443 protein-coding genes, 8 tRNA genes, 1 other RNA gene, 1 pseudogene and 1 riboswitch (2 of these 454 cut by a window edge) are annotated in these 450,159 nt (G+C 70.6%); of the genes and pseudogenes, 282 read left to right on the top strand and 171 right to left on the bottom strand.

The window, feature by feature from the left end:
- A protein-coding gene (gene cysS, locus BGO45_RS04730; RefSeq protein ID WP_292691347.1) for a cysteine--tRNA ligase crosses the window boundary here: on the top strand, positions 1-738 show its 3' portion. Its footprint begins 654 nt before the window's first position; 738 of the gene's 1,392 nt are visible here — the last part of the coding sequence; the start codon falls outside the window, past its left edge; its stop codon occupies positions 736-738.
- A complete protein-coding gene (rlmB, locus tag BGO45_RS04725) occupies positions 731-1,729 on the top strand; it encodes a 23S rRNA (guanosine(2251)-2'-O)-methyltransferase RlmB (protein WP_292691345.1) in 999 nt (332 codons plus the stop codon). The genes cysS and rlmB overlap by 8 nt, the downstream gene beginning before the upstream one ends.
- 5 nt (positions 1,730-1,734) lie before the next feature.
- Here the strand turns inward: rlmB and BGO45_RS04720 are convergent, their stop codons facing one another.
- Positions 1,735-2,739, bottom strand: coding sequence for a ketopantoate reductase family protein (locus BGO45_RS04720; protein WP_292691343.1), 1,005 nt, complete (start codon positions 2,737-2,739; stop codon positions 1,735-1,737).
- 143 nt (positions 2,740-2,882) lie between these two features.
- On the opposite strand from BGO45_RS04720, the gene BGO45_RS04715 reads away from it, so the two are divergent.
- From BGO45_RS04715 to BGO45_RS04705, 3 genes are read left to right on the top strand one after another with little or no spacing between them, the layout of a single operon-like run.
- Complete coding sequence (locus tag BGO45_RS04715) at positions 2,883-4,349, top strand: amidohydrolase family protein (RefSeq protein WP_292691342.1); 1,467 nt, start codon at positions 2,883-2,885, stop codon at positions 4,347-4,349.
- Between the two features lie 9 nt (positions 4,350-4,358).
- Entirely contained in the window at positions 4,359-4,670 is a 312-nt protein-coding gene (locus BGO45_RS04710; protein ID WP_076494148.1) for a Dabb family protein, read from the top strand.
- Between the two features lie 5 nt (positions 4,671-4,675).
- Positions 4,676-5,740, top strand: a complete 1,065-nt coding sequence (locus tag BGO45_RS04705) for an alcohol dehydrogenase catalytic domain-containing protein (protein WP_292692870.1) — start codon at positions 4,676-4,678, stop codon at positions 5,738-5,740.
- A gap of 6 nt (positions 5,741-5,746) precedes the next feature.
- On the opposite strand, the gene BGO45_RS04700 is transcribed toward BGO45_RS04705, so the two are convergent.
- Both BGO45_RS04700 and BGO45_RS04695 read right to left on the bottom strand, forming a co-directional pair.
- Positions 5,747-6,439: a helix-turn-helix domain-containing protein gene (locus BGO45_RS04700; RefSeq protein WP_292691340.1), complete on the bottom strand. Its 693-nt coding sequence runs from the start codon at positions 6,437-6,439 to the stop codon at positions 5,747-5,749.
- A gap of 119 nt (positions 6,440-6,558) precedes the next feature.
- On the bottom strand, positions 6,559-7,599 hold the full coding sequence (locus BGO45_RS04695; RefSeq protein WP_292691338.1) for a ketopantoate reductase family protein: 1,041 nt from the start codon (positions 7,597-7,599) through the stop codon (positions 6,559-6,561).
- 127 nt (positions 7,600-7,726) lie between these two features.
- On the opposite strand from BGO45_RS04695, the gene BGO45_RS04690 reads away from it, so the two are divergent.
- The 8 genes from BGO45_RS04690 to BGO45_RS04655 all read left to right on the top strand — a co-directional run bounded on the left by BGO45_RS04690 (position 7,727) and on the right by BGO45_RS04655 (position 18,535).
- Entirely contained in the window at positions 7,727-9,160 is a 1,434-nt protein-coding gene (locus tag BGO45_RS04690) for an amidohydrolase family protein (protein ID WP_292691336.1), read from the top strand.
- 134 nt (positions 9,161-9,294) lie between these two features.
- A complete protein-coding gene (locus BGO45_RS04685) occupies positions 9,295-10,674 on the top strand; it encodes an amidohydrolase family protein (RefSeq protein WP_292691334.1) in 1,380 nt (459 codons plus the stop codon).
- Positions 10,671-11,696, top strand: coding sequence for an ABC transporter permease (locus BGO45_RS04680; RefSeq protein ID WP_292691333.1), 1,026 nt, complete (start codon positions 10,671-10,673; stop codon positions 11,694-11,696). Before BGO45_RS04685 ends, BGO45_RS04680 begins: the two co-directional genes overlap by 4 nt.
- A gap of 104 nt (positions 11,697-11,800) precedes the next feature.
- Positions 11,801-12,982 carry a substrate-binding domain-containing protein gene (locus tag BGO45_RS04675; protein WP_292691331.1) on the top strand — a complete coding sequence of 394 codons (1,182 nt, stop codon included), beginning with the start codon at positions 11,801-11,803 and terminating at the stop codon, positions 12,980-12,982.
- Positions 12,982-15,492: an ATP-binding cassette domain-containing protein gene (locus BGO45_RS04670; RefSeq protein WP_292691330.1), complete on the top strand. Its 2,511-nt coding sequence runs from the start codon at positions 12,982-12,984 to the stop codon at positions 15,490-15,492. The genes BGO45_RS04675 and BGO45_RS04670 overlap by 1 nt, the downstream gene beginning before the upstream one ends.
- Positions 15,493-15,546: 54 nt before the next feature.
- Positions 15,547-16,929, top strand: coding sequence for a Xaa-Pro peptidase family protein (locus BGO45_RS04665; RefSeq protein ID WP_076494132.1), 1,383 nt, complete (start codon positions 15,547-15,549; stop codon positions 16,927-16,929).
- Positions 16,929-17,834 carry an NAD(P)-dependent oxidoreductase gene (locus tag BGO45_RS04660; protein WP_292691327.1) on the top strand — a complete coding sequence of 302 codons (906 nt, stop codon included), beginning with the start codon at positions 16,929-16,931 and terminating at the stop codon, positions 17,832-17,834. Before BGO45_RS04665 ends, BGO45_RS04660 begins: the two co-directional genes overlap by 1 nt.
- Positions 17,831-18,535, top strand: coding sequence for an SDR family oxidoreductase (locus tag BGO45_RS04655; protein WP_292691325.1), 705 nt, complete (start codon positions 17,831-17,833; stop codon positions 18,533-18,535). Before BGO45_RS04660 ends, BGO45_RS04655 begins: the two co-directional genes overlap by 4 nt.
- A gap of 8 nt (positions 18,536-18,543) precedes the next feature.
- On the opposite strand, the gene BGO45_RS04650 is transcribed toward BGO45_RS04655, so the two are convergent.
- Positions 18,544-19,227 carry a GntR family transcriptional regulator gene (locus tag BGO45_RS04650; protein ID WP_292691323.1) on the bottom strand — a complete coding sequence of 228 codons (684 nt, stop codon included), beginning with the start codon at positions 19,225-19,227 and terminating at the stop codon, positions 18,544-18,546.
- The gene (locus BGO45_RS04645) at positions 19,224-19,748 is read right to left on the bottom strand and encodes a VOC family protein (RefSeq protein WP_292691321.1); all 525 of its coding nucleotides are present in this window, start codon (positions 19,746-19,748) and stop codon (positions 19,224-19,226) included. Before BGO45_RS04645 ends, BGO45_RS04650 begins: the two co-directional genes overlap by 4 nt.
- A 149-nt stretch (positions 19,749-19,897) precedes the next feature.
- Here BGO45_RS04645 and BGO45_RS04640 point away from each other — a divergent pair, with 149 nt between their 5' ends.
- The 3 genes from BGO45_RS04640 (at position 19,898) to BGO45_RS04630 (ending at position 24,130) form a co-directional block, all read left to right on the top strand.
- On the top strand, positions 19,898-22,087 hold the full coding sequence (locus BGO45_RS04640; RefSeq protein WP_292691320.1) for a thiamine pyrophosphate-dependent enzyme: 2,190 nt from the start codon (positions 19,898-19,900) through the stop codon (positions 22,085-22,087).
- Positions 22,087-23,385, top strand: a complete 1,299-nt coding sequence (locus BGO45_RS04635; RefSeq protein WP_292691318.1) for a dihydrolipoamide acetyltransferase family protein — start codon at positions 22,087-22,089, stop codon at positions 23,383-23,385. The genes BGO45_RS04640 and BGO45_RS04635 overlap by 1 nt, the downstream gene beginning before the upstream one ends.
- A 103-nt stretch (positions 23,386-23,488) precedes the next feature.
- Entirely contained in the window at positions 23,489-24,130 is a 642-nt protein-coding gene (locus BGO45_RS04630) for an NAD(P)-dependent oxidoreductase (RefSeq protein ID WP_292691316.1), read from the top strand.
- Between the two features lie 53 nt (positions 24,131-24,183).
- On the opposite strand, the gene BGO45_RS04625 is transcribed toward BGO45_RS04630, so the two are convergent.
- Complete coding sequence (locus BGO45_RS04625; RefSeq protein WP_076494119.1) at positions 24,184-25,506, bottom strand: DUF4032 domain-containing protein; 1,323 nt, start codon at positions 25,504-25,506, stop codon at positions 24,184-24,186.
- A gap of 71 nt (positions 25,507-25,577) precedes the next feature.
- The gene (locus tag BGO45_RS04620) at positions 25,578-26,681 is read right to left on the bottom strand and encodes an ABC transporter ATP-binding protein (RefSeq protein ID WP_292691315.1); all 1,104 of its coding nucleotides are present in this window, start codon (positions 26,679-26,681) and stop codon (positions 25,578-25,580) included.
- A 211-nt stretch (positions 26,682-26,892) separates the two neighbouring features.
- Here BGO45_RS04620 and BGO45_RS04615 point away from each other — a divergent pair, with 211 nt between their 5' ends.
- From BGO45_RS04615 to BGO45_RS04605, 3 genes are all read left to right on the top strand, one after another.
- Complete coding sequence (locus BGO45_RS04615; RefSeq protein ID WP_292691313.1) at positions 26,893-27,858, top strand: thioredoxin domain-containing protein; 966 nt, start codon at positions 26,893-26,895, stop codon at positions 27,856-27,858.
- 496 nt (positions 27,859-28,354) lie between these two features.
- Positions 28,355-28,427 (top strand) — tRNA-Thr (locus tag BGO45_RS04610).
- Positions 28,428-28,542: 115 nt separating this feature from the next.
- On the top strand, positions 28,543-30,696 hold the full coding sequence (locus BGO45_RS04605) for an acyltransferase family protein (RefSeq protein WP_292691312.1): 2,154 nt from the start codon (positions 28,543-28,545) through the stop codon (positions 30,694-30,696).
- A 377-nt stretch (positions 30,697-31,073) separates the two neighbouring features.
- On the opposite strand, the gene BGO45_RS04600 is transcribed toward BGO45_RS04605, so the two are convergent.
- On the bottom strand, positions 31,074-32,981 hold the full coding sequence (locus tag BGO45_RS04600; RefSeq protein ID WP_292691311.1) for an amylosucrase: 1,908 nt from the start codon (positions 32,979-32,981) through the stop codon (positions 31,074-31,076).
- Positions 32,982-33,063: 82 nt separating this feature from the next.
- Between BGO45_RS04600 and BGO45_RS04595 the strand changes: the two genes are divergently transcribed.
- Positions 33,064-34,011 (top strand): DMT family transporter, encoded by a 948-nt coding sequence (locus BGO45_RS04595; RefSeq protein WP_292691310.1) that lies wholly within the window; start codon positions 33,064-33,066, stop codon positions 34,009-34,011.
- Positions 34,012-34,024: 13 nt separating this feature from the next.
- Here BGO45_RS04595 and BGO45_RS04590 read toward each other — a convergent pair whose 3' ends face one another.
- A complete protein-coding gene (locus tag BGO45_RS04590; protein WP_076494106.1) occupies positions 34,025-34,594 on the bottom strand; it encodes a nitroreductase family protein in 570 nt (189 codons plus the stop codon).
- Positions 34,591-34,998 carry a peptide-methionine (R)-S-oxide reductase MsrB gene (msrB, locus tag BGO45_RS04585; protein ID WP_076494104.1) on the bottom strand — a complete coding sequence of 136 codons (408 nt, stop codon included), beginning with the start codon at positions 34,996-34,998 and terminating at the stop codon, positions 34,591-34,593. Before msrB ends, BGO45_RS04590 begins: the two co-directional genes overlap by 4 nt.
- Positions 34,999-35,071: 73 nt before the next feature.
- On the opposite strand from msrB, the gene BGO45_RS04580 reads away from it, so the two are divergent.
- From BGO45_RS04580 to groL, 5 genes are all read left to right on the top strand, one after another.
- Positions 35,072-36,064, top strand: coding sequence for a DUF2332 domain-containing protein (locus tag BGO45_RS04580; protein ID WP_292691309.1), 993 nt, complete (start codon positions 35,072-35,074; stop codon positions 36,062-36,064).
- Between the two features lie 9 nt (positions 36,065-36,073).
- Entirely contained in the window at positions 36,074-36,328 is a 255-nt protein-coding gene (locus tag BGO45_RS04575) for a DUF3263 domain-containing protein (protein WP_292691308.1), read from the top strand.
- 35 nt (positions 36,329-36,363) lie between these two features.
- Positions 36,364-36,945 carry a LytR C-terminal domain-containing protein gene (locus tag BGO45_RS04570; RefSeq protein WP_292691307.1) on the top strand — a complete coding sequence of 194 codons (582 nt, stop codon included), beginning with the start codon at positions 36,364-36,366 and terminating at the stop codon, positions 36,943-36,945.
- A 133-nt stretch (positions 36,946-37,078) separates the two neighbouring features.
- Positions 37,079-37,282: a cold-shock protein gene (locus tag BGO45_RS04565; protein ID WP_076494097.1), complete on the top strand. Its 204-nt coding sequence runs from the start codon at positions 37,079-37,081 to the stop codon at positions 37,280-37,282.
- Positions 37,283-37,456: 174 nt separating this feature from the next.
- Positions 37,457-39,076, top strand: a complete 1,620-nt coding sequence (gene groL / locus BGO45_RS04560) for a chaperonin GroEL (RefSeq protein WP_292691306.1) — start codon at positions 37,457-37,459, stop codon at positions 39,074-39,076.
- A gap of 286 nt (positions 39,077-39,362) precedes the next feature.
- Here the strand turns inward: groL and BGO45_RS04555 are convergent, their stop codons facing one another.
- From BGO45_RS04555 to BGO45_RS04535, 5 genes are all read right to left on the bottom strand, one after another.
- Positions 39,363-41,114, bottom strand: coding sequence for a cell wall metabolism sensor histidine kinase WalK (locus tag BGO45_RS04555; protein ID WP_292691305.1), 1,752 nt, complete (start codon positions 41,112-41,114; stop codon positions 39,363-39,365).
- 55 nt (positions 41,115-41,169) lie between these two features.
- Positions 41,170-41,862 (bottom strand): response regulator transcription factor, encoded by a 693-nt coding sequence (locus BGO45_RS04550; protein ID WP_076494091.1) that lies wholly within the window; start codon positions 41,860-41,862, stop codon positions 41,170-41,172.
- A gap of 69 nt (positions 41,863-41,931) precedes the next feature.
- Positions 41,932-43,581, bottom strand: coding sequence for a DNA repair helicase XPB (locus tag BGO45_RS04545; protein WP_292691304.1), 1,650 nt, complete (start codon positions 43,579-43,581; stop codon positions 41,932-41,934).
- Positions 43,582-43,628: 47 nt separating this feature from the next.
- Positions 43,629-45,350, bottom strand: a complete 1,722-nt coding sequence (locus tag BGO45_RS04540) for a helicase-associated domain-containing protein (RefSeq protein WP_292691303.1) — start codon at positions 45,348-45,350, stop codon at positions 43,629-43,631.
- Position 45,351: 1 nt separating this feature from the next.
- The gene (locus BGO45_RS04535; RefSeq protein ID WP_076494086.1) at positions 45,352-45,621 is read right to left on the bottom strand and encodes a multidrug ABC transporter ATPase; all 270 of its coding nucleotides are present in this window, start codon (positions 45,619-45,621) and stop codon (positions 45,352-45,354) included.
- A 106-nt stretch (positions 45,622-45,727) separates the two neighbouring features.
- Here BGO45_RS04535 and BGO45_RS04530 point away from each other — a divergent pair, with 106 nt between their 5' ends.
- Complete coding sequence (locus tag BGO45_RS04530) at positions 45,728-46,111, top strand: cold-shock protein (RefSeq protein WP_076494085.1); 384 nt, start codon at positions 45,728-45,730, stop codon at positions 46,109-46,111.
- Positions 46,095-46,748, top strand: a complete 654-nt coding sequence (locus BGO45_RS04525) for a DUF3027 domain-containing protein (protein ID WP_292691302.1) — start codon at positions 46,095-46,097, stop codon at positions 46,746-46,748. Before BGO45_RS04530 ends, BGO45_RS04525 begins: the two co-directional genes overlap by 17 nt.
- A 144-nt stretch (positions 46,749-46,892) precedes the next feature.
- Here BGO45_RS04525 and serC read toward each other — a convergent pair whose 3' ends face one another.
- Positions 46,893-48,014 carry a phosphoserine transaminase gene (gene serC / locus BGO45_RS04520; protein WP_292691301.1) on the bottom strand — a complete coding sequence of 374 codons (1,122 nt, stop codon included), beginning with the start codon at positions 48,012-48,014 and terminating at the stop codon, positions 46,893-46,895.
- Between the two features lie 96 nt (positions 48,015-48,110).
- Between serC and BGO45_RS04515 the strand changes: the two genes are divergently transcribed.
- The 9 genes from BGO45_RS04515 (at position 48,111) to BGO45_RS04475 (ending at position 61,272) form a co-directional block, all read left to right on the top strand.
- Positions 48,111-48,809 (top strand): metal-dependent transcriptional regulator, encoded by a 699-nt coding sequence (locus BGO45_RS04515; protein ID WP_292691300.1) that lies wholly within the window; start codon positions 48,111-48,113, stop codon positions 48,807-48,809.
- Between the two features lie 121 nt (positions 48,810-48,930).
- Positions 48,931-51,921, top strand: coding sequence for an S-layer homology domain-containing protein (locus BGO45_RS04510; protein WP_292691299.1), 2,991 nt, complete (start codon positions 48,931-48,933; stop codon positions 51,919-51,921).
- Between the two features lie 353 nt (positions 51,922-52,274).
- Positions 52,275-53,066, top strand: a complete 792-nt coding sequence (locus tag BGO45_RS04505) for a M23 family metallopeptidase (protein WP_292691298.1) — start codon at positions 52,275-52,277, stop codon at positions 53,064-53,066.
- Between the two features lie 341 nt (positions 53,067-53,407).
- The gene (locus tag BGO45_RS04500) at positions 53,408-53,905 is read left to right on the top strand and encodes an HNH endonuclease (protein ID WP_076494077.1); all 498 of its coding nucleotides are present in this window, start codon (positions 53,408-53,410) and stop codon (positions 53,903-53,905) included.
- Between the two features lie 69 nt (positions 53,906-53,974).
- Complete coding sequence (locus tag BGO45_RS04495) at positions 53,975-54,532, top strand: cysteine hydrolase family protein (RefSeq protein ID WP_292691297.1); 558 nt, start codon at positions 53,975-53,977, stop codon at positions 54,530-54,532.
- Between the two features lie 84 nt (positions 54,533-54,616).
- Positions 54,617-55,348 carry a hypothetical protein gene (locus BGO45_RS04490; protein WP_292691296.1) on the top strand — a complete coding sequence of 244 codons (732 nt, stop codon included), beginning with the start codon at positions 54,617-54,619 and terminating at the stop codon, positions 55,346-55,348.
- Positions 55,348-56,892, top strand: a complete 1,545-nt coding sequence (locus BGO45_RS04485) for a DNA polymerase Y family protein (protein ID WP_292692866.1) — start codon at positions 55,348-55,350, stop codon at positions 56,890-56,892. Before BGO45_RS04490 ends, BGO45_RS04485 begins: the two co-directional genes overlap by 1 nt.
- Positions 56,893-56,931: 39 nt before the next feature.
- On the top strand, positions 56,932-60,366 hold the full coding sequence (locus BGO45_RS04480) for an error-prone DNA polymerase (protein ID WP_292691295.1): 3,435 nt from the start codon (positions 56,932-56,934) through the stop codon (positions 60,364-60,366).
- Positions 60,367-60,432: 66 nt separating this feature from the next.
- The gene (locus BGO45_RS04475) at positions 60,433-61,272 is read left to right on the top strand and encodes a DUF2510 domain-containing protein (RefSeq protein WP_292691293.1); all 840 of its coding nucleotides are present in this window, start codon (positions 60,433-60,435) and stop codon (positions 61,270-61,272) included.
- 12 nt (positions 61,273-61,284) lie between these two features.
- Here BGO45_RS04475 and coaBC read toward each other — a convergent pair whose 3' ends face one another.
- Entirely contained in the window at positions 61,285-62,487 is a 1,203-nt protein-coding gene (coaBC, locus tag BGO45_RS04470; protein ID WP_292691291.1) for a bifunctional phosphopantothenoylcysteine decarboxylase/phosphopantothenate--cysteine ligase CoaBC, read from the bottom strand.
- 67 nt (positions 62,488-62,554) lie between these two features.
- Between coaBC and BGO45_RS04465 the strand changes: the two genes are divergently transcribed.
- From BGO45_RS04465 to BGO45_RS04410, 12 genes are all read left to right on the top strand, one after another.
- Positions 62,555-63,289 (top strand): NRDE family protein, encoded by a 735-nt coding sequence (locus tag BGO45_RS04465; RefSeq protein WP_292691289.1) that lies wholly within the window; start codon positions 62,555-62,557, stop codon positions 63,287-63,289.
- A gap of 16 nt (positions 63,290-63,305) precedes the next feature.
- A tRNA-Arg gene (locus tag BGO45_RS04460) sits at positions 63,306-63,381 on the top strand.
- Between the two features lie 34 nt (positions 63,382-63,415).
- Positions 63,416-64,279 (top strand): DUF4436 family protein, encoded by an 864-nt coding sequence (locus BGO45_RS04455; RefSeq protein ID WP_292691287.1) that lies wholly within the window; start codon positions 63,416-63,418, stop codon positions 64,277-64,279.
- Between the two features lie 120 nt (positions 64,280-64,399).
- The gene (locus tag BGO45_RS04450) at positions 64,400-65,137 is read left to right on the top strand and encodes an enoyl-CoA hydratase/isomerase family protein (RefSeq protein ID WP_292691286.1); all 738 of its coding nucleotides are present in this window, start codon (positions 64,400-64,402) and stop codon (positions 65,135-65,137) included.
- Positions 65,134-65,976 carry a 3-hydroxyacyl-CoA dehydrogenase family protein gene (locus tag BGO45_RS04445; protein ID WP_292691285.1) on the top strand — a complete coding sequence of 281 codons (843 nt, stop codon included), beginning with the start codon at positions 65,134-65,136 and terminating at the stop codon, positions 65,974-65,976. The genes BGO45_RS04450 and BGO45_RS04445 overlap by 4 nt, the downstream gene beginning before the upstream one ends.
- Positions 65,976-68,045, top strand: coding sequence for a phenylacetic acid degradation bifunctional protein PaaZ (gene paaZ, locus BGO45_RS04440; RefSeq protein ID WP_292691283.1), 2,070 nt, complete (start codon positions 65,976-65,978; stop codon positions 68,043-68,045). The genes BGO45_RS04445 and paaZ overlap by 1 nt, the downstream gene beginning before the upstream one ends.
- On the top strand, positions 68,042-68,998 hold the full coding sequence (gene paaA / locus BGO45_RS04435; protein ID WP_292691281.1) for a 1,2-phenylacetyl-CoA epoxidase subunit PaaA: 957 nt from the start codon (positions 68,042-68,044) through the stop codon (positions 68,996-68,998). Before paaZ ends, paaA begins: the two co-directional genes overlap by 4 nt.
- Entirely contained in the window at positions 68,998-69,303 is a 306-nt protein-coding gene (paaB, locus tag BGO45_RS04430) for a 1,2-phenylacetyl-CoA epoxidase subunit PaaB (RefSeq protein WP_292691280.1), read from the top strand. The genes paaA and paaB overlap by 1 nt, the downstream gene beginning before the upstream one ends.
- Entirely contained in the window at positions 69,300-70,127 is an 828-nt protein-coding gene (gene paaC / locus BGO45_RS04425) for a 1,2-phenylacetyl-CoA epoxidase subunit PaaC (protein ID WP_292691279.1), read from the top strand. Before paaB ends, paaC begins: the two co-directional genes overlap by 4 nt.
- The gene (paaD, locus tag BGO45_RS04420) at positions 70,121-70,600 is read left to right on the top strand and encodes a 1,2-phenylacetyl-CoA epoxidase subunit PaaD (protein WP_292691277.1); all 480 of its coding nucleotides are present in this window, start codon (positions 70,121-70,123) and stop codon (positions 70,598-70,600) included. Before paaC ends, paaD begins: the two co-directional genes overlap by 7 nt.
- Positions 70,600-71,721, top strand: coding sequence for a 1,2-phenylacetyl-CoA epoxidase subunit PaaE (paaE, locus tag BGO45_RS04415; RefSeq protein ID WP_292691276.1), 1,122 nt, complete (start codon positions 70,600-70,602; stop codon positions 71,719-71,721). The genes paaD and paaE overlap by 1 nt, the downstream gene beginning before the upstream one ends.
- Positions 71,718-72,488 (top strand): enoyl-CoA hydratase-related protein, encoded by a 771-nt coding sequence (locus BGO45_RS04410; RefSeq protein WP_292691274.1) that lies wholly within the window; start codon positions 71,718-71,720, stop codon positions 72,486-72,488. Before paaE ends, BGO45_RS04410 begins: the two co-directional genes overlap by 4 nt.
- A 61-nt stretch (positions 72,489-72,549) precedes the next feature.
- Here the strand turns inward: BGO45_RS04410 and BGO45_RS04405 are convergent, their stop codons facing one another.
- Both BGO45_RS04405 and BGO45_RS04400 read right to left on the bottom strand, forming a co-directional pair.
- Complete coding sequence (locus BGO45_RS04405; protein ID WP_022879049.1) at positions 72,550-72,834, bottom strand: (Fe-S)-cluster assembly protein; 285 nt, start codon at positions 72,832-72,834, stop codon at positions 72,550-72,552.
- A gap of 117 nt (positions 72,835-72,951) precedes the next feature.
- Positions 72,952-73,803 carry a LuxR C-terminal-related transcriptional regulator gene (locus BGO45_RS04400; protein WP_292691271.1) on the bottom strand — a complete coding sequence of 284 codons (852 nt, stop codon included), beginning with the start codon at positions 73,801-73,803 and terminating at the stop codon, positions 72,952-72,954.
- Positions 73,804-73,942: 139 nt separating this feature from the next.
- Here BGO45_RS04400 and BGO45_RS04395 point away from each other — a divergent pair, with 139 nt between their 5' ends.
- Positions 73,943-74,293 (top strand): DUF485 domain-containing protein, encoded by a 351-nt coding sequence (locus BGO45_RS04395; protein ID WP_292691269.1) that lies wholly within the window; start codon positions 73,943-73,945, stop codon positions 74,291-74,293.
- Entirely contained in the window at positions 74,290-75,906 is a 1,617-nt protein-coding gene (locus BGO45_RS04390; protein ID WP_292691267.1) for a cation acetate symporter, read from the top strand. The genes BGO45_RS04395 and BGO45_RS04390 overlap by 4 nt, the downstream gene beginning before the upstream one ends.
- Before the next feature lie 88 nt (positions 75,907-75,994).
- Here BGO45_RS04390 and BGO45_RS04385 read toward each other — a convergent pair whose 3' ends face one another.
- Positions 75,995-76,522, bottom strand: coding sequence for a methylated-DNA--[protein]-cysteine S-methyltransferase (locus BGO45_RS04385; protein ID WP_292691265.1), 528 nt, complete (start codon positions 76,520-76,522; stop codon positions 75,995-75,997).
- A gap of 200 nt (positions 76,523-76,722) precedes the next feature.
- Between BGO45_RS04385 and BGO45_RS04380 the strand changes: the two genes are divergently transcribed.
- Positions 76,723-80,430, top strand: coding sequence for an AAA family ATPase (locus BGO45_RS04380; protein ID WP_292691263.1), 3,708 nt, complete (start codon positions 76,723-76,725; stop codon positions 80,428-80,430).
- A gap of 5 nt (positions 80,431-80,435) precedes the next feature.
- Entirely contained in the window at positions 80,436-80,654 is a 219-nt protein-coding gene (locus BGO45_RS04375; protein WP_292691261.1) for a hypothetical protein, read from the top strand.
- A gap of 165 nt (positions 80,655-80,819) precedes the next feature.
- Here the strand turns inward: BGO45_RS04375 and mscL are convergent, their stop codons facing one another.
- The 3 genes from mscL to BGO45_RS04360 are packed head-to-tail and all read right to left on the bottom strand — an operon-like array spanning position 80,820 to position 82,172.
- A complete protein-coding gene (gene mscL / locus BGO45_RS04370; protein WP_076494041.1) occupies positions 80,820-81,236 on the bottom strand; it encodes a large conductance mechanosensitive channel protein MscL in 417 nt (138 codons plus the stop codon).
- A 42-nt stretch (positions 81,237-81,278) separates the two neighbouring features.
- On the bottom strand, positions 81,279-81,557 hold the full coding sequence (locus BGO45_RS04365; protein ID WP_076494040.1) for an FmdB family zinc ribbon protein: 279 nt from the start codon (positions 81,555-81,557) through the stop codon (positions 81,279-81,281).
- 18 nt (positions 81,558-81,575) lie between these two features.
- Positions 81,576-82,172, bottom strand: a complete 597-nt coding sequence (locus BGO45_RS04360; RefSeq protein WP_292691258.1) for a 5-formyltetrahydrofolate cyclo-ligase — start codon at positions 82,170-82,172, stop codon at positions 81,576-81,578.
- Positions 82,173-82,238: 66 nt separating this feature from the next.
- On the opposite strand from BGO45_RS04360, the gene galU reads away from it, so the two are divergent.
- The 5 genes from galU to BGO45_RS04335 all read left to right on the top strand — a co-directional run bounded on the left by galU (position 82,239) and on the right by BGO45_RS04335 (position 86,262).
- Positions 82,239-83,129: a UTP--glucose-1-phosphate uridylyltransferase GalU gene (gene galU, locus BGO45_RS04355; protein ID WP_292691256.1), complete on the top strand. Its 891-nt coding sequence runs from the start codon at positions 82,239-82,241 to the stop codon at positions 83,127-83,129.
- A gap of 14 nt (positions 83,130-83,143) precedes the next feature.
- Positions 83,144-83,767: a GNAT family protein gene (locus tag BGO45_RS04350; protein ID WP_292691254.1), complete on the top strand. Its 624-nt coding sequence runs from the start codon at positions 83,144-83,146 to the stop codon at positions 83,765-83,767.
- A 179-nt stretch (positions 83,768-83,946) separates the two neighbouring features.
- A complete protein-coding gene (locus tag BGO45_RS04345; RefSeq protein ID WP_292691252.1) occupies positions 83,947-84,993 on the top strand; it encodes a large exoprotein in 1,047 nt (348 codons plus the stop codon).
- A gap of 78 nt (positions 84,994-85,071) precedes the next feature.
- Positions 85,072-85,144, top strand: a tRNA-Ala gene (locus BGO45_RS04340).
- 95 nt (positions 85,145-85,239) lie between these two features.
- Complete coding sequence (locus tag BGO45_RS04335) at positions 85,240-86,262, top strand: hypothetical protein (protein WP_292691250.1); 1,023 nt, start codon at positions 85,240-85,242, stop codon at positions 86,260-86,262.
- 31 nt (positions 86,263-86,293) lie between these two features.
- Here BGO45_RS04335 and BGO45_RS04330 read toward each other — a convergent pair whose 3' ends face one another.
- The 5 genes from BGO45_RS04330 to BGO45_RS04310 all read right to left on the bottom strand — a co-directional run bounded on the left by BGO45_RS04330 (position 86,294) and on the right by BGO45_RS04310 (position 91,997).
- Entirely contained in the window at positions 86,294-87,094 is an 801-nt protein-coding gene (locus tag BGO45_RS04330) for a TetR/AcrR family transcriptional regulator (protein WP_292691248.1), read from the bottom strand.
- 183 nt (positions 87,095-87,277) lie between these two features.
- Entirely contained in the window at positions 87,278-88,564 is a 1,287-nt protein-coding gene (locus BGO45_RS04325; protein ID WP_292691246.1) for an ABC transporter permease, read from the bottom strand.
- Positions 88,564-89,334: an ABC transporter ATP-binding protein gene (locus BGO45_RS04320; protein ID WP_076494020.1), complete on the bottom strand. Its 771-nt coding sequence runs from the start codon at positions 89,332-89,334 to the stop codon at positions 88,564-88,566. Before BGO45_RS04320 ends, BGO45_RS04325 begins: the two co-directional genes overlap by 1 nt.
- On the bottom strand, positions 89,331-90,377 hold the full coding sequence (locus BGO45_RS04315; RefSeq protein ID WP_292691241.1) for a hypothetical protein: 1,047 nt from the start codon (positions 90,375-90,377) through the stop codon (positions 89,331-89,333). The genes BGO45_RS04320 and BGO45_RS04315 overlap by 4 nt, the downstream gene beginning before the upstream one ends.
- Positions 90,378-90,497: 120 nt before the next feature.
- Positions 90,498-91,997 carry an amino acid permease gene (locus BGO45_RS04310; protein ID WP_292691239.1) on the bottom strand — a complete coding sequence of 500 codons (1,500 nt, stop codon included), beginning with the start codon at positions 91,995-91,997 and terminating at the stop codon, positions 90,498-90,500.
- 161 nt (positions 91,998-92,158) lie between these two features.
- On the opposite strand from BGO45_RS04310, the gene BGO45_RS04305 reads away from it, so the two are divergent.
- Genes BGO45_RS04305 through BGO45_RS04295 form a run of 3 tightly spaced genes read left to right on the top strand, consistent with a single transcriptional unit; the run spans position 92,159 to position 93,696 of the window.
- Positions 92,159-92,506 (top strand): Lsr2 family protein, encoded by a 348-nt coding sequence (locus BGO45_RS04305; protein ID WP_076494015.1) that lies wholly within the window; start codon positions 92,159-92,161, stop codon positions 92,504-92,506.
- A 52-nt stretch (positions 92,507-92,558) separates the two neighbouring features.
- Positions 92,559-93,275 carry an acetolactate decarboxylase gene (budA, locus tag BGO45_RS04300; protein ID WP_292691235.1) on the top strand — a complete coding sequence of 239 codons (717 nt, stop codon included), beginning with the start codon at positions 92,559-92,561 and terminating at the stop codon, positions 93,273-93,275.
- Positions 93,268-93,696, top strand: a complete 429-nt coding sequence (locus BGO45_RS04295; RefSeq protein ID WP_292691234.1) for an Lsr2 family protein — start codon at positions 93,268-93,270, stop codon at positions 93,694-93,696. The genes budA and BGO45_RS04295 overlap by 8 nt, the downstream gene beginning before the upstream one ends.
- A 57-nt stretch (positions 93,697-93,753) precedes the next feature.
- Here BGO45_RS04295 and BGO45_RS04290 read toward each other — a convergent pair whose 3' ends face one another.
- Positions 93,754-94,827: a Glu/Leu/Phe/Val dehydrogenase family protein gene (locus BGO45_RS04290; RefSeq protein WP_292691233.1), complete on the bottom strand. Its 1,074-nt coding sequence runs from the start codon at positions 94,825-94,827 to the stop codon at positions 93,754-93,756.
- Between the two features lie 118 nt (positions 94,828-94,945).
- On the opposite strand from BGO45_RS04290, the gene BGO45_RS04285 reads away from it, so the two are divergent.
- The gene (locus tag BGO45_RS04285; protein ID WP_076494010.1) at positions 94,946-95,422 is read left to right on the top strand and encodes a YbaK/EbsC family protein; all 477 of its coding nucleotides are present in this window, start codon (positions 94,946-94,948) and stop codon (positions 95,420-95,422) included.
- 99 nt (positions 95,423-95,521) lie between these two features.
- Here BGO45_RS04285 and BGO45_RS04280 read toward each other — a convergent pair whose 3' ends face one another.
- From BGO45_RS04280 to BGO45_RS04265, 4 genes are all read right to left on the bottom strand, one after another.
- Complete coding sequence (locus BGO45_RS04280) at positions 95,522-97,480, bottom strand: glycogen debranching N-terminal domain-containing protein (protein ID WP_292691230.1); 1,959 nt, start codon at positions 97,478-97,480, stop codon at positions 95,522-95,524.
- Positions 97,477-98,310 carry a carbohydrate ABC transporter permease gene (locus tag BGO45_RS04275; protein WP_292692864.1) on the bottom strand — a complete coding sequence of 278 codons (834 nt, stop codon included), beginning with the start codon at positions 98,308-98,310 and terminating at the stop codon, positions 97,477-97,479. Before BGO45_RS04275 ends, BGO45_RS04280 begins: the two co-directional genes overlap by 4 nt.
- Positions 98,311-98,390: 80 nt before the next feature.
- Positions 98,391-99,500 (bottom strand): carbohydrate ABC transporter permease, encoded by a 1,110-nt coding sequence (locus tag BGO45_RS04270; protein WP_292691228.1) that lies wholly within the window; start codon positions 99,498-99,500, stop codon positions 98,391-98,393.
- A 12-nt stretch (positions 99,501-99,512) separates the two neighbouring features.
- Entirely contained in the window at positions 99,513-100,748 is a 1,236-nt protein-coding gene (locus tag BGO45_RS04265) for an extracellular solute-binding protein (RefSeq protein WP_292691227.1), read from the bottom strand.
- Between the two features lie 165 nt (positions 100,749-100,913).
- On the opposite strand from BGO45_RS04265, the gene BGO45_RS04260 reads away from it, so the two are divergent.
- Positions 100,914-101,918 carry a LacI family DNA-binding transcriptional regulator gene (locus BGO45_RS04260; RefSeq protein WP_076494001.1) on the top strand — a complete coding sequence of 335 codons (1,005 nt, stop codon included), beginning with the start codon at positions 100,914-100,916 and terminating at the stop codon, positions 101,916-101,918.
- A gap of 122 nt (positions 101,919-102,040) precedes the next feature.
- On the opposite strand, the gene BGO45_RS04255 is transcribed toward BGO45_RS04260, so the two are convergent.
- The gene (locus BGO45_RS04255; RefSeq protein ID WP_292691224.1) at positions 102,041-102,799 is read right to left on the bottom strand and encodes an SDR family NAD(P)-dependent oxidoreductase; all 759 of its coding nucleotides are present in this window, start codon (positions 102,797-102,799) and stop codon (positions 102,041-102,043) included.
- Between the two features lie 74 nt (positions 102,800-102,873).
- Between BGO45_RS04255 and BGO45_RS04250 the strand changes: the two genes are divergently transcribed.
- Positions 102,874-103,437 carry a TetR family transcriptional regulator gene (locus tag BGO45_RS04250; protein WP_292691222.1) on the top strand — a complete coding sequence of 188 codons (564 nt, stop codon included), beginning with the start codon at positions 102,874-102,876 and terminating at the stop codon, positions 103,435-103,437.
- Positions 103,438-103,452: 15 nt separating this feature from the next.
- Here BGO45_RS04250 and BGO45_RS04245 read toward each other — a convergent pair whose 3' ends face one another.
- From BGO45_RS04245 to BGO45_RS04225, 5 genes are all read right to left on the bottom strand, one after another.
- Positions 103,453-103,917, bottom strand: coding sequence for a histidine phosphatase family protein (locus tag BGO45_RS04245; RefSeq protein ID WP_292691221.1), 465 nt, complete (start codon positions 103,915-103,917; stop codon positions 103,453-103,455).
- Between the two features lie 147 nt (positions 103,918-104,064).
- Entirely contained in the window at positions 104,065-104,415 is a 351-nt protein-coding gene (locus BGO45_RS04240; protein ID WP_076493995.1) for a gamma-glutamylcyclotransferase family protein, read from the bottom strand.
- A gap of 60 nt (positions 104,416-104,475) precedes the next feature.
- Positions 104,476-105,750, bottom strand: a complete 1,275-nt coding sequence (locus BGO45_RS04235; RefSeq protein ID WP_292691218.1) for a DUF445 domain-containing protein — start codon at positions 105,748-105,750, stop codon at positions 104,476-104,478.
- Entirely contained in the window at positions 105,750-106,913 is a 1,164-nt protein-coding gene (locus BGO45_RS04230) for an acyl-CoA dehydrogenase family protein (RefSeq protein ID WP_292691216.1), read from the bottom strand. The genes BGO45_RS04235 and BGO45_RS04230 overlap by 1 nt, the downstream gene beginning before the upstream one ends.
- Before the next feature lie 44 nt (positions 106,914-106,957).
- A complete protein-coding gene (locus tag BGO45_RS04225) occupies positions 106,958-107,710 on the bottom strand; it encodes an alpha/beta hydrolase (protein WP_292691214.1) in 753 nt (250 codons plus the stop codon).
- A 66-nt stretch (positions 107,711-107,776) separates the two neighbouring features.
- On the opposite strand from BGO45_RS04225, the gene BGO45_RS04220 reads away from it, so the two are divergent.
- On the top strand, positions 107,777-108,181 hold the full coding sequence (locus BGO45_RS04220; protein ID WP_292691212.1) for a pilus assembly protein CpaE: 405 nt from the start codon (positions 107,777-107,779) through the stop codon (positions 108,179-108,181).
- A 75-nt stretch (positions 108,182-108,256) separates the two neighbouring features.
- On the opposite strand, the gene BGO45_RS04215 is transcribed toward BGO45_RS04220, so the two are convergent.
- Entirely contained in the window at positions 108,257-109,462 is a 1,206-nt protein-coding gene (locus BGO45_RS04215; RefSeq protein WP_292691210.1) for an MFS transporter, read from the bottom strand.
- Between the two features lie 385 nt (positions 109,463-109,847).
- On the opposite strand from BGO45_RS04215, the gene nrdH reads away from it, so the two are divergent.
- From nrdH to nrdF, 4 genes are read left to right on the top strand one after another with little or no spacing between them, the layout of a single operon-like run.
- A complete protein-coding gene (nrdH, locus tag BGO45_RS04210; RefSeq protein WP_022878810.1) occupies positions 109,848-110,081 on the top strand; it encodes a glutaredoxin-like protein NrdH in 234 nt (77 codons plus the stop codon).
- 24 nt (positions 110,082-110,105) lie between these two features.
- The gene (gene nrdI / locus BGO45_RS04205) at positions 110,106-110,540 is read left to right on the top strand and encodes a class Ib ribonucleoside-diphosphate reductase assembly flavoprotein NrdI (RefSeq protein WP_076493987.1); all 435 of its coding nucleotides are present in this window, start codon (positions 110,106-110,108) and stop codon (positions 110,538-110,540) included.
- Complete coding sequence (gene nrdE, locus BGO45_RS04200) at positions 110,528-112,684, top strand: class 1b ribonucleoside-diphosphate reductase subunit alpha (protein ID WP_292691203.1); 2,157 nt, start codon at positions 110,528-110,530, stop codon at positions 112,682-112,684. The genes nrdI and nrdE overlap by 13 nt, the downstream gene beginning before the upstream one ends.
- Positions 112,685-112,716: 32 nt before the next feature.
- Positions 112,717-113,691: a class 1b ribonucleoside-diphosphate reductase subunit beta gene (gene nrdF, locus BGO45_RS04195; protein WP_076493984.1), complete on the top strand. Its 975-nt coding sequence runs from the start codon at positions 112,717-112,719 to the stop codon at positions 113,689-113,691.
- Between the two features lie 62 nt (positions 113,692-113,753).
- On the opposite strand, the gene BGO45_RS04190 is transcribed toward nrdF, so the two are convergent.
- The 4 genes from BGO45_RS04190 to BGO45_RS04175 all read right to left on the bottom strand — a co-directional run bounded on the left by BGO45_RS04190 (position 113,754) and on the right by BGO45_RS04175 (position 116,813).
- Positions 113,754-113,930: a DUF1508 domain-containing protein gene (locus tag BGO45_RS04190; RefSeq protein WP_076493979.1), complete on the bottom strand. Its 177-nt coding sequence runs from the start codon at positions 113,928-113,930 to the stop codon at positions 113,754-113,756.
- Positions 113,931-114,003: 73 nt separating this feature from the next.
- On the bottom strand, positions 114,004-114,930 hold the full coding sequence (locus tag BGO45_RS04185) for a nucleoside hydrolase (protein ID WP_292691184.1): 927 nt from the start codon (positions 114,928-114,930) through the stop codon (positions 114,004-114,006).
- Positions 114,927-115,772 carry a ribokinase gene (locus BGO45_RS04180; protein ID WP_292691183.1) on the bottom strand — a complete coding sequence of 282 codons (846 nt, stop codon included), beginning with the start codon at positions 115,770-115,772 and terminating at the stop codon, positions 114,927-114,929. The genes BGO45_RS04185 and BGO45_RS04180 overlap by 4 nt, the downstream gene beginning before the upstream one ends.
- 18 nt (positions 115,773-115,790) lie before the next feature.
- Entirely contained in the window at positions 115,791-116,813 is a 1,023-nt protein-coding gene (locus BGO45_RS04175) for an FUSC family protein (protein ID WP_292691181.1), read from the bottom strand.
- A gap of 340 nt (positions 116,814-117,153) precedes the next feature.
- On the opposite strand from BGO45_RS04175, the gene BGO45_RS04170 reads away from it, so the two are divergent.
- Positions 117,154-117,618, top strand: coding sequence for a DUF3817 domain-containing protein (locus BGO45_RS04170; protein ID WP_076493973.1), 465 nt, complete (start codon positions 117,154-117,156; stop codon positions 117,616-117,618).
- 3 nt (positions 117,619-117,621) lie between these two features.
- Here the strand turns inward: BGO45_RS04170 and BGO45_RS04165 are convergent, their stop codons facing one another.
- Genes BGO45_RS04165 through BGO45_RS04155 form a run of 3 tightly spaced genes read right to left on the bottom strand, consistent with a single transcriptional unit; the run spans position 117,622 to position 119,682 of the window.
- Positions 117,622-118,722: a methyltransferase gene (locus BGO45_RS04165; RefSeq protein ID WP_292691179.1), complete on the bottom strand. Its 1,101-nt coding sequence runs from the start codon at positions 118,720-118,722 to the stop codon at positions 117,622-117,624.
- A gap of 20 nt (positions 118,723-118,742) precedes the next feature.
- Positions 118,743-118,892: a hypothetical protein gene (locus tag BGO45_RS04160; protein WP_175611103.1), complete on the bottom strand. Its 150-nt coding sequence runs from the start codon at positions 118,890-118,892 to the stop codon at positions 118,743-118,745.
- A 25-nt stretch (positions 118,893-118,917) separates the two neighbouring features.
- Positions 118,918-119,682 carry an EI24 domain-containing protein gene (locus tag BGO45_RS04155; protein ID WP_292691175.1) on the bottom strand — a complete coding sequence of 255 codons (765 nt, stop codon included), beginning with the start codon at positions 119,680-119,682 and terminating at the stop codon, positions 118,918-118,920.
- A gap of 60 nt (positions 119,683-119,742) precedes the next feature.
- Between BGO45_RS04155 and BGO45_RS04150 the strand changes: the two genes are divergently transcribed.
- From BGO45_RS04150 to BGO45_RS04130, 5 genes are all read left to right on the top strand, one after another.
- On the top strand, positions 119,743-120,585 hold the full coding sequence (locus BGO45_RS04150) for a hypothetical protein (RefSeq protein WP_292691173.1): 843 nt from the start codon (positions 119,743-119,745) through the stop codon (positions 120,583-120,585).
- A 98-nt stretch (positions 120,586-120,683) separates the two neighbouring features.
- Positions 120,684-123,212: an ATP-dependent Clp protease ATP-binding subunit gene (locus BGO45_RS04145; protein ID WP_292691171.1), complete on the top strand. Its 2,529-nt coding sequence runs from the start codon at positions 120,684-120,686 to the stop codon at positions 123,210-123,212.
- Between the two features lie 211 nt (positions 123,213-123,423).
- The gene (locus BGO45_RS04140) at positions 123,424-124,305 is read left to right on the top strand and encodes an LLM class flavin-dependent oxidoreductase (protein ID WP_292691169.1); all 882 of its coding nucleotides are present in this window, start codon (positions 123,424-123,426) and stop codon (positions 124,303-124,305) included.
- A complete protein-coding gene (locus tag BGO45_RS04135; RefSeq protein WP_292691167.1) occupies positions 124,302-125,078 on the top strand; it encodes an LLM class flavin-dependent oxidoreductase in 777 nt (258 codons plus the stop codon). Before BGO45_RS04140 ends, BGO45_RS04135 begins: the two co-directional genes overlap by 4 nt.
- 39 nt (positions 125,079-125,117) lie before the next feature.
- Positions 125,118-125,522, top strand: a complete 405-nt coding sequence (locus BGO45_RS04130) for a hypothetical protein (RefSeq protein ID WP_292691165.1) — start codon at positions 125,118-125,120, stop codon at positions 125,520-125,522.
- A gap of 115 nt (positions 125,523-125,637) precedes the next feature.
- On the opposite strand, the gene BGO45_RS04125 is transcribed toward BGO45_RS04130, so the two are convergent.
- A complete protein-coding gene (locus tag BGO45_RS04125; protein ID WP_292691163.1) occupies positions 125,638-127,281 on the bottom strand; it encodes an ATP-dependent DNA helicase RecQ in 1,644 nt (547 codons plus the stop codon).
- A gap of 276 nt (positions 127,282-127,557) precedes the next feature.
- Between BGO45_RS04125 and BGO45_RS04120 the strand changes: the two genes are divergently transcribed.
- A complete protein-coding gene (locus BGO45_RS04120) occupies positions 127,558-129,138 on the top strand; it encodes an ATP-dependent DNA ligase (protein ID WP_292692861.1) in 1,581 nt (526 codons plus the stop codon).
- Positions 129,139-129,142: 4 nt separating this feature from the next.
- The gene (locus BGO45_RS04115) at positions 129,143-129,769 is read left to right on the top strand and encodes a hypothetical protein (protein ID WP_292691161.1); all 627 of its coding nucleotides are present in this window, start codon (positions 129,143-129,145) and stop codon (positions 129,767-129,769) included.
- Between the two features lie 29 nt (positions 129,770-129,798).
- On the opposite strand, the gene BGO45_RS04110 is transcribed toward BGO45_RS04115, so the two are convergent.
- Positions 129,799-130,662, bottom strand: coding sequence for an NYN domain-containing protein (locus BGO45_RS04110; protein WP_076493950.1), 864 nt, complete (start codon positions 130,660-130,662; stop codon positions 129,799-129,801).
- A 234-nt stretch (positions 130,663-130,896) separates the two neighbouring features.
- Positions 130,897-131,880 (bottom strand): Gfo/Idh/MocA family oxidoreductase, encoded by a 984-nt coding sequence (locus tag BGO45_RS04105; RefSeq protein WP_292691159.1) that lies wholly within the window; start codon positions 131,878-131,880, stop codon positions 130,897-130,899.
- Positions 131,881-131,963: 83 nt separating this feature from the next.
- Between BGO45_RS04105 and BGO45_RS04100 the strand changes: the two genes are divergently transcribed.
- From BGO45_RS04100 to BGO45_RS04060, 9 genes are all read left to right on the top strand, one after another.
- Positions 131,964-133,286 carry a M20/M25/M40 family metallo-hydrolase gene (locus BGO45_RS04100; protein WP_292691157.1) on the top strand — a complete coding sequence of 441 codons (1,323 nt, stop codon included), beginning with the start codon at positions 131,964-131,966 and terminating at the stop codon, positions 133,284-133,286.
- 234 nt (positions 133,287-133,520) lie between these two features.
- The gene (locus BGO45_RS04095; protein ID WP_292691154.1) at positions 133,521-134,555 is read left to right on the top strand and encodes a LacI family DNA-binding transcriptional regulator; all 1,035 of its coding nucleotides are present in this window, start codon (positions 133,521-133,523) and stop codon (positions 134,553-134,555) included.
- 311 nt (positions 134,556-134,866) lie between these two features.
- Entirely contained in the window at positions 134,867-135,970 is a 1,104-nt protein-coding gene (gene chvE, locus BGO45_RS04090) for a multiple monosaccharide ABC transporter substrate-binding protein (protein ID WP_292692858.1), read from the top strand.
- A 140-nt stretch (positions 135,971-136,110) separates the two neighbouring features.
- Positions 136,111-137,637 carry a multiple monosaccharide ABC transporter ATP-binding protein gene (gene mmsA / locus BGO45_RS04085; protein ID WP_292692855.1) on the top strand — a complete coding sequence of 509 codons (1,527 nt, stop codon included), beginning with the start codon at positions 136,111-136,113 and terminating at the stop codon, positions 137,635-137,637.
- Positions 137,624-138,886 carry a multiple monosaccharide ABC transporter permease gene (gene mmsB / locus BGO45_RS04080; RefSeq protein ID WP_254845595.1) on the top strand — a complete coding sequence of 421 codons (1,263 nt, stop codon included), beginning with the start codon at positions 137,624-137,626 and terminating at the stop codon, positions 138,884-138,886. Before mmsA ends, mmsB begins: the two co-directional genes overlap by 14 nt.
- Before the next feature lie 73 nt (positions 138,887-138,959).
- Entirely contained in the window at positions 138,960-140,066 is a 1,107-nt protein-coding gene (locus BGO45_RS04075; RefSeq protein WP_292691151.1) for a substrate-binding domain-containing protein, read from the top strand.
- Positions 140,067-140,145: 79 nt separating this feature from the next.
- Positions 140,146-141,453: a histidine kinase gene (locus BGO45_RS04070; RefSeq protein WP_292691149.1), complete on the top strand. Its 1,308-nt coding sequence runs from the start codon at positions 140,146-140,148 to the stop codon at positions 141,451-141,453.
- The gene (locus BGO45_RS04065) at positions 141,441-142,106 is read left to right on the top strand and encodes a response regulator transcription factor (protein ID WP_076493936.1); all 666 of its coding nucleotides are present in this window, start codon (positions 141,441-141,443) and stop codon (positions 142,104-142,106) included. The genes BGO45_RS04070 and BGO45_RS04065 overlap by 13 nt, the downstream gene beginning before the upstream one ends.
- Positions 142,103-142,924, top strand: coding sequence for a hypothetical protein (locus BGO45_RS04060; RefSeq protein ID WP_292691146.1), 822 nt, complete (start codon positions 142,103-142,105; stop codon positions 142,922-142,924). The genes BGO45_RS04065 and BGO45_RS04060 overlap by 4 nt, the downstream gene beginning before the upstream one ends.
- A 16-nt stretch (positions 142,925-142,940) precedes the next feature.
- On the opposite strand, the gene BGO45_RS04055 is transcribed toward BGO45_RS04060, so the two are convergent.
- Entirely contained in the window at positions 142,941-143,849 is a 909-nt protein-coding gene (locus BGO45_RS04055) for an EamA family transporter (protein ID WP_292691144.1), read from the bottom strand.
- A gap of 30 nt (positions 143,850-143,879) precedes the next feature.
- On the opposite strand from BGO45_RS04055, the gene BGO45_RS04050 reads away from it, so the two are divergent.
- Complete coding sequence (locus BGO45_RS04050) at positions 143,880-144,371, top strand: MarR family transcriptional regulator (RefSeq protein ID WP_292691142.1); 492 nt, start codon at positions 143,880-143,882, stop codon at positions 144,369-144,371.
- Positions 144,372-144,381: 10 nt separating this feature from the next.
- On the opposite strand, the gene BGO45_RS04045 is transcribed toward BGO45_RS04050, so the two are convergent.
- The 5 genes from BGO45_RS04045 to BGO45_RS04025 all read right to left on the bottom strand — a co-directional run bounded on the left by BGO45_RS04045 (position 144,382) and on the right by BGO45_RS04025 (position 154,086).
- Positions 144,382-145,929 (bottom strand): MFS transporter, encoded by a 1,548-nt coding sequence (locus BGO45_RS04045; RefSeq protein ID WP_292691140.1) that lies wholly within the window; start codon positions 145,927-145,929, stop codon positions 144,382-144,384.
- A gap of 23 nt (positions 145,930-145,952) precedes the next feature.
- Positions 145,953-147,704 carry an amidohydrolase gene (locus tag BGO45_RS04040; RefSeq protein ID WP_292691138.1) on the bottom strand — a complete coding sequence of 584 codons (1,752 nt, stop codon included), beginning with the start codon at positions 147,702-147,704 and terminating at the stop codon, positions 145,953-145,955.
- A 62-nt stretch (positions 147,705-147,766) separates the two neighbouring features.
- Positions 147,767-148,435 carry a GAP family protein gene (locus tag BGO45_RS04035; RefSeq protein ID WP_292691136.1) on the bottom strand — a complete coding sequence of 223 codons (669 nt, stop codon included), beginning with the start codon at positions 148,433-148,435 and terminating at the stop codon, positions 147,767-147,769.
- Between the two features lie 146 nt (positions 148,436-148,581).
- Positions 148,582-152,739: an ATP-dependent RNA helicase HrpA gene (gene hrpA / locus BGO45_RS04030; protein ID WP_292691135.1), complete on the bottom strand. Its 4,158-nt coding sequence runs from the start codon at positions 152,737-152,739 to the stop codon at positions 148,582-148,584.
- Between the two features lie 189 nt (positions 152,740-152,928).
- On the bottom strand, positions 152,929-154,086 hold the full coding sequence (locus BGO45_RS04025; protein ID WP_292691133.1) for a glycoside hydrolase family 3 N-terminal domain-containing protein: 1,158 nt from the start codon (positions 154,084-154,086) through the stop codon (positions 152,929-152,931).
- 88 nt (positions 154,087-154,174) lie between these two features.
- Here BGO45_RS04025 and BGO45_RS04020 point away from each other — a divergent pair, with 88 nt between their 5' ends.
- On the top strand, positions 154,175-154,921 hold the full coding sequence (locus tag BGO45_RS04020) for a MerR family transcriptional regulator (protein WP_292691131.1): 747 nt from the start codon (positions 154,175-154,177) through the stop codon (positions 154,919-154,921).
- Here the strand turns inward: BGO45_RS04020 and BGO45_RS04015 are convergent.
- The 9 genes from BGO45_RS04015 to BGO45_RS03975 all read right to left on the bottom strand — a co-directional run bounded on the left by BGO45_RS04015 (position 154,918) and on the right by BGO45_RS03975 (position 164,336).
- Positions 154,918-155,859, bottom strand: coding sequence for a hypothetical protein (locus BGO45_RS04015; protein WP_292691129.1), 942 nt, complete (start codon positions 155,857-155,859; stop codon positions 154,918-154,920). The two genes, BGO45_RS04020 and BGO45_RS04015, sit on opposite strands and share 4 nt — an antisense overlap.
- A gap of 32 nt (positions 155,860-155,891) precedes the next feature.
- Positions 155,892-157,142 (bottom strand): LCP family protein, encoded by a 1,251-nt coding sequence (locus BGO45_RS04010; protein WP_076493919.1) that lies wholly within the window; start codon positions 157,140-157,142, stop codon positions 155,892-155,894.
- 76 nt (positions 157,143-157,218) lie between these two features.
- Positions 157,219-158,391: an ABC transporter substrate-binding protein gene (locus BGO45_RS04005; protein ID WP_292691127.1), complete on the bottom strand. Its 1,173-nt coding sequence runs from the start codon at positions 158,389-158,391 to the stop codon at positions 157,219-157,221.
- An 80-nt stretch (positions 158,392-158,471) separates the two neighbouring features.
- Entirely contained in the window at positions 158,472-159,254 is a 783-nt protein-coding gene (locus BGO45_RS04000) for an ABC transporter permease (RefSeq protein WP_292691125.1), read from the bottom strand.
- Positions 159,251-160,042 (bottom strand): ABC transporter ATP-binding protein, encoded by a 792-nt coding sequence (locus BGO45_RS03995; protein WP_292691123.1) that lies wholly within the window; start codon positions 160,040-160,042, stop codon positions 159,251-159,253. The genes BGO45_RS04000 and BGO45_RS03995 overlap by 4 nt, the downstream gene beginning before the upstream one ends.
- Positions 160,039-161,013 (bottom strand): ABC transporter permease subunit, encoded by a 975-nt coding sequence (locus BGO45_RS03990; RefSeq protein WP_292691121.1) that lies wholly within the window; start codon positions 161,011-161,013, stop codon positions 160,039-160,041. Before BGO45_RS03990 ends, BGO45_RS03995 begins: the two co-directional genes overlap by 4 nt.
- The gene (locus tag BGO45_RS03985; protein WP_292691120.1) at positions 161,010-162,038 is read right to left on the bottom strand and encodes a TIGR03842 family LLM class F420-dependent oxidoreductase; all 1,029 of its coding nucleotides are present in this window, start codon (positions 162,036-162,038) and stop codon (positions 161,010-161,012) included. Before BGO45_RS03985 ends, BGO45_RS03990 begins: the two co-directional genes overlap by 4 nt.
- Before the next feature lie 11 nt (positions 162,039-162,049).
- Positions 162,050-163,486, bottom strand: coding sequence for a dihydropyrimidinase (gene hydA / locus BGO45_RS03980; RefSeq protein ID WP_292691119.1), 1,437 nt, complete (start codon positions 163,484-163,486; stop codon positions 162,050-162,052).
- Between the two features lies 1 nt (position 163,487).
- Entirely contained in the window at positions 163,488-164,336 is an 849-nt protein-coding gene (locus BGO45_RS03975) for a nitrilase-related carbon-nitrogen hydrolase (protein WP_292691117.1), read from the bottom strand.
- Between the two features lie 104 nt (positions 164,337-164,440).
- Here BGO45_RS03975 and BGO45_RS03970 point away from each other — a divergent pair, with 104 nt between their 5' ends.
- The 4 genes from BGO45_RS03970 (at position 164,441) to BGO45_RS03955 (ending at position 169,711) form a co-directional block, all read left to right on the top strand.
- A complete protein-coding gene (locus BGO45_RS03970) occupies positions 164,441-165,826 on the top strand; it encodes an aminotransferase class I/II-fold pyridoxal phosphate-dependent enzyme (protein ID WP_292691115.1) in 1,386 nt (461 codons plus the stop codon).
- 50 nt (positions 165,827-165,876) lie between these two features.
- Positions 165,877-166,713 (top strand): aldo/keto reductase, encoded by an 837-nt coding sequence (locus BGO45_RS03965; protein WP_292691113.1) that lies wholly within the window; start codon positions 165,877-165,879, stop codon positions 166,711-166,713.
- A gap of 12 nt (positions 166,714-166,725) precedes the next feature.
- Positions 166,726-168,543, top strand: coding sequence for a thioredoxin domain-containing protein (locus BGO45_RS03960; RefSeq protein ID WP_292692854.1), 1,818 nt, complete (start codon positions 166,726-166,728; stop codon positions 168,541-168,543).
- Positions 168,544-168,619: 76 nt separating this feature from the next.
- A complete protein-coding gene (locus BGO45_RS03955) occupies positions 168,620-169,711 on the top strand; it encodes a hypothetical protein (protein ID WP_292691111.1) in 1,092 nt (363 codons plus the stop codon).
- Between the two features lie 22 nt (positions 169,712-169,733).
- On the opposite strand, the gene BGO45_RS03950 is transcribed toward BGO45_RS03955, so the two are convergent.
- On the bottom strand, positions 169,734-171,296 hold the full coding sequence (locus BGO45_RS03950; RefSeq protein ID WP_292691110.1) for a phospholipid carrier-dependent glycosyltransferase: 1,563 nt from the start codon (positions 171,294-171,296) through the stop codon (positions 169,734-169,736).
- Positions 171,297-171,319: 23 nt separating this feature from the next.
- On the opposite strand from BGO45_RS03950, the gene rsmI reads away from it, so the two are divergent.
- The 3 genes from rsmI to BGO45_RS03935 are packed head-to-tail and all read left to right on the top strand — an operon-like array spanning position 171,320 to position 174,675.
- A complete protein-coding gene (rsmI, locus tag BGO45_RS03945; RefSeq protein ID WP_292691108.1) occupies positions 171,320-172,138 on the top strand; it encodes a 16S rRNA (cytidine(1402)-2'-O)-methyltransferase in 819 nt (272 codons plus the stop codon).
- 48 nt (positions 172,139-172,186) lie between these two features.
- Entirely contained in the window at positions 172,187-173,761 is a 1,575-nt protein-coding gene (metG, locus tag BGO45_RS03940; protein ID WP_292691107.1) for a methionine--tRNA ligase, read from the top strand.
- Positions 173,758-174,675, top strand: coding sequence for a TatD family hydrolase (locus BGO45_RS03935; protein ID WP_292691105.1), 918 nt, complete (start codon positions 173,758-173,760; stop codon positions 174,673-174,675). Before metG ends, BGO45_RS03935 begins: the two co-directional genes overlap by 4 nt.
- 14 nt (positions 174,676-174,689) lie before the next feature.
- Here BGO45_RS03935 and BGO45_RS03930 read toward each other — a convergent pair whose 3' ends face one another.
- Positions 174,690-176,321: a sugar porter family MFS transporter gene (locus tag BGO45_RS03930; protein ID WP_292691103.1), complete on the bottom strand. Its 1,632-nt coding sequence runs from the start codon at positions 176,319-176,321 to the stop codon at positions 174,690-174,692.
- Between the two features lie 67 nt (positions 176,322-176,388).
- Here BGO45_RS03930 and rsmA point away from each other — a divergent pair, with 67 nt between their 5' ends.
- Together rsmA and BGO45_RS03920 are read left to right on the top strand one after the other, a co-directional pair.
- The gene (rsmA, locus tag BGO45_RS03925; protein ID WP_292691101.1) at positions 176,389-177,228 is read left to right on the top strand and encodes a 16S rRNA (adenine(1518)-N(6)/adenine(1519)-N(6))-dimethyltransferase RsmA; all 840 of its coding nucleotides are present in this window, start codon (positions 176,389-176,391) and stop codon (positions 177,226-177,228) included.
- A 200-nt stretch (positions 177,229-177,428) separates the two neighbouring features.
- Positions 177,429-178,364, top strand: a complete 936-nt coding sequence (locus BGO45_RS03920; RefSeq protein WP_292691100.1) for a phosphodiesterase — start codon at positions 177,429-177,431, stop codon at positions 178,362-178,364.
- Here BGO45_RS03920 and BGO45_RS03915 read toward each other — a convergent pair.
- Positions 178,315-179,895: a stealth family protein gene (locus tag BGO45_RS03915; protein ID WP_292691098.1), complete on the bottom strand. Its 1,581-nt coding sequence runs from the start codon at positions 179,893-179,895 to the stop codon at positions 178,315-178,317. The genes BGO45_RS03920 and BGO45_RS03915 overlap by 50 nt on opposite strands.
- Before the next feature lie 243 nt (positions 179,896-180,138).
- Between BGO45_RS03915 and BGO45_RS03910 the strand changes: the two genes are divergently transcribed.
- The 7 genes from BGO45_RS03910 (at position 180,139) to BGO45_RS03880 (ending at position 186,721) form a co-directional block, all read left to right on the top strand.
- Positions 180,139-181,071: a 4-(cytidine 5'-diphospho)-2-C-methyl-D-erythritol kinase gene (locus BGO45_RS03910; RefSeq protein WP_076493881.1), complete on the top strand. Its 933-nt coding sequence runs from the start codon at positions 180,139-180,141 to the stop codon at positions 181,069-181,071.
- Between the two features lie 135 nt (positions 181,072-181,206).
- Positions 181,207-181,509: a DUF427 domain-containing protein gene (locus tag BGO45_RS03905; protein ID WP_292691095.1), complete on the top strand. Its 303-nt coding sequence runs from the start codon at positions 181,207-181,209 to the stop codon at positions 181,507-181,509.
- Positions 181,510-181,522: 13 nt separating this feature from the next.
- The gene (locus BGO45_RS03900; protein WP_292691092.1) at positions 181,523-182,347 is read left to right on the top strand and encodes an ABC transporter ATP-binding protein; all 825 of its coding nucleotides are present in this window, start codon (positions 181,523-181,525) and stop codon (positions 182,345-182,347) included.
- Entirely contained in the window at positions 182,344-183,024 is a 681-nt protein-coding gene (locus BGO45_RS03895) for an ABC transporter permease (protein ID WP_292691090.1), read from the top strand. Before BGO45_RS03900 ends, BGO45_RS03895 begins: the two co-directional genes overlap by 4 nt.
- Positions 183,021-183,782, top strand: a complete 762-nt coding sequence (locus BGO45_RS03890) for an ABC transporter permease (protein ID WP_292691088.1) — start codon at positions 183,021-183,023, stop codon at positions 183,780-183,782. The genes BGO45_RS03895 and BGO45_RS03890 overlap by 4 nt, the downstream gene beginning before the upstream one ends.
- A 35-nt stretch (positions 183,783-183,817) precedes the next feature.
- A complete protein-coding gene (locus tag BGO45_RS03885; protein WP_292691086.1) occupies positions 183,818-184,732 on the top strand; it encodes an ABC transporter substrate-binding protein in 915 nt (304 codons plus the stop codon).
- Between the two features lie 195 nt (positions 184,733-184,927).
- The gene (locus BGO45_RS03880; RefSeq protein ID WP_292691084.1) at positions 184,928-186,721 is read left to right on the top strand and encodes an ABC-F family ATP-binding cassette domain-containing protein; all 1,794 of its coding nucleotides are present in this window, start codon (positions 184,928-184,930) and stop codon (positions 186,719-186,721) included.
- Between the two features lie 27 nt (positions 186,722-186,748).
- On the opposite strand, the gene BGO45_RS03875 is transcribed toward BGO45_RS03880, so the two are convergent.
- Together BGO45_RS03875 and BGO45_RS03870 are read right to left on the bottom strand one after the other, a co-directional pair.
- The gene (locus BGO45_RS03875; protein ID WP_292691082.1) at positions 186,749-187,261 is read right to left on the bottom strand and encodes a hypothetical protein; all 513 of its coding nucleotides are present in this window, start codon (positions 187,259-187,261) and stop codon (positions 186,749-186,751) included.
- Positions 187,258-187,755 carry a MarR family transcriptional regulator gene (locus BGO45_RS03870; protein WP_292691081.1) on the bottom strand — a complete coding sequence of 166 codons (498 nt, stop codon included), beginning with the start codon at positions 187,753-187,755 and terminating at the stop codon, positions 187,258-187,260. The genes BGO45_RS03875 and BGO45_RS03870 overlap by 4 nt, the downstream gene beginning before the upstream one ends.
- A 68-nt stretch (positions 187,756-187,823) precedes the next feature.
- On the opposite strand from BGO45_RS03870, the gene BGO45_RS03865 reads away from it, so the two are divergent.
- From BGO45_RS03865 to BGO45_RS03840, 6 genes are all read left to right on the top strand, one after another.
- Positions 187,824-187,895, top strand: a tRNA-Gln gene (locus BGO45_RS03865).
- Between the two features lies 1 nt (position 187,896).
- On the top strand, positions 187,897-189,345 hold the full coding sequence (gene glmU / locus BGO45_RS03860) for a bifunctional UDP-N-acetylglucosamine diphosphorylase/glucosamine-1-phosphate N-acetyltransferase GlmU (protein ID WP_292691079.1): 1,449 nt from the start codon (positions 187,897-187,899) through the stop codon (positions 189,343-189,345).
- Positions 189,335-190,369: a ribose-phosphate diphosphokinase gene (locus BGO45_RS03855; protein WP_292691078.1), complete on the top strand. Its 1,035-nt coding sequence runs from the start codon at positions 189,335-189,337 to the stop codon at positions 190,367-190,369. Before glmU ends, BGO45_RS03855 begins: the two co-directional genes overlap by 11 nt.
- Positions 190,370-190,480: 111 nt before the next feature.
- Entirely contained in the window at positions 190,481-190,984 is a 504-nt protein-coding gene (locus BGO45_RS03850; RefSeq protein WP_292691076.1) for a hypothetical protein, read from the top strand.
- 4 nt (positions 190,985-190,988) lie between these two features.
- On the top strand, positions 190,989-191,864 hold the full coding sequence (locus tag BGO45_RS03845) for an FAD:protein FMN transferase (RefSeq protein WP_292691074.1): 876 nt from the start codon (positions 190,989-190,991) through the stop codon (positions 191,862-191,864).
- Entirely contained in the window at positions 191,864-193,417 is a 1,554-nt protein-coding gene (locus BGO45_RS03840; RefSeq protein WP_292691072.1) for an FAD-dependent oxidoreductase, read from the top strand. Before BGO45_RS03845 ends, BGO45_RS03840 begins: the two co-directional genes overlap by 1 nt.
- A 61-nt stretch (positions 193,418-193,478) precedes the next feature.
- Here the strand turns inward: BGO45_RS03840 and BGO45_RS03835 are convergent, their stop codons facing one another.
- The 7 genes from BGO45_RS03835 to BGO45_RS03805 form a co-directional block, all read right to left on the bottom strand.
- On the bottom strand, positions 193,479-194,213 hold the full coding sequence (locus BGO45_RS03835) for a hypothetical protein (protein ID WP_292691070.1): 735 nt from the start codon (positions 194,211-194,213) through the stop codon (positions 193,479-193,481).
- 183 nt (positions 194,214-194,396) lie between these two features.
- Positions 194,397-195,890 carry an ATP-binding protein gene (locus tag BGO45_RS03830; RefSeq protein WP_366515014.1) on the bottom strand — a complete coding sequence of 498 codons (1,494 nt, stop codon included), beginning with the start codon at positions 195,888-195,890 and terminating at the stop codon, positions 194,397-194,399.
- Positions 195,887-196,621: a response regulator transcription factor gene (locus BGO45_RS03825; protein WP_076493857.1), complete on the bottom strand. Its 735-nt coding sequence runs from the start codon at positions 196,619-196,621 to the stop codon at positions 195,887-195,889. Before BGO45_RS03825 ends, BGO45_RS03830 begins: the two co-directional genes overlap by 4 nt.
- 22 nt (positions 196,622-196,643) lie before the next feature.
- On the bottom strand, positions 196,644-197,072 hold the full coding sequence (locus tag BGO45_RS03820) for a VanZ family protein (RefSeq protein WP_292691065.1): 429 nt from the start codon (positions 197,070-197,072) through the stop codon (positions 196,644-196,646).
- 29 nt (positions 197,073-197,101) lie between these two features.
- The gene (gndA, locus tag BGO45_RS03815) at positions 197,102-198,679 is read right to left on the bottom strand and encodes an NADP-dependent phosphogluconate dehydrogenase (protein WP_292691063.1); all 1,578 of its coding nucleotides are present in this window, start codon (positions 198,677-198,679) and stop codon (positions 197,102-197,104) included.
- 87 nt (positions 198,680-198,766) lie between these two features.
- Entirely contained in the window at positions 198,767-199,282 is a 516-nt protein-coding gene (locus BGO45_RS03810; protein ID WP_292691061.1) for a gluconokinase, read from the bottom strand.
- Between the two features lie 27 nt (positions 199,283-199,309).
- A complete protein-coding gene (locus tag BGO45_RS03805) occupies positions 199,310-200,005 on the bottom strand; it encodes a FadR/GntR family transcriptional regulator (protein WP_292691059.1) in 696 nt (231 codons plus the stop codon).
- Positions 200,006-200,144: 139 nt separating this feature from the next.
- Between BGO45_RS03805 and BGO45_RS03800 the strand changes: the two genes are divergently transcribed.
- From BGO45_RS03800 to BGO45_RS03790, 3 genes are read left to right on the top strand one after another with little or no spacing between them, the layout of a single operon-like run.
- Positions 200,145-201,533: a GntP family permease gene (locus tag BGO45_RS03800; RefSeq protein WP_292691057.1), complete on the top strand. Its 1,389-nt coding sequence runs from the start codon at positions 200,145-200,147 to the stop codon at positions 201,531-201,533.
- A complete protein-coding gene (locus BGO45_RS03795) occupies positions 201,530-202,309 on the top strand; it encodes an SDR family oxidoreductase (RefSeq protein WP_292691055.1) in 780 nt (259 codons plus the stop codon). The genes BGO45_RS03800 and BGO45_RS03795 overlap by 4 nt, the downstream gene beginning before the upstream one ends.
- 17 nt (positions 202,310-202,326) lie before the next feature.
- Positions 202,327-203,328 carry a zinc-binding dehydrogenase gene (locus tag BGO45_RS03790; RefSeq protein WP_292691053.1) on the top strand — a complete coding sequence of 334 codons (1,002 nt, stop codon included), beginning with the start codon at positions 202,327-202,329 and terminating at the stop codon, positions 203,326-203,328.
- A gap of 63 nt (positions 203,329-203,391) precedes the next feature.
- Here BGO45_RS03790 and BGO45_RS03785 read toward each other — a convergent pair whose 3' ends face one another.
- Positions 203,392-203,517 (bottom strand): hypothetical protein, encoded by a 126-nt coding sequence (locus BGO45_RS03785; RefSeq protein WP_292691051.1) that lies wholly within the window; start codon positions 203,515-203,517, stop codon positions 203,392-203,394.
- A gap of 289 nt (positions 203,518-203,806) precedes the next feature.
- Here BGO45_RS03785 and BGO45_RS03780 point away from each other — a divergent pair, with 289 nt between their 5' ends.
- Both BGO45_RS03780 and pth read left to right on the top strand, forming a co-directional pair.
- Positions 203,807-204,445, top strand: a complete 639-nt coding sequence (locus BGO45_RS03780; protein WP_292691049.1) for a 50S ribosomal protein L25/general stress protein Ctc — start codon at positions 203,807-203,809, stop codon at positions 204,443-204,445.
- A gap of 105 nt (positions 204,446-204,550) precedes the next feature.
- Positions 204,551-205,132, top strand: coding sequence for an aminoacyl-tRNA hydrolase (pth, locus tag BGO45_RS03775; protein WP_292691047.1), 582 nt, complete (start codon positions 204,551-204,553; stop codon positions 205,130-205,132).
- A gap of 12 nt (positions 205,133-205,144) precedes the next feature.
- Here the strand turns inward: pth and BGO45_RS03770 are convergent, their stop codons facing one another.
- The 3 genes from BGO45_RS03770 to BGO45_RS03760 all read right to left on the bottom strand — a co-directional run bounded on the left by BGO45_RS03770 (position 205,145) and on the right by BGO45_RS03760 (position 206,815).
- The gene (locus BGO45_RS03770; RefSeq protein WP_292691045.1) at positions 205,145-205,483 is read right to left on the bottom strand and encodes a hypothetical protein; all 339 of its coding nucleotides are present in this window, start codon (positions 205,481-205,483) and stop codon (positions 205,145-205,147) included.
- A gap of 225 nt (positions 205,484-205,708) precedes the next feature.
- A complete protein-coding gene (locus tag BGO45_RS03765; RefSeq protein WP_292691043.1) occupies positions 205,709-206,227 on the bottom strand; it encodes a hypothetical protein in 519 nt (172 codons plus the stop codon).
- Between the two features lie 117 nt (positions 206,228-206,344).
- A complete protein-coding gene (locus tag BGO45_RS03760; RefSeq protein WP_292691041.1) occupies positions 206,345-206,815 on the bottom strand; it encodes a hypothetical protein in 471 nt (156 codons plus the stop codon).
- A 100-nt stretch (positions 206,816-206,915) separates the two neighbouring features.
- On the opposite strand from BGO45_RS03760, the gene mfd reads away from it, so the two are divergent.
- Positions 206,916-210,503, top strand: a complete 3,588-nt coding sequence (gene mfd, locus BGO45_RS03755) for a transcription-repair coupling factor (protein ID WP_292691039.1) — start codon at positions 206,916-206,918, stop codon at positions 210,501-210,503.
- A gap of 57 nt (positions 210,504-210,560) precedes the next feature.
- Here the strand turns inward: mfd and BGO45_RS03750 are convergent, their stop codons facing one another.
- Positions 210,561-211,514 carry an NAD(P)-dependent alcohol dehydrogenase gene (locus BGO45_RS03750; protein ID WP_292691037.1) on the bottom strand — a complete coding sequence of 318 codons (954 nt, stop codon included), beginning with the start codon at positions 211,512-211,514 and terminating at the stop codon, positions 210,561-210,563.
- A gap of 58 nt (positions 211,515-211,572) precedes the next feature.
- On the opposite strand from BGO45_RS03750, the gene BGO45_RS03745 reads away from it, so the two are divergent.
- The 3 genes from BGO45_RS03745 to BGO45_RS03735 all read left to right on the top strand — a co-directional run bounded on the left by BGO45_RS03745 (position 211,573) and on the right by BGO45_RS03735 (position 212,913).
- Positions 211,573-212,037, top strand: coding sequence for a hypothetical protein (locus BGO45_RS03745; RefSeq protein ID WP_292691035.1), 465 nt, complete (start codon positions 211,573-211,575; stop codon positions 212,035-212,037).
- A complete protein-coding gene (locus BGO45_RS03740) occupies positions 212,037-212,252 on the top strand; it encodes a helix-turn-helix transcriptional regulator (protein ID WP_292691033.1) in 216 nt (71 codons plus the stop codon). Before BGO45_RS03745 ends, BGO45_RS03740 begins: the two co-directional genes overlap by 1 nt.
- Positions 212,253-212,313: 61 nt before the next feature.
- Positions 212,314-212,913, top strand: coding sequence for a gamma carbonic anhydrase family protein (locus tag BGO45_RS03735; RefSeq protein WP_292691031.1), 600 nt, complete (start codon positions 212,314-212,316; stop codon positions 212,911-212,913).
- 204 nt (positions 212,914-213,117) lie between these two features.
- On the opposite strand, the gene BGO45_RS03730 is transcribed toward BGO45_RS03735, so the two are convergent.
- On the bottom strand, positions 213,118-215,790 hold the full coding sequence (locus BGO45_RS03730) for a phosphoenolpyruvate carboxylase (protein WP_292691029.1): 2,673 nt from the start codon (positions 215,788-215,790) through the stop codon (positions 213,118-213,120).
- 190 nt (positions 215,791-215,980) lie between these two features.
- Here BGO45_RS03730 and BGO45_RS03725 point away from each other — a divergent pair, with 190 nt between their 5' ends.
- A complete protein-coding gene (locus BGO45_RS03725) occupies positions 215,981-216,583 on the top strand; it encodes a MazG family protein (protein WP_292692850.1) in 603 nt (200 codons plus the stop codon).
- A gap of 165 nt (positions 216,584-216,748) precedes the next feature.
- Positions 216,749-217,999, top strand: a complete 1,251-nt coding sequence (hisS, locus tag BGO45_RS03720) for a histidine--tRNA ligase (RefSeq protein ID WP_292692848.1) — start codon at positions 216,749-216,751, stop codon at positions 217,997-217,999.
- A 15-nt stretch (positions 218,000-218,014) separates the two neighbouring features.
- Here hisS and BGO45_RS03715 read toward each other — a convergent pair whose 3' ends face one another.
- A complete protein-coding gene (locus BGO45_RS03715; RefSeq protein WP_292691027.1) occupies positions 218,015-218,872 on the bottom strand; it encodes a helix-turn-helix transcriptional regulator in 858 nt (285 codons plus the stop codon).
- A gap of 124 nt (positions 218,873-218,996) precedes the next feature.
- Between BGO45_RS03715 and BGO45_RS03710 the strand changes: the two genes are divergently transcribed.
- From BGO45_RS03710 to BGO45_RS03660, 11 genes are all read left to right on the top strand, one after another.
- Positions 218,997-220,445: an MFS transporter gene (locus tag BGO45_RS03710; RefSeq protein ID WP_292691025.1), complete on the top strand. Its 1,449-nt coding sequence runs from the start codon at positions 218,997-218,999 to the stop codon at positions 220,443-220,445.
- 73 nt (positions 220,446-220,518) lie between these two features.
- On the top strand, positions 220,519-221,328 hold the full coding sequence (locus tag BGO45_RS03705; protein WP_292691023.1) for an SGNH/GDSL hydrolase family protein: 810 nt from the start codon (positions 220,519-220,521) through the stop codon (positions 221,326-221,328).
- 88 nt (positions 221,329-221,416) lie between these two features.
- The gene (locus BGO45_RS03700) at positions 221,417-222,229 is read left to right on the top strand and encodes a cytochrome c oxidase assembly protein (RefSeq protein WP_292691021.1); all 813 of its coding nucleotides are present in this window, start codon (positions 221,417-221,419) and stop codon (positions 222,227-222,229) included.
- A gap of 31 nt (positions 222,230-222,260) precedes the next feature.
- Positions 222,261-222,935 (top strand): O-methyltransferase, encoded by a 675-nt coding sequence (locus tag BGO45_RS03695; RefSeq protein ID WP_292691019.1) that lies wholly within the window; start codon positions 222,261-222,263, stop codon positions 222,933-222,935.
- A 96-nt stretch (positions 222,936-223,031) separates the two neighbouring features.
- On the top strand, positions 223,032-224,312 hold the full coding sequence (eno, locus tag BGO45_RS03690; protein WP_292691017.1) for a phosphopyruvate hydratase: 1,281 nt from the start codon (positions 223,032-223,034) through the stop codon (positions 224,310-224,312).
- Positions 224,313-224,483: 171 nt separating this feature from the next.
- Positions 224,484-225,089 (top strand): septum formation initiator family protein, encoded by a 606-nt coding sequence (locus BGO45_RS03685; protein ID WP_292691015.1) that lies wholly within the window; start codon positions 224,484-224,486, stop codon positions 225,087-225,089.
- 48 nt (positions 225,090-225,137) lie between these two features.
- The gene (locus BGO45_RS03680) at positions 225,138-225,656 is read left to right on the top strand and encodes a DUF501 domain-containing protein (protein WP_076493824.1); all 519 of its coding nucleotides are present in this window, start codon (positions 225,138-225,140) and stop codon (positions 225,654-225,656) included.
- On the top strand, positions 225,653-226,963 hold the full coding sequence (locus tag BGO45_RS03675; RefSeq protein ID WP_292691014.1) for a S8 family serine peptidase: 1,311 nt from the start codon (positions 225,653-225,655) through the stop codon (positions 226,961-226,963). The genes BGO45_RS03680 and BGO45_RS03675 overlap by 4 nt, the downstream gene beginning before the upstream one ends.
- Entirely contained in the window at positions 226,960-228,357 is a 1,398-nt protein-coding gene (locus tag BGO45_RS03670; protein WP_254845589.1) for an FAD-dependent oxidoreductase, read from the top strand. Before BGO45_RS03675 ends, BGO45_RS03670 begins: the two co-directional genes overlap by 4 nt.
- Positions 228,358-228,446: 89 nt before the next feature.
- A tRNA-Leu gene (locus BGO45_RS03665) sits at positions 228,447-228,520 on the top strand.
- A 133-nt stretch (positions 228,521-228,653) separates the two neighbouring features.
- Positions 228,654-229,223 carry a LemA family protein gene (locus tag BGO45_RS03660; protein WP_076493821.1) on the top strand — a complete coding sequence of 190 codons (570 nt, stop codon included), beginning with the start codon at positions 228,654-228,656 and terminating at the stop codon, positions 229,221-229,223.
- A 20-nt stretch (positions 229,224-229,243) separates the two neighbouring features.
- Here the strand turns inward: BGO45_RS03660 and BGO45_RS03655 are convergent, their stop codons facing one another.
- Positions 229,244-230,512, bottom strand: a complete 1,269-nt coding sequence (locus tag BGO45_RS03655) for a crosslink repair DNA glycosylase YcaQ family protein (RefSeq protein WP_292691010.1) — start codon at positions 230,510-230,512, stop codon at positions 229,244-229,246.
- Positions 230,513-230,583: 71 nt separating this feature from the next.
- Here BGO45_RS03655 and BGO45_RS03650 point away from each other — a divergent pair, with 71 nt between their 5' ends.
- Positions 230,584-231,774, top strand: coding sequence for an AI-2E family transporter (locus BGO45_RS03650; RefSeq protein ID WP_292691008.1), 1,191 nt, complete (start codon positions 230,584-230,586; stop codon positions 231,772-231,774).
- Positions 231,771-233,000 (top strand): threonine ammonia-lyase, encoded by a 1,230-nt coding sequence (ilvA, locus tag BGO45_RS03645; protein WP_292691006.1) that lies wholly within the window; start codon positions 231,771-231,773, stop codon positions 232,998-233,000. Before BGO45_RS03650 ends, ilvA begins: the two co-directional genes overlap by 4 nt.
- 67 nt (positions 233,001-233,067) lie before the next feature.
- On the opposite strand, the gene greA is transcribed toward ilvA, so the two are convergent.
- Both greA and BGO45_RS03635 read right to left on the bottom strand, forming a co-directional pair.
- Positions 233,068-233,559: a transcription elongation factor GreA gene (gene greA / locus BGO45_RS03640; RefSeq protein WP_076493815.1), complete on the bottom strand. Its 492-nt coding sequence runs from the start codon at positions 233,557-233,559 to the stop codon at positions 233,068-233,070.
- A 106-nt stretch (positions 233,560-233,665) separates the two neighbouring features.
- On the bottom strand, positions 233,666-234,061 hold the full coding sequence (locus BGO45_RS03635; RefSeq protein WP_292691003.1) for a DUF4307 domain-containing protein: 396 nt from the start codon (positions 234,059-234,061) through the stop codon (positions 233,666-233,668).
- Between the two features lie 63 nt (positions 234,062-234,124).
- Between BGO45_RS03635 and BGO45_RS03630 the strand changes: the two genes are divergently transcribed.
- Complete coding sequence (locus BGO45_RS03630; protein WP_076493812.1) at positions 234,125-234,397, top strand: hypothetical protein; 273 nt, start codon at positions 234,125-234,127, stop codon at positions 234,395-234,397.
- A 30-nt stretch (positions 234,398-234,427) separates the two neighbouring features.
- Here the strand turns inward: BGO45_RS03630 and BGO45_RS03625 are convergent, their stop codons facing one another.
- Positions 234,428-235,120, bottom strand: coding sequence for a hemolysin III family protein (locus tag BGO45_RS03625; protein WP_292691000.1), 693 nt, complete (start codon positions 235,118-235,120; stop codon positions 234,428-234,430).
- A gap of 151 nt (positions 235,121-235,271) precedes the next feature.
- On the opposite strand from BGO45_RS03625, the gene BGO45_RS03620 reads away from it, so the two are divergent.
- Positions 235,272-236,054 (top strand): isoprenyl transferase, encoded by a 783-nt coding sequence (locus BGO45_RS03620; RefSeq protein WP_292690998.1) that lies wholly within the window; start codon positions 235,272-235,274, stop codon positions 236,052-236,054.
- Positions 236,055-236,320: 266 nt separating this feature from the next.
- Positions 236,321-237,607, top strand: a complete 1,287-nt coding sequence (locus BGO45_RS03615; RefSeq protein ID WP_292692845.1) for a PhoH family protein — start codon at positions 236,321-236,323, stop codon at positions 237,605-237,607.
- 295 nt (positions 237,608-237,902) lie between these two features.
- Here BGO45_RS03615 and BGO45_RS03610 read toward each other — a convergent pair whose 3' ends face one another.
- From BGO45_RS03610 to xseA, 7 genes are read right to left on the bottom strand one after another with little or no spacing between them, the layout of a single operon-like run.
- Positions 237,903-238,559, bottom strand: a complete 657-nt coding sequence (locus BGO45_RS03610) for a response regulator transcription factor (RefSeq protein ID WP_292690996.1) — start codon at positions 238,557-238,559, stop codon at positions 237,903-237,905.
- The gene (locus BGO45_RS03605) at positions 238,556-239,971 is read right to left on the bottom strand and encodes a cell wall metabolism sensor histidine kinase WalK (protein WP_292690994.1); all 1,416 of its coding nucleotides are present in this window, start codon (positions 239,969-239,971) and stop codon (positions 238,556-238,558) included. Before BGO45_RS03605 ends, BGO45_RS03610 begins: the two co-directional genes overlap by 4 nt.
- 40 nt (positions 239,972-240,011) lie before the next feature.
- Positions 240,012-241,406 (bottom strand): aspartate ammonia-lyase, encoded by a 1,395-nt coding sequence (locus BGO45_RS03600; protein WP_292690993.1) that lies wholly within the window; start codon positions 241,404-241,406, stop codon positions 240,012-240,014.
- A 32-nt stretch (positions 241,407-241,438) separates the two neighbouring features.
- Positions 241,439-242,086: a carbonic anhydrase gene (locus tag BGO45_RS03595; RefSeq protein WP_292692842.1), complete on the bottom strand. Its 648-nt coding sequence runs from the start codon at positions 242,084-242,086 to the stop codon at positions 241,439-241,441.
- Between the two features lie 8 nt (positions 242,087-242,094).
- Positions 242,095-242,727, bottom strand: coding sequence for a DUF4245 family protein (locus BGO45_RS03590; RefSeq protein ID WP_292690992.1), 633 nt, complete (start codon positions 242,725-242,727; stop codon positions 242,095-242,097).
- Entirely contained in the window at positions 242,727-242,966 is a 240-nt protein-coding gene (locus tag BGO45_RS03585; protein WP_036328293.1) for an exodeoxyribonuclease VII small subunit, read from the bottom strand. Before BGO45_RS03585 ends, BGO45_RS03590 begins: the two co-directional genes overlap by 1 nt.
- Before the next feature lies 1 nt (position 242,967).
- Positions 242,968-244,281 (bottom strand): exodeoxyribonuclease VII large subunit, encoded by a 1,314-nt coding sequence (gene xseA / locus BGO45_RS03580; RefSeq protein WP_292690989.1) that lies wholly within the window; start codon positions 244,279-244,281, stop codon positions 242,968-242,970.
- Positions 244,282-244,348: 67 nt separating this feature from the next.
- On the opposite strand from xseA, the gene BGO45_RS03575 reads away from it, so the two are divergent.
- From BGO45_RS03575 to BGO45_RS03555, 5 genes are read left to right on the top strand one after another with little or no spacing between them, the layout of a single operon-like run.
- Positions 244,349-245,410 carry a 4-hydroxy-3-methylbut-2-enyl diphosphate reductase gene (locus BGO45_RS03575; RefSeq protein WP_292690987.1) on the top strand — a complete coding sequence of 354 codons (1,062 nt, stop codon included), beginning with the start codon at positions 244,349-244,351 and terminating at the stop codon, positions 245,408-245,410.
- Positions 245,407-245,949, top strand: a complete 543-nt coding sequence (locus BGO45_RS03570) for a DUF6264 family protein (RefSeq protein ID WP_292690985.1) — start codon at positions 245,407-245,409, stop codon at positions 245,947-245,949. Before BGO45_RS03575 ends, BGO45_RS03570 begins: the two co-directional genes overlap by 4 nt.
- Before the next feature lie 55 nt (positions 245,950-246,004).
- Positions 246,005-246,508, top strand: coding sequence for a sigma-70 family RNA polymerase sigma factor (locus tag BGO45_RS03565; protein WP_076493796.1), 504 nt, complete (start codon positions 246,005-246,007; stop codon positions 246,506-246,508).
- The gene (locus BGO45_RS03560; protein WP_292690983.1) at positions 246,505-247,215 is read left to right on the top strand and encodes an anti-sigma factor; all 711 of its coding nucleotides are present in this window, start codon (positions 246,505-246,507) and stop codon (positions 247,213-247,215) included. The genes BGO45_RS03565 and BGO45_RS03560 overlap by 4 nt, the downstream gene beginning before the upstream one ends.
- A 9-nt stretch (positions 247,216-247,224) precedes the next feature.
- The gene (locus tag BGO45_RS03555; protein WP_292690981.1) at positions 247,225-247,770 is read left to right on the top strand and encodes an MOSC domain-containing protein; all 546 of its coding nucleotides are present in this window, start codon (positions 247,225-247,227) and stop codon (positions 247,768-247,770) included.
- A gap of 152 nt (positions 247,771-247,922) precedes the next feature.
- Here BGO45_RS03555 and fbaA read toward each other — a convergent pair whose 3' ends face one another.
- Positions 247,923-248,951, bottom strand: a complete 1,029-nt coding sequence (fbaA, locus tag BGO45_RS03550; protein ID WP_076493792.1) for a class II fructose-bisphosphate aldolase — start codon at positions 248,949-248,951, stop codon at positions 247,923-247,925.
- Positions 248,952-249,131: 180 nt separating this feature from the next.
- Here fbaA and glpX point away from each other — a divergent pair, with 180 nt between their 5' ends.
- Positions 249,132-250,121 (top strand): class II fructose-bisphosphatase, encoded by a 990-nt coding sequence (gene glpX / locus BGO45_RS03545; protein WP_292690978.1) that lies wholly within the window; start codon positions 249,132-249,134, stop codon positions 250,119-250,121.
- A 302-nt stretch (positions 250,122-250,423) separates the two neighbouring features.
- On the top strand, positions 250,424-250,633 hold the full coding sequence (locus BGO45_RS03540; protein ID WP_292690976.1) for a UDP-N-acetylmuramyl pentapeptide phosphotransferase: 210 nt from the start codon (positions 250,424-250,426) through the stop codon (positions 250,631-250,633).
- Here BGO45_RS03540 and BGO45_RS03535 read toward each other — a convergent pair.
- Together BGO45_RS03535 and BGO45_RS03530 are read right to left on the bottom strand one after the other, a co-directional pair.
- Positions 250,608-251,969, bottom strand: coding sequence for a DNA recombination protein RmuC (locus tag BGO45_RS03535; protein WP_292690974.1), 1,362 nt, complete (start codon positions 251,967-251,969; stop codon positions 250,608-250,610). The two genes, BGO45_RS03540 and BGO45_RS03535, sit on opposite strands and share 26 nt — an antisense overlap.
- Before the next feature lie 50 nt (positions 251,970-252,019).
- A complete protein-coding gene (locus BGO45_RS03530; RefSeq protein ID WP_292690971.1) occupies positions 252,020-252,616 on the bottom strand; it encodes a 3'-5' exonuclease in 597 nt (198 codons plus the stop codon).
- A gap of 173 nt (positions 252,617-252,789) precedes the next feature.
- On the opposite strand from BGO45_RS03530, the gene BGO45_RS03525 reads away from it, so the two are divergent.
- The 4 genes and pseudogenes from BGO45_RS03525 to BGO45_RS03510 form a co-directional block, all read left to right on the top strand.
- On the top strand, positions 252,790-253,539 hold the full coding sequence (locus tag BGO45_RS03525; RefSeq protein ID WP_292690969.1) for a class I SAM-dependent methyltransferase: 750 nt from the start codon (positions 252,790-252,792) through the stop codon (positions 253,537-253,539).
- Between the two features lie 39 nt (positions 253,540-253,578).
- Positions 253,579-254,652, top strand: a complete 1,074-nt coding sequence (ychF, locus tag BGO45_RS03520) for a redox-regulated ATPase YchF (RefSeq protein WP_292690968.1) — start codon at positions 253,579-253,581, stop codon at positions 254,650-254,652.
- A gap of 42 nt (positions 254,653-254,694) precedes the next feature.
- The gene (locus tag BGO45_RS03515; RefSeq protein ID WP_292690967.1) at positions 254,695-255,264 is read left to right on the top strand and encodes a hypothetical protein; all 570 of its coding nucleotides are present in this window, start codon (positions 254,695-254,697) and stop codon (positions 255,262-255,264) included.
- Positions 255,265-255,444: 180 nt separating this feature from the next.
- A pseudogene (locus BGO45_RS03510) lies at positions 255,445-255,603 on the top strand (DUF933 domain-containing protein); the annotation flags it as partial.
- Between the two features lie 29 nt (positions 255,604-255,632).
- Here BGO45_RS03510 and BGO45_RS03505 read toward each other — a convergent pair.
- Together BGO45_RS03505 and BGO45_RS03500 are read right to left on the bottom strand one after the other, a co-directional pair.
- Positions 255,633-255,899, bottom strand: a complete 267-nt coding sequence (locus BGO45_RS03505; protein WP_292690966.1) for a Txe/YoeB family addiction module toxin — start codon at positions 255,897-255,899, stop codon at positions 255,633-255,635.
- Positions 255,896-256,144, bottom strand: coding sequence for a type II toxin-antitoxin system Phd/YefM family antitoxin (locus BGO45_RS03500; RefSeq protein WP_292690964.1), 249 nt, complete (start codon positions 256,142-256,144; stop codon positions 255,896-255,898). The genes BGO45_RS03505 and BGO45_RS03500 overlap by 4 nt, the downstream gene beginning before the upstream one ends.
- Positions 256,145-256,534: 390 nt before the next feature.
- Here BGO45_RS03500 and BGO45_RS03495 point away from each other — a divergent pair, with 390 nt between their 5' ends.
- Positions 256,535-256,885 (top strand): hypothetical protein, encoded by a 351-nt coding sequence (locus tag BGO45_RS03495; protein ID WP_292690962.1) that lies wholly within the window; start codon positions 256,535-256,537, stop codon positions 256,883-256,885.
- A gap of 341 nt (positions 256,886-257,226) precedes the next feature.
- Positions 257,227-258,801 (top strand): DUF262 domain-containing protein, encoded by a 1,575-nt coding sequence (locus BGO45_RS03490; RefSeq protein ID WP_292690961.1) that lies wholly within the window; start codon positions 257,227-257,229, stop codon positions 258,799-258,801.
- A 454-nt stretch (positions 258,802-259,255) separates the two neighbouring features.
- On the opposite strand, the gene BGO45_RS03485 is transcribed toward BGO45_RS03490, so the two are convergent.
- Positions 259,256-259,540 carry a hypothetical protein gene (locus BGO45_RS03485; protein WP_292690960.1) on the bottom strand — a complete coding sequence of 95 codons (285 nt, stop codon included), beginning with the start codon at positions 259,538-259,540 and terminating at the stop codon, positions 259,256-259,258.
- A gap of 322 nt (positions 259,541-259,862) precedes the next feature.
- On the opposite strand from BGO45_RS03485, the gene BGO45_RS03480 reads away from it, so the two are divergent.
- The 3 genes from BGO45_RS03480 (at position 259,863) to BGO45_RS03470 (ending at position 261,994) form a co-directional block, all read left to right on the top strand.
- Positions 259,863-260,144, top strand: a complete 282-nt coding sequence (locus BGO45_RS03480) for an antibiotic biosynthesis monooxygenase (RefSeq protein WP_292690959.1) — start codon at positions 259,863-259,865, stop codon at positions 260,142-260,144.
- 75 nt (positions 260,145-260,219) lie between these two features.
- Complete coding sequence (locus BGO45_RS03475) at positions 260,220-261,539, top strand: MFS transporter (protein WP_292690958.1); 1,320 nt, start codon at positions 260,220-260,222, stop codon at positions 261,537-261,539.
- Positions 261,536-261,994 carry a hypothetical protein gene (locus tag BGO45_RS03470; protein WP_292690957.1) on the top strand — a complete coding sequence of 153 codons (459 nt, stop codon included), beginning with the start codon at positions 261,536-261,538 and terminating at the stop codon, positions 261,992-261,994. Before BGO45_RS03475 ends, BGO45_RS03470 begins: the two co-directional genes overlap by 4 nt.
- A gap of 44 nt (positions 261,995-262,038) precedes the next feature.
- Here BGO45_RS03470 and BGO45_RS03465 read toward each other — a convergent pair whose 3' ends face one another.
- Positions 262,039-263,370, bottom strand: coding sequence for a serine hydrolase (locus BGO45_RS03465; RefSeq protein ID WP_292690956.1), 1,332 nt, complete (start codon positions 263,368-263,370; stop codon positions 262,039-262,041).
- 144 nt (positions 263,371-263,514) lie between these two features.
- On the opposite strand from BGO45_RS03465, the gene BGO45_RS03460 reads away from it, so the two are divergent.
- Complete coding sequence (locus BGO45_RS03460; RefSeq protein WP_076490091.1) at positions 263,515-263,685, top strand: CsbD family protein; 171 nt, start codon at positions 263,515-263,517, stop codon at positions 263,683-263,685.
- Between the two features lie 77 nt (positions 263,686-263,762).
- Positions 263,763-264,728 (top strand): aldose 1-epimerase family protein, encoded by a 966-nt coding sequence (locus BGO45_RS03455; protein WP_292690955.1) that lies wholly within the window; start codon positions 263,763-263,765, stop codon positions 264,726-264,728.
- A 54-nt stretch (positions 264,729-264,782) separates the two neighbouring features.
- Here the strand turns inward: BGO45_RS03455 and BGO45_RS03450 are convergent, their stop codons facing one another.
- Positions 264,783-265,190 carry a glucose-6-phosphate dehydrogenase gene (locus BGO45_RS03450; protein WP_292690954.1) on the bottom strand — a complete coding sequence of 136 codons (408 nt, stop codon included), beginning with the start codon at positions 265,188-265,190 and terminating at the stop codon, positions 264,783-264,785.
- 174 nt (positions 265,191-265,364) lie between these two features.
- Here BGO45_RS03450 and BGO45_RS03445 point away from each other — a divergent pair, with 174 nt between their 5' ends.
- A complete protein-coding gene (locus tag BGO45_RS03445) occupies positions 265,365-266,774 on the top strand; it encodes a flotillin family protein (protein ID WP_292690953.1) in 1,410 nt (469 codons plus the stop codon).
- Positions 266,775-266,787: 13 nt separating this feature from the next.
- A complete protein-coding gene (locus BGO45_RS03440; protein ID WP_292690952.1) occupies positions 266,788-267,606 on the top strand; it encodes a DNA-formamidopyrimidine glycosylase family protein in 819 nt (272 codons plus the stop codon).
- Between the two features lie 60 nt (positions 267,607-267,666).
- On the opposite strand, the gene BGO45_RS03435 is transcribed toward BGO45_RS03440, so the two are convergent.
- Entirely contained in the window at positions 267,667-268,206 is a 540-nt protein-coding gene (locus tag BGO45_RS03435) for a type 1 glutamine amidotransferase domain-containing protein (RefSeq protein WP_292690951.1), read from the bottom strand.
- Positions 268,207-268,356: 150 nt separating this feature from the next.
- Here BGO45_RS03435 and BGO45_RS03430 point away from each other — a divergent pair, with 150 nt between their 5' ends.
- Positions 268,357-268,488, top strand: a complete 132-nt coding sequence (locus BGO45_RS03430) for a hypothetical protein (protein WP_272918309.1) — start codon at positions 268,357-268,359, stop codon at positions 268,486-268,488.
- 37 nt (positions 268,489-268,525) lie between these two features.
- On the opposite strand, the gene BGO45_RS03425 is transcribed toward BGO45_RS03430, so the two are convergent.
- A complete protein-coding gene (locus BGO45_RS03425) occupies positions 268,526-270,016 on the bottom strand; it encodes an MDR family MFS transporter (RefSeq protein WP_292690950.1) in 1,491 nt (496 codons plus the stop codon).
- A gap of 200 nt (positions 270,017-270,216) precedes the next feature.
- On the opposite strand from BGO45_RS03425, the gene BGO45_RS03420 reads away from it, so the two are divergent.
- Complete coding sequence (locus BGO45_RS03420) at positions 270,217-272,154, top strand: ABC transporter ATP-binding protein (RefSeq protein WP_292692839.1); 1,938 nt, start codon at positions 270,217-270,219, stop codon at positions 272,152-272,154.
- 96 nt (positions 272,155-272,250) lie between these two features.
- Here BGO45_RS03420 and BGO45_RS03415 read toward each other — a convergent pair whose 3' ends face one another.
- From BGO45_RS03415 to BGO45_RS03390, 6 genes are read right to left on the bottom strand one after another with little or no spacing between them, the layout of a single operon-like run.
- Positions 272,251-273,147 carry a glycosyltransferase family A protein gene (locus BGO45_RS03415; RefSeq protein ID WP_292690949.1) on the bottom strand — a complete coding sequence of 299 codons (897 nt, stop codon included), beginning with the start codon at positions 273,145-273,147 and terminating at the stop codon, positions 272,251-272,253.
- Positions 273,144-274,274: a cysteine desulfurase family protein gene (locus BGO45_RS03410; protein ID WP_292690948.1), complete on the bottom strand. Its 1,131-nt coding sequence runs from the start codon at positions 274,272-274,274 to the stop codon at positions 273,144-273,146. The genes BGO45_RS03415 and BGO45_RS03410 overlap by 4 nt, the downstream gene beginning before the upstream one ends.
- The gene (nadC, locus tag BGO45_RS03405; RefSeq protein WP_076490099.1) at positions 274,271-275,128 is read right to left on the bottom strand and encodes a carboxylating nicotinate-nucleotide diphosphorylase; all 858 of its coding nucleotides are present in this window, start codon (positions 275,126-275,128) and stop codon (positions 274,271-274,273) included. The genes BGO45_RS03410 and nadC overlap by 4 nt, the downstream gene beginning before the upstream one ends.
- Complete coding sequence (gene nadB / locus BGO45_RS03400) at positions 275,122-276,627, bottom strand: L-aspartate oxidase (protein ID WP_292690947.1); 1,506 nt, start codon at positions 276,625-276,627, stop codon at positions 275,122-275,124. Before nadB ends, nadC begins: the two co-directional genes overlap by 7 nt.
- Positions 276,624-277,955 carry a quinolinate synthase NadA gene (nadA, locus tag BGO45_RS03395; RefSeq protein WP_292690946.1) on the bottom strand — a complete coding sequence of 444 codons (1,332 nt, stop codon included), beginning with the start codon at positions 277,953-277,955 and terminating at the stop codon, positions 276,624-276,626. The genes nadB and nadA overlap by 4 nt, the downstream gene beginning before the upstream one ends.
- An 11-nt stretch (positions 277,956-277,966) precedes the next feature.
- Entirely contained in the window at positions 277,967-278,701 is a 735-nt protein-coding gene (locus BGO45_RS03390) for an NUDIX domain-containing protein (RefSeq protein WP_292690945.1), read from the bottom strand.
- Positions 278,702-278,799: 98 nt separating this feature from the next.
- On the opposite strand from BGO45_RS03390, the gene BGO45_RS03385 reads away from it, so the two are divergent.
- The 4 genes from BGO45_RS03385 (at position 278,800) to gcvP (ending at position 284,687) form a co-directional block, all read left to right on the top strand.
- Positions 278,800-279,975, top strand: a complete 1,176-nt coding sequence (locus BGO45_RS03385) for a MarP family serine protease (RefSeq protein ID WP_292690943.1) — start codon at positions 278,800-278,802, stop codon at positions 279,973-279,975.
- Positions 279,976-280,042: 67 nt separating this feature from the next.
- A riboswitch (glycine riboswitch) is annotated at positions 280,043-280,137 on the top strand.
- A 157-nt stretch (positions 280,138-280,294) separates the two neighbouring features.
- Positions 280,295-281,440 carry a glycine cleavage system aminomethyltransferase GcvT gene (gcvT, locus tag BGO45_RS03380; protein ID WP_292690941.1) on the top strand — a complete coding sequence of 382 codons (1,146 nt, stop codon included), beginning with the start codon at positions 280,295-280,297 and terminating at the stop codon, positions 281,438-281,440.
- Positions 281,437-281,811, top strand: a complete 375-nt coding sequence (gcvH, locus tag BGO45_RS03375; RefSeq protein WP_292690939.1) for a glycine cleavage system protein GcvH — start codon at positions 281,437-281,439, stop codon at positions 281,809-281,811. The genes gcvT and gcvH overlap by 4 nt, the downstream gene beginning before the upstream one ends.
- Entirely contained in the window at positions 281,808-284,687 is a 2,880-nt protein-coding gene (gene gcvP / locus BGO45_RS03370; RefSeq protein ID WP_292690937.1) for an aminomethyl-transferring glycine dehydrogenase, read from the top strand. Before gcvH ends, gcvP begins: the two co-directional genes overlap by 4 nt.
- A 174-nt stretch (positions 284,688-284,861) precedes the next feature.
- Here the strand turns inward: gcvP and BGO45_RS03365 are convergent, their stop codons facing one another.
- A complete protein-coding gene (locus tag BGO45_RS03365) occupies positions 284,862-285,818 on the bottom strand; it encodes a hypothetical protein (protein WP_292690936.1) in 957 nt (318 codons plus the stop codon).
- A 291-nt stretch (positions 285,819-286,109) separates the two neighbouring features.
- Between BGO45_RS03365 and BGO45_RS03360 the strand changes: the two genes are divergently transcribed.
- Positions 286,110-287,846 (top strand): ABC transporter substrate-binding protein, encoded by a 1,737-nt coding sequence (locus BGO45_RS03360; protein ID WP_292690934.1) that lies wholly within the window; start codon positions 286,110-286,112, stop codon positions 287,844-287,846.
- A 15-nt stretch (positions 287,847-287,861) separates the two neighbouring features.
- Here the strand turns inward: BGO45_RS03360 and BGO45_RS03355 are convergent, their stop codons facing one another.
- Positions 287,862-288,686, bottom strand: coding sequence for a CPBP family intramembrane glutamic endopeptidase (locus tag BGO45_RS03355; protein WP_292690932.1), 825 nt, complete (start codon positions 288,684-288,686; stop codon positions 287,862-287,864).
- Positions 288,687-288,847: 161 nt separating this feature from the next.
- Between BGO45_RS03355 and BGO45_RS03350 the strand changes: the two genes are divergently transcribed.
- From BGO45_RS03350 to BGO45_RS03340, 3 genes are all read left to right on the top strand, one after another.
- Positions 288,848-290,641 carry an ABC transporter family substrate-binding protein gene (locus tag BGO45_RS03350; protein WP_292690930.1) on the top strand — a complete coding sequence of 598 codons (1,794 nt, stop codon included), beginning with the start codon at positions 288,848-288,850 and terminating at the stop codon, positions 290,639-290,641.
- A gap of 153 nt (positions 290,642-290,794) precedes the next feature.
- A complete protein-coding gene (locus BGO45_RS03345; RefSeq protein WP_292690928.1) occupies positions 290,795-292,339 on the top strand; it encodes an ABC transporter permease in 1,545 nt (514 codons plus the stop codon).
- A 31-nt stretch (positions 292,340-292,370) separates the two neighbouring features.
- On the top strand, positions 292,371-293,420 hold the full coding sequence (locus BGO45_RS03340) for an ABC transporter permease (RefSeq protein ID WP_292690926.1): 1,050 nt from the start codon (positions 292,371-292,373) through the stop codon (positions 293,418-293,420).
- Positions 293,421-293,440: 20 nt separating this feature from the next.
- On the opposite strand, the gene BGO45_RS03335 is transcribed toward BGO45_RS03340, so the two are convergent.
- Positions 293,441-294,043 carry a PH domain-containing protein gene (locus BGO45_RS03335; protein WP_292690925.1) on the bottom strand — a complete coding sequence of 201 codons (603 nt, stop codon included), beginning with the start codon at positions 294,041-294,043 and terminating at the stop codon, positions 293,441-293,443.
- 62 nt (positions 294,044-294,105) lie between these two features.
- Between BGO45_RS03335 and BGO45_RS03330 the strand changes: the two genes are divergently transcribed.
- From BGO45_RS03330 to BGO45_RS03320, 3 genes are all read left to right on the top strand, one after another.
- Entirely contained in the window at positions 294,106-295,860 is a 1,755-nt protein-coding gene (locus BGO45_RS03330) for an ABC transporter ATP-binding protein (RefSeq protein ID WP_076490113.1), read from the top strand.
- A 135-nt stretch (positions 295,861-295,995) separates the two neighbouring features.
- The gene (typA, locus tag BGO45_RS03325) at positions 295,996-297,909 is read left to right on the top strand and encodes a translational GTPase TypA (RefSeq protein ID WP_292690922.1); all 1,914 of its coding nucleotides are present in this window, start codon (positions 295,996-295,998) and stop codon (positions 297,907-297,909) included.
- Positions 297,909-298,634 carry a creatininase family protein gene (locus BGO45_RS03320; protein WP_292690921.1) on the top strand — a complete coding sequence of 242 codons (726 nt, stop codon included), beginning with the start codon at positions 297,909-297,911 and terminating at the stop codon, positions 298,632-298,634. Before typA ends, BGO45_RS03320 begins: the two co-directional genes overlap by 1 nt.
- 3 nt (positions 298,635-298,637) lie before the next feature.
- Here the strand turns inward: BGO45_RS03320 and BGO45_RS03315 are convergent, their stop codons facing one another.
- Both BGO45_RS03315 and BGO45_RS03310 read right to left on the bottom strand, forming a co-directional pair.
- Entirely contained in the window at positions 298,638-300,041 is a 1,404-nt protein-coding gene (locus BGO45_RS03315) for an amidohydrolase (RefSeq protein ID WP_292690920.1), read from the bottom strand.
- Between the two features lie 2 nt (positions 300,042-300,043).
- Positions 300,044-301,066: a LacI family DNA-binding transcriptional regulator gene (locus tag BGO45_RS03310; RefSeq protein ID WP_292690919.1), complete on the bottom strand. Its 1,023-nt coding sequence runs from the start codon at positions 301,064-301,066 to the stop codon at positions 300,044-300,046.
- Between the two features lie 180 nt (positions 301,067-301,246).
- Here BGO45_RS03310 and BGO45_RS03305 point away from each other — a divergent pair, with 180 nt between their 5' ends.
- The 5 genes from BGO45_RS03305 to BGO45_RS03285 are packed head-to-tail and all read left to right on the top strand — an operon-like array spanning position 301,247 to position 307,410.
- Positions 301,247-302,293, top strand: coding sequence for a BMP family ABC transporter substrate-binding protein (locus BGO45_RS03305; protein ID WP_292690917.1), 1,047 nt, complete (start codon positions 301,247-301,249; stop codon positions 302,291-302,293).
- The gene (locus BGO45_RS03300; RefSeq protein WP_292690915.1) at positions 302,293-303,825 is read left to right on the top strand and encodes an ABC transporter ATP-binding protein; all 1,533 of its coding nucleotides are present in this window, start codon (positions 302,293-302,295) and stop codon (positions 303,823-303,825) included. Before BGO45_RS03305 ends, BGO45_RS03300 begins: the two co-directional genes overlap by 1 nt.
- Positions 303,822-304,910: an ABC transporter permease gene (locus tag BGO45_RS03295; protein ID WP_292690913.1), complete on the top strand. Its 1,089-nt coding sequence runs from the start codon at positions 303,822-303,824 to the stop codon at positions 304,908-304,910. The genes BGO45_RS03300 and BGO45_RS03295 overlap by 4 nt, the downstream gene beginning before the upstream one ends.
- Positions 304,907-306,181 carry an ABC transporter permease gene (locus BGO45_RS03290; protein WP_292690910.1) on the top strand — a complete coding sequence of 425 codons (1,275 nt, stop codon included), beginning with the start codon at positions 304,907-304,909 and terminating at the stop codon, positions 306,179-306,181. The genes BGO45_RS03295 and BGO45_RS03290 overlap by 4 nt, the downstream gene beginning before the upstream one ends.
- A gap of 5 nt (positions 306,182-306,186) precedes the next feature.
- Positions 306,187-307,410 (top strand): amidohydrolase family protein, encoded by a 1,224-nt coding sequence (locus BGO45_RS03285; protein ID WP_292690908.1) that lies wholly within the window; start codon positions 306,187-306,189, stop codon positions 307,408-307,410.
- Between the two features lie 102 nt (positions 307,411-307,512).
- Here BGO45_RS03285 and BGO45_RS03280 read toward each other — a convergent pair whose 3' ends face one another.
- On the bottom strand, positions 307,513-308,064 hold the full coding sequence (locus tag BGO45_RS03280; protein WP_292690906.1) for a helix-turn-helix domain-containing protein: 552 nt from the start codon (positions 308,062-308,064) through the stop codon (positions 307,513-307,515).
- 65 nt (positions 308,065-308,129) lie between these two features.
- Here BGO45_RS03280 and BGO45_RS03275 point away from each other — a divergent pair, with 65 nt between their 5' ends.
- The 6 genes from BGO45_RS03275 to BGO45_RS03250 all read left to right on the top strand — a co-directional run bounded on the left by BGO45_RS03275 (position 308,130) and on the right by BGO45_RS03250 (position 312,558).
- Positions 308,130-308,849 (top strand): AzlC family ABC transporter permease, encoded by a 720-nt coding sequence (locus BGO45_RS03275; RefSeq protein WP_292690904.1) that lies wholly within the window; start codon positions 308,130-308,132, stop codon positions 308,847-308,849.
- Positions 308,846-309,160, top strand: coding sequence for an AzlD domain-containing protein (locus tag BGO45_RS03270; protein WP_076490122.1), 315 nt, complete (start codon positions 308,846-308,848; stop codon positions 309,158-309,160). Before BGO45_RS03275 ends, BGO45_RS03270 begins: the two co-directional genes overlap by 4 nt.
- Positions 309,161-309,181: 21 nt before the next feature.
- Positions 309,182-309,577, top strand: a complete 396-nt coding sequence (locus BGO45_RS03265; protein WP_292690901.1) for a histidinol dehydrogenase — start codon at positions 309,182-309,184, stop codon at positions 309,575-309,577.
- 51 nt (positions 309,578-309,628) lie between these two features.
- Complete coding sequence (gene fdxA / locus BGO45_RS03260; protein ID WP_022878250.1) at positions 309,629-309,949, top strand: ferredoxin; 321 nt, start codon at positions 309,629-309,631, stop codon at positions 309,947-309,949.
- A gap of 3 nt (positions 309,950-309,952) precedes the next feature.
- Positions 309,953-311,056 (top strand): succinyldiaminopimelate transaminase, encoded by a 1,104-nt coding sequence (dapC, locus tag BGO45_RS03255; RefSeq protein ID WP_292690897.1) that lies wholly within the window; start codon positions 309,953-309,955, stop codon positions 311,054-311,056.
- Between the two features lie 203 nt (positions 311,057-311,259).
- Positions 311,260-312,558, top strand: coding sequence for a citrate synthase (locus BGO45_RS03250; RefSeq protein ID WP_292690896.1), 1,299 nt, complete (start codon positions 311,260-311,262; stop codon positions 312,556-312,558).
- 164 nt (positions 312,559-312,722) lie between these two features.
- Here the strand turns inward: BGO45_RS03250 and dapD are convergent, their stop codons facing one another.
- A complete protein-coding gene (gene dapD, locus BGO45_RS03245; protein WP_292690894.1) occupies positions 312,723-313,637 on the bottom strand; it encodes a 2,3,4,5-tetrahydropyridine-2,6-dicarboxylate N-succinyltransferase in 915 nt (304 codons plus the stop codon).
- Positions 313,638-313,677: 40 nt separating this feature from the next.
- Between dapD and dapE the strand changes: the two genes are divergently transcribed.
- The 3 genes from dapE to BGO45_RS03230 all read left to right on the top strand — a co-directional run bounded on the left by dapE (position 313,678) and on the right by BGO45_RS03230 (position 316,243).
- Positions 313,678-314,754 (top strand): succinyl-diaminopimelate desuccinylase, encoded by a 1,077-nt coding sequence (gene dapE, locus BGO45_RS03240; protein ID WP_292690892.1) that lies wholly within the window; start codon positions 313,678-313,680, stop codon positions 314,752-314,754.
- Positions 314,751-315,974, top strand: coding sequence for a hypothetical protein (locus BGO45_RS03235; protein ID WP_292690890.1), 1,224 nt, complete (start codon positions 314,751-314,753; stop codon positions 315,972-315,974). Before dapE ends, BGO45_RS03235 begins: the two co-directional genes overlap by 4 nt.
- A 95-nt stretch (positions 315,975-316,069) precedes the next feature.
- Positions 316,070-316,243, top strand: coding sequence for a DUF3117 domain-containing protein (locus BGO45_RS03230; protein WP_076490128.1), 174 nt, complete (start codon positions 316,070-316,072; stop codon positions 316,241-316,243).
- Positions 316,244-316,318: 75 nt separating this feature from the next.
- Here the strand turns inward: BGO45_RS03230 and BGO45_RS03225 are convergent, their stop codons facing one another.
- Entirely contained in the window at positions 316,319-316,957 is a 639-nt protein-coding gene (locus BGO45_RS03225) for an O-methyltransferase (RefSeq protein ID WP_076490129.1), read from the bottom strand.
- Between the two features lie 71 nt (positions 316,958-317,028).
- Here BGO45_RS03225 and BGO45_RS03220 point away from each other — a divergent pair, with 71 nt between their 5' ends.
- Positions 317,029-317,412, top strand: coding sequence for a hypothetical protein (locus BGO45_RS03220; RefSeq protein WP_076490130.1), 384 nt, complete (start codon positions 317,029-317,031; stop codon positions 317,410-317,412).
- A gap of 3 nt (positions 317,413-317,415) precedes the next feature.
- On the opposite strand, the gene BGO45_RS03215 is transcribed toward BGO45_RS03220, so the two are convergent.
- The 3 genes from BGO45_RS03215 to BGO45_RS03205 are packed head-to-tail and all read right to left on the bottom strand — an operon-like array spanning position 317,416 to position 320,416.
- Entirely contained in the window at positions 317,416-318,567 is a 1,152-nt protein-coding gene (locus BGO45_RS03215; RefSeq protein ID WP_292690881.1) for an Mrp/NBP35 family ATP-binding protein, read from the bottom strand.
- Positions 318,564-319,097, bottom strand: a complete 534-nt coding sequence (locus BGO45_RS03210) for a DUF1003 domain-containing protein (RefSeq protein WP_076490132.1) — start codon at positions 319,095-319,097, stop codon at positions 318,564-318,566. Before BGO45_RS03210 ends, BGO45_RS03215 begins: the two co-directional genes overlap by 4 nt.
- Complete coding sequence (locus BGO45_RS03205; RefSeq protein ID WP_076490133.1) at positions 319,097-320,416, bottom strand: magnesium transporter; 1,320 nt, start codon at positions 320,414-320,416, stop codon at positions 319,097-319,099. Before BGO45_RS03205 ends, BGO45_RS03210 begins: the two co-directional genes overlap by 1 nt.
- Positions 320,417-320,487: 71 nt before the next feature.
- Between BGO45_RS03205 and BGO45_RS03200 the strand changes: the two genes are divergently transcribed.
- Both BGO45_RS03200 and BGO45_RS03195 read left to right on the top strand, forming a co-directional pair.
- Complete coding sequence (locus BGO45_RS03200; protein ID WP_292690877.1) at positions 320,488-321,219, top strand: general stress protein; 732 nt, start codon at positions 320,488-320,490, stop codon at positions 321,217-321,219.
- Complete coding sequence (locus BGO45_RS03195) at positions 321,216-321,893, top strand: alpha/beta family hydrolase (protein ID WP_292690875.1); 678 nt, start codon at positions 321,216-321,218, stop codon at positions 321,891-321,893. Before BGO45_RS03200 ends, BGO45_RS03195 begins: the two co-directional genes overlap by 4 nt.
- A 487-nt stretch (positions 321,894-322,380) precedes the next feature.
- Here BGO45_RS03195 and BGO45_RS03190 read toward each other — a convergent pair whose 3' ends face one another.
- Genes BGO45_RS03190 through BGO45_RS03170 form a run of 5 tightly spaced genes read right to left on the bottom strand, consistent with a single transcriptional unit; the run spans position 322,381 to position 328,786 of the window.
- Positions 322,381-324,108, bottom strand: coding sequence for a hypothetical protein (locus BGO45_RS03190; protein WP_292690873.1), 1,728 nt, complete (start codon positions 324,106-324,108; stop codon positions 322,381-322,383).
- On the bottom strand, positions 324,105-324,464 hold the full coding sequence (locus BGO45_RS03185) for a hypothetical protein (RefSeq protein ID WP_292690871.1): 360 nt from the start codon (positions 324,462-324,464) through the stop codon (positions 324,105-324,107). Before BGO45_RS03185 ends, BGO45_RS03190 begins: the two co-directional genes overlap by 4 nt.
- Before the next feature lie 56 nt (positions 324,465-324,520).
- Positions 324,521-326,302, bottom strand: coding sequence for a gamma-glutamyltransferase family protein (locus BGO45_RS03180; RefSeq protein ID WP_292690869.1), 1,782 nt, complete (start codon positions 326,300-326,302; stop codon positions 324,521-324,523).
- Positions 326,299-327,717, bottom strand: coding sequence for an aminopeptidase P family protein (locus BGO45_RS03175; RefSeq protein WP_292690867.1), 1,419 nt, complete (start codon positions 327,715-327,717; stop codon positions 326,299-326,301). Before BGO45_RS03175 ends, BGO45_RS03180 begins: the two co-directional genes overlap by 4 nt.
- A 37-nt stretch (positions 327,718-327,754) precedes the next feature.
- A complete protein-coding gene (locus BGO45_RS03170) occupies positions 327,755-328,786 on the bottom strand; it encodes an endonuclease/exonuclease/phosphatase family protein (RefSeq protein WP_292690865.1) in 1,032 nt (343 codons plus the stop codon).
- Between the two features lie 103 nt (positions 328,787-328,889).
- Between BGO45_RS03170 and BGO45_RS03165 the strand changes: the two genes are divergently transcribed.
- Entirely contained in the window at positions 328,890-329,750 is an 861-nt protein-coding gene (locus BGO45_RS03165; protein WP_292690863.1) for a PHP domain-containing protein, read from the top strand.
- A 52-nt stretch (positions 329,751-329,802) separates the two neighbouring features.
- Here BGO45_RS03165 and BGO45_RS03160 read toward each other — a convergent pair whose 3' ends face one another.
- Complete coding sequence (locus BGO45_RS03160) at positions 329,803-331,260, bottom strand: DEAD/DEAH box helicase (protein ID WP_292690861.1); 1,458 nt, start codon at positions 331,258-331,260, stop codon at positions 329,803-329,805.
- A gap of 150 nt (positions 331,261-331,410) precedes the next feature.
- Between BGO45_RS03160 and BGO45_RS03155 the strand changes: the two genes are divergently transcribed.
- Positions 331,411-332,124 carry a ferritin-like fold-containing protein gene (locus BGO45_RS03155; RefSeq protein WP_076490142.1) on the top strand — a complete coding sequence of 238 codons (714 nt, stop codon included), beginning with the start codon at positions 331,411-331,413 and terminating at the stop codon, positions 332,122-332,124.
- A 97-nt stretch (positions 332,125-332,221) separates the two neighbouring features.
- On the opposite strand, the gene BGO45_RS03150 is transcribed toward BGO45_RS03155, so the two are convergent.
- Both BGO45_RS03150 and BGO45_RS03145 read right to left on the bottom strand, forming a co-directional pair.
- A complete protein-coding gene (locus BGO45_RS03150) occupies positions 332,222-332,509 on the bottom strand; it encodes a hypothetical protein (RefSeq protein WP_292690859.1) in 288 nt (95 codons plus the stop codon).
- A 10-nt stretch (positions 332,510-332,519) separates the two neighbouring features.
- Positions 332,520-332,744: a DUF3107 domain-containing protein gene (locus BGO45_RS03145; protein ID WP_292690857.1), complete on the bottom strand. Its 225-nt coding sequence runs from the start codon at positions 332,742-332,744 to the stop codon at positions 332,520-332,522.
- A gap of 160 nt (positions 332,745-332,904) precedes the next feature.
- On the opposite strand from BGO45_RS03145, the gene BGO45_RS03140 reads away from it, so the two are divergent.
- Positions 332,905-336,120 (top strand): ATP-dependent DNA helicase, encoded by a 3,216-nt coding sequence (locus BGO45_RS03140; RefSeq protein ID WP_292692837.1) that lies wholly within the window; start codon positions 332,905-332,907, stop codon positions 336,118-336,120.
- The gene (locus tag BGO45_RS03135) at positions 336,117-339,404 is read left to right on the top strand and encodes an ATP-dependent DNA helicase (protein ID WP_292690855.1); all 3,288 of its coding nucleotides are present in this window, start codon (positions 336,117-336,119) and stop codon (positions 339,402-339,404) included. Before BGO45_RS03140 ends, BGO45_RS03135 begins: the two co-directional genes overlap by 4 nt.
- A 56-nt stretch (positions 339,405-339,460) precedes the next feature.
- On the opposite strand, the gene BGO45_RS03130 is transcribed toward BGO45_RS03135, so the two are convergent.
- Entirely contained in the window at positions 339,461-340,855 is a 1,395-nt protein-coding gene (locus BGO45_RS03130) for a phosphotransferase (RefSeq protein ID WP_292690852.1), read from the bottom strand.
- Between the two features lie 64 nt (positions 340,856-340,919).
- On the opposite strand from BGO45_RS03130, the gene nudC reads away from it, so the two are divergent.
- Together nudC and BGO45_RS03120 are read left to right on the top strand one after the other, a co-directional pair.
- The gene (gene nudC / locus BGO45_RS03125) at positions 340,920-341,831 is read left to right on the top strand and encodes an NAD(+) diphosphatase (RefSeq protein ID WP_292690850.1); all 912 of its coding nucleotides are present in this window, start codon (positions 340,920-340,922) and stop codon (positions 341,829-341,831) included.
- On the top strand, positions 341,828-343,600 hold the full coding sequence (locus BGO45_RS03120) for an ATP-dependent helicase (protein ID WP_292690848.1): 1,773 nt from the start codon (positions 341,828-341,830) through the stop codon (positions 343,598-343,600). Before nudC ends, BGO45_RS03120 begins: the two co-directional genes overlap by 4 nt.
- 740 nt (positions 343,601-344,340) lie before the next feature.
- Here BGO45_RS03120 and BGO45_RS03115 read toward each other — a convergent pair.
- Positions 344,341-345,753: a zinc-dependent metalloprotease gene (locus BGO45_RS03115; RefSeq protein ID WP_292690846.1), complete on the bottom strand. Its 1,413-nt coding sequence runs from the start codon at positions 345,751-345,753 to the stop codon at positions 344,341-344,343.
- Between the two features lie 125 nt (positions 345,754-345,878).
- On the opposite strand from BGO45_RS03115, the gene BGO45_RS03110 reads away from it, so the two are divergent.
- Together BGO45_RS03110 and BGO45_RS03105 are read left to right on the top strand one after the other, a co-directional pair.
- Positions 345,879-347,018 (top strand): S16 family serine protease, encoded by a 1,140-nt coding sequence (locus BGO45_RS03110; RefSeq protein WP_292690844.1) that lies wholly within the window; start codon positions 345,879-345,881, stop codon positions 347,016-347,018.
- Positions 347,019-347,061: 43 nt separating this feature from the next.
- Positions 347,062-349,998 (top strand): UPF0182 family protein, encoded by a 2,937-nt coding sequence (locus BGO45_RS03105; protein WP_292690842.1) that lies wholly within the window; start codon positions 347,062-347,064, stop codon positions 349,996-349,998.
- A gap of 219 nt (positions 349,999-350,217) precedes the next feature.
- On the opposite strand, the gene BGO45_RS03100 is transcribed toward BGO45_RS03105, so the two are convergent.
- From BGO45_RS03100 to idi, 7 genes are read right to left on the bottom strand one after another with little or no spacing between them, the layout of a single operon-like run.
- Positions 350,218-351,108, bottom strand: a complete 891-nt coding sequence (locus tag BGO45_RS03100; RefSeq protein WP_292690840.1) for a prenyltransferase — start codon at positions 351,106-351,108, stop codon at positions 350,218-350,220.
- Entirely contained in the window at positions 351,105-351,413 is a 309-nt protein-coding gene (locus BGO45_RS03095) for a lycopene cyclase domain-containing protein (protein WP_292690839.1), read from the bottom strand. Before BGO45_RS03095 ends, BGO45_RS03100 begins: the two co-directional genes overlap by 4 nt.
- A complete protein-coding gene (locus tag BGO45_RS03090) occupies positions 351,410-351,769 on the bottom strand; it encodes a lycopene cyclase domain-containing protein (RefSeq protein WP_292690838.1) in 360 nt (119 codons plus the stop codon). The genes BGO45_RS03095 and BGO45_RS03090 overlap by 4 nt, the downstream gene beginning before the upstream one ends.
- Position 351,770: 1 nt before the next feature.
- Positions 351,771-353,327 carry a phytoene desaturase family protein gene (gene crtI, locus BGO45_RS03085; RefSeq protein WP_292690837.1) on the bottom strand — a complete coding sequence of 519 codons (1,557 nt, stop codon included), beginning with the start codon at positions 353,325-353,327 and terminating at the stop codon, positions 351,771-351,773.
- A complete protein-coding gene (locus BGO45_RS03080; RefSeq protein WP_292690835.1) occupies positions 353,324-354,193 on the bottom strand; it encodes a squalene/phytoene synthase family protein in 870 nt (289 codons plus the stop codon). The genes crtI and BGO45_RS03080 overlap by 4 nt, the downstream gene beginning before the upstream one ends.
- Positions 354,190-355,257: a polyprenyl synthetase family protein gene (locus tag BGO45_RS03075; RefSeq protein WP_292690833.1), complete on the bottom strand. Its 1,068-nt coding sequence runs from the start codon at positions 355,255-355,257 to the stop codon at positions 354,190-354,192. Before BGO45_RS03075 ends, BGO45_RS03080 begins: the two co-directional genes overlap by 4 nt.
- Positions 355,254-355,805, bottom strand: a complete 552-nt coding sequence (idi, locus tag BGO45_RS03070; protein WP_292690832.1) for an isopentenyl-diphosphate Delta-isomerase — start codon at positions 355,803-355,805, stop codon at positions 355,254-355,256. The genes BGO45_RS03075 and idi overlap by 4 nt, the downstream gene beginning before the upstream one ends.
- A gap of 72 nt (positions 355,806-355,877) precedes the next feature.
- Here idi and BGO45_RS03065 point away from each other — a divergent pair, with 72 nt between their 5' ends.
- The gene (locus tag BGO45_RS03065; RefSeq protein WP_366515028.1) at positions 355,878-356,348 is read left to right on the top strand and encodes a MarR family transcriptional regulator; all 471 of its coding nucleotides are present in this window, start codon (positions 355,878-355,880) and stop codon (positions 356,346-356,348) included.
- Here BGO45_RS03065 and BGO45_RS03060 read toward each other — a convergent pair.
- The 5 genes from BGO45_RS03060 to BGO45_RS03040 form a co-directional block, all read right to left on the bottom strand.
- Complete coding sequence (locus BGO45_RS03060) at positions 356,332-356,988, bottom strand: SUMF1/EgtB/PvdO family nonheme iron enzyme (protein ID WP_292690830.1); 657 nt, start codon at positions 356,986-356,988, stop codon at positions 356,332-356,334. The genes BGO45_RS03065 and BGO45_RS03060 overlap by 17 nt on opposite strands.
- A gap of 536 nt (positions 356,989-357,524) precedes the next feature.
- Positions 357,525-358,040 carry a hypothetical protein gene (locus tag BGO45_RS03055; protein ID WP_292690827.1) on the bottom strand — a complete coding sequence of 172 codons (516 nt, stop codon included), beginning with the start codon at positions 358,038-358,040 and terminating at the stop codon, positions 357,525-357,527.
- A complete protein-coding gene (locus BGO45_RS03050; RefSeq protein ID WP_292690825.1) occupies positions 358,037-359,584 on the bottom strand; it encodes a hypothetical protein in 1,548 nt (515 codons plus the stop codon). Before BGO45_RS03050 ends, BGO45_RS03055 begins: the two co-directional genes overlap by 4 nt.
- A gap of 245 nt (positions 359,585-359,829) precedes the next feature.
- Positions 359,830-360,192: a hypothetical protein gene (locus tag BGO45_RS03045; protein ID WP_292690824.1), complete on the bottom strand. Its 363-nt coding sequence runs from the start codon at positions 360,190-360,192 to the stop codon at positions 359,830-359,832.
- Between the two features lie 168 nt (positions 360,193-360,360).
- A tRNA-Met gene (locus BGO45_RS03040) sits at positions 360,361-360,434 on the bottom strand.
- An 84-nt stretch (positions 360,435-360,518) separates the two neighbouring features.
- Between BGO45_RS03040 and BGO45_RS03035 the strand changes: the two genes are divergently transcribed.
- Together BGO45_RS03035 and BGO45_RS03030 are read left to right on the top strand one after the other, a co-directional pair.
- Positions 360,519-361,067, top strand: coding sequence for a DUF6328 family protein (locus BGO45_RS03035; RefSeq protein ID WP_292690823.1), 549 nt, complete (start codon positions 360,519-360,521; stop codon positions 361,065-361,067).
- Positions 361,064-361,870, top strand: coding sequence for a carbon-nitrogen hydrolase family protein (locus BGO45_RS03030; RefSeq protein WP_292690822.1), 807 nt, complete (start codon positions 361,064-361,066; stop codon positions 361,868-361,870). Before BGO45_RS03035 ends, BGO45_RS03030 begins: the two co-directional genes overlap by 4 nt.
- A 111-nt stretch (positions 361,871-361,981) precedes the next feature.
- Here the strand turns inward: BGO45_RS03030 and BGO45_RS03025 are convergent, their stop codons facing one another.
- Positions 361,982-363,187, bottom strand: a complete 1,206-nt coding sequence (locus tag BGO45_RS03025; protein ID WP_292690821.1) for an aminotransferase class I/II-fold pyridoxal phosphate-dependent enzyme — start codon at positions 363,185-363,187, stop codon at positions 361,982-361,984.
- A gap of 199 nt (positions 363,188-363,386) precedes the next feature.
- On the opposite strand from BGO45_RS03025, the gene BGO45_RS03020 reads away from it, so the two are divergent.
- From BGO45_RS03020 to BGO45_RS03010, 3 genes are read left to right on the top strand one after another with little or no spacing between them, the layout of a single operon-like run.
- Positions 363,387-365,030, top strand: coding sequence for a trypsin-like peptidase domain-containing protein (locus BGO45_RS03020; RefSeq protein ID WP_292690820.1), 1,644 nt, complete (start codon positions 363,387-363,389; stop codon positions 365,028-365,030).
- Positions 365,031-365,070: 40 nt separating this feature from the next.
- Positions 365,071-366,330 carry a CDP-glycerol glycerophosphotransferase family protein gene (locus BGO45_RS03015; RefSeq protein ID WP_292690819.1) on the top strand — a complete coding sequence of 420 codons (1,260 nt, stop codon included), beginning with the start codon at positions 365,071-365,073 and terminating at the stop codon, positions 366,328-366,330.
- Complete coding sequence (locus BGO45_RS03010; protein ID WP_292690818.1) at positions 366,327-367,784, top strand: CDP-glycerol glycerophosphotransferase family protein; 1,458 nt, start codon at positions 366,327-366,329, stop codon at positions 367,782-367,784. The genes BGO45_RS03015 and BGO45_RS03010 overlap by 4 nt, the downstream gene beginning before the upstream one ends.
- A gap of 16 nt (positions 367,785-367,800) precedes the next feature.
- Here the strand turns inward: BGO45_RS03010 and BGO45_RS03005 are convergent, their stop codons facing one another.
- Positions 367,801-368,886 carry a glycosyltransferase family 2 protein gene (locus BGO45_RS03005; protein ID WP_292690816.1) on the bottom strand — a complete coding sequence of 362 codons (1,086 nt, stop codon included), beginning with the start codon at positions 368,884-368,886 and terminating at the stop codon, positions 367,801-367,803.
- A gap of 42 nt (positions 368,887-368,928) precedes the next feature.
- On the opposite strand from BGO45_RS03005, the gene BGO45_RS03000 reads away from it, so the two are divergent.
- Positions 368,929-370,158 (top strand): CDP-glycerol glycerophosphotransferase family protein, encoded by a 1,230-nt coding sequence (locus tag BGO45_RS03000; RefSeq protein WP_292690814.1) that lies wholly within the window; start codon positions 368,929-368,931, stop codon positions 370,156-370,158.
- Positions 370,159-370,197: 39 nt separating this feature from the next.
- Here BGO45_RS03000 and BGO45_RS02995 read toward each other — a convergent pair whose 3' ends face one another.
- The 3 genes from BGO45_RS02995 to BGO45_RS02985 form a co-directional block, all read right to left on the bottom strand.
- Positions 370,198-371,529, bottom strand: a complete 1,332-nt coding sequence (locus BGO45_RS02995) for a phosphotransferase (protein WP_292690812.1) — start codon at positions 371,527-371,529, stop codon at positions 370,198-370,200.
- Between the two features lie 70 nt (positions 371,530-371,599).
- Positions 371,600-372,529: a hypothetical protein gene (locus tag BGO45_RS02990; protein WP_292690810.1), complete on the bottom strand. Its 930-nt coding sequence runs from the start codon at positions 372,527-372,529 to the stop codon at positions 371,600-371,602.
- Between the two features lie 56 nt (positions 372,530-372,585).
- Complete coding sequence (locus BGO45_RS02985) at positions 372,586-373,278, bottom strand: phosphocholine cytidylyltransferase family protein (RefSeq protein ID WP_292690808.1); 693 nt, start codon at positions 373,276-373,278, stop codon at positions 372,586-372,588.
- Between the two features lie 625 nt (positions 373,279-373,903).
- Here BGO45_RS02985 and BGO45_RS16855 point away from each other — a divergent pair.
- From BGO45_RS16855 to BGO45_RS02970, 3 genes are all read left to right on the top strand, one after another.
- The gene (locus BGO45_RS16855) at positions 373,904-375,436 is read left to right on the top strand and encodes an ATP-binding cassette domain-containing protein (RefSeq protein WP_366515027.1); all 1,533 of its coding nucleotides are present in this window, start codon (positions 373,904-373,906) and stop codon (positions 375,434-375,436) included.
- A gap of 8 nt (positions 375,437-375,444) precedes the next feature.
- A complete protein-coding gene (locus tag BGO45_RS02975) occupies positions 375,445-376,974 on the top strand; it encodes a hypothetical protein (RefSeq protein WP_292690806.1) in 1,530 nt (509 codons plus the stop codon).
- Between the two features lie 83 nt (positions 376,975-377,057).
- Entirely contained in the window at positions 377,058-377,324 is a 267-nt protein-coding gene (locus BGO45_RS02970; protein WP_076490174.1) for a DUF3039 domain-containing protein, read from the top strand.
- 12 nt (positions 377,325-377,336) lie between these two features.
- On the opposite strand, the gene BGO45_RS02965 is transcribed toward BGO45_RS02970, so the two are convergent.
- Both BGO45_RS02965 and BGO45_RS02960 read right to left on the bottom strand, forming a co-directional pair.
- Positions 377,337-377,846 (bottom strand): hypothetical protein, encoded by a 510-nt coding sequence (locus BGO45_RS02965; RefSeq protein ID WP_292690803.1) that lies wholly within the window; start codon positions 377,844-377,846, stop codon positions 377,337-377,339.
- A gap of 168 nt (positions 377,847-378,014) precedes the next feature.
- Entirely contained in the window at positions 378,015-379,337 is a 1,323-nt protein-coding gene (locus tag BGO45_RS02960) for a nicotinate phosphoribosyltransferase (RefSeq protein ID WP_292690801.1), read from the bottom strand.
- Positions 379,338-379,543: 206 nt separating this feature from the next.
- Here BGO45_RS02960 and murI point away from each other — a divergent pair, with 206 nt between their 5' ends.
- The 4 genes from murI to BGO45_RS02940 all read left to right on the top strand — a co-directional run bounded on the left by murI (position 379,544) and on the right by BGO45_RS02940 (position 382,723).
- On the top strand, positions 379,544-380,362 hold the full coding sequence (gene murI / locus BGO45_RS02955; RefSeq protein WP_292690799.1) for a glutamate racemase: 819 nt from the start codon (positions 379,544-379,546) through the stop codon (positions 380,360-380,362).
- A gap of 33 nt (positions 380,363-380,395) precedes the next feature.
- Positions 380,396-381,121: a ribonuclease PH gene (rph, locus tag BGO45_RS02950; RefSeq protein ID WP_292690797.1), complete on the top strand. Its 726-nt coding sequence runs from the start codon at positions 380,396-380,398 to the stop codon at positions 381,119-381,121.
- 1 nt (position 381,122) lies between these two features.
- Positions 381,123-381,719, top strand: a complete 597-nt coding sequence (rdgB, locus tag BGO45_RS02945) for an RdgB/HAM1 family non-canonical purine NTP pyrophosphatase (RefSeq protein ID WP_292690796.1) — start codon at positions 381,123-381,125, stop codon at positions 381,717-381,719.
- A gap of 86 nt (positions 381,720-381,805) precedes the next feature.
- Positions 381,806-382,723: a cation diffusion facilitator family transporter gene (locus BGO45_RS02940; RefSeq protein WP_292690794.1), complete on the top strand. Its 918-nt coding sequence runs from the start codon at positions 381,806-381,808 to the stop codon at positions 382,721-382,723.
- Between the two features lie 3 nt (positions 382,724-382,726).
- Here the strand turns inward: BGO45_RS02940 and BGO45_RS02935 are convergent, their stop codons facing one another.
- Positions 382,727-385,108: an ATP-dependent DNA ligase gene (locus BGO45_RS02935; RefSeq protein ID WP_292690792.1), complete on the bottom strand. Its 2,382-nt coding sequence runs from the start codon at positions 385,106-385,108 to the stop codon at positions 382,727-382,729.
- Between the two features lie 214 nt (positions 385,109-385,322).
- Here BGO45_RS02935 and BGO45_RS02930 point away from each other — a divergent pair, with 214 nt between their 5' ends.
- Positions 385,323-386,186: a Ku protein gene (locus BGO45_RS02930; protein ID WP_292690790.1), complete on the top strand. Its 864-nt coding sequence runs from the start codon at positions 385,323-385,325 to the stop codon at positions 386,184-386,186.
- Between the two features lie 9 nt (positions 386,187-386,195).
- Here BGO45_RS02930 and BGO45_RS02925 read toward each other — a convergent pair whose 3' ends face one another.
- Positions 386,196-386,942 carry a VTT domain-containing protein gene (locus BGO45_RS02925; RefSeq protein WP_292692830.1) on the bottom strand — a complete coding sequence of 249 codons (747 nt, stop codon included), beginning with the start codon at positions 386,940-386,942 and terminating at the stop codon, positions 386,196-386,198.
- A 51-nt stretch (positions 386,943-386,993) separates the two neighbouring features.
- A tRNA-Leu gene (locus BGO45_RS02920) sits at positions 386,994-387,075 on the bottom strand.
- Between the two features lie 129 nt (positions 387,076-387,204).
- Here BGO45_RS02920 and BGO45_RS02915 point away from each other — a divergent pair.
- Positions 387,205-388,233, top strand: coding sequence for an NADPH:quinone reductase (locus BGO45_RS02915; protein WP_292690788.1), 1,029 nt, complete (start codon positions 387,205-387,207; stop codon positions 388,231-388,233).
- Positions 388,234-388,279: 46 nt separating this feature from the next.
- On the opposite strand, the gene BGO45_RS02910 is transcribed toward BGO45_RS02915, so the two are convergent.
- From BGO45_RS02910 to BGO45_RS02900, 3 genes are all read right to left on the bottom strand, one after another.
- A complete protein-coding gene (locus tag BGO45_RS02910; RefSeq protein WP_292690785.1) occupies positions 388,280-388,945 on the bottom strand; it encodes a DUF1275 family protein in 666 nt (221 codons plus the stop codon).
- A gap of 118 nt (positions 388,946-389,063) precedes the next feature.
- Positions 389,064-390,821, bottom strand: coding sequence for a M20/M25/M40 family metallo-hydrolase (locus tag BGO45_RS02905; RefSeq protein ID WP_292690783.1), 1,758 nt, complete (start codon positions 390,819-390,821; stop codon positions 389,064-389,066).
- Positions 390,822-390,983: 162 nt separating this feature from the next.
- Positions 390,984-392,279, bottom strand: a complete 1,296-nt coding sequence (locus BGO45_RS02900) for an MFS transporter (protein ID WP_292690781.1) — start codon at positions 392,277-392,279, stop codon at positions 390,984-390,986.
- Here BGO45_RS02900 and prfB point away from each other — a divergent pair.
- The 4 genes from prfB to smpB all read left to right on the top strand — a co-directional run bounded on the left by prfB (position 392,278) and on the right by smpB (position 395,927).
- Positions 392,278-393,390: a peptide chain release factor 2 gene (gene prfB / locus BGO45_RS02895; protein WP_076490187.1), complete on the top strand. Its 1,113-nt coding sequence runs from the start codon at positions 392,278-392,280 to the stop codon at positions 393,388-393,390. The two genes, BGO45_RS02900 and prfB, sit on opposite strands and share 2 nt — an antisense overlap.
- 102 nt (positions 393,391-393,492) lie before the next feature.
- Positions 393,493-394,485 carry a cell division ATP-binding protein FtsE gene (ftsE, locus tag BGO45_RS02890; protein WP_292690779.1) on the top strand — a complete coding sequence of 331 codons (993 nt, stop codon included), beginning with the start codon at positions 393,493-393,495 and terminating at the stop codon, positions 394,483-394,485.
- Positions 394,482-395,399, top strand: a complete 918-nt coding sequence (gene ftsX / locus BGO45_RS02885; protein WP_292690777.1) for a permease-like cell division protein FtsX — start codon at positions 394,482-394,484, stop codon at positions 395,397-395,399. Before ftsE ends, ftsX begins: the two co-directional genes overlap by 4 nt.
- Positions 395,400-395,450: 51 nt before the next feature.
- On the top strand, positions 395,451-395,927 hold the full coding sequence (gene smpB, locus BGO45_RS02880; protein WP_292690774.1) for an SsrA-binding protein SmpB: 477 nt from the start codon (positions 395,451-395,453) through the stop codon (positions 395,925-395,927).
- A gap of 3 nt (positions 395,928-395,930) precedes the next feature.
- Here the strand turns inward: smpB and BGO45_RS02875 are convergent, their stop codons facing one another.
- A complete protein-coding gene (locus BGO45_RS02875; protein WP_292690772.1) occupies positions 395,931-396,578 on the bottom strand; it encodes an SIMPL domain-containing protein in 648 nt (215 codons plus the stop codon).
- 131 nt (positions 396,579-396,709) lie between these two features.
- On the opposite strand from BGO45_RS02875, the gene ssrA reads away from it, so the two are divergent.
- Positions 396,710-397,079: a transfer-messenger RNA gene (gene ssrA / locus BGO45_RS02870) on the top strand.
- A 51-nt stretch (positions 397,080-397,130) separates the two neighbouring features.
- Here the strand turns inward: ssrA and BGO45_RS02865 are convergent.
- On the bottom strand, positions 397,131-397,670 hold the full coding sequence (locus BGO45_RS02865; RefSeq protein WP_292690770.1) for a YaeQ family protein: 540 nt from the start codon (positions 397,668-397,670) through the stop codon (positions 397,131-397,133).
- 60 nt (positions 397,671-397,730) lie between these two features.
- On the opposite strand from BGO45_RS02865, the gene BGO45_RS02860 reads away from it, so the two are divergent.
- Positions 397,731-397,985: a hypothetical protein gene (locus BGO45_RS02860; RefSeq protein ID WP_292690768.1), complete on the top strand. Its 255-nt coding sequence runs from the start codon at positions 397,731-397,733 to the stop codon at positions 397,983-397,985.
- Here BGO45_RS02860 and BGO45_RS02855 read toward each other — a convergent pair.
- Entirely contained in the window at positions 397,976-398,551 is a 576-nt protein-coding gene (locus BGO45_RS02855) for a hypothetical protein (protein WP_292692828.1), read from the bottom strand. The two genes, BGO45_RS02860 and BGO45_RS02855, sit on opposite strands and share 10 nt — an antisense overlap.
- The gene (locus BGO45_RS02850) at positions 398,551-399,387 is read right to left on the bottom strand and encodes an inositol monophosphatase family protein (RefSeq protein WP_292690766.1); all 837 of its coding nucleotides are present in this window, start codon (positions 399,385-399,387) and stop codon (positions 398,551-398,553) included. The genes BGO45_RS02855 and BGO45_RS02850 overlap by 1 nt, the downstream gene beginning before the upstream one ends.
- 103 nt (positions 399,388-399,490) lie before the next feature.
- On the opposite strand from BGO45_RS02850, the gene BGO45_RS02845 reads away from it, so the two are divergent.
- Positions 399,491-399,566 (top strand) — tRNA-Lys (locus BGO45_RS02845).
- A gap of 104 nt (positions 399,567-399,670) precedes the next feature.
- Here the strand turns inward: BGO45_RS02845 and BGO45_RS02840 are convergent.
- From BGO45_RS02840 to BGO45_RS02830, 3 genes are read right to left on the bottom strand one after another with little or no spacing between them, the layout of a single operon-like run.
- The gene (locus tag BGO45_RS02840) at positions 399,671-400,819 is read right to left on the bottom strand and encodes a tyrosine-type recombinase/integrase (RefSeq protein ID WP_292690763.1); all 1,149 of its coding nucleotides are present in this window, start codon (positions 400,817-400,819) and stop codon (positions 399,671-399,673) included.
- Between the two features lie 54 nt (positions 400,820-400,873).
- Positions 400,874-401,278 (bottom strand): ImmA/IrrE family metallo-endopeptidase, encoded by a 405-nt coding sequence (locus tag BGO45_RS02835; RefSeq protein ID WP_292690761.1) that lies wholly within the window; start codon positions 401,276-401,278, stop codon positions 400,874-400,876.
- Between the two features lie 49 nt (positions 401,279-401,327).
- A complete protein-coding gene (locus BGO45_RS02830) occupies positions 401,328-401,831 on the bottom strand; it encodes a hypothetical protein (protein ID WP_292690759.1) in 504 nt (167 codons plus the stop codon).
- A gap of 89 nt (positions 401,832-401,920) precedes the next feature.
- On the opposite strand from BGO45_RS02830, the gene BGO45_RS02825 reads away from it, so the two are divergent.
- The 52 genes from BGO45_RS02825 (at position 401,921) to BGO45_RS02570 (ending at position 437,064) form a co-directional block, all read left to right on the top strand.
- Positions 401,921-402,196 carry a helix-turn-helix transcriptional regulator gene (locus BGO45_RS02825; RefSeq protein WP_292690757.1) on the top strand — a complete coding sequence of 92 codons (276 nt, stop codon included), beginning with the start codon at positions 401,921-401,923 and terminating at the stop codon, positions 402,194-402,196.
- Positions 402,193-402,447: a hypothetical protein gene (locus BGO45_RS02820; protein ID WP_292690755.1), complete on the top strand. Its 255-nt coding sequence runs from the start codon at positions 402,193-402,195 to the stop codon at positions 402,445-402,447. Before BGO45_RS02825 ends, BGO45_RS02820 begins: the two co-directional genes overlap by 4 nt.
- Before the next feature lie 172 nt (positions 402,448-402,619).
- Positions 402,620-402,850, top strand: coding sequence for a hypothetical protein (locus BGO45_RS02815; RefSeq protein WP_292690753.1), 231 nt, complete (start codon positions 402,620-402,622; stop codon positions 402,848-402,850).
- Positions 402,851-402,959: 109 nt separating this feature from the next.
- Positions 402,960-403,154: a hypothetical protein gene (locus BGO45_RS02810; protein ID WP_292690750.1), complete on the top strand. Its 195-nt coding sequence runs from the start codon at positions 402,960-402,962 to the stop codon at positions 403,152-403,154.
- A complete protein-coding gene (locus BGO45_RS02805; RefSeq protein WP_292690749.1) occupies positions 403,151-403,714 on the top strand; it encodes a hypothetical protein in 564 nt (187 codons plus the stop codon). The genes BGO45_RS02810 and BGO45_RS02805 overlap by 4 nt, the downstream gene beginning before the upstream one ends.
- A complete protein-coding gene (locus BGO45_RS02800) occupies positions 403,711-404,187 on the top strand; it encodes a RusA family crossover junction endodeoxyribonuclease (protein ID WP_292690747.1) in 477 nt (158 codons plus the stop codon). Before BGO45_RS02805 ends, BGO45_RS02800 begins: the two co-directional genes overlap by 4 nt.
- Positions 404,184-404,588, top strand: a complete 405-nt coding sequence (locus BGO45_RS02795) for an HNH endonuclease signature motif containing protein (protein ID WP_292690746.1) — start codon at positions 404,184-404,186, stop codon at positions 404,586-404,588. The genes BGO45_RS02800 and BGO45_RS02795 overlap by 4 nt, the downstream gene beginning before the upstream one ends.
- 25 nt (positions 404,589-404,613) lie before the next feature.
- The gene (locus BGO45_RS02790; protein WP_292690743.1) at positions 404,614-404,919 is read left to right on the top strand and encodes a hypothetical protein; all 306 of its coding nucleotides are present in this window, start codon (positions 404,614-404,616) and stop codon (positions 404,917-404,919) included.
- A gap of 473 nt (positions 404,920-405,392) precedes the next feature.
- Positions 405,393-405,896 (top strand): hypothetical protein, encoded by a 504-nt coding sequence (locus tag BGO45_RS02785; protein ID WP_292690741.1) that lies wholly within the window; start codon positions 405,393-405,395, stop codon positions 405,894-405,896.
- 1 nt (position 405,897) lies between these two features.
- A complete protein-coding gene (locus BGO45_RS02780) occupies positions 405,898-406,959 on the top strand; it encodes a YqaJ viral recombinase family protein (RefSeq protein WP_292690739.1) in 1,062 nt (353 codons plus the stop codon).
- On the top strand, positions 406,956-407,894 hold the full coding sequence (bet, locus tag BGO45_RS02775; RefSeq protein ID WP_292690737.1) for a phage recombination protein Bet: 939 nt from the start codon (positions 406,956-406,958) through the stop codon (positions 407,892-407,894). Before BGO45_RS02780 ends, bet begins: the two co-directional genes overlap by 4 nt.
- Positions 407,891-408,199 carry a hypothetical protein gene (locus BGO45_RS02770; protein WP_292690735.1) on the top strand — a complete coding sequence of 103 codons (309 nt, stop codon included), beginning with the start codon at positions 407,891-407,893 and terminating at the stop codon, positions 408,197-408,199. The genes bet and BGO45_RS02770 overlap by 4 nt, the downstream gene beginning before the upstream one ends.
- Positions 408,196-408,666, top strand: coding sequence for a hypothetical protein (locus BGO45_RS02765; RefSeq protein ID WP_292690733.1), 471 nt, complete (start codon positions 408,196-408,198; stop codon positions 408,664-408,666). Before BGO45_RS02770 ends, BGO45_RS02765 begins: the two co-directional genes overlap by 4 nt.
- Positions 408,666-409,076 (top strand): hypothetical protein, encoded by a 411-nt coding sequence (locus tag BGO45_RS02760; RefSeq protein ID WP_292690731.1) that lies wholly within the window; start codon positions 408,666-408,668, stop codon positions 409,074-409,076. The genes BGO45_RS02765 and BGO45_RS02760 overlap by 1 nt, the downstream gene beginning before the upstream one ends.
- Positions 409,073-409,846, top strand: coding sequence for a hypothetical protein (locus BGO45_RS02755; protein WP_292690729.1), 774 nt, complete (start codon positions 409,073-409,075; stop codon positions 409,844-409,846). The genes BGO45_RS02760 and BGO45_RS02755 overlap by 4 nt, the downstream gene beginning before the upstream one ends.
- On the top strand, positions 409,843-410,040 hold the full coding sequence (locus BGO45_RS02750) for a hypothetical protein (protein WP_292690727.1): 198 nt from the start codon (positions 409,843-409,845) through the stop codon (positions 410,038-410,040). The genes BGO45_RS02755 and BGO45_RS02750 overlap by 4 nt, the downstream gene beginning before the upstream one ends.
- A gap of 17 nt (positions 410,041-410,057) precedes the next feature.
- Positions 410,058-410,405, top strand: coding sequence for a hypothetical protein (locus tag BGO45_RS02745; protein ID WP_292690725.1), 348 nt, complete (start codon positions 410,058-410,060; stop codon positions 410,403-410,405).
- Complete coding sequence (locus BGO45_RS02740; protein WP_292690723.1) at positions 410,398-411,735, top strand: replicative DNA helicase; 1,338 nt, start codon at positions 410,398-410,400, stop codon at positions 411,733-411,735. Before BGO45_RS02745 ends, BGO45_RS02740 begins: the two co-directional genes overlap by 8 nt.
- The gene (locus BGO45_RS02735; RefSeq protein ID WP_292690721.1) at positions 411,726-412,109 is read left to right on the top strand and encodes a single-stranded DNA-binding protein; all 384 of its coding nucleotides are present in this window, start codon (positions 411,726-411,728) and stop codon (positions 412,107-412,109) included. The genes BGO45_RS02740 and BGO45_RS02735 overlap by 10 nt, the downstream gene beginning before the upstream one ends.
- Positions 412,109-412,351 carry a hypothetical protein gene (locus tag BGO45_RS02730; protein ID WP_292690719.1) on the top strand — a complete coding sequence of 81 codons (243 nt, stop codon included), beginning with the start codon at positions 412,109-412,111 and terminating at the stop codon, positions 412,349-412,351. The genes BGO45_RS02735 and BGO45_RS02730 overlap by 1 nt, the downstream gene beginning before the upstream one ends.
- Complete coding sequence (locus BGO45_RS02725; protein ID WP_292690717.1) at positions 412,351-412,743, top strand: hypothetical protein; 393 nt, start codon at positions 412,351-412,353, stop codon at positions 412,741-412,743. Before BGO45_RS02730 ends, BGO45_RS02725 begins: the two co-directional genes overlap by 1 nt.
- Entirely contained in the window at positions 412,740-413,006 is a 267-nt protein-coding gene (locus tag BGO45_RS02720; RefSeq protein WP_292690716.1) for a glutaredoxin family protein, read from the top strand. The genes BGO45_RS02725 and BGO45_RS02720 overlap by 4 nt, the downstream gene beginning before the upstream one ends.
- Positions 413,003-415,630, top strand: a complete 2,628-nt coding sequence (locus tag BGO45_RS02715) for a DNA methyltransferase (RefSeq protein ID WP_292690715.1) — start codon at positions 413,003-413,005, stop codon at positions 415,628-415,630. Before BGO45_RS02720 ends, BGO45_RS02715 begins: the two co-directional genes overlap by 4 nt.
- Before the next feature lie 5 nt (positions 415,631-415,635).
- The gene (locus BGO45_RS02710) at positions 415,636-416,829 is read left to right on the top strand and encodes a DNA cytosine methyltransferase (RefSeq protein ID WP_292690714.1); all 1,194 of its coding nucleotides are present in this window, start codon (positions 415,636-415,638) and stop codon (positions 416,827-416,829) included.
- Positions 416,826-417,074 (top strand): hypothetical protein, encoded by a 249-nt coding sequence (locus BGO45_RS02705; RefSeq protein WP_292690713.1) that lies wholly within the window; start codon positions 416,826-416,828, stop codon positions 417,072-417,074. The genes BGO45_RS02710 and BGO45_RS02705 overlap by 4 nt, the downstream gene beginning before the upstream one ends.
- A complete protein-coding gene (locus BGO45_RS02700; RefSeq protein WP_292690712.1) occupies positions 417,071-417,685 on the top strand; it encodes a hypothetical protein in 615 nt (204 codons plus the stop codon). The genes BGO45_RS02705 and BGO45_RS02700 overlap by 4 nt, the downstream gene beginning before the upstream one ends.
- A 493-nt stretch (positions 417,686-418,178) precedes the next feature.
- The gene (locus BGO45_RS02695; RefSeq protein WP_292690711.1) at positions 418,179-418,367 is read left to right on the top strand and encodes a hypothetical protein; all 189 of its coding nucleotides are present in this window, start codon (positions 418,179-418,181) and stop codon (positions 418,365-418,367) included.
- A gap of 3 nt (positions 418,368-418,370) precedes the next feature.
- Positions 418,371-418,628, top strand: a complete 258-nt coding sequence (locus BGO45_RS02690) for a hypothetical protein (protein ID WP_292690710.1) — start codon at positions 418,371-418,373, stop codon at positions 418,626-418,628.
- Positions 418,629-418,826: 198 nt separating this feature from the next.
- The gene (locus BGO45_RS02685; RefSeq protein WP_292690709.1) at positions 418,827-419,171 is read left to right on the top strand and encodes a hypothetical protein; all 345 of its coding nucleotides are present in this window, start codon (positions 418,827-418,829) and stop codon (positions 419,169-419,171) included.
- A 221-nt stretch (positions 419,172-419,392) separates the two neighbouring features.
- A complete protein-coding gene (locus tag BGO45_RS02680; RefSeq protein ID WP_292690708.1) occupies positions 419,393-419,749 on the top strand; it encodes an HNH endonuclease in 357 nt (118 codons plus the stop codon).
- 5 nt (positions 419,750-419,754) lie between these two features.
- Positions 419,755-419,913 (top strand): hypothetical protein, encoded by a 159-nt coding sequence (locus tag BGO45_RS02675; protein WP_292690707.1) that lies wholly within the window; start codon positions 419,755-419,757, stop codon positions 419,911-419,913.
- A 10-nt stretch (positions 419,914-419,923) separates the two neighbouring features.
- Positions 419,924-420,268 carry a hypothetical protein gene (locus tag BGO45_RS02670; RefSeq protein WP_292690706.1) on the top strand — a complete coding sequence of 115 codons (345 nt, stop codon included), beginning with the start codon at positions 419,924-419,926 and terminating at the stop codon, positions 420,266-420,268.
- A 163-nt stretch (positions 420,269-420,431) separates the two neighbouring features.
- A complete protein-coding gene (locus BGO45_RS02665) occupies positions 420,432-420,785 on the top strand; it encodes a hypothetical protein (RefSeq protein WP_292690704.1) in 354 nt (117 codons plus the stop codon).
- A gap of 138 nt (positions 420,786-420,923) precedes the next feature.
- Positions 420,924-421,616, top strand: coding sequence for a DNA methyltransferase (locus BGO45_RS02660; RefSeq protein WP_292690702.1), 693 nt, complete (start codon positions 420,924-420,926; stop codon positions 421,614-421,616).
- Entirely contained in the window at positions 421,603-422,232 is a 630-nt protein-coding gene (locus tag BGO45_RS02655; RefSeq protein WP_292690700.1) for a hypothetical protein, read from the top strand. The genes BGO45_RS02660 and BGO45_RS02655 overlap by 14 nt, the downstream gene beginning before the upstream one ends.
- Complete coding sequence (locus BGO45_RS02650) at positions 422,186-423,844, top strand: hypothetical protein (protein ID WP_292690698.1); 1,659 nt, start codon at positions 422,186-422,188, stop codon at positions 423,842-423,844. The genes BGO45_RS02655 and BGO45_RS02650 overlap by 47 nt, the downstream gene beginning before the upstream one ends.
- Before the next feature lie 9 nt (positions 423,845-423,853).
- A complete protein-coding gene (locus BGO45_RS02645) occupies positions 423,854-425,122 on the top strand; it encodes a hypothetical protein (RefSeq protein WP_292690696.1) in 1,269 nt (422 codons plus the stop codon).
- Positions 425,119-426,300, top strand: a complete 1,182-nt coding sequence (locus BGO45_RS02640; protein WP_292690694.1) for a head maturation protease, ClpP-related — start codon at positions 425,119-425,121, stop codon at positions 426,298-426,300. Before BGO45_RS02645 ends, BGO45_RS02640 begins: the two co-directional genes overlap by 4 nt.
- Positions 426,301-426,303: 3 nt before the next feature.
- Positions 426,304-426,663 (top strand): capsid cement protein, encoded by a 360-nt coding sequence (locus BGO45_RS02635; RefSeq protein ID WP_292690692.1) that lies wholly within the window; start codon positions 426,304-426,306, stop codon positions 426,661-426,663.
- 19 nt (positions 426,664-426,682) lie between these two features.
- Positions 426,683-427,600 carry a hypothetical protein gene (locus tag BGO45_RS02630; protein WP_292690689.1) on the top strand — a complete coding sequence of 306 codons (918 nt, stop codon included), beginning with the start codon at positions 426,683-426,685 and terminating at the stop codon, positions 427,598-427,600.
- The gene (locus BGO45_RS02625) at positions 427,600-427,803 is read left to right on the top strand and encodes a hypothetical protein (protein WP_292690688.1); all 204 of its coding nucleotides are present in this window, start codon (positions 427,600-427,602) and stop codon (positions 427,801-427,803) included. The genes BGO45_RS02630 and BGO45_RS02625 overlap by 1 nt, the downstream gene beginning before the upstream one ends.
- Positions 427,804-427,824: 21 nt before the next feature.
- On the top strand, positions 427,825-428,184 hold the full coding sequence (locus tag BGO45_RS02620; RefSeq protein ID WP_292690686.1) for a hypothetical protein: 360 nt from the start codon (positions 427,825-427,827) through the stop codon (positions 428,182-428,184).
- Positions 428,181-428,534, top strand: a complete 354-nt coding sequence (locus tag BGO45_RS02615) for a hypothetical protein (protein ID WP_292690684.1) — start codon at positions 428,181-428,183, stop codon at positions 428,532-428,534. Before BGO45_RS02620 ends, BGO45_RS02615 begins: the two co-directional genes overlap by 4 nt.
- Before the next feature lie 15 nt (positions 428,535-428,549).
- On the top strand, positions 428,550-428,843 hold the full coding sequence (locus tag BGO45_RS02610; RefSeq protein ID WP_292690682.1) for a hypothetical protein: 294 nt from the start codon (positions 428,550-428,552) through the stop codon (positions 428,841-428,843).
- Entirely contained in the window at positions 428,836-429,255 is a 420-nt protein-coding gene (locus tag BGO45_RS02605) for a hypothetical protein (protein WP_292690680.1), read from the top strand. Before BGO45_RS02610 ends, BGO45_RS02605 begins: the two co-directional genes overlap by 8 nt.
- Before the next feature lie 64 nt (positions 429,256-429,319).
- On the top strand, positions 429,320-430,162 hold the full coding sequence (locus BGO45_RS02600) for a hypothetical protein (protein ID WP_292690678.1): 843 nt from the start codon (positions 429,320-429,322) through the stop codon (positions 430,160-430,162).
- Between the two features lie 79 nt (positions 430,163-430,241).
- Complete coding sequence (locus BGO45_RS02595; protein WP_292690676.1) at positions 430,242-430,655, top strand: hypothetical protein; 414 nt, start codon at positions 430,242-430,244, stop codon at positions 430,653-430,655.
- 92 nt (positions 430,656-430,747) lie between these two features.
- Positions 430,748-431,008, top strand: a complete 261-nt coding sequence (locus BGO45_RS02590) for a hypothetical protein (RefSeq protein ID WP_292690674.1) — start codon at positions 430,748-430,750, stop codon at positions 431,006-431,008.
- 15 nt (positions 431,009-431,023) lie between these two features.
- Complete coding sequence (locus tag BGO45_RS02585) at positions 431,024-434,491, top strand: tape measure protein (RefSeq protein ID WP_292690672.1); 3,468 nt, start codon at positions 431,024-431,026, stop codon at positions 434,489-434,491.
- Positions 434,488-435,258 carry a hypothetical protein gene (locus tag BGO45_RS02580; RefSeq protein ID WP_292690670.1) on the top strand — a complete coding sequence of 257 codons (771 nt, stop codon included), beginning with the start codon at positions 434,488-434,490 and terminating at the stop codon, positions 435,256-435,258. The genes BGO45_RS02585 and BGO45_RS02580 overlap by 4 nt, the downstream gene beginning before the upstream one ends.
- Positions 435,259-435,274: 16 nt before the next feature.
- Complete coding sequence (locus tag BGO45_RS02575) at positions 435,275-436,360, top strand: hypothetical protein (protein ID WP_292690669.1); 1,086 nt, start codon at positions 435,275-435,277, stop codon at positions 436,358-436,360.
- Positions 436,360-437,064: a hypothetical protein gene (locus tag BGO45_RS02570; protein WP_292690667.1), complete on the top strand. Its 705-nt coding sequence runs from the start codon at positions 436,360-436,362 to the stop codon at positions 437,062-437,064. Before BGO45_RS02575 ends, BGO45_RS02570 begins: the two co-directional genes overlap by 1 nt.
- On the opposite strand, the gene BGO45_RS02565 is transcribed toward BGO45_RS02570, so the two are convergent.
- From BGO45_RS02565 to BGO45_RS02555, 3 genes are read right to left on the bottom strand one after another with little or no spacing between them, the layout of a single operon-like run.
- Positions 437,061-437,453 (bottom strand): DUF732 domain-containing protein, encoded by a 393-nt coding sequence (locus BGO45_RS02565; protein ID WP_292692825.1) that lies wholly within the window; start codon positions 437,451-437,453, stop codon positions 437,061-437,063. The genes BGO45_RS02570 and BGO45_RS02565 overlap by 4 nt on opposite strands.
- 14 nt (positions 437,454-437,467) lie before the next feature.
- Positions 437,468-437,848 carry a hypothetical protein gene (locus BGO45_RS02560; RefSeq protein WP_292690665.1) on the bottom strand — a complete coding sequence of 127 codons (381 nt, stop codon included), beginning with the start codon at positions 437,846-437,848 and terminating at the stop codon, positions 437,468-437,470.
- A gap of 11 nt (positions 437,849-437,859) precedes the next feature.
- On the bottom strand, positions 437,860-438,051 hold the full coding sequence (locus BGO45_RS02555) for a type II toxin-antitoxin system HicA family toxin (protein WP_292690663.1): 192 nt from the start codon (positions 438,049-438,051) through the stop codon (positions 437,860-437,862).
- A 68-nt stretch (positions 438,052-438,119) separates the two neighbouring features.
- Between BGO45_RS02555 and BGO45_RS02550 the strand changes: the two genes are divergently transcribed.
- The 9 genes from BGO45_RS02550 (at position 438,120) to BGO45_RS02510 (ending at position 444,441) form a co-directional block, all read left to right on the top strand.
- Positions 438,120-438,947: a hypothetical protein gene (locus BGO45_RS02550; RefSeq protein WP_292690661.1), complete on the top strand. Its 828-nt coding sequence runs from the start codon at positions 438,120-438,122 to the stop codon at positions 438,945-438,947.
- Positions 438,948-438,950: 3 nt separating this feature from the next.
- On the top strand, positions 438,951-439,361 hold the full coding sequence (locus BGO45_RS02545) for a hypothetical protein (protein ID WP_292690659.1): 411 nt from the start codon (positions 438,951-438,953) through the stop codon (positions 439,359-439,361).
- Positions 439,351-439,659 carry a hypothetical protein gene (locus BGO45_RS02540; protein WP_292690657.1) on the top strand — a complete coding sequence of 103 codons (309 nt, stop codon included), beginning with the start codon at positions 439,351-439,353 and terminating at the stop codon, positions 439,657-439,659. The genes BGO45_RS02545 and BGO45_RS02540 overlap by 11 nt, the downstream gene beginning before the upstream one ends.
- A gap of 44 nt (positions 439,660-439,703) precedes the next feature.
- Entirely contained in the window at positions 439,704-440,213 is a 510-nt protein-coding gene (locus BGO45_RS02535) for a holin (RefSeq protein WP_292690655.1), read from the top strand.
- A gap of 140 nt (positions 440,214-440,353) precedes the next feature.
- Positions 440,354-440,812 carry a hypothetical protein gene (locus BGO45_RS02530; RefSeq protein WP_292690653.1) on the top strand — a complete coding sequence of 153 codons (459 nt, stop codon included), beginning with the start codon at positions 440,354-440,356 and terminating at the stop codon, positions 440,810-440,812.
- Positions 440,812-442,236 (top strand): hypothetical protein, encoded by a 1,425-nt coding sequence (locus BGO45_RS02525; RefSeq protein ID WP_292690651.1) that lies wholly within the window; start codon positions 440,812-440,814, stop codon positions 442,234-442,236. Before BGO45_RS02530 ends, BGO45_RS02525 begins: the two co-directional genes overlap by 1 nt.
- A complete protein-coding gene (locus BGO45_RS02520; RefSeq protein ID WP_292690649.1) occupies positions 442,233-443,150 on the top strand; it encodes a hypothetical protein in 918 nt (305 codons plus the stop codon). The genes BGO45_RS02525 and BGO45_RS02520 overlap by 4 nt, the downstream gene beginning before the upstream one ends.
- A gap of 104 nt (positions 443,151-443,254) precedes the next feature.
- Entirely contained in the window at positions 443,255-443,941 is a 687-nt protein-coding gene (locus BGO45_RS02515; RefSeq protein WP_292690647.1) for a hypothetical protein, read from the top strand.
- 17 nt (positions 443,942-443,958) lie between these two features.
- Positions 443,959-444,441 (top strand): hypothetical protein, encoded by a 483-nt coding sequence (locus tag BGO45_RS02510; RefSeq protein WP_292690645.1) that lies wholly within the window; start codon positions 443,959-443,961, stop codon positions 444,439-444,441.
- On the opposite strand, the gene BGO45_RS02505 is transcribed toward BGO45_RS02510, so the two are convergent.
- Entirely contained in the window at positions 444,436-444,750 is a 315-nt protein-coding gene (locus BGO45_RS02505) for a hypothetical protein (protein ID WP_292690643.1), read from the bottom strand. The genes BGO45_RS02510 and BGO45_RS02505 overlap by 6 nt on opposite strands.
- A 197-nt stretch (positions 444,751-444,947) precedes the next feature.
- On the opposite strand from BGO45_RS02505, the gene BGO45_RS02500 reads away from it, so the two are divergent.
- From BGO45_RS02500 to BGO45_RS02485, 4 genes are all read left to right on the top strand, one after another.
- A complete protein-coding gene (locus tag BGO45_RS02500) occupies positions 444,948-445,187 on the top strand; it encodes a DUF3263 domain-containing protein (RefSeq protein WP_292690641.1) in 240 nt (79 codons plus the stop codon).
- Positions 445,188-445,416: 229 nt separating this feature from the next.
- The gene (locus BGO45_RS02495) at positions 445,417-445,938 is read left to right on the top strand and encodes an NUDIX domain-containing protein (protein WP_292690639.1); all 522 of its coding nucleotides are present in this window, start codon (positions 445,417-445,419) and stop codon (positions 445,936-445,938) included.
- Positions 445,935-446,813 (top strand): alpha/beta fold hydrolase, encoded by an 879-nt coding sequence (locus tag BGO45_RS02490; protein WP_292690637.1) that lies wholly within the window; start codon positions 445,935-445,937, stop codon positions 446,811-446,813. The genes BGO45_RS02495 and BGO45_RS02490 overlap by 4 nt, the downstream gene beginning before the upstream one ends.
- 107 nt (positions 446,814-446,920) lie before the next feature.
- On the top strand, positions 446,921-448,237 hold the full coding sequence (locus BGO45_RS02485) for an SGNH/GDSL hydrolase family protein (RefSeq protein WP_292690635.1): 1,317 nt from the start codon (positions 446,921-446,923) through the stop codon (positions 448,235-448,237).
- Between the two features lie 78 nt (positions 448,238-448,315).
- Here the strand turns inward: BGO45_RS02485 and BGO45_RS02480 are convergent, their stop codons facing one another.
- The 3 genes in view from BGO45_RS02480 to BGO45_RS02470 are tightly spaced (at most 40 nt apart) and all read right to left on the bottom strand, a layout consistent with a single transcriptional unit that may run on beyond the window.
- Entirely contained in the window at positions 448,316-449,542 is a 1,227-nt protein-coding gene (locus BGO45_RS02480; protein WP_292690633.1) for an MFS transporter, read from the bottom strand.
- Positions 449,539-449,973 carry a MarR family transcriptional regulator gene (locus BGO45_RS02475; protein ID WP_292690631.1) on the bottom strand — a complete coding sequence of 145 codons (435 nt, stop codon included), beginning with the start codon at positions 449,971-449,973 and terminating at the stop codon, positions 449,539-449,541. Before BGO45_RS02475 ends, BGO45_RS02480 begins: the two co-directional genes overlap by 4 nt.
- Before the next feature lie 40 nt (positions 449,974-450,013).
- Positions 450,014-450,159, bottom strand: the 3' portion of a protein-coding gene (locus BGO45_RS02470; protein ID WP_292690629.1) for an IclR family transcriptional regulator. It continues 652 nt past the right edge of the window; the window shows 146 of its 798 coding nt (coding positions 653-798); the start codon falls outside the window, past its right edge; its stop codon occupies positions 450,014-450,016.

The raw sequence follows: 450,159 nt of genomic DNA, 5'->3' as shown, positions 1-450,159 counted from the left end.
GGCCCCGAGTTCGACATCCACGGGGGCGGCCTCGACCTCCGGTTCCCGCACCACGAGAACGAGATCGCGCAGTCCACCGCCGCGGGCGACCCCTTCGCGCGGTACTGGGTGCACAACGGTCTCGTCACCGTCGACGGGCAGAAGATGTCGAAATCGCTCGGCAACTTCACGCTCGCCGCCGACGTCCTGGCCGAGCGCGACCCCCTCGTCGTGCGCTACGCGCTCGCCGGGGCGCACTACCGGTCGAGCCTGGATGTCTCGGATCGCGGATTCGACGAGGCGCGTGCCGCTCTCGACCGCATCGCGACGTTCCTCCAGCGGGTTCATCGGACGGCCGGGGCGCCAGCTGCCTCGTCGGGCTCCGCCGATCTGCCGGACGCCTTCGCCGCAGCCATGGACGACGACCTCGGTGTCCCGCAGGCGCTCGCCGTCCTCCACGAGACGGTGCGCGCCGGAAACGTCGCCGTCGACGCGGGAGATCTCGACGCGGCGGCCCGCGCGGGCCGCGCGGTGTCCGCGATGCTGGCGGTGCTGGGGCTGGATGCCCCAGAGCCGGCCAATTCGGACGGAACCGACGCCGCACTCGACGCGCTCGTGCGCGAGATGATCGCGCAGCGCGCCCGCGCTCGCGCCGACAAGGACTGGGCCGCAGCCGATCGCATCCGTGATGCCATCGCCGCCGCCGGAATCACGCTGGAGGACACTCCGGCCGGAACCAATTGGAGTATCGATGCCTAAGCCTGGACGTCCGGGAGCCCGCAACCCCGGCAAGAAGAAGGGCCCGCTCAAGGGCACCGGCGGACACTCGCGCAAGGCGCTCGAGGGCAAGGGACCCACGCCGAAGGCCGAGGACCGCGCCTGGCACGTCGCCGGAAAACGCAAGGCCGCCCAGGAGCGCTACGCCGCCGCCGGGGGCAAGGGCAAGCCGGGCGTGCGCCCGGTGGGCTCGTCGCAGGGCCGTCCACGTGCCAAGCAGAGCGACGACACCGAGACGGTAACCGGCCGCAACTCGGTGCTCGAAGCGCTGCGCGCGAAGATCCCCGCCACGGCGTTCTACATCGCTCAGCGCGTCGAGATGGACGACCGTGTGAAGGAGATGCTGTCGATCGCCACGAACCGCGGCATCCCCGTTCTCGAGGTGACCCGGCCCGAGCTCGACCGCATGGCCGGCTTCGACGGCGTCCACCAGGGCGTCGCCCTGAAGGTGCCGCCGTACGAGTACGCGCACCCGCAGGACATGCTGGAAGAGATCATCGACCGCGGTGAGCTTCCGCTCCTCGTGGCCCTCGACGGTGTGACCGATCCGCGCAACCTCGGCGCCATCATCCGCTCGACCGCCGCGTTCGGCGGTCAGGGCCTGGTCCTCCCGCAGCGCCGCTCGGCGAGCGTGAACTCCGCGGCCTGGAAGACGAGCGCCGGCGCGGCCGCCCGCGTCCCGGTCGCGCTCGCGGCGAACCTCACCGCCACGCTCAAGGAGTTCAAGAAGCAGGGCGTGTTCATCCTCGGCCTCGCCGGCGACGGCGACGTCGCGCTGCCCGAACTCCAGCTCGCCGATCGCCCGGTGGTGATCGTCGTCGGTTCCGAGGGCAAGGGCCTGTCGCGCCTGGTGACCGAGACGTGCGACCAGGTGGTGTCGATCCCGATCTCGACGGCCGCCGAGTCGCTGAACGCCGGCATCGCGGCATCCGTCGCCCTGTACCAGGTGTCGACGCTGCGCAACGCGGACTGAGTCCCTCAGCCGCGCTGCAGAAGGCGCAGCGCGGCGGGGGAGGGCTCGACCTCGCCGCGCTCGATGGCGTGGCCGACCTCGACGATCGCGTCGTTGACGGGAGTCGGGATGCCGAGCCGGCGACCGGCTGCGACGACCGTGCCGTTGATGTCGTCGACCTCGCTGTGGCGGCCCTTGCGCCAGTCCTGCAGCACCGTGGTCGTCGCTCCGGGCACGGTGAACCGGGCGTAGAGCGCGTCGAGCATGGTCTCGACGACATCGGGTGAGCTCTCGATCGAGGCGGGCGTGAGTCCGAAGATCGGCAGCACGCGATGCTCGCCCGCGACCCGCAACGCCTCACGGCCCGCCTCGAGCATGATCTCGCGCATGCCCGGGACCTCGATCGCATCGACCATCGGCAGCCCGAGCGCCGCGGTCGGGACGAGGACCGAGGCGTTGCTGACGAGCTTCATCCACTTCGCCGACGCGATGTCGTCCACGCGGGCGACCTCGCCCGAGTGCGACAGGACGTCGGCGACGTCGCGCCCGCGGGGCGCCGTGGCATCCACCGCGAACCACGATCGTTCGGGGTCAACGTGGCGATGGACGACCCCGGGCTCCGTCATGGTCGACGAGATCTCGATCACCGTGCCGACCGTTCGATGCGCGCCCACCACGTCGGCCACGACGTCGGTCGTCATCCCGTTCTGGACGGCCGCGATCGCGCCGTCGACGGCGAGGTACGGCTCGATGAGCGCAGCGGCCCAGCGGGCGTCGTACGCCTTCGTCACCAGCAGGACGAGGTCGAACGGCTCGCGCAGCGTCGCGACCTCGCACAGGTGCAGCGTGCGCGGGCGTACGCGGCGGGTTCCTGACGGCATCTCGACGCGCAGGCCGTCGCGTCGCATGGCCTCCACGTGGGCGGGCCACTGCTCGATCAGCACGGGATCCAGACCCGCGTCGATGAGGTCGGCGCCGATGGACGCGCCGTTGGCACCGGCACCCAGCACGGCGATGGACGGAGTGGACATGTCGCTCCTTCGTTGGAGTGTCAGCGAACGCACGGGCTTCGGTGTCACGGTTCTTGCAACTGGGCTGAACGAAAACCGGACTCTTGCCACGCACTCACGGAGAGTGTAAACCAGGAACGAACATTCTCGATGGGGAGAAGGCCATGACCGAAACCACACCCGCCGCCGAGCAGTTCTCGGCGGACCGCCCGTTCGTCTTCCGCAACGCCACCGTCATCACCATGGACGAGCAGGGCGTTCTGGACGACGCCGACGTCCTCGTGATCGGCCGCGACATCGCCGCGGTCGGACACCGTCTCGAGGTGCCGGAGGGCACGCTCGAGATCGACGCATCCGGGGGCATCGTCACCCCCGGCTTCATCGACACCCACCGCCACATGTGGCAGTCGGCTCTGCGAGGCTACGGCGGCGACTGGGCGCTCAGCCAGTACTTCGTCTTCTACTACCTCAACTGGGGCGAGGTCTTCCGGCCCGAGGACGTGTACGCAGGCAACCTCCTCAGCGCGCTGGAGTCCGTCGACACCGGTGTGACGACGACGCTGGACTGGTCGCACGGCCTGCGCACGCCCGAGTACGGCGAGGCCGCGCTCCAGGCGCTCCGCGAGATCCCGGGACGCTTCGTGCTCGGCTACGGCAACTACCTCGGCGCGCCCTGGGAATGGGCCAACGCGCCGGAGTTCCGCGACTTCGTCTCGAAGAACTTCTCCTCGCACGACGACATGCTGACGCTGCAGCTCGCGTTCGACGTCCCCGGGGCGTCCGACTTCCCGGAGCGCGGTGCGTTCGAGGCGGCCCGCGAGCTGGGACTGCGCGTCACCACGCACGCCGGGGTCTGGGGGGCCACCACCGACACCGCCATCACGCAGATGTACGAGGCCGGATTCATGACGCCGGAGATCTGCTACGTGCACTCCGCATCGCTCAACGAGCAGAGCTATCAGAAGATCGCGGCGACCGGCGGCACCGTCTCGGTCGCGACGGAGTCGGAGCAGAGCGCCGGCCAGGGATATCCCTCGACGTGGGCGATCCGCAAGCACGGCATCCCGGCCTCCCTCTCCATGGACACCAGCGTCTGGTGGAGCGCCGACTTCTTCTCCGCCATGCGCGCGACCCTCAGCGCCGACCGCTCCCGCGACCACCTCGAGGCGCACGCACGGGGCGAGACGATCGTCGCGAACCGTCTGCGAGCCGAGGACGTCCTGCACATGGCGACGATGGGCGGCGCCCGCTCGATCGGCCTCGAGGACCGCATCGGCTCGCTGACCCCGGGCAAGCGCGCCGACATCGTGCTCATCAAGAACGACGAGTCTCCGGCGATGACGCCGATCCTGCACCCCTACGCGCACGTCGTGTACCAGGCCGGAACCGCCGACGTGCACACCGTGGTCGTCGACGGCAAGGTCGTGAAGTACGAGGGGAAGCGCATCGGTCTGCCGCTCGCGCCCGTCCGCGACAAGGTCGCGGCATCGGTCGAGTACGTGCGGTCGAAGCTCGGTGAGCAGGCGTGGACCGAGGGGATGCACCCCGAGATCCCCATCGACGAGGAGATCGAGAACCCCTACCGCTACACCGAGGGCGACGCGCACGTGGTCGCCCGCGCCGACGACTGAGAGGACCGCATGATCCTGCACGCCGCACTGTTCACCTGGAGACCCGAGGTCGGCCCCGAGGAGGTGGAGGCGCTGACGGGGGCGCTCGAGGAGATGGCGACGGCGTTGCCGATGCTCCGCGGATACCGTTGCGGTGCGAACCTGCGGCTGCGTCCGAGCCCGGCCGACTACGCCGTGGTGGCGCTCGTGGCGGACGAGGACGCCCTCGCGGCGTACCTCGACTCGCCCGCGCACGCCGCGGTGTACGAGGCGCACCTCGCACGGATGATCGACTCCCGCCAGGCCGTGCAGATCCCGGTGCCCGACGGGACCGCCCTGTGACGCGCATGCGCGCCGCCGTCCTGCACAGCGCAGGGGATCTGCGGATCGAGGAACGCCCCGTCCCCGTCCCCGGTCCGGGCGAGGCCCTCGTGCGGGTGACCGGGTGCGGCGTGTGCGGATCGGATGCCACGGAGTACTCCCGCGGCCCGGTCCTCACCCACCTGCCGGTCGTGCTCGGCCACGAGTTCACCGGCACGGTCGAGGCGGTGGGCGACGGCGTGGATCTGCCCCTCGGCGCCCAGGTCGTCTGCGGCGCGGGGATCTCCTGCGGCGAGTGCAAGCCGTGCCGGGCCGGACGCACCAACCTGTGCCGGCGCTACCGGACGGCGGGACTGCAGATCGACGGCGGGCTCGCGGAGTTCGTCCGCGTGCCCGCCGCGACCCTGCTCGACGTCACCTCGTGGGGGCTGGCCTCCGACACCCTCGCCCTCGCGCAGCCGATGGCCATCGCCGTGCACGCGGTGTCGCGGAGCGGTCTCGCTGCGGGGCAGGACGCCGTCGTCCTCGGGATCGGTGGGATCGGCGCCTTCCTCACGTACGCGGCGGCGGCGGTCGGGGCGCGCGTGCTCGCGGTCGACCGGTCGGAGGCGCGTCTGGCGCTCGCCCGGGATCTCGGGGCCGAACGGACCCTGGTCGCGGGCGAGGGCTCCGTCGCCGCCGAGCTCGCCGCGTCCGGGCGCGAGGCCGACGTGCTGTTCGAAGTGAGCGGCTCGCGCGCCGGATGGGACGAGGTCGTCGCGGCCGCCCTGCCCGGGGCGGTGCTGGTGCCCGTCGGCATCCAGCGGGAGGACGTCCCCGTCCCCCTGGGGTCGTGGACCCTGCGCGAGTACACGATCGTGGGGACGGTCGCGCACGCGATCGCCGCGGATCTGCCGCGCGCGGTGGAACTGCTGGCGGGTCGCGCCGACTGGTCAGACGTCGCCGACGAAGTGCTGCCCCTCGACGAGGTGGCAGGCGGCGCGCTCGAGCCGCTCACGCGCGGCGGTTCCCGTCAGATCAAGACCGTGATCGACCCGACGGCGACGCGCCGGCGGGTGGCACGGCACGGCGTCGGGTCGACTCCGGCGTAGCGCGGGTCAGTGGTCGAGGTCGTCCATCGCCCGGAGGACGTCGACCGCTGACCCGATCGTCTCGCGCGGGGCGCCGAGCTGCTGTCCCGCCGAGGGCATGGTCTGGTTCTGCTCGCGGCGCCCCACCACGAACCAGATGCCGCGGGCGATCGCGTTGCTCTGGTTGACGTAGAGGTGCGGGCGCACCGAGTCGAAGTGAAGGCTGTCGCCCGCGCGGAGCGTGAAGGTGTCGAACTCGAGGCGCAGCGTCAGTTCGCCCTCGAGCAGGTAGGCGTACTCGACGCCGGCGTGGCGCATCATCTTGCCTTCGACCGAGCTCGAGGCTCCCGGCTGGTAGGTGACCAGGAGCGAGTCCGCGGGACCGACGCCCGCGGCCAACCGTTCCCACCGGACGCCGTTCTCCATGTCGAGGACGGCGTTGTCGGCGGCGCGTTGCACCGTGAGGTCCGTCGACACCGGTTCGGGCGCGGGAATCGCGGCGCCGGCCGGCGGCGTGGGGGAGACGCCCAGCAACTCGTCGATCGAGATGCCGAGGTGCGTCACCATCGCGTACAGCGTCGAGACCGAGGGCTGCGTCTTGCCGGTCTCGACCTGCGAGATGAGGCTGGCCGACACGCCCAGTGAACTGGCGACGCTGCGCAGGCTCAGGCCGCGCTGCAGTCGCGCGTCGCGCAGCCTGCTGCCGATGTCGTCGGTCATGTCCGCGCCTCCTCGTCCGACGGCGGTGAACCCGGTCACCGGGACCCCGCTCTTCGCGAGAACACGCTACCGGCCGATTCGCGCACATCGTGTGCGCCGCGCCTGAACACGGCCGAGCCTCACCCGCGCCCGGGGACGTCCAGGAGGGCGTCGATGTTGGCGGCCGACCGCGGCATCCGTCCGGCCTCGATCTCCTTCGCGAGACGGACGGTGTGCGCGTTGAACGGCGCCTCCTGTCCCGCGGCGGCGAGCACCGAGACCACGAGACCGTTCACCTCTTCGTACTCGCCGTGGCGGCCCTTCATCCAGTCCTGCAGAACGGTGGTGTTGGTGTCGGGCAGGGAGAAGCTGTCGAGCACCTCGCCCAGGAGGTCGGCGGCGTAGCGATCCGGATCGGTCACCGCGTCGTCGGAGAGGCCGAAGATGGGGACGAGGCGGCTGCCGTCGGCGAGCGCGGCCCGTGCGGCCTCCTTCCCGCACTCGATCATGAAGTCGTGGACGCCCGGGAGGGCGACGGCGGAGGCCAGGGGCAGGTCGAGGATCGCGGACGGGACGAGTTCGCCGGCGTTGGCCACGAGCTTCATCCACTTGGACGAGCGGATGTCGGGGGAGACGTCGACGCGGCCGGTGTGCGAGAGGACGGCCTGCACCTCGTGTTCGCGACCGCGGGCCGCGTCGTCGTACGCACCGACCGCGAACCAGGAGCCGGCGACCGGCGTCTGCCGGTTGACGATGCCCGGCTCGAACATGTTGGATGCCACCTCGATCACCGCCCCCATCGTGCGGTGCGCGCCCACGGCGGCGGCGATGGCATCCTGGGTCATCCCGTTCTGCAGACCCACGACGAGCCCGTCTTCGGCGACGTAGGGGGCGATGAGCTCCGCGACCCACCGGGTGTCGTACGCCTTCACGACGATGAATACGATGTCGAAGGGCTCGCGCAGGGTCGCCACCTCGCAGAGGTGCAGGGGATGCACGGGCGTGACGTGGGTCTCGTCCGGCAGCCGCACCTCGATGCCGCGGGCGCGCATGGCCTCGACGTGGGCGGGCCACTGTTCGATGTAGGTGACGTCGAGACCTGCGCGCAGCAGGTCCGCGCCGATGCTCGCACCTTGCGCGCCGGTGCCGAGCACGGCGATCCGGGGGCTCGTTCGTGACATGGGTCCTCCTCGACACCGATGGAACGTTCGCTCAGACTTTACAAATCTGGGAGCGACTGTACATTCGTGTGTAGTTCAGCACAACGTCGGGTCGATGCGGACCCGAACGGATCGCGAGGGAGCGACCATGCGCACACTCATCCGCAACGTGGCGGCGGCCACCGTCGACCCGGAGCTGGGCGACCTCGCCCGCACCGACATCCTCATCGAGGACTCCGTCATCCGGGAGATCCGCCCCGACATCGCGGTGGACGACGCCGAGATCATCGACGGTCGCGACAAGATCGCCATACCGGGCATGGTCGACACGCACCGGCACACCTGGCAGACCGCCTTGCGCGGCATCCTCGCCGACGGGAACATCCCCGACTACCTCCGTGGCATCCGACTGCACATGGCGCCCCTGTACCGGGCGGAGGACATGTACGCCGGCAACTACGTCGGGGCCCTCGACGCGGTGAACTCCGGAATCACCACGATCGTCGACTACTGCCACAACATCCTCGATCCCGACGGGGCCCATGCCGCCGTCACCGGGCTGCGGGATGCCGGTATCCGTGCGCTCTACGCCCACGGGCTGACCCCGATCACCACCAACACCTGGAGCCAGTCGCGCGGCGGGTCCGTCCGGGGAGCGGACCCCGCGGCCCTGGCCACGCGGGCCGTGCTCGCCCGCCGCATCCGGGAGGAGTACTTCTCCAGCGACGACCAGCTGCTGCGCTTCGGCATCGCTCCGCAGGAGCTGGCGATCGCGCCCGTCGCCGACGTGGCGGCCGAGTTCCGCCTCGCCCGCGATCTCGGGGCGCGCATCACCTTCCACGCCAATCAGGTCATGGTGCGGCAGCTCTTCCAGGACGTCGAGGTGCTGCACGCGCACGGGCTGCTCGCGGACGACCTCCTGCTGGTGCACTGCACCTTCAACACCCCGCACGAGTGGGACCTGCTGGACGACAGCGGGGTCACCGTCTCGGTGTGCGCCGAGACGGAGATGCAGATGGGCATGGGGTATCCCGCCATCGCCGAGGCCACGGCCCACACGCCCGGACCGAGCCTCGGGATCGACTGCGTCTCGGGCAACGGCGGCGACATGGTGTCGCACAGCCGGCTCGTGCTGCAGGCTTCTCGATATCGCGCCGACGAACCGGAGTACGCCGTCATGCGGGCGCCGCAGGCGATGTCGTGGACGACGAAGGACGCGCTGAGGTGGGCCACGCTGAACGGTGCGCGGGCAGCCGGCGTCGACCATCTCGTCGGTTCGCTCACGGTGGGCAAGCGCGCCGACATCGTGCTCGTGGACATGTCGGGGATCAGCCAGGTCGGCTGGAATCGTGCGGATCCCAGCGGTGCGGTGGTGTCTCAGGCGCACGCCGGCTGCATCGACACCGTGCTCATCGACGGGCGCGTGGTCAAGCGCGGCGGTGTGCTCATGCACGTCGACGTCGCCGCGGCCAGGGCGACGCTCGAGCGCTCCCACGACCACCTGTACGACCGGATGGGCGGAGCGGGATCGTTCATCCCGCAGCCCCCGATCGACATCCCGCTGTACCGCGAACGCGCCTGAGCTTTCAGTCGAGCTGCACGGACTGCACAGAGTGATAACAAATACTTGACACGTTCAGTCCTGCTTTCTAGCATCCAATCAACGAACACCACCGGCGCGATGACGCTCCGGTTCGACGAGGGAGTCACCACCACATGAGCACGCGTACGCTGCTGCGGGGAGGGACCGTCATCACGGCCGTCCGCCCCGGCGAGGTCCTCACCGACACCGACATCCTGATCGGCGCCGACGGAACGATCGAGGCCATCGGACCGGGCCTGGATGCCGGAGACGCCGAGGTCATCGACGTCCACGGCCGCATCGTGCACCCCGGTTTCGTCGACACCCACCGCCACACGTGGCAGTCCGTGGTCCGCAACCTCGCGTCGGACTGGTCCCTCACCGAGTACCTCGCGGGACTGCACACCGGCCTCAGCAAGCACTTCCGTCCCGAGGACACCTACACCGGCAACTACCTCGGCGCACTCGAGGCGCTCGACTCCGGCATCACCACGCTGGTCGACTGGTCCCACAACCTCGGCACCCCGGCACACGCGGACGCCGCGGTCGCCGCCCTCAAGGACACCGGTATGCGGGCCGTGTTCGCGCACGGCGGCGGCGCCGAGCAGTGGGGGAGCCTGCCCTCGGCCAACGTCCACCCCGCCGACGCGCGGCGCGTCCGCGACGAGCACTTCTCCTCCGACGACGGCCTCGTGACGATGGCGCTCGCCCTGCGTGGCCCGCAGTTCGTCACCCCCGAGGTCAACATCGCCGACTTCCGGCTCGCCGCCGACCTCGACCTGCGCGTGACGATGCACGCCGGCGACGGATACTGGGGGAAGTCGGGCCCGATCCGCAAGATGCACGCCGATGGACTCCTGTCCGACCGCATCACCTACGTGCACTGCTGCACGCTGGGCGACGACGAGTTGAAGCTCATCGCCGACAGCGGCGGCACCGCCTCGGTCGCCCCCGACGTCGAGATGCAGATGGGCCACGGCTTCCCCGCCACCGGCCGACTGCTGCGCGCCGGCATCCGTCCCACGTTCTCGATCGACGTGTGCAGCTCGAACGGCGGCGACATGTTCGCCACCATGCGCACCGCCATCGGCATGCAGCGCGCGCTCGACAACGCCCCGTCCGTCGACACCGGCGAGGTGCTCGAGCGCATCAGTCTCACCTGCGCCGACGTGGTGCAGTTCGCCACGATCGACGGCGCGCACGCCGCGGGCCTCGCGGACACGACCGGCTCGATCGCGGTGGGCAAGGCGGCCGACATCGTCGTCCTCGACGATCGCTCGCTGGCACTGACCCCGCTCAACAACCCGATCGGCAGCCTCGTCTACTCGGCCCACCCCGGACTCGTCCGCGACGTGTTCGTCCAGGGCCGCCGCGTGAAGAAGGACGGCGAGCTCGTCGGCGTCGACATCGCGCGACTGAAGGCGGATGCCGAGGCATCCCGCAGCTACCTGCTCGGTGAGATGCCCGAGGCGCGCCTCGACGGCACCTGGCACCCGACGCTGGTGACGGCATGACCGACCTCGCCGCCCCGGTCCGTCTCGCGCCGAAGGACCACGGTCCCACGGCGCGGATGGTGCTGGCGTGGCCGGGCACCCGGGCCCTCATCGCCGTCGCCGCGCTGTTCCTGATCAGCCCCCTCATCGCGCCCGGCAGCGTCGGCCCCACGGCCATCGTGTCGATGCTGCCGTTCGCGGCGCTCATCGCGATCGTCGCGATCGGACAGACCCTCGTCATCCAGCAGGGCGGTCTCGACCTGTCCATCCCCGGCGCGGTCACGCTCGGTGCGCTGATCGTCGCGCGCTTCGGCGGCGACGACGCGCTGGGGCTGCCCGCGGCCATCACCGCCGCGATCGTGGCCACCGCGGCGTTCGGGCTGGCCAGCGGCCTGGTCATCACGCTCTTCGGACTCCCGCCGCTCGTCGTCACCATCGCGGTGAACGCGCTGATGATCGGCACCGTCCAGGCCCTGTCCGGCGGGTTCGCCACCCAGAGCCCGGACGCGCTCAACCAGTTCGCACTCAGCCGGTGGGGTGGCATCCCGGTCCTGGTGTTCTTCGCCCTCGCCCTCACGCTCGCGGTGCACGTCGTACTGAAGCTCACGCGCCTCGGCCGTCGCTTCGAACTCGTCGGCGAGAATCCCCGCAGCGCCGCGAACCTCGGGATCGGCACGCGCGGCTACACGATCGTCGCCTACGTGCTCTCGGCCGCACTCGCCGCCGTCGGCGGCGTCCTGCTCGCGGGGCTCCTCCGCACCCCCACGCTCACCGCGGGCGAGGACTACCTGCTGCCCTCGATCGCGGCGGTCGTGCTCGGCGGCACCGCACTCACCGGCGGACGCGGAAGCGTCGTCGGCCCGGCGCTCGGCGCACTCTTCCTGGCGCAGCTGACCCAGCTGGTCCAGACGTTCACGCAGGCCACCGCCGTGCAGAACATCGTGCAGGCGCTGATCATCGGCGTCGGCATCGTCGCCCAGCTCCAGCTGGGCGGCACCACCTCCCGAATCCGGAACCTCATGCGACGGCGTCCGGGAGCCTGACCCGGCTCATCCGCCCACCGCGACCCGCCCGGGTCGACGGGCGGTCCGTCGCGCCCTCATCCGTCCCTGCATACCCGATCACCCACTCGAAGAGGAGTACCCCCATGATCACCACAGCACCCGCACGGCGAGCCGGTCTCGTCGTCATCGCCCTCGGCGCGCTCGTGCTCGCCGGCTGTTCGTCGACCAACAGCGCCGGCGGCGGCGGAAGCGAGGGAGCGAACAACCTCACCGCCGACATCGCCGCCGGCAGCACCGGCACCATGGACCAGTTCGCGAGCATCTCCGACATCTGCCCCGCGGACGGCAAGAAGGTCTCGGTCGGCGTGGTCGACGGTTACGGCACCAACACGTGGTCCAAGACCGTCCTCGCCGAGATCGAGAGCGAAGCGGCCAAGTGCGCCGCGATCTCCGGTGTCGAGTTCATCGCCGGTCGCGGCGACCTGGAGGCCACCACCTCGGGCATCACGAGCCTGGCCGCCAAGGGCACGAACATCATCCTGGTCATCCCCGACGCCGGCCCCGGCGAGGCGCACCTGCCCGCCATCCGCCAGGCGACCCAGGCCGGCTCCATCGTGGTCAACTTCGCCTCCGACCCGCAGGGGACCGCCGGCACCGACTACCTGGACTACACCGACCAGATCCCCGCGTTCGTCGGGAAGTCCAAGGCGCAGTGGATCGTCGACCAGCTGGGCAGCGCGGGCGGCAACGTCGTGTTCTTCGGCGGACCCTCCGGTGCGCTGGTCTCGACGCAGGAGTTCGCCGGGGCCAAGGAGGTCTTCGACGCCAACCCCCAGATCACGCTCGTGAACAGTGAGCCGATCTGGACCAACTGGGACCCGGCGCAGGCGCAGCAGGCGATGGCCGGCGTCCTCTCGCAGGGCACGCCGATCAACGCCATCATCGCCGACTACGGTGCGTCCGCCTCGGGTGTCATCCGCGCGTACGAGGCCGCGGGCCAGCAGCTGCCCATCCTCACCTCCACCGACGACAACTCCCTCAGCTGCGGCTTCGCCGACCTCAAGGCGAAGAACCCCGGCTACGAGCTGGCGACGGTCTCGTCGCGCACCTGGATCGGACGCGTCGCGCTGCGCAAGGCCCTCGCCGCGGAGTTCGGGACGAAGGACACCGAGCCCTCGCTGTACGAACTGTCGCTCTTCGAGGACTCCACCGGCAAGACGGCCGGCTCGGTGACCCCGGACAAGGCCTGCCTGTCGTCGGCGCCGTCCGACGCCACGCCGTCGACGCTGCTGACCTCCGCCGAGATCACGAAGCTCTTCGGCTGATGAACGAGACCCCCACGACCGTGGCATCCGCGCTCACCCTCTCGGGCATCACCAAGACCTACCCCGGTGTCACCGCGCTCGACGCGGTCTCGGTCGACATCGCCGCCGGTCGCGTGCACGCCGTGCTGGGCGAGAACGGCGCCGGGAAGTCCACCCTCGTGGGGATCGCGGCGGGGTCGGTGGTGCCGGATTCCGGCACCATCGGCCTCGCCGGGCGCGAGTTCGACCGCATCCGCCCCGCCGAGGCGCGGGAGGCGGGCCTCGCCATCGTGTACCAGATCCCCGCGCTGGCCCCGTCGCTGAGTGTGGTGGATGCCGTCCTGCTGCTGCTCCCCGCGAGCAAGCGTCCCTCGCGTCGGACCGCCGCCGCCTGGGTCGCCGCGCACTTCGGGCGCCTGTCGTTGAACATCGACCCGCACGCCCTGGTGTCGTCGCTGTCGCTGCGCGAGGCGCACCTCGTCGAGATCGCCGCCGCCCTGGCATCCGACCCCCGTGTGCTGGTGCTGGACGAGCCGACCGAGGCCCTCGGGCCGGAGGAGACGGCCTGGTTGTTCGGCCAGGTCCGGGGGCTCCTCGAGAAGGGCGTCGCGATCGTCTACATCACGCACCGGATCCCGGAGGTGATGGAGATCGGCGACGACCTCACGGTGCTGCGCGACGGACGCGTGGTCGGTCGGGGCCTGGTCGCGGACTTCACCGCCGATCAGGTCGTCGAGCTCATCGTCGGCCGGTCGCTGGAGACGACGTTCCCCGACAAGCCCGCCGCGCCGGCGGCATCCGCGACGCCCGCGCTCGAGGTCCTGGAACTCAGCGGCCCCGGATACGACAACGTCTCGTTCTCGGTGTACCCGGGCCAGATCATCGGTCTCGCCGGCGTCGAGGGCAACGGCCAGCGTCAGGTGCTGCGCGGCATCGCCGGCGGCGGCGCCTCGGGGGGCCGCATCCTCGTGAACGGCCAGGAGGTGTCGACACGGTCCCGCCGGTCGGCGTCGGCCGCGGGTGTCGTGTTCCTCCCCGGCGATCGCATCGGCGAGGCGATGTTCGGCAAGATGTCGATCCGCGAGAACGCCGTGGCGGGTGCTCTGCGCGCCGCGATGCCGGGCGGCTTCGTCCGTCGCAGCCGCGAGTACGCGCTCACGCGCGAGGGCGTCGCGGGTCTCGCGGTCAAGACGCCGCACCTCGAGGTGCCGGTCTCGGCCCTCTCCGGCGGCAACCAGCAGAAGGTGCTGCTCGCCCGCGGGCGTCTCGGCGACCCGAAGGTGCTGCTGGTCGAGGACCCGACGCAGGGCGTCGACGCCGGCGCGCGCGTGGACATCTACGCGTTCCTGCGCGAGCTCGCCGCCTCGGGGGTCGCCGTCGTCGTCCTCTCCACGGATGCCGTCGAACTCGAGGGGCTGTGCGACCGGGTCGTGGTGTTCTCCCGCGGCCGCGTGCAGACGACCCTCATCGGCGACGACGTCGACGAACGGGCCATCACGGGAGCCGCGGTGCTGTCGCACGAGACGGCATCCGTCGAGGTCGCCGTCGCGGCGCGCCGCCGGTCCCGGGGGATCCTGGCGGGGGAGACGCAGGCCGTCGTCCTCCTCGGGTTGGCGGTCGCTCTCTCGGTGGTGACCTCGTTCGTGTCGTCGGCCTTCCTGAGCCCGCTGAGCATCAGTCAGCTGCTGGCGGCGACGAGCGTCCTCATCTTCGTGGGGCTCGCGCAGCTGGTCGTCGTGATGACCGGGGGCATCGACCTCAGCATCGGCTCGGTGACGGCGCTGTCGGCGGTCATCCTGTCGTTCTTCGCGCAGCAGGGGATCGGCTACTTCCTCATCGGGGTGCTGCTGGCGCTCGCCGCGGGGGCAGCGGTCGGGTGGGTGAACGGCCTCCTCGTCACGCGCCTCTCGCTGCCGCCCGTGATCGCGACGCTCGTGAGCTCGATCGCGGTGCTCGGCCTCGCGCAGGTGCTGCGGCCCAGTCCCGGCGGTTCGGCCCGCGCCGACGTCCTGACGACCCTCGGCCTCGCCGTCGCCGGCGTGCCCCTGATCCTGGCGTTGGCCGTCGCTGTGGCGGTGGTCATGTGGTTCGTCATCCAGCGCACGCGCGGCGGTCGCGCGCTGCGTGCGGCGGGCTCCGACCCCGTGAAAGCCAACCGCATGGGCGTACGGGTGCCGCGGACGCGGCTGCTCGCGTCGGTCGCGGCGGGTCTGCTCGCGGCTCTGGCCGGACTCGCGGTGTACTCGCGATCGGGGATCGGCGACGCCAACGCGGCCCAGGCGCTGACCCTCACCTCCGTCACGGCGGTCGTGATCGCCGGCGCCAGCATCTTCGGCGGCTCGGGCTCGGCTCTCGCCGTCGCGGCGGCGGGACTGCTCCTGCAGACGGTGACGAGTTCTCTGGCGTTCCTGTCGCTCGGCCTGTCGTGGCAGTACTGGATCCAGGGTGCCTTCGTGCTGTTCGCCGCCGTCGTCCCGCTCGTCATGGTGCTCGTGCGCCGCGGTCGCTCACCGGGGGTGCGGGGCGGCTGATCCGCCGCGCGCCCGCATCCCCATCGGAACCCCTCTGACCTCAGGAAGGCCGTCATGAAGAACACCGGAACCACGGGCACCAACGGCGTCGACTGGGAGGCCCGCGTCGACTTCGACCGCCTCCGCGACGACCGACTCGCACGCGTGAAGGCGGAGCTCGAACGCTCGGATCTCGGAGCCGTGCTCGCGTTCGACTTCTCCAACATCCGCTACATGACCGCCACCCACATCGGCACGTGGGCGATGGACAAGCTGATCCGCTTCAGCCTCCTCACCCGCAACACCGATCCGATCTCGTGGGACTTCGGCTCCGCGGCGAAGCACCACGCGCTCTACAACCCGTGGCTCGATGTGACGTCGTCCGAGATGGATGCCGATCCCCACGCGCCGCACGAGGGCACCAAGCGTCCGCGGCTGGAGTCGGGGGCGCGGGCGGGCATCTCGACGCTCCGCGGCGCCTTCCCGCCGGATGCCGGGATCGCCGAGGAGGTCGCGCGCAAGATCAAGCGCGAGCTGGAGAAGTTCGGGGTCGCCGACCAGCCGCTCGGCGTCGACGTGATCGAGCTCCCGATCCTCTTCGCGCTGCAGAAGGTCGGCATCCAGGTCGTCGACGGGCAGCAGGTGTTCATGGAGGCCCGGCGCATCAAGACCGGGGACGAGATCCGCCTGCTCACGCAGGCGGCCTCGATGGTCGACGCGGCGTACGAGGAGCTGTACCGGTTCCTGCGTCCCGGTGTCCGCGAGAACGAGGCCGTGGGCCTGGTCGCCAAGACGCTGTACGACCTCGGGTCGGAGTACGTCGAGGGCGTCAACGCGATCTCGGGCGAGCGCTGCTCTCCGCACCCGCACGTGTTCTCGGACCGTCTGATCCGCCCGGGCGACCCGGCGTTCTTCGACATCCTGCACAGCTGGAACGGCTACCGCACCTGCTACTACCGTACGTTCGCGGTGGGTTCGGCGAGCACGAAGCAGAAGGATGCCTATACCCGGGCGCGCGAGTACATGGACCGGGCGATCGCCCTCGTCCGCCCCGGCGCGACGACCGCCGACATCGTGTCGGTGTGGCCGACGGCGCAGGAGTTCGGCTTCGCGGACGAGGAGGCGGCGTTCGCCCTGCAGTACGGCCACGGGGTCGGCCTGTCGATCTGGGAGAAGCCGATCTTCTCGCGGCTGGTCTCGTTCGACCACCCGGAGGAGCTCAAGGAGGGCATGGTGTTCGCCCTCGAGACGTACTGGCCCTCCGCGGACGGCTGGGGCGCGGCGCGCATCGAGGAGGAGGTCGTCGTCACCGCGACCGGGTGCGAGGTCATCACGAAGTTCCCCGCCGAGGAGCTGCTCATCGCGGGGCCCCGCTACATCGCGGTCGGCGGCCCGCTGAACAACCAGCGCGACTCGCAGTCGCACCTGAACACGACGTGGGGCCGCGGGGAGGCGTGATGGCGTCGGTCGGTTTCCTCGGCCTCGGCTCGATGGGGGCGGCGCTGGCTCGCCGCCTCGTCGACGCCGGGCACCGTGTCCATGTCTGGAACCGTTCGCCCGGCGCGGCGGACGAGCTCGTCGCCGCCGGGGCCGTGGCGTGTGCGACGCCCGCGGAGGCGCTCGCGCACCCGGTGTCGTTCTCGATGCTCGCCGACGACACCGCGGCGCTCTCGGTCCTGGATGCCGCGTCCGTGGCATCCGCGTCGGGCGGGGTGCACGTGAACATGGCGTCGATCAGCCCCGCGGGGGCGGGGGAGCTGCAGCGCCGGTTCGCGGCGGCGGGGGCGCGCTACGTCGCCGCTCCCGTGCTCGGGCGGCCCACGGTTGCGGCGGAGGGCAAGCTCAACGTCCTCGTCGCGGGCGCGCCCGACGACGTCACCGAGGTCGAGCCGTTCCTGCAGCTGTTCGCCGCGCGCCTGTGGCCGCTCGGTGAGGAGCCGTCGACCGCGAACGCCGTGAAGATCGCGGTGAACTACGACATCATCCACGCGATCCAGGCGATCGGCGAGTCCGTCGCCCTCGTCGAAGCGCGCGGCGTCGATCCCGGCCTGTTCGTCGAGATCCTCACGTCGACGCTGTTCGCCGGGGTCGTGTACAGCGGCTACGGCGGGATGATCGCGCGGCAGGCGTACGACCCGCCCGGGTTCGACGTGGCCCTCGGCTACAAGGATCTGCGGCTGAGCGCCGAGATCGCGGGCGAGACGGGCACGCATCTGCCGACGCTCGCGGCTCTCACCGCCGTGTTCGAGCGGGCGCTGGCCGAGCCGGCTCTCGCCCGCCTCGACTGGGGTGCGGCGGCCGAAGTCACCCGGCGGGGACTCCTCCCGGGCTCCGAGAACGAACGAGAGGGAGGTGCGGCATGAGCCGCAGGTATCTGGTGGTCGGGGGCACGTCCGGTATCGGGCGGGAGATCGTCGCGTCGCTCGCCGCCGACGGTCACGAGGTCACGCTCACGGGTCGTGATGCTGTCGCCGCGGAGGCGATCGCCCGGGAGATCGGGCCGAACGTGCGGGGCATCGCGGTCGACATCTCCGAGCCGGACGACATCGCGCCCGCGCTCGCCGACGTGGGCGAACTCGACGGCCTCGTCCTCGCCGCGATCGAACGCGACGCCAACACGGTGCGCGACTACGACATCGCCCGCGCCCGGCGCCTCGTGACCCTCAAACTCGTGGGGTACACCGAGACCGTGCACACGCTGCTCGATCGGCTCGTGCCCCAGCGCTCGACCGGCATCGTGCTGTTCGGCGGCCGCGCGAAGGACGCGCCGTACCCCGGATCGGTCACGGTCTCGACGATCAACGGCGGAGTCGAGGGGCTGACCACCGCGCTCGCCCTCGAACTCGCGCCGCTGCGCGTGAACGCGCTGCATCCGGGCATCATCGGCGACAGCCCGTTCTGGGCCGGGAAGCCCGCGGGCGTCCTCGAGGGCTACTCGTCGCGCACCCCCGGCGGCGAGCTGGCGACGATGAACGACGTGGTGGATGCCACGCGGTTCCTGCTCCACAACGAGGGCGTCTCGGCGACCAACCTCTACGTCGACCGGGGCTGGCGCATCACCTGACCGGGCGCTCACCCCACGGCGGCGCCATCCCCGAAGATCTCGGGATGCCGCTCCAGCTCGATGCGCGTGCGCCGGATGTGCCGCTCGAGCACGTGGGCGGCCTCCTCGGCGTCGCCGCGGCGGAGCGCCGCGACGAGGAGCCGGTGATCGAGGTGCGCGGTGCCGTCGTGGCGGGCGTGGGCCGCGGCGACGAAGGCCCGGCGGTAGTGATGCGTTCGGTTCCACAAACCCACGACCGTGTCGCCGAGCATCACGGTGCGCGCGGGCGCATAGGTGGCGAAGTGGAACTCCCGGTCGTGGCGCAGGAAGTCCTCGGCATCCGCGTTCTCCATGCGTGCGGCGAGGTCGTCGAGGGCGTCCAGGTCGTCGGGGGAGAGCAGCGGCGCGCTCATCCCGAGGAGCACCGGCTCGATGCGCTCGCGCACGAGGTACAGCTCCTCGCACTCGGCGAGGGTCAGGCGCGACACCCACGCGCCCGAGTTGGCGACGAGCGTCACGAGTCCCTCGGCTTCGAGGATGCGGAGCGCCTCGCGCACGGGGATACGGCTCGTGGTGTGCCGCGCCGCGAGATCCTCCTGCCGGATGCGTGTCCCGGGCGGATGGATGCCGCGGAGGATCTCGTCGCGCAGTGTGTCGGCGATCCCGGTGCCGGCGCGGCCGTGGTCGCGGGTCGCGGGCAGCAGGTCGGTCATTCGGCGGGCCTCGCGGGGTGCCACAGCACCGTCTCGGCGTCGCGTTCGTAGGCCTTGCCGTCGGGGAAGCTGACCAGCTCGAACTGCATGCCCCACGGGGCGCGGAAGTAGATCCAGCGTTGACCGGTGGAAGCCGCGCCGCTCACCACCGGTTCGCCCATGACGTCGACGCCGTGCGCGCGGAGGTGGGCGACCGCGGCATCCAGGTCGTCGACATAGAGCGCGAGGTGGTGTCCGCCGATATCGCTGTTGCGCGGGGGAGGAGCCTGCCCGTCGGCGGCGTCGTACGCGAAGACCTCGAGGTTCGTGCCGTTGCCGAGGCGGTAGAAGCGGATCTCGCGGATCGCGGTCCGCGGGTGCACACCGAGCTGCCGTGTCATCCAGTCGCCCTCGCCACTGCGACCGGGGAGCGTGTACACCGGCACGGCGCCGAGGACATCGACGAGGAACGTCTCGGCCTCGTCGAGATCAGGAACGGTGAAGCCGATGTGGTCGCTGCCGCGCAGTCCCGGAAGTCCCATGTCGCATCCTCCATTGGATCCATTGACGCCGCAGAAGGCGCCTCTCGACAGTATCTCGCGGCATGAACGCCTTGTATTGGAGACAATCCAATCGTACAGTGTGAGCGAACGACCTGTATAGGTGGACGCAACGACGCGTGAGGAGCGACATGGCCAAGCGGAAACGGCTGAACACCGGAGTCGAGTGGGTGCAGTTGGAGACGACAGCCGCCGACTGGAAGGCGGCCGACCCCGAACTGCTCGGGACGATGCTCGGTCAGCTGCATCTCATCCGGGCCTTCGAGGAGGCGGTGCTCGACCTCGCCGGTGCCGGCTTGGTGCACGGTCCCGCGCACTCCAGCATCGGCCAGGAGGGCGGCGCGGTCGGCTCGATCGTGTCCCTTCGACCCGCGGATGCCGTGAACGGATCGCACCGCGGACACCACCAGTTCCTCGCCAAGACGCTCGCCTTCGTCTCCGGCGGTGCTCTCGATCCCACGGCCCTCGTGACGCCCGACGTCCAGACGCTGCTCGATCGCACGCTCGCCGAGATCCTCGGCCTCGCGTCCGGTTTCTCGGGCGGCCGCGGCGGCTCGATGCACCTGCAGTGGCTGGAGGCCGGCGCGCTGGGGACGAACGCGATCGTCGGCGGCGGTGCGCCGCTCGCGACCGGCCACGCCTGGGCGCAGAAGCACGCCGGCACGACCGACGTGTCGATCAACTACTTCGGCGACGGATCGAGCCAGATCGGCTCGGTCCTGGAGTCCATGAACCTCGCGTCCACGTGGAAGCTGCCCGTGGCGTTCTTCATCGAGAACAACCTCTACGCCGTCTCGACCCGCGCCGACGAGGCCAGCGCCGACACTCGCTTCTCGGTCCGCGGCCAGGGCTTCTCGATCCCCGCGTGGCGCGTCGACGGCATGGACCCGCTCGCCGTGCACCTCGCGATGGGCGAAGCGCTCGATCGCATGCGCGCGGGGGAGGGTCCCGCGATCGTCGAGGCCGAGGTCTACCGGTTCTTCCACCAGAACGGTCCCTACCCCGGAAGCGCGTTCGGCTACCGGACCAAGGACGAAGAAGGGCAGTGGCGCGCCCGCGATCCACTGGAGCGCATGGCGACCGAGATGCGCCGCCTCGGCCTCCTCGACGATTCCGAGGCCGAGGCCGTCCGCGAGCAGGCGGTCACTGCGGTCGCGCAGTCGGTCGCGGCGGTGGTCGAGGCCGATCCCGAGCGTCCCGGCCGACGCCGCATCCGTCCGGAGCTCTGGCCCGACCCCGCGGTCGTGGACACCGGCATCCGGGGGGATGCCTCCGAGCTCGCCGCCCTCGCGTCGGCCGAGCCCGCGGAGTGGACCGGCCCCTGGCGCGATGTGAAGTTCGTCGACGCCGTCGCCCAGACCATGGACCGCCGGATGGAGACCGACCCGCGCATCATCGTGCTGGGCGAGGACGTGCACCGTCTCGGCGGCGGCACGAACGGCGCGACGAAGGGGCTCGCCGAGAAGTACGGCCCCGACCGGGTCATCGGCACCCCGATCAGCGAGAACGGCTTCTTCGGCGCCGCGGGCGGCATCGCGATGGACGGGCGCTTCCGTCCGGTCGTGGAGTTCATGTATCCCGATTTCATGTGGGTCGCCGCGGACCAGGTGTTCAACCAGGTCGGCAAGGCCCGCCACATGTTCGGCGACAACAACACGGTGCCGCTCGTGCTCCGCACGAAGATCGCGATGGGCTCGGGCTACGGCTCGCAGCACCTCATGGACCCCGCCGGGATCTTCGCGACCCAGGCCGGGTGGCGGATCGTGGCCGCCTCCACCGCCGCGGACTACGTGGGACTCATGAACGCGGCACTGGCGCTCGAGGACCCGGTGCTCGTCATCGAGCACGTCGACCTCTACGGCACGTCCGACCGCGTGCCCGACACCGACCTCGACTACGTCATCCCGCCCGGGTCCGCCGCGGTGCGCCGCGCGGGGAACGACGTGACGGTGCTCACGTACCTCTCCATGGTCGGCCACACCCTCGAAGCGGTCGAGCAGACCGGGACGGATGCCGAGGTCATCGACCTCCGGTGGCTCGACCGCGCCTCGCTCGACTGGGACACCGTCGGCGAGAGCATCCGGAAGACCAACGCGGTCCTCATCGTGGAGCAGGGCGCCCGCGGACCGTCCTACGGGGCCTGGCTCGCCGATGAGATCCAGCGGCGCTTCTTCGACTGGCTCGACCAGCCGGTCGAACGCGTCACCGGTGGGGAGGCGAGCCCGAGCATCTCCAAGGTGCTGGAGCGCGCCGCGATCGCCCGCACGGAAGAGGTCGTCGCCGGCCTCGAGCGCGTCCGCGCGGCAGGAGGGATCCGCTGATGGCCGTCGTCGTCCGCATGCCCGAGATCGCCACGGGCGCCGCCGAAGCGGCCATCCAGAGCTGGCTCGTCGAGGTCGGCAGCCCCGTGCGCGCCGGCCAGGCGATCGTCGAGATCGAGACCGAGAAGGCGGTGGTCGAGTACGAGGCCGAACGCGCCGGCATCCTCGCGGGGATCCTCTTGCCCGCCGGTGACGCCGCGGCCGTGGGCGTCCCGATCGCCGTTCTGGCCGAGGACGGAGAGAGCGTGGATGCCGCGCTCGCCGCCGCCGGGGGAGCGCCCGCTCCCGCGACCACGACGCCGTCCGACACCGAGGTCGCCGCCGCACCCGAGGAGGCGGCGGAGGCCCCGGCGGCCCCCGCGTCCGCGCCCGTGGAGCCGCCCGCTCCCGCTCCCGCGGACCCGCCCGGCGAGGAGCGTCGCCTCTTCGCGTCCCCGCTCGTGCGCCGCCTGGCCGCGGAGCGCGGCATCGACCTCGCCGAGGTCCCCGGGTCGGGCCCGCGCGGACGCATCGTCCGCCGAGACCTGGATGCCTGGACCCCGGCGCCGGTCGAGCGGCAGCCGGAGCCCGCCCCTGAAGCCGTCGAACCGCCCGTCGTTCCGGCATCCGTCGATGCCGGGTACGAGGACGTGCCGCACACCGGCATGCGGCGAGCGATCGCGCGGCGTCTCACCGAGTCGAAGGCGACCGTTCCGCATTTCTACCTGCAGGCCGACTGCCGCGTCGATGCGCTGCTCGCCCTCCGGGCGCAGATCAACGAGGGACGAGAGCAGCGCATCTCGGTGAACGACCTCGTCGTCAAGGCGGTCGCGGGCGCGCTGCGCGACGTTCCCGATGCGAACGCGATCTGGACCCCGGATGCCACGCGCCGGTTCTCCGCCGCCGACATCGCCGTGGCGGTCTCGGTGCCCGGCGGGCTGTTGACGCCGGTGGTGCGGGGGGCCGACCGCCTCTCGATCGGCGAGCTCGCCGCCACGGTCCGCGACCTTGCGGCACGGGCGCGCGAGGGGCGGCTGAAGCAGAACGAGCTCGAGCGCGGCTCTTTCTCGGTGTCGAACCTCGGCATGTACGGGACGACGTCGTTCTCGGCCATCATCAACCCGCCGCACGCCGGCATCCTCGCAGTCGGAGCCGCGACGCGGCGGCCCGTGGTCGAGGACGACGGATCACTGGCGGCCGCGACGGTCATGTCGGTGACACTGTCCGCCGATCACCGCGTGCTCGACGGCGCGCTGGCGGCCCAGTGGCTGGCAGCCTTCGTCGCCCGGATCGAGAATCCTCTGCAGATCCTGCTGTGAATCGTGTCGGTTCGGGGCGTCGGCGTTTCGCGTCGGCGCCCCGAGGCGGCACGCTGGGAGAAGACGTCCGCGGCAGTCCGCGGACCGGAGGAGAGGAAGATCCGTGTCCCGTATCGCAGTCATCGGAGGAACCGGCTACGCCGGGAGCCACATCGTCGCCGAAGCCGTGCGGCGCGGCCACACCGTCGTCTCGGTCGCCCGGTCGGTACCCGCCGAGCGCCTCGAGGGTGCCACGTACATCGAAGGCACCGTTCTCGACGTGCCCGGCCTGACCGCCGAGCTCGAGGGTGTCGACGTCGTCGTCTCGGCCGTGGCGCCGCGCGGCGACATGCTCGGCAAGCTCCGCCCCGCGATCGCGCAGCTCGCCTCGGTCCTTCCCGAGTCCGTCCGTCTGGGCGTCGTCGGGGGAGCGGGCGGCTCGCTCGTCGCCGAGGGCGGCCCCCGCCTCATCGACACCGAGGGCTTCACCGACGAGTACAAGCCCGAGGCGTCCGAGGCCATCGGCATCCTGGAAGACCTTCGAGCGGGCGCGTCCGATCGGGACTGGTTCTACATCCACCCGGCCGGCGGATTCGGCGTATGGGCACCGGGCGAGCGCACCGGAACCTACCGCGACGGCGGACACGTCCTCGTCGTCGACGAGAAGGGCGACTCCTTCATCTCCGGCGCCGACTTCGCCGTCGCCGTGCTCGACGAGATCGAGAACCCGAAGCACTCGCGCGACAACTTCGCCGTCGGGTACTGACGCGGCGAACGACGACGGCGCCGTCCCCTCGGGGCGGCGCCGTCGTCCTGTCGTCAGACCAGGTCGCGCCAATCGATGACGTCGGTGTCGGTCGTCGGCACCTCGCCCGTGGCGGGAGCGGTGGCATCCGCGATCGTCGCGAGCGACATCGTGTCGGTGGGCGGACCCATCACGGTCGCCTCGTCGCGGCGGTGGCGCAGGACGTCGTCGATGTAGGAGGTCACGACCTCGGCCAGCGGAACGGACCGGCCCCGCGCCTGCGACATGTACCAGCGGTGCTCGAGCACCTGGTGGAAGACCTCGGCGGGTTCGAGCTTGGCGCGCAGGTCGAAGGGGATCGCCATGACGATCGGCTCGAAGACCCGGGTCAGCCACTCGTGCGCGACCATCTCCTCGTCGGCGCCGAGGCGCGACACGCGCGCGCGGAACTCGTCCAGGTCGTTGAGCAGGCGCCGAGCCTGGTTCTCTTCGACGTCGAGTCCGGTCAGCCGCAGCAGACGCCGTTGGTGGTGCCCGGCATCCACGACCTTCGGCTGGATCGAGACCTGCGTGCCGTCGCTGGCGGTCTTGATGGACATCTCGCCGATGTCGAAACCGAGGGCGTTCAGCCGGTGCACGCGTTCGGTGATGCGCCAGGACTCGTCGACGGCGAACGTCTCCTTGTCGGTGAGGGCGCCCCACAGCGAGTGGTACGACGACACCAGGCCGTCGGCGACGGCGATGGCATCCACACCGCCTTCGAGCCGACCACCGGCCTCGAGGTCCATGATCTCGCCGGCGATGTTGGTGCGGGCGATGTCGAGGTCGTGTGCGCGCTGGCCCGGAGTGAGACGGTTGCCGTGCAGTTCGCCCGTCTCGGCGTCGACGAGGTACGCGGCGAACTCGCCCGCGTCGCGGCGGAACAGCGTGTTCGACAGCGACACGTCGCCCCAGTAGAACCCCACGTTGTGCAGGCGCACGAGCAGGACGGCCAGGGCGTCGACCAGGCGCGTGGCCGTGTGCGGACGCAGGACCTGGGTGAACAGCGCGCGGTACGGGAGCGAGAACTTCAGGTGCGCGGTGACCAGCGCCGCCGGGAGCGGGCGGCCCGAGGCGTCGGTGCGCCCCGCGATCACGGCGACCCGGTCGACGCACGGCGCCGCGAGACGGTCGAGGTTGCCGAGCATGTCGTACTCGCGCCGAGCCATCTCCTCGGTCGTCTCCTTGATCGCGACGACGCGACCGGAGAGGTTCGCGAACCGGACGAGGTGCCGCGAGATGCCCTTGGGGAGGGCCACGATGTGCGAGCTCGGCCAGTCGGCGAGGCCGGTCGACCAGGGCAGCTGCAACAGTCCGGGGTCGACCGCGCTGGCGGTGATGCTGAGGGATTCGGCCACGGTTCCTCCGGGGAAAAGGGTGCGGCGCGGGGAGTCGTGGAAGACTCCCCGCGCCGCGACGGTGCGTGAGATCAGGCGGAGGCGATGGCCTTGTCGGTCAGACGCTCGCCCGACTCGAGGTCGAAGACGTGCACGTGACCGGGGACCGGCGCCAGCACGACCGTCTCGCCCGCGTTGGGGTGACGGCGGCCGTCGACGCGCGCGACGATGTCGGTGCGCTTGCCGTTGATGTCGGTGTGGCCGTAGAGGTAGCCGTCGGCGCCGAGCTCCTCGACGAGGTCGACGACGACCGACAGGCCGCGACCGTCGGCCGGGGCGACCTGGATGTCCTCGGGGCGGACACCGATGGTGACCTCGCTGCCGTGCGCCTTGCCGATGACGTCGGCCTCGACGGGGACGACGAGGTCGCCGAAGCGGACGCCGCCCTCGGCCAGGTCGACCGTGAAGAGGTTCATCGCGGGCGAGCCGATGAAGCCGGCGACGAAGACGTTCTTCGGCTTCTCGTACAGGTCGCGCGGGGTGCCGACCTGCTGGAGCAGACCGTCCTTGAGCACCGCGATGCGGTCGCCCATGGTGAGGGCCTCGGTCTGGTCGTGGGTGACGTAGACCGTGGTGACACCGAGGCGCCGCTGCAGCGACGCGATCTGGGTGCGGGTCTGGACGCGGAGCTTGGCGTCGAGGTTCGACAGCGGCTCGTCCATGAGGAACACCTGGGGCTGACGCACGATCGCGCGGCCCATGGCGACGCGCTGACGCTGACCACCGGAGAGGGCCTTGGGCTTACGGGTCAGGTACTCCTCGAGGTCGAGGAGCTTGGCCGCCTCGAGCACGCGAGCCGCGCGCTCCTCCTTGCCGACACCGGCGATCTTCAGGGCGAAGCCCATGTTCTCGGCGACGGTCATGTGGGGGTACAGCGCGTAGTTCTGGAACACCATCGCGATGTCGCGGTCCTTGGGCGGCACGTCGGTGACATCGCGGTCACCGATCAGGATGCGGCCGGAGTTGACCTCTTCGAGGCCCGCGAGCATGCGGAGCGACGTGGACTTACCGCAGCCGGAGGGGCCGACCAGAACCAGGAACTCGCCGTCGGCGACTTCGAGGTTGAGCTTGTCGACCGCGGGGCGGGTACCGCCGGGGTACAGGCGGGTTGCGTTGTCAAAGGTGACGGACGCCATTTCTTCTTCTCCTTCACCGGCAGGTACGTGCCGGACGATCCGTAGTGAATGGAATGAACGGGGGCGACCCCGTGCGCGCGACAGTGGGCGCACGGTCAGTATCGCACGTGTCTGGTCATTTCTCAGCCAGGCTTACTACCATCGATGCTCGTTCGCCTACCCGTGCGTTCCCATCATCGTCAGCGGTCTCCGACCGCGCCCGAGAGGTCCCATGTCCAACGACCAGACGCCGAATCTGCCCGCCGAGAACGCCCGCCGGGAGGCGGTGCGTGAGAAGGCGCAGCAGGTCAAGGCGCGGCAGACGCGGGCGCGGATCGTCCGTCGTTCGCTCGTGACGATCGGTGCCGTCGCCGTCGTCGCCATCGGTGCCGCCGGCGTCACGTATGCGCTGTCGTCGCGCGACGGTCGTTCCCAGGCGCTTCCGGATGCGGCGTCCGACGACGGCTTCGTCGTCACGGCGGCCACCGGCATCGCCGACCCGCGTGCCGACCAGACCGTCGACGGCAACGCCTCCGCACTGGCCGCCGAGGCGACGCCCACCGAGACCCCCACGCCCACCCCGGCGCCGACCACGACCGCGGCCCCGGTCGACATCCGCGTCTACGTCGACTATCTCTCCGCCGAGGCGCGGGAGTTCCAGCTCGCCAACGCCGAGCAGCTCTCGAAATGGGTGTCCCAGGATGCCGCGTCCCTGACGTACTACCCGGTCGCGATGCTCACCTCGAAGTCGAACGGCACCAAGTACAGCCTCCGGGCCGCCGGCGCCGCCGCGTGCGTCGCGACGCACGCGTCCGACAAGTTCTTCGCCTTCAACCACGAACTCCTCGTGAACCAGCCCGCCGTGGACTCCGACGGCTACAGCGACGAGAAGCTCGCCGACATGGCCCAGGGCGCCGGGGTGAGCGACCCCGACACCGTGCGCGCGTGCATCGAGGACGAGACCTTCACCGCGTGGGCGAAGGCTGCCACCGACCGCGCCATCAAGGGCCTGCCCGACACCAAGGGGCAGGCGTTGACGGCGACCCCCACGGTGCTCGTGAACGGCACGCCCTACGTCGGCCGCATGGACGACCCGAAGGAGTTCGCCCAGTTCGTGCTCACGGTCGACAGCAACGCCTACTACTCCACCGCGACGCCGACGCCCACGGCCACCCCGAGCACGACGCCCGCGGGCTGAGCGCCGTTGGGAGGTTGCGGCCGACGTCCTGGCCCGCCGTCGAGTCCGTGGCCCCGGTCGCATCGACTGCTCATCTCGGGGAGGCCACGCCGATCGCTATCGGATCCGTCACGGCCCATATGGACTCGGATGTCGTGTCTTCGGCTGCCTTCGCCTTCAGCGGATTTCCCGCGGTGAGGGCGATCGACGGAGCGCCCAGGCCGCTCCGGTCAACATGGCGCGGCGCGACAAAATCCCCATGATCCCCCCGGGGGGATTCGTGACTCGGTGCACACACGAGGGGTGACGCCTGGCGCGGGGCCACACCAGAGCCTTCATCCGTGCGCGGTCGCAGGGTGCGTGTGGCATGACGTCGTGCGCGCCTCATCGACGGTATCCCGCACCGTGCGGGCGGTGACGCGGTCGTAGCTCGATAGACTCTTGTTCTCCGACCGCCGTGTCGGGTTGCGGGAGACGGACCTCCCCCGCAGATCAGGTCCGCGGAATTCCGCGGCTCGCCGGCTTGGCGCAATTGGTAGCGCACCGTACTTGTAATACGGGGGTTGCAGGTTCAAGTCCTGTAGCCGGCACTTCACGGATTGTTCGCGTGCGGCTCCGCCCGCGCGCCACAGAGGATGACGCGGGCCACGGAATCTGCGTAGTCTGGTGCCATTCGCCGGTCCTTGGGGGAGTCGCCGCTGAAGTGTGCGCGACGAGGACCGGCCTGGGGGGTCCTATGCGTTACTTGTCGTCCATTCGAGCGGCGCTGTGATGGTCGAGTCGATCCGCATCGCAACACCTGCGCAGGACAAGCGCGCGTCGGCCAACTATCGTCCGGAGATCGAGGGCGTCCGCGCCGTCGCAGCGATCCTGGTGGCGGTGTTCCACATCTGGCTCGGTCGTGTCTCCGGCGGTGTCGATGTGTTCTTCGTGATCGCGGGGTTCCTGACGACGATCACTCTTCTGGGGCACATCACCCGAACGGGTCGGGTGAGCGCCTCCGGCTATCTTCTCCGCCTCGCCGCGCGCCTGTTTCCCGCCGCGGCGGTGGTTCTGGTCACTGTGGGACTGCTGACACCGGTCTTTCTGGTGAGTTCGCAGTGGCAGCAGACGTTCACGGAGATCCTCGCTTCCGCGCTCTACGTGGAGAACTGGTGGCTGTTCAAGTCGGGGAACGACTACCTCGCGCGTGACAACTTTCAGTCACCCGTGCAGAACTTCTGGGCGATGTCGGTTCAGGGGCAGTTCTACGTCATCTGGTTGGTGTTCTTCCTGGTGGCCATGCTGATCGTTCGGGCTCGTCTGGCGAAGGATTCTCGTCGCGCATTGACCCTCCTCGTCGCGGTCGGGTCCGTGGCTTCTCTCGCATACGCGGTGTACGCAGTCGGCGTGAACCAGTCGGAGGCCTACTACAACACCTTCGCCCGGGTGTGGGAGTTCGGGCTCGGGAGCCTCAGCGCCCTTCTTCTGTCGGGTGTGGTCCTGCCCGGCATCCTGAGGGCGATCGCGGGATGGGTCGGCCTTGCGGGGATCGTTCTCTGTGGGTTCGTCTTGAACGCCGGAGCGACCTTCCCGGGTCCGGCGGCTCTCTGGCCGACGATGGCGGCGGTTCTGGTGATCGTGTCGGGCACCGGCGGTCCCGCCCGAGGTGGTGTGCAGAATCTTCTCGCTCGACGCCCTCTCGTGTGGTTCGGCGGGATCAGCTACGGCTTCTACCTGTGGCACTGGCCGATCCTCATCCTCGTCATCGAGGTGACCGGAGACCGTCCCGATCTCGCGACCGGGGCGGGCATCATCGTCTTGGCCGCCGCCCTGGCTTGGCTCACCCATGTGTGGGTCGAGAAGCCGGTCACGCGTTGGATCCACGTGCCATCTTCGCGAGTACGTCCCTGGGCTCCGGTCTTCGCGCTCGCGCTGGTCGCGGCCCTCGCCGGCGGCGGCCTGGTGGCGACCGACCGCGCCACGGACAGCGACCTGCGCGCGACGGCCGAGCTGGCGTCCGTCGGTGACGACTGCTTCGGCGCCGGGGCGGCGGATGCGGCGTGCGGGCCGGAGGAATGGACCGAGAGTCTTCCGCGGCTGAACGCCAATCTCGATAGGTCTCCTCTGGAGTCGACGAAGTGCCGCACGTCGACGACCGGCGTCGAGGTGAAGCGATGCACCTTCGGGGCCCAGGGCTCGGACCGACGGGTACTGCTGATCGGGAACTCCCATGCGGCCGCGCTCCTGCCCGCGCTCGTGACACTCGCCGAACGGAACGGCTGGGAGGTCACGACGTATTACAAAGCCAACTGCGTGTTCAATACCGCACCTCGTCGGGATGATCCTCCGCGTGAGGTGCGCTCCTGCCTGGCGTGGGGCGAGTCTGTGAGGGCGGAGCTCGCTCAGATGCCGCCCTTCCTCTTCGCGTTGAACAGCTATTCCGCCCGCAAGTCCGTCTTCCTCGATGCCGCCGGGAAGCCGAGTGAGGAGGCCGGGATCGCGGGGTTTCGCGAGGCATGGGCCCCGCTCATCGCTTCGGGCACACCGATCCTCGCGATCGCGGACAACCCGGTCGTGGATGCCGTGCGCGATCTGAACTGCACGTATCGTCCGGGGTCCGCCGAGAACTGTTCCGTGGACCGTGACGTTGCCTTCGCGGAGTCAGACCTCATCATCGCGGCCGCGCAGGGAACCGCTGGTGCCTACGCCTTGGACCTCACTGACGTGTATTGCGACGAAAGCCGCTGTCCGCTCGTCATCGGAGGAGTGAAGGTTCTCCGCGACAAGGGCCATTTGACCAAGACGTTCGCGGCGACGCTGGCCCCGCTGATCGGCGACGCCGTGTCGGTCATCCCCGGGGTGGGTGCGGCGGAATGACCGTCGGGTCGTGGTGGTCCGCGGTGGTTGAGGTGGGCGACGGAACACTGCGCTCCTCGAACCGTCGTTTCATCCACTCCCGCGCGGCCGCGTGCGCGCGTGCCTCCGTTCGACTGAACCCGTGAGCGACGGCGGGCCGGCCAGCATCCCAGCCAGACCACTTCCATCGCGTCCGCGACACCTGTTCCACCTCGACGTAGAACGGTTCCATGTTCATGAGCGCCCCCCTGGCCAGCGGCACCGGTCGAGGATGCTCCCCCCATGGGCGCACAACCGGGGCACGTCTACCCGTGACGTCTACTATGCCAAATCGGATGGACGGATGTCGGCCTTTCGGGGGACACCGGTCGGCTCGGACGGCGAGACACCGGCCGCCGTCAGCGCATCCCCACCCGTAGCCACAGCACGCCGTGTGCCGGCACGGTCAGGCCGCCGGCGAGCCCGGCGGGGCGGTCGGCGATGAGGTCGACGGCATCCGGGTCGAGACCCGACAGGGTCAGCGCGTCGATCTCGATCGCGTGATCGGCGACGTTGGCGACGACGAGCACCGCGTCGCCGGCGTCTCCGGGGCGGAGGAACGCGACGACCGAGTCCACGTGCGCGTCGAAGGCGATGAGCTCGTTGCCCGCGAGTTCCGGCGTCGACCGGCGGACCGCGATGAGACGCGTGAGTCGCGAGAACACGCGACCGGCGGGGGTCGTGGCATCCGTCCGATCGGCGTAGTTCTGCTCGGGACGGTGCGGGCGGTGCACCCACCGGCTGTCGCCGGCCTCGGCGCGGTTGCGACGGAAGGAGTAGTCGTTGAGCTGCGCCACCTCGTCGCCGAGGTACAGCAGCGGGATGCCGCCGGTGGACAGCGCGAGCGCGTGCGCGAGGATCACGCGGTCCTCACCGCCCGCGTCGCCGGCCTCGATCCCGGCGAGCGAAGCGGTGGTGCCGGTGATGCGGGCGTCGCCGGTGCGCGGGTTCTCCTGGAACGGCACGCCCCGCGAGAACGACCCCTCGACCCGGCCGACGTAGAAGTCGTTGAGGAAGCGGCGGTGCGGATACCCCTGGATGCCGAGCTCTTCGGCATCCTCGTCGGCGAACGTCCAGCCGATGTCGTCGTGGCTGCGCACGTAGTTGACCCAGGCGGTCCCCGCGGGCAGGGCATGACGACGCTCGAGGGCCTGCTGCAGCAGTCGGCCGTCGCGGGTGGCGAGCGCCTCCCACGTCAGCGCCATCTGCAGAGGATTGTAGGAGAGCTGGCACTCCTCGGGGGAGATGTACGACACGACCTCGTCGGGGTGCACGATCGCCTCCGACTTGAACAGCAGGCTCGGGGCGGCCATCCGCAGGACGGCGTTGAACGCCTGGAGGAGCAGGTGCGCCTCGGGCAGCGACTCGCACGTCGTCCCCAGTCGCTTCCAGATGAAGGCCACGGCATCCATCCGCAGGATCTCCACGCCCTGGTTCGCGAGGAACAGCATCTCCCCGGCCATCGCCTCGAAGACCGCGGGGTTGGCGTAGTTGAGGTCCCACTGGAAGTGGCAGAACGTCGCCCAGATCCACCGGCCGTCGGGCAACTGCACGAACGAGCCGGGGTGGTCGTCGGGGAAGATCTCGCGCGTGGTCCGCTCGTAGGCGTCGGGCATCTCGCGGTCGGGGTAGATGAGGTAGAAGTCCTCGTAGCCGGGCTCGCCCGCGACGGCCTTCTGCGCCCACTCGTGCTCGTTGCTGGTGTGGTTGAAGATGAAGTCCACCACCAGCGAGATCCCCGCGTGCCGCAACTCGGCGGCGAGGGCGGCGAGTTCGTCCATCGTGCCGAGCGCGGGATTCACGCGCCGGTAGCTCGACACCGCGTAGCCCCCGTCGCTGTTGCCCTCGGGGCTCTCGAACAGCGGCATGAGGTGCAGGTAGGTGAGACCCAGTTCGCGGAAGTACGGGATGGATTCGCGGATGCCGCGGAGCCCACCGGCGTAGCGGTCGACGTAGCAGACGCCCCCGAGCATGCGTTCGCCCTCGAACCAGTCCGGTGTGCTCGCCCGCTCGCGATCCACGTCCCGGAGTCCCGCCGGTCGCTCGGCCCACGACCGTCGGGCGAGGTCCACCACGGAGGCCAGACGTTCGACGCCGTCGGGGCGGTCGCCGTACAGCCGGCGGAACAGGTCGTGCAGCCGCGGGAGATGCAGCTCGACGTTCGCGAGGAACTCGCGGTCCACTCGCGCGGCGGTCAGAGCGGACAGGATCTCGGCGACGTCATCGGGGCCGGCGGTGAGGTGAGGCACGCGAAAAGCCTCGCGCATCCGGGCCGTCCGGTCCACACCGGCGCGCGGGCACGTACGATCGACGACGGCCCTCGACGCGAGCGGCCGGGGGAGAGGATCCATGTCTCACCGACGATCGCCGGGGATCGCGGTCCTCGGCGCCGTGCTCATCGGGGCGCTGACGGCTCTGCAGGCGCGCGTCAACGGATCGCTCGGCGGCGAGCTCGGCGACGGCGTGCTCGCGGGCGGGATCTCGTTCGGGTCGGGGCTGGTCGTGGTGCTCGCGATCGCCGCGGTGCTGCCCGCGGGGCGCGCCGGGCTGTCGCGTCTGATCGCGGGGGTCCGCGAACGCTCGATCCCGGCATGGATGCTTTTCGGCGGTGCCGCGGGAGCGTTCACCGTCGCCTGTCAGGGCCTCGCCGTGGCCACGATCGGCGTCGCGCTGTTCACGGTCGGCTTCGTCGCGGGCCAGACGACCGGTGGACTGCTGCTGGATCGCTTCGGCCACGGTCCCGCCGGCGTCGTGCCGGTGACCGTTCGCCGGGTCGTCGGCGCGCTGCTCGCGCTCGCCGGTGTGGCCGTGTCGCTCGCGGGCGACCGGGTGGGCGGCATCCCGGTCTGGATGCTCGTCGTGCCCGTGATCGCCGGGGCCGGTGTCGCGTGGCAGCAGGGGACGAACGGGCGCTTGCGCCTGCAGGTGCAGAGCCCCCTCGCGGCGACGGTCGTGAACTTCGCGGGCGGGACGGCGGTGCTCATCGTCGCGGGGCTCGTGCACGTCGCCCTCGTCGGTGCTCCGCGTGCCCTGCCGGCCGACCCCTGGCTGTACCTCGGCGGCGCCATCGGCGTCGTCTACATCTTCTTGTCGTCGGTGATCGTCCAGCGCACCGGCGTTCTCGTGCTGGGCCTCGGATCGGTCGTGGGCCTGCTCACGACCTCGGTGATCCTGGATGCCGTCTGGCCCGCGCCCGCGGCACCGCCGGTGCTCGTGGCCGTGGTGGCGGCGGCGGTGGCGATCAGCGGAGTCGTCGTCGCGGCGGTGCCGTGGGGGAGCCGACGACCCGCGCGCTGATCGCCGCCGCGGGTCAGAGGCGCGCCTCGTCGACCTTCCGACGCTTCTTGCCGCCCGGCATCCGGGACAGGTGCTTCGCGGCATCCACGGTCTTGCGCCGGGTCGGGCGGGAACGCACCGGCTTGCCCCCGACGTACAGCCACCCCAGCAGGACCTCGCCCTTGGCCAGCCCGTGGGCCTTGGCGAGAACCTTGCCGCGGGTGTTGTCGTCGGTGCGCCAGAAGACGCCGAAGCCGGCCTCGTCGAGAGCGAGACTGAGCATGTGGGCGACCCCGGATGCCACGGCCTCCTGCTCCCACGCGGGGATCTTCTTCGAGCTGAGATCGGCCACCACCGCGATGATCAGCGGCGCGCGACGCGGCTTGGAGGAGTACCCCTTCTTGCCGTCGGCCTTGTTCAGAGCGCGCGCGAGGACGTCGCGGTCGGCGCCGCGGATCTCGATGAGCCGCCACGGCCGCAGCGACTTGTGGTCGGCCACGCGTCCGGCCGCGGCGACGAACGCCTCGAGCTCGGGTCCGGTGGGGGCGAGGTCGGTGACCTTCGACCACGACCGGCGGTCGCGCATCGCCTCCAGCGCGCTCATGCCTCGTCGGCGGGGGTGAAGCTGAGCGACAGGGAGTTCATGCAGTAGCGGTCGCCGGTGGGCGTGCCGAAGCCGTCGGGGAAGACGTGACCGAGGTGAGAGCCGCAGTTCGCGCAGCGCACCTCGGTGCGCTGCATGCCGTGACTGTTGTCTTCGATCAGCTCGACCGCTTCGGGGCGCACCGACTCGTAGAAGCTCGGCCACCCGCAGTGCGAGTCGAACTTCGTGCCGCTCTGGAACAGCTCGGCACCGCACGCGGCGCACGTGTAGAGGCCGGCGCGGCTCTCATCGAGCAGCTCGCCGGTCCAGGCGCGCTCGGTGCCGGCCTGGCGCAGCACCGCGTACTGGTCGGGCGTGAGTTCTGCCCGCCACTGGTCGTCGGACTTTTCGACGGCGTAGGTCATGGATGGTCTCCTTCGTCCCCTCCATTGTCGCGTGTCCAGGACCCGCGATGCCCGTCACGGCATAATCGCCGGGATGGACCAGGATGCCGTGACCGCCGTCGTCGCCCGCTACGGACGCTTCGCTCGCGAGGAGGCCCCCGGCCGCTCCCGGGTGTACGAGGAGTGGGCGCGACGGGTCGAGACCGACCCGGACGTGGCCGAGGTCCTGGCGCGGATCCCGGACACGCATCGCCAGCCGCCGCTCGTCTTCGCCGTTCTGCGTCTCCTCGGAGCGCCCATGGACGCGGACGACGCGTGGGCCGCCTGGATCGTCGCGCACGCCGACGTCATCGTCGCGGAGTGCGGGCGGCGCGCCCTGCAGACCAACGAGCCGCTGCGGTGCGCCGCACTGCTCCCCGCGCTGTCGCTCATCGAGGGGCCGATCGCGCTGATCGAGATCGGCGCGAGTGCCGGACTCTGCCTGTACCCGGACCGCTACTCGTATCGTTTCCGGACCCCCGGCGGCGTCGTGAGGAGCCTCGACCCGTCGGACGGGCCGAGCCCGGTGATCCTCGAGTCCGACCTCGAGGGCGATCCGTCCCTGCGCCTCCCCGACGTCGTCTGGCGGGCGGGCATCGACCTGCAGCCGCTCGATGCGCGCGACGAGGGCGACCGTGCCTGGCTCACCGGGCTGGTGTGGCCGGGGGAGGAGGGGCGACGCGAGCGCATCACGGCGGCCCTCGACATCGCTGCCGCCGACCCGCCGCTGCTCCTGGCCGGCGACGGGGCGGCCGCCCTGCCGGACCTCGTCGCCCGCGCCCCGCGCGACGCCACGATCGTGGTGACGACGCCCGGCGTCCTCGTCCATGTCCCGCGCCGTCACCGCGGCGACATCATCGCGGCGGCCCGAACCGCGGGGCGGTGGGTGACCCTGGATGCCGCGGGCCTCCACGAGGCGTGGGCCACGGCTCCTGAGCTGCGTCCCGGGGGCTTCGCCCTCGCGCTCGACGGCGCGGTGCTCGCCAGCGTCGATCCGCTCGGTGCCTGGGTGGCGTGGCATCCGGGATCCGCGTATCGCGCGCAGTAGCGTGGCGTCGTGCCTCTCTCCGACCGCGACCGCGCCTTCCTCGTCTTCGAGGGGGAGTGGCGTCGCCACGGCGGTGCGAAGGAGGAGGCGATCCGCGCGGAGTTCGACCTCTCGCCGGCCCGTTACTACCAGTTGCTGGGGCGTCTGCTCGACGATCCGGCGGCCCTGGCGTCCGACCCCATGCTCGTGCGGCGCCTCCGTCGTCGCCGCGAGGAGGCCGCTGAGCACCACCGCGCGCGCCTCGGGCGCACGGCGTCACGCTGATCGGACGCTCGGGCACCGACCGGTAGCATCGTCCAATGCCCAGATCGACCTTCCCTCGGGATCGCTTCGACGACCTTGCGGACGGTGACGGCCGCGTTGGTGCCCACCGCGCCGAGCGCCCCCGCTCCCGCGGATGGCTCATCTTCCTCTGGGCCACACTGGCCACGATCGTGCTGGTCATCGTGGGGATCTTCGGGGTGCTGGTGGCCTCCGGGCGCATCTCGACGGCTTCCGACCCGGAGCCGACGCCGACCGTTTCCGAGACCACTCCACCGGCCATCGACACCTCTTACTCCGTCGTCGTGCTCAACGGCACCGCCGACGAGGGGCTCGCGGGCAACCTGCGCGATCAGATCGTGGCGCTCGGGTGGTCGGGCGACATCGTCCAGACCGGCGACTCCGACACGACCGACTTCGCGACGACGACCGTGTACTACCGGACACCCGCTGACGAACAGGCCGCGCGCGGCCTCGCTGCCGCGATCGGCGGCGCGGAGGTCGCGCAGAGCGATTTCCTCCAGCCGACGGATGATCCGAACACCTCGGACGACGAGAGCGCCGAGAAGCGCCTGGTCGTGGTGATCGGTCTCGACAGGGCCTCCGAGCCCACCCCCTGAGCCCCCGCGGCGGCGCGTGTTTCCGCGGCGTAAAAAGTTGGATGCCGCCGTGTCAACAATGGCTCCCCGGGCCGGAATCACGCGGTTCCTCGTGCTTACGATGACCTCGTCGTTCAGCAACAGGAGAGTTCGCATGGCCCAGGGCACCGTCAAATGGTTCAACGCCGAGAAGGGTTACGGTTTCATCACCGTGACGGACGGCCAGGACGTCTTCGTCCACTACTCGAACATCGAGATGTCCGGCTTCCGGGTCCTCGAGGAAGGACAGTCCGTGGAGTTCACGGTCGGGTCCGGCCAGAAAGGCCCGCAGGCCGAGTCGGTGCGCCTCATCGCCTGACCTCCCTCCCTTTCCCGCACGCCGCGGTCCCCGCTCTCGGGGGCCGCGGCGTCGTCGTCTCCCGGCGTCTCGCGTGGCTTGCACTCCCCAGGGGCGAGTGCCAGAATGAGTTAGCACTCGCTTTCGTCGAGTGCCAAATCTGGAAGTCACCCGTCCGGGAGGGACGACACACTTATGGCAAAGATCATCGCTTTCGACGAAGAGGCCCGTCGCGGTCTCGAGCGCGGCCTCAACACCCTGGCCGACGCCGTCAAGGTGACCCTGGGCCCCCGCGGTCGCAACGTCGTGCTCGAGAAGAAGTGGGGCGCCCCCACGATCACGAACGACGGTGTCTCGATCGCCAAGGAGATCGAGCTCGACGACCCGTACGAGAAGATCGGCGCCGAGCTGGTCAAGGAGGTCGCCAAGAAGACCGATGACGTCGCCGGTGACGGAACCACCACCGCGACCGTCCTCGCTCAGGCGCTCGTGCGCGAGGGCCTGCGCAACGTCGCGGCCGGCGCCGACCCCATCTCGCTCAAGAAGGGCATCGAGAAGGCCGTCAAGGCCGTCACCGACGAGCTGCTCTCCTCCGCCAAGGAGGTCGAGTCCAAGGAGCAGATCGCCGCGACCGCGTCGATCTCCGCCGCCGACCCCGCGATCGGCGAGCTCATCGCCGAGGCCATCGACAAGGTGGGCAAGGAAGGCGTCGTCACCGTCGAGGAGAGCAACACCTTCGGCACCGAGCTCGAGCTCACCGAGGGCATGCGCTTCGACAAGGGTTACATCAACCCCTACTTCGTCACCGACCCCGAGCGTCAGGAAGCGGTCTTCGAAGACCCGTACATCCTGATCGCGAACCAGAAGATCTCGAACATCAAGGACCTTCTGCCCATCGTCGACAAGGTGATCCAGGAGGGCAAGGAGCTCCTCATCATCGCCGAGGACGTCGAGGGCGAGGCTCTCGCGACGCTCGTGCTCAACAAGATCCGCGGCATCTTCAAGTCGGTCGCCGTCAAGGCTCCCGGCTTCGGCGACCGTCGCAAGGCGCAGCTGCAGGACATCGCGATCCTCACCGGCGGCCAGGTCATCACCGAAGAGGTGGGCCTCAAGCTCGAGAACGCCACCGTCGACCTGCTCGGCCGTGCGCGCAAGGTCATCATCACCAAGGACGAGACGACCATCGTCGAGGGTGCCGGTGACTCCGCGCTGATCGAGGGTCGCGTGACCCAGATCCGCCGCGAGATCGAGAACACCGACAGCGACTACGACCGCGAGAAGCTCCAGGAGCGCCTCGCCAAGCTCGCCGGTGGCGTCGCCGTCATCAAGGCCGGTGCCGCGACCGAGGTGGAGCTCAAGGAGCGCAAGCACCGCATCGAGGACGCCGTGCGCAACGCCAAGGCCGCCGTGGAAGAGGGTGTCGTCGCCGGTGGTGGCGTCGCGCTCATCCAGGCCGGCAAGACGGCGCTGGCGAACCTCGAGCTCGTCGGTGACGAGGCCACGGGTGCGAACATCGTGCGTGTCGCCATCGAGGCTCCGCTGAAGCAGATCGCGCTGAACGCCGGTCTCGAGCCCGGTGTCGTCGCCAACAAGGTCTCCGAGCTGCCCGTCGGCCACGGCCTCAACGCCGCGACCGGTGAGTACGGTGACCTGTTCGCGCAGGGCATCATCGACCCCGCCAAGGTGACCCGCTCCGCGCTGCAGAACGCCGCGTCGATCGCCGGCCTCTTCCTCACCACCGAGGCCGTCGTCGCCGACAAGCCCGAGAAGGCCGCCGCTCCCGCGGGCGACCCGACCGGTGGCATGGACTTCTGATCCACGCCTGAGCGACCAGAGAACGCCCCCTCCTTCGGGAGGGGGCGTTCTCGCGTCCGGGCGCGAGGCCACGAGGCTTCGCCTCCGTGGCCCTGCCGCGGGCTGTTTCGGTCAGTGTTGACTTGGCACGAATGCACGCGTGTGCAGGGTTGGCGCGGGCATTCGCCCGAAGTCAGCGCGGCGCGGCGCGGGCCAGCGTTGCGCGGCGCGGGCCAGGGCAGCACCGCGCGGCCCGTCACCTCCCGGCGGGGCGCGTCACCGCCCGGCGCGGCGGCGCGCGGCGGGTCTACTCGTCGGCGACGTCGGGACGCAGCGCCTCGGGGAGGCGCTCCAACGGCTGGGTCGTGATGAGCGCGTGCTCACTGGCATCCCGGCGCTCCGCGAGCGGCAGCGAGACGCGGAACGTCGCGCCGCCGCCGGGGGTGTCGAGAACTTCGACCTTCCCGTGCAGCAGATCGACGATGGATGCCACGATCGACAGTCCCAGGCCGGAGCCGCCCGTCTCACGGGTGCGCGAGGTGTCGGCCCGCCAGAACCGCTGGAAGATCTGCTCGCGGATCTGTTCCGGCACGCCCTCGCCGTGGTCGATGATCTCGATCCATCCCATGTCGGTCTCGGCATCCACCCCCACCCGCAAGCCGATCGGGGAGTCGTCCGCGGTGAACCGTCGCGCGTTGCCGAGCAGATTCGCGACGACCTGGCGGACCCGGTTCTCGTCGCCCAGGACGATCGGCGCGAGGCTCGTCACGCGTCGGGGCGGCGGGCCCGCATCGGCCGTGCCCCGCGACACGTTCTCGGTCTCCGGCGCGGGAGGCTCGGCGGCATCCCGTCGGCGCCGGAGCCGTGACAGCGTCGCACCGGCGATGGCCATCGCCGAGGTGGTCGGCGCCGTCCGGCGGCGCCCCGATGTCGACGAGCCGTCCTCCGCCGGAAGCTCGGGATCGAGCCTCATGACCGGCAGCACGATGGCGGCGCGACTGGTCGTGTCGTCGACGGTGACCTCGCGTTGCGGGGAGGTCACGCGCAGGTCTAGCGCGGCATCCCGCGCGATGGGACGCAGATCGAGGGTCGTGATGGCCACGTCGCGCCGCTCGTCCAGGCGGGCGAGCGCGAGGAGGTCCTCGACGAGCGCCCCCATGCGGATGGCTTCCTTCTCGATGCGCTCCATCGCCTGGGCGACGTCCTCGTCCGAGCGGATCGCCCCCATGCGGTAGAGCTCGGCGTACCCGCGCATCGTCACGAGGGGGGTGCGCAGTTCGTGGCTCGCGTCGCCGATGAACCGGCGCATCTGCCGGACCGTGGCATCCCGCTGGGTGAGGGCGCCGTCGATGCGCGCGAGCATCGCGTTGATCGCCGCTTTGAGGCGACCGACCTCGGTGTCGGGGACGATGTCGGTCAGACGCTGACTGAAGTCGCCCGCCGCGATGTCCATGGCGGTCGTCTCGACCTGACCGAGACTGCGGAAGGTCAGCGTCACGAGGGCGCGGGTCAGCAGAGCACTGGCGATGAGGATCAGCAACGCCACGAAGCCGTAGATGCCCACGTACGCCGCGACGATACGGTCGGTCGGCGCCAACGGCTGGACGACCATCTGCGTGTAGAAGCTGTTGTTGCCCGGGACCTGCAACAGCCCCACGCGCGCCAGGAAGTGCTGCCCGGACACCGGATCTTCGAGCTCGATCCGCCGGTCGACCTGGCTGTAGGTCTGCTCCACCGAGAAGGTGTCCGGCAGCTGGGGCACGGTCTTCGCGCCCGTGCCGTTGTAGAACGCCACGCGCTGCGCGTCGGGGCCGTAGACGACCACCATCGAGCCGATCGGCGGGGCGTTGTCGACCTGCGTGAAAGCCAGTCCGCCGTCGACCTCGTTCGTGACGAACACGCTGTTGGCGATGTTGCTGGCCGCCTGCTGCTTGAGCTGCTCGTCCAGGTTGTCGATCAGCGTCGTGCGCAGGAACACCAGCGTGCCGATGCCGGCGGCCACGAGCCCGACGGCGAGCAGCGTCACCGTGACGCCGGTGACCTTCGTGCGAAGGCTCAACCGGCGCCACCAGTGCGTCAGGGCATCGTCGGAATTCTCCAGGATCGCGCTCCGCTCAGGCGGTCTTGCCCGACTTCAGCATGTAGCCGAAGCCGCGCTTGGTCTGGATCAGAGGCTCGGTGGAGTGCGGGTCGATCTTGCGTCGCAGGTACGAGATGTAGCTCTCGACGATGCCGGCGTCGCCGTTGAAGTCGTACTCCCAGACGTGGTCCAGGATCTGTGCCTTCGAGAGCACGCGGTTCGGATTCAGCATCAGGTAGCGAAGCAGCTTGAACTCGGTCGGGCTGAGGTCGATCGACACGTCGCCGACGCTGACGTCGTGCGTGTCCTGGTCCATGGTCAGTTCGCCGGTCCGGATCACCGACTCCTCGTCCGCCTGCATCGTCCGGCGGAGGATCGCCTGGATGCGGGCGACGATCTCGTCGAGGCTGAACGGCTTCGTGACGTAGTCGTCGCCGCCGGCGTTCAGTCCGGTGATCTTGTCCTCCGTCTCGTCCTTGGCGGTGAGGAAGAGGATGGGGGCCGTGTAGCCCGCCCCCCGGAGGCGCTTGGTGACGCTGAACCCGTTCATGTCGGGCAGCATCACGTCGAGCACGATGAGGTCGGGTTCCTCCTCGAGGACCGCGGAGATGGTCTGTGCGCCGTTGGCGACGGCTCGGACCTGGAATCCGGCGAAACGCAGGCTCGTGATGAGCAGGTCGCGGATGTTGGGTTCGTCGTCCACGACGAGGATGCGCGGTGCTGTCATGCGCCCATTATCGTGACTTCACTCAAGGAACCGCTGGATATCGCGAGAAACGCCGAGTGCTGGTAGAGCTCAGGCGGCCTCGGCGGTGATCCCCTCGGCATCCAGGATCGTGTAGGCGTAGCCCTGTTCGGCAAGGAAACGCTGGCGGTTCTGGGCGAAGTCCTGATCCACCGTGTCGCGCGCGATGAGCGTGTAGAAGCTCGCCGTGTGACCCGACTGCTTCGGACGCAGCAGGCGTCCGAGGCGTTGCGCCTCCTCTTGTCGCGACCCGAACGAGCCCGACACCTGCACGGCGACGGATGCCTCGGGAAGGTCGACCGAGAAGTTCGCGACCTTGGAGACGACGAGCAGCGAGATCGCCCCCTCGCGGAAGGCCTGGAACAGCTCTTCGCGCTCGGCGACCGGCGTGGCGCCCGTGATCTTCGGGGCGTCGAGGGCGTCGGAGAGCTCGTCGATCTGGTCCAGATACTGTCCGATCACGAGGACGCGCTCGCCCGGATGCCGATCGACCAGGCGCCGGACGACGTCGATCTTCGCCGGCGCGGTGGCGGCGAGGCGGTACCGATCCTCGTCGGCCGCCGCGGCGTACTCGAGCCGCTCATCGGCGGGCAGGTCGATGCGCACCTCGTAGCAGGCGGCGGGGGAGATGAAGCCCTGGGCCTCGATCTCCTTCCACGGCGCGTCGAAACGCTTGGGCCCGATGAGACTGAAGACGTCGCCCTCGCGTCCGTCCTCGCGCACGAGGGTCGCGGTGAGTCCCAGGCGGCGGCGGGCCTGCAGATCGGCGGTGAGCTTGAACACCGGCGCGGGCAGCAGGTGCACCTCGTCGTAGAGGACGAGTCCCCAGTCGAGCGCGTCGAGAAGGGCCAGGTGAGCGTACTTCCCGCCGCGCTTGGCCGTGAGGATCTGGTAGGTCGCGATCGTGACCGGCTTGATCTCCTTCGACTGGCCGGAGTACTCGCCGATCTCCTCGGGGGTCAGGCTCGTGCGCCGGAGCAGTTCGTCGCGCCACTGGCGCGCGCTGACGGTGTTGGTCACGAGGATCAGCGTCGTCGTCCGGGTCTCGGCCATCGCGCCCGCGCCGACGAGGGTCTTGCCCGCGCCGCAGGGGAGCACCACGACGCCGGAGCCTCCCTCGGAGAACGACTCGACCGCCTGCCGCTGGTAGGGGCGCAGCTTCCACCCGTCCTCGGCGAGGTCGATCGGGTGCGGCGTCCCGGGCGTGTAGCCCGCGAGATCTTCCGCCGGCCAGCCGATCTTCAACAGCTCCTGCTTGATGTGCCCGCGGGCCCACGCGTCGACGGTGTAGCTGTCGGGAGTGGGGTGGCCGATGAGCAGCGGAGAGATCCTCTTGTTGCGCGACACTTCACCGAGCACGGCGGGATCCGTCGAGCGCAGCACCAGCGCCCCCTCTTCGTCGCGCTCGATCACCAGGCGGCCGTAGCGCCCCACGGTCTCGCGGATGTCGGTGCTCACCGACGCGGGGACCGGGAAGCGCGACCACCGGTCCAGCGTCTGCAGCATCGCGTCGGCGTCGTGCCCGGCCGCGCGGGCGTTCCACAGCCCGAGCCGCGTGATGCGGTAGGTGTGGATGTGCTCCGGTGCGCGCTCGAGCTCGGCGAAGACCGCGAGCTCGTGTCGCGCGGTCTCCGCATCGGAGTGCGCGACCTCGAGGAGCACCGTGCGGTCGCTCTGGACGATGAGGGGACCGTCAGCCATAGCGTTCGATTCTACCGGTGCGTCGGACCGGGCGTCGCCGTCGGCGCTCAGGGGACGGGGCTGACCGCGTCGATGTGCGACAGCGGCAACGTGCGTTCGACGTCCGCGGCGCGATCGCGCCCGCGCAGGCGTCCGCCACCCAGCCCGGTCGCTTCGAGCCGGAACACACGGGCTGACCCGTCCGGCAGCCGCACCGTGACGTCGACGACGGCGCGGGCGCGCACGGCCTGGTCGAGCTCGCGCTCGAGCCAGGCGGCATCCGAGTCCTCGCCCCCGGCGCGCAGGCGTGCGATCAGCGGGGCGTAGAGGTCGGACGGGTCGTCGGGCGTCTCGGTCGCCGCGAGCTTCGCCCTGTCGACCGCGCGCGGGCGCCCGTCCTCGTCGACCGCGACCGTCGGGTACCGGGCGTCGCTCAGGGCCCAGAAGACGACGTCGGCCGCCACGTGCGTGATGAGCTCGTCGCCCGAGCGGCTGAGCGCCACCGAGCGCAGTGAGGTGTCGACCTCCATCGCGCGCAGCAATGTCTCGTCGTCGGTGCGGACGGTGGTGAGACCGGATGCCATGTCGGCGGTGACGCGGACGCGCCCGTGCTCCGCCGAGGTGCGCTCGATGACGTAGGCCAGCGGTTGGGGGAGACCGGTGAGCGAGATTCCGGTCAGGAAGTCGCGCAGGCTGTCGGCCGTCTCTCCGGCGGTGATGGCCGCGCCGATCGTCGCCGCGCTGAACCGGTAGCTCGACGCCTGCGCGCGCGATTCTCGTGCCGCCATCCCGCGCAGCCGCACGTCGAGGTGCGGGGCGAGAGGACCGGGCGCGATCGCGGTGAGGTCGTTCTGCAGGTACACCTTGTCGACCTCGGGCGGCAGCAGATCGCGCAGCGCGGAGGTGTCCACGTCGGTGCCCTCGGCCAGACCCCGGCCCCACGGGGGCACCGCGCCGCGAGCGTCGAGCAGCCCCCAGGCCCGCAGGCGGAGCGTCCATCGCGCGGCACGCTCGGGGCCGGCCGGGTCGAACGGAGTGGCTCCGGCCCAGGTGGGCTGCGGCATCCATCCGCCCGAGGGTGTGCGGTAGGCGCGGGGGAGTGCGTCGCGGAGCGCCCGCGCGGTCGACGCCCACCGCTCGAGCGTGGGCAGGCGCAGCCAGGCGCGTCCGGCCGTGGTCACGAGCCAGGCGCGGCCGTTCGTCCCCAGCAGCCCGGTTCGGGCCGCGAGCCCTACCAGCAGATCGGCCTCTTCCAGGGAGGGGGCCGCGCCCGCGTCGACGAGGCGCCGGCGTTCGCTCGCTCCCAGTGATCCGGACCCGATCCGACCGAGGGGGGATTCGAGGGTGAGCAGAAGGACGTCGGCCAGCGCCGCGGCGTTGGTGAACGCCGCCTCCGCGGCTGCCGCGTCGTCCGACACCTCCGCCACGGCGTCCGCCGTCGGCTGGGGCAGGCCCTCGGGCGCCGCATCGAGAACCGCGGCGGCGACCGCGGCGTACGCGCGGCCGTCGTCATCGACCAGGGCGCGATCGTGCAGCGCGCGCGCGATCTCGCCGGTCGCCGGGATGCCGTCCGCCGCCGCCGCGACGAGCGCCTCGGCTTCGGCGCGATCGAGCGCGGGCAGCGCGCGCGCGACGGAGGCGGGGTCGAGCAGCGCGTCGGCGGCATCGAACATGTCTCGCCAGGTGGCGGACGCCGACACGTGGCGTTCGGCGAGGAGGTGGGCGAGGGCCTCGTCGCCGATCGCGCTCAGCGAGACCGCCAGTGCGCGTTGGTCGGAGGTCTCGGGCACGTCAGCGTCCTCTGTTGGCGCGTGCCCTTCGCACGAAGCTCATGATGAGCACGGCCATCATCATGAGAAAGGCGATCGGAAGGGCGATCAGGGGCAGCACCACGACCGTGGGCCAGATGCCCTCGCCGAAGTTCGTCACGCCCGCGGGTCGCGCGAGGATGACCGTGAAGAAGCACACGATCGACAGGATCCCCAGACCCAGGGACATGAAGGCCAGGATCCGGTCGATACGACGGATCGGGACGTCGCCGTCGGGGGTGCGCGTGCTCATCGTCGTCAGCCTACTGCCTGGCGGGCGTGCCGTAGGCTGGGGGGCCGGGATCCGATCGGGTCCCGCGTTCCGCCGCGCGATCGCGCACATATTCAGCGAGGTGTCCATGCCCACCGGCAAGGTCAGGTTCTACGACGACGAGAAGGGCTTCGGCTTCATCACCACCGATGACGGCCAGGACGTGTTCCTGCACGCCACCGCCCTGCCCGCCGGGACCCCCGGGCCCAAGGCCGGCACGCGTCTGGAGTTCGGTGTCGCCGATGGCAAGCGCGGCCTGCAGGCCCTCTCCGTGCGGGTGCTCGAAGCGCCCGTCAGCATGGCCAAGCGGTCGCGCAAGCCCGCCGACGACATGGCGATCATCGTCGAAGACCTCGTGAAGCTCCTCGACGGCATCGGCGGCGACCTGCGCCGCGGACGCTACCCCAGCGGTGCGCACGCGAAGAAGATCGCCGCGGTCCTGCGCAAGGTCGCCGATGACTTCGAAGCCTGAGCCCGTCGCCGACGAACGGCTCCTCCACGCGCACGACCTCGCGCTCGCGGCGCTCCACGAGATCACCCCGGCGGAGACCGTCGGACCGGCTGCGGGTCATGTCGTCGAAGCCGACGACGTCGTCTCGCTCCGGTTCCACACGCGTCTCGCCGGCTACCCCGGGTGGTACTGGACGGTGACGGTCGCCCTCGTCGAGGACTCCGAGCCGACCGTGCTCGAGGCCGAGCTCCTGCCCGGCGACGGCGCGCTGCTGGCGCCCGACTGGGTGCCGTGGGCCCAGCGTCTGGCCGAGTACCAGGCCGCCCAGGCCGCGGCGGCGGCGGCGGGCGACGAGTCCGACGACGACCTCGACGACGACGCGGACCTCGACGACGACACCGACCTCGACGACGACGCTGATACCGACGACGACGAGGACGACGCCGACGACGACGACGACCAGCCGAAGGCGCGGCTGCACGCGGGCGACCTCGACGGCGTCGACATCGATGAACTGGACGACTCGGCCGACGCCACGGACGACGCAGCCGAGTACGACGACTCTGAGGACGACGATCTCGACGAGGCCGACGACTCCGAGGACGACGACCCCGACGCGGACGACGACTTCGACGACGAGCGCGAACGCAGCTACTGACGCGACGTCCGCCCGGACATTCCCTGGTCGAGGCGGCCGCGGGGGACCGCGCCGTGCTTCGCGCGGCTCGGGTCGCTCCGGAGGTGGCCCTCGAACGACGGAAGCCGCCCCGCGCGAGTCGGGACGGCTTCGGTCGAGAAGGGCTCAGGCCCCGGGAAGGTGTTCGATCGTGTAGTCGATCGCGCCGATGAGACGCCGCACGTCCTCGGGCTCGATCGAGACGAACGTCGCGATGCGGAGCTGGTTGCGACCGAGCTTGCGGTAGGGCTCGGTGTCGACGATCCCGTTCGCGCGCAGGCTCTTCGCGATCGCGGCGGCGTCGATCGACTCGTCGAAGTCGATCGTCACGACGACGGGCGAGCGATCGGCGGGATCCGCGACGAACGGCGTCGCGACGTCGCTCGCCTCGGCCCACGTGTACAGGGCGGACGACGACTCCGCCGTGCGTGCGGCGGCCCACGACAGGCCGCCGTTCTCGAGGATCCAGCCGAGCTGCTCGTCCAGGAGCAGGAGCGTGGCCAGCGCCGGGGTGTTGAGGGTCTGCTGCAACCGGGAGTTGTCGACCGCGTTCTTGAGGCTCAGGAACTCGGGGATGTACCGATCCGACGCCGCGATCCGCTCGATCCGCTCGATCGCCGCCGGTGAGACGGCGGCGTACCAGAGGCCGCCGTCCGAGCCGAGGTTCTTCTGCGGGGCGAAGTAATAGACGTCGGCCTCGGTGACGTCGAAGTCGATCCCGCCGGCCGCGCTGGTGGCGTCGATGACGGTGAGGGCCCCGGCATCCCCGTGCACACGGGTGATGGGGGCGGCCACGCCCGTGGAGGTCTCGTTGTGCGGCCACGCGTAGACGTCGACGCCCTCGACGGCTTCGAAGGCGGCGCGGGTGCCGGGTTCGGCGCGTCGCACGTCGGGGGCCTGCAACCAGGGAGCCGCGGCCGCGGCGGCGAACTTGCCGCCGAATTCGCCCGACACGAGGTTCTGGCTGCGGTTCTCGATGAGACCGAAGGCGGCGGCATCCCAGAACGCGGTCGATCCGCCGTTGCCGAGGATGATCTCGTATCCCTCCGGCACGCGGAACAGCTCGGCGAGTCGCTCGCGCGTGCTGGCCACGAGGTTCTTCACGGGAGCCTGGCGGTGCGAGGTTCCGAGGATGGTGGCCCCGCGGGTGACGAGCGCTTCGAGCTGCGCACCGCGCACCTTCGAGGGGCCGCACCCGAAGCGGCCGTCGGCGGGCAGGAGGTCGGTGGGAAGGTCCACGTGCGGCATGGGTCGATTCTAGGGCGGGGCTCAGTCGCTCCCGGCGCGTGTGTCGGAGGGGGTCGATAGGCTGGGAACACCGCTACGACGCACGAGGACTGCTGAATGACCGATCTCATCGACACCACCGAGATGTACCTGCGCACGATCCTCGAGCTCGAGGAAGAGAACATCGTCCCGCTGCGCGCGCGCATCTCCGAACGGCTCGGACACTCCGGACCCACCGTCTCGCAGACCGTGGGGCGCATGGAGCGCGACGGCCTCGTCGTGGTGTCCGAAGACCGCCGGCTCGAGCTGACGGGCGACGGTCGTCAGAAGGCCGTCGACGTCATGCGCAAGCACCGTCTCGCCGAGCGCCTGTTGAGCGATGTCATCGGCCTCGACTGGGCCTACGTGCACGACGAGGCCTGCCGCTGGGAGCACGTCATGAGCGAGCAGGTCGAGCGCCGACTCGTCGAGCTGCTCGGCCACCCCACCGAGTCCCCCTACGGCAACCCCATCCCCGGCCTCGACCAACTGGGAGACGTGGCGGGTGCGACTTTCGAAGAGGGCGTCGTGGGCCTCGTGCGCAAGCTGACGGATGCCGGTGAGCCGATCACCGGTACCGTCCGACGTCTCGCAGAGCCGGCGCAGGTCGACCCGGAACTCCTCCAGCAGCTCAAGGCCGCGGGAGTGCTGCCCGGCGCGCGGGGAAGCTACCGCTTCAACGAGGGGTACGTGCTCGTCGAGATGGACGGCGTCGAGGAAGGGCTCGAGCTTCCCGTCGAGGTCGCCTCGCACATCTTCCTCGTCGACGAGGTCTGATCGCCCACGTCGCGCCGCCGGCGGGTGGAATCCCGGCGTCGACCCACCGCCGTCGAGCCGGATAGGCTGAGCGCCGCAGGGACCGGCCGCGGGGGCATCAGGTGCTGCCTGGGGGAGCGCCATGCGTCGTGCACTGAAGTCCTTGGTCGTTGCGCTCACGGTCGCGGCGACAGGCGTCGCCGGGTGGCTCGCGCCCGCTCCTGCCGTGGCCGCGCAGACCGACGTCGAGACCCGGATCGTCTTCCAGGACGTCCCGGAGTCGGCATCCTTCTCCCGCGAAATCTCCTGGCTCGCCTCGACGGGCGTGACGACAGGATGGCCGATCCCGGCCGGCCGTGAGTATCGGCCGTTCGCCTCCATCACCCGTGACGCGATGGCCGCGTTCCTCTATCGGAGTGCCGGATCGCCGGACTACACGCCGGAGGCGCCGAAGTTCAGCGACGTCCCCGCGTCGAGCGCCTTCTCCAAGGAGATCTCCTGGCTGGCGGACCAGGGCATCTCGACCGGGTGGGATGCCGGTGGCGGGAGGAAGGTGTTCCGTCCCTACGAGCCGATCACCCGCGATGCGATGGCGGCGTTCCTCTATCGCTTCGACCACTCGCCGGACTTCGCCCCGCCGGGGGATTCGCCGTTCGTCGACGTGCAGAAGACGGACGCCTTCTTCCGCGAGATCACCTGGCTCGCCTCGACCGGTGTGAGCAGCGGGTGGACGACGACCTCCGGTCAGGAGTTCCGTCCGTTCCTCCCGATCTCGCGCGACGCCATGGCGGCGTTCCTCTACCGCTTCGCCGCTCCGGTCGCACCAGTGGACGAGACGGATCCGGGAGCCGGGACAGTCACGGTGTCGCCCGCGGTGGAGGTGCTCGACGAATCGGCGCTCGCCGGCGTCGAAGTCCGTGGATCGACGGTGTCGATTCCGGCGGACGAATCCACGGGGATCCATCCGGGGGACGTTCTGGCGGCGGGCATCACGCCGTCCACTCCCGAAGGTCTGCTGGTCCGCGTGGACCGGGTGGCTCGCTCCGACGGCGCCGCGACCGTGGTGTCCACGTCGCCCGCAACCCTCGCGGACGCGGTGGTCACCACCGACGGGGCGGTGGAGATCCCCGCGGTGCCCGTATCGTCGAGCTTCGTTCCCGCCGCGGACGTGACCGATGCCACGACGTCGGGGGCTGCGCGATCGGCCGCCCGCGCGAGTGCGGATGCCTCCCTGTTCTCGAAGTCGTTCGTCTGGAAGAAGACCGTGAAGGGCACGGCGTCCACGACGACCGGCGCGCTCAAGGGCAGCGGGTCGCTCACGGTCGAGTCGAAGATCACGGCAGCGGCGAAGGCGAAGCTCGGGCTCGACATCGGGCTGACGGGAGTGAAGCAGGTGTCGGTCGTCGTGACCCCGTCGGTGACGGCCCGGCATTCGCTCGACGTCCACGGCGCGTTGGACGGGAAGCTGTCGGCGACCCTGGGGCAGTTGGATTCGGTCTTCACGTTCGCCGTCGGTCCGGTTCCGGTCGTCGTGACCACCGGGATCACCGTGTCGGGAGGGGTGACGGTGGGCGGTGAAGCCGAGATCTCCTACGTCACGACCAGCACGGTCTCCTCCGACCACGGGTTCTCCTATGACGATGGCCGGTTCTCGCTCATCGACACCAAGCCGAAGATCAGCGACCCGAAGGCGACCGTGAAAGCGAGCGCGTCGCTCACGGCGAAGGCCTCGCTCGACCTGGATGCCACGGTGAAGCTCTACGGCATCGCCGGCGTCACCTTCGGTGCGGGTCCCTACGCCACGGCATCCATCAACGTCACCGCCTCGGGCGGGACGGCGACCTGGACGTGTCCGGGCGAGCTGGGGATCGACACCCGGGTCGGCGTGACCGCGGGCATCAAGGTCTTCGGGTTCTCGCTTGCGGAGTGGAACAAGTCGGCATCCAAAGCGTGGCCGCTCTATGCGACCGATCCGTGCAAGGGCACCGCCGTGACGACGCCCGGCGGACCGACGCCGACACCGACGCCGACACCGACTCCCACGGGGACTCCATCGTCCAGCGCTTCTCCGAGCCCGTCGGTCTCGCCGCCGACCAACGCCGCCATCGCAGCGGGAGGAAGCAGCGCCTTCCTCGTCCGCAGCGATGGATCTGCGTGGAGCTGGGGGTGGAACGTCGACGGGCGGTTGGGTAACGGCACCACCACGGACTCTTCATACCCAGCGCGGATCACAGGGTTGCCTCGAGTGGTGGCTCTCTCTGCGAGTGCGAGTGCGTACGCGCTCGATGAGAGCGGTTCAGTCTGGAGCTGGGGGAGCAATCGTTTCGGAGAGCTGGGCAACGGTACGACGACGAACTCGCTGACCCCGGCGCGCCTGCCCGGACTGTCCGACGTCACCGCAATCTCGGCCGGGTACCTCCGCGGATACGCGATCAAGCGCGACGGAACGGTCGTGGCGTGGGGATACAACGAGAACGGCGAGCTCGGCACAGGCACCACCGCGAGTTCGTCCACGCCCGTCCCTGTCGTCGGGCTCACGCGAGTACGTCGCGTCATCGAGAACAACAATGCTGCGCTCGCGCTGAGGGACGACGGCACGGTCTGGGCGTGGGGCTCCAACGCGGGATACGAACTGGGCGACGGGACAGGCGAGGACTCGCTCGTCCCCAGACAGATTCCGGGCCTCGAGAACATCCGGGACATCGCTGCAGGCGGCGGTACCGCTTTCGCTCTCACCAACGGTGGAGACGTGTGGGCGTGGGGAACGAACTATTACGGACGATTCGGGAACGACACCTCCACTCCTTCGGCGGTCCCGGTCAAGGTGAGCTATCTGACCGACATTCGAGCCATCGCCGCCGGATACGCTGTGAAGAATGACGGCACCCTGTGGTCCTGGGGGTACAACGGAGACGGTCAGCTCGGAAATGGCTCGTACATCACCTCGTACACCCCCGTCCAGGTTCGATGGCTGGAGCGCATCCAGTCGGTGGCGACCAACGGCAGCAGTGCCTATGCATTGGCGTCGGACGGAAGGCTGTGGGCATGGGGGTCGAACTCCGTCGGCGAACTGGGAATAGGTGCCGGCCTCATCGCGCCATGGGCCAGGGAGGTGATCTTCGATCTCGGATGATGCGGTCGGCACGGATGCGCCGCGAGGCTGAAGGGATCTCGGTTGGGCGCTAGGCGTGACAGTTTCGTTATCTTCGGGTAGCCTCTGAGGGTCCACAGGCGAGAAGCCCGCCGTCGGACCCCTCGCGGTTTGCCTCACCGGCTCGTCGTCCGCAGAGGGTGAAGCCCGCACATCGTGCCCCCAGATCGAGTGCTGACGAGCCAGCGTGACAACGCAGAGGCGCCGGAGGAAATTTGGCTGAACACACCGATCCCGTTGCGGACCTGCCCGAGGTCCCTGCGACGGGTCAGACTCGAAAGAGCGCGCGTGCCGCGGTCGCCCGACCCGCTCGCCGCACCCCGCAGACGCCCGCCGTGGTCTCCTCGGCCGTGGCCCGTCCCGCGCCCACTCCTCGCTCCTCGTCGTTCCGGCGAGGGAAGAAGCCGCTGCGCAGTGCCGTGATCCTGTCGATGGTCGCCGGCCTCGTCGCGACCGTCGCGATCCCCGCGTACGCGGCGTCGATCCCGGCCGCCGAGACGATGACGCTGCAGGAGATGTCGGCTGCCGACAACCAGTCCCTCGTCGTCGCATCGAACGCGAACGCCGAGACCCTGGACCGCAGCAGCTACTCGGCCACCACGGCCGAAGAGATCCAGAAGAAGAAGGATCAGGAGGCCGCCGCCGCGGCCGCCGCCGAACGTGCTCGACAGCTCGCCGCCAGCGCGAACGTCGCCGTCTCCTCGATCAACCTCAACATGACGGCGCCCGGTTCGGGTGAGGTGCGCTGGCCGATCACGAACTACGTCCTGGGCCGCGGCCTGTGGGACTCCGGCTACCACCAGGGCGTCGACCTCCTCGCCCCCCAGGGGCAGCCGATCTTCGCCGCCGCTGCGGGCGTCGTGAGCGTGTCGTCCGAGAGCTACGGCGGTTACGGCGTCGGCATCGTGATCGAGCACGTCATCAACGGCCAGAAGGTGTCCACGACCTACGGTCACATGACCTACGGCAGCCGGCAGGTCCAGGCGGGTCAGACCGTCGCCGCGGGCCAGCTCATCGGCCTCGTCGGTTCGACCGGCAGCTCGACCGCCAACCACCTGCACTTCGAGGTGCACATCAACGGTTCCGTGGTCGACCCGTACGCCTGGCTCCAGCAGAACGCGAGCTGATCGCCGATCTCCTCAGACGGCGTGCCGGAGACGATCGTTCTCCGACACGCCGTCTGTCGTTTCCCTGTGGAGCGGACCCCGGGCGTGTCGCGGTGGGTTAGCCTGTTCGCGACGTCGGGAGAACCGAAGGGAACGCTGATGGACACCATGCCTCGCATCCGCACCATGGATGCGCTCGGGCTGCTCGTCCTTCGGCATCGTGTGAGCGGATGCCGCGGGCTCACCGCGACTTCCAGGGCGCTGTCTGCTTAGACAGCGCCTTTTTTCATGCCCCTGCGCCTCTTCCCCTGTCGCGAGTCGAACATCCGAGAAGCCGTCTCGGCCATTCGAGAGGAAACGGAATGCGCACACTGGTGCTGAACGCGGGCTATGAGCCGCTCGCCGTCGTGTCGTTCAAGCGGGCCCTGGTGCTCGTGATGAACGAGAAGGCCACCGTCGTCGAACGCGTGGACGGTGATCCCGTCTGGGCGGCGGCCGGCACGTACGATCGCCCCGCGGTGATCATCCTCACGCGCTATGTGCGCGTCCCGGGCGCCCGCCGCGTTCCGGTGACCCGGCGGGGGGTGCTGCGTCGTGACGGGCACCGTTGCGGTTACTGCGGGAAGGCCGCGTCGACCATCGACCACGTGCTTCCCCGCTCGCGCGGTGGAAAGGACACCTGGGAGAACCTCGTGGCCTGCTGCCTGCGGTGCAACAACGTGAAGGGCGATCGCACGCCCCAGGAGATGATGTGGGAACTGCGTCTGATCCCCGGGCCTCCGCACGGGTCGTCGTGGACGGTGCGCGGTGTCGACAAGTCGGATCCCCGGTGGGAGCCCTATCTCGCGCTCGCCGCGTGACGGCGGTCCTGACGCAGGTCGTCCGCACCGTTCCGCCCGCGGCATCCCGGTCGGTGGTGTGATGGAGCCATGACTCGTGCTCTCCTCGTGATCGACATGCAGCGTGGTTTCGACGACCTCGGATTCTGGGGTCCGACGGCCAATCCGGACTGCGAGGCCCACGTCGGTGCGCTCGTGGATCGGTGGGCGGCCGACGGGGAGCCCGTCGTCGTCGTGCGCCACGACTCGCGTTCGGAGGGGTCGCCGCTGCACCCCGCGTCGCCGGGGAACGCCCTCGTCGATGTGGTCGCCGCGGTCGAGCCGGCACTCCTCATCACCAAGGACGTCAATTCGGCGTTCTACGGCGACCCCGACCTGCACGCGTGGCTGGGGGAGCGTGGCATCCGGGAGCTCGTGATCTGCGGCATCCAGACGAACATGTGCGTGGAGACGACCGCACGGATGGGCGGGAACCTCGGCTACGACGTGACGGTCGTGCTGGATGCCACGCGCACCTTCGATCTGTCCGCCGAGGTGCCGGGGTTGGGGACGGTGACACGCACGGCGGGGGAGCTGATGGCGGACACCGCGCTGGTGCTGCAGCAGGGCGGATTCGCCCGGATCGCGCGGACCGCCGACCTGGTCTGAGCCTCCGGGGACGATGTCGGAGGGTGATCGTATCTTCGAATCACAGGGATTGAGAGTGTAGAACGCATGTTCTAACCTGTGGGAGTGAGGGCGATCGTGCGAGACCAGGCGGAGGCCGTTCCCGACATCCACGCGCTCCGAGATCGCCTCGAGCGGATGCAGGGGCGTCGCATGGACGCACCGGTGCTGCCGACGCATCCCGCCTTCACGTCGCTCCTTCCCGGTGGGGGGTTGCGGTCGGGGTCGGCGTACGCGATCGCGCGATCGATGTCGTTGCTGTTGGCGCTCATGGCCCGTCCGTCGCAAGACGGCGCGTGGTGCGGTGTCGTCGGCATGCCCGAACTGGGGGCGGAGGCGGCCGAGAAGTACGGCCTCGATCTCGACCGGCTGGTGTTCATCCCCGACCCGGGGCCGCGCTGGTTGGCGGTGACGGCCACGATCGCCGAGGTGCTGCCCGTCGTGGCGGTGCGGCCTCCGGTCGGAGCGAACACCGCCCGTGCCGGAGCCGAAGCCACCCGTCTCGCGGCGCGGCTCCGCGATCGGGGCACCGTCCTGCTGGTGCAAGGCCCCTGGCCGCAGGCGGAGGCGGTGATCGATGTCGCCGATCCGCGGTGGGCGGGGCTCGGGCAGGGGCACGGCTACCTCGCGGGACGCGAGCTGACCGTGTCGGTCAGCAGCAAGCGCACCCCCACGGCACGTCGGGCCCGCATGCTGCTCCCCGCCGCCGATGGATCGATCGAACTGCTCGGTGCCCCGGCCGAGAGGCTCGTCCCACGCGAGCGCACCGAATACCGGCCGCAGAGGGTCGCGGGATGATGCGCGAGCCCACCCGCAGCCTGGTGCTGTGGCTCCCCGACTGGCCGGTCGTGGCGTATCGCCGCGAGGCCGTCCGACCGCCGCGGGCCGACGCCCCTCTCGCGGTGTTCGAGAACAACACCGTCGTGGCCTGCTCCGCCGCGGCCCGTGCCCAGGGCGTGCGCAGAGGTCAGCGGCGCCGTGACGCTCAAGCCTTGTGCCCGTCCGTCCTCGTCGTCGCGGCCGACCCCGTACGTGACGCACGAGTGTTCGCTCCCGTGGTGGCCCTCGTGGAGGAGCACGCCCCGGGGGTGCAGATCGTGCGCCCCGGACTCTGCGCCCTCCGCGCGCGCGGGCCGGCACGCTACTACGGAGGCGAAGAAGAGGCGGCGCGCATGCTCGTGCGACTCCTGGCATCCGAAGGGTTCGCCGACGCGCGGGCGAGCGTGGCCGACGGGGTCTTCACCGCCGAACATGCCGCGCGCATCACCCGAGCCGACGAGCCCGTCCGGGTGGTGCCCGGCGGGCAGGCCGCGGGGTTCCTCGCCCCGCTCCCGGTGACCGCGCTCGACGACGTCGACCTCGCGAGTCTGCTGGCGCGCCTCGGAGTGCACACCCTGGGCGAGTTCGCCGCGATGCCGGTCGAACGCGTCCGCGAACGTTTCGCCGAGCGGGGTGCGCGGCTGCACGCCCTCGCCTCCGGGCGCGACTCGCAGCCGGTGCAGCCCCGCACGCCTCCGCCCGAACTGCACCGCGAGGTCGCCTTCGAGCCGCCGCTCGAACTCGCCGACCAGATCGCCTTCGGCATGCGCGTCGCCGCCGAGGAGTTCATCGCGCGCCTCGGGGAGCAGAACCTCGTGTGCACCGAGCTCCGCGTGGTGCTCTCGGGTGAACGCGGGGAGCGCAGCGAGCGCGTCTGGCTGCACCCCGGATCGTTCGACGCCGCCGGCGTGGTCGATCGCGTGCGCTGGCAGCTCGCGGAAGACGGCCGGGGCATCTTCGGCAGCGGTGTGGCCGGGGTGTCCATCGAGCCCGAGGCCGTCGACGACGCGGTGCACCACGCCAAGGGCCTCTTCGGCGCCGGTCCCGACGAGCGGGTGCACCACGCCCTCTCGCGGGTGCAGGCCATGCTCGGTCACCGCGCCGTCGTCACCCCCGTCATCGGCGGGGGACGCTGGCTGGCCGAGCGGCAGGTGCTGGTGCCCTGGGGGGATCGTGCGATCACGGCGAAAGACCGTGCTCGGCCGTGGCCGGGGAGTCTTCCCGACCCGCTGCCGGCGACCGTGTACCCCGAACCGCGCCTCGTCGAGGTCACCGACATCGCGGGAGCGTCGGTCACGGTGGGGGAGCGCGATGCGCTGAGTGCCCCGCCGGCGATCCTCGAGGCCGGCGGGCGCCGGGTGCGGATCCGCGAGTGGGCGGGGCCGTGGCCGATCAGTGAACGCGGATGGGATCCGCTGCGGCGACGGCACGCCCACCGGTTCCAAGTCGTCGACGCCGACGGCGGTGCATGGCTGCTCGTCGTCGAAGACGGCGAATGGCGGGCGGAGGGGCGTTATGACTGAACGCCGACGGGCCCGCCCGCGGCGGACGGGAGAGCGCTGATGGGCTTCCACAATCCGCCGGTGAAATGGTCCGAGCTCGAGCGGGCGCTCAGCGGCGAGCGACGGCCGGCCTCTGCGCCGCCGAACGCGGACGGCGGCGACAGCCCCGCCTGGTCGCACAAGCGCGGCCCCTACGTTCCCCCGACGATCGAGCGCCCCGCCGATGCCGTCCCGTACGCCGAACTGCACGCGCACTCGTCGTACTCCTTCCTCGACGGGGCGTCGTCACCCGAAGAGCTCGTCGAAGAGGCCGAGAAGCTGGGTCTCCACGCGCTCGCTCTCACCGACCACGACGGTTTCTACGGCATCGTCCGATTCGCCGAAGCGGCGGAGGCCCGTGCCGTGCGCACCGTCTTCGGTGCCGAGCTCTCGCTCGGGCTCCCGGGGCCCCAGAACGGCCGGCCCGACCCCGCCGGTTCCCACCTGCTCGTCCTCGCCCGCGGCGAAGAGGGATACCACCGGCTCGCCGCGGCCATCACTCACGCGCAGCTCACCGGCGGCGAGAAGGGCCGACCGGTATACGACCTCACCGATCTGGCCGAACGTGCCGGCGGCCCCGCGGATCCGCAGTGGGCGATCCTCACCGGATGCCGGAAGGGGATGGTGCGGCAGGGCTTGGCATCCGAGGGCCCGGCGGGAGCCGCCCGCGCACTCGGTCGTCTGGTCGACCTGTTCGGCCCCGCCGCCGTGCACGTCGAACTCATGGACCACGGCGGTCCGCTCGACTCGGCCCACAACGACCTGCTCGCCGCGCTCGCGGCCGAGCGGGGGCTCGCCGTTCTCGCCACGAACAACGTCCATTACGCCGCCCCGAAGAAGGAGCTGCTGGCCGCGGCCGTCGCCGCCGTGCGCGCGAACCGCAGTCTCGACGAACTCGACGGGTGGCTGCCCGCGCACGCCGGTGCGCACCTGCGCTCGGGAGCCGAGATGGCCGCGCGGTTCGCCCGCTACCCGGGAGCGGTGGCGCGCACCGTCTCGCTCGCCGACGAGCTCGCGTTCCCCCTGCGTCGGGCGAAGCCGGCTCTTCCGAAGCAGGCCGTCCCCGAGGGGCACACGCCGATGTCGTGGCTGCGGCACCTGGTGTGGGAGGCGGTGCCCCGCAAGTACCCGCGCCTCTCGGCCGACGACCGGCGGCGCATCGAGCGCGAGCTCGAAGTGATCGAGATGAAGGACTTCCCGGGGTACTTCCTGATCGTGCACGGGATCGTGGCCGAGGCGCGGCGGCGCGGCATCCTGTGCCAGGGGCGGGGTTCTGCGGCCAACAGCGCCGTCTGCTACCTGCTCGACATCACCGCGGTCGACTCGATCTTCTACCGGCTGCCGTTCGAACGCTTCCTGTCGAGCCTGCGCGACGAAGAACCCGACATCGACGTCGACTTCGACTCCGACCGGCGCGAAGAGATCATCCAGTGGGTGTACGAGACCTACGGCCGCGACCGGGCGGCGCAGGTGGCGAACGTCATCCAGTACCGTCCGAAGAACGCCGTCCGCGACATGGCCCGCGCCCTGGGGCATTCGCCCGGCCAACAGGACGCCTGGTCGAAGCAGGTCGAGCGGTGGGGAGCGACGCTCGAGAGCGGCGCCGATCACGACATCCCCGACGAGGTCATCGAGTTCGCGGCCGAGCTGCTCAAGGCGCCGCGGCACCTCGGCATCCATTCCGGCGGCATGGTGCTCACCGACCGGCCGGTGGGGGAAGTCGTGCCGATCGAGCACGCCCGCATGGAGAACCGCACGGTGATCCAATGGGACAAGGACGATGCCGCCTGGATGGGGTTGGTGAAGTTCGACCTGCTGGGACTCGGCATGCTCGCGGCGCTGCAGTACTGCTTCGACCTGATCCGGGATGCCACGGGCGAGAGCTGGGAGCTGTCGACGCTGCCGAAGGAAGAGAAGGCCGTGTACGACATGCTGTGCCGCGCCGACTCGATCGGGGTGTTCCAGGTCGAGTCCCGCGCACAGATGGGATTGCTGCCGCGCCTGCAGCCCCGGCGTTTCTACGACCTCGTGGTGCAGATCGCGCTGATCCGACCGGGGCCCATCCAGGGGGGTGCCGTGCATCCGTTCGTGCGGCGGAAGCTCGGGCAGGAGCCGATCACCTACGTGCACGAGAACCTGCGGCCGGTCCTCGAACGCACCATGGGCGTGCCGGTGTTCCAGGAGCAGCTCATGCAGATGGCCGTCGCCGTCGGCAACTGCTCCGCCGAGGACGCCGACCTGCTCCGGCGCGCGATGGGGTCGAAGCGCGGGCTCGAGCGCATCGATTCGCTGCGCGAGAAGCTCTACGCCGGTATGGCCGAGAACGGTCTCGTAGGGTCGGTCGCCGACGAGCTGTACGCGAAGATCCAGGCGTTCGCGAACTTCGGGTTCGCCGAGTCGCATTCGCTCTCGTTCGCCCTGCTGGTCTACGCCAGCTCGTGGATCAAGCTGCACTATCCGGCGGCGTTCCTCGCGGGGCTGCTGCGCGCGCAACCGATGGGGTTCTATTCGCCCGCGACACTGACCGCCGACGCCCGCCGCCACGGGGTGCGGGTGCGCCGCCCCGACCTGCTGAGATCGGGCGTCGAGGCCGGGCTCGAGCCGCTCGACGACGAGACCGGGATGCCGGATGCCGACCGCCGCCGCCCCGCGACCGGACTCGACGCATGTGCGCGCGCCGACCAGCCCCCGACGGGGGACTTCGACCGCTCGGCTCCCGACGAGACCGAGGCGCACCGGCGGGACGGGGCGTTCGCGGTGCGGATGGGCCTCGCCGGGGTCACCGGGATCGGGGCGAAGGTCGCCGAGCGCATCGTCGCAGAACGCGAGAGCGGCGGTGCGTACCGCGACCTGCGCGATCTGGTGCGCCGCACGGGGCTCGTGACCGCCCAGCTCGAGGCGCTCGCGACGGCCGGGGCGTTCGAGTGCCTCGGGCACTCGCGACGCGAGGCGATCTGGTTGTCGGGGTCGGCGGCGCAGGACCGGCCCGAGTTCCTGCCGGATTCGGTGGCCTTCGTGCAGCCTCCGCTGTTCACCGATCCGTCGAGCTACGAGGTGCTCGCCGCCGACCTGTGGGCGACCGGGCTCTCCACCGACGACCATCCGCTCACGCACTTCCGTTCCGCCCTCGATGCGCGCGGCGTCCTCACCTCGCGCGAGCTCCGCACGGCCGAGACCGATCGTCGCGTCGAGGTGGCGGGCCTGGTCACGCATCGGCAACGGCCGGCGACGGCATCCGGGATCACGTTCCTCAACCTCGAAGACGAACACGGACTCATGAACATCGTGTGCTCGGTGGGGGTGTGGAACCGGTATCGACGGATCGTGCGGGAATCGCCCGCGCTCATCGTGCGGGGCATGCTCGAGAGGTCGGTCGAGGGGGTCACGAACGTGGTCGCCGATGGCTTCACCGACCTCCGCGTGGGGGTGGCCCACGCGTCGCGGGACTTCCGATGACGGCGGGGGCCCTCACTAGACTCGGGGGACACGCACGCCATGCCGATGCATCACAGGGGGAACGACATGACCGATACGCCCACTCCGGCCGACGGCTGGTACCCCGACCCGGCCGGCAGCGGCGGGCTCCGACGGTGGAACGGCACGGCGTGGACCGACGAGGTGCGACCCGCCACCGCCGCTCCCGAGGCCCCCGCGGCGCCGTCGGCGTCGGAAACGATTCCGGCCGCGTCGAGCGCAGCCCCCGAGGCGCCGGTCACGCCGAGCGCCCCCGCGTATCCGGCTGCCCCCGCCTACCCCGGCGCGGCGACACCGCCCGCGCCCGGCGCCCCCGCCTACCCCGGCGCCCCCGCCTATCCGGCTGCCCCTGCCTACGCGGCGGCTCCAGCGGCTCCCGCCCCTTCCCGCGCCGACATCCCCACGAACACGGTCTGGATCTGGCTCGCCGTCGCGCTTCCGCTGCTGTCCGTCGTGGCGCTGTTCCTCTTCGACTGGACGACCTACGTCCAGGAATCGATCTACGCCTCGGCCTTCCCCGAACAGGCGCCCTATCTGGCGTCGTCGTCGCTGGTGGTGACGGCCGGGACGTCCGCGTTCAGCTTCGTCGTCATCGCCCTGACGGTGCTGTTCTCGTTCCTCGACTGGCGTCAGCTGCGGGCCCGTGGCATCCAGAAGCCCTTCCACTGGGCGTGGAGCTTCACCGTGCTCGCCATCTCGAGCGTCGGTGTCTACGTCATCGGACGCGCGGTGGTCCTGCGGCGCCAGACCGGCAAGGGATTGGGTCCGGTGTGGGGATGGATCGCGGTGACCCTCGTGACGATCATCGCCGCGTCGATCTGGGTCGTGATGCTGTTCAACGCGATCATCCCGATCATCGAGCAGTTGCAGTACACCAGCGGGTACTGACCCGGCGCGAGGTCAGCGCACTCGCTCCATCAGGACCGCGTCGAGGAGGGCGTGGGCGGTGTCGTCCTTCGACCCGGAGGCCGTCGCCACGACCTCGCCGTGGTGCCCCACGATCGTGAGGGCGTTGTCGGCGGACTCGAAGCCGCGCGTCCACCCCACGGCGTTCGCGGCGAGCAGGTCGACGCCCTTGCGCGCGGCTTTCGCCCGTGCGCGCTCGACGAGCTCCTCCTCGCTGTCGACGGTCTCGGCGGCGAACGCCACGATCGTCTGGCCGGGGCGGCGGGCGGCCACCAGGCCCGCGACCACGTCACGGTTCTCGACCAGCTCGAGCGTGAGCGCACCGGGGGACTCCTGCTTGCGGAGCTTGTGCTCCGACACCGCGGCGACGGAGTAGTCGGCGACCGCCGCGGCCATGACGATGACGTCGGCGTCGGGGGCGGTGGCATCCATCGCCCGTCCGAGCTCGTCGGCGGTGCCCACCGCGATCACGTCGACGCGCGGGTCGGGGCGGACGTCGGCGTCGAGGTGTGCGGCGACGAGCGTCACGGTCGCGCCGCGGTCGGCGGCGGCGCGGGCGATCGCGACGCCCTGTCGTCCGCTGGAGCGGTTGCCGAGGAACCGGACCGGGTCGATCGGCTCGCGGGTTCCGCCGGCGCTGACCAGCACCGCGAGACCGGTCAGATCCCGTGGGCGCTCCACGAGCGCGAGCGCGGCGGTGACGATCTCCTCCGGTTCCGACATGCGCCCCGGGCCGCTGTCGCCTCCGGTGAGCGCCCCGTCCGCCGGTCCGACGACATGAACGCCGCGCGCGCGGAGCACGTCCATGTTGTGCACCGTGGCGGGATGCCGCCACATCTCGGTGTGCATCGCGGGCGCGACCACGACCGGGGCCGTCGTCGCGAGCAGCGTCGTGCCGAGGAGGTCGGACGCGAGCCCCGCCGTCATCGACGCGAGCGTGTTCGCGGTGGCCGGGGCGACGATCACCAGGTCGGCGGACTGTCCGAGCGCCACGTGCCGCACCCGCGCGACGTCGTCGTGCACCGACGTCGTCACCGGGTTGCGGCTGATCGCCTCCCACGTCGGCAGCCCGACGAAGCGCAGGGCGTCGTCGGTGGGCACGACGTGGACGTCGTGTCCCGCCTTCACCAGCAGTCGGACGACCCCGACGGTCTTGTAGGCGGCGATGCCCCCGGTGACTCCCACGACGACGAACATGGGGCCAGTCTTCCAGGTCGTTGCTGCACCCGCCGGCCGCGGCATCCGCGCGGGTAGCGTGGACGGAATGTGCACCGTGGTCGTCGATGTCCCGCGTGGGAGAGGTCAGCCCGTCCGCGTGCTGGCCGTCCGTGACGAGGAGCGGCAGCGTCCGTGGCGGGGTCTCGGACCGTGGTGGCCCCAGCAACCGGGCGTGCACGGTGTCCGCGACGACCGTGCGGGCGGTGCGTGGCTCGCCGTCGATCCCGAGGCCCGGCGGCTGGCGGTGCTGCTGAATCGCGAGGACCTGTCGCAGCGCTCCGACGCCGAGGTCGTCAGTCGCGGCGGCATCCCGCTGCAGTCCGTCGCCGGGACGCTCCCGCCCGCTCCGCCGACCCGCGGATTCAATCTCGTGGAGGTGTATGCCGACGGCGCCACGGTCGTGGAATGGGACGGACTCGCCGTCCGGCGCACCCGGCTCGCCCCCGGCACGCACATGATCGCCCACCACGCGCCCGACGATCGGGCGACGCCGCGCATCGGCCGCTGGCTCGACGACTTCCGCCGGGCGGGGATCGCCGCCGGCGACGAGTGGTGGGGGCCGTGGCTCGAGGTGGTCGCGGCATCCACGGTCGATCCGGCCTCCTCGGTGCTGCGGCGCGATGCGCACGACGGGCTCGTGCTCGAATCCCTCCTCGTGTGCGCCGTCGCGGTGGGCCCCGACGGCGTCGACCTGCGCGAAGCCGTGCTGTCGGAACCGGGGGAGTGGGACGACGCCCTCGCCCAGCGTCTACGCGCCGGCACGCCGGTCGGCCCGCAGTAGGCTGGAGGGCAGTCCCGCCTCCGTAGCTCAGGGGATAGAGCGCCGCACTCCTAACGCGGGCGTCGCAGGTTCGAATCCTGTCGGGGGCACCAGATCGTTCCCTCTCCCTCTGCCACACTGACTTGCGTGAGCACGCCCGTACGGTCCCGTCGTCGTTCCGTCCTCTGGATCGTCGGGAGCGTCCTGGCGTTCGTCGCGCTGTACGTCACGGTCGTCGCCCTCTACGCCGGGAGCGGCGACGTCGTCGGCAGCGGCGCGGAGGAGCCGTCGGGCGACACCGTCGTGCTGTCGCTCACGCCGGAGAAGATGGATGCCACGACCAACCGGCTCGCCGTGTCGGTGGTGCCCACTCAGGGCGAGGGGGGAACCTTCACCGAGGGGCTGCAGGCGCTGCGGCCGTTCGGCGTGCTGGTCTCCGCCGTGGCGGGGTCGAAGGCGACGAAGTACGACGTCGGCGACCTGATCTCGCCGATCGACGTCTCGCTGGTCATGGACGGTCAGATCGAGACGTGGCCGTTCGATCGGTACACCGTGCGGTCGATCATGACGGCCATCGAGGACGACGCCGACGGTGACTCCACGTCCCTGCCGACCGTCGTGCAGCCGTCGAAGCGCGGCATCCCGGGGTGGGACATCGCGGTCGTCGAGACGCCGCTGGGGCCGGGGATCAACGCAGTCGACGTCACGGTCAGCCGTTCGGGCTCGACGATCGCCTTCGGTATCGTGCTGCTCTCGCTGATGGTGGTCATCCCGGCGCTCGTGCTCGTGGTCGCGATCATCGTCCTGCGGGGACGGCGCAAGGTCGAGGTGACCGTCATGGGGTGGATGGGCGCGATGCTGTTCGCGACGATCCCGCTGCGCAACTTCCTCCCGGGTTCCCCGCCGATCGGTTCGTGGATCGATTACCTGATCGTGTTGTGGGTGCTCGCCGCCCTGGTCGCCGGGCTCGTGATCTTCGTCGTCGCGTGGGTGCGGCGCGGTCCCGCCTGAGCGGTCCGGTTCCGGTCGCCGTTGCCCGGGCGGCATCCCCGTGGCATGATTACTGAACGATCGGTCTGCAAATCACGCGGGCGAGGGACACGACCGCGACGGCGCGGTGAGGAGGCGGCGATGACGGCTGCGATCGGTGTCGACCACGCTGACGACCGCGTCGTCGTCACCCTCGACCGGCCCGACGTCCGCAACGCGATCGATCAGGACATGATCGATGCGCTGCACGCGGTGTGCGCCGACCTCGAACGCCGTCCGCGCGTCCTCATCCTCACGGGAGCGGGCGGAGTGTTCGCCGCGGGGGCGGACATCCGGCAGCTGCGCGAGCGCTCCGGCGACGACGCCCGTCGCGGGATCAATGCGACGGCGTTCGATCGCATCCGTCATCTCCCGATGCCCGTGATCGCCGTGGTCGACGGGTGGGCGCTCGGCGGCGGGGCCGAGCTCGCCTACGCCGCGGACATCCGTATCGCCACGCCGCGCGCGCGGTTCGGCAACCCCGAGCCCGGGCTCGGGATCATCGCCGCCGCCGGTGCCGCCTGGCGCCTGCCCGAGATCGTCGGCCACGCGCGGGCCAGCGAGCTGCTGCTGACCGGACGCCTGATCGACGCCGCCGAGGCGCAGGCGTGGGGCCTGGTGTCGAGTGTCCACGAGCCCGACGAGGTGATGACCGCCGCCCACGCGCTCGTCGACCGGATCGTCCGGAGTTCTGCGCGCGCCGTGCAGCTGACCAAGCGCGCCCTGCTGGCCGAACGCGCCGCCCACCCGGCGCTCGACGGCGAACTGCAGGCGGAGCTGTTCGACAGCCGCGACAAGCGCGAACGCATGACGGCGTTCCTCGACGGGCGACGGGCATGAGCGCCGCCCCCTCGGTCGTCGGCGTCCTCGGCGGGGGACGCATGGGCGCGGGGATCGCGCACGCGTTCCTCCTCGCCGGCTCCCGCGTGCACGTGGTCGAACGCGACGTCGCGACCGCGGACGCCGCGGCGGCCCGGGTGCGTGCCGATCTCGACCGGTCCGCCGCTCGCGGAAGACGGGTTCCGGATGCCGACGCGCTCACGGTCGGCGTGGATCCGGCCGCGTTCGCCGACGCCGCCCTCGTCGTCGAGGCCGTACCCGAGGACCGCGCGCTGAAGGGCGAGGCCCTGACACGCATCGAGGCCGTCCTGGCGGACGAGGCGGTCGTGGCATCCAATACCTCGTCCATCTCCATCGATGCCCTGGCTGCCGGGCTGCGGTCGCCGGAGCGCTTCCTCGGTCTGCATTTCTTCAACCCCGTGCCGGCCTCGGCGCTCGTGGAGATCGTGCGCGGCACGCGGACGGCGGAGGCGATCGTGGCGAGGGCGACGCGCTGGGTCGAGGCCATCGGGAAGACCGCGGTGGTCGTCCGGGACGCCCCCGGTTTCGCCTCGAGCCGCCTGGGGGTGGCGCTCGGCCTGGAGGCGATCCGCATGCTCGAGGAGGGGGTCGCCTCCGCGGAGGACATCGATCGCGCGGTGGAGCTCGGGTACCGGCATCCGGTCGGTCCCCTCCGGACGACCGACCTCGTGGGTCTCGATGTGCGGCTCGGCATCGCGGAGGAACTGGAGCGCTCTCTCGGGCCGCGCTTCGCTCCGCCCGCGCTGCTGCGACGGCTGGTGGACGAGGGGCGGCTGGGCCGGAAGACGGGTCGCGGATTCTACGAATGGAGCGAATGATGTCGTTTCTCCCGAGCTACGTGCGTGATGCCTGGTGGCTGCCGGAACCCGATCCCGACGCGGCCGTGGTGTGCGACGCCTCGACGGGGGAGGAGATCGTGCGTGTCACGACGCGCGGCCTCGACCTCGCCGGCGTCGTCGACCACGCCCGGCGCGTCGGGCGGCCACGACTGGGCGCGCTGACCTTCCCGCAGCGGGCGATGGTGCTGAAGAACCTCGCGATCGCGCTGAACGATCGGCGAGAGGAGCTGTACGCGCTGTCGATGCGGGCAGGTTCCACGCGACGCGACTCGCTCAGCGACATCGTCGGCGGGATCGGCGTCCTCTTCACGTACTCCTCGAAGGCGCGGCGTGAGCTTCCCGCCGGCACGGTCGTCCTCGACGGTCCCGTCGAGCCGCTGTCGAAGGACGGCTCCTTCCTCGGACGTCACGTGTACACGCGTCTCGCGGGTGTCGCCCTACAGATCAACGCGTTCAACTTCCCCGTGTGGGGCGCCCTCGAGAAGTTCGCCCCGGCCTTCCTCGCGGGTCTCCCCACGATCGTCAAGCCCGCCACCCCGACCGCGTACATCGCCGAGGCGTGGGTACGGATCGCCGCGGACACCGGGCTGTTGCCGCCCGGGGCGCTGCAACTGGTCAGCGGCGGCATCCCGGGCCTGCTCGACCTGCTCGACCTGGGTGACACCGTCGGGTTCACCGGCAGCGCCTCGACCGCCGAGCGCCTGAGGGTCGGCGTCCGCCCGAGCGTGCGGTTCACCGCCGAGACGGACTCGATCAACGCCTCGGTCCTCGGTCCCGACGCGCTCCCGGGCACCCCCGAGTTCGACGCGTACATCCGACAACTGCTGACGGAGCTCACGACCAAGGCGGGACAGAAGTGCACCGCCATCCGCCGGGCGATCGTGCCGGCGGGGCTCACGGACGCCGTCGCCCAGGCGCTCCGAGAGAAGATCGAGGCGCGCGTCGTCGTGGGCGATCCGCGCGCGGACGGGGTCACGATGGGGCCCGTCGTCTCGCTCGCCCAGCGCGAGGAGGTCCGGCGCCAGGTCGATCTGCTGCGCGCGGCGGGCGGACGGATCGTCGTGGGCGACACGGCCGTGCCCGAGGTGCGCCGCGCGGACGGCACGACCGGGCCGGCGGAGGACGGCGCCTTCCTCTCTCCCGTGGTCCTGGCGTTCGCGGATGCCACGATCCCGGCGGTCCACGAGCTCGAGGCGTTCGGGCCGGTCGCCAGCATCGTCGAGTACGGCGACGTCGCCGAGGCCGCCGACATCGTGGCGCGCGGCGGCGGGTCGCTCGTGACCAGCGTCGCGACGCACGACCCCGGTGTCGCGACCGAGCTGCTCACCCGCATGGGCGCGATGAACGGGCGCGTGCTGTTCCTCGATCGCGACGACGCGCGCACCTCGACGGGGCACGGCGCCCCCGTCCCGCACCTCGTGCACGGCGGTCCCGGTCGCGCGGGAGGCGGGGAGGAACTCGGCGGCATCCGGTCCGTGCTCCACTACATGCAGCGCACCGCGGTGCAGGGGTCGCCGCGCATGCTGACCGCGCTCACCGGGGTGTGGCATCCCGGTGCCGATGTCGACGCCTCGGGCACCCACCCGTTCCGCAAACCGCTGTCCGATCTCCGGATCGGCGATGCCGTGATGTCGGAGGAGCGGGCCGTCACCCTCGCGGACATCGAGATGTTCGCCCGCTTCACGGGCGACACGTTCTACGCGCACATGGACGAGACGGCCGCCGCCGCCAACCCGTTCTTCCCGGGACGCGTGGCCCACGGCTACCTCCTCGTGTCGTGGGCGGCGGGACTCTTCGTCGATCCGGCACCGGGTCCGGTGCTCGCCAACTCGGGACTCGAGAATCTGCGCTTCGTCACCCCGGTCTCGCCGGGAGATCGGATCCGCGTCGCCCTGACCGCGAAGCAGATCACCCCGCGCGAGACCGACGACTACGGCGAGGTGCGCTGGGACGCGGTCATCCGCAACCAGGACGACGCCGTCGTGGCGCAGTACGACGTGCTCACCCTCGTCGCGAAGACATGGCAGCCCCAGGAGGTGCTCGTATGACCACGGTCACGGACGTTCCCGTCTCCGACATCGACGGCGAGGAGCTCTTCGACGCCGTCATCGCGGCCGATGGTCGCATCGAACCGCGCGACTGGATGCCGGAGGCGTACCGCCGCACGTTGATCCGTCAGATCTCGCAGCACGCGCACTCCGAGATCATCGGCATGCAGCCGGAGGGGGCATGGATCACCCGGGCGCCGAGCCTGAAGCGCAAGGCGATCCTGCTGGCCAAAGTGCAGGACGAAGCCGGTCACGGGCTGTACCTCTACTCGGCGGCCCAGACCCTCGGGATCACGCGGGAGGAGATGACCCGGCAGCTCATCGACGGCGCAGCGCGTTACTCGTCGATCTTCACCTACCCCACACCCATCTGGGCCGACGTCGGGGCGATCGGCTGGCTCGTGGACGGCGCGGCGATCTGCAACCAGGTGCCGTTGTGCCGGGCGTCGTACGGTCCCTACGCCCGCGCGATGGTGCGCATCTGCAAAGAGGAGTCGTTCCACCAGCGCCAAGGGTTCGAGATCCTCCTCACGCTCATGCAGGGAACCGACGAGCAGCGGAGGATGGCGCAGGACGCCGTGGACCGCTGGTACTGGCCGAGCCTGATGATGTTCGGTCCCCCCGACGACGATTCCCCCAACTCGGCCCGGTCGATGGCGTGGAACATCAAGCGCTTCAGCAATGACGAGCTCCGCCGGCGGTTCGTCTCGATGCTCGTTCCGCAGGCGGAGGTGCTCGGTGTCACCCTGCCCGATCCCGAGCTGCGCTGGAACCGCGAGACGGGTTCCTACGACATGGGCGAGATCGACTGGACGGAGTTCCAGGAGGTGCTCGCCGGTCGCGGTGCCCTGCACACGACGCGTGTGCAGCACCGGCGCACCGCCCATGAGGACGGCGCCTGGGTCCGCGAGGCCGCCGCCGCCTACGCCGCGAAGAAGCGGGAGGCCGCGTGATGGCCGCGCCGGGAAGCTCGTCCGACGAGACCTGGCCGCTGTGGGAGGTGTTCGTCCGGGCCGCGCGCGGACTCAGCCACGTGCACGTCGGCTCGCTGCACGCCCCCGACGCCGAACTGGCGGTCCGCAACGCGCGTGACCTCTATACGCGCCGCGGCGAGGGCGTGTCCGTCTGGGTCGTGCCCTCGGAGGCCGTGACCACGAGCGACCCGGGGGCCAAGGGCGCGTTCTTCGAGTCGCCGGCGGGCAAGAACTTCCGACACGCGGTCTACTACACGGCCGCCGAGGGGGTGCCGCACCTGTGAGCGCCGCCTCCGAATCGCACGGGACCGTCTCCGTCGACGGCCTCGACCTCGCCGCCGAACTCGCCGGGGGAGAGGCCCGCGCCGTCGCGCCCGACGTCGCCGCGTACGCCCTCCGCCTCGGGGACGACGCGCTGATCCTCGCGCAGAACCTCTGCGGCTGGATCGCGCGGGCTCCCGAACTCGAGGAGGACGTGGCCCTCGGGAACATCGCGCTCGACCTGCTCGGTCACGCCCGCTCCCTGCTGCGCTACGCCGGCAGCCACGACGGCCGTAACGAGGACGACCTGGCCTACTTCCGCGACGAGGGCGAGTTCCGCAGCGCATGGCTGTTCGAACTCCCACCCGGCGACTTCGCCCACACCATCGCGCGGCAGCTGCTCGCCTCGACCTATCTCCTGGAGCTGTACAGGGAGCTCGTGGCATCCGCCGACCCGGTCCTCTTCGCCGTGGCGGGCAAAGCCGTCAAGGAGGTCGACTACCACCGCGATCACGCCGTGCAGTGGACGCTGCGGTTGGCCGGCGGGACCATCGAGTCGCGCCGACGGCTGGAGACCGCGCTCGCCGCGACGTGGCCGTTCCTCGACGAGCTGTTCCGCGACGAGCCGCTGCACCGGCACCTCGCCGGTGTCGCCGTGCGGCCCTCGACGCTGCGAACCCCCGTCGAAGCCGCCCTGCGCGCGGTGCTCGCGGAGGAGGAGGTCTCCGTTCCCGACGTCGTACCGTCCTCCGCGGGCGGGCGGGCGGGCCTCCACCATCCGGCGCTGGGTCCGCTCCTCGCCGAGATGCAGGTGCTCGCGCGACGGCACCCGGGGGCGACATGGTGACCGCGGCCGCCGCGCGCGAGATCGTCGCCGCCGTCCGCGACCCCGAGGTGCCCGTGCTCACGATCGAGGATCTGGGCGTGCTGCGCGACGTGCGGGTCGACGGCGAACGGGTCGTCGTCACCATCACCCCCACGTACTCGGGCTGCCCCGCCGTCGACGCGATCCGCGACGACATCCTGCTCGCGCTCACCTCCGCGGGGGTCGAGCGCGCCGTCGTCCGCACCACGCTCACGCCCGCGTGGACCACGGACTGGCTCAGCGACGACGGTCGCCGCAAGCTCACCGCGTACGGCATCGCCCCGCCGACCGGCCGATCGGTCGCCGGCCCCGTCCGCGTGCGGCTCAGCGTGCCCTGCCCGCGATGCGGGTCGCTCGACACCCGCGAGATCTCGCGGTTCGGTTCGACCGCGTGCAAGGCGCTCTGGGAGTGCCGGGCCTGCCTCGAACCCTTCGACCACTTCAAGGCCCTCTGATGGCGACGACGGATGCCACCCCCACCCGGGCGCGGTTCCACCGGCTGCGCGTGGTCGAGGTGCGTCCGCTGACCGCGACGGCGATCGAGGTCGCCTTCGCGGTCCCGGAGGAGCTGGCCGACGTCTTCGCCGCGGCGCCGGGACAGTACGTGGCCCTGCGCGCCGTCGTCGCGGGCGAGGAGCTCCGGCGTTCGTACTCGCTGTGCCGGCCCCCGTCACCCGGACGTCTCTCGGTGGGGATCAAGCGCGACCCCGCCGGCCGCTTCTCGACTTGGGCGCACGAGAACCTCCGCGTCGGTGACGAGATCGAGGTCATGAGCCCCGGAGGGGCGTTCGTGTCGCGGGCCGCCCGCCCCGGGGGACACGTCGTCGCCGTCGCCGCGGGATCCGGGATCACGCCCATCCTCGCGGTCGCCACCGCCCTGTTGGATGCCGACGCGGAGTCCCGCGTCACGATCGTCTACGCCAACCGTTCGTCCACCGACGTGATGTTCGTCGACGACCTCGCCGACCTCAAGGACCGCCACCCCGCGAGACTCACGCTGCATCACGTCCTGACCCGGGAGGAGCGCGCGGCGCCCGTCTTCTCGGGACGCCTCGACGAAGAACGGATCCGCCTGATCCTGTCCCGCCTGATCGACCCGGCATCCGTCGACGAGTGGTTCCTGTGCGGACCGTTCGCGCTCGTCGAGACGTGCCGCACCGTGCTGGCCGAGGTCGGGGTCCCGCGCGACCGCATCCGATTCGAACTGTTCACCGCGGGTGACGGCGACGCGCCCGCGCGGACGGGGGGAGGGCGAGCGATCCGTGTGCGCGCCGACGAGCCCGTCCGACGCATCTCGTTCACCCTCGACGGGCAGTCGACCCGGGTCGACAGCCCCGTCGCTGCTCACGAGACGATCCTGGCCGCGGCACTCCGGGCGCGCCCCGACGTGCCGTTCGCCTGCGCGGGAGGCGTGTGCGGCACCTGCCGGGCCCGGCTCGTCGAGGGATCGGTGACCATGACGGAGAACTACGCACTCGAGCCGGACGAGATCGATCGCGGATACGTGCTGACGTGTCAGTCGCATCCCACCTCGGACGAGGTCCGGGTGGACTACGACGGGGGAGGGGCCCGATGATCGCGTACGGCTTCGCCGACGACGTGGCCGAGATCGTGCTCGACGCGCCGCAGCGCCGCAACGCCCTCGGCCTCGCCGACCTGCACGATCTCGCCGCGGCCTTCGCGCGCGCGGAAGAGGACGGTGCGCGAGCCGTGCTGCTGCGCGGGGAGGGGAAGGCGTTCTGCGCCGGCCGCGACATCGCGGGGGTCGATCCGGCCACCGACGACGTGTCCGGATACCTCGACGGGGCGCTCGAGCCGCTCCTGCACCGGATCGCCGCGTTCCCCGCGCCGACCTTCGCCGTCGCGCACGGGGCGTGCCTCGGCGTCGGGCTGGGGCTCCTCGTCGCCACGGACGTCGTGTACGTCGCCGAGGACGCCCGCATCGGCTCGCCGTTCGCCGCGCTCGGCGCGACCCTCGACTCGGGCGGCCACGCGCTGTTCGCCGAGCGGCTCGGCATCCACGCCACCCTCGACCTCGTCTACACCGGGCGGATGCTCACGGGCGCCGAGGCGGTGCGCGCCGGGCTCTTCTCCCGCGTCGTCCCCGCCGACGAGGTGCGGGATGCCACGATGTCGGCCGCGCAGCGGGCTGCGGCGGGTCCCACGGCGGCGTTCGTGGCGAGCAAGCGCCTCCTCGCCCGGTGGCGCGACGAACGGCTCGGACTGTGGGACGTGGTGGCGGCCGAGACCCGGGCACAGACCGCGCTCGCGGCGACGGACGACTACCGCGAGGGCTTCGCGGCGTTCCAGGCGAAACGCCCGCCGGAGTTCCTGGGGCGGTGACGCGTCCGCGGCCGGACACGACGATGCCCCGGCGCGCGGCCGGGGCATCGTCGAACAGGACTCAGGCCTGCGTGGTCACCGCGAATTGGACGGAGCCCTGCCCGTCCAGCTGCGCGTCGAGCACGCGATCGTCGAGCACCTGAGCGGCGTCGGCGTCGAGGAAGACCCGGGCGCCGGAGTTCTCCACGACGGCGTCCTCGGGCTCGGGTCCGTCGACGACGGACAGCCGGAACTGCGACTCCGGCGAGCCGGCGCCCTCGATGCGCACACCGCCCTGGGCGGCGTCGGGCAGCTGGGCGGCGATGGTCTTGACGGCGGTGGTGGCCTCTTCGGTGAGCGTCAGCATGGGTGACTCTCCTTCTGTGTCGACGTCAGGGGCCAGCCACGATGCCGAGAATCGGGCGCGTTCTCAAGCTCTCGGCGCCGTTGCCAGGGGATTCCCACGGGGCGCTCAGGGGGCGGCTCAGGGCAGCAGGCCCACCCGACGGGCGCGGGCCACCGCGGCGTGCCGCGTCGACGCGTCCAGTTTCGACATCGCCGAGGCGAGGTACGACTTCACGGTGGTCTCGCGGAGAGCCAGGGATGCCGCGATCTCGCCGTTGGTCGCACCGACGGCGGCGCACGAGAGCACGTCGAGCTCTCGTCGTGACAGGTGGATGCCGGCTTCCTCCGGGTCGACCGCGGCATCGCCGGAGAGGGCGGCGAGCCGGGACTCGAGCTCCTCCAGCCGCCGACGCACGTGGTCGTCGTCGACGATCGCGGCGATGCTGCGCAGCTGCGCGTAGCTCTGCCGGATCTCTTCCCGCGCCCCCGCGCTCAGCCCGTCGTCGCCGGGGGTCGCGGCGGCGAGGCGACGGTCGACCTCGTCGCGGACGCGCAGCTCCGTGCCGAGTTCGCCGGCGATGTCGAACGCCGGGCGTGCCTCGCGGTCGCCGAGCGGGGCCTGCGCCCACGATCCGCAGTACAGGACGCCGCGGGCGCTGCCGCGCACCAGGACGGGCACGGCGAACAGGGTCGCGATGCCCTCGCCGAGGATCGCGCGATCGTAGTCGTGCGTGATGGTGCGGGCCGTGCGGTAGTCCAGGGCGAGCCGCGGGCGCCGTTCGACGAGCGCCCGACCGCCGAGCCCTCGCTCGGCGTGGACGACGAGTCCTTCGATGCTGCGGGTGCGGGCACCGACGACCGTCGAGACGTGAACGGCTCCGTCGTGCTCGAGGCCGCCGAAGGCGACGGGGAAGTGGGTACGACGGGCGAGCTCGGTCACGGCGTGCGACACGAGGGTCGCGTCGTCGCGGAGTGCGGCCGGTGCTCCCACGAACTACCTACTTCCGGGGGTGACGGCTTCGTCGCCGCCTTTCGTAGCGTCGACCCTACCATCGGGAAGGTTCTCCGACCCGGTGTTTTCCCCCCGTCCGGTGCTGCGTGGCACCGGTCTCATGAGGCAAGGAGGCCACATGACGGATAGAAGGATCGACGGCGCCCCCGGCGGCGTCGACTACATCGCGGTCGAGGAGTCCGCCCCGTTCCGGGAGCTGAAGCGGCGTCAGCGCAGCTTCGTGTTCCCCATGGCCGTGGCGTTCCTCGTCTGGTACTTCGTGTACGTGCTGCTGTCGTCGTTCGCGCCCGACTTCATGGCGCAGCCGGTGTTCGGCGCCATCACGGTGGGTCTGGTGTTCGGACTCGGCCAGTTCGTCACGACGTTCGCCATCACGATGGGCTACGTGGCCTACGCCAACCGTCGCCTGGACCCGGGCGCCGAGCACCTCCGTGTGGAGCTCGAGCGGGCCGAGCGGGGTGAGTCGTGAACGAGATCTTCGGTACGGTCCACGCCGCCGTGCAGACGGTGGAGAACAATCCCATCCTCAACATCTCGATCTTCGGGGCCTTCGTGGCGGTGACGCTGTTCATCGTCATCCGCGCCAGCCGCAACAGCAAGACCGCGGCGGACTACTACGCCGCGGGTCGCTCGTTCACGGGACCGCAGAACGGGTTCGCCATCGCCGGCGACTACCTCTCGGCGGCGTCGTTCCTCGGGATCTGCGGTGCCATCGCGATCAACGGATACGACGGGTTCCTGTACTCGGTGGGGTTCCTGGTGGCGTGGCTCGTGGCCCTGCTGCTCGTCGCGGAGCTCATGCGCAACACGGGTAAATTCACGATGGCGGACGTCCTTTCGTTCCGCTTGAAGGAACGCCCCGTGCGGATGGCGGCGGCGATCACGACGTTGGCGGTGTGCTTCTTCTACCTGCTCGCACAGATGGCGGGGGCCGGCGGCCTCGTCTCGCTGCTGCTCGGAATCACCGAGCGCGTGGGCCAGTCCATCGTCGTGGCGGTCGTCGGCATCCTGATGATCGTCTACGTGCTGATCGGCGGGATGAAGGGCACCACCTGGGTGCAGATCGTGAAGGCGTTCCTCCTGATCGGAGGCGCCGTGGTGATGACCATCTGGGTTCTCGCGATCAACGGGTTCAACCTCAACACGCTGCTCGAGAGCGCGGTCGCGGCGTCGCCGAAGGGTGAGGCGATCCTCGGACCGGGCCTGCAGTACGGCGCGAACCCGTGGGACTTCATCTCGCTCGCGCTCGCGCTGGTGCTCGGAACGGCGGGTCTCCCGCACGTGCTCATGCGCTTCTACACCGTGCCCACCGCCAAGGAGGCACGTCGATCGGTGGTCTGGGCGATCTGGCTGATCGGCCTGTTCTACCTGTTGACGCTGGTGCTCGGCTACGGCGCCGGTGCCCTGGTCGGTCCCGAGGCGATCCTGGCCGCGCCCGGCGGGGTGAACGCGGCGGCGCCGCTGCTGGCCCTCGCGCTCGGCGGCCCGATCCTGCTGGGGTTCATCTCGGCGGTGGCGTTCGCGACGATCCTCGCGGTCGTGGCCGGGCTCACGATCACGGCGGCGGCGTCCTTCGCGCACGACATCTACGCGAACGTCGTCAAGAAGGGCGACGTTCCGCCGGACGGCGAAGTCAAGGTCGCGCGTCGGACGGTCGTCGTCATCGGTGTCCTCGCGATCGTCGGCGGCATCGGCGTGCAGGGTCAGAACGTCGCGTTCCTCGTGGCGCTGGCTTTCGCCGTCGCCGCGTCGGCGAACCTGCCCACGATTCTGTACTCGCTCTTCTGGCGCCGGTTCACCACGCGCGGTGCCGTGTGGAGCATGTACGGAGGCCTGGGATCGGCGCTGGTGCTGATCTTCCTGTCGCCGGTGTTCTGGGGCACGCCGACGAGCGTGTTCGCGAACGCGGGGGTGGCGATCTGGCCGCTGAACAACCCGGGGATCGTGTCGATCCCGCTCGGGTTCCTCCTCGGCTGGCTCGGCTCGATCACCTCGACGCGCGCGGAGGATCCGCGCAAGGCCGCCGAGATGGACGTGCGCTCGCTCACCGGCTTCGGCGCCGAGAAGGCATCGAGCCACTGACGGTGGTCCTCGTCGCCCGGTCCGCACTCGTGCCGGGCCGGGCGACGAGGCGTGGGTACCGACGACGCGCCTCGTCGGGCCGCGCGCGCTACGCCGGGGAGCGCAATCGGTCGGCGACACCGTTCTCGAGGTCGAGCAGGAAGTGCTTCACCTCGGGGTGACCGCCGTACTCGCCGATGGACCCGTCGGCGCGCACCACGCGATGGACGGGGACGACGATCGAGAACGGCGTGTTCGCGCAGGCCGTACCCACCGCGCGCGCGGCCCCGGGCGAGCCCGCCATGATCGCGACCTCGCCGTACGAGGCGACCTCGCCGTACGGGATGCGTCGTGTCGCCTCCAGGGCTGCTCGCGTGAAGCCGCCCACCAGGCGCCAGTCGAGCGGGATCTCGAAGCTTCGGCGCCGGCCGTCGAAGTACTCGTCCAACTGGTCCAGCGCGTCCCGCGCCGCAGCGGGATCGGGGTCCGGCACGACGCCGAGGCGGTGCGCGATCTCGGCGCGCGCGATGTCGAGCCCGTCGTGCGCGACATCGAGATGGACGAGAGCGTGGTCGACGAAGGTCAAGAGGATCGGGGCGAACGGGCCGTCGTAGACGGCGCTGGTGGCTGTGCTCATTTCCTCATCCTCATCACGTGCCCTCGTCCTCGCCGCGTCGCGGGCCTGATCCGTGGATGGTCCATCGGTTTCTCCGGCGGGGGAGGAAGGGCCGATCCGCCCGGCGTGTCGCGCAATCCCGCGAAACTCGGGCCCGCTGCGCGCCTTCTGCGGATGCCCGGCTTAGTCTGGCAGGTGTGTGGCGAGCTGAGGACGGCGTCGTGACGGGCGCCGAAGGCGACGTTCCGACGTCGATCGATCCGGGCGAGCTGCGACTGTCGGAGCCCGGCATCGTGGTTCGTCACGTCGCCGACCCCGAGCGCGACCGCATCCGCGCGGAGGCCGCCGCCCTCGGCGGTCGTTCCACGCTCCTGCGGTTCGACGACGCGGTCGACGCGGGCATCGACATCACCAAGGCCCATCCGGGCTCCCTGCCGCAGTTCATCACCGGCCGCGCCACCCTGCTGTCCAACCTGTTCCGCGACGAGGTGGCCCTGCGCACCGCGCGGATCGCCGCCGAGCGCATCACGGCGAAGAACGTCGAACTGCGCACCGCGCGCGGTCTCGAGCCGGTGCACCTGGCCGTGGGCCTCGCCGCGTGGAAGATCGGGGGAGTGGAGTGGTCCGCCCCCGTGCTGCTGCGGCCGCTCGCCATCCGCCGCCACAACGGCGATTTCGAGCTCAAGCTCCACGGGGCCTTCGTGATGAATCCCGAGTTGGCCCGGGCGTTCCGCACGCACCTCGGCATCTCGGTCGACAGCACGGCCCTCGCGAGCCTGGCGTACGACCAGGGAGTGTTCAAGCCGCAACCGGTCATCGACCACCTCCGTCGACTGACGACGCACGTCCCGACCTTCGTCGTCCACCCGCGCCTGGTCATCTCGTCGTTCGCCGACGTCGGGTCGGGCATGGCGCGCGCCGCGGAGCACCTCGACGATCCGCTGCTCAACGCCCTGGCCGGGCACCCCGACGACCGCGCCCGCATCACGGTGCGCCGTGCCGATCCGGTCGTCACGAGCCCCGACGAACGCACCCCCGCGGCCGACACCCTCCTCCTCGACGCGGACGCCGAGCAGGAGCGGGTCCTCGCCCGGATCGCGGCGGGTCATTCGCTCGCGGTGCACACGCTCCCCGGGACGGGCGGCACGCAGACCGTCATCAACGCGATCGGCCAGTGCGTGCACGCAGGGAGGCGCGTCCTGGTCGTCAGCGCCCGCCGCTCGACGCTCGACGGCATCCGTCACCGTCTGGCCGGTGTCGGTCTGACCGGCCTCGCCGTGTCGCCGACCCATGTGCGCCGCGACCTCATCCGTGCGATCGGCCGCAACGAGAAGGCCGCACAGCCCAAGGTCTCCGAGATCGACGACGCGCTGGTGCGCCTGCGCACCGTGCTGCGGGACTACCGGTCCGCCGTCACCGAGCCGCACCTGGCTCTGGGCGTGTCGACCCTGGACGTGCTGCGCGCCTTGACCGCCCTAACATCCGTCTCGCCGCCGCCGTCGACGACGGCCCGGTTCGACCTCGCGACGCTCGAGCGTCTCGCGGGGCGCCGCGACGCCGCGGCGAAAGCCCTGGCCACCGCCGCGCGCCTGGGAGAGTTCCGTTTCGGCCCCGACGATTCGCCCTGGTACGGCGTGAGCTTCACGCGGACCGAGGACGCCCGTGCCGCGCACGACCTGGCCGGGAAGCTGCACGCGCAGGACGTCCCGCGCCTGCTGGAACGCGGGTACGAACTCATCGCGCAGACGCGCATGCGGCCGTTCCAGACGGTCTCCGAGCTCGGTGCGTACCTGAAGCTGCTGCAGGGCATTCGCGAGTCCCTGGATCGCTTCAGCCCGACCGTGTTCGAACGTCCGCTGGGTGAACTCATCGACGCGCACTCGCCCCGCCGCGATTCGTCCGCGATGAGCGGCCCGAACCGTCGACGCCTGCGGCGCCTGTCGAAGGAGTACGTGCGCCCCGGCGTCCACGTGCCCGACATGTACGAGGCGCTCGTGCGCATCCAGCAGCAGCGCACCGAGTGGCAGCGCGTCGTCGATGCGGGCGTCACGCCCGAGGTGCCGCTCGGGCTCGCGGACGTGCACGTCGGCTGGCAGCGGGTCGACGCGATGCTCGGCGAACTCGACCAGATCCTGGGGCGCCAGGGTTCCGACCGGCTCGCGACGCTCCCGGTGCAGATCCTGGTGCGCACGCTCGCCGGCCTCGCGGCCGAGTCGACGTTCTTCGACAACCTCGTCGAGCGCGCGCAGCTGCGCGGTGAACTCGCCCGGCTCGGGCTCGAGCAGCTCCTGGTCGAGCTGTCGGTGCGCCACGTTCCGGAAGACCGGGTGGGGAACGAGCTCGAGTTCGCGTGGTGGCAGTCGGCGCTCGAACACCTGCTGCGCACGGACCGCGCGCTGCTCGGCGCCAACACCGCCGTCGTCGACCGACTCGAGCGCGATTTCCGTCTCGTCGACGAGGCGCACGCCGCGGCTGCGGGTCCGGTGCTCGCGGCCGAGCTCGCGAAGCAGTGGCGCATCGGGATCGTCGATCACCCCGACGAAGCGGCCGCGCTGAAGACCTCCCTGAAGGACGGCCTGCACACCGCGCAGGAGATCTCGGAGTCCGCTCCCACGCTCCTGCGCACGCTGGCGCCGGTGTGGCTGGCATCCCCGTACGAGGTTCCCGACGTCCCCACCGATCTCGCCTTCGACACGGTGATCATCGCGGATGCCGCGGCCCTGTGCCTCGCGGAGGCGGCGCCGGCGCTGCTCCGCGCCCGCCAGATCGTGCTGTTCGGCGATCCCGTCGTGCAGAAGCCGACGCCGTTCCGGGTCAGTGCGTCGCTCGCGCCCGCGGTGGACGACGAGGCCGACGACGTCCCGTTCGACGGTGTGTCGGTGTTCGAGCGCATCGCGGAACTCCTGCCCGTCGAAACGCTCACGCGCAGCTACCGCGCGGGCGGCGAAGATCTCGCGCAGCTCGTCAACGATGCGTTCTACGGCGGCGAGATCGTGTCGCTGCCCTGGGCCGGCTCGTTCCTCGGTCGCGGAAGCCTGAGCGTCGACTACGTCGAGAACGGCGTCGGCGCGCCCGACCCGGTCAGCGGTGCCGTCGAGAGCCCGGATGCCGAGGTCGCCCGCGTCGTGACCCTGGTGGTCGAGCACGCGGTGAACCGCGCCTCGGAATCGCTCATGGTCGTCACGGCCAGTCGGCGGCACGCCGAGCGTGTGCGCGCGGCCGTCGAGGCGGCGCTCGCCGGACGTTCCGACGTCGCCGCGTTCATCTCGCGGGATGCCGCCGAACCCTTCGCCGTGCTGACGCTCGAGGAGTCCGTGGCCGAGAGTCGCGACCGCGTGGTGTTCTCGCTCGGATTCGGGCTCACCCGGCACGGCCGCGTGCTGAGCGATTTCGGCGATCTCTCGACGCCGGACGGTGAACGACTGCTCACCGTCGGCATGACGCGCGCGCGGCGGTCGATGGTGATCGTGTCGTCGATCCGCCCGTCGGCGTTCGATGACGGGCGCCTCGAGCACGGCGCCGCGACCCTCATGGGGATCCTCGGCAACCTGGCCGGCCGCGGTCGTGACGCGCGCCTGGAAGACCTGGCGGACCCGCTCACCCGCGCGCTCGCGCGCGAGCTGCGCCGTCTCGGCATCGAGGTGGATCTCGACTACCGCGGGCTTCTGCCGCTCGTCGCGCGTCATCGCGGCAAGGCAGTCGTCGCCGAGAGCGATCCCGAGACGATCGGGGAGTCGCTGCGCGAGACGCTGCGCCTGCGCCCGCAGATTCTGCGTCGCCTGGGCTGGCACTACGTGCGGGTGCACGCGTTCGATCTGTACAGCGACCCCGCGGGAGTGGCATCCCGGATCGCGGAACTCCTCGGCGCCGCACCGGACGATTCCGGCGAGCCCGGCACCTCCACCGAGCCCCTCGACCTGAACGGGTGAGCGCGGTGGCCCCGACCCCGGATGCCACCGAACCCGATGCCGCGGGCGAGCGTCAGCCGATCGTCCGGGTCCGCGGCGCGCGGCGTGCGCGCCTGCTTCCGGCGCCGGGGACGAGCGCGGAACCGGCTCCCGCGGACGACCGCACCCGGGAGCGTCCCTCGGCTCCCGCGGCGTCCGGTCCCAATGACGCGCAGCTCCTGCGCGACATCCCGCCGCACTACTGACGCTCGCGCGGGCGGATCCGACGCGCTCCCGGCGCCGCCGCACTACTGACGCCCGCGCGGGGGGATGCCGCTGCGGCACACGCGAGAAACGCGTCCCGCGGTGAGAAACGGCGTGTCGTGCCGTTTCCCGTCGCGAGAAGCGTTTCTCGGTGGGGGTGTGCCGGCTCAGCCGCGCGGCTGGCGCTCCAGCAGGTCGCGGATCTGCACGAGCAGTTCCTGCTCGGTGGGGAGCTTGGGCTCGTCGGCCTTCTCGACCACGCCCGCGCGAGCGGCGGCGCGCGCCTTCCAACGGTTCATCGGGAACACGAAGACGAAGTACACGACCAGCGCGACGGCGAAGAAGCTGATCACGGCGGTGATGAGGGTGCCGAGGGGGAAGGTGACCGTCTGACCGTAGAGTCCGGTGATGCTCGGTCCGAGCTGGCCGTTCTCATCCGGCACGTAGAAGATCTCGACGAGCGGGTTGATGATCGCACTGACGATGGCGTTGACGACCGCGGTGAAGGCCGCGCCGATGACGACCGCGACCGCGAGGTCGATCACATTCCCGCGGAGGATGAACTCCTTGAATCCCTGGATCATGACGTGGCTCCCTTTCCGCCGCGTCGCAGGATCCGGCGAAGGTCAGGATGCCGGGGTGGACGCGGTCTTCGTCGACTCAGACGACGATGATGTCGAAGATCCGCTCGACGAACCGGATGCCGCGCCGGAGGACGCCCCATTCGACCCGCGCGAGTCCGTGCGGTAGAAGCCCGAGCCGTTGAACGTCACGCCGATCGAGCCGTACTGCTTACGCAGCTCCCCGCCGCATTCGGGGCATTCGGTCAGCGCGGCGTCCGAGAAGGACTGGACCGCGTCGAAGCGGTGACCGCACTGCTTGCAGGCATAGGCGTAGGTGGGCATTGGCGTTCCTTCGGGTGTTCAGGCTGCGGAGCGGTCGATCGCGACCGTGCGCGTGGGAGTCACGATGCCGGAGACGGGCTGGTCGTGCACGTCGCGCGGCACGTCGTCGACGAACTCGGAATCGAAGATGACGGCGTACACCGGCGGGCACTTCTCCATCGATCCGATGGTCTTGTCGAAGTAGCCGCGGCCCCAGCCGAGACGCATCCCGTGTCGGTCGACGGCTGCCGCGGGGATGACCAGCAGGTCGACGTCGTTCACGGCGATCGGGCCGAGTACGTCGCCGACCGGCTCGGGGAGGCCGAAGAGTCCCTCCGCGATCTCGGCATCCGGAGTGGCCACCGCCCAGTCGAGCAACCCGTCGTCGCGCGTGATGGGGAGAAGGACCCGGATGCCACGCGCCACCGCGTCGGCGACGAAGGCGTGCGTGCCGGGTTCGGTCGTCGTGGACAGGAAGCACGAGATGCTGCGCGCGCCCAGCCGCTCGACGAGGGCGTCGAGCTGCTCCTTGACGCCGGCTTCGGCGATCTCTCGCCCGTGGGCGGAGACGGTCTGGCGTCGTTCGCGCAGATCCGCGCGCAGCGCGCGCTTGGCCTGCTCGATGCTGTCGGGCATGCAGTAAGTGTACGTGCGTGCGCAAACGGTAACAGCGCCGTCGCATGGCACCAGTAGGGTATGCCCATGCCTAACAAGCCCTTCAAGGCCGTGATCCCGGCCGCTGGACTCGGTACTCGCTTCCTTCCCGCCACCAAGGCGATGCCGAAGGAGATGCTTCCGGTCGTCGATAAGCCCGCCATCCAGTACGTCGTCGAAGAGGCCACCGCGGCCGGTATCGAGGATGTCCTGATCATCATCGGCCGCAACAAGAACAACATCGCCAACCATTTCGACTCGATGCCCGAGCTCGAGACGAAGCTGCGCGAGAAGGGCGACCACGACAAGCTCGCCAAGGTCGAGCACTCGTCCGACCTCGCCGACGTCCACATGGTCCGTCAGGGCGAGCCGAAGGGCCTCGGTCACGCGGTGCTCCGTGCCCGCAGCCACGTCGGCGACCACCCGTTCGCCGTTCTCCTCGGCGATGACCTCATCGACGAGCGCGACCCGCTGCTCGAGCAGATGCTCGCCGAGTACACCAAGCGCAACGCGACGATCATCGCCCTCATGGAGGTCGACCCCGCGCACATCCACCTGTACGGCGTCGCCGCGGTCGAGCCCACCGAAGACGACGGCGTCGTCAAGGTCACCCAGCTGGTCGAGAAGCCCAAGGCGGAGGACGCCCCCTCCAACCTCGCCATCATCGGCCGCTACGTCCTCGGGCCCGACGTGTTCGAGATCCTCGAGCACACCGAGCCCGGCAAGGGCGGCGAGATCCAGCTGACCGACGCACTCGAAGAGCTCGCGAACGGCGGCGGCGACGGTGGCGGCGTGTACGGCGTCGTCTTCCGCGGACGTCGTTACGACACCGGTGACCGCGTCGACTACATCAAGGCGATCGTCCAGCTCGCCTCCGACCGCGAAGACCTGGGCCCGGCCCTGCGTCCGTGGTTCAAGGAGTTCGCGGCGGGTCTCTGACCCGACGGGATGCCATGGATCTCTCCGTCCCACGACGGCACGGCGAGGTGTCGATTCGTCTCATTCGCAACCGTGATGCGCGCGTCCTCCAGCAGCAGCTGATCGACAACCGCTCGTGGCTGCGGCCGTGGGAGGCGACGAGCCCCGACGGGCCCGTCTCGTTCGACATGCGGCTGGGCATTCGGCGTCTTCTGCAGCAGTATCGCGACGGCCTCGGCGTCCCCTTCGTCATGGAGTGGGACGACGAGGTCGCCGGACAGCTGAACGTGTGGGGGGTCTCGCGCGGGTCGCTGGCGTCGGCGACGATCGGCTACTGGGTCGCCGAGGAGTTCGCCGGTCGCAACATCACGACGATCAGCGTCGCTCTGGCGACCGACGTGTGCTTCACCGAGCTGAATCTGCACCGTGTCGAGATCTGCATCCGGCCGGAGAACCACGCGAGCCTGCGCGTGGTCGAGAAGCTCGGATTCCGCTACGAGGGACTGCGGCGCCGGTACATCCACATCGACGGCGATTGGCGCGACCACTACGCCTTCGCGCTCGTGCGCGAGGAGGTTCCCCACGGTGTCCTGGACCGCTGGGAGCGTGGTCAGGTGCCGCCCGACGCGGCCGTTATCCCTCCGGCCGACCGGCTGTAGCGATCCGCGGGATCCGGGCGGCGCGGTCCCGGGCGGTGCCTGACGCCGGGACTGCACCCGCCTGACGAAACGGCGTCGCGCTGCCGTGGGCTCGTCGGGCGGATGAAGTCTCGTTATCACACGGTGCGACACGCGGAGGGATGCCGAGGTGTGACCTCGTCGTGACCTACCGTTATGCCATGGGTGGTCAGGTTCTCGGCGGCGGGGTGATCGTCTTCGTCGCGGTCGCGCTGTGGTTGGTGTACCTGCTGCCGTCGTGGCAGAGTCGGCACCGTTTCACGTCGGCGGAGCGCAACGCGGTTCGGCTGAATCAGGCGCTCCGTGTTCTCGCGGAGACGGCGGAGACTCCGCGCGAGGTCCACCTCGAGCTCACTGCCCGCACCGCCCACCAGCAGCAGAAGATCGCGCGTCAAGTGCAGGCGCAGAAGGCCCAGACCGATCTCGCCGAGGCGAAGGCCCGGCTCGAGGTCGCGCGCCTGGAGGCCGCTCGCGACCGCGATCTCGTGAAGGAGCAGCGCGCTGCCGCCGTCGAACTGGCCCGGGCCGAGCGCGCGGCTGCGGTCGAGGTCGCCAAGGCCGAGCGGGCCGCAGCGCTCGAGAAGACCCGCGCCGAACAGGCCGCAGCGGTCGAACGTGCCCGCGCGGAACGTGCCGCCGCCGTGGCCCGCCCCGAGCTTCGACGCGCTCGTGCGCGTCGTCGTTTCCGCTTGGCGACCACGGTGTTCGCGGCCGTGGGTTTCACGGTCGCCGTGGTCGGCGGCATCCAGGCGTTCTTCGGGGCGGCCCCGGCGCTCTTGGCCGTCGGGGGAGCGGCCGTGGTGCTCGCCGTCGTCGTGTTGCAGCGCTTGTCCCGCGTCGCGGCACGGGCGACGGCTCGACCGGTCGCCGTTGCCGTCGAGCGCCCGGCGGTCGCGGTGCAGGACTTCGGCGTCGCCGCCCCCGCGGCGCGCCCAACGTGGACGCCGCGTGAGCTGCCCCGTCCGCTGGTCGCCTCGGCCGGCTCGCGCGCAGCGGCGGTGGTCGACGAGCAGCTCGCCCGTGAGGCGCTGCGCACAGCAGCCCGCGAGCAGGTCGCGCGTGAGATCGCCGAGGCGCAGGCACCGACACCGATCGAGGTCGCCCGTCCCGCTGCCGCGTCGCCGTACGCGTCGATGGGCTACGTCGACGACGCCGAGATCGAGGGCCACGTGCGCCGTCTCCTCGAGCGTCGCGCGTCGGGTCAGTAGGCGCTCGGCGCGGCACGCCCGGGAGGTCGCCCGGGTCGGTCGGAGCCAGGGGTGCGTGATAGTGTTGTCGAGTTGTCCGGGCCTGTGGCGCAGTTGGTAGCGCGCCTCGTTCGCATCGAGGAGGTCAGGGGTTCGAATCCCCTCAGGTCCACCCTCAACGGCGCTTCTCCTTCGGGAGGGGCGCCGTTGCTCGTTGGCCTGATTCCGCGACCGGAGGCCACTGCCGGAACCGGTTAGATTCGGTCGGTGACGGATTCCGGTTCCTTCCTCGACCTCTCGGGACTGAGCGCGCCGGTGACGCTGCGCGAGGTCCGGAGGAGCGACCGGCGGCGGCGCACACCGTACAGTCGCCGCTGGTGGGTCGTCGCTGCGGGACTTGCCGTCTATCTCGCGGCGCAGGCCGCCTTCGTGGCGGCGATCGTGCCCATCGGAGTGACGGATCCAGAGCTCCGCGGCACCGTGACCGGTGCCGTTCTCATGGTGTCGGGCGTCCTCGCTGCGGCATGGGCGCTGCAGGCCTGGAGGAACGCCAGCCGGGTGGTGCGCATCGAGCGCGCGGCGCGGGCCAATGGTCTGGAATTCGATCCGATGCCCACCGCCGTCCCCCTCGTCGGCATGGTCGCCGAGCAGGCGGCGAACACCCTCGCCACCGACGTTCTGCGTTCCACCGACCCCCGTCGGCCTGCGTTCACCGCGGCCACGATCGGGCCCGGGATCGCTCGTGCAGCACGGCAGGGCGGCATCCTCGTGCTCGAACTCGACCGGCGCACGCCGCACATCGTCGTGGTGAACCGACGGGCGCGCGGGCGCCACGACCTGCGTGCTCGATTCCGCGGCGACCAGCGACTTCGCCTCGAGGGGAATTTCGACCGGACCTTCTCGCTGTACTGCCCGGCGGGATACGAGACCGACGCCCTCTACTTCTTCACCCCCGACGTCATGGCGCGCATGCTCGACCTCGCCTCCGATTGCCATGCCGAGCTCGTCGACGGTTTCCTCGTGCTGACGTCGGGGAGACCGTGGTCATTGGGCACTCCCCGCGGGTTCGCGGCGCTCGTGACCCTCGCCGTCGACCTGGGTGGCAGAGTCCGTTCGCAGACGAGCCGATACGTCGATGACCGCGCAGACGCGCCGGGCGAGGTCGCCGCTCCCGGTCGCCGTCTGCGCAGGCGCGTGTCCCTGGGGGCGGTCCTTGCGGCTGCCGTGCCCGCGGCCTGCGTCGTCGCGGGCGGCCTGCAGATCGCCGCCGGCCTCGGCCTGGTCCCGTAGCGGCGGGGAGCGCATCTACGCGACTCCGAGGTCACCCTCCGTCGTGGTCTCCACCCTCGTGCTCCTCGAGATCCACCAGCGTTTCGAGGACCCCCCAGAAGCCGAGGGCGGCGGGATGCCAGGGGACGGGCCGGCCGTCGAGTCCGGGCAGCAGCATCGTCGTGTCGGTCAGGTCGGGATTGACCAGGCGTCGCTGCGCGAGTCCTTCGACCACGGACGCGCCGAGACCCGCGAGCAGCTCTGCCGTCGCGCCGGGGCGGAACGAGAACCCGAGTGCGCTCAGGGCGCTCCCGTAGAACTGGGCCGTGCGCTCGATGAAGGCCTTCTCGGTGGTCTGGAGTGCGGCGACCAGGCGACCGCGGGTGTCCTCGTCGACGAGACTGCCGGCCGTCGTGATCAGCGTGACGTGGGTCCGCCACCCGACGGACGCGCTGAAGTGCTCGAAGTTCATGCGCCCCGCGATGCGGACGGCCTCCCGCAGAACGGCCACGCGGCCGCCGTGCGAGCCGAGCAGCGGCAGGTTGCCCTCGATCACCTCGTTCGCGGCGACCTGGGTCTCGGGGTAGAACATCGCGTCGTGCGAGTCGGAGACCGTCGCGAGCTCCACGAGCAGGTCGGCGAAGAATCGTTCCTTCGCGGGCCAGAGCCGGTAGAACGTGCTGCGGGGGAGGCCCGCCGTTCGGATGAGGTCTTCGATGCTCAGATGTTCCAGGCTGACGGTCAGGCCGGTCTCCGCGATCATCGACAGCGCCGTCGAGAGGGCGGCACGGCGCGTCTCATCCGCCGGCTGACGACTCGCGCGGCCCGGCGTGCCCCACCCTGGAGAACTCATTCCGCCATTCAACAGCACTCAACGGAAACTTGGAACTTGGCATTCCAATACTGGAAACCCAGGCGAAATCTCGCTACCGTGACTTCAGGGACGGTTCGTCCCTGGGCGGGGAAGTTGGGGGACGCCCAGGGGCGAAGACCGGTCCCCGAACCACGGCGCGGCGATCGCAGCCGACCTCCGCGCTCAGTAGCGGATCGCGTCGATGACCTTCACCCGCACCGCGACGAGCGCGGGCAGCAGGCCCGCGAGCGCCCCCACCGCGGTGGCCGCAGCGAGTCCGGTGATCGCGGCGTCCACGGGGAACGGCGGGAAGTCGCTGACCATCCCCTGACCGATCAGGTCGCGCAGCCACGGCGACTGCACGATGAGGATGGATGCCATCACCCCCGCGGCCCCGGCCACGACGGTGGCCACGACGCTCTCCATCATCACCGCGAAGAAGACCCGGCCTCCCGTCGCGCCGAAACTGCGTCGGATGCCGATCTCGCGCACGCGCTGCTTGACCGTGACGAGGGCGATGTTGACGAGTCCGAGCGCGCCGAGGAGCAGCACGAGCACGGCGATGCCGATCACGACCATCTTGGTCACCAGGAACGGGTCGTCGCCGTAGGTGGCCCAGTCCTGGCGGCCCACGTTCACCTGTGCGCCGTCTCCCAGTGCTGCCGTGAGGTCCCGGGTGACCAGCGTCGTGAGCTGGTCGGCCAACTCGGGCGGCACCCACATCTCGTACTGCGACTGCGGTGCTCCGCCGTACGGCGAAGCCGCTGCCGCGTCCGCTCCGCTGCGGCCGATCGCGGCATCCTGCACCGCCTGCGCCTGGTCCGCGAGCATGAACATCGACGGCTGCGTGTCCCAGGTCGGTGAGGGGGTGACGCCCACGACGACCGCGGTCGTCCCGCCCGCCGGGATCCCGGACGCAGTGCCGGGCACCGCCTGCCCGCCCAACGCCACGACCGGGTGGGTGGACAGATCGGGGCGGCCCATCCGGTCCCAGAACACCTCGTTGACGATGAGCCGCGGCGCCAACTGCTCGGCATCCGCCGGAGTGAACCACTCGCCCTCGAGCATCCGGACCCGGTGCATCTCGCCGTACGGTTGGTCGACCGCCTGGGTCGGAACCTGTGCGACGCCGCTGATGAACGGCACCATCTGCGACGTCTGCTGTGCGCGTGTCGCGTAGGAGATGCCGTAGCGCTGCACGACGTCGGTCCACGCGGCATCCATCCGCGCCGGATCGATCTGGCCGTCGGAGCGGAACGCCGAGACGTTCAGGCTCGCGGGACGACCGCTCTGCCGTTCGCTCATCTCCTGGTTCGCCTGCTGCACGATCGCGCCGAGAGCGACGACGGTCGTCAGCGAACACACCGCGACGGCCACCCCGATGAGCGACAGCAGGACGCGGGTGCGGTGGACCCGCACCTCCTGCCACGCCTCGAGCAGCGAGCCGACCAGACTCGACACCGCGCGCATCAGTCCGTCCCCTCGGGGGCGGCGTCGACGGCATCGGCCGGCGCCATCTCGCGCACCTCGCGTCGTGTGCGCGGTTCGAGCGTCGGATCGTCGACCGGGGTGAGGATGCCGCGATCGAGGCGGAAGTGCCGACGGGCGCGGCGCGCGATCATCGGGTCGTGCGTGATGATGACCTGGGCCGCGCCCGTGCGCTCGGCGACGTCGTCGATGAGCTCCATCACGCTCTGCCCGGTGTCGAGGTCGAGGGCGCCGGTGGGTTCGTCGGCGAGGATCAACCGCGGACCGCGCACGAGCGACCGTGCGATCGCGACGCGCTGCTGCTCACCGCCGGACAGGCGGTCGGGCATGCTGTGGAGGCGGTGTCCGAGGCCCACGAGGTCCAGCATCTCGGCCGCGATCTTCGTGCGCCGCCAGAACGTCCGGCCGCTGGAGTACAGCAACGGCATCGTGACGTTCTCGAGCGCGGTGCGCCCCTGCAGCAGGTTGAACTGCTGGAAGACGAATCCGATCGCCGCGCCCCGCAACCGGTCGCGGCGCGCCGTCGACAGGCGGCGGACAGGCGCGCCGTCGAAGGTGATCTCGCCGCTCGTGGGCAGGTCCAGAAGGCCCAGGAGATTCAGCAGCGTGGACTTCCCCGAGCCCGAGCGGCCCACGATCGACACGTGGTCGCCCGGCTCGATCGTGAGGTCCACTCCCGACAGGATCGTCAGCGCCGGTTGGTCCGGCGGGAGGACCGTGCGAGTGACCTCACGCAGCTCCAGCAGGCTCACGGCTGCTGGTTCGATTCGCAGTACATCGATCCGTCGGGGTACGTCGTACAGCCGTCCGGAGCGGTCGCCATCGCCCCCGGGGCGAACTCGAGGATCTCCTCGCCCTCCGTGAGGCCGTCGGTGATCTGCACCTGCGTCCCGTCGGTGAGACCGAGGGCCACCGCGCGCTCCTCGGCCGCCCCGTCGGGGGTCGAGACCCACACGGTGCCGCTCTGCGCGGCCCCGCGGACGGCGGTGGTGGGAATCACGAGCACGTTCTCGGCGGTGCCGCCCGAGATCGTCATCTGCGCCGCGAGACCGGCGAACACTGTGACGTCACCCGGGACGGCGCACGTCGCGGTGGTGGCGGATCCGGCCGTGCTCCCCGATCCCGCGGCCCCGCCCGTCGATGAGGCGGCGTCGTCCTGTGAGCTGCCGGCGAGAGGGGTCGTGATGCGGAGGTTCGTGCAGGTGAACGCGGCCGGACCGCCGGTGATGGTCACCGAGGCGTCACCCGGACGGTTGAGGAGGCGGTACTGCTGGGCGGGCTCGAGGCTGCCCGAGACCGAGAACGTCGGGGGTGCGACGTTCCCGGCGGCGGTCCCGATCGCGAGTTCCTGCCCCGCGATGACGGACAGCGAGCTGAGGGTCCCCGCAATGGGGGCCTCGACGTCTTCGTAGCGGAAGATCGCGGGCTTCGGCTTGCCTTCGGCATCCACGCTGTCGGCCGGATCCCGCTCGATGGGCACCTTGACGTTGAAGACCACGTCTCCGGCGGCGACCGTCGCGCCCTGGGCGATGAAGATCTTGTTGACCGTGCCCGCCGCCGTGGATCTCAGCGGCACCGCCGGGTCGGCCGACACCGTCGCCGTGATCACCACGTCGTTGGTGATCGTGCCCGATGTCACGGGGACGCGCGGCTCCACGATGGTCCCCGTCGGCTGCGCCGGGTCGGCCTCGGCGGGGCCGTCGGGGAAGAACGCCAGTTTGATCAGCGCGGTGGCGATGATCGCCACCAGAAGCATGCGCAGGATCGGAAAGACCCACGTTCGTGCGATCCCCATGAAGCCCCCCGGAACACGATGGTCGTTTGCCCCCACCCTAGGCGACGGATGCGACGGCTCCCGACCAGACCCGACCCGTGCCACGGCCGGGACGGCGGCGTGGCACGGGTCTTCGAGGCGCTACCGCTTCGGCGGGCCGACCACCCGAGGCTTCGACGGATCGAGGAAGTCTCCCGCGCCGATGCGGGCGTGTCGACGCGAGTAGGCGAAATACACGACGAAGCCGAGCGCCAGCCAGATCAGGAACCGCAGCCACGTCTCGACCGACAGGTTGAGCATCAGGTACGTGCAGATCAGGGCCGACACGATCGGGAGCACCGGGTTCAGGGGCACGCGGAATCCGCGCTTCAGATCGGGGCGCGTGCGCCGGAGCACGATGACGCCCACCGAGACGAGCACGAAGGCCGACAGCGTGCCGATGTTGACCATCTCCTCCAGCACCCCCACCGGGGTCACTCCCGCGACGACCGCGACGATGAGCGTCACGACGATCGAGATCACCCAGGGGGTGCGGAACCGGGGGTGCACCTTCGCCAGACGCTGGGGGAGCAGCCCGTCGCGTGACATGGCGAAGATGATGCGGGTCGCGCCGATGAGGAGGGTCAGCACGACCGTCGTGAGCCCCGCGACCGCGCCGGCGGAGATGACCGTCGCCATCCACCCCTGCCCGTGGTACACGAAGGCGTTGGCGAGGGCGGCGGCGGGGTCGAGGTCGCGGTACGACACCATACCCGTCACGACCAGGGCGACGGCGCAGTAGAGGATCGTGCAGATCACGAGCGACGCGATGATGCCGATGGGCATGTCGCGCTGCGGCTTCTTCGTCTCCTCCGCGGTCGTGGCCACGACGTCGAACCCGATGTAGGCGAAGAACACCAGCGCCGCGCCCGCGAGGATGCCTCCGACGCCGAACGTCGCGGGTTCGAGGCCGGACAGGAACTGCAGCAGCGGCTGCGTGAGCCCCGACGCGGCCTCGGTGGGTTCGCTCGCGGGGATGAAGGGCTGGTAGTTCGCCGGGTTGACGAACATGAGGCCCGCGACGATGACGAACAGCACGATGAAGAGCTTCACCGCCACGAGGACCAGGTTGACGCGCAGCGACTCCTTGATTCCGAGCGTCATCAGGCCGCCCAGGACCAGGACGAGCAGGACGGCGGGAAGGTCGATCGCCCCACCGTAGGAGACCTCGGGGGGAAGGACGATGCCCAGCTGGCCCAGGAAGGCGCCGAGGTAGGCGCTCCAGCCCTGAGCCACCACGCTCGCCCCGAGGAACATCTCCAGGATCAGGTCCCACCCGATGATCCACGCGAACAGTTCCCCCAGCGAGGCGTACGAGAACGTGTACGCCGAGCCCGACACGGGAACGGTGGACGCGAACTCGGCGTAACACATCGCCGCGAGTCCGCAGGCGATCGCGGCCACGACGAAGCTGAGGACGATCGCCGGCCCGGCGACTTCGTGCGCGGCGCGTCCGGTCAGCGTGAAGATACCGGCGCCGATGACGACGCCGACGCCGAAGACCGTGAGGTCGAGGGCGCTGAGGGACTTCTTCAGCCGGAACTCCGGCTCATCGGTATCGGCGATGGACTGCTCCACCGACTTCGTGCGGAAAAGACTCACGCGGCACTTCCTTCGTCGGGGCGCTCCAGGAGCGAACGCCGCCCCGGGAGGATAGTGCGTTCTCCGGGTTCGGACCATCGCTGGCCCCGACGGAGGCAGTGCGCTATCACATCCGAGATTCTCGCGGGTGGAATAGGTGAAAGGTGTATTCTTCACTCACCATGGCAATTAAGCACATCACGCATCTGGTTGACGATCTCGACGGAAGCGTCCTCGAAGAGGGCGACGGAAAGCAGATCACTTTCTCGGTCGAGGGCCGCTCGTACGAAATCGATCTCTCCGACCGCAACGCCGACAAGTTCTATGCGGCGGTCGCGCCGTTCGTCGATGCGGCACGCCCGGTCGGTCGATCGAACTCCACCCCCCGTCGTGCGCGTTCTTCGCGCCGGGCCAGCGATATCGATCTCGCTGCCGTGCGTGAATGGGCCCGCGCGAACGGGCACACCGTGAGCGACCGGGGTCGAATCCCGGCAACGGTCCTCGACGCGTACAGCGCCGCCAATTCCTGAGGATCCGAACCCGTTCCCCCCGGGACGTGTCGCCGCGCTGAATTCGGGTGCGGTGACGCAGTTCGCCGTGCTCGACGCGCTCCTCGACGGCATCTACTCGTCCGGTGCCGTCGTGTCCGACGTGCTCCGATGGGGTGACACCGGCATCGGTTGCTGCGAGGGTCTCGGCGGCGAAGTCCTCGTGATCGACGGCGAAGCGTTCGAATGCACGGTGGATCGGGCGCCGCGGCGCATGCGCGACGACGAGATGCTCCCCTTCGTCGACGTGTGCACGTTCGGAGAGCCTGCGGGGGAGCCGGTCGCGGGGGTCGACCTCGACGGGCTGACCGCGGCCGTCGAGGCGCGACTGCTCAGCCGCAATCTCTTCCACGCCGTGCGGATCGACGGTGTGATGGCACGGGTCCGCACGCGCGTCACCGCCCGGCAGGAACCGCCGCTCCGGCCCCTGGCGGAGGTCGCCGCGGAGCAGGTCGAGACCGAGACCGCGCGCCGCGCGGGCACCATCGTGGGGTTCTGGATGCCGCGTGTCTATCAGGGCGTCACGGTCGCGGGCCTCCACCTGCATTTCCTCAGCGAAGACCGTCGAGTGGGCGGTCATGTGCTGGACGTGACGATCGACGACGCACTTCTGAGCGTTTCCGCATTCGCGCACTTCTCGCTTCGGCTTCCCCTCGACGAGGATTTCCTGTCGCGCGAACTGTCGCACGGCGAAGATCACCGGATCACCGCGATCGAGGGCGGGGCCGGACGTTCTTCCGTGAATGACTGACCGCTTCGGTGGGGTTATTCCTCGGGTGAAGTCGCCCATCTTTCACGGAATACGTGCACGCTCCGGTCTTACAATCTCAAGCATGGCGAAAAAGCAGATCACGCAACTCATCGACGATCTCGACGGATCGGTCATCGACGACGGAACCACGATTCATTTCTCGGTCGAGGGTCGCGCGTATGAAATCGATCTCTCCCCGGAGAATGCCACGAAGCTCCGCGCCGCCTTCGAGCCGTTCGTCTCCGCGGGTCGTGCGCTCGGTTCCGTTCCCGCTGGCCCTCGGCGCGCGACGAAGACCCGTTCCGGCTCCGCGCGCGACCTCGGCGACGTGCGCACCTGGGCGGAGGAGAACGGCTATTCCATCAATACCCGCGGCCGCATCTCCGCGACGATTCTCGAGGCCTACGACGCGGCACACTGACCACAGCGAAGAACCCCGGATGCCACGGCGTCCGGGGTTCTTCGCTGCAACGGGGGATCAGACCAGCGCGTTCGCCGTCGCGCCCACGCGCAGGCGCTCGGCGGCCAGGCCCTCCGCCGCGGCGAGCGGCGTCACCCCGCGCGCATCCGCCTCGTCGAAGACGCGGCGGAGCGTGTCGCCGATCCCGGCGACGCGGCCCATGATCTCTTCGCGCGAGCCGAGACGCTTGGCTTCGAGGTCCAGGTAGATCACGCCGCCGGCGTTCACGACGAAGTCGGGGGCGTAGAGCACGCCGCGGGCCGCGAGCCGGTCGGCTCCGGAACGGTCGGCGAGCGGGTTGTTGGCCGGACCGCACACGGCGCGCGCGTCGAGCGCGTCGATGACGTCGTCGGTGAGGACGCCGCCGATCCCCGCGGGCACGAACACGTCCGCGGGCACCAGGTGCACCTCGCCCGGCTCGACCCAGGCGGCGCCGAGCTCGGCAGCCAGGGCGCGCTTGGCGGGATTGACGTCCGTGACGGTGAGCACGGCGCCCTCGGTGGCGAGGCGCGCGGCGAGTCGGCCGCCCACCTGACCCAGACCCGCGACGGTGATGCGGCGACCGGCGACGTCGCCCGAGCCGACGGCGCGCTCGAGTGTGGCCACCAGCGAGGAGTAGACCCCGAGGCTGGTCGGGCCCGCCGGTTCCCCCGAACCGCCCACCGCGTCGGGGAGGCCGACCACGTGCGCGGTGCGCTCGCTGACGACGAGCATGTCCTCCGTCGTGGAGCCGACGTCCTCCGCGGTCCGGTACAGGCCGCCCAGGCTCTCGACAGCGTCCCCGAGGTCGAGGAACGCGGCGCGACGACGATCGGCGTCCAGCACCGAGCCCTCGGGGAGGCCGATGACGGACTTGCCGCCGCCGGCGTCGAGACCGGCCGCGGCGTTCTTCAACGTCATCGCGGCCGACAGCCGGAGCGCGTCACCCAGGGCGTCGCTCCAGCGCGGGTAGGTCCACAGGCGCGCGCCGCCGAGAGCGGAGCCGAGGACGGAGGAGTGGAGGGCGACGGCGATGAACAGGCCGCTGCGGCGTCCCGTCACCACCTCCACGCGCTCATGGGCGAAATCGGGCAGGGGAAGGGCGTTGGTCATCGCGTTCCTTTGGTCGGTCGCCTTGTGGGCGGCTCTGTCATGGATGCCGCGGCGTTGCGGCATCCCCTCCCATTCTGACCCGCCGGGGCGGTGGGAGCGAGCACCCTAAGCTGGCGCGATGAGCGAGTCTCTTTCCGCCCGCAATCGTCTGGTCGCCGCAGCGCTGGAGCGCGCGGGGATCACCGCCGGAATCGTGGTGCTGCCCGCCGCCGCGCATACCGCTGTTCTCGCGGCGGAGGCGCTCGACATCGAGGTCGGAGCGATCGCCAACAGCCTCGTGTTCTGGAGCGACGACGAGCCGTTGCTCGTGATGACCAGCGGTGCGCACCGCGTCGACACGGCAGCGCTCGCTGCACGGCTCGGGCGCGGTGGCATCCGTCGGGCGACGCCCGAGCAGGTCCTGGCGGCGACGGGTCAGCCGATCGGTGGAGTCGCCCCGACCGGACACCCGGCGCCGCTCACGACGATCGTGGACGAAGACCTCGCGGCGTACCCGCGGATCTGGGCCGCAGGGGGAACCCCGCAGACGGTGTTCCCCCTGACCTTCGACGAGCTGGTGCGGTTGACCGACGGCACGGTCGCGCCCGTCGCCTGACGCCCGGGCGTCGCGCGCCGACGCCCCGCGCGGCGACCGGGTGTCCACGACACGCGGGTCTGCCGGAGCGGCATCCGCGTGTCCTGGACACCGAACGCGTCAGTCGGTCGCGCCCACGACCGTGAGGCACACCACGGCGGCCGCGGCCGACCACGCCTGCGGACGGCAGGCTGCGGGGTAGGGCGTCGGCGCCGTCGTCTCCGAGCGGGGGTCGCCGGAGTGCAGCTCGGGTACGCGGTACGCGAACCCCTCGGCGGCATCCAACAACTCGTCGACGATCGCGCGCGCCGGGGTGAGCAGACCCGCGCGCCGCAGACCGTGGACGGCGATCGCGGTGTCGTGCACCCACACGCTGCCCCCGTGATACGACAGCGGCCAGTAGCCCGCCGCGTCGGTGGACATGGTCCGGATGCCGTACCCGCTCGACATCGACGCGCCCCGCAGCAGCTCCGCGATGTGCGCCTCGTCGTCGGCATCCAGGATTCCCGTGCCGATCAGGTGACCGATGTTGCTCGTGAGGGTGTCGACCGGCCGCTTCTCGCGGTCCAGCGCGACGGCCGGGTAGCGGCCCTCGGGGGTCTCGATCCAGTAGGCGGCGGCGAAGCGCGTCTTCAGGTCGGCGGCCCATTCGCGCCAGAAGGCGATGTCGCCGGCATCCTGTTCGTCGCCGAACTCCGCGAGCAGTTCGGCACCGGCGAGAGCGGCCTCGTACGCATACCCCTGCACCTCGCACAGGGCGATCGGGCCGTCCGCGAGCGACCCGTCGCGCCACTGGATCGAGTCGCCGGAGTCCTTCCAGCCCTGGTTCGCGAGGCCCGTTCCGAGGCGGTCGATGTAGTCGAGGAAGCCGTCGCCGTCGCTGTCGCCGCTGTCGCGGATCCAGCCGAGCGCGCCGCGCAGTGCCGGGAGCAGAGCGCGGACCTCGTCGGCGGGGAGCCCGGCGCGCCACGCGTCGGCGAGCAGGCAGATCCACAGGGGGGTGGAGTCGACGCTGCCGTAGTACCGCGGCGGCAGGGAGATGCCCTCGCTCGGGATCTCCAGCGACGACGAGCGCAGCTCGTGCAGGATCTTGCCCGGCTCCTGCGCCGTCTGCGGGTCGTCGACCTCGCCCTGCAGGCGCGCGAGCACGCGGAGAGTGGATGCCGCGATGTCGCGGTCCAGCGGGAGGGCGAGGCGCGCGGCCCACAGCGAGTCGCGGCCGAAGAGCGTGAAGAACCACGGGGCGCCGGCGGCGAAGAACTCGTCCTCGGGGTCGTCGGGGAGCACGAGCCGCAGGGCATCGAGGTCGCCGAGCGCGGTCGTCAGCCACCGCGCGAGGCGGGGGTCGTGAGCCTGGGCGGCGACGGCCGCGGCATCCCAGCGCGCCGGCGCTGCGGCTCCGCCGACGACGAGCGTGTCATCGCGCAGGGCGAGCTCCCACGTCACGGCGGCCTCGCCGAAAGCGGGGACCTCGACCTCCCAGCTCGCCTCGACGAACTCGGAACCGGATGCCACTTCGGCACCGTCCGCGGTGAGCTCGAGCGCCTGCGGCCCGGCGGATACGCACGCCGATCCCGCCTCGATCTCGACCTCGATCTGCTGGGGCCGGGCGTGCCCGGACTTCACCTCGTGGAGCAGGGCGAACTCGGGCTGGAAGCGCAGCCGCAGCGTCGTGCGGATGGCGGCGTCCACGCGGGAGCGGAGCGTCCAGGTCTCGGCGACGCGGCCGTCGGCCACCGTGCGTTCGCGGTGCAGTCGCACCTTCGGGTCGGGGGTCGTGTCGTCGATCCCGCGCAGGACGCCACCGAACACGATCCGCGAGGGCCCTTCGGGCGCCGTCGAGATCCACTCGATGGGCGAGCCGTCGCAGGACGCGGTGAGCGCCCGGACGTGCCGGACGTCCCCGTGGTAGATCCCGTGCACGGCGGCCGTGCCCACGGCTCCGTCGCGGTCGGACCACACCTGCGTCGGGGCCCGCAGCACGATCACGGCGTCACTGAGCAGGGGCTGCAGCGGTGCAGGATCGGCGGGGGCGAGGGCGGTCGGCGCGTCCGTCGAGGCGGCGGGGGCGGTGGTCATTCTTTGACGGCTCCTTCACTGGCGTTCATGATGCGGCGCTGGAACACGAAGAACACCACGGCGACCGGAATCGTCATGATGGCCGCGGCCGCGAGTTTGAGGGGGAACTGGCTGCCCTGGCTGAGCTGTCCGCTCGCGAGGGAGGCGACGCCCTTGGTCAGGGTGGTGAGCTCGGGCGACTGGGTCGAGATGACGAAGTGGCTCAGCTCGTTCCACGATCCCTGGAAGGACAGGATCACGATCGTGATCAGCGCCGGACGCGCCATCGGCAGGACGACCGACCAGAAGATCCGGAACGTGCTCGCCCCGTCGATGCGGGCCTGCTCCTCGACGGACGGGGGGATCGACTCGAAGAAGTTCTTCATGATGAAGACGCCCGCGGCATCCACCAACAAGGGGAGGATCATGCCCGCGTAAGAGTCGTAGATGCCGAGCTGATTGATCACGAGGAACTTCGGGATCAGCAGCACCACCGCCGGGACCGCCATCACCGCGACCAGGGCCGCGAAGACGATCCCGCGCCCGCGGAACTGCAGACGGGCCAGGGCGTACCCGGCGAGGGAGTTGAAGAACACGCGGCCGAGCGTCACGAACACCGTCACCACCGCGGAGTTGGCGAACCACACCGGGAAGTCCGACCGCAGGAAGAGCCGCTCGTACGCGGCCCACGTGAAGGGCTGCGGCACGAGCGAGATCGGATCGGCTGCCGCAACGGCATCCGGCTTGAAGGAGGTCGCCACCTGCACGAGGAACGGATAGATGTAGACGAGCGCGAGCACGCACAGCAAGGCGTACAGCGCGATCTGCCAGCGCAGGGCCTTGCCCGACATGCGGTGCTTCGCGGGCGTGCGGCGCGGGCCGCCGACGACCTGTCCTGCGGCGACGGTGGTCTCGGGGGAGGCCGTGGTGGTCATCGCGTTCCTCCCTTCGGTGCACGCACCTCGTACTGCCGTGCACGACGGCGTGACACGGGTCGCTCGCGCAGCACCCACCGCTGCACGATCGTCAGGACGACGATGATCACGAACAGGACGAACGCGATCGCCGCGCCCTGCCCCCACTGCTGCGACAGGAAGGCCGAGGAGTAGCTGAGGTACGCCGGTGTCAGAGTGGTCTTGCCGGGGCCGCCCTGGGTGCCGGTGTAGATCTGGTCGAAGACCTGCCAGGTGCCGATGAGTCCCAGGGTCAGCACCGTGAAGAGGACGGGACGCAGCTGCGGGAGCGTGACGCGCCAGAAGCGCTGCCACCCGTTCGCGCCGTCCATCATCGCGGCCTCCTGGACGTCGCCGCCGATGTTCTGCAGTCCTGCGATGAACAGGAGCATGAAGGTTCCCGAGGTCGTGAAGACCGCCATCAGGATGAACGCCGTCATCGCCACGGACGGACCGCCCAGCCAGTCCCACCACGAGACGCCGAGGAACGTGTTCCCGGTCAGCGCGGCGGGTCCGTTCGCGACGCCGATCGCCGCGAGGGCGTTGTGCACGATTCCGGACGGGTCGCTGAACCAGTTGGGGCCGTTGATCCCCAGCCACGACAGCGCCTCGTTGACCGCGCCCGAGGTGGAGAAGAGGAACAGCCACAGCACGGTGATCGCGACGGAGCTGGTGACGGAGGGGAAGTAGAACGCCGTGCGGAAGAAGCCGCGGCCGCGCAGCACCGCGCGGTTGACGAGCACGGCGAGGAAGAGGGAGAGCGCCGTCTGAAGCGGCACGACGAGGAGCACGTACCAGGCGTTGTTGCGCAGAGCCGTGCCGAAGTCGCGCTCGGCGAGGCCGCCGCCGGTGGTGACGGCGGCGTAGTTGTCCAGCCCGACGAAGTTCACGTTCGACGAGAACGGGCTTCCCCGACCCGTCCAGTCGGAGAAGCTCACCCACAGCGCCATCAGCACCGGGACGAGGAGGAACACGCCGAGGATGATCAGCACCGGGGCGGTGAAGAGCCAGCCGGCGGCGGCCTCGCCGCGCCGGATCCCCGAGGGGGAGGACCCGGCGCGGCGAGGCGCGGTGGTGAGAGCGGTCATGAACGGTCGCGCCTACTTGGCGATGGCCTCGAGGTTGCCCTGGACGGTCGTCAGGATCGCCTGGGGGTCACCAGTCTTCAGCGACTCGAGCTGCGCGTTGAAGTCGGTGATGACGTCGGCCGCACCCGCGATGTTCGGCGGGAACTGGGCGTACTCGGCCCCGGCGAGGAACGCCGTCAGGTCGGGGTTCCCGCTCGACCACGCGTCGGCGGCGGACTGGATCGACGGCATCGGGCCGAACGCCTTCGAGAACGCCAGCTGCTGGTCGGTGCCGGTCAGGTATTCGGCCAGGGCTCGCGCGTTCTCCTGGTTCGTGCTGTCGGCGGCCATGCCCCAGCAGTTGGTGAACTGCAGCGTGCCCTTGCCGCCGGGGCCGGCGGGGAGTTCGGCGACCGTGTACTTGACGTCGGGGTAGTCGGCGGTGAGGGCGCCCGTGATCCAGTTGCCCTCGATGGTCATCGCGGCCTTCTGCGTGCCGAAGGCCTCGCCGCCCCAGCCGGCGCCCACGTCGGAGGCGAATGCGAAGCTCCCGTCGTTGAGGTGCGTCTTGACGTACTGCAGCGCTTCGACGTTGGCCGCGCTGTCGGCGGCGGCCGTGCCGTCGCTGAGCAGTCCGCCACCCGCCTGTGCCATGAACGCGCCGACGCGCTGGTACTCGGCGCCGAACGCGAGTCCGACACGGCCGTCCGCGGTGAGCTTCTGAGCGACGGATGCCAGCTGGTCCCACGTCTTCGGGATGTCGGCATCCGTGAGCCCCGCCGCCGACCAGAGGTCGGTGTTGATGACGAGGGCGAGCGTCGAGAAGTCCTTCGGGGCGCAGTAGAACTTGCCGTCGACGGTGAAGTTCTCGACGAGCGAGGGGTAGAAGTCGGCCTTGTTGGCGAGGTCATCGCCGTACGCGGCGATGGACCCGTTCGCCGCGTAGCCGGCGAGGGCGTCGGGCGTGAGGTAGAAGAGGTCCGGCGGCGAGCCGGCCGCGAAGCCCTGGGAGAGCTGCTGGGGGAGGTCGTTCGCGACCTGCACCTTCGCGTCGACGCCGGACTCCTTCGACCACGCCGCGACGGCGTCTTCGACGGCCTGCGTCTCGGCGTCGCCCGAGGACCCGATGAGGATCGACAGCGAGCCGCCGGAGGACTGCTCGGCGCTGCCGGAGTCGGTGAAACCCGAACCGCAGGCGGTGAGTGTCAGGGCGCCGGTGGCCAGGAGTGCGCCGGCTCCGAGCCAGGTGCGGGCGATGTGCCGTGTCATGTGTCTCTCTCCTTCGATGAGGCATGCGACCCCTCCGCATGTGATCGGAGGGCCCAGGAGTTTGAACGTTCAAACTCTGGTCCGACTAAAGTACGGAGCGGCGGGCCGCGCTGTCAAGCCGTCGCCTCCGACCTACGATGACCGTCGAGACACCGGGAGGACGGGATGACGAAAGCCCCCACCGTCGAGGACGTCGCGCGGGTCGCGGGCGTCTCGCGGCAGACGGTGTCGAACGTCGTGAACACCCCCGGCATCGTGCGCGAGGCCACGCGTCTGCGCGTCGAGGCGGCGATCGCCGAGCTGGGGTACCGCCCGCACGCGGCCGCGCGGCGTCTGCGCACGCGGCGCAGCTCCACCATCGGCATCCACCTCGATCCGTACGCCGGCGGTATCGCCGGCGTCGTGCTCGACCGATTCGTCCACGCCCTGACCGAGCGCGCGAGCGAGCGCGACATGCGCGTCCTCCTCTACGCCGCACGCACCGCGGAGGAGGAGATCGACCGACTCGGCGACCTCCTCGAGGGCGGAGAGGTGGATGCCGTCGTCGTCACCGGCACCTTCCACGGCGATCCGCGCACGGGGTGGCTCAACGAACGCGGCCTGCCGTTCGTGTCGTTCGGGCGGCCGTGGGGCGAGGACGACGTCGCGGCTCCCGCGCACCTGTGGGTGGACGTGGACGGTGCCGCCGGGACGCGCGCGGCCACCGAGCACCTCTTGGCCGGGGGTGCCCGGCGCGTCGCATTCCTGGGGTGGCCCGCCGGGTCGGGCACGGGTGACGAACGCGAACGGGGCTGGCGCGAGAGCGTCGGCGCGGCCGCGGGCCCGCGGTGGGTCGTCGAGGACAACGTCGCCCTCGCCCGCGACGTCCTCGCCGAAGGCCTCGCCCGCGACCCCGAGGTGGACGGGATCGTCTGCGCGAGCGACTCGCTCGCCATCGGCGCGCACCTCGCCGCCGCGGTCGCCGGGCGCGCGGACATCCCCGTCATCGGCTTCGACAACACCCCCGCCGCTGAGGCGCTCGGACTCTCCAGCGTCGAGCAGCTGCCCGAGCGCGTGGCATCCGGTGCTCTGGACCTGCTGATGGGGGAGAGCGGGACGGTCGTGGCCCCGCGTCCCGCGACCGCCGGTGCGGCGCACGTGCTGGTCGAACCGCGTCTCGTCGTCCGCTGAGCACGCCGTAAGGGGTGCCGAGTGTCCAAGACACGCCGCGTGCGCGGGGGCGCGAACGGCGTGTCTTGGACACTCGACGGGCGAGACGGCGATGCGCGAGGGGGGCACCGCCGCCGGGGGCGTCAGATGGCGGACCAGCCGCCGTCGCTCGGCAGGATCGCGCCGTTGACGTTGGCGGAGTCGTCGCTCAGCAGCCAGGTGATCGCGGCGGCGAGCTGCTCGGCCTGCGCCACGGGCGGCACGATCGTCTGCAGGATCGGGCCGACGCGCGACCCGGCGTAGGCGCTGCGCATCGGCGCCTCGATGTTGGTCGCGACGGCGCCGGGCGCCACCGCGTTCGCGCGGATGCCCTGAGGGCCGTGGAAGAACGCGACGCTCTTGGTGAAGCCGATCACGGCGTGCTTCGACGAGGTGTAGGCCGCGCCCGCTGCCGAGCCGCGCAGGCCCGCCTCGGACGAGACGGTGACGATGGCGCCCCCTCCCGCCTCGATCATCCGGGGCAGGACGGCGCGGGTGAGGCGCATCGGAGCAGTGAGGTTGACCGCGAACACGCGGTCCCACGTCGCGTCGTCGACTTCGCTGGGCGGCAGGAACCCGTCCATGATTCCTGCGACGTTGGCGAGCCCGTCGATACGGTCACCCGCGGCATCCAGGAGCGCGTCGATCGTCTCGGCGGAGGAGACGTCGCCCACGACCGTGGCGAGGTCCAGGCCTTCGAGTTCGGCGGTCAGTGCGTCGAGGCGCTCGGCGACCACGTCGGTGGCGATGACACGGCCGCCCTCGTTCGCGATTCGGTGGGCCGTGGCGCGTCCGATGCCCGATCCGGCTCCGGTGACGATGATGGTCTTGCCGGCGAAACGTCCGGTGGACGACAGTGACATGAGAACTCCTCCTCGAGATCGGGTGGCGCGAGGTGCGTCAGAACCGTTATAGCACTGAGTGTCGAAAGGATGCCATGACCCCTTCGCCCGGTCGGCCGCGGACGATCTCCCCGGATGCCGTCTCGCTCGTCGCCCTGCGCCTCTTCGACGAGAAGGGCTTCGATGCGGTGTCGATGGACGACATCGCGCGCGAAGCCGATGTGAGTCGGCGCTCCCTGTTCCGGCTGTTCCCGAGCAAGCAATCACTCGTGTGGGGCGGCCTCGATGAATTCGTCGCGCGCTTCCGCGCCGCCCTGCTCACCGACGGCGACGATGCGCTCACAGCGCTGCGGTCGGCCTACGTGACCGCGTCGGTCTTCCCTGACGACCAGATCGAGGTGACGCGGCGGAGGCTTCGCGTCATCCATGCCACCGCGGCGCTCGATCTTCGCTCCGACCCGCGTCTGACCGCGCTCACGGACGACATCCACCGATTCCTTGCTTCACGTGACCCGGAGGCCGGAGAACTCGCCGCCGTCGTCCGGGCGCACGCACTCGCCGCCGTCGCCAGTTCCGCGCTCACCTGGTGGGCCGAGCACGACGAGGGGCGGCCCGAGGATGTGCTGGCGCGGGCATTCGCCGTCGGCGGCGCCGTGTGAGGGCGCGGGCGCCGCTCAGGGGGTGAGCAGCTCGAACTCGTCGGGCGCCGCCGAGCCGACATCGCTCCACTCGCCGTCGTGCCACGTGAAGATCGCCACCGCCGACGTGACCATCCGCACGTCGCGCTCGGCGAGCCGGGAGACGAGTTCGCTCATGCCCGGGTCGTGGGCGACGACCATGACCTCGCGGGCACCGCTCATCCGTGCGGCCTCCAAGAGGGTGTCGGGTTCGGCCAGGTAGAGCTCGGGCCGCTCGCTCACCTCGACCTCGAACTCCTCCGCGAAGGCCTCTGCCGTGCTGCGGGCCCGCACCGCAGTGCTGGAGAGCAGAGCCTCCGGTCGGACACCGCGGCGGAGGACCGACCGTGCCATGGCCGGGGCATCACGGCGCCCCCGGTCATTGAGCGGGCGGTCGTGGTCGTCCAGCCCTTCGTCGGCCCAGTCCGATTTGGCGTGCCGGGCCAGGATCAATTGGATCATCGTCTCTCCGCTTCGCTGCCACTGAGGAGTCGGACGCGGAGCGCGCACGAGCGCGGAGGTACAGCCGGCATCCGAGATGAGGATATCGACGTGGAGCCCGCGGGATGAGGGCTGGCGCCGACGGCGTGTCCCGTGCGATGAGGGGCGTCAGTGGCCGACGTACACCCACGCCCGGATGCCGCTGGCCAGCAGCACCGAGACGCGGCGGTACAGCGATACCTCGTACTCGTCCGCGGCATCCAGCTCCTCAGGGGTGAGGGAGAGCACGCGGCCGAACACCCGATCGCGTGGATCGTCGGTCCGGCGGAGGATCGGGTGCGAGTCCGACCCCGAGAGCTGGGCGACGCGGTCGTCGTCGATCGCGACCCACTCGAGTCGGAACCCGGGCAGCACGTCGGCCTCCCCCGAGAGGAGCCGGCCGAAGGTGTCCAACTGCACCTCGGGCAGCTGGAGAGTGCCGTACACGAAGAGGGACTCCGCCCCCGAACCGAAGCTCACGCGCTCAGGGTACCCATGCGGCTGCGTCGATGGCAGCAGGTTTCTCTCCGCGTCGCGGCGTCAGGAGCCCCAGGCGAGATGCGCGATCGTGAAGATGGCGAGGCCGGCGAGGGCACCTACGATCGTGCCGTTGAGTCGGATGTACTGCAGGTCACGGCCCACCATGAGCTCGATCTTCTCGGTCGTCTCGGCCGCATCCCAGCGCTCGACGGTGTCGGTGATGATCGACGCGATGTCGTGGCGATAGCGCTCGACCAGGAAGACCGCGGCGTCGGTGACCCAGCCGTCGACACGGCGCTGCAGAGATTCCTCGTTCTGCAGCCGCACGCCGACGTCGGCGAGAGCCGCCGCGGCCCGACGACGCAGCGCGCTGTCGGGCTCGGCGAGGGAACGCAGGAGACCGGTCTTGGCGGTGTTCCACGCGTCGGCGGCGAGTCCGCGGACGCGGGGGCTGTCGAAGATCGAGGCTTTGGCGCCCTCGAGGCGCAGCATCGTGGCCGGATCGTGCTGCAGATTGTCGGCGAGTCGGGCGAGGTACTGATCGATCGCCCCGCGCGCCTGGTGGCGCGGATCGGCGCGCACCGCATCGACGAAGCCCACCGCTTCGCGGTAGACCGTGTCGTCGACGAGCCGGTGCGCGAGGCTCGGCACCCACGAGGGGAGCCGCTGGGAGACGAGCCCCTGGAACATCTCGCGGTTGTTCGCGAGCCACACCGCGATGTTGTCGAGCGCGAGGTCGACCGCACCGTGATGCGCGCCGGCGCCGACGACACGTTCCAGCCATCCGCCGATCGACGGACCCCAATCGGGCTCCAGCAGGTGTTCCCGCGCGAGGTCTTCGATGAGCCCCTGGACGTCGTCGTCGCTGAGGGCGCGCAGGACGCTCGACGCGAGCGTGGCGCCCTCCGCCGCCAGACGTTCGGCGTGCGCGGGGTCGGCGAGCCAGGCGCCCGCCCGCGCAGCGAGCGGCGTCGCCTCGAGCTTGGTGCGGACGACGTCGCCCTCGAGGAAGTTCGTCTCGACGAACTCGCCGAGCTGCTGGCCGATCTCGTCCTTGCGTCGGGGGATGATCGCGGTGTGCGGGATGGGAAGCCCGAGCGGACGCCGGAACAGCGCGGTCACCGCGAACCAGTCCGCGAGCGCACCGACCATCCCGCCCTCGGCCGCGGCGCGGACGTACTGCAGCCACTCGACGTCGCGCTGGAAGGCGAAGGCCACGCCGAACACGACCGCCATGGCCAGAAGAGCCCCGAGGGCGACCCCCTTCATCCGGCGGAGCGCCCGCCGACGTTCCTGATCGGCCGGGGTCAGCAGCGCCGTCGGTGTGCGCGCCATCAGGCGTCGACCGGCCCGAGCCAGGCCGTCGCCACAGCCGAGTGGGCGGATTCGGGGTCGGACGGATGGAACTGCCCGGCCAGCACGTCGCGGTACAGACGGCTCAGTTCGGTGGTCGCGAAGTACGCCGACCCGCCTCCCACCAGCATGGCGTCGTCGACGACGGCCTTGGCCGCCGTGACGGCTCTGTGCTTGAGCCCCGCGAGCAGCGAGAACCAGCGGGCGCCGTGATCGACGCGCTCGTCGACCTCGTTGCTGAGCGCCGCGATCTGCGGGGGCAGCGCGTCGTAGGCGAGAGCCATGTCGGCGATGCGCCAGCGGATGTCGGGGTCGGCCGCGTAGCTCGCCCCCGTCTTCTTCGACCGTCGTGCCCGGGCGGTGTCCACCGCGAGGTCGAGCGCGCGGCGGGCGATCCCCGTGTACACGGAGGCCAGGAGGATCTCGAACACCGCGAAGATGCCGAAGACGAGCGGGTCGGGCTGCGGGCCCGGATCGAGGCGGCGCACGACGCGATCGGCCGGGGCGTGGGCGCCCCGCAGCTCGGTGGTGCGGCTCTGCGTGCCGCGCATGCCCATCGTGTTCCAGTCGTCGCGCGCGACGATGCTGTCGTCGCGGTCGAGGAACGCGAACACCATCTTCGGTGCGTCGGGGGAGGTCGTGTCCAGTCCGTGCACGCCCAGGTGGTCCCAGACGGGGGAGAGGGAGGTGAAGATCTTTGTGCCGGTGAAGCGGTAGCCGCCTTCCCCGTCGGGCGCGGCGTCCGTGTCGCTGCCGAACAGCACGAGGTCGTTGCCGGCCTCGCTGATGCCGAACGCGAAGACCTCGCCCACCGCGGCTCCCCGCAGCACGAAATCGAGATCGTCGAGTCCCCGGTCGCGCAGCACCTTCGCGACGCCGGTCCAGACCAGGTGCATGTTCACCGCGAGCGCGGTGGCCGGGGCGGCGCCCGCGAGCCGCTGCTGCAGCACCGCGGCCTCGGCGAGCGACAGTCCCGCCCCACCGAACTCCACGGGCGCCAGGATGCCGAGGTACCCGGCGGCGCGAAGGTCGTCGAGGTCGTCGTGCGGGAACGTGTTCTCGCGATCGTGCACCGGTGCGCGTTCGCGCAGCCGGGCGATCAGGTCGTCGGCGAGGAACCGAGCGGGGTCGAACGCGGAGGCCATGGCATCCATTCTGGTCCTCCGATCCGACATCGCGGCGGCGGGCGTCAGCCGAGTGCCGCCCGCAGGGCGGCGACGGTCTCGTCCGGGCGATCGCGGTGCGGGGAGTGCCCGGCGCCGGAGACGATGGACATCGACACGACGGGGTTCCGGCGCACCTCGTCGGCCAGCGCTCCCGTGAAGATCGAGTACACGGCGGGGTCGGCGCCGATCACGTGCGTCGGGACGGAGAGGGCGGCCGCCGCCGGCCGGACGTCCCACGTCGGGTTCTGCAGGCTCGTCTGCTCGACCGCCCACCGGCTCGCGCGCTGCGTCGCCCGGGCCTTGAGCTCGACGTCGATCGGATGCCAGTGGGGGTGCTCCGCCCGCACGGCGGTCACGGTCGGATCGGCGAACGACTGCTCCTGGCTCGCGCGAACCGTCTCGCGGTCGTGGTCGGCGAGGAGGATCGCCGGGTCGATGAGCACCAACCGACGCGTCCACGCCGGGTCGCCCGCGGCGGCGAGGGTCGCTGCGGCGCCGCCGAGCGAATGGCCGACCACGGCGTCCCACGCACCGCCCCGGTCGGGACGCGTCGCGGCCAGATCCGCCCCGTACGCCGCGAGCGTGTAGTCGAGGGTGCGGGGCGCGTCTCCGTGACCGCGCAGGTCGACGGCGACGGCATGCCATCCCGCGTCGGCGAGGGCCGTTCCGAACCGCCACATGAGTGCGCCGTCGGATCCGAGCCCGTGAGCGAGCAGGACGGCGGGCCGGTCGACATCGCCCCACGAGAGGCGGGGCAGGGTCACGGGAGCAGGCATGGCATCCATTCTGTCGGGTCGGCGACCGCGGCCCCGCCCGGGCCTTGCGCCCCCAGAATGGATGCCATGATCTCGACCGAGATGGCCCTGGCCCTGCGCGAAGCCGGATTGGTCTGGCATCCGCGCTCGGGTGACCGGTTCCAGCTGAACGAGCCGGAGTTCGAGGCGGACGTCTTCACCGTGAGCGAGATGACGGTGGAGCCGCGCGAGTACCCGACGGGGCGGATCCTGGCCTTCAACGGAACCACCGAGTGGGCGCTGGACTCGGTGGCGACCGAGGACGCGCTGTGGCTGCCGTCCGAGGCGCAGCTGCGGGAGATGCTGCGGTCGTCGTTCCGGTCGCTGCGTCGGCTGTCCGACACGCACGAGGTGGAGATCTCGGTCGGCGGCGCGACGCTCGTCTTCGATCACCCCGAACCCGCCGACGCGTATGCGCTCGCGGTGCTGGAGCTGCTGCGGCGGTTGCGCTGACGGGCCCTCGCCGTCCGGGCTCGCGGGCGTGCCGGCGGGCGGAGCGGACGTGCTGCCCGGTGCGCGGGCCGTGCGTCAGGTGATCGTGTGCACCGGTTCGGTGTCGGGGATCGGGCTCGCGTCGCGGTGGCGCAGGTCGGGGAAGCCGCGGACGAACAGCACCGACACGAGCAGCCCCGCGGCGGCGAACCCGGCGGCGGCGATGTAGGCGCCCTGCGGACCGGCGCCGTCGACGAGGAAACCGGCCACGGCGGAACCCGCCGCCGCGCCGATGAGCTGTCCTGTTCCGATCCAGCCGTAGGCCTCGGCGGTCTCGCTGAAGCGCACGCTGGCCGAGGTCATGGCGAACATCACGGCCAGGGCCGGGGCGATGCCCGCGCCCGCGACGAGCAGCGTCGCGCCGAGCCACCACGCGTTCAGCGACACGATCGTCAGGGTGAGGCCGACCGTGACGATCGCGAAACGCCGGGCCATCGCCCAGCGGCCGATCGGGATGTGGCCGAAGGACAGGCCGCCTGCGAGGCTGCCGACCGCGAACACCGCCAGGATGAGGCCCGCCTCGAGTCCGCCGTGGTTGAAGGTCGCGACGACGCCGGCCTCGACCGCCGCGCACGCGCCGACCAGCAGGAAACCGGTCGCCGTGGCGAGGATCACCGGCGGTTTGCGCAGGACGGTCCCGAGGGCGCGTCGGCTGCGCGGGATGCGGACGCGACCCACCTCGGGGCTGAGGATGAACCACGTGCCGCCGCCGAGCAGGATCACCACGATGAGCAGCAGCGCCGGCACGGTTCCCACCTGGGTGCCGACGAGGGTGATCACCACGGGGGCGAGCACCCAGATGATCTCCTGCAGTGACGCGTCGAGCGAGTACAGCGGCGTCAGCTGCGACGAGGGCACCATCTTGGGGTAGATGGTGCGCACGGCCGACTGCACCGGGGGAGTGGAGAGGCCGCCGACCAGGCCGAGCGCCATGTACACCGGCAGCGGCACGACCAGCAGGGCGATCGCCGCGATCGCCGCCGCGCAGAGGATGAGCGTGACGGAGAGGACGCGGCGCATGCCCCACCGGCCCATCCACCGGCTCGTGACGGGGCCTGCGACCGCCTGGCCCACGCTCGTCGCGGCGAGGACCAGACCCGCGGCGCCGTAGGAGCCGGTGATGTGCTCGATGTGCAGGAGCACCGCGAGGCTGATCATGCCGTTGGGGAATCGAGCCGTCAGCTGCGCGGCGATGATGCGCCCCACGCCCGGGGTTCTGAGGAGTACGCGGTAGCCGGCCACTGCACCACGGTACCGGGTGCCTCCGACACGACGGCCGGCGCCGTGGGTGCGCCCCGCCGCGACACGCCGCGACACGCCGAGGGGCGATATCCACCCCCTGTGCGATGTCGGAACCCCCGTCTAGCGTCCGAACTGTGGATGGATGCCGGAAGGAGGCGCGAGATCCGCGGAACGACGGGCCTCGACGAGGTCGAGATCCGTGCGTTCCCTGTGGATGAAATCGTGGACAACCTGTGTTGTACATGGGGAGAGCGGTGGAAAATCACATCCGTGTAACTACTACCCCTTGTGGTTCCCCCCGATGTCCGTCCCCATATGTAGTATTGAGCTCCCGGCCCGCCCTGAGCGGCCGGACGAAGATTTCCAGGGGAGAGAGAGAACGAGAATGGCGATCACCGTCTACACCAAGCCTTCCTGCGTCCAGTGCAACGCGACCTACCGCGCACTCGACTCGAAGGGCATCGAGTACAACGTGCTCGACGTCACCGAGGACCCCGCGGCCCTCGAGCAGGTCAAGTCCCTGGGCTACCTGCAGGCCCCCGTCGTCATCACCGACGAGGACCACTGGTCGGGCTTCCGCCCCGACAAGATCGACGAGCTGGCTTCGCGCCTGGCCTGATCCGGACGGGCTCAGAGGGTTCTCATGAGCGCTGTCCTGTCGGAGACCGAGGCTCCGCTGCTCGTCTACTTCTCGAGCGTGTCGGGCAACACCGCACGTTTCATCGAGAAGCTCGGCAAGCGGGCCGTACGCATCCCCCTGCGACCGACGGACCCACCGCTCCACGTCGACGAACCCTACGTCCTGGTCACCCCCACCTACGGAGGGGGCGTCGGCCGCGGTGTCGAGAAGGGCGCCGTCCCCAAGCAGGTCATCCGCTTCCTCAACGAGGAGCGCAACCGACGCCACATCCGCGGGGTCATCTCCGCGGGCAACACCAATTTCGGCGACGCCTTCTGCCTCGCCGGAGACATCATCAGCCGCAAGTGTTCCGTGCCGCACTTGTATCGCATCGAAGTATTCGGCACACCAGAAGACGTCGAGCGCGTCACCGAAGGATTGGAACTGTGGTGGAAGTAGGGCTGAGCGACGTGGACTTCAAGACCGAGGCGCGTTTCGAGGGGCTGGATTACCACGCCCTGAACGCGATGCTGAACCTGTACGACGCCGACGGGAAGATCCAGTTCGACGCCGACAAGCGCGCCGCGCGGGAGTACTTCCTGCAGCACGTCAACCAGAACACCGTCTTCTTCCACTCCCTCAAGGAGCGTCTCGACTACCTGGTCGAGAAGGAGTACTACGAGCCCACCGTGCTCGCGAAGTACTCGATGGAGTTCATCCAGGAGCTCAACGACCGCGCGTACGGCGCGAAGTTCCGCTTCGAGACCTTCCTCGGTGCGTTCAAGTACTACACGAGCTACACGCTGAAGACCTTCGACGGCAAGCGGTACCTCGAGCGCTTCGAGGACCGTGTCGTCATGACCGCCCTCGCGCTCGCCGACGGCGACCAGCGCCTCGCGGTGCAGCTCGTCGACGAGATCATCTCGGGTCGCTTCCAGCCCGCGACCCCGACGTTCCTCAACGCCGGCAAGGCGCAGCGCGGCGAGCTCGTCTCCTGCTTCCTGCTGCGCATCGAAGACAACATGGAGTCGATCGCCCGCGGCATCAACTCCGCCCTCCAGCTGTCCAAGCGCGGCGGTGGCGTCGCCCTGCTGCTGTCGAACATCCGTGAGGCGGGCGCGCCGATCAAGCAGATCGAGAACCAGTCCTCCGGCATCATCCCCGTGATGAAGCTCCTGGAAGACAGCTTCAGTTACGCCAACCAGCTCGGCGCGCGTCAGGGCGCCGGTGCGGTGTACCTCAACGCGCACCACCCCGACATCCTGCGGTTCCTCGACACGAAGCGCGAGAACGCCGACGAGAAGATCCGCATCAAGACGCTGTCGCTGGGTGTCGTCATCCCCGACGTCACGTTCGAGCTGGCCAAGAACGGCGAGGACATGTACCTCTTCTCGCCGTACGACGTCGAGAAGGTCTACGGCAAGCCGTTCGGCGACATCTCGGTCACCGAGAAGTACCGCGAGATGGTCGACGACCCGCGCATCAAGAAGACGAAGATCAACGCGCGCGAGTTCTTCCAGACCCTCGCCGAGATCCAGTTCGAGTCTGGCTACCCGTACATCATGTTCGAGGACACGGTGAACAAGGCCAACCCGATCGCCGGACGCATCAACATGTCGAACCTGTGCTCGGAGATCCTGCAGGTCAACACCCCCACGACCTACAACGAAGACCTGTCGTACGACACCATCGGCAAGGACATCAGCTGCAACCTCGGCTCGATGAACATCGCCCTGGCGATGGACGGCGGCGACCTGGGCCTCACGGTCGAGACGGCCATCCGCGCCCTCACCGCCGTCAGCGTGCAGAGCCACATCGCCTCGGTGCGCTCGATCGAAGACGGCAACGACCGCTCGCACGCGATCGGCCTCGGGCAGATGAACCTGCACGGTTACCTCGCTCGCGAGCACGTCCACTACGGCTCCGAAGAGGGCATCGACTTCACGAACATCTACTTCTACACGGTGCTGTTCCACGCGCTGCGGGCCTCGAACCGTCTCGCGATCGAGCGCGGCACGGCCTTCGACGGCTTCGAGAACTCCACCTACGCGTCGGGCGAGTTCTTCGACAAGTACACCGATCAGGTCTGGGAGCCGCAGACGGTCAAGACCAAGGAGCTCTTCGCCGGCGTGCAGATCCCGACGCAGGACGACTGGCGCGAGCTGAAGGCATCCGTCCAGCAGTACGGCATCTACAACCAGAACCTGCAGGCCGTGCCGCCGACCGGCTCGATCTCGTACATCAACAACTCGACGAGCTCGATCCACCCGATCGCGTCGAAGATCGAGATCCGCAAGGAGGGCAAGCTCGGTCGCGTGTACTACCCGGCGCCGTTCATGACGAACGAGAACCTGGAGTACTACCAGGACGCCTACGAGATCGGCTACGAGAAGGTCATCGACACGTACGCCGCCGCCACGCAGCACGTGGACCAGGGCCTGTCGCTGACGCTGTTCTTCAAGGACACCGTCACCACCCGCGACATCAACAAGGCCCAGATCTACGCGTGGAAGAAGGGCATCAAGACGATCTACTACATCCGCCTCCGTCAGCTGGCGCTCGAGGGCACCGACATGACCGAGTGCGTCTCGTGCATGCTCTGATCCGCTGATCACGATTTCTTATTGAGGACACCATGGCTGAGAAGCTGCAGTTGCTGAACCACGTTCAGGCGATCAACTGGAACCGCATCCAGGACGACAAGGACCTCGAGGTCTGGAACCGTCTCGTCAACAACTTCTGGCTGCCCGAAAAGGTGCCGCTGTCGAACGACATCCAGTCGTGGAACACGCTGACCCCCGACGAGCAGACGCTGACGATGCGCGTGTTCACGGGCCTGACCCTGCTCGACACGATCCAGGGCACGGTCGGTGCGGTCTCGCTCATCCCCGACGCGATCACGCCCCACGAGGAGGCGGTGTACACCAACATCGCGTTCATGGAGTCGGTGCACGCGAAGAGCTACTCGTCGATCTTCTCGACGCTGTGCTCGACGAAAGAGATCGACGAGGCGTTCCGCTGGTCGACCGAGAATGAGTTCCTTCAGAAGAAGGCGCACATCGTCATGGACTACTACCGTGGCGACGACCCGCTCAAGCGCAAGGTCGCCTCCACGCTGCTGGAGTCGTTCCTGTTCTACTCGGGCTTCTACCTGCCGATGCACTGGTCGAGCCGCGCCAAGCTCACCAACACGGCCGACCTGATCCGCCTCATCATCCGCGACGAGGCCGTGCACGGGTACTACATCGGATACAAGTTCCAGCGCGGTCTGGAGCAGGTCGACCAGGCCCGCCGCGATGAGATCAAGGACTACACGTTCTCGCTGCTGTACGAGCTGTACGACAACGAGGTGCACTACACCCAGAGCCTGTACGACTCGGTGGGCCTCAGCGAGGACGTGAAGAAGTTCCTCCACTACAACGCCAACAAGGCGCTGATGAACCTCGGCTACGAGGCGATGTTCCCGGCGTCGGTGACGAACGTGAACCCGGCGATCCTGTCGGCCCTGTCGCCGAACGCCGACGAGAACCACGACTTCTTCAGCGGCTCGGGTTCGTCGTACGTCATCGGCAAGGCCGAGGCGACGGAAGACGACGACTGGGACTTCTGATCCGGTTGTGACGAGGGGCCCCGCGCGAGTGATCGCGTGGGGCCCCTTCGTCATGCACATGTTCAGGTCAGATCGACCGTCTCCGAATCGGCGTTCGCTTTCACCGACGCGATGCCGTTGTGTGCCGACGCTTTCGACTCGTAGGCCTCGCTCACGGCGATGACCTGTCCGTTCGCGGCCTTGAGGCGGAAGCGGAACTTCCCCGCCTTGTCGCTGTAGAGCTCGTACTTGCCTGCCATGGTTCCTCCCCCGTTGGAGTTCCTGTGAACGAGGACATCATGACGCTCGAAGTAACGGCATGCAACGGTCAGCTCAGCCCGGCCACACCCGCCCCTCGAGCCGCCCGATCAGCACCTCGACGGCGGAGCCCTCCATGCCGCGCACCCACCGCTGCGTCGACGAGCCGCGCGACGACACGGTGCGCCCCCGCTCCCCACCGGTGAGCCGCACCTCCACCTGACCCGACGCGACGCTCACGCCGCGCAGCACGCCCGCCGCGACCATCGCGGCCAGCGGGTCGTGCAGAGCGCAGCGGCGGTCGGGGAAGACGCGGCCTTCGTAGAAGTCGAGGTACGCCGGCAGCATCGCGGCCAGCGCCTGCGGGACGGCGCCCGGGATCGCTTCGAGGCGCACGAGGTCGGTGGCATCCAGGGTCTGCGTCATCGTGACGTCGAGGGGGACGAGGGTGGTGTCCCAGTCCTGCGCGAAGACGACCGCGGCCGATTCGGGGTCGTTGTGGATGTTCGCCTCCGCCCACGCGGTCACGTTGCCCGAGTGGCCGAACGCGCCGCCCATGACGACGAGCCGCTCGAACGCGGCGACGCCGGGCGTCTCGGCGTACGCGGCGAGGTTGGTCAGAGGCCCCAGGGCCAGGACGGTGAGATCCGGATGCCGTGCCGCGAGGTGATCGATGAGCTCGACGGCGGCGCGGGTATCGGGGGAGCGGCCGGCCGCGGCCCACGCGATGCCGCCGACGCCGTCGTCGCCGTGGACGTGCGGCGCGCCGCCCGCGTAGTCGCGTCCGCGGAAGTGGTGCGCGCCCACGGCGACCGGGATGTCGTGGACATCTGCGAGCTCGAACAGCGTCAGGGTGTTGGCGGCGCCGCGGGCGGCATCCGTGTTCCCCGAGAACGTCGTGACGCCCACGATCTCCACCGCGGGCTCGGCCAGCAGATACGCGAGGGCGAGGGCATCGTCGATGCCGGTGTCGCAGTCGACGAGGATCGGGCGCCGGCTCACGCGGACACCCCGTACGTGTCGAGTGCCTGCAGGGCGGGTTGCGACGCGTCATCCGCGACGGCGGCGGCGCCGACGGCGCACGCGCGCGCAAGAGCCACCTCGTGCAGGTCGCCGCGCAGCAGACCCACGACCAGCGCCGCGCAGAACGCGTCGCCCGCGCCGACGGTGTTGCGGACGGTCGTCGCGACGCCGGGTGCCGAGGCGACGGGCTCACCGTGCCGGTACAGCCGCGCCCCCTCGGCTCCCAGCGTCACGCACAGCAGGGGAGCGTCGTGCACCTCGGGGAGCTGGGCGTGCTCCGTCTCGTTCACGATGACGAGGTCGGCGCGCTCGAGCACCCCGGCGGGGAGCGGGCGCGCGGGGGCGGCGTTGAGGGCGAAGAACCCGGCGGTCTCCGCGGCGGCGGAGATCACGGCATCCGAGACCTCCAACTGCGCGAGCACCGCGGCACCCGGCTCGATCCCCAGCGCGCCGGCGTCGATCGCGGCGTTCGCCCCGGCGCACACGACGATCGAGTTCTCGCCCGTGGCATCCACGACGATCAGGGCGGTGCCGGTGGCCGCCGCGGAGGTCTGGACGGTCGTCGCGTCGACACCGACCGATGCCAGCTGCTCGCGGACACCGCGTCCGTCGAGGTCGTCGCCCACGGCACCGACCATCCGCACTCGGGCGCCGAGGCGCGCGGCCGCGACGGCCTGGTTCGCGCCCTTGCCGCCGGGGCCGCGCTGCAGCACCCCGTCGGCGACGGTCTCGCCGGGGCCGGGTGCGCGCTCCACGCGAGCGGTGAGGTCGACGTTGATCGCGCCGACGACGGTCAGGGCGACGGGGGTGGGTCCCGGCATCCGGGGTCTCCTTCGGGTTCAGGCGGACGAGCGGCGCCGCAGCGCCGCGGAAACGATCGCGACGACCGTGCCGACGGCCACACCGATGACCGTCTCGAGCACGCGGTCGCGCAGCAGCATTCCGGGCGTGGCGGGGGAGGCGAGCGAGATCATCAGGAGCGCGAGAGGCGTGATGAACACCATCGCGATGCCGTAGTTGCGGCCCACGAACAGCTCGGCCCCCACCTGCATCAGGACGGCCACGACCAGGATCGCCCACGGGGGAAGGTGCAGGGCGAGCAGTCCCGCGGCGATCAGGACACCCACGAGGGTGCCGACGAGTCGCTGAGTCCCGCGGATGAGCCGCGCGGTCACGTGCGCGCCGCCGACCGCGGCCACCGCGCCGACCATCGCCCAGTACCAGTGCGTCCCGATGAGCAGCGTGCCCGCGACACCGGCCAGGAGCGCGGCGACCCCGACGGTCGCCGTCATCTCCCACGCGACCGGACCGATCGGTGGCGCCTGCCGGGACGGGCGGCGCCACGACCCGCGTCGCGAGAGGACGAGCGCGGTCGTCACCAGCAGGCTCCACAGCACGCTGCTGACACCGACCAGCAGCACGAGCCCGAACGTCGCCGCCGTCGCGGGGAAACTCGCGCACGCCCCCGCCGCGAACACCGTGAACAACGCGCCGGGGGGATGCCACTGCGCCCGGTACGCGAACAAGGTCACCGCCGCGGCCATCACAGCCACGACGACCACGCTCACCACCGGCGGAGCCGACAGCGCCGACAGCAGCGTGCCGAGCAGCATCGACAGGACCAGGATGCCGCCGGCCGTCGTCTGCATCCGGACACGCGTGCGGGGCGGATCGAGTCGGCCGTACAGCGCGGCGAAAGCGCCGAACGACGCGTAGACGCTCAGGTCGAGGCGCCCGATCAGCAGCAGGACCAGGAGAGGCACACCGACGCTGAGCGCGGCCCGAGCCGCGACCCGATGGGCGCCGCCGTGCGGGCCGATGCGGATGACCCCGGTCCACACGCGCCCCCGGGATTCCGCCACCGGACCAGCCTACGCGGCGTCCGCGGGCTGCTCCGCCTGTACCGTCGTGCGGACTCCCGGGGGGACACGCCGAGAGTGACGGGGGTGGACCGGTGTGTCGCCGCGGAACTCCGCGGCAGGGTTCGCCGGGTGCGGCGCCGAGGAGGTGTCCCGTCGCGCGGAGTCGTCCGGTGACACGCCGTCGCGGCGCTGCCGCGGGCCGGGGTGTCGTCACCGACTCCGCAGGACGGTACGCAGGGACGACGGACGACACCGGGCTGCCTCGACGTCGAACAGTGCGGCGGGTGACCGCGATCGCGCTTCCGTAGGGTGGGAAGTCCCGACCCGAACGAGGAGAGACGTGTTCCGCACGCCCCTGACCCTGTTTCGTACGCTCGCGATCGCCGAGGCGATCTCGTGGACCCTGCTGATCGCGGGGCTGATCCTGCGCGCGACCGCCGACCTGTCGATCGCGGTGACGATCGGGGGTGGCATCCACGGGTTCGTCTTCCTCGCGTACGGTGCGACCGCGGTGCTCGTCGCGCTGAATCAGCGCTGGGGGCTCGGGCCCGCCGCCGTCGCGATCGTCAGCGCCGTGATCCCGTACGCCACGGTTCCGACCGAGGTGTGGCTGCACCGCACGGGCCGGCTGCGCGGCGCCTGGCGACTCGAGGCCGGCGATGACCCGCGCGATCACCGCCCGCTCGACCGACTGCTGCGCTTCTTCCTGCGTCGGCCGTGGGTTCTCGGCATCCTGATCCTCGCGGCGGTGGCGCTGATCTTCGTCGTGCTGCTCGTGGTCGGCCCGCCGGGCGGCAAGGGCTGAGCATCAGCGCCGCGTCGAGACGGTGACCGTGAATTTGCGGTCGCGGGCGACCTGACGCGTCGGGCCGACGATCCGCTCGAGCGCGGGACGGTAGTGCAGCGCGGAGTTCCACACGGTCCACAACTCACCGCCGGGGTGCAGAACCCGTGCCGCGTCGGCGAACATGCGCGGAGCGATGCTTTCGGTGATCGCCCCGCCCGTGTGGAACGGCGGATTCAGGGCGATGAGGGACGCGCTGGCATCCGGCCGCGAGGCGAGCAGATCGTCGCGCACGACCTCGATCCGGTCGGCGACACCGTTGGCCGCGGCCGTCGCGCGGGCCGAGGCCACCGCGACGGCGGACTGGTCCGTCGCGACCACGTGGACGGAGGGATGCCGCAGCGCCCACGCCGCGGCCACGACTCCGGTGCCGCAGGCGAAGTCGATCGCGCCGTCGACGGGGTCGGGGAGGTGGGCGAGCAGCAGACGCGTGCCGATGTCGATCGACGCCCCGGCGAACGCCCCGCCGAACGCGCGCACCTCGAGCCCGTCGACGGTCGCCGCTTCGGGCCGCGGGTCGGCGCCGTCGTGCGGGCCGCGAGCGACCAGGACGCGCGACTTCTGCCGCGCGTGCGTGACGTCGACGCGCGTGAAGTGCTCGCCGAGCACGTCGTTCATCGTGGGCGTCATGTATTTCAGTCGGCCACCGGCGAACACCACGACGTCGGGGTGGGTGTGCGCGGCGATGAGTCCCGCGATGTCGTGGAGCGCGCGCAGGGCGCGGGGGAGTCGGAGCAGGACGACCCGCGCGTCACGGAGGAGCCCGGCGTCCAGCGGGTGGTGGGTGAACGTCGCGTCGAGTCCGGCCCGATCGGCGTTGGCGGACAGCGCCCGTTCTCCGGTGAGGGCGTCCTGGTGAACGCGGATGCCCCGCGCGCCGTCCGCGGCGGCAGCGAGCGTGAGGGCTCCGTACGCGTCATCGATGACGACGAGGCCGCCCTCGGGGGCGTCTACCCGGGCAGCCTCGGATTCGTCGAGGATCAGTCGGTCGGCGGCATCCACCGCGACGAGGTCCGGACCCTCGAGGTCGGGCCAGCGGCGCAGATCGTCGAGAGAGAAAGGCACCGGGGAACGGCGGTCGGCGATTACCGGGTGCCGAAGTGGAAGGGCAGCGCCAGCGAAGCAGCGACCAGCAGGATGCCGAGGGCGAAGAGCAGCGCGGGCACGGCGGTCGAGAACGACAGACCGAACAGCAGCATGCCGCCGACGAACAGGATGAGCGAGACGATGAACATAGGGGATCCCTTCGGTCGCTCCAGGCTATCGTGCCGCGTCGGGCGTCCGGTGCGCCCCGGCGGGCGTCTCGCGGAGCGCCGCGTGCGTCCACAGGGTGCTTCCGGCCACCGCCGCAGGCATCACGGCGACCGCGCCGAGCGGGATGAGGAAGCACAGCTGCGTCGCGACCCCGAAGCCGAGGGCGCGGGCGCGGTTCTCACGGAGCACGGCCCGACGCGCGCGGCGGTCCAGCCCGCGCGCGGAGAGGGCGCGGGAGGTCAGCTCGTCGGCGAGGAGCCAGCCGGTGAGGAGCACGCCGACCACGAAGCCGAGCGGTCCGCCGACGAAGGGGATGAGGCCGACGAGCCAGGCGGCGAGGGCGGCGAACACGCCCCGCACGATCAGGCGCACCGCGTCTCCGACGGCGCGCCAGAAACCGTAATCGGCCTCGGGGATCCTGCCTGTGGCGGAGAGCTCGGTGGCCCGCCAGATGCGGTCGTAGAACGGTTCGCCGACGGCGAGGGTGACGGCGGTGAACGACACGATCGCGAGGAACGCGGCGGCGCCGAAGGAGGCGACGACGATCGCGGTGCGCAGGACCGTGGCCCACAGGGGGTCCCACGTGTTCGCGAAGGGGGTCCAGTCGTCGACGACCTCGCCCAGGAGAACCGCCCAGCCGACCAGGGCGGCGCCGAAGGCCAGACCGACGAGGAAGCCGGGGATGAGGCCGAGCGCCATGGCGCCGGGTGAGCGACGCCACTGGCCGAGGCCGCGGAGGAGCATCGCCGCGCCCTGGAGGAACTCACGCATCCGGGCATTCTCGCAGAGCGGCGCGCCCGCGACGTCGGGGGTGGCTGACAGGATGCCGCTATGCGCATCCGCACGACGTCGACGCAGCGCACCTACCGGTACGTGCGCCTGACGATCCTCGCCGCGACGCTGCTGCTGGCCGTCGCCGTCGCGGTGGAGGAGATCACCGGCGGGCCGTTGCCGTCGCTGAGCGCGGCGTACTACACGCCGGCCGGGCCGATGTTCGTCGCCGGCCTGTGCGTGGTCGCGGCGGCGTTCGCCGCGCTGTCGGGGCGGAGCGTCGAGCAGGGGCTGCTCGACGTCGCCGCGGTGCTCGCGCTCGTGATCGCGGTGGTTCCGACGACGGTCGAGAGCGGGGCGTGCGGTGCGTCCGCGCGCTGCGTTCCGCCGGGAGTCGTCGCCGTCGTGGTCAACAACGGTGTCGCCGTGGCATCCGTCGTCCTCGTCGGGGCGGTCGCGGGCGTGGTGCTGTCGGTCGTGCAGGGCACGGTGTCGCGGGGTGTGGTCGTGACGGCGACCGCCGTCGTCGTCATGGTCGGGGGCTTCGGTGCGTGGGGGCTCGCCGCCCCCGTCGCGTTCCTCTCGTTCGCGCACAACGTCGCCGCGGTGGGCTTCTTCGTCTTGATCGGGGCGGTGGCGGCGATCGGGGCATGGCGTCCGCAGCGTGCACCGCGGCGCTTCCGGCCCGCGTACGCGGCGGTGGCGGTCGGCATCCTGGTCTGTCTCGCGGGGCTCGCGGCGACGCTCGTCGTGGCTGCCGGGGGAGGGGATGTCACCCGGCCGATGCCGTGGGTGTTCCTCGGGGAGTCGCTCGCGCTCGTGCTGTTCGCCGTGTTCTGGTTCCTGCAGACCGTGGAGCTGTGGAACGAGCCCGACCCGCGGCTTCTGGCGAAGGAGGCGTGAGCCGGGAATATCCTCGGAGCCCCTCCGTTGAACTTGATACGCAGCCACTCAAGTCACAAACTTGAGTCGACTCCACTCACGTATCACAGGAGACGGAATTGCCCGAAGATGTCACCCCCGGCGCCGGGGACAACGGCGCTCAGTCGTTCGACGAGTTCCTCGCGCGCTACCTCGCCGGTGAGCGCGCCCGTGCCGAGCGCTCCATCGACCTCAGCCGGTTCCTGAGCGCCCGCACGCAGGAGGCCCTCCAGGAGGCCGGACGCTACGCGCTCGGCCGTGGGCAGCGCGAGCTCGACGCGCTGCACGTCCTGCACGTGCTCGTCGGGCAGGCCCCCGCGCGCGACGCCGTCGCGCGGCTCGGCGCCGACCCGGCCGCGATCGCCCGCGCCGCCGAGAGCCGCCTGCCGGCCGCCGGTCCCTCCGCCGACGTCGATGGTGCCGTCGTGGCGGGCTCGGTCCAGCGCGCGCTGTTCCACGCCTTCCAGGTCGCCCGCGCCGCCGGGTCCACCTACGTCGACCCCGACCACCTGTTCTTCGCCCTCGTCCTCGCGCAGGACGCCCCCGCCGGACAGATCCTCGCCCAGGCCGGTGTCACCGCCGAGGCCCTGACGCAGGGCGTCCGCGAGACGGTGGTCGGCGGCGAGCAGGCCACGGCGCCCGAGGAGACGGCATCCACGACCCCGAACCTCGACCGTTTCGGCACCGACCTCACCGCGCTCGCCGCGGAGGGGCGTCTCGACCCGGTGATCGGTCGCGCCGACGAGATCGAGCAGACGATCGAGATCCTGAGCCGCCGCACGAAGAACAACCCCGTGCTCATCGGTGAGGCCGGCGTCGGCAAGACCGCCGTCGTCGAGGGTCTCGCGCGTGCGATCGTCGCGGGCGACGTGCCCGAGCAGCTGCGCGAGACGCGTGTCGTCTCGATCGACCTCGCCGCCATGCTCTCGGGAGCCCGCTACCGCGGCGACTTCGAGGAGCGCCTCACCCAGACGATGGACGAGATCGCCGCCCAGTCCGGCAAGCTCGTCGTCTTCATCGACGAGGTCCACACCATCGTGGGCGCCGGCGCCGGTGGCGAGGGCGCGATGGATGCCGGGAACATCCTGAAGCCGCGCCTCGCGCGCGGTGAACTGCACCTCATCGGTGCCACGACGCTCAAGGAGTACCGCACGATCGAGAAGGATCCCGCCCTCGAGCGGCGTCTGCAGCCCGTGCGCGTCGGCGAGCCGTCCCTCACGGACGCGATCGAGATCCTGCGCGGCCTGCGTGCGGCGTACGAGGAGCACCACGCCGTGACGTACACCGACGACGCGCTGCGCGCCGCCGTGGAGCTCGGCGACCGGTACCTGCCCGACCGGGTGCTGCCCGACAAGGCGATCGACCTCATCGACCAGGCGGGGGCGCGTCTGCGCCTGCGTCTCGGCGTCTCTGTCGACACGACAGCGCTGGTGGAGCGTCTGGCGACGCTCGAAGCCGACAAGAACGCCGCCGTCTCGGCCGAGCACTACGAAGAGGCCTCGCGCATCCGCGACGAGATCGCCGCCGTGCAGGAGCGCCTCGAGACCGCCACGTCCTCCCCGCGCCCCGACGCGGTGGTCGACGAGCCCGAGATCGCCGCGGTGATCAGCCGCTCCACCGGCATCCCGGTGTCGCGTCTGACCGCCGGTGAGCGCGGACGTCTCGCCGAGCTCGAGACCGAACTGCACGCGCGAGTGATCGGACAGGACGCCGCCGTCACCGCGGTCGCCAAGGCCGTGCGGCGCAACCGCACCGGTATGGGCGACGAGAACCGTCCCGTCGGGTCGTTCCTGTTCCTCGGCCCCACCGGCGTCGGCAAGACCGAGTTGGCGAAGGCGTTGGCCGGGTCGCTGTTCGACGACGACTCCGCCGTGATCCGCTTCGACATGAGCGAGTTCGGCGAACGTCACACCGTGTCGCGGCTCATCGGCGCCCCTCCGGGATACGTCGGCTACGACGAGGCCGGGCAGCTCACCGAGCGCGTGCGCCGCAACCCGTACTCCGTCGTGCTGTTCGACGAGATCGAGAAGGCCCACCCCGACGTGTTCACCCTGCTGCTGCAGGTGCTCGACGACGGACGCCTGACCGACGGCCAGGGGCGCACGGTCGACTTCCGCAACGCCGTGATCGTGATGACCTCGAACCTCGGCAGCGAGTACCTGGCATCCCGTTCCGGCGCCATCGGGTTCACCACGACCGGACGCGAGTTCGACGACGCCGACCTGCGCGACCGTGTGATGGGGAAGCTGCGCGAGGCCATGCGGCCCGAGTTCCTCAACCGCATCGACGACATCGTGATGTTCCGCAAGCTCGAGAAGGAGCAGCTGCGCGACATCGTCCGCCTGCTGCTGGACCGCACCTCGAAGCGGCTCGCGTCGCGCGAGGTGTCCCTGGAGGTGACGGATGCCGCGGTGGACCGCCTCGCCGAGGTCGGCTACGAGCCCGAGTACGGTGCGCGCCCGCTGCGCCGCGTCATCCAGCGCGAGATCGACGACCGCATCGCCGACCTCTTCGTCGCCGGTGAGCTGGTCGACGGGGGAGCGGTGATCGTGGATGCCACGGACTCCGGCTTCGTCGTCCGCGCCGCCGTGGTGGCGCTCGCCGCGTAAGTCTCGACAGGCCCCCGGAACTCTCTGGTTCCGGGGGCCTCGCCGTGTCCGGAGCCGGCGCCGTGCCGTCGTGCGGAGAACCGTGGCGACACGCCGGGCGGGCGAGCGCCGAGACGGCGTGTCCCAGCCGGACTCCGCAGGACGGACAGCAGAGAGATCGGATGCCATGACCCCCTGCCGCGATGTCGGAGGGGCACGGCAGAGTAGGGGCATGAGTCGCATCGGCACGATCTTCAGCCCCTACCCGCACCCGCCCGAGGAACTGCGCGAGGCCGCGCGGGTCGCCGAGGGCGAGGGCGTCCCCGAACTGTGGCTGTGGGAGGACTGCTTCCGGTCGTCGGCCTGGGCCGCGGCCGCGGCCGCGCTCGCGGCCACCGATCACCTCCGCGTGGGCGTCGGCATCGCCCCGTTCCCGCTCCGCAACGTGGCAGCCTCGGCGATGGAGGTCGCCACCATCGAGCGCATGTTCCCGGGGCGCCTCCTGCCCGGCTTCGGCCACGGGGTGCAGGACTGGATGCGACAGATCGGCGCCAAGGCCGCGTCGCCGCTGACGCTCATGCAGGAGCAGCTCCCCGCCCTGCGCGGTCTTCTCGCCGGCGACACCGTCAGCGCCGAGGGCCGCTACGTGAAGCTGCGCGACGTGTCGCTGGACTGGCCGCCCGTCGTCGCACCGCGCGTGTACGCCGCGGCCGAAGGACCCAAGACGCTCCGATTGGCGGGCGCGGTCGCCGACGGCGTCATCCTCGACAGCCGGCACACCGTCGACGAGGTCGCCGAGGCCGTGCGCCTCGTCCGCGCCGGATGGGCCGAGGCCGGACGCGGGGGGAGCCCCGACATCGTCGCGTACGTCCTCACCGCCTTCGGATCCGGCGCGACGGAGCGGGTCGGCGCGGTGCTCGAAGACCGACCGGATGCCGCCGACCGGGCGCTCGCGGGGACCGTCGGCGAGGTCGCCGAGGGGGTCGCCCGTTTCCAGGCCGCGGGTGTCGACGACGTCGTACTGCTGCCGACCGACGACGTCGACCTGCACGTGTTCTTCTCGGCGGTCGGACAGGTCGCCGCCGAGGTGCCCGCCGCCGGAGGCGTGTCGTGAGTCGCGGTGTCGTCTCGATCGGCCTCGCCGGGTCGCTCGGGCCCGACGCGGTCGTGCGGATCGCGCCGGCCGTGGAGGCTGCAGGATTCGACACCCTCTGGATCAACGACACCCCCGACGGGGACGCCCTCGCGGCGCTCGCCGCCGCGGCCCGCGTGACGCGCACGCTGCACCTGGCGACGGGCGTCGTACCGGTGGACCGTCGACCGGCCGCGGAGATCGCCGCCGAGGTGGCATCCCTCGCCCTTCCGCTGGACCGTCTCACGCTGGGGATCGGCTCCGGCATCGCGAAGGAAGGCGCGCTCGCCCGGGTGAGCGACGCGATCGACGTTCTGCATGACGCCGGGGTTCCGCAGGTGCTGGTCGGAGCGCTCGGGCCGCGGATGCGGCGCCTCGCCGTCGAGCGCGCCGAGGGCGTGCTGCTGAACTGGGTCCCGCCGACCGAGGCAGCCGCGCAGGCCGCGGCTCTGCGCGAGACCGTCCCCGCGACCCATGTCGCGGTGTACGTGCGTACGGCGATCGCCGACGCCGCGCGCGCAAGGCTCGACGCCGAGACCGCGCGATACGCCGCGTTCCCGAACTACGCCGCGAACTTCGCCCGGATGGGGGTGGATGCCGCCGACACGACCATCCGCGACGTCACCGACCTCGGCCCCGCGCTCGAGGCGTACACCGCCGGAGTCGACGAGGTCGTGCTGCGCGCGATCGTCGCGGAGGACACCGTCGAGGCGTACGTCGATTTCGTGCGGCGCACGGGTCCGCGACCGCTCTGACGCGGCCCCGGCACTCGCCCCGGCTGGCAGACTGACCGGATGCCACGACGTCGAGGTGCCTCCATCCGTTCGGTCGCGCGCGGGGCGCTGGCCCTGCTCCTCGTCGCCGCGGGGATCAGCCACCTCACGTGGGGTCGCCGCGGGTACCGGATCGTCGTTCCGGACTGGGCGACGCGGCTGCTGCACACGGACGAGGACGCGATCGTCGTGGCATCCGGGGCCGCCGAGGTGCTCCTCGGCGTCGGTCTGGTCGCGCTGCCCCGCGAGCGACGCCGCGTCGGGGCCGCCGTCGCGGCGTTCTTCGTTGCCGTCTTCCCCGGCAACGTGCATCAGTGGCGGACCGGCCGCTCCGCCCCGGGGCTGAGCACCGACCGTGCACGCTTCGTCCGGCTGTTCCTGCAGGCGCCGCTCATCGCCTGGGCGTGGTGGTCGACGCGGGAGTGAGGGGGCGCGGCGTCCCAGGTTCGGGGCGTGATGCTCGCTTCGGGGCGTGATTAGCGCGCCCCGAAGCGCGAAATGCGCCTTCAACGGTGGCTGTGGCCCGCGCCGCGACCCCGGGCTACGCGGCGTCGCCGAGCTGCAGGATGCCGCGATCGAACGCGGCGCGGGCCAGCACTTTGTACCCGTGATCGGGGAAGAACACGGTGAGACGGTCGGCCTCGACGGCCATGACGGTTCCGGTTCCCCACTCGTGGTGGTCGACGATCGAGTCCACGCGGAGATCGTCGGGTTCGGCGTCCGCGGCGGCGAGCGGAAGGGCGTCCGCGCTGTCGCACCGGTCGCAGGTGCCGCAGTGCTCGGGCGCCTCGACGCCGAAGTACTCCAGGAGCGCGCGACGTCGGCAGTGGACGGTCTCGGCGTAGCCGCGCATGATCTCGATGCGGGACGCGCGGACGCGTTCCTCAGCCTCGTCCCGTTCGCGCACCGCGGCGACCGCCTCGCCGGCGGAGGCCTTCGCCGCCGCCGTGATGCCGTCGGGCCCGGCTGTCGCAAGCCCGCACGCCACGAGCTGCGTCAGCACGCGGCCGATCGCCCGGGCCGAGCGCCCGCTCTCCTCGGCGAGGTCCTTCGCGCGCATCGGTGCGTCCCAGCGCCCGAGCGCGTCCCAGACACCGGCGATGTCCGCCCGGCGGCTGTGTCCGCCGGCGAAGAACGACCGCAACGAGAAGTCCTCCGCCCGGTAGTGCAGGACCGCACGCGCGGGCTGCCCGTCGCGCGCGGCGCGGCCGATCTCCTGGGCGTACGAGTCGAGCGACTCCGTGACGTCGGCGTGGATGACCCACCGCACGTCCGCCTTGTCGACGCCCATCCCGAAGGCCGATGTGGCGACAACGACGTCGATCTCCCCGGCGCTCCAGGCCGTGTGCACCTCGTCGCGGCGCTTCTGCGCCATTCCGCCGTGGTACGGCGCGGCCCGGCGCCCGAGATCGGAGAGTTCCGCGGCGTACGCCTCGGTCGCTTTGCGTGTCGCCACGTAGAGCAGCGTCGGGCCGTCGGCATCCCGAACATCCGCCACGACGGCGCGACGCTTGTCCGCGTCGTGCTCGTGGCGGCGGACCGACATGTGGATCTCGGGGCGGTCCATGCCGCGGACCTCGAGGTGAGGATCGCGCATGCCGAGGCTCGCGACGATGTCGTCACGTACGGGACCGGATGCCGTGGCCGTCAACGCGAGCACAGGAGGGTGCCCGAGTGCGTCGACGGTGTCGCCGATCCGCGCATACTCGGGGCGGAAGTCGAAGCCCCACGCCGACACGCAGTGCGCCTCGTCGACGACCACGAGGCGGATGTCGGCCTTCTTCAGCCGCTCGAAGACCTCCGGATTGGCCAGCTGTTCGGGCGCAAGGAAGGCGTACACGGGGTCGCCGCTCTCGATCGCGCCCCAGGCCGCGGAACGCGCTTTCGCTCCCGTGCGCGAGTTGAGTGCGACGGCGGCCGGCGCCTCGGGAGCGGCGTCGATCGAGGCGATCTGATCGCGCTGCAGCGCCAGCAGCGGCGAGATCACGACGGTCACCCCGCCCAGCTCGCACCCCGCGATCTGGTACACCGCCGATTTGCCCGCGCCCGTGGGGAACACGACGAGGGTGTCGCGCCCGCCGACCACGGCGTCGATCGCCTCGGCCTGGCCCGGCAACAGCGCGTCCCATCCGAAGGCCTCGCGGGCGGTGCGGGCGGACTGTTCGGCGGTGGCGGGAGCGTTCATGGGACCTCGTTCCTGGGGAGGACACCAGCACACGCCACCGCTCCGTCGGCGCGACGGGGGTTGCACGGCGGTGCGGGGTGTGATCCGCGGGGAGGCGCCGTCGGGGCCGTGTCCGTGGCTGGTCGCGGCCGTATGGGCTGCGATAAACGGGATCCGCGGCGAGACACGGTGCGCGATGGCGTGTCTCGTGGTGGATCGCGTTTATCGGTGATGGCACCTGGGAACCCCGCGCGCAAGCCGACCGGCGATGTCGGAGGGGGATGCCAGGATGCCGACATGCTCTTCGGTGAACTGCAGGTCGCGCTGGCGACCGTGGCCGCCACCCGCTCGCGCCTCGCCAAGGTCGACGCCCTCGCCGACCTGCTCGGCCGGCTGGCGCCCGACGAGATCGTGCCGGCGATCGGGCTGCTGACGGCCGCGCCCCGTCAGGGCCGCCTCGGTGTCGGTTGGCGGACGCTCACCGCGCGGGGCGGCGATCATTCCGAGGCCGCGACGCTCACCGTCGGCGACGTCGACGCGGCGTTCTCGCGCCTCGTCGAGATCTCCGGCAGCGGGTCCGGCGCCGTGCGCACCGCGCTCCTCGACGACCTGGCGCGGCGGGCGACGGCCGACGAATGGGATCTGCTGGTGCGGGTGATGACGGGGGAGTTGCGCACGGGGGCGCTCGAGGGCGTCCTCCTCGACGCGGTCGCCCGCGCCGCCGACCGCGACGGCACCCTCGTGCGCCGCGCCGCGATGCTGTCGGGCGACCTCGGAGAAACGGCGGCACTGGCGCTCACCGCATCGGCGGAGGAGCTGGCATCCGTCGGGCTCGTCGTGGGGCGCGGCGTCCAGCCGATGCTCGCCTCCACCGCGACGTCGGTGGGCGAGGCGCTCGGCGTCGCGGGACGCGCGTCGGTCGAGTACAAGCTCGACGGCGCCCGTGTCCAGGTGCACCGTCACGGCGACGAGGTGCGGGTGTTCACCCGCACTCTGGCCGACGTCACACACCGGGTCCCCGAGATCGTCGAGATCGTGCGGGGTCTGCCGGTGAGCGACGTGATCCTCGACGGTGAGACGCTCTCGCTCGACGACGACGGCGCACCGCGCCCGTTCCAGGACACGATGGCGCGCTTCGGCGCCGAGACCGCCCGCGAGATCGCGCTCCGGCCGTGGTTCTTCGATCTCCTGCACGTCGACGGTCGCGACCTGATCGACGAGCCGCTGTCGGAACGGCGGGCCGTGCTCGCCCGCGTCGCCCCCGACCTGCGGATCCCGTCGATCGTCACCGACGTCGCCGCCGAAGCCGAGGAATTCTCGCGCGCGGCGCTGCGCGCCGGCCACGAAGGCGTCATGGTCAAGGGACTCGACGCGCCCTACGCGGCGGGCCGGCGGGGCAAGAGCTGGCTGAAGGTCAAGCCCGTCCACACGTTCGACCTCGTCGTGCTCGGCGTCGAGCGCGGGTCGGGGCGCCGGTCGGGGTGGCTCTCGAACCTCCACCTCGGCGCCCTCGACCCCCGCGGTGCCTTCGGCGATCCCGGGGGCTTCGTCATGGTCGGCAAGACGTTCAAGGGACTCACCGACGAGGTGCTGGCCTGGCAGACCGCGCACTTCGCCGACCGCGAGATCGGCGCGGTGCCCGGCGGCATCCGGGTGACGCCCGACACGGTCGTGGAGATCGCGATCGACGGCGTGCAGCGCTCGTCCCGGTACCCCGGGGGAGTCGCCCTGCGCTTCGCCCGCGTGAAGACGTACCGGCCCGACAAGCCGGCGGCGGAGGCCGACACGATCGACACGCTCCGCGGACTCCTGCCCGGGGCCGGGGTCGATGCCGACGCCGGGCCCACGGACGCGGGCGCGACACGAGAGGAAAGGTGACCCGATGAGCCGTGTGCCGTGGTGGGACGGTGAACTCGAGTACCGCAGTTTCGGAACACCCGGCGCGCCGCGTGCGGTGGTCGTGCTGCGCACCGGTGACGTGTCCACGATCGACCCCGACGTGCGCGTGACGTCGGGGTTCGACGTGCGGATCGTGGCCGTCGGGCTGGACGCCCCCGAGCTCGACGATCCGCCCGCGTTCGGCGGGCAGACGCCCGCCGGGCTCACGCTCGAGGCCCTGCGCGGGCTGCTCGAGCGGGAGATCCCGGGGGCCACCGTGGGCCTCGTGGGCGAACGCTCGGCCGGTCAGATCGCGCTGCATCTCGCCGCGGCGATGGGGCCGGTGGTCGACCGGCTCGCGATCGTGGGCGTGGAGAGTCCGACCGATCCGCTGAGCCGCGACCTCCACACGCCGCTGCTCGACGACGTCGTGGCCGACACGCTCGTGGTGGTCGGCGGTGCCGGACCCGCGGGGACCCACGACGCCGAGTGGTACTCACGACGCATCCCGTCGGCCCGCGTGGAGGTGATCGACGCCGAAGACCTCGACACGCTCAACGGCCACGTCACCCTGTCATCGGTGTGGGCCAGCGTCCTGGCGCACGTGGCGCCGGGCGCGCAGCGCCGCTGACACGAATCGCCCGACGGGCGGCCGTGCGCCTACGCGGCGCGGGCGACCGCGCGCACCTGCACGATGTTCGATTCCTCGTCGACCTCGACGTGATCGGTCTGGGCCTTGAGGAAATCGGAGAAGCTGCGGAACCCGAGCGCCTTCTCGCTGAACGACGGGTCGAGACGCTTCATGAGGTCTTTGACCGCCGACGCGTGCAGCCACTCGCCGTCGGCGCGTTCGCCCTCGAGCTGCATCGCGCGCTCGAGGAGGTTGACGGCGGGGTCCTGAGAGCGCTTGCGCGCGCGGGGCCGCGAGGGGGCGGCATCCTTCTTGGTGTCGGCGAGCTTCGGGATGCCGGGCAGGGCGTCGTAGTTGTCGAACCGGTCGCAGGCCGACGCGAGCGACTTCGCCGTCGACCCCGCGACCCCGACGCCGACGACGTAGCGACCGAGCCGCTTGCACCGCTGAGCGAGCGGGACGTAGTCGCTGTCTCCGGCGACGATGACGACGTGCGACAGATCGGGGAGTCGGAACATGTCTTCGACGGCATCCACGGCAAGTCGGATGTCCGCACCGTTCTTGGCGTATGCCGCTGCGGGAAACAGCTGCACCAGGTCGACGGCCCGCGCCACGAGCTGAGAGCGGTACTCGGCGTTCACGGGCGCCGACCAGTCGGCGTACGCCCGGGTCAGCACCAGCGTGCCGAACGACGCGGCGTAGTCGATGATCGCCCCGACGTCGATCGTCGCCTTCGTCAACCGCTCGGCGATCTCGGGCTCCATCGGGTTCTCCGCGATCTTCTGCCGGTCGCGCGAGTAGGCGTTGCGGCCGTGGACGCGGTCGTACCAGGACATGACGATGTTGTCGAAGTCGAGGTAGACGGCGACACGGGCGTTCTGGGGATCCGGCATGCCTCCAGTCTCTCCCGGGGTGGGTGCCCACGGGTAGCCCGCCGACCTGTGCAGTTCGCCTGCGCCACCGCCACCGCGGGCGGCGCCGGCGTGCCGTCGCGCGGAGTTCGTCGGCGACACGCCGCGTGGAGGGGCCGGCCGGCGGCGTGTCGTGGCCGCGATCCGCGGGGCGGTACGCCGGTGGCGCAGACCGGCCCGCCCGGACCGGCCCGGGCGGCCCGCCCGGGAGCCCGCTCAGAGTCCGCCGGGGTAGACCACGCCGATCTGGCGGCGGACCTCGTCGAGCACGCCCATGATCGCCACCGTCTCGTCGATCGGCAGGATGTCGCTGGAGGTCGCGCCCTCGGCGACCAGACGTTCGGCGGCCAGCGCCTGGAACTGCATACCGCGCCCGTCCACGGCGCCGTCGAACTCCTCGATGACCGTGCCGTCGGGGCCGACGACGCGGAAGGCGGTGGGCGAGTACCAGACGCCGTCGATCTCGATCCGCGCCTCGGTACCGACGATCTGCGCGACGTTCGCGCCCGCGCCGCGCGACGACGACACGGTGGTCGAGACGGCGCCGCCGGGGTGCACGAACACCGTGGCGACCTCGGCGTCGCTGCCGGCATCCGAGATCCTCGCGAGGGCGGTGATGCGCTCGGGGAGGCCCAGCACGTCCACCGCGAACGAGACCGGGTAGATGCCGAGGTCGAGCAGGGCGCCGCCGCCGAGCTCGAGGGCGTTCAGGCGGTGCTGCGGGTCGGTCGAGATCTTCTGCGTGTGGTCGGCGGAGACGACGCGGACTTCGCCGAGGGTCCCGGCGCCGAGGATCTCACGGATGCGGACCATGTGGGGCAGGTAGCGCGTCCACATCGCCTCCATCGCGAGGAGACCCTTCTCGGCGGCGCGATCGCGGATGCGTCCGGCCTCCGCCTCGGTGAGGGTGAAGGGCTTCTCGACCAGGACGTGCTTGCCGTGATCGAGGGCGAGGAGCGCGTTGTCGACGTGAGCCGGGTGCGGCGTCGCGATGTAGACGATGTCGACGTCGGGGTCGGCGACGAGGTCTTCGTACGATCCGTGCGCGTGGGGGATGCCGTACTGCGCGGCGAACGCGCGGGCACTCTCGATCGATCGGGAACCGACGGCTGCGACGTCGAGACCCGCGGTGCGGAGGTCGGAGGTGAAGGCGTGCGCGATGCCGCCGGTGGCGAGGATGCCCCAGTGCAGTCCGGTCATGGGACCACCGTATCGGCCCGCCGACCGACGGCCGCCGCCGCGCCGACCGTGAGGGGCGGATGCCGTCCGCGTAGGCTCGCGTCATGACGCCCGTCGAGCGCTTCCGCGAGCTGTTGGCCATCCCGACCGTGTCGCACGTCGATCCGGCGCAGACCGACACCGCACGGTTCGACGAGTTCCACGACGCCCTCGAGCGCCTCTACCCGCTGGTCCACCGGCACCTGGAGCGCGAGACCGTGGCGGGCCACGCGCTGCTGTACCGGTGGGCGGGCGCGTCGAGCCGCGACCCGCTGCTGCTCCTGGCACACCAGGACGTCGTCGACACCGAGGGTCAGCCCTGGACGCGCGACCCGTTCGCCGCCGTCGTCGAGGGGGAGGGGGTGGATGCCACCCTCTACGCCCGGGGCGCGATCGACGACAAGGGTGCGCTGGTGGCGATCCTCGAGGCGGTCGAGCAGGCGCTGGCCGACGGGGTGGTGCCGCGTGCCGACGTATGGATGGCCTTCGGGCACGACGAGGAGACGCTCGGCACGGGCGCACAGGCGATCGCGGCTCTGCTCGCCGAGCGCGGCGTCCGTCCGGCCCTGGTCCTCGACGAGGGTGGTGCCGTGGTCGAGGGCGCGCTGCCGGGCGTCGGCGCTCCGACCGCGATGATCGGCGTCGCCGAGCGCGGCAGCGCGACCTTCGAGCTCATCGCCCGCGAGGCGGGCGGGCATGCGTCAACGCCGCCGTCGTTCCCCGCCACGGCCCGCCTGGCGCGCGCGATCGACCGGGTGCGTCGGCATCCGTTCCCGCGCCGACTCGTCGCGCCGGTGCGCGCGATGCTCGCGAGCGCGGCCGCCCACGCGCCGGAACCGGTGCGCACGGTGTTCCGCCGGACGGCGCTGACCGCGCCGGTGCTGACCGCGGCGTTCGCACTGCTCGGACCCGAGACCAACGCGCTGGTGCGCACGACCGCGGTCGTCACGCGGCTCGAGGGCTCGGCGGGCGACAACGTCCTCGCGACAACGGCGCGCGCGACGGTGAACGTGCGGCTGCTCACGGGCGAGACGATCTCGGATGCCGCGATCCACCTGCGGCGCGCCGTCGCCGACCCGCGCATCGACATCGAGCTGCGGCACGGCAGCGACCCGTCTCCGGTGTCTCCGTGGCAGGGGACGGCCTGGCGGCGGCTCGCCGCGGCGGTGCGCGAGACGCTCGGCGACGAGGTGATCCCGCTGCCCTACCTGCAGCTCGGCGCGAGCGACAGCCGCTTCTACACCGGGCTCACGGAGCACGTGTACCGCTTCACCCCGTTCCATCTGACGCGGGCCGAGCGCGACGCGCTGCACGCGCCCGACGAGCGGATCCGCGTCGAGGTGTGGCTGCGGGGCATCGGCTTCTACCGCGCCCTCCTGGCATCCTGAGTCGGCGTTCTCGGTGCTGCGCGCGGGTCCGTCGCGGGCGTCGATTCCGCGAGACCGCACGCGGCTGACAAACCCACTGCACGCTGCAGTGGACATGTCGGTCCGGTGCAGTCTCGCGGCGGGGAGCGCGGCAGGGCCCGCGGCACGGACCCCGAGACCACGACCCCGCGTTCGCGTCGGCTATCCTCGTGTGACCGGTCACGACGCGGCCGGCGACGCAAAGAAGCGAGATCGATGAGCGAGACCGACATCCCGGATGCCGCGGCCAGGGCGCCGAGCATCCGCGACGTGGCACGGCTCGCCGGGGTCTCGTATCAGACCGTTTCGCGCGTGATCAACAACAGCCCGCAACTGCGTCCGGAGACGGCGGCGCGCGTCCGCGAGGCGATCGCCGAACTGAAGTTCGTGCCCAATCAGGCGGCGCGCGCGCTCGCGACGAGTCGGACCCGCCTCATCGGTGTGCTGGGGCCGCGCGCCACGACCCACGGCACCTCCGCGATGGTGCTGGCGGTGGAGTCCGCGGCGCGTCGGGCGGGCTACCGTCTGACCGTCACCAACCTCGGCGCGAGTGCGCCCGACGACGTCCGCGCCTCGATCGACCACCTCATGCAGCAGTCGATCGAGGGACTCATCGCCGTCGCACCCCAGACGCGTGTCGTCCCGATCCTCGACGAGATGCAGCTTCCGGTGCCGGTGCGCATCGTGTCGTCCACCGGTCCGTCCACGCCGACGGCGACCTTCAACGACCAGATCTCCGGCGCTCGGGCAGCCGTGCGGCATCTCGTCGAGCTCGGGCACACCCGGATCCTGCACATCGCCGGACCCCGGGACTGGATCGAGGCCGACCATCGCATGCGGGGCTACCTGGCCGAGATGGACGCGCAGGACCTCGCCCCGCGCCCGCCGGTGCTGGGGGACTGGACGGCGCAGTTCGGCTACGAGGCGGGCCTCGAGCTGCTGAGGACCGAGGATGCCACGGCGGTGTTCGCCGGGAACGACCACATGGCGCTGGGGTTCATGCACGCGGTCCGAGCGATCGGCAGATCGGTCCCGGAGGACGTGTCGGTCGTCGGATTCGACGACGTCCCGGAGGCGGCGCACCTGTGGCCCCCGCTGACGACCGTGCGCCAGGACTTCGCCGGCATAGGACAGCGCGCGGTCTGGGATCTGCTCACTGATCTGGGTGTTTCGCACGACGGGCAGGCGATGCCCGAGCCCGATCACCTGAGGCTGATCGTGCGCTCGTCGACCGCGCCACCCGGCCGCTGAGACGTCACGGTTTGGCAACGGCTGGTCGCCGAACGCACAGGCACTTGACAGCGGGAGCGATGTGCGGGGTAGCATCGCACACACAATGTGAACGGTCACATCACCGCCACACCACGCCGACGGGACTCGCTGCGGAGCGACTCCGTCGAGACGAAGACGTTTCGAACGACGCGTAGCCCGCGCCGCCGACCGGCCTCGTTTCGCCCTGTCGGACGCGTGTCGGCGTGCCGTCCGCGCTGAAGCGGTGGGCTCCGTGCGGAGAGACCGTGACATCCAACCCAACGAAGGGAACCAGAGTGAAGAAGCACAGCATGCTCAAGGCGGTCGCGGGAGCGGGCGTTCTGGCGCTCGGCATCGGTCTCGCGGGCTGCGCGGGCGACCGCACCGGCAGCGGCGGCGGCGACGCCGCGGAGGCCGGTGGCATCATCGGCGTCGCGATGCCGACGCAGCAGTCGGAGCGGTGGATCGCCGACGGCAACAACGTCAAGTCGCAGCTCGAGGAGCTCGGCTACCAGGTCGACCTGCAGTACGCCAACGACGACATCCCCACCCAGGTCTCGCAGATCGAGAACATGATCACCTCGGGCGCCAAGGCCCTGATCATCGCCTCGATCGACGGCACCACCCTCACCGACGTGCTGCAGCAGGCCGCCGACGCGAAGATCCCGGTCATCGCGTACGACCGCCTCATCAACGGCACGAAGAACGTCGACTACTACACGACCTTCGACAACTACAAGGTCGGCGTCCAGCAGGCCACGTCGCTGCTCACCGGCCTCGGCGTCCTCGACGCGTCGGGCAAGGACACCGGCGCCGCCGGCCCCTTCAACATCGAGCTGTTCGCCGGCAGCCCGGACGACAACAACGCCACGTTCTTCTGGAAGGGTGCCATCGACACCCTGCAGCCGTACCTCGACAAGGGCACGCTCGTCGTCCCCTCCGGCCAGACCGAGTTCGGCCAGGCGGCCATCCTCCGCTGGCTGCCCGAGACGGCGCAGAAGCGCATGGAGAACATCCTCACCGTCATCGGCGGCACCAAGCTGCAGGGTGTGCTCTCGCCCTACGACGGTCTGTCGATCGGCATCATCTCGGCCCTGACCTCGGGCGGCTACTCGGCCGACGCCCTGCCGGTCATCACCGGTCAGGACGCCGAGGTCGGCTCGATCAAGTCGATCATCGCCGGCGAGCAGTACTCGACGATCTTCAAGGACACGCGCGAGCTCGCCAAGCAGGCCGTGACCATGGTCGACGACATCCGCAAGGGCACCGAGCCCCAGGTCAACGACACCGACACCTACGACAACGGCGAGAAGGTCGTTCCCTCGTACCTGCTCGAGTCGACGATCGTCACGAAGGACAACTACGAGAAGGTCCTCGTCGACAGCGGCTACTACACCGCCGACGACCTGAAGTGATCCCCGCGGGAGGGCTCCGGCCCTCCCGCCCCGCCTCCGCCGCGACCGCGCACCGGTCGCGGCGGAGGCCCCTGTTCCCACATCCCCACCGGCGCACAAGCCGGTCCTGCAAGGAGGACCTCGTGAGCACCATCCTCGAGATGCGCTCGATCACCAAGGAATTCCCCGGCGTCATCGCCCTGGCGGACGTGTCACTGACCGTCGAGCGCGGAACCGTGCACGCCATCTGCGGCGAGAACGGCGCGGGGAAGTCCACCCTCATGAAGGTGCTCAGCGGTGTCTACCCCGCGGGCGACTACCGCGGCGAGATCGTCTTCGACGGCAAGACCGTGGAGTTCAAGGACATCCGCGACAGCGAAGCGGCCGGCATCGTCATCATCCACCAGGAGCTGGCTCTCAGCCCCTACCTCTCGATCGCCGAGAACATCTTCCTCGGCAACGAGATCACCCATCGCGGCCTCATCGACTGGGATGCCACGAACAAGGAAGCCGCCAAGCTGCTCGCCCGCGTCGGCCTCGGGGACAGCCCCGACGTGCCCGTGAACGAGATCGGCGTCGGCAAGCAGCAGCTCGTCGAGATCGCGAAGGCGCTGTCGAAGGACGTGAAGCTCCTCATCCTCGACGAGCCCACCGCCGCCCTCAACGACGACGACTCCGAGCACCTCCTCGACCTGATCCGGCACCTCAAGGGGCAGGGGATCACGTCCATCATCATCAGCCACAAGCTCAACGAGATCCGTGCGATCGCCGACGAGGTCACGATCATCCGCGACGGTCGCACGATCGAGACGCTCGACGTCGCCACCGGCGGGACGAGCGAGGACCGCATCATCCGCGGCATGGTGGGACGCGAACTCGAGAACCGCTATCCCGACCGTGACGTCGAGATCGGCGACGAGGTCCTCCGCATCGAGGACTGGACCGTTCATCACCCGACGGATGCCAACCGCGTCGTCATCCACGACGCGAACCTCACGGTTCGCGCGGGCGAGGTCGTCGGCATCGCCGGGCTCATGGGCGCCGGACGCACCGAGTTGGCGATGAGCGTGTTCGGCAAGAGCTTCGGCTCACGCATCTCGGGCACCGTCTACATCCGCGGGCAGAAGGCCGACACCTCGACGGTGCCGGCGGCGATCCGCAGCGGTCTCGCCTACGTCACCGAGGATCGCAAGGGTGCCGGCCTCAACCTCATCGACACGATCAAGCGCAACATCTCCCTCGCGGGCATGCGCAAGCTCGCCAAGAACGGCTGGGTCGACGGCGACGAGGAGTACCTCGTGGCCAACCGGTACCGCAAGTCGATGAACATCAAGGCCCCGACGGTCGACGTGGTGGTCGGGAAGCTCTCCGGCGGCAACCAGCAGAAGGTCGTGCTGTCGCAGTGGCTCTACTCCGATCCGGAGGTGCTCATCCTCGATGAGCCGACCCGCGGCATCGACGTCGGTGCGAAGTACGAGATCTACACGATCATCAATTCCCTCGCGGCGCAGGGCAAGGGGGTGCTCGTGATCTCGTCGGAGCTTCCCGAGCTGCTCGGCATCTGCGACCGCATCTACACCCTCAGCGAAGGCCACATCACCGGCCAGCTGCCCATCGAAGAGGCCACACCCGAGGCCCTCATGGTGCTCATGACGAAGGAGAAGGAAGCCGACCATGTCAGCGCTTAACAACACCGCGACCGAGACCGGTCCGGCGACGCCGAAGGGCCCCGTCGGCGGCGGCGCCGGGGGAGCCGGCGGCATCGTGCAGTTCTTCACCTCGCGTCTGCGCGAGATCGGCATCTTCATCGCGCTGATCGTGATCGTGCTGCTGTTCCAGGCCCTCACCGGTGGACGTCTGCTCACCGCGGGCAACGTGTCGAACATCATCGTCCAGAACAGCTACATCCTGATCCTCGCGATCGGCATGGTGATGATCATCATCGCCGGGCACATCGACCTGTCCGTCGGTTCGGTCGCCGCCTTCGTGGGTGCGGTCTCGGGCGTCCTGATCGTCCAGTGGGGCCTGCCCTGGTGGCTCGGCATCCTGCTCTCGCTCGTGCTCGGCGCGGTGGTCGGCATGTGGCAGGGCTTCTGGGTGGCGTACGTCGGGATCCCGGCGTTCATCGTGACGTTGGCGGGCATGCTGCTGTTCCGCGGTCTCACCCAGATGACGCTCGGCAACACGCAGATCACGCCGTTCCCCACGGAGTACCGCCAGCTCGGCGGCGGCTACCTCTTCCCTGAGCTGTTCCCGGCGGCCACGTCGCCCGCGGAGTGGATCACGGTCGCCCTGGGCGCGCTGACCCTCGTCCTGTTCGTCTTCTCGCAGGTGCGTCAGCGGGCCAAGCGTGCGGCGCTGGAGCTGCAGAACGAGCCGATGGCGGCGTTCCTGGTCAAGGTCATCGGCGGCGGCGCGCTCATCGCCTACCTGACCTACCTCCTGGGTGTCGCCCCCGGCTCGCGCGGCACGCCCATCGTGCTCGTCGTCCTGGCGATCCTCATCATCGGATACTCCACGGTCATGAGCCGGAGCGTCTTCGGTCGCCACATCTACGCGATCGGCGGAAACCGCACGGCCGCGAAGCTGTCGGGCATCAACACCCGCCGCGTCGACTTCCTGCTCTTTGTGAACATGGGCGTGCTCGCGGCCCTCGCGGGCATCGTCTTCACGGGTCGCCTGAACTCCGCCGGTCCGGGTGCCGGAAACCTGTTCGAACTGGATGCCATCGCCGCCTCGTTCATCGGTGGCGCGGCCGTCCAGGGCGGTGTCGGCCGGGTGGTCGGTGCGATCGCCGGTGGTCTGGTCATGGGTGTGCTCAACAACGGCATGTCGCTCATGGGCATCTCGACCGACGTGCAGCAGTTCATCAAGGGGCTCGTGCTTCTGCTGGCCGTGGCCTTCGACGTGTGGAACAAGAACCGCACCCGCGGGTGAAACACCCGATCCTCGGACGCCCCGTCGCCTCGTGCGGCGGGGCGTCCGTCGTGTCTGGGGCAGGATGGAACGGGTGACCCCCCGCCGTCCTCTCCGTCGTGCTCTCACGGTGCTCGCGGTGGCCGCGCTCGTCCTGGCGGGCTGCGCCTCGGCCACGCGGATCGAGTCCGGGACGAACGACGGCGAGGGGGTCGTGGGCATCGCGCTGCCGACGACCGACGACCTCGCCGTCGAGCGGCTGGGCGCGGCGCTCCGCGACGAGCTGCGGGGGCGGGGATATCGCGTCGATCTGCAGTACGCGGCCGACGACGAGCGGACGCAGGTGTCGCAGGTGCAGAACATGCTGACGAAGGGCGAGGACGCGGTCGTCCTCGTGCCGCTGTCGATCGACGCGCTCCAGGCGGCGCGGGAGGCGGCGGATGCCGCCGGGACGGCGTTGATCACGGCGGGCCGTTCCCGCGAGGGCGGTGGGGTCGTCGCGGTGTCCGACCCCGCGGCGGACGGGCGCGCGCAGGCGGCGGCGCTGCAGGACGCGCTCGCCCGCGACCGCGCATCGACGACCGGCGACGACCCGGCGACCGTCGCCATCGTCGCCGGCGTCGCCGACGATCCCGATGTCGCCGCGGCCCACGCCGCCGCCGTGGAGGCGCTGGCCCCCGCGGTCGCCGCCGGTACCCTGCGGGTCGTCGCCGGTGCCGACCTCGAGACCGCGGCGGTGGCCGACATCCCGGGGGAGGTCGAGGCCGGAGCCGAGGAGCGGGTGCGCGCGCTGACGGGGGCGACCGACGGCGGATCGCCCGTCGCGGTGCTCGCGCTGGGGGACGCCGTGACCCGCGGCGTCGTGACGGCCCTGACCACTCCCGATCCGGATGCCACGCCGTCGCCGAGTCCGTCGGCATCCCCGGATCCGGGGGTGGTGCCGGCCCCGCCGCTCGTCGTGGTCGGCTCGGGCGGTGACGCGGTCACGGTCCGAGCGCTGCGCGACGGGATCCTCGTCGCGACCGTCTTCGTCGACACGCGCGCGGGGGCGGGACCGATCGCCGACGCCGTCGTCGCCGCGGCGGACGGCGAGGAGCCCACGCCGAGCACCGCCCCGCCCGCGACCGTCGTCGAACGCGCTGCCGTGCAGTCCGTGTTCCTCGACAGCGGGTGGCTGCGCGCCGAGGACCTCTCCGGCTGACCGGCTTTCGGGATAACCCGAACGAGGAGTGGGGGTGCCCCGGCTGACCCGGATGGAGCGGCGTCCTACCGTGGAACCCATGACCACGGCATCCGTCCTTCCTCCTTCGCCACCGACGCTGCCCGCACCCCCGGGCGCGGTCCCGCGGAGGTCGGTGCGCATCTCGTCGCCCGGCCAGGTCGCCGGCGCCGTCGCCCAGCTCGCCGCGCTCGGCGCCATCGGTCCGGGGGTCTTCGGCGGGCTCTTCGGTCTGCTCGGTGCGGGCGTCGGGCTGCTCTTCGCGGTCCTCATCGGTGCGGTCCTCCTCGCCGGACTGGTGTACGCGCTGTTCGGGGTGGCCTGGTTCGAGCAGGCCCGCCTCGACGGTCTGTACGGCTTCGATCTGCCGGCGTTGCGCCCGCGACGGAGCCCCAAGTCCGGGTTCGTCGGCGTGCTGCACACGATCTGGCTGCAGGCGATCGACCTCCGCCAGTGGCGGGCGGTCGCGTCGTTCACCGTGGCGACGGTGCTCGGACTGGTCACGCTGCTGCTCGTCGGAGCCGTCGCGTGGGGGCTCGCGCTGGTGATCAGCCCGCTCTTCGGCTGGGCGCATGCCGCGCTGTTCGGCCTGTTCCGGCTCGAGGGCGTGGGGGCCCCGCTCGTCGGCGGTCTCGTCGCGCTCGTCGCCACGGGGGCCGTCATCGGGCTGGGCCTGTTGCACGGCGTGCTCGCCCGAGCGATCCTCGTGCCGTCGCGGGAGGCGCTGCTGGAGGAGCAGGCACGCACGTCCGACACCCGCCGCGCCGGCGCCGTCCGGGCCGCCGAGGTCGAGCGCACCCGCATCGAACGGGATCTCCATGACGGCGTGCAGCCGAGACTCGTCTCCATCGGGATGACGTTGGGCCTGGCCCAGACCAAGATCGACGACGACCCCGAGGCCGCCAAGGCGCTCGTGGCCGAGGCGCACGCCTCGACGAAGTCGGCGATCACCGAACTGCGGCAGCTGGCGCGCGGCATCCACGCGTCCGTCCTGGAGGATCGAGGACTGGATGCCGCCCTCTCGGCGCTCGCGTCCCGCTCCCACATCCCGGTGACCCTCGATGTGCGTCTGCCGCGTCGCTGCAGTCGTCCCGCCGAGGCCGCGGTGTACTTCTCGATCGCGGAGGCGCTGACCAACGCCGCGAAGCACTCGCGGGCCGCGAACTGCCGGGTGGACGTGCGCGTCCGTGACGACGGGTCGCTGTGGGCCCGCGTCGAGGACGACGGCCTGGGCGGTGCGCGCGTGGTGCCCGGCGGGGGCCTCGACGGCATCGTGAACCGCGTCACCGCGGCCGGGGGAACGGCCCGTATCGACAGCCCGCAGGGCGGGCCGACCTCGGTGGAGGTGACGGTCCCGTGCGCATCCTGATCTGCGAGGACTCCGTCCTGCTGCGCGAGGGGCTCGTGCGCCTCCTCGCCGACGACGGCCACGAGGTCGTCGCCGCCCTGCCCGACGCGTCGGGTCTCGAGGCCGCGGTCGTCGAGACCACGCCCGAGCTGTGCGTGCTGGATGTACGGCTGCCGCCGACGTGGACGGACGAGGGCATCCGCGCGGCGATCGGCCTGCGGTCGCGGCATCCCGGGCTCGCCGTGCTCGTCCTCTCCCAGTACGTGGAGGAGGAGTACGCCAGTGACCTCATCGCCGACGGCCAGGGCTCGCTCGGCTATCTCCTGAAGGACCGGGTCGCCGACGTCCGCGACTTCCTCGACGCGGTCGCCCGCATCGCCGGGGGCGCCACGGTCCTCGATCCCGAGGTCGTCGGCCAGCTACTGGCTCGGCGTCGACGCGACGACCGGTTGCAGGCCCTCACCGAGCGGGAGCGCGCCGTGCTCGCCCTGATCGCCGAGGGGCGATCGAACCAGGCGATCGCCCAGGCTCTGTTCGTCTCGCCCGCCAGCGTCGAGAAGTACATCACCGCGATCTTCACCAAGCTCGGCCTCGAGCAGGACGAGACGGGGAACCGTCGCGTCATCGCCGCCCTGGTCCACCTGGGCCATGACACCACCGGAGCATCCTCATGAGCGTCCACACTCCCGTCGATCCGAAGCCCACCCCGTCGCGCCGCGCGAAGGGGGCCCTCGCGGTCTCGATCGGCACGATCGTCGTGGGCGGTTGCGTGATCGTCGGCACGCTCCTCAGCACCGGCTTCACGGCCGTCCGGGACCTCAGCGCGATGTCGCTCGGCGCACCGGTCCAGCAGAACGATGTCGCGGGGATCCGCGACCTCGACGTGGACGTCGCGGGCGGCGCCTTGCGCATCGTCTACGACGACGTGTCGGAGGCGGAACTCGACGGCGGAGGCGTGGGGGCGTGGACGCTCGAACGCCGGGGCGACACCCTGCACGTGTCGTCTCCGCGTCGGTCGTTCGCGGACTGGGGCTCGGGGTCGCAGGCGACGCTAACTCTTCCGCGCGAGCTGGGGCGGCAGGACCTGGGACTCCACGTCGAGGTCGCCGGGGGATCGATCGATCTCAGCGGAGACTACGGCGATGTCGACGTGACGGTCTCGGGCGGGAGTGCGACGGTCTCGGGGGCGGCGAGCGCGCTGAGCCTCTCAGTGGCGGGCGGGTCGGTCACGGCCGATGTCGACGGTGTCGATGCGGCGACGTTCGAGGTCACCGGAGGTGATCTCACCGCCGATCTGACGGGTGGGGCGCCAGCGCGCACCCGCGTCGATGTGACCGCGGGCTCGGCCGACATCGGGCTCCCGGATGCGACCTACCGCCTGTCCAGCGAGGGGCCGGGGTCGATCGACAGCAGCCTCCAGACCTCACCCACCGCGACGCCCCGCGTCGAGGTGCAGGCGACTCTCGGGTCGGTGACGCTGCGCACGACGTGAGCGGATGCGTGAGGGGTCACTCTCCGTCGCCTGGATGGCTCGCGGGTGACGGAGATCGACCCCTCACGCGCGTGTGTCGGGGACGGGAGACGGCGATGGCGGCGAGCACCGCGACGATGCCGGCGACCTGGCCGACGCCGAGCGACTCGCCGCCGACCGCGATGCCGAGCAGGACTCCGGTCACCGGGTTGAGCAGGCCGATGAGCCCGACCGTCCCCGCGGGCAGGAGCCGGAGTCCGGTGAACCAGCACACGAAGGCGAGAGCCGTGGCCACGACCGCGATCGCGGCGTAGGCGATGACACCCGTGGCATCCACTGTCGGCGGCGCGCCCTCGACGAGAGCGGCGACGACGATCAGCGCGATCCCCCCGGCGGTGAGCTGCCACGACGTCGTCGCGAGGAGAGGGGTGTCGTCCCGCCAGCGGGTCGTCAGGATCGCCCCGAGCGACGACGACAGGAGGGCGATCGCGGATGCCGCGACCCCGGCGGTCGAGACGCCTTCGGCCCCGAGCCCGACGATGAGCAGCACTCCGGCGATGCCGAGGACGGACCCGATCGCCCACCGCGTCGTCGGGCGCTGCCGCAGGAGCGGCCACGCGAGACCGGCGAGGGCCAGCGGGGCCAGCGCCATGATGGACGCGGCCACCGACGACGGCAGGAGTTGCGCCGCGACGTAGACGAGGACGAAGAAGCCGCCGAAGTTGAGCGCGCCGAGCAGGGGCGCCTTCCACCACCAGGCCCCGCGCGGCCTCCGGCGGGCGAGGAGCCACAGCAGGACTCCGGCCGGGAGTGCGCGCAGCGCCGCCCCCCAGAGCGGTGAGTCGGCGGGGAGCAGGTGTCGCGTGACGACGTACGTCGCCCCCCACGCGAGGGGGGCGATCGCGGTGATCGCGACGGCACGCCATCTAGTTTCCATGGAAGACATATTAGCTTCCGAGGAAGGTAAAGTGGGGGTGTGAACGACGACCGCGTGGACCGCATCGTCGAGCAGTGGCGCGACGAGCGCCCCGACCTCGACGTCTCGCCCCTGCAGGTCATCGGGCGCCTGCACCGCGTCGCCGACCGGCTGCGCGAGGAACTCCTCCGCGTCTACCGCGATCACGGGCTCGGCGAGGGCGAGTTCGACCTGCTCGCCGCCCTCCGCCGCCGGGGCGAGCCGTACGCGTGCGCGGCCGGCGAGCTCGCCCGCACCACCATGGTCACCACCGGTGCCGTGACCAAGCGCGTCGACAGGCTCGTGGCATCCGGGCTCGTCATCCGCCGGGGTGACGACGACGACGGCCGCGGACGCATCGTCGCCCTCACGCCCGCGGGCGTCCGAGTCATCGACGAGGCGTTCGCCGCGCACGTGCGCAACGAGCGACGACTCCTCGCCGGTCTCGGCCCCGCTCAGCGCGCCGAGCTGGAAGCCCTGCTCCGCGCGTGGGGTGGAGCGCTCGGGGTCTGACCCGCGCGGCTCACACCGGCACCTCGGGGGCGGGAGCGGCCGCAGCCGGCGCGGACCGGCCGGCACGGGACACGAGCCAGGCGCCGAGCACGCCCACGCCGAGGCACAGCACGGCCAGCCCGACCATGAGCAGTCCGAAGCCGTCGCGGTAGGCCGCCACCGCCACGGCGAAGACGTCCTCCGACGGACGGGTCGCGTCCTTGGCGTAGGTCCCCACGGCGTTCAGCGACGCGGTGATATCGCTCTCGCTCATGCCCGTCGCACGCAGACGCGAGACGATCCCGCCGATGGTGACCTGGGTGACGACGACGGTGGACAGTGCGGTGCCCAGCGAGTAGAAGAGCTGCCCGAACGTCGTCCGCGAACTCGTCACGGGACCGTAGAACTCCGCGGGCGCCTCGCTCAGGACGAGCGTGCCGTACGGCAGCGCCGAAGCCGTCACGCCGAGGGCGATCAGCACCCCCGCCGGGACGAACGCCACCGGGCTGTCGACGTCGCGCGCGAGAGCGCCCGCCAGGAACCCCGCGGCGGAGAGCACCCCGCCCAGCAGCAGCGACGTCCGCGTGCTCATTCCCCGCGTCATCAGTCTCCCGAGCAGGACGGCGCCCGCGATCGAGGTGACCGTGATCGGCAGCTGCCACAGAGCGACCTCGGCCGGCGCCAGGCCCAGCACGTACTGCCAGAGGTTCGTCAACTGCAGGAAGGATGCCGCGACGCCGAAGTTGAACACGAACCCGGCGCACAGCGCCGCGAGGAACGACGGACGCCGGAACAACGACACGGGGAAGAACGGATGACGCACCCGCGTCTGCGTCCACGCCGCGAGGGCCAGCACCGCCACTCCCGCCGCCGTCAGCGCCCAGGTGAGGGGCGAGGTCAGCGACGCGGCGAACTGGGAGACGCCGTAGAGGAAGGTGACCATGCCCAGGACGAGGAGCACCTGCCCCACGACGTCGCGCGGCTCGGAGACGCTGGGCGGCACGACGGGCAGAACGGCCAGGACGGCGCCGATGCTCACGACCGAGAGGAGGGGCACGAGGAGGAAGGCCGTGCGCCAATCGACGCCGGCCAGCATGCCGCCGCCGAAGGTGATCGCCACCGAGGACGCTCCCGAGACCGCGGCGAAGGTCGCCACCGCGGCGGGAAGACGACCGGGAGCGGCGAGCACCTGGATGTAGGCGAAGGCGGCGGCGTAGACGGCGCCCAGGCCCACCCCCGACAGGCCCTGCCCGGCGATGTAGACCGCCGGCACGGGCGCGAGCCCCACGACCAGCTGGCCGACCGTCGCGACGGCCAGCGCCCACACCAGCATGCGGCGGCGCCCGATGCGGTCGGCCAGCAGACCCGTGCTGATGACGGATGCCGCGATCGCCAGGGTCTGCATCGAGGCCGCCAGCGCTTGATCGCCCGCCACCATGTCCAATCCCCGGCTGGCCCCCACCAGCGCGGTCGCGGCCACGTTGGGGGCCGCCCCCTGGATCGCGGCGAGGACGCCGAGCAGGGGCAGACCCCACCGTGTGGCGCGAGAGGAGAGGACGGACGAGGGGGAGGTGGACACGGCGGGCCCTTTCGCGGAGGTCATCAGGCGGAGAACGCCGGGGTGCCGGCGATCCGGGTCTCGTGGATGCGGATGTCGTGCCAGCGCTCGGGGTCGGAGCTCCACGGATCGGCGTCGGCGACCACGAAGTCCGCGCGGGCGCCCCGTCGCAGGACACCCCGGTCGTCGGCATGGATCTGCCACGCCGCATCCGTCGTGATCGCGGCGAGCGCCTGCCCCGGCGTGACGCGCTCGTCCGGACCCAGGACACTGCCGTCGGCCTCGAGCCGGCGCAGGACCGCCGTCTGCGCGCTGCGCAGGGGGTCCGCGGTCGTGACGTTGTCGTCGGAGTGGATGCTCGGCCGCAGTCCCGCCCGGAGCGCCGAAGCCAGGCGGTCCAGGCGGACGGCGCGGTAGGGGCCGAGGATCGAGTCCCGGAACGCCGCGCCCCAGTACCGCACGTGGTCCATCAGGAAGCTGGGCGACACCCCCGCCGCAGCCATCCGGGCCAACTGCGCGTCCGTCGTGACGGAGGCGTGCTCGAGCCGGTGCCGGAGATCGCGCGAGTCCTTCGCGAGAAGATCCTCGAGCGTCGTGAGCGCCAGGTCCACGGCGGCGTCGCCGTTCGTATGGATCATGAGCTGCCAGCCGTCGTCGAGGCCGGCCGAGAGGGCGTCGCGGAGGCCCTCGGAGGTCCAGTTGGCGTGGCCGCGACCGGGGCGACCGGAGCTGTCGTGACCGAGGTACGGGTCCTCGAAGAACCCGGAGCGGCCCTGGTTGGACCCGTCGACGACCACCTTCCACGCATCCGCGCGCACCATGTCGTCTCCGCTGAAGGGCGTCACCCCGGCGGCACGCCAGGCCGCCGCCGCCTCGCGCGGGGTCGTGAACCCGGGCAGCGCGGAGAACTGCGCGGTAGACACGCGGACGGGAAGCCGTTCGGTGTCGTTGAGCCGGTGGAGGAGCGCGATCTCACTGACCCCGGCGATCGTCCCGGTCATCGCCTCGCGTACCGAGGTGATGCCCCGGGACGCCCACCCGGTGAGGATCGTGCGCACCCCGCGGTCGATCTCGGCGGCCTCCGGCCGTGGCAGCGCCGCCAGGAGCATCGACACCGCCGGGGCTTCGCCCACCACGCCCGTGAGGCGACCGTCGACGCGCCCGAACGTGCCGCCCGTCGGCGCCGGTGTGCCGTCGGTGATCCCGGCGGCTTCCAGTGCCCGGCTGTTGGCGTAGGCGAAGTGCATCGAGGCGTTCAGCACGACGACGGGTCGATCGAGGGCGACGCGATCGAGGATGTCGCGGGTGAGGTCGGGCTCGCCGGCGTACAGGCTGGGGTCGAAGAGCTTCGCGAGCAGGTACTCCCCGGGGGCACCGGAGCCGGCCGCCTTCTTCAGCGTGGTGACCACGTCGTCGAAGGTGGCGCAGCGCGGGTGCGACACGTCGACCCAGTCGAGCATCAGCAGCGACACCCAGACATGGGCGTGCGGCTCGATGAGTCCCGGCAGCACGACCCCGTCGGGCCGCAGCGTCCTCGTCCCCGGACCGATGAGGCCCTCGACGTCGTCGCGCGTGCCGAGGCCGACGATGCGACCGTCCGCGATCGCCATCGCCTCGGCCGTCGGCGAGTCGGCGTCGCCCGTGGAGATCGCTCCGATCACCACCAGGTCAGCGCGGCCGTCGCCGCGGGGACCCGTGTCGCGCGGGGCGCCGGAGATGTGCGTGCCGGATGCCGCGATCGCGGGGGCGATCCGATCGTGCAGGGCGGGGGTGGATGCGGAGCAGGCGTCGGTCATGGTTCTCCCGTCGGGGAAGGGCGAGGAGCCGGGTCGTCCGTGGACCTCCGCGCCCGGGCGGATCACAGGGGCAGGTGGCGCAGGACCGCCGCGGCTTCGTTCGCGGCGAGGATCGCGAAGACGACGGTCATCATCTGTGCGTTGTACGCGATCATCTCGGTCTTCGCGCGCTGCAGCGATCGGGTCACCGCGGGGCTGCGGGACAGGGCCACGGCGGCGGGCACGATCAGCGGCAGCGAGCCGCCGATCGCGACCCCGAGACAGAGGATCGCCGAGAGGACGATCGAGAGGTGGGCGTCGGCGATGATCGCTCCGCCCTTGAGCGCGAGGGGGAGGTTCTTGGAGTTCGCCGCCGCCATCATCAGCCCGAGCCCGAGCGCGCGGGCGGGCGTGATGGCGTCGATGGCCGCGAGCCAGGCGGGAGTCTTGACCGGGTGGCCGTCACGCGGACGCGAGCGCCAGCTCAGGACCGCGAACACCGCGAAACCGATCGCGATGAGCGCGGACAGGATGAGGGTGACCTTTCCCGTTCCCGCCGCGCTCGACGCGCGAGAGGCTCCCGCCGCGCCGAGGAGCAGCAGCGCGAAGGACACCGCGGTGAAGGTGGCCACGTACACCGCCGCGGACGCCCGCCCGCGTGGTGCGAGCACGATCGCCACGATCGCGACGATCGGGAGCGGTGAGATCGCCATCCCCACCGTGAGGGGGAGGAGTTCGCTCAGTGCGTCCACGCCGGGTCCTTCCGTCCGGCCCCGGGACGACGCTGTCGTCTCCCGTGGGTCCGAACGGAGGCTATGACGCCGGTCTTCGCGCGCGGACGCGATGTTCGGTCAGCACGACGAAACGACCACGCGGCACCGGTGGCGCGACCGGATGCTCAGCCCTTCAGCGCCTTCGCCAGACGTTGCGGCGAGACGGGCTCGGCCGTGCCCAGGCGCTGCGCGAAGAGGCTCACGCGGAACTCCTCCAGCAACCACCGGGTCTGCACCAGGTTCGCCGGCGCGTCGGCGGGGAGCGGCATCACCCCGCCGGCCTCGACGAAGCCCGCGGCTCCGCGCTCGTACTCGGTCATGCGCTGACGATCGCGGCCCGGGTTGTCGGGCAGTGTCTTCACGCGCTCCAGCGCCCCCGCGAGGTACCGCGGCAGGTGGGCGAGGCGGGCGAGGCCGGTTCGCGCGATGAAACCGGGGAAGATCAGGCCTTTCAGCTGCCCGCGCACGTCGTTGAGTGCTCCGAGCAGCGTGATGGATGAGGCATCCTTCATCGCCCGATCCACCTCGCGCTGCGCCAGCAGGATTCTCGCGACGAGCGACACGGCCTGGAAGGTCTGCTCCACCGACGCGGCCGAGAACGCGTCGCGCACGCGCGCGAAGTCCGCACGGGTGCGGACGATCCCCGTGGACGCCGCGCGCTGCAGCACGTCGTCGGCGACGGCGACCCGCGCGTCCTCGATCAGGGCCTTGGCGTTCTGGTACGGCGAGGCGGCGAGCGCGAGCTTCTCGTTCGCGGTGAGGTGGTCGAGCACGTACGACGCGGGGGAGGGCACGGCCAGCAGCAGCAGCCGCCGGATGCCGGCGCGGGTGTGCCGCACGGCGTCCTCGGGTGTCGCCTCGACGCGGAGGGCGACGCTGTCGCCCTCGTCCACGAGCGCCGGGTATCCGCGCACGACGCCCCCGGCGACGGGGGTGTCGACGACCTCGGCGAGGTCGTCGAAGTCCCACGTCGTGAGCTTCGTCCGTGAAGCGAAGGCGGGGGATGCCTCGGCGACCCGCGCCGCGGCCGTCCTCGACGGGGGGCGCGCGATCGTCGACTCCACGCTCGAACGCGCGCGGTCGGCGAGGCGTCGCTGCAGCGCCCCGAGATCGCGGTCCGAGCCCACGGCCCGCCCGCGGGGGTCGACCGCGCGGAAGGACATCATGAGGTGCCCCGGCACGCGGTCGAGTTCGAAGTCGGCGGCGCTCACGCGCTGGTTCGCCACGCGCTGCACCTGCGCCGCGAGCGCGTCCACGAGCGTCGACTTCGGCAGACCGTTCGCGTGCTCGGGACCCTTCTCCGCCAGTTCGGCGCTGAATTTCTCGGCCCAGTCGGCGGCGGGCACGACGTTGCGTCGGATGGTTTTGGGGAGGGCGCGCAGCAGCGCCGTGACGAGCTCGTCACGCATGCCCGGCACCTGCCAGTCGAAGCCGTCGGGGCGCAGCTGCGCCAGCAGGGGCAGCGGGACGACCACCGTCACCCCGTCGTCGGGGGCACCGGGTTCGAAGCGGTAGGCGAGGTTCAGCGTCTGGTCGCCCTGGCGCCAGCGCGCGGGGAAGGCACGGTCGTCGCCCTGCGCGCGGTCGCCGGTGAGGTCGGACTCGCGCAGATCGAGCAGGTGCGGCGTGCGGGCCGAGGCATCCTTCCACCACGTCTCGAACGAACGCACGTCCGTGACGTCGGCGGGGATCCGCGCGTTGTAGAACGCGAACACCGCCTCGTCGCCGACGAGGATGTCGCGGCGGCGCTCGCGCTCCTCGATCTTCTCGAGCAGCCGACGCTGCTCGAGGTTCCGGCGGAGGAAGGCGGTCAGGCGCTTGTCGAGCACCGACGGGTCCCACTCGCCCTCGACGAGCGCGTGCCGCACGAACATCTCGCGGGCGAGCGGACGGTCGAAGCGCGCGAGCTGGACGCGGCGCCGACCGACGAGCTCCACCCCGAAGAGCGTGACCTTCTCGTACGCGGCGGCGGAGCCGGCATCCTTCGACCAGTGCGGCTCGCTGAGCGAGCGCTTCACGAGGCCGGGGGCGAGGTCTTCCGCCCACGCCGGGTCGACGGCGGCGACCGTACGGGCGAACAGGCGTGAGGTCTCGACGAGCTCGGCCGCCATGACCGCCGAGGGACGCTTCTTCTTCAGGCCCGACCCGGGGAAGATCGCGAACCGCGCCCCGCGCGCGCCGATGTACTCGCCCTTGGCGGTGCGGGCGTCGCCGGGGGCCTTGCGGTCCTTGGCCTGCGCCAGGGTGCGGGGGTCCAGGATGCCGATGTGCGACAGGAGTCCGGACAGGATCGCGCGGTGGATGGCATCCCCCTGGGCGTGGCCCTCGGGGGCGGTGTCTTCCGACCCTCGTCCCACTGCTGACGCGGCGTGTCCCGATCGTTGCGGTTTCGAGCGGCCCGAAGCCGCCATTTCTGGGACACGGTTCCTCGCCCCGCGGCCCTCGCGCCCCGCACCGAGCAGCGACTGCAACTGCCGATGCACGTCGACCCACTCGCGCACGCGCACGTAGTTGAGGTGCTCGCTGCGGCACAGGCGCCGGAAGGCGCTGGAACCGAGTTCGGCCTGCTTCTCCTGCAGGTACTCCCACAGGTTCAGCAGCGACAGGAAATCGCTCGTCGGGTCGGTGAAGCGCGCGTGGAAGCGGTCCGCCTCCTCACGGCGCTCCTCGGGGCGTTCGCGGACGTCCTGGATCGACATCCCGGCGACGATCGCCATGACCTCGGGCAGCACGTCCGCGTCCCGCGCCTCGATCAGCATGCGGGCGAACCGCGGATCGATCGGCAGACGGGCGATCTCGCGGCCGACCGCGGTGAGACGCGGACCGCGCTCGTCGCCCCGGCCGCTGCGTCGCCGGGACGGGTCGCCGTCCTCCCGGACGTCGCGGCGCTCGGACCCCGGCGCGGGCAGCGTCACCGCGCCGAGCTCGACGAGCAGGTCGAACGCGGCCTTCACGCCGCGGGAATCCGGCGGCGTCAGGAACGGGAACGCCTGGATGTCGCCGAACCCGAGCGACAGCATCTGGAGGATGACGGATGCCAAGGACGTCCGCAGGATCTCGGGCTCGGTGTACTCCGGGCGGCGGAGGAAATCGTCCTCCGAGTACAACCGGATCGCGATACCCGGCGAGGTGCGTCCCGCACGCCCGGAGCGCTGCTGCGCCGACGCCTGCGACACGGCCTCGATCGGCAGCCGCTGGATCTTCGACCGGTTGCTGTAGCGCGAGATGCGCGCGGTGCCGGTGTCGATTACGTACCGGATGCCGGGGACGGTGAGGCTCGTCTCCGCGACGTTCGTGGCCAGGATGACGCGGCGGCGGACGCCGGCGACGGTGGAGCGCTCGAACACCCGGTGCTGTTCGGCGGCCGAGAGACGCCCGTACAGCGGCAGCACCTCGGTGGGGGAGGCATCCTTCTGGTACGCCCCGCGGATGGCATCCGCGGCATCCCGGATCTCGGCCTCGCCGGGGAAGAAGACGAGCACGTCGCCCGCGGGTTCGCGGTCGAGCTCGCGGAGAGCGTCGACGACGGCGCCGACCTCGTCAGCGTCGTCGGTCTCGCGCTTGCCGTGTGCCGCGCTCCGGATCTTCTTCGGCTGCGGCGTGGGTGTGCCGGCATCCGGCTCGGAATCGCCGGTTTCTTCCGGAGCCCGGTCCGCCCCGTCGACCGGTCGGTACCGGATCTCGACCGGATACGTCCGGCCCGACACCTCGATGACCGGTGCGGGCACCGGCTCGCCGCCGGGCTCGGCGGGGGGCGCGGCGAAGTGGCGCGCGAAGCTCTCGGGGTCGATCGTCGCCGAGGTCACGATGACCTTCAGGTCGGGGCGCTGGGGCAGGATGCGGCGGAGGTAGCCGAGCAGGAAGTCGATGTTCAGCGAACGCTCGTGCGCCTCGTCGACGATGATCGTGTCGTAGCGGCGCAGCAGCCGGTCGCGATGGATCTCGTTGAGCAGGATGCCGTCGGTCACGAGCGCGACGCGGGTGTCGGCCGACACCTTGTCGGTGAAGCGCACCTTGTAGCCGACGGTGGAGCCGAGCGGCACCTGCATCTCTTCCGCGATGCGTTCGGCGATCGTGCGCGCGGCGATGCGACGGGGCTGCGTGTGCGCGATCGAGGTGCGGCCCAGCTCGAGGCAGATCTTCGGGAGCTGCGTCGTCTTGCCGGAACCGGTCGCACCGGCCACGATCACGACCTGGTGGTCGCGGATGGCGTGCGTGATCTCGTCCCGCGCGGCGCTGACGGGCAGCTCGGGCGGGTAGACGATGACGGGTTCGACGGACACAGCCTTCCAGCCTATCGCGCCGCCGAACGCCGTGCGTCGGCGCCCGAACGCCGTGCGTGATCACCCGATAAACGCGATCCACGGCGAGACACGCCTTGCCGCGCCGTGTCTCGCCGTGGATGCCGTTTATCGCTGAAGGGGCGCAAGGGTGCGGCGGCGGCGCAGGGGGAGCGGGGAGGGGGGGGGGGATCAGGGCATGGATGCCTTCTGCGCAACGACGCGACGGGCGGCGGCATCCACCTTCGCCGCGAACGCCGGGTCTGTCTGCGCCTTCGCGAGCACCGCCTGGTGCATCTCGGGGTACACCGTCGGATCGGCCGAGACGAGCAGCAGGTCGATCCCCGCCTCGACCGCGAGCGTCGCGCGGTCGGCGGGCGACCATTGCTGCACCTGCTGCGCGGCGGAGAGGTCGTCGGTGGTCACGACGCCGTCGAAGCCGACCGTGTTCCGCAGCACGCCGACGACGGTCGGCGAGAAGGCGGCGGGCGCCGAGGGGTCGATCTTCGCGTAGATCGCCGTCGACAGCATGACCACGGCCGGGCCCTGCGCGAGCACCGTCGAGTAGACGCCCACGTCGGATCCCTCGGCGGTGACGAAATCGTCCGTCACGCCGGAGGCGGTGTCGGTGTTCTCGCCCACGTGGCCCAAGCCCGGGAAGTGCTTGAACGTCGGAAGCACTCCGCCGTCGCGCATCCCCTGCGCGAACGCGCCGGCCTTCGCGGCCACCGTCGCCGCGTCGTAGCCGTATTCACGGTCGAGCTGGCCGATCGGCGGGTTGCTCCGCGCGGTCTCGGGGCTGGTCACGACGTCGGCGACCGGGGCGAGGTTCATGTTCACCCCGGCCTGCGCGAGCTGCCCGCCCCACGTCGCGGCGTTGCCGCGGAGGTCGCTGTCGCTCTGCCGTCCCTGATCGACGGCCGAGGGGATGCCGTCGAATCCGGGACCGGAGAGCACCTGCACCTCGCCGCCCTCCTGGTCGGTCGCGACCCACAGTTCGGGGCGTCCGGCGGCGACGAGCGAGGTGAAACCGCCGACGAGGGCGGCCGTGGCCGGGATGCCGGCATCCGAACGCCCGTGCAGGAAGACGCCGCCGATGTGGTCGTCGCGGACGGCGGCGACGGTGGTCGGGTCGGCGCCGCCCACGGAGGTGCCGACCATGAACATCTGCCCGACCTTGTCGGCGAGGCTCAACCCGGCGAGCGGATCGGGAGTGGGCGTCGGCGTCGGCGTCGGCGATGCCGTCGGGGTGGCGCTCGTCGTGGGGGCGGGCGCGGGCTCGGGGACGCAGCCGGCGAGCGCCACGGCGATCAGCAGCAACGGGATCGTCGACCGTGCGATGTTCCTCACCCCTCGATCGTGACGTATCCGGCGTCGGGTCGGACGGTTCCGATCCGGGCTTGACTCTGCCGCTGCGTCAACCGCCAGGGTGGATGCCATGAACGAATGGCCCATCGCCGAGGTCGCCCGCGCGGCCGGGGTGACCAGCCGCGCCCTCCGGCACTACGAGAGCGTGGGGCTGCTGCGCCCGTCCCGCGTCGCCGCGAACGGGTACCGCTTCTACGGCGAGCGCGAGATCGCGCGCCTGTACCGCATCCTGTCGCTGCGTGCGCTGGATGTGCCGCTGCCCGACATCGCGCGGGCGCTGTCCGACGAGCGCTCGCTCGTGGACGTCATGCGAGCGCATGTGACGGCGCTCGAGGAACGGCGTTCCGCGCTGGAGCGTCGCATCACCGCGGTGGGGAAGACCCTCGCCGCACTGGAGGAAGGAAAGACCATGGACATCGACGACGTGCTCGCGGGGGTCGACGACTCCCGGTGGGAGAGCGAGGTGCGGGCGCGCTGGGGCGACGCCGCGTGGGAGGAGGCGCAGGCTCGTCGTGACGCGTTCACCGACGGGGAGCGCCGCGCCGACGACGAGCGCAGCCGCGACGTGAATGCCGCCCTGCGGGATGCCGCGGCGCGGGGCCTCCCGGCGGACGGCGCCGAGTTCCAGGCCCTGATCGCCGTGCACCACCGGTGGGTCGGAGACCAGTGGGGGCGGGTCCCGGATGCCGCGGCCTACGTGGGCCTCGGCGAGCTCTACGTCGCCGACGAGCGGTTCGCGGCCGTGTACGGCGGCGCGGACGGCGCCGTCGCGGTCCGCGACGCGATCGCGGTCTTCGCGGCGGCCCGGCTGCCCTAAGGCCGTCGTCTGCGGAAGATCGTGACCGCGCCCCCGCGAGAGGGCGTGAGTCCTGCGGCCTCGAGCTGCTGCACGGTCCGGCGCGAGAGGGACGGGAGCTCGGCGGTGCGTCCCGGTGCGGGGCGGGCCTGACCGACCAGCAGCGTCCGGCGGTGTCCGCCCGATCGCACCTCGAGCCGGGCGTACTCCGTTCCCTCGCGCCACCGCAGTTCGTCGATGTCGCCGTAGGGGAAGCGCTCGGTGCCGCCGGGCCCGTCGATGCGCAGCTCCGACCGCCCGAAGCCGATCGCGTGGCCGGCGGCGCGGCCCCGCACGAGCGCGCGGAAGCCGAGGAAGACGGGGAGGACGACCACGAGTCCGACGGCGAGGATGACGACGCGGGCGCCGCGCAACAGGTCCAGGCGGTCGAGCCAGATCATCAGGGGAATCGTGGCGGCCCCGGCGACCGTCGTGGCGGCGATCAGGAGCACGATCAGGGTCGCGAGGTGCAGGCGGACGGCACGCACACGCACGAGCGCGCCGTCCCGTTCGTCGTCCGCCTCCCACGCGGGAGCATGACGCTCCTCACCGGTCGTCCGGACGAGCGACAGCAACCGCCCGAGGAGGGCCAGCGTCAGCCACGCCGCCGCGGGCAGGGCGGCGAAGGCCACGACGGCCCCGAACGCACCGGCATCCGCCCGTGCCAGGACGACCGCGAGAGCGATCGCGGCCGCCGCGACCAGGACGTGCAGGAGGAGTGCGCCGCGGCGGAGCAGGGCGATCGCCTGCACGCCCGCGATCCCCACGCCCCATCCGCCGAGCAGCGCGGCGAGGAACGGTGCGAAGTCCGTGGCCGAGCCCGCGCCGGCGAGCAGCAGCGCGAGGACGAGCAGGATGCCGGCGCCCGCGAGGACCCACACGAGGGAGCGCACGCGGCGGTCGGCGGGGACATCCGTCACGATCGACCAGCCTACGAGGAGCGACCGCGTGCTCAGCCGTTCCCGGCCGAGCAGGTCGGCTGGTTCGCCTTGGAACCGCTGATGGTGCTCGGCAGCTCCACGGCCTCCGGCGCGGGCGTGGCGGAGGTGGCATCCGGAGCCGGCGTGCTCGCCTCGGGCGCCGGAGCGGACTCGGTCGGCTGCGGCGCGGACGGGTCGGCGAAGACGCCCTCGTTGGCGCCGAGCTCGCCGGTGAGCACGATCGGCGCGTTCGTGTCGATCGCCTCCCACAGCACGCTCGCCGCGTTCTCGTTCGGGATGACGCGGTTGCGGTCGGCCGGGTCTTCGAGCACGGGGTACTGCACGAAGGTGATGTCGTCGAACGGCACGTCCTTGAGCGTGTAGGCCAACTGGGCGATGCGGATCGGGTCGGCGAGGCTCTGACTGGGCTGGATGTTGTTCACCGCGGTGTTCGCGAGACCGATCAGCGTGCCGGGGTTGGAGAGCACCTCGGCGCTGCGCAGCTTGTTGATCAGGCGCGAGAGGTACTGCTGCTGGTTGCCGATGCGGGCGAGGTCGCTGCCGTCGCCGACGCCGTGACGGGTGCGCAGGAACGCGAGGGCGTCGTAGCCGGTGACCACGCGGGGACCGGCCGGCCAGTCGATTCCCGCATCGGGGTCGTTGATGCCGTCGCCGCCGATGCAGACCTCGACGCCGCCGATCGCGTCGGTGATGTTCACGACGTTGCCGAAGCTCACTTTCGCCGCGAACGGGATGCTCTGGCCGCTGAGCTCCGACACGGTGTCGGCGACGCAGGTCAGCCCGCCCTTCTCGTAGGCGGTGTTGATCTGGGCCTTCGACCACGCCGACTCCACGGTCCCGTCGGCGCCGGTGCATTCGGGGATCGGAACCTGCAGGTCGCGGGGGAAGGACACGACCGTGACCCGGCGGGGGTCGGCCGAGACGCTGACGAGCATGTTGACGTCGTTGCGGGCGCCCTCGTTCTCGGGGTCGCTGCACCGGGCTCCGAATGCCTGCTTGACCTCGTCGTCGCATTCGTCGGTGCCGACCACGAGCACCGAGAAGGCCTCGTCGTAGGCGCTCAGTGCGGGCGGCTGCGCCGGGGCGTCCTTCAGCGGGACCGCCGCCTCGGCCAGGCGCTGCGTCAGTGACCAGGCGTAGAAGCCGCCCACGGCGACCGCGGCGACGACGGCGACGGTCAGCGCGATCGCGAGGGCCTTGGCTCCGCGGCGCCACCCCGACTCGGGCGTGCGGCGCGCGTGCTGGGCGGGGGGCTGCGTCATCCGGGTAGTCAACCACGCCGTTCCGGGAAAGAGGTGGGACGCGGGGCGGTCGGGTGTCCGACCGCCCCGCGGGGGGTTACTGGCCGCCCTCGGTGAGGGTGACGTCGATCGGCGTGTAGTCGCCGTCCACGGTGACGCCCTCGTCATTCAGAGCCGTCAGCGCCTTCTCGATGTAGTCGTTCGAGTAGGCGGATGCCGGAGGCTCGGTGGTGATGAGGTTGAGGCCGTCCTGGTTCTTCGCCGCGAGGGCGCCCTTGACGGTCTTGTCCCAGGCGGCGGAGTCGATGAGACCGAAGTCGCCACCGGTCCAGATGAGCTTGTTGACCTCGTTCATCTGCCACAGCTGGTGCGTCGGACCCACCGGGAACGCGCTGACACCCGGGGCGGTCGCGGCCTTGTAGGTGATGTCGGCGGCCTCGGTGGGGTTGTCGCGCGCGAAGACCCAGCCCTTGATGACGGCCTTCAGGAAGCGCGTGGCGGCATCGGCGTACGCGGGGTCGTCGGAGAGGCGCTTCGTGTCGGCCCAGATCGCGTCCTGCAGCATGGCGCCGGCGGTGTCCTCGTACGAGATCACGTTGATGTCGTCCATCGTGTACAGCTTCCCGGTGGCGGGGTTCACCGTCTCCAGCAGCTGCGCGAGCTCGTTGTAGGTCATCGCCTGGGCGGCATCCACGTCCTTGTCGAGGAGCGCGTTCATGGAGAAGTCCTGGGTCGTGATCTTGACCGTGGAGGCATCCAGGCCCTTGTCGGCCATCGCGGCGAAGATCTCCCACTCGTTGCCGAAGCCCCACGAGCCGATGCGCTTGCCCTCGAAGTCGTCGACCTTCGTGATGCCGGAGTCCTTCCACGACACCTGGGTCGTGCCGGACTTCTGGAACACCTGCGCGATGTCGGTGAGTTCGACGCCCTGGTTCTCCATCGTGCCGAGGACCTTCGGCACCCAGGCGACGGCGAAGTCGACGTCTCCGGCGACGAGGGCGTCCTGCGGCACGATGTCGCCGCCCGAGGGGACCACATCGACCTTGTCGAAGCCCTCCTCCTGGAAGTACCCCTTGTCGAGGGCGACGTAGTAGCCGGCGAACTGCGCCTGCGGCAGCCACTGCAGCTGCAGCTTCACGGAGGTGAGCGGCGTGAAGTCCCCGCTCGACTCGGCGGGAGCGCTGGAGCCGCCGGCGCAGGCGGAGAGGGCGAGGGATGCCACGGCGATCCCCGCGAATGCGCCGAGGGCGCGGCGTGTGCTGTGTGTCATGGGAGTCCTTTCGGGTGCGGGTGGTGCAGGTGTGGTGCGGTGGAACCTGTTCTGTCGAGGGCGGACGGGAGGGATGCCGGTCAGGCCGGCGGACGCCCCGCGCCGAGGCGCCGTGCGACGGCGCGTTCGAGCAGCGAGGTGACGAGGAAGAAGACGAGACCGATCACGATGCCGCCGCCCACGAACGCCCAGGCGAGGGCCGCGCGTCCCGACTTGGCGTAGGTGGCGATCGCGGTGCCGATGCCGTCCGAGGGCCCGCCGAAGTACTCGGCGACGAGAGCGGAGATCACCGCGAGCGAGGCGGCGACGCGGACGCCGGTGAGCAGGTACGGCAGCGCGTTGGGGAGGGTGAGGAGGCGGAACGTCTGCGCGCCCGACGCCGCGGTCGCGCGGAAGAGGTCGCGCTGCACCGGACGCGTCTGCCGGAGCCCCCGGAGCGTGTTGACGAACACCGGGACGAAGGCCGCGATCGCGGCGACCGCTGCGCGACCGAACTGGCTGGAGGCGCCGAACATCGTGTTGAGGATCGGGGTGATCGCGACGATCGGCACGACGGCGAGCGCGGCGACCAGCGGCGCCGTCATTCCGTCGACGGGGCGCCAGGTCGCGGCCAGGGCGGCCAGCGCGACGGCGAGGACGGTGCCCGCGACGAGACCCACCAGGGCGTTGGTGCCCGTGATCGCCGCGGCCTCCACGATGAGCGGGAAGCGCTGGACGCCTTCGCCGAGGATCGCGGCGGGGTCGGGGAGCATCCGCGGGGCGCTGCCCGACGCGACGTAGGCGAACCAGGCGCCGAGCCCGAGGAGCCCGACGGCGACGGGCGCGGCGACGCGCAGCCAGGACGGGAGCCGGGTGGCGGTCATCGTTCGTTCGCCCGCTGCAGGGGAGCGCCGTGGAGCGCCTCGCGCACGGCGGTGACGCGCGTGAAGTACTCGGGCGATTCGCGCAGGGCCTCGTCGCGCGGGCGTCCGGGGCGGGTGTCGATGACCTCGGTGATGCGGCCGGGCCGCGGGCTCATCACGACGACGCGGTCGGAGAGGAACACCGCCTCGGGGATCGAGTGGGTGACGAAGACCACCGCCGCTCCCGTCTCGGCGGCGATGCGCGCGAGTTCGGTCTGCAGCCGCTCGCGGGTCATCTCGTCGAGCGCGCCGAACGGCTCGTCCATGAGGAGCAGCTGCGGGGAGGCGGCGAGCGACCGGGCGATCGCCACGCGCTGCTGCATGCCGCCGGACAGCTGGTCCGGGTAGCGCCCGACGAACTCCGACAGCCCGACGAGCTCGGCGAGTTCGGCGACGCGGGCGTCGCGGCGGGCACGGCTCCAGCGGTGCAGTTCGAGCGGCAGCGCGATGTTCGCCGCGACCGTGCGCCAGGGCAGCAGGCCCGCCTGCTGGAACGCGATGCCGTAGTCCTGGTCGATGCGGGCCTGGCGTGCGGCCTTGCCGAAGATGGCGAGGTCGCCCGCGCTGGGCGTGTCGAGGTCGGCGATGAGGCGCAGCAGCGTCGACTTGCCGCAGCCCGAGGGACCGATGAGCGAGACGAACTCTCCGGCGGCGACGTCGAGGTCGACCCCGGTGAGTGCGGTCACCTCGCCTCCGGTCGAGGGGAACACCTTCCCCACGCCGGCGGCGTGGACGGCGGGTGCGGTCATCGGATCTCCTCTCCGCGACGGAAACGGTGCAGGGTCGCACCGATGAGCGCGACGCCCGCGGCGGCGACGAGCCCGATGGCGACGGTGCCGAACGTGGGCGCCCAGGGGGCGGCCGGGTCGGACGAGGCTTGACCGGCGAGCTGGATGAGCATGCGCCCGATCCCGCCGCGCAGCCCGATCGACACCTCGGCGACGACCGCGCCGACGACGGCGGAGGCGGCGGCGAGACGGAGGGCGGGCAGCAGGTGCGGCACGGCGGCGGGGAGCCGCAGGTGGATCAGCGTCGACCACCAGCCGGCCGCCCCCGCGTGGAACAGGTCGAGGTGCAGCGCGTCGGGGGCTTCGAGGCCGCGCAGCATGCCGATGGCGACGGGGAAGAAGGCCAGGTACGAGGCGATCAGCGCGACCGAGAACCACTGCGGCCACGGGAAGACCCCGGCGCGGTCGATCTGGTTGCCGAGCGCGTTGACCACCGGGGCGAACGCGATGAGCGGCACGATCTGGCTCACCACGATCCACGGCAGCAGGCCCCACTCCACGAGCCGCCAGCGCTGCATGACGATGCCCAGGATGCCACCCACCACCACGCCGATGACCCACCCGAGGGCCGCGAGACCCAGCGTCGTGCCGGCGGCCTCGAGCACCGAGACGATCAGCGGCGGGGTGTCGCCGCCGCTCGTCGGCGCGAACATGCGCGCGACCATGTCCCACATGTGCGGCATGGCCCGGTCGTGCGTGCGGGGGAGGAGGATGACGCCGGACCCGGCGGAGCCGTCGCCCCCGACCGTGACGCCGTCCGCGGGCCCGAGCAGCTTGTACAGCTCCCAGACGGCGACCACCGCGGCCACCCCGGCGACGCCCCAGCCGACGCGGCCGATGCCGACACCGCGAGGGCGTCGCCCCCGTGGCATCCCCCCGTCGTCGGGGACGATCGACGTCACCGACCCCGGGGCGAGCGCCTGATCGGTCACCGCTTCGCCGTCACCGGGGGAGTGAGGGCGGGGATCACGGTCTCGCCGTAGACCCGCATCGTCTCCTCCTTGTTGTCGTGCTGGAGGTAGCCGGCGAACTGCGTGACACCGAGTGCGCGGAGCTTCTCGAGCTTGGCGATGTGCTCCTCGGCGGTGCCGAGCACGCAGAACCGCTCGACGATCTCATCGGGGACGAAGTCGACGTGGTCGTTGCTGCTCTTGCCGTGCGAGTTGTAGTCGTACCCGGTGCGTCCCGCGATGTAGTCCGTGAGCGCGTCGGGGACGTCGGAGCCCTCGCCGTACTTCGCGACGATGTCCGCGACGTGGTTGCCGACCATGCCGCCGAACCAGCGGCACTGCTCGATCATGTGCGCGCGGCTCTCGGGGGTGTCGTCGCCGATGTACATGGGGGCGGCGACGCAGAACGCGATCTCGTCGGGGTCGCGGCCCACGTCCTCCGCGGCCTTTCGGACCGTCGCGATCATCCACTCGGCGATGTCGAGGTCGGCGAGCTGCAGGATGAAGCCGTCGCCGACCTCACCCGTCAGCTTCAGCGCGAGCGGACCGTAGGCGGCGACCCAGACGTCCAGCTTCGACCCGCGGCTCCACGGGAACTGCAGCGTCGCGCCGTTGTACTCCACCGCGCGGGAGTTGCCGAGCTCGCGGATGACGTGGATCGACTCGCGCAGCGCCTTCAGCGTCGTGGGACGACCGTTGGTGACGCGCACCGCGGAGTCGCCGCGGCCGATCCCGCAGATCGTGCGGTTCCCGTACATCTCGTTGAGGGTGGCGAACGTGGATGCCGTGACGGTCCAGTCGCGGGTCGCGGGGTTCGTGACGAACGGGCCGACGGTGACCCGTCGTGTGGCCGCGAGGATCGCCGAGTGCACCACGTACGGCTCCTGCCACAGCAGGTGCGAGTCGAAGGTCCACACGTGGCTGAAGCCGTGCGCCTCGGCGAGCTGCGAGAGCTGGACCGTGCGGGCGGCGGGCGGGTTGGTCTGCAGGACGACGCCGAAATCCATGGGGTCTCCTCTCAGACCAGGTACTGGCTCAGGCCGCGCTTGACGAAGCGTCCGTCGCCCTTGGTGCCGAGGTAGGCGCCGTCGTCGACGACGACCTTGCCGCGCGAGATGACGGTGTCGACGTGTCCGTCGATCTCGAAGCCCTCCCACGCGGAGTGGTCCATGTTCATGTGGTGGGTCTTGCCCATGCCGATCGAGGTGTGGCCGGCGGGGTCGTAGACGACGATGTCGGCGTCGGCGCCGGGCGCGATCACGCCCTTCTTGCCGTACATGCCGAACATGCGCGCGGGCGTCGTGCTGGTCAGCTCCACCCAGCGCTCCAGCGTGATCTGCCCCGTCACGACGCCCTGGTACATGAGGTCCATGCGGTGCTCGACCGAGCCGATGCCGTTGGGGATCGCGCGGAAGTCGCCCTGACCGAGCGTCTTCTGATCTTCCATGCAGAACGGGCAGTGGTCGGTGGACACCATCTGGATGTCGTTCGTGCGCAGCGCCTGCCACATGTGGTGCTGGTGGCCCTCGTGCTTCGACCGCAGCGGTGTCGAGCACACCCACTTCGCGCCCTCGAAGTCGCCCCACTCCTCGCTCGAGGCGCCGAGCTGGTCTTCGAGCGACAGGTAGAGGTACTGCGGGCACGTCTCGCCGAACACGTTCTGTCCGTTGTCGCGCGCCCACGCCAACTGCTCGACGGCCTGCTTCGCGCTCACGTGCACGACGTACAGCGGCGCGCCGGTGAGGTTCGAGAGCATGATCGCGCGGTGCGTGGCCTCCTCCTCCATCTGCCACGCGCGGGCGACGCCGTGGAAGTACGGGGACGTCTTGCCCTTCTCGATCAGCTGCTCGGCGAGCACGTCGATGACGGGGCCGTTCTCGGCGTGCATCATCGTCAAGAGCCCCGTGTCGGCCGCGACCTGCATCGCGCGGAGGATCTGCGCGTCGTCGGCGTAGAACACCCCGGGGTACGCCATGAACATCTTGAAGCTCGAGACGCCCTCGTCGATGAGGCCGGGCAGGGCCGCGAGGGAGTCGGCATCCACCCCTCCGACGATCTGGTGGAAGCCGTAGTCGATCGCGCAGTTGCCCGCCGCCAGCTCGTGCCAGTGCGCCAGACCGTCCTGCACGCGCTCGCCGGTGCGCTGCACGGCGAAGTCGACGATCGTCGTCGTGCCGCCCCAGGCCGCGGCGCGGGTGCCGGTCTCGAACGTGTCCGACGCGCTCGTGCCACCGAAAGGCAGCTGCATGTGGGTGTGGGCGTCGATGCCTCCGGGGATGACGTACTTCCCGGTCGCGTCGATGACCTGATCGACGGATGCCGCGAGGTCATGGCCGAGCAGCGTCGAACCGGGCTGCAGCACCGCGGCGATGGTCTCGCCGTCGAGGAGGACGTCGGCGGCGGAGCGTCCGGTCGCCGAGACGACGGTGCCGCCGGTGAGGAGCGTGGTCGCCATCTCAGGCCTCCACGATCTCGCCGTAGGTGTCGGGCCGGCGGTCGCGGTAGAACTGCCAGTCGTCGCGCATCTGCTGCACGAGATCCATGTCGAGGTCGCGCACCAGGATCTCCTCGTGCTCCGACGAGCCCACGGCGCCCACGTGGTTGCCGCGCGGGTCGATGACCTGGCTCGTGCCGTAGAAGGTGACGGCATCCTCGCCGTATTCGTTGTCCTCGCGGCCGACGCGGTTGGGCTGCAGCACGAAGTAGCCGTTGGCGACCGCGGCGCACGGGCCCTCGACCTCCCAGAGGCGGTTGGAGAGTCCCGGCTTGGTGGCGTTGGGGTTGAACACCATGTGCGCGCCGTTGAGGCCCAGCTCCCGCCACCCCTCGGGGAAGTGCCGGTCGTAGCAGATGTACATGCCGACCTTGCCGACGGCGGTGTCGAACACGGGATAGCCGAGGTTTCCGGGGCGGAAGTAGAACTTCTCCCAGAACTTGTCGAGGTGCGGGATGTGGTTCTTGCGGTAGCTGCCGAGCACCGTGCCGTCGGCATCCACCAGGACCGAGGTGTTGTAGTACACGCCGGTCTGGGCCTCTTCGTAGATCGGCAGCACCGTGACGAGCCCCAGCTCCTTCGCGAGCGCGGCGAAGCGCTGCACGATCGGACCGTCGACGGGCTCGGCGTACCGGTAGTACTTCTGGTCCTGGGTGATCCCGAAATAGGGGCCGTAGAACAGCTCCTGGAAGCAGAGGACGTCGGCCCCCTGCGCCGCGGCGTCCCGGGCGAACTGCTCGTGCTTGTCGAGCATCGACTCCTTGTCGCCGGTCCAGGTGGTCTGCGTGATCGCTGCGCGCACCGTCGTCATCGGGATCCCTCGTTCCTCCGGCTCTTCGCCGGTTCTGTTACTGTCGCGCCTGAACATTTCTCGACGATTTCCACGAGTGACGCCCCCGTAAATTGGAGGACCGGATGCTGGCGCCCGACACCCTCGTCGAACGCACCGCCGCGGGACTCGCCGCTGAGATCGCGCGTTTGGTCAGTGACGGTACGCTCCCGCCCGGCGATCGGCTACCGACGGTGCGTCAGGTCGCGGCGGCGCTCGAGGTCTCCACCGGCACGGTCGCGACCGCGTGGCGGGCGCTCGCCGACGCCGGGGTCGTCCTCTCGCGCGGCCGCGCGGGCACGTTCGTCCGCGCCGAGAAACGCGAGTGGCTCAGCCCGCGCGTGCAGGGGATGTCGGCCGAGCGCGTGCCCGGTGCGCCGCGTGGTCTCGGCACGGGGCGCGATGTGCGGGCGCTCCGCCTCGACCTGTCGCTCGGGACTCCCGACCCCGCGATGCTGCCCTCGATCGAGCGGGCGCTGGCCCTCGCCCGACCGCGCGCCGACACCGGTCGCTATCACGACCTGCCGGTGCTCCCGGACCTCCACGACGTGCTGCGCGATCAGTGGCCGGTCCGGGGCGTCGAGGCGCTGACCGTCGTGGACGGCGCGCTCGACGGCATCTCCCGCACTCTCGACCAGGTCGTGCGGTTCGGCGACCGTGTGGCGGTGGAATCGCCCGGGTTCCCCTACTTCTTCGACCTGATCGAAGCGGCGGGAGCCGTCCCGGTGATGCTCGAGACCGACGCGGACGGTGTCGTGCCGGCATCCCTGGCGCGCGCCCTCGCGCTGGGGCCCTCCGCGGTGCTGCTGCAGCCGCGGGCGCAGAACCCGACGGGGGTGTCGATGTCGGCGGAGCGGGCCCGGCGGCTCGCGAACGTGCTGCTGAGCGTTCCGGGCGGCACACGGGTCACGGTCATCGAGGACGACCACTCGGCGCTCATCGCGAGCGCTCCGCCGGTGACGCTGGCGCTCTGGCTGCCGGGCCAGGTCGTCCACGTCCGCGGATTCTCGAAGTCGCACGGCCCCGACCTCCGCATCGCCGCGCTCGGCGGGCCCTCCGCGATCGTCGACCGTGTCGTGCGCCGCCGCATGCTGGGCCCCGGGTGGACCTCGCGGCTCCTGCAGTCGGTGCTGTACGAGCTGCTCACCGACCCTCGCTCGACCGCCCCCGTGCGAACCGCGCGCCTCATCTACCGCGACCGTCTCGACCGTGTGGCGGCGTCGCTGCGCCGGCTCGGCATCGACGTCGGCGACCCCGACGGCATCAACCTGTGGATGCCGGTGCGCGACGAACGCGCCGCCGTCGTGCACGCGGCGGCGGAGGGCATCGGCATCGCCGCCGGATCGCCGTTCGTGATCGACCCGGCACCCGGCACGGGTCGGGTCCGCGTCACGGCGGGTTCGGTCGTCGAGAACGTCCGTCTGGTCGCCGAAGCGCTCGCCCGGGCCGCGTGCGCCGCACCGCCGGTCTGAGCGCGTCAACCCCGGAGCCGGTGTCGGCGGGGGCTTCTAGGCTGAATGCCATGACCGTTCCCTCTGTCCAGCTCAATGACGGAAACTCCATCCCCCAGCTCGGCTACGGCGTGTTCCTCGTGCCCGCCGACGACGCCGAACGCGCCGTGTCCGAGGCCCTCGAGGTCGGCTACCGCCACATCGACACCGCCGCGATCTACAAGAACGAAGAGGGCGTCGGCCGCGCCATCGCGTCCAGCGGCATCCCGCGCGACGAGCTCTTCGTCACGACCAAGCTCTGGAACTCGCGCCACGACGGCGACGACCCGCACGCCGCGATCGACGAGAGCCTGCAGAAGCTCGGCCTCGACAGCGTCGACCTGTACCTCGTGCACTGGCCGACCCCGAAGGCCGACAACTACCTCAACGCGTGGCAGAAGCTCATCGAGATCCGCGAGGCGGGCAAGACGCGTTCGATCGGCGTCTCGAACTTCCTCGTGCCGCACCTCGACCGCATCGTCGCCGAGACGGGGGTGACGCCGGTCGTCAACCAGATCGAGCTGCACCCGGCGCTCAGCCAGCGCGAGATCCGTGCGTGGGGCGCCGAGCACGACATGCACATCGAGTCGTGGGGCCCGCTCGGCCAGGGCAAGTACGACCTGTTCGAGATCCCCGCGATCAAGGACGCGGCCGAGGCCCACGGCAAGAGCCCCGCGCAGGCGGTGCTGCGCTGGCACATCCAGCACGGCCTCATCGTCTTCCCGAAGTCGGTGCGCCGCGAGCGCCTGGAAGAGAACTTCGACCTGTTCGATTTCGAGCTCTCCGCCGACGAGATGGCCGCGATCGACGCAGTCGACCCGGGCGACGGTTCCGGCCGCGTCGGCTCGCACCCCGACGACGTCGAGTGACGGGTCGCTGAACTGAACCGCCTCGCGAACGCCTCGAGCCCCTACCTGCGGGCCCACGCTGACAATCCCGTCGCGTGGTTCCCGTGGGGGCCCGAGGCGTTCGCCGTCGCGGCTGAGCGCGATGTGCCCGTGCTCGTCTCGATCGGCTACAGCACCTGCCACTGGTGCCACGTGATGGCGCGGGAGTCGTTCCAGAATGCCGAGACCGCCGCCCTCGTCAACGACGGGTTCGTGGCGATCAAGGTCGACCGCGAGGAGCATCCCGACGTCGACGCGGCCTACCTCGACGCCGCCTCCGCGTTCACGCCCCACCTCGGCTGGCCGCTCACGGCGTTCGCCACCCCCGAGGGGCGCATCTTCTACGCCGGCACGTACTTCCCGCCCGCGCCTCGCGGTCAGCTGCCGTCGTTCCGGCAGGTGCTCGCCGCGGTCCGCGAGGCGTGGACCGAGCGTCGGGGAGAAGTGGATGCCACCGGTGCCTCGCTCCGCGAAGCGCTCGCGTCCGCGGCCCCTGCCGCCGCCGACGCGATCCCCTCCGGCGAGGTTCTGGCGGCCGCCGTCGCCGACGTCGTGTCCCGCGAGGATCGCGAGTTCGGCGGGTTCGCCGCCGGCGCGTCCCTCGACTCCCCGAAGTTCCCGAACACCCCGGTCCTGCGGCTGCTGCAGCACCCCGCGCTGGCGTCCCTCGTCCCTGGCGCCGCGGGTGTGGCATCCCGTGCTCTGACCGCGATGACGACCTCGGAGCTGCGTGATGCCGTCGAGGGCGGGTTCTTCCGGTACGCCACGCGGCGCGACTGGACCGTCCCGCACTACGAGCGGATGCTCACCGACAACGCCGGGCTGATCGAGGTCGCCCTCGCCGCGGGCGACGACGCGACCGCCGCCGAGACCGCGGGGTTCCTCGTCGACGTGCTGCAGCTCCCGTCCGGGGGGATCGCCGCCGCGCAGGACTCCGAGTCGGTCATCGACGGGCAGCGCTCCGAGGGCGGCTACTACCGCACCGCCGACCGCGCCGCCCTCGCGCCGCCCGCCCTGGATGCCAAGGTCGTCACCGGCTGGAACGGGCACGCCATCGCGGCGCTCGCCGCCGCCGGCGCCCGAACCGACCCGCGGTTCGTCGAGGCCGCGCGCTGGGCCGCCGACGCCGTTCTCGAGGCCAACGTCGCCGACGACGGCACCCTCCGCCGCGCCTCGCTCGACGAGATCCGCTCCGCGGCTCCCGCGACGCTGGAGGACTACGGCGGTCTCGCCCGCGGACTGCTCGCCCTCGGTCGCGTCACCGGCGAGGTCGCGTACGCCGAGCGCGCGCGGGCCCTGGTCGACGCGTGCCTGTCGACCGACGGCATCCGCACGCCCGGGGGCGGCGACCCGGTGCTGGCCCTCCAGGGCATGCAGCCGCAGGGCGTCCCGAGCGACGGGGCCGCGCCGTCGGGTCCGTCGGCGTTCGCCGCCGCAGCGCTCGATCTGTGGCGTCTCGGGGCGGGGGAGGGCTATCGCGAGGCGGCGGAGACGCTCGTCCGTGCCGCCGCTCCCGCCGCGCTCGCCGCGCCGCTCGCGTACGGCGCGATCCTCGAGGTCGCCCTCGGCCTCGCGACGCCCCCGCGTCAGGTGGTCGTGGTGGGCGAGACGGATGCCGCTCTCGCCGACGCCGCCCGGCGGGTCGCGGCCGATGTCGTCGCCGTCGTCACGCCCGCGCAGGCCGCGGACTTCGCCCGCGCCGGTTTCGCGCTGTTCGAGGGCAAGGTCGCGCAGGGCGGGGCGACCACGGCCTACGACTGCCGCGCGTTCACGTGCGCCCTGCCGACGACCGATCCCGCCGCTCTGATCTGACGACGGGTTTCCCCCTGGCCCCCGCTCGTGTGGTCGGCCAGGATGTGGGATACCCGACCGCTCGAGGAGGAGCACCATGTCCGCGCACGCCATTCCCGACACCCCCGAGGTCCGCGCCCGGATGCAGGCCGGCCAGGCCGACGGCATGAGGGCGCTCGGTCTCCACGGACCCACGGTCGAGCCGTGGGAGGACGGGTACCGTGCCGCCGCGGCGGCCGACTCGACGTTCGAGTGGTGGTACTTCGACTGCCAGTTCGACGACGGTTCGACGCTCGTGGTGACGTTCTGCAACAAGCCGCATACGGACCCCGGCGGGCCGCTCACGCCCACCGTCCTCGTGATCCGGCAGCACCCCGACGGCACGCGGTCGCACGTGGAACCCGTTTTCGCGGCCGAGACGTTCTCCGCGTCGACCGAGAAGTGCGACGTGCGCATCGGACCGAACACCGTCACGGGCGACCTCGACACCTACCGTCTCCATCTCGAGGTGGACGGCCTGAGTGCGGACGTGACGATCCATCGGCACGCACCCTCGTGGCGTCCGGGCGCGGGCATCACGTTCTTCGACGCGGCGAAGACGCACTACCTCGCGTGGGTCGTGCCGGTGCCGTACGGCACCGTGGAGGCGAGCATCACCGAGAGCGGCACCACCGTGTCGCTCCGTGGCACCGCCTACCACGACCACAACTGGGGCAACCACCTGATGGGGTCCTTCCTCGACCACTGGTTCTGGGGTCGTGCGCACATCGGCGATTACACGCTCGTCTACGTCCGAATGACCACGAAGGGGCTCTTCGGGCTCGGGCAGATCCAGATCCCCACGTTCTTCCTCGCCCGCGGCGACGAGATCCTCACCGACGACCTCTTGCCGCTGAGGCTCGCCACCAGCGGCGAGGTCGAGGGCCCCGGGCATCAGACGTATCCGACGCGCCTGGAATGGACGTGGGAGCGCGGCGACGACCGTATCGCCCTCACCGTGACCGACCCGCGGTTGATCGAGGCGCTCGACATGCGCGGGCATCGCGGCCCCCTGTCGGCCGTGCTGCACGCCGGCGAGCACCCGGAGTACTACGACTTCACCGCCGACGCCGACCTCGACATCCGTCTGGGCGACCTCGTCGACCGGGTCAGCGGCCGGACGCTCTACGAGAAGATGATGTTCCGCTGAGACACGGACCCCCGCACCCGGATCAGATCCAGGTCGGCAGCCAGTTGTGCAGGCGCCAGAATTCGTACGGCACCGGCAGGCCCGTCCACACGGGATACCAGAACGCCGACAGCAGCACGCACACGGCCAGGAACACCACGACCCACGCCTGCCCGGCGGCGCGGGTCATCGACCTCGGCCCGCGGGCCAGGTCACGCAGGGCGAAGGTGAGCGCGAGCACGAGGAAGGGCACCATCGCGACCGTGTAGAACTGGAAGATCGTCCGCTCGGGGTACAGCAACCAGGGCACGTAGGTCGCGGCCAGCCCCAGGAGGACGAGGCCGTGTCGCCCGTCGCGGAGCATCACGAACCGCACCAGCAGGTAGACCGAGGCGGCGATGCCCGCCCACCACAGCAGCGGGTTGTCGATGCTCGAGACGGCCTCGGTGCAGCCGCCGGGGAGCTGGCATCCGTTCACCCCGAAGTCGTCCTGGTGCCAGTACATCGAGGTGGGGCGGATCATCATCGGCCACTGCCACGCGGGACTCGCGTACGAGTGCGGCGTGGACAGCCCGACGTGGAACGCGTACATCGACTGGTGGTACGCCCACAGGTTCTGCAGCGGCAGCGGCACCCACGACCAGAAACCGGTCGCGGGGCTCGCGTCGAGAACGTGCCGGTCGTAGCCGCCGTCGGTGAAGAGCCAGCCCGCCCAGCTCGCCAGGTACACGACGACGGCGACGGGCACGAGGAGGACGAACGACACGAGGCCCTGGCGCGCCGCGTCCATCGGCCACTGCGCGATCCCGGCGCGGCGGCGGGCCAGGGCGTCCTCGATCACGACGTAGACGCCGATTCCGGCGATGACGTAGAGCCCCGACCACTTCACGGCGGTCGCCGCGCCCGCCGCGGCACCGGCCGCGAGGAGCCACGGCCGGTTCCAGAAGACCGGACCCCACGTCGTCTCGCCCGGTGCTCGGGCGGCCCAGCGGGAGAGCGCGGCCCGACGATCCAGCGCCACGAACCACAGCGCCAGCACGATGAAGAAGGTCAGGAAGACATCGAGCAGCGCCACGCGGCTCAGCACGATCCCGAGCCCGTCGATCGCCATCAGTCCGGAGGCCACGGACGCGAAGACGAGCGAACCGGTGAGCGTCTTCGCGAACAGGTACACCAGCAGCACGATGCCCGTGCCGAACACCACCGCGGCGATACGCCATCCGGTCGCGGAGTCGGCTCCGAACAGCGCCATCCCGGCGCCGATGAAGAAGCGCCCGAGCGGCGGGTGCACCACGTAGCTTCCGACGCCGGTGAAGAAGTCCGTCTCGCCCGCGACGAAGCGCTCGTCGGCGCCCCCGGGCCACTCCGACGGGAAACCGAGCAGCCACTGGCTCCACGAGTCCTTGACGTAGTACGTCTCGTCGAACACGAGCGCGTGCGGGTCGCCGACGTTCACCAGGCGCAGCACGAAGGCGAAGAGGGTGATGAGGGTGGGGGCGAGCCACCGCCAGACGCGCGTCCGCCGGGGATCCGCCAGGAGACTGTCGCGCCAGCGGTCCAGGCGCGTCCGTTCGTCCGAGGGGATCAGCGAGGGGACGGCGGTCACGGCCCCCAGCATAAGGTGGGGCGGTGATCATCCTCGCGGCGACCCCCATCGGCAACCTGGGCGATGCCTCGCGGCGGCTCGTCGAGGCGCTCGAGAACGCCACGGTGGTCGCCGCCGAGGACACCCGCACCACGCAGCGCCTGCTCGCCGGACTTGGCGTCGAGAACCGGCCGCGCCTGATCGCGCTGCACGACCACAACGAGAAGGAACGGGCCGCCGAACTCGTCGGACTCGCGCGCGACGACGACCTCCTCGTGCTGAGCGACGCCGGGATGCCGACCGTCAGCGACCCCGGCTACGGGCTCGTCGCCGCCGCGGCGGCGGCGGGCGTCACGGTCACCGCGATCCCCGGCCCGAGCGCCGTCGTGACCGCCCTGGCCGTCGCCGGCCTCCCGACCGACCGTTTCGCCTTCGAGGGCTTCCCGCGTCGCAAGCCCGGCGAGCGTCGGCGGGCCTTCGCCGAGCTCGCCGCCGAGACCCGCACCCTGGTGTTCTTCGAGTCGCCGTCGCGGTTGGCATCCACTCTCGACGACCTCGCCGCGGCGTTCGGCGCCGACCGCCCCGCCGCCGTGTGCCGCGAGCTGACGAAGCTCCACGAAGAGGTTCGGCGCGGCAGTCTGGCGGAGCTCGCCACCTGGGCGGCCGAGGGCGTGCGCGGCGAGATCGCGATCGTCGTCGGCGGCTCGTCGGCACGCGAGGTGGTGTTCCCGGATGCCGTGACCCAGGTGCTCGAACTGGTGCGCGACGGCGCGCGGCTCAAGGAGGCCGCCGCCGAGGTCGCCTCCCTCACGGGGCACTCCTCGCGCGAGCTGTACCAGGCCGCGCTCGCGGTCAAGCGCTGACGCGTCACACCGACCGGCGCCCCGGCGTCACCCCCGTAGAATCCTGGGGTGACTTCCGGTCGTTCGTTCTACATCACCACGCCGATCTACTACCCCAGCGACGTGCCCCACATCGGGCACGGCTACACGACGGTGGCGGTGGACGCGCTCGCGCGGTGGCACCGGCAGTCCGGTGACGACACCTGGATGCTGACGGGCACCGACGAGCACGGCCAGAAGATGATGCGCGCCGCCGCCGCGAACAACCACACGCCGCAGGAGTGGGTCGACAAGCTCGTGAGCGAGTCGTGGTTCCCGCTGCTGAAGACCCTCGACGTCGCCAACGACGACTTCATCCGCACGAGCCAGCCGCGCCACGAGGAGCGCGTCGAGAAGTTCGTGCAGGCGCTGTACGACCGCGGATACATCTACGCGGGCGAGTTCGAGGCGCTGTACTGCGTCGGTTGCGAGGAGTTCAAGACCGAGGCCGAGATCGTCGACGGCGAGGGTCCGTTCGAGGGGCTGAAGGTCTGCGCGATCCACTCCAAGCCTCTCGAGCTGCTGCAGGAGAAGAACTACTTCTTCAAGCTCAGCGAGTTCCAGGAGCCGCTGCTCGAGCTCTACCGCTCCGTGCCCGACTTCGTGCGCCCCGACTCGGCGCGCAACGAGGTCGTGTCGTTCGTGAAGAACGGGCTCAAAGACCTGTCGATCTCGCGGTCGACGTTCGACTGGGGCATCCAGGTGCCGTGGGACGACTCGCACGTCATCTACGTCTGGGTGGACGCGCTGCTGAACTACGCCACGGCGGTCGGCTACGGCAGCGACCCCGACGAGTTCGCGCGCCGCTGGCCGGCGTACCACGTGGTGGGCAAGGACATCCTGCGTTTCCACGCCGTGATCTGGCCCGCGATGCTGATGGCGGCGGGGCTCGAGGTGCCCCGCGGCGTCTTCGCGCACGGCTGGCTTCTGGTCGGCGGCGAGAAGATGTCGAAGTCCAAGCTCACCGGTATCGCACCGACCGAGATCACCGACGTCTTCGGCTCCGACGCGTACCGCTTCTACTTCCTGTCCGCGATCGCATTCGGCCAGGACGGGTCGTTCTCGTGGGAAGACCTCTCGGCCCGCTACCAGGCCGAACTCGCCAACGGCTTCGGCAACCTGGCATCCCGGTCGATCGCGATGATCGAGCGGTACTTCGAGGGGATCGTGCCGCCGGCGGGGGAGTACACCGAGGCCGACCTCGCGATCCAGAAGACGGTGGCGGAGGCCGCGACGAACGCGGACGCGGCGATCGAGCGGTTCCGCATCGACGAGGCGATCGACGCGATCTGGACGATCGTCGACGCGCTGAACCAGTACATCACCGAGAACGAGCCGTGGGCCCTCGCGAAGGATGACGCGAAGCGCGAGCGCCTCGGCACGGTCCTGTACACGGCCGCCGAGGGGCTGCGCGCCCTCGCCGTGCTGCTGTCGCCGGTCATGCCGGTCGCGACCGAGAAGCTCTGGGTCGCGCTGGGCGCCGCTGAGAGCATCGGGCGCCTGCAGGACCAGCCGCTCCGCGAGGCCGGCGCCTGGGGCGTGCTGCGCCCCGGCACGTCGGTGAACGGCCTGTCGCCGCTGTTCCCGCGCGTCGAGCAGGCATGAGCACGCCCGTCGAGCGTCCCCGCGGCACGATCGAGGGCGGCGATCCCAGCCAGTACGTGCGCGAGCGGTCCGCCGATGGCCGCCGCGACGTGAGCTACCCGCCCGCGCCCGAGCCGCTCGGCATCCCCGTCTACGACAACCACACGCACCTCGAGATCGAGGACGGCGAGACCGGTCTCTCGCTCGACGAGCAGCTGGAACGCGCGCTGGCCGTCGGCGTGCACGGCGTCGTCCAGGCCGGGGGAGACGTCGACTCCTCCCGGTGGTCCGCGTGGGCGGCGACGACCCACCCGCGCGTGCTCGCCGCCGTCGCGATCCATCCGAACGAGGCCCCCGCGTACGCCGTCGCCGGCGAGCTGGATGCCGCGATCGCGGTCATCGACGAGCTCGCGGCCGAACCGCGCGTGCGGGCCATCGGCGAGACGGGCCTGGACTTCTTCCGGACCGAGGCCGACGGCATCCCGGCCCAGCGGTACTCGTTCGAAGCGCACATCGCCCTGGCGAAGAAGCACGGCATCGCGATGCAGATCCACGATCGCGACGCCCATGACGCCGTGCTCGAGACGCTCGAGCGTGTCGGCGCCCCCGAGAAGACGGTGTTCCATTGCTTCTCCGGCGACGCCGACATGGCGCGCATCGCGGCCGACCGCGGGTACTACCTCTCGTTCGCGGGCAACGTCACGTTCAAGAACGCGCAGAACCTGCGCGACGCCCTCGCCGTGACCCCGCGCGAACGGATCCTCGTCGAGACCGACGCCCCGTTCCTGACGCCCGCGCCGTACCGAGGCCGTCCGAACGCGCCGTACCTCATCCCGGTGACGCTCCGCTTCCTGGCGGCCGAACTCGGAACGGATGCCGACGAGCTCGCCGCCCAGGTCGCCGCGAACACCCTCGAGGTCTACGGGGAGTTCTGACCCGGGGTGCCGGCTCAGTGATTCGCGCCGGCGTATGAACGCCCTGGAGTCTGCGGCACTCGCTCACGGATCTGCGTAACTTCAGTCCGCCCGCGGCAGATGCCGCTGAGCTTGCGCGGATCGCGGAGGTTGCGCCGGCGCCGAACACGACGGAGGCCGGCACCCCGCAGGGTGCCGGCCTCCGTCCGTTCTCGGGCCTTGCTCTTGTCCTTGCGGACGAAGAGCGTCTCGGTCTGCTCGAGTTCCATGCCCTTCGTCTCCGGGATGCGCAACGCGACGTAGAGGAACGACAGTGCCGCGAACAGCGCGTACATGCCGTAGGTGAGCGGCAGCGACCAGCCGGCCATCGCGGGGAACGACACGGTGATCGCGAAGTTGGCGATCCACTGCGCACCGGCGGCGACGCCGAGGGCCTTGCCGCGGATGCGGCTGGGGAAGATCTCGCCGAGCAGCACCCACACCAGCGGACCCCACGAGGCGCCGAAGCCGATGACGAAGATGTTGGCGGCGACGAGGGCGATCCCGCCCCACGGAGCGGGGAGCGCGACGTCGTCGCCGCTTCCCTGGGCGAAGGTGAACGACAGTGCCATCGCGGCCAACGACACGGTCATCAGCACCGAACCGGTCAGGAGGATGGGCTTCCGGCCGACCCGGTCGACCAGGAAGATCGCGACGAACGTGACGACGACGTTGGTCACCGAGGTGATCACCGAGATCAGCAGCGAGTTGCTCTCGTCGAACCCGACCGCCTTCCACAGCGTCGTGGAGTAGTAGAAGATCACGTTGATGCCCACGAACTGCTGGAACATCGAGAGCAGGATGCCGGTCCAGACGATTCCCTGGAGTCCGAGCACCGGCCCCCGCAGGGACACGTTCTTGTTCTTCCGGTCGGTCTCGATGGCGCTCGAGAGCTCGTTCATGGTCTTGTCGAGGTCGGCCGGCGGCACGAGGCGCGAGAAGATCGCGCGCGCCTCGTCCTTGCGTCCCTTCGCGAGCAGGTACCGGGGAGACTCGGGAACGGTGAACGAGAGGATGCCGTAGACGGCGGCGGGGACGACGCCGACGAGGAACATCCAGCGCCAGGCCTCCATGCCCAGCCACAGCTGGTTCGCCGCTCCGCCGGCGGAAGTGGCGAGGAGGGCGTCGGAGAGCAGCGCCCCGAAGATGCCGAGCGTGATCGCGAGCTGCTGCAGCGAGGCGAGCGAGCCGCGGATCTGGCGCGGGGCGACCTCCGCGATGTATGCCGGGGCGACGACCGAGGCGATGCCGATACCGAGGCCGCTCAGCACGCGCCACAGGATGAGATCGGGGACGCTGAAGGTCAGGGCGGCACCGATCGACGAGACGAAGAACAGCACGGCGCCCAGCAGCATGACCTTCAACCGGCCCCAGCGGTCCGACAGCGCGCCGGCGATCACGGCACCCACCGCGCACCCGAGCAGGGCGACGGCGACGACGAAACCGGTGAGGACCTGACTCAGTTCGAAGTTGCCCTGGACGGCATCCACTGCTCCGTTGATGACGGACGAGTCGAACCCGAAGAGGAAACCGCCGACCGCCGCGGCGAGGGAAAGACCGACCGCTCGTCGCCCGTAGGGACCGCGGAGGGTGAAGGCGTTGGCGGGAATCGACTGCGTCTGGCTCACCCATCCACGCTACTCCCGCCGGTACCGGGAGGCGGCGGCTGGCGGTCGCCCTGGTTACAGTGGAACAATGCCCGTTTCGCTCCTCGGTGCCTCCGAGATCCGCCGGCTCGCCGCCGACCTCGACATCACACCGACCAAGAAGCTGGGCCAGAACTTCGTCGTCGACGCCAACACGGTCCGCAAGATCGTCCAGGCGGCGAAGGTCGTGGCATCCGATCGTGTGGTCGAGATCGGGCCGGGGCTCGGATCGCTGACCCTGGCGATCCTCGAGACGGGCGCCTCCGTGCTCGCCGTCGAGATCGACCACCGCCTCGCGGCGCGCCTGCCGGACACGGCGGCCGCCCACGGCGTTCCGGCGGATCGGCTGAGCGTGATCGACGCCGACGCCCTGCAGGTGCGCGAGCTGCCCGGCTCTCCCGAGGTGCTGGTCGCCAACCTGCCGTACAACGTCTCGGTTCCCGTCCTGCTGCATTTCCTCGAGACGTTCCCGTTCTTGCAGCGCGGCGTGGTCATGGTCCAGGCCGAGGTGGGGGAGCGCCTCGCCGCCCCTCCCGGGTCGAAGGTGTACGGCGCTCCGAGCGTCAAAGCCGCGTGGTACGGCCCGTGGCGCCTGGCTGGAACGGTCTCGCGCCAGGTGTTCTGGCCGGTGCCGAACGTCGACAGCGTCCTGGTCGGATTCGAACGGGATGCCGAGCCCCGCGGCGACGAAGAACTCCGGCGCCGGACCTTCACGATCGTGGATGCCGCCTTCCAGCAGCGCCGCAAGATGCTGCGGCAGGCGCTGTCGAGCGTGCTCGGCGGGTCCGCCGCCGCGGCATCCGAGGCTCTGGAGGCGGCGGGCGTCGACCCGACGCTCCGAGGTGAGCAGCTGTCCATCGACGACTTCGTGCGCATCGCCCGCGGCTGACCGTCTCGTTGCGCGAGTCGCCACGATCCGTCCCTTCGCGGCGGGTTCAGGCGACTGTTGCGGGTGCCTCGTGCGGATCGCGGCGACGTAACTTCTTGCCGTGTTCATCACATGTTCTCGAAACATGCCGGTAACATTTCAGCCCAACCGGGAGCATCACGCCGGTCAGAGGTCGCACCCGACGACCCGAAGGGAACGAGATGCGCTACGCCGAATACCCGCGTGCCGAACGCGTGCTGCTGCACCTGAGCGACACCCACCTGCGTGCCGGCGGTGCCCCGCTGTACGACCGCGTCGACTCCGAGGCGCACCTCGCGCAGGCGGTCGCGGCGATCGAGGCATCCGGCATCCGTCCCGACGGTCTGATCTTCACGGGCGACCTCGCCGACTTCGGGGAGGACGACGCCTACGCCCGCGTACGCGCCATCGTCGAGCCCGCGGCGGCGCGTCTGGGTGCCCCGGTCATCTGGGTCATGGGCAACCACGACGACCGCGCGACGTTCCGACACCACCTGCTCCCGGGTGAGCACGGGCACCCGGCCGCGCCCGTGGACCGCGTCGACGAGCTCAACGGTCTCCGGATCGTGACGCTCGACACCACCGTCCCCGGCTTCCACCACGGCGAGGTCACCGCCGCGCAGCGCGAATGGCTCGCCGACGTGCTGTCGGTCCCCGCTCCGCTCGGCACGATCCTCGCCATGCACCACCCGCCGGTACCGAGCGTGCTCGACCTCGCCGCCACCGTCGAACTGCGCGATCAGCGCAGCCTCGCGGCCGTGCTGCGGGGCACCGACGTGCGCACGATCCTCGCCGGGCACCTGCACTACTCGACGTTCGCCACGTTCGCCGGGATCCCCGTGTCGGTGGCCTCGGCGACCTGCTACACGCAGGACCTCATGGTGCCCGTCGGCGGCACGCGGCCCCAGGACGGCGCGCAGGGCTTCAACCTCGTGCACGTGTACGACGAGACCGTTGTGCACTCGGTCGTCCCGGTCGGCGCCGCGGAGGTCCTCCAGTACGTCGACGCCGCCGAGTCGCAGGAGCGGCTGCGATCGGCCGGCATCGCCGTGCCGACCGCCAGCGAACTCAGCGGGCGGGTGTCACCGCCGACGACGCCGCTGCCGATCCTGCGCTGACCGGTTCCTTCTCCCACGGCGCGGTCACCGGGAAGTACCGTTCGAGGCATGCGCGCAGCGCGGGCACCCGCACCTCCTCGGGGATCTCGGGCACGCTGCCGTCGTTGAGGCAGAACATGTCGGTGTCGCGGCCGGTGACGAGACGCTCCATGCGGCGGAGCGAGTCCAACTGCGTGGTCTGGACGTACCGCGTCCGCGGCTCGGTCGTGATGACGGCCCGCCCGGTGGCCAGCGCGTAGTAGTGGTACAGGCTGTTGGTGACCGAGATGTCGGTCGCCGAACGGAAGCGGCTCGCCGCCGTGCGGGCGTAGTCCTCCGCGAATTCGCGCTCCAGTTCGTACGCCACCGAACGCCGCAGCGGCGTCGCGCAGTGTTCGAGATCGAGCGTGATGACGCGTCCGAACCTCTCCTCGAGCAGCGCACGGTTCACGCGCAGCCCGTTGTCGTGGCCGGAACGGCCGACGTGCGCGGCGCCGCTGCCGATCCGGATGCCGCTCTCAACGAACCGACTGATCCCGGCTCCGCTGAAGAACAGTTCGGGGGTGACCGGACGGCCGAAGAACATGTCGTCGTTGCTGTAGAGGAAATGCTCGGCGAGGCCGGGGATACGGTGCAGCTGCGCCTCGACCGCGTGCGAGTTGTGCGTGGGGAGGACCGACGGGTCGGCGAAGAACTCCTCGCTCCGCACGATGGTGACCTTCGGGTGATCGGCCAACCATTCGGGTGTCGGAGAGTCCGTGGCGATGAAGATGCGACGCACCCACGGGGCGTACATGTGGACGCTGCGCAGGGCGTAGCGCAGCTCGTCCACCTGACGGTAGCGAGCCGCGTTGTCATCGCCGTCGCCGACGACGTAGCCCTTCATGCGCGCGGCGCGCTGACGCTGGAACTCGCTGGAGGACCCGTCCACCCAGGAGAAGACCATGTCGACGTCTTCCGTGAACTCGTTCGGGTGCGGATCGAACATGCCCGCCACGCTGCGCCACCGACGGCCGTAGCGCTCGACCTCCACCACGTCCAGGTCGGCCGTGGCGAACTTCCGGCGGGTCAGAGCGCTCGGGCGCGGGGCCTCGATGGTCTCGGACCCGAACCGCCACAGCTCCAGACGCGGCGCCAGCGCGGCGCCGTAGCGGTAGGAGCCCTCGGACGAGGTGCGCGGGCGGAAGACCGCGTACGCCTCCACCGCGTTGCGGCTCGGGACGACGCTGTGCGCGGGAACAGGCTCCTCGCCCCGGGCCTTCAGGTAGACGGGGCCGAGCTCGGGATCGCGCAGAGCCGCCAGGGCGACGTCGGCGTGCGCGGTGTCGACGACGATCTTGGGTCGGCGGTTGGCATCCCGGACGAGCATGACCGGAACACCTGCCGCCTCGATCGCGGCGGCGACCGTGAGCAGGTCGTCGCGCTCGGCGTCGGCGGGGGTGCGGGTGTCGTCGACGACGTGCAGGATGCCGTCCACCATGCGGATGTCATCCCGCGAGAGGAGGGCGCGCCACGGGTCGGTCTCGAAAGAAAGCGGGACCATCGATCGCATACTGTGCCTCCTCGGGGGATGTGGGGACGGGTTCGTACACCGTAGGGAGCCGGCGTTACGTCCGCGTTTCGGCGACGGCGCCGAAGGGCGGTGAGGGGGGCGCTACTGTCGAAGAGTGACTGAGATCGCCCGTTCCGGACCGGCCGCCGTCGACCCGTCGTCAGCGGGCCGGGGGATGTCTGTCCGACGTTCCAGTTTCGCACACGGCGGAGCATGCGGACTCCCGGTGGGGCGAGGTCGGCGATGAGCGGCCACGAGCCCGCTGCGGTGCGCGTGCGCGCGCCCGGGAAGATCAACGTCTTCCTCGAGGTCGGCGATGTGGCCGACGACGGCTACCACGAGGTCGCCACCGCCTACCAGGCGGTGTCGCTGTACGAGGAGATCACGGCCACACCGGCCGACGACATCACGATCGAGATCGTCGGCACCTCGACGGTCGACGTCGAGGGCGTGCCCACCGACGAGCGCAACCTCGCGGTCCGCGCAGCGCGGCTTCTGGCCCGCGTCGGCGGAATCGATCGGGGCGCCCACCTGTCGGTGCGGAAGGCCGTGCCGGTCGCCGGGGGCATGGGCGGCGGGTCCGCGGATGCTGCGGCCGCCCTGGTCGCGTGCGACGCGCTGTGGGGGATCGGGATGCCGACCGCCGACCTCGCGCGTCTGGCGGCGCAGCTGGGTGCCGACGTGCCGTTCGCCCTCCTCGGCGGGACCGCCGTCGGGACCGGTCGCGGCGACGAGCTGAGCCCGGCGCTGGCCTCCGGCCGTTTCGACTGGGTGCTCGTGCCCAACGACCAGGGGCTGTCGACCCCGGTGGTCTACGGCGAACTCGACGCCCACCGCGAGCGCCACGCGGTCGACATCGGGCCGGCCCCGCGAGTCCCGGCGGTCGACCCCGATGTGCTGCACGCGATCCGTCAGGGTGACCCGCGCATGCTGGCCGCGACCGTGCGCAACGACCTCCAGGCGCCCGCCCTCCACCTGCGTCCCGACCTCGCCCGCGTCCTCGAACGGGGTGAGCGTTCGGGCGCGCTCGCGGGGTTGGTGTCCGGCTCGGGACCGACCCTGGCGTTCCTCGCCGCCGACGAGACCGCCGCGATCGACCTGCAGGTCACGTTGAGCGCCGCCGGGTTCCCCGCCCTGCACGTCCACGGCCCCGTGTCCGGCGCGCGTGTGGTCTGACCGCGGCGCACCATAGCCCAGGTCGTCACACGGGGCAATCTTGCGTTTGGTGTCGGTGGCCCTCACTAGCCTCGAACGTGGTGGACCTGCACCGGCGGGCGCTGTGCCCGCGAGCGGCCACGAAAGGGGAATCCCATGAAGGCAGTACTCGACGGCGTGGTGATCGCCGAAGCCGAGCGCGACGATCTCGTCTCGATCGAGGGCAACTGGTACTTCCCGCCGAGCGCCGTCCGCGCCGGCGCCCTGTCGCAGAGCCCCACTCCGTACACCTGCCCGTGGAAGGGCGCGGCGCAGTACTGGAACGTCTCCCTCGACGGTGCCGAGCTCACCGACGGTGCGTGGTCGTACCCCGATCTGCGCCCCGGCGCGGTCGATCGAGTGGGCACCGACTTCGCGGGATACGTCGCCTTCGACCGGAAGGTCGTGGTCTCCGACTGAGTCGGGCACGCGCATGATCGAGTTCTCGGCCGTCTCGAAGGTCTTCCCCGACGGCACCCGCGCCGTCGACGATTTCAGTCTCGTCATCCCGTCCCGCAAGACGACCGTCTTCGTGGGGTCTTCGGGCTGCGGCAAGACGACGCTCCTCCGCATGATCAATCGCATGGTCGAGCCCTCGGCCGGCACGATCTCCATCGACGGCGACGACATCGCGTCGCGGCCGCCGGTGCAGCTCCGCCGGAGCATCGGCTACGTCATGCAGAACTCGGGGCTGCTGCCGCATTTCACGGTGGCCGAGAACATCGCCACGGTTCCCGTGCTCCAGGGCGAGAACCGCAAGAAGGCACGCACCCGCGCTCTCGAACTCATGGAGACGGTGGGCCTCGACACCGCGATGGCCGACCGCTATCCGAGCCAGCTCTCGGGCGGCCAGCAGCAGCGCGTCGGCGTCGCGCGCGGTCTCGCCGCCGACCCCAACATCCTTCTGATGGACGAGCCGTTCGGCGCGGTCGACCCGATCGTGCGCGACGAACTCCAGCAGGAGCTCATCCGACTGCAGAACGACATCGGCAAGACGATCGTGTTCGTCACCCACGACATCGACGAGGCGTTCCTCCTCGGCGACCAGGTGGTGCTGCTCGAGAAGGGCGCCCACGTCGCCCAGGTCGGGGCACCGAGCGAGATCATCGAGAATCCGGCGAGCGACTTCGTCGCGAGCTTCATCGGTGCGGTCAAGGGCAAGCGCGCCCTGCGCCTGAAGGCGACCGAGCACGGCACGGTCGTCGTCGACGCCGAGGGGCGCACGCAGGGCGCCCTCGTGGAGGAGCCGCGCCCGTGACCTGGGTCCTCAACAACCTCGGGCTGATCGGGGAGCTGACGGTGGCCCACCTCCGCCAGAGCCTGATCGCGCTCCTGGCCGGATTCGTCCTCAGCGTCCCCCTCGGCTGGGTCGCCTGGCGCTATCGACTCGTGCGCAGCAGCGTCATCACGATCACCGGCCTGCTGTACACGATCCCCTCGCTCGCCCTGCTGATCCTCATGCCCGTGGTCACCGGCTGGTACTCGATCGTCAGTGAGACCAACCTCATCGTGGCGCTCGCGATCTACGCCGTCGCGATCCTCGTGCGCGCCGTCGCCGACGGTCTCGACTCGGTGGACGCCGGCGTGCGCCAGGCGTCGACCGCCCTGGGATACGGCTCGTTCCGCCGCTTCTGGGCGGTGGAGTTCCCGTTGGCGGGGCCCGTGATCCTGGCGGGACTCCGCGTCGCATCGGCGAGCACGATCGCCCTGGCGACGGTCGGCATCCTCGTCGGCATCCAGAACATCGGCTACCTGTTCACGAACGGTCTGCAGCGACGGATCATCCCCGAGGTCTTCACGGGTGTGCTCGCCGTCGTCGTGATCGCACTGGTGATCGATCTGCTGCTCGTTCTCGCGGGTCGCCTGCTGATGCCCTGGACCCGGGGGACGAAGACCGTCTCGCGGCAGGCCGACCGGACGTTTGTGAAGGCATGAACCTCATCGGCGATGCGCTCGCCTGGATCTTCTCCGGCAACCCCGGGACGGGGTTCGACTCCATCCCCGCGGCGATCGGCGTGCAGCTGCTCTACACGCTCGTCTCCGTCGTCGTGGCCGGGGCCATCGCCATCCCGCTCGGTTGGTACATCGGCCACACCGAGCGGGGTCGTGAGACGGCCGTCGCGATCTCGGGCGCTGCGCGCGCGATCCCGTCGTTCGGTCTGCTCATCCTGCTGACGCTGCTGCTCGGCGTGCTGCACAAGCCCGAGGCGGCCGTGATCTCGTTCGTCGTGCTGGCGATCCCCTCGCTGCTGGCGGGGGCGTACACCGGCTTCGAGGCGATCGACCGTCGCGTCATCGACGCCGGACGTTCCATGGGCATGACAGAAACCCAGATCCTGTGGCGCATCGAAGTGCCGCTCGGCCTGCCTCTGCTCGTCGGCGGCATCCGCGCCGCCACCCTCCAGGTCCTCGCGACCGTGACGATCGCGGCCTACATCGGGCTGGGCGGCCTCGGGCAGTACATCATCGCGGCGATCCCGCTGCGCCGCTTCGACATCCTGATCGGCGGTGCGATCCTGGTCGCGGTCCTCGCTCTCGTGATCGACGGACTGTTCGCCCTCCTGCAGCACCTCGTGGTCCCGCGCGGCATCCGCGCCGCGGGCGCCGCCTCGCCCCGGACGCGCTCGGCGCGGGAGCGGCGCGCCGAGGCGATCGCGGTGGGAGCCCCCGCCGTGCCCCCGGGCAACGCCTGACTCACCCGACTCTCCACCACCAGAAAGAGGAACCCATGTTCACAGCACGAACTCGCAAGGGTCTCGGCGTCCTCGCCGGGCTCGCGGTCGCCTCGCTCGCCCTCGCCGGTTGCGGCGCCTCGAGCGACCCCCTGAGCAACAACGGCGGCGACGCCAGCGCATCGTCGGCCGAGATCGTCGTCGGCTCGCAGGCCTACTTCTCGAACGAGATCATCGCCGAGATCTACGCGCAGGCTCTCGAGAACTCCGGGCTGACGGTCAAGCGCCAGTTCCAGATCGGTCAGCGTGACGCGTACATCCCGCTGCTCGAGGACGGCACCGTCACCGTGTTCCCGGAGTACAGCGGCAACCTGCTGCAGTTCTTCGACAAGGAGACGACGGCGCGCACCGCGGATGAGGTCTACGCGGCGCTCCCGGCCGCTCTCCCCGAGGGCCTTGAGGTGCTCGACCAGTCGTCGGCCACCGATCAGGACTCGTACACGGTCACGAAGGCGTTCGCGGATGCCAACGGTCTGACCTCGATCGCCGACCTCTCCAAGGTCACGACCGGACTGACCCTCGGCGGCAACGCCGAGCTCGCCGAGCGCCCGTACGGCCCGCAGGGTCTGAAGTCGACCTACGGCGTCGACGTGCAGTTCTCGCCCACGGGTGAGACCACGGTCGACGATCTCGTCGCCGGCACGATCCAGGTCGCGAACGTCTACACCGCCGACCCGCGCATCCAGACCGACAACCTGGTCACCCTGGAAGACCCGAAGGGCCTCTTCCTGGCCTCGAACGTCGTTCCGGTCGTGAACTCGAAGGTCGCCTCGCAGGTGTCCGACGTGCTCAACAAGGTCTCCGCCGCCCTCACCCCCGAGGGCCTCGTGGAACTGAACGTGAAGTCGACCGTCGACCAGCAGTCGTCGGCCGACATCGCGAAGGCCTGGCTCGCCGACAACAACCTCTGAGCCGACGCCACACCAGCGGGGCCGTCCGGGATTCCGGGCGGCCCCGCTGCGCGTTCCGGTAGCAGGGCGCTCTGCGCGAGCGGTCTCCGCGAGACTGCACGCGCCTGACAACCCCACTGCAGGGTGCGCGGGTTTCGTCAGCCGGATGCAGTCTCGTGGTTCGCCCCCGCCGGACCCGCGTAGCCTGGAGCGGATATGGCACATCTGCTCGGGGGCGAAGCCCTGCACCTGGAATACCCGACCAAGGTCGTGTTCGACTCCGTCTCGCTCGGGGTGAACGAAGGCGACCGGATCGGCATCGTCGGCCGCAACGGCGACGGCAAGTCGAGTCTCCTCGGCATGCTCGCCGGCATCCGCGAGCCCGACGGCGGGCGCGTCACCGTGCGCGGGGGAGTGACCGTCGGCGTCCTCGACCAGCAGGACACCCTCGACGACGACGACACGATCGGCCACGCCGTCGTCGGCGACCGCGCCGAGCACGAGTGGGCGGGCGACGCGCGCACGCGCGACGTGATCGCCGGGCTCCTCGGCGACCTGCCGTGGGATGCGCGGCTCGGTGATCTGTCGGGCGGCCAGCGCCGTCGCGTCGCTCTGGCGAAGCTGCTCTCCGGCGACTGGGACGTGCTCTTCCTCGACGAGCCCACCAACCACCTCGACGTCGAGGCGATCACGTGGCTCGCCGGACATCTCAAGAAGCGGTGGGCGCCGAACGCCGGCGGGCTGCTGGTCGTGACGCACGACCGCTGGTTCCTCGACGAGATCTGCACCGCCACGTGGGAGGTGCACGACCGCATCGTCGAGCCCTTCGAGGGCGGCTACGCCGCGTACATCCTGCAGCGGGTCGAGCGCGACAGGCAGGCGGCATCCATCGAACAGCGGCGTCAGAACCTCGCCCGCAAAGAGCTGGCGTGGCTGCGTCGCGGGGCTCCGGCGCGCACGTCGAAGCCGAAGTTCCGCATCGACGCGGCGAACGAGCTCATCGCGGATGTGCCCGAGATCCGCGACAAGGTCGCGCTGCAGTCGCTCGCGGTCGCGCGCCTGGGAAAGGACGTCGTCGATCTGCTCGACGCGGGGGTGGCCTTCGGCGAGAAGACGGTGCTCCGAGACGTCGAGTGGCGCATCGCGCCCGGGGAGCGCACCGGCATCCTCGGGGTCAACGGTGCCGGCAAGTCGACGCTGCTGAGCCTGGTCACCGGCACTCTCGAACCGACCAGCGGCCGAGTCAAGCGCGGCAAGACGGTGAAGGTCGCCACCCTCACCCAGCGCCTCGACGAGCTCGAGCAGCATCTGAACGATCCCGTGCGGGTCGTGATCGCGAGTCTGCGCACGACGTACACGTTCGGTGCCGGGTCCAAGGCGCAGGAGCTCACGCCCGGCCAGCTCCTCGAGCGTCTGGGCTTCTCCAGCGCTCAGCTCTCGACGCCGGTGAAAGACCTGTCCGGCGGGCAGAAGCGGCGCCTGCAGCTGCTGCTGATCCTGCTCGACCAGCCGAACGTCCTGATCCTCGACGAGCCCACGAACGACCTCGACACCGACATGCTCGCGGCGGTGGAAGACCTGCTGGACTCGTGGTCGGGCACGCTCATCGTCGTCTCGCACGACCGCTACTTCCTCGAGCGCGTGACGGATCAGCAGTTCGCGATCCTGGATGCCAAGCTCCGCCACCTTCCCGGGGGAGTCGACGAGTACCTGCGCCTCCGGGCGCTCCAGGATGCCGAGCCGACGCGCTCCACCGCGGCGGCGGCGCCCGCGGCATCCTCGGGTCTCCAGGGAGCGGATCTCCGCGCCGCGCAGAAGGAGGCCTCGGCCGCCGAGCGGAAGATCGAGAAGCTGCAGCAGCAGATCGATCGCGCCAAGGCGGCCCTCGTCGACCACGACCAGGCGGACTACGTGGGGCTGGGCAAGGAGATGGAGCGCATCTCGCAGTGGGAGGCCGAGCGCGATGAGCTCGAACTGCGCTGGTTCGAGCTCACCGAGGCGATCGGCTGAGCGGAGTCCGCTCGAGCGGACACGGTGTCAGTGGACCGCGATCTCCAGGATCACGATCACGATCCCGAGGAACGACGTCGCGAGTGCGCCCATGATGCGTCCGAAGACGCGGTAGCCACGGCGCCGGAAGGCGTGGTAGCCGAGGATCGCGAGGACCACGAACATCGCCGTGATGCAGTTGTCGACGGCGTCCGACACGGACTGATCCGTGACGATGCCGTACGCGAGGGCGAGGATCGACGGCACGGAGGCGTACAGCATCCCGGAGGCGTGTCGGATGGCGTTGCGGGTGGACCCGCGGAAGCCGTGGTCGCCGTGCTCGGTCAGGGTGTGCGCGAACACGTGCGCGATGAAGAAGACGACGAGGGTCGCGGTCGAGTTCAGGAGCACCTCGGCCACGTCGTGGGCCTCGTCGTCGGCGAGCGTGACGAACGTCGTGAAGACGATGAGGCCGTAGATCGCCGAGGGGGAGCGGAACCGCACATCCAGCCACGTCTTGACCCGCTGCCACGGCGTCGGGGTCGCCACCGTCTCGCTCACGCGTCGAATCCCAGGCTGAGCTTGCGGAGCAGCGTCGCCAGGCGATCGCGGTCGCCGCGCGAGAGCCCGTCGAGCAGCAGGGCCTCGGCGTCGACGAGGCGGGTGATCGCGGCATCCACGCGCACGCGTCCGTCGTCGGTCAGGGTCACCAGGATGCTCCTCCCGTCGCCCGGATCGGCTTCACGTCGGACGAACCGGCGGGCGACGAGCCGGTCGATGCGGTTGGTCATGGTGCCGCTGGAGACGAGCGTCTGCTGCAGCAACTGCTTGGGGCTCAGCTGGTAGGGCTCGCCCGCACGGCGGAGGGCCGAGAGCACGTCCCATTCCCACGACTCGATGTCGCTGCGGCGGAACGCTTCTTTGCGAGCGATGTCGAGGTGCCGCGAGAGGCGGGCGACACGCGAGAGCACCTCCAACGGCGAGAAGTCGAGGTCGGGTCGCTGGTGCACCCACGCCTCGACGATGCGATCGACCTCGTCGCTGTCCCGGCTCACTCGTTCATTATGTCGAGAACGCCGTCGGGCCGCCGTCTGGCAGACTTGACCGGTGCCCGCGGGCACGGTCCGCCGTGGTGTAACGGCAGCACGACAGCCTTTGGAGCTGTTAGGTCCAGGTTCGAATCCTGGCGGCGGAGCATGACCTCATCGACCGAGCTCGCCGTCGTCGTCCTCGCCGCGGGCCAGGGCACCCGCATGCGATCGCGCACCCCGAAGATCCTGCACGCGGTCGGCGGTCGGCCGCTCGTCGGGCACGTGCTCGACACCGCGGCATCCCTCGATCCGGCTCGCATCGTGGTGGTCGTCCGGCACGAACGCGACCGCGTGGCCGAGACGATCACCGAGCTGGCGCCGGGCGTCGTGATCGTCGACCAGGACGAGGTGCCCGGTACGGGGCGGGCCGTCGAGGCCGCCCTCGGCGCCCTGGACGACTTCGCGGGCGACGTGCTCGTCCTCAGCGGTGATGTGCCCCTGCTCGAGACGCACACCCTCACCGGGCTCCTCCAGGCGCATCGGTCCGGCGGCACCGCCGTCACCCTGCTCACCGCGGAGGTGGACGACCCGCAGGGCTACGGCCGGGTCATCCGCGACGACGCGCGCGCCGTCCGCCGGATCGTGGAGCAGAAGGATGCCACGGCCGACGAGGCCGCGGTCACCGAGATCAACGTCGGCGTCTACGTCTTCCGCGCCGCGCCGCTGCGCGACCAGCTCGCGCGGGTCGGCACGGCCAATGCGCAGGGCGAGAAGTACCTCACCGACGTCGTGGCGTTGCTGCGCGACGCGGAGCTGGGCGTCGCCGCATCCGTCACGCCCGACGCCGCCGCGGCGCTCGGGGTCAACGACCGCATCCAACTGTCGGAGGCGGGGCGCACGCTCAACGCCCGCACGGTGCGGCACTGGCAGCGCGAGGGCGTGACGGTCGTCGACCCGGCCACGACGTGGATCGACGTGACCGCGGTGCTCGCGCCGGATGTCACGCTCCTCCCCAACACCCACGTGCGGGGCGCCACGGTGATCGCCGCGGGCGCGACGATCGGACCCGACACGTCCCTCGTGGACTGCGAGGTGGGCGAGGATGCCACGATCACGCGGACCGATGCGACGCTCGCGGTCGTCGAGGCGGGCGCGACGGTCGGCCCGTTCGCGTATCTCCGTCCCAACGCACGGGTCGGCGTGAACGGCAAGGTCGGCACGTTCGTCGAGGTGAAGAACTCCTCGATCGGCGAGGGCAGCAAGGTGCCGCACCTGTCGTACATCGGAGACACCGAGATCGGGCGCAACGTCAATCTCGGTGCCGGCGCGATCACCGCCAACTACGACGACATCGCCAAGCACCGGACCGTGATCGGCGACGAGGTGCACAGCGGTTCGCACAACGTCTTCGTCGCGCCCGTTACGATTGGGGATGGCGCCAAGACCGGTGCCGGCGCAGTGATCCGCAAGGACGTCCCGGCCGGTGCCCTGGCACTCAGCGTCGCCCCCCAGCGGAACATCGAGGGGTGGGTCGAGAAGAATCGACCGGGCACCGGAGCGGCCGATGTGGCCGTGCGGGCCCGGGGTGAACAGGAAGCGCGCGATGGCTCGTAAGAAGAACCGTGTAGATCTCGACCGCGACAACGGCATCGCCCCCGGGCTCGTCGCCAAGACCAAGAAGCGGCTGGTCGTCGCCTCGGGCCGGTCGCACCCCGAGCTCGCGCACGAGGTCGCGCGCCACCTCGGCACCGAGCTCGCGCCGACCGAGCACCGGACCTTCGCCTCGGGCGAGATCTACACGCGCTTCGAGGTGTCGATCCGCGGCTGCGACGTGTTCGTCGTGCAGTCCTTCGGTCCGCCGGTCAACGAGTGGCTCATGGAGCTGCTCATCATGCTCGACGCCCTCAAGCGCGCCTCCGCCAAGCGCATCACGGTGGTGGCCCCGTACTACCCCTACTCGCGTCAGGACAAGAAGGGCCGCGGTCGCGAGCCGATCAGCGCCCGTCTCATCGCCGATCTGCTGAAGACCGCCGGTGCCGATCGCATCATGAGCGTCGACCTGCACGCCGCGCAGATCCAGGGCTTCTTCGACGGTCCCGTCGACCACCTGTTCGCCAAGCCCGTGCTGCTCGAGCACTTCGAGCAGGGGCTCACCGGCGAGGACCGAGAGACCCTCACGGTCGTCTCGCCCGACATGGGTCGGGTCCGCGTCGCCGACACGTGGTCCGACAGCCTCGGCGCCCCGCTCGCGATCATCCACAAGCGTCGCGACCCGAAGGTCGCGAACCAGGTCTCGGTGCACGAGATCGTCGGTGACGTGAAGGGGCGCACGTGCCTCCTCGTCGACGACATGATCGACACGGGCGGCACGATCCAGAAGGCCGCGCAGGCCCTCAAGGCGAGCGGCGCGCGCAAGGTCATCGTCGCCGCGACCCACGCCATCTTCAGCGATCCCGCCACCGAGCGTCTGCAGGACCCGGCGATCGACGAGGTCGTCGTGACCGACACCGTCCCGCTGCCCGCCGAGCGCCGGTTCGACCGGCTCACGGTCCTGCCGATCGCCCCGCTGCTCGCGCGCGCGATCCACGAGGTCTTCGAGGACGGTTCGGTCACCAGCATGTTCGGCGGAGACGCCTGAGATTCAGGGCGCGCTCATAGGTTCGCCGAGGTCTGAACCAGGTCCGTTTCGAGATCGTGTGTTCATCGTGAGCACGATCGCTCCGCGAGGCACGACCGAAAGAGGACCCTCATGATCCGCACGACCGCCGTCCCCCGCCCCGTCCGCATCGGCACCGCCCTGCTGGGCGTCGCCGGTGTGGTGACCCTCGCCGGATGCTCCGGCGGCAACGCCGACGCCGCCGCGCCGGCCGCGTCGGCCTCCGCCCCCGCCGCATCGTCGGCGCCGAGCGGGAGCGCCACGACCGACTCCTCGTCGGGGGCCGCGGCGTCCGACGGCGTCTACTCCGACGGCACGTACGAGGCCACCGGCCAGTACGCCACCCCCGAGAGCGTCGAGACGGTCGACGTGACCCTCACGATCGCGGGCGACACGGTCACGGACGTCACGGTCACCGGTGACCCGCAGGCGGCGGAGTCCCGGCGCTACCAGAGCGAGTTCATCGGGGGCATCAAGGACGAGGTGGTCGGCAAGAAGGTCGACGAGATCTCCGTCAGCAAGGTCGCCGGGTCTTCGCTCACCAGCGGCGGCTTCATGAAGGCCCTCGACACGATCAAGTCCGAGGCGAAGGCCTGACGTCGTGACCGCGGCGACCGCGGCCGGGGCGGTGTGGACGTTCGACGCGATCGGCACCGCGTGGGCGATCGAGACCGCGCAGCCGTTGTCGGCCGCCGCGCGTGCCGCGGTCGCCGACGTCGTGGACGCCTTCGACCGCGAATGGTCGCGTTTCCGCGATGACTCGGTGGTGTCCTCCCTGGCGGAGGGACGCGTGGCATCCGTCGAGGCGCCTCAGGACACCGAAGCGATGCTGACGCTGTACGACGAGCTCGATGCGGCGACGCACGGCGCGGTGAATCCGCTCGTGGGCGATGCCCTGGCCCGGCTCGGGTACGACGCCCGGCTGACGCTCGCGCCGTGGGGGGCTCCGGCGGCGGCGCCGAACTGGCGCGACGTCGTGGGGTGGGGGAGCGGTGTCCTGTCGCTGTCCCGCCCGGCGACGCTCGATGTGGGCGCGCTCGGCAAGGGGCGGCTGGTGGACCGCGTGCTCGACGTCGTCCGCGCCGGGGCCGAGGGCGACGTGATCGTCGACGGCTCGGGCGATCTCGCCGTGCGCGGCGCACCGGTGCGGGTCGGCCTCGAGCACCCGTACGACCCCACCCGCGCGATCGGCGTGGTGGAGGTGCGGGACGCCGCCCTGTGCGCCTCGGCGATCACCCGGCGGGCCTGGGGCGACGGACTGCACCACGTGCTGGACGCCCGCACGGGAACACCCGTACAGGCGTACGCGGCCACCTGGGCGATCGCGGACACCGCGATGCGCGCGGATGCGCTGGCGACCGCCCTGTTCTTCGACGGCGGCCCCGAACTGGCGGCCGCCTGGACCGCGCCCTGGGTGCGGATGCGTACGGACGGCCGCGTGGAGTGGTCGCCGGGATTCGAGGGAGAGATCTTCTGATGAGTGCGACCCTGACCGCGGGTTCGACCCGCGTCCGCGGAGTCCTCGGCCGCGTCTCGATGTATCGGCTCGTGCTGGGGGCGCTGGGCGTCCTGGCGCTCCTCGCGCTGGCCTTGTCGTTCGCCGGCCTCGTGGTCCCCGACCCGCTCGAGATCCTCGTGAGCGCCGTGGTGCTCGCTCTCGCGTGCGGCGTCACCGACTTCGTCGCGCAGAGCGTGCTGCGGATGCCACGGCGCCTGGAGTCCTCGCTGATCACGGCCGCGATCCTGCTGTTCGTCGTGCGTCCGACCGTGGAACCGCTGGGCCTGGCGGGTCTCGTGCTCGCCGGGGTCGCGGCATCCCTGTCGAAGTACTTGCTCGCCTGGCGCGGGCGGCACATCTTCAACCCGGCGGCGGCGGGTGCGACCGTGCTGACCGTGGTGAGCGTGTGGGCACCCGACCTCGGCGCGTCCGCGTGGTGGGTCGGGTCGCCGTGGCTGGCTGCGCCGGTGCTGCTCCTGGGGCTGCTGCTCCTGGCACGCACCGACCGTCTCGCGGTGGTGTTCGTGTTCTGGGTCGTGGCCGCGGCGGTCGCGTTCGTGCGCACGACGGTGCAGTTCCAGGCGGCGGGGTTCCCCGTCGACGTCCCGGCGGTGCTGCTGCAGGTGGCGTTCTCCTCGCCGTTCCTGTTCCTCGGGGCGTTCATGCTGTCCGAGCCGCTGACCCTGCCCCCGCGTCGCCGGCAGCAGTTCGTCGTGGCGATCCTCGTCGGCGTGCTCGCGGGGTGGCCCATCGCCCTCGGCGGGATCACCCTCGGCCAAGAGCGGGCGTTGCTCGTCGGGAACCTCGTGGCCTTCCTCTTCTGCCTGCGCGCCGCCGTGCGACTCCGCCTGGAGGGGCGGCGCGATCTGACCCCGACGGTGCGCGAGCTGACGTTCCGTGCCGCGCGGTCGTTCACGTTCTCGCCGGGGCAGTATCTCGAGCTCGACGTGCCGCACCGCCGGCCCGATGCCCGCGGCACGCGGCGGGAGTTCTCGATCGCCTCGGCGCCCGAGGACCTCCCGACGGTCCGCATCGCGTTCAAGGACGGTTCGCAGTCGTCGTACAAGCGGGCACTCGCCGAGGTCCCGGTGGGCGGCACGCTCGCTGTCACGGGGGTGTGGGGTGACTTCGTCCTCCCCTCGCGTCCGACGTCGCCGGTGCTCCTGGTCGCCGCCGGCATCGGCGTGACCCCGTTCGTCTCGCAGCTGCGTCATCTCGCCGCGACCGGTCAGACCCGCGACGTGGTGCTCGTGTACGTCGTCTCGGAGGCGAACGAGCTCGCGTTCCGCGACGACATCGCTGCCGGCGGCATCCCGGTGGTCGTGTTCAGCCGCGACGAGCCGGATGCCCTTCCCGCGGGGTGGGTGTGGGCCGGTCCGGATCGGGTGGATGCCGAGGCGCTCCTGCGTGCGGTCCCCGACATCGCGCAGCGCACGGCGTACGTGTCGGGTCCGCCGCGGCTGATCGCGGCTCTCGCCCCCGCGCTGTCCCGCGCGAAGTCGCTGACGACCGACGCCTTCGCGGGCTACTGACGACGGCTCGCGTTCGTCGGGACTGCTGCGCCGGGCCGCCGATCCTGGGCGGCGCCGACGATCAGATCGAGAAGCCCCACAGCGCGTAGACCATCATCACGACGCCCGTCAGCACAGCGAACGCCCCCACGACGGCGACCGGCAGAGGGCTCCGGAGTCGCCGAGCGCGGTCGGCGGAACCCTTCGCGAACAACCGCGCCTCCGCCCTCGCCGCGGCTGCGTAGACGGGTCCGCGATAGCCCACGATCGCCACTCCGGCGACGAGGAGCAGGATTCCGATGATCAGACCGGGCACGCCGGGCACGGGCGATCTCTGCGCCGACGACGTCGGCTCGGCCGTTCCGGGTTCCCCCGATCCTTCCCGCGCAGCGGTGGGGGAGGGCGATGCGGTGGGAACCATCGGGGAGGGCGATGCGGTGACTGTCTCCGCGGGCTCCTCCACCGGCTCGACACCCTGAGGGGCGGCGGGGTCGACGTCCTGCGGCACCTCGCCGTCCGTGCCGCGATACGTCGTCGTGCCGCCTCTCGAGGGGAAGTACGGCATGGCGGTCTCGGCCGGGTGGCTCCACTCGAAGGTGCCGACGGGCGCCTCGGGCGGCACCGTCGACACCGCGGTCGGCCACGGCTCCGTCGGCATGGGGTCGAAGGTGCCTTCGGGTACCGAAGGATCGATGGTGAAGGGGCCGCCGCCGGGCAAGGCCGGCTGGTCGACGAAGCCGCCGGAGGGCACCGGTGCGGGTACGGTCTCCGCGCGCGCCGCCCCGGCGGCCGAGATGACCGATGCGATGACGGCCACGGTGAGGAATCCACACACGCGGGCACGAACCATCACATACCTCCGATTGCTCCGTCCCGACTTCCGCGGGAAGGACCCGGGCCCCCCAGGTGATGCTCAGCCTAGCGAGACGAACGTTTCCGCGAAGTGACGGCGAATGGCCGATCTCGAACGCCGGGTGTCATCGGTTCCCCGGGGCCCGCCTCAGACCGGATCGGTGGGCTTCGCCGGGAGTCGCATCTCGAAGGTCGTGTCGCCCGGTGTGCTGTCCACCGTGATCGTGCCGTTGTGGGCCTCGACGATGGCCTTCGCGATGGAGAGCCCGAGGCCGGTGCCGCCCGTCTTCCGGTCGCGGGAACGGTCGGCACGGGCGAACCGTGCGAACAGTTGCGCGGCCACGGCCGGATCGATCCCCGGGCCGTCGTCGTGCACTCGGAGCACGGCGTCGTCGCCCTCGCGGGTCACCGACACCGTGACCTCCGTGCCGGCGGGCGTGTGGGTACGCGCGTTGGCGAGGAGGTTCGCCACCACCTGGTTGAGCCGCGCCGAGTCTCCGGCGAGTTCCACGGGTTCATCGTCGACGTCGATCGACCACGCGTGGTCGGGCCCCGCCGGCCGGGCGTCGCCGACCGCTTCGACCGCGAGACGGGTGAGGTCGACGGTGCCGTAGACGAGCTCCTGTCCCTCGTCCAGGCGCGCGAGGAGCAGCAGATCCTCGACGAGGGCGGTCATCCGCAGCGACTGCGCCTGGATGCGCTCGAGCGACTGCTCTGTCGTCTCCACGGCCATCGCGATGCGTTGGCGGCTCTCGTCGTCCTGCGACTGGCGAATGGCGCGCAGCGACAGTTCGGAGAACCCCCGGATGGATGCCAGGGGAGTCCGCAGCTCGTGGCTGGCGTCCGCGACGAATCGGCGCATGAGCTCCTCGTTGCGCTGGCGGGCGGCGAGCGAGGCGTCGACCCGGTCCAGCAGCGAGTTCAGCGCGAGGCCGACCTGTCCGATCTCGCTGTGCTCGTCGACCTGCTCCGCCGGTACGCGTTCGTCGATGGAGACGTCGCCCTGGTCCATCCGGATGGAGGCTACCCGGGTCGCGGTCTCGGCGACACCGCGCAGCGGCCGCAGGCCCACGCGGATGACGACCGCGATGATCGCGGAGAGCAGCAGCAGGCCGCCCGCGGTGACGAGGGCCACGGTGGTGAGAATGGCGCCGATCGTCGCGGTGATCTGGCTGAGGGGCAGTCCCAGCACCGCGACGGTCCCGAACTGGTTTCCCCGCACGCCGATGCGGTAATCCCCGAGGCCCGGCAGATCGACGGTGTCGGACGAGGAGGCCCCGGTCGTGACCGCGTTCGCGACGGCGTCGCGGATCTCACTCACCTGCTCGTCGTCGAGGGCCTTCACGGACCGCCCGTCGACGTAGGCGCCGGTGTCGCCCGTGCTGGCGCTGCGCAGCACGAGCACGGTGCCATCGGGGAACGGGCCCCCGGCGAGGACGTCGCTCGCGGTGCTCGTGGGCCCCACCACCACGTTGTTGCCGGCGGCGGCGACCTGCGCCGTGAGGTTCGTCTGCAGGACACCCGTGATGATCGCGCTCGTGGACACCGCGATCATCACCAGGATGAACGCCACCATGCCGATCACCGCGACCATCAGGCGCGACTGCAGCGTCCAGCGGTGGCGCGCCTTCTCTCGGGTCACTGAGGCGCTTTGATCATGTAGCCGACGCCGCGGACCGTGTGGATGAGCGGTTCGTGACCGGCGTCGATCTTCTTGCGGAGGTACGAGATATACAGCTCCACGACGCTCGAGCGCCCGCCGAAGTCGTAGTTCCAGACGCGATCGAGGATCTGCGCCTTCGACACGACGCGGCGCTGGTTGCGCATGAGGAAGCGCAGCAGCTCGAACTCGGTGGCGGTCAGCTCGATCTCGGTGCCGGCGCGGACGACTTCGTGGCTGTCCTCGTTCAGCGACAGGTCGCCGACACGGAGGATCGGCTCGGAGTCACGCGTGGCAGCTGTGCCGGCGCGGCGCATCAGGCCGCGCAACCGCGCCACGACCTCTTCGAGGCTGAAGGGCTTGGTGACATAGTCGTCGCCGCCCGCGGTCAGGCCCGCGACGCGGTCGGCGACGGCGTCCTTCGCGGTCAGGAACAGCACCGGGACGTCGTTGCCCGAGTGGCGGAGCCGTTGCAGCACGGCCATGCCGTCGAGGTCGGGCATCATGATGTCGAGCACCATGGCATCCGGTTCGAAATCCCGGGCCGACTGCAGCGCGTCGAATCCGGAGCCCGCGGTGCGGACCTCCCAGCCCTCCATGCGGAGGGCCATCGACAGCAGGTCGGTGAGCATCTGCTCGTCGTCGACGACGAGGACGCGGAGGGCGCTGCCGTCCGGACGGGTGAAGGCGGGAGCGCTGGCGGTCGCGGTCATGTGGTTCATTGTGCGCCGGTATCTATGAGCTTTCTATGGCGTCGGCTATGCGCTCGCTGTGAAGTCTGACCGCGCGGGCGAGGAGCGCGGCGACGGCGACCCCGACAGCGGCGCCCAGAGTGTTCGCGACCAGGTCGCGCACGTCGGCGACGCGCGTCGGGAGGAACAGCGCCTGGGTCGTCTCGATCGCGGCGCTCACCGCCAGACCGCTCAGGATGCCGACCCACCACGTCCCGCCCCACAGGAGCGCCAGCACCCCGAGGGGGACGAACATCACGACGTTCGCGGAGAACTCGACCACGTCGAAGGTGACCCACGCCGTCACCGGTGAGGAGGCGAGCAGCGCGAGGAACGCGCGGAGCACTCCCGCTGTGCCGTCGTCGTACGGTGTGGGGCGGAGCGTCATCCACCAGAGCCCGAGGGCGTACAGCGCCGAGGCGGCGACGAGCAACGCCCGCCGCCGCCCCGTGAGCGCTGTCGTCAGTGCGTGTCCTCGGCCTCGATCTCGGTGCGGTCGCCCGACCAGAGGGTGTGGAACGTCCCCTCCTTGTCGATGCGGCGGTACGTGTGCGCACCGAAGAAGTCGCGCTGGCCCTGGATGAGCGCCGCCGGCAGTCGCGTGGCGCGCAGGCCGTCGTAGTACGCCAGCGACGAGCTGAAGGCGGGTGCCGGGATGCCCGCGGCGGCGGCGAGCGAGACGATGCCGCGCCACGAGTCCTGCGCGCGGCCGAGGGCCTCGACGAAGTACGGGGCCGTCAGCAGCACCGGCAGCTCGGGCTCGGCGTCGTAGGCGTCGGCGATGCGGTTCAGGAACTGCGCACGGATGATGCAGCCCCCGCGCCAGATCTTCGAGACCGCGCCCAGGTCGATGTTCCAGTCGTACTGGGCGGCACCGGCGCGGATCTCGTCGAAGCCCTGGGAGTAGGCGACGATCTTCGAGGCGTAGAGGGCCAGGCGCACCTGCTCGATGAACGCGTCGGCGTCGGCGCCGGTGAGGTGCTCGCCGATCTCGTCGGACGGCCCGGGCAGACCGCCCGACACCGCGCGCTGCTCCGGGTGGCTCGACAGGGACCGCGCGAACGTGGCCTCGGCGATGCCCGAGACGGGGACGCCCAGGTCGAGGGCGGTCTGCACCGTCCACGCACCGGTGCCCTTCGCTCCGGCCTGGTCGAGGATGACATCCACCAGCGGCTTGCCCGTCTCGGCATCCGTCTGGCGCAGCACCTCGGCGGTGATCTCGATGAGGTACGACTCCAGTTCGCCGCGGTTCCACTCGGCGAACACGTCGGCGATCTCGGCGGGGGTCTTGCCGGTCGCGCGACGGATGAGGTCGTACGCCTCGGCGATCAGCTGCATGTCGGCGTACTCGATGCCGTTGTGCACCATCTTCACGAAGTGGCCGGCCCCGTCGTGACCGACGTGGGTGACGCAGGCCTCGCCCTCCGCGATCGCGGCGATCGAGGTCAGGATCGGGCCGAGCGTCCGCCACGACTCGTCGGAGCCGCCGGGCATGAGCGAGGGCCCGAGGAGGGCGCCCTCCTCGCCGCCGGAGACGCCCATGCCGACGTAGTTGATCCCGGTCTCGCGCACGGCCTTCTCGCGGCGGATCGTGTCCGTGAAGAGGGCGTTTCCGCCGTCGACGATGATGTCGCCCGGTTCGAACACCTTGACGAGCTCGTCGATGACGAAGTCGGTCGGGCGGCCGGCCTTGACCATGATGATCGCCGTGCGGGGCTTCGACAGCGACGCCGCGAAGTCCTCGTACGAGAAGGAGGGGACGAACTCCGCCTCGGGGTGCGCCTGGACGAGGTGCTCGGTCTTGTCGGCGCTGCGGTTGAAGACCGCGACCGTGTTGCCCTCACGGCTGGCGAGGTTGCGCGCCAGGTTCGAGCCCATGACCGCGAGGCCCACCACGCCGATGTTGGCGCGGCCGTCGCCCTCGCCCGCAGGGGCCGAGGCGGCGTCGGCCGTGGGCCGCTCGACGTCCGCGGGGGAGGGGGCGCCCTCGTGGTGCTGAGCGGCCTCGTGCGGTGCCTGGTTCTGATCGGTCGACGTCATTCGTTGCTCCGTGTTCACGTGCGGCAGAAGGGTGGGCGGACGGGAGTCGCGCACCCCCGCCACTTTATCGGCTCGGTCCGGGACCGCTCAGGTCGCGGGGGCGAGGTGCAGCTGCGCGATGACCGCGTCGACCTGCTGCTGCGGGGTGAGGTCGAGGTCGACGTGGATCGCCCGCTCGTCGGCACCCGGGATCTCCAGGGTCTCGAACTGCGAGGCGAGCAGGGCGGGCGGCATGAAGTGGCCTTGGCGGCGCAGCAGACGATCGAGCACGAGCTTCGGGTCGCCCATGAGCAGCACGAAGGTCACGCCGTCGCGGCGCAGGACATCCCGGTAGCTGCGCTTGAGAGCAGAACAGGTGATGACGCCGGGGCGCCCCGCGGCGATCTGGCCGTCGATCCACCCGGCGACGCGGTCGAGCCAGGGCCACCGGTCGTCGTCGTCGAGGGCGTGACCCGCCGCCATCTTGGCGACGTTGACCGCGGGGTGCAGGTCGTCACCCTCCTGTAAGTCCCAGCCGAGGCGGCCGGCGAGCATCCCGGCGACGGTGGACTTGCCGGTGCCGGCGGGACCCATGAAGACGAGGATCGGGGCGGTGGCGGTCATGGCTTCTCTCTTCGTCGGGGGAAGGGGTCAGATGGAGCGACGGACTTCGGTGAGCACGGCTGCGACGTAGAGCCGCGTGTGCTCCTCGGCGGCGTCGGCATCCGCGCGGCTGATCGCGGCGGCGGTGGCGACGTGGTTGTCGAGCGCGTCGGGATTCGGGATGCCGGGGGTCAGGCCGTGCATCGCGCGTCCCTCGATCGCGGCGGCGATGGGGGCACGTGCGGCGGCGAGCATGAGGTTGCCGCTGGACACGAGGATGAGGTCGTGGAAGGCGATGTCGGCTGCGAGGTACTCGGGCGAGTTGCCGAGGCCGGCGGCGCCGAGGCGTTCGAGTTCCTCGGCCAGGCGGGAGATCTCCCCGCGCTGCAGGTCGGTCGCCCGACGGGCGCTCAACCGTGCGGCCACCGGTTCGATCGCGGCGCGGAGTTCGGTGGTGTTCGCGATGAGCTGGTCGCGGCGCTTGCCTGCGAGCTGCCAGCCGATGAGCCGGGTGTCCAGGGCGCTCCAGTCCGCGGCGGGACGCACGGTGATGCCGACCCTGCGTCGCTGCTCGAGCATGCCCATCGCCTCCAGCACGCGCACGGCCTCGCGCACGACGGTGCGGGAGACGCCGTAGTCGGCTTCGAGGGCGGCGAGGGTGAGGACGTGGGCCGGGGGCAGCTCCCCGTCGACGATGCGCATGCCGAGGGCATCCACCAGTGATCCGTGCGACGCTCGGGCCATGACCCCTCCTCAGGTCTTTGGTACGACCTTATCTTGTCAAAGATACGATCTTTGTGTGAAGATGCCCTCACTCACCCATAGGTGCGGGTCGAATCACAGCTTGCCCGATGCCGCGCCATCCTGAATCAACGGAGATCTCTTGGACGACTGGACCCAGACACTCGGCACGGCGCCTCTCCTCGCCATCGCCGCCGGCGCGATCGCTCTCATCCTCGTGCTCATCATCTGGCTGAAGGTGCACGCCTTCCTGGCCCTCATCATCGTGTCGCTGGCCACAGCGTTCGCCGCCGGCATCCCCGTTTCGGCCATCGTCACGACCTTGACCGGAGGATTCGGGGGCACGCTCGGGACGGTCGCGCTCCTCGTGGCGCTCGGAGCGATGCTCGGGCGCTTGATCGAACACTCCGGTGGGGCGCAGTCGCTCGCCGAGACGTTCGTCCGCGTCTTCGGGGAGAAGCGGGCGCCCTTCGCACTCGGCATCGTCTCGCTCATCCTCGGATTCCCGATGTTCTTCGACGCCGGACTCGTCATGATGCTGCCGATCATCTTCGCCATCGCCCGCCGCGTCTCGGGCAACAACGTGCTGCTGTTCGGCCTGCCCGCGGCCGCCGCCTTCTCGGTCATGCACGTCTTCCTGCCGCCGCACCCGGGGCCGGTCACCGCGAGCGGCCTCTACGGCGCCAACCTCGGACTGGTCCTCATCGTCGGCCTCATCATCGCCTTCCCGATCTGGTACCTCTCGGGTTACCTGTGGGGGAAGTTCATCGCGCGCCGCCTCGTCCTGCCCGTCCCCGCACTCTTCGGCGACGTGGATGCCGACCAGCCGGCGAATCCGCCCAAGCCCGCCACGGTCATCGCGGTCCTGCTCCTGCCGATGCTCCTCATCTTCTTGAACACCGGTCTCACGACGCTTGCCGCCGCCGGCGCGGTCGACAAGGACAACACCCTCGTGCAGGTGCTCGTCCTCCTCGGCAACTCGCCCGTCGCCCTGCTCATCACCGTGCTCGTGGCCACCGTCGTGTTCGGCTTCCGCCGCGGCGAGAACGGCACCGCGCTCGAGAAGGTCGTGGACTCGGCGCTCGGACCCGTGGCATCCGTCATCCTCATCACCGGCGCCGGTGGGATGTTCGGCGCCGTCCTGCGCGCCTCGGGCATCGGTGACGCGCTCTCCGACAGCCTCAGCGACCTGGGCCTGCCGGTCATCGTCGCGGCGTACATCATCGCCGTGATCCTGCGACTCGCGCAGGGCTCCGCCACCGTCGCCCTCGTCACCGCGGCAGGTCTGGCCGCGCCCGCCGTCATGGCGGGCGACTTCTCGCCTCTGCAGGTCGTCGCGATCACCCTCGCCACCGCGGCGGGATCGGTGTTCGCCGGTCACGTCAACGACTCCGGATTCTGGTTGGTGGGCCGTCTCATGGGCATGGACGTCAAGACCACCCTGAAGACGTGGACCGTGCAGCAGGCCATCGAGTCGGTACTCGGCTTCCTCGCCGCGCTCGCCGTGTTCGGCATCGGAGCGCTCCTGTGACCGGTTCCCCCGCCGACCTGTTCGACGTCTCCGACCGGCTCGCCCTCGTCACGGGGTCGTCGCGGGGTCTCGGCCGTGCGCTGGCTCTGACCCTGGCCCGCGGCGGAGCGCGTGTCGTGGTGCACGGTCGCGACGCGGGCGCGGTCGAGAAGACCCGCGCCGAGGCCGAGGAACTGTCCGGCCGCCCCGCGCACGCGGTGACGTTCGACGTGACCGATGCCGTGGCGGTCGAAGGCGCGATCACCACTCTGCTGCAGGACGTCGGCGTGCCCGACATCGTCGTCAACAACGCCGGCGTGCAGCGCCGGGCACCGATCCACGAGTTCGACGTCGCCGACTGGGACGACATCGTCGCGGCCAACCTCTCCGGAGTGTTCTACGTCTCGCGGTTCGTCACTCCGGCGATGGTCGCGCGCGGCTCCGGCAAGGTCGTCAACGTCGCCTCGGTGCAGTCGCGGCTCGCCCGACAGACCATCGCGCCCTACTCCGCGACGAAGGGCGGCGTCGCTCAGCTGACCGCCGGAATGGCCGCCGACCTCGCGCGCTTCGGCATCCAGGTGAACGCCCTGTCGCCGGGGTACTTCGCGACCGAGATGAACCGCGACCTGGTCGACGACCCGGAGTTCACGGCGTGGCTCACGCAGCGGACCCCGGCCCGCCGGTGGGGCGACTTCGCCGAACTGGACGGGGCGCTGTTGTTCCTGGCATCCGACGCGTCGAGCTTCGTCTCGGGGCAGAACATCTTCGTCGACGGAGGGATGACGGCGGTCGTCTGACCGCGGAGAGGAAGACCGTGAAAACTCTGCTGATCGAGAAGGCCCTGTCCGCCGCGGTCCGCGATGTCGCCGTGCCCGAACCCGGGGAGGGGGAGGTCCGCCTCCGCGTCGAGTACGTCGGCATCTGCGGATCCGACCTGCACTACTACTACGAGGGGGCCAACGGCGCCTTCGTCGTGCGCGAACCACTCGTTCCGGGCCATGAGCTGTCGGGGCGGGTCGACCTCGACCCCTCCGGCGTCCTCGCTGCGGGCACGGCTGTGACCGTGCACCCAGCGCGCTTCGGCTCGCCGCGCGAGGGAATCGAGCACGCGCCGCACCTATGGCCCGGGGGATCGTATCTCGGCAGTGCCTCGACCTGGCCGCACACCCAGGGCGCGGCATCCGAATACCTGATCGTCGAGGCCGGCATGGTGCGCGTGCTGCCCGTCGAGCTCCCGGTGCGCCGCGCGGTGCTGGCAGAGCCCCTGGCGGTCGCCCTCCACGCCCTCGGCAAGGCCGGCGACGTGGCAGGACTCGACGTGCTCGTCACCGGTTCGGGTCCGATCGGTCTCATGGCCGTGGCCGCGGCCGTGGCGGCGGGCGCACGGGTCACCGCGACCGACGTGCTCGCCGGCCCGCTCGAACGCGCCACGGCGTTGGGGGCGTCGGCGACCATCGACGTGTCCACCCAAGCCGTCGAGCCGAACTCGTTCGCGGTGGTCCTGGAGTGCTCGGGCGTGCCCGTGTCGATCTCGACCGCGCTGAAGTCGGTTCGCCCCGGTGGCACCGTCGTCCAGGTCGGGATGCTGCCCGATGACCCGCGGCCCGTGAATCTCGCCCCCTTCATCTCGAAGGAGGTGCGCTACCTCGGGGCGTTCCGCTTCCTCGACGAGATCGACCGCGCCGTGGAGCTGCTCGCCCGTACTCCCGGGATCGAGGCGGCGCTCACGCACGAGTTCGCGGTGACGGATGCCGACGAGGCCTTCGCCACGGCACGCGATTCGCAGCGCTCGGGCAAGGTCGTCTTCGCCCTCTGACGCACAAGGACGCCCCGGTGACCACTCGAGAGAGCGGTGGCCGGGGCGTCCTGGTGCGGAGGGTCAGTGCTTCTTGTAGTTCGCGTTGCGCCCCATCGAGAAGAGGGCGCCGATCGCGGCGACGCCGCCGACGGCGGTGACTGCGCCGATCGTCCAGAGCACGACGTGAGAGAAGAAGCCGCTGTCCATGATGTTCCTCCGGTCGGGTGAAAGCCTCCGTCGATCTTATCGGGGGCTCCGCAGCACTCCGCGGCGCGGGTCGAAATGCGGAGCGGGTCGCTGGTAGACTTCCGGGGAACTTCGGCGAGGGATGTCTCCTCGTGCGCCCCGGCGGGTGCACCTGACATCCGTGATCGACGCGGTGTTGCAAGGCTCCCGGCTTTCCTCACGCGCTCGCGTTCGAGTCGAATCCAGACCACATACGCGCGGACATCGTCCGCTCACAAGCTGCGGGACCCGAGCCCGCGAGGAGAACATCATGTCGGAAGACAACAAGGTCGTCGCCGAGCTGCGCGAGAACTTCGGCAAGGGCTTCGCCCGCCGTCTGCGCGCCGCCGGCAAGATCCCCGCGGTCATCTACGGTCACGGCACCGAGCCGCAGCACGTCGCGCTGCCCGGTCACCAGGTCTCGCTGCTCATCCGTCGCGCCAACGCGCTGCTCGACCTCGACATCAACGGCAAGAGCCAGCTGACCCTGGTCAAGGACGTGCAGAAGGATCCGGTGCGCCAGATCGTCGAGCACATCGACCTCATCGTCGTGAAGAAGGGCGAGAAGGTCTCGGTCGACGTCCCCGTCGTCGTCGTGGGCGAGCCGTTCTCCGGCACGATCGCGAACCTCGACAGCACCACCGTCTCGCTCGAGGTCGAGGCCACGCACATCCCGCAGAACGTCGAGGTCTCGGTCGAGGGCCTCGAGGACGGTACGCAGATCACCGCCGCCGACCTGGTCCTGCCCGCCGGCGCGACGCTCGTGACCGAGCCCGAGACGCTCATCATCGGCGTCTCCGTGCCGCTGGACACCCTCGCTGCCGACGAGGAGATCGCCGAGGCCGACGCCGAGGTCGCCGAGGAGCAGGCCGAAGAGGCCGAGGCCGCTTCCGAGGGCGACGAGAACTGATCCCCGCGGACCGCGCGAGCGGTCCGCGACCGACGAGGGGGCGTGTCTCACGCCCCCTCGTTTTTCATGTCAGGGTCCGCGGGCGGATCCGGAAGGATGGATGCCATGGCGGACACGTGGCTCATCGTCGGGCTCGGCAATCCCGGACCGCGGTACGAGGCGACGCGGCACAACATCGGCCAGATGGTGATCGATGAACTCGCCGCCCGGCGTCGCGAGTCGTTCCGTGCGCACAAGGCCAATGCGCGTGTGGTCGAGACGTGGGTGCGCCCGGGCGGCGCGAAACTCGTGCTCGCGAAGCCGAACAGCTTCATGAACGTCTCGGGCGGACCCGTTTCGGGACTGGCGCGGTTCTACGACATCGCCCCGGAGCGCGTCGTCGTCGTCCACGACGAGCTCGACATCCCCTTCGACACGATCAAGCTCAAGACCGGCGGCGGGCACGGCGGGCACAACGGTGTGCGCGATGTCGCGAAGGCGCTCGGATCGCCCGAATTCCCGCGTGTCCGGGTGGGCATCGGTCGTCCCGTCGGTCGACAGGACCCGGCGGACTGGGTGCTCGACCCGTTCGGCGCGAAGGAGCGGGAGACGCTCCCCATCCTGGTCTCGGACGCAGCCGATGCCGTGGAGTTGCTGGTCGAGGAGGGGCTCGTCCCGGCGCAGCAGCGTTTCCACGCCCCGCGCTGAGACCGCGGGCGGTCACCGCCTCCGCAGGGCGCGGGAGAGGGTGACGCACCCGAAGATCGCGGCGGCGACTCCGCTCAGGCACCCGCCGAGACAGCTGTAGTCGCCCAGGTCGGCCCACGCGGGAGTCGTCTCGCGGCGCAGGACTGCGGCGATGACGAGCAGGACCGTGCTGATCCCGCCGAACATCAAGAACGGGACGAGTCGCGACGGACGGATGGGGGGATCCGGCTCGGCGGCCGCCGTCGGGCGCGAGGGCGCGAGCACGGCCGTGTGCGCGGCGGCCGGCACCGGCGCGGCGTGGGGCGGGAGGCCGGGGGCCGCGGGCGAACCCGGGGGAGTGAGCTGTTGCATGGGAGTCCTCGTCCGATCCGGCCGGACGGTCCGGCTCCCGGCGAGGCTAGGAGGGATCGAGGCTCTCCCGCTCCGTGACCGCGTGAAATTGTGGACAACTCCAGCGGCCGACCGCCTGTGGAGGAGGGGTGGGCGGTTCCGGTGCCCCGCACCGACGACGAGAGAGCCTCGGCCGACCGGCCGAGGCTCTCTCGAGGAAGCGTGCGCGGTCGATCCGCGACGCGATCAGGACGCGTAGGGCGCCGCGCCGATACCTGCTCCGACGACGAAGAAGGCGAACACGATCCCGCCGCCGACGACGGACAGCACGATCGCGGCGATGCCCCATCCGCGTCCCCGGTTCTTCACCGCGGCGATGATGCCCTGCACGAAGCCCCAGAGGGCGAACGCTCCCCAGACCAGGAACGCGGCGACGGAGAGGGCGCCGGCCGCGAGGGCGATCTGGTTCGCGGCGGCGGGCAACGCCGCGGCGTCGACGTTGCCACTGCTGTCGATGGCGTCGGCGAACTGCGCGAGGCTCCCGCTCTGGATGCCGGCGAACACGGCGATGATCGAGCCGATCACGACGGCCAGCAGCGAGGCGGCGAACGCGACCACGCCCAGCCGGTTCGATCCCCGTGTGCGTGCGGGGGAGGCCGGTGCGGAGTACCCGGCGGGTGCAGCGGCGTACCCGCCCTGCGCGGCTTCGGCGCGAGTGGCCGGCGGGGGGTTGTGCGGCTCGGGGGGCGGCGGTGTGCTGGTCACTGTGTCCTCCAAAGGTCGTCGAGGGCATGCAGAACCCCCGTGCGGACAACCCTACGAAGCGATCGGCGATCCGCCGCCCGGGGTGGACGCGGCCGGGCCCGACCCGGTAGTGCGGTGTCAGACCGCGGCGCCGGCGAGCTCGCCCGCGCCGGCGGCGAGGGCGACGAAGACCAGCCCGGCGAACAGGAACGGTCCGAGTGCGGCGATGACGATTGCGGCGATGCCGGGCCCGCGGCCCGTGTTGCGGACGGTCGCCACGATTCCGACGGCGAGTGCCGCGATCCCCAGTGCCGTTCCGGACCAGAACGCGACCTCGCCCAGCAGCACGAAGTCCCGCACGGGCGAGAGGAGGCGCCAGTCGACGGACTGACCGCCGCGGGCGATGAACTCGGCGCCCGCGCCTCGCGCGATCCGGAACGACGCGAAGCCGGCGATCCCGGATGCCACGACCCCCGCGAGGATCGCCAGCACCAGCGCCAAGGCTCCGAGCGGTCGCCGACGCGGCGTCGAGGGGGGAGGCGTGAGGAGCGTCCCGACCGGCGGTGCGGCGTAGGGGGAGGCGAATCCGGGCACGCCAGGGGAGGTCATGACCCCACTGTACGACTCCGCGCGCGCGGGCCCCGGGACGGTTCCCGCCGAAGGCCGCGGTCCGAGCCGCGTGTCCGTGCCCCCGCGTAGGATGTGTCGAGTGACAGTTCCCGGGATCGTTCGCGCCCTCGAGCAGGCTGAGTCGTACCGGGAGGCCGCTGTCGCGGCATCCGCCGATCTGTCTCTCTCCCTCGTCGACGGGCTGGATGCGCCCGTGATCGCCGGTCTTCTTGAGCATCGGCGGAGTGCGGGGGCGCCGGGGGCGGTCCTGGTGATCGCGCCGACGGGGCGCCGCGCCGAATCGCTCGGGCCCGCGCTGGAGGCCGTGCTTCCCGGAGCCCAGGTGCTGCACTTCCCGGCGTGGGAGACGCTGCCGCACGAGCGCCTGAGCCCGAGTCCCGAAACCGTGGGTCGCCGGCTGGACGTGCTGCGTCGCGTCGCGGCCTGGGACGGGTCGGTTCCGCTCGTGGTCACCGCCTCCGTCCGCAGCGCGCTGCAGCCGCTCGCCCCCGGCCTCGGCGACGTCGAACCTGTGCACCTGCGCGTCGGGGGGCGCGGGCGCGAGCTCGACGCGGTCACCACCCGCCTGGTCGAGCTGGCCTACCACCGGGTCGACATGGTCTCGCGTCGCGGAGAGTTCGCCGTGCGCGGCGGCATCCTCGATGTGTTCCCGCCGGTGGCCGACCACCCGTATCGCGTCGAGTTCTTCGGCGACGAGGTCGACCAGATCCGCGCCTTCTCCGTCGCCGATCAGCGCTCACTGCCCGGTGAGGTGGCCGAGGTGTCGCTCGTCCCGAGCCGCGAGCTCCTGCTCACCTCGGAAGTGCGCGAGCGCGCCGCCGAGTTGCGCGACGGCTATCCGGGGCTGCGTCAGCTGCTCGAGAAGATGGCGGAGGGCATCCCGGCCGAGGGCATGGAATCCCTCATCCCGGTGCTCGTGGACGACCTCGTGACCCTCGTCGACTATCTCCCCGGCGGCAGCGCGGTCGCCCTCGTCGATCCGGAGCGCTCCCTCGCCCGGGCCACCACGCTCGGCGACACGAACCGCGAGTTCCTCGAGGCGGCGTGGTCGGCGGCGACCGCGGGCGCGGACACGCCCGTCGATCTGGGCGCCGGCGATTTCGTCACGCTCGACGACCTGCACGAGATCGCGAGCGGCCGCGGCGGCGTCTGGTGGCGCCTGAGCGCGTTCGATTCCGGTGCGGCGGATGCCGAGGCCGAGGGCCTCGTCGTGGGCGACGACTCCGCGCACCGGGTGAAGGCCGACCCCGTGCCGTCCTTCCAGGGCAACGTCGACGGGGCGACGGCACACGTCGGGGAGCTGCTCGCCGACGGATGGGCCGTGGTGGTGACGGCATCCGGTCCGGGGCTCGTGGACCGGGCGCGCGACGTGCTCGCTGAACGCGGGATCGCGGCGCGCAAGGTCGATGACGTTCGCACGCCGCCCGAGCCCGGGGTCGCGCACGTCGTGTGCGCCTCGCTGGAGCGCGGGTTCGAACTCACCGAGGTGAAGTTCGCCGTCATCACCGAGACCGAGTTCTACGGTCGCTCCGTCGGCAACGACAACCGCGGGGCGAAGAAGCTCGCGTCCCGTCGGCGCAACGTCGTCGATCCGCTGCAGCTCAAGCCCGGCGACGTCGTGGTGCACGCGACGCACGGCATCGGCAGATTCATCGAGCTGACGCAGCGAGAGGTGTCGAGCGGTGGGCGCAACGCCGTGAAGACCACGAAGGAGTACCTGGTCCTCGAGTACGCGCCCGCCAAGCGCGGCTACCCGGGCGACAAGCTGTTCGTGCCCACGGATCAGCTGGATCTGCTCTCGAAGTACGTCGGCGGCGAGGCGCCCGTGCTGTCCAAGATGGGCGGCAGCGACTGGGCCGCCGCCAAGGGACGCGCCCGCAAGGCGGTGCGCGACATCGCCGTCGAGCTGGTGAAGCTCTACTCGGCGCGCATGGCGGCGAAGGGCTACGCGTTCGGCCCGGACACGCCGTGGCAGCGCGAGCTGGAGGAGGCGTTCCCGTTCGCCGAGACGCAGGACCAGCTGCAGACGATCGACGAGATCAAGGCCGACATGGAGAAGCCGATCCCGATGGACCGGCTGCTGTCGGGCGATGTCGGCTTCGGCAAGACCGAGGTCGCTGTGCGCGCCGCCTTCAAGGCGATCCAGGACGGCAAGCAGGTCGCGATGCTCGTCCCCACGACCCTGCTCGTGAAGCAGCACCTCGAGACGTTCGCGGAGCGTTTCGCCGGGTTCCCCGTGACCGTGCGTCCCCTCTCGCGCTTCCAGAGCGACAAGGAGGCGAAGGCCACGCTCGCGGGGCTCACCGACGGCACCGTCGACATGGTCATCGGCACGCACCGGATCCTCACCGAGAAGGTGATCTTCAAGGATCTCGGGCTCATGATCATCGACGAGGAGCAGCGCTTCGGCGTCGAGCACAAGGACGCGCTGAAGAAGCTCAAGACCAACGTCGACATCCTCGCCATGAGCGCCACGCCCATCCCGCGCACGCTCGAGATGGCGGTGACCGGGATCCGCGAGATGTCGACGCTGGCGACCCCGCCGGAGGATCGGCATCCGATCCTGTCGTACGTGGGTCCGCGCAACGACAAGCAGATCGCCGCGGCGATCCGGCGCGAGCTGCTGCGCGAGGGCCAGGTGTTCTACGTGCACAACCGGGTGTCGTCGATCCAGCGCGTCGCCGCGCACCTCGCCGAACTCGTGCCCGAGGCCCGGATCGTCGTCGCGCACGGCCAGATGGGCGAGCACGCGCTGGAGCAGGTCGTCGACGACTTCTGGGAGCGTCGCGCCGACGTCCTCGTGTCGACCACGATCATCGAGACGGGCCTGGACATCTCGAACGCGAACACGATCATCATCGACCGCGCCGACAAGTACGGTCTGTCCCAGCTGCACCAGCTGCGCGGACGCGTGGGTCGCGGGCGCGACCGCGCCTACGCGTACTTCCTGTACGACGAGATGAAGCCGCTGTCCGAGACAGCCGCCGACCGTCTCGAGACGATCGCGGTGAACAACGATCTCGGCAGCGGCATGCAGGTCGCCTTGAAGGACCTCGAGCTCCGCGGCGCCGGTAATCTGCTCGGCGCCGAGCAGGCCGGTCATATCGCCGGTGTCGGGTTCGACCTGTACCTCCGCATGATCGGCGAGGCCGTGGCGACCTTCCGCGGCGAGGACACCGAGGGTCCCACCGAGCTGCGTCTGGAGCTGCCCGTCGACGCGCGCCTGCCCGAGACGTACATCGACAGCGAGCGGCTGCGCCTCGAGGCGTACCAGAAGCTGTCGGCCGCGGCATCCGCTACCGCGAAGGACGACGCGATCGACCTCGTCGTCGATGAGCTGCGCGACCGGTACGGCGAGCCGCCGGTCGAGGTCGAGGGGCTGATCGCGGTCGCGCGCCTGCGTCGTCGGGCTGCGCAGGCCGGTCTCGCGGACGTCGTGGCCATGGGCTCGAACCTCCGCATCGCCCCCGCGCACCTCGCGGACTCGATGCGCGTGCGTCTGCAGCGTCTGTACCCCAAGGCGAAGCTCGTCGCGAACGGGGACGCCATGGTCGTCCCGCTCCCGCAGGACGCCGATGACGCGAACCTCATCGCGTGGGTGCGTCAGCTGCTCGACGCTCTGTGGCCGCTGCCGACGGAGAAGACCGCCGAGACCGCCTCGGCGTGAGCGGACGGATGCCATGATCGGACCCCTCGTCACGGTGACCGAGCCCGCCTGACCGCCTCAGGGGCGCACCAGGATGCTGCCCGTCTTGTGACCGGAGTCCACGCGGGCGTACGCCTCGGCGATCCGTTCCAGCGGCAGGACCGCTTCGATCACGGGTGTGAGGGTGCCCGCGACGATCCCGTCGAGCAGGTCGCCCACGAGCTCGCGACCCGCCCCCGCGGTGCCGGTGATCACGCGCGCCCTCGGCGTGATCGTCTCGGCGAGCGTCGCCGCCGCGAGGATCACGCGGCCGTCCGGAGACAGCAGGGGCGCGGCGGTGTCGGGGTGCAGGGCGCCGACCGTGTCGAAGACGACGTCATAGGGACCGGGAAGGTCGGACAGCGACGTCGAGGCGCGGTCCACCGCGTGGTGCGCTCCGAGACGCGAGAGCAGGGCGAGGTTGCCCTCGCTCGCGGTGGCGGTGACCTCCGCCCCCAGGGAGCGGGCGATCTGCACGGCGTGCGTTCCGACGGCACCCGCGCCGCCGATGACGAGGACGCGCTCGCCGCGACGCAGCCGCGCGCGGTCGCGGAGGAACCAGAGAGCCGTGGTTCCGCCGAACAGGACCGAGGCGGCCTCGTCGTCGCTCACCCCGTCGGGGATCCGGACCAATCGCTGCTCGGGGACGGCGGCGAACTCGGCGTGCGCGCCCATCCGCATGTCCGTCATGCCGCACACGCGGTCACCGGGACGGAGATCGGTCGCGCGGGGGCCGGTCTCGACGACGCGACCGGACAGCGCGATGCCGAGCACCGGCCGACGGGGACCCCGCAGGCCCAGGGCGATCCGACCGGGGACGCCGAATCCGGCGGGGAAGCGGGCGCCGCGGATCCGAGCGTCACCGCTGTTGACGGATGCGGCTGCGACGTCGACGACGACATCGGTTCGCACGGCCCGCGGGCGGGGGCGGCGCTGGATGCGGACGACCTCGGGGGGTCCGTAGGCGTCGACGACGGCCGCGTTCATGTCCATGGTGACTCCTCGGTGTCAAAGATTCTTGACATCGGATCGTGCCCGTCCTACGGTCGAAATGTCAAGTTTTCTTTACACGGAGGCCGCGATGTCGTTCGAGGAGCGCAACACCTGGGCGGGGCTGATCGCCAGTGTCCCCGGCGTGCTGGTGTACACGATCTGGATGCTCGTCGTCGCACGGGACACCGCCGTCGAACGCATCGACTGGGTGTGGCCGATGGTCTCGACCATCGTCGCGAGCATCCTCGTGGCCATCGCCGTGAGCATCGCGTGGGGGATGGCGCAGTCGCGCCGCGATCCCGACACCGACCACCGTTCCGACGTGCGCGATCGCGAGATCGCCGCACAGGGCGACCGCGTCGGTCAGGCCTTCCTCGTGTTCGGCGGGCTGGCGGGGCTGGTGCTGTGCGCCGTCCAAGCGCCGCTGTTCTGGATCGCCAACGCCGTCTACGCGGGCTTCGCGCTGTCCGCGATCATCGGCAGTCTCGCCCGGCTCGCCCTGTACTACCGGGGGATGCCGTGATGGCGAAGCCCACTCGCGTCACGAACAGCATCCGCGAGCATCGCGAGCGCGCCGGCACCACCCAGGCCGAACTCGCCCGCCGCCTCGGCGTGACGCGCCAGACGGTCATCGCCATCGAGCAGGGACGGTATTCGCCGAGCCTGGAACTCGCCTTCCAGATCGCGGGCGAGTTCGGGGTCGGTCTCGACGCCGTCTTCGCGTACGACCACGAGTGAGCGTGTCCTCCCCGCCGCCCGCGGGACTACGCTGACGGGCACCGACGGGAAGGACGCCGCCATGCGCTTCGCTCACCTCGGGGCCGAGCCCCGCATCCACCCCGACGCCGTCGTCGCCCCCACCGCGGTCGTCAGCGGGGACGTCACCATCGGTCCCGGATGCCAGGTCCTCCACGGTGCTGTCCTGACCGCCGAGGGCAGCCGGATCGTGCTGGGGGAGAACACCATCGTGATGGAGAACGCGCTGCTGCGGGCGAGCTCCACGCACGCGGTGCACGTCGGTGCGCACACGCTGGTCGGACCGATGGCGAGCGTCGCGGGCGCCGACATCGGCGACGAGGTGTTCCTCGCCACGGGCACACGCGTGTTCAACGGCGCGCAGATCGGCGACCGCAGCGAGGTGCGCATCAACGCGATCGTGCATCTGCGCACGGTGCTGCCGCCCGAGACGGTCGTGCCGATCGGGTGGGTCGCGGTCGGCGACCCCGTGCAGCTGCTCTCGCCCGACCGGCACGACGAGATCTGGGCGGCGCAGAAGGAACTCGACTTCCCGGGATACGTCTTCGGTCTCGATCGCGAGACGCCGGACCTCATGGTGCAGCTGACCGAGCGCTACGGCCGCAGCCTCGCCCGGCACGCTGCCGACCGCCGTCTGGACTGACACACGGGCGCCCGGCATCCGGATGCCGTGCCGTCGTGCAGTGCTGTGCCGTCGCGCGGAGTTCATCGGCGACTCGCCGTCGAAGGTCAGCCGTGAGCGGCGTGTCGGTCCTGGAGTCCGCAGGACGGTACGCGGGGCGTCGGTCGGGAACGTGGAAGCGCCGACGCCCCGAAGGACGCCGGCGCTTCCACGTATCGGAACGGATCAGCCCGTGTTCTGCAGACCCGCCGCCACGCCGCTCACCGACAGCAGCAGCAGACGCTGGTGCTCGGCATCCGGGGTCGGGTCTTCGGCGTCCACGTCGCGGAGCGCGCGCAGAGCCCGCAGCTGCAGGAGCGACAGCGCGTCGACGTAGGGGCTGCGCATCTTCACCGCGCGCTGCAGCACCGGCTTGTTGCCCAGCAGCTCGCCGCCCGTGATGCGCTCGACCCACGTCCGGGTGAGGAGCATCTCGTCCATGACGAGTCCCGCGAGGTCGTCGCGGTCGCCGAGCGCCAGGTAACGGCGGGCGATCCGCGCGTCGGCCTTGGCGAGGCTCATCGCGACGTTGTCGATCATCGTGCGGAACAGCGGCCACTGCTCGTACGCGTCGCGCAGGCGCTGCTCGTCGCCGACCGCGTCGAGCGCGGTGCCGAGGCCGAACCAGCCGGCCAGGTTGATGCGCGCCTGCGTCCACGAGAACACCCACGGGATCGCGCGCAGGTCTTCCAGCGACTCCACCGACAGCCCGCGTCGGGCCGGGCGCGAACCGAGTGCGAGGTGCCCGAGCTCCTCCATGGGCGTGACGGTCGCGAACCACGGTGCGAAGCCGGGCGCCTTCACGAGGGCGAAGAACCGCTCGCGCGAGGCGACGTCCATCGTCGCGGCCACGTCGGCGAACGCCTCGGCCGCCCCGCGGTTGCGACGCTCGATCGAGGGCGAGGATGCCGTGAGCACGGCCGCCGCGACCTGGTCGATGTGCCGCATCGCGATGTCGGGGTCGCCGTAGCGCGCGAAGATGACCTCGCCCTGCTCGGTGAGCTTGAAGCGACCGTCGACGGAGTGCGGGGGCTGCGCGAGGATCGCGGAGTTGGCGGGACCACCGCCGCGCCCGAGCGCACCGCCGCGGCCGTGGAAGAGCGTCAGCTCGATGCCCTCCGCCTCGGCCCACGTCGAGATCTTCGCCTGCGCCTCGTACAGCGCGAGGTTCGCCGCGACCGGTCCGACGTCCTTCGACGAGTCGGAATAACCGAGCATGACCTCGAGGCGGCGGCCGGTGGCATCCAATCGGCGGACGAACGCGGGGTGCTCCACGATCTCGGCCAGGATGCCGGGGGCCGCCTGCAGGTCGGCGAACGTCTCGAACAGCGGGATGACGTCGAGCACCGGCAGCGCTTCGTCCGGGCCCATCGCGTACGACGCGAGCTCGTGCACGTTCGCGAGGTCTTCCGCGGACTGCGTGAACGACACGATGTAACGGCCGGCCGCGCGGGGCCCGAACCGTTCCTGCACGTAGGCGATGGAGCGGAAGACCTCGAGGACCTCGTCGGTCAGCTCGCTGCGCGCCGCGCCCGAGCGCAGCTCGTCGAGCACCTTCCGGTGGACGGCGGAGTGCTGACGCACCTCGAGCTCGGTGAGGTGGAATCCGTAGGTCTCGACCTGCCAGATCAGGCGCTGCAGCGAGCCGTAGGCCTGGCGTGCCGCCCCGGCGGCGACCAGCGAGTCCTGCACGGTGCGGAGGTCGGTCAGCAGATGCTCCGGGTCGCGGTAGGCGAGGTCGGCATTGCGCGTCCGCGTCGCCGCGATCTTGCGGGCGAGGAGCAGCAGGATCCGTCGGTGCGGCTCCGCGGGCGACCGCTCGGCGATCTCGGCCGCGGCGTCTTCATCGGCGGCGCGCAGCCGGTTCCACAGCGCCAGCAGCGCGTCGCTCGGCGGGGTGGTCTCGGCATCCAGGGTGAGGCCCCGGCCGACCCGCAGGGTCGTGCGCTCGAGGCCCAGGAGCACGTGCTCGCTCGCGATGGCGGCGGCCTTGCGGGTGACGGATGCCGTGACGAACGGATTGCCGTCGCGGTCTCCACCGACCCACGAGCCGACGCGTACGAACGGCTTCACGATGGGGGCCTTCGCCCCGGCCGCCTCGCCCTGGAGGATGTCGTCGATCCGGCGGTAGACGCGCGGAACCGCGGTGTACAGCGTCTCGTCGAACACCGCCATGACCGAACGCACCTCGTCCACCGGGGACGGCTTCTCGCGGCGGAGCGGCGCCGTGCGCCACAGCGTGTCGATCTCCTCGAGCATGCGGCGCTCGGTGCGGCGGACCTCGGTGTCGTTCTCGGCGGCGGCGTCGTGCTCGCCGAGCAGCTCGGACAGGCGGCGGATGCTGGTGGAGATCGCGCGGCGGCGGGCCTCGGTGGGGTGCGCCGTGAAGACGGGGTGGAACCGGAGCGCCTGGAGTCGGGACAGGGCGGTCTCCTCGCCGACCTCGCCGGCGAGCCGTTCGAAGGCCGCGGCGATCGTGTCGGGCGTGCCGCCGCGGGAGGGTCGGTCACCGCGCTCGCGGAGGACACGGACGCGCTGGTGCTCCTCGACGAGGTTGACGAGGTGGAAGTACGCGGTGAATGCGCGGGCCACCTCGTCGGCGCGGGCGATCGAGAAGCCGTCGGCGATGGCCGCGGCGCGCTCGAACGCTTCGGGCGTCTCGTCGGTGTACGCCTGGATCGTCGCCGATCGCAGCTTCTCGACGTCGTCGTACAGGCCGGGGGAGCCGCTCTCTCGCAGTACCCGGCCCAGCAGGGAACCGAGCAGGCGCACGTCGGCGCGCATCTGCTCGGGAAGCTCTTGGCCGGCTTCGAAGCGGCCCACGAGGTCGATGGCCTCGGTCGGGGTCAGTTCACGCACACGCCCCAGGATAGTTGCGTCACGTTGCGGCCAGATCACGTGGTACCCCTCGGGCGACACAAACGGCGGGAGTTGTGCCGGGCTCGGCGCGCGGGACCCGGGACCGGGGGATACTCGGCACGAGCGGCGCATGGATGCCGCGGGAGGAGGGACCGTGAGCGACGACGCGTTGCGCGAGGCCGCCGAGACGATGCGCGCGGTGCGCGAGCGCTGCGTCTGGACGCAGACGATCGACCACCGCGACCTCGTGCCGTACCTGGTCGAGGAGAGCGCCGAGGTCATCGACGCCGTGGAATCGGGGACCCGGGCCGACCTGAAGGAGGAACTGGGCGACCTGCTGTGGCAGGTGCTGTTCCACGCCGAGATCGCCGCGGGCGACGCCGAGGATCCGTTCGACATCGACGACGTGGCCCGCGGGCTCACCGAGAAGATGGTCCGTCGCCACCCCCACGTGTTCGGCGACGCCGTGGCATCCACTCCCGAAGAGGTCCTCGTGCACTGGAACGCGGCGAAGGCCGCGGAGAAGCGCGAGCGCACGAGCGTCCTGGACGGCGTCTCCGAGCACATGCCTTCTCTCCCCCTGGCGCAGAAGGTGCTCGGCAAGGCCGCGCAGGTCGGCGTCGTCGCCCCGGCGCATCGCCTCGCGGACCCGGCGAGCGAGGCCGAACTCGGCGACGCCCTGCTCGTGCTGGTGCAGCAGGCCCGCGCGCACGGGTGGGATGCCGACCGCGCCCTGCGCGAGCGCGTCCGGCGCCTCTCGGCCGAGGTGCGCGCGGCGGAATCCGGCGAATGAGGCGCCAGATCACGTGATCTGGCCGAGATCGCACGTCGCGACGCGCCGCAGCGGGTGCTTTCGACGAGTGCACGTGATCCGGCGCGCCACGCGACACGCCCGCACGGTCGTCGCGGCCGAGCCTGGAACAATGGAGACGTGGCATCCGTGAACCCGCCGCGCGGCATGCGCGACTTCCTCCCCGCTGACAAGGCCCGTCGCGAGCGCGTGCTCGCCGTCATCCGCGAGCGCTATCGCGCGCACGGCTTCGACGAGATCGAGACGCCGGTCATGGAGGAGTACTCGCGCCTGCACGCCGGCATGGGCGGCGACAACGAGAAGCTCTCGTTCAGCATCCTCAAGCGGGGGATGGATGCCGAGGCGATCCGCGCCGCGGCCGAGGATCCGTCAGCGCTGGCCGACCTCGGGCTGCGGTACGACCTGACGGTTCCGCTCGCCCGGTTCTACGCGACCAACCGCGCGCAGCTGCCGACGGTGTTCCGCGCGATCCAGATGGCACCCGTGTGGCGCGCGGAGCGGCCGCAGAAGGGGCGCTACCGCCAGTTCGTGCAGTGCGACATCGACATCATCGGCGACGCCTCGTCGCGCGCGGAGGCCGAGCTGATGACCGCGAGCCTCGACGTGCTCGACGCGCTCGGGCTCGAGGGCGGCGTCATCCGCGTCAACGACCGGCGCGCGCTCGACGCGATGCTCGACGTGTTCGGCTTCCTCGCGGAGGAGCGCCCGGGCGTGCTCATCACGATCGACAAGCTCGACAAGATCGGGACCTCCGGGGTCGTGGCCGAGCTGCGCGAGCGGGGCGCGACCGCGGACGCCGTCGACGCTTTCGCCGCCTACCTCGACCGGCCGGGCTCCGACGACGCGGGCTTCGATGCGGCCGGCATCCGCGCGGCCCTGCCCGACGGCATCCCGGACGAGATCGTCGACCACCTCGTCGCCCTCGGCGACACCGTCGCCGCCGCGCGCGGCGCCGAGGCCCCCCTGCGGTTCGACCCGTTCCTGGTCCGCGGCATGGGCTACTACACCGGCACGATCTTCGAGCTCGCGCACCCGAGCGTCGACTACTCGCTCGGCGGCGGGGGCCGCTACGACGGCATGATCGGGCGGTTCCTCGGACAGGAGGTCCCCGCGGTCGGCTTCTCGATCGGGTTCGAGCGGATCGTCGACCTCCTCCAGGATGCCGACGACTCGGGCGAGCGGTCCCTCGTGCTGGTCCACGATCGCGACGTCCCGCTCGCGCAGCTGCTGCGACTCAAAGCCGCTCTGGTGGCCGAGGGCGCCCGGGTGCGCCTGGAGCAGCGGCCGAAGAACCTGAAGGCGCTGCTGGAGCGCTCGCGCGCCGACGGCTACGCGTCGTTCGCGACGGTGCGGGCCGACACCACCGTCGACTCGCTGGAGATCAAGCCCCTCGACTGACCGCGGCGCCCAAGGTCAGGCGACCGCGCTGATGAGCGCCTGATCGGGGTGCTCGGCCGCGAGACGTTCGAGGCGCGCCGCCGTCGCGGCATCCCTCGGCGAGAACCACACCACGCGCGATCCGAGACTCTCGTCGACCCACATGCTCGACATCTCGAGGTGCAGCTCGCCGACCCGCGCATTGACCAGGTGCTTCACCTGGTGGCGCTCGCCGCCGACGTCGCCGCGACGCCAGAGCTCGGCGAAGCGCGGCGAGGCCGCCTCCAGGTCGGTGACGAATCGCTGCCACGACGGTTCGTCGTGATGGCGTCCATAGGCGGCGCGCAGGCGAGCTGCCGCTCGTCGTTGCGCGTGATCGATGTCGACGTGCGCGCGCTGCCACGTCTCGTCGGTGAAGAGCAGGACCGCGCAGTTCCGCCGCTCCGTGGGCACCTCGTCGAGATCGTCGAACAGATAGCGATACGCCCGGTTGTACGCGCGGATCTCGAAGCGCGACGTCTGGAGCGCCGCCGGATACGGCAGCAACTTCTCGAGGAGGTCGAGGTGCGGGGTGTCGACGCACGCCCGCGCCTCCCGCTCGGGGCGAGGCAGGTCGGCGAGCGCGAAGAGGTGGTCGCGCTCGTCGTCGGTCAGGCGCAGGGCGCGGGCGATCGCGGTGACGACCTGAGCGGATGCCGCGATCGGCCTGCCCTGCTCGAGCCACGTGTACCAGGTGAGACCCACGCCGGCGAGTTGCGCGACCTCCTCGCGGCGGAGTCCCGCGACGCGGCGCCGCGTGCCGTCGGGCAGGCCCACGTCGGACGGCTGCAGCCGGGCACGTCGCCCGCGGAGGAACGCCGCGAACTCGGCGCGTGATTCGTCCGATCGGGTCATGGCGTCTCCTTCCGACGCGAGCCTACGGGCCGGGGCGACCACGGGCGGAGGTGAGGGGAGTGGTTTCAGTACCAGGATGAGCAGGCTCCTGGTACCAGGATCCCACCGCCCTCATGCTGGCACCATGACCACTTCCGCGCACCCCGCCACCGGCACCGCGCCCGCGCCGACGGCATCCGTCTCCCCGGCGGTCCCCACCTGGCGCTACATCGGTTTCCTCCTCGGTCCCGGCGTGGGCACGTTCGCTTTCAACGCCGTCACCGTGATCCTCCCGACCCTGCGCGACCGCTTCGGCTCCGACGACGTCTCGCTCGAACTCGTCATCGCCGGCTACGGCATCCCCTTCGCCGTGCTGCTCATCCTCGGCGGCCGCCTGGGCGACCGTTTCGGACGCCACCGTCTCTACGTCGTGGGCATGGGGCTCTTCCTGGTGTCGGCGGTCGCCTGTGCGCTCGCGCCGTCTGTCGCGATGCTGATCGTGGCGCGCATCGTCCAGGGGGTGGGCGCGGCGCTCTGTACCCCGCAGGTGCTCGCCACCATCCAGGCGACCTCGACCGGCGTCGCACGCACGCGCGCCATCGCCGCATTCGGTGCGAGCGGCGGAATCGGCGCCGCGGTCGGTCAGGTCGTCGGCGGCGCGCTCGCCGCGATGAGCTTCGGCGTCGTGGAGGGATGGAGGGCGGTGTTCGTGGTCGTCGCGCTCGTCGCCGCAGCGGCGATCGCGCTGGCCCCGCTGGCGCCCCGCAGCCGGTCGCACGAGCACGTCGCGATCGACCTCGTCGGCACCGCCGCGCTCGGGATCGGCATCCTGGCCGCGTCCGTCGCCTTGACGTTCGGTCCGGCGTGGGGCTGGGCGTGGCCGGTGTACGTCGTGCTCCTGGTCGCCGCGGTGGCGCTCGTCGCGATGTGGCGGCACCAGGATGCCGTGGAGCGCAGCGGTCGCGTCCCCCTGCTGCCCCCCAGCGTGCTGCGTCTGCGCCCGCTGCAGCTCGGCCTGCTGTCGGCGGCGCTGTTCTTCGCCGGATACTCGGCGTTGCTCTACGTCTTCCCGCGCGCCGTCGAGCAGGGCGGCATGACGTCGCTGCAGGCGGGCCTCGCGCTGCTGCCGTTCGCGGTGGTGTTCGCGGCTGTCTCGCTGATGGTCGCGCGGGTGCAGGCCCGCCTCGGCGATGCGACGCTCGCGTGGGGCGTCGGGCTGCAGCTCGTGGCCCTCGTCACGATGTCGGCGACCGTGGTCTTCGCCTGGGGCGCCGACATCGGACTGTGGCTGCAGCCGGCCCTGGTGCTCCTCGGCGTGGGGCAGGCTCTGATCTTCTCGCCGCTCACGCAGCTCGTCGTGCGGGAGGTCCCCGTGCAGGCCGCGGGTCTGTCGGGCGGGATGTTCAGCACCGCCCAGCAGCTCGCGCTGTCGTTCGGGGTGATCGTGATCGGCGGGGTGGTGTCGTTCACGGGCGTCGTCGGCCGTGACGAGCTGCTGGCGGGGCTCGCCCTCGACGTCCTGTTGGCGACCGCGGTGCTCGTCCTCGCGCTCGTGCTGCGGGCGCGGGGCCGGCGGCATCCCGCCGACGCCTGAGCAAGGCCGGGGTCCGAGTGCGCACACCGCTCCGCGTCACCCTCCGTTCACCGCGCCGCGATGGGATGACGGTATGCGGAGGCGTCGACCGATCACGGTGACCGTGGCATCGTCGGTCGCGGTGCTCGGCACCGCCGCGGTGGGGGTGCGCACCCTCATCGCGCGGCAGGCCGCGATCGCCCGCCGACGCATCGGCAAGCCGCTCGGCGAGCAGGCCCTCGATGCCGACCGCGTCTGGCGACGGAAGAAGCATTCGGGCACTCCGGTCGAGTTGCTCCTGCTCGGCGATTCGATCGCCGCGGGTCTGGGCGCCGGTCACCGTCGCGACACGCTGGGGGCCCGGCTCGCGAAGGGGATCGCGCGTGCCGAGGGGCGTCCCGTGCGCCTGCGGACCGCGGCCGTGGTCGGCTCGGAGACCTCCGCGCTCGCGCGGCAGGTCGCGGCCGTCCCGGAGTCCTCCCGCGCCGACGTTGCGGTGATCGTCGTCGGCGGCAACGACGTGACGCACCGGATCCCCGCTGCGCGCGCCGCCGGGCAGCTCGAACAGGTCGTGCGCGACCTGCGCGGCCGCGGCATCCCCGTGGTGGTCGGGACCTGCCCCGACCTGGGCACGCTCCGCGCGATCCCGCAACCGCTCCGCGCGCTCGCGGCGCGCTCCTCGCGCCAGCTCGCCGCGGCGCAGGCCGCCGCCGTGCATCGTGCGGGCGGACGGGTGGTGGCCCTCGCCCGCGCCGTGGGACCGGTGTTCGCCGAACGCCCGGAGGAGATGTTCAGCGTCGACCGCTTCCACCCCAGCGCGCTCGGATACCGGCGCACCGCCGACGCCCTGCTCCCCGCGGTGCTGGCCGCGCTGCAGAAGACCGAGGTCCCGGCAAACGCATAGCCGTCCGGCCTACCGTTCTGGCACGCCTCCTCTGCATGTCCTCCTGACCACCTGGCACGCCGCGCCCGTTCCGCTCGGCGTGATCCTCGTGGCATCCGCCGCGTACATCGCCGGGGTGGTGCGCGTCCGCCGACGCGGCGAGCCCTGGCCGGTGCTGCGCACGATCGGGTTCTTCGCCCTCGGCCTCGCCCCGTACGCGCTGATCGAACTGGGGTTCCTCGGGACGTACTCGGCGGAGCTGCGCTGGGCGTTCTCGACCCGCATCGCGCTGCTGATCTTCGCGGTCCCCGCCGGCATCGCCGCGGGACGTCCGCTGGAGCTGTACTCCCGCGCGACGGGCGACCGGGGCCGGGCACGACTCGATCGCCTGCTCGCGACCCGCTTCGTGCGGATCACCGGCAACGCGATGGTCGCCACCGTCGTGATCGCCGCGGTGTTCTGCCTCTTCCTCACGCCGGTGGCCGGCATCCTGCGGGTGAACCCCGTGATCGAGGCGTCCCTCGGGATCGTCGTGCCGCTGGTGGGTCTCGCGATGGTGCTGCCGATGATGGCGCTCGGTGCGGTCCACACCGGGACCTTCATCGCGATCGAGTTCCTGCTCGCGTTCGTCGAGCTCCTCATCGATTCCGTCCCGGGCCTGCTGCTCCGCCTCAACGACACGGTGCTCGACCTGGTCCCGGATGCCGGACAGGCGCTGTCGTGGTGGCCTTCCGCGCTCCACGACCAGCATCTCGCCGGCGACCTCATCTGGTTCATCGCCGAGTTCGCCGACGTCCCGATCCTCGTGATCCTGATGGTGCGGTGGATGCGCACCGACCGCGCCGAGGCGATGGGCTTCGACGATCTCAGCGACGAGGAGTACGACGAGATGACCCGCGCCCACCTCCACGGACCCCGTTGACCGGCGGACGGAGCTTCGTCAGGCTGGGGGAGTGCCCACACACGACGACGTCGACGGCTTCCTGACCGACACCCTCATCGGCCCCGACCCGGCCCTGGATGCCGCGCTCGCCGCGCAGCAGGAGGCCGGGCTCCCCGCGATCGAGGTGTCGCCCGTCACGGCCAAGCTCCTGCACCTCCTGGTGCGGATCAGCGGCGCGCGGCGGGTGCTGGAGATCGGAACGCTCGGCGGGTACTCCACGATCTGGCTCGCTCGGGCGCTCCCGGAGGGCGGGCGCGTCGTGACCATCGAGGCCGAGGAGCGCAACGCCGGAATCGCCCGCGGCAACCTCGCCCGGGCCGGGGTGGCCGACCGCGTCGACGTCCGTGTCGGACGGGGTCTGGACGTGCTGCCGAGCCTCATCGGCGAAGAGCCGTTCGATCTCGTCTTCGTCGATGCCGACAAGGAATCGAACCCCGGCTACCTCGACTGGGCCGCACGGCTCGGACGCCCCGGCACGGTCGTCGTGCTCGACAACGTCGTCCGGGCGGGCGCCGTCGCCGACCCGCCGCCGGGCGACTCCAAGGTGGCGGGAGCACACGCGGGCGTCGTGATGCTCGGTGAGGACCCCCGCTTCGACGCGACCGCGCTGCAGACGCTCGATCGCAAAGGGTGGGACGGTCTCGCGATCGCGATCCTCACCGACGCCGTGGCATCCGCGGTCTGATCCCGACCACACACGCTCCGACCGCGATCACTAGACTCGACCACGGACCGACGACGCTCCGCCCTCTTCCACCCAAGAACCAACGAGGAGTCCTTCGTGGCACTTATCGAGGCTGTCAACGCGCGCGAGATCCTGGATTCGCGCGGTAACCCGACCGTCGAGGTGGAGGTGCTCCTCGACGACGGAATCGTCCAGCGGGCGGCCGTCCCCTCCGGCGCGTCCACCGGCGCGTTCGAGGCCTACGAACTGCGCGACGGCGACAAGAGCCGCTACAGCGGCAAGGGCGTGCTGAAGGCCGTCGCCGCGGTCGTCGACGAGCTCGGCCCCGCCATCGAGGGCGTCGAGGCCAGCGAGCAGCGCATCATCGACGAGATCCTCATCGAGACCGACGGCACCGAGAACAAGTCGCGCACGGGCGCGAACGCCATCCTCGGCGTCTCGCTCGCCGTCGCCAAGGCCGCAGCCGACAGCGCCGACCTGCCCCTGTTCCGCTACCTGGGCGGACCGAACGCGCACCTGCTGCCCGTTCCGCTGTTCAATGTCATCAACGGCGGCGAGCACGCCGACAACGGCATCGACTTCCAGGAGTTCTTCCTCGCGCCCATCGGCGCCGAGACCTACGGCGAGTCCCTCCGGTGGGGCACCGAGGTCTACCACGTCCTCAAGGGCGAGCTGAAGTCCGCGGGATACAACACGGGTCTCGGCGACGAGGGCGGCTTCGCCCCCGACCTGCCGAGCAACCGCGAGGGCCTCGACTTCCTCATCCGCGCGATCGAGAAGGCCGGCTTCACCCCCGGCAAGGACATCGCCGTCGGCCTCGACGTCGCCGCCACCGAGTTCTACAAGGACGGTGTCTACACCGTCGAGGGCAAGGAGTGGAGCGTCGACACGCTCGTCGACTACTTCGCCGACCTCGTCGCGAACTTCCCCATCGTCACGATCGAGGACGCCCTCGCCGAGGACGACTGGGACGGCTGGAAGAAGCTCACGGATGCCATCGGCTCGAAGGTGCAGCTCGTGGGCGACGACCTGTTCGTCACCAACCCGAAGCGCCTGCAGCAGGGCATCGACCTCGGTGTCGCCAACTCGCTGCTGGTGAAGGTCAACCAGATCGGCACGCTGTCCGAGACCCTGGATGCCATCGCCCTCGCGACCCGTTCGGGCTACACCTCGATGCTCTCGCACCGCTCCGGCGAGACCGAGGACACCACGATCGCCGACCTCGCCGTCGCGGTGAACGCCGGCCAGATCAAGACCGGTGCGCCCGCCCGCAGCGAGCGCGTCGCGAAGTACAACCAGCTCCTCCGCATCGAGGAGGACCTGGGCACCGCCGCGGTCTTCGCCGGCCGCTCGGCGTTCCCGCGTTTCAAGGGCTGAACGCACGCGCGCCAGAAGGGGGGAGCCGGTCGGCTCCCCCCTTCGTCGTCGGCGGGCGCGGCCGAGGGGATGCCCTGAGCGCGGCGCGTCACCCGGGCGAGGGGACGGGTCGACGTAGAGTCGGATACCGGCCGTCCCGGGCAGTGGCGCGGGTGTGAGGAAGGAGACGTCGTGGACCGACCGACGCTCCCGTCCCCCCGCGGACGGAACGAGACGCCCGCTCCCGCCGCGGGGAAGCCCCGGCGTCCGCGTTCCCGGCCGACGGGCGACTCCGCTGCCCGTCCGCAGGTCGCGCCCCGGAGCCGTCCGACGCCGCGGCGTGTCGACGTCCGCGAGTGGCTCGGCGGGCTGCGCGTCTCGGGGTTCGTCGTCATCATGCTGGGTCTGGTGGTGCTCGGCACCTTCGTGCTCGTCCCGACGGTGGGGACGTACATGGACCAGCGTCAGCAGATCCAGGCCCTCCGCGGTGCCGTCTCGCTCAGCGAGAGTGAAGTGGCCGATCTGCAGTCGCAGCGCGAGCGCTGGTCGGACCCCGCGTACATCACGACCCAGGCGCGGGAGAGGCTGTACTACACGATGCCGGGCGAGGTCGTGTATCTGATCGACGACGACCTGCCGGCCTCGGAGGCCCCGCAGGAGCAGCAGGACGTCTCGCAGGACGTCGGCCAGACCCGGACCGACTGGATGTCGCAGCTGGTGCGTTCCGTGACCTCGGCGGGTGCCGTGCCGGTCGCGGTGCCGAGCGTCGGGGTGCCCGACCCGTCGCCCACTCCCTGATCGCCGCGCCGACCGAGCGTGTCCGGCCCGCCGGGTACCCTGGAGGCGATGAGCACCCCGCCCCTGCCCCCCGCATCCGACGCCGACCTCGACGTGCTGCAGTCGCAGCTCGGACGGGTCCCGCGCGGAGTCGTCGGCATCGCGGCGCGGTGCGTGTGCGGCAATCCGACCGTCGTCGCCACGTCTCCGCGGCTCGACGACGGCAGCCCGTTCCCGACGTTCTACTACCTCACGCACCCCGCGGCCACGGCGGCGATGTCGGTCCTCGAGGCCGGACACGTCATGAAGGAGTTCTCCGACGAGCTCGCCGCCGACGATGACCTGCGCGCCGCGTACGCCGCGGCGCACGAGGCGTACCTGCGCGACCGCGCGGTGTACGGCGAGCCCGACGAGATCGCCGGGATCTCGGCCGGGGGAATGCCGACGCGGGTGAAGTGCCTGCACGCCCTCGCGGGCCACGCGCTCGCCGCCGGTCCGGGCGTGAACCCCATCGGCGACCTGGCGCTGTCGCGGGGCACCTGGTCGCCCGAGCGTTGCGAGTGCGAGACCCCCGGGGCGGGCGGATGAGACGCGTCGTCGCAGCCGTGGCATCCGTCGCCTTGGGCGTCGTGATGCTGACGGGGGCGGCGACGACCCCGACCCCGCAGGACTCCGCCGATCCCGTCCGCGCGGCGGAGTACTGGCTCGATCAGTACGGCATCACCGAGGCGTGGAAGACCACGCGCGGCGCCGGCCAGAAGATCGCGATCATCGACACCGGCATCGCGCGCGGCCCGGTCGAGTTCTCCGGAGCCGTCGTCGGCGGGACCGACGTCTCCGGCGTGGGCGCGCCCGACGGGCGCACTCCGGTGGGCGCGGTCGATTCCAACCACGGCAGCTGGGTCGGTTCCCTCGCCGCGGCACGGGGCACGGGCGACGGCAAGGGCATGATCGGAGTCGCTCCGGAGGCCGAGCTGCTCTCGATCTCGGTGGGCTTCGGCTCCGTGACGTCGAAGCCCTTCACCGAGCAGATCGTGGATGCCCTGCACTGGGCCGTCGACCAGGGCGCCACGGTCATCAACATGTCGTTGACCACGAACACCCTGGACTGGGATCAGAGCTGGGACGAGGCGTTCCAGTACGCGTTCGATCACGACGTGGTCGTCGTCGTGGCCGCGGGCAACCGGGGGAGCGGCACCTCGAGGGTCGGAGCCCCGGCGACCATCCCGGGCGTCCTCGCCGTCGGCGGCGTCGACCCGTCGGGGATCGCGAGCAACGACGCCTCCACCCAGGGCATCACGATCGGTCTGTCCGCCCCGAGCGAGCGCCTGCTCGGTGTGTCGGCCGACGGCTCGCTGGTGCAGTGGAACGGCACGAGCGGCGCTGCGCCGATCGTCTCGGGCATCGCGGCGCTGGTCCGCGCCGCGCATCCGGGTCTGGATGCCGACAACGTCCTCAACCGGCTGATCCGTACGGCCAAGTCCGGTCCGGGTGCGGGATCCGGTCAGGACAAGCTCTACGGGTACGGACTCGTCGACGCCGCCGCGGCGGTGTCCACGGCCTCGGTGCCGTCGGTGTCGTCCAATCCGCTCGGTGATCTGGCCGAGTGGGTGCGGTTGTACCGGCGCGCGAACGCCCCCGCGCCCACCGGGGCGCCGACCACGGCACCGGTCGAGATCCCGGCTCTCCCGCCGGTGGAATCCGCGCCGCGGGCGTCGTCCCCGCTCCTGCCGACGCGGGACAGCCTGCTGTACGGCACGCTGCCGCTCGCGGGCGCGACCCTCGCCGCTATAATGATCACGCTCGGCGTCAGTGCTGCTGCCCGGCGTATCCGTAAGGCGCGCATTTCTCGCGAGCCGAGCCGCACCACAAACCAGGAGTCTCTTCCATCGTGACCAGCACCGTGCCCAAGATCCTCATCGTCGGCGGAGGCTACGCGGGTTTCTACACTGCGTGGAAGCTCGAGAAGCTCCTCGGCCGCAACGAGGCCGAGGTCACTCTCGTCGACCCGCTGCCGTACATGACGTACCAGCCGTTCCTCCCCGAGGTCGCGGCCGGTGAGATCGAGCCCCGCCACGTCGTGGTGGGTCTGCGTCGTCACCTCAAGCGCACCACGGTCATCGCCGGAAAGGTCACGGGCATCGAGCACGCGACCAAGACCGCGACGATCACGCCGATCGCCGGCGATGAGACGTGGACGCAGGAGTACGACCAGATCGTCGTGACCGCCGGTGCCGTCTCGCGCACGTTCCCGATCCCCGGCATCGCCGAGAACGCCATCGGTCTGAAGACGATCGAGGAGGCCGTCGCGATCCGCGACCGTCTGACGTCGAACTTCGACAAGGCGTCCGTCCTCCCGGCCGGCCCCGAGCGCGACCGCCTGCTGACCGTCGTGGTCGTCGGTGGTGGCTTCGCCGGCATCGAGGTCTTCGCCGAGCTCCGCGCGTACGCGTCCTCGCTGCTGAAGCAGTACCCGACGCTCACCTTCGACGACACGCACTTCCACCTCATCGAGGCGATGGGGCGCATCATGCCCGAGGTGTCGCAGAAGACGAGCGAGTGGGTGCTCGCCGACCTCGCCAAGAAGGGTGCGTTCGTGCACCTCGACACGCAGGTCAAGGGCGCCGTCGACGGGGTCGTCGAGCTCTCCACCGGTGAGCAGCTGCCCACCGACCTCATCATCTGGACCGCCGGTGTCATGGCGAACCCCACCGTCGTCCGCGGCAGCGACCTGCCGGTCGAGGAGCGCGGCCGCATCCGCACCCGCCCCGACCTGCGCGTCGGCACCGACGAGGAGTTCGTCGAGGGTGCCTGGGCCGCCGGCGACGTCTCGGCGGTGCCCGACCTGTCGGGCGGCGGCGTGGGCGGCTTCTGCGTCCCGAACGCGCAGCACGCGGTGCGCCAGGGCAAGCTCATGGCCAAGAACATCGTCGCGGTCCTCCGTGGCGAGGAGCCCAAGCAGTACTTCCACAAGAACCTCGGTGCCGTCGCCGGACTCGGTCTGTACAACGGCGCGTTCCAGTCCGGCAAGATCGCCCTCACGGGTCTGCTCGCGTGGTTCGCCCACCGCGGCTACCACGGCCTCGCCATGCCGACGTGGGAGCGCAAGTTCCGTGTCGTCGGCGACTGGGTGCAGAACTTCTTCCACGGCCGCGAGGTCGTCTCGCTCGAGGCCGTGCAGACGCCGCGTGCCACGTTCGAGGAGTTCGCGGCCCGGCCGCGCCCGGCGCAGCCCGCGGCCGAGCCGGCTCCCGCCGACAAGAAGCCCGAGGCCGTCGCGGCCAAGTGATCTCGGTCGAAGCCCCCGCACCGTGTGTGCGGGGGCTTCGTCGTTTCCGGATGCCGTCATCCGTCGCGCTACGGTGGAGCGTGGCATCCGCCCCCGTAGCCCAATGGCAGAGGCAGGCGACTTAAAATCGCTCCAGGTGTGGGTTCGAATCCCACCGGGGGTACGCGTGCGGTGTGCCGCGAGCGCACGGCCGGTCGCTTTCCATGCGTATCGACTGGGAGTCGCCCGCAGGCCCCTGGCGGGCGGCGTCGTCGCCGTTAGGATTGTGCGGCAGTCGTCGAACGGAGAACCGGAACATGTGGGAGTGGCTCGTCCCCGTCATCGTGATCGTCGCAATCCTGGCGATCGCGGGGATCTATCTGTGGGCGACGTACAACGCCCTCGTCTCTCTCAATGTCCGGGTCGATGAGGCGTGGAGCGACATCACCGTCCAGCTCAAGCGTCGCGCCGATCTGCTTCCCAACCTCATCGAGACGGTCAAGGGATACGCGGCGCATGAGAAGGCCGTCTTCGAGAATGTGACGCGGGCGCGCGCCGAGACGATCTCGGCCCAGAGCCCCGCCGAAGCGGGTGTCGCCGAGGGGCACATGCAGCAGGCGCTGAAGTCGCTGTTCGCGGTCGCCGAGGCATATCCCCAGCTTCAGGCGAGCCAGAACTTCCTGCAGCTGCAGCAGTCCATCGTCGACACCGAAGACAAGATCCAGGCGTCGCGCCGGTTTTACAACGGCGGCGTGCGCGAGCTCAACACCAAGATCAAGGTCTTCCCCAACAACCTGTTCGCCCGTCAGCTGGGTTTCCAGGCACGCGAGTTCTTCGAGGTCGTCGACGGTGCGGCGATCTCCGAGCCGCCCCGCGTCCAGTTCTGACGCCGTGACATCGCGCCCCCTCAACCCACCAGGGTCGAGGGGGCGTCGTCGTCGACGCCCGCCTGCGGATGCTCGTGGCGTTCGGCGCGCAGTGCCCCCGCGACGGCGTCGGCCGCATCGCCCCAGCGCGAGACGGTGACGCGCTCGAGACCCTGCCAGGACGCCGCGGTGCGCAACTCGACCGCGAGCCGCTCCGCCGCCTCGGGCGGGGCGCCGTGCTCCCACCATGCCGATTGCACGCGCAGTGCCGATGCGGGCCGGTCGGCCTTCAGATCGACGCGACCGACGACGTCGTCGCCGACGACCACGGGCAACGAGTAGTAGCCGAAGCGCCGCTTCTCGGCGGGGGTGTAGATCTCGATGCGGTAGTCGAAGTCGAACAGCCGCTCGGCTCGATCACGGAACCACACGACCGGGTCGAACGGGGTCAGAAGGGCCGTCGCATCCACGCGGCGGGGGCGGGCGGCATCCCGATGCAGCCAGGCTCTCGCGGGCCGGCCCGCGATCTGCCAGCCCTCGACGGCGACGGGCTCGAGTTCGCCGGCGTCGACGAGGTCGCGCACCGCGCCGAGAACGGCGGGGCGGTCGCGGATGCGCCAGTAGTCGGCGAGGTCGGCGGCGGTCGCGACACCGTACGCGAGGGCCGCGCGCCGCACGAGCTCGCGGATGGCCTCGGCCCGCGGAACGGGGGACTCGAGAGCCTCGCGGGGCAGCACGTCGGAGGCCAGTGCGTACCGTCGCTCGAATCCGCGACGGCCGGCGATCGCGACGTCGCCCATGAGCCACAGTCGCTCGAGGCCGTTCTTCACGTCGTCCCAGCCCCACCACGATCCGCGCGACCCCGCGCGGGCGTCGTGCTCGATGTCGGCGGGACGCAGGGGACCCCGCGCGGCGAGCTCGTCGCGCAGCCACCTCAGCAGCCCTGCGTTGGCCAGCGCCCAGTCGTCGACGCCGTACCTTTCGCGGAGGGCGTCGCGGCGGAACTGCAGCAGCGGCCAGTCGGCGACCTCGACGAGGGATGCCACATGCGCCCAGGACTCGACCCACCGCGGGCGGCGCGAGAAGGCCAGGCGATCGAGGATGCTCGTGTCGTAGGAGCCCAGGCGCGCGAACAACGGCATGTAGTGCGAGCGCGAGAAGACGTTGACGGAGTCGATCTGCAGGATCCGCATCCGACGCAGGGTCGAGGTGATGTGCCGCGTGCCGACGGTCTCGGGACGCGGCCGACCGAGGCCCTGCGCGGCCAGGGCGATCCGGCGGGCACCGGCACGGGAGAGCGTCGTCGTCATGTATGCCAGCGTAGGCATGGCCCCCGACATTCCCGGCGTTCGCGCGGGTGGCGCGGAGGTAGGCTGACGGGATGACCGGAACCGATCCCGAGGACCGCGGATCGTTCTTCGACGCCCTGCGTCGGCGCACCGTTTCGAGCGATCTCTCACCGGCCGTCCCGCCGGCACTGCGCCAGGCCACCGCGTACTCCTGGCGACTGCTGGTGATCGCCGCCGCCATCGGCGTCGTCGTGTGGTTGGTCATCCAGCTCAAGCTCCTGGTGATCCCGCTGCTGGTCGCGATCCTCATCACGGCGCTCGTGTGGCCCGCCTTCTCGTTCCTCCTCCGGCACCGGTGGCCGCGCTGGCTCGCCATCGTCGTCACCGTGCTCGGCACGATCGCCGTGATCTCGGGCCTGCTGTGGCTCGCGGTGTGGCAGATCACGCGGGAGTTCGCGTCGGTGCGCGACCGCACGGTCGACGCGATCGGCCAGTTCCGCCAGTACCTCATCGACGGCCCCCTCCACCTGTCCGCACAGCAGATCGACGACGGACTCCGCCAGGCGGGCACGTTCCTGCAGCAGCAGGCCGAGGTGCTGTGGACCGGCGCCCTGGCGATCGGTACGACGATCGGGCACGTCGGTACCGGGCTGCTGCTGACCCTGTTCATCCTGTTGTGCCTGCTCGCCGACGGCGGCGGCATCTGGCGCTGGACGACCCGACTGTTCCCCCGCGTCGCGCGGCCCGCGGTCGACGGCGCCGGGCGCGCCGGATGGCGAACCGTCATCACCTACGCCCGCACGCAGCTGCTCGTGGCCACGATCGACGCGATCGGCATCGGCGTGGGCGCGTTCCTGCTCGGGGTGCCGTTGGCGATCCCGATCGGCGTCCTGGTGTTCCTCGGCGCGTTCATCCCGTTCGTGGGAGCGGTGGTCACCGGTGCCCTCGCGGTCTTCATCGCGCTCGTGTACAACGGGCCCCTGATCGCGCTGTTCATGCTCATCGTCGTCCTCGGGGTCCAGCAGATCGAGAGCCACGTGCTGCAGCCGATCCTGATGGGCTCCGCCGTGAAGGTGCACCCGCTCGCGGTGGTCCTCGTCGTCGCCGGAGGGGCGATGATCGGCGGAATCCCCGGCGCGCTGTTCGCGGTGCCGCTCGCCGCGTTCGTCAACGTCGTCTCGGTGTACCTCAGCAGTCACGCGTGGCGTGACGGCGGCGTCTCGGTCGACTCCGCCGACCTGATCTGGCAGACCGTTCCCCGCGATCGCGGAAGGAGATCATGAACGACACGCCCACCCTGGCCGAGTTCGAGGATGCCGCGCAGACCCTGCGCGGCATCATCACGCGGACCCCTCTCGACGAGTCGCTGCACCTGACCGAGCTGCTCGGTGTCCCCGTGCACCTCAAGCTCGAGAACCTGCAGCGCACCGGATCGTTCAAGATCCGCGGGGCGACGTACCGCTTGTCGCGACTGACCGCCGAGGAGCGGGCGCGCGGCGTCGTCGCGGCGTCGGCCGGCAACCACGCTCAGGGGGTCGCCCTCGCGGCGCAGCAACTGGGCATCTCCGCCACGATCTTCATGCCGCTCGGCGTCCCGGTGCCCAAGCTCCTCGCCACGCGCGGCTACGGCGCCGAGGTGATCCTGGAGGGCGCGACCGTCGAGACACCGCTCCGGCTCGCCGCCGAGTTCGCCGACCGCACCGGGGCCGTGCTGATCCACCCGTTCGATCACCGGGACATCGTCGTGGGCCAGGGCACGCTGGGCCTCGAGCTCGTCGAAGATCTGCCCGACCTCGAGACGGTCATCGTCGGGATCGGCGGCGGAGGTCTGGCCGCCGGCGTCGCCGCCGCGGTCAAGGCGCGCGCAGCCGCCGAGGGCCGCGACGTGCGCATCATCGGCGTCCAGGCGGAGAACTCGGCCGCCTACCCCAGCTCGCTCGCGGCGGGCTACCCGATCCAGGTGCCGACGACCCCGACGATCGCCGACGGCATCGCCGTCGCGCGTCCCGGTGATCTGCCGTTCGAACTCATCCGGCAGTTCGTGGACGAGGTCGTCACCGTCACCGAGGACGACATCGCGCGCGCGCTGCTCGTCCTGCTCGAACGAGCCAAACAGGTCGTCGAGCCCGCCGGCGCGGTCGGGGTCGCCGCCATCCTCGCCGGGAAGGTCCGCGCCACCGGGACGACCGTGACGATCCTCTCCGGGGGGAACATCGATCCGCTGCTGCTTCAGCGGGTCGTGGCCCACGGCCTGTCGGCATCCGGTCGCTACATGTCGCTGCGCATCCCGCTTCCGGACCGCCCCGGTCAGCTCGCCCGTGTGTCGGAGCTGCTCGCCCAGGTCGGTGCCAACGTGATCGAGGTGCTGCACACGCGCCACGGGCAGGGTCTGCAGATCAGCGAGGTCATCCTCCAGCTGAGCGTCGAGACCCGCGGTGCCGAGCACCGGGCCCTCGTGATCCGCACGCTCGAAGAGGCGGGCTTCTTCGCTTCAGTCGTGCCCGACTGACAGAGATCCCCGTGAACGCGAAGAGCCGCTCACCCCGAACGGGGGAGCGGCTCTTCGTCTTCACGGATCACTGACCCGAGTAGGTCTCGACCTTCACGATCTCGACCGCGATCTGCTTGCCGTTGGGCGTCGTGTACGAGCCGCTGTCGCCCTCTTTGAGGCCGAGGATCGCTGCGCCGAGCGGCGACGCCTCGCTGTAGACGTCGAGTTCGGAGTCGGCGGCGATCTCGCGGTTGCCCAGGAGGAACTTCTCTTCGCCGCCCGCGATGATCGCGGTCACGACGGTGCCGGACTCCACGACACCCGTGCTCTCGGGGGCCTCGCCGACCTTGGCGTTCTTCAGCAGCGCCTGGAGGGTGCGGATGCGGGCCTCCTGCTTGCCCTGCTCGTCCTTCGCGGCGTGGTAGCCGCCGTTCTCCTTCAGATCGCCCTCTTCGCGAGCGATCTCGATGCGCTTGGCGATCTCTTCACGGCCCGTGGTCGAGAGGTGCTCGAGCTCGTTGGCGAGACGGTCGTAGGCATCCTGGGTGAGGAACGTCACCTGAGCGTCATCGGACACGGTGGTCTCCTTCGTCGATCGGGCCGGCGTGGGGCACGAGGAGGCGCCCGCCGGGGATATGTCGAACGCCCCGGCTTCGGGCCGGGGCGCGTCTAGGAAATCGAGCCTACGGTACCCAGCAGGAGTTGACAAAACCCGTCGTGGCCAGCGCCAGCGTCGGGATCTCCTCCGAGAACGCGCGGGTGTGGTCCTCGGATGCCGGGTACTCCACGACGCGCCAACCGACGGTTCCGTGCTCCTCGTCCTGTGCCTCGATCGCGCACGCCACCGGCTGACCGATGGGGGCGGAGATCTGGAAGGAGACCGTCACGCGCTCGGCATCCGCCACCGTGAACCCGGTGTCGGTGGAAGTCACGGACGCGAGGCTGTTCGACACGGTCGTCCACCCCAGTGCGACCGTGAGGCTCGCGGCGATCACTCCCACGATGCTCCACAGCACGATCCGCCGACGCGGAGACCGGGTGCGGCCGTAGCGGTCGTCGAGCTGGGCTTGCGTCGTCATGGTCTCCCCGGGCTTTAGGCTGGACTTCCAGGCTACGCGCTCCCGCCCGGACCGAAGGACTTCATGCTCACCGCGCTTGCGGCCCTCGCGGCCACGCCCACTCCCTCGACGCCCGACGAGTCGATCGTCACTCCGGGGCCGTTCGGCTTCGCCGCGGTCGCCTTCATCGCCGTCGCGGTGTTCCTGCTCGTCTGGGACATGCTGCGCCGTATCCGTCGCGGACGCTACCGCGAGGAGGTCAACGCGGAACTGGACGCGGAAGAGCAGGCGCGCGCGGCCGAGGCCGCCAGCGAGACCGACGACGAAGACATCGACCGCGACGCGCCCCGCAGCTGAGCCGCGACCCGGGGGAGCGGCATCCCCCGATCAGCCGCCGTGGAAGGCGGGACGCAGCGCGATCAGCAGGCACGCGGTCCAGTGGCACAGGAACGCCAGGACCGTGCACACGTGGAAGATCTCGTGGAAGCCGAAGTGGCCGGGCCACGGGTTCGGGCGCTTGAGCGCGTAGACGACCGCGCCCGCGGTGTAGAGCAACCCGCCGATGACGACGAGCACCATCATCGCGACGTTCGCGTTCAGCAGGTCGACGATGTACATCACCGCGGCCCAGCCGAGGGCGAGGTAGAGCGCCACGTAGAGCCAGCGCGGGGCGTTGATCCAGAAGACGCGGAAGAGGATGCCCAGGATCGCGCCGCCCCAGACGATGGACAGCAGAAGCACCGTCTGCGGAGTCGGGAGGGCGAGCACGGCGAGCGGCGTGTACGTGCCCGCGATCAGGAGCAGGATGTTCGCGTGGTCGATGCGCTTGAGCACCGCCTTGGTCTTCGGCTTCCAGTTGAACCGGTGATACAGCGCCGAGTTGCCGAACAGCAGCATGGACGTCGCCATGAAGACCGCGGACGCCCACTTCGCCGGGGCGCCGTGGGCGAGCACGATGAGCACGATGCCCGCGGCGATCGCCACGGGGAAGGTTCCCGCGTGAATCCAACCGCGCCATGTCGGCTTGATGTCCGCTTGCGCGCCGACGGCGTTCGCCTCCAGAAGGGGGAGCTGGGGCATGTCGGGTCCGTCGCCTGCCGCAGAAGATGTCACCCTCCGAGCCTACGTCGCACCGCATACCCGACCGGGCACATGGCGGGGTCTGTGGAGAGCCCGTGGAGAGCCCGTCACTCATCCCGCCCGAGTGGTCGTGACGCGATAGCGTAGGCGGGTGGCGCGCGTGTGGAGGAACGAGGGGCGGGGTCCCCTCTACCGGCTGTACATCCAGCGCCTGCGCCGGCAGATGCCCGCCACCGTCCCGCATCACGTGGCGATGATGATCGACGGCAATCGTCGCTGGGCCCGGCAGCTCGGGTTCGACAGCGCCGCGCACGGGCATCGGGCCGGGGCCGCCAAGATGCACGAGTTCCTCCGCTGGTGCGATGACCTCGGCATCCGGGTCGTCTCGCTCTACCTGCTGTCCAACGACAACCTGCGCAAGCGCGACTCCCGCGAGCTCGACGACCTCATCGAGATCATCGCCGAACTCGCTCGCGAGCTGTCGCACGAACCCGACTGGCGGGTGCAGCACGTGGGGCGCGCCGACGGCCTGCCCCCGGCGCTCGCGGACGTGCTGCACGAGGTCACCGAGCGGACGCGCTCGCACACCGGTCTCCACGTCAACCTCGCCGTCGGCTACGGCGGGCGCAGCGAGATCGTCGACGCGGTGCGCAGCATCATCGCGCAGCACGATCGCCAAGGGGGGTCGCTCGAGGAACTGGCGGCGAGCCTCACGCCCGAGCAGATCGGTGAGCACCTGTACACCGGCGGTCAGGCCGACCCCGACCTCGTCATCCGCACCTCGGGGGAGCAGCGCTTGAGCGACTTCCTCCTGTGGCAGTCGGCGCACTCGGAGTTCTACTTCGTCGAGGCGCTCGGCCCCGACCTCCGCGAGGTGGACTTCCTCCGTGCCATCCGCGACTTCTCCGCCCGCGACCGTCGGTTCGGGCAGTAGTCGCGCGTCAGCGTTAACGCACTCGTCATTTTTCCGGGCGTGTTCGCGACCCCACGGCCCCGCGGAAGGCTTTACGGTGAGGTCATCGGGCACGGAGCCCGGTCGAGTCGGCCTTCGGATCGCGACTCGTGACCCACAGGTCGACTCGTGACAGCCGGGTGAGACACCCGGGTCGGGAGTGGGTTGTGACTGCACGAGCACCGTACGACCAGCGGAACGTCGTCGACAGCAGTGTTTCGGAATCGGATGCCTCGGCCGATCAGGCTCTGCGCACGTACGTTCTGGACACCTCCGTCTTGTTGAGCGACCCGCGGGCGTTCTTCCGCTTCGCCGAGCACTCGGTCGTGATCCCCGTCGTGGTGATCACCGAGCTGGAGGGCAAGCGCCACGATCCCGAGATCGGCTACTTCGCGCGGCAAGCGCTGCGCCACCTCGACGAGCTGCGCATCGAGCACGGTCGGCTCGACTTCCCGGTCCCGGTCGGCACGGACGGCACGCTCCGCGTCGAGCTGAACAACACCGATCCCTCCGTGCTGCCGTCCGGTATGCGCCTAGGCGACAACGACAGCCGCATCCTCGCCGTCGCGATGAACATCGCGCGCGACGGCGCCGAGGTCACGGTGGTGTCGAAGGATCTGCCGATGCGCGTCAAGGCGTCGTCGCTGGGCCTCTCGGCGGAGGAGTACCTCGCGGAGCAGGCGATGGACTCGGGCTGGACCGGGATCGCCTCGATCGACGTCTCCGGCGACGACCTCAGCGACCTGTACGAGTCCGAGGTCGCCGCCAGCGACGACGTCCGCGGGCTCCCCGTCAACACGGGCCTCATCATCCATTCCGAGCGGGGCTCGGCTCTGGGTCGGGTCACCGGAGACGGAGAGTTCCAGCTCGTCCGGGGCGACCGCGACGCGTTCGGTCTTCACGGGCGTTCGGCCGAGCAGCGCATCGCCCTGGATCTGCTGCTCGATCCCGAGGTGGGGATCGTCTCGCTCGGCGGACGTGCCGGCACCGGCAAGTCGGCGCTCGCGCTGTGCGCCGCGCTCGAAGCCGTCCTGGAGCGCCAGCAGCAGAAGAAGATCATCGTCTTCCGCCCGCTGTTCGCCGTCGGCGGGCAGGAGCTCGGTTATCTTCCCGGCGATCAGGCCGAGAAGATGGGCCCGTGGGGACAGGCGGTGTTCGACACGCTCGGCTCGGTGGTGTCGGGCAACGTGCTCGAAGAGGTGCTGGCCCGCGGCATGCTCGAGGTTCTGCCGCTCACCCACATCCGTGGTCGTTCGCTGCACGACGCGTTCGTGATCGTCGACGAGGCCCAGTCGCTCGAACGCAACGTGCTGCTGACGGTCCTGAGCCGTATCGGCCAGAATTCGCGTGTCGTGCTGACGCACGACGTCGGCCAGCGCGACAACCTGCGGGTCGGTCGTCATGACGGCGTGGCCTCGGTCATCGAAACGCTGAAGGGCCACGCGCTCTTCGGCCACGTCACCCTGACCCGTTCGGAGAGGTCGGCGATCGCCGCGCTCGTGACGGAGTTGCTGGAGGCCGGCGAACTGTCGTGACCCGGTGAGAAGAAGGGGCGGGGATGCCAGGCATCCCCGCCCCTTCTCGCGGGCGGCGGGCGCGACATGAGAGGTTTCTCATCTGCACCTCCTCGCATTCTCACGGGGGACCGTCAGAGTTGTCTCAACGGCGAGGGAGACCTCGTCACCGCCTCGGCGGTTCCCCCCAATAAATGAAAAGAGAACGGTTCGCCGTGCAGGTCACCGACGTTTCGGGTACGTCGGCAGACCACCGCGGATCGCCTCCCCATCCCCCCGGTTTCCCCCCAATCGGGGGTTTTTGGGTTTTCGGCGGCTATTGCCAGCGATAGCCGGCACCGCGCACGGTGACGATGCGGCCCGCGCCGAACTTGGCGCGGAGGTAGCGGACGTACACGTCGACCACGTTGGACCCGGGGTCGAAGTCGAGTCCCCAGACGCGGCTGAGCAGCTGTTCGCGACTCAGCACCTGCCCGGCGTGGCGGAGGAACTCCTCCGTCAGGGCGAACTCCCGCGCGCTCAGATCGATCTCCCGCGCACCGATGGAGGCCCGGCGGGTGAGGACGTCGAGCGACACGTCGCCGTGCGCGATCGTGATCGACCCGACCGACACCGGCTCGCGCAGACGCGACCGCACGCGGGCGAGCAGCTCGTCGAACTTGAACGGCTTCGCGACGTAGTCGTTGGCGCCCGCGTCGAGTCCGTCGACGGTGTCCCGGGTGCTGGTGCGGGCCGTGAGCATGATGACCGGGATCGGCGATCCCTGCCCGCGGAGGCTCCGTAGCACTTCGAAGCCGTCGATGGTCGGAAGCCCCACGTCCAGCAGCACGAGGTCGATGTCGCCCCCGAGCGCGGTGTCGAGAGCCTCGGCTCCGTCGTCCACGATGACGGTCTGGTAGCCGGCCGACTCCAGTCCCTTCGCCACGAACGCAGAGATGCGCTCCTCGTCTTCGGCGATGAGGATGCGGGTCATCCGGTGGCCTCTCTCTGCAGAACGACGTCGCCGGCGCGGACCGGTGTCGGAAGGTCGGTGGGTGCGTGGGAACCGCCGAGCGGCACGTGAAGGGTCAGCGTCGCGCCCCCGCCGGGAGTGTCGGCGATGGTGCAGCGGCCGTCGTGCGCTCTCACGATGGCATCCACGATCGACAGGCCCAGACCGGATCCGTCGACGCCACGCCGCGTCGACACGCGGTCGAATCGGCGGAACACCCGGTGACGGGCTGCGGGAGGGATGCCGGGGCCGTGGTCGCGGACCCACAGATTCGCCACCGCGCCGTCGTCGGAGCTGCCGATCTCGATCGGGCTCCCGGCCGGGGTGTACTTCGCGGCGTTGTCGGCGAGCTGCAGCCACGCCTGCACCAGCCGGTCGTGGTCTCCGACGATGCGGCCGCGGCCGCGCGCTTCGATGGTCCACGTGTGCTCGGGGATGGCCGCCACGAGCTCGCCGACCCGGTCGGTGAGCGCGCTGACGTCGACGACCCCCGCGGACAGGGAACCGGCCTCGACATCGGCGAGGGCATCGATGTCGTCGACCAGGCGCGACAGCCGGTCGAGCTCGGAGATGCCGAGATCGCGCGTCTCCACGACGTCATCGGGGTCGGCGGGGTTCATGGTCTCGAGGTGGCCGCGGACGATCGTGATGGGGGTCTTCAATTCGTGCCGCACGTCGTCGAGGAGCTGCCGCTGGGCGGCGACCGACATGGACAGGCGATCGAGCATCGAGTTCACGGATGCCGTCAGATCGGCGATCTCGTCATTGCCGTCCGCGGACACGCGCACCCCGAGATCGGCGATGGTGATCGCGTCGGTCGTGTCGCGGAGCTTCCGCAGCGGCGAGAAGAGGCGCCCCGTGACGAACCATCCGGCCACGCCGACGGCGAGCAGCACGCCCGCGCCCGTGATCGCGTAGGTCATGGTCGACAGGGTCACCAGCTCCATGCGCTGGTCGATCGAGATCGCCTGGACGACCGCTGCGTCGCCGTCGACGACGGCGGCGTAGAGCACGGGACCCGCGGCCGTGTCGAGGCGGCCGCGCAGCTCGCCGCGGTCGAGTGCGGCGCGCAACCCGTCGAGGAAGGCGGCGTCGCCGGCCAGCGGCAGGCCCGGCGGGGCCGGTGTCGTGGCCAGCACCGCGACCCCGCTGATCGCCAGGGTGCCGTCCGTCCGTCCGGGCACGGCCGCGGCGACCAGATCGGCCGCGTCCTGTCCACTGGCCGAAACGGTAGAGACGAAGCCGTCGAGCTGCCGCTGCGCGTTGGCGAGCACGCGCTCGCTCTGCACGAAGAACGTGACGCCACCGGCGATGATGAGCCCGAGCAGCACGACGCCGAGGATCGCCGTGAGGAGCCGCACGCGTGCCGAGACGGGTCTCGTGCGGCGGATCATCCTCTGATTATGGCGTTCCTCGGCGTCGTTGCGTTGCGGCTCAGCCCGGGTGCGTCATCGAGAGCAGGTCGAGCTTGGCGTCGAGCACCTCTTCGGTGATCTCGCCGCGCTCGACGTAGCCGAGGTCGATGACGGCCTCGCGGACCGTGATGCCCTTGGCCACCGAGTGCTTGGCGATCTTCGCGGCGGCCTCGTAGCCGATGACCTTGTTGAGGGGCGTGACGATGGACGGGGACATCCCGGCGAACGCTTCGGCCCGGGCGACGTTGGCCTCGAGGCCGTCGATCGTCTTGTCGGCGAGCACGCGCATGGCGTTGGACAGCAGACGGATCGATTCCAGCAGAGCCGTGCCCATGACGGGGATCGCGACGTTGAGCTCGAACGAACCCGAGGCGCCCGCCCAGGCGACGGTGGCGTCGTTCCCGATGACGCGCGCGCAGACCATCAGGGTGGCCTCGGGGACGACCGGGTTCACCTTGCCGGGCATGATCGAGGAACCCGGCTGGAGGTCGGGGATGTGCAGCTCGCCGAGGCCCGTGTTCGGACCCGAACCCATCCAACGGATGTCGTTGTTGATCTTGGTGAGCGAGACCGCGATCGTGCGCAGCGCCCCGGACGCCTCGACGAGGCCGTCGCGGTTCGCCTGCGCCTCGAAGTGGTCCTTGGCTTCGGTGATGGGCAGCTCGGTCTCGGCGGCGAGCAGCTCGATGACCTTCTGGGGGAAGCCCAGCGGCGTGTTGATGCCGGTGCCGACGGCCGTCCCGCCGAGGGGGACCTCGCCGACGCGGGGGAGGACGGCCTGCACGCGCTCGATACCGAGGCGCATCTGACGGGCGTAGCCGCCGAACTCCTGGCCGAGCGTGACCGGAGTGGCATCCATGAGGTGGGTGCGGCCGGACTTGACGATGCCCTTCCATTCCTCGGCCTTGGACTCCAGCGCGACCGAGAGGTGGTCGAGCGCCGGGATGAGGTCGTCGATGAGGGCCTGCGTGACCGCGATGTGGACCGAGGTGGGGAAGACGTCGTTGGAGGACTGCGACGCGTTGACGTGGTCGTTGGGGTGGACGGTCTCGCCGAGGATCCCGGTGGCGAGGGTCGCCAGGACCTCGTTCATGTTCATGTTCGACGACGTGCCGCTACCGGTCTGGTAGGTGTCGACGGGGAAGTGCGCGTCGTACGTACCGGTGATGACCTCGTCCGCCGCCCGGGCGATCGCGTCGGCGACGCGAGGGTCGAGCGTGCCGAGCTCTTTGTTCGCCAGCGCGGCCGCCTTCTTGATGCGGGCGAGTGCGGCGATCTGCGTCGACTCCAGCCCCGAACCCGAGATGGGGAAGTTCTCCACCGCGCGCTGCGTCTGCGCGGCGTAGAGGGCGTCCTTGGGCACCCGCACCTCACCCATGGTGTCGTGTTCGATGCGGTACTCGATGTCGGTCACGTCGTCGTTCCTCCAGATCGTTTCGTGCGGTGTCAGGCGGCGCGGGAGTCGTCCACGTCGCCCACGCTCACGACGGAGACGGCTTCCCCGTCGTCGAGGCGGTAATTGGCGCCCACCACCGCGACCCGGCCCTCGGCGACGGCTTCGGCGATGAGCTCGGAGGCGCGCAGCAGGTCGGCGACGGTGTGGCGGAGGTGCTCGCGACCCACCAGCTCGGCGTCGACCCGCTCGGCCGCGCGTCCTTCGGCGGCCTCTTCGCGCTGCACCCGGCGCACGGCCGGCACGATGGGGGCGATCTGCCGCCAGATGTAGGGCGGAAGGGTCGGGGCGTCGATGCCGGTGCTGTCGATGGCGGCACCGACGGCGCCGCACGCGTCGTGCGCGAGCACCACGATGAGGGGGACCTCCAGGACCCCGACGGCGTACTCGAGGCTGCCGATCACGGAGTCGGAGATGACCTGGCCGGCGTTGCGGACGACGAACAGATCGCCCAGGCCCTGGTCGAAGATGATCTCGGCCGCGAGGCGCGAGTCGGAGCAGCCGAAGAGCGCGGCGGTGGGGTGCTGCGAGCTCGCGAGCTCCGTGCGGCGCTCGACGTCCTGGCGCGGGTGGGCGGGGGCGCCCGAGACGAAGCGACGGTTGCCCTCGAGCATCTGATTCCACACGGCACGGGGGGTCATGCGCTCGCTCACGGGGCCTCTCTCAGTTCTCGAATCTGGGCGGTGACGGATGCCGCGGCGATCGCGGTCGTCTCGGGGCTGGCGTCGCCGTAGATCAGCACCTGATCGGGACCGGCGGGGGTCGACAGGGCGTAGGTGATGTTGCCGGCGCGCTCGGGGTCGCTGGGGCGGTACACGTTCCAGTCGACGCCGTCGATCGCGACGGTCTCGGTGCTGCGCGCTCCGCCGAGGACCTGAGCGACCCATTCCTCGCCGGTGTCGAGCCCCTGCGCGACGCGCACGAACCCCGACTCGCCCGACCGGACGTACACCATGGTCCATGCCTCGGTGCCGCCCTGGCCCTCGGTCGTCGCCTGGTTGACACGCCATCCGTCGGGGAGCGACGGCGACAGTGCGGGGCGACCGATCTCGTCGGAGAGGTCGGCGGCGAGCGCTGCGACGTCGGGCTGCGGGCGCGGGGCGAGCTCGCCGCGCGGAACCGCGGCGACCACGACGAGGACGACCGCGACCGTGACGAGGAGGGCCGCGACGAGATTGCGGAACGTCTTGCTGGAGCGATAACGGCGAGAGGACTCGGCCTTGCGGGCCGCGGTCTCCTCCGGTGTCTCGGGGCGCCCGAGCTCGGCGACGATGCGGGCCATCAGGACTCCTCACCTTCGCCGCGGGCAGCGTCCAGTCGCCGCTTGGCGCCCAGCAGCCATTCCTCGCACCGGGCGGAGAGCTGTTCGCCGCGCTCCCAGAGGGCGAGGGACTCCTCCAGGGTCGGAGCGCCCTGCTCGAGCTCGGCGACCACGCGGACGAGTTCGTCTCGGGCTTGCTCGAAAGACAGGGACGCCACGTCGGCGGAGGGGCCGGAAGGCGTCGCGGTCATGGCATCCATCTTAGGCGCGACCGGCGGAGGCACCGCCGCCCGCGGGGGACTCGGAGCCGGCGACCGGGCCTGTGGAGGAGGCGCCGAAGGCGCCGTCGGCGACGGTGACCACGACGCGCGAGCCCGCGGGCGCCTGGGTCGCGTCGCGCACGATGCCGCCGCCCTCGATCTGCGCGATCGCGTATCCGCGCGCCAGGGTCGCCTCCGGTGAGAGAGCCCGGAGCGCCGCGCGGAGTTCGCGCGTGCGCCGTTCCTCGCCCTGCAGGCGTCGGTCGACGATGTCGCGACCGCGCGTGGCCAGCATCCAGACGTCCTGAGCGCGGGAGGTGAGCATCGAGTGCGGTGTCCGCAGCACCGGACGCGACCGCAGCTGTTCGAGCTGCGCGATGTCGTGCAGGACGCGTTGCGTGAGGCGACCCGTCAGCCGCGCACGCAGCTGCGCGACGAGCGCGCGCTGCTCGCTCACGTCGGGCACCACGCGCTTGGCGGCGTCGGTCGGAGTGGAGGCCCGCACGTCGGCGACGTCGTCCAGCAGCGGGCGGTCGTTCTCGTGGCCGATGGCGCTGACGATCGGGGTGGATGCCGCCGCCACCGCGCGCACCAGTCGCTCGTCGCTGAAACCGAGGAGCGTCTGCGGATCCCCGCCGCCCCGCGCGATGACGATGACGTCCACCTCGGGGTCGGCGTCCAGTGCCGCCAACGCCGCGAGGGTCTCGGGGACGCAGCGATCGCCCTGCACGGCGGCGTACCGCGTGCGGAACCGCACCTGCGGCCAGCGCAACTCGGCGTTGCGGTGCACGTCCTTCTCGGCATCCGAGTTCTCGCCCGTGATCAGACCGATGCAGTGGGGGAGGAACGGCAGCGTCTTCTTCCGCGCGGGGTCGAACAGCCCCTCGGACCGCAACTGCGTGCGCAGCCGCTCCAGACGTTCGAGCTGTTCGCCCAGCCCCACGTGCCGCATCGCCGACACCGCGAACGAGAAATCGCCCGTGCGGGGGAAGTAGTCCGCCTTGACGCACGCCACGACGTGATCGCCGACCTGCAGGTCTTTGGGCAATCGTGCCAGCGTGCTCGACCAGATGCGGAAGGCGACGGTGGAGTCGGTCCCGAGGTCTTTCAGACGCCCGAAGACGTTGCCGCCACGGCGGTTGAAGGAGGTGATCTCGCCTTCGACCCACACGGATCCCCAGCGCTCGATGAACCCGCGGATCGTGTCGTTCAGTCGCGACACCGACGTGGGCGCCTCGTTCTTCGAATCGCGCGGGTGCACGGAGTCGGCCGGGGGCGCCTGGCCCTCGACGGCATCGGGTCGGAAGGAGGTCATGCTCTCTCAGGGGGTCGGTGGTGGGCGGTTCGGCCGTCGCCCAGGGGCGCCCCCGTAGAATCGAGGGGTGAGCACACCTGCCGTCCACCTGCCCGTTCCCCGGATACCGGGTCGACGCGGGCGGCTCCAGGATATCCCCGTCCACGGACAGAAGAAGGTGCTGTTGGCAGCCCCGCGCGGTTACTGCGCCGGCGTCGACCGTGCCGTCATCGCCGTCGAGAAGGCGCTCGAACGCTATGGCGCGCCGGTGTACGTGCGCAAGCAGATCGTGCACAACATCCATGTCGTGACCGAGCTCGAGAAGCAGGGCGCGATCTTCGTCGAAGAGGTCGACGAGGTCCCCGATGGTTCGCACGTCGTCTTCAGCGCCCACGGCGTCTCGCCGGCGGTCGTGTCGGCGGCGTCCGATCGGCATCTCCAGGCGATCGACGCCACCTGCCCCCTGGTCACCAAGGTGCACCGCGAGGCGGTGCGCTTCGCGCGTGACGACTTCGAGATCCTGCTGATCGGCCACGAGGGCCACGAAGAGGTCGAGGGCACGGCGGGCGAGGCCCCCGAGCACGTCACCGTCGTGAACTCGCCCGAGCACGCCGACACCGTCGAGGTGCGCGACCCGTCGAAGGTCGTGTGGCTGTCGCAGACCACGCTCTCGGTCGACGAGACGATGGAGACCGTGCGCCGTCTGCGTCTGCGGTTCCCCGAGCTGCAGGATCCGCCGTCCGACGACATCTGCTACGCGACCCAGAACCGCCAGGTCGCGATCAAGAAGGTCGCGCGCGACGCGGACCTGGTGATCGTCGTGGGCTCGGCCAACTCGTCGAACAGCGTGCGCCTCGTGGAGGTCGCGCTCGAGCACGGCGCCAAGGCCGCCTACCGCGTCGACTACGTCGACGAAGTGCGTCAGGAATGGCTCGACGGCGTCGAGACCGTGGGTGTCACCAGCGGTGCCTCGGTGCCCGAGGTCCTCGTCACCGAGGTGCTCCAGGAGCTCGCCGGCGCCGGCTACCGCAACGTCGAAGAGGTGCGCACCGCCGAGGAGGACCTCATGTTCTCCCTGCCCAAGGAGCTGCGTCAGGACTCGTCGGGCAAGCGCGACCAGCGGGCGCTCGGCGGCCGAGGCCGCGCGTGAGCGACGACGACGCCCGCCCGCGTCCGCAATACGGCGAGTACGCCTCACCCGAGGAGCAGCGTGCGCGCATCCAGCGTCCGGAGGTGACCGAGGCGCTCGAAGCGGGCGTGGCACCGGCGCCCGAGCCGGCCGCCGAAGCGGCACCGGCCGCGAACCGCGCGCGCGGCCCGCTCGCCGACCGCGTCGCCACGTTCGTCCTGCTCGTGTACGGCCTGATCTCGGTGATCTCCACCATCACCCAGCTCCTGGACTTCCCCGGCTACGCCGAGCGCGCCGCCCAGATCCTCGGCGTGGACGCCACCTACACGGCCCTGTCCACCGGCTACGTCTGGGGTGCGGTGGCATCCGTCGTGTATGCGATCGGCTACCTGCTCACGGCCGCGCTCACCTGGCGGCGACTGCGCCGGGGTCGGATCGCGTTCTGGGTGCCGCTCGTCGGCTTCGTGGCGACCACGCTCGTCACGGGCGTCTGCATCACCATCGCCCTGACGGCCGACCCCGCGTTCCTCTCGGCTCTCACGGGCGCGTTCGCGAACTGAACCGCGCGGCCCGGCATCCCGTGTTCACCGTGAGGAGAACAGGAGGGATGCCGCGATGCGAGACGACCACGCGCAACTGACCGCGCTGTACGACGCGCACGCCGCGCCCGTCTGGCGGTACGTCGTGAGCCTCACGGGCGACCATGCGGGCGCGGACGACGTCGTGCAGGAGACCCTGCTGCGCGCCTGGCGGACGCCGCGCGTCATGGCGGACGACCCCTCGCGGCTGCGGTCGTGGATGTTCACCGTCGCCCGCAACATCGTCATCGACGACGCGCGCAGCGCCCGACGGCGCCATGAACAGCCCGTCGACGAGCTTCCCGAGACCGCGGGCGGGGACGACACGGATGCGATGTTCGACGCCCTGCTCGTGGAGGAGGCGCTGGCCACCCTGACTCCCGATCACCGCGCGGTCATCGTCTCGGCGTACTACGGCGGTCGGAGCGTCGCACAGGCGGCGGAAGAACTGGGAATCCCGGTCGGGACGGTCAAGTCGCGTCTGCACTACGCCGTGCGCGCGCTCCGGCTCGCCCTGCAGGAGAGAGGGGTGACGCGATGACCTCCGAGCACGAGAGGTTCGCCACCTGGGACGGTGCGTACGTGTTGGGTGCGCTACCGGCCGCGGACCGCGGCGAGTACGAACGTCACCTCGACGAGTGCCCGCTCTGTCGGGCCGCCGTGGCCGAGCTCGCCCCCACGGCCGGGCTCCTGTCGCGCCTGTCGCCCGAGCGCGCCCGAGCGATCGACGGCGCCGACGCACAGCTCCGCGCCGCGCCGACGTCTCCCGATCCGGCGCTCCGGGGGCGGATCGTCCGCACCGCGCGGCGTCGCCGACGGCGCGTCGTCGCCGTGTGGGCCGGTGCCGCAGCGGCGGCACTGCTGATCATCGCGGTGCCGAGCGTGCTGGCCCTCACCAGCGCCCCGACCGACGCGGGCGGCACGGTCTACGCGCTGAACGACGTCGCCGGTGCGCCGTTGGAGGCGTCGGTGAAGCTGACGCCGGTCGAGTGGGGCACCCGGATCGACCTCGTCTGCCAGTACACCGGTGAAGTCCTCGACGCGCCGCCCGGCGGTTGGCCGTACGCTCTCGCCGTCACGGACGACTCGGGGGCGACGACGATGCTCTCCACCTGGCGTGCGGGCCCCGGCTCGACCACCGAGCTGAGCGCGGGCACCGACGTGTCGGCATCCCGGATCGACTCCATCGAGATCCGGACCGTCGACGGCGATCGCGTGGTCATGCGGCGGGACTTCTCCAGCCCGTAGCATCGAGGGATGCCGAGCCTCGTCGCCGTCTGCGCCGTCCATGCCCTGCGTCCCGACTCCGGGTCGGTGGGCGTCACCGCGATCGACAAGCGCGCGCTCGACGGGGCGGTCCGGATCGGCCGGTTGGGCGTGCGTGCCGATGTGCAGGCGAGCCGCAAGCACCACGGCGGCCCCGACAAGGCGGTCTACGCGTATGCGCAGGACGACGCCGAGTTCTGGGAGGGCGAACTCGGACGCGAGCTCGCTCCCGGCTGGTTCGGCGAGAACCTGCGGCTCGACGGTGTCGACGTCAACGGCGCGCGGATCGGTGAAGTCTGGCGCATCGGCGAGACCGTGCAGCTGGAGGTCACGATGCCCCGGACGCCCTGCGCGACCTTCGCCCGCTGGGTCGGCGGCGCGGCCTCACGCGGTTGGGTGAAGCGGTTCTCGGATGAGGGGCGCCTCGGCGCCTACCTGCGCGTCCGCCGGGCCGGGGACGTGCGCGCCGGCGACCCGGTCGAGATCCTGTCGTCGCCCTCGGACGCGCCCACGGTGCTGGAGCTGTACCGGTCGTAGGTCAGCCGTTCTCGCGGCTGCGTCGTCATCGCTGACTTCGGGCGAACGTTCGCCCCGCGCCTCGCTCGCCGGACATTTCCCCGAAGTCAGCGAGGGGTGGGAACGCACGAACGCCCCGGCCGGAGCCGGGGCGTTCGTGCGCGGGATGCGGGTCAGCCCTGCGACTTGCCGAAGGAGCCGAGCTGCTTCGTCGCCTCGACGACGCGCACAGCCATCGCCGACTCGGCGACCTTGCCCCACGCGCGGGGGTCGTACTGCTTCTTGTTGCCGACCTCGCCGTCGACCTTCAGGACGCCGTCGTAGTTGGAGAACATGTAGCCCGCGATGGAACGCGTGAAGGCGTACTGCGTGTCCGTGTCGATGTTCATCTTCACGACGCCGTTCGAGACGGCCAGCGCGATCTCCTCGTCGGTGGATCCGCTGCCGCCGTGGAAGACGAGGTCGAGCGGCTTGGGGCCGGTACCGAACTTCGCGGCGATGCCCTCCTGGATCTCGCCCAGCAGCTCGGGGCGGAGCTTCACGCCGCCCGGCTTGTACACGCCGTGCACGTTGCCGAACGTCAGCGCGGAGATGTAGCGGCCGTTCTCGCCGAGGCCGAGACGCTCGACGGCCTTGGTGACGTCGGCGACCGTCGTGTACAGGGCGTCGTTGGAGCCCTCGTGCGCGACGCCGTCCTCTTCGCCGCCGACGACACCGACCTCGATCTCGAGGATCGCGTTGATGTTCTTGAGGCGGGGGAGGAGCTCGGCCGCGATGTCGATGTTCTCGTCGAGCGGAACGGCGGAGCCGTCCCACATGTGCGACTGGAAGATCGGGTTGCGGCCGGCCTTGACCTCTTCCTCGGATGCCTCGAGGAGCGGGATCACGAAGCCGGGCAGCGCATCCTTCGGGCAGTGGTCGGTGTGCAGAGCGACCGTGATTGGGTAGTTCTTGGCGACCTCGGTGACGTACTTGGCGAACGCGAGCGCGCCGGTCGCGCGGGCCTTGACGGTGTGGCCGGCGAAGTAGTCGGCGCCGCCGGTGGTGACCTGCAGGATGCCGTCCGAGCCGGCCTCGGTCAGGCCCTGGAGCACGGAGTTGATGGTCTGCGAGCTCGAGACGTTGATCGCGGGGTACGCGAAGCTGCCGGCCTTGGCGCGGTCCAGCATCTCGGCGTACTGCTCAGGTGTGGCGACGGGCATGGAGAAGCTCCTTGGTCGTGACTGGGACAACCGTCACTCTAGCGAAGGCGCCCGATCGTGACGGGGTCGGCGGGCGAGGAACGGGCTGGTTCTCCTCTTCTGTTAAGAATCGCGATTCCTTCGTCCGCGCAACGGAGAAATCCGCCGATTGTCACGACGTCGCTGGCTACAGTGGGCCACATGGTGAGCCTGACGTCCGACATGAGTCCCCTGCATCCCGATCGGAACCTGGCTCTCGAGCTGGTGAGGGCGACGGAGGCGGCGTCCATCCGCGCCGTTCCGTTCATCGGTCGTGGAGCCAAGGAGGCCGCCGACGGCGCGGCCGTCGACGCGATGCGGGCGTTCTTCAGCACCGTCAATTTCGACGGCACGATCGTCATCGGCGAGGGCGAGAAGGACAACGCGCCGATGCTCTACAACGGCGAGCGGGTCGGCAACGGCAAAGGCCCCCGGTGCGACGTAGCCGTCGACCCGATCGACGGCACGTCGCTGACGGCCGCGGGGCGTCAGAACGCTCTGTCGGTCATCGCGGTCTCCGACCACGGTTCGATGCTCGACGCGTCCAGCGTCTTCTACATGGACAAGCTCGTCACCGGTCCCGCCGGCGTCGGAGTGGTCGACATCCGCCTCCCCATCGGCGAGAACATCCGCCTGCTGGCGAAGGCGCTGGGGAAGCCGGTGGACGAGATCGTCGTGTCGGTGCTGAACCGCCCGCGCCACGAGCAGCTGATCGCGGACATCCGCGAGGCGGGTGCCGGCACGCGTCTCATGAGCGACGGCGACGTCGCCGGCGGCATCAACGCCGCGCGCCACAACGCCCGGACGGACATGTGCGTGGGGATCGGCGGAAGTCCCGAGGGAATCGTCACCGCGTGCGCGATCAAGGCCCTCGGCGGGCACATCCAGGGTGTCCTCGCCCCGCGCGACGACGCCGAGAAGCAGAAGGGTCTCGACGCCGGGCTGAAGGTCGACGGCGAGGTCTACGAGGCCGACGACCTCGTGCGGGGCAAGAACACGATCTTCGTCGCGACCGGTGTGACCGATGGGCAGCTGGTGCAGGGTGTGCGTCGCGACGGCGACTTCATCTACACCGAGAGCGTGGTCTTGCGCGGCGCCTCGGGCACGCTCCGCCGGATCTCGTCGGAGCACCTGACGTCGAAGTGGCTCTGACGCGCTGACGCGGAGCGGGCGTTCGCGCCGCGGGTCTCGCGGGCGGGCGGCGCCGGCCGCCGCGCGACCGCGAGACTGCATCCGACCGACAAGTCCACTGCAGGATGCAATGGGGATGTCAGGCCGATGCTGTTTCGCGGCGCCGGCAAGCGACAACGCACACGGGAGCTGTCGAGCGTGCAGCTACAGCCGGGCGTGTCGTTGCGCAAGCGTGACTCCTTCTCCCGGAGGCCTCTGGCAGAATCGACAGCAGTGTCAACGGCGACGCTGTGTTCTTCCGAGACCCGAAGGGGGATCGCTTCATGGCAGCTACGACGAACCCGACCGCGCCTCAGACAGGTGCGCAGGCGGTGATCGCCAGCGCCGTCGACCCCGCTCGTCGCCCCGACGTCCTGCTCCGCAAGCGTCGCGCCGAGGGCCACGAGATCAGCGCGTGGTGGATGGTCGGTGCCTTCGTGGCCGTTTCCGCAGCTGTGGTGAGCCTGCTCAGCTGGGTTCCCGGCGGCTCTTGAGCGACGCCCCACCGTCATCCTGAGCGACTCCGGCGCGCGCACGGACGTCGCCGAGATCCGCGTACGTGACTCCGCCGGCGGAGGTGTCCTCCTCCCGCGGAGACGCCCCGTCGTCGGAGATCTCGAGGAGTTCGGGCGCGGTCCAACGTCGCGGTGAGGACTCGAGCGCGGTGGGCGCGACCACGGCATCGAGCTTCGTCTCATCGATCCCGGGGAACTTCCGCGCCGAGACGAGCACCCGCGACTCGAGAGAACCCGCGAACCTGTTGTAGCTGTCGACCGTCCGCTCCAGCGCACGTCGCAGGTCGCCCGCGTGTCCGGCGAGCACCCCGATCCGGTCGTACAACTCGGTGCCGAGGGCGAAGAGCGTGCGGGCCTCGTCGGACACGTCCTGCTGGGTCCACGTGAAAGCCACGGTCTTCAGCACGGCCCACAGGTTCACCGGCGAGGCGAGCGCGACGCGGCGGGCGAAGGCGTACTCGAGCAGCGTGGGGTCGTCGTCGAGAGCCGCCGAGAGCAGCGACTCGCTCGGCAGGAAGCAGATGACGAACTCGGGGCTGGTGGTGAGCCCGGCCCAATACGTCTTCCGCGCGAGCGCGTCGACGTGGGCGCGCACGGCCTTGGCGTGCTTGGACAGGAGGGCGGACCGCCGGACTCCTTCGTCGCCCGCGGCGGTCACCGCGATGGCGCTGGCCTGCAGGAACGCGTCGAGGGGGACCTTGGCATCCACCGCCAGGGCTTTTCCCCCGGGAAGCCGGACGACCATGTCGGGCCGCCCCGCTCCGGCGTCGGAGGTGATCGAGGACTGCACGTCGAAGTCGACGTGCCGCGTGAGACCCGCGGCTTCGACGACCCGGCGCAGCTGAGTCTCGCCCCACACGCCGCGCGTGCTGCCGGAGCGCATCGCGGACGCCAGCGCCTCGGTCGTGGCCCGGAGCGCTTCGTCGGCTTCGCGGGAGAGTCGCAGCTGTTCGCCGAGCGCCGAGTACTGCTCGACGCGATCGCGCTCGAGGCCGTCGACCTTGCGCTGCATGGTGTCGAGGGTCTCGCGTACGGGGTCGAGCGCGCGCAGCACGGTCTGCTCGCGCCGCTCTCGCTCTTCGCGGGCGGCCTGGTCTGCGCGCGTCTGCCCGACGAGGTCGCGGTACAGCGCGCTCTGGTGCTCGAGCTGAGCCTCGAGTCCGGCGCGCGCGGCGTCGGCGGCGGCCACGCGAGCGGTCAGGTCGACGCGCTCGGCCGCGGCGCGGGACGTGGCCCGGGCGGTGCCGACGAACCAGCCGGCGGCGGCCCCCACGGCGAGGGCGAGGATCGCGAGGATCAGGGCGATGGCATCCATGTGCTCAGTGTGCCGGAGAGGTCCGACATCGCCCGGAAGCGCGACGGAACTCAGGCGACGGCGCGTTCGAGCCGCGGCTCGGCCGCGATCTGCGACACGCGGACACCCAGGTGGGCGGCGAGCGCGTGCACGTCGTCGACGCCGGCGCGGCGCGCGCAGTCGATCGTGATCTCGGCGCACGCGACGGCGTCGGCGAGGGCGTCGTGGTGCGCGAAGGGTGAGCAACCGGCCTCGGCGGCGACGAGGGGGAGTCGGTAGGAGTCGAGGGTGTACGTCTTCCGTGACATCTGCACGCTGCAGACGTAGCGGTACGGAGGGCACTCGTCGCCCGTCACCGCGCAGGCTCTGCGCAGCACCGACATGTCGAAGCCGGCGTTGTGCGCGACCAGCACGTCGGCCCCGGCGAACGCGGTGAGACGTTCCAGCTGCGTGGACCAGTCCGGTGCGTTCACGACATCCGCGGACCGGATGCCGTGGATGCCGACGTTGATCGGAGCGAAATCGTCGTGCCCCGCGGGCGGCTTGATGAGCCACGCGGCGGTGGCGACCACGCGACCGCCGCGGACGCGGGCCAGACCCACCGCGCATGCGGACGCACCGCTGGAGTTCGCCGTCTCGAAGTCGATCGCGGTGAAATCCAGTGCCACGTCTCCACCCTCCGTCGCGAGCGCGGCGGTGCGAGGGAGGCGCGCCGGGTTTCTCCGCGGGCCGTGCGTCGGAGATCGTGCGCGACACGCCGTGTCGTGGCATCCGGATTCGGCGCGGCGGGCGCGGACTCCGGGGGATGGTTCGCCCCGAACACCCGGCCTAGGCTCGGAGCATGACGGAGAGCCGGAAGTCGACGTCGTTCGGGCGGGCCGCCGCTGCCTACGAATCGGGCCGTCCGGGCTATCCCTCCGCCGCGGTGGAGTGGCTGCTCGCGCCGGTCCGCGAGCAGGGTCGGGCCCTGCGTGTCGCGGACGTGGGAGCCGGGACCGGAAAGCTCACGCGTGCCGTGGTCGAGCTCGGCGCCGACGTCGTCGCGATCGACCCGGATGCCACGATGCTCGCGTCGCTGCGGGACAACGTCCGCGGCATCCCGACGTTCGCCGGCACCGCCGAGGATCTGCCGCTGCCGGACTCCGGCCTCGACGCCGTGGTGATGGGGCAGGCCTGGCACTGGGTCGAGCCGGACGCGGGCTCGCGCGAAGTCGGCCGCGTGCTGCGCGCGGGCGGCGTTCTCGGCCTGATCTGGAACATCCGCGACGACCGCGTCGAGTGGGTGCGGCGTCTCACCGGCGCCATGGGTGCCTCGCACGGCGAACGGCTCATCGCGGATGGCGGCCCACGGGTCGCCGAACCGCTGGTCGATCTCGAGCACCGGTCGTGGGAGTGGAGCCGACCGATCGCGCTCCCGCAGCTGCGCGACCTCGTGTTCTCGCGCAGCGACGTCATCACGGCGAGCCCCGACGAGCGTGCGCGCATCGATGCCGCGGTCGACGGGGTCGTGGCATCCGTCCCCGGACTCGCCGACGGGGGAGCGGTCGACCTTCCCTACATCACTCACGCGTTCCGTGCCCGGCGCCCCTGACGCCGTGCGGGTGCTGCGAGCCGGGTAACCTGGACTCCCGTGGCTCTTACCATCGGAATCGTCGGCCTTCCCAACGTCGGAAAGTCGACCCTCTTCAACGCCCTGACCAAGAACGACGTGCTCGCGGCGAACTACCCGTTCGCGACGATCGAGCCGAACGTCGGGGTCGTGAACCTTCCCGATGCGCGCCTGCAGCAGCTCGCCGACGTCTTCGGCTCCGAGCGCCTCGTGCCCGCGGTCGTGTCGTTCGTCGACATCGCCGGCATCGTCCGCGGCGCGAGCGAGGGCGAGGGTCTCGGTAACCAGTTCCTCGCGAACATCCGGGAAGCGGATGCCATCGCCCAGGTCGTCCGCGGATTCGCCGACGACGACGTGGTTCACGTCGACGGGCAGGTCAACCCCGCGAGCGACATGGAGACGATCAACGCCGAGCTGCAGCTCGCCGACCTCCAGACGCTCGAGAAGGCGATTCCGCGCTACGAGAAGGAGATCAAGGGCAAGAAGCTCGACCCCTCTGTTCTCGAGGCCGCGAAGGCCGCGCAGGACGCGCTCCAGCGCGGGCAGCTGCTCTCGGCATCCGGTCTCGACCTCTCGCCGATCCGCGAGCTGGGTCTGCTCACCGCGAAGCCCTTCATCTTCGTCTTCAACGTCGACGAGTCCGTCCTCACCGACCAGGGGCGCAAGGACGAGCTCGCCGCGCTCGTCGCCCCCGCGAAGGCGGTCTTCCTGGATGCCAAGATCGAGTCCGAGCTGATCGACCTCGACCCCGAGGATGCCGCCGAGCTGCTGGCATCCACGGGTCAGGACGAGTCGGGCCTCGACCAGCTCGCCCGCGTCGGCTTCGCCACGCTCGGTCTGCAGACCTACCTGACGGCGGGTCCCAAGGAAGCGCGCGCGTGGACGATCCCGCAGGGCGCGAAGGCCCCGCAGGCGGCCGGTGTGATCCACACCGACTTCGAGAAGGGTTTCATCAAGGCCGAGGTCATCTCGTTCGCCGACCTCGTCGCGCTCGGCTCGGTGGCCGAGGCCCGTGCGAAGGGCAAGGCGCGCCTCGAGGGCAAGGACTACGTCATGCAGGACGGCGACGTGGTGGAGTTCCGCTTCAACAACTGAGCGGGTCCCGGTCCGGTCCGGCGGATTCGCCAGAATGGTTCTGTGACCGACGACAGCGCGCCGCCGACCCGACGCCGCTGGCGCGAGGAACACCGACCGGTCGTCCGGCATTGGCGGCATGGATTCTTCACGGCGTTCCGTCGTGGCGATCCCGTCTTCGTCATCGCCGCGTACCTTCTGGCGGCCGCATGTGCAGGAATGGCTTCCGGCGCCTTCGGCGGCAAGGGCGCGTCCAGGATCACGCCCGAAGAGTCCGCGGTCGTGATCGCAGTGAGCGCGGCCCTCTTCTCGGTGGCTTTGTTGAGTATCGCGATTCGTCTCCCTTTCACTCGGGCTGATGCGCCCCTCTCGTGGGGCGGTGTGATCTTCGGCGTCGGTCTGACCGTGGTTTCGACGACCGTCGTCATCGCACGCGCTGAGGGCGTACTCTCCTCAGCTCTCTGGACGATGTTCGTCGCGCTGGCGCTCTGCGCGGTCATCGCTGTCTTCACGGTGCCGCTCGCTCTTCGACGTCCCCGCGGCTCGACGCGGGGTGAGGAGCGAATCGATGTGTCTCGAGCGGAGCGCGATCCCCCGACGACCACGACGACGCGACCTGAGGTCGCCGAGTAGCTGCGTGTCTGCGCACGCACCCGCCGCGCCCCGCACGCCGTTCACTAAAGTCGGCGCGTGCACTTTACGCCCGCGGTCGCACTCGAGCGGCAACTCGACCGCTGCGGTCGTGCTCGAGCGATCCTCGCCGGATCCGTGCCCAACTTCGCACAGTGGTTCAACCTGTACGTCTACGCGCTCTTCGAGAAGGGCTTCATCAAGGCCGAGGTCATTTCGTTCGCCGACCTCGTCGCGCTCGGCTCGGTCGCCGAGGCCCGCGCGAAGGGCAAGGCGCGGCTCGAGGGCGAGGACTACGTCATGCAGGACGGCGACGTGGTGGAGTTCCGCTTCAACAACTGAGCGAACCTCGGCGCGGAGTCGTATCCGAGTCAGTAGTGGTACCGCGCTTGAAGCACGATCGCGTGCGTCTCATCGGTGACGTAGACCAGGCGATTGGCCTCGTCGATGCGGCGTGACCAGGCGCCCGCCAGCGCGTGTTTCAGCGGCTCTGGCTTGCCGATCCCCTCGAACGGATCGTCACGCAGGATGTCAGCGATGAGCAGATTTATGCGTCGGAGCGTCTTGCGGTCCTGCGTCTGCCAGTACAGGTAGTCCTCCCACCCCTCAGCAGTCCAGGCGAGCGAGAGATGGCTCACGGCTCGATCAGGCCACGTTCTTGGACGTCGCCGGATCGAGCACTGTCCAGGGCATTCAACAGTCGGCGGGCATTCTCGGGGGAGCGCAGGAGATAGCTCGTTTCCACGAGGGAGTCGTACTCGTCTTTCGACATGAGGACGGCGGAACCACGCTTCGACGTGATCTCGATCTCGGAGTGATCCAGATTGACACGCTCGATGAGGCCGAAAAGGTCACGTCGCGCCTCGCTCGTGGTGATTGCCATGTCGATCTCCCGCCAGGTGGTACAGGATATGGTACCAGTGACGCGAGTGAGCCACGCCGGGTGCCCCTCACGACGAGGGCTGGAGCCGGGCGGGGCAGCAGATTCGGATAGCTCGTGTTGGTCGGCGTCGCGTGCGTGTGGAGTTCCGCTTCACCAACTGAGCGGGCTCGCTCCTCCGTCGCGGCGGAGCGAGCCCGCGGTAGCTTGTCTCTTATGGAGGGGGCAGGGCAGCAGGAAGCCCGCGGAAGCTCGGAGCCAGCGCTGTCCGGGGGTCCGATCCCGGAGGGATCCTCGCGGCGGCGTTGGCGTGCGGTGAACAAGCCTCCCGTTCGACGCGGAGATCCGATCTTCGACCTCGCGTCCTGGATTCTCCCGTCCGCGACCATCGGGATGTTCGTCGGCAGCACCGGCTCCAGCCGTGGTCGCAGTGTGCCGATCACCGAGGATGATGCCGCCTTCCTCGTTGCCGCGTGTGCCGGGGTCATCCTGCTCACTCTCCTCGCCGTCAGCATCCGACTGCTCTTCCGTCGGGGGCAGGCGCCGTTGTCTCTGGCCGGAGGGGTGACTCTCCTCGTCCTGAGTGCGCTGTCGATGACCCTCGTTCTTGCGCGCGGCAACGGCGAGGTGAGCCCCACGGTCCTGGTCATGTTGGCGGAGAACGGTCTCTGCATGCTGGTCGGTGCGGTCGCGCTTTGGCTGTCTGTCGTTCGGCGGAGGCCCCCCACGTCGAGTGGCCATTGAGGTGAGGACTTCGGCGCCGGACGTGGCTCTAGCCATCGATCTCCGTTATAGGACGGCGGCGGGGGCGTTTCGAATAGTGCGTGCGCTCCACGGCTCGACGTGCAGAATGCCGTCATGCGCGCGATCGTGCCTTCCGGGATGCTGACGGCGCGGTTGTGACGTCATGTGGGCTGGTGCGTAGCTGGACTGACGGGGCGCCGGCAGACAGGGCACATCGCCCGGTTCACCTGCTCTGTACGCTCCCTGATCGCTAGTAGCCGCGCAGGCGGAGGCACGCATCGGCGGGGTGGCGTTGACTAGAGGGCTTTCTTCGCCCCAATAGGATCTCCCCAGGAGGGGATGTGAGCGAATCGATGCAGATCAACACCCTGATTGAGCGTGTGCTCAGCGGACAGGTACGGATCCCAGGCTTCCAGCGCGGTTATGTGTGGGACCCGCAGCGCGTCGCCCTGCTGATGGACACGATCTTCAAGGGCTATCCCTACGGGACCGTTCTTATGTGGCGCAGCAGCGAGCGACTCCTCACAGAGAAGGCGTTGGGCGGCTTCGTGCTACCCGAGCCCACCAAGGGATATCCACTGGACTATGTGCTGGACGGGCAGCAGCGGATTACATCGATTTTCAGAACCTTCCAAACGTCCGTGTCCGCACCCGACGAAGACCCCGAAGTCTGGCTGCCGATCTACTACGACTTCGAGGCTGTTGCAGACGCGCAGGAGTCGCAATTCATTGCCCTCGCGGCGTCGGATGTTGACCCCACACGCCATTTCCCCCTGCGATCATTCTTCGACCCGGTGGTGTTCGCGGATAGTTACTCTGCGCTCGTCGACGACCGCAAGCGTGAGATTGCAGGTGTGCAAGACAAGTTCAAGGGGACGCTGATTCCCGTCCAGACGTTCGAGACTGACGACCGCACGCGAGTCGCGATCGTGTTCGAGCGCGTCAACCGCATGGGCATCGAGCTGAACATCTTCCAGCTGCTCACGGCGTGGACGTGGAGCGAGGAATTCGACCTGCAGAAAAAGTTCGCCGAACTCGGGGATGAGCTCGAAGCCTTTGGCTTTCACGGCGTCGGAAGTGACAGCGAGCTGATGATGCGATGCTGCGCTGCGATTCTCAAGAATGACCCGTCGCCGACATCGCTGATCGATATCAACGGCGCTGATATGCGCTCCGAGTTCGAGCGAATTCGCTCTGCCTTGAAGTTGGCTATCGACTTCTTGCGTATCAACCTGCGGGTCATCAATATCAAGTTCCTGCCGTACTCGGCGCTACTCATACCGCTGGCCGCCTACTTCGCGCACGATCAACACAAATCCGTCAGCGACGCCGATCGACAGGTACTGCTGCGGTGGTTCTGGCGCACATCCTTCGGGCACCGTTACAGTGGCAACCCCCTGAGAAACGTTCGCTCAGACGTCGAGGAAGCCGCGAAGCTCCGCAAGGGTGAGGTGTCCACGCTGGGGTCAACAGGGGTCTACATCGAGGACGACTACTATCTCTCTCGCAAGTTCAATCTATCGACTGTCGCCACGCGCGCATTCGTGCTCCAGCTTGCGCAACACAACCCGCGTTCTTTCGCCAGCGGTTCTTTGATCGATCTAGACACTGTGCTGTCTGAGCCGAACCGTAGTGAGTTTCACCACTGCTACCCTCGCGCGTACCTCGCGGGAGGCATCGAGCCCGTAGCCGACCGGATCAGCGACCTAGTCAATTACGCATTCCTCACGCGGGCTGAAAACAGGGAAATCTCGGACTCTGCTCCGTCGGCCTACCGCGCGAAAATGCCCGCTGATTCGGCGGCGATTGTACGGAGTCAGATCCTCCCAGACTCCATGTTCGACGATGACTGGGCAGAGTTCCGTGTGCAGCGCGCCGCGCTCCTGGCGGCTGATGCGCTGGATCTTCTTGCCTAGATTCCAGGCGTCAATGACGGCAGCGCAGCACACCCAGCCGTCTTTCGCGCGGTGTCGCGTGATGTCGCAGAACCACAGCCGGTTTTGCGCGGTAGCGGTGAACTGCCGCTTCACCAGATCCCCATGTGTCATGGTGTCAGGCTTCCAACCTCGGCGTTTGCGCCGGTGTGACACCCCGCTCAACCCGCCCAGGCGCATGAGCCGGCCGACATGCTTCTTGCCGCCGTGGACGCCGAGCCCGAGTCGCAGGTCTGCGAGCACCCGCGGGGATATGTCTCCATTGATTCGGCGTGAGTACGACGGATTATCTTTATCAGTTCTGCGTCCGCGACCGGTCGCGCCGACGGCGGCCGGCTGACCCAGTCGTAGTACCCCGACCGTGAGATGTACATGAACCGCCAGGCCACCGCGACGGGGATCCCGTCGGCGGCGAGCCCTTGGACCAGCCGGAACCCTATTTTGAGAGCAAGTCGTCCCGGGCGAAGTACGCCGACGAGCGCTTGAGGATCTCGTTCTCAATCTCCAGCACACGGATTCGCCGGCGCGCCTCGACAAGCTTGTTGTGTTCATCGGACGTCACGTCAGCCTTGCAGCCGGAATCGATCGCGTCGCGGTTCATCCAGTTGCGAAGACTCGAGTCGCTGATCGCGAGATCACGGGCGGTCTGACCGACAGGGTCGCCCCGCGCGACGAGATCGAGAGAGCGACGCCGGATCTCCGGCGGGTGGGCAGCAGGCATCTCACGGAGTCCTTCCGAGACGAATCATCGCCTCAAGATTGGTGTCCGGAGAACCGGGTCAAGCTCCGATCTCGGCGATGAGCAGATTGATGCGGCGGAGCGTCTCGCGGCCCTGTGTCTGCCAGCACAGGAGTCCTCCGACCGCTCAGCAGTACAGGCGAGCGACAGTTGGCTCACGTTCGATGAGGCCGTCGCGTCGCGCTTGCGGTGACTGCCATATCGATCTCCCGCCAGGTGCTGCAGGATGTAGTACCAGCGATCGCTGAGGCCGTACCCTGCGATGCCCCTGGCGCAGCCCACTCAGCCGGTGCCACCATCGGGCATGACCTTCGCCGTCGTCTCCGTCCACTCGCCGAAGCCCGAGTACCGGGCTGCCGTCATCGACTCGATGCAGCGATACAGCCGGGTCGCGCGCGAACAGCCCGGCCTCGAATGGACCGGTGTCGTCGACGACGGGAGCGGTCGTCTGGTCGGAATCGCAGTATGGGCGTCGGAGCAGGCCGCGGCGGACGCGCGGCCGGCGCTCATGGCGGAGGTCGGCGATGATCCGTTCGAGACGTGGGACGAGCGCCCGATCGACGGGCTCCGCGGCGCCGTCATCTGACGGATCAGATCGGCTCGGGACACGCGAATCGGCGCCGGGCGAGGGCGAGTGGCTCTCACTCGCTAAAGTCAGCGCGTGTCCTCCACTCCCGCGGTCGTGCCCGGACCGCGTCCCGACCGCCGCAGCCGGGCGCGAGCGATCCTCGCCGGATCCGTGCCCAACCTCGTGCAGTGGTTCAACCTGTACGTCTACGCGATCTTCGCCCCGTACTTCCGCACCGAGTTCTTCGACGCCGAGTCGCGGGACTCGCTGATCTACGTGTACGCGCTCTTCGCGGTGACGTTCGTCGTGCGGCCCGTCGGTTCGTGGCTCTTCGGCCGGTTCGCCGACACGCGAGGCAGGATGGCAGCCCTCGTGGCCGCGGTCGCCCTGATGTCCGCCGGATCGCTCGCGCTCGCGATCGCCCCGACCGAGCGGGTCGTCGGCGCCTGGGCGGCCGTGATCCTCGTGGTCGTGAGCATCGTGCAGGGGATCGCCGCCGGAGGCGAGTACGCCGCAGCCACCGTGCTGCTCTCGGAGTCGGGGACGCGCGGACATCGGGGATTCTTCGCCTCCTTCCAAGGCGCGACGATCGTCGGCGGTCTGGTGCTGGCTCAGGGTCTTCTCCTGGTGCTCCTGCTCGTCGGCGATCGCACGTCGGTGTCGCAGTGGGGCTGGCGGGTCGCGTTCGCGGCCGGCGGCGCGGCGGGTCTCGCATCGCTGTGGTGGGCGCGCGGTCGCCGCCGCTCGGCATCCACCGCGGTCGCAGCGACCTCGACCCCGCCCTCGACGATGGCGGAGCTGCTCCGCTCGTCCTGGCGTCCGCTCGTGTGGGTGATGCTCCTCACGGCCGGAGGGAGCGCGGCGTTCTACACCGCGACGGTCACGGTTCCCTCGCTCTTCCGCGAGACCGCTTTCGCCGTGGGTGGCGCGCCCGCTGAGCTCGCGGTCACGGGGGTGGTCTTCGCGACCTTCGTCGTGCTCATGCTCCTCCAACCGGCCGGCGGAGCGCTGAGCGACCGCATCGGCCGGAAGCCCCTCCTCGTCGCCTTCGGTGCGGCGGGGGTCCTCGGCGCGGGCGTGCTCGTGTCGACTGCTGCGCGGGAGACGACGGCCCCGACGGTCTTCGGCATCCTCGTCCTCGCGTTCGCGATACTCACCTGCTATCTCTCCGTCAACGGCATCGCCAAGGCGGAGGTCTTCCCCGCGCATGTCCGCGCCCTCGGAGTCGGCTTCGGCTACGCGGTCGCGAACTCGCTCTTCGGTGGCACCGCGCCGCTGGTGTACCACGCCAGCGGCGGAAGCATCGGCTTCATCGTGTACCTGACGGTGCTGCTCGGGGTGACCCTGGCCGCCGCGCTCGCGATGCGCGGAGGGGTCGCGACGGCGCTCGACGTATCGGGAGGGCGAGCGTGAGTTCCCCCGCGGTGCCCGATCATGTCGTGTCTGCGGTCGCCGGACTCGTCCGACGCGTCAAGTCCCTCACGAACGGGATGGCGACGGTCCGTGAGCACAGGTCGACGGACGTCCCGAGCATCATCGTCGACATTCAGCCGGTGAACCCCGCGGCCTGTCCCATAACCATCGTGGCGGAGCAGTTCGTGATCCTGCTGGTCGGCGCGGGCGGCTGTCGATGGGAGATGTCGTACGACGAGACCGACGTCAGCACGATCATGCGCGTCATGCGCGCCGTGGTGGAGGGGAGCGTGGAAGAAAGATATGCGCTCGGACGATCCTCCGTGCGGGTCACGCTCGACGACGGAACGGTGTCGGAGGCGACCACGCGTCGACCCTTGGCCTGGCTTTCGGTGCGGAAGAACAGAGCGCAGCGCTCGTTCACCATCTACCAGCCGTACGCGGTTCGCGCCTGAGCGGGGGAGACCGGTCACGCCGCTACAGAGCCCTCGCGCGCTGATCAGCCCCCGAGCTGTCCCGGATGGGTGAGCCGCCACCACAGCGTGGGAGGTTCCAGATTCCCCACGATCTTCAGGTCCGAGGACGCGGTGTGCGGGCCCGCGGTCCAGGTGACGGTTCCGACCGTCTCGCCGTCGGCCCAGGTCTGCGGGGTCACGATCGCGACGGAGGGGGTGACCGGTGTGTCGGACCAGGTCCGGATCGCCACAGTGCCGGTGAGGACGACACGCGCCTCCGCGCCCCACGCGGTCGTGATGGTGCCGAGGTCCTCACCGGGGGACGCGACCGGGACGTCGTGGAACCCGTCCTGCACGCTCTTCAAGAACGCCGCGACGTCCTGATCCGTCGAGTCGTGCGTCTCGCCGCCGAGCCGCACCCCGGTGATCTGCAGCGGTGCCTCCACCCCCACGTCGAGCAGCGAGCTGAACAGCAGGTTGAACGTGCCCTCACCGAGGTTGCCGGTCTTGAGGCCGCGCACTCCGGCGGTGCCTAGGAGGTCGTTCGTGTTCGTCACGAAGCCCGGTCCGTCCGGCAACGAGATCGAGGGGAGCGCCACGATCGCGGCCAGCGCGGCGTGGGACTCGGCGATCTTGCCGAGCGCGACGAGATCGCGCGGCGTCGACGTGTTGCGATCGTCGAGGCCCGTGGCATCCACGATCCGGGTCGAGGTGAGGCCGTTCGCCTCCAGCCACGCGTTCGCCGCGTCGACGTAGGCGCCCTCGGAGCCGTAGCCCCAGCGCGCGAGGGCGACGGCATAGTTGCTCGCCGAGGGGAGCAGCATCGTGGCGAGCGCGTCGTGGAGGGACAGCGTCGTCCGATCGGGCATCTTCGCGATCGTCGCTCCCCTCACGTAGAACTCGTCGTAGAGGTCGGTGTCCGCCTCCGTGAACGCCACGGTCGGCCCCGGGTCGTTCGGTCCGTCGAGGGGATGCCGGTCCAAGACGACGAGAGCGGTGATGAGCTTCGCGACGCTGGCGATGGGTCGTGGGTCGTCGCCTCCGGCGGCGGCCCAGGCGCCATCGTCGTCCGCGCCGAGGTACTGCTCGCCGCCGACCACGCTCACGCGCATCGCCCCCGTCGAGGGCAGGCGGACGGCCGCGGCCGCGCCTGCGGTGACCGGGGGTGGCTGGGTCGCCAACGTGGGGGCGGGCAGGGGCGCCGCGGATGCCCACCACACGTAACCCCCGGTGCCGAGAGCGGCGACGAGCATCGTGATGAGCACGACGAGGAGCGCGATCCGACCTGCCCGCCCGGATCCGGATGCCGCCGGCGCGTCGTCCAGGAGATCGGCGAATCGACTCAGTTCGTCGACGCGTTCCGGTGGCTGCCCCATCTGTACCCCCCCCGCGTCGAACCTAACCCGTCGGGCTCGCTTCCCCACAACGTGCGGAATATCAACCCCCCGGATCGACCCAGGGGACGCGCCTAGCGTGGCGTCATTCCGGTACTACCGGCCCACCGAGCGGAAGGAGTCGACATGGGACTCGACGACAAGATCAAGAACGCCGCAGAAGACGTCGCCGGCAAGGCGAAGGAAGCCTGGGGCAAGACCACCGACAACGAGCGCCTCGAGGCGGAGGGCAAGGCCGAGCAGACCGAAGCCCACGTCAAGAAGGCCGGAGAGAACGTCAAGGACGCCTTCAAATAAACCGTCCTGCGAACGCCCCGACCCTTCCGGTCGGGGCGTTCGTCGTTTCCGTGCTCCGAGATCGGGATAATGGCCGGATGACCGATGTCGCCGTGTCCGTGACCACCGCCGTGTCCGGAACCCCCGTCGTCCTCCGCGCCCACGGCTACGAAGCCGCGATCGCGAGCGTGGGCGCTTCCCTCCGTTCCCTGACCCATGAGGGGCGCGACCTCGTCGTGCCGTTCGCGACCGACGAAGTACGTCCCGCCTTCCGCGGTGCGACTCTCGCGCCCTGGCCCAACCGCGTCGTCGACGGTGTCTACCGTTTCGGTGGCGAGGAGCACCGTCTCGCCCTCACCGAACCGAACCGCGGGCACGCTCTGCACGGTCTGCTCGGCTGGGCGGACTGGTCGGTCGTGCAGGTCGACGAGGCGTCGGTCACGCTGAGCGCGACCGTTCCCGCACAGGTCGGCTACCCCTGGTGGGTCGAGGTGTCGACGACCTACCGGCTGAACGCCGACGGTCTGACGCAGACGGTCCGTGCGACCAATCTCTCGGACACCCCGGCTCCGTGGGGGACCGGCCCGCACCCCTACCTCGTCGCGGGTTCCGGTGCCCTGGACTCGTGGGCCCTCCACCTCCCGGCCGGCACCGTGCTCGAGGTCACGCCGGACCGCCTCGCCCCCGTGGCCGTGGCGTCCGTCACCGTCGACGCCGAGCGCTTCGACTTCCGCGAGACCCGCGTTCTCGGTGCCGTCGAGATCGACCACGCCTACACCGACCTGATCCGGGATGCCGACGGCCGGGCGACGGTCACGCTCAGCGACCCGTCCGGGACCGGCGTGGCGATGACGTGGGACGCGGGCTGCCCGTGGGTCCAGATCCACACCGCCGATCTGCCGGCCGGGCCCGGAACCCCCGGCCACCGTGCCGGACTCGCCGTCGAGCCCATGACGTGCGCGCCCGACGCGTTCAACGACGATGCCTACGCCTTCGCCACCGGCCTCATCGCCGTCGCCCCGGGCGACAGCCACGAGGTCGGCTGGACGATCTCCGCGCGCTGAGAGGAAACGACGCCGCCCCGGTCTCGCGACCGGGGCGGCGTCGTTCTGCGCGGATCAGACGACCTGCGCGCCGCACATGCCGCAGTCGCCGCCGGCCGAGACCTCGACGAAGCAGTCGGGGCACATCGCTCGCGTGGGGCGGTCGGTGACCGGGGTGGCCTTCGGCGAGGAGGGGCGTCGCTCGGCCCGTGGGGCCGACGCGCGCGTCTTCTTCAGCTCGATCGGAGCCGCCGGCGCGGGCGCGGGCGCCGGCTTGTGCGCGTCGCAGTAGAAACGGACGAACCCGCCGTGGTGCTTCGGATGGCGGTGCTTGACCGCCCACAGCTCGGTGCGCTCGAGCAGCTCACCGTCGGCTCCGCACCCGACGCAGCGGGTGGGCTCACCGGGGACGACATCGGCGACGACGACGGGGACGTCGAAGGCGATGGCATCCCGCCAATCCGCGGACGAGACGATCTTCATGGGGGACCCTTCTTCGGCGGTTCGGGCCGCCTCACTCTCAACGGTACGCGCCCTCGGGGGCATGCGGGGACGACCGTCGTGTGCACAGGGGGTGGACAGCGTCGGAGAGCCCCCCGATAGGTTGGAGGGAATTCCCCCCGCGTCGCCTCGGGCGGCGCCCATCGAAGGAGAAGTATGGAAATCGCCGCCCTCGGGGCGATCGGTCTCGTCGTCGTCATCGCGCTCGTCGTCGTCATCGTCGTCATCCTGATCATCGCCGGGCTCATTCGCGGGTGGTACCGCGTCGCCAAGGCGGACGAAGCCCTGGTCATCGTCGGTAAGCGCCAGAGGGCCGCCGACGGCAACTCCTCGCGCATCACCGTCATCACCGGTGGCGGCGCGATCGTGAACCCCCTGACCCAGCGCGGCGAGATGATCTCGCTGCGCGCGCGCCAGATCAAGATGGAGCCGACGGCGCAGTCGTCGAACGGCGTCACGGTGAACGTCAGCGGCGTCGCCCTGGTGAAGATCGGTTCCGACCCGGAATCGGTGCGCCGCGCGGCCGAGCGCTTCGCGTCGCAGGACAAGGCGATCGAGCAGTTCACGACCGAGCAGCTCGAGGGCGCCCTGCGCGGCGTCGTCGCGACGCTGACGGTCGAGGAGCTCATGCGCGACCGGCAGCGTCTCTCGGACCAGATCGCCGAGGGCATCAAGGCCGACCTGTCGTCGCAGGGACTGATCCTCGACTCGTTCCAGATCCAGGGCGTCACCGACGGCAACGGCTACATCGCGGCCCTCGGCGCCACCGAGGTCGAGCGCGTCAAGCGCGAGGCCGAGGTCGCCCGCATCAACGCGGTGCGCGAGATCCGTGCGCGGCAGATCGCCACCGATGAGGCGAACCTCATCGAGCAGACCGCGCTCGACAAGAACAGCGCCGCGGCGAAGGCCGAGGTCGGACGGGCGAACGCCGAAGCCGAGCAGGCCGAGGCGCTGACGCGCGCCGAGCGCCGCCAGGCGGTGCTGCAGCAGGAGGCGCAGAACACCCAGGCGCGCCTGGAATCCGAGGTCGCCCGCGTCGCCGACGCCGACCTGTACCAGCGACAGAAGGAAGCCGACGCCGAGGCGTACGCCCAGATCAAGGCCGCCGAAGCGCGGGCGCAGATCGCCGAGCAGGAGGCGGCCGCCGTCCGCGTCCGCGCCGAAGCCGACGCGCAGTCCGTGCGTCTGGCCGGTGAGGCCCGGGCCGAGGCGATCCGCGCGGAGGCGGAAGCGCTCTCGCACAACCAGGAGGCCCTGCTCGCGCAGCGCGCGCTCGAGGCCCTCGTCCCGATGATGGCCGAGTTCGCGAAGGGCTACGACCGCGTCGGCAACGTCACGGTGCTCGGCGGCGAAGGGGCCAGCGGCCACCTCGCCGCGGAGTCTGCGGCGGGCCTCCGCTCGTCGTTCGAGGCGGTGCGCGCGGCGACCGGAATCGACCTGACCGCGATCATCCAGGGGCGCGCCGTGGCCGACGCCTTCGCCGACGCGTCGCGGCGGCCGGTCGAGCCGGAGCCGGCTCCGCCGGCCCCGGCGACGGCACCGACCGCATCCGAGCCGGGAGCCTGAGGGGCGCACGACCGTGCCCGAGGCTCCCGAGGTCGAGGCGCTCACGCTGTTCCTGCGTGAGCGCCTCACCGGACGTGTCGTCGTCGCCGCGGAGCTGGCGGAGTTCCGCGCGCTGAAGACGCGGGCCCGCCCCCTCGAGCAGCTTGTCGGTCGGTCGGTGACCGGTGTCTCCCGCTACGGGAAGCACATCGACGTCGATCTGGACGGAGCCCACCTCGCGATCGGATTCGGTCGCGCCGGCTGGGCGACGTGGAGCGAGGGCGACGTGGCATCCGCTCCGCCCGAAGGGGCGGCCCTGATCGCGAGCGTGACCTTCGACGACGGTGTGCTCGGCATCATCGACGCGGGCGGCTGGCTGTCCGTGCAGCTGCATGTCGTCGCCGATCCGCTCGACGTGCCCGCCGTGGCCAAGCTCGGACCGGATGCCGCCGACCCGGCGTTCTCGCGGGAGGACCTCGCCCACGCACTCGGGACGCGCCGGAAACAGCTGAAGGCGCTGCTGCAGGAGCAGGAGTCCCTCGCGGGCATCGGCAACGCCTACTCGGACGAGATCCTCTTCGTCGCCCGGCTCTCGCCCTCGGCGCACGCCGCGTCCCTCAGCGAAGACGAAGTGACCCGTCTGCACGCGGCGCTGCGCGAGGTGCTCGACGAGGCGGTCACCGCTCGGCGGAACGTGCCGATCGCGCAGCAGAAGGCGGCGAAGGTCGCCGCGATGCGCGTGCACGGCCGTACCGGCGAGCCCTGCCCGGACGGCGACGGAGTGATCGAGGACATCCCCGGCACACACGGCGGTGGCCAGTGGTGCCCGTCGTGTCAGGCATCACCGGCCTGAACGGAGCGGGGCCCCCGGGCCGCAGCCCGAGACCCCACGAGAGTGCGACGTTCAGGCCGTCTAGCCGGCGTGCTTCCCCTCGGCGACCTCTTCGATCAGCTTCGCGTTGAACGCGGGCAGGTCGTCGGGGTTGCGGCTCGAGACGAGGCCCTGGTCGACGTGGACCTCTTCGTCGACCCACGTGGCTCCGGCGTTGCGCAGGTCCGTCTGCAGCGTCGGGTAGCTGGTGAGCGTGCGGCCCGGGAGAACGTCGGCCTCGGTGAGGATCCATCCGCCGTGGCAGATGACGGCGACCGGCTTGTGCTGGTCGAAGAACGCACGGGTGAAATGCACGGCGTCCTTCACGATGCGGATGTCGTCCGCGTTCTGCACGCCGCCGGGGAGGACCAGCGCGTCGAAGTCGTCGGCCGTGGCGGATCCGACGGGCAGGTCGATCTTCTGCTCGTGGCCCTTCTCGCCCGTGACCGTGCCTTCGGCGGGGGACACGAGCACCGCCTCGGCACCGGCGGACGTGACCGCGTCCCACGGACTCGTGAGCTCGCTGTCTTCGAAACCGTCGGTGAGCAGGAAGGCGATGCGCTTTCCGGTGAGGTCCGTCATGGGGACTCCTCTCGATGGGGGCGGGGATGCCACCACGCTAGGAAGGGTCCTGAGGTCGCGGGCGGGGGTTGCGCATGCCGAGTGCCCGGGCTAGCGGAACGCGGGGGAGACCGCGGCCCGTTCGGGCGCGCGCGGGCGTAGCATGGAGGGATGTCCGGTGAGACCACCCCTGAAACCGAGACGCCGTCGAAGCCGCTGATCGCGTTGCTGACGCCCCCGGCCGACGACGACGCCCCCGCTGCCTCCCGCTGCTGCGGCGGCGGTTCCTGCTCGCTGAACTGACCGCGGCCCCGACGGGACGTGGAGTCCCCGGCGCCGATCAGTGCGCCGGCATCGGAGCCCCGTCGATCTGATCGGCGGGCTTGCGGATCAGAAACGCGCCGACGATGAGCGGCAGCGAGACGATCGCCGCGACCATGAACGCCGTCCGAGCGCCCGCAGCGTCACCCTCGACCCCGCCGCCGGCTGCGGTCGAGACGCTCGACATCAGTGTGACGAGCAGTGCGATGCCCGCTGCGCCCGCGACCTGCTGAACGGTGCCGACGACCGCGGAACCGTACGAGTAGAAGCGAGGCTCGAGCGAGCCGAGGGATGCCGTGAACAGCGGCGTGAACGACAGGGCGAGCCCGATCGACAGCACGGTCTGCGCCACGACGAGCAGCACGAACGACGTGTCGGTGCCCACGGTCGCGTAGAACCACAGCACGACGCTCGTGATGACCGCGCCGGGGATCAGCAGGATCTGCGTGCCGCGGCGGTCGTAGATGCGGCCGATGAGCGGACCCGCGAGGCCCATCGCGAGAGACCCGGGCAGAACCGCGAGGCCCGTCTCGAGCGCGGTGCGGCCGAGGACGTTCTGCAGGTAGAGCGGTACGAGCGTGATCGCCCCGAAGAACGCGAGTGACATCACCCCGAGCTGCACGACCGAGAGCGTGAAGTTGAGCGAGCGGAACACGCGCAGATCGAGCAGTGCGGCATCCGTGCGCTGCAGGCGCACCTGCCGCCATCCGAACAGCGCCAGGGCGACGACGCCGATGGCGAACGAGGCGACGAGCGTCACCGTCGCGGTGGCACCGGCACCGCCGGCATCCGTCGAACCGCCGTGGCCGCCGCCGATCTGGCTGAGGCCGAAGACCACGCCGCCGAAACCGAGCGCCGAAAGGACGACCGAGAGGACGTCGATCGGAGCCTCTCGGGTCTCGCCGAGGTTCCGGATCCAGCGGGCACCGACGAAGAGCGAGATCAGGGCGATGGGGAGGACGATCCCGAAGATCCAGTGCCAGCCCAGCGAGTCGAGGACGACGCCCGACATGGTCGGGCCTATCGCCGGAGCGAGCGCCATCACGATGCTGACACGGCCCATCATGCGCCCGCGGTGCTGCGGCGGGACGATCGTCATGAGGGTCGTCATGAGCAGCGGCATCATCATCGCCGTGCCCGACGCCTGGATGACCCGCGCGGTGACGAGCAGTTCGAACCCCGGGGAGAGGAACGCCACGAGCGTGCCGAGCGAGAAGAGCGTCATCGCCGTGATGAAGATCTGGCGCGTGGTGTAGCGCTGGAGCAGGAAGCCGGTGACGGGGATGACCACCGCCATCGTCAGCATGAACGCCGTCGTCAACCACTGGGCCGCGACCGCCGTGATGCTGAGGTCGCGGATGAGGTGCGGAATCGCCACGTTCATCGTGGTCTCGTTGAGGATCGCCACGAACGCCGCCACGAGCAGCAGCCAGATGACGCGGTTCTGTTCGGAGGTCACTCCCGACGCGGTCGTCGGGGCAGCGGTGGGGGTTCCGGTGGTGGCGGCCATGGCGAGATCCAATCCAGGGAGGGCGTCGTGGCGTCACGGAAGGCGACGGACGTGCGGAGAAACCGCCGAGCGCGGCCTCGTATTCCCGGTCGGTCGGCGGGGCGGGTCTCGAGCGGTGTGGGGGGAGTCTATCGAGGACCTGGGACATCGGCTCATGCGTCCGGGTGTCCGTGGGCGGACGTAGGCTGACGCGCATGAGCATGGGCGGCATGGGCGGAGGAATGTTCCGCGGTGTGTACGCGGAGACGCAGCGGCAGCGGAACGCCGAGGCGCCCCGCGTACCCGATCTCGGACGCCGGGTGGCCTCCCTGTTCCGCCCCTACCGCCGCCGCATCGCCGTGACGGTGATCCTCGTCGTGCTCGGCGCCGCCGTGGCCGTCATCCCTCCGCTGCTGGTGCAGCGCATCTTCGACGACGCGCTGTTCCCCGTCGACGGCTCACCCGTTGACCTTGGGCTCCTCGCCGTCCTCGTCGCGGCGATGATCGGCCTCTTCCTCCTCTCGGGCGGCCTCGGGGTCGCGCAGACGTGGTTCACCGCGACGGTCGGCAACCGGGTCACGGGCGATCTGCGCGTGCGACTGTTCGACCATCTCCAGGCCATGGAGCTCGGTTTCTTCACGCGGACCAAGACCGGTGTCATCCAGTCGCGTCTGCAGAACGATGTCGGGGGCGTGTCCGGTGTGCTCACCAACACCGTCACCAGCATCCTCGGCAACTCGGTGACGGTGGTGGCCTCGCTCGTGGCGATGATCCTCATCGACTGGCGCCTGACGCTGATCGCCGTGGTCATCATGCCCGTCCTGGTCCTCGTGCAGCGCCGCGTCGGACAGGTGCGGGCGCGGATCGCCGCCCAGACGCAGGAGTCGCTCTCCGAGCTGTCGGCGATCACGCAGGAGACCCTGAGCGTGTCCGGCATCCTGCTGTCGAAGTCGTTCAACCGGCAGCGCACCGAGTCGGCCCGGTACGACGCCGAGAACGCCAACCAGGTCCGCCTCCAGGTGCGTCAGGCGATGAGCGGACAGCGGTTCTTCGCGGTCGTCCAGGTGATCATGGCGAGCGTCCCCGCGATCATCTACCTCGTCGCGGGGATCCTGGTGGGCGCCGGCGCGGGCACGCTCACGGCGGGAACGATCGTCGCCTTCACGACCGTGCAGGCGAGATTGCTGATGCCGCTGATGGGGCTCATGCGCGTCGCCCTCGATGTGCAGACCTCGTCGGCGCTGTTCGCGCGCATCTTCGAGTACCTCGATCTGAAGCCCGCGATCGCCGACGCGCCGGGCGCCATCCCAGTGTCGGCGGCGCCCGGTCCCGTCGGTCGCATCGAGTTCCGCGACGTCGTGTTCCGTTACCCCGATGCGCCGGAGCAGGCGCGCCCCACCCTCGGCGGCGTCTCGTTCGTCGTGGAGCCGGGTCAGCACGTCGCGTTCGTCGGCCCGTCGGGTGCGGGCAAGACGACCATCCTCTACCTCACGCCGCGCATGTACGAGGCGAGCGGGGGAGCGGTGATGTTCTCGGGGGCCGATGTCCGCTCGCTCGAACGCGCGTCGATCATCGACGACATCGGCATCGTCTCGCAGGAGACGTACCTCTTCCACGCCTCGGTCCGCGAGAACCTGCGGTACGCGAAGCCCGAGGCCACGGATGCCGACATCGAGGCGGCGTGCCGCGCGGCGAACATCCACCACGTCATCGCCGGATTCGAGGACGGGTACGACACGATCGTGGGCGAGCGCGGCTATCGCCTCTCGGGCGGCGAGAAGCAGCGCATCGCGATCGCCCGTGTGCTGCTGAAAGACCCGCCGGTGCTGCTGCTCGATGAGGCGACGAGCGCCCTGGACACCGTGTCGGAGCGCATCGTCCAGGAGGCCCTGGAAACCGCCGCACACGGGCGCACCACGCTGTCGATCGCGCACCGCCTGTCGACGGTCATCGGCGCCGACCGGATCCACGTCGTGGACGCCGGACGCATTGTCGAGTCGGGCACCCACGCCGAACTCCTCGCCGCCGGAGGGCTCTACGCCGGACTCGCCGCCGAGCAGCTGGCCGCGTCGTTCGTGCTCACGGAGGAGGAGCGCGACAGCGTCGATCTCGCGCGTCCCGCCCTGGCCTCCCGCCGCGGCGACCGGCCGCCGGAGTAGGTCGGCGGCGCGGCCGCTGCCGAGTGTCCAGAACACGCCGTCAGCGCTGCACTCGATGCGGCGTGTCGTGGACACCCGCGGGGTGCCGGGCGTCGGCTACTCCGGCAGCGTCTCGAGGAACGCCTCGAGCGCGATCCGGTATACCGGGTCCGGATGCGTTTCGGCGATCCGCACCAGCGGCGGGAGGTCGAGGCTGCGGATGAGGCGCCCGCGCTCGACGACGGCGTCCTCGGCGCCGGCCGCCCGGAGGACGACGATGCCCTCGCCGAGCGCCTCCAGGTAGTCGCGCAGCACGTCGACCTCGCTCAGGCGCTGCGTGATGGAACTGCGGTCCCGGCGCTCCCGCCACTCGATCACGACGTCGGGGACGACGTCGAACGCCGTCGCGAGGGTGTACATGCGTTGCGCGACGACCTGGTCCTCGTAGTACCGGCCCTCGGGGAAGCGCAGCGCGTGGGCGTGCCAGAAGTCGGTGCGGCTCAGCTTGGACCACGCCACGATGTTCCCGGATGCCGCGGGGTGCTGCGCGAGCGTCGTTCCCTCGCGGGCGGGATCGGTGGCCGCCGCCACCCACGGTTGCACGTCGCCCGCGGTGTAGCCCGGGCCGTCGGCATCCGGCCGCAGTCGGACGTAGGCGCCCACGACGAAGTCGCTGCCCGTCGTCTCCAGCGTCTGCCGGAGCCGCTCGAGCGCGTGCGGGCGGAGGCGGTCGTCGGCGTCGAGGAACGCGGTGTAGGGCGTGTCGACGAGGTCGAGGCCGCTGTTGCGGGCGGCGCCGAGCCCGCGCGGTTCGTCGTGTTCGACGAGCACGAAGCGGGGGTCGGCCGCGGCCGCGTCGGCGAACAGCCGGCGGGTGTCGTCCGTGGAGCCGTCGTCGACGAGGACGGCTCTCCAGCTGTCGAGGGTCTGCGTCTGCAGCGATCGCAGGGCTTCACCGGCGAACGCGGCCACATCGCGGCCGGGGACGATCACGGTGATCGCGGGGGAACTCACCCGCGTGATCCTACGGCGGTCACCGCCTCGGCGACGGCGGTTGCCACGGCGTCGAGATTCTGCGTCATGCGGTGCGGGAAGGTGAACCGCACGGCGGTGCGGGCGTCGTCGGGGTCGACACCCAGGGCGAGCAGGACGTGCGACGCCTCTTCGCTGCCCGCGGCACACGCCGAGCCGCTCGACGACACGATCCCCCGGCGCTCGAGCTCGAGCAGCACGGTCTCCCCGTTCACGCCGGGGAACACGAAGCTGGCCGTGGCGGGGAGACGCCGTTCCGGGTGGCCGGTGAGACGTGCCCCGGGCACGCCCGCGAGCACTCCGGCGATGAACGCGTCGCGATACCGGGCCGCCGCGGCGGCGTCCGCCGCCCGTTCGGCTTCGGCCAGCGCCAGTGCGGTCGCGACGGCCACAGCGCCGGCGACGTCGGGGGTCCCCGATCTCCGGCCGCGCTCCTGACCGCCCCCGTGCAGCAACGGCTCGAGGGGGAGTCGCCCGCGGACCGCGAGGATGCCGGTGCCCTTCGGCGCGCCGACCTTGTGTCCCGCGATGGTGATCGCGTCCGCGCCGAGCCCCGCGAGGGGCAGCCATCCGGCCGCTTGGACGGCGTCGAGGTGCAGCGGAACCCCCCGGGCGTGGGCGACGGCGGCGAGGGCGGCGGCATCCTGGACGGTCCCGACCTCGTTGTTGGCGTATCCGACGCTCACCAGCGCCGTGTCGTCGCGGAGTGCGTCGGCGAGGGCGCCGGGCGAGAGCGTGCCGGTCCCGTCGACGGGCGCATACGTGACGTCCACGCCGTGCAGACGCGCCAGGTAGTCGGCCGAGGCGAGCACCGACTCGTGCTCGATCGCCGTCGTGACGAGGTGCTTCTTCCCGGAGCCGAGCACGAGCCCCTTGATCGCGGTGTTGTTCGACTCGGTGCCGCCCGAGGTGAACACGATGTCACCCGACCGCATCCCGAGGATCGCCGCCACGCGCGCGCGGGCGGCCTCGAGAGCGGATGCCGCGGCCTCACCGACCTCGTGGTGGCTCGACGGGTTGCCGAACCACCGGGTGAGGTACGGCGCCATCGCCTCGACGACCTCGGGGCGGACCGGGGTCGTCGCGGCGTTGTCGAGGTAGAGGTTCACGCCGTGCGGATGCGGATGTCGAGGCCGAGGTCGAGAGCAGGCGCGGAGTGGGTGAGCGCCCCGACGGAGATGACGTCGACGCCGGTCTCGGCGATCGCGCGCACCGTGTCGAGGGTCACCCCGCCGGATGCCTCGACGACGACGCTCCCCGCGATCTTCTCGACGCCGGCACGCAGGTCGTCGAGCGAGAAGTTGTCGAGCATGATCGTGTCGACCCCCGCGGCCAGGACGGCGTCGATCTGATCCAGACGGTCGACCTCGACCTCGACGTGCGTGGTGTGCGGGAGTCTCGCGATCGCGCTTTCGAGCGCCTGGGTGAGCGGCAGGCCGCTGGCGGCGAGCACCGCGAGGTGGTTGTCCTTCGCCATCACGGCATCCGACAGCGAGAAACGGTGGTTGTGTCCACCGCCGTCCCGCACGGCCTGCCGTTCGATCGCGCGCAGCCCCGGCGTGGTCTTGCGGGTGTCCACGATCCGCGCCCCCGTGTGGGCGACGGCGGCGACGTACCTGCTCGTGAGCGTGGCGATGCCCGACATGCGCTGCACGAAGTTGAGTCCGATCCGCTCGGCGGTCAGCACCGCCCGCGCGGGGCCGGTCACCACCGCGAGCACTTCGCCGGGGACGAACTCGACGCCGTCGGCGACACGGATGTCGACGTCGATCGTCGGATCGGTCAGCGTGAACGCCGCCCGGAACACGGCGGCTCCGCTGAAGACGCCGATCTCACGGGCGATGAGCTCGGCGCGGGCGGTCGCGTCCGCGGGGATGAGGGTCTCGCTGGTGAGATCGCCCCAGGGGGCGTCTTCCTCCAGCGCGGCGGTGACGACGCGGTCGATGGTGGCACGGGTCAGCATGCGAGGGCCTCCGGAGCGGGAAGGGATGCCACGGCGGGGGAGTCGTCGGAGCGGAAGTGGGCGCCGACCGAGTCGGTGCGCGCGAGGGATGCGGCGACGACGTGCTGCGCGACGAGCAGCAGTGCTGCGTCCTCGACGGGTCGGGGCCGTGGATCGGCGGCCCAGGCGGCGAGGACGCCGGCCGCGCGTCGGAGTCCGGCCTCGTCGCGGACCAGTCCGGCGTGCTCCCACATGAGCTCCTGCAGCGCGGTGCGGGAGAATGCCGGGGCGTTCGTCGCCGCCGCGACGAGCGGGAGCGGGATCGGCGCGGGTGCCGCGATCCGCGGCCACGCGGTGTCGGTCGCCGCGGCGTCTCCGGCACGGGCGCCGAAGACGGCGCCCTCGAGGAGCGAGTTGGATGCCAGCCGGTTCGCGCCGTGCACACCGGTGCGGGCGGTCTCACCGACCGCGTACAGTCCGGGCACCGTGGTGCGTCCGTCGAGATCGGTGACGACTCCGCCCATGAGGTAGTGCGCCGCGGGGGTGACCGGGATCGGTTCGCGCGACCAGTCGAGGCCGCGGGCGCGGACGGCGGCGTCGATCGTCGGGAACCGCTGCGCGAGGCGTTCGGCCCCGATGGACGTGGCATCCAGTCGCACCGGACGACCGTCCTGCCGGGCCATGGCGTCGGCGTTGGCGCGGGCGACCACGTCGCGCGGCGCCAGCTCGCCGTCGGGGTGGGCGTCGAAGGCGAATCGACGTCCGGCATCGTCGATCAGGGTCGCGCCGTCGCCGCGCACCGCCTCGGAGACGAGGAACGGCGCGCCGACGGCGAGGGCCGTGGGGTGGAACTGCACGAACTCGAGGTCGGCGACGGCCGCCCCCGCGCGCACGGCCGCGGCGATGCCGTCGCCGGTCGCCGAGGCGGGGTTGGTGGTGTGGGCGTACAGCTGGCCGGCGCCGCCCGTCGCCAGGATCACCGCGTCGGCGCGCAGGCGTCGCCGGTGGCCGTCCGTTTCGACGTCGATCCCCACGACGCGGCCGGCCTCGACCACGAGGTCGCGCAGCAGCGTGTGCTCTCGGACGTCCACGGCACTCGCGCGGACAGCGGAGCCGAGCGCCGCCTGGATCGCCGCGCCCGTGGCATCCCCTCCGGCGTGCAGCACCCGTGGGCGGGCGTGGGCCGCTTCGAGACCCCGGGCGAAGTCGCCGTCCGCGGCGCGGTCGAAGGCGACTCCGCGCCGGACGAGCTCGGCGATGCGGTCGGGCCCCTCGGTCACCAGGGTCCGCACGGCCACGGGATCGTTCAGCCCTCCCCCCGCGGTGAGGGTGTCGGCGATGTGCGAGTCGACCGTGTCGTCCTCGGCGGTGACCGCCGCCACCCCGCCCTGCGCCCAGCGGGTGTTGGTGTCGGCCACGGCCCCCTTGGTCACGACGGTGACGTGGCATCCCTTCTCCGCCGCGTGCAGAGCCGCGGTGAGACCGGCGATGCCGCTGCCGACGACGACGACATCGGTCATTTCACGGCGCCGTTCGGCTTGGCCGCGAGCATGCGCTCGAGGGCGAAGGTGGCGGGCTCGGCGACGTCGGCGGGCACCGTGATGCGGTTGACGACGGAGCCGGCGACGAGCGACTCCAGCACCCAGGCGAGGTATCCGGGGTGGATGCGGTACATGGTCGAGCAGGGGCACACGACCGGGTCGAGGCAGAAGATCTCGTGCTGCGGGTACTGGGCGGCCAGGCGCTGCACGAGGTTGATCTCGGTGCCGATCGCGAAAGTGGTGGGTTCCGTGGCCGCGGCGATCGCCTTGCGGATGATGTCGGTGGACCCGGCCTCGTCGGCGGCATCCACCACGTCCATGGGGCATTCGGGGTGGACGATCACGCGGACGCCGGGGTGCTCGGCCCGGGCCTTGTCGATCTGGTCGACACTGAACCGGCGGTGCACCGAGCAGAACCCGTGCCAGAGGATCACGCGGCTGTCCTCGAGCTGCTCCGCTGTGGAGCCGCCGAGCGGACGGCGCGGGTTCCACATCGGCATCTGCTCCAGCGGCACGCCCATCGCCTTCGCGGTGTTGCGGCCGAGGTGCTGGTCGGGGAAGAAGAGCACGCGCCGCCCCCGCGCGAAGGCCCACTCCAGCACGGTGCGCGCGTTGGAGGAGGTGCAGACGATCCCGCCGTGGCGCCCGACGAAGCCCTTGATGGCGGCGCTGGAGTTCATGTACGTGACGGGGATCACGGGCAGCAGGCCCTCGGCATCCGGGGTCTCCAGGTCGCCGAGGACGTCTTCCAGCTGCTCCCAGCACTCCTCGACCTGATCGATGTCGGCCATGTCCGCCATGGAGCACCCGGCGGCCAGGTTCGGCAGGATCACCGCCTGCTCGGGGCGTGAGAGCAGGTCGGCGGTCTCGGCCATGAAGTGCACGCCGCAGAAGACGATCGCCTCGGCCTCGGGGCGGTCCTTCGCCGCGTTGGCGAGCTGGAACGAGTCGCCCACGTAGTCGGCGTGCCGCACGACCTCTTCGCGCTGATAGAAGTGGCCGAGCACGACGACCCGGTCGCCCAGGGTCTGCTTGGCGGCGCGGATGCGCGCGTCGAGCTCGTCGTCGGTCGCCTCGCGGTACTCGCGCGGGAGTTCGCCCTGCCGCGGCGCGCCGGTGGGGATGACGTCGCCCATCGACGAGCCGGGACCGTAGCCGGGCCGCGTGTCGAAGTCCCACGGGCCCACCGCCAGGTCGGTAGTGCAGGTGGCGTCGGTCGACGCGCCCGAGACGATCGCCTGGATGACGTGATCGACGGAGGGGTCGATCTCGGGGCGAGGCTGCAGGGTGAGGGGTGTCGTGCTCATGGGCGGTCCGATCAGTGACGGGACGTGAGAGGCCCGCGGTCGGCGAGCTCCACGTCACGGTTGTAGCGGTACAGGCGGGCGGGGCGGTGGCTTCCGGTGCGGAAGCGCTCGGTCGGGATCAGGGTGTCGGAGGTGTCGACCTGGCGTCGGAAGTTCGCCGGGTCGAGCCGTCGCCCGATGATCGTCTCGGTGACCTCGCGCAGATCGGCGAGGGTGAACTCGTCCGGCAGGAGTCCGTGCGCGATGCGGCTGTAGCCGACCTTGTTGCGCAGGCGCCACAGTGTGTAGTCGACGATGTGGTTGTGGTCGAAGGCGAGCGCGGGCAGCGCGGTCGCATCGAACCACTCGACGTTCTCGGGGGCGTCGCCCTCGCGCGCGTGGGCGGCCACTTGCGCGTCGACCTCGTCGGAGCGCAGCAGCGCCCAGTACACGATCGACACGACTCGTGTGGGGGAGCGGTCCACGGCCCCGAACGCGTAGAGCTGCTCCAGGTAGCTCGGTGTGAGCCCCGTCGTCTCCTCCAGGGTCCGGGATGCCGCGGAGTCCAGGCTCTCGGCCGGGTCGAGCCACCCGCCGGGGAGCGCCCACCGGCCGTCGTAGGGGTCGCGTGTCCGCCGGACGAGGGGAAGCGAGAGCACCGGCTCGTCGTCGGCGTCGCGGCGGACGCTGAAGATCACCGTGGACACCGCGACACGCACATCGGCGTCGCGGGACTCGGGCTCGGGGGTTCGTGTCATCGTGACCATATCTCCGTGGCCGATCTTAGTGTCATCGTGACACGAAGGGCAAAACGGGACTCTCCCAGCGCTGCCGCGTACCCTGGCGCTCGACTCTGGAGGTGCGGATGCCGCTCGTCGACATCGTGTTGATCGTGCTCCTCGCGCTCGCGCTCATCGTGGGCATCGCGCGCGGATTCCTCGCCACGATCGGCTTCTTCGCGGGGCTCGCCCTCGGTGGTATCGCGGCGTTCTGGCTGATCCCGTACGTCGGGCAATGGGTGACCGACCCGATGTGGCGCGGCGCCGCGATCGTCGCCGCGGGAGTGCTGCTGCTCCTGCTGGGCGCGGCGCTCGGCACCGCCGTGGGCAACGCCCTGCGTCGGGGCGTCGACCGCATCAAGCTGCGCGTGCCCGAGCGCATCCTCGGCGGAGTCGTCAACCTCGCCGCGGCCGCCCTGGCGCTGTCGTTCTTCGCCGGCACCCTCACCACCGCCGGTGTCCCCGTCGTCTCTGCCGCGCTGGCCTCGTCGAACGTCGTGCGCACGATCGACCGCCTGACCCCCGATCCGGTGCGCGCCGCTCTCGCCGAACTCCGCGGCACGGTGTTCGCCGACGGCATCCCGCGCCTCGGCGAGCTCATCCAGATCGGTTCCGTGCCGAGCGCCCCCGCCGTGGCGCTCGACGACCCGGCCCTCACGCAGGCCGCGCAGTCGGTCGCGCGCATCACCGGCACCGCCTACGCGTGCGGCATCACCGCGAGCGGATCGGGCTTCGTCGTCGCCGACGACCGCGTCGTCACCAACGCGCACGTCGTCGCCGGTGTCGACGCGCCGCTCGTCGAGCTCCCCGGGCAGGCGGCGAAGGAAGGGCGCGTGGTGTACTTCGACCCCATGGACGACCTCGCCGTCATCGCCGTCGACGGACTGGATGCCACTGCCCTCCCGGTCGTTCCCGCCCTCTCCGTCGGGTCGGCGGCGGTCGTGCAGGGCTACCCCTACGGCGGGCCCTTCACCTCCGGGAACGCCACGGTGCTCTCCGAGGGCACGGTGCCGGTCCCCGACATCTACGGCGACCAGTCCGCTCCCCGCGAGATCTACGCGCTGGGAGCCGTGGTGCGGCCGGGGAACTCCGGCGGGCCCCTGCTCACGCCCGCGGGCGAGGTCGCGGGCGTGGTGTTCGCCCGGTCCGAGACCGACGACGACGTCGGCTACGCCATGACCCCCGCCGAGCTCGCGCCCGTGATCGCACAGCTCGGATCGCTCTCCGCCCCCGTGGCATCCGGGAGTTGCACGACGCGGTGACGCGCCGACGGGCTGTGGAGGTGCGTCCCCTCGGATATGCTGGCGCCCACAAGTCCACACCGGCCCCATGATCGATGCGGGAGAGCTCCGGCGAACGCAGCCGGGCACCGAAGGAGCAAGCCTCCCCGCCAATCTCTCAGGTACGCGTACCGCGTCGATCGGGCCACTCTGGAAAGAGACCCGGGTGCAACCGGCCGGGTCCGCCGACGGTGAAAGCCCGCGTCCCCGCGACGCCCGGGCGAAACTCTCAGGTTCATGACAGAGGGGGAGTTCTCAGGCGTCGACCGGCGCCTGACCGTCCTTGCGAACGGCAGAACTCATGACCGACACCCCCGCTCCACCGCGCTCGTCCCCGCTGCACGATCGACACGAGACCCTCGGGGCCTCGTTCACCGACTTCGGCGGCTGGAACATGCCCGTGCGGTACATCTCGGACCTCGCCGAGCACCGTGCCGTCCGCGAGGCCGCCGGCCTGTTCGACATCTCGCACATGGCCGAATTCTGGGTCCACGACGGTCACGCTGCGGAGTTCCTGGACTACGCGCTCGCCGGCCGCGTCTCGACGATGAGGATCGGGAAGGCCAAGTACTCGCTCGTGCTCGCGGAATCCGGCGGCATCGTCGACGACGTGATCGTCTACCGCACGGGCGAGCAGTACTACCTCGTCATCGCGAACGCGGGCAACCGCGACGCGGTCGCCGCCGCGTTCGCGCGGGCGCGCGAAACCTGGCCGGCCGCACCGGCATCCGCGGACGGATACCCGACGGTGAAGGACGTCACCGACCGCGTCGCCCTCATCGCCCTGCAGGGGCCGCGCGCCCGTGGCATCCTCGAATCCGTTCCCGCGGTCACGATTTTGGGCACGCCGCTGGACGAACTCGGCTACTACGCCTTCACCGAGGGGACCTTCGACGGGGACTCGCTCTTCGTCGCGCGCACCGGGTACACCGGCGAGGACGGGTACGAACTGCTCGTGCCCGTGGATCGTGCCGCCGACCTGTGGGACGCCGTCCTGGAGGCCGGGCCCCCGGCGGGTCTGATCCCGTGCGGCCTCGCCGCCCGCGACACCCTCCGGCTCGAGGCCGGGATGCCCCTCTACGGTCACGAGCTGTCGCTCGACGTGGTTCCGGCGCAGGCGGGGCTCGGCCGTGTCGTCGCCGCGGACAAGCCCGCGTTCGTCGGTCAGGACGGCCTCTCCGCGGCCCCCGCGGACGCCCCGGTGCTCGTCGGTCTCGTCTCGGAGGGCAGACGCGCCGGCCGTGCCGGTTACACGGTCCTCCACGGCGACGACGTCGTCGGCGAGATCACCAGCGGGGCCCTCAGCCCCACCCTCGGCCACCCGGTGGCCATGGCCTACGTCTCCCCGGCCGCGGCCGAACCCGGCACCACCCTGACCATCGACGTCCGCGGTACACGCATTCCCGCGACCGTCACCGCCCTTCCCTTCTACCGGAGGAACGCATGACCGACCTGACCGCACTCCGCTACACCTCCGAGCACGAATGGATCGCCGTCGACGGCGAGGTCGCGACCGTCGGGATCACCGACTTCGCGGCCGAGAAGCTCGGTGACGTGGTGTTCGTCGAGCTCCCCGCCACCGATGCCGCCGTCGCCGCCGGCGACGTGTGCGGCGAGATCGAATCGACCAAGTCGGTGGGCGAGCTCTACGCGCCGCTGAACGGCACCGTCGTCGAGGTCAACGACGCCGTCGTCGACGACCCCTCTCTCGTCAACGCCGACCCGTTCGGAGACGGCTGGCTCATCAAGATCCGCCTCGACGGCGACCTGCCCGGCGACCTGCTCGATCGAGCCGCATACGAGGACCTCACCGCATGAGCCTGACCACAGCCCCCCGGACGGATGCCACGGCCCCCGCCGCGTTCACCGATCGCCACATCGGCATCGGCGCCCACGACCGTGCGCGCATGCTCGAGGTCGTCGGGTACGACAGCGTCGAACAGCTCGTGCAGACCGCCGTTCCGGCATCCATCCACGTCCGGCCCCGCGAGACGAGCGAGCTTCCGCCCGCCGCCACCGAGGCCGAGGCGCTGGCCGAACTGCGGGAACTGGCCTCGGCGAACCGCTCGGCGCGCCCGATGATCGGCCTGGGCTACTACGACACGTTCACGCCCTCGGTGATCCAGCGGAACGTGCTGGAGAACCCCTCGTGGTACACCGCCTACACGCCGTACCAGCCTGAGATCTCACAGGGGCGCCTCGAGGCGCTCATCAACTTCCAGACCATGGTCACCGACCTCACGGGGCTCGCCACGGCGAACGCGTCGATGCTCGACGAGTCCACCGCGGTCGTCGAGGGAATGCTCGTCGCCCGGCGTGCGTCCAAGGCGAAGACCGACGTCTTCCTCGTCGACGCCGATGCCCTGCCGCAGACCAAGGCGCTTCTGGCGCACCGTGCCGCCGCCGTGGGCATCGAGCTGGTCGAGACGTCGTACGACGGGGAGATCCCCGAGAGCTTCGGCGCCTTCGTGCAGTACCCCGGCGCCACCGGCCGCGTGTGGGACTTCTCCGACGTCGCGTCCGCCGTCCACCGCCACGGCGGTCTCGTCGTCGCCGCGGCCGATCTGCTGGCCCTCACGCTCCTGCGCTCGCCCGGCACCCTCGGCGCGGACGTCGCGGTGGGCACGACGCAGCGCTTCGGTGTGCCGCTCGGCTTCGGCGGTCCGCACGCCGGATACATGGCCGTGCGCGCGGGCCTCGAGCGCCAGCTGCCCGGGCGTCTGGTGGGCGTGTCGGTGGATGCCGCCGGCAACCCCGCGTACCGCCTGTCGCTGCAGACGCGCGAACAGCACATCCGCCGCGAGAAGGCCACCTCGAACATCTGCACCGCGCAGGTGCTCCTGGCCGTGATGGCCGCGATGTACGCGGTCTACCACGGGCCGGATGGCCTGCGCGCGATCGCGACGCGCGTCGCGCGGACCGCCGACTCCCTGGCATCCGCTCTGATCGCGTACGACCTGCACCTCGCGGCGGACGCGTTCTTCGACACGGTGCGCGTGCACGTCCCGGGGCGCGCGCAGGACGTCGTGGACCGTGCCCGCGAGCGGGGCTATCAGCTGCTGTGGGTCGACGACGCCACCGTGGGCGTCTCGGTCGACGAGACCACGACGGATGCCGATGTCGCCGCGATCGTGGCATCCTTCGGGCTTCCCGCCGAGGAACTGCCCGCGGGGGAGGCGCTGCGCGGGGTCCCCGAACGACTGCACCGCGAGGACGCCTATCTGACGCACCCCGTCTTCCACGCGCACCGCAGCGAGACGGCGATGATGCGGTACCTCAAGACGCTCGCCGACCGCGACTACGCGCTCGACCGCGGCATGATCCCGCTCGGCTCGTGCACGATGAAGCTGAACGCCGCGACCGAGATGGCGGCGGTGTCGTGGCCGGAGTTCTCGCGCGTCCACCCGTTCGCGCCCGAGGCCGATGTGCACGGGTACCTCTCGATGATCGAGCAGCTCGAACGGTGGCTCGCCGAGGTGACCGGGTACGACGCCGTGTCGCTGCAGCCGAACGCCGGCTCGCAGGGCGAACTCGCGGGTCTCCTCGCGATCCGCGGCTACCACCACGCGAACGGTGACGTCGAGCGGACCGTGTGCCTCATCCCGTCGTCGGCGCACGGGACGAACGCGGCCTCGGCGATCCTCGCCGGCATGCGCGTCGTCGTCGTCGCGTGCGACGAGGCCGGCAACGTGGACCTCGACGATCTGCGGGCGAAGATCGCCCAGCACGCCGCCGAACTGGCCGCCCTGATGATCACCTACCCGTCGACCCACGGGGTCTACGAGCACGACGTGCTCGAGATCACCCAGGCCGTGCACGACGCCGGCGGCCAGGTGTACGTCGACGGGGCGAACCTCAACGCCCTCCTCGGGTTCGCCCGCTTCGGCGACCTCGGCGGCGACGTGTCGCACCTGAACCTCCACAAGACGTTCGCGATCCCGCACGGCGGGGGAGGCCCGGGAGTGGGGCCGGTGGCCGCGAAGGCGCACCTCGCGCCCTTCCTGCCGTCGCACCCGTTCGCACAGCGGGCGGATCACGCGGGCGGCGTGTTCGACGGCGGGCCCGTGTCGGCCGCCCCGTACGGCTCGGCCGGCATCCTGCCCATCTCCTGGGCGTACGTGCGGATGATGGGCGCGGAGGGGCTGCGACAGGCGACCGCGGCGGCCGTGCTCTCGGCGAACTACATCGCCGCGCGCCTGCGCGCGCACTACCCAGTGCTGTACGCGGGCGAGGGCGGTCTCGTCGCGCACGAGTGCATCCTCGACCTGCGTCCGCTGAAGGAACAGACCGGCATCACCGTCGACGACGTCGCCAAGCGCCTCATCGACTACGGGTTCCACGCCCCGACGATGTCGTTCCCCGTCGCCGGAACCTTGATGGTCGAGCCGACCGAGAGCGAAGACCTCGCCGAGCTCGACCGATTCGTGGATGCCATGATCGCGATCAAGAACGAGGCCCTCGCGGTCGCCGCGGGGGAGTGGCCCGTCGACGACAACCCGCTCGTGAACGCCCCGCACACCGCGGAGGCGGCGGTCGCGAACGAGTGGCCGCACGCCTACCCCCGGGAGACGGCGGTGTACCCGCAGCGCTCGCTGGTGCGCGGGAAGTACTGGCCGCCGGTGCGCCGGATCGATCAGGCCTACGGCGACCGGAACCTCGTGTGCTCCTGCCCGCCTCCGGAGGCGTTCGCGTAGGTCGGCCCGGGACCCGGCCCGCCGGCCGGGCGCGGCGGCCCATCGCGAGGGCACCGGATCGCGAGGTCGCCGGACCGCGAGACTGCATCCCGCCGACATCTCCACTGCACGCTGGAGTGGAGATGTCAGGCGAGTGCAGTCTCGCGGTCGGGAGGAGCGGATCATCGTGCTGCGTCAGCCCTCGGCACGCAAGAGGCGTCCGAGTCCCGACAGCCGATGGAGGTCGGGCACGGAGTTCGGCGTGAGGCCGGCGGACAGCAGGATGTCGCGGAGACCCGACGGCTCGGCGACGTCGGCCCATGACCAGTGCGCGACCGTTCTCGCGCCGTGGCGGCGCAATCGACGGTCCCGTTCCTCGCGCGCACGCAGGGCCGCCCCCGGATCGCCGAATCGGCCGTCGTACTTGAGGTGCCCGTCGGCCTCGCCCGCCACTCGGATGTCCGGCCACCACATGTCCGTGCGGTCGCCGTCGTCGTCCGACGAACCGATCCAGCGCTGCAATTCGGGGGCGGGGAAGCCCCACCACTCCGCCGCCGCACGGCTCACCGACTCCAACGCGGACTCGGCTGCGCCGTCGGCGCGTGCGAGCGCCCAGCGCGCCTGGCGGCGACCTCGAGCGGAAGCGCGGTCCTCGTTGAGTGCCCCCAGCGCCGCCGCGGCGGCTGAGCCCCGGCGGATCGCGGCATCCGCCGTGACGAGACCAGCAGCCGGATGACGGAGCCGCGCGATATCGATACAGGTGTCGGCCGGTGAAGTGAGCAGGATGCCGCCCCGCTCCTCGACGACACGGTCGGAGTGGGCGCTCGTGTGGACACGAACGCCGCTGACGCGACGCGATGTCGCCGTATCGCTCGCGAGCACGTGAACGGCGTCGATCTGCCCCACCACCGGAAGTCCCCACACGAGGGCCGCGGACTCGAGACAGAGCACAGCGTCGGGATGCCGGAGGAGGTGCGCGTGCACTCGAGCGAGATCGCGTTCCCAGCGAGGGAGCGGATGCCAGTCGCTCGCCGCCGCGTACACCCCGCGGAGCACGGGCACCATCTCGCCCCGGCGGATGCTTCGCGTCGAGTGGGTCAGTTCGGTCGCCCGCAGAAGCGGGATCGGCGTCGCGCTCGGTATCGATGTCACGACCCCAGGCTGTGGCATCCACATCCACCTCTCGGTGCTGTCCACAGGCCCGGGCTCACTCCGTCCGCGTGTGGAGGAAGGGTCCGCCCGCCCCGCCCGTCGCCGAGACTGCATCCGCGTGACATCTCCACTGCAGCCTGCAGTGGAGATGTCACGCGCGTGCAGTCTCGCGGTTCCCGGGACCCGGCCCGCCGGCGTGGCGGGGCGGTTCCCGGGACCCGACCCACCCGTATGGCGGCCGGGCGCGGCGGCCCAGGGGAACCCTCAGGGTCGATTGGGTAGGGTGCCCCTGTGCACCTCGGGCAGTACCAGCAGACCTCGATGACATCGCGACGCCGCCTCGGCCGGTTGGGGATCCTCGGCGTGGCCGCCGCCGTCGCGCTGGCCGGGTGCTCGGCGCCGGAACCCGCCCCTGAGGAGCAGCCTCCCGCCCGGACGACGCTCACGATCGGCGTGGTCGGCACTCCCACGAGCTTCAACTCCGAGACCGCCCACGGCGACACGGCCGCCAACCGCGCGATCGCCGCCCTCATCGACGAGCACCTCGGCACGCTCGACGGCGACCTGCAGGTCATCCCCAACGACGGGCTCGGACGGATCACACGCATCGAAGGCGATCCGCTCACCGTCAGCTACGAGCTCTTCCCCGACCGCGTCTGGTCGGACGGTACGCCGATCACTCTCGACGACCTCATGTTCGGGTGGGCTGTGTCGTCGCACTACTTCGACGATGCGACCTACGACGAGGCCGGAGCGGTCGTCTCCGGAACGTGCTACTTCGAGACGGCGAGTCTGCCGGACCCGAATGCCCGGACGTCACGTCCCACCTTGGACCGCGCCGCCGACACCCTGACCCTCACCTACGACGAGCCGTTCGCCGACTGGAACCGCCAGTGGCTGCTCGACCGGCCGGTGCACGTCGTCGCGGCGAAGGCCGGAGTGACGGTGCGAGACCTCATGACGGCGATCCTGACCACACCCGAGGGCGATCCGTCCGCACCCGTCGCACCCAACCCGGTGCTGGCCGCCGCCGCCGCCGCGTGGAACACCGGGTTCGACGCCACCGGAGGCGCCCTGGATCCGGCTGCCGCCGTGGCATCCGGCCCGTGGACGATCGGTGAAGCCACGACGACGTCCATCTCGCTCGCGCGCCGCGATGACTACCAGGGCGGCCACTACCCGGCTCTCGAAGGCGTGACGATCCGGTTCTTCCCCGACCAGGCGGCGCAGGTCGCTGCGGTCGCCGCCGGCGAGGTCGACGTGGCCAACATCGGCGATCCGGATGCGACCGACCTCAAGACCCTCGCCGACGCCGGCGTGACCGTGACGACCGGTCCGACGGCGCAGACACTCCAGATCCGGTTCGCCGACGCCACGCCGGACGCGCTGCGCCAGGCGATCAGCCTGTCGCTGGATCGGGATGCCATCGTGAAGGAGGCGCTGGGCGAGGTCCGCCCCGACGCGCGGCCGCTGCAGTCTTTCCTCTCCTCGCCGGCGACGGGGCCGACGTATCGGGAGCTCACGTCGGGGAACGGAGCCCCGGGGACGGGGAGCGACGCCGGAGCGGCACGCGCCGCGTTGGACGACCGGCCGGCCGTGCTCCGTGTCGCCTACGACGCATCCGATCCCGTCTCCGCGACGGTGTTCTCCCAGATGGTGGCGATGGGCGCCGAGGCGGGTATCGCGGTACGCGCAGCGACCACGACCGAGACCCCGGATGCCACCCTCGCCTGGGTCGGCGAGGACGAGAGCCTCTATCGCTCGGCGCGAGACCGCCTGGCCGAAGGCGTCACGACCGTCGAGGCCGAGAAGACCTTCGACAAGATGACCCGCGACACCGATCCCGTCGATGTGCTCGCCGCCGCGAAGGAGATCGATCGAGCCCTGTTCGACGCCTACGCCGGAGTGCCGCTGCTGGAGCGCACGGGAGCCGTCGCGGTCGGGAAGGGCGTCGGGGGAGTCACCTACACGTCGGAACCGAACGGCATCCCACCGTCGTTCTGGACCTGGACGCCGCCGGCTCCCTGAGCCCGCGAGCAACGCTCACGCCGACGGGCTCGGGGACGGCGACGGCGGCGCGAACACGCCCGGCCACCAGGCGGCGGCGAGCGGATATCCGACGAACGCGATCACGTCGATGAGAGTGTGGGCCACCACGAGCGGCATGACGCGTCCCCAACGTCGGTAGCACCAGCCGAAGACCAACCCCATGACGACGTTGCCCAGAGCCGAAGGCCAGCCCTGGTAGAGGTGATAGCTGCCGCGGAGGAGCGCGGTCGACACGATGATCCCCGTCCAGGACCACCCGAGGCGCCGCAGACGGTCGAAGAGGTAGCCGAGGAAGATCACCTCCTCCGTCAGTCCCGCGCGCAGAGCCGCCAGGACCAGCAGGACGATCACCCACCACGACGAGTCCAGCGGCGCCGGCACCACGGTGATGCTCTGGCCGAGGAGACGGCCGACCGCGTAGACCCCGATACCGGGAACCCCGATGAGGGCGACGAGCGCGAGGCCCCGCAGGACGTCCGAACCGAACCGACGGAAGTCCAGACCGATGCGGCGGAGGGCGTTGTCCGCGGGCTCCCACAGCAGGTAGACGGCCAGGGCGACCAGCGCGAGCGAGAAGAAGATGCCGAGGAACTGGTAGACCGCGTCCCAGAACGGCTCGTCGCTGCGCGACGGGTTCAACTGCGTCTGCTGCTGCGAGATCGGCGCCCGAGTCGCGGCGCGGATGAACGAGACGACGGAGTAGATCGCCGATTGACCGACGCTCACCAGGAGGACGAGCACGATCTCCCACGGGAGCCTTCGACGGCGGAAGGCGTCTTGTTCGATTCCGGGATCGGATACGCCCAGGGTGCGCGGCATGTTGTCAGATTGCCACATGCAGCGGGCTTCGAATTAAAGGTATGTAACGGTTTCCCCAGGAGTTTTGACCAACGCAGAGCGTTTACCTATCGTTTCCGTATCCACGGCCCCCCGCTGTCCCGGCAGTTCGGGGTGCCGTCAAACCTTGCACAGGAGGCAAAGTGTCTGAAAAGACTCGGCGCACGCGCGCCCTGGCGGCGGGAGCAGGTGTCGCCGTTGCGGCGCTCGCGCTCGCCGGCTGCACCACCACCGCCACGCCCGACGCGGGCGCGAGCAGCGGTGGCACCATCACCATCGCCACGACCAACGCGTTCACCTCGTTCAACGGCGACACCCCCGAGGCGAACCTGGACACCAACGGCATGGTGGGCTACCTCACCGGTGTCAGCGGTGGCCTCGGTCTCGGCGGCTTCCAGCGCCTCGACAAGGACTTCAGCGTCCTCGACAACACCGACTTCGGCACCTACGAGAAGGTCTCCGACGACCCGCTCACGGTGAAGTACACGATCAACGAGGGCCTCACCTGGTCCGACGGCGAGCCCATCAACGCCGACGACATGCTCGTCAACTGGGCTATCAACTCGGGCTACTACGACGACGCCAAGCTCGACCCCGCCTCGGGCGAGGTCACCAACGGCGGCACCCAGTACTTCACGCTCGCCGGCTCCACCGCGGGCCTGGACACCACGGCGTTCCCGACGATCAGCGACGACAACATGTCGATGACCCTCGTCTACTCGAAGCCCTTCGTCGACTACGAGCTCGTCAACCCCATCGGCAAGCCCGCCCACGTGCTCGCCGAGAAGGCCGGCGTCTCCGAGGCCGACTTCATCCAGCTCCTGAAGGACACCCCCAAGGGCAACCCCGACGCCCCGGTCGCCCCCAACGCGACGCTGAAGGCCGCGGCGGACTTCTGGAACACGGGCTACGACGTCACGGCCATGCCGACCGACCAGAGCCTCCTCGTGGCGAGCGGTCCGTTCATCGTGACCGACTTCACCCCCGAGCAGAGCATCACGCTGGGCAAGAACCCCAACTACAAGGGCAGCATGTCGCCCAAGTACGACCAGCTGATCATCCGCTTCATCGGCGACGCCAACGCGCAGGTCACGGCCCTCCAGAACGGCGAGGTGCAGGCCATCCAGCCGCAGGCCTCCGCCGACACGCTGACGGCGCTCGAGAACGCCAACGCGAAGGTTCACTCCGGCAGCCAGCTCGCCTACGACCACGTCGACCTGAGCTTCGCCGGCGTGTTCGCCGACGCGAACGTCCGCGAGGCGTTCCTCAAGACGATCCCGCGTCAGCAGATCCTCGACTCGATCGTCAAGCCGGTCAACCCGGACGCCGAGGTGCTGAACTCGCAGATCTTCCTGCCGACCGACGGTGACCAGTACACCACCGCCGTCGCGGCCAGCGGCTACGACAAGTTCACCGAGCCGGACATCGAGGGCGCGAAGGCGCTGCTCGCCGGTGCGACCCCGACGGTCCGCATCCTCTACAACACCAACAACCCCAACCGTGTCGACAGCTTCCGCGCCATCCAGCAGTCGGCGCAGCAGGCCGGATTCAACATCGTGGACGCCGGTTCGCCCGACTGGAGCTCGCTCCTGGGCAGCGGCAGCTACGACGTCTCCATCTTCGGATGGGTCTCGCCCGGTGCCGGTAACGCGGCTCTCCCGCAGATCTTCAAGAGCGGCGGCGGCGGAAACTACAACAACTACAGCAACGCCACCGTCGACACCCTCGTCGACGAGAGCCAGGTGTCGCTCGACCCGGCCGAGCTCGCCGACATCAAGGTGAAGATCGACGCAGAGACGGCGAAGGACTTCTACGGTCTGCCGCTGTTCCAGTCGCCCGGTCTCTTCGCTGACAACGGGTCCATCACGGGCGTCGACTACTTCGGCGGCCAGACGGGCATCGTGTGGAACGCGCAGGAGTGGACGCTGGCGGGTTGATGACCCGCTGATCCCTCGTGAGGCGCCGGAGTCGCTCGGCTCCGGCGCCTCACTTCGTCTGCGCGCGGTGCGCCCCACCCCCGCGCACGCGCGACTATCCTTTCCTGGGCGCCTACAGGCGTCCGTCACCCGATCGAAAGAAGTCCTCCCGCGATGGTCGGATTCATCCTCAGGCGCATCGCCGTCTCGATCCTGGTCCTCCTGGCTGCGTCGTTCATCATGTACGTGCTGGCCGCCAACTCCGGCGACCCCCTGCAGGACCTGCGCGACAGCTCCGCCGCCAACCGCGATCAGCTCATCGCCGCGCGTGTCGCGGCCCTCGACCTGAACGTCCCCGTTCCCCTGCGTTACTTCCTCTGGCTCGGAGGCGCCGCCGGCTGCCTCATCCCGTTCGCCGGTACGTGCAACCTCGGTCTCACGATCTCGAACGCCGCCGTCCTCGACATTCTTCCGACCGCGATCGGATCGACCCTCCAGCTCGTCACAGCGTCGTTCGTGCTGGCCATCGTCCTGGGCATCGTGGTCGGCGTCGTCTCCGCTCTCCGTCAGTACAGCGGGTTCGACTTCGGGATCACCCTGCTGAGCTTCTTCCTCTTCTCGCTCCCGTCGTTCCTCGTCGCCGTGCTCCTGAAGGAGTTCCTGGCACTGGGCTTCAACAACTTCCTGGAGTCCACGACCGCCATCCCGGTCTGGCTCATCGTCGTGCTGGGCGTGGTCATGGCCGTCGTCTGGCAGGCCATGATCGGGGGAGACGCCCGTCGACGGCTCATCGTCGCGGGTTCCGCGGGCCTCGCGACCGTCGCGCTGCTGGTGTACTTCAACCTGACCGACTGGTTCCGCAACCCGGGCCTCGGCCCGGTCGGCCTCCTGCTGCTGATCGCCGGCATCGTCGTGATCACGACCGCGCTCATCGCGGGTCTGCAGAATCGCCGGGCGCTCGTCGTCGCGGCCCTCAACGGTGCGATCGCCTACGTCTGCTACTTCGCCCTGCAGGGCCTGTTCGACATCTCGACCTTCGCGACGATCATCATCCTGGGCGTCGTCGCGGTGGCCGTCGGGCTCATCTCGGGCTACGTCCTCGGTGCTCCGGACCGCGGCATGGTCGCGCGTATCGGCGCTCTCGTGGCCTTCCTCTCCGGCGCGCTCGTCGTGCTGGACCGCTACATGCAGTCGTGGCCGCAGTACGTGAACAACCCGCGCATCAACGGCCGGCCGATCGCCACAGTGGGCGCCGCCACCCCGGGATTCAGCGGTGACATGTGGATCACCGGCATCGACACGTTCACCCATCTGTTGCTGCCGACGATCTCCCTGCTGCTGATCTCGTTCGCCGGGTACACACGCTACGCGCGTGCCGGAATGCTCGAGGTGATGAACCAGGACTACATCCGCACGGCACGGGCCAAGGGTCTGCCCGAGCGGACCGTCATCCTGCGCCACGGCCTACGGAACATGCTGATCCCGATCGTGACGCTCGTCGCGACCGATGTCGGCGCGCTCCTGGGTGGTGCCGTCATCACCGAGCGGGTGTTCGCGATCTCGGGCATGGGGGCGTTGTTCGTCACGTCGATCCAGCGCGTGGACGTGAACCCCGTCATGGGGTACTTCCTCGTCATCGCCATCACGGCGATCGTCTTCAACTTCCTGGCCGATCTCGCCTACGCCACGCTCGACCCCCGCGTGCGAGTGGTCGCATGATCGCCGCCGTCCGAATCCCGGAGGTCTCCCGATGACCCAGATGCTCCCCGAGCCCGCCCACGTCGATGCGCCGCCGCCGGCCGACGAGCGCCACACCGTCGGCGTCAGCCAGGGACGCCTCATCCTGCGGCGTTTCCTCTCGAACAAGGTCGCCGTCGTCTCCGGCATCCTGTTCGTGCTCCTCGCGATCTTCTCGATCTCGGCGATCGGCCTCGGGCCGATCCCGGGGTGGTGGAAGCACGACTACACCTCGCTCAACCCGCAGAACGACGGCGGAGCGCCGACGCTCACGCTGTGGCCGTTCTCGTTCGGGGAGCACCCGTTCGGTCAGGATCGCATCGGCATCGACTATTTCGCGATGACGATGCGCGGCATCCAGAACTCCATCCTGGTGATGATCATCATCAGCGTCGTGGGAACCGCCGTCGGCACCGTCATCGGCGCCCTCGCCGGCTACTACCGCGGGTGGATCGACGCGGTCCTCATGCGCATCACGGACGTGTTCATCGTCATCCCGATCATCGTGATCGGTGCCGTCGTCGGCCGTGCGACCGGTGGCCTCGGTGTGATCCCGCTGGCGTTCTTCCTCGCGATGGTCTCGTGGACGACGATCGCCCGCCTCGTGCGAGCCGAGTTCCTGTCGCTGCGCGAGCGCGAGTTCGTCGAGGCCGCCCGTGTGGCCGGCGCCAGCGACGCCCGCATCATCTTCAAGCACATCCTGCCGAACGCGATCGGCGTGGTCATCGTGGCGGCGACGCTGCTGGCCGCCTCCGCCATCCTCCTCGAGACGGCGCTGAGCTACCTGCAGCTCGGCGTGCGCCCGCCGGACGTGTCGCTCGGCCTCATCATCTCCGACAACCAGTCGGCGTTCCAGACGCGGCCCTGGCTGTTCTGGTGGCCGGCCGTGTTCATCGTGCTGCTCGCCGTCCTGGTGAACTTCGTCGGCGACGGCCTGCGGGACGCGTTCGATCCTCGCCAGAAGCGGTTCTCGCTGCGCCGCACGAAGGAGCAGGCCGCCCCGTCGACCACCGCTCCCGCCAGCATCGAGGGACGCACGCACCCGGAGACGCCCTCGTCATGACGACGGGCATCCTCGCGATGTCAGCCCAGGACGATCGCCAGCACGACGCCGACCGCCCCCGCGGCCAGCAGCAGAAGGTTGTCGACTCGCGGGCGGACGCGCACGGGAACCGTCTCGGCGATGCCGGCCTCGACACGGCCGGCATCGCGCAGGGCGTGCCAGCGGTCGCGCACCAGCGCCGCCGCCCGGCCGGAGTCGGTCGTGGGCAGCTCTCCCGGACGCGTGCCGGGGGAGGTCACGCCCTCGCTCCGGCGGTGCGCCCGCGCGGCGCGCAGCGAGCCGGTGGCACCGGGCGCGGGTGCGGCGGTCACGCCGATGCGTCGGCCCGGCGTGTGCAGCTGGAGCGAGTAGCGGGTGTCGACGTGGATGAGCGCGGCCCACGGCACCTCGTACGCGAGCGCGATGTTGTCGACCCGGACGCCGTCGTCGTCGATGGTGACCGCGGGCGACCACAGGATGCCGTAGACCAGCGCGGCGCAACCGAGCGCGCCGACGATGACCAGGACGGGCGACACGGTCGCCGCGGGAACGGCCAGCAGGCCGATCGCGACCACGGCGATCAAGGCCCACAGGATGCCGCACAGGATGCGGGTGAACGTCGAACGGAACGTCTGGCGTGGCATCCCCCGATTCTTCCATTCCCCGATCACTCACTCCCGCTGTGCGGGACGGAGAGGACAGCCTCATGAGCACGACCGAGAACACGGGCGTTCCTGCGCTCGAGATGACCGACGTCAGCGTCGACTTCGCGGTGGACGACGTCTGGGTCCCCGCGGCGAAGAACCTCACCTACTCCATCGCTCGCGGTCAGGTCGTCGCCGTCGTCGGCGAGTCCGGGTCGGGCAAGAGCGTGAGCTCGATGGCGGTGCTCGATCTGCTGCCGCGGAACAGCCGGGTGCGCGGAAGCATCAAGGTCAACGGCCGCGAGGTCACCACGCTCAGCACGAACCAGATGCGCCAGCTGCGCGGCCCCGAGGTCGCGGCGATCTTCCAGGAGCCGATGACGGCGCTGAACCCGGTGCTGACGGTGGGATCGCAGATCATCGAGGCGCTGCGCGCGCACACGACGATGGCGCCGTCCGAGGCGAAGTCGCGGGCGCTGGAGCTGTTGGACATGGTCGGGCTGCCCGACCCGCAGAAGGCGTTCGCGTCGTACCCCCACCAGCTGTCGGGCGGTCAGCGCCAGCGCGCGATGATCGCGCAGTCGATCAGCCTGGAGCCCGCCCTCCTCATCGCCGACGAGCCGACCACGGCCCTCGACGTCACGGTGCAGGCCGAGATCCTCGACCTGATCCGCGACCTCCGCGACCGCCTCGACTCCGCGGTGCTGCTGATCACGCACGACATGGGTGTCGTGGCGGACCTCGCCGACTGGATCGTCGTGATGAAGGCGGGCGAGGTCGTCGAGCAGGGTCCCGCCGCGCGGGTGCTCGGCGATCCGCAGGACGCCTACACGAAGGAGCTGCTGGCATCCGTCCCCCGTCTGGGCGAGACGCTCGAGGGAGAGGCCACCGTCGACGTCGTCGAGTCGCTGGCCGCGGCCGTGGCCAGCGGGCCGGCCCGTACCGAGACGCTCCGTCTGGCCGCCGAGGCGCCGGAGATCGCACATCCCGTGCTCTCGCTCGAGAACGTGTCGATCGAGTACGGCAAGAAGGGCCGGGTCGCCGCTTTCCGTGCCGTCGACGACGTCACGCTCGGCATCGCCGAGGGCGAGATCGTGGGCCTGGTCGGCGAGTCCGGTTCGGGCAAGTCGACCATCGGTCGCGCGGCGATCGGGCTCCAGCCGATCGCCGACGGGCGCCTGATCGTCGACGGCGTCGACATCTCCAGCGGCTCCCGCAAGCTCATCAAGTCGCTGCGCCGCCGCGTCGGCATCGTGTTCCAGGACCCGTCGTCGTCGCTGAACCCGCGCCTGCCGATCGGCGAATCGATCGGGGAGCCGCTCTTCCTCGCCGGCGAGGCGAAGGGTGCGGCCCTCGACGCCCGCGTCGAGAAGCTCCTCGACGAGGTGCGCCTCCCGCGCAGCTACCGCAACCGCTACCCGCACGAGCTCTCCGGCGGTCAGAAGCAGCGTGTCGGCATCGCCCGCGCGCTCTCGCTCCAGCCGCGTCTGCTCGTCGCCGACGAGCCCACGAGCGCACTGGACGTGTCGGTGCAGGCGCGCGTGCTCGAGCTGCTCAGCGAGCTGCAGCAGGAGCACCGGTTCGCCTGCCTGTTCATCAGCCACGACCTGGCCGTGGTGGATGCCATGGCGGACCGCATCGTCGTCCTCAACCGCGGCAAGATCGCCGAGCAGGGCACGCGCGATCAGATCCTGCGCGCTCCGAAGGAGCCGTACACGCAGCGCCTCATCGCGGCCATCCCGGTGCCCGACGTCGAGGTGCAGGCGGCCCGTCGCGAGCTGCGGCACGAGCTGCTGAAGAACACCCCGGCGTCCTGACCCGGCGTCTCGAGGGGCGGCATTCCTGAGGGGATGCCGCCCCTTTCGCGTCCACTGCCGGGAGTTCGGCGGGCGCCCGGTAGACTGGGGTGGCCCGATTCCGGGCGCCACCCCGAATTTTCCTGGAGACCCTCCATGGCGCACGCCCTTCGTCCTGACCTCCGTAACGTCGCGATCGTCGCGCACGTCGACCACGGCAAGACGACCCTCGTCGACGCCATGCTCCGCCAGACCGGCTCGTTCGGCGACCACGCGCACGTCGAAGAGCGCGCGATGGACTCGAACGATCTCGAGCGCGAGAAGGGCATCACGATCCTCGCCAAGAACACGGCGATCACGTACAACGGCGTCCACGCCGACTCCCCGGTGACGATCAACGTCATCGACACCCCCGGTCACGCCGACTTCGGCGGCGAGGTCGAGCGCGGCCTGTCGATGGTCGACGGCGTCGTGCTGCTCGTCGACGCGTCCGAGGGTCCGCTCCCGCAGACCCGCTTCGTGCTGCGCAAGGCGCTCGAGGCCAAGCTCCCCGTCATCCTGCTGGTCAACAAGACCGACCGCCCCGACGCGCGGATCGCCGAGGTCGAGGAAGAGGCGCACGACCTGCTGCTGGGCCTGGCGTCCGACCTCGTCGACGACGTCCCCGATCTCGACGTCGACGCGCTGCTCGACGTGCCCGTCGTGTACGCCTCGGGCCGCGCGGGAGCAGCATCCCTGAACCGTCCCGACAACGGCGCGCTGCCCGACAACGACGACCTCGAGCCGCTGTTCGGTGCGATCCTCGAGCACGTTCCGGCGCCGTCGTACGACGACGAGGCTCCGCTGCAGGCCTGGGTCACCAACCTCGACTCGAGCCCGTTCCTCGGTCGCCTCGCCCTGCTGCGCGTGTTCAACGGCACGCTGAAGAAGGGCCAGACGGTCGCCTGGGTCCGTTCCGACGGCACCACCAGCAACGCCCGGATCACCGAGCTGCTGAAGACCCGCGCGCTCGAGCGCTACCCGGCCGACGACGCCGGCCCCGGTGACATCGTCGCGATCGCCGGTTTCCCCGACATCACGATCGGTGAGACCATCGCCGACCCCGAGGACGTGCGCGCGCTGCCGGCCATCACGGTCGACGACCCCGCGATCTCGATGACGATCGGCACCAACACCTCGCCCCTCATGGGCAAGGTCAAGGGCCACAAGCTGACCGCCCGCATGGTCAAGGACCGCCTGGACCGCGAACTCATCGGCAACGTCTCGCTCAAGGTCGTCGACATCGGACGCCCGGATGCCTGGGAGGTGCAGGGCCGCGGCGAGCTGGCGCTTGCGATCCTCGTCGAGAACATGCGGCGCGAGGGCTTCGAGCTCACCGTCGGCAAGCCCCAGGTCGTCACCAAGCGCGGCGAGGACGGAAAGCTCAAGGAGCCGTACGAGCACCTCACCATCGACGCCCCGGAAGAGCACCTCGGCGCGATCACGCAGCTCATGGCCGCGCGCAAGGGCCGCATGGACAACATGACCAACCACGGCACCGGCTGGGTGCGCATGGAGTTCGTCGTCCCGTCCCGCGGTCTCATCGGCTTCCGCAGCGAATTCCTCACGATCACGCGCGGTACCGGCATCGCCAACGCGATCTCCCACGGCTACGACGACTGGGCCGGCTCCATCACGACCCGTCAGAACGGCTCGATCGTCGCCGACCGCATGGGTGTCGTCACGCCGTTCGCGATGATCGCCCTGCAGGAGCGCATGAGCTTCTTCGTGCAGCCGACCGAAGAGGTGTACGAGGGCATGGTCATCGGCGAGAACTCGCGCGCCGACGACATGGACGTGAACATCACCAAGGAGAAGAAGCTGACGAACATGCGTTCGTCGACCTCGGACTCCTTCGAGTCGATGACGCCTCCGCGCGTCCTCACGCTGGAGGAGTCGCTGGAGTTCGCCCGCGACGACGAATGCGTCGAGGTCACGCCCGAGAAGGTGCGCATCCGCAAGGTCGTGCTGGATGCGACCGAGCGCGGCCGCGCCGCCTCGCGTGCGAAGCGCCAGGACGCCAACGCCTGATGCTCGAGCTGGCCGGCGCCACGTCCGATGAAGTCCGCGACTTCGTGGCGTCCGGCCGGCGCCTCGCCGTCGTCGCGATCGGCGCGCTCGAGGCGCACGGCGCGCACCTGCCGCTGAGCACCGACACGGTCGTCGCCGAGCGGGTGGCGCGTGAGCTGGCGGATCGGCACGACGGGGCGTTGCTGCCCTCCGTGGCGTACGGCGAGACGTGGGCCACCTCCGGGTGGCCGGGCACGATCTCGCTCTCGCCCGAGACGGTGCGACTTCTTGCGATCGACCTCGCCCGCGGAGCCGTGGCATCCGGTCTCGACCGCGTCGTCGTCGTCAACGGCGACTTCGGCAACCGACTGCCGCTCGCCGCCGCCGCGCGCGATCTCGCGGCGGATGGCATCCGGGTCCTGGTCCTCGATCATCCCGGGCTCGCGGAGGCGGCGGACGCCGTGCGCGAGTCCGCGCCCGCCGTGCCGGGGATGAACCACGGCGAGGAGATCGAGACCTCGATGGTGCTCGCCGTCGCTCCCGACCTCGTGCACCCCGACCGGGCGCAGCCGCAGTATCCCGAATTCCCCGTCGACTTCGGCACGCGGCCCGTGCGGCTGCACGAGATCGGCGAGAACGCCGTGTTCGGCGACCCCCGACCGGCGACAGCCGCGAAGGGTGAGACGCTGTTCGCCGCGGTCATCGCCGCGGCGTCCGTCGAGGTGGAGCGGTTCCTCGCGGGCTGAGGCTCAGGGCGCGTAGTCCTGCACGCGCCGTCCGTGCGAGCGGTCGGTGAGGGCGGGGAGCCGCTCGGACAGTTCGTCGACGGCCGCGTCGATGTCGATCGTCAGAAGCTGCCGATCCCGCACGACGATGCGACCGTCCACGATCACGGTCGACACGTCGCCCTGGTGAGCGGACAGCGCGAGGGAGTGCGCGACGTCGTGCACGGGCTGCAGGTGCGGCGCACGGAAGTCGATGAGCACGATGTCTGCGCGGAGCCCCGGGCGCAGGGTGCCCACGCGATCCGCGAGCCCGAAGACCTCGGCGTTCTGCCGGGTCGCGAGATCGAGGAGATGGGCGGACGTCGCCCAGGTGGCATCCTTCGACGTGAACTTCTCGATCATGCCGAGGAGCCGCATGTTCTCGAGGACGTCGAGCGTGATGCTGCCGGCGGCGCCGTCCGTGCCGATGCCCACGTTGATGCCGGCGTCGTGGAGGAGACGCAGCGGCGTGGTCCCTTCCTGCGCGTGCAGCAGATACGTCTTGGTGCAGGACGCGACACCGATGCGGTCGGCGTACGGCTGCAGCAGTGCGACGTCTTCGGGCACGATGCCCGCCCCGTGCGCGATGATCGTGCCGGCTTCGAGGATGCCGGTGTCGTGCAGGATGCCGATGGGCGAGCGCCCACGACGGCTGAGGCTGGAGGCCGTCTGCGTGAGGTTCTCGGCGGCGTGGATGTGGATGCGGACGCCGAGGCGCTCGGCATCCTGTGCCGTCCGACGAAGATCGTCGTCGTCGACCGTGTACGGGGCGTGGGGTCCCAGGGCCGTGGTGATGCGTCCGCCGGCCGCGCCGTTCGCGTCGCGGGCGAAGGCGACGCTGCGCTCACGCCCGGCCGCGCCCTCGGAGGAGAAGAAGGTCGACGCGAGGAGAGCGCGGATGCCGGCGGCCTCGACCTCCTCGGCGATCGTGTCCATGCCGAAGTAGTGGTCGGCGAACGAGGTGACGCCGGACAGCAGCAACTCGCCGATCGCGATGCGCGCTCCGAGGCGGATGTCATGGTCGGTGAGGTTGACCTCCATCGGCCACACGTGCTGGTTGAACCACTCGTCGGTCGGAACGTCGGAGGCCGCGCCGCGGAACATGACCATCGGCGTGTGCGTGTGACTGTTCAACAGGCCCGGGATGGCGACGTGGCCCGTCGCGTCGACGACCTCGGCGCCGGCGATCGCTATCGGGTCGACGTCGTCGTCGGGGAGGATCCACGCGATGACTCCGTCCCTCACCCCGATGCTGTGCCCGGGGAACTCCTGGATGCCGCCGCGGGCGGCGGTGTCGTCGCGAGGGAGGTCGGGGTAGCCGACGGACGGGCGGCGGGTCTCGGTCACGACGCGGGCGTGCCGCACGACGAGGTCGACGGGATCGGTCACGTTCACTCCTCAGGGGTCCGGGTGCTGGCTCCGGGCACGAGCTCGGCGGGAAGGCTGGTGCGGCGGCGGGCGGCGACGCGGGTGCGACGCGCGAGTTCGAGCATCTCCACGGCTTCGGCCCCCATCTCGTGCCACGGGTGACGGAGGGAGGTGAGCGGCATGCCCTGCGCGTCGGGGTAGAGCTGCAGCAGGCTCGCGATCTGCACGTCGTCGGGAACGCGCACGCCCCGCGCGCGGAGCACCGTGAGCACGCCGGTTGCGACGTCGTCGTTCGCGCACACGAGCGCCTCGTCGCGTTCGACACGGTCCCACAGGCCTTCGGCCGACGTCACGCCGGCGAGCAGGTCGCTGCCCCGATAGACCACCGAGGTCACGGCGGGACCGGCAGCAGCGCAGGCTTCGGACACCGACGCGATGCGCCGGGCGTCGGCGGGGGAGTCGGGGTCGAGTCCGATGACGGTGACGGTGCGCGTCCCGGTGCGGGCCAGGTGGTCGGCGAGGACCGCAGCGGATGCCGCTTCGTCGAGGCTCACGGCGCTCGGGGTCTGCGGGTCGAGGAAGCGGCCCACCTGCACGAGGGGGAGTCCGTGCGACATGCGCTGCGCGTGGCCGCTCGCCTCGATCGTCGGCGGGCACACGATCAGGCCGTCGACGCGGCGGTCGAGGAGGTCGGCGACGCGGTCGTCGTGGTCGGCGCCGTCGGGGGCGACGTAGCGCAGCAGCGCGCCGATGCCCTGCGCGTCGAGGTTCTCCGTCACCGATTCGATGAGCGCGGAGAGGAACACCGTGGCGTATCGGGGGAGCACGAGCCCGACGCTCTGCGTCCGGCTCGAGCGCAGCGCGCTCGCGACCGCGTTGTGGCGGTAGCCGAGGCGCGCGGCGGCCGCGCGGATGCGCTTGAGCGTCTCCGGTGACACGGGACGGGAGCCCGACAGGGCGCGGGACGCCGTCGCGGTGGAGACGCCGGCCTCCGCAGCCACGTCGGACAGAGTGGCGCGGTCGTCGCCCGGGTCCAGATCGCTCACACCGTCATGCTACGCAATCGATTGCGTCACGGAAGGCGGGAAACGTGAACGCAACACAGTCGAAATCGCGCGAGAAGACAAGCGTGACTAGGGTGGCTCTCGGTCGCGTTCCCCCGACTCAGTCCGACCATCTTGCAATCGATTACATTTCGACCCCGCACCCCACCCGAAGGAGTCCCCATGCCTCGCCCCCTCCCCCGATCCCTCATGACGATGGGTGGCGTGCTCACCGTCGCCGCCCTCGCCCTCACCGGCTGCGGCGGCAAGACCGCCGACACCGGCTCGGCCAGCGCGTCTTCGAGCGGCCCCACCGTCGCCCTCCTGTACGGCACGACGGGCGACTTCTCGTTCATGGACAGCGCCTACAAGGGCTTCACCGAGGCGGAGGGCGAGTACGACTTCACCCCGCTCGAGCTCTCGAGCCCCAACACCGACGACTACCAGGACCGCGTCGACCTCGCCCTGTCGCAGAACGCGGCCCTCGCGATCGGCATCGGCTTCCAGTGGCAGCAGCCCATGTCGGAGACCGCGCACCCCGACACCGCGTTCGTCCAGGTGGATGCCGACGCCGGTACCGTCATCGACAACGTGACGACCATCTCGTTCGCCGCCGAGCAGTCCTCGTACCTCGTGGGTGTCGCCGCTGCGCTGACGTCGAAGAGCAAGCACGTCGGGTTCGTGGGCGGCGTGGACCAGCCCAGCATCCAGAACTTCTACACCGGCTACGAGGCGGGCGTGCACTCGATCGACCCGTCGATCGTCGTCGACAAGACCTACCTCGCCCCGCTCGGCGACTTCACCGGCTTCTCCGACCCCACCAAGGGCAAGGAGGCGGCCGCGTCGATGTACGCCGGTGGCGCGGACGTCGTGTACACCGCCGCCGGCGGCTCGGGCCAGGGCGTCTACGAGGAGGCCGCCGCCAGCTCCACCTCGGACAAGAAGAACTGGGCTATCGGTGTCGACGCCGACGTGTACCAGACGGTCGCGGACTCCATCAAGCCGTACATCCTGACCTCGGCGATCAAGAACGTCGACGTCGCGGTGAAGACCTCGATCGGCGAGTTCCTCGACGGCACGCTCAAGTCCGGTGAGGTCCGCTACGACCTGTCCAACGACGGCGTCGGCTACTCGACCTCGGGTGGCTTCCTCGACGCGTTCGCCGACCAGATGGCATCCATCAAGCAGGACATCATCGACGGCAAGATCACGGTCCCGACGGCGCTGTGATGACCGACGGGCAGGAGGTGCTGGTGCGCCTGAGCGGAATCGTGAAGCGATTCGGGACGTTCGTCGCGAACGACCGCATCGATCTCACGGTCCGCGCGGGCAGCGTCCACGCGGTGGTGGGTGAGAACGGCGCGGGCAAGTCGACGCTCATGAAGATCCTCTCCGGTGAGGAGAGCCCCGACGAGGGGACGATCGAGATCGACGGCCGCGCGACGGTCTTCCGCTCTCCGCGGGACGCGCAGGCGGCCGGCATCGGCATCGTGCACCAGCACTTCCTGCTCGCTCCCGGGCTCCGCGTCTGGGAGAACATCGTGCTCGCCGGCGAGCCCGGGGGGCCGGTCTTGATCGACTCCGCCCGGGCGCGCCGCGAGGTCACCGAACTCGCCGACCGCACCGGGTTCCCTGTCACCGTCGACGCCGAGGTCGAGACCCTCGGGGTCGGCATGCGTCAGCGCGTCGAGATCCTCAAGGTGCTCTACCGCGATGCGCGCATCATCATCCTCGACGAACCGACCGCGGTGCTCGTCCCGGCCGAGGCCGAGGCGCTCTTCGCCGCCATGCGGGCGTTCACCGCAGCCGGTGCTGCCGTGATCTTCATCTCCCACAAGCTCGACGAGGTGCTGTCCTTCGCCGACGACATCACCGTGATCCGCGCGGGTCGGGTCGTCGGCACCGCGGTCCCCGCCGAGACCACCGCCCCGCAGCTCGCCCGTCTCATGGTCAAGGCCGAGATGCCCGTCGTCGCGCCGCGCGAACAGCCCGCATCCGACCGCGTCGTCCTCGAGACCCGTGGCCTCGGAGTGCGCGGCGACGACCAGGTCGCACCGCTCGCCGACGTCGATCTGCGTGTCCACGCGGGCGAGATCGTCGGCATCGCCGGCGTCGAGGGGAACGGCCAGTCCGAGCTCCTCGCGGCCCTCATCGGACGGGCGGATGCCACGGGCACCGTGCTCCTCGACGGTGACGACGTCACCGCGCTCAGCACGGTGGACCGCCGCGCACGCGGCATGGGGTACATCTCCGAAGACCGTCACCGTGACGGCATCGTGCTTCCGCTGGCGCTCCGCGAGAACGCCGTGCTCGGCTACCAGCAGCTCCCGCCGGTCCGGCGCGGTCCGTGGTTCCGTCGCGGGGAGGCGGCGCGCGCCGCGGCCGAGATCATCGCGGCGTACGACGTCCGCGGCGGCGACCCGTCCACCCGCGCGTCGGCGCTGTCCGGCGGCAACCAGCAGAAGTTCATCGTCGGGCGCGAGCTCCTCCGCGAGCCGCGTCTGCTCCTCGCGGCCCACCCGACCCGCGGCGTCGACATCGGCGCGCAGGCCGCGATCTGGAGCGAACTCGTCGCCGCGCGCGACCGAGGGCTCGCGACCCTGCTCGTCTCCGCCGACCTCGACGAGATCCTGGCGCTGTCGGATCGGGTCCTGGTGCTGCACCGCGGCCGCATCGTCGCCGAGATCGACGCGCGCGGAGCGGACGTCGGCACGATCGGCGAGTACATGACCGGCGCGCGCGGGGGAGAGGCCGCCGCATGATCCGTCGCATCCTCACGACCGTCGCGGGTCCCGTCATCGCGATCGTCCTCGCCCTCGTCGTCACGGCGGTGTTCCTCACCGTCGCGGGCTACTCCGCGTCCTCCGCCTTCGAGGTGATGTGGGACTACGGCACGACCCCCGAGTCCCTGGCATCCACCGTCAACAACGCCATCCCGCTCTATTTCGCGGGCATCGCGGCGGCGTTCTCGCTGCGCATGGGACTGTTCAACATCGGCGTCGACGGGCAGTACCGCATCGCGGCGCTCGTCGGGGCGGTGGTCGCCGCCTCGCTCCCGCTGCCGCTCTGGCTCACGCTGCCCATCACCTTGCTGGCGAGCATGGCGGCCGGGGCGCTCTGGGCGCTCGTGCCGGCGCTGCTGAAGGTGTACCGGGGTGTCAACGAAGTCATCACCTCGATCCTGATGAACGCGATCGCCACCACGGTCGTCGCGGTGCTACTGGCGGACGTCTTCCGCTCCGGCGGCGGGCAGAACACCGGTTCGGCGCCGATCGGACCCGACGGGTCCATGCCCGTGCTGCTGGACCTCGGGGGTCGCGTGCAGATCTCCGGCTTCCTGCCGTTGGCCGTGCTCCTCGGCATCGGGTTCTTCCTGCTCCACGACCGGACGGTCTGGGGCTACACCGTGACCGTGGCGAACCTGTCGCCGGATGCCGCGGAGTCCGCCGGCATCTCGGTCAAGCGCCGCATCGTCACCTCGCTCCTGGCCTCCGGCGCCATCGCCGGACTCGTGGGTCTGCCGCACGTCCTGGGCACCGCGCACCGCCTCGACGGCACGCTCCCCACCGATCTGATGTTCACGGGTCTCGCGGCGGCGCTGCTGGGCCGCTCGCATCCGATCGGTACGGCGATCGGCGCGCTCGTGCTGGCGTTCGTCGAACGCAGCGCGCAGGTCCTCGGCATCGTGAAGCTCCCCACGGAGGTCGGCACGCTCTTCCTCGCCGTCGTCCTGCTCAGCTCGGCGCTCGGCTACTGGGTCGTCGAGAACGGCGAGCGCCGCCTCGCGCTCATCGCCGCGATCCGGCGTGCGCGCGCCGGACGAACGAAGGAGGCGTCGGCGGTATGAGCGCTGTCACCACTGTCCCACCCGCCCCGCGGCCGACCGACGCGCGGCGTGTGCGCGCTCGCGCGGTCGTGTCGTGGATCCTCCTGGGCTTCGGGCTGATCCTCATCGCCTCGTGGGTCTGCGACGCGCCCGGCATCGCCTCGTCCTCGACGTGGGGATCGGCGCTGCGTCTGACGGTCCCCATCGCCGTCGTCGCGATCGGTGCCCTGTACTCCGAGCGGGCCGGCGTCATCAACGTCGGCCTCGAGGGCATGATGATCGGCGGCACGTGGGGTGCCGGCCTGTTCGGATGGTTCGGGGGGCCGTGGCTCGCCCTCGTCGGCGGCATCCTCGGCGGGCTCGTCCTCGGGCTGCTCATGGCGGTGCTCTGTCTCGAGCTGGGTCTCAACCAGCTCGTCGTCGGTGTCGCCATCAACGTGCTCGCGGCGGCCCTGGCCCGCTTCCTCTCCGACATCGTGTTCAGCGGGATCGACGGGGGAAGCGTCGCGCGGTCGCCGCGCATCGACGGCAACGTCCCACGCGTGAGTCTGCCGTTCCTCTCCGGCGGGTTCGGGACCCCTGATCCGCTCCGCGACCTCGAGGCGGGTGGCATCCCGGTCGTGTCCCAGATCGCCGGCATCCTCGGAGGATTGACGCGCGATGTGTCCGTGGCCGCGATCATCGGGCTCGCGCTCATCCCGCTGACCGCCCTCGTGCTGTGGCGGACGCGGTTCGGTCTGCGCATGCGCGCCGCCGGCGAGGAGCCCGCGGCGCTGCAGGCTCTGGGCGGTCACGTGCACCGGACGCGGTACCTCGCGGTCCTCGTCGGCAGCGGCATGGCCGGCTTCGCCGGCGGCTACCTCGTGCTGATCTCGCAGGGCTACGTCGAGAACCAGGTCGCCGGTCGCGGTTTCATCGGTCTCGCCACGCTGATCTTCGGCAACTGGATGCCGGGAGGGGTGTTCGCGGGGTCGGCGCTGTTCGGTTTCAGCGACGCCGTCGGTCTCGGTCGGCCCGAGACGTTCACGGCGATGCTGTTCGTGCTCGGTGCGGTCTTCCTGGTCCTCGCCGCGCTGCGGTTGCGCCGGGGACTCGGTGTGCGCGCCGCGGTGCCGAGCCTCGTCCTGGGCGTGGTGCTCCTGGTCGCCGCCCTGTTCATCCCCCTGCCGAGCGCTCTCGCGTCCGCCGCTCCGTACCTGGTGACCCTCGCGGTGCTCGTGGTCGCGGGCACGCGCATGCGTCCGCCGCGCGCGCTCGGTCAGTTCTTCCCCCGCCGCAACTCCTCGAGGTGACTTCTGTGATCCACCCCCACCTGTCCCGTGTCCACGTCTGGGACGGTGTCTCCCACCTCGGTGTCGGCACCGTGCGGTGGAGCGACGGCACGCCCGCCGGATGCATCGACGCGGTGGACGTGATCGAGCCCGACGGGACCGCGGAGTACACCGTGCTCCCGGGCCTCATCGACACGCACGTGCATCTCATCGGCAACGCGTCCGACACCCCCGCGGACTTCCTGGCCTGGCCGCTCATCACCCGCCCCGAGGAGCAGGTGCTGCACGGCCTCGCGCACGCCCGCCGCGCGCTGTCGGTCGGCGTCACGACCGTGCGCGATCTCGCGGCCGATGACGTCCAGTTCTCGCTCGCGCGGGCGCTCGAATCGGGCATCGTCGAGGGACCGCGGGTGCTCGCGCACGGCCTCGTGAACATGACGGGCGGGCACGGCGACCTCTTCATCCCGCCGGCGGTGGTGGAGCGCAAACCCGTCGCCGACGGTCCCGATGCGTGCCGGGCCCTCGTGCGGCGCTGGGCGCGCTCCGGGGCGGACGGCATCAAGGTGCCGGTGAGCGGTGGCGTGCTGTCGGTCGGCGACAAGGCGTCGTGGCGCAACTACACGGATGCGGAGCTCGCGGCCGTGGTCGACGAGGCGCACGCGCTCGGCCTGCGGGTGGCGGCGCACGCCCACACCGAGGACGGCATCCGTCGGGCCCTCGCGCACGGCGTCGACTCGATCGAGCACGCGACCAAGCTCACCGCCTCGCTCACCGATGACATCGTCGTGGCCGGGACCACGGTGGCTCCCACACTCCTCATCAACGACCGGATCGCCGACGGCACGGCCCCCGCCGCGCCCGCGCAGCGCGAGATCGCTCGGGAGCTCGTCGCCGGTCGCGATGTCGCGTTCCGTTCCGCCGCCGCCGCGGGGGTGGAGTTCGTCCTCGGAACGGATGCCAACGGCTTCCACGTCGACTTCTCCGACCAGTGGGACGAGATGCGGGCGATGGCCCGGGTTCTCGGGTGGGATGCCGAACGGGTGCTGCAGGCTGCGACCTCGCGGGCGGCGAAGGCGATCGGGCGCGACGCCGACCTCGGCCGCGTCGCCGAGGGCTTCGCCGCCGACCTGGTGGTCGTCCGAGGCCGCCCGTGGGAGGACGCCGCGGCGCTCCGCGCCGACGCCGTCGTCGCCGTCGTGCGCCGCGGGCGGGTGGTGGCGGGGTCGCTCCCCGCGTCCTCGACGTCGTGACCCCCGGGTGAGTGTCCAGGACACGCCGTATCGGCGCCCTCGCGAACGGCGTGTCCTGGACACTCGATGCACCGTTGCGGGGCGCTCGCGGGGGCTGCGCGGTCAGTGCGACTCGACGATGCAGACCGCGCTCATACCGGGGGTGAGGGCCTCGAACACGTGCGGGGCGTCGCCGGGGTAGGAGAGGTAGTCGCCGGGCGAGAGATCGTAGGGCGCGTCGACCGGGCCGATACGCCCCCGCCCGGTGACGAGCACCACGTGCTCGACCGTCCCGCGCGGGTGGGGGTCGGACACGCGGGGGCTCCCCGGCTCCGCGCTCAGCACGTAGATGTCGCGACGCGCGTGCGGCGGGCTCGCCGACAGCAGCACCGCGAGGTAGTCGGCGGAACTCGCGGGGACGGCGGCCGTGCCTTCTCCCGCGCGGATGAGCGTGGGGGAGCGGACGCCCTCGTCCACCAGCACCGCGAACGGCACCTCCAACGCCGACGCCAGGGCCCAGAGGGTCTCGACGCTGGGGTTGCCCCCGCCGTTCTCGAGCTGCGACACCGTGGCCTTCGCCACCCCGGCGCGACGCGCCAGCTCGGACACGCTGAGGTCGCGCCGCTCGCGTTCGCGGCGCAGGGTCGTCGCGATGCGGTCGCCGAGGTCGCTCATGCGTTCATTATGCTCGCCGATCGTTCGACTTGACGAACGAGCGCCCATCGTTCGAAGATCTGACCATGCGTTCATTACGTCGAACGATTCAGGAGCCGGCCGTCCGTCAGGGGCTCGCCGTGGCGGTGGCGACCAGCGCCTACGGCATCTCGTTCGGCGCGCTCTCCGTGGCATCCGGTCTCGACGTGTGGCAGACGTGCGTGCTGAGCCTCGTGATGTTCACCGGGGGCTCGCAGTTCGCCTTCGTCGGTGTGATCGCCGCCGGGGGACTCGCGGCCGCCCCGGCGGCGATCGCGTCGGCGGGTCTGTTGGGCGTGCGGAACGCGGCCTACGCGATTCGGATGTCGCCCGTGATCGGGCCGGGCCGCGTGCGCCGTTCCCTCGCGACCCCGTTCACGATCGACGAATCGGTGGCCGTGTCGCTGGCGCAGTCGACGGCCGCGGCGCGCCGCACCGGATTCTGGGTCACGGGGATCGCGATCTGGATCGGCTGGAACGTCACGACGCTCGCCGGTGCGCTCCTCGGCGACGTCCTGGGCGATCCGCGCGCGTGGGGATTGGATGCCGCGGCGGCCGCCGCCTTCCTCGCCCTTCTGTGGCCGCGCCTGCGGGGGCGTCAGCCCCTCGCCGTCGCAGTCGGCGCGGCGGCCGGCGCCGCGCTGCTCACACCGTGGGTGATGCCCGGCATCCCCGTCATCGCCGCGGCGGGTGTCGCCGTCGCGCTGGGGTGGTTCGACCCGCGTCCCCGTGCAACGCCGAACGCCGACGAGAGGGGGATGCCATGACCCTGTGGACCGCGGTGCTCGCGGCATCCGTGCTCTGTCTCGGGCTCAAAGCGGCGGGCTATCTGCTGCCGCAGGGGTGGCTCGACGCCCCGCGCCCCGCCCGTATCGCCGACCTGCTCACGGTCGCGCTGCTCTCGGCGCTCGTCGTCGTGCAGGCTCTGGGAGCCGGGCCCGCGATCGTCGTCGACGCGCGGCTCCCCGCGGTCGGGGTGGCGGCCGTGCTGCTGTGGCGCCGGGCGCCGTTCCTCGTCGTGGTCGCCGCCGCGGCCGTGACCGCAGCGCTGCTGCGCGCGCTCGGCTGGGCCACATGAACCCGCGCCTAGACTGACGTCGTGGGTTCAGGGATCGTTCGCGTCATCGGGTGGATCGTCGCGTTCGTCGTCGGTGCCTTCTACGGGACCGCGGCCACCGTCGGACATGCCTTCCGTCTCGGGTTCGTCCCGGTCGGGCTCATCCTCGGGATCGTGGGATGCGCGGGACTCCTCATCGCCCTGCGCACGCTGACGCAGGACCGGGTCAACGCCATCGCGGGCGGACTCGGGATCATCGCCGCGACGTACCTGTTCTCGCAGGTCGGCCCGGGCGGCTCCGCGATCGTGGCCGCCGCCACACCCGACACCGAATGGATCGCGATCGCCTGGACCTTCGTCGGACCGATCCTGCTCGCCCTGGTGGCCTTCTTCCCCGACCTGTCGAAGATGCGCCCCGAGCCCGCCGACGGATCATAGGACACCGGCGCGCGGCCCGGTCCCCGTCGCCGTCACGCGTAGACTGAGCGGGTGACTTACGTGATCGCCCTCCCGTGTGTCGATGTCAAGGATCGCGCGTGCATCGACGAGTGTCCCGTCGACTGCATCTACGAGGGTGAGCGGTCGCTCTACATCCACCCCGACGAATGCGTCGACTGCGGTGCGTGCGAGCCCGTCTGCCCCGTCGAGGCGATCTACTACGAGGACGACCTCCCCGAAGAGTGGTCGGACTACTACAAGGCCAATGTCGAGTTCTTCGACGACATCGGTTCCCCCGGCGGTGCGGCCAAGGTCGGTGTGATCGCCAAGGATCACCCGGTGATCTCGGCGCTCCCCCCGCAGAGCCACTGACCCGTGGGCGTCGCCGATCTCGCCGACTACCCCTGGGACGCGGTCGCTCCGTACGCGGAGCGCGCCCGCCGTCATCCCGCCGGCATCGTCGACCTCTCGATCGGTTCGCCCGTCGACCCGACTCCGGCCGTCGTGGCCGAGGCGCTCGCGGCGGCGACCGACGCGCACGCCTATCCCCAGACGATGGGGACTCCCGCGCTGCGTGAGGCGATCGTGGACTGGTACGCCCGGCGCCGCGGCGTCCCCGGTCTCACACCCGCGCACGTGCTGCCCACCGTGGGGTCGAAAGAACTCGTCGCCCTGCTGCCGCTGCTCCTCGGGATCGGTCCCGGGGACGCCGTCGTCCACCCCCGGGCGGCCTACCCGACCTACGAGGTCGGCGCCCGTCTCGTGGGCGCGGATGCCGTGGCATCCGACGATCCCGCCGAATGGCCCGAGAACACCCGCCTGGTGTGGATCAATTCGCCGGGGAACCCCGACGGCCGCGTGCTGTCGACGGACGAACTCGCGGATGCCGTGACCCGGGCTCGAGCCCTCGGTGCGGTGCTGGCCTCCGACGAGTGCTACGCCGAGCTCGGCTGGGACGCTCCCTGGGACACGGCGGGCGTCCCGAGCGTGCTGGATCCGGCGGTCGTGGGTGACGACCTCTCCGGTGTGCTCTCGGTCTACTCCCTCAGCAAGCAGTCGAACCTCGCGGGATATCGCGCGGCGTTCCTCGCCGGCGACCCCGAGGTCGTGGCCCGTCTGCTGACCGGTCGCAAGCACCTCGGGCTCATGCCGCCCGCTCCGGTGCAGCGCGCCATGACGGTCGCGCTCGGCGACGACGCGCACGTCGCGGAGCAGCGCGAGCGCTACGCCCGCCGCCGCGCGGTGCTGAAGCCCGCGGTCGAGGCCGCCGGGTTCCGCGTCGACCGCAGCGAGGGCGGTCTGTACCTGTGGGCGACCGAAGGGCGGGATGCGTGGGACAGCGTCGGACGCCTCGCCGATCTCGGCATCCTGGTCGGTCCCGGGCACTTCTACGGCACGCATTTCCCCCAGCACGTCCGCTTCTCGCTGACGGCCACGGACGAGCGCATCGCCGCCGCGGCCGAGCGCCTGGCGCCCTGAGGCGCGAGGACAGGAGGATCCCTCCATCGGGAGGGGGCATCCTTTGGCGATGTCATCTGTACGTCGTCGGCCCCGATAGGCTGTAGGGGCACTTCGAGCGGACCACCCTCCGCCGGGTGCCGTGTCGGGAATCGCACAGTCGGATCCCGGCCGCGGACCACGGTCCGGACGACAAGGGCGACCAGAAATCGCAAGGAGGCGCGGTGAGCGACGCGGGTATCGAGCACGACAAGGCCACCCTCTCGGTGGGGGGCACCACCGCCGAATTCCCGGTCCTCCGGGGCACCGACGGGATCCCGAGCATCGACGTCGCGTCACTGACCCGGCAGACCGGTCACACCACGCTCGACTACGGCTTCGTCAACACCGCTTCGACCAAGTCGAACATCACCTTCATCGACGGTGACCAGGGAATCCTGCGCTACCGCGGGTACCCGATCGAGCAGCTGGCGCAGCACAGCACCTATCTCGAGGTCGCGTGGCTCCTCATCTACGGCGAGCTGCCCTCGGCATCCGAGCTGGCGGAGTTCGACGAGCGCATCCGCCGTCACACGCTCCTGCACGAAGACCTGAAGCGCTTCTTCTCGTCGCTTCCTCCGACCGCGCACCCGATGTCGGTGCTCTCGGCCGCGACCGCGGCGCTCTCGACCTACTACGAGTCCGAGTCCGACCCGCACAACCCCGAGCACGTCGAGCTGAACACGGTGCGCATGCTCGCCAAGCTCCCCGTGATCGCGGCGTACGCGCACAAGAAGAGCATCGGCCAGGCGTTCCTGTACCCCGACAACTCGCTGAGCTTCGTCGACAACTTCCTCAAGCTGAACTTCGGCGTGCTGAGCGAGATCTATCAGGTCAACCCGGTCATGACGAAGGCCCTCGACCTCCTGCTCATGCTGCACGCCGACCACGAGCAGAACGCCTCGACGTCGACCGTTCGTCTGGTGGGCTCCACGGGAGCCAACCAATTCGCGTCGATCTCGGCCGGCATCCAGGCGCTCTCCGGCCCGCTGCACGGCGGAGCGAACGAGGCCGTGCTGCAGATGCTCGGACGCATCCGCGACTCGGGCGAGAGCGTCGAGCGGTTCGTCGAGCGCGTGAAGAACAAGGAAGACGGCGTGAAGCTCATGGGCTTCGGGCACCGCGTCTACAAGAACTACGACCCGCGCGCGAAGCTCGTGAAGGGTGCCGCGGACGAGGTGCTCGAGGCTCTCGGCGTGAGCGACCCGCTGCTCGACCTCGCCAAGGAGCTCGAGCAGATCGCCCTCGAGGACGACTACTTCAAGGAGCGTCGCCTCTACCCGAACGTCGACTTCTACACCGGCGTCATCTACAAGGCGATGGGTTTCCCGACGCGCATGTTCACGGTGCTCTTCGCCATCGGGCGTCTCCCCGGGTGGCTGGCGCAGTGGCGCGAGGCGATCACCGACCCGCAGACGAAGATCGGCCGTCCGCAGCAGCTGTACACGGGGGCCGCGCAGCGCGACTACCCCGGCGCCGTCTGATCCGAGCGCACACGCCCCGCCCCTCTCGCGAGGGGCGGGGCGTTTCGCTGCGGCGCCCGTCCGCGCGTGCGCGACGGCCACACCGCACGCGAGAAACGCCCTCCCCGGCGAGACACGCCACGAGGCGCCGTGTCTCGCCGGGGAGAGCGTTTATCGAGGGCAGGTCAGGCGTGCAGCGCGGCGTTGAGCATGACGCCGACACCGGCACGCGCCGAGGCCTCGACGGCGCCCGTCAGCGAGTTGCGGCGGAACAGGATGCCGTCGCGGCCCGACAGCTCCCCGGCCTTGACGGTCTCGTCGCCGACGCGCACCTTCGTGCCCGCGGTGACGTACAACCCGGCCTCCACGACGCAGTCGTCGCCCAGCGAGATCCCGATCCCGGCGTTGGCACCGAGGAGCGTCCGCGCGCCGATCGAGACGCGGTGCGTGCCACCGCCGGACAGCGTCCCCATGATGGACGCGCCCCCGCCGATGTCGGTCCCGTCGCCGATCACCACGCCCTGCGAGACGCGGCCCTCGATCATCGAGGACCCGAGGGTCCCGGCGTTGAAGTTCACGAAGCCCTCGTGCATGACCGTCGTGCCGGGGGAGAGGTAGGCGCCCAGACGGACGCGGGACGCGTCGGCGATGCGGACACCGGCGGGCGTGACGTAGTCGAGCAGGCGCGGGAACTTGTCGAGGCCCTGGATCTGGATGCCATGGCGCAGCAGCGCGGGACGCAGGCGCGTCGCGTCGTCGGGGTGCATCGGGCCGGCGGTGGTCCACGCGACATTGGGCAGGTGCGCGAAGATGCCGTCGAGCGAGATCTCGTTCGGGCGGACGAGCCGGTGCGACAGGGCCTGCAGCCGGAGGTACGCGTCCACGGTCGAGGCCGGCGCGGCATCCGCGTCGATCGTCACCGTGACGACCTCCACGTGCACGGCGCGGCGATCGTCGGGGCCCGCGAGGTCGGCGAGGGCGTGGTCCGCGCCGGCGTCGGTCGTGCCGAGCGCGGGAGCGGGGAACCACGCGTCCAACACCGTCCCGTCCGCTGCGATGGTGGAGAGGCCGGTACCGGTGATCAGTCGTTCGTTCGTCACTCCGACAGGCTAGCGGGGCGCCCTGGGTAGGATCGGACGCATGCCCACGCTCGACCTGACCGCGTCCTCCGTCGAGATCACCCGGGCGATCTGCGACATCCCCAGCGTCTCCGGCGACGAGACCTCGCTCGCGGATGCCATCGAGGCGGCGGTCTCCGGACACCCTCACCTCGAGGTGATCCGCGACGGCGACACGATCGTCGCCCGCACGAATCTCGGACGCGACCGCCGGGTCGTGATCGCCGGCCACATCGACACGGTTCCGATCAACGACAACCTGCCGGTGCAGAACCGCGAGATCGACGGGGAGCCCTTCCTCTGGGGGCGCGGCACGGTCGACATGAAGGCGGGCGTCGCCGTACAGCTCAAGCTGGCCGTCGAGCTGACCTCCCCTCCTGTCGACATCACGTGGATGTGGTACGACCACGAAGAGGTCGACTCGTCGCTCAACGGCCTCGGCCGACTCGCCCGCAACCGTCCCGACCTCTTCGTGGGCGACTTCGCGATCCTCGGCGAGCCGAGCAACGGAGAGGTCGAGGGCGGCTGCAACGGCACGCTGCGGGCGCTCGTCCGGACCGCCGGCGTCCGCGCGCACAGCGCCCGCTCGTGGATCGGCGAGAATGCGATCCACAAGGCCGCCCCGATCCTGACACGTCTCGCGGAGTACCGTGCCCGGGAGATCGAGGTCGAGGGCCTCGTCTACCGAGAAGGTCTGAACGCGGTGCGCATCAGCGGCGGTGTGGCCGGCAACGTCATCCCCGACGCGTGCGAGGTGGAGGTCAACTACCGCTTCGCCCCCAGCCGCGACGCGGCCGCCGCCGAGCGGGTGGTGCGCGACGTGTTCACCGGATTCGACATCGAGATCGTCGACGTCGCCGAGGGAGCTCGCCCCGGATTGGATGCCGCCCTCGCCCGGGACTTCGTCGCCGCCGTCGGCGCCACCCCCCAGCCGAAGTACGGCTGGACCGATGTCGCGCGGTTCTCGGCTCTCGGCATCCCGGCCGTCAACTACGGTCCCGGCGACCCGCACCTCGCGCACCACGACGAGGAACGCGTCCCGCTCGCGCAGATCGAGTCCGTCGAGCGCGGGCTGCGGTCCTGGCTGACCGGATCGTGAGCACGGAGACCGCGACCCCTGCCCGGGCGCGCTCCTGGCAGGGCTGGCCCGTGGTGGCGAGGATCGCGGTCGTCTACATCGCGGCCCGTCTGGTGACGACCGGTTTCTTCCTGCTCGCCGCGGCGCTGTCGGGGCCCGGGTCCCGGTACGGGGTCGCGCCCTCCCTCGGCGAGCTGGCGCTCGGCTGGGATGCCCAGTGGTACTGGTTCGCGGCCGTCAACGGATACCCGGCCGAGCTTCCCCTGACCGCGCAGGGCGGCGTCGCCGAGAACGCGTGGGCCTTCCTGCCGGTGTTCCCGTATCTGGCCGCGGGCCTCGGGACGATCCTCGGCTCGTGGGCCGCGGGCGCGGTCGTCATCTCGCTGCTCTCGGGCTTCGGCGCGAGCGTCGTCCTCGACGGACTGCTGCGGGAGCGCATCGGCGGATCGGCCGCGATGTGGGCGGTCGCGTTCTTCGCCTGCGGACCGCTCGCCGCGATGTTCCAGGTCGGATACGCCGAGTCGCTCTTCCTCTTCCTGCTCTTCCTCGCTCTGCGTTGCGTGCAGCGGCGTCGCTGGGTGTGGCTGTATCTCCTCGTCCCCGTGATGGGGTTCACGCGTCCCGGCATCCTGGCCTTCGCGCTCTTCCTCGGGCTGTACGGCCTTCACCGGTTCTTGCGACGTCGAGCGGAGCCGCTGCCGCTGCGCGACGTCGCGCACCTCGTCGGGGTCGCCGGCGTGGCGGTCGTGGTCGGGTTCGCCTGGCAGTTCATCGCAGCCGTCGTGACGGGCGATTCCGGGGCGTACCTCGCCACCGAGCTCGCCTGGCGGCGCAACTGGATCGCCGACAGCGCCGGGGGCTTCATCCCCGTCGACGGGTGGATCCAGGCGGCCGGATTCTGGTTCACGCAGTGGGGCCTGGGCCCGGTGGCCGGGTACGTGGCGCTCGTGCTCCTCGTGCTCGGAACCGCTGCGGTGCTGCTGTTCGCCCCGCAGGTGAAGCGTCTGGGTGTCGAGCTGCGCCTCTGGTCGGCGAGCTATCTCATCTATCTGCTGCTGGTGTTCTTCCCGCAGTCGAGTGTCTTCCGGCTTCTCGTGCCGATCTCGCCGCTGTGGGGAGCGCTGGCCGTCCCCCCTTCGCGCACCTGGCGCGTCGCCGTGCTGGCGGCCGCGCTGCTCGGTCAGTGGTGGTGGATCTACAACATGTACGGCCTGGGGAACACGTACTGGCAGATCCCGTGACCTCGCGTGACGCCACCGCGAGAGGCGCGGCAACTCGGGGTACTCCGAGGACCGACTAAACTAGTCCGTAGACCAACGACGAAAAGGGGGCCGCGATGGCAGCCATGAAGCCGCGTACCGGTGACGGACCGATGGAGGCCGTGAAGGAGGGCCGGCTCATCATCGTGCGTGTTCCGCTCGAAGGCGGCGGGCGCCTGGTGGTGTCCGTCAACGACGCCGAGGCCAAAGAACTGTACGACGTTCTCGGCGGTGTCGTCGGCGCAGCCTGACGCATCTTCGACGAAGGCCGGTCCCCGCGGGGGCCGGCCTTCGTCGTCGGTGGAGGGGTGAGGCGATCACGCCTCTCAGGTGATCGGGGTGACCGTCGTCAGTTGGAGGAGTCCCTCGCCGGTGGTCGACAGGGCGCCGAAGACGGCGGGGGAGGTCTGCACCTCCTGGATCAGCGAGCGGTACGCGGTCGTGACGGCATCGCGGCGGACGGGGTCGGCCACTGACCCGCCGGCGAGCACGCGCGGGACGAGGACCGTGCCCCCGGCACGCACCAGACGCAGGCCGTGCTCGACGTACTCGATGACTCCCTCGGCGTCGGCGTCGATGAGGACGATGTCGTAGGACGCCTCGTTCATACGCGGGAGGACGTCGGCGGCGCGGCCGGTGATGAACCGGGCGCGAGCCGCGGGAATCCGGGCCTCGGCGAAGGCCGCGCGGGCGGCCCCGAGGTGCTCCGGTTCGCTGTCGATCGTGGTGAGCGTCGCGCGCGGCGAGCCGTGGAGGAGCCAGAGGCCCGAGACGCCTCCGCCCGTGCCGACCTCGACGACGTTGAGGGCTCGGGATGCCGCGGCGAGCACGGCGATCTGCGCGCCGACGGCGGGGCTGATCGGCGCCGCTCCGAGCTCGAGCGCGTGCGCCCGCGCGCGGGCGATGTGCTCCGGCTCGACCGTCGACTCCTGCACGAACCGCTCGTTCGCCTCGTAACCGCTCACGTGGACCTCCCCGCTCAGGCTAGACGGGTGGGTGGTGCGGACGGCCGAGGCGCGGCGGGTAATCTGAACTCATGTTCTTCGGGCTCACGATCGAGAAGCTTCTGCTGATCGGTGTGATCGCCGCACTCATCATCGGACCGGAGCGTCTCCCGAAGTATGCGGAGTCGCTGGCTCGCCTGAGCAAGCGTGCGCGCGAGGCGATGCAGGGCGCCAAGACGCGCATGCGCGACGAGATGGGTCCCGAGTTCGACGACGTCGACTGGCGCAAGCTCGACCCGCGGCAGTACGACCCCCGCCGCATCATCCGTGAGGCGCTCCTCGAAGACACTCCGACGGCGACGATGCGCGCCGCCGGCGCCGCCGCGCTCGCGACGCAGGCGGCATCCGACAAGCCGGCCGTCGCCCCGATCTTCGTCCCGGGTGAGACTCCGCCGTTCGACGACGAAGCCACCTGATCCTTAGCCGAGGCGCAGCGGCAGCGAGCGTCCCGACAACCCCCGCGGGCGCACCGCGAGAGCCGCCGCCGCCGCGTCGATGGCGATCGAGGCGGGGTCGTCCGGCTGGGAGATCACGACGGGGCGGCCGTCGTCGCCGCCGGTCCTGAGCGCGGGACTCAGCGGGACGGATGCCAGCAGTGGCACGTCGTGACCCTCGTTCGACAGCGCGCGGGCGACCGCTTCGCCGCCGCCCGAGCCGAACAGGTCGAGCAGAGTCCCGTCGGGCAGGGCCATCGCGGCCATGTTCTCGATGACGCCGATGGGCGTCTGACCCGTCTGGCGCGCCACGACACCCGACCGCACGGCCACGTCGGCGGCGGCGGCCTGCGGGGTCGTCACGACCAGGACGTCCGCGTGGGGGAGGAGTTGTCCGACCGAGATCGCGACATCGCCGGTGCCCGGCGGCATGTCGAGCAGGAGCACATCGAGGTCGCCGAAGTACACGTCCGTCAGGAACTGCTGGACGGTCCGGTGGAGCATGGGGCCGCGCCACGCGACCGCGCCGGCGGCCTCCTCGCCCGGACGGCGCAGGAACATCCCGATCGAGATCACCTTCACGCCGTACGCCACCGGCGGGAGGATCAGGTCATCGAGGCGGGTGGGCGCCGGGGGCAGCCCATCGGCGTCGACGAGGCCCAGTAGGCCCGGGATGGAGAAGCCGTGGACATCGGCATCCACGAGTCCCACCCGCAGACCACGAGCGGCGAGGGCGACGGCGAGATTCGCGGTGAGCGTCGACTTGCCCACGCCCCCCTTGCCGCTGGTCACGGCGATGACACGGGTGAGCGAATCGGGTCCGAACGGCATCTCGCGCTTCGCGCGGCCGCCCCGGAGGCGTTCCGTCAGCGCACGACGCTCGTCGGGCGACATCACCCCGACGGCCACCTCGACCGACGAGACTCCCGCCACAGACGCCGCCGCGGCCCGGACGTCGCGTTCGATCCGGTCGGCGGCGGGGCATCCGACGATCGTCAGAGCGATACCGACCTCGGCGACGCCGTCGCGCACAGCGATGTCGCGCACCATGTCGAGCTCGCCGATCGGGCGACGCAACTCCGGGTCGGTGACGGCGGCCACCGCGGTGCGCACGCGGTCGGCGACCGCCTCGCTCACGACGTCGCCGACTTCGTCTCGGCGGCGTCGTGGTCGTCGAGACGTTCCAGCGCCGCCTTGAGCTCGGCGCGCAGGCTCTCCTTCGTGATGACCTCGTCGGTCAGATCGCGCACGGCCATGCGCAGGGCCACGATCTCGCGGGCCAGGTACTCCGTGTCCGCGAGGTTGCGCTCGGCGCGCTGACGATCCTGCTCGATCTGCACCCGGTCGCGGTCGTCCTGCCGGTTCTGGGCGAGCAGGATCAGCGGAGCCGCGTACGACGCCTGCAGCGACAGCACGAGGGTCAATGCGGTGAACCCGATGGCGGCGGAGTCGAAGCGCAGCTCGTCGGGCATGAGGGAGTTCCACCCCATCCACACGACGCAGAACAGCGTCAGCGAGAGGAGGAACGTCGGGGTTCCCATCGCGCGCGCCACCCACTCCGTGAAGCGGCCGAAGCGGTCGCGTGAGGGCTGCGGCGCGCGGGGGGCGAGCATGCCGGTGCGCCCGCGCGGGGCGTCGAGGGCGGTCTGTCGTTGTGCACGTGCCATCAGCGCCTCCTCGGGGTGTGGGTCGTGATCTGGGGGATACTCGCGGTCGCGGTCGGTCTGATCGTCGCCTTGGGTTTCGGATCATCGCTGTCGTGCGTGCGCCAGTCGTCGGGCAGCAGATAGTCGAGCACGTCGTCGACGCTGACGCAGCCGACGAGACGGTGCGCCTGATCGACGACGGGCAGCGAGACCAGGTTGTAGCTCGCCAGCAGGCGCGCGACCTCGGCCGCCGAGGCGTCCGCGGGCACGGGCTCGAGGGTGTCGTCGATGATCGCGCCGAGACGCTCGTGCGGGGGGTAGCGGAGCATGCGTTGGAAGTGCACGGTCCCCAGCAGCCGGCCCGTGGGCGTCTCGTACGGCGGGAGGGTGATGAACACGGATGCCGCGAGCGCGGGGTGCAGCTCGTGACGACGGATCAGCGCGAGGGCCTCGGCCACCGTGGCATCCGCCGACAGCACGATCGGCTCGGGCGTCATCAGGCCACCGGCGGTGTCGGGGCCGTACTGCAGCAGGGCGCGGACGTCGTCGGCCTCTTCGGGCTCCATCAGCTCGAGGAGCTGCTCGGAACGCGACTCGGGGAGCTGGCCGAGGAGGTCGGCCGCGTCGTCGGGCTCCATGGCATCCAGGATGTCGGCGGCGCGTTCGTCGCCGAGCTGCTCGAGGATGTGCACCTGCTCGTCCTCGGGCATCTCTTCGAGGGCGTCGGCGAGGCGGTCGTCGCTGAGCTCCTCGGCCACCTCGATGAGGCGCTCCTCGGGCAGGTCGAGAAGCGTGTTGGCGAGGTCGGCGGGCTTCAGCTCGGAGTACGTCGCGACGAGCTGCTCGGCGGACTGGGCTTCTCCGGGGGTCTGGTTCTCGCGCACCGCGCTCCAGGCGGCGAACGTCGTCGCCCCCTTCGCGAACGGGGACGCGCTCGTGCGCGGGCGGCGCAGGAACAGCTGTCCCACGTCCCACTCGCCGAGACGATTGCGTTCGATCGCGACGTCTTCGATCACGGCGTCGCCGGAGCCGTCGACCAGGTGGACGCGGCGGCCGAGCATCTCGGCCATGACCCGCACCTCGCCGCCGCGCTGCTGGAAGCGGCGGACGTTGATGAGGCCGGTCGTGATGACCTGACCGGCCTGGATGGAGGTGACGCGCCCGATGGACACGAACACATGTCGTCGGCCGGGGATCTCGACGACGAGGCCCACGACGCGCGGCGCATCCGACGCGCGGTAGATCACCACGACGTCGCGCACTTTCCCGAGGCGGTCTCCCGCGGGATCGAACACCGTGCAGCCCGCCAAGCGGGCGACGAAAACCCTTTGCGTGCTCACCGTCCCAGCGTAGTCCGCGAACCCTCGGGGGAGCCGACCGTGGCGGCGGGGCCGCGTGACAAGATGGGGAAATGAGCATGTTCGCGGGGCAGATGGGAGCGGGTCGGGACGAGGTCGGCGAGAAGGTCGCGTCGTTCCCGACGTACGAGAAGGCGCAGAAGGCGGTCTCCTCGCTCATCGCGGGCGAGGTCCCCGCGCGCGACATCGCGATCGTCGGATCCGGGCTCCGCTCGATCGAGCGCATCACCGGCCGTCTCGGTTACGCCACGGCGGCGCGTTCGGGAGCCCTGAACGGTCTGATGCTGGGCCTGCTGTTCGCGTTCATCTTCGTGCTCGGCACGCCCACGGCGCAGATCTCGGCGTTCCTCGGCGTGCTGCTGGTCGGTATGGCACTCGGCATGCTCCTGAGCCTCGGCACGTACTCGATCGTGCGTCGTCGACGCGACTTCGCGTCCGTCATGCAGGTGACCGCCGACCACTACGACGTGTGCGTCGCCGCTCCGAGCCTCGCGAAGGCGCGTGGCATCCTCGGACCCGTCGGCGCGTCCCGCACCGTCGTGGCGCGTCCGGCCGCACCGGCCGACACGGCTCCGCCGCTGTACGGCGAGCGGGTGCAGAACCCCGGCGCCGCGGGTCCTGCGGTGCCGCCGCGTCCGCCCGCTCCGTCGCGTCCGGTCGACGACGAGCCCCCGCGGTACGGGGAGCGCGTGACCCCGCAGAGCGCTTCGGCGACGCCGCCCGCGGAGTCGCAGCCCGGCTCCGACGGGGCGCCCGAGTCGAACCCGTCGCGCGACGACCGGTGACCGCGCGTCCCGTTCGGATCCCCGTCGCGCTCCCGGCGGGCGAGTCCGAGGTGTCGGGACTGTGGGCCGACGTCGCGGGTGCGCAGACGACGGTCGCGTTGGCGCACGGTGCCGGCGCCGGCATGACGCACCCGTTCTTGGAGGGGCTCGCGGCGGCCCTCGTGGAGGGCGGTGTCTCCGTGCTCCGGTTCGTCTTCCCGTACGTCGAGGCGGGACGACGCATGCCCGGCCCCGCCGCTCAGGCCGTCGCCACGTGGGCGGCCGTGCAGGGGTGGCTGTCGGAGCAGGGGGTCGGGTCGTTCGCCGCGGCGGGCAAATCGTACGGCGGTCGCATGGCCTCGGTCGCGGCCGCCGAGCGAGAGATCACGCCCCGGGCGCTCGTCTACCTGGGCTACCCGCTGCACCCGCCGGGACGACCGGATAAGCCGCGGGCGGACCATCTTCCCGCGATCTCTGCTCCGCAGCTGTTCGTGGAGGGGGAGAACGACCCGTTCATCGCCCCGCGGGAGCAGTTCGACGCGGTCGTCGCAACGTGCCGGGACGCCCGTGTCCACTGGATCGAGGGCGCGAATCACTCCTTCGAGGTGAAGGGCGCGCGTCGGCCCGCCGAGGAGATCGGTGCGGGGCTGGCCGGGGTCGTGGGGGAGTTCGTGGCGGGGCTAGGCGGCCGCTAGCGGGGCGGTGACTCGCTGGAGGTGTCCTCGACGCCGCAGCGAGATATCGCAAGGAGCTCGACTGCTTTTCCTTCGTCGAGGGTGGACTGCTCCGCAGAGAGTGTCATTCGGGGCGAATCGCGCACCAGGTAGACGAATGCCCGTTGGGTCGGCACTCCGAGTTCCTCTCTCGTCCAACCGGCTCCGAGGAGATCGGGCAGCTGCTGAAGGAATGCCTCCACGTCGAAGCTGTCGGGCACCGCTACTTTCCATTGACCCGTGTAGAACGCCCCGCCGCCCCTGGAGTGCAGTAGAAGTTTGTCGTCGCATCCATAGGGCTCGAACTCGGGCGTACGTTCGATCCGGCCAGGCTCGGGGAGGAGATCGACTACTTGCTGGAGCGCGTCGAGTGTTTCTTGCCGAACCTCTGAGTAAGTCGGTCGTTGCGCACAGCCGGCCATCAAGAGAACGACGCTGAGAGAGACTGCGAGAAAGACTGCTCGTCGCTTCATGCGTTCCCGCCGCCGAGAGCTAGTGTCTGCTTCACCTGATTCAGAACCTTTCCATTGATCGACTCGTCGTCGCTCATCAGCGCGCTGTGGTGATCGACGCTCTGGTCGATGATGCGGGGGAGATAGAACGGCTGGCCGGTGACGGCTGTGGCGGTCACGGCGAAAGGATCGAACCCGGGGATTCCCGTGTCGACGACATGCACGCCGGGGAACGACTCGGGCGCCACGCTGAAACCCACCGGTCCGAAGCCGACACCGGCGTAGTACCGGTTGATGTCGTCGGGCGCTTGCGCCGCGAAGTACGTGGTGTCGGGATGAGGCTCGTAGGGGCCGATCGCCCCGACGCTCGCCGCGAGGAACCGTGTGTCGACCACGCCGCCGTGCTTCTCCGCCTCGCTGCCGACGGCACCGCCGTACGAGTGCTCGTAGCTCATCGTCCAGAGGTCGGGGCGCACGGCATCCATCCCCTGGATGAATCGTCCGTAGGCCCGGCCGCAGTCCTCGGCCATCGAGTTCCACTGCGGACCGGTTCTCAGAATGCCGATGTCGAGCTGCGGCATCGGCCCGGTCATCACGGTGAAGGCGAGCACGGAGCCACCCCCCGATTTCACCTGCCAGTCGGCGAATCGCGTCAGCCGCTGCTCGGACATGAACGCCTCGGCGTCGGTGTTCGTGCCCGGGACGACGAAGAGCGCCGCCGTCGCCGTGGACGGGTCGCCCGCCATCTCGATCAATGAGCCGTGCTCCCCATCCCAGGCGTAGAGCTGCGTGGTGCCGTTCGCGACGGCGTCGAAGTACGCGATCTCGCGGTCGAGGCGTGCGCGTTCCGCTCGGCGATCCCGTACGTCGAGTGCGTTCGCTCGGGAACGAGGGGCGCGCAGCGCCTCGAGAGCCTGTCGTTGCGACCGCAACTCGCGCAGATACTCGCTCGCGCGACCACGGTTCGCCTCGACACGGTCGGCGATCGCCACCCCGTCGAGGTTGCCGACCAGTCCGGGCGCGTGCGTCACGAGAGCGTCGGCCGTACCTCGATCGAGGCGCGACCACCACTCGGCGATCCGAGCGGGGTCGGTGCCGCGGATGATGCCCGCCCATTCGGGATGCTCCGCGAGCAGCCGCGCGTGATCGGGCTCTGCGGACAGCCGTTCCAGCAGCGCGAGGCCCGCGGCATCCGAGAAGGAGCGCACGGGCTCTGAACTCTCGGGACCGCTCCATGCGGCCAATGACGTCCAGGCGACGTCCGGTATCGCGCGGAGCGCATGGGCGCACCGGCGGCTCGCGTCGTCGTATGCCTCGTCGAGGCCCGCGGCTTCACGGGAGAGGCCGCTGAGCCACTCGTCGCGGCGGCGTTCGTTCAGCTCCGCCGCCGGTCCGCCGACGCTCTCGTCCCAGAGATCCGTCGGCGGACCGGCATCCCATCGGTCGGCGAGGAGGGCGCCGCGGCGCGCGAGGTCGTCGATCTCGTCCGCGAACTGCTCCAGCGCACGCCCCGCCGCGGCGAGACCGTCGGCGATCTCCTCCGCGGCCGGATGCGTCGTGGCGAGCGCGGCGTGCAGGATGTCCGCTTCCGGGGCGCGGTAGCCCTCGGGCAGCAGACTCCAGGCGAACAGCGCCCGCGTGACCAGGAATTCATACCGTTCCGCCGTCGTCCGCAGGCGAGCCGCGTTCTCGCGCAGGCGTTGCGGCTCCGCCGGGGGATCGGGAATCGTGATCGCGGCGCTCACAGACGTCGCCGTCCGAAGACGATCGGATCGAACGGATTCGTCGCTGCAGCGGCGTGCGATGCCGCGACCTCGGCCGCCTCGACCATATCTTCATCGGCGGTGAGGTACGCGAGTACGACGGTCTGAAGCGCCGAGAGCACCGCTCGGCCGCGCGCGACGATCCGATGTGCCAGGTCGACACGGCCGGCGGTCAGCTCGACGAGCGCGCCATGAGCGGGAAGTGCGCGCACGAGCGCGAGGGCCGCGGAATCCGCGGCCCTCTGCAGCCCGCGGGCGACCTCGTCCAGGTCGTCGAGCGAGCGTCGCATCCGCTCGCCGAGACCGATCAGGTGCGGGGGATCCACCGAATACGACATGCGCGGGATCGTAGGCAAACGCGCCCGGGCGTGTTTTCACCCTGTGGAGAACCGGGTCACCGTCCGGCGGCGTATCCCTGCATCCCGCGCGGGTTCGCCGCGGCCCACAGCAGACCCGAGGCGTCGCGCCCGACGGCGCTGACCCGTCCGAGGGCCCAGTCGCCCGCTCGGCGGACGACGTGTCCGCGGCGTTCGAGGTCCGCGACGACCTCGTCGCCGATGCGGTCCTCCACGACGGCGCCGGACGGAGTCCACGTGCGCGGCCAGAACGAGTCGAGGAGAGCCGTGGTGTGCAGCGTCGGGGCGTCGATGGCCTGTTGAGGCTCGTACCCGCCGACGAGCATGCGCAAGAGCACCGGCAGCTGCCAGTGGTCCTGCTGATCGCCGCCCGGCGACCCGATGGCGACGACCTCGCGGTCGCGCGTCAGCAGGGTCGGCGTGAGCGTCGTGCGCGGACGCCGGCCCGGAACCAGGGATGCCGGATGCCCGGGCAGCAACCATGTGGCCTGCAGCCGTGTGCCCAGACAGAACCCGAGCTCGGGGACCGCGGGAGAGGACTGCAGCCATCCGCCGGACGGGGTGGCCGAGACGACGTTGCCCCGGCGGTCGATCACGTCGAGGTGACAGGTGTCTCCGCGCGTCTGGCCTCGGCGGTCGACGGTGGGTTCGCCGGTACCGGCGCTGGTGACCCCGGCATCCGTTCGGAGCGGCGGCAGCTCAGGCGGGCGTCCGTCGGGCGACCCGGGACGGAGATCGGCGCTCGCCGTCGCGTCGATCAGCGCGGCGCGCTCCGCGATGTACTCGTCGGCGAGCAGCGCGTCGATCTCGGCCGCGGCTTCCGTGTCGCCGAACCAGGCATCGCGGTCGGCGTAGGCGAGTTTCTCCGCTTCGAGGAGGGTGTGCGCGCCCGCACCGGTCGAGGGGTCGAGTCGGGCGTCGGCGAGGGGCTCGAGCATCCGCAGCACCTGGAGCATCGCCGGACCCTGCGTCCACACGCCGGCCTTGTAGACCTGCCAGCCCCGGAAAGAGGTCGACACGGCGGGTTCGACGCCCGCACGCCATTCGGAGACGTCCGCGGCGTCGAGGACGCCGGCGTGGTCGCGCCCGTCCGAGTGGCGGTGCGGCGTGCGAAGGAACTCCGCAGCGCGCGGGAGCACCGTGGCCATCCACTCGCGCCGGGCGGCGTCGATCCGCTCCCGGCGGCTCTCCGCGGACGACCCGGCGCCGACGAGCTCCCCGAGAACGGCGGCGTACGCCGGATTGCGCACGACCGTGTTCGGCGCGGGCGCCGAGCCGGTCGGCATCCACAGGTCGGCCGACGTCGTCCAGTGGTCGCGGAACAGATCGGCCACCCGGCCGATCGTCACGGCGGCGCCGGCCACGAGCGGGTGCCCGTCGCGGGCGTACCCCCTGGCGTAGTCCAGGACGTCGGCGAGCTCCCAGGTGCCGTGGTCGCGGAGGAGGAGCAGCCACGCGTCCACCGCGCCCGGCACGGCGGCGGCGAGACCGCCCGCCCCGGGGACGAGGTCGAGGCCGAGTCGGTGGAACGCCTCCACGGACGCGCCCGCGGGCGCCGGCCCCTGTCCCATCAGAACGAACGGTTCGACGGCATCCGCCGGGCGCACCAGGGCGACGAGGTCGCCGCCGGGGCCGTTCAGATGCGGTTCCACGACGTGCAGGACGAACGCGGCCGCGACGGCCGCATCGAATGCGTTCCCGCCGCGCTCCAGCACCGACTGCGCGGTGGCCGTGGCCGTCCAGTGCGTGGATGCCGACATGCCGAAGGATCCGCGCAGCGTCGGCCGCGTCGCGAACGACGCGGGTGGGGTGAACGTCATCGCGCGAGCCGCGCGATCCACTCCTCGACCTCGTCCGCGGTCCGGGGGATCCCCGCGGACAGGTTCACCGGACCGTCGTGGGTCATCACGATGTCGTCCTCGATGCGCACCCCGATGCCGCGGTACTCCTCGGGCACGGTGAGGTCATCGATCTGGAAGTACAGACCCGGCTCGATCGTGAAGACCATGCCCGGCTCGAGCAGACCGTCGTAGTACATCTCACGGCGCGCCTGCGCGCAGTCGTGCACGTCGATGCCGAGGTGGTGGCTCGTGCCGTGGACCATGTAGCGACGGTGCTGGCCGCCGCGGTCGGCATCCAGCGCCTCTTCCGCCGACACGGGGAGCAGACCCCACTCGGCGACGCGGGCGGCGATCACCTGCATCGCGGCCTCGTGCACGCGGCGGAACGGAACGCCCGGGCGGGCGATGGCGAACGCGGCGTCGGCCGCTTCGCGCACGGCCTCGTACACGCGGCGCTGCACCTCGGTGAACCGACCCGAGACGGGAAGGGTCCGCGTGATGTCGGCGGTGTAGAGGCTGTCGACCTCCACACCCGCGTCGATGAGGATGAGGTCGCCGCGCACGACGGCGCCGTCGTTGCGGGTCCAGTGCAGGTAGCAGGCGTGGGGACCGGACGCGGCGATCGTGTCGTATCCGACCGCGTTGCCGTCGGCCCGCGCCCGTCGGTGGAACACGCCCTCGACGACGCGCTCACCCCGCGGGTGCTCGATGATGCGGGGGAGCTCGGCGACGATGTCGTCGAACCCGGATGCCGTCACCTCGACGGCGAGGGCGAGCTGCGCGAGCTCGTACTCGTCCTTGACGAGCCGCAGTTCCGACACGAAGCGCGTGAGCTCGTCGTCGATGCCCACCACACGGTCGTCGTCGGCGGCGACGAAGGAGTCCACGTGCGCCGTTCGGAGTCCGAGGTCGGCGGCGACACCGGCGAGCGCGGGCCGCGGCCCGATCCAGAACTCGCCGATCGTGGCATCCGCGTAGAACTCGGGGGTGGTGCGATCGGCGCGCTCGCGGAAGTACAGGACGGCCTCGTGGCCGCTCCCGTTGGGCTCGAACACGAGAACCGAGTCGGGCTCGGCATCCGACGCCCATCCGGTGAGATGAGCGAACGCGGAGTGGGCGCGGAACGGGTAGTCCGTGTCGTTGCTGCGCTGCTTCAGCGAGCCGGCGGGCACGACCAGACGCTCACCCGGGAACGCCGCCGACACCCGCTCACGGCGGCGCGCGGCCCACGCCGCCTGCTCGCGCGTCGGCGGAACCGTCTCGGGGCGCTCGGCCCAGCCGGTGGAGATGGTGTCGAGGAACCCGCGCGGGAACGGCGCCTTCCGGTTCGTCGTGGTCTCGGCGGGCTTGTGCTCTGCGGGGGCGATCGTGTCGCGGTCGGCGGGGGAGTCCATCACCCCAGTCTCGCACCGCCGGGGGACGATCGCACCGTCAGCCCGCCGTGCGCTCCAACTGCACCACGATGGGGCGGTGGTCGCTGCCGGAGCCGTCGAGCGTGCGCATCACCACGGACCCGGTGACCGTCCAGTCGGGGGTGGCCATCACGTGATCGATGGGTGCCCCCACCAGGGCGGGGAAATCCGTCGGCCACGTGCCGATCCCGCCGTTGCCGCTCTCCGAGGCCGCATCCCGGCAGCGTCCCAGCGTGCCGCCGCCGACGCCCAGCCCGGTCATGTGGTCGAGTGTCGCGTTGAAGTCGCCCGCGAGGATCACGTTGTCGGTCGCACACTGATCGGCGAGCCACTGGAGATCGGACCGCCACTGCGTCATGTACTCCTGGCGAGGCGCGACGGCGTGGGCGGCGACGATGATCGGGCCGTTCCCGGACACCGGCATCGCGACGGCGCTCGGGACCGTCGAGGTGTTGCTCGACCCGTCGAGCGAGGATTCGATGACGCTGTAGTCGCCGAGCTCCGGCCGGATCAGCACCGTCGTGGAGGTGGCATCCCACCCGGTGATGCCGTACTCGCCGTACTCGGCGTGGTGCGCCCACATCGGCTGTCCCATGTCGCGCATGAGCTCGGCGACACGGGTGCCGGTCTCGATCGTCGTCTCGGGGAGGGTGACGACGTCGGCCTTCATCCCGACCGCGAACTGCGCGATGGAATCGGCGGAGGTGGCGGAACCCGCGGTGTTCCACGTCATGACGCGCAGACTGGTGTCGGTCTTCTCGGGCAGCCCGTCGGTGCCCGTCCCGCGCTGCAGCACCGTCGCGCCGTTCACGCCGGCCGCCACGACGAAGATCAGCGCGAGCGTGAGAGCCAGTGCGCGCAGGGGGCGGATGAGCGCGAACAGCAGCGCCAGCGCGGCCGCCGCGACGAATCCGGCGGCGATGGGCACGCGGAACGCGATGACCTGGGCGAGCGGGAACGTCCGCTCGAGGCCGAAAAGGGTCGGCCAGGTGAGCGCCACGGCCGCGACGGCGCAGACGAGCGCGAACACGATTCCGAACAGACGACGCACGCACTCGACCGTAGGCGAGACGCCTGGGAGATCGGCGGATGCGGCCTCTCCGGCGGCTCCACGCGAGCCGCGGTCGCGCGCGTCCGGGCGGTACGCTCGGAGGGTGGAGCGCGATCGACGATTCGAAGGACCGAGTGACCTTCACCTCCACTCGACGCACTCGGACGGCACCGAATCACCCGCCCTGGTCATGGCGGCGGCGCACCGCCACGGGCTCCGGACCGCCGCGCTCACCGATCACGACACCACGTCGGGGTGGGCGGAGGCCGCGGAGGCTGCGTCCTCGCTCGGCATGACCTTCCTGCCCGGCATGGAGCTGTCGGCTCAGCACGAGTGGCGCAGCGTCCACCTCCTGGCGTACCTGATCGATCCGGACGACGACGATCTCCGCGCCATGACGGACCGGATCCGCTCGTCGCGCCTGGACCGCGCGCAGATCATGGCCGAGCGCATCTCGCGCGACTTCGACATCGACTGGGACGACATCGTCGCCCAGACCGAGGACGGCGCGACGGTCGGTCGTCCGCACATCGCCGATGCCCTGATCGCGCGGGGGATCGTCACCGATCGCACCGAGGCGTTCGCGAGCATCCTCCACCCGCGGAACGAGTACTACGTCTCGCTGTACGCGCCCGACCCCGTCACCGCGGTCGAGTTGGTCGTCGGTGCGGGTGGTGTGCCGATCGTCGCTCACCCCGCCGGCCGCGCGCTCCTGCCTCGTCCCGTCCTCCAGTCGATGCTCGCGGCGGGTCTGGCGGGGTTCGAGCTGCGTCACCGCGAGAACCTTCCGGATGCCACCGCCACCCTCGCGCGACTCGCGGAGGAGCGCGACCTCATCGTGACCGGGTCCAGCGATTACCACGGTCTCGGGAAGCCCAACATCCCCGGCGAGAACACCACCGACGACGTGATGGTCGCACGACTGATCGCGGCCGGAACCGGCTCGGCGCCCGTCTTCCCCTGAACGCGACGGCGCCGTCCCCCGTGAGGGACGGCGCCGTCGGGACAGTCGATGCTCAGGCGACGGGTGCGGCGTTCGCGCCCGAACCTCCGCTGCGGCGGCGACGGCGACGGCGCGGAGCCGCGTTGCCGTCGTGGTGCTCGTTGCCGCCACCGTCGTGCGTCCCCGCACCCTCGGCACGGGGAGCAGACGTCTCGGCGCCCTGCTCGCCGGCACCGGATCCACCGCGGCGGCGACGGCGGCGACGCGGGGCGCCGTCGCCGGCGGCCTCCGATCCCTCCGTCGTCGCGGTCTTGTCGGCCTTCGGGGCCTGGACCGCCTTCGGCGCGGTCACGAGACGGCCCTTGGTGCCCTCGGGGATGTCGAGGTCGGTGTAGAGGTGCGGGCTCGACGAGTACGTCTCGATGGGCTCGGGCTGACCGAACTCCAGCGCGCGGTTGATGAGCGCCCACTTGTGCAGGTCGTCCCAGTCGACGAAGGTCACGGCGATACCGGTCTTACCGGCACGGCCCGTGCGACCCGCGCGGTGCAGGTAGGTCTTCTCGTCGTCGGGGATGGTGTGGTTGATCACGTGGGTGACGTCGTTGACGTCGATGCCGCGCGCGGCGACGTCGGTCGCGATGAGCACGTCGCGCTTGCCGGCCTTGAACGCGGCCATCGAGCGCTCACGCGACTCCTGGCTCATGTCGCCGTGCACGGCGGCGGCGTTGAATCCGCGGTCGTTCAGCTCGTCGACGAGCTTCTGCGCCGCGCGCTTGGTGCGCGTGAAGATGACGCTCTTGCCGCGGCCCTCGGCCTGCAGGATGCGGGCGATGACCTCGTCCTTGTCGAGCGAGTGCGCCCGGTAGACGAGGTGCTTGATGTTCGCCTGCGTGAGACCTTCATCGGGGTCGTTGGCGCGCATGTGGATGGGGTTCGACATGAAGCGGCGGGCGAGCGCGACGATGGGGCCGGGCATGGTCGCCGAGAAGAGCTGCGTGTGGCGCACGGGCGGCACCTTCGAGAAGATCTTCTCGATGTCGGCGAGGAACCCGAGGTCGAGCATCTTGTCGGCCTCGTCGAGCACGACCTCGGTCGCGTTCGAGAGGTCCAGGAGACGCTGGTTGGCGAGATCGATCAGACGACCGGGCGTTCCGACGACGATCTGCGCGCCGGCCTTCAGCTGGTCGATCTGCCCCTCGTACGCCTTGCCGCCGTAGATCGCGACGACGCTGGTCGCTCGGTTCTGCGTCAGCATGTCCATGTCTTCGTAGACCTGGACGGCGAGCTCGCGGGTGGGGACCACGATGAGTGCCTTGACGCCCGGCTCGGGGTTCTGACCGAGGCGCTGGACCACGGGGATGCCGAATCCGAACGTCTTGCCCGTTCCGGTCTTGGCCTGGCCGATGATGTCCTGGCCCGGGAGGCCGAGGGGGATGGTCTGTTCCTGGATCGGGAAGGCATCGACGATGCCCTTGGATGCCAGGGCATCGACGATGTCCTGATCGACGCCGAGGTCGGCGAAAGTCGTCATGAGCGTGCCTGTTCCGGCGGTGAGAGACCGCCTGGGGAGTCGGATCCACGCCCTCCACTCGTCCACAGGCGCGGGGCCCCGATCCGTCGCCGGGGCGAGTCCACTCTACCCGGCGCATGTTTCGGGGGTCCGACGCCTAGGCTGTACAGCGTGTTCGAGTGGTTCCGTCGTCGCAGGCCGGTCGGTCGCACGCTGCAGTTGCGCTCGCGCGGAGACCTCGGCGACGCGATGCGCGTGGACTTCGCCGAGCTCGCCCCCGAGATCGATACGTTCCTCGGTCAGGCGGCCTACCTGCAGCTCGGTTTCTTCGAGACGCTGAGCGAGTTGATCGCGTCCACGCCCGAGCTCGCCGAGAAGGAGTCGCTCTCCCGCGCCGCCGGGGCGGCGCTCATCAAGCACCAGGAGATCGTCGCGCTCATCCGCGAGCGCGGCGCCGACCCGACGCAGCTGATGCTCCCGTTCCGCGAATCTCTGGATGCCTTCCGTCGCAACACGCACGGCGTGCGTCCCCAGGAGACGATGTTGTCGGTGCACATCACCGCGGGGATGCTCGACGACTTCTACCTCGCGCTCTCCTCGAGCTACGGCGACACCGGCCGTCGCGTGGCGCGCATCCTTCAGGCCGACGACGATCGCCAGGCCATCGTCGAGATCCTCGGGGCGACGATCGCCAGCGACGAGGAATGGCGCTGGTTGCTGGCGCTGTGGGGTCGGCGTCTCGTCGGTGACACGCTGCTCGTCGCGCGTGCCGCGCTCGCGCACCCGCGACTCGACCGCGACGAAGAGGCGAAGGTCGAGCCCGTGTTCACGGAGTTGATGGGCGCACACGCCCGCCGAATGGATGCCATGGGCCTCGCGGCCTGATCACCTCGGCCGTGCTCGCCCACACGGCGCGAATCGGTCGCCCGCCGGCGCTCGGCGCCGCGGTCGCGAGTCCGCGAAACGACGAGGGCCGTGGCGGTCAGATGCCGCTGCGGGCCCGGAGGTCGGCGTCCGCGTGGAGGCGCACGCGTGACACGATCGGAAGCAGGACGAGGGTTGCGACCGCGGGCGCGACGATCGAGACGATCCACGGGACCGGCGAGTCGAACCCGATCCCCACCCACGTGAGGAGGGTCCACGACACTCCCGCGGCTGCCGCGCCCGTCACGGGCGCGAGGGCCACCCCGCGCACCTCGCGGTGCGGCAGCACGAAGTGCGCGGCGAGGCCGACGACGGCGCCGAAGATCAGCGCGAGGAGGATCTGCACGGGCGGAGGGTCAGGCGACGAATCCGACCCGGCGGGCTTCCTCCGTGCCGAGCTCGACGAACGCGAGGTTCGCGGTCGGGACGATGTAGGAGTTGCCCTTGACGTCGGTGAAGGTGACGTGGCTGGCGGACTGGTCGAGCGCTGCGGCGATCGCCGACTTCACGGCATCCGAGGACTCTCCGGTCTCGAAGTTCAGCTCGCGGCCGGTGTTGGTGATGCCGATGCGGATGTCCACGATGCTCCCTTTCCGCCCGGGAAACTCGGTCCACCCGGCGCGATGATCCGACTCTACGACACGTGCGGAGGGGCGTTCCCCGCCCGCGGCCCGGCTTCGCGGACGGCGAACGGGGCGGGTCGCGGGGTCGGTGTCGGAGGCCGCGGCTAGCGTGGATGACATGCAGGATCCGGATGCCGCCACTCTCGCCCGAAGGGGTCGGGAAGCCCCGACGGTCGGCGCGGGTGTCATCCTGCAGGTGCCCGATGACCGGTGGTCCGCGCGGCCGCTCGACGAGGCGGAACTCGATCCCGAACAGCGCGTCGTCGTCGACTGGGCGCCCGAGGCCGGCGGCGCGGTCGTCGGCGCTCCGGGCTCGGGGAAGACGTCGACCCTGCTCGCCCGCGTGCGCGCCCTCGTCGCCCGCGGCGTCGACCCCGATCACCTCCTCGTGCTCACACCGACACGCCCGGCGGCGACGGCCCTGCGCGATCGTCTCGCCCTCGCGGTCGGGCGGGCGACGGCGGGGGCGGTCGCGCGATCCGTGGCCTCCTTCGCGTTCCAGCTCGTCCGCGGTGCCGAGGTCCGGCGCGGGGCCGAGCCGCCGCAGCTGCTGACCGGCGGCGACGAAGACCAGATCATCCGCGAACTCCTCGACGGTGACGCCATCGACGAGGCCGAAGGCCGTTCGCGGTGGCCCGAGTGGCTCGGGCCGGCGATCCGCGGAACCCGGGGCTTCCGTGGTGACCTGCGCGCGTTCCTGGCCGAATGCACCGACCTCGGGATCGGGCCGGACGATCTGTCCGACCTGGCGGCGCAGCACGCCATCCCGGTGTGGGCGGCGGTCGGCTCCTTCGCGGCCGAGTACCGTGCGGTGCGCGCGCAGATGCGCGGGGCTCATCGTGACGCCGCCGATCTGGCGCGGGAAGCCGTCGCCGTCCTCGATGCCGCCGCGATCGACCGCGAGCTCCTCGGCCGCTTCGGCTCGATCCGCTGCATCCTCGTCGACGATGCGCAGGAACTCACCTCCGGCGCCGTCGATCTCCTGCGGGCCTGCCGGGCGCGGGGGATGGGCGTCGTCGCGTTCGGTGACCCCGACGTGGGATCGGGAGCGTTCCGCGGTGCGACGCCCGAGAACTTCGCACGGCTCGCGGCCGAGCTCGGAACCCTCACGGCCCTGGGCGAGCCCCATCGCGGAACCGCCGAGCAGATCGACCTCGTGCGCAGTGTCGCGGCGCGCATCGGCGCGGCCGGGGTGGTCGCCCACCGTCGCGCGCCGTCCGGTGCCGCCGCGGAGGGGTCGGTTCGCACCTACCTGTTGCGCTCTCCCGCCGAAGAGGCGGACGCGATCGCCCGCCTGCTGCGCGAACGGCACGTCCTCGACGGTGTGCCGTGGAGTTCCTGCGCGGTCATCGCCCACGACTCTCGTCAGGTCGCCGCCCTCGAGGCCGAGCTCGGCGCGCGCGAAGTGCCGGCGCGCGCGAGCGGGCCCGGTCTGGCGCTCGGTGCCCAGCGCACCGTGCGCGACCTCGTCGCGCTGGTCGAACTCGGCATGCGCGACCCCGAGAGCTGGACCCCGGATGCCGTCCTCGACACGCTCCTCGGCACCTACGGCGGTCTCGACCCGATCGAGCTCCGGCGTCTCCGTGCCGCACTGCGGCAGGAGGAGCTGGCCGCCGGGGGGACGCGCTCCGCGGCCGAACTGCTCATGTCGGGTCTTCGGTATCCGCTCGAGTTCGCCACGATCGACACCCGCGAGGCCCGTCGCGCGATCCGAGTGGGCGAGACGCTCGCGGCGCTGCGGGCCCAGGCCGCGCAGCGTGCCACCGCGCACGAGCTGCTGTGGACCGCGTGGGAGCGCAGCGGTCTCTCCCGTCCGTGGCGCGAGGCCTCGCGCGGGCACGGGCCGCTCGCGGAGCAGGCCGATCGCGACCTCGACGCGATCGTGGCGCTCTTCCAGGCCGCGAAGCGTTTCACCGAGCGAGAACCCGACGGCGAAGCGGCCGTCTTCCTGCGGTCGGTCCTCGACAGCGACGTCGCGGAAGACCGGATCGAGCAGCCCGCGGTCATCGACACCGTGCGCGTGCTCACGCCGGCGGCGGCCGCGGGAACCGCGTTCGACACGGTCGTCATCGCCGGTGTCCAAGAGGGGGTGTGGCCGAACACGCGGCTGCGCGGCGGGCTTCTCGAGACCTGGCGCCTCGCCGACGCGGTGCACTTCCCCGATCTTCCCGCCCCGGGGATGCTCGACCGTCGTCGGTCGGCGATGCACGACGAGCTGCGTCTGTTCGTGCGCGCACTGTCGCGCGCGCATACGCGCCTCATCGTGACCGCGGTCGACGACGACGACACCGGGCCGAGCGTGCTCTTCGAGATGCTGCCGACACCGGAGCCCGCGGCATCCGTGCCCGAGCACCCGCTCTCGCTCCGCGGTCTGGTGGCGCGTCACCGCCGCACGCTGACGTCGCCTCGCTCGCCGATCCGGGAACGGAGCCACGCGGCGGGGCAGCTCGCGTTGCTGGCGGCCGCCGAAGTCGCGGGCGCCGCGCCCGAGCAGTGGTACGGGGTGGCCGCTCCGAGCTCCACGGCGCCGTTGCGCGACCTGGAACGCGAAGACGTCCGCGTCTCGCCGTCACGGCTGCATGCCCTCGAGCAGTGCGAGCTGGATTGGGTCATCGGCGACCTCGGCGGCGACCGGAGCGGGACGACCGCGGGCGTCGGCACGATCATCCACGCCGCCCTCGAGACCGCGACGGACGGTTCGGAACAGGCCCTGTGGGACGTGGTCGAACAGCGGTGGGGCGAACTCGTCTTCGACGCCGCCTGGCGCGAGCGGGCGGAACGCGTCCGGGCTCGCGAGCTCATCCGACGGCTCGCTCTCTATCTGCGTCGGTTCGATGATGCGGGTGGCCGGCTCGTCGGCGCCGAGCGTCACTTCGAGGTCGCGATCCCGATCGCCGATGCGGGGGAGCACGGAGCGGTCCTCAGCGGCGACATCGACCGAGTGGAGATCACGCCCCGCGGGGAGGTCGTGATCGTCGACCTCAAAACGGGGAAGAGCGAACCCCAGACCGACGCGAAAGTCGCCGACAACCCGCAGCTGGCGGCCTATCAGCTCGCGTTCTCGTCCGGCGCCATCGAGCAGGTGGCCGGGATGCCGGCCGGTGGGGCGAAGCTGCTCGTGCTGCGTCCGACCGCCGCGACGAAGGACTACGCCGAGCCGCATCAGCCGCCGTTCGACGACGACGCTCGCGCTCACTTCGTCGAGCGCGTGCAGCACGCGGTCGGAGTCATGCGCGGCCACCGCTTCGCCGCCCCGTACGAGGTGCACTGCCGCGACGAGTTCTCGTTCGGTCTGTGTCGTATCCACACCGTGTCGGCGGTGAGTGCTTCGTGACCGCGCTGTTGTCCGCTGCGACGATCGCGGCCGCGCTCGGCCAGTTCCCTCCGACCGCGGAACAGACGTCGGTGATCGAAGCGCCGCTTGCGCCGGCGCTCGTGGTCGCGGGTGCGGGAAGCGGCAAGACCGAGACCATGGCGGGACGCGTGGTCTGGCTCGTGGCCAACGGGCTCGTCCGCCGCGATGAGGTGCTGGGGCTCACCTTCACCCGCAAGGCTGCCGGAGAACTCGCCGAGCGCATCCACCGGCGACTCCACCGGCTGTCCGAGTTCGAGGCGCGGGGATTGCTGCCTCGACTGGCCGCCCTGCACGCCGAGGGGCGCCTCGCGATATTCGCCGAGCTGGCCAAGGTCGACGGCGCTCGCGGCGACGCGGAGCGGCGGCGGGTGCTCGACGACCTCGCCCGCGAATGCGGTGTCGACGAAGAAGCCACGGGCGACGACGACCAGCTGCTGCACCGCCCGACGGTGTCCACCTACAACAGCTTCGCCGACTCGATCGTGCGCGAGCACGGCCTCCGCATCGGCCGCGATTCCGAGGCGGCCGTGCTGTCGGAATCCGCGGCGTGGCTCCTCATGCGCCGGGTCGTCTTCACCTCGGACGACCCGCGGCTGGAGGAGCGGCAGGAGTCCCCGCGCACGCTGATCGACGCGGCTCTCCGCATCGCCCGGGACAGCGTGGACAACCTCGTCGATCTCGAGCGGCTCGCCGCGTTCCCGTCCGAATTCGGTCGCATCGTGGAGCGGCCGTCCACGTCCTCCCGCGTCGGCGTGTACAAAGACGTCGCGGATGCGGCATCCCGGGTCTCGGCTCTGGGACTGCTGGCCGAACTGGCCTCGGCCTATGACTGGGAGAAGGCGCGGCTGGGCGTCATGGACTTCGCCGACCAGGTCGCCGGCGCCCTGCGGATCGTGCGCGAGCACCCGCCGGTCGTCGAGGAACTGCGGTCGCGGTTCCGCGTCATCCTGCTCGATGAGTATCAGGACACGTCGGTCGTGCAGACCGATCTGCTCTCGACCCTGTTCGGCGGGACGGGGGTCATGGCGGTCGGCGATCCCCATCAAGCCATCTACGCGTGGCGCGGCGCGAGCGCCGGAAACCTCGGCGGGTTCCCGGCCGCGTTCGTGCCGAGCGGGGGATGCCGGACTTTCTCGCTGCGCACGAGCTGGCGGAACAGTGCGCGCGTGCTGACGGCGGCGAACGCCGTTCTCGCGCCGCTCGCGAGCCGGTCGCCCGTCGCCGTCGAGGAGCTCCTCTCCCGCCCGGGTGCCCCCGACGGTCGGGTGGAAGCGATCTTCGAGCGTGACCTCGACAGTGAGGCCGACCGTGTCGCCGCATGGTTCGCCGGAGTGCGCGCGGCGCGCGCCGCACAGGATCGCACGACGACCGGTGCCGTGCTGTTCCGCAGCAAGAAACACATGGTCCGCTTCGGCGACGCCCTCGGACGGCGGGGCATCCCGCACCGTATCCTCGGGCTCGGGGGACTGTTGACCACCCCCGAGGTCGTCGACGTCGTCTCCGCGCTGCGTGTCATCAGCGACCCCGAGGCGGGGTCGGCGCTCATCCGACTGCTGTCGGGCCCGCGCTGGTCGATCGGTCTCGCCGACCTTCGCGCCCTGGCCCAGCTCGCACGCCGACTCGCGACCCACGACGTCTCGCTGCAGCCGCTCGCGCCGGAGGTGGTGGAGCGCCTGCGCTCGACCCCGGGGGCCGATCGTGCCTCCCTCGTCGATGCACTCGACTTCGTCGCGCGACAAACCGACGGTCACGGGTGGCTCGCCGACTTCACCGAAGAGGGACGTGCACGTCTCCGGGAGGCCGGCGCGGTTTTCGCGGGCCTCCGCCGCACCATCGGCGCACCCATTCCCGAGCTCATCCGCCTCATCGAGGCGGAGTTGCGGCTCGACATCGAGCTGGCGGCGAACGAGTCGCGCGGACCGGTCCGGATCGCCTCGGCACAGCTCCGCGCCTTCGTCGACGAGATCCGCGGCTTCCTCGCCGCGGACGAGTCCGGATCGGTGACGAGCCTGCTCGCCTGGCTCGACCACGCCGAGCAGGCGGATGAGTTCGCGCCGCGCACCGAGCCCCCCGAGGACGACGTCGTCCAACTGCTCACGATCCACGGGTCGAAGGGCTTGGAGTGGGACGCCGTCGCGGTCGTGCGCCTCGTCACCGACGAGCTCCCCTCGCTCGCCCGCGACACCAAGGGCTGGTTGGGCTTCGGCATCCTTCCGTCGGAGTTCCGCGGCGATTCCGCCTGGCTGCCCGCCCTGGGGTGGCGGGGCGCGGAGACCCAGCAAGACCTGAAAGCGGCCATCGAGGCGTTCGTCGAGGCGAACCGGGCGCGGCAGCTCGACGAGGATCGTCGCCTCGCGTACGTCGCGTTCACCCGTGCCCGCGACCACCTGCTCCTGTCCGGATCGAGCTGGTCGGGCACGAAGCGCCCGCGCACACCGAGCGTGTTCCTCGAGGAGGCGACCGGCGCGCTCGGCCTGGTTCTCGCCGTCGGCGACCCTGGCGACGATCCGTACGACGGTGAGCGGCGGCTGATGCACTGGCCCCTCGACCCGCTCGGTGCACGCAGAACCGCGGTGACCGCGGCCGTCGATGACGTGAACGCCGCCCGTGCGCGCCCTCCGTCCGATCCTGACCCCGACCTCGAACTCCTTCTGGCCGAGAGAGCCGACCGTCTGCGTCCGACGCACGCGCCCGCCCCCACGCGCATCCCGGCGTCGAGGTTCAAGGATTTCGTCGCCGACTACGGCGCCGCTGTGGAGGAGCTGCGTCGACCGTTGCCGGAACGGCCGTACCGCCAGACCCGGCTGGGGACCCTGTTCCACGCGTGGGTCGAAAAACGATCCGGCCTCGTCGGTGCCGGTGCGGGACTCGATGACACCGGCCTCTGGGACGACGATGACGAGGGGGCGTCGGCAGCCGACACGGAGGAGCTGCAGCGGCTGAGGGAGATCTTCGAGAGATCGGAGTGGGCGGGGCTGCAGCCGCTCGAGGTCGAGACGGAGATCGACTTCGTGACGACGCGGCTCGACGGACGTCCGCACGTCGTCATCTGCAAGCTGGATGCCGTCTACCGCCGAGGGGATCGCTACGAGATCGTCGACTGGAAGACCGGTCGACCGCCGACGACCGAGGCCGAACGCCGCTCGCGCATGCTGCAGCTCGAGCTGTACCGCGAGGCGTACCACGCCAAGCACGGTGTCCCGTTCGACCGTATCGACGTCACGCTCTTCTACGTCGGCGACGAGTTGGTGCTGCGCGGCTGAGAGGCCGCGCTCCGAGTAGAGGTGGCGCGGCGCGCCGAAGCGACCGACGGTCGCGCTCAGGCCTCGTCGCGGTCGACGCCCCATCGGCGGAGTGCGGCGCGGCTGGCGCGCGCGGCATCCTCTTCGTCGTCGACGGCGTCGTGAAGGTTGGTGTCATCCGTCGGCTCGCCCGTCGACGGCGCTGCGAGCACGTCGTCGTCGGGAGGGGTCGACGGTCCGGTGGCGGTCCCCGGCGACGCGGTCGGCGTCCACCCGTCCAGGTCGATCGGCGCGGTCGGGCCCGGTTCCTCCGAGCCGTCGCTCACGCCGAACTCCGTCTCGATGCCGCGCGCTTCTCGCGACCGGGCATCCGCGAGCGCGGCGGCAGCCGCCTCCCGGTCGCGTTCGGCCGACAGATACAGCGAGAGGGCCTCGGGGTCGTAGGCGTCGGTCTGCATCGACGTGTCCACGGCGGTGGCGGCCGTCGGGGGGACCTTCTCCACCAGGGCGAGCGCCTCGTCGATGTCCGACCGGCTCGACGCGACGATGTGATCGCCGCGCACCCCGTCGGCGAGCGCCTCGAGCAGGGCGACGGCGTCGGCGACGACCTCGGACTCGCCGGCGTCGTGCCCGTGCACGAGCCACTTCGCGAACTCCAGTTCGGCGTAGAGGCGGGCCCGCTCGCGCAGGAGCGGGTCGGGGGAGCGCTCACCCGAGGCCGCGTATCCGTCGTACACATCGTCGATCGCGGTGGGGGCGGAGGCGAGCCAGCGGAGGTCCACGGCGGGGTCGCCGACACTGAGTCCCGACCAGTCGAGGATGCCGCTGACCTGCGGTACCCCGTCAGGGTCGTCGACGAGGAGGATCGAGGCGCTGGTGGCGCCGCCGAGCACGACGGCGGATTCGAATCGCCACAAATCGGATTCGTGGAGGGCGCGCCGCCACCGCATCATCAGGCCGTCGGGCACTCTGCCGGTCGCGTCGGCGCGGTCGAGGAGTCGCTCGACGTCGTCGCGGACCTGCTCGGGCGCGCGGACCGGCAGCCCGTCGGTGCGGACGACGGAGACGGGAAGGGCGTGGACGGCCGCGAGCGCGCCGCCGATGGCGGGCGCGTAGCCCGGGCCCTTCGGCAGTTCGCCCGGATCGATGCGGTACCCGTCGACGACGTCCACGACCAGGACGCGGTTCTCACCGGAGCCGTTCTCACCGATGACCTCGGGCGCGGCGAAGGGCAGGAGCGCACGGACTCCCGACGTCAGGGCGTGCAAGGCGCGGGACTCGGCGGCGAGGTCGGCTGCCGTCTCCGCGCTCGACGGCATCCGCACGACGACGCTGCGTCCGTCGGCGAGCGAGAGGAGCGCCGAATCGAAGCGCCCGGCGGAGTTCTCGGTGAGCGAAGCGACGCCCGTCACGCCGATACCGGGCAGGGCCGCCGTCGCGGACGCGGCTAGAGTGAGGGGCGAGCGTGCCATGCCCCCAGGGTAGGTCGGTCGCTCGCCCGATCCCCCCTCGCCACGCCCTTGAGAGAGGTGTTCGATGCTGCTGCCCGTTCCCGCGGTTCCCGGTCCCTGGCCCGGTGGAGCACTCGACCGTGCCGGGGCGGAGCGCGATGCCGACGACCTCATCGGCACGATCCGGGCGGCATCCGACACGAGGGTCCTGGCCGTTCTCGGCGATGCAGCCCCTGTCGCGGACGAGCGCCTCCTGCTTCTGGGAGTGGCGGATCTGCCCTCGGTGCGCGAGTGGGCGTTCCTCGGGCGGTCGGCCGACGGCGCCGCGCTGCTGCTGGCGGTCGTCGAGGAGGAACCGGCCGCGGCCGCGGCCGCCGGTGCCCGGTGGGCGCCGCTCCGCTCGGTCGGAGGTGACCTGCCCGCCGATGAAGCGGAGATCCTCGGGACGGCCGTCGCCCTTTCGGGTTGGCTGCGCGATGCGGGCTTCTGCCCGGCCTGCGGCACGCGCACGATCCTTCGCCAGGCCGGATGGTCGCGACACTGCCCCCACTGCGGCCGCGAGCACTTCCCGCGCACCGACCCGGCGGTCATCGTGCTCGTGTCGTCCGCCGACGATCCCGACCGGGTGCTCCTCGGCGCCAACGCGGCGTGGGGCGGCAGCAGGTATTCGTGCTTCGCCGGGTTCGCCGAGGCCGGAGAGTCGTTGGAGACCACCGTGTCCCGCGAGGTGTGGGAGGAATCCGGAGTCCGCCTCGAGGCGATCCGGTATCGCGGTTCGCAGGTGTGGCCGTACCCCCGTTCCCTCATGCTCGGGTTCCGGGCACGCGCCGTCCGCGACGACGAGGCCCGCCCCGACGGGGAGGAGATCGTCGAGGTGCGGTGGTTCGATCGGGCGGAGATCGGCGCGGCGTTGCGCGGCGAGACGGCCGTGCAGCTCCCTGGAGCGGCATCCATCGCCCATCGGCTGATCGACGAGTGGTACCGGGGGATCGAATGAGCGTCGATCCCCTGAGCGGGCTCGACGAGCACCAGCTCGAGGCGGCGCGGGTGCTGCGGGGGCCGGTCTGCGTCCTGGCCGGCGCCGGCACGGGCAAGACGCGGGTCATCACGCGGCGTATCGCGCACGGCGTCGACACCGGGGCCTACTCCCCGCAGCGAGTGATGGCGGTCACGTTCACGGCCAAGGCGGCGGGGGAGATGCGCGGGCGACTGCGCGCGCTCGGAGTCACGGGGGTGTCGGCGCGCACGTTCCACGCGGCCGCGTTGGCGCAGGTGAACTTCTTCTGGCCGACGCTCGCCGGCGACCAGGCCCCGACCATCATCGACAACAAGGTCCGGATGCTCGCCCACGCCGCCGACGGCGTCGGACTCGCTCCCGACACCGCGACCCTGCGCGACGTCGCGGGCGAGATCGAGTGGCGGAAGGTCACGATGCGCTCGATCGAGCAGTATGCGGCCGAGCGGCCGAGCGGCGTCGGACGGCTCACCGTCGATCAGGTCGTCGCTCTGCAGCGCGCGTACGAGAAGCTCAAGGACGAGCGTCGGCAGATGGACTTCGAGGACGTCCTGCTGACGTGCGCGGGCATGATCGAGGCCGAGCCACGGGTCGCGGCGGCCGTGCGGGAGCAGTACCGCCACTTCACGGTGGACGAGTACCAGGATGTGTCGCCGCTGCAGAACCGCCTGCTCGAGCTCTGGCTCGGCGATCGGCGCGACCTCTGCGTGGTCGGGGACGCCAGCCAGACGATTTACTCGTTCACCGGAGCCGATGCGCGATACCTCCTCGAGTTCGACCGCACGCACGAGGATGCGCGGGTCGTACGTCTCGAACGCAACTACCGCTCCACGGCAGCCGTGCTCGCCGTCGCGAACGACCTCATGCGGGGTCGGCCGGGTGCCCTCGAACTCGTCGCCGCCGCGCCGCAGGATTCTCCCGCGTCGCACGAGGCGCCGGTGCCGACGGTGCGTGCGTTCGATGACGAGGAAGCGGAGGCCGAAGGCGTCGCCGCGGCCATCGCCGCGGCCGTCCGTGGGGGAACCGACCCGCGCGACATCGCGGTGCTGTACCGGTCGCACGCGCAGTCGGCGGTCCTGCTGAGCGCCCTGGCGAAGCAGTCGCTGGCCGCGACGGTGCTCGGCGGTCGGAAGTTCTTCGATCTGCCCGAGGTGCGTCAAGCGCTGATGGCGTTGCGCGCCGCGTCGGTCGCGCCGCTGGACACGGGGTTCCTCGCCACCGTGCGCGATGTGCTGCGCAGCGTCGGCCTCACCGATGAGCCGCCCGCCGCGGGCGGAGCGCTCCGCGATGCGTGGGAGGCGCGTGCGGCGCTTCTGCGACTGGCGGAAGAGGCCCCGGAGGGAACGGATCTGCGCGCGTTCACCGACGATCTTCAGGCACGCGCCAAGGATCAGCACGAGCCGGCCACTCGGACGGTCACGCTCGCGACTCTCCACGCGGCCAAGGGTCTGGAGTGGGATCACGTCCACCTCGTCGGGGTGAGCGAAGGGCTTCTCCCGATCTCATACGCCCAGACCTTCGAGGCTGTGGACGAGGAGCGGCGGCTCGCGTACGTCGGTGTCACGCGAGCCGCGCGAACGTTGTCGGTGAGCTGGTCGCGCGGGCGAGGGCGATCGGAGCGGTCGCCGTCGCGATTCCTCCGAGAGATCGGCAGCGGCAGTCTGCGCTCGGCCGATGCGTTCGCCAGGCCCGCTGGAGCGAGTCGACGCGCAGGTGCAGGGACCGCGACACGGGGCCGATCGGACCGCTGAGCACGTGTCGCGCCGCCCGGCCCGCCTCGGCGGCGAGCGCGACGTCGACGTCGGGTCTGGGGCGCGCGAGCAGCTGCGCGGCGATGAGGGGCCACGCGGGGTCCTCGTCGCGGAGCGTGGCGTCCAGGCAGCTCAGACACGCCGTCGTTCCCGGCGCGATCACGGGGCCGATGGTCGCGGCGGAGCCGTCGAGGACCAGCGGCAGGTGCACGATGTCGTGGCGCATCAGGTCGACCGCCCGCCGCGGATCCACCCGGTGGGCGGCCAGCAGCAGCACCCGGGAGCCGGCGGGCACACGATGCGTGGCGGGACCCGCCCAGTCGATGCGCGGCGTGCGGGCCGGGAGGGCGGCCAGGACCGCGCGCACCGCCGCGGCGGGCAGATCGTCGGCCACCTGGACGATGAGCGGCGCCGTCCGGCGCCGGTGGACCAGCGCCGAGGAGAGATGCGACACGAGATCGTCGGCGTCGCGATCACGCCCGCCGTGCAGACGCACCAGCGCGCGGAGCGCCGAGCGCGTCGTCCCGGCCTCGAGCGCGGTCAGGGCGGCATCCGTCCACCGGTCACGGCGCGACAGCTGCGCCCGTGCGGGGAAGCCGAACTGCACGGTGCCGTCGTGGCGCCAGAGCGGGGGAGCAGAGGGGTCGAGTCGGATCATGCCCCGATGATGACGCGGTCCCGGGGCGCCGGAAGGGTTGTCCCCAGGGCCGCCGTCACGTGGGGCCCCTGGGGAGGAGGGATCAGACCGGGCGCTGGTCGTCGGGCGTCGCGTCGTCGTCGCCCTCGCCGCGACCCGGGGCCTCGGTCTCGTCCTCGCCGGACGCGGCCGCCGTCTCCTCGGCGATGAGCTGCGCGAGCGCATCGTCCATGGCGTCCGACGGCGCGGCCTCACCGCGCGACGCGGCGGTCAGTCGTGCCACGAGACCCGCCGGGTCGTCGATGTCCTCGGCGGTCGGCATGAGGTCGGGGTAGTCCCACAGCGCATCGCGCCCCGCCACGCCGACGGCGTCGGTGACCGCGCGCCACATCGCCGCGGCTTCGCGCATGCGACGCGGTCGCAGCTCGAGCCCGACGAGCGAACCCAAGGCCTGCTCGGCGGGGCCTCCGACGGCACGGCGACGGCGCACGGCCTCTGCGATCCGAACCGCCGAGGGGAGCCGCGAGGTCGCGTCCTCCGTGACCACGTCGACCCAGCCCTCGATGGTCGCGAGCAGGTTCTCGAGCCGCGTGAGTGCGGCCGTCTGCTCCTCGGACCGCTGAGGGAGGAGCGCGCCGCTCTCCAGGGCGCTGCGCAGCTCCTCAGGCTGTGACGGGTCGAACCGCGACGCCAGTTCCTCCAGAGCGTCGGTGTCGACCCGGATGCCGTGGGCGAACTCCCGCACCTGTGAGATGACGTGCAGGCGCAGCCAGCGGGCGTGGCGGAACAGACGGGCGTGCGCCAGCTCGCGCGTCGCGAGGTACAGCGCCAGCTGGTCGTCGGGGATCTCGAGGTCGCGCCCGAAGTCGGCGAAGTTCTGCGGCAGGATCGCCGCGTCTCCGTCGGGCATGACCGGGATGCCGACATCGCCGCCGCCGACGACTTCGGTGGAGAGGCGTCCGACGACGTGACCGAGCTGGGTCGCGAACAGGGAGCCGCCCACGGTGCGCATGAGGCGGCCCGCTCCGGCGATCAGATCCTGCATGTCGTCGGGCGCCTGCTGCCCGAGCGCGTCGGTGAGCGCGTCGGCGATGCTGGTGGCCACCGGCTCGGCCAGTTCCTGCCAGACCGGCAGTGTGGCGGACACCCACGCGCCGCGGGTCACGGCCTTCGGCGGGCGCGGGAGGTCGCCGATCGTGGTGGCCTCGCCGAGCCAGAGGGCGGCGAGCGAGAACGCGTGATCGAGGTCGGTGCGCTCGCCCGCGGTCACCCCCAGACCGTCCTGGTTCGCGATGTGCAGCGCCTGACGCTCGGCCAGGCTCCAGTCGATGCCGTCCTGTGTCTGGGAGAACGCGCCCTGCAACTGGTTCATGACCGCCTGCATCATGGCCGGGTCGATCTGCATCCCGGACAGACGCGAGAGCTCCGCGGCGTCCAGGCCAGAGGTGTCGCCCGACATCAGGCGCCGCAGGAGCTCCTGGAACTCCTCTTCGGGGTTCCGGTCGTCGTCTGCCACTTCAGCCGCCTTTCAGCCGGGTCAAGGGGAACGGCATCTACGCTAGTCGCACGATTCCTCGCTTCCCTCGGCTCGGCCCCTCGCCGCTTACGCCGCGCGCGAACGATCCGGCAAAGGTGGGACCCGTGACCCTGTTCGACGAGAACGTCTCCGTCGTGCCCGCCCCTCGGCGGCGCTGGAGCCGATCGACGGTGTTCGGCGCATGGTCGTTGGTCGTGGCCACGCTCGTGCTGCTCGTGCTGTCGTTCCTGCCGTCGCCGTACGTGATCCAGCAGCCGGGGCCCGTCCTCAACACGCTGGGGACGTCGCCGGACGCGGACGGGAACGAGGTGCCCTTGATCACCGTGCCCGACGAGAAGGACACGCCCTCGGCGGGGCAGCTCGATCTGCTCACGGTCCAGATCAACGGCAATCGCGAGCGCACCCCGAGCTGGATCGAGCTCGCGCAGGCGTGGTTCGACCCCTCGCGCGCCGTCGTGCCGTTGGACCGCATCTTCCCGTCGGGCCAGTCGACCGAGCAGCGCAACACCGAGAACGCCGCGCTGATGAGCGACTCGCAGCTGGAGGCCTCGGCCGCGGCCCTCCGCCAGCTCGGGTACACCGTGCCGCAGGACGTGGTCGTCGGCACCATCGACGACTCGGGGGCGTCGGCGGGTGTGCTCCGACTCGGTGATGTCATCACCGCCCTCGACGGTGCACCCGTGGCGAGCGTGGCGGACATCCGATCGGCCGTGCAGGCCGGGGGAGGTGCCCCGGTGGAGCTCGGTATCGAGCGCGACGGGGCGCAGAGCTCGGTGTCGGTCACCCCGCGACTCACAGACGTCGACGGCCAGCAGCAGTGGCTCCTCGGCGTCGGCTTGACCCTCAACTTCGACCTGCCCGTGGACGTGAAGATCCAGATCAACAACGTCGGCGGACCGAGCGCGGGCATGATGTTCGCGCTCGGCATCATCGACAAGATGTCGACGGGCGATCTGACCGGAGGCCAGCACATCGCCGGGACCGGCACCATCGACGCCGACGGGAACGTGGGCGGCATCGGAGGCATCCGCCAGAAGCTCTACGGCGCCCGCAACGCCGGCGCCACCTGGTTCCTGGCCCCGCAGTCGAACTGCAACGAAGTGGTGGGGCATGTGCCCGACGGCATCCGGGTGTTCTCCGTGTCGACGCTGCAGGACTCCCTCACGGCCCTCGAGACCATCCGTGACGGGGGCGACCTCGACGCCCTGCCGACGTGCGACGGGACACCCGCCTCGGGATCGTAGTATCCACGGCTCACCCTCAGAGGCGGCCGCCTAGGATGGACGCGTGACCACGACCTCAGCGCCGAACCAGGCCACGCCCCCGAACCGTTCACGACGGATCATCTCGATCTCGCTGGCGGTCATCGCCGCCCTGGTCGTGGCGTTTTTCGTCTTCGCCAACCTCTACTCCGACTGGCTGTGGTTCTCGCAGCTCGGTTTCACCGAGGTGCTCACCACCCAGTGGATCGCGCGGACGGTGATGTTCGTCATCGGGTTCCTCGCCATGGCGATCCCGGTGTGGGGCGTCATCCAGCTCGCTTACCGCCTTCGTCCCGTCTACGCGCGTCTGAGCTCGCAGCTCGATCGCTACCAGGAGGTCGTGGAGCCGCTCCGCCGCCTCGCGATGTGGGGCATCCCCATCTTCTTCGGGTTCTTCGCCGGCTTCGCCGCCTCCGCGCAGTGGGAGACGACCTGGCTCTGGTTCAACGGCGTGGCCACCTCGACCACCGACCCGCAGTTCGGTCTGGACACCGGCTTCTACCTGTTCGGGCTGCCCTTCTACACCACGGTCCTCGGCTTCGCGTCGGCCGTCGTGCTCGTGTGCCTCCTGCTCACCGCCGTGGTGTCCTACCTCTACGGCTCGGTCCGCGTGGGCCAGCGCGAGCTGCGCATCTCCAAGGCGGCGCGCATCCAGCTCGCGGTCCTCGCGGGTCTGTACCTGCTCCTGCAGGGCGGCAGCCTGTGGCTGGACCGCTACACGACGCTCGTCAACCAGGAGGACCGCATCACCGGTCCGGGGTACGTCGGCGTGAACGCCGTCATCCCCGGGCAGACGATCCTCGCGATCGCGGCCGTCATCGTCGCGCTCGCGTTCTTCGTGACCGCGGTGATTGGACGCTGGCGGTACCCCCTCATCGCGACCGCGCTGCTCGTGGTCTCGGCGATCGTCGTCGGCGCCGCCATCCCGTGGGCGGTCACGACGTTCCAGGTGCGCCCGAACCAGCTCGCGCTCGAGAGCCAGTACTACCAGCGCAACATCGACAGCACGAAGGCCGCGTACGGCATCGACGGCATCGAGAAGGAGAACTTCGCCGCCGCGACGACCGCCGAGGCCGGCCAGCTGCGCAACGACGCCTCTTCCACGGCCCAGCTGCGCATCATGGACCCGGCGATCATCGGCCCGACGGTCCGCCAGCTGCAGCAGTACCGCGCGTACTACCAGTTCAACAACCCGCTCGACGTCGACCGCTACACGATCAACGGTCAGACGCAGGATGCCGTCGTGTCGCTGCGCGAGCTGAACATCGGACAGCTCGGCGACGCGGCGTCGTGGCAGAACACCACGCTCGTCTACACGCACGGCTACGGCATGGTCGCGGCGGCGGGCAACGAGCGCACGGACGACGGCGACCCGGTGTTCCTCGAACAGGCCATCCCCGGGACCGGCTTCCTCACCGACCTCAACTACGAACCGCGCGTGTACTTCGGCGAGCAGTCGCCGCCGTACTCGATCGTGGGCGGACCCGAGGGTGGCGAGGACATCGAGCTCGACTACCCGATCGGCGCCGACGGTGGCACGGAGACCCGAACGACGTTCCGCGGAGACGGCGGCCCGAGCGTCGGCAACGTCTTCAACCGCCTGATCTACGCGCTGAAGTTCCAGTCGGAGCAGATCCTCTTCTCGGACTACGTCAACCAGGACTCCCAGATCCTCTACGACCGCAACCCGAAGGAGCGCGTCCAGAAGGTCGCGCCGTACCTGACCCTCGACAGCGACCCGTACCCGACGGTGGTCGACGGTCGTATCAAGTGGGTCATCGACGGCTACACCACGAGCGCGAACTACCCGTACTCGTCGAGCGTGTCGCTGTCCCGCGCCATCGCCGACTCGAACACCCCGTCGCCGACGTACTCGCTCGACAACATCAACTACATCCGCAACTCGGTCAAGGCCACGGTCGACGCGTATGACGGCAAGGTGACGCTGTACGCGTGGGACGACCAGGACCCCATCCTGCAGGCGTGGCAGAAGATCTACCCCACGAGCCTCCAGCCGTGGAGCGAGATGTCGGCCGACCTGATGAGTCACGTGCGGTACCCGACCGACCTCCTGAAGGTCCAGCGCTCCATGCTGGGCGTCTACCACGTCGATGACGCCCGATCCTTCTTCCAGCAGGACAACCGGTGGACGACGCCCAACGACCCGCAGAATGCCAACGAGCTGCAGCCGCCGTACTACCTGACGATGAAGATGCCGAGTCAGGACGCCCCGTCGTACTCGATGTTCACGAGCTTCATCCCGGCATCGCAGGGACAGGCGCGCAACGTCCTGACCGGATATCTGGCGGTCGACTCGGATGCCGGCAACGAGAAGGGCGCGAAACGTTCCGACTACGGCCGATTGCGCATGCTCGTGATCGACGCGGAGACGCCCGTGCCCGGCCCCGGTCAGGTGCAGAACACCTTCGACTCGGACACGACGGTGTCGTCGCAGATCAACATCCTGAAGCAGGGCCAGTCGCAGGTGCTCAACGGCAACCTGCTGACGCTCCCCGTCGGTGGCGGTCTGCTCTACGTGCAGCCCGTGTTCGTCCAGTCCTCCGGCGGCACGCAGCTGCCGCAGCTGCGTCGCGTGCTGGTCGCGTTCGGTAACAAGATCGCGTTTGAGAACACCCTGAGCGAAGCGCTCGACTCGCTGTTCGGCGGTGATTCCGGTGCGGCCACGGGCGACGAGTCCGTCACGCCGACCGACCAGACGGGCACGGGCGGGGACGGAACCTCGACGACCCCGACGGCTCCGGCGGGCGACTACGCGGCGGCGTTGGCCGAGGCGCAGGCCGCTCTGCAGGCGAAGCAGGCCGCCCTGACCGCGGGCAACCTCGCCGAGTTCGCCACGCAGGACGCCCGCCTCAACGCGGCGGTCCAGCGTCTCATCGAGCTCGAGGATCAGGCGCAGGGCGGAACCGCGACGCCGACGCCGAGCCCGACGCCCGGCGGCTGATCCCGCGCACGTGAGAGAGGCCGGTTCCCTTCGGGGAGCCGGCCTCTCTCACGTCCTGCGCCGGGCGGCCCCGCGCTGCCCCCGCCCGGCGCGAAGGAACGCCGTGTGAGCGGCATCCATCCCGTTCGGTGTCCGGAACACGCGGACGAGGAGGGACGGCATCCGTGTGTCGGGGACACTGGGGATGCCATTGCGTCCCGGACCTGAACCGCCGTCGGCTCAGGCGCTCAGGAACCACCACCAGATGAGCAGCAGTGTCGTGCCGAAGCCCGCGATCTGGTTGAGCCAGAGGAAGCGGTTCCAGCCCGCCGTGGCGGTGTCCGACGTGGCATCCGTGACGTTGCGGTACGGCCAGCACACCACGAGATAGGGGATCACGAGCAGCGCCGCGAGCGGGCCGGGCCAAGCGGTGAGCAGCATCACCACTCCGGCGAGCGCGTACGCCGCGAGCGCGAAGCGCACGGTCCATCTCGCTCCGCGGGCGGTCGCGATCGACGAGATGTCGGCGGCGCGGTCGGCCTCGACGTCCTGCACGGCGCCGAAGGCGTGCGAGGCGATGCCCCACAGCGCGAAGGCGACGATCACGGCCACGAGCTGCCACGTCCACGTCGCGCCGGCGAGGACCAGACCGTACACGGCGGGGGAGAAGAAGTGGATGCTGCTGGTCATCGAGTCCGCGAACGGGCGTTCTTTGAGTCGCAGCGGGGGAGCGGAGTAGAACACCACGAAGAACAGGCTCAGCGCCAGGACGAGCCAGGACAGCGGCGACCCGACGATGACGAGGAACACCACGAACGGCAGGCACGACATCGCCGAGGCCCACAGGGTGATGGGGTGCATGCGTTTGGCGAGCACCGCGCCGTGCGTGCCGCCCTTGCGGGGGTTGCGGAGATCGGATTCGTAGTCGAAGACGTCGTTGACCCCGTACATCGTGAGGTTGTAGGGCACGAGGAAGAACAGGATGCCGACGACGAGAGTGGCATCCGCCTGGCGGGTGGTGAGCACGTACGCGGCCGCGAACGGGAACGCGGTGTTGATCCAGCTCACCGGTCGCGACGAGACGAACAGCTCTCGGAGGACGCGTCCTGGGGTCAGTGCGGGCATGGTCATGCGGTTTCCCTCCGAGCGGGGGCGAGCGTGAAGAGCGCCGGCACGAGGAACGCCGCGCAGATGGGGTACGCGAAGTCCTCGAGGGGGGCGAGCCCGATCCGCAGCCCGCTGAGGTGCTCCGGAGGGTAGGAGAACAGGCCGACGGCGATCATCAGGTTGTCGAAGACGGCGGTCAGGGCGGCGAGCGCGAGCGCCGTCCAGCCGGACGCGCGCATGCGGCGCGCGAAGTCGGGTCGACGTGCACTCAGCAGTGTCATCACGGCGGTGATGACGACGAAGGGGATCAGGATCAGCGGATACGTCACGACGGGGTCTCCTCGACCCCGCTGCGCGCCCGTCGCCCGGCGTCCCGTCGCGCCTGCAGGCGTTCGAACACCGTCCAGAGCACCATCGCGAGGTAGCTGAGGAACAGCAGGAAGAACACCTCTTCGAGCGGCAGGTGCGGGGCGAGGTCGATGCCGACGAAGAGGGGGCTGTGGCCCTTCACGAACACGCCGGACAGGATGCCGACGGCATCCCACGCGAGGAAGAACACCGTGCCGAGCCCGACCGCGAGTGCCGTGCGACCGGGTGCCCGGCGCAGTGCGAGATCGAACTTCAGGTCCACGGCGATCATGCCCGCCAGCGAGAACAGGATCGCGCCCAGGTAGATCCCGGGCATCTCAGACCGCCGCGCGCGCCGGCTCGTTCAGAGGACCCGCGGTGCGGTCATCCGCCATACGCTTCACCACGAGCTCAGCCGAGATCAGGCACATCGGAAGGCCGATGCCCGGCAGCACCGAGGTTCCCGCGTAGTAGAGGTTCGAGACCTTCCGCGAGCGGTTCTTCGGCCGGAAGATCGCACTCTGGCCGAGCGTGTGCGCGAGGCCGAGCGAGTTCCCGTGCCAGGCGTGCAGGTCGGTCGCGAAGTCCTCGGGCGCGATGGTCTTGCGCACGACGATGCGTTCGGCGAAGTCCGGGATGCCGGCCCACTCGCCGATCTGCGCGATGACACGATCCGCGGCGGCTTCGATCCGCGGGTCACCGGCGCCGTCGACGCCCCCGCGGCCGCTGACCGGGTCGGCGGGGACCGGGACCAGGACGAAGAGGTTCTCGTACCCCTCGGGCGCGACCGTGTCGTCCGAGGCGCTCGGGCGGCAGACGTAGATGGATGCCGGATCGGGGATGCGCTTGTTCTCGCCGAAGATCGCGTCGAAGTTGGTGTGCCAGTCGTCCGTGAAGAGCAGCGTGTGATGGGTGAGCTGGGGAAGTTCGCCCTTGACGCCGAGCAGCAGCAGCAGCGCGCCGGGGCTCGGCACGCGGTCCTTCCACCACTTCTCGGGGTACTGCCGATCGCCGTCTTCGAGGAGCTGCGTCTCGGTGTGGTGGAGGTCGGCGCCCGAGACCACGGCATCCGCCGGCACGATCCGACCGTCGGCCAGGCGCACGCCGCGGGCAATGCCGTCGTCGGTGATGATCGCCTCGACGGGGACGCCGGTCTCGATCTGCACGCCGCGCTCGCGGGCGAGGCGCTCGATCGCCGCGATGATCTCGGTGAAGCCGCCGCGCGGGTACAGCACGCCGTCGCCCAGATCGAGGTGGCTCATCAGGTGGTACAGGCTCGGAACCTCGAACGGCGACCCGCCCAGGAAGACCGAGGGGTAGGCCAGGATCTGCTGCAGTCGAGGGTTGGAGAAGTCACGCGTGACCCGCTTCCACAGGGTCTGCGTGAGGAGGGGGATGAGCGTGGGGAGCCGCTTCACGAGAGCGGGGTCGCGGAGTCCCTGGGTTGACGAGTACGTGTCGTACAGGAACTTGGACGTGGACAGCTCGTAGGCGTCCTTCGCGGAGTCCAGGTACGCCTCGACCTTGTCGCCCGAGCCGGGCTCGTGCTGCTCGAACAGCGCCCGGACGGCCTCCCGGCCGGAGACCACGTCGATCGGATCGCCCTTACCGGGGGGACCGTACACGCGGTACGCCGGGTCGAGCCGCACGAGGTCGAGCTGTTCCGCGGCGCTCGTGCCGAGCAGACGGAAGAAATGGTCGAACACCTCGGGCATGAGGTACCAGCTCGGGCCCGTGTCGAACCGGAACCCGTCGCTCTCCCACGAACCGGCACGACCGCCGAGCTGGTCTCGACCTTCGAACAGGTGCACGTCGTGTCCCCGATCGGCCAGGAGTGCCGCGGTGCCGAGGCCGGCGATTCCTCCTCCGACGACGACGATGCGCTGCGAGGTCATACGTGGGCCCCTTTCGGTGGGCGTCCGAGGAAGGCGCGGACGGCGAGGGTCGCCTTGACGCCGTCGGGGACACGGACGCGCGGTGCGCCCGCGGGTGCGGCGCGCAGGCGCCGCGAGAGTTCCGCGAAGAGATCGTGTGCGGCCGTGACCGCTCGACGGCAGTCCGGGGGGAGGAACGGGACGGTCGCCGCGGCCGCGGCGAGGTCTGCGTCGATGCGATCGAGGACCTCGGCGCGACGCTCGTCACCGGCCGCTCCGTCGAGATAGTCCCGGCCGAGCCGCTCGGCGTCGTCGTCGAGATCGCGCAGGAAGTTCACGTCCTGGAACGCCGCTCCCAGTCGCCGGGCCCCGTCGACGAGATCGGCGGCGGGGCGTGCCGGTGCCGACATCCCGGCGTTGAGGAACACCTGGAGGCACATCAGCCCCACGACCTCCGCCGAGCCGTAGACGTAGGCGTCGTGCGATGCGTCGTCGTGGGCGGCGGTGTCGAGGTCGGTGCGCATGGAGGCGAAGAACGGGGCGATGAGATCGTCGCCGATGCCGCACTCGCGCGCGGTCCGCGCGAAGGCATGGACGACGAGGTTCGCGCTGAAGCCGGAGGCGATGGCATCCCGCACCTCGCTCTCCAACGCATCGAGCGTGGCCCGCTCCTGCGCGGGGGAGAGGCCGGCGTCGTGCGCGGGTCCGTCCACGATCTCGTCGGCGACACGGACGAGCGCGTAGATGTTCCGCACGTGCGGCCTCGGCCGGGGACCGAGCAGTCGACAGGCCAGGGCGAACGAGGTCGAGTACCTGTTGATCACCGCCGCGGCGGCGTCGTCGGCCGTCCGCGAGTAGAGCTCCAGTCCGGTCGCGGTCGCGCTCACGGGACGCGTCCCTCGACGGCGTCGACCAGGTCGTGCAGCATCGTGCGGCATTCTTCCGGGAGGGTGGATGCCGTGACGATCGCGCGCGCTTCGTCGAGCGTCTCGCGCACGAGGTCTTCCAGCCTGCTGCGCGCTCCGGACTCGCTGAGCGCGCGCTGGGCTGCCCGGATCGCGACCGGACCCGTGTGCGCCTGCGCGAGGGCGTCGCTCACCGCGGGCCACGACTCGGTCTCACGGGCCAGGACGATGAGGTGCGTCTTCTTGGCCTCGCGAAGGTCGCAGCCCTCGTCTTTGCCGGAGACCTCGGAAGAACCGAAGGCGCCGATGAGATCGTCGACGAGCTGGTACGCCAGACCCAGACGCTGGCCGAAGCGCGCCAACGCGGCCCGCAGGGGGGCATCGGCGCCCGCGAGCACGGCCCCCGCCTCGAGGGGGGCCGAGAACGAGTACACGGCGGTCTTGTCGTGCGTCGTACGGAGGATGGTCTCGGCATCCACGTCACGAGCGGACACGGCGTTCTCGACGTCGGCGAGCTCTCCGGCCGCCGACACCAGGACCGCGTCCTCGAGGAGTCGAAGGAGTTCCCCGCGCACACCGGTCGGCAGGTCCGCCAGCGCCACGAGGCGTCCGGCCTCGTGGAGCAGAAGATCTCCGGCCAGGATGCCCGCGGCGTCTCCGAGGAGGGCCGCGCCGGCGGCGTCCGCGCCGCGCTCGGTCCCGCGGGCGCGGAACTCGCCGCCCACATTCGCGACGCCGCGACGCTCGACATCGTGGTCGATGACGTCGTCGTGGATGACGAAGGCGGTGTGCAGGAGCTCGAAGGCCGCAGCCACCTGGTACACCGCAGCGCGGTCGCCCTCGTCGCCCCGCAACGTGTCGAACGCGGCGACGACGAGCAACGGACGGAACCTCTTGCCCCCCTGAGCCGATCGGGCGATCGCGGATGCCAGAGCGCGGGCGCCGTCGCCGTGGTCGCGCAGACGGCGGGCGAGCCGGATGAGAACGGTGTCGACCGCGTCGTCGATGGCGGCGCGGGCCGTCGGGGTCGTCGACAGCGCGATCATGAGGCTGCCCGGATGGCCGGTGGTGGCGAGAACAGGTGCAGCTGCTGCGCCTGGAGCACGAGCCAGGGGCTGAAGGCCCAGGGTGTGGCCTCGAGAGCGGCGGCGAGATCGGCGGGGTCGACCCACCGCGACTCGGCGACCTCGGACGGGTTCAGGCGGGGTTCCTCGTCGGTGCGCGCGACGTACACCGGGCAGATCTCGTGCTCGACGATGCCGCTGGCGTCGACGGCGCGGTAGCGGAAGAGCGGGAGAGCGAGCTCGACGTCGGAGATCGTGAGCCCGACCTCGAAGGCGGCACGGCGGTGGACCGCCTGCAGGACGGGCTCGGCGGGGGCGGGGTGGCCGCAGAACGAATTCGTCCAGACACCCGGCCAGGTCTTCTTGTCGAGCGCGCGACGCGTCACGAGCACCTGACCCGCGGCGTTGACGACGTGGCAGGAGAACGCGAGGTGAAGGGCGGTATCGGTGCCGTGCACACTGGCCTTCGGCGCGGTTCCGATCTCGTTGCCCCAGTCGTCAAGAAGGACGACATACTCGGTCTCGCTCATCGTGCCTCCTGTTTGCTAGTTTAGCTAGCGATGTCAGCCGACTATACCCAGAGCGAAACGGAGGTGTCCACCGTGTCCGCCGTCGACGCTTTTCGTGCTAGCAGGCCCGGTGTGGTCCGTGCGATGGAGTCGGTCCGCGCGCTCAGCGACGCTCTCGACCGCATGAACAGCGGGATGAAGGGCGACATGGACATGAACGCCAGCGACCTCGCGACATTGCGGATGCTGATCATCCGTGAGCAGCGCGGCGAGATGGTGAGCCCGCACGACGTGGCATCCCACCTCCGGATCTCGACGGCGTCCACGACGAAGCTCCTCGACCGACTCGCGGCATCCGGGCACCTGGAGCGACGCCCCCACCCGTCCGACGGCCGGGCCCGCGTCGTGGTGCTCACGCCGAAGTCGCGTACGGAGTTCTTCCGACACTTCGGCGCGCACCTGGCGGCGATGATGGCCGTGGCCGACACGTACTCCGACGAGCAGTTGACGATGATCGCCGAGTTCGTCGACGGGTTGAGCGAGGCCGTCAGCGCCTCCGATTGAGGGCTCCGCGCGCGACGCGCAGTCCGACGTCGTCGAACACCGCGCGCGGATTCGCTCCGCGACGAGCGGAGGCCCGCACGACGGCACGGGCGTCGCTCCACCCGCCGCCGCGGAACGCGCGCGCGTCGCTCGTCTCGGGTGAGAACAGATCCCAGCACCACTCCGACACGTTGCCGAGGATGTCGAACAGTCCGTGCAGGTTCGGCAGGCGCCCGCCGACCTCGACCGGTCCGCGCAGTCCGTCGCCCGCTGTCCAGGCGATCTCCGCGATCGGTCCGTACGTCGATCCCGTGGATCCCGCGCGGCAGGCGTACTCCCATTCATCCTCGGTCGGCAGCCGGAAGCCGTCGGCCTCGGTGTCCCACTCGACGACCTCGCCGTCATACGCGTAGACGGGGTCGCGGCCCTCCCACTCGCTCAGCGCGTTGCAGAACCGTACGGCGCGCAGCCAGCTGACCTGCACGGCGGGGCGGCGCGGGTTCTGCGCCGTGATCCCGAGGATCTCCGCCATCTGCTCCTCCGTCACCGGGTACACGCCGATGTCGAAGGCCTCGACCGTGATCACGCGTCGGTCTTCGCCGCGCTGGTCTCCGCGCAGCACGCTCCCCGCCGGGATGCGGGTCATCTCGACATCGCTCATCGCCGCTCGCCCGTCTCGCCGCCGCGTCGGTCGTCCACGGAGCGGAGGGAGGGGTCGCGCGAGTGACGGGGCATGGACCCAGTCAATCGGTCTCGACCCGCTCAGACAGCCGGGTTGACGGGAGGGCGCCGGAATCGGAAGGGGGATGCCGGTCAGTAGTCGGCGCTCGGCGTATCCCGTCAGGCAGGACGAAGCAAGGGGAGAAGGACAGGATCTGCACGAAGGTCTTGTCGACGAAGAGCGGGACCAGATACCCCTTCGGCCGCCGCTGCACGACATCAGCACACCCGTCTGGTCTTGATCGATGGGTGCCACGACATCGGCCGGCACCATGGCGGCCAACTCCCCCTCCATGTGCATCGCGGCCGCTTTCGCGTCCTCGAGCGTCAGGGATGCGTCCGCGGTCGTCGCGCCACAGGCGGTGAGGGCTGCTGCGAGAGCGCAGAGGAAGACGAGTGCTGTGAGGAGCTGTCGCTTTACGAGGATCGTCCGTGTCTCTGTGGTCAGATTGCCCGGGGGGCCGCGGCCCCCGTCGCTCAGTACTGCTTGCTGGGCGACATTCCGTCCGGCAGGACGAAACAGGGTGAGAAGGACAGGATCTCGATTCCCGTTCGATCCACATTCTCGTTCACGAGATACCCGGCACCATGCTCTCCGATCACGTGCGCTCCGGGTTGCCCGTCCGGAAATGGTGCCGACTTCGCAGTGAATCCTGGACGGTCGTGGTACGCAGCGACGATCTCGTTCACGAGGGCATTGGGGTCGATCGCTTCGGGCGTTCTGTACGCAATTTGTGTTTGACCGGTCCACTGATATGCGCGATCCCCCTCGCAGGACATCAGGACGCCAGTCTGCCGTTGGTCGATGGAAGCCACAACATCGCCAGGAACCATCGCAGCCAGCTCGGTTTCCATGTTCATGGCTGTCGTCTTCGCCTCTTGGAGTGTGAGGGATTCGTCCACGACTTCTCCTCCTGATTGCGTACCGCAAGCGCTGAGACCGAGTACGCCTGCGGTGAGAATGAATGCGCTCGCCCAGACCCTGATGCTCATTGACGAAGCTCCTTGAGGATGTCACGCAGCACTTCACGATTCTCGATGCTGTCGCTGGCGATGAGATTGTGGTTTTCGATCGGACGCGTGGTCATGGGGATGGAGGGCGGCGGCTGGGGCGAGATCACCGCAGTGCCGGGGGGCGATCCGCTGGGGAGGTACAAACTGAAGTCTCCCTGGCGCCCGAAAATGTGGGACGTGAATGAGGAATCGTTCGCTGGGATGCGTCCGTCCCACACGGCGCCGGTCTCCTGGGCGATCGAGAGTGCGTCCGTGTAGCCCCAGTGGAAGTATTCCGAATCGGGACTCGGAGTCCAGCTCGACGGCATCCCTGCGCCAGCCAAAGAGTGCACCTGCGAGTACTTCGCCCCGGCCACCTCCGATGAGGTGATCCCCGCGAGCCCCCAGGAATGGCCCATCCCGTCCTGTTGGGCGGACGCCACCTCCGGCGACGACGAGAGGATCTCATGCTGGAAGTCGGCGACGAGGCGGCCTTTGTCCAGGGCAACCCCCGCGTCGTTGGCCTCGAGGATCCGCGCCGGATTCATTCCTCCGGACGCTACATCCTCGCCGGGGAACAATCCCTCTTTCCACACGAAAGTGACAATGCGTGGATCGTTTGCCTCGAGCCAGCGTCCAACCTGCTGTACCTGGTCGCCGTAGAAGCTGTGCACGCTTGTGTACGTGCCAGGCACGTACGTGATCACGTCCGTCGTGTTTCCATCGAGAGTCCCGATCATCTCGATGATGCTCTGCGAATCCGGTTCGTAGAGGTACAGCTGCACGTCACCGCTGACGGCCCGGTGCAGGTAGTCCAACTGCTTCTCCAAGCGGTCGATCGCCGCGAGCCGCTCAGCGCGAAGGGAGGCGACCTCACCGCCCCGGCCGGCGTCCCGCATCCGCTGGATCGCGGCTTCGATCGCCGGGATCCGGTTCTGGGCGTTGACGGCGTTCGCCGCCACGCGGCTCGCCGGAGGGACACCTCCGAGCGACCCCACGATCACGGAGGCGCCCACGATCAGAGCGTCGAGAGCGCCGGGATTCGAGGCGGCGAGCTGTGTCCACCAGGAGTTGACCGCCGCGGCATCCGGGGGATTCGTCGCGAACAGCCGGCGCCAGTCGTCGTGGGCCGCAAGCAGAGCGCGGGCGTCGTCGGCGGTTCCCGCGCTGAGCCTTTCGAGGATGGCGAAGCCGATACCGTCTGCCACCGCGTCGTACTCGGCCGCCCACGCGGGGGCGGACGGCGACGCGCCGACGACTCCGGTGACGGGCAGGACGACGTCGGGTTGCCCGATGGATGCCAGGTCGCCACGCGCCTCGTCGATCGCGGTGTCTCGGAGGGTGCGCAGCGACAGGCACTCGCTGATCAGTTCCTGGTTGCGGAGGAACTGACCAGGCCCCCACGTGTCGGCGCTGCTCCCGAGACCCATGTCGCTCGACGAGGCCCGGAATCCGCGGACGGCGTGGCGGAAGCTCGCGACCTCGGCCCGCAGGGACGTCTCCTGGGCGCGCGCCAGCGCGAGTTGGTCGGCGAGCTGGGCCATGATCGCGGCGATGCGCCTCGTGGCGTCGGCGAAATCGTCGACAGCCCGCGGGACGACGGACATCCGGGCGAGCAGCTCTCCCGCCTCGGGCGCGTCGTAGCTGGCGGGCAGAGTGTTCCAGGTCGTCGTGATCCGCTCGGCGGAGTCCGTGGTGGCATCGGCGTGCGTGCGCAGCGACTCCGCTGCGGAGGAGAGCGCCGAGGGGTCGATGTCCACCGCGGGGACATCCGCGAGAGTCACGAGCGTCACTGCGCCAGCGCCTCTCGTCGGCCCAGCCCCGGCGTGTGGGGGAGTGCGACCGACGCTTCCGCACCGGACGCCGTGGATGCCATGTCGTCGTCGGCCTGCACATACGCGAGGGCGACCCGACCGGCCGCGGTCACGACGGCGCCGCCGTGCTGGACCGCTCGCGGGCCGGTCCGTCGCCGTTCGTCTGTTGCGTCGTTCAACGCAGAGGTGAGGCCGGGGTCGGCCGCGACGATGCCCACGGTCCGGTCGAGGTCGGAGAGCGCCCCCGTCACCGATTGCTCCAGCGATTCGAGCGCCGTCGCCACCGTGTCGGTGGTCGAGAGGAAACCCGCCACATCGATCGAATACTGCCCGCCCATGCGCTCCATGCTAAGCAGACGCTCGTTCGGAACGCAGGGTCTTGTGCTGATCTGTGGACGACCGCGCCCGCCGAGAGACGTCTGCAGGAGCCGCTCTCGTCGGTGCGGAGGGGCCGCGTCCGGAGAAAGGCGAAGGCCCCGAATCCGGAGATTCGGGGCCTTCATTTGTTGCGGGGACAGGATTTGAACCTGCGACCTCTGGGTTATGAGCCCAGCGAGCTACCGAGCTGCTCCACCCCGCGGCACAAGAGATAAACCTAGCAGGGGATTCGAGGCCTGTCCAATCGGCGTTGATCTCGGCCCCTCCGACGCGCCATGATGCGGGGATGCTGACCCCCACCGATGACCCGCGCGACGACGTGCGCGACGGTCGCCCGGAGAGCGCGTCGCAGCGTGCCGACCGCAACTGGGCGGACATCCTGCAGGAGCTGCGCGTGCTGCAGACGGGCACGCAGATCCTCACCGGATTCCTTCTCGCACTGGCCTTCCAACCGGCGTTCGTCGAACTCGACGGAGCGCAGCGCACGGGCTACCTCGTGCTCGTGGGCCTCTCGGCTCTGACCGCGATCCTCGCCCTCGCACCGGTCGCCCTGCACCGCGCGGTCTTCCACCGTGGCGTGAAGCCGATCGTCGTGCGGTTCGGGCACCGCGCCCTCATCGCCGCGCTCATCGCGGTCGCGACGCTGTTGACGGGCGTGGTCGCGTTCGTGTTCGACGTGGTGATCGGTTCCGAGGCCACCGTGGTCGCCGTTGTCGTGCTCGCCGTCGTGATCCTCGTACTGTGGGTCGTGGGTCCGGCGCTCCTCCGCCGGGCGGGCGGTGAGATCCGTTCCGGCGGTCAGAACCGCTCCGTCGACGAGAAGGGACGCGGATGACGCACGACAGCGTGGGAGTGGCGGTGGCGCAGTTCGCCCCGGCCGCGTCGAAGCAGACCAATCTGGATGCCATCGGCGACCTCGCCCGCACGGCTGCCGCCCGGGGGGCACGGGTGATCGTCTTCCCCGAGTACTCCAGTTACTTCGTCGACCCCTTCGACGCCTCGCTCTCCGAGAACGCCGAGGATCTCGGCGGACCGTTCACGAGCGCACTCCAGGCCCTCGCCGCCGACCTCGGCGTCGTGCTCGTCGCGGGGCTCGTGGAGCGGGCCGACGACGGCCGTCGTGTGCGCAACGCCGTCGTGGCCGTCGGGGGAGCCGGCATCCAGGCCGTCTATCGCAAACTGCACCTGTACGACGCGTTCGGCCAGCGGGAGTCGGACTGGGTGGCGCCCGGAGACATCGCCCCACCCGAGACGTTCGAGGTCGATGGCCTGCGGTTCGGTCTCATGACCTGCTACGACCTGCGATTCCCCGAGGTCTCGCGCACCCTCGCCGACGCGGGCGTGGACGTCGCGCTCGTCCCCGCGGAGTGGGTGCGCGGCCCTCTCAAGGAACATCACTGGACGACGCTGCTCACCGCACGGGCGATCGAGAACACCTTCTTCGTCGCCGGAGCGGACCACCCGCCGCCCCTCGGAGTCGGCCACTCGGCCGTGATCGATCCGCAGGGTGTCGCCCTCGCGTCGATCGGCACGGCGACCGATGTCGCCGTCGCACACATCGATCCCGGTGCGATCGCCCGGGTGCGTCGTGTGAACCCGGCGCTCGAGCTCCGGCGGTTCCGCGTCACTCCGCGCTGACGCCCGCGGCTTCGCCGTACCGTCCCGCGGAGTTTCCCGCCGACACGCCGGCGTCCGACGCGTGGGGCCCGCGTGTCGCCGTCGAAGTCCGCCGCACGGTCCGGAGGTTGGTCAGCCCCGCGACAGCGCCGAGAGCCGCTGGACGGCGTCGGTCAACACCTCGACGCGCTTGCACGCGGCGAAGCGCACCAGCGTCGCGTAGTCGGCGCGGCGGCCCGGAGACGCGAAAGCCGTGAGCGGGATGCCGACGACCCCCGCCCGCTCCGGCAGCTCACGGCAGAACGCGTCGGCGTCGGTCGCGCCGAGGGGAGCGGCATCCACGACCGTGAAGTAGGAACCCCCCGGAGTGCCGACGTCGAAGCCGGCGGCACGCAGCCCCGTGCCCAGGAGGTCGGCCTTGGCCTTCATCTCGCCTGCCACCGAGGCGAAGAAGGCATCGGGGAGGCGCAGCCCCGCCGCGATCGCCGGCTGGAACGGCGACCCTCCGACGTAGGTCAGGAACTGCTTGACGGCGAGTACTGCGGAGACGAGCTCGGCGGGACCGGTCACCCACCCGGTCTTCCATCCCGTGAGCGAGAAGGTCTTGCCGGCGGAGGAGATCGACAGCGTGCGCTCCGCCGCGCCCGGCAGGGTGGAGAGGGGCACGTGCGGACCATCGAACACGAGGTGCTCGTAGACCTCGTCGGTCACGATGATCGCGTCATGCCGGTGGGCGAGACGGACCACCTCTTCGAGCACCTCCCGCGAGAAGACGGTGCCGGTCGGGTTGTGCGGGTCGTTCACGAGGATCACACGCGTGCGGTCCGACACCGCGGATGCCAGCATCTCCAGGTCGGGTTGGAAGTCGGGCCAGCGCAGAGGCACCGGCACGAGCCGTGCTCCGGCCAGAGCCACGCACGCGGCGTAGGAGTCGTAGTAGGGCTCGAAGACGACGACCTCGTCGTCGGGACCGTCGATGAGCGCCAGGAGCGTGGAGGACAGAGCCTCCGTCGCCCCGACGGTCACGAGCACCTGCCGGGCGGGGTCCAGTTCGACCCCGTAGAAGCGCCGCTGGTGCTCCGCGATCGCCGCCAACAGGTCGGGGAACCCGCGCCCGGGAGCGTACTGGTTGACGCCGTTCGCGATCGCGCGGCGCGCGGCCTCGAGCACCGCTTCCGGACCGTCCTCGTCGGGGAAGCCCTGGCCGAGGTTGAGGGCGCCGGTCGAGGCGGCCAGCGACGTCATCTCGGCGAAGATCGTGGGGACCGAAGTGCCGTCGGGGGCGATGAGGCCCGCGCCAAGTGCGGTGCGGCGCCAGGCGCCGGGGAGGTCGTGCATGATGCGGAAGCCTTCAGGGAGAGGGGACGGGGAACACCGCGCCGAAACCCTCTCACCGTAGCCGAGCGGGCACCGTGGAGGACCCCGCATGACCTCGCATTCCGTTCCTGCGACTCTGATAGACCCGACTCATCCGTGTCATAGGAACCGCACAGGCTCCGGGGTCATGGTTGATCTCGCCTGGAAGAAGGAGCATCACATGAGCGACACCACGGACGATCGTCCCGAGGACAACCGCCCCACCAGCGACGCCGCCGCGCAGGGCGCGGTCCCCGCGTCGCACGAGACCACCCCCGCCGCCGCGACTCCCGTCGCGCCCGGTGAGGAGACCACCCCGGCGGCGCCGCCGGTACCGACCCGCTCTCCGGCCGACGCCGCCGCCGCGTGGCCGCCGCCCGCGCAGAGCCCCGCCGCCGGTCAGCCCGCGCAGGCGCCGAGCGCATCGCAGCCCGGTGGGGCGACGCCGCACTACGGCACCCCGCAGCACCCCGCACCCGGGTACGCCTCCGCGCCGAGCGGCGCGACCACCCCCACCGGCCAGGCCTTCGGGCCGGCGGCGACGGGGGCCTACGGCACCCACCCGACGCTGACCCTCCCCGAGTCCGGAGCGACCAAGCCGCGCAAGAAGGGGTCCGGCAGCAAGATCGCCGCGCTCCTGATCGCCGCCGCACTCGTCGGTGGAGGCGCCGGTCTCGGCGGCACCTACGCGGGCCTCGCCCTGTGGGGCGGCTCCGACGGTGCCACCGCCTCGGGCCCCACCGCCATCACCGTCAACGACCCGGGCAAGGTCAACGCCACTTCCGCGGTCGCGGCGAAGGTCGTCCCCAGCGTCGTCACCATCAGCGCGAGCGCCGGCTCGTCGGGCGGCACCGGTTCCGGTGTCATCCTGAGCGCGGACGGGTACGTGCTCACCAACACGCACGTCGTGACGCTCGACGGCCAGACGGGGGATGCCACACTCTCCGTCACCAGTGCAGACGGCCGCGTCTACAAGGCCAAGCTCGTCGGCACCGACCCCACCTACGACCTCGCGGTGATCAAACTGGAGAACGCCTCCGGCCTGACCCCGGTCGAATGGGGCGACTCCTCGAAGCTCAACGTCGGTGACGCGACCATCGCGATCGGTGCCCCGCTCGGCCTGCCGAACACGGTGACCACCGGCATCGTCAGTGCTCTGAACCGGTCGATCGAGGTCGCCTCGTCGGCGGCACCGAGCGACGGATCCGACTCGAGTCAGGGCGGACAGGGCAGCCAGGGCGGCCAGCAGGGCGGCGAGAGCCCGTTCTTCTTCGACTTCGGTCAGGGTCAGCAGGGGTCCCAGACGACCCAGACGATCAAGATCGCGGTCATCCAGACCGACGCCGCGATCAACCCCGGCAACTCCGGCGGCGCGCTGGTCGACGACGAGGGCAAGCTCATCGGCATCAACGTCGCCATCGCGAGCGCCGGCGGGTCGTCCTCGAGCGGACAGTCGGGCAACATCGGCGTCGGCTTCTCGATCCCGTCCGACATCGCCCAGCGCGTCTCCCAGGAGATCATCGAGAACGGCTCGGCCTCGCACGGTCTGCTCGGCGCGAGCGTGCAGGATGCCGCGTCGGTCCAGGGCTCGACGACGACCGGCGCCTACGTCGCGGACGTCACCGCGGGCGGCGCCGCTCAGGCCGGTGGTCTGCAGAAGGGCGATGTCATCACGGAGTTCAACGGCATCCCGGTCACGAGCTCCGTCGACCTCACCGCCCAGGTGCGCGCGCTCGCCGCGGGTTCGCAGGCCAAGGTGACCTACCTCCGCAACGGCAAGCAGTCGACCGCCGAGGTGACCCTGGGCTCGATGCCCACGAGTTGAGCCTCCCGCTCCAGACGCCACCCCGCGATAGGCTCGCGGGGTGGCGTCTTTCTCGTTCGGTGCGGGAAATGCGCGAAAACTCCGGCGCATCCCGCTGTACCTCGCGGGACGGCTGCTGACGGCGGTGGTGCCGCGCTCGCGGCAGCGCTGGGTGTTCGGCTGCGCGGTCGGCGTGGCCGACGGCGCTCTCGCCCTCTGGCGGGTCGCACATGCGGCGGGCGAGCAGGCGACCTGGCTCGTCGCCGACGAGGAGCAGGGCCGAGAGGCCGAGCGGCTCGGCATCCCCTCCCTCCGGCGCGACTCGCTGCGCGGCCTCTGGGCGACCGCCCGGGCGCGAGTGATCGTGGTGACCCACGGGTTCGGCGACGTCAACCGTTACGCGGTGGCGGGGGCGTTCATCGTGCAGCTGTGGCACGGGATCCCGCTCAAGCGCATCGGCTTGGATTCCCCCGAGACGACCCGCAGCGCGCTGCTGCCGCGGTCCCGCGCCGTCACGAAGCTCCTCGCGCTGCTGTACCGGCGGACGATGCGCCAGATCTCGCTGCTCCCCGCCTCGTCCCATCTCGTCCGCGGGCGGCTCGAGACCGCGTTCGGCCTCGAGGACGCGCGGGTGCCCGTGACCGGCGAGCCTCGGGTCGACGTGCTCTCGCTCGGCACCGCCGACCAGCGCCGCCGCGACGCGCGCGCGGCGCTGGCCGTCGCGCTGGGAGTCGATCCCGGCGATCGGCGCTTCGTGCTCTACGCCCCGACCTGGCGCGACGGCGATCGCGACCCGGCGATCCCCACGCCGTCGGACCAGGACCGCATCGACGCGGTGCTCGAACGTCACGATGCCGTGCTGATCGTGCGGCCCCACCCGCTCGGGGAGGGGGAGTACCGTCTCTCCGGGAGCCGCGTGCGGATGCTGGGCAGCGACCTCGTCGCCGACGTCACCCCACTGCTGCCGGCGTTCGACGCGCTGGTCACGGATTACTCATCGCTCGCGTTCGACGCCGGACTCGTGCCGCTCCCGGTGGTGTTCTTCGCCCCCGACCTGGAGGCGTACACGGCCCGTCGGGGACTCTACGGCCGCTACCGCGACGTGGCCGGGGACGAGCCGGCGCGAACCTGGGAGAGCGCGCTCGCGCGGGTCGACGGCGTCCTGGACGACCCGGCCGACGCCCGGGACGCCTCGCGTCGATTGAGCGCCGTCGTCCACGCCCACCACGACGGACGCAACGCCGAGCGCGTCCATCGTGCGATCCGCGCCCGGCTGACCCCCCGTCGCCCCGCGGCGCGCCCGAGGAGGACCACCGCATGACCGATGTGCGATTCGCCCTGCAGGACGGGCGCGCCCTGCTCGAACTCACGGGGACGGGACCGCGGCCGGCGGGCGTGACGCTGGAGGGGGCGCGTGCCCGGGTCACGGGGCGCCTGCACGGGCGCGGGCGCACCTGGCGCGCGGAGATCCCGCTGCGTGCCGCACGGTGGGGCGGGCCCGAGCTGCCGCTGCCCACGGGCGACTACCGCCTGCACATCGACCCGGGTGAGGCGACGGATGCGGCACCCCCCGCGGCCTCCCTGCCGCTGACGCAGCTTCCCAGCCTCCGGGCGGAGTGGGATGGCTCGCGGCTGCGGGTCGGACCCCCCGTCGACCCCGCGTACGACTCCGGCGAAGGCCAGGCGGCGCTCGAACGGCGGTACGCGACGTCGCGGCACCCGCTGGAGAACGCGGTGTTCTTCGAGAGCTTCTACGGACGCACGGCGGGCTGCAACCCGCTCGCCATCGACCGCGAGCTCGCGCGCGCCGCCCCCGGGGTCACGCGCTACTGGAGTGTCGTCGACCTGTCGGTGCAGGTGCCCGAGGGAGCCGTCGCCGTCGTGGAGGGCAGCCCCGAATGGTGGCGTGCCCGGGCGGCGGCGCGGCTTCTCGTCGTCAACGACTGGCTCCGACGCAAGTTCGTCCGCAAGGCCGGCCAGCGGGTGCTGCAGACCTGGCACGGCACACCGCTCAAACGGCTCGCTCTGCACCGTCCCGGCTTCGACCCGCGTCGAGTCCTGGCCGTCCTTCGCGAGAGCCGGCGCTGGGACGTGCTGCTGGCGCAGAGCCCCTATGCCGCGCGCGTGCTCTCCCGCGCGTACGCGTTCGGGCGGCGCCCCGTCTGGGTCGAGGGGTACCCGCGCAACGACGTGCTGCAGGGCGACGACGGGGTCGTCACGCGCCGTGCCCTGGGGATCGGTGCGGAGGAGCGCGTCCTGCTCTACGCGCCGACCTGGCGCGACGATCGGACGGCCATGGTCGACTTCCTCGATCCGGCGGCCCTGGCCCGCGCAACCGACGCCGTCGTCCTGGTCCGAGGACACACCCGCACGCTGCACCCCGGCGAGGACGCCCGCGGACCCCGCGTGATCGACGTCACCGGGTACCCGGACACGGCCCGCCTCCTCGCGGCATCCGACGCCCTCATCACCGACTATTCGTCCGTGATGTTCGACTTCGCCATCACCGGCAGGCCGATGTACTTCCTCGTCCCCGACCTCGAGCACTACCGCGGCGAGGTGCGGGGGTTCTACTTCGACCTTCTGGATGCGGCACCGGGACCGGTCGTCCGTTCGCAGCATGAGCTCGAACGCGCCATCGCCGAGGTCGACACGACGATCTTCCGCGAACGCTACGAAAGGTTCCAGCGGGTGTTCGTCGCCCGTGAGGACGGTCGGGCCGGCGAGCGGGTCGTCGCGCGGCTGCTCGACCAGGGATTCGTCGACCGGGAGTGAGACGGATGCCGCGTGCTCAGGGCAGCGGGGTGTTGCGGCCGTCGAGCCGCGAGGTGTCGACGGTGTCGCGCGCCCCGCGCACGACGCCCCACAGGAACCCGGTTCCCCAGGGGAGGTGCATCGACGGCAGGACGGCCGCCGTCCACATCCGGTCGCGCCAGCCCTGACCTCCGCCGCGCCCCAGCGCGACCACCGCGACGAGCGTCGCGTACGCGGCGACGGGCCCGTGCACGACGTGTGTCGCAGGGGAGCGGACGACGCCGAGGACCTGCAGCACCGCGACCGCGAGCGACAGCGCGGCCGAGACGACGAGCACCGGGGGAGCGAAGAACCGCAGCGAGTTGCGGCGACCGTACCGCCGGACCAGCTCGCCGCGCCAGGCTCCCGTCGCGCGGAACTGCCGCACGAGCCGCGTCCAGCTCTCCCGCGGCCAGTAGACCACCGACAGGGCCGGATCGAACCACACTCTGTAGCCGGCACGACGGATCCTCAGATTGAGCTCCCAGTCCTCACCGCGGCGGAGGGACTCGTCGAACCCGCCCACCTCCTCCAGCACGCGGCGCCGGAACACTCCGAGATACGCTGACTCGGCCGGCCCCTCCTCGGTGCCCCCGTGGTAGGCGCCGCCGCCGAGCCCGACGGGCGAGTTGTAGGCACGCGCGACCGCCCGCTGGAACGGAGATCGCCCGTCCGCCCGCATCACCCCGCCGACGTTCGCCGCGCGGGTCCGCCGGAGCGTTGCGAGGGCGCGTCGTGCGTATCCGGGGCGGAGCTCGGAGTGCGCGTCCACGCGCACGATCGTCGGAAAACGGCTCGCGCGGATCGCGAGGTTCAGTCCGACCGGGATGTCGGCGGCGGGATTGTCCACCAGCACGACCCGGGGGTCCTCGGCGGCGATGTCCCGGGCGATCTCGCCACTGGCATCCGTCGACGGCCCGAGCGCCAGCACGAGCTCGACCGGGCCCGGAACGTCCTGGGACAACGTCGATGCCACCGCGCGACGCAGGTACCGCTCTTCGTTGAGGACGGGCATGACGAAGCTCACGCCGGCGTCGTCGGGGGGAACGGGCGCGTCTCGGCGGCCGGGGGTCGCGAGGTGCATCACTCCATCGTTTCACGCCGACCTGGCCGGTACCCTGGAACGATGCCCCTCGCCCGCGACGCCCGTCTCGCCGTCGGGCTCCTCCGCAAGGCCCTGGCCACCCGCCGTGCCCGCACCGACCTGCGCCGCGCGCTCGCCGAACGCGGGCCCCTGCCCCGGAACCGCTTCCGCATCGCGGTGTACTTCGCCGACGGTCCCGTGAACATGTACCAGATCCGCCAGTGGTACGCGCCGCTGCAGGAGCTCGCGCGCGAGTGGCCGGTCGTCGTGATCGCCCGCGCCATCCGCGGCGCGGACGCGCTCCTCCGCGACGACGCCCTCCCGGTCGCCTACGCCCCGACGGTGCGGGATGTCGAGCAGGTGCTCGACGAGCAGGACATCCGGATCGTCTTCTACGTCAACCAGAACACCCGCAACTTCCAGATGTTCCGGTACGGGCGCCGCTGGCACGTGTTCATCAACCACGGCGAGTCCGACAAGATGTACATGACGACGAACCAGTTCACCGCCTACGACTACGCGTTCGTCGCCGGCGAGGCCGCCCGGGCGCGCTTGTCCCGCACCCTGTGGGACTACGACCTCGACCGCCGGACCTTCTCCATCGGCCGCCCGCAGGCCGATCACTACTCGGGCGACCTCCCGTACACACCCGACGACCGCCGGGTCGTGCTGTACGCCCCCACGTGGGAGGGCGACCGACCTGCGGCCCACTACGGCTCGATCGTCACGCACGGCGAAGCGCTCGTCGGCGCACTCCTCGCCGCGGGACGTCATCGGGTGATCTACCGCCCCCATCCCCGGTCCGGAGTGGTCGACCCGGCCTACGGCGACGCGAACGCACGCATCGTCGCGGCCCTCGCCGCCGCCAATGCCGCGGACCCCGCAGCGCAGCACGTCCACGACACCGGGCCCGACCTCGGCTGGCAGCTCGCGGCCGCCGACCTCGCCGTGGTCGACATCTCGGCGATGGTGTACGACCGGCTCGCCGCAGGCAAGCCCCTGCTGATCAGCCGGCCCGTCGACCCCGAGGCGCTCGTCGACGACACCGGGTATCTCGCGGATGCCGAGTGGCTGGATGCCGATTCCGCCGACGACATCGTCGCGCGGACCGATCGGGTGCTCGGCGACCCCGACGCGGTCGCGCGCCTGGACCACTGGGTGCGGTACTACTTCGGCGACACCGCTCCCGGTGCGTCGACCGAACGCTTCCACGCCGCGGTCCGCACGCTCATGGACCGCTGGGAGAGCTGGGACGCGGGCGTCCCCGCCTGATCCCCGCGGGCGGGACGGCCTCCGTCGGGCGGGGTCCGGTCAGGGGGTGAGCGGGGCCAGGCGGCCGATGGCGGCGAGAGGGATGCCGATCCAGTCGGGACGGTTGCGCGTCTCGTAGATCGCCTCGTAGACGGCCTTGTCGAGCTCGAAGGCGGCCAGGAGCGCGTCCGGGGCCGTCCGGTCGGCGCCGATCGTCTCGACGTACCCGGTCAGGAACGCCTCCTGTGCGGCGATGACCCACGCGCGCACCGCCGCGTCGTCGTCGGACACCGCGCCGGACACGTAGTCGAACGAGCGCAGCATGCCGGCGACGTCCCGCACGGCGAGGTCGGGGCTGCGGCGTTCCGCGATCGGGCGGAGCGGCTCTCCTTCGAAGTCGAGCAGCACCCAGCCATTCGCGGGGGTGTGCAGCACCTGCCCCAGGTGCAGATCGCCGTGCACGCGCTGGAGGGGCGGCCATGGCGCAGCGACGGCGTCGGCGTACACCTCCCGGACGCGCTGAGCGTGAGGGGCGAGCACGGGAACCTCCGCCAGGGCGGTGGTCAGACGTCGCTCCCAGGCGGCGGCGACACGGGAACGGACCTGGTCGTCGGGGGCCACCGTGGGGAAGATGTCGGCCAATGCCACGTGCATGCGCGCGACGCTCCCGCCCAGCGCGCGGGCCGGTGCGGTGAAATCGTCGCCGGCGGTGGCGGCCAGGAGAGCCACGCGCCACGCGTCCTCGACCCCCTCGAAGAACTCCTGCGCGAATGCGAGCGAGCCCGTGACCTCGTCCCCCGTCGCCGTGGTCCACTCGCCCCGGATCTCGCCGATCGCGGCGGGCACGAACGCGGCGCCGCGGGCGGCCAGCGCGGATTGCAGCTCGACGTCCGGGTTCACGCCGTCGTTGACCTGCCGGAAGAGCTTGCAGATGACCGGGGCCGCGCCGACCGGGCGGAAGATGATCGAGGTGTTCGACTGCTCCCCGCTCAACACACGGGCCGGCACGTCGGTGGCGGGACTCGCAGACCCCGCGGCCAGGGGAATGCCGACGATCTTCGACGGCGCGGTGGATCCGGCCCCGCCGACCGTGACCAGCTGGAACAGCAGGTCGGTGAACGCGGGGTCGGTCACGGCATCCGCCCACACCCGTCCGTCGTCCGCGGGTCCGATGAGACTGCCCGGGAGCACCGTCTCCGGGTCGCGCAGGGACACCGGCACCTGGTAGACCGCCGCGGGCGACACGGCGTCGTCGCGGACGAGGAGAACCCGGGTCGCGGGGATCACCGACTCCGCGTCGGCGACGAGGGTCAGGCGTGGATCGCGCCCCTTCGTGCCGTACCAGCGCTGTCGCGGCATCCACACGGTCAGGAGATCGAGAAGGTCGCCCATGCGGCGAGGCTAACGCGATCCGGCGAGGTTCGCCCGGGTCTTGCGCCCGCGCCCCGTCGATGACAAGACGTCAGGGCTTCTCCGACGGCGGTGCATCGCCCTTCCGGTCCGTGCGACGGGGGAGGGCCCTGCGGGCGACCGACCCCGTTCGCCGGCCCGCGGATCCGACGGCGCCCGCGATCGCGCCCCCGACACGCTGCACGCCGCCGACGGCACGACGCTCCAGTCGGTCGGCGCCGGGCCGCGGTTCGAGGTCGCGGGGGAGGGTCGGGGGAGCGGCCCCGAATGCCCGCCGCGAGGTGACGAGCACGCGACGGCCGAGGATGTTGTTGCCGGCGCCGCCCACCACAGCCCCGACACCGAACGGGAGGGCCTTGCCGAGCCAGGACGCTCCGCCGCGGGCGGCGAACTGGCGGGCGAACGTGGTCTTGAGCCGGTCCACCAGCGGTCCGACGGCGGCGCGGGGCAGCGTCTTCGTGACGAGTTCTCCCCAGTAACCGGAGCGGGTCGTCCCGCGACCCGCCGCCTGCGCCGCGAGCTGGGCGACGAGGTCTGTTCCCTCCTTGCCGAGCATCAGGGTGAGGACGAGGGCGCGCGCGCGATCGGGGTCTTCGACCGCGACCCCGTGCACCTCCGCGACCGACTGCGCGAACAGGGCCGTGGCCTCCAGGAACCCGACCGTCTCGACGCCGCTCAGTGCGAGCGTGACGCCGGTGCCGATCCCGGGGACGACTGCTGTCGCGCCGACGGCCGCGCCGCCCGTGGTCACGGCGGCGAGATAGCGACGCTCGAGAATCCGCAGGATCTCCTGCGGAGACGCGTCGGGATGCCGCAGCCGGACGCTCCGCAGGTGTGCGAGAACCGCGGGGCGCTGCACGGACAGCACGCGATCGAGCATCCGGATCGTGCGTGGATGCTCGTCCGAGCCCGCCGGCGGCAGCCCTCCGTTCCAGGGCGCGTCGTCGGGCAGGGAATGGATGCGATGCACCTTCTCGGCCATGTCTCCATCCTGCCCCGACGCGCCGGTGCCCGCCGGGCCTTGACGTGCGCCGCCGATCAGACGAACAGGTTCGCGCGTTCCAGATCCTCGGCGAAGTCGACCTCGACGGCGTACAGGTCGGAGATGTCGAGGGGTTCGACGCGCATGCCGTCCTCGGCGATGGCGAGTTCGATTCCGCGTTCGAAGTAATCCTGATCGTCGACCCGCTGGAGGTGGCGCTGGAGGGTCTTCCGGTCGCGGGACGAGACGTAGTTGATGCCGACGGCTTCGCCGAGTCCACCGCGGACGCTCTTCGAGAGCTCGGTGACGAAGCCTTCGGCGTCGACGGTGTACTTGACCTCTTCGTCGCTGACCTTGGCGGTGTTCACGGTGACGAACGACTGGTCGGACTCGATCAGCGCCGCCGCGCGGCCGAGCACATCGGGGTCGAAAACGACGTCGCCGTTCATCCACAGCACACCGCCGCGCCCTGTCACCGTCAGGGCGCGGAGCAGGCTCTTCGACGTGTTGGTCAGGTCGTAGCGGTCGTTGTAGACGTAGTCGACTCGCGGGAACGCGTCGACGATGGTCTCCGCGCGATAGCCGACGACCGTGGTGATGCGGGCGGTGCGGCCGAAGTTCGCGCGGATGTTGTCGTGCTGCTGCTGCATGATGCTGCGGCCGTCGGCGAGCACGGTCAGCGGTTTGGGGAGGCTCCTCCCCAAACGCGAGCCCATGCCCGCAGCGAGAATGACGATGTGAAGGGTCAAGGCAGGCTCCTGGGGGATGAGTTGTCGTTTCCGGTTCACCGGAAAGTCACGCCTTCGTGTCGGATTCATGCTAGCCAGAGGGCCTGGGAAGGTGGACAATACGCGCTCGTCGTTGTCCTTTCGTGATGACCTGTCCGTGTGCGCTCCGCGGGCAACCCCGCGGGTGGGTGTCCGAGGGGGTTGATAGTTTGGAGCGATGACAGCGTCGCTGCCGCAGCCCCCTGAGTCCGCCTCCGCTGGGTCGGAGGACGATGCGGCGAGCGTCGACGCCTCTCCCACGCCCCCGCCTCGCCCGCGCACGCCCCGGCGTCCCGCCGCCGCTTCACCGCGTGCGACGGCGGATTCGGATGCCGCGGCCGAGGACGACACGCCGGAGGTGAAGAAGTCGACGCCGCGAACGTCGTCGGCACGCAACGCCTCCACCGGAGCTGCGCCCCGCAGCCCGCGCACGCCGGCGGCGAAGAAGCCGGCGACGCCGCGCACGCCGGCGGCGAAGAAACCCGCGACGCCCCGCACGCCGGCGGCGAAGAAACCCGCGACGCCGCGCACGCCGGCGGCGAAGAAACCCGCGACGCCCCGCACGCCGGCGGCGAAGAAGCCGGCCGCTCCCCGGAAGAAGCCGGCCGTGCCGGATGAGGCGAGCCCGGTGGTCGATCCGGGCCCGCCGCCGCCGCTGCCGACCGACCTCGTCGTGCCGCCGAGGCCCCCTCTGCCCCCCGTGAGCGCGTCGCCCGCCGTCGCCGACCCCACGCCGGCGGACGTCGCCGTCGAGGAGCCGAAGGTCGTCGAGGAACCACCGGCCGTCGAGTCGGCGGTCGATACCGATACGGCTCTCGAAGAGCCTTCCCCCGGGGACGTCATCCCATCGGATGAGAATGCGACCCCCATCGAGCCCGTGTCTGAGGAGCCGGCGGTCGATCCGGAGCCCGCGGCCGTGGAGCCCGTGGCCGAGGAGCCCGTGGCCGACCAGGAGCCCGTGGTCGTGGAGCCCGTGGCCGACCCGGAGCCCGTGGTCGTGGAGCCCGTGGCCGACCCGGAGCCCATGGTCGTGGAGCCCGTGGCCGAGGAGCAGGTGGTCGAGGATCCGGTGCCCGCGGCTCAGGAGCCGGTGCTGGTTGCCGACGAGCCCGAGGCCGGTGCGGAGCCGGCGGGGGACGAGCCCGGCACGGGGGAGTCCCTCCTCGCTGAGGAGATCGCCGCCGACGAAGCATCGACGGACGATCCGACGCCCGCCGACATCGCGCCGGAGCCGTCGCCGGTGCCCGAACAGGGCACCGATCCGCTCGAGGCTGACGTCACCGCGACGGGGTCGGCCGAGACTCCGGACGCGTCCGCGGCGGAGGTCGCCGGCGCCGCAGCGGCCCCCGACGCCGCGGGCGAACAGGCCGTCGCGAGTGACGTCCCGGCTCTGAGCCTGCGCAACGTCACCAAGACGTTCGGCGAGCTGCGTGCGGTCGACGGTGTCGACCTGACCGTTCCCGCGGGATCGTTCTATGGGCTCGTCGGGCCGAACGGCGCGGGCAAGACGACGACGCTCTCGATCATCGCCGGTCTTCTGCGTTCCAACGGCGGCACGGTCGAGATCAACGGCGTCGACGCGAAGCGCCACCCGCGCGCGGCCAAGAAGCTGATCGGTGTGCTCCCGGACCGGCTGCGCACCTTCGACCGCCTCACCGGTCGCCAGCTCCTGTCGTACTACGGTGCGCTGCGCGGTCTGCCCTCGCCGGTGGTCGAGAGTCGGGCCGCCGATCTGGCGCGCGCCTTCGACCTCGTCGAGGCGCTCGGCCGTCCGGTATCGGACTACTCGGCGGGAATGACGAAGAAGGTCATGCTGGCGGGGGCGATGATCCATTCGCCGCGTCTGCTCGTGCTCGACGAACCCTTCGAGGCCGTCGATCCGGTCTCCAGCGGGGTCATCCTCGACATCCTGCGCGCCTACGTCGATCACGGCGGCACCGTGATCCTGTCGAGTCACGGCATGGAACTGGTGGAGCGCGTGTGCTCGCGTGTCGCCGTCATCGTGTCGGGACAGGTGCTCGCCGAGGGCACCGTCGATGAGGTCCGCGGCGAGTCGACGCTCGAGCAGCGTTTCCTCGAGCTCTCCGGCGGGTTGGGCGACGTGGAGGGCCTCGAGTGGTTGCACACGTTCTCCGCCTGAGGCTTGCCATGATGCTCGGCGCCCTCCGGGGCGACCGGGATCACGTGCTGCGGCGCGCCGTCGGTCTGTTGGTCCTCGTCGTCGGCACGGTCTTCGCCGCCGTCAACGTGGTCGCCCTGGCCGATTCCGACCGTCTGACCACCGCGGTGGTGACGGTGCTCGCCGGATCAGCGGTCACCCTGGGCTTCGCCATCGCCCCGCCGGTCACGGCATCCGTCGATCCGCTCGATCCGCGCCGCTTCGCCGTCGTCGGCCCCGAGCCGCGCCCGCTCGCGGCGGCGCTGCTGTTGGCGGGGTTCTTCAGCGTGCCCGTGATCGTGGTGGTCGTCCTGGCCGTCTCCCTCGCCGTGGCCTGGACCGCGCAAGGCGCTCCCGTCGGCGCCGCGGTCGTGTCGATCGTCCTCGGCGTGGCCACTTGCGTGCTCTTGGCCCGAGTGAGTCTCGCCCTCGGCGCACTGGTGCGCCGCCCCCGCCAATCCCGCGAACTGCTCGGCGTCTACCTCGTCGCGGTCCTCGTCGTGGTCGTGCCCGTGGGGATCTTCCTCGGCTCACTCGAGTGGCGCGGAGCGGTTCCGTCGCAGTTGGTGTCGGCGGCCGAGGTGCTCGGGTGGACGCCGATCGGGGCGGCGTGGAACATCGCACTCGCTCCGACCCCCGGCGCGGCCGCGGCGAGTGTCGTCGTGTCGCTCGCGACCCTGGCCCTCTTGGCCGCTGCGTGGTTCGTCCTCGTTCGCGTGCTGCTGACGACGACGCCTCGCCCGTTCACGGTCCGCGAGCGCGCAGGCCTGGGGTGGTTCGCGCTGCTCCCCGGCACGCCCGGGGGCGCCGTCGCCGCGCGGAGCCTGTCGTACTGGTTCCGGGACCGCCGGTACGTGGTCAACGTGGTGGTGGTTCCGATCGCCGCGGTGCTCACGACGCTCCCTCTCATCGTGGCCGGTGTGCCGATCGAGTACGCCGTCCTGCTCCCCGCGCCGATCATCGCCCTCTTCCTCGGGTGGCTTCCGCACAACGATCTGGCGTACGACTCCACGGCGCTCTGGATGCACATCGCCAGTGGTGTCCGTGGTCTTCCGGACCGGATCGGTCGCCTCGTCCCGGTCGTGCTGATCGCCCTCCCGCTGCTGGCGGTCGCGATCCCGCTCGCCATCGCCGTGCACGGTCGGTGGGCCTTCGCGCCCGCCCTCGTGGGGGTCTGCGCGGCCCTCCTCCTCTCGGGGCTGGGGCTGTCGAGCGTCGCCTCCGTCGTCGCTCCGTACGCCGTGTCCCGCCCGGGCGACAGTCCTTTCCAGCAGCCGCAGCGCACCGGCTCGGGCGGTGTCCTGTCGCAGGGGCTCGTCATGGTGGGCGCCGTGGTGGCGGCGAGCCCCTCGATCTGGTTCGCCTGGCAGGCCGTGGCATCCGACACCGCCGACGCTTTCGCGGCACTGTGGGCGGGGCTCGGTGTCGGGGTGGTCGTGTTCGTGGTCGGGGTCGCAGCCGGAGCGGCGCAGTTCGAGCGGCGGGGAACGCGGCTCATGGAGTTCGCCGAAGCCACCTGAGGCGGCGCTCCAGCTCCGCCTTCCGCGGGGCTGGAGCGGCAGAACCGTCCGCGCCCCGTGGTCCGCGGCTACACTGGCAGACCATGAGCACGCCTCTCGACCGACCGGACAGCGGGGGTCTCGCGACCCTGGATCGCGAGCTCGAAGAGCTCATCCGCGAGGAGAACATCGAGCCGGGTGATCACGAGCGCTTCTCGCACTACGTCAAGAAGGACAAGATCCTCGAGTCGGCTCTCACGGGCAAGCCCGTGCGTGCACTGTGCGGAAAGAAGTGGACCCCGGGTCGCGATCCCGAGAAGTTCCCGGTGTGCCCCCAGTGCAAAGAGATCTACGAATCCCTCAACACGTGACCTCCCTGCCCCTCAGGTGAGGGTGAGGGTCGTGGTCTGCGAGGTCGAGCCGTCACTGCCGTAGATCGTGAGCGTGACCGAGTAGGTTCCCGCGGCGATCGGGTAGGTGTTCTCGTCGGGGTACCAGTTCAGGTTCTGCGCGTATCCGCCGAGCGCGATCGTGAACAGGCCCGCCAGGGTCGTGGGCACGGCCGGTGACGGGGGCACGATCTCGATGGTGTACTGCACCATCGCGGGTTCCGGGTCTCGCGTCGGCCACCACGTGATGTTCTGGTCGTAGTGGGCGGAGGCGTAGATCGCGAGGGGTCCGCGGACGGTGTTCGTGACGGGGTCGTACTTCCCGCCGTCGGTCACCGTCCAGTCATCGCCGATCCGCAGCTTCGAGATCGGTACGGACGTGGCGGACAGCGCCACGGCGGGCACGAACGTCGCCGCGATCGCCGGTGCGACCCAGGCCGCGGTGGAAAGGACGGCGCGGCGGCTGGTGTCGTGCCCGCCGGGCGACCGAGCATCGTCGGGCATGGAACTCTCCGTTCGGTGCGTGAACCGCCCGAACGCTGGGCGCTCACGAGCCCGGAGGAGCAGGGCGGGGTTTCCACGCTAGGCACCGTCGCGGCGGCCCTCATCGGCCGGCCGGAGAATCTCACCCGAGTCGTCGGGGCTTTCGCCCTCGACGCGTCGGCCGTGAGCTCAGGCTTCCGCGTACTCGGTGGGCAGTGCCGGCTCGGAGCGGCTCAGTGCGAGCGCGCGTACGGGCAGTTCCTCGCGCACGCGGGCATGGTGGACGCGCGCCGCTCTCACTCCCTCCGGCCCGAGGGCCGCGGTGTCGGGTTCGCCGGCCACGACGAGCGGGACCTGGAGCGCCCGGGCGTCGGGGTGCTCGGCGGCCGTCGCGAGTTCTTCGAAGCCCTCGCTCACGACGATCAGCTCCGACGTGGCCGTTCCGGCGTCGAGCGTGCGGAACGCGGCTTTACGGCCCCCGTGCGAGGCCTTCTGAGCCGAGGCCTTCGCGACCGGGACCCACGAGCCGTCCGCCGCGGCGCGCGCCACCAGTTTGAAGACCAGTCCCGCCGTCGGTGTGCCCGATCCCGTCACGACCGATGTGCCGACGCCGTAGCTGTCGACGGGTGCGGCGGCGAGGGCGGCGATGGCGAACTCGTCGAGATCGCTCGTGACGGTGATGCGCGTCCCGGTGGCACCGAGCTCGTCGAGGAGCGTGCGCACCTCCCCGGCGACGATCGGGAGGTCTCCGGAGTCGATGCGCACTCCACCCAGCTCCGTGCCGGCCACGCGCACCGCCGTCCGAACGCCCTCGGCGATGTCATACGTGTCGATGAGCAGCGTCGTTCCGGCACCGAGCGCGTCGATCTGCGACCGGAACGCGTCCTCCTCGCTGTCGTGCAGCAGCGTCCAGGCGTGGGCTGCGGTGCCCATGGTCGGGACGCCCCAGCGGCGGCCCGCCTCGAGATTGCTCGTGGCCGAGAACCCGGCGATGTAGGCGGCGCGGGCTGCCGCGACGGCGGACTCCTCGCCGGCTCGACGCGACCCCATCTCGGCGAGCGGGCGGTCGCCCGCGGCGACGCTCATCCGCGCGGCCGCGGTCGCCACCGCGGAGTCGAAGTTCAGCACGCTCAGGGCGAGCGTCTCGAGGATCACGGCCTCGGCGAACGTCCCCTCGATCGTGAGCAGCGGCGAACCCGGGAAGTAGACCTCGCCCTCGCGGTAGCCCGTGATCGAGCCCGTGAAGCGGTACCCCTCGAGGTAGTCGAGGGTGCCGGCATCCACGATCCGGTTGTCGCGCAGGTAACGGAGCTCGTCGTCGCCGAAGCGGAAGTCGCGGATCGCGTCGAGCAGTCGCCCGGTTCCGGCCACGACGCCGAAGCGTCGGCCACCGGAGAGGCGTCGACCGAAGACCTCGAACACGCAGCGGCGGTGCGCGGTGCCGTCACGGAGTCCCGCATCGAGCATGGTGAGTTCGTAGCGGTCGGTGAGGAGGGCCGTACTGCGGGTCATCGCGCCAGCCTATTGCGGCCGCGCCGCCTTCCCTGGGCCCGCGATCGCGCTTGACACGGCCGGCTGCCGTGCCGGACTCCGGACTTTCCGCTCGAGACGCATGCCGTCGCCGACGCCGATCCGCGGATCGGCGGGATTCTCCGGAGTCCGGAACGCCGAGCTGTCCCACCCGGCCGCGCAGCGGCCGCCGGGTAGGCTGGATGCCTATGAACGACGCGCCGATCGGCATCTTCGACTCCGGAGTCGGTGGTCTCACCGTCGCCCGCGCGGTCTCGGCGCAGCTGCCGCGGGAGTCGATCCTCTACATCGGCGACACCGCGCGCTCGCCCTACGGGCCGAAGCCGATCGCCGACGTCCGGCGGTACGCGCTCGAGGTGCTGGACACGCTGGTCGAGCAGGGCGTGAAGATGCTCGTGATCGCCTGCAACACGGCATCCGCCGCCATGCTCCGCGACGCCCGCGAGCGTTACGACGTTCCCGTGGTCGAGGTCATCGGCCCGGCGGTGCGCACGGCGATGTCGACGACCCGCAACGGTCGGATCGGTGTGATCGGCACCGTGGGCACGATCGGCTCCCGCGCCTACCAGGACATGCTCGAGGTCAACGAGCGTCTCACCGTCTTCGCCGAGGCGGCACCGCGGTTCGTCGAGTTCGTCGAGGCGGGGGTCACCGACTCGCCCGAGGTGCTCGCGGTCGCCGAGGAGTACCTCGCGCCGCTCCGCCGCGCCGGTGTCGACACGCTCGTCCTCGGGTGCACGCACTACCCGTTCCTGGAGGGCGCCATCAGCTATGTGATGGGCCCCGAGGTGAGCCTGGTCTCGAGCGACAGCGAGACCGCGAAGGACGTGTACCGCCAGCTCGTGTCCGGTGACCTGCTGGCGGGGCCGGATGCCGTCCCCACCCACCGTTACGAGGCCACGGGCGCCTCGGCCGACGAGTTCGTGCGCCTCGCGCACCGCCTGATGGGTCGCGAGATCCGCGACGTGCAGCTGGTGCAGACCGGCGCCATCGACCTGCCGCGCTGAGGCGTGGCATCCATTCCGTCCTGAGGAGGACCCATGACCCGCAAAGACGGCCGGACCGACGACCAGCTGCGCCCCGTGACGATCGAGCGGGGGTGGTCCGCGCACGCCGAGGGCTCCGCGCTCATCACGTTCGGCGGCACGAAGGTGCTGTGCACCGCCTCGTTCACGAACGGCGTGCCGCGCTGGCTCACCGGCAAGGGCAAGGGCTGGGTCACGGCCGAGTACGCGATGCTCCCGCGCGCGACGAACAGCCGCAACGACCGCGAGAGCATCAAGGGCAAGGTCGGTGGCCGCACGCACGAGATCTCGCGTCTGATCGGCCGCGCCCTGCGGGCCGTCGTCGACACGAAGGCGCTCGGCGAGAACACGATCGTGATCGACTGCGACGTGCTGCAGGCCGACGGCGGCACCCGCACCGCGGCGATCACGGGCGCGTACGTCGCCCTCGCGGATGCCATCGCCTGGGGTCGCGAGAAGAAGTTCATCGCGCAGCGGTCCGAGGTGCTCGTCGACTCGGTGTCCGCCGTGTCGGTCGGCATCATCGACGGCACCCCCATGCTCGACCTGGCCTACGTCGAGGACGTCCGCGCCGAGACCGACATGAACGTCGTCGTCACCGGCCGCGGCCTCTTCGTCGAGGTGCAGGGCACCGCCGAGGGCGCGCCCTTCGACAAGCGCGAGCTCGACCAGCTGCTGGAGCTCGGCGTGAACGGCTGCGCGCAGCTGCGCGACCTGCAGTCCGCGGCGCTGGAGGACTGACGTGGCCCGCGTCGTCCTGGCCACGCACAACCCGCACAAGGTCGAGGAGTTCCAGGCGATCGTCGCCGCCACCCGTCCCGACCTCGAGGTCGTCGGGTACGACGGCCCCGAGCCGGTCGAGGACGGCGTGACCTTCGCCGCCAACGCCCTCATCAAGGCCCGCGCGGCTGCGGCGCACACGGGGCTTCCGGCCCTGGCCGATGACTCCGGCGTCGCGGTGGACGTGCTGGGCGGTTCGCCCGGCGTCTTCTCGGCCTACTGGGCGGGACACAAGAAGGATGCCGCGGTCAACCTCGAGCTGCTCCTCGACCAGCTGTCCGATGTGGCCGACCCGCACCGCACGGCGCAGTTCGTGTCGGTGATCGCGCTGGTGCGCCCCGACGGCACCGAGGACACGGTCGAGGGTCGCTGGCCCGGCCGACTCGCGACGGCGCCCGCCGGCCCCGGCGGCTTCGGCTACGACCCGATCTTCATTCCGGACGGACAGGATGCCGACGCGGAGCGAACGGTCGGCGAATGGTCGGCGGAGGAGAAGAACGCCCAGTCGCACCGGGCGCGGGCGTTCCGCAGCCTCGTGCCGCTGCTGCAGACGCTCTGACACTCGCGCCGAGAGCGAAAACCGCTCTCATTCCCGACTAGCCCGAAACGCCTCTGCACCCGGGGACCCGGCTCTAGCCTGGATGCATGCACGATCACGCGCCCGCCGGCGGCATCCGCGATGCCGGACACCGACGGCTGCTCGCGGTCGCCCTGAGCCTCACGGCGACCGTGATGATCGTGCAGGTCGTCGGCGCGATCCTCACCGGCTCGCTCGCACTGCTGGCCGACGCCGCGCACATGTTCACCGATGCCGCGGCGCTGGTCGTCGCGCTCATCGCGACGGCGATCGCGGCGCGCCCCGCCGACGACCGCCGCACGTTCGGGTACCAACGTGCCGAGGTGCTCGGGGCGCTCGTGAACGGCATCGTGCTCATCGTCCTGAGCCTGTGGGTCGCGTTCGAAGCCGTGCAGCGGCTGCTCGCCCCCGCCGAGGCCGAGGTGCAGGGCGGTCTGATGCTCGTGGTCGCCGTCGTGGGGCTGCTCGCGAACGCCGTGTCGATGTGGCTGCTGGGCCGCGCGCAGAAGCGCAGCATCAACGTGCGCGGTGCGTACCTCGAGGTGCTCGGCGACCTGATCGGATCCGCGGCGGTGATCGTCGCGGCCATCGTCATCGTCGCGACCGGGTTCGTGCAGGCGGATGCCATCGCCTCGCTGTTCATCGCGGTGATGATCGTCCCGCGGGCCATCGGGCTCCTGCGCGAGGTCATGGCGGTGCTGACCGAGTCCGCACCGACGGGCGTGCACGTGGCCGAGATCCGCGAGCACCTGCGCGGGGCCGACGGCGTCGTCGACGTGCACGACGTCCACGTGTGGCAGCTCACGCGCGGAGCGCCGGTGTTCAGCGCCCACGTCGTCGTGGAGGAGGCGGCCCTGACCGACGGTCGGGCGTCGCGGATCCTGGCATCCCTCCAGACGTGCCTCGCCGACCACTTCGACGTCGAGCACTCGACGTTCCAGCTCGAACCCGCCGGTCACGTCGAGCACGACGCGCAGCACGCCTGACACTCAGTCCTCGCGGACGACCTCGGCCGGGTCCTTGTCGGGCCGCAGCCCCCGCCAGCGCGCCTGGCGCAGGATGCCGCCGGGCGTGAACTCGGCGAACTCCACCTCGCCCACCAGCTCAGGGCGCACCCATCGTGCGTCGCGCGCGTCGGCGGCGGGGACGCCCACGAACGGATCGGCATCCGCCCGGAGGGGTTCCAGCAGCGCGGACAGGCGCGCGAGCGTCTGCTCGCCGAAGCCCGAGCCCACGCGCCCCGCGTACTGCAGGCCGTCCGCCGACGGCACGCCGACCAGGAGCGAGCCGATCGTGCCCGCGCGGTTGCCCTTCCCGGGCCGGATGCCGCCGATGACGACCTCCTGCGTGCGCGAGTGCTTGACCTTGAGCCAGCGGTCGGAGCGCTGACCCCGCCGGTACGGGGCGTGCGGGTCCTTCACGACGATGCCCTCGAGCCCGAATCGCCCGCTCGCCGCCAGTGCCGCCTCGACATCGTCGAACACCGGGGGCACCACGACGACGGGCGTCGCGTCGGCAGCGAGGCGCTCGAGGATCTCGTGGCGCTCCGCGAGGGGGAGTCCCGTGACGTCGCGTCCGCCGACCTCGAGCACGTCGAACACGTACAGGTGGACCGGGGTCCGGGCGGCCTCCTGCGCGATGTCGCGCGCCTGGGCGAGGTTCATGCGCTTCTGCAGCAGCGGAAAGCTCGGACGCCCGTGCACGTCGAGGGCGACGATCTCGCCGTCGATCACGGCGGGTGCCGACCCCAGGCCGAGGTCGACGGAGGTGAGCTCGGGGTAGGCGGCGGTGAGGTCGTTTCCGTTGCGCGACCGCAGGCGCAGGCGCTCCCCGTCCCAGATGCCGACGCCGCGGATGCCGTCCCACTTCATCTCGACCCACGCTCGCCCCCAGCGTTCGGCCGCCGCGCGGGCCAGACCCGCTGTGGAGGCGGTGGCGAGCATGGGGCGCAGGTCGGCGGCAGGGGGAGCGGCGGGCACGACGACCTCCCCTTCGCTCTGCGGGCGGCCGTCGGCATCCGTCTTCATCCGGTGGAGCAGCCACTGCGACTTCTCGCCGGAGCCCTCGGTGCGGATGAGCGCGAGGCGGACGCGTCCGAGCGGGCCGTCGGGGCCACCGGTCAGAGTCGCGATGACCTCGTCGTCGCGCCACTTCTCGAGCTCATAGGTACCGGTGTCCCAGACGGTCATCGTTCCGGCGCCGTACTGTCCGCGGGGGATCTCGCCCGCGAAGTCGAGGTACTGCATCGGGTGGTCTTCGGTCATCACGGCGAGGCTGTTCCTCCCCGTCGTCGCCGGGACGCCCTTGGGGACCGCCCAGCTGACCAGCACGCCGTCGCGCTCGAGACGCAGGTCCCAGTGCAGCCGCGAGGCGTGGTGCTCCTGGATCACGAAGCGGGGGAGTCCGCCGTTCGCGGCCGCGGCGTGCGGGGCGTCCGGCACCGGCTCAGGGGTGCGACCGGCCGTGCGCTTGGCGATGTACGCGCGAAGGGGGCCGTCGACGGGGTCGACCGCCGCCAGCGGATCGCCGGAACGCTCGAGCACCTCGGCGAAGAGCAGGTGGCGCAGGCCCGGGTCGTCGAGCTCCTCCCACGTGCGCGGGGCGGCGACGGTCGGCTCGGCACGGCCGCGCAGCGAGTACGGCGCGATGGTCGTCTTCGAGCCGTTGTTCTGGCTCCAGTCGATGAACACCCTGCCGGGGCGCGCGGCCTTGGACATCTGGCTCACGACGAGGTCGGGGTGATCGGCCTCGATCGCCCGGGCCAGTTCCTTCGCGACCGCGCTGACCGCGTCGCTGGTCTGCGTCCCGTCGAGGTGCGCGTAGAGATGGATGCCTTTGCTCCCACTGGTGACCGGCTGCGGGTCGAGGCCGATGTCGAGCAGGATCGCCCGCGCCCATCGGGCGACCTCGGCGCACTCCGCGAGTCCGACGCCGGGCCCGGGGTCCAGGTCCAGGACGATGCGGTCGGGATTCTGTCGGACCCCGGCGCCGTCGAAGCGCCACTGCGGCACGTGCAGCTCGAGGCTCGCCACCTGGGCGAGGTACACCAGCGCCGGGACGTCCTCGACCAGCGGATAGTCCTTCGCACCCGACGAATGATCGATGGGATGCCGTGGCATCCAGTCCGGAGCTCCGGGCTCCAGCGCCTTCGCGAAGAACGGCTCACCGGGCTCGCTCGCCGTCCCCACCCCGTCGGGCCAGCGCTTTCGCGTCACCGGACGGCCACGGACGTGGGGGAGCAGGCGGGGGGCGATGCGGCTGTAGTAGTCGATGACCTCGCCCTTGGTGGTCCCCGTCTCGGGGTACAGCACCTTGTCGAGGTTGGACAGCCGCAGCCGACGGCCGTCGATGCGCACCGTCTGCTCCGCCATCGCCCCAGCGTAGAGCGGCGGAGGGGGTGGATACCGTGGGGCTTGCGCCGCACCCGCGTGCCGCGCTCCGGATCTGAGGGGTGATCCGGTGTCGGGGGGCGCCGCCGACCTGCAACTACCCGAACTGTTCCGGAGAGCGGGACAGGGGTCAGCGGGTGAGGGACCCGGCGCAAGGGTCTCGGCATCCGGGGTGCCGGGGGTGTTCACTGGACGCATGCGATCGATCTGGAAGGGCGCGCTGACCTTCGGCCTCGTCAACGTGCCCGTCAAGGTGTACTCCGCCACCGAGGACCACGACGTGCCGCTCCACCAGGTGCACAACAAGGACGGCGGACGCATCCGCTACCAGCGCATCTGCGAGGTCGACGGAGAGGTCGTGCCCTACCAGGACATCGACCGCGCGTACGACGACGGCGAGCAGACGGTGGTGCTGACCAAGGACGACCTCGCGTCGCTTCCGAGCGAGCGCAGCCGCGAGATCGAGGTGGTCGAGTTCGTCCCAAGCGACCAGGTCGACCTGCTCACGCTCGACAAGGCGTACTACCTCGAGCCGGATTCGTCGTCGCCGAAGGCCTACGTCCTGCTGCGGAAGACGCTCGAGCAGACCGACCGCACCGCGATCGTGCGGTTCTCGCTGCGGCAGAAGACGCGGCTCGCGGCGCTGCGCACCCGCGGCGACATCCTCGTGCTGCAGACGCTGCTGTGGGCCGACGAGGTGAGAGCGGCGGAGTTCCCCTCGCTCGACGAGGACGTCCGCATCTCGGCGAAGGAGCTGGAGATGTCGGCCTCCCTCGTCGAGAGCTTCTCGAAGGACTTCGACCCCGACGAATTCGGCGACGAGTACCAGCGCGAGCTCCGGACGCTCATCGACGCCAAGCTCGAGCAGGGGGACGCCATCGACACCGCCGCCACCTTCGGAGAACAGGATGCCGACGACGACGGCGGCGAGGTCATCGATCTGATGGAGGCCCTCCGCGCGAGCGTCGAGCGCACGCGCGCGGCTCGCGCCGGGAAGTCGGAGGAACCCGCGCCGAAGAAGAAGGCGGAGTCGAAGAAGAACGCGTCGAAGGCGTCGTGACCGCCGCGATCAGCGAGCGCGGTGGTCGCCGTCCTCGAGCGTCTCGGGGTCGAGGACGAGGGATGCCGAATCGGTGGGCACGCCCGCGGCCGCCTCGCGCTTGGCTGCAGCCCGCTCGCGGAAGTAGTGCACCGCGATGAAGATCGCCGTCCCCGCGACGGCGGCGAGCAGGATGACGTCGATGTACTCGGTCACGATGTCGCGCACGAACGGGATGTACCCCACGGCGTAGCCCAGCATCGTCAGGCCGATGCCCCAGATGATCGCCCCGATGAGGTTGTAGAGCGAGTACTTGCGCCACGGCATGTGCCCCACGCCGGCGGCGATGGGGGCGAAGGTGCGCACGACCGGAACGAATCGGGCGAGGATCACGGTGATGCCCCCGAAGCGCTCGAAGAACGCGTTCGTGCGCTCCACGTTCTTCCGGCTGAAGACGCCGGAGTCTTTGCGCTCGAAGATCGAGGGGCCCGCCTTATGGCCGATGAAGTAGCCGACTTCGCCGCCGACGAACGCGGCGAAACCGATGGCCAGCGCCACCCACCACGCGTTGATGCCGAACACCCCGTCGGGCGCCGCGGGAGTCGAGTGCGAGAGCAGCCCGGCCATGATCAGAAGCGTGTCGCCGGGAAGGAGGAAGCCGATCAGGAGGCCCGTCTCGGCGAAGATGATGAAGCACACCACCAGGAGCGCCCACGGCTGGGAGTTGGTGATGATGGCGGCCGGGTCCAGCCAGGGGAGCAGGCCTGCGGAGTGGATCACATCGGTCCCGTCGGGTCAGGAGAAACGGTGTCGTGGAAGGGATGTCCGTGCGGAAGGGGGGACTTGAACCCCCACGCCCGAAGGCACAGGAACCTAAATCCTGCGTGTCTGCCGGTTTCACCACTCCCGCGAATTGACTCATTCTAGGGCTGCGGGTCCCACGCTCCATGTGAAGCCGCCGTCAACTGCGGCGGCTCTGCGCCGGCCGCGGGCGCGTGTCGCGGGAATGCCGACGCGCCCGGCGCCCTTGACCTTTCGTATGAAGGCCATCGTCTACTCCACGCCCGGCGACTCGTCCGTCCTCTCGCTCGTCGATCGGGAGATCCCCGAACCCGGTCCGGGTGAGGTGCGGGTGCGCGTCGCAGTGTCCGGCGTGAATCCGACCGATTGGAAGGCGCGCGCCACGGTCGGACGTCCGCTCGTCGCCGACGAGGTCACCCCGAACCAGGACGGCGCGGGAACAGTGGATGCCGTGGGCGAGGGCGTCGAGAGTCTCGCCGTCGGTGACCGCGTGTGGATCTACCTGGCCGCGCATCAGCGTCCGACCGGGACCGCCGCCGAGTACTCCGTCGTCCCCGCGGCGCGCGCGGTGCCGCTCGCCGACGGGGCGTCGTTCGAACTCGGAGCGAGCCTCGGTGTTCCCGCGATGACGGCGCACCGCGCCCTGACCGTTCACGAGTTCGGGCCCGCGCGGCTGACACCCGGAGCCCTCGACGGCAGGTTCGTCCTCGTGCAGGGCGGCGCTGGAGCCGTGGGCCACGCGGCGATCCAGCTCGCGGTCTGGGCGGGGGCGACCGTGATCGCGACGGTCAGCAGCGCCGAGAAGGTGACGCTCGCCCGCGCGGCCGGTGCGCACCACGTTCTGCGCTATCCGGACGATGGGCTGGCCGATGCGATCCGCGATCTCGCCCCGCAGGGCGTGGACCACATCGTCGAGGTGGCGATCGCCGAGAACGCCGCCCTCGATGTCGAGGTCGTGGCCAACCACGGTTCGATCGGGTACTACGCCGACAACGGTGGCGGAACCTTCACCGCGGCGGTCCGCGAGAGCTTCGCGAAGAATGTGCGCTGGCAGGGCCTGCTGCTCTACACCGTCGGTGAGGACGCCCTGCTCGCTGCCGCGGAGGACGTCTCGGCCGCCGTCGCCGACGGGGTGCTGCCCGTGGGCGAATCCGCGGGACTGCCGCTGACGTCGTTCGCGCTGGATCAGACGGCCGCGGCGCATGACGCCGTCGAGGCGGGCGAGACGGGAAAGGTGCTCATCCGGGTCACGGACGCCGATGGCTGACCGTTCTCACTGATTCGGGCGAGGCCGGGGAGGACTCCGCGGGGAGTCACCTCGGCTGACGGGCGAGGATGAGCGCGCAGGCGCCCAGCGCCGCGCTCGCGAGCGCGAGGGCGACCGTGCTGCCGGCCCGGTGGGCCAGCGCGCCGACGACGGCGCCGGTCACGAGGGCAGCCCAGAGGAGCAGCGGACGTCGCCACGCCGTCCGGGAACCGCCGGTGACGAGCGATGCGAGCGCGAGACCGAGGCTCACCAGTGTTCCGGTGCTGTAGGTGATCGCCACGCGTGCACGGCCGTCGGCGAGGAAGAGCGTGTTCAACGCCCCCATCGCGGCGGCGAGGAGACCGGCCCGCCACAGGGTCGCGGACCCGCCGAGGGCGAGCAGCGCGGCCGAGCCCACGACGACCGCCGCTCCGCCGACGATCCAGGGCCGCGGTCGCGACACGAGCGTGGTGGCGACGCCGCCGGCGGTCACACCGGCGACGAATGCGGCGATGATGCCGACGGACGCGAGCGCGATCAGCGGGCCCGGACCGACCACCTCGACCGCCGCCTGGGTGGAGTTGCCGCTCATGAACGACACGAACAGACCGCCGGTATCGAGGAAGCCGATCGCGTCGACGAATCCCGCGACGGAGGCCAGCGCCGCGGAGACGGCGAGCGAGCCACGGTCGACGTCCTTCATCACGGCATCCCTCCGTCGATCGGTGTGCATCCGGGCAACATCGTCGAGCGTGACGGGTTCCGACGGCAAATCGGGTCGTACTCGTGCGAGCCCGACACGGCGACGGGGTCGCGCACCGTCGTGCACGACCCCGCCCGTGTATCCGGTATTACGCGGCGTCGTCGCTCTGTGCGCGACGACGGTGGACGATCGTTCCCACCGCGATGACGACACCCACGGCGAGCATGCCGACGCCGATGAGCGGCAGCGGGGAGCCCTCGACCTCGGAGCCGGTGTTCGCGAGGGATCCGCGCGGACCCGAGGTCGCCGCGGGTGCAGCCGTCGCGGTCGGTGACGGGCTCGTCGAGACGCTCGGCTCGGGTGACGGTTCCGCTCCGGGATCGGTGGGCTCGGGCGACGGCTCGACCGCGTTCCACGCGAGGACCGCGGTGGCGTTGCCGATGGCGGGGGCGAAGATGTCGATCGACTCCCGGCTGACGTTGGCGAGCGTGTCATCGGCCGTGTGGTAGTTGCGATCCATGATGACTCCCGCCTCCCCGCCGAAGAGCGCGGCCTGCTCGGGGGTCTTCAGATCGTCCGCACCCGAGAACAGTCCGCCCGCGGGGATGCCGTTGTCGATGAAGGCCTGATAGTCGGAGCGTCCCGAGTACTCGCTGTCGACCCAGGGCTGGTCGACGCCGTCGAAGTAGTCGGTGTAGACCTTCTCCAGCTCGGCGGATCCGGCGGGGATGTCCACGTCGGGGGCGGGGTACGTCGAGCGGTTCGCGTCGTACACCCCGACCGTGAAGTTCTCCGACCCGATCATGTCGTAGTTCAGATACGCCGAGATGCGGGCGAGTTCGGCCGGGTCGTTGGCCACGAGGTCGTCGACGTAGTGGGTCGAACCGACGAGACCGACCTCTTCGGCGCTCCAGAGCGCGAGGCGAATCCGCTTGTCGTTGGGCACGTCGGATGCCGCGATCTTCTCGGCGAGAGCGAGGATCGCCGCCGAGCCGGAGGCGTTGTCGTTCACGCCGGGACCTTCCGGGACTCCGTCGAGGTGGGCTCCGATGACGATGGTGTCCTCGGGGTCGCCGGCGATGCTGTCGGCGATGACGTTGAAGGTCTTGCCGACGAGGAACTCCTTGACGATCTCGGCCGTCCCCTCCACCGGGGCGTCCTCGGGGGCGGCGTCGATGAGGGCCGCGAGGGTCTCGCCCGAGGCCTGCGGCAGGGTGGCGGCGGGGGCGTTGGCTTCGTTCCGGTCGCCGGACCCGACGTTCGTGAGCTGGTCGTCGGGGCCCACACCCTCTTCGACGGGACGAGCGTTGTTGTAGACGAACACCGCGCCCGCTCCGGCGCCGGAGGCGAAGCCGATCTTCTCCTCGAAGGTGCACACGCCGCGCTGCACGAGCACGATCGCGCCGTCGGGAACCTCGGCGAAGTCGTCGGCGGCGCACCCGAGCCGCAGACCCTCGTCGTCGGCGGTCGGCTGCGCCAACGGCGCCGTGTACGGGGCGTCGGTGCCCTCCGACAGGTCGAAGTGCGACCCCTCGTACGCGGTGCCGTCGACGGTCAGGCGCACGTCGCCGAAGGTCGAGTACGGCTGCTCGAACTCCTGACGCGTGACGGTGAAGGCACCGGTGTCCGCCAGGACCTGCTCCGCGTACTCCGCGGCGGCGGTGTACCCGGGGGCGTAGAACGCGCGGTAGTCCCGGTCGGCGTACGACTCGGTGATCTCCGCGAGTTCGGTCAGGTGGGTCATGACGTCCGCACCGGTCAGCCCGAGCGTCTCGGGCCCGTCGTCCGGCGCCGCCGTGGCCGCCGGAGCGATCAGGAGGGAACCGCCGACGAGTGCGCCGGCGGCGATCAGGCAGGTCGCGCGTCTCGCGCGCGGGGGAGGGGTCGACAGGGTGTTTCTGGGCACGTTATTGCACCTCTCCGCGGGCACCTGCGCCCGCATCATCCAGGGGGGAATGACTCCTGACGCCCTGAGAAGGCGGCAGTGGTCACGATTGTGACCACAATTTCCGTCGATGAACAACAGATGCAGGAATGTTTACGGCTCGGAAACATCCGCGGAGCGCGATCAGGGCGTGCGCGGCACGTACCGTGGCACCCAGCGGACGAAGCCGACGGCCCCCGCGACGGCGATCACGCCCATCGCCGCGACGGCGACGGGAAGCGAGATCGCTGCGGTCACGAGCGAGATGAGGACCGGGGCGATCGCGCCGCCGCCGTCGGTGAGCGTGCGCCACGATCCGAGGAAGGCCGCCGGATCGGTCGGCGGGGCGATGTCGGCGCCGAGGGTGAGCAGGATGCCGCTGGAGAGACCGTTGCCGACGCCGAGCACGGCCGCGAACATCGCGAACCACATCGAGGCGCTGTCCAACTCGTGGGTGACGGACAGCGCGAAGAACCCCGCGCCCATGAGGATCATCGCCGGGAGCGCGGCCCAGAGGCGGCCGAATCGGTCCATGACCTGGCCGCTGGCGTAGAACAGGGCGAAGTCGATCGCGCCGGAGACGCCCACGACCACGGCGATCGTCGAGGCGTCCAGGCCCAGGGAGACGCCCCACAGGGGCAGCACGACCTGGCGGGCCGAGCGGACGGCCGAGAGCGAGGCCGCGGCCAGCCCCAGACGTGCGAGCACCCCCCGGAACCTCCACATCGTGCGGAACACGCCCGTTCGCTCCACCGCGGGGATCGAGCCGGTCACGGGTTCGCCGGTGTCCTCGGCATCCACCGCTCGGGGGGCTCCCGTGAGCGGCGCGGCGATCGCGCGCTCCGGATCCGGGCCGAGGAAGACCAGCAGGATCGTCGCGACCTGGCACACGGCGAAGAACGCGATCGAAGCCGACTCGTCGCCGAAGATCCCGAGGAGGGCGGCGGAGATGAACGGGCCGACGAACATGCCGAGGCGGAACGTGCCGCCCAGGAGCGACAGTGCCCGTGCGCGGAAATGCAGCGGAACCCGCGTCGTCATGAACGAATGTCGGGCGAGGGCGAAGGATGCCGCGCAGAATCCGATCAGGAACACCGCTGCCGCGAACACGGCGAGCGAGTTCGCGAACACCACGCCGACGAGCCCGCCGAGGATGACGATGCCCGCGGCGCCCATGGTGAGGCGCTCTCCGAACCGCGCCACCGCCCACCCCGCCGGGATGTTGCCGCACAGCTGGCCGACCACCAGCGCGGCCGCGATGAGCGCCGCGAGGGCGACGTCCGCGCCCAGACGGCTGGCGATCACCGGGATCAACGGGATCACGGCCCCCTCGCCGAGGGCGAAGAGGAGCGTGGGGCCGTAGATCATCGGTGCGAAGCGGACCAGCACATCGCGGGGGGAGTCGCTCGTCATCGTCTCCACGATAGGCTGGAGTGTCATGCTCGAACTGGACCTTGCCGCCGACATCCAGGCGCTGCGCTCGACCTTCGCCGATATTCAGGCCGTGGTCGACGTCGACGCACTCACCGCCGACATCGAACGCCTGAACGAAGAGGCGGGCGCTCCCGACCTCTGGGACGACGTCGACAACGCCCAGAAGGTCACCAGCCGCCTCAGCCACCGTCAGGCCGAACTCAAGCGCATCACCGAGATCGAGCAGCGTCTCGACGACCTCGAGGTGCTCGTCGAGCTCGCCAACGAGATGGAGGACGAGGAGTCCGCCGACGAGGCGCGCAAAGAACTCGCCTCGCTGCGCGACGTGATCGGCCAGCTCGAGGTGCAGACCCTCCTCGACGGCGAGTACGACGCGCGATCCGCGGTCGTCACGATCCGCTCCGGCGCGGGCGGCGACGATGCGACCGACTTCGCCGAGATGCTCCTGCGCATGTACCTGCGGTGGGCCGAGCGCCACAAGTACCCCGTGAAGGTCATGGACACCTCCTACGCCGAGGGCGCGGGGATCAAGTCGGCCACGTTCGAGATCGACGTCCCCTACGCCTACGGCACGCTGTCGGTCGAGGCCGGTACCCACCGCCTCGCGCGCATCAGCCCGTTCGGCGGCGCCGACAAGCGTCAGACCAGCTTCGCCGCCGTCGAGGTCATCCCCGTGATGGAGGAGGCCGTCGAGGTCGAGGTCCCCGAGGGCGACATCCGCGTCGACGTGTTCCGCTCGTCGGGTCCCGGCGGCCAGTCGGTGAACACGACCGACTCGGCTGTGCGCATCACGCACATCCCAACCGGGCTCGTCGTCTCGATGCAGAACGAGAAGTCGCAGATCCAGAACCGCGCTGCCGCCATGCGCGTCCTGCAGACCCGCCTGCTGCTGCTCAAGCGCGAAGAAGAGGCGGCCAAGAAGAAGGAGCTCGCGGGCACCATCACCGCGAGCTGGGGCGACCAGATGCGCTCCTACTTCCTCTACGGCCAGCAGCTGGTGAAAGACCTCCGCACCGGATACGAGGTCGGCAACCCCGCGGTCGTCTTCGACGGCGACCTGGACGGCCTCATCGCGGCCGGCATCCGCTGGCGCAAGCGCAAGGACGACGACGACTGAGTGAGGGATGCCACGGGCGTGGCATCCATAGGACTCTCGCGGTTTCGCGACCCGGCGCGTCCTGTCGGACTGGGCGGGCCGCGCGCTTAGGCTCGTCGAGCCATGATCCGGTTCGAGAACGTCACCAAGCGGTATCGCGGCACCACGAGACCGGCGTTGAACGCCGTCGACTTCGAGGTGCAGCGCGGAGAGTTCGTCTTCCTCGTGGGAGCCTCCGGCTCCGGGAAGTCGTCGTGCCTGCAGCTCATCCTGCGGGCCGAGACACCCAGCGAGGGGAGGGTCGTCGTCCTCGGGCGCGACCTGCGCACGCTGTCGAACCGGAAGGTGCCCTATTTCCGGCGTCACATCGGTTCGGTGTTCCAGGACTTCCGTCTGCTGCCCAACAAGACGGTCCACCAGAACGTCGCCTTCACGCTGCAGGTCACCGGGGCCTCCCGCGGCTTCATCCAGCAGGCCGTGCCCGAGGTGCTCGCGCTCGTCGGCCTGGACGGCAAGGAGAAGCGTCTGCCGCACGAGCTGTCCGGCGGTGAGCAGCAGCGCGTCGCGATCGCGCGCGCCCTCGTGAACCGCCCCCAGGTGCTGCTCGCCGACGAGCCGACCGGAAACCTGGATCCCGCCACGTCCATCGACATCATGCAGCTCCTGGCTCGCATCAACGCCGGCGGCACGACCGTGGTCATGGCCACGCACGAGGCCGGCTTCGTCGACCAGATGCAGCGCCGCGTGATCGAGCTCCGCAACGGCGAGATGGTCCGTGACGAGCGGCGCGGCGGCTACGGCGACACGTCCGGACTGCCCCGACTCGCCCCCGAGGTCGAGAAGGGCGCGGCGGCGGTCGCCGCCCTGACGGCCGTCCTCGAGGTGCAGCGCGAGGTCGCGCACATCACCGGTGCCGTCGAGCCGCTGAACCTCGAGGAAGCCCGGCGCGTCGAGGCGGAGCGCGCCGCGACGGCGTCCGAAGCGGCACCCGAGCCCCCGACGCACACGCGATCGGTGCCCGTCACGACGCCCGACGTCGATGCGCTCGGCCTCGCCGACCGCCTCGGCCTCGCCGACAAGAACGATCGCGACGACGAAGTGGGACCCACCTCATGAGATTCGGTCTCATCCTCTCGGAGGCGTTCTCCGGCCTGCGTCGCAACGCCTCGATGGTCATCTCCGTCATCCTGGTCACGTTCGTCTCCCTCACGTTCGTCGGCGCGGCCATGCTCATGCAGATGCAGATCGGCAAGATGCAGTCGTACTGGGCCGATCGCGCTCAGGTCGCCGTCTTCATGTGCTCCACGGTCTCCGACAAGCCGTCCTGCGCCGCGGGCGAGGCGGCCAGCCAGGAACAGATCGACCAGGTGCAGGCGACGCTCGAGGGACCTTCACTGGCCCCGCTGATCCGCAACTTCACCTTCCAGACCAGCGATCAGGCGTTCGAGAACGCGAAGGGTCTGCTGTCCGCCGACATCGCGGACGTCGTCACGGCCGATCAGTTCAACGCCACCTTCAGCATCAACCTGGTCGATCAGAGCCAGTCGGACGTGATCGCCGAGGCGTTCAGCAACCAAGCGGGCGTCGAGGAGGTCACCGACCAGATGCAGTACCTGGAGCCGCTGTTCCAGACGCTGACGGTCGCGACCTATGTCGCCGTCGGTATCGCCGGTCTGATGCTCATCGCCGCGGTGCTGCTGATCGCGACCACGATCCGTCTGTCGGCCTTCGCCCGCCGACGGGAACTGGGCATCATGCGCCTCGTGGGCGCGTCGAACAGGTTCATCCAGACCCCGTTCGTCCTCGAGGGCGTGCTGGCCGCGCTGATCGGTTCGGCGCTCGCGAGCGTCGCCGTCTGGGGCATCGTCGAGGTCGGAGTCAATCAGTACCTGCGTGATCGGATCTCGTTCATCACGTCGTGGGTGGGACTGTCGGACGTCGCGATCGTGGTGCCGGTGATCATCGTCCTGGGCGTGCTGTTGGCGGCTCTGAGCGCGAGCTTCGCGATCCGCCGCTGGCTGCGTGCCTGATCGCGTAGACTGACAGGCTCTGTGTGCCCGGAATCATGAGGAGGTGGCACCATGCCTCGTGAGCAGGGTGAGAAGCTCATCGCGTCGAACAAGAAGGCGCGTCACGACTACGCGATCGAGAAGACGTACGAAGCCGGCCTGGTTCTGACGGGCACCGAGGTGAAGTCGCTGCGCCAGGGGCGCGCGAACCTCACCGACGGTTACGCCTACATCGACGGCGGTCAGGCCTACCTCGACGCCGTCCACATCCCGGAGTATTCGCAGGGGCACTGGACGAACCACTCGGCCAAGCGCACGCGCAAGCTCCTGCTGCACAAGGACGAGATCGTCAAGCTGTCGCACGCGGTGGCCGCGGGCGGGTACACGCTCGTTCCGCTGCGTCTGTACTTCCTGGACGGTCGTGCGAAGGTCGAGATCGCGGTCGCCAAGGGCAAGCGCGAGTACGAGAAGCGTCAGACGATCCGCGAGCGCGAAGACAAGCGCGAGGCCGAACGCGCCATGCGGACGAAGAACCGCCTGGGGGAGTGACCCTCACTCGGCGAGGAAGCGCCCCTCGACGGTGGCGCTCACGACGAGCTCGGGCGGCTGCAGGCTGAACGACGGGCCGGTGTCGGCCTTGGCGAACATCATCCGCGGTGCCGCACCCTCCGGCCGGGATTCCAGCAGTCCGGCGTCCGCGATCTCGACGGCGGTGACGGATGCCAGCCCCAACGCCTCCGCGTAGGCGGCGGCCCGGTCCACGGCGACCTGGACGGCGGCGGCGGCCACCCTGCGCTCGACCGCGACACGGGTGTCGCGCGCGAGACGCCAGTCCACCGCCGTGACCTGCACGTCGTCGGACTCTGCGACGTCGCCGAGCCACCACGACAGCGCGCCGGCGTCGGTGAAGGTCGCCGACAGCTCGACGCTGGCGTGGTGCACCAGCGGCAGCTGCACGCCCTCGTTGTTCCACGGACGGTCGGACCACACCGACACGCGGGCGCTCGACCACTCCGACACTTCGCCGGAGCGCAGGTGCGCGACCAGCCCGTCCTGAACGGATGCCGCCCGCTCCTGCGCCCGTTCCACCACGGGACCCCGCGAGGGTCCGTCCGTGGACACGGTGACGCGCACCGCCGCTTCCTCGGCGCGGACGCGCGTTTCGCTCTCGCCCCGCACGGTGATGGTGACCTGACTCATGCGGCGAGCCTAGGGGAGTGGTGCGGAATGGCCCAGGGTGCGCATCCGTTGTAGACTGAGATGCTCGGGTGTTTCGGCATCCGATTGGCAAGTCAACAGTGTGACGATGGTCGCTCCTTCACGGAGTTCCCGGGGCTGATCGGTTTCGACAGCGCCTGCGAACCCGCGAGAAGCGGGCCGAGGATGTGGGGTTATCTCGTAAACGCTCCCTGCAAAACAATAAGTGCCGATGCTAAGCGCACTGACTTCGCCCTCGCTGCCTAAGCGAGCCCGATAGTCCGTCAGACCGTGTGTGACCCCGCCACGGATCCTGGCGTCATTTAGGGGTCTTGCTGCGTGATGGCGTCCGGACGTCACGCGGGACTCTTCCCGGACTGGGCCTGTCGACTTAGGTGTCTGTGACAAAGGTCGGGGCCGAGCAGAACGTCTGCACAGACTGCGCCCGGAGAAAACGCGGAGACCCAGCGTTGGACGGGGGTTCGATTCCCCCCAGCTCCACGAACCATCGTCACCGGAGAAACCCTCGCCCGCATCTCGCGGGCGGGGGTTTCTCTATGCCGCGGGGCGCGTGTGCACGTCGCTCTCGCCCGAGGCGTCGTTGAGTTCGAGGTACACACGGCCCTCGGTGCGCGTGAGGGTCGCGGTGTTCCGGCGCTCGATCGCCGCCGCCATCTTCTCGACGAACCCCGCATCGAACGAATGCAGCAGGACCTCGTCGCCGCGGTGGATCCGCTTGCCCGCCCAGGGTGCGGCGACTTTCTCGGGGTCGCGGTGGGTGTAGACCGCGACCCGCTCGGCCTTCATGCTGCCGGTGTGGAGGCGGGCGGCATCCGGCGCTCCGACCTCGATCCAGGCCACGAGGGCGCCGGTCAGGTCGCGCACCATCACGGCGGGTTCGTCGGTCGCGGAGACGCCCTCGCTGAAGGCGATGCCGTCCTCGTACTCGAGGCAGTACGCGAGCACGCGGGTGAGCATGTAGGGGTCGGTCTCGGAGGGATGCCGGGCGACCCGGAGCTGCAGTTCGTCGTACACGCCGCGATCGACGTCCGAGAGCTGCACCGTGAACGTGTGAATGGTCGCGCCGATAGCCACGACGACCGAGCCTACGCGACCGGCTTGCCGGCCACCGCGCTCGCGACCTACCGTCGGAGCATGTCCGATCCCCGTACCCAGCGCATCGACGTCGGCCCGTTCCAGCTCGACCCGGATGCCGAGGGTGCGCGGTGGCGCGCCGTCGGCTCCGACGGCTCCTCGGCGCCGGTCGGCGGATGGAGCGACTGGGTCGCGCTGTCGCAGCGGATCCTGCAGCTCGACGGCCTCTGGCGTGAGCGCGAGGCGCGGGGCGACGCGTGGGACCAGGGGCACGCGGCATCCGGATCCGTCGACGCCGTCAATCCCTACCGCTGAGCAGGCGGCCAGTCGATGAGCACGAGGCTCTGCTTCGTGTCGGCGACCTTCACCCAGCCGTCGCCGAAGAGGTAGGTGATGCCGTAGCCGTCGGCACCGCGCCCGGCGAGCCAGTCGGGGTTCTCGGTGATGTAGACCTCGTCGCCGGCGCCCTCTTCACGCTTCCATCCGGAAGCGACGAGGTCGCCCTCGGCCTTCTCGGCGGCGGCGGCGTCGATCGGCGCCCACCCGAACATCTGAACCGTGCCTGCCGTGACGGAGCCGTCGCTCCACTTGCACAGGATGCCGTCGGGCACCTCCGTCGCTCCGACCCGGAACGGCTCGCTCTGCGGCTTCCATCCGATGCTCTCGAAGTCGGCGGCGGTCGACGAGAGGATGATCGTCTCGCACGTCGGGTCGGGGGTGTCGGCATCCGGAGCGTCCGTCGGGGACGTGGTCGGGGAGGCGGCGGTGTCGCCCGTCGCTGCCGCCGAAGGAGTGGCCGGTGCGGCGGCGGTCGGGGCGCACGCGGTGAGCACGAGAGCCGACAGGAGTGCGGCCGACGCTGCGACGACAGTGCGGCGCATCACGGGGCGTCCTCGTGGTGCAGGAGCGCGAGGAAGTCGTCATGGAGCACGCCGTTGGTCGCGAGCGAGGATTCCGCGTCGAGACGGTCCGTGCCGTCGAACGCCGAGAAGCGTCCACCGGCCTCGCGCACGATGGGCGCGATCGCGGCGATGTCGTACTCCTTCACGCCGAACTCCGCGACGAGCTCGAGGCGTCCCTCGGCCAGCCACATGTAGGGCAGGGCATCGCCGTAGCCGCGGTCGCGCCACACGGCACGCGCCAGGCGCTCGAGCGTCGGCACGAGGTCGACGTCGTCCCACTGCTCGATGCTCTGGAAACTGATGCTCGACTGCGCGATGTCGTCGACCGCCGAGACATGGATGCGACGGGGCTCGCCGTCGCGGCCGTTGGTCCACGCGCCGCGACCGGTCGACGCCCACCACCGGCGTCCGAGGGCGGGCTGGCTCACCACTCCGACCTGCGGCACGCCGTCGACGTTCAGCGCGATCAGGGTCGCCCACACGGGGATGCCGCGCATGTAGTTGTGGGTGCCGTCGATCGGGTCGATGACCCACCGGCGTGACGTCTCGCCGGACACGCCGTACTCCTCGCCGAGGATGGCGTCGTCGGGGCGCTCGGCATCCAGGATCTCGCGGATCGCGCGTTCGGTGGCGAGATCGGCCTCGGTGACGTGGGTGCGGTCGGGTTTGGTGTCGATCCGCAGGTCGGTCGCGTCGAATCGCGCCATGGCGACCGCGTCGGCCGCGTCGGCGAGACGCAACGCCAGCGCCAGGTCATTGCTCAGGGACGAGTCGGAGGTCGCGGCGGTCGAGAGCGGCTCATCGATGGGGGACACGCGTCCAGGATAGACGGCGTGCCTGGGTCGATTTGGTGAGGTCGCGTCACCCCTGGTAACGTAATCCCTCGGTTCGGAACGCGTTTTCCGGGCCGAACGGAACGCACCTCTAGCTCAATCGGCAGAGCAACTGACTCTTAATCAGTGGGTTCTGGGTTCGAGTCCCAGGGGGTGCACCACACGAACAAGCCCCGCGATACCGGTCAAACACTGGGATCGCGGGGCTTTTTGTCGTTCCCGGGGGAGTGCTCGTGCCCACGTTTTGCCCACACCGCACACCCGGTCACGCCGCGGGGCCGGCCAACTTCCGCTCCCACTCGTCGCTGAAGCCTGCGGCCGCGCGCGCGACACCGAGCTTCATCGCGACCGATTCGAGGTCGTCGTCGAACAGATCCGCGTACGTGTCCAACGTCTCCGCGGCCGACGCGTGCCCGAGCATCCGCTGGAGCGCCTTCACGTTCGCGCCTGCCGACACGGCGAGGCTCGCTGCCGTGTGCCGTAGGTCGTGGACGGTAATGCGCGGGAAGTGCGGGTCAATCGCCTGGGCGCGCTTGACGGCGCCCTCGAACCATCCGGTGCCGTGGTCGGGTCGCCGCTGGTGGCCGCCGACGTCGTCCGGGAACAGAAGGTCGTCTGGCCGTCGCGCGAGACACAGAGCCTTCACCTCCGGCTGGAGATACGCCGGATACGGGACCCAGCGGTCCTCCCACGACTTCAAGGGCCCGATCATGACCTTGCCGTTCACGGTCGGCGCGTTCAGTTCGGCGTGCAACCGTCGACGGATCTCGTCGTGGCCGCGGACCATGAGCGCGGCCGCCTCGCCCCACCGCAGGCCCGTGACCCCGAGTAGGCGGACCATCGTCGGGCGCTTCGAGCATCGCGCGAGCAGCTCGAGCTGCGGGTGCGTGAGGTAGACGCGGCCGGGCTTCTTCTTCGGCTTGCGGGGCCGGTTCGTGAGCCCGCGCGCGGGGTTGCGCTTGATGCGTCCGTCGTCGATCGCCATGTCGAGGATCCCCGCGAGGACGCCGAGCGCGCGCAACGTGGTGGAGGCGGAACGCTCGGCGTAGATGCCGGCCACCCACGCCTGCACCTCAGACTTCTCGATCGACCCGATCTCACGCTTGCCCCATGTGGGTTCCACCTGGTTCTTCCACGCGCGGGGGAGCGCGTCGTACGCGGACGGCTTGAGCACCTTCTTGCCGTCGAGCCACCGCTGATGCAGCGCGCCGACGGTGATTGTCGCCTTCGACGGGTCGATGTAGTCGCCGGTCGCCTTCGACACCTTGATCGCAGCGAGATACAGCTCGGCGTCCTTCACAGTCTTGAAGCCGCGCTTGTCCGTCTGCTGCTTGTCGGGCTTGCGATAGCGGACCCGGTATCTCGTGCCCTGCTTCGTCTCGTACGGCTCGATGCCCGGTGACCTACGACCCACTGACCGTCACCGCCTCCGAGGGCGCGAGGCGAGCGCACAGCGCTGCGTGGAGCATCATGCGGTCCGCTCTCGGTAGAGCCACTGGCCGACGCCCATCCGCGCTCGCGCGTAGGTCACGCCGCGAAGTCTCACGATCGTCGACCGCAGCCACAGCTCGAGTGCGCTGTCGGACACGCCGAGCTCTTCGGCGATGTCGTGATGATGGAGGCCCTCTCGTTCCAACTCTGCATAGCGCGCGGGCTCGATGAGGAGTTGAGTGGCGAACACGTCGGCGCGTTCCTCGACCTCGGGGACACCTTCGCACCGGTCGCCGTTGTGCGCGTGACCCAGCTCGTGCGCGATCGTGAAGACCACCTCGTCGGGCGTCAGCTTCAGGTCGACGTAGATCTCGCGTTCCTCCTCGTACCACTCACCGAGGACCCCATCCTCAAGGTGAGCCGCGTGAACGGTGATGCCCACGCTCGCTGCGTACCTCAGCAGATACTTCAACGGTCGCCCCCCTTCCCGCTCAGTCCGCGTACGGTGCCTCATCGGCCTTGCGGGCTCCCTTCCTTGCAGCCGTCCGCCTCTTCGCTGGCGGCTGCTTCACGGACGGCTCGTCCGAGTCCTCATCTTGCGTCGAGCTTCCGACATCACCGGGGAACCGACCATGCCCGACGACGTTGCCAGCCATCTCGACGGCCTGGCTGATGGGCGCATCGAAGAGGATCGAGCCCGACACGCCAAGCCTTCTCCCTACTTCTAGAACGATCTGCTCATCAGTCGCCGTGGAGAGGGCGACATCGATACCGCTGATTCCCGCCTCCTCCTCGGTGAGGTGTCCATTGGCAACGAGGGCGGCAATGGGGGACGCGTCGTACGCGCGAGCAAGTTCAAGCGATGTCTCGATCAAAAACCGTCCGTTCGTGATCTGACGCGAAAGCGTGGCGTGGCTGATACCCGAGCGGCTCGCTATGTCGCGAAGGGACTCGGTTGCTCCGATGGCCTTGAGCCATTCGTGGGGAGTAGGCATGTCTCAAGTGTGAGACACCTAAGTCTCACTGTCAAACCAATTGTTCCATTCCTGTTGACGATGTGTCTCACCTATGTTTCCATCGTTTCATGACTGAACCACTTGGTACGACGGTGAGAATCCGTCCCGAGCTGCTCGATCGGTTGAAGCACAACGCGGGCATCCGAAGCGACGATGCGTTCGCTCGCACCATTGGCATCACCCGGGCGACGCTGGCGCGGCTGAAGGCGGGCGAAGAGCCCTCGCTGCGCACCGTGCTCGGAATCATGCAGGCCTTCGGGCTTGCGTTCGGTGAGGTCACGGAGCCGGTCCTCGTCGAGGCATCCGAGGTCACGGCACCCGAGCCTGTGGCGGTGGCGTCGTGAGCACTGCTGCTGTGGTCACGCCGATCCGCCCCGTCGTGAAGGGAGTCGACGTCGTCTGGCTTGGACCCGCCGACGTCGCCGCCCGCGTGCCCGGCCTCACCGTCGAGAACCTCGCGGAACTGCGCCGCACCGGTAAGGGCCCGGCCTACTTCAAGCCGACCGGTAAGCGCGGGAAGGTCATCATCTACTCCGCAGCCGACGTCGACGCATGGGTCCGATCGGCGCGTCACTCCACTCGGGAGCAGTCATGAATCATCCCGATAACCGCCCAGCGCTGCAGTTCGAGATCACGGTGAGGACCGCCGGGGACTCCGGCGTGACCGTCGTCGCGGCAGTCGCGTACAAGACCGACGCGAAGGCGATAGCTCGGTCGATCGCCCAAAGGTATTCCGCTTGCACGGTGACGATTCGGGAGGTGAAGTCGTGAGCTTCCTACGTTGGATCTCCCTCGTCCTTTTCCTCCTGGTGATGGCAGCATTCGCCAACGGCGTCCGCTCGTGGGAGATGCTCGCCGCGGCCGCCCTTCTCGTCCTCGTTGTCTTCTGGACGTGCGGCGCCTTCTCCCGCGATGTCTGGTTCGGCCCGCCAGCTATTGACGCCGAGTGTGAGCGCCTCGACGCCGAGCTGGACGCGCTCGACAACACGTACCCCTGATCTTCCGCCGGGGGTGCTGCCCCCACCACTGATGCCGGCGACGGTCGCCGTTCGCATCCCCGGCGGCCCCCGCCAACCGCACACCTCATCACCTCTCTCAGGAGCACCCGTGAACCGTCTTCTTCTGCGCGCCCCGAAGTCGCTTCGGCGCCGCCCGTACCGTGCCCGCCGCGTCGTCATCGCCCACGCCCCGCTCGAGTACTCGCCTGAGCGCACCGTCCCGCGGTGGCTGATCGTGCTGGCATCCGTGCTCGGTGCGGTCGCCGTGGCCGAGCTGGTCATCGCCGTGGTGATGACCGCGTGAACGACTTCACCGCATCCAACGGATTCCAGATCGTGGACCGCCCGGGAGGCTTCCACATCATCGACGACGAGGGCGAGGACTCGCTCCGCGACTACTCGCATCTGTCGGACGCGGACATGGACGCGCTGCGGGAGTTCTTCCGGACTGAGGATGATGCCCGCCTCGGCCGCTGGCGATCGACCCAGTACGACTACTTCGTCGTGTACCCGGACGCGATCGAGCGGGATCTCTGCATCGTGGTCAACGAGAGCGGTGGCAAGTCACACATCCTGACTCGTGACGGTCGCCTCGTGGGCTCGGACCACGCGGGAGGCCTGTTCTTCGACGTCGCTGCCGAGTACTTCGATGCTCACCCCGAGCCGAAGCCCTGGCGCGACGCTGAGCCTGGCGAGGGCTGGCTGCTCACGATCGACGGTCACGAGTGCGCTGCGGTCACGTTGCCTGACCCGAACGGTGTCTTCGGTGGGGTCAAGTTCGAGACGGCCGAGCACGGTCTGTTCGGACGGCACGCTGCGGCGATCACCGCTGGTCGTCGCTTCTGGCCGGAGGCGTCGGCATGACCCCGACGACGTTCTTCGTCCCCGGTGTCCCGATCCCGCAGGGCTCGAAGAAGGGTTTCTCGCCGAAGAACTCGACGCTCGTGCAGATCGTCGACGACAACAAGACACTTCTGCACCCGTGGCGCCAGCAGGTCGCCCGCGTGGCGTTCGGAGTCTTCGCCTTCCGTGACCCGGTCGACGGCGCGTGCCGCGTCGATGCCGCCTTCGTCCTGCCCAAGCCGCCCTCCGTGAAGCGTGACCTGCCGACCGTCAAACCGGACCTCGACAAGCTCCTGCGCGCGGTGTTCGACGGCATCACCGAAGCCGGGAACGTCTGGCCCGACGACTCGCGCGTCGTCGAAGCCCACACCTCCAAGGTCTACGGCGCCGCGCCTGGCGTGCACGTGACCATCACCCCGATCTCCGGCGTCACGGTCCTCGTGCCGTCGGTCAACCAGACGGCACCCGTCGTCGAGGAAGGAACAGCAGCATGAAGGCGCCGTGCGCGATCGACGACTGCGACCGCCCGTCGCGGGCTCGCGGCTGGTGCACCTTGCACTGGGACCGCTATCGCCGCCACGGCGATCCGCTGCACAGCGTGAACCACCGTGCGCCGGCGTCCGCCACGGTCAGCGAGCGCTTCTGGGCACGGGTTGTGAAGGCCGACTGCTGGGAGTGGACCGGATCGCTCCGTACTGGCTACGGCCTCTTCCGCCTCGACGGGCGCAACGTCCAGACCCACCGCTGGGCCTACGAGGAGCAGGTCGGTCCGATCCCGGACGGCTTCCAGATCGACCACCTCTGCCGCAACACCCGCTGCGTCAACCCCGACCACCTCGAGCCCGTCACACAGGCCGAGAACATCCGTCGCGAGCACGCCGCCCGCGCCGCCTGAAACACCGAACAAGGAGCAGACAGATATGGAACTCAAGCCGACCGCGTTCAAGCGCGGCGTCCCGGCGGAGCAGGCGAACGGCCTGTTCGGCGTCGAGGAGCAGCTCATCGAGATGGCGCCGGGCGACCAGATCGTCGCCGTCGTCACGTTCTCCGTGGACGAGGTGATGGAGAAGCGACGCGCGGGGGAGGAGTGGCCGGTCGTCGCGATGAAGCACCTCGAGCCGCTCTGGGATGACAAGGCCGCGACCGCTGCGCTGAAGCTCCGCGACGCGGCGTACAAGAAGCGCACCGGTCAGGACGCGCTCGACATCCCGGACGCCGACGACTGATGAGTCGACTCCGCTGGTGGGCCCGCTACATGGCCGCTGTCGCTGCCGTAGAGGCCCTCCTGTCGGTCGGCTTCTTCGCCTTCGGGCGTCCCGGTTGGGCGACCGCGCTCATCGCGGCCGTCGCCCTCTCCACATCCATCGCATTGCACGTCATCTACCGAAAGAGGAACACCAATGGGCGATATCGGAAAGCCCTTGAAGCACATCGAGCTGGAGCCGGTGGAGGCGCCGGCGACGGCACCCGCGCCGGTCGAGGCGCCCGTGGAAGAGCCGGTGCCGGCGTGAGCGGCGGCGGCGGGATCTTTGGCGGCTCGAACCCCAACTACTACCTGCGGGCCCGCGAGGAGGTACTTCGGCGTGCTCTGCTCGGGCCGACCACGAACGTGACAGCGAGCGTGCCTCAGGTGTCCAAGCCCAGTGTCCGTCCCGCGGGCGAGTTCGATGGTCGGACTCGGGATTTCGCGGCCGGGGTCGTGACCGGGACTCGGTCGTTCGACGTCGACAAGCTGGGTCGCCGCGTCGGTGTGGCGTTCGCGACGGTGTGGCGGCCGGGGGAGAACGTGGCGCGCTGCATGCAGCGGCCCGACCCCCTCGCGTTCCTCTCGGGCCGGGAGCCGGGACGCCTGCGTGAGTCCTCGCGTCCGCCGCACTCGCTCGCCGAGTGCCCTCACGGGTTCTACGGCTACTACGAGGGATCGAACGACTACTACGAGCCCGGCCGCGTGATGGCTGTCGTCGAGGCTTACGGCGAGACGGTCATCGGCACCCGCGGGTTCCGTGCCGAGAAGGCGCGCATCGTCGCGCTGCACGTCCCGTCGGATATCGGGCTCGGCGTCCGCCGCGTCGTGGCGCGGAACTACCCGGACGTGCCGCAGTTCGATTCGTTCGACGCGATGGTCGCCGAGTTCCCGCCGGACGACGCTGGCCACGGCCTCGGGCCGGACAGCGACCCGGACTTCTGGACGCGGGAGGCCTGACGTGACCACCACGACATTCGTTCCGCCCGCCGTCGCTGAGCTCATGCGCCGCGCCGGAGCATCCGACCAGGACCGTGCAGCGTGGCTCGCCGAACGCCTCACTGGCCTCACAGCGACCGAGATCGCTGGCCTGGCCGTCGGCAAGAAGCGCCAGGGCGAGCTCGTCGACCTGAAGCTCGGGCTCAAGGAGGACACGTTCAACGGCAACGCCTACACCGAGTGGGGGAAGCTGCGCGAACCGTTCCTCGCGGCCGCCGCCGAGCGGCGCGGGATCCTCGCCGAGTCGCGCGTGTTCCACCACGCCGAGAACCGCCGGTGGCTGGCTTCCCCGGACGGTGTCGGTGCGACGTTCGACGGTGAGCTGCTGCTCGGTGAGTACAAGACGTCGGGGCACGACCTGACGCCGGGGACGCCGACGTTCGAGCGCACCGGCTACCTCGAGCAGATGACGTGGGCGATGGTCGTCACCGGCGCGCGCCGCTGCCTGTTCATCTGGGAGGAACGCCTCGGCACTCCGGAGACGGGCTTCGAGGCCGGCCGACGGTTCGAGCACTGGATCGAGTTCGACGAGGCCCTCGCGAAGCGGTTGGCCGCGTTCGCTCGCCGATTCTTCAGCGCGCTCGACAAGAAGCGCGCCGAGGTCGACGCCGGGAACGTCACCGCGCCGGTGGTCGATCCCGTTCTGGACGTGCTCGCGCTCGATGTCCTCGCTGGACGCCGCGAGGAGGCCGCAGGGAAACGCAAGAAGGAGACGGCGTGGAAGGCGCTGCAGGCCGAGCTCGCGGGGCGTGAGGAGCTGTCGCAGCGGTCGTCGGCGGCGCAGGTCACCTGGGTTCCCGCTGGCACCGCGACCGTTCCGCAGACGCACGTCGACGAGACCACCGCGAAGGCGGAGCTGCCCGATGTCTGGGCGGCCGTCGAGAAGGGCCGCGCGGATCTCGCGGTGCTCGAAGACGCCTGGGCGAAGTGCCTGGGCGCTTACACGACCACGACCGACGAGCTGGTGCCGACCAAGCCGAGCTTGACGGTCACCGAAGTCAAGACGAAGGGAGAGGCGGCATGAGCGCTCTCGCGACGCTGCCGAAGAGCAGCGACAACAGCACCTGGAGCCCGGAGGAGCGCGCGCTCGTCGAGGCCGCGGGCCTGGTGCACACGGACTCGCAGTCGGGGACGAAGACGCTCGCCGAGCGTCCCGTCGTGGCGGCGTTCCTTCAGCACTGCGCGCGCACCGGTCTGGATCCGATCGCGCGTCAGATCTACTCGATCGCGCGGAAGTCGAAGGGTCAGCTGAAGTGGCAGATCCAGATCAGCATCGACGGTGCCCGCCTGGTCGCGGAGCGGTCGGGTCAGTACGAGGGTCAGACGACGCCCGAGTTCACCGCTGACGGCATCACCTGGACGCAGGTCTGGCTCGCCGACGATCCGCCGAAGGCCGCCCGTGTCGGCGTGTACCGCCGTGGGTTCCGGGACGCGCTCTACGCGATCGCACTGTGGGACGCGTACGTGCAGCGCACGTACAACGGCGACGTCACCGAGATGTGGCGGAAGATGGGCCCGCTGATGCTGGCGAAGTGCGCCGAGATGCTCGCGCTCCGCAAGGCGTTCCCCCAGGACCTGTCCGGGCTGTACTCGTCCGAGGAAATGGCGCAGGCCGACAAGCCGGCGCCGGTGGAGCAGCAGAGCCAGGCTGACTCGACCCCGCAGGTCGCGCCGCACACCGCTCCGGCTCAGCCGGAGGCGCGGATGCCGTCGCAGGACTGGCTCGCGCAGGCGAACGCCGCGCGCTCTCGTGAGGAGCTGCGTCCGATCTTCGTGGCCGCGCAGGAGGCCGGTGACCTGGACGTCATGATCGGCGACGGCCGCGCGCTCGGCGCCTACCTGTGGGAGTTGCGTGACCGGCTGCCGGAGAAGGCCGAAGACGTCGTCGATGCCGAGGTCGTGGACGAGACGGCGGGTGTGCCCGTGCACGACTGGCCCACGGCCGAGGTGCAGCCGTGATGCTCGTCGGCACGCCGCTCGTGCGCACGGAGGACGGCGCGATCCTGGGGCCGGACTACCGCCGCATTCCGGGGTTCGTGAAGCCGGGGTTCGAGGTGCCGGGCGTGGTGCCCGCGTCCTCTGTGGAGCCGGGCGACACCGTGCGCCTGGCGGGTCAGGACCTGCTCGTGCTCACGACGCGCGCGAACGGCGTGCCCGGGCACGTGTACGTCGAGGTCCGGAACGGGCAGGGCGCCGAGGTGGTGCACGAGTTCCGTGACAGCGAGCGCGTGCGCGTGGTCGCGGTGGGGGCGTTCGACCGATGAGCACGCCCGCCGAAGTACTCCGCGATCTGATTGGCCTGGAGGTGGACCCCACCGACGCGCTGCATCTGAAGCTCTCCGAAACGGTCCGCCGTCTTGGGCAGGGCGCGACGTACGGGCAGCGGATCGTGGCGCTCCGGTTCGACTTCGTGTGGGAGCTTCGGGACGCCGGCAAGGTGTACGGCACCGCGAAGGCCGACTACGAGAACGCGATCGCGGTGAAGGTCGTCGAGATCACCGAGAGCGCCGCGCTCGAGGGCAAGAAGGTTTCTCTGGGTCTGGCCCAGGCGATGGCCGAGCGTGACGCCTACGAGCTGAAACTGACGTACCTGGTGGCGGAGCAGCGCGAGCGGGCGATGCGGAAGTTCCTCGACGCGCTCGACGCCGCGCTCGACAACCACCGCACCGACCGCGCGGACTCCCGCGCCGTCGACCGGGCATCCGCTCAGGGCTACGGCGGGGGCGCGTGATGGCCGCGGGCGAGTTCACGGCAACCACGGTGCGGCGGGTGTTCTTCGACCGGGATGGCGCGGCGTGCTTCCTCTGCCGCCGTGGCCTGCGGTTCGAGGACCGCGGCATCGGGTGGTCGATGCACCACCGGAAGCCGCGCGGCCGCGGCGGGGTGAAGGGCCGCGGTCAGGAGGAGTTCGCATCCGCTGCGAACGCGCTGACGCTCTGCGGATCCGGGACGACCGGATGCCACGGCTGGGCGGAGGACGAGCGGGATGAAGCGCTCGAGCGGGGCGTCCTGATCTCGCGGCTCGGGCGGGGTTCGGAGTTCGACCCGACGCGGGTGCGCGTCCAGAGGAACGACGGAACGTGGTGGCTGCTCACGGAGAGCGGCCGAGCAATCGAAGTGGAGAGCAAGTCATGGGCGTGAGGCGCACGCACCTCGAGTTCGAGGGGCAGTTCACCCAGGTCCCCAATGCGTGGGCGCGGGACGAGCGGTTGTCGCGGAAGGCGCGCGGCCTGCTGGTCGAGATCATGTCGCACCGGGTCGGCTGGCACGTGTCAGTGTCGGGTCTTCAGGATGCCGGCATCGAGGGCCGCGACGCGATCAAGTCCGCGCTCGTCGAGCTGAAGGACCACGGCTACCTGGTCGTCTCACAGAGCCGCGGGCAGCGGGGCCGCTTCGGCGAGGTGGAGTACGAGCTGCACGACCCTGCGACCGGTGACGGATTTTCCGCCCACGGTGGCACCGCTGACGGATTCACCGCTAACGGGTCAACCGCTGGCGGATCAACCGCTAGCGGAAAATCCGCACCCTATAAGAACACCAGTCCTATAGAAGAACATCTGGAAGAACACCATCCAGAAGAAACGGCGATCGAGCTGCGGGCGATGGTGTCCTTCGAGGACTTCTGGGCGGTGTGGCCCAGGAAGGTTGCGAAGCCGGACGCTCAGCGCGCGTGGGACAAGGTCACGGTCGTCGTCGAGGGCGAGCGGATCCTGGCGGCCGCGATCGCGTACCGAGACAACCCGGGCATCCCCGAGAAGCAGTTCATCCCGTACCCGGCGACGTGGCTGAATCGCGCCGGCTGGGATGACGAGCTGCCGGAGCCTCGCCAGGAGCGCCTGGGCGCGGTCGATGCCGGCAGGCGCGCTGCCGAGCTGCTCGCCAAGCACGATCGTCTGGCGGTCGGCGCATGAGCCGGTTCGAGATGGTCGCGTGCGACTTCGTGTTCCCCGACGGTGACTCCTGCGGAAGTCGGTCCGCCGTGTTCATCGCGAACGGCTGGTACCTCGGCGGCAGCACCGGGGGAGCCGACTTCTGCCCGCGGCACAAGCCTCGCGGCGACGACGGCGGCAGCGGTGCCCCGATTCCTCTGCGAGCTGCAGCGTGAACGCGCAGGAGGCGAACGTGCTGCTGACGAAGGCCGCGCTGCTCGACGGCCGGTTCCGGCGCGCGCCGGAGGATCTCGCGCGGATGGCGATCGAGTGGTCCATCGTCCTCGCCGACGTGCCGCTGGGCGCGGCGATCGACGCGGTGCGGATCCACTACCGCGGCAACGTACAGATGCTGATGCCCGCCGATGTTCTGGTCATCACGGCGGACATGGCTCCCGGCGACGGCGTGCGCCTCGCTGACGGCCCGGCATGGCTCCGTGCGCACGGTGTGGACGCCGAGCAGTTCCAGGCGCGCGTGGAGGCCGGTGAGCGTCCTGCCCGCGTCCTCCGCGAGCTGGGCGTGGAGGTGCCCGGTGAGTGACGTCCTCGTCCCGTACGACCTCGCGGCGGAGCGTGCCGTGCTGGGCTCAGCGATGCTGTCGACCTCGGTGCTCGACGACGTGCTGTCGGTGGTCGAGCCGGGCGACATGTACGAGCCGAAGCACGAGACGGTGTTCGCCTCAATCCGCCGCCTGTATGAAGCCGGTGCGCCCACGGATGTCGTTGCCGTCGTGGACGACCTGCTCCGTGCCGGAGACCTGCAGGCGACGCTGGATGCCGCGTACGTGCACGAGCTGACGTCGAACGTGGCGACGGCCGCGAACGGCGCGTACTACGGCGACATCGTCCACCAGCACGCGATCCGCCGGCGGCTGCTCGAGGTCGGTGCGAACATCGCGCACCTCGCCGCGAACACCGGCATCGGCGCGCTCGACGCGGTCGAGATGGCTCGCGAGAAGGTCGACAGGATCGGCGCGAACGCCTCCGTCGACGTCCGCAAGTTCGGCGACTACCTGAACTTCTACGTCGAGGGTCTGGAGCAGAAGCCTCGGTACGTGCCGACCCCGTGGTGGGAGATCAACAACCACCTCGGCGGGCTCCGCGCGGGCGGCCTGTACGTCGTCGGCGCGCGCCCCGGGCAGGGCAAGTCGATCGTCGGACTTCAGGCGGCGCTGCGTCTCGCGAAGGAAGGGCCCGTCGCGTTCTGCTCGCTCGAGATGTCGAGGGACGACCTCATGTCGCGCTGGGTGTCTCAGCTCGCGCAGGTGTCGCTGCACTCGCTCGTGAATCACGAGGTGTCGAAGGCGTCGTGGCAGAACCTCGCGATGGTGCGCTCGCAGATCGCGGAGACGCCGCTGTTCGTGTCGACGTCGGACGAGGTCTCGACGATCACCCAGGTGCGCGCGTTCGCGCGGTCGGTCGCTCGCCGCGCCCCGAAGGGTCAGCGTCTCGCCGGCGTCGTCGTGGACTACCTGCAGCTTCTCACGTCGGGCGAGCGGGTCGAGTCCCGCCAGATCGAGGTGGCCGGGTTCTCGCGGTCGCTGAAGCTGCTGGCGCAGTCCCTCGGTGTCCCGGTCATCGCCCTGTCGCAGCTGAACCGTGGGTCGACCGCGCGGAAGTCGAACCGGCCCACGCTCGCGGACCTACGCGAGTCCGGCGCGATCGAGCAGGACGCGGATGCCGTGATCCTGCTGCACCGCGACGAGAAGAACTCCCCGAGTCGGCTCGACGTCGACATCGCCAAGAACAGGCAGGGGCAGAACGGGCGCGTGTCGCTGACGTGGGAGGGCACCTTCTCCCGCGTCGTGTCGCGCCAATGGTCACCGTCGACGCTCGTCGACGTCAACGAAGGGAATCAGGCATGGCAGTGAAGACGATCGTCGGGCGACTCGGGGGAGTACCCGAGGTCCGCGCCGCCGGCGGGAAGCACGTCGCGACGTTCAGCGTCGCCGAGACAAAGCGCCGCTACAACCGCGACACGAACCAGTGGGAGGACGAGTTCACGATCTGGCACGACGTCGAGTCGTGGCAGGCGCCGGATGCGATCGCGCAGCTCGCTCGCGGGACGGTCGTGATCGTCGAGGGCGAGGAGCGCGACGCGTCGTACGAGAACCGTGAAGGAAAGCAGGTCCGCAAGATCATCGTGCGCGCTCGCACGGTCGGGACGGTGGTCCGCGAGGCGCCCGCGCAGCAGCCTGCGGGTGGCGGATGGACGACGCCCCAGAACTCTGGGGAGCCGTTCTGATGCCGGCACCGAAGGGCGGATCCGGCGTGTCGAGCCCGAAGCTTCGCCGCACCCAGGTGGAGGCGATCGACGACCTCACCGCGCAACTCCGGTTGTCGAACCAGCTCACCGCCCTTGCGCTGCCAGCGGCCGTGCTGCGGCACGACGAGAAGACGTACACGAACCCGGTCACGCAGGCCGCGGTCGAGGAGAAGAACGCGCGGCGTGCTGAGGTGCGCGCCGCCCTCGGGTGGGAGCAGTGATGAGCATCTTGCAGGAGCGGAAGACGGTTCCGATCGCGGAGGCCGACTGGACGGATGACGGGGAGGTGGAACTCCTCACGTTCCCCGATGCTGACGGCCGCACGCGCATGACCCCCGAGACGGCGCGTGCGCTCGCTCAGCAACTCATCGACTCCGCCACGGAAGCCGAGAAGGCGGCCGGGGAATCGGTCGTGCAGCGAGCGGAGAGAGCCACCGAGCACGGGTTCGACGTGGACCAGCGACCGCGGCGGCTCCGCCCGTGCGTCGAAGCATGGCCCGAAGCGGCATCCGGTGAGTACGACCCGCGGTGCTGCCGGTTCCCGAAGTCGTGCAGCGCCACCGTCTACGACGAGACGCGGGTACGCGACGAAGACCTGGAGGACCGGTCGTGACCGACGTCATCGTGTGGACGAAGCCCGCGTGCGGTCCGTGCACAGCGGTCAAGGCAGCGCTCACCACCGCGAACGTCCCGTTCATCGAACGCGACATCACCGCACCGGATGCCGCCGAAGACCTGGAGTACTTCCGACGTCTCGGTCTGGCATCCGCCCCCATCACCGAGTACGGCGCCCGGGCCGTCCCCGGGTTCCTTCCCACCGAGATCGGAGAGGTCATCGACCTCTGGCGGTCCGACCACCACGTGGAGCAGACATGAACGCCCTCCTCACTCTGAACACGGGCAACGACGGCCGCGACTACGACTCGTTCCTGCGGGAGAAGGTCCGCTTCGACCGGTCCTACGGCTTCACCGTCCCCGACGACGCGCTGTCGCCGATCTTCCAGCCCGAGCACCCGCTCTACCAGCCGCACCAGGCCGCCATCGTGCACTGGGCAGTCGAGGGCGGCCGGCGCGCGATCTTCGCCCGCTACGGGCTCGGCAAGTCCGTCATGCAGCTCGAAGTACTCCGCCTCATCGTGGAGCACGCCACCGACCACGGCACCCATGACGCGTTCGGTCGGCTCGTCCGCCGCGGGCTGATCGTCGCACCGCTAGGCGTCCGCTTCGACATCGTGCGCGATGGCCGCGAGCTGCTCGACGTCGAGGTGCGGTTCGTCCGCACCACGGCCGAGGTCGACCCCACGTGGTCGGGTCTCTACGTCACGAACTACGAGTCCGTCCGGGACGAGAAGATCGATCCGAGCCTGTTCGTCGCGGTGTCGCTCGACGAGGCCGCAGTACTCCGCTCATTTGACTCCGAGACCTACCAGAAGCTCGGGCCCGCCTTTGCGGTCGTCCCGTTCCGATTCGTCGCGACGGCCACCCCGTCCCCGAACCGTCACAAGGAGCTGATCCACTACGCCGACTTCCTCGGCATCATGGACACCGGCCAGGCCCTCACCCGGTTCTTCAAGCGCGACTCGTCCGACGCGAACAACCTGCGCCTGCACCCCCACAAGCAGCGCGAGTTCTGGCTGTGGCTGAACACCTGGGCATGCTTCATCCAGCGACCCTCCGACCTCGGCTACTCCGACGCCGGCTACGCGCTCCCCGAGCTCCGCGTGCACTGGGACGAGGTGACCGTCGACATCTCGACCGGACAGGTCGAGAAGGACGGGCAGGCCACCTTCGGTGTCGGCGGCGCGATGTCGTCGATCGACGCGGCACGCGAGAAGCGGCGCACGCTCCCGGAGCGCGTCACGCGCGCCATGTCCATCGTGCGCGAGCACTTCGGGCGCCCGCTGCCGAGCCAGATCCTCCTCTGGTGCCACCTGAACGACGAACAGACCGCGCTCGAGCGCGCGCTCGACGCTGAGGGCCTCACCTACTCGTCTATCCACGGGTCCCTCACCGACGAGCAGGTCGAGGAACGCCTGCGGGCGTGGCTCGCCGGCGAGACGTACGCGCTCATCGGGAAGCCGATGATGCTCGGCCGCGGCCTCAACCTCCAGCAGTGCTCGACGGCCGTGTTCGTCGGCATCACCCAGAAGTTCGAGGAGACGGTCCAAGCGGTGCACCGCATCCACCGGTTCGGGCAGACCCGCGCGTGCGACGTGCACCTGATCTATGCCGAGACCGAAGCAGCTGTCCGCGACAACCTGCAGGGGAAGTGGGCGGAGAACGACCGTCTCGTCGACACGATGTCGGAAGTACTACGCGAGTTCGGACTGTCCGCGACCGCGATCTCGGACGCTCTCACCCGCGCGATGGGCGTCGAGCGAGAAGTGCACCACGGGGAAGCGTGGACGATCGCGCTGAACGACTCGGTGATCGAGTGGCGCGACCAGGTCGCCCCAGAGTCCATGGGGTTCATCTGCTCATCGATCCCGTTCGCGGGTAAGTACGAGTACTCGCCCAACTATGCCGACTTCGGCCACTCCGACGACAACGCCCGGTTCTGGTGGCAGATGGACTACCTCACGCCATCGCTCTACCGCGCGCTCATGCCCGGCCGGATCATGGCCATCCACGTCAAGGACTGGCAGCTGTACGGCTCCGTCACCAAGGCCGGTGTGTACACCGTCGACACCCTCCACGCCGAAGCGATCGCCCACTACACCGGGCACGGGTTCGACTACTACGGGATGATCACGGTCACGACCGACGTCGTGCGCGAGAACAACCAGACCTACCGCCTGACCTACTCCGAGATGGCCAAGGACCACTCGAAAATGGGCGTCGGGTCGCCAGAGTACGTGCTGCTGTTCCACAAGCCGCAGACCGACCGGCGGAGCTCCTATGCGGACACTCCGATCACGAAGAGCAAGGCCGACTACACGGTCGGGCAGTGGCAGATCGACGCGGCCGCGGACTGGCGTACGGGCGGCAACCGGCTCCTCTCGAGCGACGAGCTCGCCGCGCTCGACGTCGGAACCCGGTCGAAGCTGTTCGCGAAGCAGCTGTCGAACACGGTCTACGACTATGACGCGCACGTCGCACTCGCTGACCGTCTCGCCGCGGCCCGCGCGCTCCCCGGCACGTTCGCGTCGCTCATGCCGGGCTCGTGGCGCGACGACGTGTGGACGGACATCCTCCGGATCCACACGCTGAACAGCCGCCAGCGCGCGAGGGAGGTTGAGGCGCACATCTGCCCGTTCCCGCTCGATATCCCTCGCCGCCTGATCCGGATGTACTCCAACCCGGGCGAGCTGGTGGGTGACCCGTTCTCGGGCCTCGGTTCGACGGTGCTGGAAGCGGTGAAGCAGGACCGGCGCGGGTTCGGCTCGGAGCTGAATCCCGTCTCCGTCGCTGACTCGGTCGTCTACCTCACCGAGCACGACAACCAGCGGGACGTCCCTACCCTGTTCGACCTCCTCGACACCGAATGGCAGGCCGCCTGATGCTGATGCAGAGAACCACGAGCGACGTCACGATGTCGGACTACTACTGCGGCGCGGGCGGCTCAACGACGGGCGCCATCGGCGTCGGCGTCCGCGTCGTCATGGCAGTGAATCACTGGCCTCTGGCTATCGAGACGCACAACACGAACCACCCGGAGACGGATCACGACAAGGCCGACATCAACAAGGCCGACCCCGCCCGCTACCCGCGGACCACCATCGGCTGGTTCTCGCCCGAGTGCACCTACTGGTCGCAGGCCCGCGGGGAGAAGCTCCCCGACGGGCAGCTCGCGTGGGACTTCTTTGGCGATTCGCTCCCGAACGAGGCCGCCGACCGGTCCCGGATGGGGATGTGGGACGTGCCGCGCTTCACCGCGCACCACGGCTACGAGATCGTCATCGTCGAGAACGTGCCCCGCGTCGTGAAGGGCGTCCAGTGGGCCTCGTGGCTCCGCGCGATGCACGACCTCAACTACCTCCACGAGGTCATCTGGCTGAACAGCATGCACGCCGCGGGCGCCGGGCCTGCCGCCCCGCAATCCCGCGACCGCGTGTACATCGTGTTCTGGAAGTCGGGGAACCGGCGCCCCGACTTCGACTCCTGGATCCGGCCCGAGGCCGTCTGCCCTGAACACGGGCTGATCCGCTCGGCCCAGGTGTTCAAGCCGAAGGGCTCGCCGATGAAGACCTACGGCGCGCAGTACACGCTTCGCTGCCCCGAGATCTCCTGCAACACCGAGGTGTTCCCCGCGGTCGCCGGCGCCGACACCATCATCGACTGGTCGAAGCGCGGCATCCGGATCGGCGACCGAAAGTCGCTCGGGATGGAGGAGCTCGCCGAGAAGACGATGCTCCGCACGGGCTGGCAGACGACGTCGGCGCACGAGCCGCTCCGCACGCTTACCACGGGCGGGCACCAGTCGCTCATCGACGCCCAGCAGGTCCCCGCCGCGGAGCTGACGCTCACGGACGACGAGATCTGGCAGCTCGTGTACGACGCCGAGTTCCGCATGCTCGAGCCGGACGAGATCAAGCGCGGCATGGCGTTCTCGTCGGCGTACGTCCTGCTCGGCAACAAGAGAGAGCAGGTCCGCATGGCCGGGAACGCCGTCACCCCGAACGCAGCACGGGACATCATCGCCGCATGCGTCGAGTCCCTCGGCTACGACGTCCGCTCGACCCTGGCGCTCGCAGCATGAAGGGCCAGCCGCTCACGGACGCCGAGCGCGAGCGCATCGTCCTCCTGCGTGCAGAGGGGGTGCCAGCTTCGTGGATTGCGGAGGACCTGGGCGTCTGCGTGGACACGATCCGGACCACGAGCCGCGCGGATCCTGCCGAGGTCGCCGAGTGGCGGACGCAGTTTCAGTACATCCGTCGGGACGCGGAGCTGTTCGCTCTGCACGTTGAGTTGGCGCCGAAGCGCCGGAAGGGGGCCGTCGCGTGAACGACGTCGAAGGACTGCTCACCGAGGACGAGGCAGCGGAGCGCGGCTACCAGGAGTGGAAGGCGCAATACCTCTGGCACGTCGACCAGCTCCCGAACGTCGTGCAGGCCGTCGGGACGGTCGCCATGGCACCACAGATGCTGCGCGCCGCACAGCTGCGCGAGCGCGTGTCCGGGGGCGGCTTCATCGACAACATGCCGGTCGTCGACGGACCCGAGTCCAAGTACGCGGCCGCGGTCTGGCACTCTCTGCGCGCCTACCTCACGGTGGCATCGTCGCGCCTCGGCGTCGAAGCCCCGGCGCTGCCGGCGTCGCTGCCGGACGATGTCGACACCGCTCGCCGGTGGGCGTTCATCGCGAACGAGTGGATGGCGGCATGGGTAGACCACCTCCTCGCATGGCCCGACCTCGCCGCCGCGGAGGGCGAGCTGTTCCGTCTCATCCGCCGAGCGCACACGCGCCTTGAGACCGGGACCGTTCGACGCGCTCGCCCCGAGTCGTGCGAGCTGTGCGGCGAGGACGCCGTGACCGTCGACTGGACGGACGGCCCTGACGGGGCCGTGCTCGTGAAGGCCTGCCAGAGCTGCCACCACCGGCCGGCGGGGGCATGAGCGATGGGCCGATCGCGAAGGAGCGACGCGGGCACGTCGTTCCCTTCGCCTCGACGACGGATGCCGCACGCGTATGTGCTCCTGGCGGGGTGCCAGGCAAGGGCTACTGCGGGCGCAACGCGTCGAAGTCGAAGGTGACCTCCGACTGGGCAGAGGTGGTCTGCAAGGACTGCGAGGCCGCCCGCGCAGCCGATCTCAACGCAGCGTTGCGGTCGAGGAGTACGTCGAATTTATCCCCTGACTTGTACACAAAGCACGCAGGATTCACCTGATGCTTCACCCTGAATCCCTTCACATGCCTGTGGACCGCGGTGGCCGCGGAATTACGCGGCTGTAGTTTCGAACTTTCCACCGACCACAGAGTTATCCACAGCGCTTATGCACACCTGAGGCGGCGTTTCCCACACGTTCTCCACAGAGTTATCCACAGGATCGTTTGCGTAGCTGTCAGGGGTACGAGTAACTATCTCCATGACCCGAAAGGAGGTCAGGAATGCCGACACAGCAGCGAATCTTCATCGCCGAGAACTACCTGCGGATCCTCCGCACCGACCCGAATCCGACCATCGTCACCGAGACCTACTACGTCAGCATCGCCGCCCGGCACGGGGTGTCGCTTGAGCGGATCGCCGAGCTGACAGGCATCCCACTGAACCGCGTCGACCGACTGGTGAACGGCTGACCCATGAGCACTCTCACCTACCGCGAGGCCGCCAAGCGCGTGCACCGCACGAAGCGTTGCATCGAGTACTGGCGGGCGCGCGGCATGGTCATGAGCTGGGCCGTGCGGGATGGGCAGCGCGTCCGCGTCGTCGAGGAAGACATCCTGCTCGCCTGGTGGCGCGACAGGATGCGGAACGACCCCGCCCACCGCTACCGACTCCGCGCGAAGAAAGCCGCGCAGGCAGCCGCACACGCCTCCCCAGAATCAGTTTCGGAGTGAAGTTGACACCCGAGTGGTTTCGGACCCTACATTCATGGTTAGCAAGGTGTCTGACACGGACACCACGCCCGAAAGGCCCCGCCGAGCACACCCGCTCCGGGGCCTTCGCCATACCCCGAACGAAGACGACCCCGACCAGCGCGCCAACGCCGATCGGGGTCTGACCCACCATCGACTCCCATCGATCGGAGGGCTGCCGTGGAGCCTACCCACGGGCACCGACATGGCACCTTCGCCTCCGTCAACCGGGCCAACATCGCCCGCCTGCAGGAGCAGCGAGACCGTGCGGGCCTCACCCAACTCGCCGACGTGCTCGACACGTCACCCCACCCGGACGGGCCCAGCCTCGCGCAGGAGGCCCGCGCTGCGGTCGAGTGGATCGACACGACCACCCCGCGCGTCGTCGACGTCGCCGACGCCATCGAGATCCGCGTGGGCGACATCCTCCGGTACGACCGTGACGGGTATCCGCTCGAGGGCGTCGTGATCGACGTCGACGGGCACCACATCACCACGAACCTCGGCGACAACGTCGCCATCTGATCCACCGGCCGGGAGTTCGAGGCCACGCGGCAGGCGCGCGCATCGGTGTCGCTCGCCCCCGCACTCCTCCCGGCCGGTGTCTGACCGGCGTGAACGCGAAGCTGCCTGCCGCGAAGGACCCCCATGACGCCCCGACCTCGGGCGAGGGGCACCTGCGCCATCCCTGAGGGGCGCCGATGGGCCGACCACGGCGCCGGCGCCCCTCACATCTGGGAGGTGGGATGGACGAGTACTCGGAGACGGCCGTTCTCGGCCCCGGCGTCGTCGCGGCGCGGAAGAACACCCGCCGCATGCACGAGCTGCGCCAGCGCTTCTTCGACGAGGGGAAGCAGCTCGACGCCGAGGGCGACCCCGCAGCTGACTGCCACATCTGCAAGGCCCGGATCGACTACGACGCCGCGCCAGGCACGACTCCCGAGTCGCACAACCTCGACCACTACTACCCGGTCAAGACACATCCCGAGCTACAGGAGGACTGGGACAACTTCCGGCACAGCCACAAGCTCTGCAACCAGGTGAAGAGCGACGGCCTGATCGACGGGGGAGGGCTCGGCGAGCTCGTCCCCGACTGGTGGTGACCCCTGTGACCGGATCCAGATGGGACGAGCTGCGCGACGCCGAGCAGCTCGCGTACGACCGACGCCGCGCGGCCACTCACCACGGCGCATTCCACCAGCTCGACGCGGAGCGCGCCGAACGCCATCTTGCTCGCCTGGAGATGGGCGACGACCTCGACGACTGAGGAGACACCCATGAACCGTCGCACCGTCCTGGAGCGCACCGACCACTCCGGCTTCCACATGGTCGTCAACGGGCGCCGCCCCGTCGGCTACTGCGCCCACCACGCCCCCCACGCCACCGAGGCCGAGGCGCGCGAGTGCTTCGGTCAGTACCAGCGCGACAGGGTGCGAGAGCACGGCCGCGCACGCTGGACGAGCTGCATGCTCAAGGGCTGCACGGCGCCCGCGCAGCGCATGTTCGAGGTCGAAGGCGACGGGTACGCCCTCGCCGTGCTGTGTGACGAGCACGCGACCAAAGAGACCGCCATCCAGGTGATGCAACTCGACGGCCCTGCAGGGGATGCGTGGTTCTCATGATCACTCGCTGGCTCATCCGCCGCCGCGATGCAGCCGCGGATACCTGGCTACGAGAGGCTCACAAGAACCTCGAACGGGGCGCCATGTCCGCCGCAGAGCGCGCCGCGCGACGCCGACTCATCGCCCGCGACAGGATGCTGGCCATCTGGGCACGGGTCACCCGATGAACCGCTACGCAGCCGCAGGGATCAACGCCGACGCGATCGCGGGGAAGCGAATCATCGTCATCACCCGAGACGTACAGACCTCACGAGAAGCGCTCGAAGAGATCGCCCAAGCCATCCCCCAGGACGTAGACGTCGTCGTCCGCCGAGCCAACGGCGCGGAGAGCATCAGCTACCCCACCACCGGGGGAGAGATCACCATCCGCTCCTACCGCCAGGGAGCCCGCGGCGTGAGTGCCGACATCGTCTACCTCGACGAAGCCGTCGACCCCCTGCTCCGAGGCACCGACGCCTGGACGTCCCTGTACGCCAACCTCGCAGCCTCCCAGCACGCCGAGATCATCCGCGCCTGACCCCAACCCCCCAAAAAATCCACGACCCCCCACCCCACGGACCACCTCCCGCCCGGTCGCTTCCTCTCTCCCCGGGTGTGAGGGGCACCCCCATCGCACGCGCGCACGCGCACGAGACCTCGGAAGGACGGTGATCGGGTGGACGAGTCGACGTTGCGCCGCCTGGAAGTCGTGCAGTTCGGTGTGGGGGAGCTGTCGCTGTTCCATCGGAACCCGCGCCGTGGTGACGTGGCCGTGTGCCGCCCCGGCGCCCCGATCTACGTCGCCCACTCCGATGTGCTCCGCATCCCCCTGCAGACGGCGATGGAGCGTCTCGGCATCCGGTACCGGCAGACGCTGATGTGGGTGAAGGACCGGTTCGTGCTCTCACGCGCCGACTACCACTACCAGTCCGAGCCGATCGCCGAGGGCGTCGTCGGTGACGCGGCGCCTCGCGACTTCGAGCCGATCGTGTACGGCTTCACCGCCGACGGATCAGGGCGGCTCGGCCGCGGCGGCGACCACTGGCACGGCGACAACCGATCGTCGACCGTGTTCGACATCGCACGGCCGTCCCGCTCCGCGGTCCACCCGACCATGAAGCCGGTCGAGCTCGTCGAGGCCATGCTGAAGAACTCATGCGCCCCGGGCGCGTGGGTCATCGACGGCTTCGGCGGATCCGGCTCCACGCTCATCGCCGCCCACCGGCTCGGCCGGAAGGCGTTCCTCGTCGAGCTGGACCCGACCTACGCCGACGTCATCTGCCGACGCTTCCAGGAGCACACCGGCATGACGCCCGTCCGTGAGGGCGTGCCCGTCGACTTCACCGGGGTGCCGGATGCCGGCGCCTGACCAGAAGAAGGCGTTCGCGCTGTTCCGCGCGGCGGTGCCGTACGAGCAGATCGCCGTGCAGCTCTCCTGCACCGTCGCGCAGGCGAAGACCGCGGTGCGGAAGGCGATCGAGGCATCCACCGTCGCGCTCGATCAGACGGCCGCGCGCATCGTCGACCTCGAGCGGATCGACGCGCTGCACCGCGCGCACTGGCAGAAGGCCCTGAACGGTGACGCGGCGGCAACCGATCGTGTCGTGAAGCTGATGCAGGAGCGCCAGCGCCTGCTGGGCGAGCCCACGCGCGTCAAGGACGCGATCACGGACGCCTTGGAGAAGACGCTCGCGGAGATCACGACCACGGCCGCCGATGAGGCGCTCATCGCTTCCTGCCGCCAGGTGGCCCGCCAGATCGACCACGCCGTGGCGAACGGCACGTCGCTCGAAGCGACGAAGGCGATGTACCTGCTCCCGCACCTGTGGAACGGGCTCCGCGAGCTGGGGGCGACGCCGGCCGCTCGCGCCGCTCTGAACGCCTCGGTCCCGGCCCCCAGCACGGAGGGCGCGGTCGAGCCTTCGAAGGGGGAGCCGGTTGACCTCGACGACTGGAAGAGCCGCAACCGCGGAAACGCTGGCTGATTACTCCGACCTGCGCGGCAGCGAGGAGCCCCGCCTGTGGACACGGCCGCTGCGCCCGCTCACCCCGGAGACGTCGCTCGGATTCGAGGTGATCGAGTTCGCGCTCGTGTTCCTCCGCGTCGCGCTGTACCCGTGGCAGAAGTGGCTCCTCATCCACGCGCTCGAGCTGAACCCGGACGGCACTTTCCGGTTCCGCCGCGTCATCGTCCTGGTGGCTCGCCAGAACGGGAAGAGCCTGCTGGCCGCAGTACTTGCGGCGTGGTGGCTGTTCGTCGACGCTGACCGCTTCGAGGAGCGCCTGCCGCCGTTTCGGTTCAAGGTGCTCGGCACCGCCCAGAACCTCGACACCGCGCAGGACGTCTGGAACCTCACCGGGCGCTGGTGTGACGCCGAGAACGAGGGCCACGTCCCCTCGCTCGCGAAGGCCGTGCAGAAGCTCCAGCGGAAGAACGGCCAGCCCGGCATCTACCTCCGCAACGGCGCCCACTACGAGGTCCGCGCGGCATCTCGAAAGGGCGGCCGCGGCAAGTCGGCGGCCCGTGTGCTCATGGATGAGATGCGCGAGCAGCAGACGTGGGACGCGTGGGACTCCGTCGCACAGACGACCAAGGCGGTGTTCAACTCCCAGCTCTGGGGCATCTCCAACGCGGGCGATGTCCGTTCCGTCGTGCTCCGCAAGCAGCGCGAGACGCGCATCGCCGAGATCGAGGACTGGCTGTCGCGAGGCATCGACGAGCTGGAGGCGTACGCCAACGGCGAGCTCGCCGCGCCGACGTCGGCTCTATTCGAGTGGTCGGCGCCCGACGGATGCCGGCTTGACGACATCGACGCGATCCTGCAGGCCAATCCGAGCATCGGGTACGGCGAGATCACCGTCGAGATGTGCCTCCAGGATGCCCGCGACATGCTCGAGGCGTCGTACCGCACCGAGGTGCTGTGCCAGTGGGTGACCTCGCAGGTCCAGTCGTACATCTCCCCGCGGGACTGGCGTCCGCGCCGAGTGCTCCCCTCGGAGATCAGCATCGCGCGCGGCTCGCGCACCGTGTGGGCGCTGGACACCAGCGAGGACGACATGACGTGGCTCGCGGCCGCAGTACTCACCACCGATGGCCGCCCGTTCGTCACCACCCGCGTGAAGCGCACGGGGATGCTGTGGGTGCCGAGGTTCATGATCGAGCTGGCGGAGAAGTCCGGTCACCGTGAGGTGGTCGTACAGAGCCGCGGATGCCGCGCCGCTGAGTTCGCGCCGCTGCTCGAAGAGGCCGGACTGATCGTGCACGCGCTCGACGGCGGGCAGTTCGCGCACGCCACCGCGCGCATGCGCGATCGCGTCCGTGACCGGCAGCTGCTGATCATCGAGCAGCCGGACATTGACACGGCCGTCGAGGGTGGCGTCGTCATGGATTACGCCGACAACAAGGCGTGGTCGCGGCGCCGGTCGAAGCCGGTCGACATCTCGGGGCTCATCGCCGAGAGCGAGGCCCTCTACGGCCTGGAGATGTTGACGCCTCCGCCGCCCAAGCAGACCGCACCGCCGCCGCCCGCGCCGCGGGTGATCCGAGCTACGAGCACGGAGAGCCGCGAGCCGAGCCTGCGCACGATCCAGTTCTAGGAGGCCGACGTGACCGAGAAGGGCTATCAGGTCAGCCCGTGGGGGATCATCGGCTGGTCGTCCATCGTGGAGGAGACCCACGAGACGAACCCGGACATGATGTGGCCGAAGTCGATCGACGTGTTCGATCGGATGCGGCGCGAAGACCCACAGGTGAAGTCGGTCATCCGCGCGGTCACGCTCCCCGTGATCCGCACCGATTGGGCGCTCGACGGCACAGGCTGCCGGGACGAGGTCACCGACTTCGTCAGCCGGAACATCGGTGTGCCGGTCAAGGGCAAGGCGAACGCGTCGCCCCGCCGACTCAAGGGCCGGTTCTCGTTCAAGGAGCATCTGCGGCTGGCGATGCTGTGCCTGGTCTACGGGCACTCCTACTTCGAACAGGTCTACGCCGTCGACGCGGCGCGTCGAGACACCCTCGCCAAGCTCGCATGGCGGCCCCCGCGGACCATCGAGAAGATCAACGTCGCGCGTGATGGCGGCCTCGAATCGATCGAGCAGTACGGGATCGGGAAGCCGATTCCGGTGAGCGCCCTCGTCGCGTACATCAACGAGCGCGAGGGCGGCAACTGGGTCGGTGAGTCGCTGCTGCGCGCCGCCTACAAGATGGCGCTGCTGAAGGACCGCATCCTCCGCATCCAGGCGCTCACGGCCGAGCGCAACGGGCTCGGCATCCCCGTGTTCGAGGCGCCCGCATGGCCCGAGGGCATGGACGCCGACAAGGCGCTCGCCTGGATGGACGAGCAGATCAAGCGCGGCGAGGAGCTGGTCAAGGCTGCCCGCGCCGGCGACGAGGCGGGCCTGGCCGTCGGGTCCGGCGGAAGCTTCAAGTTCGTCGGCGTCGAGGGGCAGCTGCCCAACCTCGACAAGGCGATCCGGTACTACGACGAGCAGATCGCTCGCGCGGTGCTCGCACACTTCCTCAACCTCGGCGGCGACAGCTCGAAGGGCTCCTACGCGCTCAGCGACGTGCTCGGCGGATTCTTCACGGACTCGCTCAACACGATCGCCGAGTTCCTGGCGGACGTGTTCAACCAGCACGTCATCGAAGACCTCGTCGACCTCAACTGGGGGCCGGAGGAGCCTGCGCCTCGGCTGGTCCCGGCGCCGATCGGTGAGCGACAGCAGGTCACCGCCGAGGTGCTGAAGGCGCTCATCGAGTGCGGCGCGCTCGTCGTGGACGACCACCTGAAGGCGTACGTGCGCGACCGGTGGGGCCTCCCCGTCGAGTCGACCACCACGAGCACGCCGACTGACCTGGCTAAGGAGGCCGCATGAGCAAGGATTCCCGCGGGTGGTTTCGGATCGAGGCGAAGGCCGCCGACGACGGCGAGCCGACGTCCGCCGACGTCCACATCTACGACGAGATCGGCGAACGCTGGTACGGCGGCGGCGTCGGAGCGCGAAGCTTCGCTGAGCAGATCGACGCACTCGACGTCGACACGATCAACCTGCACCTGAACTCGCCCGGTGGCGCGGCCTGGGACGGCATCACGATCATGAACGCACTCCGTCGTCACCGCGCGCGGGTGGAGGTCACGGTCGACGGCCTGGCCGCCTCCGCGGCATCCGCAATCGCGATGGCCGGCGACAAGATCACCATGGCCCGCGGTTCGATGCTGATGATCCACGATGCCTCCGGCGGATGCTGGGGCCCTGCCTCAGCCATGGAGGACACGGCTGGGATCCTGCACAAGCTCTCCGACTCCTACGCCGACATCTACACCGCTCGGGCGGGCAAGACCCGTGAGCACTGGCGGGAGCAGATGCAGGCGGAGTCCTGGTACACGGCGCAGGAGGCCGTCGAGGCGGGACTCGCTGACGAGTGGTCGGACGCGCCGAACCCCGAGGCGAACGCCGGCATCACTCCTCGCGCCCGATACGACATGGCGATGCGGGCGCGCGCTGCGGTGCCCGTCGTCGTCCAGCAGACTCCCGACTCGTCCGAGCCGGGTGAACCCAACCGAAAGGAGAACGCTGTGGCCTACAGCGATCTGACGGCTGGCCTTCGCGAGCGGCTCGGCGTGACCGATGCTGCCGCCACCGACGAGACGCTGCTCGCAGCCCTCGACGAGGCGCTCGCGGAGCAGCCCGAGACCCCCACCACGACGGCCGCCGCCGCCGCTCTGCCCGAGGGGACCGTCGCGATCGACGCGACCGTCCTCGCGGACCTGCAGAACAGCGCTCGCGCCGTCACCGAGCTGCGCGCCGCGCAGGACAAGTCCCGCCGCGACGGCATCATCGACACCGCGCTCCGCGAGGGACGCATCACCTCGGCGTCGCACTCGCACTTCCGGGCGATGCTCGACGCCGACGAGAACAAGGCGACCGCGCTCATCTCGTCGCTCGCCCCGGGAACGGTCAACACGACCGAGATCGGCAAGGTCGACGCCCTCACCAGCGCCGACGACGCGCTCTACGCCTCCGCGTGGGGCGAGGACAAGAAGGGGGCCTGAGCCATGACCAGCCACATCCACATGTTCGAGCCGGGCGACAAGATCACGTGCGAGACGACGGCCGATGTCATCGGCGGCCGCCTCGTCGAGATCACCGGCCCTCGCCGCGTCGCGCACGCCGGCGCGGGCAGCGCGAAGGTCTTCGGCGCCGCAGCCACTGACACGAAGACCGGAGGCGACGTGCTCGTCCTGCGCGGGGGCGTGCAGAAGCTCGTCGCGTCGGCCGCCATCGCGGCCGGTGACCGCGTCAAGGCCGCCGCCGCCGGGAAGGTCGCCACCGTCGGTGCCGGCGAGACCGGCCTGGGCCTGGCCATCTCCACGGCGACCGCCGCGGACCAGCTGATCCAGATCGCTCTGGACTGAGACAAGGAGACCGAGCGGAATGACATCCCTCACTTACCCGGTCCCGGCGGTCGCCGGAACCGAGGACCTCACGACGGAGCAGATCCACGCGATCCTCTCGTCGCAGACCCTGTTCGCGCGCCGCATCCGCAGCATCGCGGCCCAGAAGTTCATCGCGGACGCGCTCCTCGTCGGTCGCTACACCACCAGCGGTGGCGCGATCCTGTACGAGAACGGCGAGCCGATCGAGATCGACGACGACCCCGAGGTCGTCGCGCCCGGCGGCGAGTACCCGCGATCGCAGGCACAGACCGGACCGCTCGCCGGCGCCGCCGTCGAGAACCTCGGTCGCGACATCCCCATCCTCGACGCTTCCATCAAGCGGCGCGGCATCGACGTCGTGAACAAGGCCTTCAACCAGCTCATCAACCGGATGGTGCGCGCGGTCGACTCGAGCGCGCTCGGTGTGATCGCGTCGAAGGTCACGCAGACCCAGTCGTCCGGTGCGTGGTCGACGGCGAAGAACATCGGCCTGAGCATCGAGCTGGCTAAGGCGCAGGCGGAGGAGTCGGGAGAGGGTCACACCCTCGACACGATCGTGCTGAAGCCGACGCAGTGGGCGAACGTGATGGCGACGTTCCTCGACGCGGGCCTGCTGCCTCGTGAGGCGGCGAACCCGCTGATCACCGGCCAGTGGCCGACGGTGCTGGATCTGCGGTGGCTGCGGTCGCCGCACACGCCGACGGCCGCGCCGCTCATCTTGGACACGACGGAGCTCGGTGGCATGGCCGACGAGAAGAACTCGAGCCCGGGCTACGGCGACGCCGGCAACGGCATCGAGACGAAGACCATCCGTGAGGACAAGACGGACGGCTACCTGCTGCGGGCTCGCCGCATCACGGTGCCCGTCGTCGTCGATCCGACGGCTGGCTACACGATCACGGGAACGGGGCTCTGATGGCTGCCAAGACGCGCTACAAGGTCAAGGCGGCGCAGATCGTCGTCAAGGTGCAGGGCGCCCAGGGCGGCGAGGCGTACTTCCGCCGCGGCCGCCGGCTGCCCACCACGGTCGAGGACGAGGAGATCAAGCGTCTCCTCAAGATCGATCTGATCGAGAAGGACGACGAGGTCGAAGAGACCGACGGCGCAGGCGGAGCCTGAGCCCGAGAGGGGGCGGTGGAGATGATCACACCCGAGGACTTCCCCGGAGTGGACGAGGACGCGGCGCGCCGCATCATCGTCGCGGCACGCTCCATCGCCCCCTGCATCGACTCGTTCGAGAACGACTCGGAGGAGAAGAAGGATGCGCTCGCGATCCTTCGCGGTGTGGCCGCAGAGGCCCCCGCGCCCGGGTCGCGGCGTGTGAAGGACCAGTCGATCGGCTCAGCGCGCGTGGCGTACTGGGACGCCGAGACATGGAGCGCCCAGGACCGCGCCGGGCTGCGGTCCCTCTGCACGGCGTCGGCGCCGACCGGGCTGCCTCGCGGGAGCTTCCCGCTCGAGCGCCCGGTGTCGCGCCTGTGGCCGGAGACGTACTCGTGAGCTTCCCTCACGGCCGCACAGTGGAGCGCCTCCGTGCAAAGCGCGTCGCGAGCCCGTACAACCCGAGCAAGTCCGTCGCGGCGAATTGGGACGACCCCGAGGTGCTCCCGATCCCGGGAGCGTTCGTCGCGCAGACGTCGACCTCGCGGCTCGGCGACGCCGCCCGGGAGCAGGCCGCCGAATCCAAGTCCCTGTTCTGCGCCGGCGACTTCGACGTTCGCAAGGGCGACCGGATCCGCGTCGGCGCCGACGTCTACACGATCGACGGCATCCCGCCCGCGGCCGACTCCAACCCGTGGACCGGTTGGACGCCGCCGCGGGAGATCCCTTTGACCCGATACGTCGGCTGACGGAAGGAGGCGCGCATGGCCCGCCGAGACGCTGACATCCGGTTCAACCAGCCGGTCATGGATCGCATCCTGGAGTCGCCGCAGGTCATCGAGGCGACACGGAAGATCGCAGAGCAGGGGCTCGCCGCCATCATCGCCTCCGCCCCCGAAGACAGCGGCGACTACAAACAAGGCTTCCGTCTCGAGTCTCGGAAGTCCCGCTACCGCACCGTGTGGCGAATCGTGGGCCACGACTCCAAGACGCTCCTCCTGGAGTCCCAGCGCGGCATCGTCGTCCGCGCGATGAAGGGCCTGCGTCGCCGTGGCTAGGGTCACCCCGCCCGACTTCGAGCTCTGGCTCACCGAGTACGTGCGCAGCGTCGCGGCCTCCGAGGATGTGGACGTCGACGTCGACAACGTGGAGCCGGACGACCTCACCGTCGAGATGGAGCGGCCGCTGATCGTCCTGCGCGACGACTCCGGGCCTCGCAAAGACCTGACGACGTTCGACCGCTCTGTGGGCGCCACTGTGCTCGGCGGGTCGAAGGCGTTCCCGAAACCGGTCAACGACGTCGCGCGGTGGCTGTCCTCAGTCCTCGCGGACGAGGAGATCGTCACCGCACCCAACAGTCCTATCGCCTCGGTCGAGCGGGACGGGTTCAACGGCCCGTACTCCGTTCCCGAGGCGCTCGACGTGGCTCGGCGGTATCAGACCGCTCAGTACACGGTCGTCGGCACCTGACCGCCGACGCCAACCCCATGCGGCCGTCCCAGGGTGGGGCGGCCCTTCCTTTGAAGGAGGAGAAATGACAGCAGATGCCGATGGCGACGACCTCGGCGCGGTTGGCGTCCCCATCACCGGGTTCGCGGCCGTGCAGCTCACGGGGGAGCCGACGTACCTGACGTCGCTGCAGGGCGCGACGCTGCCCATCGCGGTCCCGGCCGGGTACGAGAAGGTCGGCCTGTTCAAGGTCGACGGCGGCCCCCAGGAAGGCGGCGACGCGGGCGACGCGATCGAGTTCTTCCAGCGCGGCAAGAAGCTTGCCGGCGACGACCAGCCGACCATCCAGATCAACCTCGCGCAGTTCGACCAGCGCGTGCGCCGCCTCACCACGGGCAAGACGCCCGACGCGAACGGGATGATCGTGGTGTCCGGGCTCACCCCCGACACGGTGTTCCCGCTTCTGGTCGTCACGAAGTACAAGAACGGTGCGACCCGTGTGCGCAACGGCCTCGCGCGCATCTCCGCCGTCGAGACCGACCAGGAGACCCGCGGCGAAGTGAACGGCCGCGCCGTGACCTTCGAGTGGATCTGGGACGAGACGGTAGGCGGGTTCTACCGCGACTGGCTCATCCAGCCCACGTCCGCGACTGCGAAGACCGGCTGGGCGGTGACCATCACGGGCACCCCCACGGGCGGCACCTTCACGCTGTCGCTGAACGGTGTGAACACGCCGCCGATCGCGTTCGACGCGTCCGCTTCGGCGGTCTCGAACGCGCTCAACGGCCTCGCGGGAGTGACCGGCATCTCCGGGATCACCGCGAGCGGCACGGGCCCGTACACGGTGACGCTGCCGACGGCCGCGGTGCTCGCGCTCGCGTCGAAGGCGCTGACCGGCGGCTCCAGCCCCTCGGTCACCGTCGCGTGACAGACCGGCTGGCCGGGTGCTATCGGGTCACCCGGCCAGCCTTCGCCCGAACCCGAGAACCCCGATAGGAGAACATCACATGGCCACACGTGCCGCCAGCAAGCCCGCCCCCGCGGCGGAAGTCACCGACCTCGACGACATCGACCTCGACAGCCTCGACTTCGACGCCTGGACCGAGGAGGACGAGCAGAAGGCGATCGACGCGCTCGCGCCGAAGATCAAGTACATCATCGTCGGCAAGAACTTCATCGGCCGCTTCGAAGACGGCGTCAAGGTGAAGTTGCCGCTGAACATCTCTCTCGACGAACTCGACGCGCTCAGCGAGAAGGCCGCGGATCCCGTCGACCAGGTGAAGCTCATGCTCGAGCAGTGGGGCGGCCCGGAGGCGCGCGACGAGTTCACCCGACACAACCTGCCGGAGACGATCGCCATGGCGACGAAGTTCTCGCAGGTCTTCCAGCGCATCGCGGGGGCGAAGCTCCCGGAATCCTGAGCGTCGTCCAGATCATCCGAGAGCACCGCTCCGCCGCCGCGTGGACGCTTCGCTCGTCCTGCGGGATCGGGCTCTCGGACCTGGGTGACGCCGTGAGCTGGGGCGAGGCGTGCGTCCTCGTCAAGCGCGCCGCGGCGGATCCGTCGACGGCGCTCGGCGCCGAACTTGCGGGGTGGGCGTACCCGGCATCCATGCCGGAGCTGCTGACCATGGTCGCGCAGATCCCGAAGCGGGATGCCGCGATGGCGGTCATGCCCTGGTCGATGAAGCTGCCGAAAGAGCAGTCGGCGGCCACGCCCGATGAGATCGCTGCGGCCGAATCCGCGCTCGAGGCGGACTTCGTCTTCAGCTGACCCTGGGGAGGTGGCATGTCCGACGAGCTCGGCTCCGGCCACTTCGCAGTCGTCCCCACCATGCGGGGATTCCGCTCGACGGTCGCCCGTGAAGCGACCTCCGCCGGTCTGGCAGGAGCGAAGGCGACGGAGGACGGGTTCCGCGGCATCGGCCGCAAGCTCGGCCGCAGCCTCGGCCAGGACCTGAAGTCGTCCGTCGCATCCGCGGCGGCGGGGATGGCCGCGGGAGAAGTCGCCGGTCTGACCCGCGACGTCGCGTCGGCATCCGCCGCGCTGTCGAAGGCGCGGCTGCGGCAGCAGGATGACGCCGGTCGCGTTCGCATCGCCGAGGCTCGTCTGCAGGAGGCAATCGCCAAGTCGGGCGCTGAGTCCTCGCAGGCGGTCGCTGCGGAGGAGCGGCTGGCATCCGTTCGTCGGACCTCCGCGACCTCCACGGAGGCCGTCGCTGCCGCGACCGCGCGCCTGCGCGCTGCGCAGGAGAACCTCCGCGGCGCACAGGCCGGCGTCGCGGCGACGTCGGTGGCAGCGTCCGGCGGCATCCGCCAGATGCTCGCGAACTTCCGTTCGGGCTTCACCGACGCGCGTGCCGCGCAGTCCGCCTTCAGCGGCGTCACCGGCTCGCTGGGCGGCCTCACTCGCGCCCTGCTGGACGTGACAGGGTTCACGTACCTCGGGCGTCTGGCGCGCGCTGGCGCCCAGCAGGCGGCGTCCGCGTTCACGTCCCTCGCGACGATGATCGGTGGGCAGCTCGCGAAGGCTGCGGGGCTGACGCGGGCGTGGGTGTCGAGTGTCGGTTCGACCGTTCGCGGAGCACTCGCGCCGTACACGCAGTACGCGGTCGCGGCGGGGACGCTGCTCGCATCGCCGTTCGTGCGCCTCGGCACTCGGGTGTCGTCCTACCTGAGCCCCGTCACCACGCAGGTTCGCGCAGCGTTCACCAAGATCGCGGCGTTCGGCGGTCCCGCCGCGACGCAGCTCGTCGGTGCATTCCGGTCCGGTCTGTCCGGGCTCGGCTCTGCCGCGGCCGCCGCGTTCCGCCCGGTCGTCTCAGCCGCCTCAAGCGCGGCACGCTCCGCAGGGTCGGCGCTCGGTTCCGGCATCCAGTCCGCGGCTACCGGCGCCGTCTCCATCGCTGCCGCCGGCATCGGGCTGTCGTTCGCGAAGGGCTTCGCCCGGCTGAACGCGATCGACACCGCCCGCGCGAAGCTCACCGGTCTCGGTAACGACGCCGGCACGGTCCAGACGATCATGGGCGACGCCCTCGCGTCCGTGCGGGGCACGTCGTTCGGACTCGGGGAAGCCGCCACGGTCGCGGCATCCGCGGTCGCCGCCGGCATCAAGCCGGGCGAGGCCCTCCAGGGTCACCTCAAGTCGATCGCGAACAACGCGTCAGCCGCGGGCATCTCCATGGAGGAGATGGGGTCGATCTTCAACAAGGCCGCGACCCAGGCCAACGGCGTCCAGAACGACGTCATCGCGCAGCTCGCCGACCGCGGCATCCCCATCTACCAGGCGCTCGCCGACCAGATGGGTGTCACCGCCGGCGAGGTCTTCAAGATGGCCTCCGACGGCAAGGTCGACTTCGAGACCTTCTCGAAGGCCGCGACCAAGGCCGCCGGCACCGTCGCTGACGAAATGGGCAAGACCGTCCCCGGGGCGGCGAAGAACTTCCTCGCCTCGCTCGGTCGGATCGGCGCGAACGCGCTGCAGCCCATCTACGGCAAGATCGGCCCGCTGATCCAGGCCGCGACCTCCGCGCTCGCCCCCATTGAGGAGCGTGCGAAGGCCTTCGGCGGCGTGCTGCTGAAGGTGCTCGGCCCCGCGCTCGACGGCATCACCGGCTTCCTCACCCGGATCGGTGAGGGCGCGTCGATCTTCTCCGGCGCCCTGGCCGGGATGCAGGGGATCGTTGCGCCGCTCGCCGGTGCGTTCGTGGCGCTCGGCGCGGGGGGACTGGGCGCGCTCCTGTCCCGCATCCCGCTGCTGACGACCCTCATTCCCGGCCTCACGGGCGCCCTGGGGCTCCTGGGAGGCCCCGTCGGGATCGTCGCCGCAGCACTGGCGGGCTTCGCGCTCACCGGCGGGAACGCCGCCGACCTCGTCACCTCGCTGACCAGCGTCGTGATGTCGGTCGTGAACGCCCTGCCCGGGCTCGTCGCGCAGATCGTCACGTTCGTTCCTCAGCTGGTGCAGGGGATCCTCGCCCAGGCACCCGCCCTGTTCACCGCCGCGGTGCAGCTCGTGCAGCTGCTCGTGCTCGGAATCGTCAGTGCCGTCCCGGTCCTCGTGTCCGGGGCGCTGCAGCTCGTGCAGGGCCTCATCACCGCGCTCGTCTCGAACCTCCCGATGATCGTCGCCGGAGGACTGCAGCTCGTGTCCGCCCTCGCAGCCGGACTGATCGCGGCGCTCCCGGTCGTCGTCTCCGGCATCGTCGACCTCGTCACGGGGCTGATCACCGCGCTCGTCGGGATGCTGCCGACCCTCGTCACCGGGGCGATGCAGCTATTCCTCGGGCTCGTGCAGGCCGTCATCCGGGTGATCCCGGTCCTGCTGACCACGATCATCGGGGCGCTCCCGGCGATCCTCTCGGCCCTGCTCGGGATGCTGCCGACTCTGCTCACGACCGCGATCCAGCTGTTCCTGCAGCTGGTACTCGGGCTCGTGCAGGTCATCCCGCAACTCCTAACGACCCTCGTGGGACTGCTGCCGACGCTGCTGACGACGATCATCGGGATGATCCCGATGCTCCTCGAGACGGTCATCCAGCTGTTCCTGCAGCTCGTCCTCGGGCTGCTGACAGTGATCCCGCAGCTGCTCGTCGCGATCGTAGGCATGCTGCCGCAGATCATCACCACCTTGATCAGCCTCATCCCGACGCTGCTCAACGCCGGGATCGAGCTGTTCAAGGCGCTCGTGACCGCGATCCCGGAGATGCTGCCTCAGCTGAAGCAGACGCTCACCGACATGGGTCCGGCGATGGTCGACGCGATCCTCGCGCTCGGTCCCGCGTTGCTGGATGCCGGGAAGGCGATCATCCAATCGCTGATCGATGGCATCGGGTCGATGTTCGGTCAGGTCGGGGACGCCCTCGGCGGCCTCATGGACTTCGTCGGCGACTTCTTCCCGCACTCCCCAGCCAAGCGCGGTCCCCTGTCGGGGTCGGGCTGGTACGCGCTCCGCTCCGGCGGCGCCGCGATCGCCGGTCAGATGGCCGGTGGTATCGGGGACGGGCAGGGCGACGTCGCGCGGGCGTCGGCAGCGATGGCGGCCGCCGCGCAGGCGGAAGCCGCACGCATGCAGGCGATGATCGGCACCGTCTCTTCCACCATCACCGCAGACGGATCCGCGAGCGGCGGGAACGGCAGCGGGTCGGCGCCAGCCCAGATCACCCAGAACAACAACTTCGCCGAGATGGACCCGGAGGTCGCTGTCGTGGCCGCCGGCCAGGCGCTGGCGGGTGTGGCGAGAAGGGCGGGCACATGAGCGCGCTCGAGGTCCGCGGGGGAGGGCTCGTCATTCGTGGCGCGCCCTCCCCGTCGGCGGAGACGGGGCTGTTCGTAGGTCGTGACGGCCTGCAGGGCTGGCAGGGTCTTCCCTCTCGTCGCCGCGAGGCGATGGCGCGTGCCGTGTCCGATGGCGAGTTCGATGTCCCGGTTCGCCTCCCCGCTCGGGTGATCACGATCGACCCGGGCGTGATCCTGGCGCGATCCGAGTTCGAGCTGCAGCAGTGGTGCGATCAGGTGAACGGGTGGGGCGCGACGGGCCTTCGGTTCTGGCTCGTCGTCGACCACCTGGGGCAGCAACTCACGTCGCTCGTGCGCGTGATCTCGGCCGAGGGTGTCGATCTGCAGCGACGCGCGGGCGGGATGCTCCGCGGGTCGATGGCGGCACAACTAGTCGCGGCTGACCCGAGGAAGTACGCGGTCGACGCGAAACCGTTCGTCGTCGGCGCAGGAGGCGGCGCAGTGCTCGTCCCGTCACGCGGGAACTTCCCGGCGACGCCAACCATCGAGATCCCCTCCGCGCCGGCTGCATGGAGCGTCACTTCCCCCGCCGGGACGTTCACGGTCACCGGCGCGACGGCAGGCGGCACACACCGTCTGGACATGCGCACGGGCCGCGTGACCCGCAACGGGGTCTGGATGCCGGGCGTCGGACGCGGGCGAATCTGGGCGGTCCCGAACGGCACCCAGTGGGAGCACACGCTCTCCGCGCCCGGCCGGGTCCTCCTCGCCGACACCTACGTCTGACCGGAAGGAGGCCGCCATGGTCGCTGAGTGGTCGTTCTGGGTGCACGACATGGCAACCGGGAATCCAATCGAGCGGCTCTCGGTGACCGCTGACGCGCCGTTCTCGGCGAGCCTGTCCGGCGACGGGGAGAGCTCGTTGACCGTCGTGCTCAGCGAGCAGACGTGGGGCACGGGTAACATCCGGTGGCTGTTCAATCCGAACGCGCGGATGCTGGTCCGTTGGTGGGGAGAGAACGGCGGTGCGCACGCCGGCGACGTCGTGATGTGCGCGCACAAGATCGACAGCTTCGACTACGACCGCGACAAGGGCGCGGTCACAGTCGCCGCGGTCGACGTATTCGATTTCGCCGACTGGCGGCTCATCGACGGTGTCGGCGCGGACAAGTACTCGAAGCTGTCGATCACGAACAAGTCGGCGTCCGGCGCGGTGCGCGCCGCGGTCGCCCGGATGATGCAGTGGAACGCCCAGTGGCAGCTCCCGATCGATCTCCCCGCCGACGGCGGCGGGGGCTTCTCGGGAGAGTGGGTGTTCTGGAAGGGCACGCTCATCGGGGATGTCCTGAAGGAGATCCGCGACCGCACGGGCTGCGAGATCTACTTCGCGCCCTACCCGACGGAGTCCGGCGGCGTCCGCTTCCGCACGCTCGTTGGCGCACCAATCGACGCGGGCCGAACCCACTTCCACCTCGAAGCCGAGCAGTCCCCACTCGCTGGGATCCGCTACCGCGTCGATGGCGCCAACCAGGTCACCGGAGTAGAGGGCATCGGCGCCGGGACCGGCGAAGATCAGCATCGCGCGAGCGCCGGAGGGACCGTCGGCATCCCTATCCGCGACACCCGGAAGAGCTTCCCCGACCTGATCGGCAACGAGCTGCAGCAGGCCACCGACACCTATTACGCGGCGAACGTAGGCGCCGTCATCCAGTGGGACATCGGCTCTTACACCGCGGGCGACGGGTGGGGCCCGGAACTCGTCACGCCCGGGCGCACGCTCGAAATCGAGGTGTACGGCGACCCCGTCATCCCCGACGGCGAGCACCATGTGCGCGTCGTGAAGGTCTCCGGCGACTCGGGCCGCGTCATCCAACCGGAGGTGCAGTGATGGCGACCAGCCTCAACGACGTGACCGCGTGGATCAAGGACATCTTCTACCGGCTCCGCAAGCTCGAATCCGGCTCGTGGCTGGAAAACTCCTCGATCACGTCGGGGCGGATGCGCTTCATCGGAGGGCTGCTCCGCGTGGACTCGGGCGGCCGTGTCGAGATCGTCGGCACCCTGCAGGTCGACGGAACCACGAACGTCACCGGAACCTTCGGCGTCAGCGGGCCCACCACCGTCACCGGAACATTCCAGGTCAGCGGCCCGTGGAAGCTGACGGGGTCGGGGGAGATCACCGGGAACTACACCGTCACCGGCAAGGTCACGCAGGTCGGCGACATGGACATCAACGGTGTCATGAAGCTGAACGGCAACGGCTGGTCGATCACCGGGAACGGTGAGATCTCCGGACACGTCAACCTGACGGGCTCTTTCGACGTCGCGACCGGCGGCTACATCCAGGTCGGACCGGTGCGAATCTCAGGCGCAGCCGAGGGCTTCATATCTTCGCTGCTCGCCATCGTGTTCAACACGCCGCAGCTCCGGGTGAACGGCTCGGCCCGAATCGCGCAGTCCCTCGTCGTCGATGGACAGGTGAATCTCGCAAATCTCGTGCCGATTGCCAAGAGCCTCACTCCCGACGACAGCCCCGTCGGCTCCCTCTATATCAACGCGGCAGGCGACGTGCGTCGGGTTGTCGCCGGCTAGCAGAGCGTGGACGCGGCAGCGTTCAGGATCTGGATGCTGTCGCGGTAGTAACCGCCCTGGTCGGGCTTTTCCCCATCGATGACAGAGACCTGCTCGCCGCTCTGGCTCTCGGCAAGTCTCTCGCAAGCCAGATGGCCCGCGGCGAGGAGTTGTTCGTCGGTGGCGTTCGGAATCACGTTGTCGGGCCGAAGCTTCGCGCGCACCTCAGTAAGGAACGCGGTCTCGCCGCCGTCTGCGGCCGCGGTGGGCGTCTCGGCGACCAGCGGCGCCTCGGAAGCTACGGGTGCGGCGGATGAGCCCGTGTCGTTGCTCGCGGCCTGATTCGTAGCGGTGCACCCGGTGAGCAGCAGCATCGCGACCGCCCCCGCGGCGATGATTCCACGCTTCATGTCGCTCACCCTACTCATCGTTTGAGGAGCTGATCGGCGCGCTGATGAGAGATGCCCATCACGGTGCCGATCTCGCGGACGGTGAGCTTGCTCGCTGAGAGTCGCTTTGCGAGAGTCACGGCCCGCTCTGTCGCCTCGCGCTCAGCGACGGATGCCTGGTAGCGGGCATTGTCGATCGCCTGCTTCTCTGCCATCACGTCGATGCCGGCGACGCTCTTCACGGTCACGGTCACCTTAACGTCCTCGAGGGGAACGTCCTGAGATGCGGCGATGTACTCGCGTGCCATTTCGCCTGCCTGGTCGAGCCTGCGGGCCTGGGTGAGCCCGTCGATCTCCGGAATTCGGATCATCCACCACGTTCCCTCGCGGGTCGCGGTGGCGGTGTAGCTGGTCATGGTTCCCTTCCTCACTTCTCGCCGAGTGCTTTCAGCAGCTGCCGGTAGACGCCGGGGCTGATGGTCCTGTGCCCGTCGGGGAGCGTGAACGTTGCTCCGGTCGGGGACTGCCAGGTCGTGTGCGACCCGACGGTGCGCAGCGGCACCCATCCAGCGTCGCGCATCTGCTTGACGACCTTGCGGGTGGGCTGCTCACTGACCATGCAATCAGTCTACTCGACATAGACACACTCTGTCTAGCGCATGTGGACAAATTGAAAGGAGCGAGCGTATGGCGCGCTACGAGAACGGCAAGGCGCCGCTCAGCGATCTGATCAAGGTCGGCGATCAGCAATACCTCCCGGCCGGGACCTGCGCCCGTTGGCGGGAGATGCAGCGGCTCGCGTGGGAGAAATACCGCGTCTGGCTGGTCATCACGCCCGGCTGGAACGGATACCGCCCGCTCGACATCCAGGTCCAGTACCGAGAGGAGCTGGGCATCTGGGCGGCGGTGCCGGGGACGTCTTCGCACGGCCTCACCTTCAACGGGCGCGACTGCGCGGCGATCGACGTCTACAACTGGCGCGACCTCGCGCCCGGGAACGAGTCCCTCGCGTGGGCTCGGTTCGTGGCGCTGTGTCGTCTCGTCGGCTTCACCGTCGACTTCGTCACGCCGCGCGAGCTGTGGCACATCGGCGACTTCGACCCGTTCACGGTCCCCGCGTTCGCGGCGATCACCATCAACCCCAGCACAACCGCGATGCCCGCACAGTCCAAGGAGGACGACATGCCGATCAACTTCCGCCGCGAGTCCACGGGCGTCAGCTACACGATGATCCCCGGCTACGGCATCACCGCCCACGCCAACCTGCACGGCTTCCGCCTCACCGCGTTCGGCAACACCGGCGCCTGGCCGGCCGCGCCCATCGCCGACGCGCTCTCCACCGACCAGCGCATCGCCGCTGGCGAGCGACAGTTCAACGACGACAATCTCCGCTGGTGGCTGGCGCTCATGGACTTCGCGTGGGTCGCTGAGGATCTCAACGGTCGGCTTCCGAAGCCGAGCGAGTACCGGTACGCCGACCGGCTGCAGAAGATCTACGACGCCGCCAAGGCCTGAGGAATGCGACTCCGACTGAACGGAGCCCGCGGTGCGGCACTGCTCGTCGCAGGCGCATACTGCGTCGCCCGCGGCATCGCCTACCTTCCGCTCGGGTCGAAGCCGGACGTGCTCCCACGCGGCCTGGAGATGATCGCGAGCCCGCCGTTCACTCTTGAGACGTGGGCCGGGCTCTGGGTGATCGCCGGGCTGATCTGCCTGGTGCTCGCGTTCCAGCCCCGCGACGCGATCGCGTGGGGCGCTCTGACCGGGATGATGACCGCGTGGGGCTTCGCCTACCTGATCGGGTGGGGCGAGTCTCTGGCCTACGGGCGAGAGTCCCGGGAGTGGCTGACCGCAACGACCTACCTCGGTCCCGCGATCATCATCGCGATCCTGTCGATCTGGCACACGAGGCGATCTCGTGCCGGCTGAGGCGTGGTCGACGCTCGCCAGCTCGATCCCGTCTCTCGTGGTCGGCCTGATCGCCGCAGCCGCTGCGGTGATCGTGGCGCTGCTGAATCGCGGAGGGGCACGGGAGAACGCGCTCATCGACCAGCTGCAGGAGCAGGTCAAGGACGCGCTCGCCCGCGCCGAGAAGGTCGAGGCCCGGCTCGATGCGTCGTTGAAGCGCGAGCGGATCCGCGACGACTACATCCATACCCTCCGCGACCACATCGACCAGGGCAAGAAGCCCCCGTCACCCCCGTGGCCGGAGGGACTCACCAACTGACCTCGGCGTCGGCCGGGGTCTTCACCGTCCCGGAAGGACACCCCATGCTCTCGAACCTGTCGAACCCGATCTGGTGGAAGGATGCCGCGCTGCGCGCCGCCTACACCGCCCTCGCGATCGCGCTGCCCTACCTCGGCGCCGCGACCCTCAACGCGGTCCCGTGGCTCACCGTCGCCCTCGCTGCCGCGCTCGGCTACGTGGCGTCGCTGGCGACCAGCCTCGCCGGACTCCCCGAAGTCGAAGGCGTGAATCTGCCCTGGTGGCTCGCCGCCGTCGAGCGCGTCGTGAAGACGTTCGCGCAGTCCCTCGTCGCCGGTTTCGTGGGCGCGACGCTCATCACCGACGTCGACTGGGCGTTCGTCCTGCAGGCGGCTGCGCTGGCCGCGCTGACGTCGCTCGTGCGCCTCATCCTCGAGACCCTCCCCGCTGACCCGACCAAACGCGCCGGGTACCAGCCCCCGAGTCAGGAGGAGGTCGACGCGGCGCTGAGTTCCCCCACCGCACGCGTCGTCACCGACGACGAGGGCCGGATCCTCTTCGCTTCGCCGAAGTAGTCGTCCTGCGCGGCGGCCGTTCGCACCCCGGACAAGCCGCCGCCCCCATCCCCTCAGCTCCACCCTCGTCACCCCGACGTCATCGGGGTCATCACCCTGCCGCCATCACCCTCTAGGGGTGAGGCAGAGAGGAGCCACCCGTGGCGCTCGTCCAGATCACCGGCAACGCGTGGGACCACCAAGGCCAGCCCATCCCCGCCAACCGCGCACCCGAGCTGTTCTTCGTGCCTCGCGCGCACGGGTTTGGCGGGTCCGCGCTGCTGGTCGGGGTGGAAGCGAAAGCGACCCTCAACACGTCCACCGGCGCATTCACCGTCGAGGTGGAGTCCCAACCCGGGCTGCTGTACCAGCCGCGCATGCGGTGGCTGCTCAACCCCGACGGGCCCGATCCTGACCAGTGGCGATTCGGCACCGCCGAGTGGCCCTTCCTCATCGCTCCGGGTGAGGGCGGCCTCATCACCGACCTCATCGGCGTGTTCCCGCCGGGAACGATCCTCGTCGGCATCGGGCCCCCGCCCGTCGGGGGGATCGTGTGGATCGACATCAACGACCAGACCGAAGACGGCGCGCTCGTGTGGGCACCGGAAGGGGTGAACTGATGGCAGGACAGATGGTCCCGATTGGGCGGCTGCTGGTCGCCACCCCGGCGTCGATGGCGCTCGCGATCCGGCAGGACACCGAAGCACGCGACGCGGTCGACGAGCGCGTCGCTCCGATCGCGGCAGACATCATCGCGTCGGACGGCACGGTCATCACCGCGGCCGCCGCGGCCGTGGGCACCGCGCTCGCGGCGGAGGACGTCCTCACCGGCCCGGATCCGCGCGTGCTGCAGGTCATCCGCGCGGCGGGGTGGTCGCATGGGGTGGTCGACCCGACGACGCTGGCGATCCTGCTCGGCATCGACGACCGCGGGAAGACAAAGGCGTGGCTGCGGGAGGACACCCTCACCGACTACGGCACTCTCGGTGACCGCACGGTGAAGGTGATCCGTGACGAGAACTGGCTGTGGGCGGTGGCCGACCCGACCACGGGGGCGATCTTCCTTGGCGTCCGCCGCACCGGCCGCGTGTACGCGTTCGGTCTGTCTGGCGGCGGGCCTGCGGTCGTGGCGAGCCCGGTTCTGCCGGAGAAGGCGACACTGAACCTCGGCGACTCGCTGACGTACTCCTCCGGCACCACCTGGCCGGAGAACTCGCTGCCTGCGACGACCGGGATGCCGGGGCTCAGCCTGGCGATGTTCGGGCAGCTCTCCCACCACCAGGCGCTCATCTCCGGCGACCTCACCGGGTACCTCACCTTCCCCTCAAACCAGCTCTCCGCGACCGGTGTCACCGCCGTGTCCGCGATGGGACCGACGTCGCGGACCTGGACGTACTCGTCCAGCACCTACGACTGGATCGTGCCCGGGTCGGTGATCACCGATGACGGCACCCGCGTCGATGGGCAGCTGGTGTTCAAGTCCGGTGGGGCAGGGATCGAGTTCCGCCACCCCGGGCTCACCACGGCGAAGGCGATCCGGGCGACCAGCCCGTTCACCTCGGCATGGAAGGGCCGGGTCGGGAAGCGGACCCGGGTGATCTGGGTCGGGCGGAACAACGTCACCCAGTCCGATACCAGCCGCCTGGCGGAGGACATCACGATGATGGTCGCGGGGATCGAGTCGACGGAGAAGCGGTCACTGATCCTCGGGATCACCGGCCGCACCGACGAGGGGATCTCCGCGTCTGGGACCGGGGCGACCCGTCGCGCCGCGCGCCTGGCCGCGAACGCTGCCAGTCTCGCCACCTACGGGGACGTCTCGACCGGTGGGACGTACTTCGACATGCACGCGTGGATGCGCGACGAGCTCCTCACGGTGCTCGGGATGACCCCGGATTCGACGGACATCGCCGACATCGCCGACGACCGCATCCCCACCCGCCTGTACCTGCCCGGCGACACCACCCACTTCACCGCTCAGGTCTACGCCGCGATTGGCGTGAAGGTCGGGCAGCTCGTCATCCAGAAGGGATACACACTGTGAGCCGCATCCAGTACATCGAAGCCGGCGCCGCGACCATCTCCGCCGGCGACCTCGCCCTGATGGAGAAGCTCGTGGTTCCCGGCATCCCCGGGCTCACCGCGACCCCGGCGGCGCTCTACGGGTTCTCGTACCTGTCGCCCACCTACACCGGCCCCCTGTTCCGCATGCGACGATCCTCCGACAACACCGAGCTGGACTGCTACACGGTCGGGCAGGGACTCGCGTTCGCGGGATCCGGGTCGGGGCTGCTGCGCACCGCCTACGACCAGACCGGCAACGGGCGCCACTTCCAGCAGCCGACCGCGGCCGCGCAGTTCGCACTCGTGCAGGGCGGCGTGCAGGTCACCATCAACGGACGCCAGGCCGCCGCGATGGACAACGTCGACGACTACATGTCGGCCGTCGCTCCCGGCGCCTTCGCTGCGGGAGCGGCATCGTTCTTCGCCGTGGTCGAGGCGACCGCGTCCTCGACGAGCGGACGGGCGGTGTTCCACGAAGCCCGCGGCGGGGGTTCGGCCCGGTACGTGCCCGCCCAGCACATCACGGGCGGCAGCGTCTCGCAGCTCGGCCGCGACAACGCGGCCGCGTCCTACCTGCCCGTCGGCACCACCGCGGAAGCACCGGCGGCGTTCGTCTCCGGCACCCCGCGGCTGCTGACGTTCATCGACACCGGCAGCGTCGTCCGCAAGCGCGTGAACCGCACCAGCCTCGCCGACGTCGCCTACACCCGCTCCGGCACCTCCACCATCGACACGCTGCTGCTCAACGGGCAGATCTCCGGCGGCAACGTCTCGCAGTTCTGGGGCGGCAAGTGGGCCGAGCTCATCGTGTTCACCTCGGCCGTTTCGAACGCCGACCGCGACGCTGTCGAGAACAGCCGCGTCAGCTACTACCCGGCCCTCGCCACCGCCTGAGCCGCCGTCCGCAAGTTCGCTCCACCATCGACGACGCCCCCGACGCCCCTCCCAGTGAGGGACGCCGGGGGCGTTTCGTCGTTGTGGGCGCTTACGATGTGCGCATGGCGAGAGGATCCGGCAGGCCAACGTACCTCGATATCCAGGGCGTGCTGGATGTCCTTGACGACGCTCGCGAGGCGCTCAACGACCTCAATTCCCCGCTCATCCCGCCTACCCCGAGACATGTCCGCAGACGCGTTCACGAAGTGCTCAACGCGGTGGCAACAGCTCGATACGCGATGGATGCGATCACCAAGTCTCGGCTCAGGCAATCAGAGGGCGCGGCGCGCGCGGAGGAGTTTGAAGCATGGAAGAAGCGGCGGCGTCGTGAGATCGACACCGACCCGCTCGTCGTCTGGTTCGACAACGCACGAGACGATTTCGTGCACCGGGCGATGAGCCCGCTCAAGTTCTCCTTCCTCCTCACCGAACTGAACACCGCGGACTTCTATCCACCGAGATGGATCCGCGGCGATCAGGTGCAGATGAACAACGATGGAATCTGGTGGGTCGACGACGCTGGCAGCCCGGAGGAACGCCGCGAACCGCTCGACCCGCTACCGGGCACACTAGCGACGAGTCAGTTCTACGCCCGTTTCGCTCCGATCCCAGCGTCCTGGCCCGACTCCTTGAAGAGGCTCACTCCCGCGCAGGTATGTCAACGCGCGCTCGCCTACTACCGGGCCGCCCTCCGTGACTACTACGACCAGTGGTGGCCCGAGCGGGAACCCACCGGGATGATCGGCTAGGGCACTACGGTTCCCACATGGACTGGAGCACATTCGTCCCCGACCTCATCGTGGGCACCGTCACGGGTGGGATCGTTGCTGGCGCGGTCTGGCGGCTGGATCGCCGCCGAGAGACCCGCGACCGACGCCGCGAGCTCCTCGCTCAGTGGCGGACGATTCGGCGGAGACTCCTCACTCAACTCACCAATGGCGGGGTCACGGCGCAGCTGGGCGCGGGGACGGTTGGCGACCGAATCGAGAAGGTCCGGCGCATCCTCGACGGAGTGCCGCTCGAGGAAATATCTGAGGCGCTCAAAGAGGCGAAGTGGCCTGCGCTTGAGAGACAACTTGTGACCCAGGCGATAGATCTCGAGCGCCTCTACCCAGCCGCGCAGGTCGAGGTGATGGCGAACCGGGTCTCTGCGCCGGCAGCGCTCGAATTCGACATCGCGACGGTTGTGTTGGAGACGACGCTGTACGACCTGCTCGACGAGAGCCCCGATCCACCTCGACCGTCATAGGGGCTGTTCATCGACGGCACCGACCCACACCCAACACCGGTACTCGGTCTCCTCGACGTGGAAGATGATGCCGACGGCGTCTGGTGTCCACCGCGCGGCGAGGGCGTCGACCTGGACGGGCACGGTCCCGAACCGCACCCACGCCTTCACCTTGCGTCGAGGCTTCGGGTCGATCGTCAGCGGCACCTCGTCGAGTCGCAGCTCCATGGGGGTAAGGGTCTGCAGCTCACCGTCTCGCGCGATCGTGACGAGCGCACGATCGTTCATGCGCCGGTCGACCGCATCCGCGTAGCGTCTGTTCGTTCCCACGGGTCGCCGGATCCTTCCTCCGGCCGAGAGGGCAACAGGCTACGTCATTCCCCCGACACGGGGATGACGTGCACCCGGCAGACGCGACACCACGTAGCGGCGATCGCAGTCCCGCAGCGCGGGCACGCGATCGGAGGCGGCAGGGTCACGCGGGGGAGCGTACCCGGGATGTCGGAGGCCGCGCGCAGACTGTCCACATGACGAGCATCATGACGACGGAGCTGCTCGACTTCGAGGAGCAGTGGCCGCGCTGGTCAGGTCGGAAGGACGAGGCGATCCGAGCCCGCTTTGGCATCCCACCCGCGCGCTACTTCCAGATCCTCAATCGAGTGATCGACACACGTGAAGCGCTCGAGCTGCGGCCCATGCTCGTGCGGAGATTGCGCCGTCGACGGGATGCCGGAGCGGCCGAGCAGCGTCGTCGTCACGCCGTCTGAGCTGCCCACATTTTGCCCACATGCCGCACCCTTTCGCCCCTGTTCGAATGCCCTCAGACCCCCTCACTTATGCGTAATCACGCGGGAGAGGCGCCCTGGTCCGGGCGTCACTTGGGTTCGAGTCCCAGGGGGTGCACCACCGGGCCCTCACCCTCACGGGTGGGGGCCTTTTCCGTTTCCGTGGGCCACGCGTCTCGCGATTCCGTCGCCGCCGCGCGAGGATGGCGGCATGGCCGACGACGAGATGTGGGACGTCACCGACGTCCAGGGAACCCCCACCGGCACCCTCCACCGGCGGGGCGACGGGCCGGTGCCGGCCGGGTCGTTCCATATCGTGGCGTCCGTGTGCGTGGTGGCATCCACCGGTCGGGTTCTCGTGAGCCGGAGGGCCGAGGGAAAGGACTACCCGCTCGCGTGGGAGTTCCCCGCCGGCAGCGCGCTGCGCGGGGAGTCGAGTCGACGCGGCGCCGCACGGGAGCTCGACGAAGAAGTGGGGATCTCCGTCCTTCCGGATGAACTCGTGCTGGTGGGGCGGGTGGTCGAGGAGCGTGCCCTGTTCGACCTGTGGACCGTTCGACTCGACGAAGAACCGTCCGTCGTGGTCGACCCCGAGGAAGTGCTCGACGCGGAATGGGTCGACCTCGACGACGTGCGCCGTCGCTGGCAGGCCGGGGTGTTCGCCACCCCGTGGAACGCGCGGTTCACGCAACTGTGGGCGAGCCTCGAGCGGGCCGTTCGGGCCGAGCCGTGACCGACCGCACGTTCGACGTCGCGGTCGCCCGAGGGGCGCTCCGCGTGGGGGAGTGGCATCCGGATGCCGACGGCCTCCCGTGGCTGCTCGTGCACGGGGTCACAGCCGCGCATCCCGCGTGGGCCTGGCTCGCGCGCGAGGCCCCCGGGGTGCGTCTGATCGCCCCGGATCTCCGCGGGCGGGGGCGCAGCGCCGACGTGGGCGGACCGTTCGGCATGGCCGCGCACGCCGACGACCTGGCGAAGGTCCTGGACGCCGTGGGCGTCGAGCAGGCACTCGTCGTCGGTCACTCCATGGGCGCTTTCGTGTCCGCGGTCTTCGCCGACAGGTACCCCGAGCGCGCGGCAGCGGTGGTGCTCGTCGACGGAGGCCTGCCCCTCGACCTCCCCGACGGGATGCCGCCCCGCGAGGCGGTGCGACACGTTCTCGGGCCCACGGCGGCACGTTTGGAGATGAGGTTCCCGGATGCCGTCGCCTACCGGGACTTCTGGCGGAGTCATCCCGCGTTCGTCGGACGCGAGGACCCCCTGCTCGACGCGTACTTCGCCTACGACCTGGTCGGGGCGGACGACGGGTGGCGGCCCGCCACGACGATCGAGACCGTCGAGGCCGACTCGCTCGATCAGAACACCGGCGCCGACATCGCCCGTGCCCTCGCTCGGATGCCTCGCCCGACGGTGCTGCTCGCCGCCGAACGCGGACTGCGGGGCGAGGTTCCGCCGCTCTATCCCGACCTCGCGCGAGTGCGGCGCGACGTTCCGGGTCTGCGCGACGCACGACGCGCCGCCGGGACCGACCACTACTCGATCGTGATGTCGGTGGAGGGAGCGCGCGCGGTGTCCGCGGCCGCGTGCGAAGCCGCTCGGATCGCCTGACCCCGGGCGACACGCGGGTGCTCCGTCGCCCGTCGCGCGGGTGAACTTCGCCGGGCCGGAGGCCGGATCCGGGCTCGGCGACGCGGTGACGGCCTACCGTCGGCCGAATGCGTCGTCTCTTCGTCTCCGGTGCCGCTCTGGCCGCCATCGCCCTCTCGGCGTTCCTCGTCGCCGGCAACCCGGCCGTCGCCGCCGTCCCCGATCTGACCGGCCGCTCCTATGTCGCCCTGGGCGATTCGTACGCCGCGGCGTGGGGGCTGCCACTCTCATCGACCCAGCCCGCGCAGGGCTGCGATCAGTCCGATCAGAACTACCCGCACCTCCTCGCGGCGCAGTTCGGGTTCGCCCTCACCGACCGCTCGTGCGGCGGCGCGGTGATCGCCAACGTCGTGGACACCCCGCAGACCGTGGCCGGTGGAACCGCTCCGGCGCAGTCGGATTCCCTGGATGCCACCACCGACCTGGTGACCCTCACCATCGGCGGAAACGACCTGGGCTTCTGGAACATCGGTCAGATGTGCGTCGCCCTCTCCGCGGCCGGTCCGGTGGCCGGCAGCGTCGACGGGCAGACGCACGCGACGTGCCGGGAGCAGTTCGTCGTCGACACGCCCGCGGGCCCCGTCAACACCCTCGAGACGCAGATCGACCAGACGGTCGCCCCGGCGCTCCAGTCGGCCATCGCCGCGATCCATGCGCGCGCACCGCGGGCCGAGATCGTGGTGATCGGCTACCCCGCACTCGCGCCCGACGCGGCCCATACGCCGAGCGGAGGCTGCTACTCCGGCCTCTTCCAGGGACTCGGGTTCCGGACGAACGCCTACCCGTACACCGACGTCGACGTCGCGCTGCTGCACGACACCCAGGCGTACCTCGACGACGCCATGGCTGCGGCCACTCAGGCGGCGGGTGCGACCTACGTCTCGCTCCTGGCCGACTCCGTGGCGCACAGCCCGTGCACCCCCGCCGACTCGTACGTCAACGGCATCACCCTCACGCTGTCGCCCGACAGCATCCCGGTGAGCGGCCTGCCGTTCGGGGGCGTCAAGATCGGCGCCCTGCACCCCAACGCCTCCGGCGCGGCGTTCGCGGCCGGCCACGCGGCCGACGCCGTCCGTGCGCTGTTCGCGGAGCCCGATCCGACGCCGACCCCTACGCCCACGCCCACGCCCACGGCGACCGTGACTCCGACTCCCACGCCGACTCCGGTGCCGACCGGCGAACCGACCGCGACGCCCGCGCCGACGACATCGCCGACGGCGACCCCGGTCGCGGCCGCCACCGCATCGCCCGCCCCGTCGTCTCACGCCGGCCTCGCTTCGACGGGAACGCCCTCGGTCGCGACCGCCATCGGGATCGGCGCCGTGATGCTGCTCGTCGGTGGGCTGGTCACGGTCGCGCTCCGACGCCGCCCCGACCGCCGCTGACTCTCGATCGTCGTTCAACGCGACGCGCCCGGCCTGACGTTTCCGTCAGCGCCGGGCGCGTCACTGTGCGAGGGGTCGTCAGGCGGCGTCGCCCACCAGCACCGCGGCGCCTTCGTCGGCGGCGGTCGGGTGCGCCCGGTCGACGTGCGCGAGCGTCCCGCGGCCGAACAGGATGCAGGCGGCGGCGATGACCACCGAGGCCGCGGCCACCAGGTACGGCACGCCGGCTCCCGCTGCGTGCCACAGGAAGGCCGCGAGGGGCGGAGCCACCGCGCCGCCGAGGAAGCGCACCGCGGAGTAGGCCGACGACGCGACCGAACGCGGCAGGTCGGTGGCCTCCATGACGGCCTCGGTCAACGCGGTGTTGACGACGCCCAGCACGAGACCGCCCGCGACGATGCACGCCACCAGGCCGGCCGGGGAGTCCACGACGAACGCCGCGACGAGAAGGACGACGGCCAGCAGCGGCAGCGCCAGCAGCAGCACGGAGGTCAGCCGCATCCGTCGCAGCAGGATCGGGGCGACCCAGACGCTCGTGATCGCGAGCGCCACGCCCCACCCGAAGAACGTCAGCCCGATGCCCATCGCCCCGAACCCGAGCGGGAAGGGCGAGAACGCCAGCAGCGTGAAGAAGCCGATGTTGTAGAACAGCGCGGTCGCGGCGAGGATCGCCAGGGCCGGGCGGCCGAGCGCGCGGAACGGCGCGCTGAACGGGATCGGCGTGCGGGCCGGAGAGGGGCCGCGCAGCAGCACCGCGACCGCGACGAACGCGATCGCCATGAGCACGACGACACCGAAGAACGGACCGCGCCAGCTCGCCTCGCCGAGGATGCCGCCGAGGAGCGGGCCGACCGCGATGCCGAGACCCAGGGCGGCCTCGTACAGGATGATCGCGGCCGAGCTGCCGCCGGAGGCGGCGCCGACGATCGTCGCGAGCGCCGTGGAGATGAACAGCGCATTGCCCAGGCCCCACCCGGCGCGGAAGCCGATGACGGCGTCGACGCTGCCGCTGAGGGCGCAGAGGAGGGCGAACACCACGATGAGCGCGAGCCCGACGAGGAGCGTCGCCTTTGCGCCGATCCGGCTGGAGATCCAGCTCGTGACGAGCATCGCGAGGCCGGTCACGACGAGGTAGCTGGTGAACAGCAGCTCGGTCTCCACGGGCGACGCCTGCAGCGACTCGGCGATGGCCGGGAGGATCGGATCGACGAGGCCGATGCCCATGAAGGCCACGACACAGGCGAACGCGACGGCCCACACCTGCGCCGGCTGCTTCCAGATGCTGGGGGTGGTGGCGCCGCTCATCGGGCGAGCTCCGGCTGCATGCCGACGCGGAGGGCGAGGGCGTCGGCGCTGGTGCGGACGGCATCCCACTCGGCATCCGTGAGGTCGGCGACGTGCGGGGCCAGGGCGGCGCTCAGCGCCGCAAGCCAGCGGTCGAGTTCGCGCAGGCCCTCCTCGGTGGCCGACACGACGCTCACCCGTGAGTCGTCGGCGTGGACGCCGCGGGCCACGAGCCCCGCGGATTCCATCTGGTGCACGAGCCGGGTCATGCCGGGCTGCGAGACGCGACTCAGGGTCGCGAGGTCGCCCACCCGCTGCGGGCCGTGCTCGCGCAGCAGCTTCAGCGTGCGCCACTGTGCGGCGGGTGCGTCGTTCTGCGTGTCGAGGGCTGCGATGCGCGCGAGGGCGTGCACCGCGAGGATCAGTCTCTGGAGATCATCGTCGCGGGTCATTCACCAAAGCATACCCCTGATATATACCTAGGGTATTTATTTACCGTCCGGCGATGCGCGTCGACAGCTGATGCGCGTGCGCGAGCAGGATGCGGCCGAGCTCCGCGAGACGTTCGCCGCCGAAGCGGAACTCCACTCCGGTGAGGCTCAGGGCCCACTGCGGCTCGCCGGTGCGCGTGAACACCG

Origin of the sequence: Microbacterium sp. 71-36 (assembly GCF_001898305.1) — a bacterium.
GTDB lineage: Bacteria > Actinomycetota > Actinomycetes > Actinomycetales > Microbacteriaceae > Microbacterium.
This window is presented reverse-complemented; position numbering and strand designations above follow the sequence as displayed.

Bases quoted from the DNA above. Each gene is read 5' to 3' on its own strand.
- rlmB (WP_292691345.1), top strand. From the start codon at position 731: ATGCCTAAGCCTGGACGTCCGGGAGCCCGCAACCCCGGCAAGAAGAAG.
- BGO45_RS04720 (WP_292691343.1), bottom strand. From the start codon at position 2,739: ATGTCCACTCCGTCCATCGCCGTGCTGGGTGCCGGTGCCAACGGCGCG.
- BGO45_RS04715 (WP_292691342.1), top strand. From the start codon at position 2,883: ATGACCGAAACCACACCCGCCGCCGAGCAGTTCTCGGCGGACCGCCCG.
- BGO45_RS04710 (WP_076494148.1), top strand. From the start codon at position 4,359: ATGATCCTGCACGCCGCACTGTTCACCTGGAGACCCGAGGTCGGCCCC.
- BGO45_RS04705 (WP_292692870.1), top strand. From the start codon at position 4,676: ATGCGCGCCGCCGTCCTGCACAGCGCAGGGGATCTGCGGATCGAGGAA.
- BGO45_RS04700 (WP_292691340.1), bottom strand. From the start codon at position 6,439: ATGACCGACGACATCGGCAGCAGGCTGCGCGACGCGCGACTGCAGCGC.
- BGO45_RS04695 (WP_292691338.1), bottom strand. From the start codon at position 7,599: ATGTCACGAACGAGCCCCCGGATCGCCGTGCTCGGCACCGGCGCGCAA.
- BGO45_RS04690 (WP_292691336.1), top strand. From the start codon at position 7,727: ATGCGCACACTCATCCGCAACGTGGCGGCGGCCACCGTCGACCCGGAG.
- BGO45_RS04685 (WP_292691334.1), top strand. From the start codon at position 9,295: ATGAGCACGCGTACGCTGCTGCGGGGAGGGACCGTCATCACGGCCGTC.
- BGO45_RS04680 (WP_292691333.1), top strand. From the start codon at position 10,671: ATGACCGACCTCGCCGCCCCGGTCCGTCTCGCGCCGAAGGACCACGGT.
- BGO45_RS04675 (WP_292691331.1), top strand. From the start codon at position 11,801: ATGATCACCACAGCACCCGCACGGCGAGCCGGTCTCGTCGTCATCGCC.
- BGO45_RS04670 (WP_292691330.1), top strand. From the start codon at position 12,982: ATGAACGAGACCCCCACGACCGTGGCATCCGCGCTCACCCTCTCGGGC.
- BGO45_RS04665 (WP_076494132.1), top strand. From the start codon at position 15,547: ATGAAGAACACCGGAACCACGGGCACCAACGGCGTCGACTGGGAGGCC.
- BGO45_RS04660 (WP_292691327.1), top strand. From the start codon at position 16,929: ATGGCGTCGGTCGGTTTCCTCGGCCTCGGCTCGATGGGGGCGGCGCTG.
- BGO45_RS04655 (WP_292691325.1), top strand. From the start codon at position 17,831: ATGAGCCGCAGGTATCTGGTGGTCGGGGGCACGTCCGGTATCGGGCGG.
- BGO45_RS04650 (WP_292691323.1), bottom strand. From the start codon at position 19,227: ATGACCGACCTGCTGCCCGCGACCCGCGACCACGGCCGCGCCGGCACC.
- BGO45_RS04645 (WP_292691321.1), bottom strand. From the start codon at position 19,748: ATGGGACTTCCGGGACTGCGCGGCAGCGACCACATCGGCTTCACCGTT.
- BGO45_RS04640 (WP_292691320.1), top strand. From the start codon at position 19,898: ATGGCCAAGCGGAAACGGCTGAACACCGGAGTCGAGTGGGTGCAGTTG.
- BGO45_RS04635 (WP_292691318.1), top strand. From the start codon at position 22,087: ATGGCCGTCGTCGTCCGCATGCCCGAGATCGCCACGGGCGCCGCCGAA.
- BGO45_RS04620 (WP_292691315.1), bottom strand. From the start codon at position 26,681: ATGGCGTCCGTCACCTTTGACAACGCAACCCGCCTGTACCCCGGCGGT.
- BGO45_RS04615 (WP_292691313.1), top strand. From the start codon at position 26,893: ATGTCCAACGACCAGACGCCGAATCTGCCCGCCGAGAACGCCCGCCGG.
- BGO45_RS04600 (WP_292691311.1), bottom strand. From the start codon at position 32,981: ATGCGCGAGGCTTTTCGCGTGCCTCACCTCACCGCCGGCCCCGATGAC.
- BGO45_RS04595 (WP_292691310.1), top strand. From the start codon at position 33,064: ATGTCTCACCGACGATCGCCGGGGATCGCGGTCCTCGGCGCCGTGCTC.
- BGO45_RS04590 (WP_076494106.1), bottom strand. From the start codon at position 34,594: ATGAGCGCGCTGGAGGCGATGCGCGACCGCCGGTCGTGGTCGAAGGTC.
- msrB (WP_076494104.1), bottom strand. From the start codon at position 34,998: ATGACCTACGCCGTCGAAAAGTCCGACGACCAGTGGCGGGCAGAACTC.
- BGO45_RS04580 (WP_292691309.1), top strand. From the start codon at position 35,072: ATGGACCAGGATGCCGTGACCGCCGTCGTCGCCCGCTACGGACGCTTC.
- BGO45_RS04570 (WP_292691307.1), top strand. From the start codon at position 36,364: ATGCCCAGATCGACCTTCCCTCGGGATCGCTTCGACGACCTTGCGGAC.
- BGO45_RS04565 (WP_076494097.1), top strand. From the start codon at position 37,079: ATGGCCCAGGGCACCGTCAAATGGTTCAACGCCGAGAAGGGTTACGGT.
- groL (WP_292691306.1), top strand. From the start codon at position 37,457: ATGGCAAAGATCATCGCTTTCGACGAAGAGGCCCGTCGCGGTCTCGAG.
- BGO45_RS04550 (WP_076494091.1), bottom strand. From the start codon at position 41,862: ATGACAGCACCGCGCATCCTCGTCGTGGACGACGAACCCAACATCCGC.
- BGO45_RS04545 (WP_292691304.1), bottom strand. From the start codon at position 43,581: ATGGCTGACGGTCCCCTCATCGTCCAGAGCGACCGCACGGTGCTCCTC.
- BGO45_RS04535 (WP_076494086.1), bottom strand. From the start codon at position 45,621: ATGAGCACGCGCACCCCCGACGGCGACGTCCCGATCCGTCGTATCGAC.
- BGO45_RS04530 (WP_076494085.1), top strand. From the start codon at position 45,728: ATGCCCACCGGCAAGGTCAGGTTCTACGACGACGAGAAGGGCTTCGGC.
- BGO45_RS04525 (WP_292691302.1), top strand. From the start codon at position 46,095: ATGACTTCGAAGCCTGAGCCCGTCGCCGACGAACGGCTCCTCCACGCG.
- serC (WP_292691301.1), bottom strand. From the start codon at position 48,014: ATGCCGCACGTGGACCTTCCCACCGACCTCCTGCCCGCCGACGGCCGC.
- BGO45_RS04515 (WP_292691300.1), top strand. From the start codon at position 48,111: ATGACCGATCTCATCGACACCACCGAGATGTACCTGCGCACGATCCTC.
- BGO45_RS04510 (WP_292691299.1), top strand. From the start codon at position 48,931: ATGCGTCGTGCACTGAAGTCCTTGGTCGTTGCGCTCACGGTCGCGGCG.
- BGO45_RS04500 (WP_076494077.1), top strand. From the start codon at position 53,408: ATGCGCACACTGGTGCTGAACGCGGGCTATGAGCCGCTCGCCGTCGTG.
- BGO45_RS04495 (WP_292691297.1), top strand. From the start codon at position 53,975: ATGACTCGTGCTCTCCTCGTGATCGACATGCAGCGTGGTTTCGACGAC.
- BGO45_RS04485 (WP_292692866.1), top strand. From the start codon at position 55,348: ATGCGCGAGCCCACCCGCAGCCTGGTGCTGTGGCTCCCCGACTGGCCG.
- BGO45_RS04480 (WP_292691295.1), top strand. From the start codon at position 56,932: ATGGGCTTCCACAATCCGCCGGTGAAATGGTCCGAGCTCGAGCGGGCG.
- BGO45_RS04475 (WP_292691293.1), top strand. From the start codon at position 60,433: ATGACCGATACGCCCACTCCGGCCGACGGCTGGTACCCCGACCCGGCC.
- coaBC (WP_292691291.1), bottom strand. From the start codon at position 62,487: ATGTTCGTCGTCGTGGGAGTCACCGGGGGCATCGCCGCCTACAAGACC.
- BGO45_RS04465 (WP_292691289.1), top strand. From the start codon at position 62,555: ATGTGCACCGTGGTCGTCGATGTCCCGCGTGGGAGAGGTCAGCCCGTC.
- BGO45_RS04450 (WP_292691286.1), top strand. From the start codon at position 64,400: ATGACGGCTGCGATCGGTGTCGACCACGCTGACGACCGCGTCGTCGTC.
- BGO45_RS04445 (WP_292691285.1), top strand. From the start codon at position 65,134: ATGAGCGCCGCCCCCTCGGTCGTCGGCGTCCTCGGCGGGGGACGCATG.
- paaZ (WP_292691283.1), top strand. From the start codon at position 65,976: ATGTCGTTTCTCCCGAGCTACGTGCGTGATGCCTGGTGGCTGCCGGAA.
- paaA (WP_292691281.1), top strand. From the start codon at position 68,042: ATGACCACGGTCACGGACGTTCCCGTCTCCGACATCGACGGCGAGGAG.
- paaB (WP_292691280.1), top strand. From the start codon at position 68,998: ATGGCCGCGCCGGGAAGCTCGTCCGACGAGACCTGGCCGCTGTGGGAG.
- paaD (WP_292691277.1), top strand. From the start codon at position 70,121: ATGGTGACCGCGGCCGCCGCGCGCGAGATCGTCGCCGCCGTCCGCGAC.
- paaE (WP_292691276.1), top strand. From the start codon at position 70,600: ATGGCGACGACGGATGCCACCCCCACCCGGGCGCGGTTCCACCGGCTG.
- BGO45_RS04410 (WP_292691274.1), top strand. From the start codon at position 71,718: ATGATCGCGTACGGCTTCGCCGACGACGTGGCCGAGATCGTGCTCGAC.
- BGO45_RS04405 (WP_022879049.1), bottom strand. From the start codon at position 72,834: ATGCTGACGCTCACCGAAGAGGCCACCACCGCCGTCAAGACCATCGCC.
- BGO45_RS04395 (WP_292691269.1), top strand. From the start codon at position 73,943: ATGACGGATAGAAGGATCGACGGCGCCCCCGGCGGCGTCGACTACATC.
- BGO45_RS04385 (WP_292691265.1), bottom strand. From the start codon at position 76,522: ATGAGCACAGCCACCAGCGCCGTCTACGACGGCCCGTTCGCCCCGATC.
- mscL (WP_076494041.1), bottom strand. From the start codon at position 81,236: ATGATCCAGGGATTCAAGGAGTTCATCCTCCGCGGGAATGTGATCGAC.
- BGO45_RS04365 (WP_076494040.1), bottom strand. From the start codon at position 81,557: ATGCCCACCTACGCCTATGCCTGCAAGCAGTGCGGTCACCGCTTCGAC.
- BGO45_RS04360 (WP_292691258.1), bottom strand. From the start codon at position 82,172: ATGCCCGACAGCATCGAGCAGGCCAAGCGCGCGCTGCGCGCGGATCTG.
- galU (WP_292691256.1), top strand. From the start codon at position 82,239: ATGCCTAACAAGCCCTTCAAGGCCGTGATCCCGGCCGCTGGACTCGGT.
- BGO45_RS04350 (WP_292691254.1), top strand. From the start codon at position 83,144: ATGGATCTCTCCGTCCCACGACGGCACGGCGAGGTGTCGATTCGTCTC.
- BGO45_RS04345 (WP_292691252.1), top strand. From the start codon at position 83,947: ATGGGTGGTCAGGTTCTCGGCGGCGGGGTGATCGTCTTCGTCGCGGTC.
- BGO45_RS04330 (WP_292691248.1), bottom strand. From the start codon at position 87,094: ATGAGTTCTCCAGGGTGGGGCACGCCGGGCCGCGCGAGTCGTCAGCCG.
- BGO45_RS04325 (WP_292691246.1), bottom strand. From the start codon at position 88,564: ATGCGCGCGGTGTCGAGTCTGGTCGGCTCGCTGCTCGAGGCGTGGCAG.
- BGO45_RS04315 (WP_292691241.1), bottom strand. From the start codon at position 90,377: ATGGGGATCGCACGAACGTGGGTCTTTCCGATCCTGCGCATGCTTCTG.
- BGO45_RS04305 (WP_076494015.1), top strand. From the start codon at position 92,159: ATGGCAATTAAGCACATCACGCATCTGGTTGACGATCTCGACGGAAGC.
- BGO45_RS04295 (WP_292691234.1), top strand. From the start codon at position 93,268: ATGACTGACCGCTTCGGTGGGGTTATTCCTCGGGTGAAGTCGCCCATC.
- BGO45_RS04290 (WP_292691233.1), bottom strand. From the start codon at position 94,827: ATGACCAACGCCCTTCCCCTGCCCGATTTCGCCCATGAGCGCGTGGAG.
- BGO45_RS04285 (WP_076494010.1), top strand. From the start codon at position 94,946: ATGAGCGAGTCTCTTTCCGCCCGCAATCGTCTGGTCGCCGCAGCGCTG.
- BGO45_RS04280 (WP_292691230.1), bottom strand. From the start codon at position 97,480: ATGACCACCGCCCCCGCCGCCTCGACGGACGCGCCGACCGCCCTCGCC.
- BGO45_RS04275 (WP_292692864.1), bottom strand. From the start codon at position 98,310: ATGTCGGGCAAGGCCCTGCGCTGGCAGATCGCGCTGTACGCCTTGCTG.
- BGO45_RS04270 (WP_292691228.1), bottom strand. From the start codon at position 99,500: ATGACCGCTCTCACCACCGCGCCTCGCCGCGCCGGGTCCTCCCCCTCG.
- BGO45_RS04265 (WP_292691227.1), bottom strand. From the start codon at position 100,748: ATGACACGGCACATCGCCCGCACCTGGCTCGGAGCCGGCGCACTCCTG.
- BGO45_RS04260 (WP_076494001.1), top strand. From the start codon at position 100,914: ATGACGAAAGCCCCCACCGTCGAGGACGTCGCGCGGGTCGCGGGCGTC.
- BGO45_RS04255 (WP_292691224.1), bottom strand. From the start codon at position 102,799: ATGTCACTGTCGTCCACCGGACGTTTCGCCGGCAAGACCATCATCGTC.
- BGO45_RS04250 (WP_292691222.1), top strand. From the start codon at position 102,874: ATGACCCCTTCGCCCGGTCGGCCGCGGACGATCTCCCCGGATGCCGTC.
- BGO45_RS04245 (WP_292691221.1), bottom strand. From the start codon at position 103,917: ATGATCCAATTGATCCTGGCCCGGCACGCCAAATCGGACTGGGCCGAC.
- BGO45_RS04235 (WP_292691218.1), bottom strand. From the start codon at position 105,750: ATGGCGCGCACACCGACGGCGCTGCTGACCCCGGCCGATCAGGAACGT.
- BGO45_RS04230 (WP_292691216.1), bottom strand. From the start codon at position 106,913: ATGGCCTCCGCGTTCGACCCCGCTCGGTTCCTCGCCGACGACCTGATC.
- BGO45_RS04225 (WP_292691214.1), bottom strand. From the start codon at position 107,710: ATGCCTGCTCCCGTGACCCTGCCCCGCCTCTCGTGGGGCGATGTCGAC.
- BGO45_RS04220 (WP_292691212.1), top strand. From the start codon at position 107,777: ATGATCTCGACCGAGATGGCCCTGGCCCTGCGCGAAGCCGGATTGGTC.
- nrdH (WP_022878810.1), top strand. From the start codon at position 109,848: ATGGCGATCACCGTCTACACCAAGCCTTCCTGCGTCCAGTGCAACGCG.
- nrdI (WP_076493987.1), top strand. From the start codon at position 110,106: ATGAGCGCTGTCCTGTCGGAGACCGAGGCTCCGCTGCTCGTCTACTTC.
- nrdF (WP_076493984.1), top strand. From the start codon at position 112,717: ATGGCTGAGAAGCTGCAGTTGCTGAACCACGTTCAGGCGATCAACTGG.
- BGO45_RS04190 (WP_076493979.1), bottom strand. From the start codon at position 113,930: ATGGCAGGCAAGTACGAGCTCTACAGCGACAAGGCGGGGAAGTTCCGC.
- BGO45_RS04180 (WP_292691183.1), bottom strand. From the start codon at position 115,772: ATGCCGGGACCCACCCCCGTCGCCCTGACCGTCGTCGGCGCGATCAAC.
- BGO45_RS04160 (WP_175611103.1), bottom strand. From the start codon at position 118,892: ATGTTCATCGTCTCGCTCATCCTGTTCGTCGGCGGCATGCTGCTGTTC.
- BGO45_RS04155 (WP_292691175.1), bottom strand. From the start codon at position 119,682: ATGCGTGAGTTCCTCCAGGGCGCGGCGATGCTCCTCCGCGGCCTCGGC.
- BGO45_RS04150 (WP_292691173.1), top strand. From the start codon at position 119,743: ATGCGCATCCGCACGACGTCGACGCAGCGCACCTACCGGTACGTGCGC.
- BGO45_RS04140 (WP_292691169.1), top strand. From the start codon at position 123,424: ATGAGTCGCATCGGCACGATCTTCAGCCCCTACCCGCACCCGCCCGAG.
- BGO45_RS04130 (WP_292691165.1), top strand. From the start codon at position 125,118: ATGCCACGACGTCGAGGTGCCTCCATCCGTTCGGTCGCGCGCGGGGCG.
- BGO45_RS04125 (WP_292691163.1), bottom strand. From the start codon at position 127,281: ATGAACGCTCCCGCCACCGCCGAACAGTCCGCCCGCACCGCCCGCGAG.
- BGO45_RS04120 (WP_292692861.1), top strand. From the start codon at position 127,558: ATGCTCTTCGGTGAACTGCAGGTCGCGCTGGCGACCGTGGCCGCCACC.
- BGO45_RS04115 (WP_292691161.1), top strand. From the start codon at position 129,143: ATGAGCCGTGTGCCGTGGTGGGACGGTGAACTCGAGTACCGCAGTTTC.
- BGO45_RS04110 (WP_076493950.1), bottom strand. From the start codon at position 130,662: ATGCCGGATCCCCAGAACGCCCGTGTCGCCGTCTACCTCGACTTCGAC.
- BGO45_RS04105 (WP_292691159.1), bottom strand. From the start codon at position 131,880: ATGACCGGACTGCACTGGGGCATCCTCGCCACCGGCGGCATCGCGCAC.
- BGO45_RS04100 (WP_292691157.1), top strand. From the start codon at position 131,964: ATGACGCCCGTCGAGCGCTTCCGCGAGCTGTTGGCCATCCCGACCGTG.
- BGO45_RS04095 (WP_292691154.1), top strand. From the start codon at position 133,521: ATGAGCGAGACCGACATCCCGGATGCCGCGGCCAGGGCGCCGAGCATC.
- chvE (WP_292692858.1), top strand. From the start codon at position 134,867: ATGCTCAAGGCGGTCGCGGGAGCGGGCGTTCTGGCGCTCGGCATCGGT.
- mmsA (WP_292692855.1), top strand. From the start codon at position 136,111: ATGCGCTCGATCACCAAGGAATTCCCCGGCGTCATCGCCCTGGCGGAC.
- mmsB (WP_254845595.1), top strand. From the start codon at position 137,624: ATGTCAGCGCTTAACAACACCGCGACCGAGACCGGTCCGGCGACGCCG.
- BGO45_RS04070 (WP_292691149.1), top strand. From the start codon at position 140,146: ATGACCACGGCATCCGTCCTTCCTCCTTCGCCACCGACGCTGCCCGCA.
- BGO45_RS04060 (WP_292691146.1), top strand. From the start codon at position 142,103: ATGAGCGTCCACACTCCCGTCGATCCGAAGCCCACCCCGTCGCGCCGC.
- BGO45_RS04055 (WP_292691144.1), bottom strand. From the start codon at position 143,849: ATGTCTTCCATGGAAACTAGATGGCGTGCCGTCGCGATCACCGCGATC.
- BGO45_RS04040 (WP_292691138.1), bottom strand. From the start codon at position 147,704: ATGACCGACGCCTGCTCCGCATCCACCCCCGCCCTGCACGATCGGATC.
- BGO45_RS04020 (WP_292691131.1), top strand. From the start codon at position 154,175: ATGAACGAATGGCCCATCGCCGAGGTCGCCCGCGCGGCCGGGGTGACC.
- BGO45_RS04010 (WP_076493919.1), bottom strand. From the start codon at position 157,142: ATGACGCAGCCCCCCGCCCAGCACGCGCGCCGCACGCCCGAGTCGGGG.
- BGO45_RS04005 (WP_292691127.1), bottom strand. From the start codon at position 158,391: ATGACACACAGCACACGCCGCGCCCTCGGCGCATTCGCGGGGATCGCC.
- BGO45_RS04000 (WP_292691125.1), bottom strand. From the start codon at position 159,254: ATGACCGCCACCCGGCTCCCGTCCTGGCTGCGCGTCGCCGCGCCCGTC.
- BGO45_RS03995 (WP_292691123.1), bottom strand. From the start codon at position 160,042: ATGACCGCACCCGCCGTCCACGCCGCCGGCGTGGGGAAGGTGTTCCCC.
- BGO45_RS03985 (WP_292691120.1), bottom strand. From the start codon at position 162,038: ATGGATTTCGGCGTCGTCCTGCAGACCAACCCGCCCGCCGCCCGCACG.
- hydA (WP_292691119.1), bottom strand. From the start codon at position 163,486: ATGGCGACCACGCTCCTCACCGGCGGCACCGTCGTCTCGGCGACCGGA.
- BGO45_RS03975 (WP_292691117.1), bottom strand. From the start codon at position 164,336: ATGACGACGGTGCGCGCAGCGATCACGCAGACCACCTGGACCGGCGAC.
- BGO45_RS03970 (WP_292691115.1), top strand. From the start codon at position 164,441: ATGCTGGCGCCCGACACCCTCGTCGAACGCACCGCCGCGGGACTCGCC.
- BGO45_RS03965 (WP_292691113.1), top strand. From the start codon at position 165,877: ATGACCGTTCCCTCTGTCCAGCTCAATGACGGAAACTCCATCCCCCAG.
- BGO45_RS03955 (WP_292691111.1), top strand. From the start codon at position 168,620: ATGTCCGCGCACGCCATTCCCGACACCCCCGAGGTCCGCGCCCGGATG.
- BGO45_RS03935 (WP_292691105.1), top strand. From the start codon at position 173,758: ATGAGCACGCCCGTCGAGCGTCCCCGCGGCACGATCGAGGGCGGCGAT.
- rsmA (WP_292691101.1), top strand. From the start codon at position 176,389: ATGCCCGTTTCGCTCCTCGGTGCCTCCGAGATCCGCCGGCTCGCCGCC.
- BGO45_RS03920 (WP_292691100.1), top strand. From the start codon at position 177,429: ATGCGCTACGCCGAATACCCGCGTGCCGAACGCGTGCTGCTGCACCTG.
- BGO45_RS03915 (WP_292691098.1), bottom strand. From the start codon at position 179,895: ATGCGATCGATGGTCCCGCTTTCTTTCGAGACCGACCCGTGGCGCGCC.
- BGO45_RS03910 (WP_076493881.1), top strand. From the start codon at position 180,139: ATGAGCGGCCACGAGCCCGCTGCGGTGCGCGTGCGCGCGCCCGGGAAG.
- BGO45_RS03905 (WP_292691095.1), top strand. From the start codon at position 181,207: ATGAAGGCAGTACTCGACGGCGTGGTGATCGCCGAAGCCGAGCGCGAC.
- BGO45_RS03900 (WP_292691092.1), top strand. From the start codon at position 181,523: ATGATCGAGTTCTCGGCCGTCTCGAAGGTCTTCCCCGACGGCACCCGC.
- BGO45_RS03890 (WP_292691088.1), top strand. From the start codon at position 183,021: ATGAACCTCATCGGCGATGCGCTCGCCTGGATCTTCTCCGGCAACCCC.
- BGO45_RS03885 (WP_292691086.1), top strand. From the start codon at position 183,818: ATGTTCACAGCACGAACTCGCAAGGGTCTCGGCGTCCTCGCCGGGCTC.
- BGO45_RS03880 (WP_292691084.1), top strand. From the start codon at position 184,928: ATGGCACATCTGCTCGGGGGCGAAGCCCTGCACCTGGAATACCCGACC.
- glmU (WP_292691079.1), top strand. From the start codon at position 187,897: ATGACCTCATCGACCGAGCTCGCCGTCGTCGTCCTCGCCGCGGGCCAG.
- BGO45_RS03855 (WP_292691078.1), top strand. From the start codon at position 189,335: ATGGCTCGTAAGAAGAACCGTGTAGATCTCGACCGCGACAACGGCATC.
- BGO45_RS03850 (WP_292691076.1), top strand. From the start codon at position 190,481: ATGATCCGCACGACCGCCGTCCCCCGCCCCGTCCGCATCGGCACCGCC.
- BGO45_RS03840 (WP_292691072.1), top strand. From the start codon at position 191,864: ATGAGTGCGACCCTGACCGCGGGTTCGACCCGCGTCCGCGGAGTCCTC.
- BGO45_RS03825 (WP_076493857.1), bottom strand. From the start codon at position 196,621: ATGACCGCGACCGCCAGCGCTCCCGCCTTCACCCGTCCGGACGGCAGC.
- gndA (WP_292691063.1), bottom strand. From the start codon at position 198,679: ATGACGTCGACCGATCAGAACCAGGCACCGCACGAGGCCGCTCAGCAC.
- BGO45_RS03810 (WP_292691061.1), bottom strand. From the start codon at position 199,282: ATGACCGCCACCGCCCCGATCCTCGTCTTCATGGGTCCCGCCGGCACC.
- BGO45_RS03805 (WP_292691059.1), bottom strand. From the start codon at position 200,005: ATGGCCCGAGCGTCGCACGGATCACTGGTGGATGCCCTCGGCATGCGC.
- BGO45_RS03785 (WP_292691051.1), bottom strand. From the start codon at position 203,517: ATGGACAGCGGCTTCTTCTCTCACGTCGTGCTCTGGACGATCGGCGCA.
- BGO45_RS03780 (WP_292691049.1), top strand. From the start codon at position 203,807: ATGTCGGAAGACAACAAGGTCGTCGCCGAGCTGCGCGAGAACTTCGGC.
- pth (WP_292691047.1), top strand. From the start codon at position 204,551: ATGGCGGACACGTGGCTCATCGTCGGGCTCGGCAATCCCGGACCGCGG.
- BGO45_RS03770 (WP_292691045.1), bottom strand. From the start codon at position 205,483: ATGCAACAGCTCACTCCCCCGGGTTCGCCCGCGGCCCCCGGCCTCCCG.
- BGO45_RS03760 (WP_292691041.1), bottom strand. From the start codon at position 206,815: ATGACCTCCCCTGGCGTGCCCGGATTCGCCTCCCCCTACGCCGCACCG.
- BGO45_RS03750 (WP_292691037.1), bottom strand. From the start codon at position 211,514: ATGGACATGAACGCGGCCGTCGTCGACGCCTACGGACCCCCCGAGGTC.
- BGO45_RS03745 (WP_292691035.1), top strand. From the start codon at position 211,573: ATGTCAAGTTTTCTTTACACGGAGGCCGCGATGTCGTTCGAGGAGCGC.
- BGO45_RS03740 (WP_292691033.1), top strand. From the start codon at position 212,037: ATGGCGAAGCCCACTCGCGTCACGAACAGCATCCGCGAGCATCGCGAG.
- BGO45_RS03735 (WP_292691031.1), top strand. From the start codon at position 212,314: ATGCGCTTCGCTCACCTCGGGGCCGAGCCCCGCATCCACCCCGACGCC.
- BGO45_RS03725 (WP_292692850.1), top strand. From the start codon at position 215,981: ATGCGCGCGGTGCGCGAGCGCTGCGTCTGGACGCAGACGATCGACCAC.
- hisS (WP_292692848.1), top strand. From the start codon at position 216,749: ATGCGCGACTTCCTCCCCGCTGACAAGGCCCGTCGCGAGCGCGTGCTC.
- BGO45_RS03715 (WP_292691027.1), bottom strand. From the start codon at position 218,872: ATGACCCGATCGGACGAATCACGCGCCGAGTTCGCGGCGTTCCTCCGC.
- BGO45_RS03710 (WP_292691025.1), top strand. From the start codon at position 218,997: ATGACCACTTCCGCGCACCCCGCCACCGGCACCGCGCCCGCGCCGACG.
- BGO45_RS03705 (WP_292691023.1), top strand. From the start codon at position 220,519: ATGCGGAGGCGTCGACCGATCACGGTGACCGTGGCATCGTCGGTCGCG.
- BGO45_RS03680 (WP_076493824.1), top strand. From the start codon at position 225,138: ATGAGCACCCCGCCCCTGCCCCCCGCATCCGACGCCGACCTCGACGTG.
- BGO45_RS03675 (WP_292691014.1), top strand. From the start codon at position 225,653: ATGAGACGCGTCGTCGCAGCCGTGGCATCCGTCGCCTTGGGCGTCGTG.
- BGO45_RS03660 (WP_076493821.1), top strand. From the start codon at position 228,654: ATGTGGGAGTGGCTCGTCCCCGTCATCGTGATCGTCGCAATCCTGGCG.
- BGO45_RS03655 (WP_292691010.1), bottom strand. From the start codon at position 230,512: ATGACGACGACGCTCTCCCGTGCCGGTGCCCGCCGGATCGCCCTGGCC.
- BGO45_RS03650 (WP_292691008.1), top strand. From the start codon at position 230,584: ATGACCGGAACCGATCCCGAGGACCGCGGATCGTTCTTCGACGCCCTG.
- ilvA (WP_292691006.1), top strand. From the start codon at position 231,771: ATGAACGACACGCCCACCCTGGCCGAGTTCGAGGATGCCGCGCAGACC.
- BGO45_RS03635 (WP_292691003.1), bottom strand. From the start codon at position 234,061: ATGACGACGCAAGCCCAGCTCGACGACCGCTACGGCCGCACCCGGTCT.
- BGO45_RS03630 (WP_076493812.1), top strand. From the start codon at position 234,125: ATGCTCACCGCGCTTGCGGCCCTCGCGGCCACGCCCACTCCCTCGACG.
- BGO45_RS03625 (WP_292691000.1), bottom strand. From the start codon at position 235,120: ATGCCCCAGCTCCCCCTTCTGGAGGCGAACGCCGTCGGCGCGCAAGCG.
- BGO45_RS03610 (WP_292690996.1), bottom strand. From the start codon at position 238,559: ATGACCCGCATCCTCATCGCCGAAGACGAGGAGCGCATCTCTGCGTTC.
- BGO45_RS03605 (WP_292690994.1), bottom strand. From the start codon at position 239,971: ATGATCCGCCGCACGAGACCCGTCTCGGCACGCGTGCGGCTCCTCACG.
- BGO45_RS03595 (WP_292692842.1), bottom strand. From the start codon at position 242,086: ATGACCCCCCGTGCCGTGTGGAATCAGATGCTCGAGGGCAACCGTCGC.
- BGO45_RS03590 (WP_292690992.1), bottom strand. From the start codon at position 242,727: ATGGCCCGCATCGTCGCCGAGCTCGGGCGCCCCGAGACACCGGAGGAG.
- BGO45_RS03585 (WP_036328293.1), bottom strand. From the start codon at position 242,966: ATGGATGCCATGACCGCGACGCCTTCCGGCCCCTCCGCCGACGTGGCG.
- xseA (WP_292690989.1), bottom strand. From the start codon at position 244,281: ATGACCTCCTTCCGACCCGATGCCGTCGAGGGCCAGGCGCCCCCGGCC.
- BGO45_RS03565 (WP_076493796.1), top strand. From the start codon at position 246,005: ATGCGAGACGACCACGCGCAACTGACCGCGCTGTACGACGCGCACGCC.
- BGO45_RS03560 (WP_292690983.1), top strand. From the start codon at position 246,505: ATGACCTCCGAGCACGAGAGGTTCGCCACCTGGGACGGTGCGTACGTG.
- BGO45_RS03555 (WP_292690981.1), top strand. From the start codon at position 247,225: ATGCCGAGCCTCGTCGCCGTCTGCGCCGTCCATGCCCTGCGTCCCGAC.
- fbaA (WP_076493792.1), bottom strand. From the start codon at position 248,951: ATGCCCGTCGCCACACCTGAGCAGTACGCCGAGATGCTGGACCGCGCC.
- glpX (WP_292690978.1), top strand. From the start codon at position 249,132: ATGGTGAGCCTGACGTCCGACATGAGTCCCCTGCATCCCGATCGGAAC.
- BGO45_RS03540 (WP_292690976.1), top strand. From the start codon at position 250,424: ATGGCAGCTACGACGAACCCGACCGCGCCTCAGACAGGTGCGCAGGCG.
- BGO45_RS03535 (WP_292690974.1), bottom strand. From the start codon at position 251,969: ATGGATGCCATCGCCCTGATCCTCGCGATCCTCGCCCTCGCCGTGGGG.
- BGO45_RS03525 (WP_292690969.1), top strand. From the start codon at position 252,790: ATGACGGAGAGCCGGAAGTCGACGTCGTTCGGGCGGGCCGCCGCTGCC.
- BGO45_RS03500 (WP_292690964.1), bottom strand. From the start codon at position 256,144: ATGGCAATCACCACGAGCGAGGCGCGACGTGACCTTTTCGGCCTCATC.
- BGO45_RS03495 (WP_292690962.1), top strand. From the start codon at position 256,535: ATGTTCGTCGGCAGCACCGGCTCCAGCCGTGGTCGCAGTGTGCCGATC.
- BGO45_RS03485 (WP_292690960.1), bottom strand. From the start codon at position 259,540: ATGCCTGCTGCCCACCCGCCGGAGATCCGGCGTCGCTCTCTCGATCTC.
- BGO45_RS03480 (WP_292690959.1), top strand. From the start codon at position 259,863: ATGACCTTCGCCGTCGTCTCCGTCCACTCGCCGAAGCCCGAGTACCGG.
- BGO45_RS03465 (WP_292690956.1), bottom strand. From the start codon at position 263,370: ATGGGGCAGCCACCGGAACGCGTCGACGAACTGAGTCGATTCGCCGAT.
- BGO45_RS03460 (WP_076490091.1), top strand. From the start codon at position 263,515: ATGGGACTCGACGACAAGATCAAGAACGCCGCAGAAGACGTCGCCGGC.
- BGO45_RS03455 (WP_292690955.1), top strand. From the start codon at position 263,763: ATGACCGATGTCGCCGTGTCCGTGACCACCGCCGTGTCCGGAACCCCC.
- BGO45_RS03450 (WP_292690954.1), bottom strand. From the start codon at position 265,190: ATGAAGATCGTCTCGTCCGCGGATTGGCGGGATGCCATCGCCTTCGAC.
- BGO45_RS03445 (WP_292690953.1), top strand. From the start codon at position 265,365: ATGGAAATCGCCGCCCTCGGGGCGATCGGTCTCGTCGTCGTCATCGCG.
- BGO45_RS03435 (WP_292690951.1), bottom strand. From the start codon at position 268,206: ATGACGGACCTCACCGGAAAGCGCATCGCCTTCCTGCTCACCGACGGT.
- BGO45_RS03430 (WP_272918309.1), top strand. From the start codon at position 268,357: ATGTCCGGTGAGACCACCCCTGAAACCGAGACGCCGTCGAAGCCGCTG.
- BGO45_RS03425 (WP_292690950.1), bottom strand. From the start codon at position 270,016: ATGGCCGCCACCACCGGAACCCCCACCGCTGCCCCGACGACCGCGTCG.
- BGO45_RS03420 (WP_292692839.1), top strand. From the start codon at position 270,217: ATGGGCGGCATGGGCGGAGGAATGTTCCGCGGTGTGTACGCGGAGACG.
- nadC (WP_076490099.1), bottom strand. From the start codon at position 275,128: ATGCTGACCCGTGCCACCATCGACCGCGTCGTCACCGCCGCGCTGGAG.
- nadB (WP_292690947.1), bottom strand. From the start codon at position 276,627: ATGACCGATGTCGTCGTCGTCGGCAGCGGCATCGCCGGTCTCACCGCG.
- nadA (WP_292690946.1), bottom strand. From the start codon at position 277,955: ATGAGCACGACACCCCTCACCCTGCAGCCTCGCCCCGAGATCGACCCC.
- BGO45_RS03390 (WP_292690945.1), bottom strand. From the start codon at position 278,701: ATGGTCACGATGACACGAACCCCCGAGCCCGAGTCCCGCGACGCCGAT.
- BGO45_RS03385 (WP_292690943.1), top strand. From the start codon at position 278,800: ATGCCGCTCGTCGACATCGTGTTGATCGTGCTCCTCGCGCTCGCGCTC.
- gcvT (WP_292690941.1), top strand. From the start codon at position 280,295: ATGACCGACACCCCCGCTCCACCGCGCTCGTCCCCGCTGCACGATCGA.
- gcvH (WP_292690939.1), top strand. From the start codon at position 281,437: ATGACCGACCTGACCGCACTCCGCTACACCTCCGAGCACGAATGGATC.
- gcvP (WP_292690937.1), top strand. From the start codon at position 281,808: ATGAGCCTGACCACAGCCCCCCGGACGGATGCCACGGCCCCCGCCGCG.
- BGO45_RS03355 (WP_292690932.1), bottom strand. From the start codon at position 288,686: ATGCCGCGCACCCTGGGCGTATCCGATCCCGGAATCGAACAAGACGCC.
- BGO45_RS03345 (WP_292690928.1), top strand. From the start codon at position 290,795: ATGGTCGGATTCATCCTCAGGCGCATCGCCGTCTCGATCCTGGTCCTC.
- BGO45_RS03340 (WP_292690926.1), top strand. From the start codon at position 292,371: ATGACCCAGATGCTCCCCGAGCCCGCCCACGTCGATGCGCCGCCGCCG.
- BGO45_RS03335 (WP_292690925.1), bottom strand. From the start codon at position 294,043: ATGCCACGCCAGACGTTCCGTTCGACGTTCACCCGCATCCTGTGCGGC.
- BGO45_RS03330 (WP_076490113.1), top strand. From the start codon at position 294,106: ATGAGCACGACCGAGAACACGGGCGTTCCTGCGCTCGAGATGACCGAC.
- typA (WP_292690922.1), top strand. From the start codon at position 295,996: ATGGCGCACGCCCTTCGTCCTGACCTCCGTAACGTCGCGATCGTCGCG.
- BGO45_RS03320 (WP_292690921.1), top strand. From the start codon at position 297,909: ATGCTCGAGCTGGCCGGCGCCACGTCCGATGAAGTCCGCGACTTCGTG.
- BGO45_RS03305 (WP_292690917.1), top strand. From the start codon at position 301,247: ATGCCTCGCCCCCTCCCCCGATCCCTCATGACGATGGGTGGCGTGCTC.
- BGO45_RS03300 (WP_292690915.1), top strand. From the start codon at position 302,293: ATGACCGACGGGCAGGAGGTGCTGGTGCGCCTGAGCGGAATCGTGAAG.
- BGO45_RS03295 (WP_292690913.1), top strand. From the start codon at position 303,822: ATGATCCGTCGCATCCTCACGACCGTCGCGGGTCCCGTCATCGCGATC.
- BGO45_RS03290 (WP_292690910.1), top strand. From the start codon at position 304,907: ATGAGCGCTGTCACCACTGTCCCACCCGCCCCGCGGCCGACCGACGCG.
- BGO45_RS03280 (WP_292690906.1), bottom strand. From the start codon at position 308,064: ATGAGCGACCTCGGCGACCGCATCGCGACGACCCTGCGCCGCGAACGC.
- BGO45_RS03275 (WP_292690904.1), top strand. From the start codon at position 308,130: ATGCGTTCATTACGTCGAACGATTCAGGAGCCGGCCGTCCGTCAGGGG.
- BGO45_RS03270 (WP_076490122.1), top strand. From the start codon at position 308,846: ATGACCCTGTGGACCGCGGTGCTCGCGGCATCCGTGCTCTGTCTCGGG.
- dapE (WP_292690892.1), top strand. From the start codon at position 313,678: ATGCCCACGCTCGACCTGACCGCGTCCTCCGTCGAGATCACCCGGGCG.
- BGO45_RS03230 (WP_076490128.1), top strand. From the start codon at position 316,070: ATGGCAGCCATGAAGCCGCGTACCGGTGACGGACCGATGGAGGCCGTG.
- BGO45_RS03220 (WP_076490130.1), top strand. From the start codon at position 317,029: ATGTTCTTCGGGCTCACGATCGAGAAGCTTCTGCTGATCGGTGTGATC.
- BGO45_RS03210 (WP_076490132.1), bottom strand. From the start codon at position 319,097: ATGGCACGTGCACAACGACAGACCGCCCTCGACGCCCCGCGCGGGCGC.
- BGO45_RS03200 (WP_292690877.1), top strand. From the start codon at position 320,488: ATGAGCATGTTCGCGGGGCAGATGGGAGCGGGTCGGGACGAGGTCGGC.
- BGO45_RS03185 (WP_292690871.1), bottom strand. From the start codon at position 324,464: ATGTCGTATTCGGTGGATCCCCCGCACCTGATCGGTCTCGGCGAGCGG.
- BGO45_RS03180 (WP_292690869.1), bottom strand. From the start codon at position 326,302: ATGACGTTCACCCCACCCGCGTCGTTCGCGACGCGGCCGACGCTGCGC.
- BGO45_RS03175 (WP_292690867.1), bottom strand. From the start codon at position 327,717: ATGGACTCCCCCGCCGACCGCGACACGATCGCCCCCGCAGAGCACAAG.
- BGO45_RS03160 (WP_292690861.1), bottom strand. From the start codon at position 331,260: ATGACGACTTTCGCCGACCTCGGCGTCGATCAGGACATCGTCGATGCC.
- BGO45_RS03140 (WP_292692837.1), top strand. From the start codon at position 332,905: ATGCAGGATCCGGATGCCGCCACTCTCGCCCGAAGGGGTCGGGAAGCC.
- BGO45_RS03130 (WP_292690852.1), bottom strand. From the start codon at position 340,855: ATGGCACGCTCGCCCCTCACTCTAGCCGCGTCCGCGACGGCGGCCCTG.
- nudC (WP_292690850.1), top strand. From the start codon at position 340,920: ATGCTGCTGCCCGTTCCCGCGGTTCCCGGTCCCTGGCCCGGTGGAGCA.
- BGO45_RS03120 (WP_292690848.1), top strand. From the start codon at position 341,828: ATGAGCGTCGATCCCCTGAGCGGGCTCGACGAGCACCAGCTCGAGGCG.
- BGO45_RS03100 (WP_292690840.1), bottom strand. From the start codon at position 351,108: ATGACCATGCCCGCACTGACCCCAGGACGCGTCCTCCGAGAGCTGTTC.
- BGO45_RS03090 (WP_292690838.1), bottom strand. From the start codon at position 351,769: ATGCCCGGGATCTACCTGGGCGCGATCCTGTTCTCGCTGGCGGGCATG.
- crtI (WP_292690837.1), bottom strand. From the start codon at position 353,327: ATGACCTCGCAGCGCATCGTCGTCGTCGGAGGAGGAATCGCCGGCCTC.
- BGO45_RS03075 (WP_292690833.1), bottom strand. From the start codon at position 355,257: ATGATCGCGCTGTCGACGACCCCGACGGCCCGCGCCGCCATCGACGAC.
- idi (WP_292690832.1), bottom strand. From the start codon at position 355,805: ATGAGCGAGACCGAGTATGTCGTCCTTCTTGACGACTGGGGCAACGAG.
- BGO45_RS03060 (WP_292690830.1), bottom strand. From the start codon at position 356,988: ATGAGCGATGTCGAGATGACCCGCATCCCGGCGGGGAGCGTGCTGCGC.
- BGO45_RS03055 (WP_292690827.1), bottom strand. From the start codon at position 358,040: ATGAGCATCAGGGTCTGGGCGAGCGCATTCATTCTCACCGCAGGCGTA.
- BGO45_RS03050 (WP_292690825.1), bottom strand. From the start codon at position 359,584: ATGGCCCAGCTCGCCGACCAACTCGCGCTGGCGCGCGCCCAGGAGACG.
- BGO45_RS03045 (WP_292690824.1), bottom strand. From the start codon at position 360,192: ATGGGCGGGCAGTATTCGATCGATGTGGCGGGTTTCCTCTCGACCACC.
- BGO45_RS03035 (WP_292690823.1), top strand. From the start codon at position 360,519: ATGCTGACCCCCACCGATGACCCGCGCGACGACGTGCGCGACGGTCGC.
- BGO45_RS03030 (WP_292690822.1), top strand. From the start codon at position 361,064: ATGACGCACGACAGCGTGGGAGTGGCGGTGGCGCAGTTCGCCCCGGCC.
- BGO45_RS03025 (WP_292690821.1), bottom strand. From the start codon at position 363,187: ATGCACGACCTCCCCGGCGCCTGGCGCCGCACCGCACTTGGCGCGGGC.
- BGO45_RS03020 (WP_292690820.1), top strand. From the start codon at position 363,387: ATGAGCGACACCACGGACGATCGTCCCGAGGACAACCGCCCCACCAGC.
- BGO45_RS03010 (WP_292690818.1), top strand. From the start codon at position 366,327: ATGACCGATGTGCGATTCGCCCTGCAGGACGGGCGCGCCCTGCTCGAA.
- BGO45_RS03005 (WP_292690816.1), bottom strand. From the start codon at position 368,886: ATGCACCTCGCGACCCCCGGCCGCCGAGACGCGCCCGTTCCCCCCGAC.
- BGO45_RS03000 (WP_292690814.1), top strand. From the start codon at position 368,929: ATGCCCCTCGCCCGCGACGCCCGTCTCGCCGTCGGGCTCCTCCGCAAG.
- BGO45_RS02995 (WP_292690812.1), bottom strand. From the start codon at position 371,529: ATGGGCGACCTTCTCGATCTCCTGACCGTGTGGATGCCGCGACAGCGC.
- BGO45_RS02990 (WP_292690810.1), bottom strand. From the start codon at position 372,529: ATGGCCGAGAAGGTGCATCGCATCCATTCCCTGCCCGACGACGCGCCC.
- BGO45_RS02975 (WP_292690806.1), top strand. From the start codon at position 375,445: ATGATGCTCGGCGCCCTCCGGGGCGACCGGGATCACGTGCTGCGGCGC.
- BGO45_RS02970 (WP_076490174.1), top strand. From the start codon at position 377,058: ATGAGCACGCCTCTCGACCGACCGGACAGCGGGGGTCTCGCGACCCTG.
- BGO45_RS02965 (WP_292690803.1), bottom strand. From the start codon at position 377,846: ATGCCCGACGATGCTCGGTCGCCCGGCGGGCACGACACCAGCCGCCGC.
- BGO45_RS02960 (WP_292690801.1), bottom strand. From the start codon at position 379,337: ATGACCCGCAGTACGGCCCTCCTCACCGACCGCTACGAACTCACCATG.
- murI (WP_292690799.1), top strand. From the start codon at position 379,544: ATGAACGACGCGCCGATCGGCATCTTCGACTCCGGAGTCGGTGGTCTC.
- rph (WP_292690797.1), top strand. From the start codon at position 380,396: ATGACCCGCAAAGACGGCCGGACCGACGACCAGCTGCGCCCCGTGACG.
- BGO45_RS02940 (WP_292690794.1), top strand. From the start codon at position 381,806: ATGCACGATCACGCGCCCGCCGGCGGCATCCGCGATGCCGGACACCGA.
- BGO45_RS02935 (WP_292690792.1), bottom strand. From the start codon at position 385,108: ATGGCGGAGCAGACGGTGCGCATCGACGGCCGTCGGCTGCGGCTGTCC.
- BGO45_RS02930 (WP_292690790.1), top strand. From the start codon at position 385,323: ATGCGATCGATCTGGAAGGGCGCGCTGACCTTCGGCCTCGTCAACGTG.
- BGO45_RS02915 (WP_292690788.1), top strand. From the start codon at position 387,205: ATGAAGGCCATCGTCTACTCCACGCCCGGCGACTCGTCCGTCCTCTCG.
- BGO45_RS02910 (WP_292690785.1), bottom strand. From the start codon at position 388,945: ATGCACACCGATCGACGGAGGGATGCCGTGATGAAGGACGTCGACCGT.
- prfB (WP_076490187.1), top strand. From the start codon at position 392,278: ATGCTCGAACTGGACCTTGCCGCCGACATCCAGGCGCTGCGCTCGACC.
- BGO45_RS02900 (WP_292690781.1), bottom strand. From the start codon at position 392,279: ATGACACTCCAGCCTATCGTGGAGACGATGACGAGCGACTCCCCCCGC.
- ftsE (WP_292690779.1), top strand. From the start codon at position 393,493: ATGATCCGGTTCGAGAACGTCACCAAGCGGTATCGCGGCACCACGAGA.
- ftsX (WP_292690777.1), top strand. From the start codon at position 394,482: ATGAGATTCGGTCTCATCCTCTCGGAGGCGTTCTCCGGCCTGCGTCGC.
- smpB (WP_292690774.1), top strand. From the start codon at position 395,451: ATGCCTCGTGAGCAGGGTGAGAAGCTCATCGCGTCGAACAAGAAGGCG.
- BGO45_RS02875 (WP_292690772.1), bottom strand. From the start codon at position 396,578: ATGAGTCAGGTCACCATCACCGTGCGGGGCGAGAGCGAAACGCGCGTC.
- BGO45_RS02860 (WP_292690768.1), top strand. From the start codon at position 397,731: ATGTCCGATCCCCGTACCCAGCGCATCGACGTCGGCCCGTTCCAGCTC.
- BGO45_RS02855 (WP_292692828.1), bottom strand. From the start codon at position 398,551: ATGCGCCGCACTGTCGTCGCAGCGTCGGCCGCACTCCTGTCGGCTCTC.
- BGO45_RS02830 (WP_292690759.1), bottom strand. From the start codon at position 401,831: ATGCCTACTCCCCACGAATGGCTCAAGGCCATCGGAGCAACCGAGTCC.
- BGO45_RS02825 (WP_292690757.1), top strand. From the start codon at position 401,921: ATGACTGAACCACTTGGTACGACGGTGAGAATCCGTCCCGAGCTGCTC.
- BGO45_RS02800 (WP_292690747.1), top strand. From the start codon at position 403,711: ATGACCCCGACGACGTTCTTCGTCCCCGGTGTCCCGATCCCGCAGGGC.
- BGO45_RS02795 (WP_292690746.1), top strand. From the start codon at position 404,184: ATGAAGGCGCCGTGCGCGATCGACGACTGCGACCGCCCGTCGCGGGCT.
- BGO45_RS02790 (WP_292690743.1), top strand. From the start codon at position 404,614: ATGGAACTCAAGCCGACCGCGTTCAAGCGCGGCGTCCCGGCGGAGCAG.
- bet (WP_292690737.1), top strand. From the start codon at position 406,956: ATGAGCGCTCTCGCGACGCTGCCGAAGAGCAGCGACAACAGCACCTGG.
- BGO45_RS02765 (WP_292690733.1), top strand. From the start codon at position 408,196: ATGAGCACGCCCGCCGAAGTACTCCGCGATCTGATTGGCCTGGAGGTG.
- BGO45_RS02760 (WP_292690731.1), top strand. From the start codon at position 408,666: ATGGCCGCGGGCGAGTTCACGGCAACCACGGTGCGGCGGGTGTTCTTC.
- BGO45_RS02750 (WP_292690727.1), top strand. From the start codon at position 409,843: ATGAGCCGGTTCGAGATGGTCGCGTGCGACTTCGTGTTCCCCGACGGT.
- BGO45_RS02735 (WP_292690721.1), top strand. From the start codon at position 411,726: ATGGCAGTGAAGACGATCGTCGGGCGACTCGGGGGAGTACCCGAGGTC.
- BGO45_RS02730 (WP_292690719.1), top strand. From the start codon at position 412,109: ATGCCGGCACCGAAGGGCGGATCCGGCGTGTCGAGCCCGAAGCTTCGC.
- BGO45_RS02725 (WP_292690717.1), top strand. From the start codon at position 412,351: ATGAGCATCTTGCAGGAGCGGAAGACGGTTCCGATCGCGGAGGCCGAC.
- BGO45_RS02715 (WP_292690715.1), top strand. From the start codon at position 413,003: ATGAACGCCCTCCTCACTCTGAACACGGGCAACGACGGCCGCGACTAC.
- BGO45_RS02710 (WP_292690714.1), top strand. From the start codon at position 415,636: ATGCAGAGAACCACGAGCGACGTCACGATGTCGGACTACTACTGCGGC.
- BGO45_RS02705 (WP_292690713.1), top strand. From the start codon at position 416,826: ATGAAGGGCCAGCCGCTCACGGACGCCGAGCGCGAGCGCATCGTCCTC.
- BGO45_RS02695 (WP_292690711.1), top strand. From the start codon at position 418,179: ATGCCGACACAGCAGCGAATCTTCATCGCCGAGAACTACCTGCGGATC.
- BGO45_RS02690 (WP_292690710.1), top strand. From the start codon at position 418,371: ATGAGCACTCTCACCTACCGCGAGGCCGCCAAGCGCGTGCACCGCACG.
- BGO45_RS02680 (WP_292690708.1), top strand. From the start codon at position 419,393: ATGGACGAGTACTCGGAGACGGCCGTTCTCGGCCCCGGCGTCGTCGCG.
- BGO45_RS02670 (WP_292690706.1), top strand. From the start codon at position 419,924: ATGAACCGTCGCACCGTCCTGGAGCGCACCGACCACTCCGGCTTCCAC.
- BGO45_RS02665 (WP_292690704.1), top strand. From the start codon at position 420,432: ATGAACCGCTACGCAGCCGCAGGGATCAACGCCGACGCGATCGCGGGG.
- BGO45_RS02655 (WP_292690700.1), top strand. From the start codon at position 421,603: ATGCCGGCGCCTGACCAGAAGAAGGCGTTCGCGCTGTTCCGCGCGGCG.
- BGO45_RS02640 (WP_292690694.1), top strand. From the start codon at position 425,119: ATGAGCAAGGATTCCCGCGGGTGGTTTCGGATCGAGGCGAAGGCCGCC.
- BGO45_RS02635 (WP_292690692.1), top strand. From the start codon at position 426,304: ATGACCAGCCACATCCACATGTTCGAGCCGGGCGACAAGATCACGTGC.
- BGO45_RS02630 (WP_292690689.1), top strand. From the start codon at position 426,683: ATGACATCCCTCACTTACCCGGTCCCGGCGGTCGCCGGAACCGAGGAC.
- BGO45_RS02625 (WP_292690688.1), top strand. From the start codon at position 427,600: ATGGCTGCCAAGACGCGCTACAAGGTCAAGGCGGCGCAGATCGTCGTC.
- BGO45_RS02620 (WP_292690686.1), top strand. From the start codon at position 427,825: ATGATCACACCCGAGGACTTCCCCGGAGTGGACGAGGACGCGGCGCGC.
- BGO45_RS02610 (WP_292690682.1), top strand. From the start codon at position 428,550: ATGGCCCGCCGAGACGCTGACATCCGGTTCAACCAGCCGGTCATGGAT.
- BGO45_RS02600 (WP_292690678.1), top strand. From the start codon at position 429,320: ATGACAGCAGATGCCGATGGCGACGACCTCGGCGCGGTTGGCGTCCCC.
- BGO45_RS02595 (WP_292690676.1), top strand. From the start codon at position 430,242: ATGGCCACACGTGCCGCCAGCAAGCCCGCCCCCGCGGCGGAAGTCACC.
- BGO45_RS02585 (WP_292690672.1), top strand. From the start codon at position 431,024: ATGTCCGACGAGCTCGGCTCCGGCCACTTCGCAGTCGTCCCCACCATG.
- BGO45_RS02580 (WP_292690670.1), top strand. From the start codon at position 434,488: ATGAGCGCGCTCGAGGTCCGCGGGGGAGGGCTCGTCATTCGTGGCGCG.
- BGO45_RS02575 (WP_292690669.1), top strand. From the start codon at position 435,275: ATGGTCGCTGAGTGGTCGTTCTGGGTGCACGACATGGCAACCGGGAAT.
- BGO45_RS02570 (WP_292690667.1), top strand. From the start codon at position 436,360: ATGGCGACCAGCCTCAACGACGTGACCGCGTGGATCAAGGACATCTTC.
- BGO45_RS02565 (WP_292692825.1), bottom strand. From the start codon at position 437,453: ATGAAGCGTGGAATCATCGCCGCGGGGGCGGTCGCGATGCTGCTGCTC.
- BGO45_RS02560 (WP_292690665.1), bottom strand. From the start codon at position 437,848: ATGACCAGCTACACCGCCACCGCGACCCGCGAGGGAACGTGGTGGATG.
- BGO45_RS02555 (WP_292690663.1), bottom strand. From the start codon at position 438,051: ATGGTCAGTGAGCAGCCCACCCGCAAGGTCGTCAAGCAGATGCGCGAC.
- BGO45_RS02550 (WP_292690661.1), top strand. From the start codon at position 438,120: ATGGCGCGCTACGAGAACGGCAAGGCGCCGCTCAGCGATCTGATCAAG.
- BGO45_RS02545 (WP_292690659.1), top strand. From the start codon at position 438,951: ATGCGACTCCGACTGAACGGAGCCCGCGGTGCGGCACTGCTCGTCGCA.
- BGO45_RS02535 (WP_292690655.1), top strand. From the start codon at position 439,704: ATGCTCTCGAACCTGTCGAACCCGATCTGGTGGAAGGATGCCGCGCTG.
- BGO45_RS02525 (WP_292690651.1), top strand. From the start codon at position 440,812: ATGGCAGGACAGATGGTCCCGATTGGGCGGCTGCTGGTCGCCACCCCG.
- BGO45_RS02515 (WP_292690647.1), top strand. From the start codon at position 443,255: ATGGCGAGAGGATCCGGCAGGCCAACGTACCTCGATATCCAGGGCGTG.
- BGO45_RS02510 (WP_292690645.1), top strand. From the start codon at position 443,959: ATGGACTGGAGCACATTCGTCCCCGACCTCATCGTGGGCACCGTCACG.
- BGO45_RS02500 (WP_292690641.1), top strand. From the start codon at position 444,948: ATGACGAGCATCATGACGACGGAGCTGCTCGACTTCGAGGAGCAGTGG.
- BGO45_RS02495 (WP_292690639.1), top strand. From the start codon at position 445,417: ATGGCCGACGACGAGATGTGGGACGTCACCGACGTCCAGGGAACCCCC.
- BGO45_RS02485 (WP_292690635.1), top strand. From the start codon at position 446,921: ATGCGTCGTCTCTTCGTCTCCGGTGCCGCTCTGGCCGCCATCGCCCTC.
- BGO45_RS02480 (WP_292690633.1), bottom strand. From the start codon at position 449,542: ATGAGCGGCGCCACCACCCCCAGCATCTGGAAGCAGCCGGCGCAGGTG.
- BGO45_RS02475 (WP_292690631.1), bottom strand. From the start codon at position 449,973: ATGACCCGCGACGATGATCTCCAGAGACTGATCCTCGCGGTGCACGCC.